General features: G+C 71.7%; 389 protein-coding genes, 3 tRNA genes, 11 pseudogenes and 2 riboswitches (2 of these 405 only partly in view). Of the genes and pseudogenes, 153 read left to right on the top strand and 250 right to left on the bottom strand.

Annotated features, from left to right (window positions below):
* Positions 1 to 321 carry the 5' portion of a phosphatase PAP2 family protein gene (locus OG242_RS29620; protein WP_405901068.1) on the bottom strand. 495 nt of this gene lie to the left of the window's left edge, so only the first 321 of its 816 coding nucleotides appear in the window; it begins with the start codon at positions 319 to 321; its stop codon lies beyond the left edge, outside the window.
* Between the two features lie 148 nt (positions 322 to 469).
* Here OG242_RS29620 and OG242_RS29615 point away from each other — a divergent pair, with 148 nt between their 5' ends.
* The 5 genes from OG242_RS29615 (at position 470) to OG242_RS29595 (ending at position 4331) form a co-directional block, all read left to right on the top strand.
* Positions 470 to 1099: a TetR/AcrR family transcriptional regulator gene (locus OG242_RS29615; protein WP_405901067.1), complete on the top strand. Its 630-nt coding sequence runs from the start codon at positions 470 to 472 to the stop codon at positions 1097 to 1099.
* A gap of 206 nt (positions 1100 to 1305) precedes the next feature.
* Positions 1306 to 2313 carry an SPFH domain-containing protein gene (locus OG242_RS29610; protein ID WP_405901066.1) on the top strand — a complete coding sequence of 336 codons (1008 nt, stop codon included), beginning with the start codon at positions 1306 to 1308 and terminating at the stop codon, positions 2311 to 2313.
* Positions 2310 to 3209 carry a hypothetical protein gene (locus tag OG242_RS29605; protein WP_405901065.1) on the top strand — a complete coding sequence of 300 codons (900 nt, stop codon included), beginning with the start codon at positions 2310 to 2312 and terminating at the stop codon, positions 3207 to 3209. The genes OG242_RS29610 and OG242_RS29605 overlap by 4 nt, the downstream gene beginning before the upstream one ends.
* Before the next feature lie 70 nt (positions 3210 to 3279).
* Positions 3280 to 3786, top strand: coding sequence for an NUDIX hydrolase (locus OG242_RS29600; RefSeq protein WP_405901064.1), 507 nt, complete (start codon positions 3280 to 3282; stop codon positions 3784 to 3786).
* Positions 3787 to 3836: 50 nt separating this feature from the next.
* A complete protein-coding gene (locus OG242_RS29595) occupies positions 3837 to 4331 on the top strand; it encodes an FBP domain-containing protein (RefSeq protein WP_405901063.1) in 495 nt (164 codons plus the stop codon).
* Between the two features lie 55 nt (positions 4332 to 4386).
* Here OG242_RS29595 and OG242_RS29590 read toward each other — a convergent pair whose 3' ends face one another.
* From OG242_RS29590 to OG242_RS29565, 6 genes are all read right to left on the bottom strand, one after another.
* The gene (locus OG242_RS29590) at positions 4387 to 7437 is read right to left on the bottom strand and encodes a beta-galactosidase (RefSeq protein ID WP_405901062.1); all 3051 of its coding nucleotides are present in this window, start codon (positions 7435 to 7437) and stop codon (positions 4387 to 4389) included.
* Between the two features lie 86 nt (positions 7438 to 7523).
* Positions 7524 to 9779, bottom strand: a complete 2256-nt coding sequence (locus tag OG242_RS29585) for a DUF4838 domain-containing protein (protein WP_405901061.1) — start codon at positions 9777 to 9779, stop codon at positions 7524 to 7526.
* A complete protein-coding gene (locus OG242_RS29580) occupies positions 9776 to 10804 on the bottom strand; it encodes an aliphatic sulfonate ABC transporter substrate-binding protein (RefSeq protein ID WP_405901060.1) in 1029 nt (342 codons plus the stop codon). The genes OG242_RS29585 and OG242_RS29580 overlap by 4 nt, the downstream gene beginning before the upstream one ends.
* Positions 10801 to 11583, bottom strand: a complete 783-nt coding sequence (locus OG242_RS29575; RefSeq protein ID WP_405901059.1) for an ABC transporter ATP-binding protein — start codon at positions 11581 to 11583, stop codon at positions 10801 to 10803. The genes OG242_RS29580 and OG242_RS29575 overlap by 4 nt, the downstream gene beginning before the upstream one ends.
* 3 nt (positions 11584 to 11586) lie before the next feature.
* A complete protein-coding gene (locus OG242_RS29570) occupies positions 11587 to 12438 on the bottom strand; it encodes an ABC transporter permease (protein WP_405901058.1) in 852 nt (283 codons plus the stop codon).
* Positions 12435 to 13922 carry a sulfatase-like hydrolase/transferase gene (locus OG242_RS29565; RefSeq protein WP_405901762.1) on the bottom strand — a complete coding sequence of 496 codons (1488 nt, stop codon included), beginning with the start codon at positions 13920 to 13922 and terminating at the stop codon, positions 12435 to 12437. The genes OG242_RS29570 and OG242_RS29565 overlap by 4 nt, the downstream gene beginning before the upstream one ends.
* A gap of 203 nt (positions 13923 to 14125) precedes the next feature.
* Here OG242_RS29565 and OG242_RS29560 point away from each other — a divergent pair, with 203 nt between their 5' ends.
* The 3 genes from OG242_RS29560 (at position 14126) to OG242_RS29550 (ending at position 17863) form a co-directional block, all read left to right on the top strand.
* Entirely contained in the window at positions 14126 to 15361 is a 1236-nt protein-coding gene (locus tag OG242_RS29560) for an ROK family transcriptional regulator (RefSeq protein WP_405901057.1), read from the top strand.
* Positions 15358 to 16338 carry a formylglycine-generating enzyme family protein gene (locus OG242_RS29555; protein WP_405901056.1) on the top strand — a complete coding sequence of 327 codons (981 nt, stop codon included), beginning with the start codon at positions 15358 to 15360 and terminating at the stop codon, positions 16336 to 16338. Before OG242_RS29560 ends, OG242_RS29555 begins: the two co-directional genes overlap by 4 nt.
* A gap of 57 nt (positions 16339 to 16395) precedes the next feature.
* A riboswitch (TPP riboswitch) is annotated at positions 16396 to 16490 on the top strand.
* Positions 16481 to 17863 (top strand): purine-cytosine permease family protein, encoded by a 1383-nt coding sequence (locus OG242_RS29550; protein WP_405901055.1) that lies wholly within the window; start codon positions 16481 to 16483, stop codon positions 17861 to 17863. Its footprint overlaps the riboswitch before it by 10 nt.
* Positions 17864 to 17869: 6 nt before the next feature.
* Here the strand turns inward: OG242_RS29550 and OG242_RS29545 are convergent, their stop codons facing one another.
* Positions 17870 to 19462 (bottom strand): TROVE domain-containing protein, encoded by a 1593-nt coding sequence (locus OG242_RS29545; protein WP_405901054.1) that lies wholly within the window; start codon positions 19460 to 19462, stop codon positions 17870 to 17872.
* Positions 19463 to 19584: 122 nt separating this feature from the next.
* Between OG242_RS29545 and OG242_RS29540 the strand changes: the two are divergent.
* From OG242_RS29540 to OG242_RS29520, 5 genes and pseudogenes are all read left to right on the top strand, one after another.
* Positions 19585 to 20489 (top strand): annotated as a pseudogene (locus OG242_RS29540) (aldehyde dehydrogenase family protein).
* 361 nt (positions 20490 to 20850) lie between these two features.
* Positions 20851 to 21834: an ABC transporter permease gene (locus tag OG242_RS29535; protein WP_405901053.1), complete on the top strand. Its 984-nt coding sequence runs from the start codon at positions 20851 to 20853 to the stop codon at positions 21832 to 21834.
* Between the two features lies 1 nt (position 21835).
* A complete protein-coding gene (locus tag OG242_RS29530; RefSeq protein ID WP_405901052.1) occupies positions 21836 to 22783 on the top strand; it encodes an ABC transporter permease in 948 nt (315 codons plus the stop codon).
* A complete protein-coding gene (locus tag OG242_RS29525) occupies positions 22780 to 24906 on the top strand; it encodes a dipeptide ABC transporter ATP-binding protein (protein ID WP_405901051.1) in 2127 nt (708 codons plus the stop codon). Before OG242_RS29530 ends, OG242_RS29525 begins: the two co-directional genes overlap by 4 nt.
* A gap of 25 nt (positions 24907 to 24931) precedes the next feature.
* A complete protein-coding gene (locus tag OG242_RS29520; RefSeq protein WP_405901050.1) occupies positions 24932 to 26629 on the top strand; it encodes an ABC transporter family substrate-binding protein in 1698 nt (565 codons plus the stop codon).
* 126 nt (positions 26630 to 26755) lie between these two features.
* On the opposite strand, the gene OG242_RS29515 is transcribed toward OG242_RS29520, so the two are convergent.
* The 3 genes from OG242_RS29515 to OG242_RS29505 form a co-directional block, all read right to left on the bottom strand.
* Complete coding sequence (locus OG242_RS29515) at positions 26756 to 27610, bottom strand: alpha/beta fold hydrolase (protein ID WP_405901049.1); 855 nt, start codon at positions 27608 to 27610, stop codon at positions 26756 to 26758.
* Positions 27611 to 27688: 78 nt separating this feature from the next.
* Positions 27689 to 27762, bottom strand: a tRNA-Pro gene (locus OG242_RS29510).
* A 50-nt stretch (positions 27763 to 27812) separates the two neighbouring features.
* Positions 27813 to 30446, bottom strand: a complete 2634-nt coding sequence (locus tag OG242_RS29505; RefSeq protein WP_405901048.1) for an ATP-binding protein — start codon at positions 30444 to 30446, stop codon at positions 27813 to 27815.
* Between the two features lie 110 nt (positions 30447 to 30556).
* On the opposite strand from OG242_RS29505, the gene OG242_RS29500 reads away from it, so the two are divergent.
* Both OG242_RS29500 and OG242_RS29495 read left to right on the top strand, forming a co-directional pair.
* Positions 30557 to 31045: a DUF309 domain-containing protein gene (locus OG242_RS29500; RefSeq protein ID WP_405901047.1), complete on the top strand. Its 489-nt coding sequence runs from the start codon at positions 30557 to 30559 to the stop codon at positions 31043 to 31045.
* Between the two features lie 87 nt (positions 31046 to 31132).
* On the top strand, positions 31133 to 31528 hold the full coding sequence (locus OG242_RS29495) for a hypothetical protein (protein WP_405901046.1): 396 nt from the start codon (positions 31133 to 31135) through the stop codon (positions 31526 to 31528).
* Between the two features lie 12 nt (positions 31529 to 31540).
* Here the strand turns inward: OG242_RS29495 and OG242_RS29490 are convergent, their stop codons facing one another.
* Genes OG242_RS29490 through OG242_RS29480 form a run of 3 tightly spaced genes read right to left on the bottom strand, consistent with a single transcriptional unit; the run spans position 31541 to position 35614 of the window.
* On the bottom strand, positions 31541 to 32752 hold the full coding sequence (locus tag OG242_RS29490) for an NAD(P)/FAD-dependent oxidoreductase (RefSeq protein ID WP_405901045.1): 1212 nt from the start codon (positions 32750 to 32752) through the stop codon (positions 31541 to 31543).
* The gene (locus OG242_RS29485) at positions 32749 to 34173 is read right to left on the bottom strand and encodes an NAD(P)/FAD-dependent oxidoreductase (RefSeq protein WP_405901044.1); all 1425 of its coding nucleotides are present in this window, start codon (positions 34171 to 34173) and stop codon (positions 32749 to 32751) included. The genes OG242_RS29490 and OG242_RS29485 overlap by 4 nt, the downstream gene beginning before the upstream one ends.
* A 7-nt stretch (positions 34174 to 34180) precedes the next feature.
* The gene (locus OG242_RS29480) at positions 34181 to 35614 is read right to left on the bottom strand and encodes an FGGY family carbohydrate kinase (protein ID WP_405901043.1); all 1434 of its coding nucleotides are present in this window, start codon (positions 35612 to 35614) and stop codon (positions 34181 to 34183) included.
* Positions 35615 to 35944: 330 nt separating this feature from the next.
* Between OG242_RS29480 and OG242_RS29475 the strand changes: the two genes are divergently transcribed.
* Together OG242_RS29475 and OG242_RS29470 are read left to right on the top strand one after the other, a co-directional pair.
* Positions 35945 to 36931 carry a hypothetical protein gene (locus OG242_RS29475; protein ID WP_405901042.1) on the top strand — a complete coding sequence of 329 codons (987 nt, stop codon included), beginning with the start codon at positions 35945 to 35947 and terminating at the stop codon, positions 36929 to 36931.
* 54 nt (positions 36932 to 36985) lie between these two features.
* Positions 36986 to 38515, top strand: a complete 1530-nt coding sequence (locus OG242_RS29470; protein WP_405901041.1) for an amino acid permease — start codon at positions 36986 to 36988, stop codon at positions 38513 to 38515.
* A gap of 57 nt (positions 38516 to 38572) precedes the next feature.
* On the opposite strand, the gene OG242_RS29465 is transcribed toward OG242_RS29470, so the two are convergent.
* The 10 genes from OG242_RS29465 to OG242_RS29420 form a co-directional block, all read right to left on the bottom strand.
* Positions 38573 to 39205, bottom strand: a complete 633-nt coding sequence (locus OG242_RS29465) for a lactate utilization protein C (protein WP_405901040.1) — start codon at positions 39203 to 39205, stop codon at positions 38573 to 38575.
* Positions 39202 to 40740, bottom strand: a complete 1539-nt coding sequence (locus tag OG242_RS29460; RefSeq protein ID WP_405901039.1) for a LutB/LldF family L-lactate oxidation iron-sulfur protein — start codon at positions 40738 to 40740, stop codon at positions 39202 to 39204. Before OG242_RS29460 ends, OG242_RS29465 begins: the two co-directional genes overlap by 4 nt.
* Positions 40737 to 41504: a (Fe-S)-binding protein gene (locus OG242_RS29455; RefSeq protein ID WP_405901038.1), complete on the bottom strand. Its 768-nt coding sequence runs from the start codon at positions 41502 to 41504 to the stop codon at positions 40737 to 40739. The genes OG242_RS29460 and OG242_RS29455 overlap by 4 nt, the downstream gene beginning before the upstream one ends.
* A 204-nt stretch (positions 41505 to 41708) precedes the next feature.
* The gene (locus tag OG242_RS29450; RefSeq protein WP_405901037.1) at positions 41709 to 42455 is read right to left on the bottom strand and encodes a FadR/GntR family transcriptional regulator; all 747 of its coding nucleotides are present in this window, start codon (positions 42453 to 42455) and stop codon (positions 41709 to 41711) included.
* A gap of 90 nt (positions 42456 to 42545) precedes the next feature.
* The gene (locus tag OG242_RS29445) at positions 42546 to 43589 is read right to left on the bottom strand and encodes a S66 peptidase family protein (protein ID WP_405901036.1); all 1044 of its coding nucleotides are present in this window, start codon (positions 43587 to 43589) and stop codon (positions 42546 to 42548) included.
* A gap of 9 nt (positions 43590 to 43598) precedes the next feature.
* Complete coding sequence (locus OG242_RS29440) at positions 43599 to 44018, bottom strand: DUF4440 domain-containing protein (protein ID WP_405901035.1); 420 nt, start codon at positions 44016 to 44018, stop codon at positions 43599 to 43601.
* Positions 44019 to 44050: 32 nt separating this feature from the next.
* Positions 44051 to 44791 (bottom strand): class I SAM-dependent methyltransferase, encoded by a 741-nt coding sequence (locus tag OG242_RS29435; protein WP_405901034.1) that lies wholly within the window; start codon positions 44789 to 44791, stop codon positions 44051 to 44053.
* 163 nt (positions 44792 to 44954) lie between these two features.
* Positions 44955 to 45932 (bottom strand): recombinase family protein, encoded by a 978-nt coding sequence (locus OG242_RS29430; RefSeq protein WP_405901033.1) that lies wholly within the window; start codon positions 45930 to 45932, stop codon positions 44955 to 44957.
* Between the two features lie 224 nt (positions 45933 to 46156).
* Complete coding sequence (locus tag OG242_RS29425; protein WP_405901032.1) at positions 46157 to 47011, bottom strand: ABC transporter permease; 855 nt, start codon at positions 47009 to 47011, stop codon at positions 46157 to 46159.
* Positions 47008 to 47928 (bottom strand): ATP-binding cassette domain-containing protein, encoded by a 921-nt coding sequence (locus OG242_RS29420; RefSeq protein WP_405901031.1) that lies wholly within the window; start codon positions 47926 to 47928, stop codon positions 47008 to 47010. The genes OG242_RS29425 and OG242_RS29420 overlap by 4 nt, the downstream gene beginning before the upstream one ends.
* Before the next feature lie 208 nt (positions 47929 to 48136).
* Between OG242_RS29420 and OG242_RS29415 the strand changes: the two genes are divergently transcribed.
* Both OG242_RS29415 and OG242_RS29410 read left to right on the top strand, forming a co-directional pair.
* Positions 48137 to 49315 (top strand): sensor histidine kinase, encoded by a 1179-nt coding sequence (locus OG242_RS29415; protein ID WP_405901030.1) that lies wholly within the window; start codon positions 48137 to 48139, stop codon positions 49313 to 49315.
* Positions 49312 to 49974, top strand: coding sequence for a response regulator (locus tag OG242_RS29410; RefSeq protein WP_405901029.1), 663 nt, complete (start codon positions 49312 to 49314; stop codon positions 49972 to 49974). Before OG242_RS29415 ends, OG242_RS29410 begins: the two co-directional genes overlap by 4 nt.
* Before the next feature lie 33 nt (positions 49975 to 50007).
* Here OG242_RS29410 and OG242_RS29405 read toward each other — a convergent pair whose 3' ends face one another.
* Positions 50008 to 53049 carry a Tn3 family transposase gene (locus OG242_RS29405; protein ID WP_405901028.1) on the bottom strand — a complete coding sequence of 1014 codons (3042 nt, stop codon included), beginning with the start codon at positions 53047 to 53049 and terminating at the stop codon, positions 50008 to 50010.
* A gap of 185 nt (positions 53050 to 53234) precedes the next feature.
* Here OG242_RS29405 and OG242_RS29400 point away from each other — a divergent pair, with 185 nt between their 5' ends.
* The 3 genes from OG242_RS29400 to fusA all read left to right on the top strand — a co-directional run bounded on the left by OG242_RS29400 (position 53235) and on the right by fusA (position 56997).
* Complete coding sequence (locus OG242_RS29400) at positions 53235 to 54146, top strand: DUF2510 domain-containing protein (RefSeq protein ID WP_405901027.1); 912 nt, start codon at positions 53235 to 53237, stop codon at positions 54144 to 54146.
* A 164-nt stretch (positions 54147 to 54310) separates the two neighbouring features.
* Positions 54311 to 54592, top strand: a complete 282-nt coding sequence (locus OG242_RS29395; RefSeq protein ID WP_405901026.1) for a hypothetical protein — start codon at positions 54311 to 54313, stop codon at positions 54590 to 54592.
* A 320-nt stretch (positions 54593 to 54912) separates the two neighbouring features.
* Entirely contained in the window at positions 54913 to 56997 is a 2085-nt protein-coding gene (fusA, locus tag OG242_RS29390; protein WP_405901025.1) for an elongation factor G, read from the top strand.
* 72 nt (positions 56998 to 57069) lie between these two features.
* Here the strand turns inward: fusA and OG242_RS29385 are convergent, their stop codons facing one another.
* Together OG242_RS29385 and OG242_RS29380 are read right to left on the bottom strand one after the other, a co-directional pair.
* Positions 57070 to 58515, bottom strand: a complete 1446-nt coding sequence (locus OG242_RS29385; protein ID WP_405901024.1) for a glyceraldehyde-3-phosphate dehydrogenase — start codon at positions 58513 to 58515, stop codon at positions 57070 to 57072.
* A gap of 82 nt (positions 58516 to 58597) precedes the next feature.
* Positions 58598 to 59587, bottom strand: a complete 990-nt coding sequence (locus OG242_RS29380; protein ID WP_405901023.1) for a Gfo/Idh/MocA family oxidoreductase — start codon at positions 59585 to 59587, stop codon at positions 58598 to 58600.
* Between the two features lie 281 nt (positions 59588 to 59868).
* On the opposite strand from OG242_RS29380, the gene OG242_RS29375 reads away from it, so the two are divergent.
* Positions 59869 to 61287 (top strand): RICIN domain-containing protein, encoded by a 1419-nt coding sequence (locus tag OG242_RS29375; RefSeq protein WP_405901022.1) that lies wholly within the window; start codon positions 59869 to 59871, stop codon positions 61285 to 61287.
* Positions 61288 to 61335: 48 nt separating this feature from the next.
* Here OG242_RS29375 and OG242_RS29370 read toward each other — a convergent pair whose 3' ends face one another.
* The 4 genes from OG242_RS29370 to OG242_RS29355 form a co-directional block, all read right to left on the bottom strand.
* Positions 61336 to 63159 (bottom strand): glycoside hydrolase family 2 protein, encoded by a 1824-nt coding sequence (locus OG242_RS29370; protein ID WP_405901021.1) that lies wholly within the window; start codon positions 63157 to 63159, stop codon positions 61336 to 61338.
* Positions 63160 to 63224: 65 nt separating this feature from the next.
* A complete protein-coding gene (locus OG242_RS29365; protein WP_405901020.1) occupies positions 63225 to 64124 on the bottom strand; it encodes a carbohydrate ABC transporter permease in 900 nt (299 codons plus the stop codon).
* Positions 64125 to 64126: 2 nt separating this feature from the next.
* The gene (locus tag OG242_RS29360) at positions 64127 to 65062 is read right to left on the bottom strand and encodes a carbohydrate ABC transporter permease (RefSeq protein WP_405901019.1); all 936 of its coding nucleotides are present in this window, start codon (positions 65060 to 65062) and stop codon (positions 64127 to 64129) included.
* Between the two features lie 22 nt (positions 65063 to 65084).
* Positions 65085 to 66458, bottom strand: coding sequence for an extracellular solute-binding protein (locus OG242_RS29355; protein WP_405901018.1), 1374 nt, complete (start codon positions 66456 to 66458; stop codon positions 65085 to 65087).
* 249 nt (positions 66459 to 66707) lie between these two features.
* On the opposite strand from OG242_RS29355, the gene OG242_RS29350 reads away from it, so the two are divergent.
* Positions 66708 to 67766 (top strand): LacI family DNA-binding transcriptional regulator, encoded by a 1059-nt coding sequence (locus OG242_RS29350; protein WP_405901017.1) that lies wholly within the window; start codon positions 66708 to 66710, stop codon positions 67764 to 67766.
* Positions 67767 to 67857: 91 nt separating this feature from the next.
* Here the strand turns inward: OG242_RS29350 and OG242_RS29345 are convergent, their stop codons facing one another.
* The 14 genes and pseudogenes from OG242_RS29345 to OG242_RS29280 all read right to left on the bottom strand — a co-directional run bounded on the left by OG242_RS29345 (position 67858) and on the right by OG242_RS29280 (position 79148).
* Positions 67858 to 68460: an HAD family hydrolase gene (locus OG242_RS29345; RefSeq protein ID WP_405901016.1), complete on the bottom strand. Its 603-nt coding sequence runs from the start codon at positions 68458 to 68460 to the stop codon at positions 67858 to 67860.
* A gap of 110 nt (positions 68461 to 68570) precedes the next feature.
* The gene (locus tag OG242_RS29340; RefSeq protein ID WP_405901015.1) at positions 68571 to 70052 is read right to left on the bottom strand and encodes a DHA2 family efflux MFS transporter permease subunit; all 1482 of its coding nucleotides are present in this window, start codon (positions 70050 to 70052) and stop codon (positions 68571 to 68573) included.
* 357 nt (positions 70053 to 70409) lie between these two features.
* Positions 70410 to 70483: transfer RNA gene (locus OG242_RS29335), tRNA-Pro, on the bottom strand.
* Between the two features lie 119 nt (positions 70484 to 70602).
* A complete protein-coding gene (locus OG242_RS29330; RefSeq protein WP_405901761.1) occupies positions 70603 to 70884 on the bottom strand; it encodes a hypothetical protein in 282 nt (93 codons plus the stop codon).
* A 208-nt stretch (positions 70885 to 71092) separates the two neighbouring features.
* Positions 71093 to 71872: a M1 family aminopeptidase gene (locus tag OG242_RS29325; RefSeq protein WP_405901014.1), complete on the bottom strand. Its 780-nt coding sequence runs from the start codon at positions 71870 to 71872 to the stop codon at positions 71093 to 71095.
* A 51-nt stretch (positions 71873 to 71923) separates the two neighbouring features.
* Positions 71924 to 72166: pseudogene (locus tag OG242_RS29320) on the bottom strand (M1 family peptidase); the annotation flags it as partial.
* Positions 72167 to 72213: 47 nt separating this feature from the next.
* Positions 72214 to 72558 carry a hypothetical protein gene (locus tag OG242_RS29315; RefSeq protein ID WP_405901013.1) on the bottom strand — a complete coding sequence of 115 codons (345 nt, stop codon included), beginning with the start codon at positions 72556 to 72558 and terminating at the stop codon, positions 72214 to 72216.
* Positions 72559 to 72720: 162 nt separating this feature from the next.
* Positions 72721 to 73308, bottom strand: a complete 588-nt coding sequence (locus OG242_RS29310) for a GAF domain-containing protein (RefSeq protein ID WP_405901012.1) — start codon at positions 73306 to 73308, stop codon at positions 72721 to 72723.
* Complete coding sequence (locus OG242_RS29305; protein WP_405901011.1) at positions 73305 to 74030, bottom strand: GTP-binding protein; 726 nt, start codon at positions 74028 to 74030, stop codon at positions 73305 to 73307. The genes OG242_RS29310 and OG242_RS29305 overlap by 4 nt, the downstream gene beginning before the upstream one ends.
* A complete protein-coding gene (locus tag OG242_RS29300) occupies positions 74008 to 74379 on the bottom strand; it encodes a DUF742 domain-containing protein (RefSeq protein WP_361021156.1) in 372 nt (123 codons plus the stop codon). Before OG242_RS29300 ends, OG242_RS29305 begins: the two co-directional genes overlap by 23 nt.
* A 2-nt stretch (positions 74380 to 74381) precedes the next feature.
* Positions 74382 to 74816: a roadblock/LC7 domain-containing protein gene (locus OG242_RS29295; protein WP_405901010.1), complete on the bottom strand. Its 435-nt coding sequence runs from the start codon at positions 74814 to 74816 to the stop codon at positions 74382 to 74384.
* A gap of 7 nt (positions 74817 to 74823) precedes the next feature.
* On the bottom strand, positions 74824 to 76716 hold the full coding sequence (locus OG242_RS29290) for an ATP-binding protein (protein WP_405901009.1): 1893 nt from the start codon (positions 76714 to 76716) through the stop codon (positions 74824 to 74826).
* Positions 76717 to 77339: 623 nt separating this feature from the next.
* On the bottom strand, positions 77340 to 78608 hold the full coding sequence (locus tag OG242_RS29285; RefSeq protein WP_405901008.1) for an MBL fold metallo-hydrolase: 1269 nt from the start codon (positions 78606 to 78608) through the stop codon (positions 77340 to 77342).
* 99 nt (positions 78609 to 78707) lie between these two features.
* The gene (locus OG242_RS29280) at positions 78708 to 79148 is read right to left on the bottom strand and encodes a PPOX class F420-dependent oxidoreductase (RefSeq protein WP_405901007.1); all 441 of its coding nucleotides are present in this window, start codon (positions 79146 to 79148) and stop codon (positions 78708 to 78710) included.
* Positions 79149 to 79395: 247 nt separating this feature from the next.
* On the opposite strand from OG242_RS29280, the gene OG242_RS29275 reads away from it, so the two are divergent.
* Together OG242_RS29275 and OG242_RS29270 are read left to right on the top strand one after the other, a co-directional pair.
* A complete protein-coding gene (locus OG242_RS29275; RefSeq protein WP_405901006.1) occupies positions 79396 to 80604 on the top strand; it encodes a Glu/Leu/Phe/Val dehydrogenase dimerization domain-containing protein in 1209 nt (402 codons plus the stop codon).
* An 88-nt stretch (positions 80605 to 80692) separates the two neighbouring features.
* On the top strand, positions 80693 to 81283 hold the full coding sequence (locus OG242_RS29270; RefSeq protein ID WP_405901760.1) for a TetR/AcrR family transcriptional regulator: 591 nt from the start codon (positions 80693 to 80695) through the stop codon (positions 81281 to 81283).
* Positions 81284 to 81314: 31 nt separating this feature from the next.
* Here OG242_RS29270 and OG242_RS29265 read toward each other — a convergent pair whose 3' ends face one another.
* Together OG242_RS29265 and OG242_RS29260 are read right to left on the bottom strand one after the other, a co-directional pair.
* Positions 81315 to 82319 (bottom strand): DUF6745 domain-containing protein, encoded by a 1005-nt coding sequence (locus OG242_RS29265; protein WP_405901005.1) that lies wholly within the window; start codon positions 82317 to 82319, stop codon positions 81315 to 81317.
* Positions 82320 to 82417: 98 nt separating this feature from the next.
* A complete protein-coding gene (locus OG242_RS29260) occupies positions 82418 to 82744 on the bottom strand; it encodes a hypothetical protein (protein ID WP_405901004.1) in 327 nt (108 codons plus the stop codon).
* Positions 82745 to 82920: 176 nt separating this feature from the next.
* Between OG242_RS29260 and OG242_RS29255 the strand changes: the two genes are divergently transcribed.
* The 6 genes from OG242_RS29255 to OG242_RS29230 are packed head-to-tail and all read left to right on the top strand — an operon-like array spanning position 82921 to position 89074.
* Positions 82921 to 83868 (top strand): STM4015 family protein, encoded by a 948-nt coding sequence (locus OG242_RS29255; protein WP_405901003.1) that lies wholly within the window; start codon positions 82921 to 82923, stop codon positions 83866 to 83868.
* Positions 83865 to 84851: an STM4015 family protein gene (locus OG242_RS29250; RefSeq protein ID WP_405901002.1), complete on the top strand. Its 987-nt coding sequence runs from the start codon at positions 83865 to 83867 to the stop codon at positions 84849 to 84851. Before OG242_RS29255 ends, OG242_RS29250 begins: the two co-directional genes overlap by 4 nt.
* Positions 84832 to 85977: an STM4014 family protein gene (locus OG242_RS29245; RefSeq protein WP_405901001.1), complete on the top strand. Its 1146-nt coding sequence runs from the start codon at positions 84832 to 84834 to the stop codon at positions 85975 to 85977. The genes OG242_RS29250 and OG242_RS29245 overlap by 20 nt, the downstream gene beginning before the upstream one ends.
* 31 nt (positions 85978 to 86008) lie before the next feature.
* Complete coding sequence (locus OG242_RS29240; protein ID WP_405901759.1) at positions 86009 to 86821, top strand: STM4013/SEN3800 family hydrolase; 813 nt, start codon at positions 86009 to 86011, stop codon at positions 86819 to 86821.
* A complete protein-coding gene (locus OG242_RS29235; RefSeq protein ID WP_405901000.1) occupies positions 86818 to 88173 on the top strand; it encodes an STM4012 family radical SAM protein in 1356 nt (451 codons plus the stop codon). Before OG242_RS29240 ends, OG242_RS29235 begins: the two co-directional genes overlap by 4 nt.
* A 7-nt stretch (positions 88174 to 88180) precedes the next feature.
* The gene (locus OG242_RS29230; protein WP_405900999.1) at positions 88181 to 89074 is read left to right on the top strand and encodes an STM4011 family radical SAM protein; all 894 of its coding nucleotides are present in this window, start codon (positions 88181 to 88183) and stop codon (positions 89072 to 89074) included.
* A gap of 14 nt (positions 89075 to 89088) precedes the next feature.
* Here the strand turns inward: OG242_RS29230 and OG242_RS29225 are convergent, their stop codons facing one another.
* The 3 genes from OG242_RS29225 to OG242_RS29215 all read right to left on the bottom strand — a co-directional run bounded on the left by OG242_RS29225 (position 89089) and on the right by OG242_RS29215 (position 93598).
* Entirely contained in the window at positions 89089 to 89943 is an 855-nt protein-coding gene (locus tag OG242_RS29225; protein WP_405900998.1) for an SGNH/GDSL hydrolase family protein, read from the bottom strand.
* Between the two features lie 181 nt (positions 89944 to 90124).
* Entirely contained in the window at positions 90125 to 91054 is a 930-nt protein-coding gene (locus OG242_RS29220; protein WP_405900997.1) for a peptidoglycan DD-metalloendopeptidase family protein, read from the bottom strand.
* 3 nt (positions 91055 to 91057) lie between these two features.
* Positions 91058 to 91213: riboswitch (cyclic di-AMP (ydaO/yuaA leader) on the bottom strand.
* Positions 91214 to 91504: 291 nt separating this feature from the next.
* Positions 91505 to 93598, bottom strand: coding sequence for an alpha-galactosidase (locus OG242_RS29215; protein WP_405900996.1), 2094 nt, complete (start codon positions 93596 to 93598; stop codon positions 91505 to 91507).
* Positions 93599 to 93793: 195 nt separating this feature from the next.
* Between OG242_RS29215 and OG242_RS29210 the strand changes: the two genes are divergently transcribed.
* Positions 93794 to 94606 carry a tyrosine-protein phosphatase gene (locus OG242_RS29210; RefSeq protein WP_405900995.1) on the top strand — a complete coding sequence of 271 codons (813 nt, stop codon included), beginning with the start codon at positions 93794 to 93796 and terminating at the stop codon, positions 94604 to 94606.
* Positions 94607 to 94617: 11 nt separating this feature from the next.
* Here OG242_RS29210 and OG242_RS29205 read toward each other — a convergent pair whose 3' ends face one another.
* The 18 genes from OG242_RS29205 to OG242_RS29120 all read right to left on the bottom strand — a co-directional run bounded on the left by OG242_RS29205 (position 94618) and on the right by OG242_RS29120 (position 114471).
* Complete coding sequence (locus tag OG242_RS29205) at positions 94618 to 94794, bottom strand: DUF6126 family protein (RefSeq protein ID WP_018520240.1); 177 nt, start codon at positions 94792 to 94794, stop codon at positions 94618 to 94620.
* A gap of 46 nt (positions 94795 to 94840) precedes the next feature.
* Complete coding sequence (locus tag OG242_RS29200) at positions 94841 to 95449, bottom strand: helix-turn-helix domain-containing protein (protein WP_405900994.1); 609 nt, start codon at positions 95447 to 95449, stop codon at positions 94841 to 94843.
* Positions 95450 to 95511: 62 nt separating this feature from the next.
* On the bottom strand, positions 95512 to 96909 hold the full coding sequence (locus OG242_RS29195; protein ID WP_405900993.1) for an aspartate aminotransferase family protein: 1398 nt from the start codon (positions 96907 to 96909) through the stop codon (positions 95512 to 95514).
* Positions 96906 to 98834: a 1-deoxy-D-xylulose-5-phosphate synthase gene (gene dxs / locus OG242_RS29190; protein WP_405900992.1), complete on the bottom strand. Its 1929-nt coding sequence runs from the start codon at positions 98832 to 98834 to the stop codon at positions 96906 to 96908. Before dxs ends, OG242_RS29195 begins: the two co-directional genes overlap by 4 nt.
* A 101-nt stretch (positions 98835 to 98935) precedes the next feature.
* The gene (gene hpnH, locus OG242_RS29185; protein WP_405900991.1) at positions 98936 to 99955 is read right to left on the bottom strand and encodes an adenosyl-hopene transferase HpnH; all 1020 of its coding nucleotides are present in this window, start codon (positions 99953 to 99955) and stop codon (positions 98936 to 98938) included.
* A 5-nt stretch (positions 99956 to 99960) separates the two neighbouring features.
* Positions 99961 to 100608 carry a 1-hydroxy-2-methyl-2-butenyl 4-diphosphate reductase gene (locus OG242_RS29180; protein WP_405900990.1) on the bottom strand — a complete coding sequence of 216 codons (648 nt, stop codon included), beginning with the start codon at positions 100606 to 100608 and terminating at the stop codon, positions 99961 to 99963.
* Complete coding sequence (gene shc, locus OG242_RS29175) at positions 100608 to 102611, bottom strand: squalene--hopene cyclase (protein ID WP_405900989.1); 2004 nt, start codon at positions 102609 to 102611, stop codon at positions 100608 to 100610. The genes OG242_RS29180 and shc overlap by 1 nt, the downstream gene beginning before the upstream one ends.
* A gap of 106 nt (positions 102612 to 102717) precedes the next feature.
* Entirely contained in the window at positions 102718 to 103821 is a 1104-nt protein-coding gene (locus OG242_RS29170; RefSeq protein ID WP_405900988.1) for a polyprenyl synthetase family protein, read from the bottom strand.
* A complete protein-coding gene (hpnE, locus tag OG242_RS29165; RefSeq protein ID WP_405900987.1) occupies positions 103818 to 105206 on the bottom strand; it encodes a hydroxysqualene dehydroxylase HpnE in 1389 nt (462 codons plus the stop codon). Before hpnE ends, OG242_RS29170 begins: the two co-directional genes overlap by 4 nt.
* A 133-nt stretch (positions 105207 to 105339) precedes the next feature.
* Complete coding sequence (gene hpnD, locus OG242_RS29160; RefSeq protein ID WP_405900986.1) at positions 105340 to 106260, bottom strand: presqualene diphosphate synthase HpnD; 921 nt, start codon at positions 106258 to 106260, stop codon at positions 105340 to 105342.
* Between the two features lie 29 nt (positions 106261 to 106289).
* Positions 106290 to 107210, bottom strand: coding sequence for a squalene synthase HpnC (gene hpnC, locus OG242_RS29155; protein ID WP_405900985.1), 921 nt, complete (start codon positions 107208 to 107210; stop codon positions 106290 to 106292).
* A 428-nt stretch (positions 107211 to 107638) separates the two neighbouring features.
* Positions 107639 to 108424, bottom strand: coding sequence for an ABC transporter ATP-binding protein (locus OG242_RS29150; protein ID WP_405900984.1), 786 nt, complete (start codon positions 108422 to 108424; stop codon positions 107639 to 107641).
* Positions 108417 to 109346, bottom strand: a complete 930-nt coding sequence (locus tag OG242_RS29145; RefSeq protein ID WP_405900983.1) for an ABC transporter permease — start codon at positions 109344 to 109346, stop codon at positions 108417 to 108419. Before OG242_RS29145 ends, OG242_RS29150 begins: the two co-directional genes overlap by 8 nt.
* Positions 109347 to 109451: 105 nt before the next feature.
* Positions 109452 to 110324, bottom strand: coding sequence for a glycosyltransferase family 2 protein (locus OG242_RS29140; RefSeq protein WP_405901758.1), 873 nt, complete (start codon positions 110322 to 110324; stop codon positions 109452 to 109454).
* A gap of 8 nt (positions 110325 to 110332) precedes the next feature.
* Positions 110333 to 111112, bottom strand: a complete 780-nt coding sequence (locus OG242_RS29135) for a CDP-alcohol phosphatidyltransferase family protein (protein ID WP_405900982.1) — start codon at positions 111110 to 111112, stop codon at positions 110333 to 110335.
* The gene (locus OG242_RS29130) at positions 111090 to 112151 is read right to left on the bottom strand and encodes an iron-containing alcohol dehydrogenase family protein (RefSeq protein ID WP_405900981.1); all 1062 of its coding nucleotides are present in this window, start codon (positions 112149 to 112151) and stop codon (positions 111090 to 111092) included. The genes OG242_RS29135 and OG242_RS29130 overlap by 23 nt, the downstream gene beginning before the upstream one ends.
* Positions 112139 to 112876: a sugar phosphate nucleotidyltransferase gene (locus tag OG242_RS29125; RefSeq protein WP_405900980.1), complete on the bottom strand. Its 738-nt coding sequence runs from the start codon at positions 112874 to 112876 to the stop codon at positions 112139 to 112141. Before OG242_RS29125 ends, OG242_RS29130 begins: the two co-directional genes overlap by 13 nt.
* The gene (locus OG242_RS29120; RefSeq protein ID WP_405900979.1) at positions 112873 to 114471 is read right to left on the bottom strand and encodes a DUF5941 domain-containing protein; all 1599 of its coding nucleotides are present in this window, start codon (positions 114469 to 114471) and stop codon (positions 112873 to 112875) included. The genes OG242_RS29125 and OG242_RS29120 overlap by 4 nt, the downstream gene beginning before the upstream one ends.
* Before the next feature lie 51 nt (positions 114472 to 114522).
* Here OG242_RS29120 and OG242_RS29115 point away from each other — a divergent pair, with 51 nt between their 5' ends.
* The 3 genes from OG242_RS29115 (at position 114523) to idi (ending at position 116774) form a co-directional block, all read left to right on the top strand.
* Complete coding sequence (locus OG242_RS29115) at positions 114523 to 114657, top strand: hypothetical protein (protein WP_405900978.1); 135 nt, start codon at positions 114523 to 114525, stop codon at positions 114655 to 114657.
* A 433-nt stretch (positions 114658 to 115090) separates the two neighbouring features.
* Positions 115091 to 116026, top strand: a complete 936-nt coding sequence (locus OG242_RS29110; RefSeq protein ID WP_405900977.1) for a cation diffusion facilitator family transporter — start codon at positions 115091 to 115093, stop codon at positions 116024 to 116026.
* Positions 116027 to 116180: 154 nt separating this feature from the next.
* Positions 116181 to 116774, top strand: a complete 594-nt coding sequence (gene idi / locus OG242_RS29105; protein ID WP_405900976.1) for an isopentenyl-diphosphate Delta-isomerase — start codon at positions 116181 to 116183, stop codon at positions 116772 to 116774.
* A gap of 23 nt (positions 116775 to 116797) precedes the next feature.
* Here idi and OG242_RS29100 read toward each other — a convergent pair whose 3' ends face one another.
* A complete protein-coding gene (locus OG242_RS29100) occupies positions 116798 to 117253 on the bottom strand; it encodes an ATP-binding protein (RefSeq protein WP_405900975.1) in 456 nt (151 codons plus the stop codon).
* A gap of 225 nt (positions 117254 to 117478) precedes the next feature.
* Here OG242_RS29100 and OG242_RS29095 point away from each other — a divergent pair, with 225 nt between their 5' ends.
* Positions 117479 to 118240 (top strand): enoyl-CoA hydratase/isomerase family protein, encoded by a 762-nt coding sequence (locus OG242_RS29095; RefSeq protein WP_405900974.1) that lies wholly within the window; start codon positions 117479 to 117481, stop codon positions 118238 to 118240.
* On the opposite strand, the gene OG242_RS29090 is transcribed toward OG242_RS29095, so the two are convergent.
* Together OG242_RS29090 and OG242_RS29085 are read right to left on the bottom strand one after the other, a co-directional pair.
* Positions 118227 to 118862: a DJ-1/PfpI family protein gene (locus OG242_RS29090; protein ID WP_405900973.1), complete on the bottom strand. Its 636-nt coding sequence runs from the start codon at positions 118860 to 118862 to the stop codon at positions 118227 to 118229. The two genes, OG242_RS29095 and OG242_RS29090, sit on opposite strands and share 14 nt — an antisense overlap.
* A gap of 23 nt (positions 118863 to 118885) precedes the next feature.
* Positions 118886 to 119851: a GlxA family transcriptional regulator gene (locus tag OG242_RS29085; RefSeq protein ID WP_405900972.1), complete on the bottom strand. Its 966-nt coding sequence runs from the start codon at positions 119849 to 119851 to the stop codon at positions 118886 to 118888.
* A 136-nt stretch (positions 119852 to 119987) separates the two neighbouring features.
* Here OG242_RS29085 and OG242_RS29080 point away from each other — a divergent pair, with 136 nt between their 5' ends.
* Together OG242_RS29080 and OG242_RS29075 are read left to right on the top strand one after the other, a co-directional pair.
* Positions 119988 to 120845: an SCO6745 family protein gene (locus OG242_RS29080; RefSeq protein ID WP_405900971.1), complete on the top strand. Its 858-nt coding sequence runs from the start codon at positions 119988 to 119990 to the stop codon at positions 120843 to 120845.
* 154 nt (positions 120846 to 120999) lie between these two features.
* Positions 121000 to 123366, top strand: coding sequence for a Tex family protein (locus OG242_RS29075; RefSeq protein ID WP_405900970.1), 2367 nt, complete (start codon positions 121000 to 121002; stop codon positions 123364 to 123366).
* 257 nt (positions 123367 to 123623) lie between these two features.
* Here OG242_RS29075 and OG242_RS29070 read toward each other — a convergent pair whose 3' ends face one another.
* Complete coding sequence (locus OG242_RS29070) at positions 123624 to 125261, bottom strand: ABC-F family ATP-binding cassette domain-containing protein (RefSeq protein WP_405900969.1); 1638 nt, start codon at positions 125259 to 125261, stop codon at positions 123624 to 123626.
* Between the two features lie 163 nt (positions 125262 to 125424).
* Here OG242_RS29070 and OG242_RS29065 point away from each other — a divergent pair, with 163 nt between their 5' ends.
* On the top strand, positions 125425 to 126360 hold the full coding sequence (locus OG242_RS29065; RefSeq protein WP_405900968.1) for an FAD-dependent oxidoreductase: 936 nt from the start codon (positions 125425 to 125427) through the stop codon (positions 126358 to 126360).
* Positions 126361 to 126403: 43 nt separating this feature from the next.
* On the opposite strand, the gene OG242_RS29060 is transcribed toward OG242_RS29065, so the two are convergent.
* A complete protein-coding gene (locus OG242_RS29060) occupies positions 126404 to 128149 on the bottom strand; it encodes a BCCT family transporter (RefSeq protein WP_405900967.1) in 1746 nt (581 codons plus the stop codon).
* Positions 128150 to 128224: 75 nt separating this feature from the next.
* Positions 128225 to 129550, bottom strand: a complete 1326-nt coding sequence (locus OG242_RS29055; protein ID WP_405900966.1) for a M14 family metallocarboxypeptidase — start codon at positions 129548 to 129550, stop codon at positions 128225 to 128227.
* Positions 129551 to 129759: 209 nt separating this feature from the next.
* Here OG242_RS29055 and OG242_RS29050 point away from each other — a divergent pair, with 209 nt between their 5' ends.
* Positions 129760 to 130800, top strand: a complete 1041-nt coding sequence (locus OG242_RS29050; RefSeq protein WP_405900965.1) for a LacI family DNA-binding transcriptional regulator — start codon at positions 129760 to 129762, stop codon at positions 130798 to 130800.
* On the opposite strand, the gene OG242_RS29045 is transcribed toward OG242_RS29050, so the two are convergent.
* On the bottom strand, positions 130763 to 131674 hold the full coding sequence (locus tag OG242_RS29045) for an oxygenase MpaB family protein (protein WP_405901757.1): 912 nt from the start codon (positions 131672 to 131674) through the stop codon (positions 130763 to 130765). The genes OG242_RS29050 and OG242_RS29045 overlap by 38 nt on opposite strands.
* Before the next feature lie 233 nt (positions 131675 to 131907).
* On the opposite strand from OG242_RS29045, the gene OG242_RS29040 reads away from it, so the two are divergent.
* The gene (locus OG242_RS29040) at positions 131908 to 132810 is read left to right on the top strand and encodes an oxygenase MpaB family protein (RefSeq protein WP_405900964.1); all 903 of its coding nucleotides are present in this window, start codon (positions 131908 to 131910) and stop codon (positions 132808 to 132810) included.
* A 9-nt stretch (positions 132811 to 132819) separates the two neighbouring features.
* Here the strand turns inward: OG242_RS29040 and OG242_RS29035 are convergent, their stop codons facing one another.
* From OG242_RS29035 to OG242_RS29010, 6 genes and pseudogenes are all read right to left on the bottom strand, one after another.
* Positions 132820 to 133443 (bottom strand): TetR/AcrR family transcriptional regulator, encoded by a 624-nt coding sequence (locus OG242_RS29035; protein ID WP_405900963.1) that lies wholly within the window; start codon positions 133441 to 133443, stop codon positions 132820 to 132822.
* A 112-nt stretch (positions 133444 to 133555) separates the two neighbouring features.
* A pseudogene (locus OG242_RS29030) lies at positions 133556 to 133899 on the bottom strand (Appr-1-p processing protein); the annotation flags it as partial.
* A gap of 119 nt (positions 133900 to 134018) precedes the next feature.
* Positions 134019 to 135929, bottom strand: a complete 1911-nt coding sequence (locus OG242_RS29025; RefSeq protein WP_405901756.1) for a TniQ family protein — start codon at positions 135927 to 135929, stop codon at positions 134019 to 134021.
* A 23-nt stretch (positions 135930 to 135952) separates the two neighbouring features.
* Positions 135953 to 137038: an ATP-binding protein gene (locus tag OG242_RS29020; RefSeq protein ID WP_405900962.1), complete on the bottom strand. Its 1086-nt coding sequence runs from the start codon at positions 137036 to 137038 to the stop codon at positions 135953 to 135955.
* 69 nt (positions 137039 to 137107) lie between these two features.
* On the bottom strand, positions 137108 to 138316 hold the full coding sequence (locus OG242_RS29015) for a hypothetical protein (protein WP_405900961.1): 1209 nt from the start codon (positions 138314 to 138316) through the stop codon (positions 137108 to 137110).
* Positions 138317 to 138534: 218 nt separating this feature from the next.
* The gene (locus OG242_RS29010) at positions 138535 to 138744 is read right to left on the bottom strand and encodes a hypothetical protein (protein WP_405900960.1); all 210 of its coding nucleotides are present in this window, start codon (positions 138742 to 138744) and stop codon (positions 138535 to 138537) included.
* Between the two features lie 632 nt (positions 138745 to 139376).
* Here OG242_RS29010 and OG242_RS29005 point away from each other — a divergent pair.
* On the top strand, positions 139377 to 140054 hold the full coding sequence (locus OG242_RS29005; protein WP_405900959.1) for a hypothetical protein: 678 nt from the start codon (positions 139377 to 139379) through the stop codon (positions 140052 to 140054).
* 53 nt (positions 140055 to 140107) lie between these two features.
* Here the strand turns inward: OG242_RS29005 and OG242_RS29000 are convergent, their stop codons facing one another.
* From OG242_RS29000 to OG242_RS28975, 6 genes are all read right to left on the bottom strand, one after another.
* Positions 140108 to 140524 (bottom strand): hypothetical protein, encoded by a 417-nt coding sequence (locus OG242_RS29000; RefSeq protein ID WP_405900958.1) that lies wholly within the window; start codon positions 140522 to 140524, stop codon positions 140108 to 140110.
* On the bottom strand, positions 140521 to 142608 hold the full coding sequence (locus OG242_RS28995; RefSeq protein WP_405900957.1) for a hypothetical protein: 2088 nt from the start codon (positions 142606 to 142608) through the stop codon (positions 140521 to 140523). The genes OG242_RS29000 and OG242_RS28995 overlap by 4 nt, the downstream gene beginning before the upstream one ends.
* Positions 142605 to 143738, bottom strand: a complete 1134-nt coding sequence (locus OG242_RS28990; RefSeq protein WP_405900956.1) for a hypothetical protein — start codon at positions 143736 to 143738, stop codon at positions 142605 to 142607. The genes OG242_RS28995 and OG242_RS28990 overlap by 4 nt, the downstream gene beginning before the upstream one ends.
* Positions 143739 to 144013: 275 nt before the next feature.
* A complete protein-coding gene (locus OG242_RS28985; RefSeq protein WP_405900955.1) occupies positions 144014 to 144739 on the bottom strand; it encodes a hypothetical protein in 726 nt (241 codons plus the stop codon).
* Positions 144657 to 145706, bottom strand: coding sequence for a hypothetical protein (locus tag OG242_RS28980; protein ID WP_405900954.1), 1050 nt, complete (start codon positions 145704 to 145706; stop codon positions 144657 to 144659). The genes OG242_RS28985 and OG242_RS28980 overlap by 83 nt, the downstream gene beginning before the upstream one ends.
* Positions 145706 to 146383 (bottom strand): TnsA-like heteromeric transposase endonuclease subunit, encoded by a 678-nt coding sequence (locus OG242_RS28975; RefSeq protein WP_405900953.1) that lies wholly within the window; start codon positions 146381 to 146383, stop codon positions 145706 to 145708. Before OG242_RS28975 ends, OG242_RS28980 begins: the two co-directional genes overlap by 1 nt.
* A 343-nt stretch (positions 146384 to 146726) precedes the next feature.
* Here OG242_RS28975 and OG242_RS28970 point away from each other — a divergent pair, with 343 nt between their 5' ends.
* Positions 146727 to 147356 carry a class I SAM-dependent methyltransferase gene (locus tag OG242_RS28970; RefSeq protein WP_030587128.1) on the top strand — a complete coding sequence of 210 codons (630 nt, stop codon included), beginning with the start codon at positions 146727 to 146729 and terminating at the stop codon, positions 147354 to 147356.
* A gap of 80 nt (positions 147357 to 147436) precedes the next feature.
* Here OG242_RS28970 and OG242_RS28965 read toward each other — a convergent pair whose 3' ends face one another.
* Positions 147437 to 148345 (bottom strand): aminoglycoside phosphotransferase family protein, encoded by a 909-nt coding sequence (locus OG242_RS28965; RefSeq protein WP_405900952.1) that lies wholly within the window; start codon positions 148343 to 148345, stop codon positions 147437 to 147439.
* Between the two features lie 335 nt (positions 148346 to 148680).
* Here OG242_RS28965 and OG242_RS28960 point away from each other — a divergent pair, with 335 nt between their 5' ends.
* Positions 148681 to 149412 carry a MerR family transcriptional regulator gene (locus tag OG242_RS28960; RefSeq protein ID WP_374783041.1) on the top strand — a complete coding sequence of 244 codons (732 nt, stop codon included), beginning with the start codon at positions 148681 to 148683 and terminating at the stop codon, positions 149410 to 149412.
* 52 nt (positions 149413 to 149464) lie between these two features.
* Here OG242_RS28960 and OG242_RS28955 read toward each other — a convergent pair whose 3' ends face one another.
* Genes OG242_RS28955 through OG242_RS28940 form a run of 4 tightly spaced genes read right to left on the bottom strand, consistent with a single transcriptional unit; the run spans position 149465 to position 155225 of the window.
* Entirely contained in the window at positions 149465 to 151636 is a 2172-nt protein-coding gene (locus tag OG242_RS28955; RefSeq protein ID WP_405900951.1) for a 3-hydroxyacyl-CoA dehydrogenase NAD-binding domain-containing protein, read from the bottom strand.
* A gap of 31 nt (positions 151637 to 151667) precedes the next feature.
* Positions 151668 to 152882 carry an acetyl-CoA C-acetyltransferase gene (locus OG242_RS28950; protein WP_405900950.1) on the bottom strand — a complete coding sequence of 405 codons (1215 nt, stop codon included), beginning with the start codon at positions 152880 to 152882 and terminating at the stop codon, positions 151668 to 151670.
* Positions 152883 to 152931: 49 nt separating this feature from the next.
* Positions 152932 to 154074 (bottom strand): acyl-CoA dehydrogenase family protein, encoded by a 1143-nt coding sequence (locus OG242_RS28945; RefSeq protein ID WP_405900949.1) that lies wholly within the window; start codon positions 154072 to 154074, stop codon positions 152932 to 152934.
* Positions 154074 to 155225 carry a CaiB/BaiF CoA transferase family protein gene (locus OG242_RS28940; protein ID WP_405900948.1) on the bottom strand — a complete coding sequence of 384 codons (1152 nt, stop codon included), beginning with the start codon at positions 155223 to 155225 and terminating at the stop codon, positions 154074 to 154076. Before OG242_RS28940 ends, OG242_RS28945 begins: the two co-directional genes overlap by 1 nt.
* Before the next feature lie 213 nt (positions 155226 to 155438).
* On the opposite strand from OG242_RS28940, the gene OG242_RS28935 reads away from it, so the two are divergent.
* Complete coding sequence (locus OG242_RS28935; protein ID WP_405900947.1) at positions 155439 to 156629, top strand: saccharopine dehydrogenase family protein; 1191 nt, start codon at positions 155439 to 155441, stop codon at positions 156627 to 156629.
* 18 nt (positions 156630 to 156647) lie between these two features.
* On the opposite strand, the gene OG242_RS28930 is transcribed toward OG242_RS28935, so the two are convergent.
* Positions 156648 to 157310, bottom strand: coding sequence for an endonuclease V (locus tag OG242_RS28930; RefSeq protein WP_405901755.1), 663 nt, complete (start codon positions 157308 to 157310; stop codon positions 156648 to 156650).
* Between the two features lie 68 nt (positions 157311 to 157378).
* Between OG242_RS28930 and OG242_RS28925 the strand changes: the two genes are divergently transcribed.
* The 4 genes from OG242_RS28925 (at position 157379) to OG242_RS28910 (ending at position 161345) form a co-directional block, all read left to right on the top strand.
* Positions 157379 to 157672, top strand: coding sequence for a YciI family protein (locus OG242_RS28925; RefSeq protein WP_405900946.1), 294 nt, complete (start codon positions 157379 to 157381; stop codon positions 157670 to 157672).
* A gap of 177 nt (positions 157673 to 157849) precedes the next feature.
* Positions 157850 to 158263, top strand: a complete 414-nt coding sequence (locus OG242_RS28920; protein ID WP_405900945.1) for an SsgA family sporulation/cell division regulator — start codon at positions 157850 to 157852, stop codon at positions 158261 to 158263.
* A 305-nt stretch (positions 158264 to 158568) separates the two neighbouring features.
* Complete coding sequence (locus OG242_RS28915) at positions 158569 to 160200, top strand: ABC-F family ATP-binding cassette domain-containing protein (RefSeq protein ID WP_405900944.1); 1632 nt, start codon at positions 158569 to 158571, stop codon at positions 160198 to 160200.
* Between the two features lie 170 nt (positions 160201 to 160370).
* Positions 160371 to 161345 carry an acyl-ACP desaturase gene (locus OG242_RS28910; protein WP_405900943.1) on the top strand — a complete coding sequence of 325 codons (975 nt, stop codon included), beginning with the start codon at positions 160371 to 160373 and terminating at the stop codon, positions 161343 to 161345.
* A gap of 64 nt (positions 161346 to 161409) precedes the next feature.
* On the opposite strand, the gene OG242_RS28905 is transcribed toward OG242_RS28910, so the two are convergent.
* Positions 161410 to 162120 carry a hypothetical protein gene (locus tag OG242_RS28905; RefSeq protein ID WP_405900942.1) on the bottom strand — a complete coding sequence of 237 codons (711 nt, stop codon included), beginning with the start codon at positions 162118 to 162120 and terminating at the stop codon, positions 161410 to 161412.
* Between the two features lie 72 nt (positions 162121 to 162192).
* Between OG242_RS28905 and OG242_RS28900 the strand changes: the two genes are divergently transcribed.
* Complete coding sequence (locus OG242_RS28900) at positions 162193 to 163107, top strand: chitosanase (RefSeq protein ID WP_405901754.1); 915 nt, start codon at positions 162193 to 162195, stop codon at positions 163105 to 163107.
* Positions 163108 to 163135: 28 nt separating this feature from the next.
* Here the strand turns inward: OG242_RS28900 and OG242_RS28895 are convergent, their stop codons facing one another.
* Together OG242_RS28895 and OG242_RS28890 are read right to left on the bottom strand one after the other, a co-directional pair.
* Positions 163136 to 164719 (bottom strand): GMC family oxidoreductase, encoded by a 1584-nt coding sequence (locus OG242_RS28895; RefSeq protein WP_405900941.1) that lies wholly within the window; start codon positions 164717 to 164719, stop codon positions 163136 to 163138.
* A 97-nt stretch (positions 164720 to 164816) separates the two neighbouring features.
* Positions 164817 to 165071, bottom strand: a complete 255-nt coding sequence (locus OG242_RS28890; RefSeq protein ID WP_405900940.1) for a WhiB family transcriptional regulator — start codon at positions 165069 to 165071, stop codon at positions 164817 to 164819.
* Positions 165072 to 165229: 158 nt separating this feature from the next.
* Here OG242_RS28890 and OG242_RS28885 point away from each other — a divergent pair, with 158 nt between their 5' ends.
* Complete coding sequence (locus OG242_RS28885) at positions 165230 to 167428, top strand: DEAD/DEAH box helicase (RefSeq protein ID WP_405900939.1); 2199 nt, start codon at positions 165230 to 165232, stop codon at positions 167426 to 167428.
* Here OG242_RS28885 and OG242_RS28880 read toward each other — a convergent pair.
* The 3 genes from OG242_RS28880 to ligD all read right to left on the bottom strand — a co-directional run bounded on the left by OG242_RS28880 (position 167425) and on the right by ligD (position 170594).
* Positions 167425 to 168375 carry a multicopper oxidase domain-containing protein gene (locus OG242_RS28880; RefSeq protein ID WP_405900938.1) on the bottom strand — a complete coding sequence of 317 codons (951 nt, stop codon included), beginning with the start codon at positions 168373 to 168375 and terminating at the stop codon, positions 167425 to 167427. The two genes, OG242_RS28885 and OG242_RS28880, sit on opposite strands and share 4 nt — an antisense overlap.
* Positions 168376 to 168519: 144 nt before the next feature.
* Positions 168520 to 169590, bottom strand: a complete 1071-nt coding sequence (locus OG242_RS28875) for an ABC transporter permease (protein ID WP_405900937.1) — start codon at positions 169588 to 169590, stop codon at positions 168520 to 168522.
* The gene (ligD, locus tag OG242_RS28870; protein WP_405901753.1) at positions 169587 to 170594 is read right to left on the bottom strand and encodes a non-homologous end-joining DNA ligase; all 1008 of its coding nucleotides are present in this window, start codon (positions 170592 to 170594) and stop codon (positions 169587 to 169589) included. The genes OG242_RS28875 and ligD overlap by 4 nt, the downstream gene beginning before the upstream one ends.
* Before the next feature lie 97 nt (positions 170595 to 170691).
* Here ligD and OG242_RS28865 point away from each other — a divergent pair, with 97 nt between their 5' ends.
* Positions 170692 to 171756, top strand: coding sequence for an ATP-dependent DNA ligase (locus tag OG242_RS28865; protein ID WP_405900936.1), 1065 nt, complete (start codon positions 170692 to 170694; stop codon positions 171754 to 171756).
* 85 nt (positions 171757 to 171841) lie between these two features.
* On the opposite strand, the gene OG242_RS28860 is transcribed toward OG242_RS28865, so the two are convergent.
* From OG242_RS28860 to OG242_RS28795, 14 genes are all read right to left on the bottom strand, one after another.
* Positions 171842 to 173050, bottom strand: a complete 1209-nt coding sequence (locus tag OG242_RS28860) for a lytic murein transglycosylase (RefSeq protein WP_405900935.1) — start codon at positions 173048 to 173050, stop codon at positions 171842 to 171844.
* A 36-nt stretch (positions 173051 to 173086) separates the two neighbouring features.
* The gene (locus OG242_RS28855) at positions 173087 to 173815 is read right to left on the bottom strand and encodes a hypothetical protein (RefSeq protein WP_405900934.1); all 729 of its coding nucleotides are present in this window, start codon (positions 173813 to 173815) and stop codon (positions 173087 to 173089) included.
* Between the two features lie 32 nt (positions 173816 to 173847).
* Positions 173848 to 174378, bottom strand: coding sequence for a nuclear transport factor 2 family protein (locus OG242_RS28850; protein ID WP_405900933.1), 531 nt, complete (start codon positions 174376 to 174378; stop codon positions 173848 to 173850).
* A gap of 87 nt (positions 174379 to 174465) precedes the next feature.
* A complete protein-coding gene (locus OG242_RS28845; RefSeq protein WP_405900932.1) occupies positions 174466 to 175080 on the bottom strand; it encodes a hypothetical protein in 615 nt (204 codons plus the stop codon).
* Positions 175077 to 175598: a hypothetical protein gene (locus OG242_RS28840; protein ID WP_405900931.1), complete on the bottom strand. Its 522-nt coding sequence runs from the start codon at positions 175596 to 175598 to the stop codon at positions 175077 to 175079. The genes OG242_RS28845 and OG242_RS28840 overlap by 4 nt, the downstream gene beginning before the upstream one ends.
* Positions 175595 to 176854 (bottom strand): MCE family protein, encoded by a 1260-nt coding sequence (locus tag OG242_RS28835; RefSeq protein ID WP_405900930.1) that lies wholly within the window; start codon positions 176852 to 176854, stop codon positions 175595 to 175597. Before OG242_RS28835 ends, OG242_RS28840 begins: the two co-directional genes overlap by 4 nt.
* A complete protein-coding gene (locus OG242_RS28830) occupies positions 176854 to 178032 on the bottom strand; it encodes an MCE family protein (RefSeq protein ID WP_405900929.1) in 1179 nt (392 codons plus the stop codon). The genes OG242_RS28835 and OG242_RS28830 overlap by 1 nt, the downstream gene beginning before the upstream one ends.
* Positions 178029 to 179138: an MCE family protein gene (locus OG242_RS28825; RefSeq protein ID WP_405900928.1), complete on the bottom strand. Its 1110-nt coding sequence runs from the start codon at positions 179136 to 179138 to the stop codon at positions 178029 to 178031. The genes OG242_RS28830 and OG242_RS28825 overlap by 4 nt, the downstream gene beginning before the upstream one ends.
* A 1-nt stretch (position 179139) precedes the next feature.
* Complete coding sequence (locus tag OG242_RS28820; protein WP_405900927.1) at positions 179140 to 180156, bottom strand: MCE family protein; 1017 nt, start codon at positions 180154 to 180156, stop codon at positions 179140 to 179142.
* On the bottom strand, positions 180153 to 181184 hold the full coding sequence (locus OG242_RS28815; RefSeq protein ID WP_405900926.1) for an MCE family protein: 1032 nt from the start codon (positions 181182 to 181184) through the stop codon (positions 180153 to 180155). The genes OG242_RS28820 and OG242_RS28815 overlap by 4 nt, the downstream gene beginning before the upstream one ends.
* Positions 181181 to 182491, bottom strand: coding sequence for an MCE family protein (locus tag OG242_RS28810; protein WP_405900925.1), 1311 nt, complete (start codon positions 182489 to 182491; stop codon positions 181181 to 181183). The genes OG242_RS28815 and OG242_RS28810 overlap by 4 nt, the downstream gene beginning before the upstream one ends.
* Positions 182491 to 183294 carry an ABC transporter permease gene (locus tag OG242_RS28805; protein WP_026171148.1) on the bottom strand — a complete coding sequence of 268 codons (804 nt, stop codon included), beginning with the start codon at positions 183292 to 183294 and terminating at the stop codon, positions 182491 to 182493. Before OG242_RS28805 ends, OG242_RS28810 begins: the two co-directional genes overlap by 1 nt.
* 3 nt (positions 183295 to 183297) lie before the next feature.
* Entirely contained in the window at positions 183298 to 184158 is an 861-nt protein-coding gene (locus OG242_RS28800; protein ID WP_018100211.1) for an ABC transporter permease, read from the bottom strand.
* Positions 184155 to 185150: an ABC transporter ATP-binding protein gene (locus OG242_RS28795; protein ID WP_026243063.1), complete on the bottom strand. Its 996-nt coding sequence runs from the start codon at positions 185148 to 185150 to the stop codon at positions 184155 to 184157. The genes OG242_RS28800 and OG242_RS28795 overlap by 4 nt, the downstream gene beginning before the upstream one ends.
* Before the next feature lie 902 nt (positions 185151 to 186052).
* Here OG242_RS28795 and OG242_RS28790 point away from each other — a divergent pair.
* On the top strand, positions 186053 to 186988 hold the full coding sequence (locus OG242_RS28790) for a hypothetical protein (RefSeq protein ID WP_405900924.1): 936 nt from the start codon (positions 186053 to 186055) through the stop codon (positions 186986 to 186988).
* Positions 186989 to 187058: 70 nt separating this feature from the next.
* Here OG242_RS28790 and OG242_RS28785 read toward each other — a convergent pair whose 3' ends face one another.
* The 3 genes from OG242_RS28785 to OG242_RS28775 form a co-directional block, all read right to left on the bottom strand.
* Positions 187059 to 188399, bottom strand: coding sequence for a DUF6801 domain-containing protein (locus OG242_RS28785; RefSeq protein ID WP_405900923.1), 1341 nt, complete (start codon positions 188397 to 188399; stop codon positions 187059 to 187061).
* A gap of 226 nt (positions 188400 to 188625) precedes the next feature.
* Positions 188626 to 189180: a hypothetical protein gene (locus OG242_RS28780; protein WP_405900922.1), complete on the bottom strand. Its 555-nt coding sequence runs from the start codon at positions 189178 to 189180 to the stop codon at positions 188626 to 188628.
* 112 nt (positions 189181 to 189292) lie between these two features.
* Complete coding sequence (locus OG242_RS28775) at positions 189293 to 189910, bottom strand: hypothetical protein (RefSeq protein ID WP_405900921.1); 618 nt, start codon at positions 189908 to 189910, stop codon at positions 189293 to 189295.
* 766 nt (positions 189911 to 190676) lie between these two features.
* Here OG242_RS28775 and OG242_RS28770 point away from each other — a divergent pair.
* The 6 genes from OG242_RS28770 (at position 190677) to OG242_RS28745 (ending at position 197188) form a co-directional block, all read left to right on the top strand.
* Positions 190677 to 191891 carry a helix-turn-helix domain-containing protein gene (locus OG242_RS28770; RefSeq protein ID WP_405900920.1) on the top strand — a complete coding sequence of 405 codons (1215 nt, stop codon included), beginning with the start codon at positions 190677 to 190679 and terminating at the stop codon, positions 191889 to 191891.
* A gap of 215 nt (positions 191892 to 192106) precedes the next feature.
* Entirely contained in the window at positions 192107 to 192370 is a 264-nt protein-coding gene (locus OG242_RS28765; RefSeq protein WP_405900919.1) for a hypothetical protein, read from the top strand.
* 93 nt (positions 192371 to 192463) lie between these two features.
* Positions 192464 to 192937, top strand: a complete 474-nt coding sequence (locus OG242_RS28760; RefSeq protein ID WP_405900918.1) for an SCP2 sterol-binding domain-containing protein — start codon at positions 192464 to 192466, stop codon at positions 192935 to 192937.
* 4 nt (positions 192938 to 192941) lie between these two features.
* A complete protein-coding gene (locus OG242_RS28755; RefSeq protein WP_405900917.1) occupies positions 192942 to 194156 on the top strand; it encodes an acyl-CoA dehydrogenase family protein in 1215 nt (404 codons plus the stop codon).
* A gap of 82 nt (positions 194157 to 194238) precedes the next feature.
* On the top strand, positions 194239 to 195060 hold the full coding sequence (locus tag OG242_RS28750) for a hypothetical protein (RefSeq protein ID WP_405900916.1): 822 nt from the start codon (positions 194239 to 194241) through the stop codon (positions 195058 to 195060).
* Between the two features lie 55 nt (positions 195061 to 195115).
* Positions 195116 to 197188: an MDR family MFS transporter gene (locus OG242_RS28745; protein WP_405900915.1), complete on the top strand. Its 2073-nt coding sequence runs from the start codon at positions 195116 to 195118 to the stop codon at positions 197186 to 197188.
* Positions 197189 to 197208: 20 nt separating this feature from the next.
* Here the strand turns inward: OG242_RS28745 and OG242_RS28740 are convergent, their stop codons facing one another.
* Genes OG242_RS28740 through OG242_RS28730 form a run of 3 tightly spaced genes read right to left on the bottom strand, consistent with a single transcriptional unit; the run spans position 197209 to position 198817 of the window.
* Entirely contained in the window at positions 197209 to 197664 is a 456-nt protein-coding gene (locus OG242_RS28740) for a YchJ family protein (protein WP_405900914.1), read from the bottom strand.
* A 56-nt stretch (positions 197665 to 197720) separates the two neighbouring features.
* The gene (locus OG242_RS28735; RefSeq protein ID WP_405900913.1) at positions 197721 to 197957 is read right to left on the bottom strand and encodes a DUF397 domain-containing protein; all 237 of its coding nucleotides are present in this window, start codon (positions 197955 to 197957) and stop codon (positions 197721 to 197723) included.
* Complete coding sequence (locus tag OG242_RS28730; protein WP_405900912.1) at positions 197957 to 198817, bottom strand: helix-turn-helix domain-containing protein; 861 nt, start codon at positions 198815 to 198817, stop codon at positions 197957 to 197959. Before OG242_RS28730 ends, OG242_RS28735 begins: the two co-directional genes overlap by 1 nt.
* 205 nt (positions 198818 to 199022) lie before the next feature.
* Between OG242_RS28730 and OG242_RS28725 the strand changes: the two genes are divergently transcribed.
* The 7 genes from OG242_RS28725 to OG242_RS28695 all read left to right on the top strand — a co-directional run bounded on the left by OG242_RS28725 (position 199023) and on the right by OG242_RS28695 (position 210264).
* Positions 199023 to 199481, top strand: a complete 459-nt coding sequence (locus OG242_RS28725; protein ID WP_405900911.1) for an ATP-binding protein — start codon at positions 199023 to 199025, stop codon at positions 199479 to 199481.
* Positions 199475 to 199915 carry a hypothetical protein gene (locus OG242_RS28720; RefSeq protein WP_405900910.1) on the top strand — a complete coding sequence of 147 codons (441 nt, stop codon included), beginning with the start codon at positions 199475 to 199477 and terminating at the stop codon, positions 199913 to 199915. The genes OG242_RS28725 and OG242_RS28720 overlap by 7 nt, the downstream gene beginning before the upstream one ends.
* Positions 199916 to 200053: 138 nt before the next feature.
* Complete coding sequence (locus tag OG242_RS28715; protein ID WP_405900909.1) at positions 200054 to 203428, top strand: DUF4132 domain-containing protein; 3375 nt, start codon at positions 200054 to 200056, stop codon at positions 203426 to 203428.
* Entirely contained in the window at positions 203425 to 204564 is a 1140-nt protein-coding gene (locus OG242_RS28710; RefSeq protein WP_405900908.1) for an AAA family ATPase, read from the top strand. The genes OG242_RS28715 and OG242_RS28710 overlap by 4 nt, the downstream gene beginning before the upstream one ends.
* Positions 204564 to 207050, top strand: a complete 2487-nt coding sequence (locus OG242_RS28705) for a DUF5682 family protein (protein WP_405900907.1) — start codon at positions 204564 to 204566, stop codon at positions 207048 to 207050. The genes OG242_RS28710 and OG242_RS28705 overlap by 1 nt, the downstream gene beginning before the upstream one ends.
* Entirely contained in the window at positions 207047 to 208225 is a 1179-nt protein-coding gene (locus tag OG242_RS28700; protein WP_405900906.1) for a VWA domain-containing protein, read from the top strand. The genes OG242_RS28705 and OG242_RS28700 overlap by 4 nt, the downstream gene beginning before the upstream one ends.
* The gene (locus tag OG242_RS28695; RefSeq protein ID WP_405900905.1) at positions 208222 to 210264 is read left to right on the top strand and encodes a hypothetical protein; all 2043 of its coding nucleotides are present in this window, start codon (positions 208222 to 208224) and stop codon (positions 210262 to 210264) included. The genes OG242_RS28700 and OG242_RS28695 overlap by 4 nt, the downstream gene beginning before the upstream one ends.
* Here the strand turns inward: OG242_RS28695 and OG242_RS28690 are convergent.
* The 9 genes from OG242_RS28690 to OG242_RS28650 form a co-directional block, all read right to left on the bottom strand.
* Positions 210261 to 211601, bottom strand: a complete 1341-nt coding sequence (locus OG242_RS28690) for a 6-phospho-beta-glucosidase (RefSeq protein ID WP_405900904.1) — start codon at positions 211599 to 211601, stop codon at positions 210261 to 210263. The genes OG242_RS28695 and OG242_RS28690 overlap by 4 nt on opposite strands.
* Before the next feature lie 136 nt (positions 211602 to 211737).
* Positions 211738 to 213312 (bottom strand): cytochrome P450, encoded by a 1575-nt coding sequence (locus tag OG242_RS28685; RefSeq protein WP_405900903.1) that lies wholly within the window; start codon positions 213310 to 213312, stop codon positions 211738 to 211740.
* Between the two features lie 91 nt (positions 213313 to 213403).
* Positions 213404 to 214018 (bottom strand): GTP-binding protein, encoded by a 615-nt coding sequence (locus tag OG242_RS28680; protein WP_405900902.1) that lies wholly within the window; start codon positions 214016 to 214018, stop codon positions 213404 to 213406.
* Positions 213999 to 214370, bottom strand: coding sequence for a DUF742 domain-containing protein (locus OG242_RS28675; RefSeq protein WP_405900901.1), 372 nt, complete (start codon positions 214368 to 214370; stop codon positions 213999 to 214001). The genes OG242_RS28680 and OG242_RS28675 overlap by 20 nt, the downstream gene beginning before the upstream one ends.
* Entirely contained in the window at positions 214367 to 214774 is a 408-nt protein-coding gene (locus OG242_RS28670; RefSeq protein ID WP_360850503.1) for a roadblock/LC7 domain-containing protein, read from the bottom strand. Before OG242_RS28670 ends, OG242_RS28675 begins: the two co-directional genes overlap by 4 nt.
* Entirely contained in the window at positions 214771 to 216384 is a 1614-nt protein-coding gene (locus OG242_RS28665) for a sensor histidine kinase (protein ID WP_405900900.1), read from the bottom strand. Before OG242_RS28665 ends, OG242_RS28670 begins: the two co-directional genes overlap by 4 nt.
* Positions 216385 to 216707: 323 nt before the next feature.
* Entirely contained in the window at positions 216708 to 217214 is a 507-nt protein-coding gene (locus OG242_RS28660) for a MarR family winged helix-turn-helix transcriptional regulator (RefSeq protein ID WP_405900899.1), read from the bottom strand.
* Positions 217211 to 218887 carry an FUSC family protein gene (locus OG242_RS28655; RefSeq protein WP_405900898.1) on the bottom strand — a complete coding sequence of 559 codons (1677 nt, stop codon included), beginning with the start codon at positions 218885 to 218887 and terminating at the stop codon, positions 217211 to 217213. Before OG242_RS28655 ends, OG242_RS28660 begins: the two co-directional genes overlap by 4 nt.
* Positions 218888 to 219006: 119 nt before the next feature.
* Entirely contained in the window at positions 219007 to 219867 is an 861-nt protein-coding gene (locus OG242_RS28650) for a phospholipid scramblase-related protein (protein WP_405900897.1), read from the bottom strand.
* Positions 219868 to 219983: 116 nt separating this feature from the next.
* On the opposite strand from OG242_RS28650, the gene OG242_RS28645 reads away from it, so the two are divergent.
* From OG242_RS28645 to OG242_RS28630, 4 genes are all read left to right on the top strand, one after another.
* Complete coding sequence (locus tag OG242_RS28645) at positions 219984 to 220403, top strand: hypothetical protein (RefSeq protein WP_405900896.1); 420 nt, start codon at positions 219984 to 219986, stop codon at positions 220401 to 220403.
* A gap of 268 nt (positions 220404 to 220671) precedes the next feature.
* Positions 220672 to 221322 (top strand): DUF3105 domain-containing protein, encoded by a 651-nt coding sequence (locus tag OG242_RS28640; RefSeq protein WP_405900895.1) that lies wholly within the window; start codon positions 220672 to 220674, stop codon positions 221320 to 221322.
* Positions 221319 to 221969: a DUF305 domain-containing protein gene (locus OG242_RS28635; protein WP_405900894.1), complete on the top strand. Its 651-nt coding sequence runs from the start codon at positions 221319 to 221321 to the stop codon at positions 221967 to 221969. The genes OG242_RS28640 and OG242_RS28635 overlap by 4 nt, the downstream gene beginning before the upstream one ends.
* Positions 221970 to 222050: 81 nt before the next feature.
* Positions 222051 to 223295 (top strand): ROK family protein, encoded by a 1245-nt coding sequence (locus OG242_RS28630; protein WP_405900893.1) that lies wholly within the window; start codon positions 222051 to 222053, stop codon positions 223293 to 223295.
* Positions 223296 to 223365: 70 nt separating this feature from the next.
* Here the strand turns inward: OG242_RS28630 and xylA are convergent, their stop codons facing one another.
* Positions 223366 to 224535 carry a xylose isomerase gene (gene xylA / locus OG242_RS28625; RefSeq protein ID WP_405900892.1) on the bottom strand — a complete coding sequence of 390 codons (1170 nt, stop codon included), beginning with the start codon at positions 224533 to 224535 and terminating at the stop codon, positions 223366 to 223368.
* Positions 224536 to 224764: 229 nt separating this feature from the next.
* On the opposite strand from xylA, the gene xylB reads away from it, so the two are divergent.
* The 3 genes from xylB to OG242_RS28610 all read left to right on the top strand — a co-directional run bounded on the left by xylB (position 224765) and on the right by OG242_RS28610 (position 228455).
* On the top strand, positions 224765 to 226255 hold the full coding sequence (gene xylB, locus OG242_RS28620; RefSeq protein ID WP_405900891.1) for a xylulokinase: 1491 nt from the start codon (positions 224765 to 224767) through the stop codon (positions 226253 to 226255).
* 95 nt (positions 226256 to 226350) lie between these two features.
* A complete protein-coding gene (locus tag OG242_RS28615; RefSeq protein ID WP_405900890.1) occupies positions 226351 to 227622 on the top strand; it encodes a VWA domain-containing protein in 1272 nt (423 codons plus the stop codon).
* Entirely contained in the window at positions 227622 to 228455 is an 834-nt protein-coding gene (locus tag OG242_RS28610) for a hypothetical protein (protein WP_405900889.1), read from the top strand. Before OG242_RS28615 ends, OG242_RS28610 begins: the two co-directional genes overlap by 1 nt.
* Before the next feature lie 62 nt (positions 228456 to 228517).
* Here the strand turns inward: OG242_RS28610 and OG242_RS28605 are convergent, their stop codons facing one another.
* From OG242_RS28605 to OG242_RS28585, 5 genes are all read right to left on the bottom strand, one after another.
* On the bottom strand, positions 228518 to 229249 hold the full coding sequence (locus OG242_RS28605; protein WP_405900888.1) for a GNAT family N-acetyltransferase: 732 nt from the start codon (positions 229247 to 229249) through the stop codon (positions 228518 to 228520).
* Between the two features lie 43 nt (positions 229250 to 229292).
* Positions 229293 to 230480: a GDSL-type esterase/lipase family protein gene (locus OG242_RS28600; RefSeq protein WP_405900887.1), complete on the bottom strand. Its 1188-nt coding sequence runs from the start codon at positions 230478 to 230480 to the stop codon at positions 229293 to 229295.
* Between the two features lie 62 nt (positions 230481 to 230542).
* Positions 230543 to 231130, bottom strand: a complete 588-nt coding sequence (locus OG242_RS28595) for a TetR/AcrR family transcriptional regulator (protein WP_405900886.1) — start codon at positions 231128 to 231130, stop codon at positions 230543 to 230545.
* Between the two features lie 159 nt (positions 231131 to 231289).
* A complete protein-coding gene (gene yicI / locus OG242_RS28590; protein ID WP_405900885.1) occupies positions 231290 to 233584 on the bottom strand; it encodes an alpha-xylosidase in 2295 nt (764 codons plus the stop codon).
* A gap of 58 nt (positions 233585 to 233642) precedes the next feature.
* A complete protein-coding gene (locus OG242_RS28585; protein WP_405900884.1) occupies positions 233643 to 236507 on the bottom strand; it encodes a glycoside hydrolase family 3 C-terminal domain-containing protein in 2865 nt (954 codons plus the stop codon).
* A gap of 522 nt (positions 236508 to 237029) precedes the next feature.
* On the opposite strand from OG242_RS28585, the gene OG242_RS28580 reads away from it, so the two are divergent.
* The 5 genes from OG242_RS28580 (at position 237030) to OG242_RS28560 (ending at position 245048) form a co-directional block, all read left to right on the top strand.
* On the top strand, positions 237030 to 238637 hold the full coding sequence (locus OG242_RS28580; RefSeq protein WP_405901752.1) for an extracellular solute-binding protein: 1608 nt from the start codon (positions 237030 to 237032) through the stop codon (positions 238635 to 238637).
* Between the two features lie 100 nt (positions 238638 to 238737).
* Positions 238738 to 239820, top strand: a complete 1083-nt coding sequence (locus tag OG242_RS28575) for an ABC transporter permease (protein ID WP_405900883.1) — start codon at positions 238738 to 238740, stop codon at positions 239818 to 239820.
* Complete coding sequence (locus tag OG242_RS28570) at positions 239817 to 240788, top strand: carbohydrate ABC transporter permease (protein WP_405900882.1); 972 nt, start codon at positions 239817 to 239819, stop codon at positions 240786 to 240788. The genes OG242_RS28575 and OG242_RS28570 overlap by 4 nt, the downstream gene beginning before the upstream one ends.
* Positions 240789 to 240831: 43 nt before the next feature.
* Positions 240832 to 242808, top strand: coding sequence for a beta-galactosidase (locus tag OG242_RS28565; RefSeq protein ID WP_405900881.1), 1977 nt, complete (start codon positions 240832 to 240834; stop codon positions 242806 to 242808).
* Positions 242805 to 245048: a glycosyl hydrolase family 95 catalytic domain-containing protein gene (locus OG242_RS28560; RefSeq protein WP_405900880.1), complete on the top strand. Its 2244-nt coding sequence runs from the start codon at positions 242805 to 242807 to the stop codon at positions 245046 to 245048. The genes OG242_RS28565 and OG242_RS28560 overlap by 4 nt, the downstream gene beginning before the upstream one ends.
* Positions 245049 to 245120: 72 nt before the next feature.
* On the opposite strand, the gene OG242_RS28555 is transcribed toward OG242_RS28560, so the two are convergent.
* The 4 genes from OG242_RS28555 to OG242_RS28540 form a co-directional block, all read right to left on the bottom strand.
* Positions 245121 to 246128 carry a LacI family DNA-binding transcriptional regulator gene (locus OG242_RS28555; protein WP_405900879.1) on the bottom strand — a complete coding sequence of 336 codons (1008 nt, stop codon included), beginning with the start codon at positions 246126 to 246128 and terminating at the stop codon, positions 245121 to 245123.
* 242 nt (positions 246129 to 246370) lie between these two features.
* Entirely contained in the window at positions 246371 to 247624 is a 1254-nt protein-coding gene (locus OG242_RS28550) for a cytochrome P450 (protein ID WP_405900878.1), read from the bottom strand.
* Complete coding sequence (locus tag OG242_RS28545) at positions 247621 to 248913, bottom strand: cytochrome P450 (protein WP_405900877.1); 1293 nt, start codon at positions 248911 to 248913, stop codon at positions 247621 to 247623. Before OG242_RS28545 ends, OG242_RS28550 begins: the two co-directional genes overlap by 4 nt.
* Positions 248914 to 249049: 136 nt before the next feature.
* Positions 249050 to 251116: a phosphocholine-specific phospholipase C gene (locus OG242_RS28540; RefSeq protein WP_405900876.1), complete on the bottom strand. Its 2067-nt coding sequence runs from the start codon at positions 251114 to 251116 to the stop codon at positions 249050 to 249052.
* Positions 251117 to 251408: 292 nt separating this feature from the next.
* On the opposite strand from OG242_RS28540, the gene OG242_RS28535 reads away from it, so the two are divergent.
* Positions 251409 to 252629: a helix-hairpin-helix domain-containing protein gene (locus tag OG242_RS28535; RefSeq protein ID WP_405900875.1), complete on the top strand. Its 1221-nt coding sequence runs from the start codon at positions 251409 to 251411 to the stop codon at positions 252627 to 252629.
* A 12-nt stretch (positions 252630 to 252641) separates the two neighbouring features.
* On the opposite strand, the gene OG242_RS28530 is transcribed toward OG242_RS28535, so the two are convergent.
* A complete protein-coding gene (locus OG242_RS28530) occupies positions 252642 to 253664 on the bottom strand; it encodes an alpha/beta fold hydrolase (protein ID WP_405901751.1) in 1023 nt (340 codons plus the stop codon).
* 121 nt (positions 253665 to 253785) lie between these two features.
* Positions 253786 to 256923 carry an Eco57I restriction-modification methylase domain-containing protein gene (locus OG242_RS28525; protein ID WP_405900874.1) on the bottom strand — a complete coding sequence of 1046 codons (3138 nt, stop codon included), beginning with the start codon at positions 256921 to 256923 and terminating at the stop codon, positions 253786 to 253788.
* A gap of 238 nt (positions 256924 to 257161) precedes the next feature.
* Here OG242_RS28525 and OG242_RS28520 point away from each other — a divergent pair, with 238 nt between their 5' ends.
* The 4 genes from OG242_RS28520 (at position 257162) to OG242_RS28505 (ending at position 261135) form a co-directional block, all read left to right on the top strand.
* Entirely contained in the window at positions 257162 to 257878 is a 717-nt protein-coding gene (locus OG242_RS28520) for a response regulator transcription factor (RefSeq protein ID WP_405900873.1), read from the top strand.
* A 28-nt stretch (positions 257879 to 257906) separates the two neighbouring features.
* On the top strand, positions 257907 to 259967 hold the full coding sequence (locus tag OG242_RS28515; protein WP_405900872.1) for a sensor histidine kinase: 2061 nt from the start codon (positions 257907 to 257909) through the stop codon (positions 259965 to 259967).
* 103 nt (positions 259968 to 260070) lie between these two features.
* A complete protein-coding gene (locus tag OG242_RS28510) occupies positions 260071 to 260451 on the top strand; it encodes a sortase-dependent protein (RefSeq protein WP_405901750.1) in 381 nt (126 codons plus the stop codon).
* A gap of 90 nt (positions 260452 to 260541) precedes the next feature.
* The gene (locus OG242_RS28505) at positions 260542 to 261135 is read left to right on the top strand and encodes a class F sortase (protein WP_405901749.1); all 594 of its coding nucleotides are present in this window, start codon (positions 260542 to 260544) and stop codon (positions 261133 to 261135) included.
* A gap of 40 nt (positions 261136 to 261175) precedes the next feature.
* Here the strand turns inward: OG242_RS28505 and OG242_RS28500 are convergent, their stop codons facing one another.
* The 4 genes from OG242_RS28500 to OG242_RS28485 form a co-directional block, all read right to left on the bottom strand.
* Positions 261176 to 261535, bottom strand: coding sequence for an STAS domain-containing protein (locus OG242_RS28500; RefSeq protein ID WP_329029935.1), 360 nt, complete (start codon positions 261533 to 261535; stop codon positions 261176 to 261178).
* A complete protein-coding gene (locus OG242_RS28495; protein WP_329029934.1) occupies positions 261532 to 262803 on the bottom strand; it encodes a SpoIIE family protein phosphatase in 1272 nt (423 codons plus the stop codon). The genes OG242_RS28500 and OG242_RS28495 overlap by 4 nt, the downstream gene beginning before the upstream one ends.
* Positions 262803 to 263612 (bottom strand): alpha/beta fold hydrolase, encoded by an 810-nt coding sequence (locus tag OG242_RS28490; RefSeq protein ID WP_405900871.1) that lies wholly within the window; start codon positions 263610 to 263612, stop codon positions 262803 to 262805. Before OG242_RS28490 ends, OG242_RS28495 begins: the two co-directional genes overlap by 1 nt.
* A 231-nt stretch (positions 263613 to 263843) precedes the next feature.
* Complete coding sequence (locus OG242_RS28485) at positions 263844 to 264284, bottom strand: hypothetical protein (RefSeq protein WP_330454708.1); 441 nt, start codon at positions 264282 to 264284, stop codon at positions 263844 to 263846.
* 113 nt (positions 264285 to 264397) lie between these two features.
* On the opposite strand from OG242_RS28485, the pseudogene OG242_RS28480 reads away from it, so the two are divergent.
* Positions 264398 to 264577: pseudogene (locus OG242_RS28480) on the top strand (hypothetical protein); the annotation flags it as partial.
* 78 nt (positions 264578 to 264655) lie between these two features.
* On the opposite strand, the gene OG242_RS28475 reads toward OG242_RS28480, so the two are convergent.
* Together OG242_RS28475 and OG242_RS28470 are read right to left on the bottom strand one after the other, a co-directional pair.
* Positions 264656 to 264856 carry a DUF397 domain-containing protein gene (locus OG242_RS28475; RefSeq protein WP_330454707.1) on the bottom strand — a complete coding sequence of 67 codons (201 nt, stop codon included), beginning with the start codon at positions 264854 to 264856 and terminating at the stop codon, positions 264656 to 264658.
* Positions 264853 to 265710, bottom strand: coding sequence for a helix-turn-helix transcriptional regulator (locus OG242_RS28470; RefSeq protein ID WP_330455266.1), 858 nt, complete (start codon positions 265708 to 265710; stop codon positions 264853 to 264855). Before OG242_RS28470 ends, OG242_RS28475 begins: the two co-directional genes overlap by 4 nt.
* Before the next feature lie 235 nt (positions 265711 to 265945).
* Here OG242_RS28470 and OG242_RS28465 point away from each other — a divergent pair.
* The 5 genes and pseudogenes from OG242_RS28465 to OG242_RS28445 form a co-directional block, all read left to right on the top strand.
* Positions 265946 to 266341: pseudogene (locus tag OG242_RS28465) on the top strand (hypothetical protein); the annotation flags it as partial.
* A 146-nt stretch (positions 266342 to 266487) separates the two neighbouring features.
* A complete protein-coding gene (locus OG242_RS28460; protein ID WP_405900870.1) occupies positions 266488 to 266985 on the top strand; it encodes an ATP-binding protein in 498 nt (165 codons plus the stop codon).
* Between the two features lie 174 nt (positions 266986 to 267159).
* On the top strand, positions 267160 to 268758 hold the full coding sequence (locus OG242_RS28455) for a protein kinase domain-containing protein (RefSeq protein ID WP_405900869.1): 1599 nt from the start codon (positions 267160 to 267162) through the stop codon (positions 268756 to 268758).
* Between the two features lie 61 nt (positions 268759 to 268819).
* The gene (locus OG242_RS28450; protein ID WP_405900868.1) at positions 268820 to 270964 is read left to right on the top strand and encodes a UvrD-helicase domain-containing protein; all 2145 of its coding nucleotides are present in this window, start codon (positions 268820 to 268822) and stop codon (positions 270962 to 270964) included.
* 251 nt (positions 270965 to 271215) lie between these two features.
* Complete coding sequence (locus tag OG242_RS28445) at positions 271216 to 271833, top strand: hypothetical protein (RefSeq protein ID WP_329029917.1); 618 nt, start codon at positions 271216 to 271218, stop codon at positions 271831 to 271833.
* A 13-nt stretch (positions 271834 to 271846) separates the two neighbouring features.
* On the opposite strand, the gene OG242_RS28440 is transcribed toward OG242_RS28445, so the two are convergent.
* Entirely contained in the window at positions 271847 to 272473 is a 627-nt protein-coding gene (locus tag OG242_RS28440; RefSeq protein WP_330454702.1) for a class I SAM-dependent methyltransferase, read from the bottom strand.
* A 210-nt stretch (positions 272474 to 272683) separates the two neighbouring features.
* Between OG242_RS28440 and OG242_RS28435 the strand changes: the two genes are divergently transcribed.
* Positions 272684 to 274294 carry an FAD-dependent monooxygenase gene (locus OG242_RS28435; protein WP_405900867.1) on the top strand — a complete coding sequence of 537 codons (1611 nt, stop codon included), beginning with the start codon at positions 272684 to 272686 and terminating at the stop codon, positions 274292 to 274294.
* On the opposite strand, the gene OG242_RS28430 is transcribed toward OG242_RS28435, so the two are convergent.
* Together OG242_RS28430 and OG242_RS28425 are read right to left on the bottom strand one after the other, a co-directional pair.
* Positions 274291 to 275112: an RNA methyltransferase gene (locus tag OG242_RS28430; protein ID WP_405901748.1), complete on the bottom strand. Its 822-nt coding sequence runs from the start codon at positions 275110 to 275112 to the stop codon at positions 274291 to 274293. The genes OG242_RS28435 and OG242_RS28430 overlap by 4 nt on opposite strands.
* A gap of 110 nt (positions 275113 to 275222) precedes the next feature.
* A tRNA-Leu gene (locus OG242_RS28425) sits at positions 275223 to 275307 on the bottom strand.
* A 257-nt stretch (positions 275308 to 275564) separates the two neighbouring features.
* Between OG242_RS28425 and OG242_RS28420 the strand changes: the two genes are divergently transcribed.
* Complete coding sequence (locus OG242_RS28420; RefSeq protein ID WP_405900866.1) at positions 275565 to 276869, top strand: DUF2254 domain-containing protein; 1305 nt, start codon at positions 275565 to 275567, stop codon at positions 276867 to 276869.
* Positions 276870 to 276877: 8 nt separating this feature from the next.
* Here the strand turns inward: OG242_RS28420 and OG242_RS28415 are convergent, their stop codons facing one another.
* From OG242_RS28415 to OG242_RS28385, 7 genes are all read right to left on the bottom strand, one after another.
* Entirely contained in the window at positions 276878 to 277882 is a 1005-nt protein-coding gene (locus OG242_RS28415) for a sugar phosphate isomerase/epimerase family protein (protein WP_405900865.1), read from the bottom strand.
* A 12-nt stretch (positions 277883 to 277894) separates the two neighbouring features.
* Positions 277895 to 279106, bottom strand: coding sequence for a Gfo/Idh/MocA family protein (locus OG242_RS28410; protein ID WP_405900864.1), 1212 nt, complete (start codon positions 279104 to 279106; stop codon positions 277895 to 277897).
* A 50-nt stretch (positions 279107 to 279156) separates the two neighbouring features.
* A complete protein-coding gene (locus OG242_RS28405; RefSeq protein WP_405900863.1) occupies positions 279157 to 280197 on the bottom strand; it encodes a substrate-binding domain-containing protein in 1041 nt (346 codons plus the stop codon).
* A gap of 59 nt (positions 280198 to 280256) precedes the next feature.
* A complete protein-coding gene (locus OG242_RS28400; RefSeq protein WP_405900862.1) occupies positions 280257 to 281288 on the bottom strand; it encodes an ABC transporter permease in 1032 nt (343 codons plus the stop codon).
* Entirely contained in the window at positions 281285 to 282811 is a 1527-nt protein-coding gene (locus OG242_RS28395) for a sugar ABC transporter ATP-binding protein (RefSeq protein WP_405900861.1), read from the bottom strand. Before OG242_RS28395 ends, OG242_RS28400 begins: the two co-directional genes overlap by 4 nt.
* A gap of 67 nt (positions 282812 to 282878) precedes the next feature.
* Positions 282879 to 284060 carry an ROK family protein gene (locus tag OG242_RS28390; RefSeq protein ID WP_405900860.1) on the bottom strand — a complete coding sequence of 394 codons (1182 nt, stop codon included), beginning with the start codon at positions 284058 to 284060 and terminating at the stop codon, positions 282879 to 282881.
* Positions 284061 to 284196: 136 nt separating this feature from the next.
* On the bottom strand, positions 284197 to 285147 hold the full coding sequence (locus OG242_RS28385) for a beta-ketoacyl-ACP synthase III (protein ID WP_405900859.1): 951 nt from the start codon (positions 285145 to 285147) through the stop codon (positions 284197 to 284199).
* 247 nt (positions 285148 to 285394) lie between these two features.
* Here OG242_RS28385 and fdhD point away from each other — a divergent pair, with 247 nt between their 5' ends.
* Positions 285395 to 286267, top strand: a complete 873-nt coding sequence (gene fdhD / locus OG242_RS28380) for a formate dehydrogenase accessory sulfurtransferase FdhD (protein ID WP_405900858.1) — start codon at positions 285395 to 285397, stop codon at positions 286265 to 286267.
* Here fdhD and OG242_RS28375 read toward each other — a convergent pair.
* Positions 286228 to 287238 carry a bile acid:sodium symporter family protein gene (locus OG242_RS28375; protein ID WP_405901747.1) on the bottom strand — a complete coding sequence of 337 codons (1011 nt, stop codon included), beginning with the start codon at positions 287236 to 287238 and terminating at the stop codon, positions 286228 to 286230. The two genes, fdhD and OG242_RS28375, sit on opposite strands and share 40 nt — an antisense overlap.
* A gap of 456 nt (positions 287239 to 287694) precedes the next feature.
* On the opposite strand from OG242_RS28375, the gene OG242_RS28370 reads away from it, so the two are divergent.
* A complete protein-coding gene (locus OG242_RS28370; RefSeq protein ID WP_405900857.1) occupies positions 287695 to 289494 on the top strand; it encodes an AMP-dependent synthetase/ligase in 1800 nt (599 codons plus the stop codon).
* A gap of 92 nt (positions 289495 to 289586) precedes the next feature.
* Positions 289587 to 290423, top strand: coding sequence for an aldo/keto reductase (locus tag OG242_RS28365; RefSeq protein WP_405900856.1), 837 nt, complete (start codon positions 289587 to 289589; stop codon positions 290421 to 290423).
* A gap of 80 nt (positions 290424 to 290503) precedes the next feature.
* Here OG242_RS28365 and OG242_RS28360 read toward each other — a convergent pair whose 3' ends face one another.
* Both OG242_RS28360 and OG242_RS28355 read right to left on the bottom strand, forming a co-directional pair.
* Positions 290504 to 291433, bottom strand: coding sequence for a class I SAM-dependent methyltransferase (locus OG242_RS28360; protein WP_405900855.1), 930 nt, complete (start codon positions 291431 to 291433; stop codon positions 290504 to 290506).
* Complete coding sequence (locus OG242_RS28355; RefSeq protein WP_405900854.1) at positions 291430 to 292425, bottom strand: AraC family transcriptional regulator; 996 nt, start codon at positions 292423 to 292425, stop codon at positions 291430 to 291432. Before OG242_RS28355 ends, OG242_RS28360 begins: the two co-directional genes overlap by 4 nt.
* 81 nt (positions 292426 to 292506) lie before the next feature.
* Between OG242_RS28355 and OG242_RS28350 the strand changes: the two genes are divergently transcribed.
* On the top strand, positions 292507 to 293379 hold the full coding sequence (locus tag OG242_RS28350; RefSeq protein WP_405900853.1) for an NmrA family transcriptional regulator: 873 nt from the start codon (positions 292507 to 292509) through the stop codon (positions 293377 to 293379).
* Between the two features lie 44 nt (positions 293380 to 293423).
* Here OG242_RS28350 and OG242_RS28345 read toward each other — a convergent pair whose 3' ends face one another.
* A complete protein-coding gene (locus OG242_RS28345; protein ID WP_405901746.1) occupies positions 293424 to 294173 on the bottom strand; it encodes a class I SAM-dependent methyltransferase in 750 nt (249 codons plus the stop codon).
* Between the two features lie 105 nt (positions 294174 to 294278).
* Here OG242_RS28345 and OG242_RS28340 point away from each other — a divergent pair, with 105 nt between their 5' ends.
* Positions 294279 to 295241 (top strand): LysR substrate-binding domain-containing protein, encoded by a 963-nt coding sequence (locus OG242_RS28340; protein ID WP_405900852.1) that lies wholly within the window; start codon positions 294279 to 294281, stop codon positions 295239 to 295241.
* A 4-nt stretch (positions 295242 to 295245) separates the two neighbouring features.
* Here OG242_RS28340 and OG242_RS28335 read toward each other — a convergent pair whose 3' ends face one another.
* Positions 295246 to 295551 (bottom strand): 4a-hydroxytetrahydrobiopterin dehydratase, encoded by a 306-nt coding sequence (locus tag OG242_RS28335; RefSeq protein WP_405900851.1) that lies wholly within the window; start codon positions 295549 to 295551, stop codon positions 295246 to 295248.
* A 63-nt stretch (positions 295552 to 295614) separates the two neighbouring features.
* Between OG242_RS28335 and OG242_RS28330 the strand changes: the two genes are divergently transcribed.
* Entirely contained in the window at positions 295615 to 296424 is an 810-nt protein-coding gene (locus tag OG242_RS28330; protein WP_405900850.1) for a helix-turn-helix domain-containing protein, read from the top strand.
* Positions 296425 to 296475: 51 nt separating this feature from the next.
* On the opposite strand, the gene secD is transcribed toward OG242_RS28330, so the two are convergent.
* The 4 genes from secD to ligA form a co-directional block, all read right to left on the bottom strand.
* Positions 296476 to 298770, bottom strand: coding sequence for a protein translocase subunit SecD (gene secD / locus OG242_RS28325; protein ID WP_405900849.1), 2295 nt, complete (start codon positions 298768 to 298770; stop codon positions 296476 to 296478).
* A gap of 78 nt (positions 298771 to 298848) precedes the next feature.
* Positions 298849 to 299331, bottom strand: coding sequence for a hypothetical protein (locus OG242_RS28320; protein ID WP_405900848.1), 483 nt, complete (start codon positions 299329 to 299331; stop codon positions 298849 to 298851).
* 215 nt (positions 299332 to 299546) lie between these two features.
* On the bottom strand, positions 299547 to 300362 hold the full coding sequence (locus tag OG242_RS28315) for a rod shape-determining protein (protein WP_405900847.1): 816 nt from the start codon (positions 300360 to 300362) through the stop codon (positions 299547 to 299549).
* Positions 300363 to 300514: 152 nt separating this feature from the next.
* Positions 300515 to 302614, bottom strand: a complete 2100-nt coding sequence (ligA, locus tag OG242_RS28310; RefSeq protein WP_405900846.1) for an NAD-dependent DNA ligase LigA — start codon at positions 302612 to 302614, stop codon at positions 300515 to 300517.
* Here ligA and OG242_RS28305 point away from each other — a divergent pair.
* Together OG242_RS28305 and OG242_RS28300 are read left to right on the top strand one after the other, a co-directional pair.
* Entirely contained in the window at positions 302604 to 302792 is a 189-nt protein-coding gene (locus OG242_RS28305) for a hypothetical protein (RefSeq protein WP_405900845.1), read from the top strand. The two genes, ligA and OG242_RS28305, sit on opposite strands and share 11 nt — an antisense overlap.
* Positions 302729 to 302926: pseudogene (locus tag OG242_RS28300) on the top strand (substrate-binding domain-containing protein); the annotation flags it as partial. The gene OG242_RS28305 and the pseudogene OG242_RS28300, both read left to right, overlap by 64 nt.
* Here OG242_RS28300 and OG242_RS28295 read toward each other — a convergent pair.
* Complete coding sequence (locus OG242_RS28295; protein WP_405900844.1) at positions 302927 to 305020, bottom strand: alkaline phosphatase family protein; 2094 nt, start codon at positions 305018 to 305020, stop codon at positions 302927 to 302929.
* Between the two features lie 83 nt (positions 305021 to 305103).
* Positions 305104 to 305508 carry a hypothetical protein gene (locus tag OG242_RS28290; protein WP_405900843.1) on the bottom strand — a complete coding sequence of 135 codons (405 nt, stop codon included), beginning with the start codon at positions 305506 to 305508 and terminating at the stop codon, positions 305104 to 305106.
* A gap of 228 nt (positions 305509 to 305736) precedes the next feature.
* On the opposite strand from OG242_RS28290, the gene OG242_RS28285 reads away from it, so the two are divergent.
* A complete protein-coding gene (locus tag OG242_RS28285) occupies positions 305737 to 306519 on the top strand; it encodes an MBL fold metallo-hydrolase (protein WP_405900842.1) in 783 nt (260 codons plus the stop codon).
* Entirely contained in the window at positions 306516 to 307142 is a 627-nt protein-coding gene (locus OG242_RS28280; RefSeq protein ID WP_405900841.1) for a DedA family protein, read from the top strand. The genes OG242_RS28285 and OG242_RS28280 overlap by 4 nt, the downstream gene beginning before the upstream one ends.
* Positions 307143 to 307144: 2 nt before the next feature.
* Here OG242_RS28280 and OG242_RS28275 read toward each other — a convergent pair whose 3' ends face one another.
* From OG242_RS28275 to OG242_RS28260, 4 genes are read right to left on the bottom strand one after another with little or no spacing between them, the layout of a single operon-like run.
* Positions 307145 to 308191 carry an MBL fold metallo-hydrolase gene (locus OG242_RS28275; RefSeq protein WP_405900840.1) on the bottom strand — a complete coding sequence of 349 codons (1047 nt, stop codon included), beginning with the start codon at positions 308189 to 308191 and terminating at the stop codon, positions 307145 to 307147.
* A 36-nt stretch (positions 308192 to 308227) separates the two neighbouring features.
* Entirely contained in the window at positions 308228 to 309478 is a 1251-nt protein-coding gene (locus OG242_RS28270; RefSeq protein ID WP_405900839.1) for an aminotransferase class I/II-fold pyridoxal phosphate-dependent enzyme, read from the bottom strand.
* A 39-nt stretch (positions 309479 to 309517) separates the two neighbouring features.
* On the bottom strand, positions 309518 to 309667 hold the full coding sequence (locus OG242_RS28265; RefSeq protein ID WP_405900838.1) for a hypothetical protein: 150 nt from the start codon (positions 309665 to 309667) through the stop codon (positions 309518 to 309520).
* The gene (locus OG242_RS28260) at positions 309664 to 310437 is read right to left on the bottom strand and encodes an IclR family transcriptional regulator (protein WP_405900837.1); all 774 of its coding nucleotides are present in this window, start codon (positions 310435 to 310437) and stop codon (positions 309664 to 309666) included. The genes OG242_RS28265 and OG242_RS28260 overlap by 4 nt, the downstream gene beginning before the upstream one ends.
* Before the next feature lie 114 nt (positions 310438 to 310551).
* Here OG242_RS28260 and OG242_RS28255 point away from each other — a divergent pair, with 114 nt between their 5' ends.
* The 3 genes from OG242_RS28255 (at position 310552) to OG242_RS28245 (ending at position 313448) form a co-directional block, all read left to right on the top strand.
* On the top strand, positions 310552 to 312048 hold the full coding sequence (locus tag OG242_RS28255; protein ID WP_405900836.1) for a bifunctional phosphatase PAP2/diacylglycerol kinase family protein: 1497 nt from the start codon (positions 310552 to 310554) through the stop codon (positions 312046 to 312048).
* A 177-nt stretch (positions 312049 to 312225) separates the two neighbouring features.
* Positions 312226 to 313035 carry a class I SAM-dependent methyltransferase gene (locus tag OG242_RS28250; RefSeq protein WP_405900835.1) on the top strand — a complete coding sequence of 270 codons (810 nt, stop codon included), beginning with the start codon at positions 312226 to 312228 and terminating at the stop codon, positions 313033 to 313035.
* A gap of 59 nt (positions 313036 to 313094) precedes the next feature.
* The gene (locus OG242_RS28245) at positions 313095 to 313448 is read left to right on the top strand and encodes a VOC family protein (RefSeq protein WP_405900834.1); all 354 of its coding nucleotides are present in this window, start codon (positions 313095 to 313097) and stop codon (positions 313446 to 313448) included.
* A gap of 197 nt (positions 313449 to 313645) precedes the next feature.
* On the opposite strand, the gene OG242_RS28240 is transcribed toward OG242_RS28245, so the two are convergent.
* Both OG242_RS28240 and OG242_RS28235 read right to left on the bottom strand, forming a co-directional pair.
* Complete coding sequence (locus OG242_RS28240; RefSeq protein WP_405900833.1) at positions 313646 to 314182, bottom strand: AAA family ATPase; 537 nt, start codon at positions 314180 to 314182, stop codon at positions 313646 to 313648.
* A gap of 35 nt (positions 314183 to 314217) precedes the next feature.
* Positions 314218 to 316185: a DUF5107 domain-containing protein gene (locus OG242_RS28235; RefSeq protein WP_405900832.1), complete on the bottom strand. Its 1968-nt coding sequence runs from the start codon at positions 316183 to 316185 to the stop codon at positions 314218 to 314220.
* 205 nt (positions 316186 to 316390) lie between these two features.
* Between OG242_RS28235 and OG242_RS28230 the strand changes: the two genes are divergently transcribed.
* Positions 316391 to 316726, top strand: a complete 336-nt coding sequence (locus tag OG242_RS28230; protein WP_405900831.1) for a DUF6204 family protein — start codon at positions 316391 to 316393, stop codon at positions 316724 to 316726.
* 43 nt (positions 316727 to 316769) lie between these two features.
* On the opposite strand, the gene OG242_RS28225 is transcribed toward OG242_RS28230, so the two are convergent.
* Together OG242_RS28225 and OG242_RS28220 are read right to left on the bottom strand one after the other, a co-directional pair.
* On the bottom strand, positions 316770 to 317795 hold the full coding sequence (locus OG242_RS28225; RefSeq protein ID WP_405900830.1) for a LacI family DNA-binding transcriptional regulator: 1026 nt from the start codon (positions 317793 to 317795) through the stop codon (positions 316770 to 316772).
* A complete protein-coding gene (locus tag OG242_RS28220; protein WP_405900829.1) occupies positions 317792 to 320200 on the bottom strand; it encodes a glycoside hydrolase family 2 protein in 2409 nt (802 codons plus the stop codon). The genes OG242_RS28225 and OG242_RS28220 overlap by 4 nt, the downstream gene beginning before the upstream one ends.
* 268 nt (positions 320201 to 320468) lie before the next feature.
* Between OG242_RS28220 and OG242_RS28215 the strand changes: the two genes are divergently transcribed.
* From OG242_RS28215 to OG242_RS28200, 4 genes are all read left to right on the top strand, one after another.
* Entirely contained in the window at positions 320469 to 321788 is a 1320-nt protein-coding gene (locus OG242_RS28215) for an ABC transporter substrate-binding protein (protein ID WP_405900828.1), read from the top strand.
* Positions 321789 to 321881: 93 nt separating this feature from the next.
* Entirely contained in the window at positions 321882 to 322853 is a 972-nt protein-coding gene (locus OG242_RS28210) for a carbohydrate ABC transporter permease (protein ID WP_405900827.1), read from the top strand.
* A 38-nt stretch (positions 322854 to 322891) separates the two neighbouring features.
* On the top strand, positions 322892 to 323767 hold the full coding sequence (locus OG242_RS28205; protein WP_405901745.1) for a carbohydrate ABC transporter permease: 876 nt from the start codon (positions 322892 to 322894) through the stop codon (positions 323765 to 323767).
* Between the two features lie 873 nt (positions 323768 to 324640).
* The gene (locus tag OG242_RS28200) at positions 324641 to 325474 is read left to right on the top strand and encodes a cellulose binding domain-containing protein (protein WP_405900826.1); all 834 of its coding nucleotides are present in this window, start codon (positions 324641 to 324643) and stop codon (positions 325472 to 325474) included.
* Positions 325475 to 325655: 181 nt separating this feature from the next.
* On the opposite strand, the gene manA is transcribed toward OG242_RS28200, so the two are convergent.
* Together manA and OG242_RS28190 are read right to left on the bottom strand one after the other, a co-directional pair.
* Positions 325656 to 326897 carry a mannose-6-phosphate isomerase, class I gene (gene manA / locus OG242_RS28195; protein WP_405900825.1) on the bottom strand — a complete coding sequence of 414 codons (1242 nt, stop codon included), beginning with the start codon at positions 326895 to 326897 and terminating at the stop codon, positions 325656 to 325658.
* A gap of 53 nt (positions 326898 to 326950) precedes the next feature.
* Positions 326951 to 327910, bottom strand: coding sequence for an ROK family protein (locus OG242_RS28190; protein ID WP_405900824.1), 960 nt, complete (start codon positions 327908 to 327910; stop codon positions 326951 to 326953).
* Positions 327911 to 328387: 477 nt separating this feature from the next.
* Here OG242_RS28190 and OG242_RS28185 point away from each other — a divergent pair, with 477 nt between their 5' ends.
* Complete coding sequence (locus OG242_RS28185) at positions 328388 to 329545, top strand: cellulase family glycosylhydrolase (RefSeq protein WP_405900823.1); 1158 nt, start codon at positions 328388 to 328390, stop codon at positions 329543 to 329545.
* A gap of 225 nt (positions 329546 to 329770) precedes the next feature.
* The gene (locus OG242_RS28180; RefSeq protein ID WP_405900822.1) at positions 329771 to 331639 is read left to right on the top strand and encodes a transketolase; all 1869 of its coding nucleotides are present in this window, start codon (positions 329771 to 329773) and stop codon (positions 331637 to 331639) included.
* Here the strand turns inward: OG242_RS28180 and OG242_RS28175 are convergent.
* The 7 genes from OG242_RS28175 to OG242_RS28145 all read right to left on the bottom strand — a co-directional run bounded on the left by OG242_RS28175 (position 331632) and on the right by OG242_RS28145 (position 338866).
* Positions 331632 to 332195, bottom strand: coding sequence for a GNAT family N-acetyltransferase (locus OG242_RS28175; protein ID WP_405900821.1), 564 nt, complete (start codon positions 332193 to 332195; stop codon positions 331632 to 331634). The genes OG242_RS28180 and OG242_RS28175 overlap by 8 nt on opposite strands.
* Positions 332196 to 332265: 70 nt before the next feature.
* Positions 332266 to 332505 carry a DUF1049 domain-containing protein gene (locus OG242_RS28170; protein ID WP_164640768.1) on the bottom strand — a complete coding sequence of 80 codons (240 nt, stop codon included), beginning with the start codon at positions 332503 to 332505 and terminating at the stop codon, positions 332266 to 332268.
* A gap of 121 nt (positions 332506 to 332626) precedes the next feature.
* On the bottom strand, positions 332627 to 333571 hold the full coding sequence (locus OG242_RS28165; RefSeq protein WP_405900820.1) for an LD-carboxypeptidase: 945 nt from the start codon (positions 333569 to 333571) through the stop codon (positions 332627 to 332629).
* Entirely contained in the window at positions 333568 to 335556 is a 1989-nt protein-coding gene (locus tag OG242_RS28160) for a prolyl oligopeptidase family serine peptidase (protein WP_405900819.1), read from the bottom strand. Before OG242_RS28160 ends, OG242_RS28165 begins: the two co-directional genes overlap by 4 nt.
* 24 nt (positions 335557 to 335580) lie before the next feature.
* Positions 335581 to 336924 (bottom strand): M20/M25/M40 family metallo-hydrolase, encoded by a 1344-nt coding sequence (locus OG242_RS28155; protein WP_405900818.1) that lies wholly within the window; start codon positions 336922 to 336924, stop codon positions 335581 to 335583.
* Positions 336917 to 337750, bottom strand: coding sequence for a M55 family metallopeptidase (locus OG242_RS28150; RefSeq protein ID WP_405900817.1), 834 nt, complete (start codon positions 337748 to 337750; stop codon positions 336917 to 336919). The genes OG242_RS28155 and OG242_RS28150 overlap by 8 nt, the downstream gene beginning before the upstream one ends.
* A 114-nt stretch (positions 337751 to 337864) precedes the next feature.
* The gene (locus OG242_RS28145; protein WP_405900816.1) at positions 337865 to 338866 is read right to left on the bottom strand and encodes an aldo/keto reductase; all 1002 of its coding nucleotides are present in this window, start codon (positions 338864 to 338866) and stop codon (positions 337865 to 337867) included.
* Between the two features lie 121 nt (positions 338867 to 338987).
* Between OG242_RS28145 and OG242_RS28140 the strand changes: the two genes are divergently transcribed.
* Positions 338988 to 339878 carry a LysR family transcriptional regulator gene (locus OG242_RS28140; RefSeq protein WP_405900815.1) on the top strand — a complete coding sequence of 297 codons (891 nt, stop codon included), beginning with the start codon at positions 338988 to 338990 and terminating at the stop codon, positions 339876 to 339878.
* Positions 339879 to 339915: 37 nt separating this feature from the next.
* On the opposite strand, the gene OG242_RS28135 is transcribed toward OG242_RS28140, so the two are convergent.
* The 4 genes from OG242_RS28135 to OG242_RS28120 form a co-directional block, all read right to left on the bottom strand.
* Positions 339916 to 340635 (bottom strand): class I SAM-dependent methyltransferase, encoded by a 720-nt coding sequence (locus OG242_RS28135; RefSeq protein WP_405900814.1) that lies wholly within the window; start codon positions 340633 to 340635, stop codon positions 339916 to 339918.
* 97 nt (positions 340636 to 340732) lie between these two features.
* Positions 340733 to 343171 carry a SpoIIE family protein phosphatase gene (locus OG242_RS28130; RefSeq protein ID WP_405900813.1) on the bottom strand — a complete coding sequence of 813 codons (2439 nt, stop codon included), beginning with the start codon at positions 343169 to 343171 and terminating at the stop codon, positions 340733 to 340735.
* 157 nt (positions 343172 to 343328) lie between these two features.
* Positions 343329 to 345797: an MFS transporter gene (locus OG242_RS28125; protein ID WP_405900812.1), complete on the bottom strand. Its 2469-nt coding sequence runs from the start codon at positions 345795 to 345797 to the stop codon at positions 343329 to 343331.
* Between the two features lie 185 nt (positions 345798 to 345982).
* Positions 345983 to 346456, bottom strand: coding sequence for an SRPBCC family protein (locus OG242_RS28120; protein ID WP_405900811.1), 474 nt, complete (start codon positions 346454 to 346456; stop codon positions 345983 to 345985).
* 148 nt (positions 346457 to 346604) lie between these two features.
* On the opposite strand from OG242_RS28120, the gene OG242_RS28115 reads away from it, so the two are divergent.
* The 5 genes from OG242_RS28115 (at position 346605) to OG242_RS28095 (ending at position 353446) form a co-directional block, all read left to right on the top strand.
* Positions 346605 to 347651 carry an Rv2578c family radical SAM protein gene (locus OG242_RS28115; protein ID WP_405900810.1) on the top strand — a complete coding sequence of 349 codons (1047 nt, stop codon included), beginning with the start codon at positions 346605 to 346607 and terminating at the stop codon, positions 347649 to 347651.
* Between the two features lie 132 nt (positions 347652 to 347783).
* Positions 347784 to 349367 (top strand): alpha/beta hydrolase, encoded by a 1584-nt coding sequence (locus tag OG242_RS28110; RefSeq protein WP_405900809.1) that lies wholly within the window; start codon positions 347784 to 347786, stop codon positions 349365 to 349367.
* A gap of 95 nt (positions 349368 to 349462) precedes the next feature.
* Complete coding sequence (locus OG242_RS28105) at positions 349463 to 349984, top strand: GNAT family N-acetyltransferase (protein WP_405900808.1); 522 nt, start codon at positions 349463 to 349465, stop codon at positions 349982 to 349984.
* A 108-nt stretch (positions 349985 to 350092) separates the two neighbouring features.
* Complete coding sequence (locus OG242_RS28100) at positions 350093 to 351907, top strand: N-6 DNA methylase (RefSeq protein WP_405900807.1); 1815 nt, start codon at positions 350093 to 350095, stop codon at positions 351905 to 351907.
* Positions 351908 to 352048: 141 nt separating this feature from the next.
* Entirely contained in the window at positions 352049 to 353446 is a 1398-nt protein-coding gene (locus tag OG242_RS28095; protein ID WP_405900806.1) for a type ISP restriction/modification enzyme, read from the top strand.
* 10 nt (positions 353447 to 353456) lie between these two features.
* Here OG242_RS28095 and OG242_RS28090 read toward each other — a convergent pair whose 3' ends face one another.
* The 4 genes from OG242_RS28090 to OG242_RS28075 form a co-directional block, all read right to left on the bottom strand.
* Positions 353457 to 353867, bottom strand: a complete 411-nt coding sequence (locus tag OG242_RS28090) for a hypothetical protein (protein WP_405900805.1) — start codon at positions 353865 to 353867, stop codon at positions 353457 to 353459.
* A 32-nt stretch (positions 353868 to 353899) separates the two neighbouring features.
* Positions 353900 to 354949: a ParA family protein gene (locus tag OG242_RS28085; RefSeq protein ID WP_405900804.1), complete on the bottom strand. Its 1050-nt coding sequence runs from the start codon at positions 354947 to 354949 to the stop codon at positions 353900 to 353902.
* Positions 354946 to 355809, bottom strand: coding sequence for an ATP-binding protein (locus OG242_RS28080; RefSeq protein WP_405900803.1), 864 nt, complete (start codon positions 355807 to 355809; stop codon positions 354946 to 354948). Before OG242_RS28080 ends, OG242_RS28085 begins: the two co-directional genes overlap by 4 nt.
* Before the next feature lie 246 nt (positions 355810 to 356055).
* Entirely contained in the window at positions 356056 to 356451 is a 396-nt protein-coding gene (locus OG242_RS28075; protein WP_405900802.1) for an ATP-binding protein, read from the bottom strand.
* A 58-nt stretch (positions 356452 to 356509) separates the two neighbouring features.
* Between OG242_RS28075 and OG242_RS28070 the strand changes: the two genes are divergently transcribed.
* Positions 356510 to 357388 carry a helix-turn-helix domain-containing protein gene (locus OG242_RS28070; protein WP_405900801.1) on the top strand — a complete coding sequence of 293 codons (879 nt, stop codon included), beginning with the start codon at positions 356510 to 356512 and terminating at the stop codon, positions 357386 to 357388.
* Positions 357381 to 357587 (top strand): DUF397 domain-containing protein, encoded by a 207-nt coding sequence (locus OG242_RS28065; RefSeq protein ID WP_405900800.1) that lies wholly within the window; start codon positions 357381 to 357383, stop codon positions 357585 to 357587. Before OG242_RS28070 ends, OG242_RS28065 begins: the two co-directional genes overlap by 8 nt.
* 15 nt (positions 357588 to 357602) lie before the next feature.
* Here the strand turns inward: OG242_RS28065 and OG242_RS28060 are convergent, their stop codons facing one another.
* Positions 357603 to 357899 (bottom strand): hypothetical protein, encoded by a 297-nt coding sequence (locus OG242_RS28060; RefSeq protein ID WP_405900799.1) that lies wholly within the window; start codon positions 357897 to 357899, stop codon positions 357603 to 357605.
* 323 nt (positions 357900 to 358222) lie between these two features.
* Complete coding sequence (locus OG242_RS28055; RefSeq protein WP_405900798.1) at positions 358223 to 358798, bottom strand: adenylosuccinate lyase; 576 nt, start codon at positions 358796 to 358798, stop codon at positions 358223 to 358225.
* Positions 358799 to 359141: 343 nt separating this feature from the next.
* Between OG242_RS28055 and OG242_RS28050 the strand changes: the two genes are divergently transcribed.
* From OG242_RS28050 to pssA, 10 genes are all read left to right on the top strand, one after another.
* Entirely contained in the window at positions 359142 to 360923 is a 1782-nt protein-coding gene (locus tag OG242_RS28050; protein WP_405900797.1) for a 3-hydroxyacyl-CoA dehydrogenase family protein, read from the top strand.
* A 91-nt stretch (positions 360924 to 361014) separates the two neighbouring features.
* Positions 361015 to 361830 (top strand): TetR family transcriptional regulator, encoded by an 816-nt coding sequence (locus OG242_RS28045; protein ID WP_026243049.1) that lies wholly within the window; start codon positions 361015 to 361017, stop codon positions 361828 to 361830.
* A 54-nt stretch (positions 361831 to 361884) separates the two neighbouring features.
* On the top strand, positions 361885 to 362697 hold the full coding sequence (locus OG242_RS28040) for a GNAT family N-acetyltransferase (protein WP_405900796.1): 813 nt from the start codon (positions 361885 to 361887) through the stop codon (positions 362695 to 362697).
* Between the two features lie 350 nt (positions 362698 to 363047).
* Positions 363048 to 364409 carry a crotonyl-CoA carboxylase/reductase gene (ccrA, locus tag OG242_RS28035; RefSeq protein ID WP_405900795.1) on the top strand — a complete coding sequence of 454 codons (1362 nt, stop codon included), beginning with the start codon at positions 363048 to 363050 and terminating at the stop codon, positions 364407 to 364409.
* Positions 364410 to 364418: 9 nt separating this feature from the next.
* Positions 364419 to 366431, top strand: coding sequence for a protein meaA (locus tag OG242_RS28030; RefSeq protein ID WP_405900794.1), 2013 nt, complete (start codon positions 364419 to 364421; stop codon positions 366429 to 366431).
* Positions 366428 to 367390 carry an HpcH/HpaI aldolase/citrate lyase family protein gene (locus OG242_RS28025; RefSeq protein WP_405900793.1) on the top strand — a complete coding sequence of 321 codons (963 nt, stop codon included), beginning with the start codon at positions 366428 to 366430 and terminating at the stop codon, positions 367388 to 367390. Before OG242_RS28030 ends, OG242_RS28025 begins: the two co-directional genes overlap by 4 nt.
* A 1-nt stretch (position 367391) precedes the next feature.
* On the top strand, positions 367392 to 367919 hold the full coding sequence (locus tag OG242_RS28020; protein WP_402328173.1) for a MaoC family dehydratase: 528 nt from the start codon (positions 367392 to 367394) through the stop codon (positions 367917 to 367919).
* Between the two features lie 2 nt (positions 367920 to 367921).
* Positions 367922 to 369127, top strand: a complete 1206-nt coding sequence (locus OG242_RS28015; protein WP_405900792.1) for an acyl-CoA dehydrogenase family protein — start codon at positions 367922 to 367924, stop codon at positions 369125 to 369127.
* A 181-nt stretch (positions 369128 to 369308) separates the two neighbouring features.
* The gene (locus OG242_RS28010; protein ID WP_018519860.1) at positions 369309 to 369956 is read left to right on the top strand and encodes a phosphatidylserine decarboxylase; all 648 of its coding nucleotides are present in this window, start codon (positions 369309 to 369311) and stop codon (positions 369954 to 369956) included.
* Positions 369943 to 370794 (top strand): CDP-diacylglycerol--serine O-phosphatidyltransferase, encoded by an 852-nt coding sequence (pssA, locus tag OG242_RS28005; RefSeq protein ID WP_405900791.1) that lies wholly within the window; start codon positions 369943 to 369945, stop codon positions 370792 to 370794. Before OG242_RS28010 ends, pssA begins: the two co-directional genes overlap by 14 nt.
* Before the next feature lie 124 nt (positions 370795 to 370918).
* Here the strand turns inward: pssA and OG242_RS28000 are convergent, their stop codons facing one another.
* Positions 370919 to 371488, bottom strand: coding sequence for a TetR/AcrR family transcriptional regulator (locus OG242_RS28000; RefSeq protein ID WP_405900790.1), 570 nt, complete (start codon positions 371486 to 371488; stop codon positions 370919 to 370921).
* Between the two features lie 103 nt (positions 371489 to 371591).
* Here OG242_RS28000 and OG242_RS27995 point away from each other — a divergent pair, with 103 nt between their 5' ends.
* Together OG242_RS27995 and OG242_RS27990 are read left to right on the top strand one after the other, a co-directional pair.
* Entirely contained in the window at positions 371592 to 372500 is a 909-nt protein-coding gene (locus OG242_RS27995) for an alpha/beta hydrolase family protein (protein ID WP_405900789.1), read from the top strand.
* 241 nt (positions 372501 to 372741) lie between these two features.
* Positions 372742 to 375120 (top strand): discoidin domain-containing protein, encoded by a 2379-nt coding sequence (locus OG242_RS27990; RefSeq protein ID WP_405900788.1) that lies wholly within the window; start codon positions 372742 to 372744, stop codon positions 375118 to 375120.
* A gap of 75 nt (positions 375121 to 375195) precedes the next feature.
* On the opposite strand, the gene OG242_RS27985 is transcribed toward OG242_RS27990, so the two are convergent.
* From OG242_RS27985 to OG242_RS27960, 6 genes are all read right to left on the bottom strand, one after another.
* A complete protein-coding gene (locus OG242_RS27985; RefSeq protein ID WP_405900787.1) occupies positions 375196 to 376446 on the bottom strand; it encodes an ABC transporter substrate-binding protein in 1251 nt (416 codons plus the stop codon).
* A complete protein-coding gene (locus OG242_RS27980) occupies positions 376443 to 377534 on the bottom strand; it encodes a branched-chain amino acid ABC transporter permease (RefSeq protein ID WP_405900786.1) in 1092 nt (363 codons plus the stop codon). The genes OG242_RS27985 and OG242_RS27980 overlap by 4 nt, the downstream gene beginning before the upstream one ends.
* The gene (locus OG242_RS27975) at positions 377527 to 378417 is read right to left on the bottom strand and encodes a branched-chain amino acid ABC transporter permease (protein ID WP_405900785.1); all 891 of its coding nucleotides are present in this window, start codon (positions 378415 to 378417) and stop codon (positions 377527 to 377529) included. Before OG242_RS27975 ends, OG242_RS27980 begins: the two co-directional genes overlap by 8 nt.
* Positions 378414 to 379196 (bottom strand): ABC transporter ATP-binding protein, encoded by a 783-nt coding sequence (locus OG242_RS27970; protein WP_405900784.1) that lies wholly within the window; start codon positions 379194 to 379196, stop codon positions 378414 to 378416. The genes OG242_RS27975 and OG242_RS27970 overlap by 4 nt, the downstream gene beginning before the upstream one ends.
* Positions 379184 to 379981 carry an ABC transporter ATP-binding protein gene (locus OG242_RS27965; RefSeq protein WP_405900783.1) on the bottom strand — a complete coding sequence of 266 codons (798 nt, stop codon included), beginning with the start codon at positions 379979 to 379981 and terminating at the stop codon, positions 379184 to 379186. Before OG242_RS27965 ends, OG242_RS27970 begins: the two co-directional genes overlap by 13 nt.
* Positions 379982 to 380256: 275 nt before the next feature.
* The gene (locus OG242_RS27960) at positions 380257 to 381372 is read right to left on the bottom strand and encodes a glycerate kinase (RefSeq protein ID WP_405900782.1); all 1116 of its coding nucleotides are present in this window, start codon (positions 381370 to 381372) and stop codon (positions 380257 to 380259) included.
* Positions 381373 to 381498: 126 nt separating this feature from the next.
* Between OG242_RS27960 and OG242_RS27955 the strand changes: the two genes are divergently transcribed.
* The 3 genes from OG242_RS27955 (at position 381499) to OG242_RS27945 (ending at position 383492) form a co-directional block, all read left to right on the top strand.
* Positions 381499 to 381990, top strand: a complete 492-nt coding sequence (locus tag OG242_RS27955) for an NUDIX domain-containing protein (protein WP_405900781.1) — start codon at positions 381499 to 381501, stop codon at positions 381988 to 381990.
* Between the two features lie 33 nt (positions 381991 to 382023).
* A complete protein-coding gene (locus OG242_RS27950) occupies positions 382024 to 382698 on the top strand; it encodes a class I SAM-dependent DNA methyltransferase (RefSeq protein WP_405900780.1) in 675 nt (224 codons plus the stop codon).
* Positions 382699 to 382907: 209 nt separating this feature from the next.
* Entirely contained in the window at positions 382908 to 383492 is a 585-nt protein-coding gene (locus tag OG242_RS27945) for a TMEM165/GDT1 family protein (RefSeq protein WP_405900779.1), read from the top strand.
* 67 nt (positions 383493 to 383559) lie between these two features.
* On the opposite strand, the gene OG242_RS27940 is transcribed toward OG242_RS27945, so the two are convergent.
* The 3 genes and pseudogenes from OG242_RS27940 to OG242_RS27930 form a co-directional block, all read right to left on the bottom strand.
* A complete protein-coding gene (locus tag OG242_RS27940; protein WP_405900778.1) occupies positions 383560 to 384060 on the bottom strand; it encodes a methylated-DNA--[protein]-cysteine S-methyltransferase in 501 nt (166 codons plus the stop codon).
* The gene (locus OG242_RS27935; protein WP_405900777.1) at positions 384057 to 385547 is read right to left on the bottom strand and encodes an AlkA N-terminal domain-containing protein; all 1491 of its coding nucleotides are present in this window, start codon (positions 385545 to 385547) and stop codon (positions 384057 to 384059) included. The genes OG242_RS27940 and OG242_RS27935 overlap by 4 nt, the downstream gene beginning before the upstream one ends.
* 49 nt (positions 385548 to 385596) lie before the next feature.
* Positions 385597 to 385824: pseudogene (locus OG242_RS27930) on the bottom strand (AMP-binding protein); the annotation flags it as partial.
* Positions 385825 to 385897: 73 nt separating this feature from the next.
* On the opposite strand from OG242_RS27930, the gene OG242_RS27925 reads away from it, so the two are divergent.
* Positions 385898 to 386515, top strand: coding sequence for a TetR/AcrR family transcriptional regulator (locus tag OG242_RS27925; protein ID WP_405900776.1), 618 nt, complete (start codon positions 385898 to 385900; stop codon positions 386513 to 386515).
* A 24-nt stretch (positions 386516 to 386539) separates the two neighbouring features.
* Complete coding sequence (locus OG242_RS27920) at positions 386540 to 388198, top strand: acyl-CoA dehydrogenase family protein (protein ID WP_405900775.1); 1659 nt, start codon at positions 386540 to 386542, stop codon at positions 388196 to 388198.
* A gap of 30 nt (positions 388199 to 388228) precedes the next feature.
* Here the strand turns inward: OG242_RS27920 and OG242_RS27915 are convergent, their stop codons facing one another.
* From OG242_RS27915 to OG242_RS27900, 4 genes are all read right to left on the bottom strand, one after another.
* On the bottom strand, positions 388229 to 391498 hold the full coding sequence (locus tag OG242_RS27915) for an ATP-binding protein (RefSeq protein ID WP_405900774.1): 3270 nt from the start codon (positions 391496 to 391498) through the stop codon (positions 388229 to 388231).
* 161 nt (positions 391499 to 391659) lie between these two features.
* Positions 391660 to 394557, bottom strand: a complete 2898-nt coding sequence (locus OG242_RS27910; protein ID WP_405900773.1) for a VCBS repeat-containing protein — start codon at positions 394555 to 394557, stop codon at positions 391660 to 391662.
* Entirely contained in the window at positions 394557 to 397121 is a 2565-nt protein-coding gene (locus OG242_RS27905) for a S8 family serine peptidase (protein WP_405900772.1), read from the bottom strand. The genes OG242_RS27910 and OG242_RS27905 overlap by 1 nt, the downstream gene beginning before the upstream one ends.
* 262 nt (positions 397122 to 397383) lie before the next feature.
* Complete coding sequence (locus OG242_RS27900) at positions 397384 to 398820, bottom strand: phytoene desaturase family protein (protein WP_405900771.1); 1437 nt, start codon at positions 398818 to 398820, stop codon at positions 397384 to 397386.
* A gap of 87 nt (positions 398821 to 398907) precedes the next feature.
* Between OG242_RS27900 and OG242_RS27895 the strand changes: the two genes are divergently transcribed.
* Together OG242_RS27895 and OG242_RS27890 are read left to right on the top strand one after the other, a co-directional pair.
* Positions 398908 to 399762, top strand: coding sequence for a nucleotidyltransferase domain-containing protein (locus OG242_RS27895; protein WP_405900770.1), 855 nt, complete (start codon positions 398908 to 398910; stop codon positions 399760 to 399762).
* A 9-nt stretch (positions 399763 to 399771) separates the two neighbouring features.
* Positions 399772 to 400182 (top strand): VOC family protein, encoded by a 411-nt coding sequence (locus OG242_RS27890; RefSeq protein WP_405900769.1) that lies wholly within the window; start codon positions 399772 to 399774, stop codon positions 400180 to 400182.
* Between the two features lie 6 nt (positions 400183 to 400188).
* Here OG242_RS27890 and OG242_RS27885 read toward each other — a convergent pair whose 3' ends face one another.
* The 3 genes from OG242_RS27885 to OG242_RS27875 form a co-directional block, all read right to left on the bottom strand.
* Complete coding sequence (locus tag OG242_RS27885; protein ID WP_405900768.1) at positions 400189 to 400353, bottom strand: hypothetical protein; 165 nt, start codon at positions 400351 to 400353, stop codon at positions 400189 to 400191.
* 130 nt (positions 400354 to 400483) lie between these two features.
* Positions 400484 to 401323, bottom strand: a complete 840-nt coding sequence (locus OG242_RS27880; protein WP_405900767.1) for an inositol monophosphatase family protein — start codon at positions 401321 to 401323, stop codon at positions 400484 to 400486.
* Between the two features lie 81 nt (positions 401324 to 401404).
* Complete coding sequence (locus OG242_RS27875; protein ID WP_405900766.1) at positions 401405 to 402682, bottom strand: lectin; 1278 nt, start codon at positions 402680 to 402682, stop codon at positions 401405 to 401407.
* Positions 402683 to 402980: 298 nt separating this feature from the next.
* Here OG242_RS27875 and OG242_RS27870 point away from each other — a divergent pair, with 298 nt between their 5' ends.
* A complete protein-coding gene (locus OG242_RS27870; protein ID WP_405900765.1) occupies positions 402981 to 404045 on the top strand; it encodes a biotin/lipoate A/B protein ligase family protein in 1065 nt (354 codons plus the stop codon).
* 9 nt (positions 404046 to 404054) lie between these two features.
* Here OG242_RS27870 and OG242_RS27865 read toward each other — a convergent pair.
* The 3 genes and pseudogenes from OG242_RS27865 to OG242_RS27855 form a co-directional block, all read right to left on the bottom strand.
* Positions 404055 to 405427, bottom strand: a pseudogene (locus OG242_RS27865) (amidase).
* A gap of 13 nt (positions 405428 to 405440) precedes the next feature.
* Positions 405441 to 405686 (bottom strand): annotated as a pseudogene (locus tag OG242_RS27860) (amidase); the annotation flags it as partial.
* 314 nt (positions 405687 to 406000) lie between these two features.
* Positions 406001 to 406354 (bottom strand): hypothetical protein, encoded by a 354-nt coding sequence (locus OG242_RS27855; RefSeq protein WP_405900764.1) that lies wholly within the window; start codon positions 406352 to 406354, stop codon positions 406001 to 406003.
* A 262-nt stretch (positions 406355 to 406616) separates the two neighbouring features.
* Here OG242_RS27855 and OG242_RS27850 point away from each other — a divergent pair, with 262 nt between their 5' ends.
* Positions 406617 to 407390: a hypothetical protein gene (locus OG242_RS27850; RefSeq protein ID WP_405900763.1), complete on the top strand. Its 774-nt coding sequence runs from the start codon at positions 406617 to 406619 to the stop codon at positions 407388 to 407390.
* Here the strand turns inward: OG242_RS27850 and OG242_RS27845 are convergent.
* The 7 genes from OG242_RS27845 to OG242_RS27815 all read right to left on the bottom strand — a co-directional run bounded on the left by OG242_RS27845 (position 407353) and on the right by OG242_RS27815 (position 414735).
* Complete coding sequence (locus OG242_RS27845) at positions 407353 to 408903, bottom strand: NCS1 family nucleobase:cation symporter-1 (protein ID WP_405900762.1); 1551 nt, start codon at positions 408901 to 408903, stop codon at positions 407353 to 407355. The genes OG242_RS27850 and OG242_RS27845 overlap by 38 nt on opposite strands.
* Before the next feature lie 82 nt (positions 408904 to 408985).
* The gene (locus OG242_RS27840; protein WP_405900761.1) at positions 408986 to 410002 is read right to left on the bottom strand and encodes a TIGR03842 family LLM class F420-dependent oxidoreductase; all 1017 of its coding nucleotides are present in this window, start codon (positions 410000 to 410002) and stop codon (positions 408986 to 408988) included.
* 215 nt (positions 410003 to 410217) lie between these two features.
* A complete protein-coding gene (hydA, locus tag OG242_RS27835) occupies positions 410218 to 411618 on the bottom strand; it encodes a dihydropyrimidinase (RefSeq protein ID WP_405900760.1) in 1401 nt (466 codons plus the stop codon).
* Between the two features lie 80 nt (positions 411619 to 411698).
* Positions 411699 to 412982 (bottom strand): aspartate aminotransferase family protein, encoded by a 1284-nt coding sequence (locus OG242_RS27830; RefSeq protein WP_405900759.1) that lies wholly within the window; start codon positions 412980 to 412982, stop codon positions 411699 to 411701.
* Positions 412979 to 413821, bottom strand: a complete 843-nt coding sequence (locus OG242_RS27825) for a nitrilase-related carbon-nitrogen hydrolase (protein WP_405900758.1) — start codon at positions 413819 to 413821, stop codon at positions 412979 to 412981. Before OG242_RS27825 ends, OG242_RS27830 begins: the two co-directional genes overlap by 4 nt.
* A 236-nt stretch (positions 413822 to 414057) precedes the next feature.
* Positions 414058 to 414438, bottom strand: a complete 381-nt coding sequence (locus OG242_RS27820) for a PPOX class F420-dependent oxidoreductase (RefSeq protein WP_405900757.1) — start codon at positions 414436 to 414438, stop codon at positions 414058 to 414060.
* 27 nt (positions 414439 to 414465) lie between these two features.
* Positions 414466 to 414735, bottom strand: coding sequence for a helix-turn-helix domain-containing protein (locus tag OG242_RS27815; protein WP_405900756.1), 270 nt, complete (start codon positions 414733 to 414735; stop codon positions 414466 to 414468).
* A gap of 55 nt (positions 414736 to 414790) precedes the next feature.
* Between OG242_RS27815 and map the strand changes: the two genes are divergently transcribed.
* Positions 414791 to 415558 carry a type I methionyl aminopeptidase gene (gene map, locus OG242_RS27810; protein ID WP_405900755.1) on the top strand — a complete coding sequence of 256 codons (768 nt, stop codon included), beginning with the start codon at positions 414791 to 414793 and terminating at the stop codon, positions 415556 to 415558.
* 37 nt (positions 415559 to 415595) lie between these two features.
* On the opposite strand, the gene OG242_RS27805 is transcribed toward map, so the two are convergent.
* From OG242_RS27805 to OG242_RS27795, 3 genes are read right to left on the bottom strand one after another with little or no spacing between them, the layout of a single operon-like run.
* Positions 415596 to 416858, bottom strand: a complete 1263-nt coding sequence (locus tag OG242_RS27805; protein WP_405900754.1) for an acyltransferase — start codon at positions 416856 to 416858, stop codon at positions 415596 to 415598.
* Positions 416855 to 419029, bottom strand: coding sequence for a bifunctional polysaccharide deacetylase/glycosyltransferase family 2 protein (locus OG242_RS27800; RefSeq protein WP_405900753.1), 2175 nt, complete (start codon positions 419027 to 419029; stop codon positions 416855 to 416857). Before OG242_RS27800 ends, OG242_RS27805 begins: the two co-directional genes overlap by 4 nt.
* 25 nt (positions 419030 to 419054) lie before the next feature.
* The gene (locus tag OG242_RS27795) at positions 419055 to 419360 is read right to left on the bottom strand and encodes a hypothetical protein (RefSeq protein ID WP_405900752.1); all 306 of its coding nucleotides are present in this window, start codon (positions 419358 to 419360) and stop codon (positions 419055 to 419057) included.
* A gap of 219 nt (positions 419361 to 419579) precedes the next feature.
* Here OG242_RS27795 and OG242_RS27790 point away from each other — a divergent pair, with 219 nt between their 5' ends.
* Together OG242_RS27790 and OG242_RS27785 are read left to right on the top strand one after the other, a co-directional pair.
* The gene (locus OG242_RS27790) at positions 419580 to 420608 is read left to right on the top strand and encodes a glycoside hydrolase family 26 protein (protein WP_405900751.1); all 1029 of its coding nucleotides are present in this window, start codon (positions 419580 to 419582) and stop codon (positions 420606 to 420608) included.
* A 112-nt stretch (positions 420609 to 420720) separates the two neighbouring features.
* On the top strand, positions 420721 to 422304 hold the full coding sequence (locus tag OG242_RS27785; RefSeq protein ID WP_405900750.1) for a PQQ-binding-like beta-propeller repeat protein: 1584 nt from the start codon (positions 420721 to 420723) through the stop codon (positions 422302 to 422304).
* A gap of 66 nt (positions 422305 to 422370) precedes the next feature.
* Here OG242_RS27785 and OG242_RS27780 read toward each other — a convergent pair whose 3' ends face one another.
* Entirely contained in the window at positions 422371 to 423180 is an 810-nt protein-coding gene (locus tag OG242_RS27780) for a glycoside hydrolase family 75 protein (RefSeq protein ID WP_405900749.1), read from the bottom strand.
* 65 nt (positions 423181 to 423245) lie between these two features.
* Positions 423246 to 425063, bottom strand: a complete 1818-nt coding sequence (ggt, locus tag OG242_RS27775; RefSeq protein ID WP_405900748.1) for a gamma-glutamyltransferase — start codon at positions 425061 to 425063, stop codon at positions 423246 to 423248.
* 105 nt (positions 425064 to 425168) lie between these two features.
* On the opposite strand from ggt, the gene OG242_RS27770 reads away from it, so the two are divergent.
* Entirely contained in the window at positions 425169 to 425912 is a 744-nt protein-coding gene (locus OG242_RS27770) for a hypothetical protein (RefSeq protein ID WP_405900747.1), read from the top strand.
* Positions 425913 to 425937: 25 nt separating this feature from the next.
* On the opposite strand, the gene OG242_RS27765 is transcribed toward OG242_RS27770, so the two are convergent.
* Both OG242_RS27765 and OG242_RS27760 read right to left on the bottom strand, forming a co-directional pair.
* The gene (locus OG242_RS27765; RefSeq protein WP_405900746.1) at positions 425938 to 426669 is read right to left on the bottom strand and encodes a hypothetical protein; all 732 of its coding nucleotides are present in this window, start codon (positions 426667 to 426669) and stop codon (positions 425938 to 425940) included.
* A 38-nt stretch (positions 426670 to 426707) separates the two neighbouring features.
* Complete coding sequence (locus tag OG242_RS27760; protein ID WP_405900745.1) at positions 426708 to 427172, bottom strand: hypothetical protein; 465 nt, start codon at positions 427170 to 427172, stop codon at positions 426708 to 426710.
* A 233-nt stretch (positions 427173 to 427405) separates the two neighbouring features.
* Between OG242_RS27760 and OG242_RS27755 the strand changes: the two genes are divergently transcribed.
* On the top strand, positions 427406 to 428203 hold the full coding sequence (locus tag OG242_RS27755) for an SAM-dependent methyltransferase (RefSeq protein WP_405900744.1): 798 nt from the start codon (positions 427406 to 427408) through the stop codon (positions 428201 to 428203).
* A gap of 35 nt (positions 428204 to 428238) precedes the next feature.
* On the opposite strand, the gene OG242_RS27750 is transcribed toward OG242_RS27755, so the two are convergent.
* The 5 genes from OG242_RS27750 to OG242_RS27730 are packed head-to-tail and all read right to left on the bottom strand — an operon-like array spanning position 428239 to position 433761.
* Entirely contained in the window at positions 428239 to 428751 is a 513-nt protein-coding gene (locus tag OG242_RS27750; protein ID WP_405900743.1) for a hypothetical protein, read from the bottom strand.
* Complete coding sequence (locus tag OG242_RS27745; RefSeq protein WP_405900742.1) at positions 428748 to 430169, bottom strand: ATP-binding protein; 1422 nt, start codon at positions 430167 to 430169, stop codon at positions 428748 to 428750. The genes OG242_RS27750 and OG242_RS27745 overlap by 4 nt, the downstream gene beginning before the upstream one ends.
* Positions 430166 to 430849 (bottom strand): response regulator, encoded by a 684-nt coding sequence (locus OG242_RS27740; RefSeq protein WP_405900741.1) that lies wholly within the window; start codon positions 430847 to 430849, stop codon positions 430166 to 430168. Before OG242_RS27740 ends, OG242_RS27745 begins: the two co-directional genes overlap by 4 nt.
* A 60-nt stretch (positions 430850 to 430909) precedes the next feature.
* Positions 430910 to 432601 (bottom strand): murein biosynthesis integral membrane protein MurJ, encoded by a 1692-nt coding sequence (gene murJ, locus OG242_RS27735; RefSeq protein ID WP_405900740.1) that lies wholly within the window; start codon positions 432599 to 432601, stop codon positions 430910 to 430912.
* Positions 432598 to 433761 (bottom strand): lipid II:glycine glycyltransferase FemX, encoded by a 1164-nt coding sequence (locus tag OG242_RS27730; protein WP_405900739.1) that lies wholly within the window; start codon positions 433759 to 433761, stop codon positions 432598 to 432600. Before OG242_RS27730 ends, murJ begins: the two co-directional genes overlap by 4 nt.
* Before the next feature lie 223 nt (positions 433762 to 433984).
* On the opposite strand from OG242_RS27730, the gene OG242_RS27725 reads away from it, so the two are divergent.
* The gene (locus OG242_RS27725; RefSeq protein WP_405900738.1) at positions 433985 to 435202 is read left to right on the top strand and encodes an Ig-like domain-containing protein; all 1218 of its coding nucleotides are present in this window, start codon (positions 433985 to 433987) and stop codon (positions 435200 to 435202) included.
* Between the two features lie 87 nt (positions 435203 to 435289).
* Here the strand turns inward: OG242_RS27725 and OG242_RS27720 are convergent, their stop codons facing one another.
* The 8 genes from OG242_RS27720 to OG242_RS27685 form a co-directional block, all read right to left on the bottom strand.
* Positions 435290 to 436162, bottom strand: a complete 873-nt coding sequence (locus OG242_RS27720) for an amino acid ABC transporter permease (RefSeq protein WP_405900737.1) — start codon at positions 436160 to 436162, stop codon at positions 435290 to 435292.
* The gene (locus OG242_RS27715; protein ID WP_405900736.1) at positions 436159 to 436803 is read right to left on the bottom strand and encodes an amino acid ABC transporter permease; all 645 of its coding nucleotides are present in this window, start codon (positions 436801 to 436803) and stop codon (positions 436159 to 436161) included. Before OG242_RS27715 ends, OG242_RS27720 begins: the two co-directional genes overlap by 4 nt.
* 17 nt (positions 436804 to 436820) lie before the next feature.
* Positions 436821 to 437732, bottom strand: a complete 912-nt coding sequence (locus OG242_RS27710; RefSeq protein WP_405900735.1) for a glutamate ABC transporter substrate-binding protein — start codon at positions 437730 to 437732, stop codon at positions 436821 to 436823.
* A gap of 14 nt (positions 437733 to 437746) precedes the next feature.
* Complete coding sequence (locus tag OG242_RS27705; protein ID WP_405900734.1) at positions 437747 to 438490, bottom strand: amino acid ABC transporter ATP-binding protein; 744 nt, start codon at positions 438488 to 438490, stop codon at positions 437747 to 437749.
* A 133-nt stretch (positions 438491 to 438623) separates the two neighbouring features.
* The gene (locus tag OG242_RS27700) at positions 438624 to 439064 is read right to left on the bottom strand and encodes a DUF6278 family protein (protein WP_405900733.1); all 441 of its coding nucleotides are present in this window, start codon (positions 439062 to 439064) and stop codon (positions 438624 to 438626) included.
* A gap of 129 nt (positions 439065 to 439193) precedes the next feature.
* Positions 439194 to 439973: an exodeoxyribonuclease III gene (locus OG242_RS27695; RefSeq protein ID WP_405900732.1), complete on the bottom strand. Its 780-nt coding sequence runs from the start codon at positions 439971 to 439973 to the stop codon at positions 439194 to 439196.
* 48 nt (positions 439974 to 440021) lie between these two features.
* On the bottom strand, positions 440022 to 440699 hold the full coding sequence (locus tag OG242_RS27690; RefSeq protein ID WP_405900731.1) for an MBL fold metallo-hydrolase: 678 nt from the start codon (positions 440697 to 440699) through the stop codon (positions 440022 to 440024).
* Between the two features lie 12 nt (positions 440700 to 440711).
* A complete protein-coding gene (locus OG242_RS27685; RefSeq protein WP_405900730.1) occupies positions 440712 to 442007 on the bottom strand; it encodes an alpha/beta fold hydrolase in 1296 nt (431 codons plus the stop codon).
* Between the two features lie 358 nt (positions 442008 to 442365).
* Here OG242_RS27685 and OG242_RS27680 point away from each other — a divergent pair.
* A pseudogene (locus OG242_RS27680) lies at positions 442366 to 443113 on the top strand (transposase family protein).
* Between the two features lie 80 nt (positions 443114 to 443193).
* Positions 443194 to 443565, top strand: coding sequence for a DUF6193 family natural product biosynthesis protein (locus OG242_RS27675; RefSeq protein WP_405900729.1), 372 nt, complete (start codon positions 443194 to 443196; stop codon positions 443563 to 443565).
* 432 nt (positions 443566 to 443997) lie between these two features.
* Here OG242_RS27675 and OG242_RS27670 read toward each other — a convergent pair.
* From OG242_RS27670 to OG242_RS27640, 7 genes and pseudogenes are all read right to left on the bottom strand, one after another.
* Positions 443998 to 444102, bottom strand: a pseudogene (locus OG242_RS27670) (3-oxoadipate enol-lactone hydrolase); the annotation flags it as partial.
* A 100-nt stretch (positions 444103 to 444202) separates the two neighbouring features.
* On the bottom strand, positions 444203 to 445711 hold the full coding sequence (locus tag OG242_RS27665; RefSeq protein ID WP_405900728.1) for an ATP-binding protein: 1509 nt from the start codon (positions 445709 to 445711) through the stop codon (positions 444203 to 444205).
* Complete coding sequence (locus OG242_RS27660; protein WP_405900727.1) at positions 445708 to 446412, bottom strand: response regulator transcription factor; 705 nt, start codon at positions 446410 to 446412, stop codon at positions 445708 to 445710. The genes OG242_RS27665 and OG242_RS27660 overlap by 4 nt, the downstream gene beginning before the upstream one ends.
* A 48-nt stretch (positions 446413 to 446460) precedes the next feature.
* Positions 446461 to 447345: an ABC transporter permease gene (locus OG242_RS27655; protein ID WP_405900726.1), complete on the bottom strand. Its 885-nt coding sequence runs from the start codon at positions 447343 to 447345 to the stop codon at positions 446461 to 446463.
* Entirely contained in the window at positions 447342 to 448256 is a 915-nt protein-coding gene (locus OG242_RS27650; protein ID WP_405900725.1) for an ABC transporter ATP-binding protein, read from the bottom strand. Before OG242_RS27650 ends, OG242_RS27655 begins: the two co-directional genes overlap by 4 nt.
* Before the next feature lie 424 nt (positions 448257 to 448680).
* A complete protein-coding gene (locus OG242_RS27645; protein ID WP_405900724.1) occupies positions 448681 to 448854 on the bottom strand; it encodes a hypothetical protein in 174 nt (57 codons plus the stop codon).
* Positions 448851 to 449201: a hypothetical protein gene (locus OG242_RS27640; protein ID WP_405900723.1), complete on the bottom strand. Its 351-nt coding sequence runs from the start codon at positions 449199 to 449201 to the stop codon at positions 448851 to 448853. The genes OG242_RS27645 and OG242_RS27640 overlap by 4 nt, the downstream gene beginning before the upstream one ends.
* A gap of 348 nt (positions 449202 to 449549) precedes the next feature.
* On the opposite strand from OG242_RS27640, the gene OG242_RS27635 reads away from it, so the two are divergent.
* The gene (locus OG242_RS27635; RefSeq protein WP_405900722.1) at positions 449550 to 450779 is read left to right on the top strand and encodes a metallophosphoesterase; all 1230 of its coding nucleotides are present in this window, start codon (positions 449550 to 449552) and stop codon (positions 450777 to 450779) included.
* 13 nt (positions 450780 to 450792) lie between these two features.
* On the opposite strand, the gene OG242_RS27630 is transcribed toward OG242_RS27635, so the two are convergent.
* Positions 450793 to 451191, bottom strand: coding sequence for a nuclear transport factor 2 family protein (locus OG242_RS27630; protein ID WP_405900721.1), 399 nt, complete (start codon positions 451189 to 451191; stop codon positions 450793 to 450795).
* Positions 451192 to 451433: 242 nt separating this feature from the next.
* Between OG242_RS27630 and OG242_RS27625 the strand changes: the two genes are divergently transcribed.
* Complete coding sequence (locus OG242_RS27625) at positions 451434 to 454526, top strand: AfsR/SARP family transcriptional regulator (RefSeq protein WP_405901744.1); 3093 nt, start codon at positions 451434 to 451436, stop codon at positions 454524 to 454526.
* Positions 454527 to 454600: 74 nt separating this feature from the next.
* Here OG242_RS27625 and OG242_RS27620 read toward each other — a convergent pair whose 3' ends face one another.
* Complete coding sequence (locus OG242_RS27620; RefSeq protein ID WP_405900720.1) at positions 454601 to 454795, bottom strand: hypothetical protein; 195 nt, start codon at positions 454793 to 454795, stop codon at positions 454601 to 454603.
* A 275-nt stretch (positions 454796 to 455070) separates the two neighbouring features.
* On the opposite strand from OG242_RS27620, the gene OG242_RS27615 reads away from it, so the two are divergent.
* Together OG242_RS27615 and OG242_RS27610 are read left to right on the top strand one after the other, a co-directional pair.
* Positions 455071 to 456420 (top strand): helix-turn-helix domain-containing protein, encoded by a 1350-nt coding sequence (locus OG242_RS27615; RefSeq protein WP_405900719.1) that lies wholly within the window; start codon positions 455071 to 455073, stop codon positions 456418 to 456420.
* A 238-nt stretch (positions 456421 to 456658) separates the two neighbouring features.
* On the top strand, positions 456659 to 461373 hold the beginning of the coding sequence (locus tag OG242_RS27610) for an amino acid adenylation domain-containing protein (protein ID WP_405900718.1). It continues 7945 nt past the right edge of the window; 4715 of the gene's 12660 nt are visible here — the first part of the coding sequence; the start codon lies at positions 456659 to 456661; its stop codon lies off the right edge, out of view.

Raw genomic sequence — 461373 nt, 5'->3', positions numbered from 1 at the left:
GCGCCAGTACAGCCAGGCGAGGAAGAGCAGCGTGGCCGGAAAGTGCACGGCCGCGTAGTAGGTGTTCGCCAGGTGGATCAGCGTCTCGTCGTGCAGCAGCAGCCGCTGGACGACACCTTCGCCGGGCAGGTGCACGGCGCGTTCGAGGTCCCAGACGCGGTCGCCGTTGCGGAACGCCTCGTCCACATGGCCGTTCGCGGCCTGGCGGCCGAGCTTGTAGATCAGGAACAGCCCGACGACGAGAAGAAGCTCGCGGACCAGGGGTGGACGGGCGACGGTGTCCGGCTTCCGATCTGCGGGCGTGTTGCCGGCGTACCTCACCCGGTGCCCCTTTGCTGATGCTCCTCGGCGGCCCTCCGCCCTTATCGATACGCCAGTGTACCGATACGGAGGCGTATCGGTACACGTGCGTATCGGTACACTGGCGTATCGATGGACCTCGTCGCAGAGTCGCAGAGAGGGAAGGCACATGTCGCCGCAGCAGACCGAGCAGGAGCAGCCCCCCACGCAGCGCCGCTCGAAGATCACGCCGGAGCGGGCGCAGGAGCTCTACACCGCCGTGCTCGACACGCTGAGGGAGAGCGGCTACGAGTCGCTGACCATGGAGGGGGTCGCCGCCCGGTCCCGCTGCGGAAAGTCCACCCTGTACCGCCAGTGGGGGTCGAAACCCGAGCTGGTGGTGGCCGCCCTGAACGGCACCCGGCGCGGCGCCCTGCGGAAGATCGACACCGGATCGCTGGCGGGTGACCTGCTGGAGGCGGCGCGGGCCATCAGCGAGGGCTCGGGACGCGACACCTCCCTGATGCTGGCACTGAGCCATGCCGCGCTGCAGAGCCCGGAGCTGCTGTGCGCCCTGCGCGAGTCGCTGATCCTGCCGGAACTGGCCGCGGTCGACACGCTCGTACGACGCGGGGTGGAGCGGGGTGAGGTGGCGGCCGACAACCCGGCGGCGGAGTTCGTCTCCGCGCAGCTGCTCGGCGTGATGCGCGCCCGCCCGATGCTCGCCGGGGCCTACGCGGACGAGAGCTACCTCGTCCGTTTCGTGGAGGGTGCCGTCCTTCCCGCACTCGGCCTGGACGCTCCGGCGCCCGGGTCCTGACAGACGTGGGCCGTCGTTCCAGCGGATGACGGCGGCCCGCCCGCGCCGCACCGTGGGGACGGGGGCGGCGCACAACCCGGCCGGCCGGTGACTTCTGAGAAGTCACCGGCCGTTCGCGTGCCCGGACCCTCTTTTCTCGTCCCCTTGACGAGAATCGGCCGACCCCCTTATCGTCGCTATGACGAGAAAGATTCGAGGGGGTCCTCATGGCCGACATCACCCGCCGCTTCGGCTGGCGCCATCTCCGCTCCGCGCCCACCGCGCACATCCGCCACCACAAGCGCGGCGAGCTCGCCCACGACGGGACCGGACTGAGCTTCTGGTACCGGTCGCTGAGCGCCGCGCTCTCCGAGGTGCCGGTCAACGACCGCGAGCTGGCCATGGCGTTCCACGCGCGCACCTCCGACTTCCAGGACGTCACGGTGCAGGCCACCGTGACCTACCGGATCAGCGATCCGGCCGAGGCCGCCGCCCGCCTCGACTTCTCCGTCGACCCGGACACCGGCGCCTGGCGCGGCGCACCCCTGGAACAGATCGCCACACTCCTCACCGAGACCGCCCAGCAGCACACCCTGGACGTGCTGGCCCGGACCCCGCTGGCCGGCGCCCTGGTCGACGGGGTCGCCGCCGTCCGCGACCGGGTGGCGGCCGGTCTCGCCGCCGAGCCCAGGCTCCCCGCCACCGGCATCGACGTGGTGGCCGTCCGCGTCGTCGCCATCCGCCCCGAGGCCGAGGTGGAGCGCGCCCTGCGCACCCCCGCCCGCGAGCAGATCCAGCAGGAGGCCGACCGGGCCACCTACGAACGGCGCGCCGTGGCCGTCGAGCGCGAGCGGACCATCGCCGAGAACGAGCTCGCCAGCCAGATCGAGCTGGCCCGGCGCGAGGAGCAGCTCGTCGAGCAGCGCGGCACCAACGCCCGCCGCGAGGCCGAGGAGAACGCCGCGGCCGACGGGGTGCGCGCCGAGGCGGAGGCCGCCCGCACGGTGCGGCTCGCGGGGGCCGAGGCGGAGGCGGCCCGGCAGGTGGGCGCGGCGCGCGCCGAGGCCCAGGCGGCCTGGCTGCGGGCGCACGGCGAGGTGGAGGCCGCGACCCTGCACGCGCTGGCGGCCACCCGACTCGCCGAGAACCTGCCGCACATCGACAGCCTCACCCTGTCGCCGGACGTCCTCACCGGCCTGCTCAGCAAGCTCGGCCGGCCGGAGGCCGGGGCGTGAGCCTGGCCCCGCGGGCGGTGCTGGTCCACCGCACCACCGAGTACGAGGAGCTGCTCGCCCGGCACGGCACGCACGGCCAGGCCGCGTTCGTCCTCGCCGCGCGCGGCCGGTCCATCGACGAGGTGGCCCGCAGGCACGAGCGGACCCGGCAGGCGCTGGCCGACGTGGCGGCGGCCGTCCCGCTCCAGTGGCGCCACTGCCGGGTGGAGCGGGCGGACCTGGACCGGTTCCTGTTCGCACCCGAGGACGTGGTGGTGGTCGTCGGGCAGGACGGCCTGGTCGCCAACGCCGCGAAGTACCTCTCCGGCCAGCCGGTCATCGGCATCGACACCGACCCGGGCCGCAACCCCGGCGTCCTGGTGCGCCACCGGCCGGCCGACGCGGCGGCGCTCATGCGGGCGGCCGTGGCGCCCGGCGGGCGGGCCGACGCGCTGACCATGGTGGAGGCGGTGGCCGACGACACGCAGCGGCTGCTCGCCCTCAACGAGATCTACCTCGGCCCGCCCGGCCACCAGACGGCCCGCTACCGGCTGGGCCCCGACGCCGCGGACTCCCCCGCCGAGCCGCAGGCCTCCTCCGGCGTCCTGGTCGGCACCGGCACCGGGGCCACCGGCTGGCTGCGCTCGCTGTGGCAGGAGCGGCACAGCGCCCTTCCGCTGCCCGGGCCCGCCGATCCCCGGCTGCTCTGGTTCGTCCGGGAGGCGTGGCCCTCGCCGTCGACCGGCACCTCATTCGTTTCGGGCGAGCTGGGGTCCGGGCAGGGGCTGCGGCTGACCGTGGAGTCGGACCGGGTGGTGGTGTTCGGCGACGGCATGGAGGCGGACGCGCTGGAGCTGACGTGGGGGCAGAGCGTCCGGCTCGGCGTCTCGGAGACCTCGCTGCGACTGACGGTGTGAACGCGGGGGCGGGTACGGCGTCCCCGTAGGCTCGGCGCCCGGACCCGACCGCCGACTCCCGAGGAGCACCATGGCCACCGAGAACACCGCCGCCCCCTCCCGCAACGCCCGCCCGCCCAAGGCGCAGGCGGCGCTGGGGGTCGGGGTGATCGTGCAGGACGCGCGGGGCCGGGTCCTGCTCGGCCGGCACCACAGCGGCACCTGGGAGCTGCCCGGCGGCAAGGTCGACCCGCTGCCCGAGTCCGTCGCGGCGGCGGCCGTGCGCGAGCTGCGCGAGGAGACCGGGCTGACGGTGCCCGAGGACGAGGTCACCGTCTTCGCGATGCTGCACGACGTCGTCGGCGGGATCAACCGCGTGACGATGGCCGCCCTGGTGCGGGTGGACTCCGGCACCGCGCGGGTGACCGAGCCGCACCTGATCAGCACCTGGCGGTGGACCCCGCTCGACGCGCTCCCCTCGCCGCTCTTCGATCCCTCGGCGCAGATCCTTTCGACCTGGCGCCCGGACCTCGGCATCCCCCACCCGCCCGTGCACCGGCTCTCCCTCGCAGCCGATGATCTCCAGGTGAAGCCCTAAGGTAATTAATCGTTTGCCTAGGGGCCATAGGCAGAGTTAGCTTCGTGGGTATGAAGGCCGTGACCGAGCAGGACATCCGCTCATCGTTCGTGAATTGCTCCAAGGGGGAAGCCAAGCGTCTGCCGCTGCCCAGGGACCTCGAGGAGTTGCCCTGGGACGATCTCGACTTCCTGGGCTGGCGCGACCTGTCCGCGCCGGGGCGCAGTTACATCGTCACCGAGCACGGCGGTGAGCTGGCCGGGATCTCGCTGCGTTTCCCGTCCCAGCAGCGCGGCTTCCTGCACCGGAGCATGTGTTCGCTCTGTCTGACCACGCACCCGGGCAGCGGGGTCTCGCTGATGACCGCCCGCAAGACCGGCCCCGCCGGGCGCGACGGCAATTCGGTCGGCCTGTACATGTGCACCGACCTGGCCTGCTCGCTGTACGTGCGCGGGAAGAAGGCCGTGGCCTCCGGGGCCCGGTTCAAGGAGAGCCTGACCACGGAGGAGCAGATCGCCCGCACGCTCGACAACCTCCACGCGTTCGTGACGAAGCTCTTCAGCTGAGCCCGGCAGCGCGGGACGCGCGCCCCGGCAGACCTCCGGGGCGCGCGTCCGTCCCTCACCTCGTGAACAGGTCCGCGTAGTCCGGGGCCGCGTTCTGCCCGCCGCCGACGCCCCCGAGCACGGTGCCCTGGCTCACCAGCCGCACCGCGTCCGGGCCGACGCCGCTCTGCTCGGCGGTGACGGCGAGCGCGACGGTGTTCTCCCCGTGCTGCATGAGGAAGCCGGACGGGATGACGAACTCCTGCTGCGGGCCCACGTTGTTGACGTACTGCCCGGTGTTCCAGCCGTTGACGAAGATCTGGACGCGGTACTTGTCCGTCCGTCCTCCGGCGTCCTCGATGCGCAGTCCGAGCGCGGTGTCGGCGCCCTTCGGCAGGTCGAGCCGGGCCGTGGTGCGGTACCAGCGCACGCCCGGCCGGTCGCTCTTCAGCGAGCCGGTGCGCGCCCACGAGGCGTCCGGCGCGCCCGGCAGGTGCCAGCCGAGGCGTTCCCCGTACAGGCCTCCGTTGTTGTAGAGGCCGCGCGCGGTGTCGGCGGGTTCGTCGCCGCCCTCGGCGCCCTGGATGCGCCACTCGGTCTTCCCGGCGCCGGCGATGTCCACGTCGGCCAGACCGCGTCCGCCCTTGGACCGGCCGTTGGAGCTCCAGTCCTCGTACTGGCCCATGTTCCGTACCAGGATCGCCAGGACGGCGGGTTCGCCCGGCTCGGTCAGGCCCTCGGGGACGGTGTACGTGGCGCTGCCGTCGCCCTGTGCGCCCAGGTAGTGGCCGTCGAGCCAGACCAGGGCGTGCCCGGCGGTCCCCGTCTTCACCGTCACCTTGACCGTGCTGCCCGCCTCGGTGGGCGTGTAGTGGCCCCGGTACCAGGTGTCGCCCTCGTGGAAGCCGTACTCGTCGGTGTCCAGGACGACCCCGGAGGCCGCGCCGGGCCCGTGCCGGGTGTTGGCGGCGGTGGTGCGGTCCGCCTCGACCCACGCCGAGTCGTCGAAGTCCGCCGTGTGTTCGGGGTCGGAGGCGGAGGTGCGCCAGGTGTTCAGCGCGGGCACCGTGACCTCCCCCGGGCCGGGCAGCCGGCCGACGAGCGCCCCGGCGGCGTCGCGCCGCACCCGTACGGTCCGGCCGTTCCAGGTCAGGGTCTTCACCCCGGCGGGCGCGAACACCCTCAGCGGGCCGGCCTCACGGGTGTCGCCGGTGAGGGCGAGGCGGGTGCCCGTCACGCGGGCGGTGCGGGCGAGTTCCGGGCCGGTGACCAGGACCTGGCCGGGGCCCGCGTCGAGCTGCCAGGTGGTCGCGACGCCTTCCCGGTCGCCGATCAGGACGGTGAGGTCCCGGCCGCCGCCGCCCGTGACGCGTACGGTCCGTGCGGCGCCGTGCCGGTAGTTCAGCCGCAGCTCCTTGCGTACGGGGTCCCAGGTGGCCTCCACGGGGTCCCCGTCCACGGTGGTGACCCGGGGCCGTTTCGCGTACCGCAGGACGGTTTCGCCGTCCCTGCCCTGCGCGCCGTCGAGGACGAGCAGATCGCGTCCGGCGGTCAGCCGGGTGAGCAGCTGCGAGGTGGAGTAGACGAGCCGGTGGGTGCCGAACGCGTAGTCCGCCACGAGGGTGGTGGCGTCGCGGCCGTCCACCGTGATCGCGGTGTCCGGCTTCTGCGGCACCCGTGTGTACGCGGCGCCGTCGCCCAGCTCAAGGGGGAAGGTGACACGGCTGGTGGTGGTGTCGTTGGAGTCGGGGTGGCGCAGGGTGATGAGCCGCATGCCGTTGCCGGAGACGGAGGTCTCGTCCGCCTGCTCGGTGGAGCGGCGCTGCTGGGCCTTCACGGGGCCGCCGCCGGTGACGGTGACCTCGGGGGCGGTGTCGGGCTCGGCGGAGGCGATCGGCCGTACGGCGCTCTGGAGGTAGCCGAACTCCTTCTGGACGGCGAGCTTCGGGGTGATCGCGCGGTTCTCGGCGATCGCCGCCCCGTAGTCGTAGGAGGTGAAGCCGGAGCCCGGGTCGCCGGTCCAGCCCCAGTTGGTGCCGCCGTACTCCATGTAGGTGTTGGAGAGGGTGGCCCCGTTGGCGAGGTTGTTCACGGCGAACTGCCGGGTGAACGCCTCGTCGGCGAATTTCGCGCACTCGCTCGTCTGGAAGTCCCGGCCCCACGAGGTGAACGCGCCGCCCTGACCCTCCGCGATGAAGACCGGGGTGCCGGGCGAGTAGCCGCGCACCCGGGACTCGTAGTCGCTCAGCTTCTTCCGGGCCCCGGCGCAGTCGAAGCCCAGCGGGTACGTGTCGAAGGCGTAGAGGCCGAGCTTTGAACCGCCGGGGCCGCCGGGGACGTTCCAGCCGTGTCCGTTGCCGTAGTCGTTGTGGAACAGCGGCACGGTGATGCCCTGGTCGACGACGGCGCTCTGCAGCTTCTCGATGTAGTCGACGTGCTTGGCGGAGTCGTCGATCTGTTCGTTCTCCACCTGGTAGGCGATGACGCTGCCCCGGCCGTCGGTGATCTGGTGCCGTCCGATGATGCCGTTGACGGCCTTCAGCCACTCCAGGTCGGCCGCGAGGTTCTGCGGATCGGCGGTGCGCTGCTCGCCGCCGTACGTGGTCATGTACGGCGGGAGCCCGCCCATGCTCACTTCGGCGTTGATGTACGGACCCGGCCTGGCGATGACGTACAGGCCCTCCTGCTCGGCCATGGTCAGCAGCCGGTCGATGTCGCGGACACCGCTGAAGTCGTAGGAGCCGGGCTTCGAGGAGTGGTAGCCCCAGAAGAAGTAGAGCGAGACCGCGTTGAAGCCCGACGCCTTGAGCTTCTGCAGGACGTCGCGCCACTGGTCGGGGCTCGGCAGCCGCCAGTAGTGGAACTCGCCGGACCAGACGACCAGCCGCTCACCGTCGATCCTGAGGGACTTGTCGTCCCAGGTGACGGTGTGCGGGCGGTGGTCGTTGCCCGGGAAGCGGTGCGTGGTGGTCTCGGCCGGTGCCTGCCGGGCCTGCCGTGCGGGGTGCGCGGCGACCGGGGACGGGGAGAACAGGGACAGCGCGAGTCCGGTGGCCAGACCGGCGACGACCGCGCGCCGCCGTAAGAGGCGCGACCGCGTGCGCGGCCGGTGGGGGTGGTGGGTCATGGACGCCCTTTCGCTGGTGTGCTCATGGTGCGTTTCCGTGGTCCGTGGAGCCGGTCGTGCTGGGCCGTGCGGGTCAGTGCCGTCGGTCAGCGGATGTCGGCCACCACCTGCGAGGCGACCAGCCGGGTGCCGTCGGCGAGGCTGAAGTGCAGGGTGATCGGGCCGGTGCCGGCCGCCGCGTTCGCCGTCGCGCTGACGGCGACCCGCTGGGCGTCGCCCCGCGTCCCGCGCACCCTGAGCGTGCCGTGGGACGGCTCGACGCGGACGTCGTCCGGCGCGGTGGCCGTCCAGAGCACCGTGTGGCCGGTGAAGTCGACGTCCTGGGCCTCCACGTCGAGCCGCACGGCGTCCCCGCCGCGTTCCAGCACGACGGTCCCCGGGTCACCGAACCCGGCGGCGGGACTCGCGTAGGTGTCGACCACGGCCTGCCGGATCGTCGCGTCGTTGTACGGGGCCTGGCCCTGCGGGCCGTTCCACCGCCACCAGGCCTGCATGTTGGGCAGGCAGATACCGGTGAACCGGTTGCGGTGCACCAGTGCGCGGTACTCCCGGCGGGCGGCTTCGAGTTCGGCGCTGCCCGCCGGAGCCAGGCCGATGCGCATATCGGCGAGCGCGAGGTCGGCGTTGCGGGTCAGCCGGTCCAGGACCGTGCGGGACGCCGCCTCCGTCACCTGCCCCGCGGCCTCCCCCAGCGCCGCGCGGGCCTGGCCGTACGCGGTGGTGAGCGCGGCCGCGGTGTGCGTGTCCGGGTCCGGGCGGGTCAGGTCGTAGTAGCGCCGCATCGCGGGCACCGCGCGCTCCCCGAAGCGGGCGTGCAGATAGCCGTCGAGGAACGACTCGCCGTCCAGGGAGGCGTCCCAGGCCAGCGCGGCGACCATGTTCTGCACGTGTTCGTACGTGATCCAGTCGCCGGGTTCGCTGTACATGCCGATACCGTCGAGACCGAGCCCCGCCTCGAACGCGAGGTCGCCCGCGATGGTGGTCAGCGGGTGCACGGGCAGGCTGCGCCAGCGGTAGCGCCGGTAGTACTCGTACATGGCGAGCGGCCCGGTGTGCGTAACCCGCCAGGCGCGCAGCGCGTCCGCGAAGGGCACGTTGGCCTTGACGGCCGGGTCGCCCAGGTGGCCGTCGTAGGTGCGGGAGTAGGCCGCGAAGTCCACGATGACCTCGGGGTCGCTCGCGTGATCGGCGTCGGGAGGACGGACCGTGGACGCGTACGCGATGCGCTCGACCCGGACGCCGGGCAGCTCCTGACGGAGCACCCGGGCCAGCTCGTTGACGACCACGGACTCGGCGTTGGACGCGGTGCCGTACCGGTCGAGCACCGGCTTCTGGAAGGCGCCGACGTCCGGGGGCCAGCAGTCGAAGAGGGCGATCTCCGGGCGCTCCCGGAGGAAGGCGACGACCTTGCCCACATAGGCGTTCAGGGCCTCGGGGTTGTAGATGTCGAAGACCGGCCCGCCGGACTCGTAGTACTGCGGGTAGTCGGCCTTGGGCAGGAAGCTGTCGTAGCCGTGGCCGCCCGTCTCGATCCGCAGGCCGCGTTTGCCGGCCTCGCGGGCCAGGACGTCGCGCACCTTGTCGTACGCGGTGACGCCGAGGCCCAGGTAGTCGGTCGGGTAGACGAAGGTGTTGAGCCGGTTCTTGGCCATCCAGTCGAGCAGCGACGGCAGGTTGGCCGCGGTGTGGCTGAACCCCTCCTCGGCGTACTGCCGCCGCAGCCCGGTGGCGGGCCGGTCGGTGTGGCGTACGGGCGGCAGGGCGAGGTCGCGGGTGTGCGGTACGTGTTCGTGGTGGCCCTCGTACGCGGGGAAGGCGGGGGCGAAGAAGCGGACGCCGGCCCGTTCCAGGAGGGCGTAGACCGCGTACAGCGGGGCCCGGTCGCCGTGCCCGGTCAGCAGGATGCAGGTGTGGTCGCCGAGCAGGGTGAAGGAGTCCTCGGGGGCGCCGGCGAGTTCCCGTCCGGCGTCGGCGAGGCGGGTCGCGGGGATGCGGCCGCCGCCGGTGCCGGTGTGCAGGGCCACCAGGCCGGCGACGCCCTCGGGCGGGCCGGCCGGGGCGGGAACGGCGCGCAGCGGGAGGCGGACGCCGGTGATCCTGCGGAGGTAGTCGCGCAGTTCGGCGGCGGCGAACTCGGTGCTGCCGCCGCCCCACCACAGGATGGAGGCGCGGGCCCGGCCGCCGGAGGCGACCCGGAGCGGGCCGCCGGCCGCGGCGGCCCCGGTCGTCGTGGTCCCGGCCAGGAGCGCGGCCCCGGCGAGGCCTGCGGCGCCGACGAGGAAGCCTCGTCGTCCCGCCCCGTCCGGGGCGAGGGTGGTGTCCTGGTGCGGCGAGTCGTTCATGAGCGGTCCGCCTTTCCGGCTGTGGCGTAGAGGTCGCCGAGGTAGTAGTCCTCGGCCTTGCCCGGGTCGGGCAGCTTGCCCATCCGGTGGAAGTTGGCGGCCAGTTCGTCGAACCAGCCGTCGACCGTGCCGTCCCGGGTGAGCTTCGTCAGCTCGTCGGAGGGCAGGATCCTGACGTACTTCGTGGAGCCCTTGAGCTGCCCGGCCGGGAGTTTCAGGAAGTCGGCGGTGACGGTCTCCGATTCTTCGGGGTGGGCCGCGATCCAGTCACCGGCGGCCTTGAGGACGCCGGTCACCTTCTTGACGAGCTCGGGGTCGGAGGAGGCCAGCTTCGGCTGGGTGACGAAGACATTCGGAAAGGTGAGCTTCGGGTAGTAGTCCTCGGTGCGGCTGATCTCCTTGAGGCCCGGGACCTTCTTCTTCATGGTGTCGATCAGCGGGTACCAGGTGGCGGCCGCGTCGACCTGGCCGGAGGAGAACGCCGTGACGACGGTTGAGGCGTCCATGGCGACCTTGGTGATGTCGTCGGGCTCCAGTCCGGCCTTGCTGAGGGCGAGGTTGAGGATCATGTCGCCGGAGGTGCCCTCGGCGACGGCCACCTTCTTGCCCTTGAGGTCGGCGGGCTCGTCGATGCCGGAGCCGGGGCGGGCGATGACCCGGTCGGCGAGGCCCAGCATGTTCACGGAGACGATGGAGGCGCGGCCGGAGGCGGGCAGCCAGAGTGCGCCGGGGCCGAGGTAGCCGAAGTCCAGGTTGTTGGTGCCGAGGGCCTGCACCTGGAGGGGCCCGTTGGTGAAGACCTTGAGGTCGGGGGTGACCCCGGCCTTCTTCCACAGGCCCTGCTTCTGGGCGACCGCGAGGGCGACGGCGCCGCTGTAGTCGGCGATGTACCCGAACTTCACCGTCTTCTGCCCGTCGGCGGAGTCGGACGAGGAGCCGTCCCCGCAGCCGGCGGCGGTGGAGACGAGTGCCAGGGCGAGGAACAGGCCCGCCGTGCGGCGGCGGACGACACGGATCGGCTTCATGACGCGATTCCTTCGAGCGGGGCGGGCTGGTGGTGCACGGCGTGCCACACCTGGGCGCGCAGTGCGGCGAACTCGGGCGACAGGCGGTGTTCCTCGGTCCGCGGGTAGGGCAGCGTGACCGGGATGACGGTGTGGACGCGGCCGGGGCGGGCCGCCATGACGACGACGCGGTTGGCGAGGAAGACCGCCTCGTCGACGTCGTGGGTGATGAACATGACGGTGCGCCGATCGCGGCCCCAGGTGTCCAGGAGCGATTCCTGCATACGGACCCGGGTGAGGGAGTCGAGGGCGCCGAAGGGCTCGTCCATCAGCAGCACCTTGGGGTTGACGGCGTAGGCGCGGGCGATGGCGCAGCGCTGTTTCATGCCGCCGGAGAGCGTCTTGGGCAGCGCGTCGGCGAAGTCGGTGAGGCCGACGAGTTCGATGACCTCGCGGGCCCGGCGCCGGCGTTCCGCCTTCCGGACCCCGGCGACCTTCAGCCCGTACTCGACGTTGGCGGCGACGGTCATCCAGGGGAAGAGGGCGTACTGCTGGAAGATGACGCCGCGTTCGGGAGCGGGGCCGCTGACGGTGGTGCCGTCGACGAGGACCTGGCCGCCGGTGGCGTCGAGGAGTCCGGCGGCGATGTTCATCAGGGTGCTCTTGCCGCAGCCGGAGGGGCCGACCACGGTGACGAACTCGCCGTCCTCGATGTCCAGGCTCACATGGTCCAGGGCGAGGAATCCGCCGTCCTTGACCGCGAAGTCCTTCGTCACGTCGTGGAAGTTGATGCTGGGCATGGGTTACCGCCGTTCCTGCCAGTGGGTGAGCCGGCGCTCGGCGAGGAGCAGCAGCCGGTCCATGGCGAGTCCGATCGCGCCGATCGCGATGAGCTGGACGAAGATGGTCGGCAGGTCGTAGTAGACCTGCGCCTGCTGCATGCGGTAGCCGAGTCCGCCCTGGGCGGCGATGAGTTCGGCGGCGACGACGGTCGCCCAGGAGGCGCCGAGCCCGATCCGCATGCCGACCAGGATGAACGGGGTGGACGCGGGCACGACGACGCCGAGGAAGACCTGGGGGTCGCGGGCGCCGAGGACGCGGGCCGCGTTGACGAGGGTGACGTCGACGGCGACGACGCCCTGGAAGGTGGAGACGACGCAGGACAGGAACGAGGCGAGGAAGATCACGAAGATCTTCGGGGTCTCGTCGATGCCCATGAGCACGATGGCGAGCGGGATGATCGCGAGTGGCGGCACCATGCGGAAGAACTGCAGCCACGGCTCGATCAGCCGGCGGACGACCGGGTACCAGCCCATGACGAACCCGACGGGGATCGCGAGGGCGACGCCGAGCACATAACCGATGAGGACGCGCTTCAGGCTGGCGCCCGCGTCCTCGAACAGCGTGCCGTCCGCGATCAGTTCGCCCGCGCGCCGGGCCACGACGACGGGTCCGGGGAAGCCGTTGATCCCGCTGCCGGCGAGAGCGGCCCAGGCGAGCAGCCCGAGCGCGGCGGAGGCGAGGCCGAGGAGTACGGAGGTGAGCCGGCCCGTGCCGCGCTTCTTCTTCGCCGTTCCGGCGGCGCGCTCCGGGGCGGCGGGTGGTCCGGGGGGTTTCGTGCGGTGCGGTGCGCGGGGCTTGTCCTGCACGTTCATGCCACTTCCTCCGCGACCCCGTCGACGTCGGCCGCCCGGCCGCCGCCGATGTCGGCCATGTAGCTCATCCAGGTGTAGGCGGGGTCGCCGCGGCGCAGCAGTTCGCTGTAGAGCCGGACGGTGAGGTAGCGGCGGATCTCCGCGTAGGCGGGCGCCTCGTACACGTTGTGCAGTTCGTGCGGGTCGGTCTCCAGGTCGTACAGCTCGTGCACGCTCTCCGGGTTGTGGACCAGCTTGTGGCGCCGGTCGCGGATCATGCGCTGGGAGTACGGGAAGTGGTGGCCGTGGAATTCGGTGACGACCTGGTCGCGGGTGCCGTCGGCGCTCCCGCCGTGCAGCAGGGGCAGCAGGCTGGTGCCGTCGCAGGGTTCGGGCACGGGGGCTCCGGCGAGTTCCAGGATGGTGGGGTTGAGGTCGATGAGGGTGGCGAAGTCGTCGTTGACCTGGGCGGGGGCGCCGGGGACGCGGGCGATGCCGGGGATGTTGTAGATGTCCTCGTACATCGCCGGGCCCTTGTCGTTGAGCCGGTGGGCGCCGGTGAACTCGCCGTGGTCGGCGGTGAAGAAGACCGCGGTGTCGTCCCACAGTCCGTGGCCCTTGAGCGCTTCGACGATGCGTCCGACCTGGTGGTCGATCATCGTGACGTAGCCCCAGTAGACGGCGATGAGCTTGCGCCAGGCGGCGGCGTCGAAGTCGTCGGAGGACCAGTACGCGCTGTACTGGCGCTGTACCTCGGGCTTCCCGGCGAAGGTCTCCGCCATGGAGGCGGGCAGCGGCACGTCGTCGGGGTCGTACAGGTCGTAGTACGCGTCGGGTATCAGGTACGGCAGGTGCGGGCCGTACCAGTGGCAGGACAGCATGAACGGCTTGCCGGTCGCCTTCCAGCCGGCGGCGTAGCGGTCCAGCAGGGCGAGGGTGCGGTCGGTGAGGTACGCCTCGACGGTGGCCTCGGCGGGCTGCTGGAGGCGGCCGGCGATGAGGTGGCCGCGCCCGGTGCCGTTGGCGGCGGTCCCGAAGACGGCCTCGCGCACCGCGAACGGCGGGAAGCCGTTCTCGTCGAGCCACTTCTCGTAGGAGGGGTGGTGTACGGGGTTGAGCGCGCCGGGCAGGTGCTCGCCGTCCAGTCCGTAGAACTCGGGGCCGCGCTCGCGGCCGATGTGCCATTTGCCGACGTGCCCGACGGCGTATCCCCGGTCCGCCAACTGGTTCCAGAGCATGGGGGTTTCGTCGGACAGCTCGTCCTTGCTGCCGCCGTTGCGCTCGGGGTTGTTGAGCATGCCGTGGCGGAACGGGTGGAGGCCGGTGGCGAGGGAGGCGCGGGCGGGGGTGCAGATCGCGGTGGGGGTGTAGAAGCGGTCGAAGCGGGTGCCCTCGGCCGCGAGGGCGTCCAGGGCGGGGGTCTCGACGAGCGGGTTGCCGTAACAGCCCAGGGTGTCGGTCCGGTGCTGGTCGGTCATCAGGAACAGGACGTTGCGCGGAGCCACTCGGGCCGCCCTTTCGGTGGTCGTGCTCACAGTGGTGACGGGAGCCGGCCGGGCAGGTTGCGGGGTGCTCGAGCGGGCCGGCTCCGGCGATTGACGGGAACTGTAGGGAGGTCCACTTTTTTACGTCAACCCTCGGGAATAAACATTGTGTGAATTCGTCCGGCGCGTTGACAGAAAGCACTTGACCGATCGACCATGCGTCCATGACCGAACGCACCGATGCCCTCCAGCGCCTGCGCAGAGCCAATGAAGCCGCCGTACTGGGCGAGCTGCGCAGGTCGGGGGCGCTCAGCCGGGGCGAGCTCAAGGACCGGGTCGGTCTCTCCCGTACGACCCTGTTCGCGATCGTGTCCGACCTGCTGGAACGCAACGCGGTCGTCGAGCAGCCCGCCCCCGATCCGGGGCAGCCGAGGGGGCGCGGCCGGCCGGCCCTGGAGATCTCGCTCAACTCGCACGGCGCGGAACTGATCGGCATCGACCTCCAGCGCCACCACATCCACGTGGTCGTCGCCAACTGCGCCCATGAGATCGTCGGCCGGAACAGCGCCCCGGTCCCGGCGGACAGCCAGGCAGCCGAACGGGCCGCGCAGGCGATCCGGGCGGTCGAGGAACTGGTGCGGCGCGAGAACATCAGCCTCGCCCCGGTCCAGGGCATCGGCCTCGGCCTGCCCGGCTTCGTGCAGAATCCGGCGTCCGCCGACCGGCACGCGATGACCCCGTTCGCCGGGCACGTCGCCGCCGAACTCGGCCGGCACTTCGGCGCCCCGGTGCTCACCGACAACAACTCCCGGCTGGCCGCGCTCGCCGAGGTCACCTGGGGTGCGGCACGGGGCTTCGACAACGCCGTCTACCTGCGCTGGTCCCAGGGCGTCGGCGGCGGGCTCGTCGTCAACGGCTCACTGGTGCACGGCGCCCACGGCGCGGCCGGCGAGATCGGGCACACCAGCTGCGACCCCGAGGGCAAGCCCTGCCACTGCGGCGGCCGGGGCTGCCTGGAGGGGCTGATCTCCGTCCCGGCCCTGCTCGCCGCCTGCGCCGAGCGCGGAGTGGACGCCGGGGACGCGGACGAGCTGATCGCGCTCGCCGCCGAGGGCCGGCCGGAGGTGGCCGATGTGCTCCGGGGAGCGGCCGTCACCGCGGGCCGGGTGCTCGCCGCGCTCGCCGCCCAGGTCGATCCGGAGTGCGTCGTCGTGTACGGGGAGCCGGCCGCGCTCGACGACCTGGTCCTCGCTCCGATCAGGGAACAGATCGCTACGCTCTCTCTGCCGTCCGCCCCCCGCTCCATCGAGGTGCGCGGTTCCGCCCTCGGCGGCGAGGCGGCGGCGCTGGGCGGTGTGGCCCTGCTGCTGCGCACCACGGGCCAGGACCTGGCGGAACTGCTGGACCGCCCGGCGCCGGTCCCGGCGGGCTCCGCCCACGACGAACGGACTTCCCCATGAGCGCCTGCTGCGGGCCGGGCCGTGAGAGCGCGACCACGGCCGCCCCCGTCACCACGGCCACCACTCCCCCGGCCGGCTTCGCCGTGCCCGAGTGGAGCACCGCCGACCTGCTGCGCGGCACCGTCGCCGTGCCCGGCGGGCCGTTCCTGATGGGCGGCGCCGACGAGGACGCGTTCCCCGCCGACGGGGAGGGGCCTGTCCGGGAGGTCGTGCTCGCCCCGTTCCGCATCGACGTGGCCTGTGTGACCAATGCCGGGTTCGCGCGCTTCGTCAAGGCCACCGGCTACCGCACCGAGGCCGAACTCATCGGCTGGTCCTACGTCTTCGGCGCCTTCGTCCCCCGCGAGGCACGCCATGCGGTGCTGCCCGGGACGGTGCCCGGCGCGCCCTGGTGGAGCGCTGTAACCGGGGCCTGCTGGCGGGCGCCCGAGGGGCCCGGCACCTCGATCGGCGACCGTCGGGACCACCCGGTGGTCCATGTGTCGTGGAACGACGCCACCGCCTACGCCCGCTGGGCCGGGAAGCGGCTGCCCACCGAGGCCGAGTGGGAGAAGGCGGCCCGGGGCGGACTGGTCCGGGCCCGCTTCCCCTGGGGCGACGCGCTGACCCCCAAGGGCCGGCACCGCTGCAACATCTGGCAGGGGGACTTCCCGGTCCGCAACACCCGCGAGGACGGCTACGCGGGCACCGCGCCCGTGAAGGCGTACGCCCCCAACGGCTACGGGCTGTACAACGTCTCGGGCAACGTGTGGGAGTGGTGCGCCGACCGGTTCAGCGCCGACTGGCACGTACCGGACCGCCCGGAGACGCGGATCGACCCGGCCGGGCCGCCCGAGGGCGGCAACCGGGTGCTGCGCGGCGGCTCGCACCTGTGCCACCGCTCGTACTGCAACCGCTACCGGGTCGCCGCCCGTACGTCCAACACACCCGACAGCACCACAGGTCACGGCGGGTTCCGCTGCGCGATGTCCCTCTGAGCGCCGGCGGCCGGCCCCCGCTCGGACCCGCACATCCCTCCGGCTATCCTGGCCGCCACACCGGACACGGGGTGCCCTGCGACAGGGCTGAGATCACACCCGTCGAACCTGAACCAGTTAGCACTGGCGGAGGGATGTCTTCATGTCGTTGTCGCATGCCCGGGACGAGCGCGCCGCTTTCGGCGGGCGCATGCCCACCGCGCCCGGCGATCTGCGCGTCGAGGCGCACGGGATAGCCCCGGTCCCCGAGGACCGGCGCTACGGCGGCCCCGGGCGGCTGTTCACCGTCTGGTTCGCGCCCAACCTGACCATGACCGGCGTCTTCACCGGCACCGTCGGCATCGCGCTGGGCCTGGACTTCGGCACCGCCCTCGCCGCCGTCGTGCTCGGCACCCTCGTCGGCGCCGCGCCCACCGCGTATCTCGGCACCTGGGGCAGCCGGACCGGGGCCGGGCAACTGCCGCTCGCACGGCTGGCGTTCGGGCCTGGTGTGGTGCTGCCGGGCGCGCTCCAGTGGCTGTCCTCGATCGCGTGGGACGCGCTGATCGGTCTGTTCGGCGGGGACGCGCTGGCGCAGTTGTGCGGCTGGCCGTTCTGGCTGGGCGTCCTGGTCATGATGGCCGCGCAGGGTGCGCTGGGCGTGCTGGGCTACGAGGTGATCCACCGGCTCCAGACCGTCATGACCTTCGCGCTCGCCGCCGCCTTCGCGGTCCTCGCGACCAAGCTCCTGAACGGTGTCGACCCGGTGACCAGCGGGTCCGTGCACGGCGCGGACCGGGCCGGCGCCTTCGTCCTGACCTGCACCATCGCCCTGAGTCTGGCGCTGTCCTGGGCCCCCTACGCCAGTGACTTCAGCCGCTATCTGCCGCGCGAGACGTCCCGGCCGCGGATGTTCTGGTGCACGCTGGGCGGGATCAGCGCCTCCTTCGTGGCGGTCCAGACGATCGGGCTGTGGGGCGCCTCGGTCTTCACGGACCAGACCGCGCGCGGCGTCGACACGCTGCTGGGCGGCGGCGCGCTCGGGGCGTTCGGGCTGCTCGCGGTCGCGCTGGCCGCGCTGTGCAGCAACGCGATGAACGACTACAGCGGTTCGCTGGCGTTGCAGACGATGGGTGTACGTGTGCCGCGCCCGGTCGCCGCGGCGCTCGCCGCCGCCCTCGGCTTCCCGCTGGTGCTGTGGATGCACGCGGCGGACACCACGGCCCGCTTCCAGAACGTGCTGCTCCTCGTCGGCTACTGGATCCCCGGCTTCGTGGCGATCGTGTCCGTGGACTGGCTGGTGCGGGCGAGGGACCGGCGCGGCGCCCCCGTCGACCTCGCCGCCGAGCACGCCCGGCCGCGCCCGTGGTGGCCGGCGCTCGCCGCGTTCGCCGCGGCCTTCGCGGCGGCGGTGCCGTTCATGAGCACCGGCCTGTACGTGGGCCCGGTGGCCGAGGCGCTGCACGGCGCGGACCTGGCGTACGGAGTGGCGTTCCTCGTGGCCCTCGTGGTGTACGCCCCGCTGCGGATGCGCCGGCGCCCCTGACCGGGCTCACTCCTCGACGGTCCACGGCCAGACCGCCCGGCGGCCGTTCTCGATGAGGCCGGCCATCCGGAACGCCGCGTCGGTGAGCCCGCCGAAGGTGTGCCGGTTCGGGCCCGTGGGACCGTTGGCCGGCCGGTACCCGGCGAGGTTCCAGGTGTGGACCGGGACCTTGCGCGGCACCGGGTCGGACCCCCGGGGGCCGTAGGGCAGGGCCTGTTCGTCGGTGACGAGCAGCACCCGGTCGTGGTCCAGGTAGTGGGTGCGCAGCGCCTTCGTGGTGTCGGTGCCGCCGAGCCGGTGGAACCGTTCCAGCACGTCCAGGACCGGTTCGCCGGGTGCGTACGGGACCGGTGCGCTGCGCCAGCCGAACTCCACCAGGTCCGCCTGCTCGGCACGCAGGGCGAGCGCGGTGCCGAACACGGCGGCCGCGTCGGCCCGGCTGAGCGTGGACCGTTCGGAGACGGTGTCGAAGAACATCGAGTCGGACCGGTCGACCAGGACCAGCGTCCGGCCGGGCAGGGCGGGCACGTTGGCCAGGCAGTGGCCGAGTGCCGCTTCCAGCGCGGCGGCCCAGCGCGGTGCGGCGTGCCGGTGGGCGGCGAGGTAGCGGAACGGGAACTGCCGGGAGCGGGCCACCTCTTCGGGGTCCGCGATGCGTGCGGCGACCCGGTCCGCGACCGCGTCCGTGATGCGGGCCTCGTCGAAGTTGCGCAGGTTCCGCAGGAGCGCCATGGGCCCCATGACGGGGATCAGCGCCTCCCAGACGGCAGCGTCCATCGGCCCGTGCAGCCAGCCCGCCACGGACTCCCAGGTCATGCCGGCCTCGGCGAGCCGGTCCGCGCCGCCGGGCCCCGTGATCAGGGCCCGCCGCTCGCCCGCCGGGGTGTCCAGGAGCGCCCGGTGGGCGGTGAGCAGCCGCTCGCCGGCCGGGGCCTCGGCCCGCTCCGGGTGGTGGCGGCGGTCGAGGGCGTACCGGAAGAGCTCGCCCTGCCAGGGCTTGGCCGGGTCGGGCGACGCGTGCACCAGGTTGAGCACGTCACCGAAGCGGAAGTCCCTGGACGCGGTGTCGTACTTCAGCAGGGACCGGGACGTGTAGAGCCTGCGTACGGCGTCGGCGACGCCCCGCTTCACGGGCTGCGGGACCTTGCGCCCGTACGTCGCGATCCAGTGCGCGAGCAGTTCGCCGGCCTCGTCGGCGCGTTGGAGCACCGAGTCGACGACGGACCGGTTGGAGGGCCCGTCGCAGGTCCCGGCCGCGAGCCGTGCGCGTACGTACGCGGCGGCGCCGACCAGGGACGCGGTGCGCATGTTGCCCTCGCCGCGCAGCCAGCGCAGCAACCCGGCCGTCCACGCGGGGTGCTCGACGGCGAGGCGGGCGACGAGGGCGGTGTACCGGTCGTCGCGGAACGCGCCGCTCTCGTAGAAGGTCTCCTGGGAGACGAAGTTGCCGACGGCAAGGAGGAAGAGTTCCTCGCGGGGCTCCCGCACGTGGGCCGGGCCGCCCTCGTAGGTATGGAGGTTGCGCGCGGTCGAGCCGGGCACGGGCCGGGTGGCGGCGAGGTGGCGGGCGGCGGCCGAGACATGCGGGGCCACCAGCATCTCGGACCAGACCTTGGAGACGCGTCGGGAGTGACGAGGCAGGGAATCCCCCCGGATTCAAAGAGTTCTGGACGCGCCCGCGCCCGGCGAGATCAAGGGAAAGGGCGGCGGCATCACTTGGAGTGTCAGAAGGAAGTAGCCGCAGCCGGGCGCATCGCCGGGCGCGGGCGCGACGACAACGTACAAGAGCCTCCGCCGGGTGCGCCACCGAATTACGGCGCACCCCGACTGCCGTCTCTTTTGGCACTATTGACCCAGATGAAACCGGCGAGCGCATCGCCGAGCACCCGGTGGACGGGCCGGAACAGATCTCCCGGGCCGTCGCCCGCGCACGGGAGGCTCAGAAGGGATGGGCCGCGCTGCCCGCCTCCCGGCGCCCCGACCATCTGCTGCGCTGGAAGAAGGCCACCGCGACCGAGTTGGACGCGGGGCCCGGACCATCTCGGAGGAGACCGGGAAACCGGCCGGCGGCGCAGCGTCGCACATGGTGCTCACGCTGGAGCACCTGGCCTGGGCCGCCCGCAACGCGGAACGCGTGCTGCGCCGCCGGAAGGCGGGCACCGGTCCTCTTCACCGTCCACCAGCGGGCGTCACTGGTGCACCGGCCGCTCGGCGTGATCGGGGTCGTCGGCCCCTGCAACTACCCTCCCTCGGCTACGCCCTGGCGGCCGAGAACGCGGTGGTCTTCAAGCCCTCCGGACCGACCCCGGGCACCGGACTCCTGCCGGCCCGGCTGTTCGACGCGGCCGTGCCCGCCCGCGCCAGGCTGCTCACCGTCGTCACCGGGCCGGGCTCCACCGGGGACGCCCTCGCCAGGGCCGGGGAGGCGGCAGAGGCGATGCGACGGCACATCACGAGCGCGGCACGCCCGGCAGGCGGGCGGCTCCGCAGGAGCACCGAAGACCCGGGCAGGAAGCCCGAAAGGGGAGCATGTACAAGGAAGGCGACTTATGCGCCTTATGGCGGCTTGATGCGTCGCCGTTCTTCGCGCGTTCACCACGGCGTTGAGAATTTACGTACCGAATGACCGATATGCGGCTTCGGCTTAACCGTATCGCGACCTGACCAGCCTTGACGTGATCACGGGCAGTTGGAATCGTCAGCACAGGCGCTGTCGAATCGGGCAGCCGCCACGAATCGGCTCATTCCGACGCAAGGTTGTCGCTTCATGCCCGGCGCACTGCTCACTCCCGCCCCACGTACCCGTGCAGCACCGTCAGCACACAGCAGACTCCCTCATCGGAACGTCTTCGCGCCAATCATTTTTTGACCTCGAGAGTCCGCACGTCCTGTCCGAGCGCTCGTAACCCGGTGCCCGGTCAACGCGGCCAAGCGTCCAGTCACTCACCGGATCTGCGGGCCCAATTTTCAAGAAAGGCCGGCTCACAGTGCTGCGTTATATCGCCCGCAAAGCAGTCGGCTGGTTTTTGATGATCGCAGTCGCAACCAACCTGACGTACTTCCTCGCTAATGCATTCCTTAAGCCTGCGTCGAACTACACCGCGTTGCGACCGCCTCGAACTCCAGCCCAGATCAACCGATCACTGGCGCAATTCAATCTCAATCCAGACAAACCGATCCTGGATCGGTGGTGGGACTGGATTTCCGGGATCGTGACCCATTTCGACTGGGGTCAGTCGCCGACCGGGGGCAGTGTCAACGAACAGGTCGCCTACCGGATCTTCGTCAGCGGTCAGCTGGTCATCGCATCGACGATCCTGTCCATCATCATCGGCGTCGGGCTGGGTGTGTACACCGCCTCGCGCCAGTACAAGGCCGGCGACCGGGTGTGGCAGGGAATCTCCGTGATCTCCTTCAACACGCCCTCCGCCGTGGCCTCGCTCGGCGTGGTCCTCGCGGCCATCTGGCTCAACCAGTCCCTCGGCGACACGCTGCTGCCCGTCGCCGGAGCGCAGAGCCCCGAAGTCGCCGGTTTCTGGCCGGTCCTGGGGTCGAGAGTGATGCACGCGATCCTGCCCACGATTTCGCTGACGTTCATTTCCTACGCCGGGTACCACCTGTTGCAGCGTTCACTCCTGCTGGACAACATCAACTCCGATTACGTGCGCACCGCACGGTCCAAGGGGCTGACCCGGCAACAGGCCATCTACCGGCACGGACTGCGGACTTCGATCATTCCCGTCGCCACCCAGGTCGCCTTCGCGATGCCCGCCCTCTTCACCGGCGCGGTCATCACGGAAACGGTCTTCGCGTGGCACGGCATGGGTGAGTACTTCACCAAGACCATCAGCACGAACGATGTGCACGGTGCCGTCGCCGTCGCGGCCTTCGGCGCCCTCATGACGGCCATCGGCGCGATCCTGGCCGACCTCGTCGTCGTGGCCCTCGACCCCAGGATCAGGGTGAGCTGACGTGGCCCTCAACATGCCCGGCGCCGGAACCGCCTCCGAGGAGGCCCCGGAGACCGCCGAAGTCCTGGAGCCCGGCGCGTCCGGCGGCAAGCGCCTGTCCCCGACGAAGCTCTACGTGCGCCGCTTCGCGCGCAACAGGCCCGCGCTCGGCGGGATGATCCTGTTCGTCCTGCTGGTGCTCTTCTCCGTGTTCGGCCGGTACCTGACCCACTGGAACTACGAGGAGGCGGACTTCGCCGCTCTTTCCGTGGCCCCCGGGGTCGGCGGCCACCTCCTGGGCACCAACAGCGCGGGCAACGACGTCTACGCCCAGCTCGTGCACGGCCTCGGCAGGTCGCTGATCATCGCCGTGACGGTGTCGCTCATGACGACCGCCATCGCCGGCCTGTTCGGCACCACCGCCGCCTACTTCGGCGGCAAGATCGAGCGGGCGATGCTCGGTTTCGTCCACTTCCTGCTCATCCTGCCCTCGTTCCTCATCATCGCGCTGGTCGGTACGCACTACCGCGGTGAGTGGCAGGTCCTGGTCGTGGTGCTCACGCTGTTCGGCTGGATGCTGACCGCCCGGGTGATCTGGTCCCTGGCCACGTCCCTGCGGGAGCGCGAGTACGTGATGGCGGCCCGTTTCATGGGCGTCAGCGCGTTCCGGACCATCGTCCGCCACCTGGTGCCCAACATCGGCTCCCTGCTGATCGTGACGTTCACCCTCGGTGTCGCCTCGACCGTGCAGTCCGAGACGGCACTCTCCTTCATCGGGTTCGGCGTCAAGCAGCCCGACGTGTCCCTCGGTTCCATGCTGGCCGACGGGCAGAACACCCTGTCCACCGCTCCGTGGCTGTTCTACATGCCGGCGGCCCTGGTGGTCCTGCTCACCGTGGCCATGGCCCTCGTCGGTGACGGTCTGCGCGACGCCCTGGACCCCACATCGCAGTCTGGAGGCCGCGCATGATCGAGCAGCGCGCAGTCACTACCGAGCCCGGCACGCAGCGGGCCCTGCTGTCCGTGCGTGACCTGAAGGTCGCCTTCCCCTCGGAGGCCGGCCGGGTGGACGCCGTACGCGGTGTCTCCTTCGACCTGCACCGCGGCAAGACCCTCGGCATCGTGGGCGAGTCGGGTTCCGGCAAGTCCGTCACGTCGATGGCCGTCATGGGGCTGCTTCCCGAGTACGCGTCGGTCACCGGCGAGATCCTGCTCGACGGGAAGAACCTCCTCGACCTGGACGACCGCCGGATGTCCAAGGTCCGCGGACAGCAGATCGGCATGATCTTCCAGGACCCGCTCTCGTCGCTCACCCCGATCTTCAGCATCGGTGCCCAGATCGTCGAGTCCCTCCAGATCCACCAGGACATCTCGTCCGCGGTCGCTTGGAAGCGGGCCGTCGAGCTCCTGGACCTGGTCGGCATCCCCAACCCGGACCGCCGGGCCAAGGGCTTCCCGCACGAGTTCTCGGGCGGTATGCGGCAGCGGGCCGTGATCGCCATGGCCATCGCGAACGACCCCGACCTGATCATCGCCGACGAGCCGACGACCGCCCTGGACGTCACCGTGCAGGCGCAGATCCTGGACGTCCTCAAGACGGCCCAGCGGGAGACCGGCGCCGCGGTCATCATGATCACCCACGACCTCGGGGTGGTGGCCGGCTCCGCCGACGACGTCATGGTGATGTACGCCGGACGCCCGGTCGAGCACGCCGGGGTGGACGAGCTGTTCGCGCAGCCCCGGATGCCGTACACCATCGGTCTGATGGGCGCGATCCCCCGCCTGGACGACCGCGACCGGGAGGCCCTGACCCCGGTCCCGGGGACCCCGCCGCTGCTGGTGAACCTGCCCGACGCCTGTCCCTTCGCGGCGCGCTGCCCCGCGGTCGAGGACGCCTGCCGGGAGGCCGAGCCGCCACTGCTGACCATCGGCGGGGCCGGCACCAGTGCCGCGCACTCCGCCGCCTGCCGGCGGGCCGAGGAGATCGAGGACGGCGCCATCGGCGGCGAGCCGATCTTCCCCGTCCCGGCCGCGCGCGAGGACCGCGCCGCGGAGGTCCCCCGTGAGGACCGGCCGAAGGTCCTGGAGCTCTCCGGGGTCACCAAGACCTTCCCGCTGACCAAGGGCGGCCTGCTCAAGCGCAAGGTGGGCACGGTCTTCGCCGTCAACGGCATCGACCTGGACATCCGTGAGGGCGAGACGCTCGGCCTGGTCGGCGAGTCGGGGTGCGGGAAGACCACCACCCTGCTGGAGATCATGGGGCTGAAGCCGCCGGAGCAGGGCAGCATCTCGGTCTGCGGCCAGGACACGGCCGGCCTGAAGCGGAAGCAGGACATCAACGCCGTCCGCCGCGACATGCAGATGGTGTTCCAGGACCCCATGGGCGCGCTGGACCCCCGCATGACGATCTTCGACATTCTGGCGGAGCCGCTGCGCGCGGCGGGCGAGCGCGACAAGAAGGTGCTCAGTACCAAGGTCGCCGAGCTCATGGAGCTGGTGGGGCTCGACCCCGAGCACCGTGACCGCTTCCCCTCGGCCTTCTCCGGCGGGCAGCGGCAGCGCATCGGCATCGCGCGGGCGCTCTCCACCAAGCCCCAGCTGCTGGTGCTCGACGAGCCGGTCTCGGCGCTCGACGTGTCGGTGCAGGCGGGTGTCATCAACCTGCTCAACGACCTCAAGTCCGAGCTGGGTCTGTCCTACCTCTTCGTCGCCCACGACCTGTCGGTGGTGTGCCACATCTCCGACAGGGTGGCGGTGATGTACCTGGGCCGGATCGTCGAGATCGGCGACACCGACGCCGTCTTCGACAACCCCAGGCACCCGTACACCAAGGCACTCCTCTCCGCGATCCCGCTGCCCGATCCGGTGGCGGAGCGCACCCGGGAGCGCGTCCTCCTGGAGGGCGACCTTCCCAGCCCCACCGACGAGACGCCGGGCTGCCGGTTCGTCTCCAGGTGCCCACTCCACACCACGCTGTCGGAGCCCCAGAAGGAACGGTGTCGCGGGGTCACCCCCCTGCTCACCGACAGGGGCGACCCGGACCACCGCGACGCATGCCATTTCGCGGGCACGACCACGTCTGTCGACAACTAACCCAGTCAGAAAGGCCAAGGCCGTCATGAGAAAGATCTCTCTGAGCCTGGTGGCGCTCGCCGCCGCCTCGTCTCTCGTCCTCACCGGGTGCAGCAGCGACTCCAACGACTCCAAGGAGCCGAAGTCGAAGGGCGCCACCTCGGAGAAGGACGTCCTGACCTCGTACAACCCCCAGCCTGCGAGCAACCTGAAGCAGGGCGGCAAGCTGACGCTCCCCATCGTGGAAATCCCCGACCAGCTCAACGCGCTGAACGGTGACGGGTCGCTCTACACGTCGAAGATCGCCTGGTTCTACATGCCGCAGCTGTCCTTCAACGACCCGAAGGGCAACATCACCTTCAACAAGGACTACCTGACCGACGTCAAGCAGGAGACGGTGGGTGGCAACACCCAGGTCACGTACACCATCAACCCGAAGGCCAAGTGGAACGACGGCAAGGACATCGACTGGACGTCCTTCCGTGACACCTGGACCGCGCAGAACGGGAAGAACAAGGAGTACAACGTCGGCTCGACCGACGGGTACTCCAGCATCACCTCGGTGAAGCAGGGCAAGGACGCCAGGCAGGCGATCGTCACCTACAAGGGCACGTTCGTCTACTGGAAGTCCCTCTTCTACGCGCTCGTCAACCCGCACATCGCCAAGCCCGCGGACTTCAACAAGGCGTACGTGAGCAAGCCGCACCCGGAGTGGGGCGCCGGCCCGTACACCATCGCCAAGTTCGACGCCAAGGGTGGCACCGTCACCTACAAGCCCAACCCCAAGTGGTGGGGCGAGAAGGCGCACCTGGACGAGCTCACCTTCGTCCAGATGGAGTCGAGCGCCAGCATCAACGCGTTCAAGAACGGTCAGATCGACGGCGTCTCGGCGGCCAACGCCGAGGAGCTCAACCAGGTGAAGGGCGTGAAGGGCACCGAGCTGCGCCGCGGCACGACCACCTCGAACAACCTCCTGGTCTTCAACAGCACCTCGCCGCAGTTCAAGGACGTGGCGGTGCGCAAGGCCGTCATGGAGGGCATCGACCGCTCCCAGCTCGCTAAGATCACCTTCCAGGGGATGGGCTACACCGAGCCCCTGCCCGGCTCCTTCACCCTCTTCCCGTTCCAGAAGGGTTACCAGGACACCTTCGGTGACCTGGTGAAGTTCAACGCCGAGAACGCGAAGAAGGAACTGGACGCCGCCGGCTGGAAGGCCGGCTCGGACGGTATCCGCGCCAAGGACGGCAAGAAGCTGGAGCTGAGCTTCCCGACCATCGGTGACAGCTCCACCGTCAAGGCCCGTGCCACCGCCATCGCCCAGATGATGAAGAACATCGGCGTCAAGGTGAACATCGAGGCGCACCCGTCCGCCGACTTCAACAAGGTGTTCACCAAGCGCGCCTTCGACATCTTCGGCATGGGCTTCATCTCCAGCGACCCGAACGGCATGCTCTACATCTGCCAGATGTACTGCTCCGACTCGACGCTGAACGTCTCGCGCTCGGTCCCGAAGAGCATGGACGAGGAGACCAAGGCCGTCACCAACCTGCCGACCCTGGACGAGCAGATCAAGGCCGGCAACATCGTCGAGAAGAAGGCCATGGAGACCTACGGCATCATGCCGCTCCACAACGGCCCCACCATCTGGGCCGTCAAGAAGGGCCTCGCCAACTTCGGCGCCGCCCAGTTCTACGGCAACTACGGCAACATGGGCGCCCCCGAGCTCATCGGCTGGCAGAAGTAATCCCTTCCGGGGTTCCGCGGCACTGACGCGGAACCCCGGGGGCCCGGTCCCACCAGCCGTACACACGAAGCCGCCCGGCAAGCCGCACCCGGCCTGCCGGGCGGCTTCGTGTCCGTGCGGGGCGCTCTACACGGCATCCGGCGACGGCCCGCCGCCGCCGATGAATTCGACGAGCCGCTCGGTGAGCCAGTCCGGCTCGTCGAGCGAGACGAAGGCACGCGATTTCTCGGCGATGGCGACCGTGCTACGGGAAAAGCAGCCGGCCAGCTTCTCCGCGTGCCCGAACGGGAAAAGGGGGTCCTTCCGCGACCAGACGATAAGGACGGGCCCTTCGAACCGGTGCAGTTCCTCCGCCACCGCCGAGGTGACCGCCGGCCGCAATCCGTCCAGCAGCTTGACGAAATCCCGCTGCACACCGCGGTTGCCCGGCAGTTCACCCAGCATCTCGTCGATCCGGTCCGTCGGGACCTTGCTGCGTGCCACCAGTGCCATCAGCGCCCGCTTGGCGAGGCCCAGCCTCAGCATCCGCCCCACCACGCCGACGGCGCCCGGGATCCCGAGCAGCGCGCGCATGGGGACGAGGAGTTTCGGGGGGCAGTTGTCGAAGGCGTCCGAGGGCAGGAGCACCAGGCGCTCGAAGAGTTCCGGTTCCCGCGCCACGGCGATCTGGGCGATCGCCCCACCTGTGTCGTTCCCCACCAGCACGATGGGCCCGGGGAGCTGCCGCGCGATGTCCAGAACACGCGCCGCGTGCGCCTCCAGGGAGCAGTCGGCGTTCGGGGCCAGGGGGATACGGTGCCCGCCCAAGGGCAGGTCGGGGAGCACCATGTGGCACCGGTCGCGCAGTCCCGCGATCAGCGGGTCCCACACGTGTCCGTTGACCATCAGGCCGTGTACGAACAGGACCGTTCTGCCCTGTCCGACGCGTCGTACGTCGATCCGGCCGCCGGCCGTCTCCACCGTGATCGTCCCGCCGGTCATTTCGGATACCTCCCGAGAATGATCAAGGGCCGGTTTCGGATGATTCCGAAACCGGCCCTGAATCGCGACTTCACAAAGTCGGGACGACAGGATTTGAACCTGCGACCCCTTGACCCCCAGTCAAGTGCGCTACCAAGCTGCGCCACGTCCCGCTGCCACTTCCCCGGTCGGGCCGGGTGGCGGCTGCAGGGCAAACATTACCTCACTCGGTGGACCGGATCGACGCGCGTGCCTGCTGGGCGCGGGCGGCCAGTCCTTCGGCGCCGCAGGCCGTGGCCAGTTTGTGGGCGCGGGCCAGTTCGCGGGGCGAGCGGGTGGCGATGCCGTGGTCGACGAGCGCCTGGGCGAACTCGTATCCGGAGGGCGACGCCTCCAGGTGGCGGACCGCCTCGCCCAGGAGGTGCACGGCCTCCTCCGGGCGGGCGAAGAGGGCCACGCAGCGCAGGGCCTCGCCGATGGCGGTCTCCGTGCCGAACCGCTCCGCGTGGACCCGGGCGGTGTTGGCGAGCTGGGCGGCGCGGCCCGGGTCCTCGTCGGCCAGGGCGCGTGCCAGGTCGCCGGCCCAGGGGCCCCAGATGCCGTTGAACCGGCCGCGCGGTTCCAGGGACCGCCCGGCGGCCTCCAGCTCGGTCACCGCTTCCTTCGTACGGCCTTCGGCCAGGAGCAGGCGGCCACGGACGCACGGCGCGTCCGGCAGCACCATGGCGCTCGGGTACGGCAGACCGAAGTCGTACTGGTCGGCGACCTTGCGGGCCTCGGGGACCCGGCCCCGGGCCAGCAGGGTGTCGATGAGCAGGCAGGCCGCGTCCCAGTGGACGGGGAGTCCGCTGCCGACGCGGTCCGCGAGGCGCAGTCCCTCGCGCAGGAAGCCCTCCGCCTCGGCGAGCCGGCCGCGGCGGCGGTGGACCAGGCCGAGCAGGGTGTGCGCGAAGGCCAGGTGGGCGCCGCTCCAGCCGGAGATCTCGAAGGCCCGGACCGCCTCGCCGAAGAGCTCCTCGGCGCGGTCGAGCCGGTCCGTGAAGGCGTAGGTGATCCCGACCATGGCGGGGAGCTCGAAGCCCCACTCGGAATCGGTCCAGCCGAGTCCGCGTGCGGGGTGGCCGTCGGCGAGGGCCCGCTCGCAGAAGTCGACGACGATTTCGGCGTTCTCGCCGCGCAGCATGGCGTCGAAGGCGCGCAGGGTGAGGAGGGCGCGTTCGGCGTTGTCCCGGCCGGTGAGGTGGTCGGCGTTGGCGGCGAGCCGGCGCGAGCGGCCCGGTCCGTCCTCCTCGGTGGCCTGCATGCCCTCCCAGAGGAAGTGGGCGGCCTGCAGGCGCATCAGGCCGGGTCCGGGCGCCGTGCGCTCGGCCTCGGCCGCGAGGGCCAGGGCCGCTTCCTTGAGCTGGTTGTTGTGGGACAGCGCGGCGGCGAGCCGGAACGTGGCGTCGACCCGCAGGTCGTCGGCGAGGCCGGGCATGTCCAGGGCGGCCCGCAGGTGCTGCACGGTGGTGGCCGGGGAGCTCAGGAGCGTCGCGCAGCCCAGCTCGTACAGCAGGGTGGCGCGCACGTCGTGGCGCGGCGGCTCGTCGAGCGCGCGCTCCAGGCAGCGCCGGGCGGCCTCGGGGGCGCCGACGGCGAGGTGCTGATTTGCGGCGGCCCGCAGCTGCGTGACGAGTTCCTGGTCGTCGTCCGGGTGGACTTCGAGCAGGTGGCGGGAGGCCGCGGCGGGGCCGAGACCGGCCTCGGTGATCGCCCAGGCGGCCCGCCCGTGCATGGCGGTGCGGGTGGCCGGCGGGATCGAGCGGTAGATGGCGGAGGCGATCAGCGGGTGCACGAACTCCAGCGGGTCGAAGCCGCTGACGATACGGGCCTCGCGCAGCCGGGCGGTGCAGTCCGCCGCCTCGGCGGAGCTCATCCCGGCGAGCCTCGCGGCGAGGTCCTGGGAGATGTCGGTGCCGAGGACGGCGGCCGCCCAGGCGAACCGGTTGGCGTTGGTGCCGAGCCGTTCGAGGCGGGCGACGAGACCGCTGCCCCGGGCCGAGGCGCCGAGTTCGCGCAGGAGCCCGGCGGACTCCTCCAGCGGGACCAGTTCCTTGTCCTGGACCTTGGCGACGAGCTCGACCGCCTCGTACGGGTTGCCGCCGGTGACCGCCCAGACCTCGCGGCAGAACGGGTCGTCGGCGTGCTCCCCGAGGGTGGCGCGGACCAGCTCGGCGGTGGCGTCCGGGGTGAGGGCGCGCAGGGCGACGCGGATCTGCGCGGGGTGGCCGCCCGCCGCGTTGCGCGCGGCCTCCCGGGCGGCGAGTTCCTCGGGGCGGTGCGCCTGGACGACGAGGACGCGCAGGTCGCCGAGGCGGGCGGTGAACGAGGAGAGCCAGGCCAGGGATTCGCCGTCCGCCCAGTGGGCGTCGTCGATGACGAGGAGCAGCGGGCGGTGGCTCAGCCGGGAGGCCAGCCGTTTCACGACGTAGTCGAGGCCGTCGCGCACACCCTGCGGATCGGGCTGCGGGCCGGACGGCTCGGCGAGGCCGAGGGCCGGGGCGGCGATGTCGAACCAGGGGCCGAACAGGGCCCGTACGTCGTCCGGCGGGAACTGGTTCAGTGCGGGCTGCAGCAGCTGCCGTACGACGTGGAACGGCACCGAGGTGACCGTCTCACCGCCGCGTGCCGACCAGATCGTGCACCGGTCCGCCGCCATGGCCTGGATCTCCTCCAGGAGCGCGGTCTTGCCGATGCCTGCCTCGCCGCTGTAGATCAGCAGCCCGCCGGTGGCCTGCGCCCCGCAGAGCGCGTCGATGGCGTGTGCGGCAGTGGCGAGTTCCGGTTCGCGCTCATAAAGCGGCCGGGACGGCTTCATGCCTACCCTCCCCCAAAGTGGTGACCATGGTGGCTGAGCCTAGTCGCGCGCGGGGTCGCACCGACAGGGGTTCGGACAGTTCGCCGCAGGTGCGGGGCACAATCGGTGGTGTGAACGAGACACGCAGGGACCGGGATACCGAGGGACGGGCGCACAACGCGCGCCCCCGCGACGGGCTGGGACGCCCGTTGCCGTACGGGACCCCGGGGGTGGAGCGGCAGCCGGAGGGTGTCGAGCGCACCGCCGGTGAGACCGTCCGGGAGGCGCAGCGGCTGCTGGACGCGGGAATGCCGTTCCACGCGCACGAGGTCTTCGAGGACGCCTGGAAGTCGGGCCCGGACGGGGAGCGGGAGTTGTGGCGCGGGCTCGCCCAGCTGGCCGTGGGCCTGACCCATGCCGCCCGGGGCAACGCGACGGGCGGGGCACGGCTGCTGCGGCGGGGTGCGGCGGCGCTGGAGGCGTACGGGCCGGGTGAGGCGCACGGTATGGGGCTCGGGGAGCTGACCGGCTGGGCGCGCGAGCTGGCGGCGCGGGTGGAGGGCACGGGCGCGGGGCCGGTCGACGCGGCGACGGAGGCGCCGAGGCTCCGAGCGGGCTGATTCCGGGGCGGCGAACTCGGCCTGGTTTCGACGGTGTTGGTTGACAACGGCGAACAGGCCCGGGTGGAACCATTACGATCCGGCGTCATGAGCACTTCTGACCAGGACCGGGCCGTGGACGCGCCGATAGCCGAGGAGACCGCCGACGACACGGCGGAGGCGAAGGCCGAGGACGTGACGGACGACCTCGCCGACGGCCTCGCGGCGGGTGAGGACACCGGCGAGCGCCGGCTGACCCCGCGCCAGGCCAGACGGTTGCGCGTCGTGCTCTCCTCGGTGGGAATGGCGGCGATGGCGGTGGTGCTCGGGCTGCGGCTGGCGAGCCGCGCCTCGGTCCTGGTGGTCGGGGTGTACGGGCTGGCACTGATCCTCTGCGGGATCGTGATCGAGCTGAGCCGGAACGGACGTACCCGGCTGGGGAGTTGGCTGCTGGCCGTCGGGCTGGTCGCGGCGATCGGATCGGACTGGCTGCTGATTCCCTGAGCGGTACGGGGGTCAGGCGACCCGGATGCGCACCGCGCCGCCCTCCGGGTCGACGCGATCCAGCCAGTGGGCGGTGAGGGCGAAGGAGCTTCCGGGCGGGACCGACCGTGCCAGGCGCCGGCGGTGCAGCGGAGCCCCGTCCTGGCTGACGACGAGCAGCGGTGCGGTCAGCCGTCGGCCGGTCCGCAGCAGGAATCGGCGTCCGTCGGGCCCCGTGAGGTTGGGGGCGATCCATTCCAGCGGCGCCGCGACCGCGAGCGGTGGTCCGCCCTCCGGCCAGGTGCCGGTGGCGAGGTGGCGCAGCACGGGCCGGGTGACGGCCCGGCCCTCGCGCGCGGCGGTCGCCGCGCTCTCCCCGCCGTGCAGGAGGTTCCCGACGGCGAAGACCCCGGGCTCCCGGGTGCGGTACGCGGGGTCGTGGGCGGGCCCCTTGGTGCCCGGGTCCAGCGGCAGGCCGCCGCGCCGGGCGAGCTCGTGGTCCGGGATCCAGTCGGCGGTGAACACCACGGTGTCGCAGGCCAGTGTGGTGGTGCGGCCGTCCTCGTGGCGCACGCCGACGCCCGTGAGGCGGGGGCGGCCGGTGAGCGCGGTGACGGTGGTACGGGTGAGCAGAGGTGCGCCGCCGGCCGGCCGTACGGCGGAGAAGGGGCGGGGCGGGTGCTCCGTGAGGCGGGCGACGAGGTGGACTCCGGCGGTGCGCAGGGTGTCGGCCGCGGCGAGGGCGACCGGCTCGTCGCCGACGACCACCGCGCGGGTGCCGACGTGCTGGTGGTGGAGGTGGACCGCCTGCTGGAGTTCGCCGGTGGTGTAGACGCCGGTGGGCCGGGTGCCGGGGACGAGCCGGGCGGCGCGGGGGCGTTCGCGGGCGCCGGTGGCGAGGACGACGGCCCGGGCGGTGATGCGTTCCAGGCCGCCCGGGCCGGTGGCGTCGAGGGTGCGCGGTCCCGCCCAGCCGGTGACGGTGATGCCGGTACGGAGGGTGGCGCCGGCCTCCGCGGCTTCCGCCGCGCAGTGCAGCGCGTATGCGGGCCCGCTGAGGTCGCCGGTCCGGCGCGTACCGAATCCGCCGTGGGCGCAGTGCCGTGGGATTCCGCCCGCCTCCTGGTCGCGCTCCAGGACCTCCACCTCTCGCACTCCTGCGGCGGCGAGGCCGGCGGCCGCGGCGAGGCCGGCCGGTCCGGCCCCGACGACCAGGACGTCGACACGGCGTTCGCGGCGGGTCACGCGCGGGCCTCCTCGATGCGGGCGCGGAGCGCGGCCCCGCAGTGGAAGCCCTGACAGCGTCCGTTGCCGGCCCGGGTCCTGCGGGCGAGGCCTTCGGCCGAACGGGGCGGGAGCGTCGAGGTGAAGGCGTCGCGGATCTCGCCCTCCGTGACGCGTTCGCAGTGGCAGATCACGGTGCCGTACGCGGGGTCGCGGGCGATCCGTTCGGCGTCGAGGTACGGCCGGCCGTCCGTTTCGCCGAGGTTCGGCATGGTGAGAGGGACCAGGTCACCGGGTACGCCCGGGTCGAGTCCGGCGTCGGGGAGGAGGGAGACGACGTATGCGGCGATGGCCATGGAGGCGGTGAGCCCGGTGGAGCGGATGCCGCCGACGGTGATGAGGCCCCGGTCGGGATGGGCCGTGATCCGGTAGTCCTCCTGCCCGGTGGCCGCCCGCAGGCCGGCGTAGACGGCGGTGACCTCCTCGTCGAGCAGCCGGGGCAGGACGCGGCGTCCCTTCTCCCGGAGCAGGGCAAGGCCTTCCGCGGTGGACTCGGTGGCCGCCTTGTCGTCGATGTCCTCTGCGGTGGGGCCGAGCAGGACGTTGCCGAAGACGGTCGGCGCCACCAGGACGCCCTTGCCGGCGGCGGTGGGCACGGGCAGCAGGATGTGGTGGACCAGGTCGCGGGCGAGCTTGTCGAAGACGATGAGCTGGCCCCGGCGCGGGCGCACGGTGAAGGTGTCGGGGCCGAGCAGGCGGTCGACGGCGTCGGCGTGCAGCCCGGCGGCGTTGATCAGCAGGCGGGTGCGCAGGGTGCCCCGGCCGGTGGTGAGGGTGTGCAGGCCGTCGGCGTACGCGAGGTCCTGGACGGGGCAGTCCAGGTGGAGGTGGACCCCGGCCAGGACCGCCTGGGTGGCGTAGGCGAGCGGGGTGGTCCAGGGGCAGATGACGGCTTCGTCGGGGATCTCCAGCGCGCCGAGCGCGCCCGGCCCGAGGTGGGGTTCGCGCGCGGCGGTCTCGTCGGCGTCCAGCAGCCGGGCCGCGTGGTAGCCGTTGCGTTCGGCTTTGGCCAACAGGGCCGGCAGGGCGTCGAGTTGTTCCCGGTCCCAGGCGACGAGGAGGGCGCCGACGCGTTCGACGGGGATGCCCGTGCGGTCGGCGTACCCGGCGAGCAGCCGCTGCCCCTCGCGGACGAGACGGGCCTCCAGGGTGCCGGGGACGGCGTCGAAGCCGGTGTGCAGGATCGCGGTGTTGGCCTTGGATGTGCCGTTGGCGATGTCGTCGGTGGCCTCGACGAGGGCGGTGCGCAGCGGGTGGCGGGCCAGTTCGCGGGCGATGGCGGTGCCGACGACTCCCGCGCCGATGACCGTGACGTCGTACGGCGGGCCGTCGGGCAGCGGGTGTCCGGCGCGGGTGACGGTGGGCGTCGTCGCGGTCGTCACGTAGCGCTCACGACCGCTCCAGCAGCGCGCGCACGTCCGCGCGGAAGGCGCCGAGGCGTGCGGCCGCCTGGTCGGAGCCGATGCGGGGTTCGTAGACGGCGGCCGGCTTCCAGTCGGGGACGGCCCGGTCGAGCGGGAGGGCGGGGTCGGCGCCCATGCGGGCGACGGCGCCGACGCCGAGCGCGGTGACGTCGGGCAGCGCGGACACCTCGACGGGGCGTTGCAGGAGGTCGGCCTGGGTCTGCATGAGGAGGGTGGAGCGGGTGAGACCGCCGTCGACGCGCAGGACGGACAGTGGCGTGCCGCGGTCGGTGGCGACCGCGTCGGCGAGCTCGGCCACCTGGGCGGCGATCCCCTCGCACAGGGCGCGCACCAGGTGCCCGGCCGAGGTGTCCAGGCCGAGCCCGGTGACCGAGCCGCGCAGGTCGCCGCGCCACCAGGGGGCGGCGAGGCCCGCGAGCGCGGGGACGAAGGTGACGCCGCCGGAGTCGGGGACGGTGGCGCCGACGGGGTCGAGGTCGGCGGCCCCGGAGATCACCCCGAGGTCGGTGAGCCAGCGCACCGCGGAGGCCGCCGTGTAGACCTGGCCGTCCAGGCAGTAGCTGGTGTGCCCGCCGAACCGCCAGGCCACGCAGCTGACGAGTCCGCCGGCGCCCCGGCACGGCGTCGCTCCGGTCCCGGCGAGGAGGAACGCGCCCGTCCCGTAGGTGCACTTGGCGACGGACGGGTCCAGGGCGCTCTGGGCGAGCAGGGCGGCCTGCTGGTCGACGAGGAGGCCGGTGAGCGGAAGGTCGCCGCCGAACGCGCGCGTCGTGCCGAAGTGGCCGGCCGCGTCGACCACGGCCGGCAGCCGTTCGTCGCCGAGGCCGTAGACGTCCAGCGCGGCCGGTGACCAGGCGACGCCGTCCAGGTCGAGCAGCTGGGTGCGTCCGGCGGTGGCGGCGTCCGTGACGAAGGCGCCGGTGAGTTGGCGGACGAGCCAGGCGTCGCTGGTGGTGACGACGCCTTCCCGGGTCCGTTCGCGGCGGATCCAGGCCATCTTCGGAGCGGCGAAGTAGGGGTCGAGCGGAAGGCCGGTGATCCGCTTCAGCTCATCCCCGTGGTCGGCGAGTTCCGCGCAGATGCCCGCGGAGCGGCGGTCCTGCCAGACGATCGCCCCGGTGAGCGGGCGCCCGGTGTCCGGGTCCCAGGCGAGGACGGTCTCGCCCTGGTTGGCGAGCCCCACGGCGTCGACGGTACCGCCCGATTCGGCCAGGGCCCGCTGCCCGGATTCGACGACCGATGCGAGTAATTCGGCCGGGTCCGTCTCGACGGCTCCGCCGGGGCCGTACCGGAGCCGCACGGGGGCGGAACCGGAGCCGATCACGCCTCGTTCGGGGCAGATCACGAGCGCCTTCGTTGCCGATGTGCCCTGGTCGATTGCCAGCACCGGGCCTGTCATCGGTTCTCCAGCGGTACGCAAGCCGGGGGCTTGAACGGAATCGTGATCTTCGGTCGCGGCCACCCAGAGTGGTGCAGACCAGCGGCTACGTCAAGCGTTCACCGGCCGTATGTCCGGAACCGTTCGTAGGCGGGGAGATGGCACCAACACGAGTCAACGGCAACCGACTTGAGAAGAATCAATGATTCGTTCGAGAGTTCCGCACAAAGGGCTCTACACTCACCGCCGAGCAACAACCGGACACCCAAAAGCGGTTCGCGCTTCAACTGTTTCTACGCCGCAATAATTCCTGAGGATCGATGAATTCAGCACCCAGTACCGAGCGCGTCCATGGCCAACGGTGAATTCCGGCCGGTTTATCATCCGGCCGGCCACGACAACGAACTCCGCGCGGCGTTACAGGAGTTACGCACCGGCCGCTGGCTCGCCATGCGCGACCTGCTGGCCCGCACCCCGGACTGGGCCCGGTGGACCCAGCGCACCCAGGTGCTCGGCGCGGTCGCCGCGGGATCGGACGCGGTCCGGGCCTGGCTGACCGAGGAGCCCGGCAGCGCCGCCGCCGTCGTGATGCGCGCCCGGGTCGCCGTGGAGCGGGCCGTCCGGGCCAACCGCGCGGGGCACCCCGGCGGCCGGGAGCTCTGGCAGGAGGCGTGGGAGGCGTGCCGGTCGGCGGCCCACGCCGCACCGGCCGACCCGGTGCCCTGGGTGTGCCTGCTGGCCCTGTCCCAGCTCGACGACGACCAGCGCCTCGCCGAGCACCGGATGCCGCCGCCCGGGCCCATGCTGTTCCCCGGTCCGTGGGGGCTGCTGGCCGAGGCCGACCGGCGCGACCCGCACAACCGCGAGGCCTACCACCGGATGCTGCAGTTCGTGTACGCCCGCAGGGCCGGCAGCGTGCTCTCCGGGGCGGTCAACTTCGTCCAGTGGGCGTCGTCCACGGCCCCCGAGGGCTCATCCCTCCACGTGCTCCCGCTGTACGTACGCGTCGAGCGCTACCGCCGGGAGCACGACCACGACAAGGCCCTCGACCTGCACTGGGTCACCGAGGACGCCGAGCGCGAGGCCCTGCGCGCACTGGAGATCTGGTACCACCGCTCCCCCGCCGCCACCCGCACCCTGCCCGACCTCAACCACCTGGCGCACGCCCTGTGGGGGGCGCTCCGGTTCGCGGAGGCCGCCGTGGTGTTCAGGGAGCTGGGCCCGTACTTCACCTCGTTGCCCTGGGCCTGCCGCTCGCGTAGGCCCGAGGACCCCGGCGGCGCCGAGGAAGTGTTCGTGCGCGCCCGCGCCCGCGCGCTGGCGGCGAAGCCCGGCTGAACAGGCCCCGCCGCCCTCTCTTTCAGTTGCCCGTCCACCCCCAGGAGGTCTCCCATGTCCGTGTCCACCTCGCCCCGGAAGGGTGCCGAGAACCCCGCGCCGAAGGACGAGGAACAACGGCTCCGCGAGCTCGGCTACCAACCGGTCCTGGCCCGCCGCATGGGCGGGTTCGGCAACTTCGCCATCAGCTTCTCCGTCATCTCGATCCTGTCCGGGTGCATGACCCTGTACGGGTTCGGCATGTCGACGGGCGGGCCGGCCGTGATGCTGTGGGGCTGGGCCGGGGTCGGCCTGTTCGTGCTGTGCGTCGGCATGGCGCTCGCCGAGGTGACGAGCGCGTATCCGACGTCCGGGGCGCTGTACTACATGGCGGACCGGCTGGGCGGCCGGAAGTGGGGCTGGTACACCGGCTGGCTGAATCTGCTCGGGCTGCTCGGCGCCATCGCGGGCATCGACTACGGCGCCGCGCTGTTCACCGGTGCGCTGATGAACCTCCAGTGGGGCTTCACGCCCACCGCGGGCAAGACGATGATCATCTTCGTCTGCATCCTGCTGCTGCACGCGGTGCTCAACCTGTTCGGCGTGCGGCTGGTCAGCGTCCTCAACTCCATCAGCGTGTGGTGGCACCTGGCCGGGGTCGCGGTGATCGTCTCCGTACTGGCGATCGTGCCCTCGCACCACCAGTCGCCCTCGTTCGTCTTCACCGAGTTCGTCAACGACACCGGCTGGCACAACCCGTTGTACGTGGCGGCGATCGGGCTGCTGCTCGCCCAGTACACGTTCTGCGGTTACGACGCCTCCGCCCACCTGTCGGAGGAGACCTCGAACGCCTCGGTCTCGGCGGCGCGCGGCATCGTCCGGGCGATCTGGGTGTCGTGGGTGGCCGGATTCGTACTGCTGGCGGGACTCACCTTCGCCATCCAGGACTACGCGGGTACGCAGAAGAGTGCCACCGGTGTGCCGCCCGCCCAGATCCTGATCGACGCGCTGGGCACCTCGGGCGCCACGGCGATGCTGCTGATCGTGATCGCGGCGCAGCTGTTCTGCGGCAACGCCGAGGTCGCCGCCGCCAGCCGGATGGTGTTCGCCTTCAGCCGGGACAACGCGCTGCCCGGCTCCTCGCTCTGGCGGAAGGTGAGCGCGCGCACGCAGACGCCGGTGCCGGCGGTGTGGCTGTCGGTGATCGTCGCCGGGGTGCTCGCCCTGCCGTCGCTGTACTCGGCGACCGCGTACGGCGCGGTGACCGCGATCAACGTCATCGGCATCACGCCCGCGTACGCGATCCCGATCTTCCTGAAGCTGCGCGCCGGGGGCCGGTTCCAGCGCGGGCCGTGGCACCTGGGCCGCTGGTCGAAGCCGGTCGGCTGGATCGCCGTGGTGTGGGTGGCGATCGTGACCGTGCTGTTCCTGCTGCCGCAGTCGTCCCCGGTGACCATCGACTCGATGAACTACGCGTCGATCGCCCTGGTCGCCGTGCTGGTCCTGGCCACCGTCTGGTGGTTCGTCGCGCGAGGCTCGTACGGCACGCCGTCGGCGTACGGGAACGCGCGCGAGCAGGCGGGGATCGAGGAGGACATCGTCTGACTCCTTCACCGGCCCGCGGCCCCTCCGGACAGTCGTCCGGAGGGGCCGCGGGCGCTCCTACACGTCCGTGCGGATGACGACCGCGAGGGTGCGCGGGCCGTGGACTCCCTCGACCCGTTCGAGTTCGATGTCGGAGGTCGCCGAGGGACCGCTGATCAGGGTGGTGGGCCTCTCGGGCACCAGCCGGGCCACCGCCTCCGGTACGCCCGCCTCCACGGTCGACAGGTCGACGACGCACACATGGAGGTCGGGCACCAGGGAGAGCGCCCGTCGCCCCTGGTCGGGCGAGCCGTCCAGGAAGATGGTGCCGGTCTCCGCGCAGCTGACGGCGGAGGCGGTGACGACGCCGTCGAGGACGTCCAGGCGCGGCGCCGGGATGTCCGCGGAGTCCTGCCGCACCTCGCCGTCGTACCCGGTCAGCCATGTGGGGTCGAGCCCCTGCGGCACGCCGATCCGCGCGGCGCCCCGCTCCCGCAGTACCCCGGCGACGACCTCGGCGGTCCGGTCGGCGGTGCAGGGGTGGACCTGCGCCTTGTAGTCGACGAGGCGGTCGGTGAACAGCGCGAGGCGTTCCTCGTCGGGGAGGGTGCGCCCGGTGCGGTAGGCGCGCGGCACGGAGGTGTCGCCGACGGGTGCGAGGGCGAGCGCGTCCCGGACGCGGCCGAGCACGGTCTCACGAGCGGTCGTCACTTGCCGTCCTCCTGCTGCTGGTCGCGGGTGTGCTCGGCGGACGCCTCGCGCATGGCCGCCGCGCCCTCGGACGAGGCGAGCCAGGCGCGGAAGGTCTGCTTCGGCGGGGCGGGCGTGTCGCGGCTGTCGCTCCAGCCGTCCAGTGGGGGCGGCAGCGGCGGGAGCTTCCCGTCCCGGGCCAGGACGCGGCCGAGCCGTGACGCCTTCTGCGCGGCCGTGTACACCTTGGGCCGGCTCATCACCGCGCCGGCCGCCTTCATGGCCAGCTTCTCGGCCGTGGTGCCGGACTGCTCGGTGTACTGGTGGCGCAGTTCGACCAGCAGCGACGGGATGTCGATCTTGACGGGGCAGGCGTCGAAGCAGGCCCCGCAGAGGCTGGAGGCGTACGGCAGCGAGCTGTTGGGGTCGTCCTTGGCGGCGTGCATACCGGCGAGCTGCGGGGTGAGCACGGCCCCGATCGGACCGGGGTACGTCGATCCGTAGGCGTGGCCGCCGGCCCGCTCGTACACCGGGCAGACGTTGAGGCAGGCCGAGCAGCGGATGCAGTTGAGCGCCTCGCGGCCGATGCGGTCGGCGAGTGCCGCCGTCCGGCCGTTGTCGAGGAGCACCAGGTGGAAGGTCTGCGGTCCGTCCCCGGGGGTGACGCCGGTCCACATCGAGGTGTACGGGTTCATGCGCTCGCCCGTGGAGGAGCGCGGCAGCAGCTGGAGGAAGACCTCCAGGTCCTGGTAGCGCGGGAGGACCTTCTCGATGCCCATGACGGTGATCAGCGTGTCGGGGAGGGTCAGGCACATGCGGCCGTTGCCCTCGGACTCGACGACGGAGAGGGTGCCGGTCTCCGCGATGCCGAAGTTCGCCCCGGAGACGGCCACCTTGGTGGTCATGAACTTCTCGCGCAGGTAGGCGCGGGCGGCGGCGGCCAGGTGCGCGGGGACGTTGTCCAGGGACGGGTCGACGCCGGGGATCTCCTTGAGGAAGATCTCCCGGATCTCGTCGCGGTTGCGGTGGATCGCGGGGACCAGGATGTGCGAGGGCTTGTCGTGGGCGAGCTGCACGATGAGCTCGGCGAGGTCGGTCTCGTGCGCGGTGATGCCGAGGGATTCGAGGTGTTCGTTGAGCCCGGTCTCCTGGGTGGCCATCGACTTGACCTTGATGACCTCGTCGCTGCCCGTCTCCTGGACCAGCCGGGCGACGATCTCATTGGCCTCGACGCCGTCACGCGCCCAGTGGACGGTGCCGCCGCGCGCGGTGACGTTGCGCTCCAGCTCCTCCAGGAGTTCGGGGAGCCGGTTCATGGTGTCGGTCTTGATGGCCGATCCGGCGTCGCGCAGCTCCTCCCAGTCGGGCAGTTCGCCGGTGACGTGCAGGCGCTTGGCGCGGATGGTGTGCGTGGCGCGGCCGAGGTTGCGGCGCAGCTGCTCGTTGCGCAGCTCGTCGTGGGCGGCGGCGGGGAACTTGCGGTCGCCGCGCAGGTTTCCCGTGCCGTACGGGGAGCGGGGCGGGGTCGCGGGCATGCCGAGAAACGTCGCGCTCATCGGGCGGCCTCCGTCAGGACGTGCGGCGAGGTGCGGGTGGAGGAGAGGACCTGCGCCAGGTGCAGGGTGCGGGTACCGGCCTTGATGCGGGAGAGCCCGCCGCCGATGTGCATCAGGCAGGACGAGTCGCCGGCGGTGCACACGGCGGCGCCGGTGGCGGTCACGTTGCGCATCTTGTCCTGGAGCATCGCCGTCGAGGTCTCGGCGTTCTTCACGGCGAAGGTGCCGCCGAAGCCGCAGCAGGAGTCCGCCTCGGGCAGCTCGACGAGGTCGATCGAGTCGACGGCCCGCAGCAGCCGCAGCGGCTTGTCGCCGACCCGGAGCATGCGCAGCGAGTGGCAGGTGGGGTGGTAGGTGACCCGGTGCGGGAAGTAGGCGCCGACATCGGTCACGTCGAGCACGTCGACCAGCAGCTCGGAGAGCTCGTACGTCTTGGCCTTGACGGTGGCGACTCCGGCGCGCAGGGCCGCGTCCCCGTACCGCTCGGCGACGATCTCGTGCTGGTGGCGGACCGAGCCGGCGCAGGAGCCCGACGGCATGACGACGGCGCCGATGGAGGCGTCGCCGAACTGCTCGGCGAAGTTGCGCACCAGCGGGACCGGCTCGCGCTGGTATCCGGTGTTGACGTGCATCTGGCCGCAGCAGGTCTGACCCGGCGGGAACACCACGTCGTGGCCCAGGCGGGCCAGCAGCACCGCGGTGGATTTCACCGCCTCGGGGAAGAGCGTGTCTCCCAGACAGGTGGCGAAGAGTCCGATACGCATGGAGCCTCCCCGATTCGTAAGTTATGGTCTGACCATACTATCCTCCGGCCGAACGAGCCGGAGGACACGCCACTCATCACGGTCGCCAGTGAGCGGCCCGACCATCGAATGGTCGGACCTTGATGGCATACGACGCCTCCGGTGTCCTCAGAAGCCAATGGCCGGGCCTCTACGGCGAGCTGATGGCCCCCGCCGACGGGGGTGCTACTCGGCGCCCTCGCCGCCGGTCCGGTCCTCGTCGACCAGCGTGCCGTGGAAGCCGCGGATGTGGAGCTCGGCGAGGTCGGCCGCCTCCTCGCCGCGGCCGGTGCGCACCAGCCGCAGCATCTCGGCGTGCTGGGCGTTGAGCCGGACCCGGGTGGCGGGCCAGTCGTCCACCTCTTCGAGGGCCCGCAGGATGAGGGGCCGTACGGACTCCCGCACCGCGGCCGTCAGCGTGGAGGTGAGCGCGTTGCCCGAGCTGCTCGCCACCTCGACGTGGAACCGCGTGTCGAGCTCGTTGAACTCCTGCGGCCCGATGCCCTCCCGCGACATCCGGTGGACCACGTCGGCCGCCGTGTCCAGGTCCTGCTCGGACGCGTGCTCCGCGGCGGCGGCGAAGCTGGAGCGCTCCAGGGCGACCCGGGCCTCCATCACATCGTGGAGGCTGTAGCTGCCGAGGGCGAAGTGCAGGCGCAGCAGCCGTCCGAGCGCGTCGTCCGGGTTGCGCACGATCCGGGCCCCGGAGTCGTGCCCCCGGCCGGGCTGGGCGACCAGCACACCGATGGTCTCCAGCACCCGGAGCGCCTCCCGGAGCGCGGACCGGCTCACCCCGAAGACGGGGGCGAGCTCGCGCTCGGGCGGCAGCCGGTCCCCGGCCCTCAGCTTCCCGGCGAAGACCTGCTCCTCGATGCTCTGGAGCACGAGTTCATGGGTCCGGGCCTGCCGCACGGGCTGCCACTCGACAGGCATCCGCTTCTCCACTCCCCGTTCGGGCGTATGCGTACATCCCGACTATGTCACACACGCCATGTGGTCGGACCGCAAACGGGAGCCCGGTGATCAGTAGGTGACGGTGATACGGCGGGCCGTACCGTCCACCCGGATCCGGCCGCCGAACGGGATGACGACCTGCGGGTCCGTGTGGCCGCAGTCGACGTCGAAGACGGCCATGGTGTCGGGGGCGTACTCCGCGAGGGCCCGCAGCACCGCCTCCCGCTGCCGCCGGCCGTACAGCGCGCCGGCGTCGGCGTCGAGCGGCTGCTCGAAGGACCAGTTCTTGGCGCGCGCCATCAGCAGGGCGGGGAAGCGCCGCAGCAGTCCCCGCTCCCCCATGTTGCGCAGGATGCGGTACACCTCTTCGGCGCCGGGCAACTCCTCGGAGGTTTCGAGGAACAGCACCCGGCCCTCGTACGCCTCCGGGGGCAGGATCTCCCGGTCGGCCATCAGCAGCCAGGCCAGGAGCTCCAGGTTGCCGCCCCAGCTCGCCCCCTCGACCACCCGGCCCGCGTTGTGCCAGATCCAGCCGTCGGCGGGAAGCATGCCGGGCTCGTGGTCGAAGGTGCGCGGGTCCTTCCAGTCCCGGTTGGTGCTGCCGCTCTCCTTCGCCGGCGTCAGCTCGTACTCGCCGTGGGTGAAGAGCGCGGCCCGCAGGGACTCGGCCGTCTGCGGGTGCAGCGCGCCGGGCCGGCCGAACTCGACCATGAGCGAGCCGCCGTGGTAGCCGACGATGCCGAGGTTGTCGAGGAAGACCAGCAGATTGGTGTTGTCGCTGTAGCCGAAGAACGGCTTGGGGTTGGCCCGCAGCAGGTCGCGGTCCAGGTGGGGCAGCAGGGTGATCTGGTCGTCGCCGCCGATGCTGGCTATGACCGCCTTGATCTCCGGATCGGCGAACGCCGCGTGGACGTCGGCGGCGCGCTCCTGCGGGGTGGAGCCCATCTTCCGGGTACAGGGGTACTCCACCGGCTCCAGACCGAAGTCCTCGCGGAGCCTGCGCAGTCCCAGCTCGTACGGCAGCGGGAGGATGCCGGGCAGTCCGGAGGAGGGCGAGAGCACGGCGACGCGGTCGCCGGGCCGGGGCTTGGAGGGATAGCGCGCAGGTGTCATCCGGTGAGCTTAGGCAGCGTCACCGGGAACGTCCTCCGGATTCGCTCCACCGGGACGCGCCGGGCCGGCCGGGGTGCCCTGGTGGAAGTACATCCGCCAGTCGCCGCCGCTGCGGCGCCACAGCGAACTGCGCCTGAAGAGGCGGCCGTCGCGCTCGGTGGCGTACGTCAGGTGGACCAGGTCCCGGCCCAGCAGCCGGCCGGACAGACCGGTGACCTCCGGGCCGGGGCCGTACTCCTCCACGGCGGAAGTGACGGCGAGGATGGAGGCGCGGTCGTAGCGGCGTCCGGACGCGCCGAATTCGGTGAACTCCGGGTCGAGCAGCTCGCTCACCGCCTCGGGCGAGGCCCGCACCTCGGGGTCGAGCAGCCGCAGTTCGCCCGCCATGGCGGCCCGTACGGCCCGCCCCTCCTCGTCGCTGAGCTTCATGCGGCCCGACTCTACGTCGGCGGCGCGCGCCGTCAGGCCAGGACCAGCAGGTCCATCCAGCTGACGGCGGGCAGGTCCGGCTCCTGTGCCGCCGCCGTCCGCAGCCGGCGCATCCCGCGCTCGAACTCCTCGTCGTCCAGGCCCCGCAGCTTGGCGTCGGTGTCCCGCCTGATCCGTTCGGCGAAGTCGGCGAGGCTCGGCGCGCTCTCCTGCGGTACGGCGTGCAGGGCGACGCGGGTGAAACCGGCCCCGGCGAACGCGGCGCACGTCTGCTCCACCGTGGGGTAGCCGTCCACGATGCGTTCGGCACCGGGGAAGAACCGCACCCGCAGGTCGCGCGCACAGCGGCCCGGGAACGAGTTGCGGATGAGCACCGGGGCGCCGGGCTTCAGTGCCCTGCGCAACTCCCTTGCGGCGGCGGGCAGGTCGTCGATGTGGTGGACGACCGAGCCGAGCCAGGCCGCGTCCGCGCAGCCGTCCGGCACGGGCAGCGCCTCGGCCCGCCCGCCCAGTACCTCGGTCATTCCGTTGCGGGGAATCAACTCCCGCATGGCGGGGGCCGGTTCCACGGCCAGCACCCGGACACCGAACCAGTCGGTGAACGCCGAGGCGAAGGAGCCGGTGCCCGCGCCCACGTCCAGGACGGTGGCACCGGGTGCGAGCTCCACCTCCGCGGCGACGGCGGCGCGCCAGGCGGTCAGCCCGTCGCGCGGTATCTCACGGGCGAGGCGGTATTCCTCGGCGAAACGACGGTCGGGAGCGGTCGCTTCCATGGGCCCTCACTTCCGGGCGCGATCAGGCCGGTCCGCCGCGCCTCGTGGGCGCATGCTAGCGATCACCCCTTCAGATGTCTAGACCAAGGACGGTGGAGGTTGACCGCCCCTGTCGGCCCTGTTCTCGTATAGCTACGGCCAGGTGGCGTGTAGCGGTGAGTGACTACACGGGGCTGCGGTCGCACTGCTGAAGGGCGGCGAAGTTGGCGTGTGCTGTCTCAACGGCCTCCGGGTACGCCTGGGTCTTCTCGTGCCGGGCGAGAGCCCGGTAGATGCTGGCGACGGATGGGTTCTGTCCCTTGCGCTTGCCGGTGGGGATGATCAGGGCGGGCTGGATCTGCTCGACGGATTCGCCGAGCGCCTTGCGCCGCAGCACGGTGTGCAGCATGTCGTCGGTGATGACCGGGGGCCGGCCGCCGTACTTGCCCTTGCGGGCCGCGGTCTCCAGACCCTCCAGCGTCGACTCCCGGATGTTCTCCCGCTCCGTCTCCGCCATCGCGGCGAAGAAGCCGAACAGGAGCTTGCCGGGGCCGGTGGGGTCGTAGATGCCGGGCAGCGGCCCGGCGAGCATCTCCAGCACCAGGCCGTGCTCGGTCAGATGGTCCGCGAGGGCGGTGAGCTCTGCCGCGTCACGCCCCAGCCTTTTCATCTCGAACACGGTGAAGATGACCCGGCAGTGCGGGGCGTGCGCCTTGATCTCCCGGGCGGTCTTCAGTGCCTCCTCGAACTGCGGGCGGACCTTGATCCGGGTGCTGATCTTCTCGCTGAAGATCTCGTCTCTGCCGATGCCGTGCTTAGCGAGCGCGTCCAGCTGCGAGTCGAGCTCCTGGCTGAGGTGCGAGCAACGGGCATAGCCGATGCGGATGTCCGCGCTCGGCAGACTTGGGTCGATGGCCGCGGGCACCGACTTGCCGGGCCGCCAGGGCTGCCCCGGCCCTCGGTTGGCCGGGGTCGGCACCCGCAGCTCCTTCGCCAGCTTCGGCACCTTGGTGAAGCGGCCGGTGTGGTACGCGCTCGTGACCGCCCCGCTGCGCGAGCGGCACGGCGAGCCGGGGGCGGCCTTGCACTTCGGGCACGGATGGCGCTCGACGAGATCGGCTTCGGGCTCAGGTCCGGCGGAAGGTTTTTGAGGGGCCGTCATGGATCCGAATTTTCGCACAACGCAAGTCGCAGAACCCCACTCCTGTCACTTTGAATGCGAACGGGTTCTGAGAGTCAATCTGCTTCTTGACGGTCTTCGCCCGACTCTGTTTGATCTTGCTCGGGCAAAGGGTCGTTTGTGAGAGACGGTCATTGAGGCTGCGAAAGCTTCGAGCGCCTTGCCCTGTGCCTCCGGAGCGTGATCCACGCGTCTCGGAGGCACGTTCACACGTCGCGGTGCCGCACGACGAGCACCGCGAGGACGACCGCGATCAGCGGCCAGAGCGCGTACACGGCCCACGAGCCGGGGACGGTGGCGCTGTAGGCGAGCGAGTGAGGGTCCGGCGCCCAGTTCTGGACCAGGCGCTTCCATGCCGTGACCGGCATCGCGTGGCTCACCGCGGCGGACCAGCGTGCGCTCTGCGAGAAGATCGGCGGCAGCATCACCAGGGTGAAGGCGCTGGTGACCATGGTGGTGGCGCTGTGCCTGATCAGAGCGCCGAAGCCGAGGCCGATCAGTGCGCAGACTGGGGCCAGCAGGGAGGATGCCACCAACGCCCGGAGCACACCTGGATGGGTGAGCGGAACCCCGGCCTGTTGTCCGTTCAGGATGGCTTGGGAGACCAGGAAGCAACCGGTGGAGGTGACCGTACCGACCGCGGTCCAGAGCGCGGCGGTGACGACCGCCTTGGCCAGCACCACTGCACCACGCGCGGGGACGGCCACGGTGGTGGTGCGTATCAGGCCGCTGCTGTACTCGCTCACGACGGTGAGGGCGCCGACGCTGCCGGCGACGAGCATCAGCGTCATGTAGCCGGCCGCGGGGAACGCGTCGAACACGAGGAATCCCTGATCGGCCCTTGCTGCCGGGCTCATCGTCCGGAGTCTGTTGATCTCCGTCAGTGCCGCTACAGCGGCGGACCCGATGACAAAAAGGGTGGTGAGTGCGAGGGTCCACGGGGTGGAGCGCAGGGACCTTATCTTGATCCATTCGGAGACGAGCAGGTTGCGGAATCGGACGGCCGGCTCGGCGACAGTCACGGCCGAGATGGTCGGGGCGGCCGAGGAGAGTGTGGTCATCGGGGTTGTCCTGCCTGGTATTCGACGCTGCCGGCGGTGAGTTCCATGAAGGCCTCCTCCAGTGAGGCGGTTCGGGTGGTCAGCTCGTTCAGCAGGATCCGGTTCTCGAAGGCGAGCGCTGCGATCCGGTCCGCCGGCAGCCCGGTCACGGCAAGCTTCTCGGCGTCCGCCGACCCCTCCGGCTCGATCGACGCCCCCGCGGCGGTCAGCACCGCCGTCAGCTCGGCGGTCTGCCGCGTGCCCACCACGACGCCGAGGCGGGTGCTGCGTGCAGCGAAGTCCCGTACCGACTCGGCGGCGATGAGCCGGCCCCGGCCGATGACGACGAGCTGGTCGGCGGTGTTCTCCATCTCCGACATCAGGTGGCTGGAGAGGAAGACCGTACGGCCCTCGGCCGCCAGGCGCCGGAAGAGGCGGCGCATCCAGAGCACGCCTTCCGGGTCCATGCCGTTGACCGGCTCGTCGAACATCAGCACCGGCGGGTCGCCGAGCAGCGCGGTGGCGATCCCGAGCCGCTGCTTCATGCCGAGTGAGAAGCCGCCGATGCGGCGGGGCGCGGCCTCGGCCAAGCCCACCTCGTGCAGCACCTCTTCCACCCGGCGTGGGGAGATCCCGTTGCTGTGGGCCAAGGCGGACAGGTGGGCCGCGGCGGTGCGTCCGCCGTGGACCTGGCCTGCGTCGAGGAGGGAGCCGACGTGCCGCAGCCCGCGCGGGTGGCTGCGGAAGGGGACGCCGCTGACTGTGGCGCCGCCGCCGGTGGGCGCGTCCAGGCCGAGGATCATCCGCAGGGTAGTGGTCTTGCCGGCCCCGTTGGGGCCGAGGAATCCGGTGACCTGGCCCGGTCGCACCGTGAAGGACAGCTGGTCGACGGCGGTCTTGTCGCCGTAGCGCTTGGTGAGTTCGTTGACTTCGATCACAGGGACAACCCTGCCGGGAGGGCCCCGTCCGGTCATGGGGCCGTGGGCGGCAATCGCGCGGCCGGGTTCGCCCGTGGGCGTACGTCCGCGGGCCAATCCCCCCGGGAGCGGCAGCTGGATACTCTCGCGGGATGGACGCCATACCGACCACCCCGTTGCCCTCGCGCGTCGCACAGCGCGGTCTCCCTCTTGAGAGGCCACACCAGCGATGACGAGAACGAAGACCATGGCCTGGGTGGGAGGCGCCCTATATCTCCTCGCGGTGGGTCTGCTCATCGGAGGTGCGCCGCGGGCTTCGGACACCGTCCACGGTATCGGGGCACTGCTTGCCGCGAGTCTGCTCGTCGGCGTGCTGCGACGCATGCCGCTCCTGGCGCTATCCATTGCGCTCTTCGGATCCACCGCCGTGGTGGTGGGCGCCCCGAGCTCCGCCCGTGCGAGCCTGTCAGCTTCGCACCAGGGCCAGTTCCTGTCGTATCTGGCGGTGGACCTCCTCCTGGGCCTCATCGTCGCCACCTGCGCGCGGCGAGCCTCGATCGTCGCCGTGGCCGGATCCCTCATCGTCCAGCTCCTAATCATCGGCGGCTTCGCGCACGGGGACAATCTGATCGTCAACGTCGTGATCGCCCTCCTGGCGATGGCCGCGGCCTGCACGGTCGGACTGCTGAGCCGTGAGCGCCGCGAGCACGCGGTGGCACTGCGTTCACAGGAGGTGGTCGAGGCCGTGATCGCCGAACGGCTGCGGATCGCCCGGGAGTTGCACGACATGGTCGCGCACAGCATCGGCATCATCGCCATCCAGGCCGGGGCGGCGAGCCAAGTCATCCGGACCCGGCCCACGGAGGCCGGTGAGGCACTACGGGCCATCGAGGCCACCAGCAGGGAGACCCTGTCGGGCCTTCGGCGCACCTTGGTGGCACTCCGTCAGGCAGACCCGGGTGCGGCGGCCTCGGGAGGGCAGGCAGCCCTCGCACCCTCGCCGGGTCTGGCGGACATCGACCGGCTGGTGGCGGCCACGGCCGACACGGGTGTCCATGTGGATGTGCGCCGCAGCGGGGAAGAGCGCCCCCTGCCGACCGACATCGACCTGTCCGCCTTCCGTATCGTTCAGGAGGCGCTGACCAACGTGGTCCGCCACGCGGGCACCGGACGCTGCCGGGTGCTCATCGACTACGGGGACGAGGAGCTGACCGTGGAGGTCGTCGACGACGGGCGCGGTGCCACCGAGAACGGCTCGGCCCACGGCTTCGGCCTCGTGGGCATGCAGGAGCGGGTCGCCCTGCTGTGCGGCGACCTCAGCGCCGGGCCGCGCCCCGAGGGCGGGTTCCGGGTGACGGCCCGGCTGCCGCTGCCCGACCCCGTCAAAGTCCCGGTGGAGGCCCGATGACCACCGGTCCCGTACGCGTCGTACTCGCCGACGACCAGCCACTGGTGCGGTCCGGCCTGCGCCTGGTCATGGCCGATCACCCCGACCTGGAGGTTGTCGGCGAAGCCGCCACCGGCGCCGAGGCGGTCCAACTGGTCAGGGACATCAGCCCCGACGTCGTGGTGATGGACATCCGGATGCCCGGCATGGATGGGATCGAGGCCACCCGCCAGATCACCGCCGGCCCGACCGCGACGCGCGTCCTCGTCCTGACCACGTTCGACGAGGACGACCACGTCTACGGCGCGCTGCGGGCCGGAGCGAGCGGCTTCGCGGTCAAGGACATGGCACTGAACGACATCCTCGCGGCCATCCGCGTGGTCGCCGTCGGCGATGCACTGATCGCGCCGGGGGTCACGCGCCGACTGATCGCCGACTTCGTCGGGCACACCCCGCGGCGCTCCCCACGACCGGTCGAGGGCATCACCGAGCGGGAACAGGAAGTCCTGACCCTCATCGGGCGCGGCCGGACGAACACCGAGATCGCGGAGGACCTCTTCATCACGGTGGCCACCGCCAAGTCGCACGTGTCACGCCTCCTCACCAAACTGGGCGCCCGGGACCGGGTCCAGCTCGTGATCACCGCCTACGAGATGAGGCTCGTCACCCTGCCCGGCTGAGCAAGCACCACTGCTCCGGCCAGGCCCGGAGCGTCACGCCGAGGTGCTTGCTGTCTCACCCTGCGGCATGCGCGGGCCGGGCACCGTCGCCCGGATGGACAGGTCCAGATCGAGGCGGCTGTTCATGTCCAGCTCGAACCGGCCGTACGGATTGACGTGCGTCCAGAACAGTGGCGACAGCGCCCGGCGGTCCGCGGCGGTGAGCTTGTCCGCCCACTTCGGATCGGCCAGGACCTCCTGCATCAGCAGCGTGTTGACGTGCACCAGCGCGGACTGGAGCAGGTGCAGCGCGAGCATGCTGACCTCCTGGGACTCCTTGTCCGCGCCGGCCAGGTCGCCGTCCTTGCCGTAGAAGAGGTCCTTGTTCGCGGAGTTCCAGTTCTCCACCACCTGCAACCCCTCGTGGATCTCCTGGCGCATCTCGACGTCGGCCAGGTAGTCGCAGATGAACGAGGTCCGCACCGCCCGGCCCAGCTCCTCGATCGCCCGGTACGTCGGGTGCTTGGGGCCGCCGCGGGTGAACCGGCGCAGGACCTGCTCGGCCTCGGCGGTGCCCAGCCGCAGGGCTGTGGTGTACTTCACGATCTGGTCGTACTGCTGGGCGATCAGCTCCCAGTCGATCGTCTTGGTGGAGAGCACCGGGCCCAGGTTCGGCCAGTTGTCGTCCTCCCCAGCCGCCGGCCGGTACAGCTTTGCGGAGCCGATGTTCTTCAGCCTCGGCATCAGCTTGAAGTCGAGCATGTGCGCGAAGGCGAACCCGACGATGGAGGCTCCGTGCGTATCGGTGTACTGCCGGTCCACCTCCATGTCGGTGCAGTGCCGCAGCACGCCCTCGATCATCGAGGCGACCTCGGAGGCCGAACAGGACTTGAGCTGGGAGTAGATACAGACCGACTTCCGCTCAACGTGCCAGTAGATCATCACGCCGGGCCCGCGGTAGCGCTGGTGCCACTCGGTCATCAGGTTGCTGGACCAGGCGCCGAACTTGCGGCTGTCGGAGGCGCACGCGGTGCCGGTGCCCCACCACATCTCATCCCGGACGGCGAAGGTGGCATTCACCAGCTTCCGCAGGGCCGCGCGCATGTTGGCGCGGTTGACGAACAGGTGCCGCACCCGCCGCAGCGTCGCCTCTGACTCGCCGTGCTTGCCGGTCACCGCGACCCGCTTGATCCCCATGTTCGTGCCCAGCCCGAACAGCACCAGCAGCAGGCGGCGCCGCAGCACATCCTTCGACAGCATCTCTCGGGTGGCGACCGAGGTGAACTCGGCGATGAAGTCCGTGTCGAATTCGGCGTACTTCAGGATGTCCAGCAGATCGATGGTGCCCCAGCGTCGCTCGATCTCGCCCTTGATGGCCACCAGGCTCTCGGGCTCCTCCTGCTTGCCGCGCGGGGAGACCCTGATCCACGGCTCGCCGTGCTTCTTGACGATCGTCACCCCGCCCGTCGTGCCCTCCGCAAGGGCCTGCTCGAAGCGGTCCAGCGAGGTCCGGAGCTTGCCTTGCAGGGTGGCGATGAACTCCCCGGCGTCCTGCGGCTGGCCAAGCGCGGCGTAGTGCACGTCCCGGTTGTCCTCGAAGTCCGCAGGCAGGTCGTCCTCCGGATTACGCCACCGGTTCGCCCCCACCACCCAGATCTCCCGGCGCCGCACCGCGTCCCGAAGCGCCACCAGCACGCACAGCTCGTACGGGACGCGCTCGATGCGGCCACGCTCGTCCACCACCGCCGCCCGCCAGTGCTCGGGCACCACCCCCGCGAGCGGCACGCTCTCCGCCAGGTCGAAGAACGCGCCCTCCTTCAGCGGCTGGTCCAGGTAGCGCTGGAGCAGGTCGATCGCGTCCATCACCGGCCGGTAGGCGGTGTTGTTGCACTTCAGCTCCAGCGCGCCCAGCAGCGGCGAGAGCATCCGGCGCCAGTGCGCCGAATACGACGACCGCAGCACCGTGCGGACCCGGGCCTTGTAGCGGGCCTCGTTGGCGGCGGCCTCCGCCGCCAGCGCCTTGAGCGTCTTCTCCCCGCCGACCACCGGGTAGATCACCCGCCGCACCGTGCCGGACGGCTCGGACAAAGCGGCCTCCGCGACCCGCAGCAGCATGCCCTCCTTGCCCCGGACCTTCTTGAGCTCGGCGTTGAGCTCCTTGTCGACCTTCCGCTCCGCCCGGGTGTTGATCTTGAGCACGAGCTGGATGAACAGGTCCACCAGCGAGTCGGTGATCTCCGTCTGCCGCACATGGCACAGCGCGGCCAGCAGAGTCAGCCGCCGCGGCGGCTTCATCCGCTCCAAGTTCGCCGGGTACTCCTTCGACGCCCTCGCCCGCCACGCGTCCACCAGTTTCTCCGACACGTCCGCGAATAGGTCCGCGGGCAGTTCCAGCCGCCGAACCCGCTGGAGCTTGTTCACCTCCGCCAGCAGGCTCTCCAGCCCCGGCGCCCCCGGGTCGGCCTTCAGCTCGGCGAAGTGCGACCGCCCGCCGCCCGACACCGCACCCTCACCGTCCGTTCCCTCGTCCGTCCCGTCCTCACTGCCGGCAACCAGGTCCTCCAGGCGCGAGCGCGTCGCGTGCGAGATCCGCTCCACCCTGCTGCGGCAGAACTGGGCCTCGAAGTCCTTGACCGCCTTGCCCACCAGCCGCCCGACCTGCCCCGGGGCCGGCGGCTCGATGCGGTCGTTACGGCACCGGGCCACCACCGCCGCCGCCAGCCGATCCCGCGACAGCTCCACCGGGCACAATTCGGCGGCCAGCCACTCGGCCAGCCGCTCCTGGTCCTGCTCGGTGTTCGCCCGGAACCCGTACGCCTCCCGGATCTCCTTGCGGTGCCGTTTGATCCGGTCGCCCTGCCAGTCGTAGTCCGCCCACGCCCCGGCGGGAACCTTCACCTGCTGGGCCACGTACTCCACCGCCGCCGTGGGCATTTCCCTGGCGGACTCCGGGAACCGGGCCTCTACCTCGAAGAACTTGAGCAACAACGCGAAGCCCAACCGGGTCGCCCCGGACTTGTTCCGCACCTTCTTCATGTCGTTTTCGAGCAGCGTCCAGACCTCGATCAGGTCTTCCGGCTCCCAGTCCTGCCGCATTCGCCCCACCCCTCGCTGTCACTCATTCAGCCCAACGAGACAGTCGAAGCAGGGAAACGAGGGCTACGGCAGTTACTCAGCGCTACACGCCACCTGGCCGTAGCTATACGAGAACAGGGCCCTGTCGCGGAGAATCCGTCCACCCAGTTCATAGGATTCTCAGGCAACCCGGATACGGTGTCGGCGTGACCCAGACGAGCCCGCCCGGCTGGCATCCAGACCCCGGGTATACAGGATTTGGCCCCCGCCAGGAGCGCTGGTGGGACGGCACCCAGTGGACCGACCACCTGCGCGTACCGCCGACGGCCGTCCGCAGCCGACGCATACGCATAGGGGCCGGCATCACCGCGGCCGTGGTGGTGCTCGCCGCGGTCGGGGGTGGTGTCTATCTGCTGACGGACGACTCGGGCGGCAAGAGCGACTCCGTCGCCTCCTCCCCTTCGACGTCCCCCTCCCCCGACCGGCAGCACGGCGGCTCCGGCGGCAGCGGCGGAAACGGTGACGACCGCGGCGACGGCGGAAGCGGCGGCGGCGGCGAGTCACCGGAGCAGGACCAGCCGGAGATCGAGAAGGGTTACGCGACGGACCTGGCCAGCGGCATCAGCATTCCGGTGCCCGACGGCTGGAAGGGCCAGTCGGGCATGGGCGCCGGGGTGACCACCGGTTCGTACGCCTGCCCGGGCGACACCGCCGAGAAGTGCGTGCGCGGCGGGGTGTTCTCCGCCCCCGCCGAGGCACTGAAGCTGACGGCCAAGACCGCGAAGGCCGCCGCCGAGAAGGACATCGAGACCAACGCCAACGCGTCCTACGGCGAGAAGATCTACGGCGGCATCACCTCGCACGAGGAGCTGAAGTCCGAGGCGGTCGAGGTGGCCGGGGAGCAGGGCTACCGGGTGCGCTGGAAGGTGGTGACGAAGAACGGCGACGACGGCTACGTCGAGTCGCTGGTCTTCCCGTCCCCGCTGGCCAAGGACATGCTCGTGGTGGTCCGCTCGGGCTTCGACATCAACGCCAAGGCGCCCTCGCTGTCCGTACTGAACGACATCACCAAGGGCATCAAGGCGGCCTCCGGCGGGGGCTCCGGCACCGACGCCTGACCTTCCGCGGGGCCGGGTCGCCGGAGGAGCCGACCGGTGAGAGACCGGACGCGTGCGGCCGGGGCACACGCCCCGGCCGCACGTGTCCGGCTGAGTACGCGGGCCCCACGGTTCTGAGTACGTGACCCGATCCCCGCCCCGGCCGGCCCCGCTGGAATGGGACCATGGCTCCAGAAGCACCACGCATCCGGCACGTCACGAACGCCGGCACGACCCTGGCCCTTTCGCTCGCCCCGCTCGTGATCGGTGTCCTGTTCGCGCGCACGATGGCCCTGGACCCGCACACGCCGGTGAACGCCCTGATCACACGGGGCGGCCGGGGCGCGGGCCCGTCCCCCGCGGAGTGGCGCGGCTGCGGGCGGACCGCGCTGCGCCGGTGCCGGAGCGCCTGCCGGCCGCTCGCCCGGCCGAAAAACCGGTTCCCCCGCGTGCGCCGCCTTCCCTAGACTCGCCCCACACCGCGCGCCGGCCGTCCGCCGACGCGTCCGCCGTGACCGTTGAGGGGAGACCGCCGTGCGCCACCGCACCGCCGCCGTCGTCCCCCCGTCGCGGTTCGAGGTGATCCTGGTGTCTCGCGCCGCCGGCGCCGGCTGCGCGGCCGGCCCCGGACCCCGTGACGAACCCCCGGGTCCCATACGTCTCCTGACTGGCTGTCACCACTCCCCCTCCGCGCGGAGATGGTGACGGGCTCCTCAGGGCCCCTCCGGGCCGGTTCGTCCGGGCATCGCGCCGTCTTCTTCCGGATCATCCCGAAAGGCCACCGGCCGTGCGTACCCACCAGCACCGTTCTCTCGTCGCCGCACTCGACACCGTCCGCAACCTGGGCATCCTCGCCCACGTCGACGCCGGCAAGACCACCGTCACCGAGCGCATCCTCTACACCACCGGCACCACCCACAAGCGCGGTGAGGTGCACGACGGGACGACCATCACGGACTTCGACTCCCAGGAACGCGACCGGGGCATCACCATCTTCGCCGCTGCCGTCAGCTGCACCTGGGCCGGTCACCGCATCAACCTCATCGACACCCCGGGGCACGTCGACTTCGCCGACGAGGTCGAGCGTTCGCTGCGGGTGCTCGACGGCGCGATCGCGGTGTTCGACGCGGTGGCCGGGGTGGAGCCGCAGAGCGAGTCGGTGTGGCACCAGGCGGACCGCCACTCCGTCCCGCGCATCGCCTTCGTCAACAAGCTCGACCGGACGGGCGCCGACCTGGACACCGCGGTCGCCTCCATCCGGGAGCGGCTGCACACGGTCCCGCTCGTCGTCCAGCTGCCCATCGGGCGGGAGGACGCCTTCCGCGGGGTCGTCGACCTGCTGCGCATGCGCGCCCTGATGTGGGCGGACGGCGCCGGCACGTACGAGGAGGGCGAGGTGCCCGTCGAACTGCGCGAGGAAGCGGCCCGGCGCCGCCGGCTCCTGGAGGAGGCGGTGGCGGAGCTGCACCCGGCGGCGCTGGAGGAGTTCTGCGTACGCTCCGAGCTCACGGAGGAGACGCTGGCCGGGGCGCTGCGCGATCTGACGCGGACCGGTGAGGGGGTCGTGGTGCTGTGCGGTTCTGCGTACCGCAACCGCGGCGTCGAGCCGTTGCTGGAAGCGGTCGTCGCATATCTGCCCTCCCCCGCCGATGTGCCGCCGGTACGGGGCGTGCTCGACGGGGCGGAGCAGGAGCGGGCCGCCGATCCGGCGGGGCCGTTCGCCGCGCTGGCGTTCAAGGTGAACGCGACCGCGACCGGCCGGCTGACGTATCTGCGCGTGTATTCGGGGACGATCGGGAAGGGGGAGACGGTGCTGGACGCGAGCACCCGGCGCAGCGAACGCGTCGGGCGCATCCTGCGGGTCCAGGCGGACCGGCATGTGGATGTGGACGCGGCTGTGGCGGGCGACATCGTCGCGGTCATCGGTCCGAAGACCGTCCGTCCGGGCGCCACCCTGTGCGCGCCCGACGCCCCGCTGGTCCTCGAACCGCCCTCGGTGGCCGAACCGGTCGTCTCCGTGGCGGTGGAGGCGCGGCGGAGCACGGACACGGAACGGCTGATGGCCGCGCTGGTCCGGCTGGCCGAGGAGGACCCGTCGCTCGTGGTGCGTACGGACTCCGAGACCGGCCAGACCGTTCTCTCGGGCATGGGCGAACTCCATCTGGAGGTGGCCGCGGAGAAGGTCCGCCGTGACCACGGTCTGGACGTACGGGTCGGCCGGCCGCAGGTCGCGCACCGGGAGACGCTGGTGCGCGGGGTGTCGGGTCTGGTCTACCGGCACGTCAAACAGGACGGCGGGGCCGGGCAGTTCGCGCACGTCGTCATCGACGTCGAACCGCTGGAAGCCGCCGGTGGCGAGGCGGCCGCGGAGTTCGCGTTCCGGTCGGCGGTCGTCGGCGGCCGGGTTCCGCAGGAGTACGTGCGGGCGGTCGAGGCGGGCTGCCGGGAAGCGCTGGCGGAGGGTCCGCTCGGCGGGCATCCGGTGACCGGGGTGCGGGTGACGCTGACCGATGGCGCCACCCATCCCAAGGACTCCTCGGAGATGGCGTTCCGCACGGCCGGCCGGTTCGCGCTCCGGGAGGCGCTGCGGGCCAGTGCGATGGTGCTCCTGGAGCCGGTCGTCGAGGTCACGGTCACCGTGCCCGGTGACGCGGTCGGCGGGGTGCTCGGCGACCTGGCCGCCCGGCGCGGCCGGGTCTCCGGGTCCACCACGCGGGGCGGCGCGGCGGTGGTGACGGCGACCGTGCCGCTGGCCGAGCTGTTCGGTTACGCGACGCGGCTCCGGAGCCGTACGCAGGGCCGGGGCACGTTCACCACCCGGGCCACGGGGTACGCTCCGGCGCCGGCCGTCACATCCTCCGGGACCGGCTGACGGAAAGAGGTCCCGCTCGCCATCACGGCGGGCGGGACCTGTCGTCGGGCCGGGGTCAGGCGACGGGCACGGTCAGGCGACGGGTACGGGATACGTCGGGTACTCGACGCCGGAGACGTGCTGCACGACCCGGATGACCTGGCACGAGTAGCCGAACTCGTTGTCGTACCAGAGGTAGAGGATCGCGTTGTCGCCGTCGACCTGGGTCGGGCCGGCGTCGACGATGGAGGCATGGCGCGAGCCGATGAAGTCGCTCGACACCGCGTCCGGGGCGGTCGTGAAGTCGATCTGGCGCTTCAGCGGAGAGGTGAGCGACACCTCGCGGAGGTAGTCGAGGACCTCTTCGCGGGTGGTCTCGCGTCCCAGCTTCAGGCTGAGGATCGCGATCGAGACGTCCGGCACCGGGACGCGGATCGAGCTGCCGGTGATCGTCGCCTCCAGGTCGGGCAGTGCCTTCGCGACGGCGGAGGCGGCACCCGTCTCGGTGATGACCATGTTGAGCGGCGCGGAGCGGCCACGGCGGTCGGAGCCGTGGTAATTGTCCAGCAGGTTCTGGTCGTTGGTGAACGAGTGGATGGTCTCCACGTGTCCGCGCAGCACCCCGTACTCGTCGGCCATCGCCTTCAGCGGCGGCACGATCGCGTTGGTGGTGCAGGACGCGCAGGAGATGATCTGCTCGTCCGGCTTGATCACGTCGTGGTTGACGCCGTGCACGACGTTGAGGACGTCGCCCTTGCCGGGCGCGGTCAGGACGACCTTGGCGATGCCGGGCCGCAGGTGCTTCGAAAGACCCTCGCGGTCGCGCCACTTGCCGGTGTTGTCGATGAGGATCGCGTCGTCGATGCCGTACGCGGTGTAGTCGACCGAGGTCGGGTCGTCCGAGTAGATGACCTGGATCTCGTTGCCGTTGGCGACGATCCGGTCGTTGGCCTCGTCCACGGTGATCGTGCCCTGGAACTGGCCGTGGATGGAGTCTCGGCGCAGCAGCGAGGCGCGCTTGACGATGTCCTGGCCCGCACCCTTGCGGACCACGATGGCGCGCAGCCGCAGGCCGTTGCCGGAGCCCGCCTTCTCGATGAGCAGCCGGGCCAGGAGGCGGCCGATGCGGCCGAATCCGTAGAGGACGACGTCGCGCGCCTCGCGGCGCTCGATCTTGTTGTCCCCCGTGGCGCCGGCGACGGCCTCCGCGGTGAAGTCGGCCGCGGTGAGCCCGCGGTCGTCGGCCTTGTGCAGGGCGGCGAGCATGCCGATGTCGATCTGGGAGGGGCCCAGGTCCAGCGTGGTGAGGGCCTGCAGGAAGGGCAGGGTCTCGGTGACCGAGAGCTCCGCGCCGTCGATCTGCCGGGCGAATCGGTGGGTCTTGAGGATGCTCACCACCGATTTGTTCACCAGCGAGCGGCTGTGCAGGAGGACGGTGACGTCCCGCTCGCGGTGCAGCTTCCCGATGATCGGAATCATCGACTCCGCGATTTCCTCGCGGTTCTTCCAGTTGGTGAACGCGTCGTCATTGACAGTCACAGGTTTATCTTTCGAGCTAGGAGGCGCTCATATGGTAACCAGACCTTCATTCGAGCCCTCACCCCGGTCCGGCCGGCCGCCCTCACCCCTCGACGCGCACCGGCCGCCCGGTACGCAGTGAGCGGTCGGCGGCCTCCGCGACCAGCAGCGCGGCCAGGGCGTCGTCCCCGGTGCAGGGGCTGGGCCGCGACCCTGCGGCGACCTCGGCGAACGCGGCCATCTCGGCGACGTACGCGTCGTGGAATCGGCTGAGGAACCCGTCGTACGGTGCGGCGGACGACGGTTCCCGGCCGGCGGTGGTCCGCAGCGGGGCGCGGTCGTCGTACCCGGTGGCCAGGGTGGAGCGCGAGCCGGCGACCTCCATGCGTACGTCGTAACCGGCGCCGTTGTAGCGGGTGGCCGTACAGCTGACGAGGGTGCCGTCGTCGAGCGTGAGGACGGTGACGGCGGTGTCGACGTCACCGGCTGCGGCGAACGCCGGATCGCCCCGGTCGGCACCGGTGGCGCTGACCTCGACGACCTCGCGCCCGGTGACCCAGCGCACGCTGTCGAAGTCGTGCACGGCGCAGTCGCGGAAGATGCCGCCGGACAGCGCCAGGTACCCGGCCGGCGGCGGCGCGGGGTCGGCGGTGCACGCCCGTACGGTGTGCAGCCGGCCCAGGTCCCCGGCGGCGACCGCGTCGCGCAGGGCGGTGTACCCGGCGTCGAAGCGGCGCTGGAAGCCGACCTGCAACGGCACCCCGGAGCCGGCCAGCTCGGTGAGCAGCGCGCGGGTCGCTCCGAGGCCGGTGGCGATCGGCTTCTCGCAGAAGACGGGCACCCCGGCGGCGGCGGCCGCGCGGACGAGCGTGTCGTGGACGGCGGTGGGGGCGGCGATCACCACACCGTCCAGGCCGGAGCCGAGCATCGCGTCCAGGTCCCCCGTCCAGTCGGCGCCGAGCTTCCCTGCGAGCTCGCGGGCCTGCTGCTCGACGGCATCGTGCAGAACCAGGCGGTCGACCGCGGGCAGGGCGGCGAGGGTGCCGGCGTGGAACGCGCCGATGCGGCCGGTTCCGATGAGTCCGATGCGCATGCGCGGTGCCTCCGGGTCGGGAACGGGACGGATGGACGACGCCCCTGATCTTCGCCTTTGTATCCTCGCCGATCACACAGGCTCAAGCATTTGTACGGACATGGGCCCGTACTGAGCTGCACGCGGGCATGCGGCGGGGCGCGCCGGACGAGGGCGTTGAAGCGGAAGCGTGCACGCCTGTTTACATCGATGTACATGCGGTTCTACTGTTTCGCCGTCAGCAGCCCCACTCGGCCACCCCCCACGCCTCCGTGCCCCGAGGAAGGAAGCCCGTGCTCTCCTTGCGCCGACCCCCCAGACCCGCATCCCACCGCTCCCCCGCGCCAGCCCGCCGCCTCGCCCGCCGGGCGGCGCGCGCCGCCGCGCCGGTCCTGGCCGCGGCCATCGGCCTGTCCTTCGCCCCGGCTTCGGCCGCGCCTGCCGCCTCCCCCTCCGCACCCGCCGTCGCCACGGCCAACGGCACGCCCCTCGGCAGCGGGACCGGCCTCTATCCCAGGGCCATCCGGCTGGAGCACAACGGCGCCGCCAACGGCCGGGTGCTCGCGAGCGTCGTGACCTTCAACGGCAACAACGGCATCGGTGCCATCCACGAGAGCACCGACGGCGGAGCCACCTTCCGGCAGGTGGGCGGCGTCGCCGACCCGGAGTCGGCGGGCGGACAGGGCCTGTGCTGTTCCACCCTGTTTGAAATGCCCCGACAGGTGGGCGCGTTGGCGCCCGGGACCCTTCTGTGGGCCGCCTCCTCGGGCCAGGACGAGCAGAACCGCCGCATGGCCCTGCGCGTCTGGCGGAGCAACGACGTGGGCCGGACCTGGTCCTACCTCTCCACCTGCGCCACCGCGAACGGCACGGGCGGGCTGTGGGAGCCGGAGTTCTCCGTCGCCGCCGACGGGGCGCTCGTCTGCCACTACGCCGACGAGACGGACCCCGCGCACAGCCAGAAGCTCGCCGCCGCCCGCAGTTACGACGGGGTCAGCTGGCAGGACCGCCGCAACACGGTCGCCAGTTCCTGGGAGCCGGACCGGCCGGGCATGCCCATGGTGCGCCGGCTGCCGAACGGCACGTACTTCATGAGCTACGAGATCTGCAATCCGGGCGGCCAGTACCAGTGCGTGGTGCACTACCGGACCTCCCCGGACGGCTGGAACTGGGGCGACCCCGCCTCGCTCGGCTACCGCCCGGAGACCGTGGACGGCAAGTACTTCCGCGCCGCGCCCACCATCGCCTGGGCCCCCGCGCCGGGCGGCGGCGCGAACGGCCGGCTCCTCCTGATCGGCCAGCAGCTCCTGAACCGCGACGGCACCCCCGCCGCCGACAGCGGGCGCACGATCCTCGCCAACACGGAGAACGGCACCGGCCCGTGGTACGAGATCGAGGCCCCCGTACGGGTCGCGGCGCCGACCGCCACCTACTGCCCGAACTACAGCTCACCGCTGCTGCCTTCGGCCGACGGCCGCACCGTGCTGGAGATCGCGACGGACTGGGACGGCGGCGTCTGCCGCCCGTACGTGGCCACCGGCCCGGTCACCGGCAGCGGTGACGCGGCGGGTGTGGTGGACGGGGCGCGGTACCGGCTGGTGAACGCCAACAGCGGCCACTGCCTGGACGTGGCCGCCGACTCACGGAACGCCGGCGGCAACGTACAGCAGTGGACCTGCAACGGCCAGCAGCCGCAGCTCTGGCGGCTCGAACGGGTCTGACGCCCACGGATGCCCGCCCCGGCGAGGGCGGGCATCCGTCCTCACCCGTCAGCCGGCGTCCGGCTCCTCGATCGCGGCGGGCCGCAGCTGGGCCTCCCGTATGCGGGCGATGTCCAGCTTGGTGCCCCGGTCGAAGCGGTAGACGCCGTTCTGCTCCTGGAAGACGTCGGTCAGCTGGGTGTAGCAGTAACCGAACATGTCCGGGTCCTCCAACAGCGCACCGGTCAGACCCGCGAACCTCTCGTGGAACTCGTCCTCGGTGCGCACCCGGTCGCCGTACCCCCAGGAGACCGTACGGTCGCTGCCGGACTGCTCCGCGGCGGCCGCCGGGTCCCACCAGATCCCGCCGAACTCGCTGACGAAGTACGGCTGCCCCCGGTACGGCTGGGAGTACGCGGCGCCGTTCTCGTAGGCGTTGACGAACGGCTCCCCCTTGGCGAGCCCGGAGACCAGCCGCCGGAAGGCGGCCGGGTCCTGCTCGTAGCTGTGCGAGTCGTAGATGTCGGTCTCCAGCACCCGGTGGGAGTACCCGGAGGCGTCGATCACGGGGCGCGAGGTGTCCAGGGCCTTGGTGGCGAGGAACATCGCGCGGGTCACGTCGTCGAGCTGCGTGATCCGGTCGTGGAGCTTCTGGTACGTCTCGTTGAGCGGGCACCAGCCGACGATCGAGGGGTGGGAGTAGTCGCGTTCCACGGCTTCGAGCCACTGGGCGACGAAGGACGCGTCGGGCCGCTGGTTGTCGCCGGAGGAACCGCCGGTCTCGCAGCCCCAGTCGCCGAACTCGCCCCAGACCAGGTAGCCGAGCCGGTCCGCGTGATAGAGGAAGCGCTCCTCGAACACCTTCTGGTGCAGCCGGGCCCCGTTGAAGCCGGCCTCCATGGCCAGCTCGACGTCCCGGACCAGGGCCTCGTCGGTGGGGGCGGTCATCAGCCCGTCCGGGTACCAGCCCTGGTCGAGGACGAGGCGCTGGAAGCGGGGCCGGCCGTTGAGGAGGACAGCCTTGCCCCGGATGGAGACGGCGCGCAGACCCGCGTAGCTCTCGACGGTGTCGATGGTTTCGCCGTCGGGGCCGAGGAGCTCGAGGCGCAGCCCGTACAGGTGGGGGTCCTCGGGGCTCCACTCGCGGCGCCGGTCCTGCGGGACGGCCAGGTGCAGGCGGGGCGCGAGGTCGAGGTCGGCGCGGGCCTCGGCGCGGCAGACCTCGCCGGTGCCGTCGCTGAGGACGGCGCGCACGCGGTGGCCGGGGCGGTTGGCGGACAGGGGCAGTTCCAGGTGGAAGGCGCCGGCGGCCAGGTCGGGGGTGATGCGGGGGCGGCGCAGGTGGGCGTCGGGGACCGGCTCGGCCCAGACGGTCTGCCAGATGCCGGTCGTGCGCGTGTAGTTGCAGTCGTGGTTGGCGTACTGGATCGCCTGCTTGCCGCGGGCCTGCGGGCCGGACTTCGGGTCGCGGGCCCGGACGGTGATCTCCACCTCGCGGCCGGCCGGAACGAGTTCGCCGAGGTCGGCGGTGAACGGGGTGAACCCGCCCCGGTGGCGTACGGCTTCGGTGCCGTCCACCCAGACGGTGGTGTCGTGGTCGACGGCGCCGAAGTGCAGCAGCACCCGCCGGCCCGCCCACCCGGCGGGCGGGGTGAACCGGCGCCGGTACCAGACGGCCTCCAGGAAGTCGGTGTCGCCGACACCGGAGAGCTCGGACTCGGGGGCGAAGGGCACGAGGATCTCGCCGGTCAGTTCGCGGTCGAGGAGGCCCCGTTCGAGACCGCTGTCCCCCTGGTCGGTCTCGAACTGCCAGGTCCCGTTGAGGTTGAGCCAGTCGCGCCGTACGAACTGCGGGCGCGGGTACTCCGGACGGGGGACGGAGGGGGTGTGCACAGGTACTCCAGGTGGATCGTGGTGGCGGTCGGCCGGGAAGCCGGGGCAGGAACAGTCGGGCGGGGTCAGCCGCCGCCGAGGCCGGTGGTGGCGACGGAGCTGACGATGCGCCGCTGGAAGAGCAGGAACATCACGATCAGCGGCAGCGCGGCCAGCAGGGCCGACGCCATGGACTGGGCGTACTGGATGCCGTACGCGTCCTTGACGGTGGCGAGGCCGACCGGGAGCGTCATGAGGTCCGGGTCGTTGGTGACGATGAAGGGCCACATGAAGTTGTTCCACGCACCGATGAACACGAAGATCGCGACGGCGACGACGATCGGCCGGGACAGCGGGAGCACGATGGACGTGAAGACCCGCAGCTCGGAGGCACCGTCGATGCGGGCGGCGTCCTCGAGTTCGCGGGGTATCGCGTCGAAGAAGCGCTTCAGGATGAACACCATCATGGGCGCCACCACCTGCGGCAGGATGACCGCCGCGTAGGTGTCGACCAGGTGGAACATCGTCATCTGCTCGAAGAGCGGGACGATCAGCAGCTGGGGCGGGACCATGATCGCGGCGACGGTGATCGCGAGCAGGGTCCGGCGACCGCGGAAGGTACCGCGGGAGAATCCGTACGCGGCGAGCGTGGAGACGGCCGTGGTGAGCAGGGTGACCAGGACGGAGATGAGCAGGCTGTTGAACGCCCAGGTCGGTACGTTGCCGCGCTCCAGGATCTGCCGGTACGCGGAGAGCGTGAAGGCTCCCTTGAACGGCGAGAGGCCCGACTTCATCACGTCCTGCTCGCTCTGCAGCGAGGTGGCGACCGCCCACGCGAAGGGCAGCAGCCAGGCGATGGCGAGCACGGTCAGCGCGGTCCCGGCGAGCGCCCGGGGCAGCCGTCCGTGGCCGAGCAGCAGGGGCGAGCCGGACTCCTCGCGGCGTGGCCGGCGCGGCCGGCGCACGGGGGTGGAGATGGCGGACACGGTCAGCCCTCCTGACGGAAGAAGCGGAGTTGCAGGACGGAGACGACGATGACGATGGCGAAGAAGATGTAGCTGACCGCGGAGGCGTAGCCGAGCCGGTATCCGGTGAACCCGACGTCGTAGACGTACTCCAGGATCGGGCGGGTCGAGCCGTTGGGGCCGCCCTTGGTGAGGATGTAGATCTGGTCGAACACCTTGAGGGACGCGAGGACCTGGAGCATCGCGACCAGCACGGTGGTGTGGCGCAGCTGCGGCAGGGTGACGGACCACAGCCGCCGCCAGGCGCCCGCGCCGTCGAGCGCGGCGGCCTCGTCGTAGGTGACGGGCAGGGACTGCAGGGCGGCCAGGTAGAGCAGGAAGTTGAAGCCGACGGTCCACCAGACGGTGAGGGCGGCGACCGACCACATCGCCACCGACTCGTCGGAGAGCCAGCCGACGGGCTCCATGCCGAGCGAGGTCAGCAGCTGGTTGCCGAGGCCGATGTCGGGCTGGTAGAGCCACGTCCAGATGAGCGTGACCACCGTGACCGGCAGCAGGTACGGGGCGAAGTAGGCCAGCCGCCACACCCACTGGCCGGCCAGTCCGCTGTGTACGAGCAGCGCCATGCCGAGGGCGACCAGGACGAGCGGTACGCAGGAGATGACGGTGAAGAAGACGGTGTTGCCGAGGCTGCTCCAGACGTCCGGGTCCCCGAACGCCTCGGTGTAGTTGGCGAATCCGACGAACTCGGTGCCGCGCAGGCTGAGCGAGGCGTCGGTGAGGCTCATCCAGAGGCCCTGGACGACGGGCCAGACCAGGAAGAGCGCGAACACGACCAGGAACGGCAGGACGAACAGCCCGCCGCCCCGGGTCAGCGAGCGGCGGCGCCCGGGGGCGGCCGGTGTCGCGGAGGGGGGCTGCGGGGGCGCCGCGGCTCCGGCGGGCGCGGTGGTGGTCACGATGCGGCTCCTTCGGCTGTCGTCAGGCGACCGGGTTGGGCCGGCGCAGCAGCGTGTCCGCCTCGCGGACCATCTGCCGTACCGCCTTCTCGGCGGAGGTGTTGCCCAGCAGCGCCGACTGGAGCGGCTGGCACATGCGGTTCTGGAAGTTGCCGCCGGCTCCGGCGAACCAGTTCGGCGGGTCGAGCACGGCGATCTCGCCGGCGGCCGCGTAGGACGACTGGGGGTCGAGCTTCGCGTACTCGGGGCGGGCCTGCACCGGCAGATAGGCGGGGATGTGGCCGGCGCTCGCCCAGGTCAGGCTCTGTTTGACGATCTCGGCGATGTACCGGTGGGCCTCGCGGCGCCGGGCGGGGTCGGGGTCGTCCTGGTGCGGCAGGACGAAGCTGTGCGAGTCGGCGTAGACGGCCGGGCGGGCGAAGACCTGTGGGAAGGGGGCCGCGCCCAGGTGCTTGATGCCGGACTTCCGGAACGTGGGCAGCTCCCACTCCCCCGCCATGATCATGCCGCCGCGGCCGTCCATGAAGGCGGCCATCGCGCCGTTGTAGTCGAGGTTGTCGGGGTTGGTGCGGCCGTCGAAGAGCTGCTTCATGAAGGTGACGACCTTCACCGCGGCGTCGATGTCGATCTTCGGCGGCCCGCCGTCGGGCAGCGTGAAGGAGGCCCCGGTCTGGGCGTACAGCGCGGCGAACTGGCGCCAGCTCTGGGCGGTGTCGGTGACGTGTCCGAAGAGCACGCCGGACTTGCCGGTGATCTCGGCGAGCTTCTTGCCGGCGTCCAGGAACGCGTCGGGCGAGCCCATCGGCGCCAGGTGGCCGGAGGAGTCGAGCAGTCCGGCCTTGCCGGCCACGTCCTTGTCGTAGAAGACGATGAAGGGGTGGACGTCCAGGGGGACCGCGTAGACCGTGCCCTGGTGCTGGGCCCGTTTCCACACGGCGGGCGCGAAGTCCTTCTCGCCGACGCCGAACTCGGCGAGGACGTCCAGGTCGAGCGGGTCGAGCAGTCCGCCGGGGGCGTATCCGGGCAGCCGTGACAGGTGCATCACCGCGACGTCGGAGGCCCGGCCGCCGGCGGCGGACATGGCCAGTTTTGTGTAGTACGACGGGCCCCAGTCAAGGATCGTGCGGTCCACGTCGAAGCCGTCGGCGCCCTTCGAGACCGCGACGATCATCTCGTCCATGAGCATGCCGTCGCCGCCCTGGAACAGGTCCCAGACCTTCAGCGCGGACGCCTCACCGGCGCGGGCCGGCGAGGCACAGCCGGTGAGCGGGCCCGCCGCCAGCAGCGCCGCCGTCCCTGCGGTGCCGTACCGCAGCAGCTCACGGCGGCCGATGCCGGGCGACCGGTCCGGATACCGGGCTCCGGGCAGCCCTCGTGCGGGAGGTACAGAGTTCATCACTGACCTTTCGACGCCGGACGACGTGCCCGGCCGACGGCAGGCGCCATCGGCACGGCAGCCGTCGGCCGCCCGTGCACATCGGGGTGGTCCGCGTCGGTCTCCCGATGCGGTGACCTGTTTTTACATCGATGTACATTGGCTGTAAAGAGCTGGGTCATCACCTGTGCCGGATGCACCGCCCATCCGTCCCGGGCAGCCGGAGTCCACGGCATAGACTCGGCGCGGACCGAGGGTGGGGAGTCACGGGTGGCACGACCGAGGATCAAGGACGTCGCACGGCACGCGGGGGTGTCGGAGAAAACGGTCTCCAACGTGCTCAACGACTATGTGCACGTGTCCGACCGGACGCGACGCGTGGTGCAGGAGGCCATCGACCACCTCGGCTACCGCATCAACCTCGCCGGCCGCCATCTGCGCAGCGGACGCACCGGCATCATCGCCCTGGTGGTGCCCGAACTCGACGTCCCGTACTTCGCCGAGCTCGCCCGGCACATCGTCCGGGAGGCCGAAAAGCGCTCCCTGACCGTGCTGATCCACCAGTCCGGCGCCGACCGGGAACGCGAGAAGGCCGCCCTGGCCGGATTCGGCTCGGACTTCGTGGACGGTGTCATCCTCAGCCCGCTCGCCCTCGCGCCGGACGACCTGCGCGCCCACACCGGGCCGCCGCCGACCGTCCTGCTCGGCGAGCTGCTCAACGAGGGCGCGGACCATGTGGCGATCGACAACGAACGCGCGGCCCACGAGGCCACCGCGCACCTGCTCGCCCTGGGCCGCCGGCGCATCCTCACCGTCGGCGGCCGGGACGACGGCTGCGTCGGCACCGCCCAGGCGCGCACCCGGGGCTTCCGCCGCGCACTGGCCGCGGCGGGCGTGCCGTACGACCCGGCGTCGCTGCTCCCGGTGGAGGCGTTCCACATGGCCGACGGCGCCGACGCGGTGCACCGGGTGCTGGCCCAGGGCGTCCGGCCGGACGCCCTGCTGTGCCTCAACGACCAGCTGGCGCTGGGTGCGCTGCGCGCGCTGCACGGGTACGGGGCACGGATCCCCGAGGACGTGGCGGTGATCGGCTTCGACGACGTGGAGGGCGGCCGGTTCAGCGTGCCGTCCCTGAGCACGGTCGCCCCGGACAAGGAGGCGGTGGCCCGGGTCGCGGTGGACCTGCTCCTGCGCCGCATCGACGAGGCCACACGCCCCGAGGGAGCGGACGCCCCGTCCGCGGTGTCTCCGCAGGACCGCGTCGTGGCGCACCGGCTCGTCCTGCGCGAGTCCACGGAGGGGGCGGGCGGGCGCGACGGGGTGTGGTGAGCGGCGGGGGCGCCCCTCCTCCGGTGCTGGTCCTCGGCGACCGGCTCCGTGCGGGTTCGGTGAGCGGCGGAGGCGTCCCGCCCCGGGCGGCTCAGCCGGCGAGCAGCTGGTCCAGCGTGCGCCGGAGCGCGGCCCCGCCCTCGAAGAGCACCGCGGTCAGCCCCAGCTCGCGGGCCGCCCGGACGTTGGCCTCGCGGTCGTCCACGAAGAACGCCTCGCCCGCGGTGGCGCCGAGCAGGCCGAGCGCGCCCGCGAAGGCCTCCCCGGCCGGCTTGGTCGCACCGAGCGCGCACGAGAAGGCGAGTACGTCGAAGCGGTCGTTCACCTCGGGCAGCCGGTCGGGCAGGGCGGCGCGCAGCAACGCGTCGTTGTCCGTGAACAGCGCCGTCGGATGCGCCCGGACGAGGTCGACCGCGGCAAGGACGTCAGGATCGGGCTCGAACGCCCCGCACCAGACGCGGCGCAGCTCGTCGGACGTACCGGCGAAGCCGAGGCGCCGCCGGATCTCCCCCTCCACGTCGTCGGCGCTCCCCTCGCCGCGGTCCCAGGCGGAGATCAGCCCCGCGGCGTAGAGCTCCTCCTCGACGCGCCGCGCGGGCACGCCGCAGGCCTCGCCGAGGTGTTCCAGTCGGCGTTCGCGGTGGAAGCGGCACACGACACCGCCGAGATCGAAGAGGAACACCCGTGGCTTCACGCATGGCAACCTAGCCCATCGCGCCGGGCCGGGCCCTCCCCCGAAAACGACCGAGGCCCGGTCCCGGATCTCTCCGGGGCCGGGCCTCGATCAGGTCACCTGCTTCGAGATCAGTGGCCCATCATGGCGCTGGGGTCCGCGGCCTTGATCTTCTTGCGGGGCAGCAGGAAGGCGGGGACGAGGCACAGGGCGACCAGGATGGCCGCCACCAGGAACACCGAGGCGAACGCGTCGCCCATCTGGTCCTTGATGCCGGTGGGGGTGGTCGCGGTGATGTCCTTGATGCCGTTGGTGAGGAGCACCGAGAACAGGGCGGTACCGATCGAGGCGGCCACCTGCTGGACGATGTTCATCAGGGTCGAACCCCGGGCCACCGTGTGCTCCCGCAGGGTGGCCAGCGCCGACGCCATGATCGGCATCATGGAGGCACCCATGCCGAGGCCCATGATGGCGAGCGCGGTGATGATGTAGGCGTACGAGGTGTCAGCGGTGAGCTGGGTGAACATGCCCATGCCGACGGTGATGACCGCGATGCCGGTGATGACGATCTTGCCGGGGCCGATGCGGTCGGCGAGCATCCCCGCGATCGGCATGGTGATCATCGCGCCGATGCCCTGCGGAGCGAGGAGCAGCCCGGCGTCGAACGCCGACTCCCCGCGCACCTGCTGGAAGTAGAGCGGGAACAGCAGGCTGGCGCCGAAGAAGGCCATGGCGAACAGCGACATGGCGATCACGGCGACGCTCAGGCCGCGGTTCTGGAAGAGCCGCAGATCGATCAGCGGGTGGATGTTGCTGGGCCGCAGCGCCCAGGGAACGAACGCGGCGAGGAGCACCAGGCCGATGATCGCGGGCACCAGCACCTTGGCGGCCCAGACCGTGCCGGTCTCCGGGATGGACGAGACGCCGTACAGGAAGGTCGCCAGGCCGGGCGAGAGCAGCAGCACGCCCACCCAGTCGAAGGTCTCGGACGGCTCCACGTTGTCCTTGGGCAGCACGAGCGCCGCGTACACCAGGGCTATCGCGCCGATCGGCAGGTTGATCAGAAAGATCCAGTGCCAGGATGCGTGGTCGATCAGCCAACCACCCAGAATGGGACCGAAGATCGGACCGAGCAGCATGGGGATACCGAGAACGGCCATCACACGGCCGACCCTCTCGGGGCCGGCGGCGCGCGTCAGAATCGTCATGCCGAGCGGCATCAGCATGCCGCCGCCCAGCCCTTGAACGACCCGGAACGCGACCAGCATCTCAAGGGAAGTGGCAGCCGCGCACAGCGCCGACCCAGCCGCGAACAGCGCGACCGCGAGCAGATAGAGACGTTTTGTCCCGAACCTGTCGGCGGCCCAGCCGGTCAGCGGGATGACGCTCGCCAATGCCAGCGTGTAGCCGGTCATCGTCCAGGCCACCTGGGCCGAGGTCGCCTGGAACTCCTTCTGGAACGTCTGGAGTCCGACCGAGACCACGGTGATGTCCAGAATGGACATGATCCCGCCGAGCACGACTACGCCGGCGACGAGGAGGACCTTGCTGTCGAGCTTGTCGCTGGAGGAGCCCCCTGGAGGGCTCGACTCAATCCGTTGCGACGTGGTCATGACTCAACCTTTCGGAGAAGAGACGGAACTGCCCCATGTCGCTTGACCGGTCGACGCATACAACCCCCCGGCCGGCGGCGAAGCGCTCCGGCGAATGTGAGAAGAATTCTGCGCCCATGGCACGGCCCGAACTCGACCGGGGTGCGGTCCACAACGGGCGGATCGCCGGCGCGGGGTTCCTCTGACCCGTTATGGGCCTGAATGTACCAGCGGCGGATGACGGCGGGCCGTCCCGGTCGACCCCACGACCCTACGGCCCGGACGCGGCGAATTCCTCTCCTTTTCGGCGCCGACGCAGAACAGAGGGCCGGTCTCGGATTTCTCCGAGACCGGCCCTCGATCTACGACTGTCACCAGTCGGGACGACAGGATTTGAACCTGCGACCCCTTGACCCCCAGTCAAGTGCGCTACCAAGCTGCGCCACGTCCCGATGCCCGCCTGACCTGGGGTTTCCCCCTGGCCGAACGCGCATGAGAACAATACCGCACTTCATCGGGTGGTCACGAACGCCTTTCCCTGCCGACGCCCTGCGTGTCCGCACGGACACCCTCAGTGGATCAGTACCTGGGAGAGGGCGACCCGGCCCGGGCCGGTCTTCACGATCCGTACCGTGCGGGTCCGGCCGTCCAGGTTCACGACGGTGGGGCGCAGGGCCTTGCCGCTGACGTGGACCGTGCCGTCGTCGGTGACGATGTCGAAGTCGGCCGTGGCGGCGGAGGCGTCGTTCCAGACCTCTGCCTGGCGGATGTGCCGGGTGGCCCCGAGGTCCACCTGCCACCAGGCGCCGTCCTCGGCGAGTGCGCGGGTGTCGGTGCTGGTGTCCGCGTCCAGGGCCAGGGCGGCGTCGGCCGTGCCGTCGGTGGACGACTGGGTGGCCGTGCCGGTGCGGGCCAGGTCGGTGCGCAGCTGCTCGACCGGGCCGCCGTGGGCGCCGCGCGGGCGGCGACGCCGAGGGCGCCGGCCGGGGCCGCGAGCAGGGCGGTCAGGAGGGCCGCGGTGGCGGACGCGGCGGTGGCTCGTACGACGTTCAGGGTGCGGTTCACGCGGTGGCCTTCCAGTCGGGGTGGCCGGGCATGGGCGGGTTGACGGCTCCGAAGAGCCAGTCGCGCAGGAACGGGTCGAGGGAGCGGTCGCGTGTGACGTCGACGGTGTGCCGGATGAACTGCTCGGAGGTGTACGTGGAGTCCTTGAAGCGCTTCACCCACTCGCGCATGACCGTGTCGAAGGACCGCCGGCCGATGCGCTGGTTCAGGGCGTAGAGGACGAGGGCGCCGCCGTCGTAGATGTTGGTGCCGCCGAGCGCCTCAGGGAGTCCGGGCGGGCCGTCGGCGGCACGGACGGCGTCGAGCTTCTCGTAGGTGGCCTTCATCTTGTCCGCGAGGACGGACCAGCCGCGCTCCTCGCCGTACAGGCCGGCGTAGTAGACGGCGGGGCCCTCGTTGAGCCAGGCCTGCTGCCAGTCGTGCGGGGTGACGGAGTCGCCGAACCACTGGTGGACGAGCTCGTGGACCATGGTGGTCTCGTAGCCGGGCTGCCCCTGGGCGTTGAGCTTGAACCAGTTGGTGCCGAAGAGCGAGAGGGTCTGGTTCTCCAGCGCGTCGGTGTAGCCGTCGTAGATGTGCACCCCGTAGACGGAGAACGGGTAGCGGCCGAACTTCGCCTCCAGCCAGGCGAGATGGTCGGCGGTGCGGGCGACGACCGGGGCGTACGTGTCCTCCTTGCCCTGCGGGACGATGTGGCGCAGGGGCAGGCCGCGGTGGCTGTTGCCGTAGAGGTAGGTGCCCTTGACCACGGCGATGCCGATGAGTTCGGTGGCCATGCGCTCGCGGAGGGCGAAGTGCCAGACCGTGGAGCCGTCGGCGCGCTCGGTGCGGTGGGTCGGCTCGCCGTTGGCGGTGGCGACGAAGCCTTCGGGGGCGCTGATGTGGAACGTCCACGTCGCCTTGTCGGAGGGGGTGTCGTTGCAGGGCAGGAAGGTGTCGGCGCGGGAGGACTGGGCGGCCGAGGCGAAGCCGCCGTCGCTGCCGAACCGCCAGCCGGTGAGGCCCAGCCGGGGTGCCTTGCCGTTGCCGCGGTAGCGGATCTCCGCGGTGAACGCCTGGTGGTCGCGGATCGGGCGGGCCGGGGTGACGGTCAGTTCCTGGCCGCTCCGGCCGGCGCTCAGCTGCCAGGTGGCGGGGGGCCGGCGACGGTGACGGCGTCGATGGTGTGGCCGTCGGTGTCGAGGTTGAAGGCGGACAGGTCCTGGGTGGCCCGGGCGCTGATCTTCACCGTGGCGGTGAAGTCGTACGTCACCGGGGTGAAGTCGAAGGTGAGGTCGTAGTGGGTGACCTGGTAGCCGCCGTTGCCGAGGGTGGGAAACAGCGGGTCGCCGACGCCGTCGGAGCCGGGCTCCGGGTGGAAGCCGTGCGGCCGGGCGACGGCGGGCGTACCGAGGGCGGGGACGGTGACGGCTGCCGCCGCGGCGGCGGTGCCGAGTGCGAGGACCGAGCGCCGGGTGGTCACTTCTTCCCCTTCTGGAAGGCTTCCTCGAACTCGCCGCGGGCCTTCTCGCCGCCCTTGGCCAGGTAGTCCTTGACCACCCTCGACGCCGTAGTTGATGAGCGTGTACTCCAGGCGGACGCGGTGACGCTGGGTTTCCTGGACGGCCGCACGGTCGAGGTCTGATCAGAAGCCGAAGGTGTGGTCCTCCCTGCGGTGGAGGTGCCCGACGAGCTCCTGCGCCAGCGACTTGATGGTGTCGAGCCCCGCCCTCCCCCAGGGGCGGGGCACGGTGTCCACGGCGCAGACGGCGCCCAGCGCGATCCCGGTACGGTCGATGAGCGGCGCCCCCAGATAGGAGCGGATGCCTATGTCGTCGACGACCGGGTTGCCCGCGAACCGGGGGTAGTCGCAGACGTCCTCGAGCACCAGGGCCTTGCGGCGGACGACCACATGCGGGCAGTAGCCGTGGTCGAGGGCCACGTACCGGCCACTGCTGCCGCTGCCCGCCGCGGTAGCGCCCAGGTCCGAGCCCCGGCGGGTGCCCGCGGGGGTGTGCAGTCCCGCGTAGAACTGCCGGTTCCCGTCGATGAAGTTGACCATCGAGAACGGCACGTCCGTCACTTCGGCCACCCGGTCGGCGAAGGCGTCGAAGTTGTCGAACGAGGCGTCGTCCCGCTCACCCAGGCCGAGGCTGCGCAGCCGCCGCGTACGGGCGGGCGCGTCGCTGTCGACGGGCGTCAGCAGCAGCCGCCCGGCGGCGTGCGGGATCACCGCCGGGCCCCGAATCCGGCGGGCCCGGGCAGCGGCACGGCGGCGTCGGTGGCGTTGATCAGGTGCTGGACCAACGTCACCAGGGTGCCGGTGCCGGAGCTGGCCATGCGGGCGTCGCACAGCACGACCGGCACCTCGGGGGACAGGTCGAGCGCGGCCCGTACCTCCTCGGGGCCGTAGCGGTAGGCGCCGTCGAACTCGTTGACGGCCACGACGAACCCGATGCCGCGCCGTTCGAAGAAGTCGACGGCGGCGAAGCACTCCTCCAGCCTGCGGGTGTCGGCGATCACCACCGCTCCCAGCGCGCCCTGCGAGAGCTCGTCCCACATGAACCAGAAGCGTTCCTGGCCCGGTGTGCCGAACAGGTAGAGCACGTGCTGTTCGTCGAGCGTGATGCGGCCGAAGTCCATCGCCACGGTGGTGGAGGTCTTCGACTCGACGCCCTCCAGGCTGTCGGTCGCGGCGCTCGCCTGGGTCAGCAGCTCTTCCGTGCTCAGCGGTGCGATCTCGCTGACCGCGCCGACGAACGTCGTCTTGCCGACGCCGAAGCCGCCCGCCACCAGCACCTTGAGCGCGACGGGGAAGCCTTCGGGCGCGGCCATGTACTCGGCAGTGGCGGTCTCCTGCGCGTACCCGCCTCCTGAGCCGTCGTCCGCGTAACCGTAGCCATAGCCGGAGCCGTCCGGGTAGCCGTAGCCGTCAGAGCTGTCGTCGTAAGCCATCGAGCACTGCCTCCAGCAGATGTCGGTCGGTGGGCGTGTCATGGAAGGCGGGTGCGTGCGCGGTGACGGCGCCGCAGTCGACCAGGTCGGAGAGGAGGACCTTGGTCACGACGGCGGGCAGCCTCAGGTGTGCGGCGATCTCGGCCACCGACGTGGGTCCCTCGCACAGTCCCAGGGCCACCGAGTGCTCGGGGCCGAGGTGGGTCTGCGGGACGGACCCGGTGGCCATCACCAGGGAGAGCAGGTCGAGGACGGCCGTGGGACGGGTACGGCCGTTGCTCACCGTGTAGGGGCGGATGAGGCGGCCCGCCGCGTCGTCGAGCAGCGGCCCGTCCTGGGTGACCGCCATGCTCACAGTGCCGAGCCGCCCGGAGTCGCGGCCGCCTGTCTCACCGGGGTCATGAGGTAGGGCCGCACGCTCTTGACCAGCATGGCCATCTCGTAACCGAGCACGGCGGCGTCGGCGTTGCGGCCGGCCAGCACGGCGAGACAGGTGCCGGAGCCCGCGGTGGCGACGAAGAGCAGCGTCGAGTCGAGCTCCACGACCACCTGGCGGACCTCTCCGTTGTCCCCGAACCTCGCTCCGGCGCTGCGGCCCAGCGAGTAGAGGCCGGCCGCGAGCGCCGCCATGTGGTCGGCGCTGTCGGCGTCCATCCCGTGCAGGGACTTCACCAGCCCGTCGGCGGAGAGCAGGACGGCACTGCGGGTGTACGGCACGCGCTGGACCAGGCCGCTCAGCAGCCAGTCGAGGTCCGAGACCTGACCGGACGGCATTTCGGTCGCCATGGTGCATCTACTCCTTGGTGGGGTTCGCTTCGAGCGGGTCGTGGGCGCCGGGGTACGCCCCGGCTCCGTGCAGTTGCGCGGGTGCGGCCGCGCCCCGGACGGGGAGCGGCCGGGACGGTGCTCCCAGCTGCGCGGCCGTCGTCGTGCGCGTGGTACCGGCCGGGGCCTCCGGCGCGGGCTCCTGCTCGGACTCGGCGCGCGCGTCGGCGAGGTCGATGCCGCGCCGGAAGGCGGCGACGAGCCCGGGATCGTGGAGGACGGGCTCGTCCTCGGACCTCGGGGCCGGGGCCTCCCTGAGCTGCGGGACCAGGTGTTCCTGGTTGGCGCGCTTGGGGAGCGACGGCCGGTTCGCGGTGGCTGCCGGCGCGGCCCCCTCGTCGGACCGGGGGGCGGGCGGCGCATCGTCGGCCGGCCGGTCCACGCGCTCGGCGCGCAGGGGAAGGGGCGGGGCCTCGTCCTGGCGGCCCGGCTGCGGCGCGGTGCGCTGCGGGCGGGGCTGCTGCTGGGTGGGGACGTAGGGCCGGCGCTCCGGCTCGGGGGCGGGCGCCGGGCCGCTCGGTGCCGGGCCGCTGCGTGCCGGGCCGTCCTCCAGGGGCGGCGGGCGGTGTACGGGCCCGGCGGGCGGGACCGGGGTCTCGCCGGTGCGTCCGGAGGCGCCGTCGTCTGCGCCGAGCAGGGTCTGCGGGAGGACCAGGACGGCCTGGGTGCCTCCGTAGATGTTGCTCTGCAGCCGTACGGCGATGCCGTGCCGCCGGGCCAGCGAGGCGACCACGAACAGACCGATCCTGCCGTCCTGGAGGAGGCGGGCGACATTGACCTGGTCGGGGTCGGCGAGCAGGGCGTTCATCCGCTTCTGCTCGTCGCCCGGCATGCCGAGTCCGCGGTCCTCGACCTCCAGGGCGAGTCCGGCGGTGACGTGCTGGGCGCGCAGGAGCACCTGGGTGTGCGGCGCGGAGAACACCGTGGCGTTCTCGACGAGTTCGGCGAGGAGGTGGATGACGTCGGCGACGGCGTGCCCGCGCAGGGTGCCGTCGATCGGGGGGACGAGCTTGACCCGGGGGTACTGCTCGACCTCGGCGATCGCGGAGCGCAGCACCTCGGTCATGGTGACGGGGTTGCTCCACTGGCGGCGTGAGACGGCGCCGCCGAGGACGGCGAGGTTCTCGGCGTGGCGGCGGATACGGGTGGCCAGGTGGTCGACGTGGAAGAGGCCCTTGAGCAGGTCCGGGTCCTCGACCTCGTGCTCCAGCTCGTCGAGCAGCTGGATCTCGCGGTGCACGAGCGACTGGAGGCGCCGGGCGAGATTGACGAAGACCTCGACCTTCTGGTCGTCGCCGCCGCCGCTGGGCTCGGAGAGCCGGGAGGCGTCCACGACGGCGGCCACGGCCGCCTCCTGCTGGCGGGCCATCTCCTGGGCCAGCAGCTCGAAGGGGTCGCCACCGGGCAGCGGGTTCTGCGGGGCGCGCCGGGCGGGCACGGGCTCGCCGTTGCGCAGCTGCTCGACGACGCGTACCAGTTCGGCCTGGCCCTGGACGCTGGTCCGGCGCAGCGCGAGGCAGCGGCCGAGGACCGTGGTGGCGGCCCGGTTGGCGGCCAGGAAGGCGGCACCGATCGCGCCGGACGTCAGTGCGCCGGCGGCGCCCAGGGCGATCCAGAGCTCGGTGGACGGCCGGGCATGGCCCGCGCGGGCGGTGAAGATGACGGCCGCGGCGCCGGCGAGGGCGACCGCGAGGGCCGGCAGCACGGCCGTGCGCAGGAGTTGAGGGCGTATGCGCGCCTCGGGGGCCGGGCGTGCGGCGCGCGGTCGGGCCGCGGCCGAGTGGGAACGGGCACCCGGTCGGCCGTGCCGCCCGCCCTCTCGTCGTTCCGGTCGCGCGTCGGGTGCGCGAAGTTGAGACATCAGCGTCCTCGGTACGTGGGGCCCCAGACATCTGCGTTCATGTGGTGGCACCTACGGTGGTCGGGCATTCTCGGGTCATCGGCCGGGCAGGCCCGGAGAATATGAGCCCACCGTTGATCACCGGGCACACACGGTAGTCGCGAGAAGTGCGGCCGCGATGGGCAGTTGTGGAACTTGCCCGCCATCCGTCCCGCTCTGGTATGAGCGCTCGTACGGGCGACCGATTCCCGCGGGCCGGATTCCGGGGCGGTCGCGGTTCCCGCACGCGAGAGAGCCCCCTCGACGTCAGTCGAAGGGGCGTGCACCCGGCGCCAGTGCGGTGCGAGTGCCTCCCGCTGGCACGTACGCGGGGCTCCGCCCGGCTCGCGCGGGGCGTCCGCGTCGCCAGGCGCCGAACTCGCGTCGGCCGTCACGCCGCTGGAGCGTCTGCACGCTGATGCCGATCTCCCGGAGGAAGCCGGGGCCGGGCGCCACCCGGACCCGTGCGAGATCGTCGGAGGTGAAGTGCACCCGCAGTATCGCCGCGCCCTGAGGACGTGACCGTCTCATCGGCGGAAGCCGTGATCGCCCCGCCGCCCGGCGTACGTCCCGCCCGCCCCGTCCGGGACGTACGCCTCGGGGTCTCAGGGCTGGGGTGCCGGGTCGCGGTCCCGGTCGGCTCCGGGGGTGGCGCCGGCAGCCGGTTGGTGGAGCTGTACGTGGACCGGGGGCCAGTTGCCCCAGCCGGGGGCGGGCTCGGCGGCGACGGCGCGCCACCACGGGTCGACGGGCGGCGGATCGGCGGGCTCGAAGGGCCGGCCCGGGATCGGGGAGACCATCGTCACGCCCACGGACTCGGTGGCGCGCATGGACCACTCGGCGGGCTCGGCCCACGGGTGCAGGGCCAGGTTGAACGTGCCCCAGTGGATCGGAAGCATGACGCCCGCCGCGGGGTCGTCGCCCTGGAGGTCGAGGTGGGCGCGGACGCCCTCGTCGGGGCTCATGTGGATGTCCGGCCAGGCGCCCGGCTCCGGCACGGTGTCGGTGCGGTCCTTGGGCCAGAACTGGCTGTACGCGCCGATCTGGATCATGGTGGCGTCGAACGGCCCGTGCTCGGCGCCGATGGTGCGGAATCCGGAGAAGTATCCGGTGTCGCCGCTGTGGTAGATCCGGTGCTCGGGTCCGGCGACCGCCCAGGACGCCCAGAGGGTGTGCTGCTGGTTGCGCAGGCCGCGTCCGCAGAAGTGGCGGGCGGGGGTGGCGGTGAGGCTGATCCCGGCGACCGTCGCGGTCTCGTTCCAGTCGAGCTCACGGAGCCGGCCGGGCGCGACGCCCCAGCTCTCCAGGTGCGCGCCGACGCCGAGCGGGACCGCGAAGACGGTGTCCGTACGGGCCAGGGCGCGGATCGTCGGGAGGTCGAGGTGGTCGTAGTGGTCGTGCGAGATCACCACGACGTCGACCGGGCCGAGGGCGGCGAGCGGCACGGGGGCGGGGTGCAGCCGCCGGGGTCCGGCGAAGGCGAAGGGGGAACAGCGCTCGCCCCAGACCGGGTCGAACAGCACGCGCCGCCCGTCGATCTCGGCGAGGACGCTGGAGTGCCCCATCCAGGTGATGCGGAGCCCGGAGGCGGGCGGCCGGGCGAGGTCGGCCACGGTCGTGGCATGCACGGGCAGGGGGGCGGCGGGCGCCCTGAGCACCCGCTCCTCCTTGCGGAAGTAGACCCGCGCGAACTCCAGGGCGGAGCCGGAGGGCCTGATCCGGGCGCCCGCAGGGTTCTGGAAGACACCGTCGGCGAAGTTGGGGGAACGGCGGATGCGCTCCATGCGGGCGCCGTCGGGGTCGGCCCCGAAGGCGGCTGGGCGCAGCGCACGCAGCCGGGTGCGCAGCGGGAGCGTGTGGTCGGCGCCGGTCACGGGAGTCTCCTGAGGAATCGATGTCGTCTCATTATGAACAAGGGGCACGACAGTGCGAGAGCGGAACAGCCGGGGGAACGGCGTTCCGCCCCGGTTGCCTCACCCCCGTCGCTGTCCGTACACGTGCTCGACATGGAGGCGCAGGACGACGCGGCGGTCCCGGACCATGGCGGCGCGGTAGTCGTCCCAGTCGGGGTGCTCGCCCTGCACGTCGCGGTAGAGCCGGATCAGCTCCTCCACGGTGGCGTCGCCGGGCTCGGCGGCGGTCGCGGACAGCTCGGCGGTGCCCTCCGCGACCGTCCAGGCCCAGCGGTCCTCGCTGGTCACGTGGTAGCTCGCGCGCGGATCGCGGCGGAGGTTGCGCGTCTTGGCGCGGTCCTCGGTCACCGAGACCCGGACGATGTGCTCGTCCGGGTAGTAGAAGTGGCTGACGTTGGACAGCTGGGGCCTGCCGTCCTTCTTGAGGGTGACCAGGACGCCGCCGTTGCTCTCACCGAGGAGCCGGAGCAGTGCTTCCTGCCGTGGGTCGAATGCAGTCATGCCGCTCCAACGAATGGCCGGTGCGCAGGATTCCGTGTTACGGGCATGATCCGGACCGCTCCCCCGGCCGGCCGCCGGGCACCGGCGCGTTCCGGCCACCGGGCCGCGCGGCGGCGGACGCCGCGTTGACAGGGACGCCCCGCCTCCCGATACTGACCGACGGTTCAGTACCGGGTCCGGTGGCGTCTGCCCCGCCGGACCCGCTCACCCAGGACCGCCCGCCGACAGTGACCGAGGAGCACTCCCGATGACGACGCCTCCGGTGTCCCCGCCCGCCCCGCTCATCTCGCTGACCTGGACCGACCACGACACCGGCCATCGGGGGCACCTGGTCGTGGACCGGCTGGTGCGCGGGGTGTCCAGCGGCGGGCTGCGGATGCGCCCGGGCTGCACGCTGGAGGAGGTGACCGGTCTGGCGCGGGGCATGACCATGAAGGAGGCCCTGCACTTCGACGCGGATGGGCCGGGGGCGCGCTACATACCGCTCGGCGGGGCCAAGGGCGGCATCGACTGCGACCCCCGCGACCCGGCGGCGTACGGCGTCCTGGTGCGCTATCTGCGGGCGATGCGCCCGTACATCGAGAACGTCTGGACGACCGGCGAGGACCTGGGCCTCTCCCAGGACCTGGTGGACCGCGCGGCGGCGGAGGCGGGGCTCGTCTCGACCGTGCAGGCCGTCTACCCGCTGCTGGAGGACGAGGCCGCGGCCCGTAGCCGGCTGGCCGACGCCTTCGCCCTGGAGGTGGACGGCATCGGCCTGGACGAGCTGGTCGGCGGCTGCGGGGTCGCCGAGGCGGCGCTCGCGGCGCTGGACCGGGACGGGGTCGCGTACGAGGACGCACGGGTGGCGCTCCAGGGCCTCGGGACCATGGGCGGGGCGACCGCCCGCTTCCTGTCCCGGGCCGGGCTCCGGGTGGTCGCCGTCGCCGACATCAAGGGCACAATCGCGAATCCGGCCGGGCTGGACGTCGAGGCGCTGCTCGCCGCGCGGGACGCGCACGGCACCGTGGACCGGGGCGCGCTGCGCGCCGGCGACCTGGAACTGCCGGCCGACGCCTGGCTCGTCCAGGACGCGGAGGTGCTCGTCCCGGCCGCCGTCTCCTACGCGGTGGACGCCGTGAACCAGGAGCGGATCAGGGCGCGCTGGGTCGTCGAGGCGGCCAACATGCCGGTGCTGCCGGAGGCGGAGGCCCTGCTCGCGGCGCGCGGGATCACCGTGCTGCCCGATGTGGTGGCCAACTCCGGGACCAACGCCTGGTGGTGGTGGACCCTCTTCGGCGACATCGGCGCCGACGCGGACGAGGCGTTCGCGCACACCCGGCGCGCGATGCGCCAACTGGTCGGACTGGTGCTGGCCCGTGCGGCGGCGGACGGCTGCACACCGCGTGCGGCGGCGCACGCCGTGGCCGCCGACCGGCTGCCGGTGATGGCCGAACGCTTCGGCTGGTACCGCTGACCGGTACCGCCTGTCCGCGGCTGATCCGCCGGACCGCCCCCGGGCGGGCATTGGTTAGGGTGACGCCGTGGCAAGAGTGCGGTTGGGAGTGGCGGAGCGGCGCGAGGAGTTGCTGCGTGCCGCCGTCGAGCAGATCGAGGTACGAGGTGTCGCGGCCGTCCGGATCGCCGATGTGGCGTCCGTGCTCGGCGTGAGCAACGCGCTCGTGCTCTATCACTTCTCCACCAAGGAGAAGCTGGTCGCGGCCGCCTTCGCGCACGCCGCCGAAATCGACCTCGCCCATCTGCGCAAGCTGTTGAGCCGCCGCACGACCGCCGTACGGAGACTGCGTGCGGCCGTCCGCTGGTACGCGCCGACGGGTCAGGCCAAAGGCTGGCGGCTGTGGATCGAGGGCTGGACGGCCTCCCTCCGCGATCCGGCGCTGCGCAATGTGGCCGGCGATCTCGACCAGCAGTGGAAGGCGGAGCTGGCCGAGGTCATCGAGGAGGGCGCGGCGGCGGGCGAGTTCCACTGCGACGACCCGATGTCCGTGGCCTGGCGGCTGACCGCCCTGCTGGACGGGCTGGCCGTGCAGATGACCTCCTACAACGGCCCGCTGTCCCGGGCGACCATGCTGGAGTGGACCGAGCAGGCGCTCGCCCGTGAACTGGGCATCAACCACGAGACCCTGACGGCCTGACAGCTCCTCCCGTCTCTTCCCCTCGTCCCGGTCAGGTCTGCTGGAGCGGCTCGTAGACGTCGCTGTGGAGCCCGAACGTCCAGGCGACGCCCTCCCTGGCGGTCCTGGTCGTGGGCGGTACCCGCAGCCAGTACGTGCGGTGGGCGCCGTCCGGCTCCGGCGTCGAGTTGACCACCTCGACCATGACGACGTCCTCGTCACCGGCGAGCGCGATCCGCCAGAGGATGCCCGTCTCGTCGCGGTGGACCGGTTCGGCGCCCGACTCGGTGAGGTAGCGGTCGTAGCCGTAGTGCTCCAGCATCACGCGGCGCAGCTCCGCGTTCTCCTCGGAGCGGATGCGCTTCGGGGTCAGCGCGGCCAGCTCGTCCAGGAACCCGGCGGGCACGGGCATACCGCGCCAGGCATACAGGGCGAAGCCGTCCGGGTACGACAGCGCGGGTCCCTCGCCCCGGTCGAGCCGCCCCGCCTCGTCCCGGTGCAGGGCGTCCGGGCGCTCGCAGAGCACCACGACCCGCTCGTAGGGCCACCACCAGCCGGCGTTGCGCGCCACCGCGGCCAGCCCGTCGAGCCGGTCGCCCCGGCCGTCGAACGCTGCGAGCCACGCCGCGTCGTGCTGCCCGAGGACCGCGTCGAGCAGGACGAGGCGCACCTTCGACTCCGCGTCGGTGTCCTCCCCGGCGAGGCCGGCCACCACCCCGGCCCGTATCCGGTCGGCGAGGCCAGCCGTGGTCTCCCAGAGCTGGGCGCCGGTGGCCGACCAGAGGGCGGACCAGCCGGCCGGGCCCAACGCGTCGTACACCCGGCGCCGTTCCTCCGCCCAGGGGCGGGTGCGCACCTCGTCGCGGACGGAGCGCCCGGCGTCGGTCAGCTTTCCGACGGCCTCCACGGCCGCCCTGGGCGAGCCGGCCCAGACGAACTCCTCCGGCTCGGCGAGCCCCGCGCTGCGGTAGGCGAGCCGCACCCCGTCCTCGGCCGCCGCCCGGTCCGCCGCACCGGTCGCCGCCGCCACGGCCCGCCAAGAGTCCACGTACTGCATCAGTTCCCGTCCCCTGTTCCGCTGTTCCGCATCGTTCCCGGCCCGGTCCTCCCGGTGCCGGCCTTCAGGTCCTGCCGCCGTGCCCGCCGTGCCGTCGCTCAGTCCGCGACGATGCGGACCGCCCCCGGCGCGTACTCCCGCTGGCGCACCACGCGGAACCAGCCCTGGGGCAGCGGGATCGCCGCGTGCTCCTCGTGCACGACGCGTCCGCCCTCGGGGAGGTGGAGCAGCATCGGGCCGAACACCCCGCTCTCCCGGATCAGCCGGCCGGGTCCCGGCACGGCGTGCGCGTGTCCGGTGACCTCGCCGAGCGCGAGGACCAGCCGGCCCCGCGCGTCGCGCAGTTCGCCCGGCGCCTCCAGGAGATTCGCGGGCACCGCCGACTCCTCCAGTGGCACGATCAGTACATCGCCCTGCCGGTACACAGACCTCTCCCCTCCGTGGCGGCACCCGCTGTGCCGGCCACATCGAAAACGCTACGGCGGGGGTCTGACAATCGGCCGTCGGACCGTCCCCGGCAGGGGCCGGTCACGGCGTTGTCAGTGGGCCTTGATAGACCTTGCGGACATCAATCCGTAGCCGTCACCAGGAGCTCAGGGCCATGTCCGTGGATCACGTGCACGAGTTGCTCGGCCTTCCGGCCGTCGATTTCCAGTCCGGGCCGGACGGTGGCCCCCGGCCCGCCGCCGACGCCGCCGCCTGGCGGGTCTCGATCGACGCGTACGAGGACGAGGGCACCTGGGAGGAGGAGTTCGACGCCTTCCTGGACGAGGTCGATCCGGCCGGTGTCCGTGCCCTGATCATCGGGCAGTGGGGCGAGTCGTACGAGGAGACGTCCTCGTACCCGATCGGTCTCGTCATCGCGGCGGCAGACCGGCTGACGTCGCTGGAAGCGGTGTTCGTCGGGGATCTGACGATGGAGGAGGCGGAGATCTCCTGGATCGAGCAGAGCGATGTCACGGCGTTGCTCGGCGCCTTCCCCGCGCTGGTGGAGCTGGGTGTGCGGGGCGGCTCCGAGCTGGTCTTCCCGGCCACGAAGCACGAGCGGCTGCGGGCGCTCACCATCGAGACGGGCGGGCTGCCGCGCGAGGTGGTGCGCGGCGTCCTGGACAGCGAACTGCCCGCGCTGGAGCGGCTGGACCTGTGGCTCGGCGTATCGGCCTACGGCGGCGACGCCGACGTGTCGGATCTGGCGCCGCTGCTCACCGGCACGCGTTTCCCCGCGCTGCACCATCTCGGCCTGCGCAACAGCGAGATCCAGAACGAGATCGCGGCGGCCGTCGCATCGGCCCCGCTGGTGGCCCGGCTGCGCACCCTGGACCTGTCCTGCGGCACGCTCGGCGACGAGGGCGCGGCCTCACTCCTGGAGGGGCAGCCGCTGACCCATCTCGACGTGCTCGACCTGCACCACCACTTCCTCACCGAGCCGATGGAGCTCCGTGTCACCGGGGCGCTGGAGCCGCACGGGGTGCGGGTGGACCTCTCGGAGCGGTGCGAGCCGTGGGACAACCGGGGCCCGGCCGGCCGGTACGTGACGGTGTCGGAATGACGACGCCCATCACCGACATCGAGCATCCCTGCTCCTTCCACGACCTGCCCGTCTTCACCCTGCCGGAGCCGGGCGACGACCGCCCGTGGCCCGCGACGCTGCCCTCGGTGGACGGCATAGCCTGGCGGCTCGACTGCGGCTGGGACGGGCACGGGTTCGCAGCCACCTGGCAGCACTTCCTGAAGACGGTCGACCCCGCACAGGTCCGTGCCCTCGTGATCGGCCCCTGGTGGGACGGCGAGTACAGCTCCCTGGCTCCCGTGGTGGAGCTGATCGCTTCGGACGCGGCCCGTTTCCCGGCGCTGCGCGCCCTGTTCCTCGCCGATGTCGTGGGCGAGGAGTGCGAGGTGTCGTGGCTGCGGATGTGCGACATCACGCCGGTGCTCCGGGCGTTCCCGCTCCTGGAGGAGCTGGTGGTACGGGGCGGTGGCAGCGGGCTGGACGAGGACTCGCTGGAACTGCACCCCGTGCGGCACGAGGCGCTTGAGTCCCTGCGCTTCGAGTCCGGCGGGCTGCCCGGGCATGTCGTGCGCGCGGTCGGCGCCTGCGAACTGCCCGCGCTGGAGCGGCTGGAGCTGTGGTTCGGCTCCCAGTGGTACTCGGGGGACGCGACGGTGGCGGACATGGCCCCGCTGCTGTCGGGGGGCACCTTTCCCCGGCTGCGTCATCTCGGGCTGCAGAACAGCGAGATCCAGGACGAGATCGCCGTGGCGGTCGCCTCGGCCCCGGTCGTCGCGCAGCTGGAGTCCCTGGCGCTGTCGATGGGCACCCTCAGCGACACGGGGGGCCTGGCCCTGCTCGAAGGTCAGCCGCTCACCCATCTCGGCCACCTGGACCTGCAACACCACTACCTCGGCGACGAGGTGATGGAGCGCTTCAAGGAGCTGGGCGAGCGTGACGACGTCCACGTCTACCTCGACGGGGCGGACGACTGGGACCCGGACGACGAGGACGATGCCCGCTATGTCGCGGTCAGTGAGTAGTGGCCCGCCGCGTCTCGCGGTCGTCGGCAACCCGGGCAGCCGCCGCGTCGCCCTGTTCCAGGACGCGGTGGCCGCCGCCGGCCTGCCCGAGGCGCGTACGGTCCCCTGGCTCGGCGTGCTGCGGGGCGGGGCGCGCTTCCTGCCCGGGGAGACCGTGCGCATCGAGTCGCCGGGCGAGGACGCGGCGGTCGACCGGCTGCTGCGCGGGGCCGACGACCCGACCCGGGTGGAGGGTTCCGCCCTCTGGTACGCGCGGTTCACCGCCGCCGTGCGCGAGGTGGCGCGGGCCGCTGCGGATGCGGGCGCCCTGCTGCTGGACGGCCCGGCCGACATCGCGGTGCTGTTCGACAAGCGGCTGTGCCACGGGGTGCTGGATGCCGCCGGGGTGCCCGTCCCCGCCTCCCCGACCTCCGGCCCGGCCGGGGCGCCGGTGCGGGGCTGGGACGACGTGCGGGACCTGATGGCCGCCCACCGCATGCCCCGGGTCTTCGTGAAGCCCGCGCACGGCTCGTCGGCCTCCGGTGTGATGGCCGTGGAGACGGCCGGCGGGGGCCGGGTCCGGGCGGCCACCTCCGTCGAGCGGGACCCGGCCGGCCGGCTCTACAACTCGCTGCGGGTGCGCCGCTGCACCACGGAGCACGAGGTCGCGGCGGTCGTCGACGCGCTGGCGCCCGACGGGCTGCACATCGAGCGCTGGCTGCCCAAGGCGACCCAGGGCGGCCGGGCCGCCGACCTGCGGGTGGTCGTGGTCGACGGCCGGGCCACCCACGCCGTGGTGCGCACCAGCAGCTCACCCATGACCAATCTCCATCTGGGCGGGGCGCGCGGCGACCTCGCCGGGGTGCGGGCGGCGATCGAGGCGGCGGGGGGCAGCTGGGCCGAGGCCCTGGCCGTCTGCGAGCGGGCCGCGGCCGCCTTCCCGGACACCCTGTGCGTCGGGGTCGACCTGCTGCCCCTGACCGGCTGGCGGCGCTTCGCCGTCGGCGAGGTCAACGCCTTCGGAGACCTGCTGCCCCGCCTCACCGGCCTGCCCGGCAGCGGGGCCGAGGGCCTGGACACCTACGCGGCGCAGGTCGCCGCCGTACTGGACCGGACAAGGAACGACCGTGTCAGCACCACCTCCTGAGCACAGCTCCGCGCACCGCACCGACCCCGACATGAGCGAGGTCGTGGGCAGCCACGACCTGCTGCTCGTCACCCTGGACACCCTGCGGTACGACGTCGCGGCCGAGCTGGCCGCCGCCGGGCGCATTCCGAATCTGGCCCGCCATCTGCCGGGCGGTGTCTGGGAGGAGCGGCACGCCCCGGGCAGCTTCACCTACGCCTCCCACCAGGCGATCTTCGCGGGGTTCCTGCCCACCCCGGCCGCGCCGGGACCGCATCCGCGGCTGTTCGCCGCCCGCTTCGCCGGCAGCGAGACGACCGCGGCGCGCACCTTCGTGTTCGACACCCCGGACCTCGTCTCGGGGCTGGCGAAGGAGGGGTACCGCACGGTGTGCGTCGGCGGTGTCGGCTTCTTCAACCTTCAGGGGCCGCTCGGCTCGGTGCTCCCGGGGATGTTCCAGGAGGCGCACTGGGAGCCCGGGTTCGGGGTGGCCTCGCCCACCTCGTTCGAGGCGCAGGTGGCCCGCGCCGAGGAGGTGGTAGCAGCCCTCCCGCCGGAGCAGCGCCTGTTCCTGTTCGTCAACGTCTCCGCGCTCCACCAGCCGAACTGGTTCCACCGGGCCGGGGCGACCCTCGACGCCGGTGACAGCCGCGAGACGCACGCCGCCGCCCTGGAGTACGTGGACGCCCACATCGGCCGGCTCTTCGCCGCCGCGAGCAGCCGCCGCCGTGCCTTCGCCATCGTCTGCTCCGACCACGGCACGGCGTACGGCGACGACGGCTACACCGGTCACCGGCTCGGCCACGAGTCCGTCTGGACCGTTCCGTACGCCCACTTCTTCCTGGAACCGGGGGCCGTCCGATGACCGAGACGCAGACCGTCCGCCCGTACGAGAGCTATGTGTACGCCTATCCGCACAAGACGACGTACCGCCCGCTCGCCGAGCAGCCCGGCGGACGACCGGCGCTGAGTGAGCTCTGGGCGGGGGAACGCAAGGACGCGCTCTCCCTCTATATGCACATCCCGTTCTGCGAGGTCCGCTGCGGCTTCTGCAACCTCTTCACCCGGATCGGCGCGCCCGACGAGCTGACCTCGCGGTATCTCGACGCGCTGGACCGGCAGGCGAGCGCCGTACGGGAGGCGCTGGGCGAAGGCGAACCGGTCCGGTTCGCCGCGGCGGCGTTCGGCGGGGGCACGCCCACGTTCCTGACGGCGGGCGAGCTGGAGCGGCTGTGCGACATCGCGGAGAAGCGGATGGGCGCCGGTCTGCGGTCCGTGCCGCTGTCCGTGGAGACCTCCCCGTCCACCGCGACCGCCGACCGGCTGGCCGTGCTCGCCGAGCGGGGCACCACCAGGATCAGCATCGGGGTGCAGAGCTTCGTGGCGGCCGAGGCCCGCGCGGCGGTCCGCCCGCAGCACGCCGCCGACGTCGACCGGGCTCTCGGCCTGATACGGGACACCGCCATACCCGTGCTCAACATCGACCTGATCTACGGCATAGCCGGCCAGACCGAGCGGACCTGGCGCACCTCCCTGGACGCGGCCCTGCGCTGGCGGCCGGAGGAGCTGTATCTGTACCCGCTGTACGTGCGCCCGCTGACCGCGCTCGGCAGGCTCTCCGCCCGCGAGGCCGACGCGGCGTGGGACGAGCAGCGCCTGCGCCTGTACCGGGCCGGTCGCGACCATCTCCTGGCGCACGGCTACGAGCAGGTGTCGATGCGGATGTTCCGGCGCGCCGGCGCCCCGCGCGCTGAGGGGCCCGACGACTACGCCTGTCAGACGGACGGCATGATCGGCCTGGGCTGCGGCGCCCGTTCCTACACCTCGCGGCTGCACTACTCGTTCGACTACGCGGTGCGGATGAGCGAGGTGCGGGGCATCATCGACGCCTACACGGCCACCGAGGACTTCTCCCGCGCCGTGGTCGGGCGGTACACCGACGGGGACGAGGCGCGCCGCCGCCATCTCCTCCAGTCGGTGCTCCAGGCCGAGGGCATGGCCCTGGACGGGTACCGCGAGCGGTTCGGGACCTCGCCGTACGAGGACTTCCCGGAGGAGCTGGCCCGGTTCGAGGCCCGGGGGTGGCTCGACGGCGGGGCCCCGGCCGAGGAGCTGCTGCGGCTGTCGCCGGAGGGGCTGGCGTACTCCGACGCGCTGGGCCCGGAGCTCTTCTCCCCCGCCGTACGGGCCGCGATGGCCGCGTACGAGCTGAAGTGAGTCACCCGTGGACCTGACCATTCTCTACCGGGGACCGCTCGCCTCCTGCGACTACGACTGCCCGTACTGCCCGTTCGCCAAGCGGCGCGACACCCCGGAACAATTGCGGGCGGACCGGGCGGCGCTCGAACGGTTCACCGCGTGGGCGGCGGCGCAGACCGGTGACCGGATCTCGGTGCTGTTCACGCCGTGGGGCGAGGGCCTGGTGCGCTCCTGGTACCGCCGGGCGATCGTGGAGCTGGCGGGCCTCCCGCACGTACGCCGGGTCGCGATCCAGACGAATCTGAGCGGCCGTACGCGGTGGCTGGCCGAGGCCCCGGAGGCGGCCCGCGAGCGGATCGCGCTGTGGTGCACGTACCACCCGGGGCAGACGCCGTACGAGCGTTTCGTCGGCAGGTGCGCGGAGCTGAAGGGCCTCGGGGTCCGGCACAGCGTGGGTGTCGTGGGCCTCGACGCCCATCTCGACGAGGCGCGGCGGCTGCGCGCGGCGCTCGCGGACGAGGTCTACCTCTGGGTCAACGCGGCCGAGGGGCACACCTATACGGACGAGGAGGCGGAGCGGTGGACGGCGATCGACCCGCTGTTCCCGTACAGCCGTCATCCGCACCGCTCGGCGGGGCTGCCCTGCCGGACCGGTGAGTCGGTGATCTCGGTGGACGGGGAGGGCACGGTGCGCCGCTGCCACTTCGTCCGGGCGGAGCTCGGCAATCTGTACGACGGGAGCTACCGCCGGGCGCTGGTGCCGCGGGCGTGTCCGCTCGCCGTGTGCGACTGCCACATCGGCTATGTGCACCTGGAGACGCTGCCGCTGTACGACGTGTTCGCGGGCGGGGTGCTGGAGCGCATTCCGGCGGCGCTGCCGCTGTCCCCGGTCGCCGCGACGCGGTCGCGGGGCGACTGAGGACAGCGGGTCCGTCAGAGCGGCAGCAGGTCGGGCCGCTTGGGCTCGACGTGGTCCCCGGAGGATTCGCCGCGCAGCCGCCGTCCGATCCATGGCACCAGGTATTCGCGCGCCCAGTGGATGTCGTCGCGGCGGATCTCCAGCGCGCCGCGCGGGGGCTGCGGCGGCCACGGCTGGTCCGGGTCGGCCGGCACGTCGAGGCCGAGGACCTGGGCGGCGCGCAGCGCGACCCGGGTGTGTCCCTCGGGCGACAGGTGCAGCCGGTCGCCGTCCCAGGCGCGCCGGTCCTGCACGGAGCGCAGCGACCACAGGTCGAGGACCGGGCAGTCGTAGCGGTCGGCGATGGCCCGGACGTGGGCGGTGTAGGTGGCGATCTTGCCGCGCAGATGGCGCAGCACGGGGACGCCACGGGTGTCGAAGCCGGTGGTGACCATGACGGTGCCGACCGACCGCGTGAGGTCGGCGACCGCCCGCTCGAAGCGTTCGGCCACGTCGTCGGGGTCGGTGCCCGGCCGGATGATGTCGTTGCCGCCGGCGCAGAAGCTCACCAGACCGGGGGCGAGTTCCTTGGCGCGGGGCACCTGCTCCTCGACTATCTGGTCGAGGAGGCGTCCTCGTACGGCGAGATTGGCGTACCGGAAGTTTCCGTGCGCGGAAACGGGTGAGCCCTCGGCGTCCGCCGGAATGCCGGGCTCCGGGAGCCGGTCCGCGAGGAGTACCGCGAGCCGGTCGGCCCAGCCGACGAATGTTCCGTCCGGGCCGGGGTCGCCGACTCCCTCGGTGAAGCTGTCGCCAATCGCCGCGTACGACCCGATGGCGCCCTGTCGGTCGATGACGCCCTGTTGGATGTTGTTCGAATCGTCTGCCACAAGCGCTTATCCTGCACCCCGGAATGTGACCTACGCGACCGTAATAAGGGGTTGACGGGTGGTGAGATAAAGCACCCGGTCAGTTTTCGGTAAAGGGGGAATAAGCAGAGGGACGGCGCACCGCGGTGCGCCGTCCCTCTTGCCGTTCAGTGACCCGGATCACGGGTCGGTACCGCCTGGATCAGACGTTGATCCCGTGCGACGCCAGGTAGGCGATCGGGTCGATGTCCGAGCCGTACTCCGGGCCGGTGCGGACCTCGAAGTGGAGGTGCGGGCCGGTGGCGTTGCCGGTGGCGCCGGAGAGGCCGACCTGCTGGCCCGCGGTCACGGTCTGGCCCGCCGAGACGGAGAGCGAGGACATGTGGCCGTACTGGGAGTAGTGGCCGTCGGCGTGCTGGATGACGACCTGGTTGCCGTAGGCGCCGCCCCAGCCGGCGGTGACGACGGTGCCGGAGGTGATGGCCTTCACGCTGGTGCCGGTGGCGACGGGGAAGTCGATGCCGGTGTGGCTGCCGCTGGACCAGTTGGCACCGGAGGCGCGGTAGGCGGTGGTGTGGTTGCCCGGGACCGGGTGGACGTAACCGGAGGCGTTGTCCTGGGTGGCCGGGGCCTCGGTCTCGGTCTTGGCCTCGGTCTTCGTCTCGACCTTGGTCTCGGTCCTGGTCTCGGCCTTGGGCGCGGCCTTCGTCTCGGTCTTCTCCGCCGTCTCGGCCGGTGCCTTGGACGGGGTGGCGGCGGCGGGGGCCGCCTTGGCGCCGAGGGTCAGCTTCATGCCCGGGAAGATCAGGCTCGGGTTCTCGCCGACGACCTCGCGGTTGTCCTGGTACAGCTTGTGCCAGCCGCCCTTGAGGTGGTGCTGGGCCGCGATCTTCGACAGGTAGTCGCCGGAGACCACGGAGTAGGTGGTGGTGCCGGTGCTCTTCGCGGGCTTGGCCGGGGTGGTGTGCGCGGCGACCGACTTCGAGGCGGCCGGGGCGGACTGCTCCGCGGCGTGGGCACCGGTGGCGCCGAGCAGCGGAAGCGCGATGACGGCTCCGCCGGCGCTCGCGGCGACGACGCCGCGGGCGATGGTGCTGGACTTGGGACGGCGGTGCTTACCCGAATTGGGCATGAAGAATTTCCTCTCCGGCGCCTGCGAGGTGAGCTGTCGGGTTCGGGCTGGAGATGCCCGGCCGCGCCTGGCGCGGCTTCACCCCTAGCCGTCCGGTCGTCCCGGTCGGCGGCTTACCTGGTTCCCCCGCTCCTGCCACACGGTGAGTGGATGCGAATTCCGGACGGCGGCAGGATTGGGCGTTCCATCCGGATGGCATGGAACGTAAGCGAGCCGGGACGGCGGAAACAAGCCATGCGTTCCGCATCGGATTCCGCACCTGAATTGCGGCGCGGAATTCCGGTCACACTCCGTGGATTACGGATCTTGGCTTTCCGCGCGGCGCACGGCCTACCCCGCCGGGGCGTCACCACACACCGTCACGGATATGATCCCGCTCACGAGCGGGTGATCATCTCCCTTACAACCGGGGCGAGTTCGACATAACGCCGCAATACGGACATGTCATGGTCATCGTCCGCGGCGCAGCCGCACCACTCGTGCGTCCAGGTCGCCGCGCAGCCCGCTGGGCAGCCCGTGGTGCAGCAGCACCGAACCGTGGTGCACCGCCCCCGTGTCCAGGCAGGTGTACGTCGCCTCCGGGTCGAGTCCGCGCAGCCGAAGGGCCGGCGGCTGCTCCCCGTACCGCTGGGCGTGGAGCCACATCAGGACGACGGTGTCCGCGCCCCGCACGTACTGCACGGCGCTCAGGCCGGACCCCGGTGCGCGCAGCCGGTACAGCTCGCCCAGCTGCACGACGGGGCGGATCTCCTTGTACAGCTCCACCCACCCGCGCGCCTCGTCCAGCTCGGCCGCGCTCCACTCGGTGAGGTCCCCGCCGATCCCGAGCACCCCGGCCATGGCGCTGACGAACCGGAAGCGCAGGGAGGAGCGGCGGCCGTTGAGCTGGACGTTCGGGCTGTCGGTGACCCAGGCCGCCATGACGCGCGCCGGGTGGAGCTGCCCGAAGCCGTGCTGGATGGCGAGGCGGTCCAGCGGGTCGGTGTTGTCGGACGTCCAGACCTGGTCCGTACGGGAGAGGATGCCGAGGTCGATGCGCCCGCCGCCGCCCGAGCAGGACTCGAAGGCGACGCCGGGGTGGGCGGCGCGCAGCCGGTCGATCAGCGCGTAGAGGCCGTCCACGTGCTCGGTCCACAGTCGCTGCGGGTAGTCGGCGCCGGGCCAGCCGGCGTCCGAGAAGCAGCGGTTGAAGTCCCATTTCACATAGTCGACCGGCGTCCCGGACAGCAGCGCGTCCAGGCTCTCCCACAGATGGGCCCGCACATCGGGGCGGGCCAGGTTGAGGACCAGCTGATTGCGGAATTCCGTGCGTTCCCGGCCGGGGAAGTGCTGCACCCAGTCGGGGTGGGCGCGGTAGAGATCGCTGTCGGGGTTGACCATCTCGGGTTCGACCCAGATCCCGAACCGCATGCCGAGCCCGTGCACATGGCGCGCGAGCGGGCCGAGCCCGTCGGGGAAGCGCTGCGGGTTCGGCGTCCAGTCGCCGAGCCCGGCCCGGTCGCTCACCCGCTGCCCGAACCAGGCGTCGTCCACGACGAACAGCTCGACGCCCATCGCGGCGGCGCGTTCGGCCAGCGCCCGCTGCTGGTCCTCCGCGATGTCGAAGCCGGTGGCCTCCCAGGAGTTGTAGAGCACCGGGCGCGGCTCGGAGGCGTCCGGGATCACATGGGCGAGCTGCCAGGCGTGCCAGGCGCGGCTCGCCCCGCCGAAACCGCCCGCGCTCCACAGCCCGGCGAAGACGGGGCCGGTGTACGACTCCCCCGGCGCCAGCCGCAGCAGCCCGGACTCGTCGTGGCCGGCGCCGCCGGTGATCTGTACGAGCCCGTCGGGCAGCCGCTGTACGGCGATGCGCCAGGAGCCGGACCAGCCGAGCGCGCAGCCGTAGACCTCGCCGCTCTCCTCGGTCGCGGCGCCGTCCGCGTCGAGGGCGACCCAGGGCAGGCCCTGGTGGCCGGTGTGGCCGCGCCGGCTGGAGAGCAGGTGTTCCCCGTACGCGAGCTCCGTGCGCTCCAGCTGGGTCTCCGCCGCCCAGCGGCCGTGCAGCCGGCTGAGCCGCCAGCGGTCGCGGGCGGGCAGCGTCCAGGCCGCGGCATCGGCGCGGAGCACCTCGACGGGCGGGCCGTCGGGCCCGGCGTGGGTGAGGGTGGTCCAGCGCTCGATCACGTCGGAGTCGTCCCGCATCCGGTAGTGCAGGATGATCACGAGCCGGTGGACCGGGTCGTCGAAGGAGAGCCGCAGCTCGTCGCCGTCCACCGCGTGGCCCGCGAACACCCACGCGGTCCCGCGCACCTCGTCGGTGCGCACCGACAGGGCGGGGCGGACGAACCGGGGGCCGCCCTCGACGGGGTACTCCTCGCGGCCGTCGAGCGGGGACTCGAAGCCCCGGTCGGGCGGCGCGGGCGCCTCGGCCAGGGCCTGGGCGGCGGCCAGGGAGATACGCGGGCCCCAGTGGAGATGCAGCAACTCGTGCCGGTCGGTGAGACGCAGGGCGTAGCTCCCGTTCGCCCCCGTCAGCAGCCAGATCCGGTCGCCGGCCTCGATCATCGCGCGCCCCCGTCCGCGTACTCACAGATTCACACCGGTCCGCACATCATCGACCGTCCACGCACCGGGGGCAACGGCGCGTGCGCGGAAAACGGCCCCGGCGACCGAGATGCCTGGCCTACGAACCGATGTCGTATCGTCGCGGGCGTGGGCCCGACGGCGACACGCGCCGGGGCAGAGCCTCCAGGAGTGACCGTGACGCAGCAGCTGCCGCAGACCCCGCCGACGGAGCCCGTACTCACCGGCGTCCGCAACTTCCGGGACGTGGGCGGTCTGCCCACCACCGACGGCCGCCGGGTCCGGCACGGCAGGCTCTACCGCAGCGGCCACCTGGCGCACGCCACGGCCGAGGACGCGGCGTTCCTCGGCGGGCTCGGTCTGCACACCGTCTTCGACTTCCGCAACGCTGCGGACCACAAGCTGGACGGCCTGGATGTGGAGCTGCCCGGCGTCCGGAACGTGAGCATCCCGCTCAGCGACCCGGCGGACGGGGCGGAGTTCTGGCGGATGGTGCGCGACGGCAACATGGCGGAGCTGCGCTCGATCCTGGCCGGCGGCAAGGGCACCGGCCGCATGGTCGCCTCGTACCGCGCGATCATCCTGGAGCGCACCGCCGAGCACAGCCGGGTGCTGCACGCCCTGGCCGAGGACAGCGTGCCGGCGCTGATGCACTGCGCGGCGGGCAAGGACCGGGCGGGGCTCTCCATCGCGGTGACGCTGCTGGCGGTCGGCGTCGGGCGGGAGACCATCGAGGCCGACTACCTGAAGTCGAACGACGCGCACCGCCGCTACCGCATCCGGCGCAGCGACACCTCGCCGGCCGGGATGTCCCCGGAGGTGCTGGAGCTGCTGAACCCGCTCTTCGGCGCCCAGCCCGACTACCTCGCCGCGGCCTTCGCCGCCATCGACGAGACCTGGGGCGACACCGACCGCTACCTCGCCGACGGGCTGAAGCTGGCGCCCGCCACCCGGGAGCGGCTGCGCGAACGGCTCCTCGACGAGAGCTGAGCCGGCGCCGCCTACTGGTTGTGCATGCCGACCGCGAAGAGCAGGTAGAGGAACGCGGCGATGACGTGCCCGGCCACGAGGTAGGCGAAGAGCCGGATGACGAGTCCGCGCGGCATCTTCTTCTCGTGGGTGTCGGCGCCGGGGCGCGGGGCCGGGGTGAGCGGGTCGTAGTTCTCGGAATCGGACATGACTGGCCTCTCTGGCTGCCGGGAGGGCCCCGGCGGCGGAATCGTCTCAGCGACGGTGGACCGGGCCGCCGAGGCACAGCTCGGCGGCGGGGCTCTGCAGCAGGGTGTGGACGAAGAGCAGCTCGGAGCCCTCGGGTTCGGGGGCCGCGATCCGGTGCGGGGTGAGCGAGTCGAAGTGCGCGCTGTCGCCCGGGGCGAGGTCGTGGACCGTCTCGCCGAGTGTCACCCGCAGGCGGCCCGCAAGGACGTACAGCCACTCCTCGCCGGGGTGGACGCGGACCAGGTCGCCCTGGGCGCCGTACGGGACCCGGACGCGCAGCGCCTGCATGGCCCGGCCGGAGCCGCCGGCCTGCTGGTACAGCCAGCCGTCGGCCGCCGCGCCCTCGAACGGGCGGCCGCGGACGATCGCGTCACGTTCCGGGGGCATCTCGCCCAGCAGCTCGGAGACCGTCGTACCGTAGATCCTGGCCAGCTGGAGCAGCATGGGCAGCGAGGGCTGGCGCCGGCCCGTTTCGAGCCGGGAGAGGTGGGCGGGCGAGAGCCCGGCCCGCTGGGCCGCGGTCTCGAGGGTGAGACCACGGCCTCGGCGCAGATCGCGCAGGCGGGGCGCGACACCGGGCAGCTCGCCGGCCGCCCGGTCGTCCGGAGGATTCATACTTCCATTGGGCCAAATTCTTTCCCCTGAGGCAAATACCTTGCCTCAGGGGCAAAAACTTCTCAGCGGTTGGCGACGGCCTGCTTCACCAGGGTCCGTCCGAAGTCCCACATCAGTCCCCCGCCGCTGTGCGCGTCGTCCATGACGGCGGTGAACGCCTCGACGAAGCGGTCCACGTCCGCGTCGTCGATGACGAGCGGCGGGATCAGCTTGATCACTTCGAGGTGGTCGCCGGAGACCTGCGTGAGGATGCGGTGCTTCTGGAGCAGCGGCACGACCACCATCTGCGCGAAGAGGCCCTTGCGGGCCGCCTGGAGCATGGTCCAGCGACTGCGCAGCTTCAGCGAGGCGGGGCGGCCGAACTCGATGCCGATCATCAGCCCGCGCCCCCGCACCTCGTGCAGCAGCTCGTAGCGCCCGACGAGCGCGGCCAGCCGCTCGCGCAGCAGGTCGCCGGTGCGGCGCGCGTGCGCCACGGTCTCCTCGTCCTCCATCACCGACAGCACCGCTAGCCCGGCCGCCATCGCCTGGGCGTTGGAGCCGAAGCTCGCGGAGTGGACGAGGACCCGGTCCATCGAGGAGTAGACGCGCTTGAAGATCCAGTCCTTCCCGAGCGTCGCCCCGACCGGCACATATCCGCCGGACAGCGCCTTGGCCACGCAGACGAGGTCCGGTTCGACGCCTTCCTCGTGCTGGTACGCGTAGAAGTCGCCGGTCCTGCCGAGCCCCGTCTGCACCTCGTCGGCGATGAGGAGGGCCTTGTGCCTGTGCAGCAGCTCCTGGGCCTCGCGCAGGTAGCCGGGCGGCGCGGCGAGCACCCCCTTGCCCTGGATCGGCTCGACGACCAGCGCGGCCACATCGCCCCGCTTCAGCTCCCTGCGCAGTGCGTCGAGGTCGCCGAGCGGGATCGCGGTGTCGGGCAGCAGCGGGGCGAAGCCGTCGCGGAACCCGCCCTCGCCGTTGACCGAGAGGGCGCCGGTGGTCAGCCCGTGGAATGCGTGGTCGCAGTACAGGACCCGCGGCCTGCCGGTGGCGTACCGGGCGAACTTGAGCGCCGTCTCGACGGCCTCGGTGCCGCTGTTGCCGAAGAACACCCGGTCCAGGTGCGGGCTGTGGCTCAGCAGCTTCTCCGCGAGCAGCCCGGGCAGCGGCTGGCAGTCGAAGCGGGTCAGGTCGGCGAGCGAGGCGTCGAGGACGTCGTGCAGCGCCTTGCGTACGACGGGGTGGTGGCGGCCGAGCCCCATCACGCCGAAGCCGGCGAGCATGTCCAGGTAGTCGTTGCCGTCCGCGTCCCAGAAGTGGGCGCCCTCGGCCCGTTCGTAGACCTTGTCGAAGCCGATGGTGTGCAGCATGCGCGGGAGCTGGTGGTTGAGGTGCTTGCTGTGCAGCTCGTAGCGTTCGGCGCCGCGCTCGGCGAGAAGCCGCGCGAGATCGAAGCCCTTGGGCTCGTCGTCCTTCATGCCCCGCTCTCCTTGTGCCCGTTGCCCGGGGTGTCGTGCCCCGTGCCGCCGGCCGCCTTCCGGGCGGTTGTGACGGCGCTGATCCGGCCGGCGATCTCGACCGGTGTGAGTCCGATGTCGGCCAGCACCTCGGACCGCTTGCCGTGTGCGAGGAACTGCTCGGGGATGCCGAAGGTGCGCAGCGGTACGTCGACGCCGGCGTCGCGCAGCGCCTGGCCGACCGCCGAACCGACGCCTCCCGCGCGGCTGTTGTCCTCGACGACGGCGACGAGCCGGTGCTCCGCCGCGAGGGGTGCCAGCTCCGCGTCGACCGGTTTGACCCAGCGCGGGTCCACCACGGCGCAGCGGATGCCGGCGCCCGAGAGCAGTTCGGCGGTCCGCAGGCAGACCGGGGCCATCACGCCGACGGCGACGAGCAGCACCTCGGCGTCCTCGTCGCGCCGCAGCACGTCCATCCCGCCGATCCGGCCGACCGCCTCGATCGACTCCCCCACCGACTCCTTCGGGAACCGCACCAAGGTCGGCGCGTCGTCCACGGCGACGGCCTCGCGCAGCTCCTCCCGCAGCCGGTCCGCGTCGCGCGGCGCGGCGATCCGCAGGCCGGGCACGACCTGGAGCACGGACATGTCCCACATGCCGTTGTGCGAGGCGCCGTCGGGCCCGGTGACGCCGGCCCGGTCCAGGACGAAGGTGACCCCGCACCGGTGCAGGGCGACGTCCATCAGGAGCTGGTCGAAGGCCCGGTTGAGGAAGGTGGCGTAGACGGCGACGACCGGGTGGAGGCCGCCCGTGGCGAGCCCGGCGGCGCTGACCGCGGCGTGCTGCTCGGCGATGCCGACGTCCCAGACGCGGTCGGGGAACGCCTCGGCGAACTCCGTCAGCCCGACGGGGTCGAGCATCGCCGCGGTGAGCGCGACGACGTCCGGCCGCTCCGCCCCGATGGCCGCGATCTCGTCCGCGAACACGGAGGTCCAGGACGGGCCGGCGGCGGGGACGAGCGGGACGCAGGTCAGCGGGTCCATCGCGCCGACGGTGTGGAAGCGGTCGGCCTCGTCGCGCAGGGCGGGGGCGTAACCCCGGCCCTTCTCCGTGATGCAGTGCACGAGGACCGGGCCGCGGAACTGCTTGGCACGGTGCAGCGCGGCCTCGACGGCGGCGGTGTCGTGCCCGTCGACCGGGCCGATGTACTTCAGCCCGAGGTCCTCGAACATGCCCTGCGGGGCGACGAAGTCCTTGAACCCCTTCTTCGCGCCGTGCAGCGCCCCGTGCAGCGGCTGCCCGATGACGGGGGTGCGTTCCAGGAGGCTCTTGCCCCAGGCCAGGAACCGCTCGTAGCCGTCGGTGGTGCGCAGCGTGGCGAGGTGGCGGGCGAGGCCGCCGATCGTCGGCGCGTAGGAGCGCTCGTTGTCGTTGACGACGACGATCAGCGGGCGGTCCTTGGCGGCGGCGATGTTGTTGAGCGCCTCCCAGGCCATGCCGCCGGTCAGCGCGCCGTCCCCGATGACCGCGACGACATGGTCGCCCCTGCCCCGTACCTCGTTGGCCTTGGCGAGGCCGTCGGCCCAGCCGAGGACGGTGGAGGCGTGCGAGTTCTCGATGACGTCGTGCTCGGACTCCTCGCGGGACGGGTAGCCGGAGAGCCCGCCCTTGCCGCGCAGCTTGGAGAAGTCCTGGCGCCCGGTGAGGAGTTTGTGGACGTAGCTCTGGTGTCCGGTGTCCCACAGGATGCGGTCCACGGGCGAGTCGAAGACCCGGTGCAGGGCGATGGTCAGCTCCACCACCCCGAGGTTGGGGCCGAGGTGGCCCCCGGTCCTGGCCACGGCCTGCACCAGGAACGTGCGGATGTCGTCGGCGAGTTCGCCGAGTTGTGACGCGTTCAGTGCCTTCAGATCGTGCGGCCCCCGGATGCTCTGCAGCAGCGTCATGCCCGGGCCCCCTCTCTGGTCCTGTTCCAGCTCGGGTGACAGCTGGGCCGGCGGGGCGGGACAGCAGCCCCGCCCCGCCGGCCCCGCGACCGGCTATCGGCTCACCGGTTTCCGCCGACGGTCTCGCGTGCGGCGCGCAGGGACTCCTTCAGCGACCCCATGGTGGCGAGGACTGCGGTGGGTTCGTAGCCGCAGTGCGCCATGCAGTTGGCGCAGCGCGGGTCCTTGCCCCGGCCGTACTTGTCCCAGTCGGTCTCCTCGATGAGCTGCCGGTACGTCGGCACGTAGCCGTCGCTCATCAGGTAGCAGGGCCGCTGCCAGCCGAACAGCGAGTAGTTGGGGATGGCCCACGCCGTGCACGGGAAGTCGGCCTTGCCCTCCAGGAAGTCCAGGAAGAGCGGCGAGTGGTTCAGCCGCCACCGGTTGCGGTTGCCGCCGGCGAAGGTCTTCTTGAACAGCTCGCGGGTCTGCTCCACGCCCAGGAAGTGCTCCTGGTCGGGTGCCTTCTCGTACGCGTAGGCGGGCGAGATCATCATCTCGTCGACCTTGAGGTCGTCGTTGAGGAAGTTGAGGACCTCGATGATGGTCTGCGGGGTGTCGGTGTTGAAGAAGGTGGAGTTGGTGGTGACCCGGAAGCCGCGCCGCTTGGCCTCCTTGATCGCCGCCACCGCCTCGTCGAACACCCCTTCCTTGGCGACCGATTCGTCGTGCCGCTCGCGCAGCCCGTCGATGTGCACGGCGAACGCGAAGTAGGGCGACGGCGTGAACTTCTCGATCTTCTTGCGCAGCAGCATGGCGTTGGTGCAGAGGAAGACGTACTTCCTCTTCGCCACGAGCTGCCGCACGATCTCGTCGATCTGAGGGTGCATCAGCGGTTCGCCGCCGGCGATGGAGACCATCGGGGCACCCGATTCGAGCACGGCGCCGACGGCCTGGGCCACGGGCATGCGCTGCTTGAGGACGCCGGCCGGGTGCTGGATCTTCCCGCAGCCCTCGCAGGCGAGATTGCACGCGTACAACGGCTCCAGCTCGACGATCAGCGGGAATTTGTCCCGCTTGCGGAGCTTCTGTTCAATGAGGTACGTCGCAACCTTGATGGACTGACGAAGCGGCATGGCCATCTAGCTCACCTCCTGGGGAGCAGCAAAGATCGGTGCCATTCATAGAAAGCCGGTAGGACGGCACGAAGGACGCGGAAAGCCGATATTCCACCGCGGAACGTGCCGATGCGGACGAGCTCATGCTCCGGAGCGTCCACGACCACCCGTACGGCGGCAACCGGGCGTGGCCCGGACCGCAGGGCGGTGCGCAGGGTCGCGGCGGACTCCATGTCCACCGCGATCGCCCCGGTCGCCCGCAGTTCGCCCCGCTCATGTCCCCGGACGACATGGTCGGAACCGGTCAGCGGACCGGTGTGTACGGTGCGCCCCGGTACGGCCCTGGCCAGCGCCTCGGCCAGCAGCTCCGCACCGGTGCACGGGACGGAGTCCCCGGCGCCCCGGGTCTCCTCCGCCACCACCAGGTCGCCCGGGTGCATCCCGGGCGCGAGGCCGGCGCAGAACCCCGAGGCGATGACAGCGGTGCCCGCCGCCCCGTCCTGCCCGAGCGCGCGCGCCACGGCGGACTCGGCCGCCCTGGGGCCCATGCCGGTACGGAGCACGGTCACCCGCTCCGGGGCGTCCACCGCCCTACCCCTGCCGGTGCGCAGGGCGAACTGTTCGATGCCGAGCGCGCAGGCGATCAGCAGCGGGGCGGCGGGGCCGGCCTCTCCCATCAGGCCCCCTCGCGCATCGGTGTGCGGCCCGCGAACGGGTCGCCGTGCACGTACCGCCCGAGTGCGGTGAGCGGGAAGACCTGCCGGTAGAGGTGGTAGTTGATGGAGAAGTCCCAGGGGAACCCGGTGCCGGTGAAGTAGGGCTCGTCCCAGGAGCCGTCGGCCTGCTGGGTCTCGGTCAGCCAGGCGATGCCGCGGGTCACGGCGACGGTGTCCCTGCGCCCCGCGGCCAGCAGCGCGAGGAGTGCCCAGGCGGTCTGGGACGCGGTGGACGCCCCCTGGCCGATCCACTTCTCCTCGGTGTACGAGCGCAGGTCCTCGCCCCAGCCGCCGTCGTCGTTCTGGACGGACTCCAGCCACTCGACCGCCCGCCGGATCGACGGGTGCGCCGGGGGCAGACCCGCGGCGACGAGCGCGGGGACCACCGATCCCGTTCCGTAGACGTAGTTGACGCCCCAGCGCCCGAACCAGCCGCCGCCCGCGTCCTGTTCGTCCAGCAGCCACTCGATACCGCGCCGGGTGACGGGGTGCGCGGCGTGCCCCTCGATGGCGAGCATCTCCACCACGTGCCCCGTGACGTCGGCGGACGGCGGGTCGATGACCTCACCGAAGTCGCAGAACGGCAGCCGGTTGGGGAAGGGGCTCGTGTTGTCCGCGTCGAACGCGCCCCAGGCCCCGTTGCGGGACCGCATGCCGACGTTCCAGCGCACACCGCGTTCGATGGCGGCGTCCACCCGGGCCTGGTCGGGGTGGCGGACCCGGCGCAGGGCGAGGACCACCTCCGCGGTGTCGTCGATGTCGGGGTAGTTGTCGTTGTGGAACTCGAACGCCCAGCCGCCGGGCTCCAGTCGGGGCCGGCGCACCGCCCAGTCGCCGGGGCGGACGATCTCCTCGGCGAGCATCCAGTCCGCCGCCTTCACGAGCGCCGGGTGGTCGGGGGCGACCCCGGCGTCGGCGAGGGCGATGGTGGCCAGGCAGGTGTCCCAGACCGGGGACTGGCAGGCCTCGATCATGCGGGTGCCGTCCTCGCGCCACACGGCGAAGCGGTCGAGCGATTCGATACCCGCCCGCATCACCGGGTGTTCGAGGTCGTAGCCGAGCAGGTGCAGGGCGATGACCGAGTAGACGGCGGGCGGCTGGATACCGCCCCAACAGCCGTCGTTCTCCTGGCGTTCGATGATCCAGCGGGCGGCGGCGTTCATCGCGACCCGGCGCAGTCCGCGCGGCGCGAACCGGTGGTAGACGTGCAGCGCCTTGTCGAGTCGCTGGAAGAGGCCGTCCCAACTGGCCGCCGGTGCGGGGCGCTTGGGCGGGTTCGGCCGGTCCGGGTCGGTGTGCAGCTCGTCCAGGGCGAAGGGGGCGGGCCGCACGGGCCGCTTCGCCGAGACGATGGTGAGCGGGACGATGGTCTGGCGGGCCCAGCAGCCGAAGTCGTAGATGTTGAGCGGGACCCACTTGGGGAAGAACATCAGCTCGGGCGGCAGCTCCGGCAGGTCGTCCCATTTCCACCAGCCGAAGAGGGCCAGCCAGATCCGGGTGAAGACCCGGCTCGCGGCGATCCCGCCCTGTTCCCGGACCCAGCCCGCGGCGCGGGCCATGTGCGGGTCCTCCGGCCGGTCGCCCGCCAGCCGCAGCGCCACGTACGCCTCGATGGTGGTGGAGAGGTCCGCGGGGCCGCCGTGGAAGGTCGCCCAGGTCCCGTCGCCGAGCTGCTCACCGCGGATGAATCCGGCGGCCGCCCGGACCGTGGCAGGGTCCTGGATGCCCAGGAACTGGCGGAGCAGCAGGTCCTCGGCGTCCATGGTGACGTTGGTGGCGAGATCGCCCTTCCACCAGCCCTGCTCGTCCTGCCTGCCGAGGAGGTGCTCCACCGAGCGTTCAGCGGCCCGCCGCGCGGCGGCCAGTACACCGTCCGCGGCGGTGGTTGATTCGATAGTCGGTCTGCTGGCCGAGGCTGCGCGGGGATCAACGGCCCCGGTGCTTCCGTCGGTCGTCGCTGTCATGGCTTCCCCTTCGTGCAGGTGGTCCTCTGCTGTGCTGGGGTCTCCGTCGGCCGGTGCCCGTAAGGACACCGGCCGGCGACTGCGAGTCATATGGACCAGATGGTGATCATCTCTTTCGTACGACGACGAAGTCCGCGAGCGCCGTGAGCTGCGCCCGCACGGTTTCCGGCATGTCGACACCGTGCAGCACCTCTATGGCGACCGCATGCTGGCGACGGGCCTCCTGGGCGGTCCACTCGCGGCCGCCCGCCTCCTCGATGAGCGCCGCACGGGCGGCGAACTCCTCCTCGGAGAAGCTGTCGAAGTCGCTGCTCTTGGCGTCGGCGGCGAGCAGTTCGCCGAGGCGCTCGGAGGCCGGTCCTCCCGCGGCGAGCGCGGCGACGACCGGCAGGGACTTCTTGCGCTGGCGCAGATCGCTCCACGTCTGCTTACCGGTGGACTCGGGGTCGCCCCAGATGCCGAGGAGGTCGTCGACCGCCTGGAAGGCGAGCCCGAGGTGGTGGCCGTACGCCTCCAGGACGTCGGCGGTGCGGTCGTCGGCGCCGCCGAGCACCGCGCCGATGGAGCAGGCGCAGGCGAGAAGGGCGCCGGTCTTGTTGCCCTCCATCTCCAGGCACTCCTCGACGGTGACGCGCTCGCGGTGCTCGAAGGAGATGTCCTGGGCCTGGCCGTCGATGAGCTTGCGGGTCGCCGACGTCAGCCGCCGGGCCGCACGGCCCGCCTCGACCGTGCCGGGCTCCAGCAGCACCTCGTAGGCGAGGGCGAACAGGGCGTCGCCGACGAGGATGGCCTGGGCGGGGCCGTGTACCTTCCACACGGTGTCGCGGTGGCGCCGTTGCTCGTCGCCGTCCATCAGGTCGTCGTGCAGCAGCGAGAAGTTGTGCACGAGTTCGACGGCGACGGCGCCGGGGACGCCTGCTTCGGCGGCGGCGCCCGCCGCCTCGGCGGACAGCAGGGCCAGCGCCGGGCGGACGGCCTTGCCGCCGTCACCGTCTGCGGGCCTGCCCTGGGCATCGATCCAGCCGAAGTGGTAGGCGGCCACGGTGTCCATGGGCGGTGCGAGCCGGTCGACGGCGGCCCGGAGCACCGGCGCGGAAAGGGCCCGTCCGCGCTCCAGAAGCGCGGTGACGTCCGTGGTGTCCGCCACGGTGTCGGAAGCCGGATTCGCCGGGGTCACTGACTCTCCTCTTGTTCCGGTGGTACTGCTCATGCCGCCTCCTGCAGCGGATGTTCATGGGGGCGGCCGAGCGCCAGGAGCGCGGCGTCCGCGGCGCCCGCACCGCTGCGGACCGCACCCTCCATCGTGGCGGGCCAGCCGGTGGCGGTCCAGGCACCTGCCAGGAAGAGTCCGGGTGCGCGGGTGAGCGTCCCGGGGCGCAGCCGGCCGACGCCGGGCGCGGGCGCGAAGGTCGCGGTGCGCTCGCGGGTGACGAAGAAGTCCCGGATGCCCACGCCGCGGGCGGCCGGCAGCAGCCGTTCCAGCTCGGGCAGGTAGCGGGCGCGCAGTTCGGCGACGGGCAGTTCGATCTCGTCGCCTGCCGCGGACTGGGAGACCGCGAGGTACTGTCCGGGTCCGGTGAGGCCGGACGCCTCGGTGCGGTCGAAGACCCACTGGACCGGCGAGCCGAGCGCGGCGAAGAACGGCCGCTTGAGGACCTTGCGGTCGTAGACGACGTGGACGTTGAGGATCGGCGAGGTGCCGATCTCCAGGAGCCGGTCCGGTTCGTCGAGAGCGCCCTCGGGCAGCAGGGCGTGGGTCTCGCGCTGCGGCACGGCCAGGACGACGGTGTCCGCCTCGATCTTTTCGGCGCCGGTGTCGACCAGCCAGCGGCCCTCGTCGGTGCGGGTGAGCGCGTGGGCCTTGGTGCGCAGTTCGGTGCGGACGCCGGCGGAGTCGAGCGCCTTGCGGCTCATGGTGTCGTGGATGTCTCCGAGCGGTACGGAGGCCCAGCCGATGTCGGCGGCGCCCGGTTCGGAGAGCAGTCCGGTCTTGAAGACCTTCGCGGCGAGCGCGAGGGAGGAGTTCGGCGCGGTGGCGTTGAGGGTGGCGACGCCGACCAGGTCCCAGAGCGCCTCGATGGTGCGGGGCGACTGGCCGTGCCGGGCGAGCCAGCTGCCGAAGTCCTCGGAGTCGAGCGCGGGGTCGTCCGGGTCGAGGCGGCCGAGGGCGAGCGCGGCCCGTGCGACGCCGGCGCGTTCGGCGAGCGACAGGTGCGGGTATCCGGCGAGGCCGGCGGCGAGGTGCAGCGGGACCGGGAGCGCGTTGCGGCGCAGCCGTCCCAGCCGGGGTCCCGAGGGCCGGCCGACGTCGAGAACGGGCACGTCCAAACGGTTTTGCAGGGGTGCCAGGCGGGCGCTGTCGACCCGGTCGAGGAACCAGCGGTACGCGGTGCAGCAGCGCAGGTAGACGTGCTGGCCGTTGTCGACCGACAGCCCGCCCCGGCGGAAGGAGAAGACGAGCCCGCCGAGCCGGGGGCGGCCTTCGAGCAGGGTCACGTCAAGCCCGGCGTCGGCCAGGCGCAGTGCCGCCGTGACACCGGCGAGCCCGCCGCCGATCACGACCGCGCGGGACGAGCGCTGGGCGTCGTCACTCATACGTCCCCCTCTCACCGGCTGTTTCCCGTCGGGCCTGCTCAATCAGGGACGCGGTCGCCGGGCCGGGGGTTGCCCGCGGTCGGTACCGTTCATCCTTGATGCACATGGTGCGCGAGATGTTGCTGAGGTGCATTCAGACACGCCCTCGGGCCATGCGCCGCGAGATGTGCCGGGCGTCAAGACCGGACAGACCGCGCACCGCGACGTACGCCTTCTCGTGGCCCGGCAGCGAGACCCGGCCCCGCAGCACCGCCTCGGGGTCGCGCTCGATGCGGTCGAGGAGCCTGCGGTAGATGCCGGCCATCGCCGCGACGCAGGCGCCGCTGCGGCGGTCGAGCATCGGGAGGAGGCGGTAGCCCTCGGCGAACAGGGCGCGGGCGCGCCGGACCTCGAAGTGGACGAGGCCGGCGAAGTCGGAGCCGGGCGGCGGGGTGGCCCGGTGGAAGCCCTCGGAGCAGCCGAACTTGGCGAGGTCGTCGGAGGGGAGGTAGGTGCGGCCGTTGCCCGCGTCCTCGCGGACGTCGCGCAGGATGTTCGTCAGCTGGAGGGCGAGGCCGAGGGTGTCGGCGTACTCCGGGGCGCGCTCGGCGCCGGGTGCGCCCGGTTCCGTACCGAAGACGCCGAGGCTCAGGCGGCCGATGGCGCCCGCGACGCACCGGCAGTAGACCTTGAGGTCGTCCCAGGTCTCGTAGGTCGCGCCGCGCACGTCCATGAGGACGCCGTCGATCAGCTCGTCGAGTCCTTCGAGCGGCAGCGGGAACCGGCGTGCGGCGTCGGCGAGCGCGACGGCCACCGGGTCGGTGTCGTCCTCGTCGACCGCGCCGGCCCGGACGCGGTCGAGCAGGGTGCGGGTGCTCTCCAGGCGGACGCGCTTGGTCTCCGGTTCCAGCTCGCCGTCGCCGATGTCGTCGACGCGACGGGAGAAGGCGTACAGGGCCGACATGGCCTGTCGCTTCTCGGCCGGCAGCAGCCTGATGCCGTACGCGAAGTTACGCGCCTGCTGTCCGGTGACGGCCTCGCAGTAACTGTATGCGGCCTGTACCGGTGCCGACATGTGCGTCGTCTGTCCCTCCACGGTCCGGCTCACCCCTCTCTACGCGCTTCTCGCAAGACAACTCCCACTTCGCGCAGCAGGCTGGGCTTGGTGGGTCCGGGTGGTCCGGGCAGTACGTCGAATCCGGCGGCCGCGATCGCGGTGAGGGCGGCGCGTCCTCCTCCCACGAACCCGGCGAGAAGCAGCCTGAGCCTGCCGTGGACGCTACCCACCAGGGGGGTGCCTTCATTCAGCAGATCCCGGGCACGTTCCGCTTCGTACGCGATCAGGGAGCGGACCGAGGCGTTCGCGGTGGGTGCCGCGAGGCCGGCCTCGGTGACGTGGAACCGGGCCATGTCGTCGGCCGGCAGGTAGACGCGGTCGCGGGCGAGGTCCTCGGCGACGTCCTGGAGGTGCTCGACGATCTGCAGTGCGGTGCACACGGCGTCGGAGCGGCGCAGCCGTTCGGGGCTCGCGGTGCCGGTGAGCTGGAGGACCAGGCGGCCGACGGGGTTGGCGGAGAGCTCGCAGTAGGCGAGGAGTTCCTCGTACGTGCCGTAGCGGCGGACCTTCTGGTCCTGCCGGTTGGCCTCGATGAGGCCGAGGAAGGGTTCGGGGGTGAGCGCGCGACGGCGGGCGGTGGGGCGCAGCGCCCTCAGCAGCGGGTGGTGCGGGGTCTCGCCGGTGGTGGCGAAGACGCGGCGCAGGTCGCTCTCCAGGGCGTCGAGCATCGCGAGCCGGTCGTCCGCCTGCGCCGCGTCGAGGCCGAGGTGCACGGCGTCGGCGCCGCCGGGGGCCAGGTCGCCGTCGCCGATGTCGTCGACGAGGCGGGCGAAGCCGTAGACGGCCATGAGGTCGTCGCGCCAGGCGCGCGGGAGGAAGAAGGGGGCGACCGGAAAGTTCTCGTGCGCCGCCTTGTCGAGGGTTCCGGATGCGGCGGTATCGAGCCGCGCCTGCCGGGTACGGGTCACTGCGGACCGCCCTGCGCGGGGACGGCGTGAGCACCTCGGAGCTGGAGATCTTCCGTCATAGCCGTCACATCTCCCGTTCTACACTGCTGACCCAAAACATCCCATTCCGGACACGCCGCCCACCCTCCCGAGTGCCGAGGACGGCTCCGGGCCGTCCACCCAGGCGGTATCGCCCCACTTGCGGCGAATCAGCACCGGTACAGCTTACGTTGTACAACGCTCATCCAAACGCGGGGGTACGGGCGGTACGCCACCGGTCCCATGGCCCGCGTCAACTTTCCACCCGGCGGGCGGCGTTCACGTCATCCGGCGGTAGGAGATCGCGACGGACGCCGTACGACGAGGCGTGGACGCCCGGACTCCGGACATGACGCGGCCCCCGCCGGAAGGGGTCCGGCGGAGGCCACCCGGTGCGGGACGGGGGCGTCCTACTTGCCGGTCTCGCGCTCGTAGGCCCGCAGGACCTCTTCGGTCGGGCCGTCCATCAGGAGCTCGCCCTTCTCCAGCCACAGCACCCGGTCGCAGGTGTCCCTGATCGACTTGTTGCTGTGGCTCACCAGGAAGACCGTGCCGGCCTCCTTGCGCAGTTCCCGGATCCGCGCCTCGGACCGGATCTGGAACTTGCGGTCACCGGTCGCCAGCGCCTCGTCGATCATGAGGACGTCGTGGTTCTTGGCGGCGGCGATGGAGAAGCGGAGGCGGGCGGCCATGCCGGAGGAGTACGTGCGCATGGGCAGGGTGATGAAGTCGCCCTTCTCGTTGATGCCGGAGAAGTCGACGATCTCGTCGTAGCGTTCGCGGATCTCCTCGCGGCTCATGCCCATCGCGAGGCCGCCGAGCACGACGTTGCGCTCGCCGGTCAGGTCGCTCATCAGCGCGGCGTTGACGCCGAGCAGCGAGGGCTGGCCGTCCGTGTAGACGCTGCCGCTCTCGGTCGGCAGGAGGCCGGCGATGGCGCGGAGCAGCGTGGACTTGCCGGAGCCGTTCGTGCCGATGAGTCCGATCGCCTCGCCCCGGTAGGCGGTGAAGGTGACCCCGCGCACGGCGTGCACCTTGCGGACCCCACGCTCCTCGCCCTTGCCGCGGCGCAGTATCCGGCTCAGTGCCGCGGTGGCGCTGCCCTTGCCACCGCCACTGCCGTTGACCCGGTACACGATGTGCACGTCGTCGGCGATCACGGTGGGGACGCGCCCCGCGGTGTTGTCGTCAGCCACGGCCGTACCGTTCCTCTGCCTTCCAGAAGTACACGAAGCCCACGACGCCCACCACGACCGCCCAGAGGAGGGCGACCAGCCAGACGTGCTGGGGCAGGTTCTCGGAGCCGTATCCGTCGATCAGGGCGAACCTGACCAGGTCCATGTAGATGGCCGCCGGGTTGTACTGGAGCACATCCGTGATCCAGGCCGGCTTGTCCTCGAGCATCACCGGGATGGAGAACATCACCCCGGACGCGTACATCCAGGTACGCATGACGAACGGCATCAGCTGCGCCAGGTCGGGGGTCTTCGCCCCCATCCTCGCCATCACGAGCGCCAGTCCGGTGTTGAAGAAGAACTGCATCGCCAGCGCGGGGATCACCAGCAGCCACGAGAGCCGCGGGTAGCTGCCCCACCCGACCGTGACCACGATCAGCACGATCAGCGAGTACAGCAGCTGCTGGAGCTGCTGGAGCGAGAAGGAGATGGGCAGCGAGGCGCGCGGGAAGTGCAGCGCCCTGACCAGTCCGAGATTTCCGGAGATGGCCCGTACGCCGGCCATCACGGAGCTCTGGGTGAAGGTGAAGACGAACACCCCGGTCACCAGGAACGGGATGAAGACCTCCTGCGGAATGCCCTTCTTCGTGCCGAGGATCAGTCCGAAGATGATGAAGTAGACCGCGGCGTTCAGGAGCGGGGTCGCCACCTGCCACAGCTGGCCCAGCTTCGCCTGGCTGTACTGGGCGGTCAGCTTGGCCCGGGAGAACGCCAGGATGAAATGGCGTCGTCCGCGGAGCTGGCTCACGTACTCGCGGAGTCCGGGCCGGGCACCGCTGACCGCGAGCCCGTACTTCGCGGCCAGCTCGGCCGCGCTCAGGCCGTCGTCGGCAGATGGCGGGCTGCTCACGGCAACCGCGCCACCATGGGTTGTGTCACTCACCAGAAGAAACTCTCGTATTCAAAATGCGCAGCCAGTCGCGGGCGCGGCTCAGGGCGGACAGGTCCCGACAAAAAAATACGCCTCATGTTCCCAGAGGCGAACCCCTCAGATCACCGGGGGGCGGCCCAGCCTGGTCAGGCGCCACACCGTACGCCACTTCATCGGGCGGCGCGGTCCGCACGGAGTCCGCCAGCCTTCCCGGAAGCCGCCGAACCAGGCCTTCAGCGCCTCGCCGGACGGCCTGCGCAGCAGGGTCAGCAGCATCCACACCCCGAGGTACACCGGGACGAGGAGCGCGGGAAGGTTCCGCCGGGCCAGCCAGACCCGGTTGCGGGCCACCATGCGGTGGTAGACGGCATGGCGGGACGGGGCCGTGGTGGGGTGGTGCAGCACCATGTCGGCGCGGTAGTCGATCAGCCAGCCGGCGTCCAGCGCCCGCCAGGCCAGGTCCGTCTCCTCGTGCGCGTAGAAGAAGTCGCCCGGCAGCGGGCCGACCTCCGCCAGCACCCGGGTGCGCACCGCGTTGGCGCCGCCCAGGAACGTCGTCACCCGCGAGGAACGCATCGGGTCGGCGGCCCGCAGCCGCGGCACGTGCCGGCGCTGGGTGACCCCGGTCTCGGGGTCCGCGATGCGGAAGCTGATGATGCCGAGCCGGGGGTCCTCGGCGAACGCCTTCCGGCACAGCTCCGCGGTGTCGGTGAGGGGCAGCAGCCCGTCGTCGTCGAGGAAGAGCAGGGCGTCCACGTCGGCGCCGGAGGGCCCGAAGGCCTCGATGCCGACGTTCCGGCCGCCGGGGATGCCGAGGTTCTCGGGCAGCTCGACGGTCCGCACGCCCGGGGGGACGTCGGGGACGGGTGAGCCGTTGCCGACGACGACCACCTCGATCCGGTCGCCCTCCTGGGCGGCGACCGAGTCGAGCAGGGCGCGCAGCTCGGCCGGGCGGTTGCCCATGGTGATGATGACCGCGCCGAGTTTCATGGGTGTGCTCACTTCAGCCTGCTCGATGCCAGGACCGACACGAGGTGCAGCAGGGTCTGCAGCAGGGCGATGCCCGCCAGGACCGCGACAGCGAGCCTGCTGAAGAAGAAGTCGTCCCGCACCTCGTCGAGGACGGCCGCGACCAGGATGACCAGCGACGCCTCGACGCACAGGATGAGCCGGTGGAACTTGAGCGCGCCCGCGGCCCGGCGGGCGAACGCCATGCCGGAGGAGCGCGGCTCGGAGGCGGACTCCTTGACCGGCGGCAGCCCGCCCTGGTGGCGGGCGACGCCGACCAGGTCCGTCTCGGCCTTGATCAGGATTGCGCCGAGCGCGGCGAGCGTACCGAGGAAGGCCCACAGCCAGTCGATGCGGCCGGTACCCCACAGGTCGGCGGCGCGCAGGCCGAAGCCGACGAGGACGGCGGCGTCGCACAGGTAGGCGCCGACCCGGTCCAGATAGACGCCGCCGAGCGAGAACTGCTTCTTCCAGCGCGCGACCTCGCCGTCGACGCAGTCGAGCAACAGGTACAGCTGCACCATGACGACGCCGAGGACCGCGCCCCAGATGCCGGGAACGAGCAGCGCCGGGGCGGCGAGCACACCGGCGATCGTCATCAGATAGGTCAGCTGGTTGGGCGTGACCCTGGTGTTGACCAGGTACCGGTCGATGCGCAGCGAGATCTCGCGCATGTATATCCGGCCCGCCCAGTGCTCACCGCTGCGCCGGTCCTTGACGCCCGGCGGGTGAACGACCGGGCGGAGTTCAGCTACTGATGGTCTTGGCATAGTCGGCGTACGCGTCCCTGATCTGGTCGGTGGACAGGCTGAGGTGTTCCAGGACCGTGAAGCGTCCCGGGCGGGTCTGGGGGGCGTATTCGACGGCCTGGACGAACTCCTCGGCGGTGAAGCCGATCTCCTCGGGCGTGACCGGCAGGCCGTGCCGGCGCAGGACCTCGGCGAAGAGGCCGGACTCGTCCACGGCCCCGCGCAGGTGCATGGCGAAGGCGGCGCCGAGGCCGACCTGCTCGCCGTGGCTCGCGGCCCGCTTCGGGAAGAGCAGGTCGAAGGCGTGGCTGATCTCGTGGCAGGCGCCGGACGAGGGCCGGGTGTCGCCGCTGATCGAGATGGCGATGCCGGAGAGCACCAGGGACTCGGCGAGGACGGTGAGGAACTCGTCGTCGGCGACGGTGCCGGGGTGGCGCAGTACGGCTTCGCCCGCGGTACGGGCCATGGCGGCGGCGAGTCCGTCGATCTGCTCGCCGTTGACCTGGTGCGAGAGCTCCCAGTCGGCGATGGCGGAGATGTTGGAGATCGCGTCACCGATGCCGGACCGTACGAAGCGGTCGGGGGCGGCGCGGATCACCGACAGGTCGATCACCATGGCGATGGGCATGGGGACGCCGTAGGAGCCCCGGCCGTTGTCGTTGTCCAGGGTGGCGACGGGCGAGCAGAGGCCGTCGTGGGCGAGGTTCGTGGCGACCGAGACCAGCGGCAGGCCGACCCGGGCCGCGGCGTACTTCGCCACGTCGATGATCTTGCCGCCTCCGAGGCCGACCACGGCGTCGTAGCGCTTGCCCTTGATGTCGTCGGCGAGCTGCACCGCGGCGTCGATGTTGCCGCCCGCGACGCGGTACCAGTCGGCGCCGGGCAGGGCGGGTGCCAGCTTCTCGCGCAGGGCCTGGCCCGAGCCGCCGCTGATCGCGATGGCGAGCTTGCCGGAGGCGGAGATCCGCTGGTCGGCGAGGAGGCCGGCCAGGTCGTGCATGGCGCCCCGGCTGATGTCGACGAAGACCGGGGACGGGATGAGTCGGGTCAGTACCGGCACGCGATCTCCCGGCCCTTCTCGAGGTCGTCGTGGTTGTCGATCTCGACCCAGCTCACGTCACCGATGGGGGCGACGTCCACGGTGAAGCCGCGGTTGACGAGCTCCTGGTAGCCGTCCTCGTAGTACAGGTCCGGGTCGCGCTCGAAGGTGGCCTTCAGCGCGTCGGCCAGCTCCTCGGCCGCCTCGCCCTCGATGAGGGTGACGCCGATGTACTCGCCGGTCGCCTCGGACGGGTCCATGAGCTTGGTGATCCGCCGGACGCCCTTGCCGTCCTCGGCGACGACCTTCATCTCCTCGTCGGCGAGGGTCTTCACCGTGTCGAGGGCGAGGATGATCTTCTTGCCGTCACCGCGCGCGGCCAGCAGCGTCTTCTCGACGGAGACCGGGTGCACGGTGTCTCCGTTGGCGAGGATCACGCCGCGCTTCAGCACCTCGCGGGCGCACCACAGGGAGTAGGCGTTGTTCCACTCCTCGGCCTTGTCGTTGTCCACGAGGGTGAGCTTCAGGCCGTACGTGGCCTCCAGCTCCTCCTTGCGGTCGTAGACGGCCTCCTTGCGGTAGCCGACGACGATCGCGACCTCGGTGAGCCCGATCTCGGCGAAGTTGGCCAGCGTGAGGTCGAGGACCGTCTTGTCGCCGTCCACCGGCACGAGCGCCTTGGGCAGCGTGTCGGTGTAGGGGCGCAGGCGCCGCCCTGCGCCGGCTGCCAGTACGAGGCCGATCATGCGGGTTCTCCTTCGTCGTGAACGGCGGGGGCCCCGGAGGACGCCCAGAAGCGGATGGACTCCGCCAGCACGATCAGCGCGGCGGCCACCGCGAGCACGGTGAGCGCGGTGGTGAAGCCGGAGGATCCGGTGAGAGCGGCGGCGAGCACGGCCACGGCCAGGATCCGGCCCTCGTGTCCGCCGATCGTGCGCACCAGCCACTGGGGCGGGGCGCCGGTGCCGCCTCGGATGCGGTACACCGTGTCGTAGTGATGGTAGGCGACGGCCGAGACCAGCCCGAAGGCCGCGGGAAGCGCCCCGTCGATGTCGCTGCGGGCGGCCAGGATGAGGATCGTGCAGTACTCCGCCGCCCGGAAGACGGGGGGGACGAGCCAGTCGAGGGCGCCCTTGAGGGGGCGGGCCACGGCGATGCCGGAGCAGACCGCGTAGAAGACGGCGGCGATGACCGTCTGCCGGCTGCCGAAGGGCTGCTGGAGCGCGGCGGCGATCAGCGCGGCGGTGCCGACGAGGGCGATCACCGGGGCGCTCCAGGCGCCGGGGATCTTCGGGCCACGGGCGGCGATCAGCTCGGCGACCGGGCCGGAGGCGGCGAGGTCGGCGAGGGCCTGGGCGGCACGGTCGGTGCGCCGGGCCTCGCGGGTCAGGGAGCGCAGGAGGCGGCCGGCGGTGGTGTAGCAGGCGGCGAAGGCGCAGCCGATCAGCAGGGCGTAGAAGACGATGCGCGGGGTGGTGAACGCGGTGAGTACGGCGATCATCGCCCAGCGCTCACCGATCGGGAGCACGATCATCCGCCGCAGCCAGACCGTCCAGCCGACGCTGTCGAGCTTGTCGGAGAGGGCGGCCGTGGGGCTGGAGTTCGCCGCCGCGTCGTGGTTGGCCTCGTTGAACGAGAAGTCGACGACATGGCGGCAGGACTGGAGGACCATCGCGCCGAGGGCCAGCGCCCAGACGTCGTCGCCGCCGCGCGCCGCACCGAGGGCGAGGCCCGCGTAGTAGGCGTACTCCTTGGCGCGGTCGAAGGTGGCGTCCAGCCAGGCGCCCATCGTGGAGTACTGCAGGGAGTAGCGGGCGAGCTGTCCGTCGGTGCAGTCCAGGACGAAGGAGAACATGAGCAGGATGCCGGCCGCGACGTACCCGCCCCGGGTACCGGTGGCCGCGCAGCCGGCCGCCAACAGCGCGGTGAGCAGGGACGCGGTGGTGACCTGGTTCGGCGTGAGGCCGCGGCGGGCGCACCAGCGGGCGATGTAGCGCGAGTACGGGCTGATGAAGTGGGTGGTGAAGAAGCCGTCGCGGGCCTTGACCGCGCTGCGCAGCCGGACCGCCTCGTCGTCCACCGCCTCGACGCCGGCGCGCGCGGCGGCGCGGGCGGCCTCGTCCGTGGGCACGGTGGCGACGAGCCGGCCCAGCTCGGGGCGCTGCACCTCGACGCCCTCGGCCTCCATGACCGCAGCGAGCCTGCCGGGCACCGTGCGGTCGGCGACCGTGGCGGTGGTGCCCACGGCGGGCACTCCGGCGCCGACCGCGTCGGTGGCGGCGCGCAGGGCGCTCACCAGGGCGGGGCGCGTCTCGGCCTGTGCGGTGAGGGCGCCGGGCACGGTCGCCGCGGGGAAGCGGGGGTCGGTCAGGGCGAGCCGGAGGGCGTGGCGGTGACCGACGAAGCGGGGGTCGACGAGGGCGACCCGCTGGTCCGCCGGGACGGCGGCCAGCAGCCCGGCCGCTTCGGTGACGTCGGCGGTTGCGTGGACGTCGAATCCCAGCGACCGGAGATCGTCCTCGAGTGAGGATCCGGGCAGCGGAGCACCCGTGAGAATGGCGGTCGACAGACGAACTCACTCCTTGGGTGCTGACACGGACCGGCACGCGACAGTGCGGCCTGAAGCGGCCGGCGGCATGTCGGCAGAGGCTATCGGATGAACGGAAGCGCGAGTTCACTGCCCGTTTGTGCTCCGTTCCGGGCGGCGCCGGAACATGCGCGCCGTCCGCGATCATCATCGTCGATGGCCGCCTCGCCTGACAAAAAACGGGGTGCCGCCGCCCCCGCCCCCGGACGGCCCCGGAGTTACGACAGGGCTCTGACCTGCACTCGTTTTCGCAGGTCAGAGCTTATGACAACGGTGTTCAGTGCCGTGTTGCCCGATACCCCCCACCCGTAGTTGACTGGCAGGGCCCGGGCGGGAGAAGCCCGGGTCCGCGAGACGACCGGGAGGCGTCCCCATGGGGGCAGGGCACGATCACGGACATGCACACGGCGTACCGGCCGGCACGGCGGCCGCCGCGCACAGGGGGCGGCTGCGCATAGCGCTGTGCATCACGCTGACCGTGACCGTCATGGAGATCGTCGGGGGTGTGCTGTCCGGCTCCCTCGCGCTGATCGCCGACGCGGCCCACATGGCCACCGACGCCCTGGGGCTCGGGCTCGCCCTCCTGGCGATCCACTTCGCCAACCGGCCGGCCGGGCCGAACCGCACCTTCGGCTTCGCCCGGGCGGAGATCCTGGCGGCCCTCGCCAACTGCTGTCTGCTCCTCGGGGTGGGCGGCTATCTCCTCTTCGAGGCGGTCCAGCGCTTCATCGACCCGGCCGAGACCCGGGGCGGGGTCACGATCGCCTTCGCTCTGGTGGGTCTGGTCGCGAACGCGGTGTCGCTGACGTTGCTGACAAAGGGGCAGCAGGAGAGCCTCAACGTGCGCGGTGCCTATCTGGAGGTGCTGGCGGACACGCTCGGCTCGGTGACGGTGCTGATCTCGGCGGGCATCGTGATGGCGACCGGCTGGCAGGCGGCGGACCCGATCGCCTCGCTGGTCATCGGCCTCATGATCGTGCCGCGTACGGTGCGGCTGCTGCGCGAGACGCTGAACGTGCTCCTGGAGGCGGCGCCGCCCGGCGTCGACATGGGCGAGGTACGCGACCACATCACGGCGCTGCCCGGCGTGCTGGATGTCCACGACCTGCACGCGTGGACGATCACCTCGGGCATGCCGGTGCTCTCCGCGCACGTGGTGGTGCAGCAGGACCTGCTGGACTCGATCGGCCACGAGAAGCTGCTGCACGAGCTCCAGGGCTGCCTCGGCGACCACTTCGACGTCGAGCACTGCACCTTCCAGCTGGAGCCGAGCGGCCACGCCGAGCACGAGGCGAGGCTCTGCCGCTGAGCCTGGTACCCGGAGCCCGAGGTGTAGGGTTTTGCGGACGTGTGCGGGCGGACATGCCAGGATCCGAAGTGCGGACAAGCCGCTTTTGTACGGCAGACTTGAGCGGACTCGACGGGACCGGCGCACGGGGCCGGGACCACAGCGAAGGATGGGTATGCCGAGCACACCAGTCACCGCGGCGAACACCTCGTCGAACGGCACAGCGGAAGCGATCATGCTCGAACTGGTCGACGAGAACGGCACCACCATCGGCACGGCGGAGAAGCTCGCCGCCCATCAGGCGCCCGGACAGCTGCACCGCGCGTTCTCCGTGTTCCTCTTCGACGAGCAGGGCCGGCTGCTGCTCCAGCAGCGCGCCCTGGGCAAGTACCACTCCCCCGGTGTCTGGTCCAACACGTGCTGCGGCCACCCCTACCCGGGCGAGGCGCCCTTCGCCGCCGCCGCCCGGCGTACGTACGAGGAGCTGGGCGTCTCGCCCTCGCTGCTGGCCGAGGCGGGCACCGTCCGCTACAACCACCCGGACCCGGCGTCGGGCCTGGTGGAGCAGGAGTTCAACCACCTCTTCGTGGGCCTGGCGCAGGAGCGGCTGCGGCCCGATCCGGAGGAGGTCGGCGGGACGGCCTTCGTGACGGCGGCGGAGCTGGCCGAGCGCCATGCCCGGGAGCCGTTCTCGGCGTGGTTCATGACCGTGCTGGACGCCGCCCGGCCCGCGATCCGCGAGCTGACCGGGGATGCCGCCGGCTGGTAGGTCCGGTGGGGCTGCGGAGGGGGTCAGAGGGCGGTGCTCAGCGGCAGGGCCGCCCAGATGACCTTGCCGCCGCCCGCGGTGTGCTCGACGTCGCATGTGCCGCCCGCTTCCCGGGTGATCTCCCGGACCAGCAGCAGGCCACGTCCGCCGGTCTGCGCGTAGTCGGTCTCCAGCGCGGTGGGGCGGTAGGGGTGGTTGTCCTCGACGGACACCCTGACCCATTCCTCGCCCACGGCCACCTCGACGGCGAGCTCGGGCGAGAGCAGCGCCGCGTGCTTCACGGCGTTGGTGACCAGCTCGGAGACGATGAGCAGCAGGCCCTGGGTGATGTCGTCGTCGATCGGCACGTTCTGGCGCTTCAGCAGGTCGCGCACGGCGTGCCTCGCCCGGGGCACGGAGGCATCCGTGGCCGGGGCGGTGAACCGCCAGACCCCTTCGTACGACACGGGCCGGGCGGGGACACTCCCGCGGCTCTCCATAGTCCGGTACCCGCTCTCCACTCGAAGTGACTTCACGTCGAGTACAGAGTGGCGGGCGAGGTTGCTCCGGTCCGCACTACTGAACAGAAGTCGATTTCTATTGACCGAACTCGACTTCATTCGCACGAGAGTGTCAGTTTTCGGACCGCTTCCGACTGTTCTGGGTGAGCGGGTCGGTTCCTTCTCCCTGATCGCAGATTCGAACACCACGGATAGCATCCGGCCATGGACCGTACGGAACCCCGGCTGGAGCACACCGTCGCGGACGGCGTCGCCACCGTCGTCATCAGCAACCCCGCCAAGCGCAACGCGATGACGGCCGCCATGTGGCAGGCGCTGCCGGTACTGCTGGAGAAGCTGGCCGCCGACCCCGCGGTGGGCGCCCTGGTCCTGACGGGCGCGGGCGACACCTTCTGCGCGGGCGCGGACATCTCCTCGCTGCGGGACCCCGGGAGCGCTCCGCAGAGCCTGGCCGTGGCGGCCGAGGAGGCGCTGGCCGCGTTCCCGCTGCCGACGCTCGCGGCGGTGCGCGGCTACTGCGTGGGCGGCGGCAGCCAGCTCGCCGCCGCCTGCGATCTGCGCTTCGCGGCGGAGGGGGCCCTGTTCGGGGTCACCCCGGCCAAGCTGGGGATCGTCTACCCCGCGTCGTCCACCCGACGGCTGGTCGCCCTCGCGGGCCCCGCGACGGCCAAGCACCTGCTGTTCTCCGGCGAGCTGATCGACACGGAGCGGGCGCTGCGGACCGGTCTGGTGGACGAGGTGCTGCCGGCCGGTGGGCTGGACGAACGGGTCGGGGCGTACGTACGGACGCTGCTGTCGCGGTCCCGGCTGACCCAGGCCGCGGCCAAGGAGTTCGCGGCCGGGCGCGAGGACCGGGACGAGTACTGGGCCGGGCAGGCGCGGAGCGGCGGCGACACCGCGGAGGGGGTCGCCGCCTTCCTGGAACGCCGCGCGCCCCGCTTCACCTGGGTGCCTACTGGAGGATGAAGCGGCTCCGGCCCCGCCACTCCTCGACGAGCTCGGCCGGCGCCTTGTCCGGCGATCCGGCGTCGTAGGGCGGCTGGGGGTCGTACTCCGTCAGGAGCTGTACGGCCTGGGCGGTCCGGTCGCCGGCGATGCGGCCGAGCAGGGCGAGGCCCATGTCGATGCCGGACGAGACCCCGGCGGCGGTGACGTACTTGCCGTCGAAGACCACGCGCTCGCCGGTGGGCTCGGCGCCGTGGTCCCTGAGCTGGTCGAGCGCCAGCCAGTGCGAGGTGGCGCGCCGCCCCTTGAGCAGCCCGGCGGCCGCCAGCAGCAGGGATCCGCTGCACACGGAGGTCGTCCAGGTGGTGGTTTCGTCCACGCGGCGCAGCCAGCCGAGCAGGTTCTCGTTCTCCATCTGGTGGTGCTGTCCGGGGCCGCCGGGAACGATCACCAGGTCGGGGGCGGGGACGTCGTCGAACGTACGGTGCGCGACCAGTTCGAGGCTGCGGTTGTCGTTGCGCACCGCGCCCGCGTGCTCGGCGACGAAGACGGTCTCGGCGCCGGGGGTGCGGGAGAGGATCTCGTAGGTGCCAACGGCGTCCAGTGCGGTGAAGCGGTCGAAGAGGGCGATGGCGATCTGCATGAGCGTTTCCTGTCTTCCGATGGTCAGACGTGGTGGGCGGAGCCGGAGCCGAAGCGGCGGCGGTATTCGGCGGGGGCCGCGCCGAGTGCCTTGACGAAGGCCCGGCGCATCGCCTCCGATGTGCCGTAGCCGCTGCTGCGGGCGATCCCGGCGACCCCGTCGGTGGTGTCCTCCAGGAGCCGGCGGGCGTGTTCGAGGCGGACCCGGTCGACGTACCGGCCGGGCGTGGTCCCCGTCTCCGCCTGGAAGGCGCGGGCGAAGTGGCGGGGCGAGAGGCGGGCGCGGGCGGCGAGCGCCTCGACGGAGAGGTCCGCGCCGGGGTGTTCGGTGATCCAGTGCTGGACCTCGCGGAGCGGTTCGCGGCGTGCCGTCTGGGCGCTGAGCTGGGCGCTGAACTGGGACTGGCTGCCGGGCCTGCGCAGGAACACGACCAGGTGCCGGGCGACCGTCAGGGCGACGTCCCGTCCGTGGTCCTCCTCGACCAGGGCCAGCGCGAGGTCGATGCCCGCGGTGACTCCGGCGGAGGTGGCGATCCTGCCGTCGCGTACGAAGATCGGCTCGGGGTCGACGTCGACGGCCGGGTGGTCGCGGGCGAGGCGGTCGCACACGTTCCAGTGCGTCGTCACCCGGTGCCCGTCCAGCTGGCCGGCCGCGGCGAGGAGCAGCGCCCCGCTGCACACGGAGACCAGCCGCTCCGGCAGCGGGCCGTGCCCGCGCAGCCAGCCGACGAGCGCGGGGTCGGGGGCACGGGTGCCCGCCCCGCCGGGGACCAGCAGGGTGTGGGGCACCGGGGCGTCGGCGAGGCTGCCGTCGGGGACCAGGGTGAGGCCGCAGGAGGAGCGGACCGGGGCGCCGTCCAGCGAGGCGGTGCGCAGCTCGTACCCGGCGTCCGGGAACCGGGAGGCACCGGCGAAGACCTCCATGGGGCCGGTGACGTCGAGGCTCTGGATGCCGTCGAAGAGGACGACGAGCACGGTGCGCTGCTTCATGTACGCCATCCTGGGCGGCCCGCGCGCATGGCCGCAATGACGGGTTCCCCACCTTTCCTGCCATCATCGGCTGCGGCGAAGCTCACGTGCGCCAGGGGGTTCCTGCCCGTACCGACCAGTCGGTAACGTGCCGGGTATGAGTACTCTCCCGCCCCGCGCCGGGCGGCGTTGTCACAACGCCCTGAACCCGCTGCACTCCTCGCTCTACTTCTCCCCCAACCTCGGCGAGGAGCTCGGCGGGATAGGTATCGACGACTCCTCCGCCGTCTACTTCGCCACCCGCGCCGCCGCGATGGGCGCGGTCGGCGCCGACACGGTGACCGCGGCCTTCTACAACTTCAGCCACGCGCTGGTCTCCCGGCACGTGCCCGCGATCTGGGACGTCGCCTCGCCCGCGAAGGTCCTGGACGCCCGGCTGCGCGCCGCCGACGCGACGCTGCGCCGGCTGCTCGGCGAGGAGATCATCGCCTCGCCCGAGATGGCCGAGGCCGCGCGGCTCGCCCTGCGCGCCACGGAGGGCTGCACCCGGCACGCCCGGCCGCTGTACGCCGCGCACGCCGGCCTGCCGGTCCCCGACGAACCGCACCTGGCGTACTGGCACGCGGCGACGCTGCTGCGCGAGCACCGGGGCGACGCCCACCTCGCCGCGCTCCTCACCGCGGAGCTCGACCCGGTCGAGGCGCTGGTCAGCCACACCGCCACGGGCAAGGGCATGGCGATCCGCTGGCTGCTGGCGAGCCGGGGGTGGCGGCGCACCGACTGGGAGGACGCGTCGGAGCGGCTGCGCGGGCGCGGACTCCTCACGGCGGATGGCGAGCTGACCGAGGAGGGCGCCGGGCTGCGCAAGGAGCTGGAGGAGGCCACGGACCGGATGGACCTGGGCCCGTACGAGCACCTGGGCGGACCCGGGGTGGCCCGGCTGACGGAGCTGGGGCGCGGCTTCCTCGCGACGGCCGCGGCGGCGGGCGCCTTCCCGGCGAGCGCGACGGGCTGAACCGCGAGAACCGAAAGCCCGCTCCCTGGGGTGGCCGGGCGACACGGCACCCGGCCACCCGGCACAATGCAGGGCGTGTGGCTCCGGGCCCGTCCCAGCGGCGGCCCGGGGCCCGACCAGCACAGCCAGCAGGAGAAGGCGAGTCGGTAGAACCGTGACGACGTCCATCGAAGGCAGGATCGCCGAGGAGCTCGGCGTACGCGAGCGGCAGGTGAAGGCGGCCGTCGAGCTGCTCGACGGCGGGTCGACCGTGCCGTTCATCGCCCGCTACCGCAAGGAAGCGACCGAGATGCTCGACGACGCGCAGCTGCGCACGCTCGAGGAACGGCTGCGGTATCTGCGGGAGCTGGAGGAGCGCCGGACGGCGGTCCTCGAATCCGTACGGGAGCAGGGCAAGCTCGACGAGGCGCTGGAGGCGCGGATCCGGGCGGCGGACACGAAGGCGCGCCTGGAGGACATCTACCTCCCGTTCAAGCCGAAGCGGCGGACGAAGGCGCAGATCGCCCGGGAGGCCGGTCTCGAACCGCTCGCCTCCGGCCTGCTCGACGACCCCTCGGCGGACCCGCTCGCCGCGGCGGCGGCCTTCGTCGACGCGGACAAGGGCGTCGCGGACCCTGCGGCGGCCCTGGAGGGCGCCCGCGCCATCCTCACCGAGCGCTTCTCGGAGGACGCGGACCTGACCGGTGAGCTGCGCGAGCGCATGTGGACGCGCGGGCGGCTGGTGGCCCGGGTGCGGGACGGCAAGGAGGAGGCGGGCGCCAAGTTCGCGGACTACTTCGACTTCGCCGAGCCGTTCACCGCACTGCCCTCGCACCGGGTGCTGGCGATGCTCCGCGGCGAGAAGGAGGACGTGCTCGACCTGGTCCTGGAGCCGGAGGAGCCGTCCCAGGAGCCCGGCCCGTCCTCGTACGAGAACATGGTCGCCCGGCGCTTCGGCGTGGGCGACCGGGGGCGTGCGGGCGACAAGTGGCTGGCCGACACCGTGCGGTGGGCCTGGCGGACCCGGATCCTGGTACACCTCGGCATCGACCTGCGGCTGCGGCTGCGTACGGCCGCCGAGGACGAGGCGGTACGCGTCTTCGCGTCGAACCTGCGCGACCTGCTGCTCGCCGCGCCGGCCGGGACGCGGGCCACGCTGGGGCTGGACCCCGGTTTCCGTACGGGTGTGAAGGTCGCCGTCGTGGACGCGACCGGCAAGGTCGTCGCCACCGACGTCATCCACCCGCACGTCCCGGCCAACAAGTGGGACCAGTCGCTGGCCACTTTGGAGCGGCTGGCCCGGGAGCACCACGTCGACCTCATCGCCATCGGCAACGGCACGGCGTCCCGCGAGACGGACAAGCTCGCCGGTGAGCTGTGCGCGAAGCACCCGGAGCTGAAGCTCACCAAGGTGATGGTCTCGGAGGCGGGCGCCTCCGTGTACTCCGCCTCGGCGTTCGCCTCGCAGGAACTCCCCGACATGGACGTGTCGTTGCGCGGTGCCGTCTCGATCGCGCGCCGGCTCCAGGACCCGCTGGCCGAGCTGGTGAAGATCGACCCGAAGTCCATCGGCGTCGGGCAGTACCAGCACGACCTGTCCGAGGTGAAGCTCTCGCGGTCGCTGGACGCGGTCGTCGAGGACTGTGTGAACGGCGTCGGCGTCGACGTCAACACCGCGTCGGCGCCGCTGCTCTCCCGGGTCTCCGGCATCGGCACGGGGCTCGCCGAGAACATCGTGGCGCACCGGGACACGAACGGGCCGTTCCGGTCCCGCAAGAACCTGAAGGACGTGGCCCGGCTGGGTCCGAAGGCGTACGAGCAGTGCGCGGGCTTCCTCCGCATCCGGGGCGACGACCCGCTCGACGCGTCCAGTGTCCACCCGGAGGCGTACCCGGTGGTGCGGGCCATGGTGAAGAGGACCGGCGGGGACGTCGCCGCGCTGGTCGGCAACACGGACGTGCTGCGGTCGTTGCGGGCGGACGACTTCGTGTCCGAGAAGTTCGGGCTGCCGACGGTGACCGACATCCTGAAGGAGCTGGAGAAGCCGGGGCGCGACCCGCGGCCCGCCTTCAAGACGGCCACCTTCAAGGAGGGCGTCGAGAAGATCGGCGACCTGGAGTCCGGGATGGTGCTGGAGGGCGTCGTGACGAACGTCGCCGCGTTCGGGGCGTTCGTGGACGTCGGGGTGCATCAGGACGGGCTCGTCCATGTGTCGGCGATGTCGCGGACGTTCGTGAAGGACCCCCGGGACGTCGTGAAGCCCGGGGATGTCGTCCGGGTGAAGGTGATGGAGGTCGACATCCCGCGTAAGCGGATTTCGTTGTCGTTGCGGCTGGACGACGAGCAGGCGGCGAGCGGCCGCGGGGCGGGTGCTGCGCGGGCGGCTCGTGGGGGCGGTGGTGCTGAGCGGGGTGGGCGGCCGCCTCGGCCTCGGCAGGGGGGTGGCGGTGGTCGTCCTTCGCCGGCTGCGACGCCGGCCAACGGGGCGATGGCTGATGCGTTGCGGCGGGCGGGGTTGTTGAAGGGGGACGGGGGGCGTTAGCCCTCGGGGCGGCGGTGGGGTGGCGGGGCGCCTGCGGCGGGCCTTGCCCCTCCCCGCCCCTTCCCGTAACCGGGGCTCCGCCCCGGACCCCGCGCCTCAAGCGCCGGCGGGGCTGAAAGTGACCGGCCGGCGTGTCGGCCCCGGGCCCCGAGCTCCGACGACGCTGGAAGTGACCGGCCGGCGCGTCGGCCCCGGCCCCGGGCCCCAAGCTCCGGCGGCGCTGGAAGTGACCGGCCGTCGCGTCGGCCTGGGGTTGGTCAGGCTTCCGTGACCCTGCCCTCCGCCACCTGGATGCGGCGCGTCGTGCGGACCGCCTCCAGCATCCGGCGGTCGTGCGTCACCAGGAGCAGGGTTCCGGTGTACGAGTCGAGCGCGGACTCCAGCTGCTCGATCGCCGGCAGGTCCAGGTGGTTCGTGGGCTCGTCCAGCACCAGGAGGTTGACGCCCCGGCCCTGGAGCAGGGCGAGCGCCGCCCGGGTGCGCTCCCCCGGCGAGAGGGTGGTCGCCGGGCGCATCACGTGGTCGGCGCGCAGGCCGAACTTGGCGAGGAGGGTGCGCACGTCGGCGGGTTCCGTCTCGGGCACCGCCGCGCAGAACGCCTCCAGCAGCGTCTCCGAGCCGTGGAAGAGCTTGCGCGCCTGGTCCACCTCGCCGACGACCACGCCGGACCCCAGGCTCGCGTGCCCCGAGTCCAGCGGGAGGCGGCCGAGCAGCGCGGCCAGCAGGGTCGACTTTCCGGAACCGTTGGCGCCCGTGATGGCGACCCGGTCCGCCCAGTCGATCTGGAGCGAGGCAGGGCCGAACACGAAGTCGCCGCGTACGGCGCGGGCCTCGCGGAGAGTGGCGACGACCGAGCCGGAGCGGGGCGCGGAGGCGATCTCCATGCGCAGCTCCCACTCCTTGCGCGGCTCGTCCACCGCGTCGAGGCGCTCGATCATGCGCTGCGTCTGCCGGGCCTTCGCGGCCTGCTTCTCGCTGGACTCGCTGCGGAACTTGCGGCCGATCTTGTCGGAGTCGGTGGCCTTGCGGCGGGCGTTCTTGACGCCCTTGTCCATCCAGGAGCGCTGCATCAGGGCGCGCCCCTCCAGCGCCGAGCGCTTGTCGGCGTACTCCTCGTACTCCTCGCGGGCATGCCGCCGGGCGCGCTCGCGCTCCTCCAGGTACGCCGCGTAGCCACCGCCGTACAGGTTGATCTGCTGCTGGGCCAGGTCGAGTTCGAGGACCTTGGTGACCGTGCGCATGAGGAATTCGCGGTCGTGGCTGATGACGACGGTGCCGGAGCGCAGTCCGGAGACGTACTTCTCCAGGCGTTCCAGGCCGTCCAGGTCCAGGTCGTTGGTGGGCTCGTCGAGCAGGAAGACGTCGTAGCGCGACAGCAGGAGCGAGGCGAGTCCGGCGCGGGCCGCCTGGCCGCCGGAGAGGGCGGTCATCGGCAGGTCGAGGCCGACGGTCAGGCCGAGTTCGGCGGCGGTCTCCTCGGCACGTTCGTCCAGGTCGGCGCCGCCGAGCGCGAGCCAGCGCTCCAGGGACTCGGAGTACGCGTCGTCCGCGCCGGGAGCCCCCTCGACCAGGGCTTCCGTGGCGGCGTCCATGGCGGTCTGGGCCTCGGCGACCCCTGTCCGGCGGGCCAGGAACTCCCGTATGGTCTCGCCGGGGCGCCGCTCGGGCTCCTGGGGCAGGTGGCCGACGGTGGCGGTGGGCGGGGAGAGCCTCAGCTCACCTTCCTCCGGCCGGTCGAGCCCGGCGAGCAGCCGCAGCAGCGACGATTTTCCGGCGCCGTTGACTCCGACGAGACCGATCACGTCCCCGGGGGCGACCACGAGGTCGAGCCCGGCGAAGAGCGTGCGGTCGCCGTGTCCGGCGGCGAGTTCCTTGGCGACGAGGGTGGCAGTCATCAGGGTGCCGATCCTAATCGGCGCGGCGGGGGCCCGGAGGACGGGCCGGGGCAGCCTGTGGGATCACGCGTCAAGGCCCCGGGGGGCGGCCTGCGGCGGAGTGCGGGAGGCCCCTTAGGGTCCGGGTCAGGTACGCGTATCGGGCGGCGGAAGGCGGGCAGCGGTGTCGGACGTGATCGTTGTGGGCGGCGGGGTCAGCGGGCTGACCACGGCGGTGGTGCTGGCCGAGCGTGGCCACCGGGTGCGGGTGTGGTCCCGGGAGCCGGCCGGCGACACCACGTCGGCGGTGGCCGGGGCGCTGTGGTGGCCGTACCGGATCGAGCCGCTGGACCGCGTCGGCGACTGGTCGCTGACCACCCTGCGCCGGTACGAGGAGCTGGCCGCGCGCCCGGAGGAGACCGGCGTACGGCTGGTCGACGGCCTCCACGGCGGTGAGCGCCTCTCCGGTCTGGGGCCGTGGGCCGGGGAGCTGAAGGACGCCGTGGAGACCGCCGAAGGTCTGCGGTGCCGGCTGCCGCTGATCGACATGCCGGTGCACCTGAAGTGGCTGGAGGGGCGGGTGCGGGCGGCCGGGGGCGCGGTCGAGCGGCGCACGGTCAGCTCATTCGCCGAGGCGGCGGCGGAGGCGGCGGCGGAGGCGGGGACGGTGGTCAACTGCGCCGGGCTCGGCGCCCGCGAGCTGGTCCCCGACCCCGGGATGCGGCCGGTGCGCGGGCAGTTGGTGCTGGTGGAGAACCCGGGGATACGGGAGTGGTTCACCGAGGCCGATCCGGCGTCGAGCGAGACCACGTACTTCTTCCCGCAGCCCGGCCGGCTGGTGCTCGGCGGCACGGCGGCGGCCGACGACTGGAGCACGGTGCCCGATCCCCGTACCGCCGAGGAGATAGTGGCCCGGTGCGCGCGGGTGCGGCCGGAGATCGCCGGGGCCCGGGTCATCGGCCACCGGGTGGGCCTGCGGCCGGCCAGGGACGCGGGGGTCCGGATCGAGGCCGGGCCCCTGCCCGGGGGCGGACGGCTGGTGCACAACTACGGGCACGGCGGCGCGGGGGTGACGGTGGCGCTGGGCTGCGCGCTGGAGGCGGCGCGGCTGGTGGGGTGAGCCCCGGTACGGCCCGGCGGCGTACTCCGCCGGGCCGTACGGTTCACGCCGGGGTGGAGCCGCCGGGCCGGTCGTGGTCGTGGCGTTCCGTGGTGATCTGGCTGCCGCCCGGGCCGATGCGGATCTCGAAGTCGCCGTCGTACTTGGCGTGGCCCTCGATGACCGCCGACTCCACGGCCTCCACGCCGAACTCCCGGCGCACGATCAGCGGGTCCTGGCGCAGGTCCCGCATCAGAGCCACGCACATGCCGATCATGACGATGGTGAAGGGCGCCGCGACGAGGATGGTCAGGTTCTGGAGCCCCGCCAGGGCGTCGCCCTTGCCGTTGCCGATGAGCAGCATGATGGCCGCGACGGCGCCGGTGACGACGCCCCAGAAGATGACGACCCACTTGGCGGGTTCGAGGATGCCCTTCTGCGACAGCGTGCCCATCACGATGGACGCGGCGTCGGCGCCGGAGACGAAGAAGATGCCGACGAGCACCATCACCAGGATGCTCATCAGCGTGGCGACGGGGAACTGCTGGAGTACACCGAAGAGCTGCGCTTCCTGGGTGTCGGCGCCGCCGAGCTTCCCGCCCTCCTGGAGCTTGATGGCGGTGCCGCCGAAGACGGCGAACCAGATCAGGCTGACCGTGCTGGGCACCAGGATGACGCCGCCGATGAACTGGCGGATGGTGCGGCCCCTGCTGATCCGTGCGATGAACATGCCGACGAAGGGCGTCCAGGAGATCCACCAGGCCCAGTAGAAGACGGTCCAGCTGCCGAGCCACTCCGCGACCTCGCCCTCACCCGTGGCCTCGGTGCGGCCGGCCAGCTGCGGCAGGTCGCCGAAGTAGGAGGCGATCGAGGTGGGCACCAGGTCCAGCACGATGATCGTGGGGCCCGCGACGAACACGAAGACGGCCAGGATCAGGGCGAGCACCATGTTGATGTTCGACAGCCACTGGATGCCCTTCTCCACGCCGGAGACCGCCGAGGCGATGAACGCGACGGTCAGCACGGCGATGATCAGGACGAGCAGTCCGGTGCCGGTCTTCTCCTTCCAGTTCAGCTCGTGGAAGCCGCTGCCGATCTGGAGCGCACCGAGGCCCAGCGAGGCGGCCGAGCCGAAGAGGGTCGCGAAGATGGCCAGGATGTCGATGAACCGGCCGAGTCCGCCGTGGGCGTGGCGGGGGCCGATCAGCGGCTCGAAGACGGCACTGATGGTCTGCCGCCTGCGGCGCCGGAAGGTGCTGTACGCGATGCCCAGGCCGACCACCGCGTAGATCGCCCACGGGTGCAGCGTCCAGTGGAACAGGGTGGTGGCCATCGCGGTCTGCATCGCCTCGGCCGGGTCGGCGGGGTGGGTTCCGGGCGGCGGGTCGGTGAAGTGGGCCAGCGGCTCGCTGACGCCGTAGAACATCAGACCGATGCCCATGCCGGCGCTGAACATCATCGCGACCCAGGACACGGTACGGAACTCCGGCTCCTCGTCCTCCTGGCCGAGGGTGATGTTCCCGTACCGGCTGATGGCGAGCCACAGGGCGAAGAGCACGAACCCGGAGGCGGCCAGCATGAAGGCCCAACCGCCGTTGTGGATGAGCCAGTCGAGGGCACTTCCGGAGACGTTCTCCAGCGAGTCGGTGGCGGTGGCCCCCCAGATGACGAAGGCGAGGGTGAGGCCGGCCGTGACACCGAACACCACCCGGTCGGTGACGGGGCGCCGGTTGTGGGCCGAATGGCCGGGGAGGTCCGCCGTCACCGGCACGTCCCCCCTGCCGCCCGCTCTCTGATCGTCCTGCGACACGAATGGCACCTTTCACGGAAACAGAAGGAATCGCTCTCCGTAGGCAGTACCACACCGAACGTGCTTCTGTCGGTATCAACAAGCGGTATCGGGTTGACCCTTTATGAGGTGATATGTTCCCCGTCCGTCCAGAAGGAGGGGAATCAGCTTCCTGGCCGGCTGCCGCAGGGGCACGTACACCCCGTCGCCGTCGGGGTGGGAGGTGACGGCGTGCAGCGCGAGTTCGTCGCGGACGCGGGCGAACTGCTCCTTCGTGAGGCGGTAGCCGCAGGGCGGGTCGGTGAGGGTCCGGTCCGGCGCCGGGGCCTCGTCGTCGGCGCCGCCGAGGAGGACGGGCCCCAGGTCGTCCGAGCCGGCCGCGCGGGAGTGCGCGGTGGCGGCGGCGATGCCCGCGCGCCGCTTGTCCGCATACCGGAAGAGCGCCTTGAGGGCGACGAGTTGGGAGGCCACCCGGCGGCGGCCGGCGAGGGCGGGGTCGGCGCGCTCCTCGGTGGAGAGCGCGTCCGTACGGGATTCGACCAGCAGCGCGACCGCGTGTTTGAGGCCGGCGATGTTGCGAAGGATGCGCTCCTGGCCGTCGCCCGCGGTCCGCTCGACCGGGCGGCCGGTGTCCGGGTCGGTCCACACGCCGTAGACGCCGGTGCTGAATCCGGCGTCCAGGGCGGCCGGCCGCACCCGGTCCACCGCGAGGTCGTGCGCCTCGTCGTGCAGCCGTTCGTCGGTGTTGGGGTTGCGGGGCCACAGGACGAGCAGGTCCTTGTCGTAGTACGGGGCGGTGGCGCCGTACTCGTGCAAGTCCTCGATCACGTCGGGCTCGTAATCGCGCAGTACGGCGGCCAGGGCCCGGGCCTCGGCGCTGCGCAGGGCGAGGTGGTCCCGGTTGACGTCCACGCCGTCCCCGTTGCCACGGGTCCCCGCGGCCAGCCCGTCCGGGTTGGCGGTGGGCACGGCGAGGACCTCGGTCCGGGCGAGGAAGGCGCGGGTACGGGCGTCGGTGGCGTAGGCGAGGTCGCGGACCGTGCTCAGGCAGGCTTCGCGCGCGGCGGGCTCGTCGCCGTGCTGGCCGCAGACCAGGAGCACGGTGAGTGCGTCCGGCTCGGTGCTGCCGACGCGGACGAGGCGCAGCGGGCGCCCCTGGGCGGTCGTGCCGATCCGCCGTACGGAGACCCGGTCGCCTCCCCGGGCCAGGGCCGCGAGCAGCGACGCCTCCTCGGACTGCCGGGTCCAGCGCGTCCCGCCGGAGATCTCGAAGCCGGTGCGGGGTGCGGTGGTGCGGGCCGCGTCTGAGGGGACGGTGAGCAGGGGGACGGTCAGGGCGGCGGAGGCGGCCGCCAGAGCGAGATTGCGGACACGGCCGCGCCGGGGCGGCCGCCGTCCGCCGCCTGTCGGCGCGATCGGCATGGGCGGAAGATACTTCGGCGCCGGTACGGGCAACAGACCTGTGCACGCCCGGTTTCCGGAAGCGGGCACGCGGACCCGGCCCGTTGGGGCCCGTATTGAGTTGTGGCGCGGCGTCGCAACTCAATACAGGCCCTAGGCTGGCGGCGTTGTTCGCGCCGATCGGCCGGCCCCGGCCGTTTCCGGCCCCGCCGCGTCCCGAGGAGCGTCCCTTGCCCGGTCCGTCCCCCGATGCCCCGCTTCACGCGCGCCCCACGCTGGAAGCGGTGGCGGCCCGTGCCGGAGTCTCCCGGGCGACGGCCTCCCGGGTGGTGAACGGCGGCGCGGGCGTCCGGCAGCCGCTCGTCGACCAGGTGCGCAAGGCGGTCGACGAACTGGGCTACGTCCCGAACCACGCCGCCCGGACCCTGGTGACCCGGCGCAACGGGGCGGTGGCCGTGATCATCGACGAGCCCGAGGCGCGGATCTTCTCCGACCCCTTCTTCTCGCAGCACATCCGGGGCATCAGCCGGGAACTGGGCTTGCACGACGCGCAGTTGGTGCTGCTGCTGGTGGAGGGACGCGGGGACTTCGAGCGGGTCAGCCGCTATCTGGCCGGGGGCCATGTGGACGGGGTGCTGGCCTTCTCGCTGCACACGGACGACGAACTCCCGTCCGCCATCCGGCGTTTCCGCGTCCCGGTCGTCTACGGCGGCAGGCCCGGGCGGCCGGGCGCGCCGACCGACGCGGCGCCCTTCGTGGACTGCGACAACCGGGGCGGTGCCCGGGAGGCCGTCCGCCATCTGGCCGGGCTGGGCCGCCGGCACATCGCGCACATCGCGGGCCCGCGCGACCAGACCTCGGCGCTCGACCGGATCGACGGCTACACCGACGTCCTGCCCTGCGCGGAGCCCGCGCTGCTGGCGGACGGCGACTTCACGGTGGAGGGCGGTGCCCGGGCGATGGCGGACCTGCTGGAGCGGCGGCCGGACGTGGACGCGGTGTTCGCGGCCAACGACCTGATGGCGTCGGGCGCGCTGCGGGTGCTGCGTGAGCGGGGGCGGCGGGTGCCGCAGGACGTGGCGCTGGTCGGGTTCGACGACATGGAGTCGGTCGCCGAGGCGACGGACCCGCCGCTGACGACGATACGTCAGGACGTGGTAGGCATGGGCCGGTTGATGGTCAGGCTGCTGATGGAGCGGCTGGAGGACGGGGGCGCGGGGCCGGAGTCGGTGATCACGCCGACGCAGTTGGTCCGCCGCGCCTCGGCCTGAGCCCGCCGCTGCGGGCCGCCCGGTGCGCCGCCCGGGCCCGGCGCGCCCGGGGCAGGTAGCGCAGGCGTTCCGGCAGCGCCGGGACCACCACCCGCACCACCGCACAGAACCGCCGCAGCGCGCGTTCCCGCGCGTCCGTCCACTCCAGGCCGATGGCCTCGCGGGCGTCGGGCGGCATCAGCCCGACGGTCAGGAACGCGCGGAACCGGGCGAGCGGCGGGAGCAGCACCGGCCACAGCGCCCTGAGCAGCAGCCGCAGCGGCCACGGCCCCCGGTCCGGCGGCGGGACGGCGGTGTCGGTGGCGACGAGTTCCGCGACGACGGGCGTCTTCTCGATCTCGTCGGCCAGCACGGCCCGGCAGTAGGGCCAGAACTCCTCGATGGTCTGCGGCATGTCCCGGTCGTGGATCCCGAGCACCCGGCCCACCTGGAGCCATTCCGCGTACAGCGCGCGTTCCTGCTCGCGGCTGAGCGGGCGCAGCAGATAGCGGGCGCCGTGCTGGTAGACGGGGAACCCGGTGGCGTGCACCCAGGCGTAGTTGGCCGGTGACAGGGCGTGGTAGGGGCGGCCCCGGGTGTCGGTGCCCTGAATGGCGCGGTGCAGCCGGCGGAGCCTGCGCCCCTCCTCGGCCGCCTGCTCTCCCCCGTACACCCACAGCTGGAGCGAGCTGAGGGAGCGCTCGCCGCGTCCCCACGGGTCTGTACGGAACACCGAGTGCTCGTCGACGCCGGCGCCGACGGCCGGGTGGGCGACCTGGAGGGTGAGGGCGGCGGGCAGCATCAGCAGGGCCCGGATGTCCCCGGACAGGCTCCACAGCACGCCGCCGGGCGGGGGTGGGGCGGGGTCGTTCCTGCTGGCTGCTGCGCTGCTCATGCGGTGCTCCCGGCGGTTCGGCGGGAGCCGGACCGAAGCGCCCGGCCCCGCGTGGTCCAGTATGCGGGCCGCTTGCGGGGCGTGCGCGGCGGGCTCCCGCCCGCGGTGTTGACGGGGGCGATGAAACAAGTCGATAGTATTTGTAACTTTGACTCCCCGGACCAGACGCCTCGTCATATCGCTTGCTGTGCACGGCGGTTGAGGGGAGCCGGACACGGACAGGAGGGCGCACCATGGGCCGGTACAGCCGCCTGCGTGAGATCCGCCGGATGGATCCGGCGCGGGACTACGCCGAGATCCTCCGGCTGATCTCGCAGTACGAGTTCCCGTGGGACTACCGGCAGGGCGTGAGCGTGGCGTTCCTGCGCGATTACGGTGTCCCCAGGATCTCCGTACTCCTCGACCGCACCCAGGAGTTCGAGCGCAACGGGCAGAAGCGGTACGACGACACGGTGCTGATCGGGTACGAGATGGCCGTCGACGGCTTCGACTCGGAGCGGGGCCGGGCGGCGGCGCGGCACCTGAACCGCATCCACGGCAGGTACCGCATCCCCAACGACGACTTCCGCTACGTGCTCGCGACCACGGTCGTGGGGCCGAAGCGCTGGATCGACCGGTACGGCTGGCGCCCGCTGTGCGCGCAGGAGGTGCAGGCACTGGCGGAGGCGGGGCGCAGGACCGGGGCGATGATGGGCATCGAGGACGTCCCCGGCACGTACGAGGGGTTCGAGCGGCTGCTCGACGCCTACGAGGAGCGCATGTTCGCGTACGACCCGGCGAACCGGCGGGTGGCGAGCGCCACGTTCCGGGTGATGGCGAGCTGGTATCCGCGCCCACTGCGGCCGTTCGTCGCGCGGTTCTCGCTGGCGCTGCTGGACGAGCCGCTGCTGAGGGCGCTGGGGTTCCGGCCGCAGCCCCGGTGGATGCGGACCTCGGCGTCGGCGGCGCTGCGGCTGCGGGCGCGGTGCGTACGGGGAATGCCGGCCCGGCCGCGTCGTTTCCCGTCCCGGCCGCAGCCGCGCTCGTACCCCTTCGGCTGGCGGCTGGACGATCTCGGCCCGCACTGGGCGCGCAGCCGTCCGCTGGAGCCGCTGCCCGACGAGGTCGCCGCCCGGCCGGGGCCGGAGTGCGGCTGAGGTGCCCGGTCAGGCGGCGAGCAGCGGCACCAGGCAGCGGCGGGCGAAGTCGCGGACCTGGGCGTCGTCGTCGAGTTCGAAGCAGCTGACCGGGTTGAGGAGGAAGGAGACGGTGATCCGGACCACGAGCTCGGCGACGGGTGTCGGGTCGGTCTCCGGCCCGCCCTCCAGGCGCCGCACCTCGCGCAGCCGCCCGGCCAGGTAGCCGCGGATCGCGAGGAAGGCGGGGCCGCTCTCCACGGTGAGAAAGGGCAGCATGGTCTCGGGCTCCAGGCGCAGCAGCCCGCCGATGAGCGGGTGTTCGCGGATGTGCCGCAGCACGGCCGCGAAGCCCTCGACGAGCCGGTCCTCGGGGGTGGGCAGCGCGGCCACGGCCTCGTCGACCTCCACGACGAACCGGCGGTACTCGCGCAGCAGGCACGCAGAGACGAGGCTGTCCTTGTTGCCGATCCGCCGGTACACCGTCACCCGGGAGACCCCGGCGCGCTTGGCGACGTCGTCGACGGTCGAGCGGCGCAGCCCGAAGGTCATGAACTGCTCGCGCGCGGCATCGAGGATCTGCTCGCCCAGCGCGTCGGTGGGCCCGCCGGTCTCCTGGGAGGGGGGCGCCCCGCCGGTACCGCGTGCCGTCATGGGCCCTCCCCCGTTCCTCCGGATCGCCCCACGATAGGAGCCGGAACAGAGTGACACGCGGCGTACTCCCGTACCAGGCCGGGGCGGGGCGGCTCCCGAGACGGGTGGCCGGCTCAAGGGCCCGGTCGGCCACGGCGGCGAGGCCCGTGTCGATGGCCTCGTAACGCACGGGGACGCCCTTGCTCCCCCGGCGCATCCCGCGCTGGCCCACCAGGTTCGCCACCCGCCGGTACGGGGAGACCTGCACGAACTGCACCGCGCCGAGGCCGAAGTCGTTGTGCGCGCGGTCGCGGTGCCAACTGCGGTACGCGGCCTCAGGTCGGGCCGGCGGCGGGAGAGGGCCAGGACGAAGCCCTTGCCCCAGCCGCCGAGGTCGTTGCGGACGTGCACGATCACCTTGACGCCCTTGCCCTGGGGAGCGGTCGCGTCCCCCCGCACGTACGTGATCTCGGACATGCGTTCAGGTGTGACCGTTCGCGATAGTTGGCGGATGCGTGGAGGCATTGGCGCTGGTCGCTCGCCAGCTGTTCAACGTAGTTGGCGGAGCCCGTTCCCGATAGTTGGCGATCCGGGGCTTAGCTGCTCACGGAGCGTCGCTGCTGGTGCCGTCTCTCCCACGAGGCGAGGTTTCTGTGGGCTGCCTGCCGTAGAAGGTCAGCCACCGCCTTCCAGGTGCGATCGGGTGGGCAGGAGATGCGTTGGATGATCTTGGAGTCCTGTTGCGTGAACGTCCGACCCTCGGGCGAGTGAGGCGGCAGGAAGCATGGGGCGAGTTTCCATTCACTGCCCGTGAGGTGTGACCAGACGAACGCGGAGGAGCACTCGCGGAACTGGTCGTCTGACCGAACGATCCTCGTGGTGGGGACGGTGCGGCAGATCTTGTTCCAGGTAGCGGTGGAGAGGTTCCAGGGCTGGAAGGACTCGCGGCGCTGCCTGTAGTCGACCTGCTGAGGCAGAGCGGCGATGTGTTCGGCGAGCTGTTCAAGGGCGCCGGCCAGGTCGTAGGGCTTCTTCTGGAAGATCAAACGGAGGGGATGTAGCGGGGCGGGGAACGGGCCGAGCCAGTTGGTGGGGATGCCGAGGAACCGGGCGGCTTCGTCCATGCGCATGCCGGTGACAGCTTGGACGAGTTGAACCGCGACTGCTCTTCGCAGCCCATTGGTCTGCGGTGATCGTGGCAGGAACTTCGGACGGGAGGCCTGGCTGAGGAGGGTGAACCACTCGTCAGGGAGGTGCTGAGGGATGTTCTCGGCCTGGTAGCCACGTGCGCGGACGGGGATGACGCAAGCGGTCCGATCGGCTTGATCGGACGAGCCGGGAGGATGTTGCGCGGGGAAGCGCCGTCTGAAGGCGTTGTCGATCTCGTGCCGGATCAAAGGGGAAGCGTCGCGTTGCAGAGTGACCCATGTTGCGCCCCAGCGGCGATCGGGGGTCTCCGGTGCGTGCTCAAGCAGGGAGGTCAGGGTCTCTCGCAGTTGGTGGACGGGTTGCCGGAGGTGGGTGTGAGCGATGGTGAGCAACGCGGCCGTTGCCGCTGAGGATCTCGGTTCGGTGCTCCAGAGGCTGGGGTGGCGGCTCCCTCGGTGGGGTGGTTTGCCGTCAACGGATTCGGCTGCCTGCTGCTGGGCGGCGTGGTGCTCGTCAAGGGCTGCCGTCAGCACGTGGGGAAGGTGGGTCGCGTCTGCAGTGTGTGGCCAGGTCGCGTTGACGATCGAGGCCGTGACCTGCAGGTCCGCGAACCTATGGAAGGCAGTCTGGGGAGTCGCGGACGGGCTGAGCCAGTCGAGGATCGTGCGCTGCAAGCCGTCCAGTTCAGGGCTGAGGCGGATCTGGTTGAGGCCGCTGCCGTCGTCGAGCCGGTGACCACAGAATGCTCTCCCGGCGCTTGTGCTGATGCTGCTGTTGCGGCATTGAAGTGGGTGGAGGCCTGCTGTCGATGGAGACGGAACGAGTTTGAGACGGCCCTCGGGGTGCCGACTCTGGGCAGCATGCTGGCAGGCAGGGCATGTGTCTTGGAGCAGGACCTGGTGTTCCAGGCATGCGAAGACGACGGGCAAGTGCCAGAGCAATCGCCAGGCACCTCCGTGTCGTTCCTGGATCACTGATCCGTCGCCCTTGAGGCAGGCCGGGCAGTAGCGAGTGGAACCGACGAGGAGCCAGGAAGGGAAGACGTTCCGGGCGCGGGGCGGGTCGTTCGGTTGTCGTGTGAGGGCTTCGGCGACGGGGGGATAGCGGCCGAGATAGGGCAGGAGTGTGAGCCGTTCGACGGTCGCGGTAGGCATGCGGGTCGCGTGCGCGAACGCGGACGCCTCAGGGGGCTCCATCATGAGCAGGTGGCGGACGGGCGACATTCCGCCTGTGACGCGGTAGGGGGTCAGGCCCGTGCGCCACGTGACGTTGCTGGGCGCGACGTGCAGTCGATGGGACAGCCGCAGGATGAACCCGGCCATGCTCTCTCCCGGCAGCGGGATCAGGCTGCGGGGCATGGGTTCGGCGGGCGGTCGCTGCATCAACTCGCTGCTTCGGCAGGAGCTTCGGGGTCGACTCGTGGCCCGCGGTCGTCGAAGACGGTATTGCGTGCCCTGCGTGTCTTCCTGGTGACCTTCTTGCCGTCGTCCGGCTCGGCAGGGACATCTGTTGGTGCCGGCCCGGCCTCCTCAGCGGGGATATCCCGGCCGATGATGATCTCGTCGAGCAGGTTCTCGGTGATGATCTCTTTGCCGGTGGCCATGGCTTCCTGAGCGCCCTCCTCAAGAAGCCGGCCGAGTAGACCGATGACCCCTCCGGTGCGGTTCATCAGGTATTCGGGCATCGAGCCGTTTGTGAGCATGCCCTTCTTCGCCTTCAAGAGCCGCAGGTGGGCCTCGGCTCCTCGCAGGTGCTTCACGAACGCCTGGATCTGGGAGGGCGTCGAGTAGGAGAAGTGGTCGAGTTCCACGAGTTCGAAGCGCCGCTCGATCTGGGTGACTTCGAGGCCGTGGACGCGTGTGGTCTCCAGCGGTGGCAGCACCCATTGGCGGTCGCGGCGGCTGAAGTGGGCTTCCCGCAGCAGGCCGGTGCCAGGGATGTTGACTCCGGTGAGGATGAGCGTGACGTTGAAGCTCATCAGGGCCCGGATGAGGTCGAGAACGTCCTGATCGTCGGCGCGGTGCATCCGCAGTCGGTTGATGTCGTCGATGATCAGAACCTTGACCCCGTGGTCTCGCAGGCAGTCGGCGACCAGTTGGATCAGTTGAGGGAGCGTGAATTTCCAGCGTTCGGGCCCGAAGAAGTTCAGGATCGACTCGCAGAGACTCTTCGGGGTGGCGGTGACAGGCGTTTGGACATAAACGACCGGTGCGTGCAAGTCCGACGTGCCCGGGACGGATTCCGGGTTGAGGTGGTGGTGGAAATCCAGCCACTGATCCTCGAATGCCGCGGCAACCGAGCAGACCGTGGCGGTCTTGCCGTCGGTAGATGTCGTAGTCCGAGCGTCTGTCGGTCGGCAGCATCTGGTACTGCCTGATGGTGAGCCGAGGCGGCGGGATGAACTGGTCGCGGGTGGTGCGGTAATGCTGCCAGCCGGTGAAGGAGTGCCGGTGCGACTCGGGGCCAAGGATCATGGCGGCGATCTGGCGGCGGGAGGGCAGGCCGTCCAGCTGTCCTGCCGAGAGGTCGTCGAGCCTCACACATTCTCCTCGGTGTCGGCCGTGTCCTCATCCACGTCTTCGTCGCCCGCCAGAACGGACGGCATCAGGAACAGATGGCGGCTTTTGAGAGATTCGTTCAGGAGCCGGGGCACGGACGTGTCGGCGGCAACGGCAGCCTCCCGGCGGCGGCGCCGGTCGGCGGTCACGGCCTGGCCGACCGTGCGGGCCTGTTCCTGCCAGTCCTCCGGCTCGGCAGGCCGGCCCGCGATCCGGTCGGCGGCGGCCGTCTCGGCGCGGGAGATCTCGCGCGAGCGGGCGATTCGGGCGCGCTTCTGCGATTTCTTTCTCGCCGTTTTCCCCTTCTCCTGTTTTTCGTCTCGCTGGGTCGGCCACTGATCGACGGGTGCCGCCTCGCCGAGGATCTCCAGCAGCAGTGACAGAAGGTCGGCGTCCGAGCGAGGAGCGAGTCGGCGCTGGCGTGCGGTGGCCAGCACTTCGGCCGCGGTCTTGTCGGAGAAGGCCGGGACTTCGCCTTCCGGGGGAAGCCCGGTCCATCGCAGCACATGCCAGGATTCGTGATCGTCCGGGTCCTGGAGGAAGACCCGGCGCCGGTCCCGGCGGTCACTGCTGACGACCCACTTGTCAGCGTGTCTGCCGCCCCGGCCCGAGGGCCGCAGGAATCGGGACTCCTGCAGAAGATCTGCGTAATACCAGAGCCCGAGGATCTTCACACCGCGGCGGGGGTGAACTTGGACGTGGTGCTTGGGCAGGACCTTGTAGTAGAGCTCAGGGCCGGGAATCTGCATCGACCAGCCGCCCTGGTGCATGGCCGCGGCGAACAGTGAGTTGGGGCTGTGGTCCTCTTCCGGCCCCCAGGACGGCGCGTATTCACCGAGCCGGTGGTTCTGCCAGACCTTCACGATCCAGGTCGCGATGAGGTGTTCCATCTGCGAGCGGGTCATCACCGCGTCGGCCTCCGGGTCGGCGCCGCGGTCAGCGCCGTCCGTGCCGGTGAAGCCCAGCAGATGCTCGAACAGCATAGTCTTGAACGCGGAGAAGGCCCGCTCGACGGCGAACTTGTCGCTGGCCCGGAAGGCTCGGGCCGGAAGGATGTTGCAGCCCAGGCTCCGTTCCGCCTCCACCAGGTCGTGGTTCTTGTAGACGCTTCCGTGGTCGGTGGTCACCATCTCGGGTGCGAAGAAGGGAGGGGCGGCGACGTCGTGTCCGGCGAACTCCGTGATCACTCGGACGGCACCCCTGGATAGGGCCATTCCATGTCCTGGCCCCAGCCCTCGCGCATCGGCAGGGGCAGCATCACGTCTCTGAGCAGCATCGCGACATCGACCGACGTATCGGACTCCAACGTCAGTCTGAAAGCCGGGGCAGAGTGTGTGTAGAGATCGAGCCCCAGCTTGTGGAGGTAGTTGAGAGCTGACCGTTGACCGCCGGTGGCGGGTCCTGGTCAGTCTCCGTTGAACACCAGGTAGCGATGGGAGAGCCGTTCGACGGTCCGGGCCAGGGCGAGCACTTCTTCGGCTGCCTCCGCGACGGCGGCCGGTGCGCTCGTGCCCAGCTGGGTGAGTTCGGGGATCACCAGCCGCATCTGGGAGCGGTTGAAGACGGTGTCGTCGTACTTGTCGACGTAGCCGATCCCGGGCAAGCCGTCATTCACCGCGTGCTGGCAAAGTGCGTCGAGTGCCGGGTGACAGCAGGTTGCCTCGATGGTCCCGGTGTAGCTTCGAATGATCACGCTCATCCCCATCAGGTCAACCTATCGGGGACTATGAGGGCAAACCCTGATGTTTTCTGCTGGCCCACCCGCTGACGATGTCCCTGGGACCTGACATGATGTGCACCATGACGCAGACCCGAAAGGCCAATGGCGCGTAGGCCGCCCGGTGCCATCCGCTCTCAGCGGTGGCCAGCCCGCAGCGATGCTCTTCCCATCCGCCAGATTCCCGACATTTCCCGCCGAACCCGGTCAGCCATCCACCGGATCGAAGCCCAGCATCTCGGGCGCGGTGCCGTCGCCGAGGCCCTGCACCGATACGAGCGCTTTCTCCACCAACCCGGCCGATACCTCTATCTGCCTTGGGACGACTGCCCCTGCTGCGACCCGACGGACGCTCGGGACATCCTCGAAGACGCGCTTCGCCGACTGCCGCCTGCAGCCCGGGCGGGGCTCCGCAGGATCGTCGCCCGGCTGGACGAGGAGTTCCTCCGTCGAACCCTGCCCGATCCTCGGGCCACGTCTGTCAGTTCATGGCATGCGGCAGCGTGGTGGCGACAGAGAATCCGGGAGATATGACCGCTGACCTACTGCCGGGCGGCGTTCTTCTCAACCACGATGAGACGGACATCATCGAGCGGGCGCTCTTCATCGCCATCCATCACCGACGCCCACCTGCGGACGCTGATCCTTCGGTGGACACGTGCCGAGATCTCTTCCATGAGCTTCGTCGCGTCAGGGCGACGGAACAGCTTCCGGCCTCCGACGATTCTCACGGGCCCACCGCTGACGGAGTCCGACTGCGGCGCGGGCTGGTGAACCGCGTCCTGATCTCGGGGACTGGCTGGTCCACCGCCCGGTCGGTCCTCCTCTTGGCCTGCTTCGACGACACCTTGTGCGAGCACGACTTCCAGACCATCGTGGGTTGGTCGCGGAGCGACTTCCACGCCCTTGCCGCGGAGTGCGAGGTCACCGACGCCGAGAGTTTGAGGGCCGAGCTGTTCCGGGCCCGCGCGCTGGAGGACGGTGTCCGACACCGCAAGCTTCTGACTTTCGCACTCGACCACATGGGCATGGAGCCGACCTGCAGGGACGTGGAAGCGGTGGAGCGAAGCCTTTCCGCTCTGGCCAGCACTTGCGATGCGGAGGTCCTGACCGCTCTGCTCGCCAGAACTCGGGCCAGTGCCGTGGGAGTCGGACGACGATCCAGGAACGCGGAGTCTGGTCGCCGCGGCCGACGGGCCGGCTGGTGAAAGCCGTTCGTCGTGCTCCGTGCCACCGCCGACCAGCTGAGACCGGCCGGTCGTCATCGGTGTCCAAGAGGGCCGACACGGTCAATACGGATGATGTTGCCGCTTGCTTCCAGGGATTCGCGCAGGCGGGCGTTGTCGACGGCGAGGCGCTGGATCTGGGCGGCTGCGAACTGGAGGTTCTCGGTCAACGACCGGTTGGCGCGACGGAGTTTGGCGTTCCGGGCGGCGAGGACCTCGTAGGGGCTGGGCCCCATCTCCGCCGTGGGGCGGGGGGACGGCCTGGAACGGGCGGCGGAGACTTCCTTTGCCAGGTCGGGGAAGTGACGGCGGAAGGTGGTGTTGCTCAGGTCGAACTTCGCGGCCAGGGCCAGGACGCTGGGGCGGGTGCCGTTGTCGTGGCACTCGTTGACGTACTGATCCAGGACGCGCCGGACGTGGGCCTCGGAGGGGATGTCGGCGGGGCGGCTCACGCGGACTCCCGGGTGGCGGTGTTCTCCAGCAGGAACGTGGTGATCTCGGTGCGGCGGTCTTCCAGCCGGTGCCGCAGGAGTGGCGGCAGGGTCGGGCGGGTGGCCAGGCGGCGGGTGATGCGGTCGATCTCGCGTTGCCAGGCGGCCGTGTTCTCGGGGGTCAGGGCGACGTTGCGGCAGGCCAGGGGCTTGCAGCCGCCGTGGTCGGGTAGTCCTTCGCTGCGGCTGTGGCGGGCGCGTTCACACAGGGCCTTGGCGTGGTCGTGGACGCAGGTGATGTACTGCCCGGGATAGACGGCCGGGTCGTGCTTGGCCATGAGCCGTCGTAGCCGGTTATCGTCCAGCACGACGGCGCCCTGGAAACGGGCGCGTTCGCCGAAGCTCTCCAGGCGGCGGGCGGCCTCCTCGGCTGCGGGGCCGGTGAGGTGGGTGTGCTCGTGGGCGTCGATCGCGGCCATGAGATGCTCGCCGCGAGCCAGGGCCTGCTCGCTCTCCACCTCGGCCCGGAAGCCCGACTCGCTGGTGCCCGCGTAGCCTTCGAAAACCTGGATGCAGTGGTGCCGATAGGCCAGGGCACCGGCGATGACGCCGCCGGGACGGCGTGCGATGAACCAGGCCAATGTGCGCCTGAACTGGCTGTTTTTCAAATGGAAGGGCTGCTGGTTGACCGTCGGGATGCCGTCGGTGCGGCTGTGGCGCCGGCAGTACTCGTTGATCCAGGCTGCGAAGGTGTTGAGGCGGGCGTTGGTGGCACCGCTGGTCAGCACCTGGCTGACCGCGTTGCGCTTGACCCCGGGGCTGTGTTCCAGGCGGGCGAAGAGGTAGTCGGTGCCGGGCGGCTGCAACCGCTCCAGGACGGCGATCGCCCGGGCTGCGGGTTCGCCGATGCTCCAGGTGGCCGGGACGCCGGCGGGGTCGTCCTCGGCCTTGAAAGCCAGGCTGTCTATCTTCCAGCGGTAGGGCGTCCCGTCCGCGTCGCACTCGGTCCTCAGCCCGCCGCGTCTCAGATGCTTGAGCTCGCTGTCGCGGGCGCCGGAGAGGAAGGACAGGACGAGGTAGCAGGAGTCCTGGAGTATGCGGGCGAGCGCGGCGAGGCTGTCGGCTTCGGTGTGGTCGGCCAGGATCGCTGCGATCCACGGCTCGTCGTCGAGCCGGCCGAGGATCGGTAGGTCGCTGACGATCTGGGGTGTGAGGCCCACGATGGCGGCGGCCTCGTCGATCAGGTGCCGGTAGCGGCCGAGAGAGATCGGGCTGCGGCCCAGCGCCTGCGCGACCCCGGTCGTGCTGGGCTCGCCGCGCCAGCCGGGCAGCGGCTTGCCCCCCGCGATGTGTTCGGCCAGCCAGGCCCGCAGCCGGATCGGCAGGTCGCCGTAGACGTGCGGCTCGGCCGGTGCCGGCGGCGGGGTCCGCCAGTGGCGGTCCGCGGCCAGGATGTCGGTGGAGAACTCGTCGATGAAGCGCGTCGCCCAGACGAACAGCCGCCCCAGCACTTCTTCTGGGATCCGTGCGGTGGCGTTCTCGCCGCTGTGGGCCTTGGGTTCGCTCCAGCCGTCGATGTGGCGCGGGTCGAAGCGCAGGACGTCCGAGGAAAGGACGCTCCGCCAGAGCCAGAACTTGCGCGCGGCCGAGCGGGCTCTTTGCCGGGCGTCGGCGGCGGGCAGGGACTGGATCAGGAACCGCTGGAAGTCCTCCAGGTCCCGGCCGGTCATGGCATCCAGGCGTCGGGGGCGGGCCGCTGCCCAGCGCAGGAACCGAAGGTACTCGGTGAAGGCAGTGCGGATGGTGGCGACATCGGGCCGGTCCTCGCCCGCCGGGACGGTTCCCGAGAGCATCTCGTAGCAGAGTTCCTTGGCGACCTGCCGGTGCGTGGTGGGGATCAGGGTGAAGTCGAGGATGAACCGGCGCTCGTGCTTCTTGAGCATCGCCGGGCCCAGGACCCAGACGTCGTCGCTGAAGCGCGAGGTGTCCTCCAGCACCGTGCCTGCTCGCAGTCGGCGGGCGTGGAAGACGAAGGGGTCGGTGCCGTCCGCACGGACCTGCGGGGGCGAGGGGAGGTGCGGCAGGGCCCGCAGAGCGGTGGTCACGGCAGTTCCCATGGGTTCTCGATCAGGTCCAGGAGGGCGTCGTGCGGCTTGTCGGCTTGGGCATGGTGGAGTTCGGCGGGGGTGAACTTGGCGAGGATGTCCTGGCGGATGGCGACCCAGGCCGGCCCGTAGCGCGGCCGCCAGAGCTCTTCGGCCAGTTCACGGCGGCGCTGGGCCAGGGCGTCGAGCAGAGCCAGCAGCCGCGGCAGGTGGTCGCGGGTGACCAGGCAGTTCCCGCAGTGGAAGCAGTCGAGGAAGGTGACCTGGCACGCTTCCCCGGTGAGGGGGTGCTGGTCGTGGTCGACGCAGGCCGTCCAGCCGGTGTCCAGCTCGCCGTCGGCGGCCTGGCGGGCCTTGTCCGGTCCGATTCCGCTCTCCTGCATGGCCGCGGTGTCGACAGGTCCCGGCAGGACCCGGGGCCCTCCGCCGGCGGCTTTCGCCGCCCGCTCGTGGGCCTGGCGTGCGGTCTGCTCGGCGTCGACCAGGGCCTCGCCGAGGACTTCCTCGGCCCAGGCCGTGATGACGGGGTCGCCGCTGAGGTAGTTCCGGAACAGGACCGGCATGCTGTTGGACTTGGCGGCCGAGGGCAGGTGGCCGCCCATCCGCTTCGTGCGCCGCACCTCCATGCTGGTCTTGATCCGGTTGAAGCTCACCTGCAGAGGCAGTCCCTGGACCGGCAGCGTCGGTGAGGTGTCGTCAGGCCCGGCGGTGGCGGGCTGGGGGTCGGCCAGCAGTGGCCGGGGGCGGTTCGCCGCCCAGGCGGTCGGCAGGATCGCGGTGGAGCTCAACGAATCCTGGAACGGGGCGAAGTGGTTGTCGGGGACGCCGAGCCCGGCCGCGTATCCGTTGCGCCAGACCGACCACAGCAGCGGCGAACCGCACCGCTGACGGCTGCGGGCCGTCAGTTCCAGCATGAGCAGGTAGAAGCCGCCCGGGTTGTGCAGTTCACGGCCCGGGGCCCCGATCTCCCAGGTCACGGTCTCGAACCAGCGCCGTGTGCCCCGGCGGCGCTTGACGATGACCAACTCGACCGCCCGATCCTCCAACACACGGTGCCGGAGCGGGAGTTCCTTCATCGTCTCGCCGTTGCGCTCCGACAGAGCCGCGGTGAGCATCATCAACGGCGGCACGTCCCGCAGGGTCAAGAACAGGCGCCCAGCGAGTTCCCGGCGCTCGGGGCAGAAGGGACTGGGCCGGACCGCGGGCGGTGTGGGGACCTGCCCGGTGGCAGCCATCCGCTCCAGCACCCGGCCCAGGTTCCGATCGTTGTCGTCCAGGGCCAGCGGGTTGGTCTGGTAGCGGCGAAGCAGGTCCTCCCCGGCCCGGATGCGGTCGCGGATCCTGGCGGCGTCCGCCCGCAGTGCGGCCAGGAGCCGGGCCAGTTCCCCGTCGGAGTATCCGGTGGTCAGCCGCTTGGCCCCGTTCCCGGGCGGCGACGGTTCGGCGTCCGCGCGTTGCGGGCTGACCAGCGGCCCTTGAACCGGCCGGAGGGCAAGCCGTCGGGACCGTAGCCGCGCAGGCCCACGTCCCGCCAGAGCCGGTAGGACGCAGGTGGGAGCCACTCGATGCGCTCGCCGCCCTCGTCGTGCGCGTAGGTCGCCGGGACCGTGCCCTCGGCGCGGACGGCCTGCAGTGTGCCCAGCGGCGCCGGCCTGCGGGAGCGGTGCGGGATCGGGACCGCTCCGATCTGGTTCTGCCGTACGGCCCACTCGAAGAACTGGTTGACGTGCGAGACCTCCTGGCTCCAAGTCCCGCCCGCCACCCTGGGCCCGGCCGGATCCCGGCGGCGCCACTGATGGAACGCCAGATGGTCGCCCTCGGCGGCCTGTCGCCACGACTTTCCGCCCCGCGCGCCGTGCAGGAAGTTCAAGAACCCCGCCAGTGCCCGGGCCCGGTTGGCGTTGCTGTTCCACGGCGCGCCGATCAGGTTCACCCGATGGAAGTACGAGTTGAGCACCACGTCGTACTCGTACCGAGGCGACAGCAGGAACGGCAGCCCATCGGGCAGCCCGACCTCGTCGAGCCATGGCGTCAGGTCTTCGGGCAGGTCAGCCAGCCAGGGCCGCACCGCTGCGGGCCGGGCGACGTCGCGGCTGGTGTAGTGCACCGTCCACGCGGATCTCTGCTTCACCGGCGCAACATGCGCGGTCAGTAACCAACCGTGCACAAGCGTGGGTCAGGGTCGCCGACACCGCCTCGCCGAACACGCTCTCCCGCAACTTGACCGGCAGCGGCGTGGAGTCCAGAGCGATCACCTGCCCCGGGCGGTGGACGATCAGTCGCCGTCCGACGTCCGCGTCCTCGGCGTCCTCAGCCGAACGGGCGTAACGGGCTCGAGCCCCGCCGCTTCCGAACCATTCCCGCCAGACGCGCATCAAGGTGATCCGCGACGGGATGTCCTTGACGGGGAAGGACGGGAAGGTTTCCCGGATGTACTGGTGCATAAGGCGATGCCGGGCGGCCATGGTGATCGAGGACCGGTTTCTGCATTCCCTCTTCACCGCGAAGATCGCTTTGCGGACTTCCTCAGTGACACTGGGATGGCCCCCGCTGCGGCGGGTCCAGCGGCCGTCTGCGCAGGCCAGCAGCAGACTGTCCCCGGATCTCGCGGACAGACGCTCGAGCGTTCGCTCGCTCATGAACCGGAGCCCCAGCATCTCGGCCTCCTGGCGCGGGAGGGCCTTCAGCTCGGCCGCCTTCGCTCGCCGGCGCTCGCTCAGCGACGTCCGCTCGGGATCGTAGGCAGGCCGTGGTTCACCGGGCCGGGCCCGGTCGGCCCGGCCGTCCCGGAAGCCGGTCTCCGCCTCCAGCACGTGCTCGGCCCTGATCTGGGCCCGTTTGAGCTGGTCTTCGGTCAGGTCGGCCAGCGACCTGGCCTGCCGACCGACGGGGACGAACGTCGTCGGCCGGTTCGCCGCGACCCTCGCATCCGGGTGGTGGATCAGCCAGCGGATCGACCTCGTCTCCTCCCGGCCCTCGCCGTCCGTCAGGACGAACCGGCTGAACTGAGGCTCCGCTGCTGCCACCGTCCACTCGACGCCGTTCAACTGCAGCACGCTGCCGATCTCCATGTCCAGCAGGCCGTGTCCCGCAGCCATCACGACCCTCCGGCCGACGCGCGGCCCCGCCAGATCAACGAGCCATCCCCCAGCGGACTGCCCAGATCAACACCGAGCCTCCGCCACCACAGCAGGTGAGTAGCGTGAGCACGGGCGACGGCCGGAAGGCGTGTCCCCTCCACCAGGTCGCCGAACGTGTCCACCCCGCGTGCAACAGCGTCCTCAAGCTCTCGCTGGAGGCCCAGCTGATCGACCAACGGCCGACGCTGCGACGACAGGTGGTCGAGCACGCTGTGGACGTGCGGCCGCCAGCCAGCCACGACCGAGTATCGCCAGCCGCAGGCAGACGCTGACTGTGCCGTTGCCGCGAACTTCATCGCGTCGCCGTCCTCGATCAGGCCCTTGGGGCGGACATCGAACAGCCACAGCCCTCCGTCGGGCATCACCGCAAGAAAGTCCGGGACGTGCCACCTCTTGCCTTCGCTGCTGTCAAAGTCGAGGCGAAACGGCTGCGGCAGGACTTCAGCGACCCCGAAGTAGTCCAGCGCCAGCAGAAGCTGTTGCTCTTCCAGCGACTCGAACCCGTGAAGCCGACCCGTCGACACCATGAACTGCAGACCTGGCCGGTGCCCCTGGTCAGCTCGCCACGTGAACCCCCGGATCATCTTGGACGACAGCACCGGCACCGAGGCCATGTCACGAACAGGCCAGGTCACCTTGCCCTCCCCGACCCGCCACGTCACTGTCCACCGACGCGGCCACCCGTCGTCAGTAACCAGCCTCGTCTCGAACTCGGCAAGGCCGACGTACGGAGTGAGCAGATCACTGAGTACGCATGAATCGGAACGGATCAAGACAGACGTCGTACGGAACACCCATCCAGGGCAGCACGACCTTCCCTGCAGCCGGCACCGATCACCGCAGTTGTTCGTAACTGTCCCTTCTCCGAACTACTGAGGTCGCCCCTTGATCAGGTGACGGAACGATCAGTCCCGAGGGGAAGGGTAGGTATGGGGCCGAGCAACGGCTGCGAACGGCACGGGTGTTAGTTTCCTTCCCGTGTTGGAACACCAGGGCGAGACCAGGACGGCCTACGACGGGGTTGTCGAGCTGTATGCGTCGATGTTCGCTAATCGGTTGGAGACACAGCCGTTCGCGCGAAACATGATCGGCACCTTCGCCGAGCTCGTGCGTGGGACGGGGAACCTGCGGACAGCCGACGTCGGGTGCGGGCCCGGACATCTGACGGCCATGCTGCACGACTTGGGGCTGGACGCCTTCGGGCTCGACCTCTCCCCGGCCATGGTCGACCACGCCCGGCGGGCCCATCCGGCGCTGCGGTTCGACGAAGCGCGAATGGAGGCCCTGCCGGTCGAGGACGGCGCGCTCGGCGGAGTGCTGGCCCACTACTCGATGATCCATACCCCGCCTGGGGAACTGCCCGCACTGCTCGCCGAGCAGGTGCGTGTCCTGGCACCAGGGGGCCTGCTCCTGGTGTCGTTCTTCGGGACCGAAGGACCGGAGCCGGTCCGCTTCGATCACAAAGTGACGCCCGCCTATAGCTGGCCGGCCGAGCGGTTTGCCGAGTTGCTGGCCGGGGCCGGGCTCGTCACGGTTGCTCGGTTGCTCCACGACCCGGCCTCCGAGCGGGGCTTCCTCGACGCTCATTTGTTGGCCCGCCGCCCCTAGAGCGTGCCCCGTGGCCTGGGACGGAGTGGTGTAGATCCGCGTGGATGAAGTTCGTCTGAAGCGCCACGTGCGGGACTGGTTCACTGCTCGCCGATAGCCTCCAGGATCGCGCGGAGACGCGACAAGCATTCGCTGACGAAAAGGGGATAGGTGCCCCAGTAGTACGACACCCCGCTGACTCCGACAGCGATGGCCCACGCCCGGGCACGCAGCCATGTCACGTCGTCGAGGCTTGTGGCGTCCCAGTACGCCTGTCGAGCCCCAGGTGGAAAATCCCACAGAGGCGAGTGTTCGGCGTCGGGAAAGCCGACTGAGAGGCCTCCGAAGTCGATGACGGCGTGCAGCTTCCCCTGCTGGACCAGAAGGTTGGTGGGTTTGAGGTCTCCGTGGAGCCACACATGGCGGGCAGAAGGCTCGGGCAGGGTGAGCGCGCTCTGCCACAGGTGTTGCAGATGCGCGATGTCGAGGTCGAGGCCCTGGATCGTTCGACAGTTGTCGAAGCACCCGCTGATCCACCGGTCACAAGCGTGCAGGCCACCTCCGCGGTACCAGCTGAGCCCGCCCTGGCGAGTGGCTCCCATGAGGGGGATGGCATGCAGGCTCTGCACGATCGTTGCCAGGTCACCTCCGAAGGCGGCCCAGTCTCTGACCGATCCCGGACCGGCTTCCTCGCCATCGATCCAGCGGTACACCGACCAGGCGAGCGGGAATGCGGAACTCGGCGTGCCGTTGTGCACCGGCTCCGGGATGCGACAGGGAAGATCTGGCGCCAGCCGTGGCAGCCAGGTCTGCTCTTTCCGTACGGCCTTCGCGTTGTCCGGGGTGCGCGGTAGCCGAAGGAGCAGTTGGTCGCCGAGCCGGTACATCGTGTTGTCCGTGCCCGCACCGGCCGGCGAGATGGGGAGGTCGGCCCACTCCGGTCGCTGTTCCCGCAGCAGTGACCGGACGACCGTCTCATTCACACGGATCTCGTTCTCATGAAGTGTCACGGTGAGAGCCTTCTGCCCAGGCTTCGCCGCCGCCAGTCATTTTCCCGAGGCGGCCGCTGTACGTACCTCGATCCCTTGAGGATCTGCCAGGCCAGGTGAGACCGAGTGAGACTCTGCCAGCTTCAGCGCGACCGGACAGTAACTCTGCGTAGGTTGATCACTCTCTGACGTCGGCTCGCCAACTATCGCGAACATCCGCCAACTATCGCGAACAGTCACATCAGGCTAGGGGGGCGGCGCTGACAGTGACCCGTTGCCACTTTCACATCGATGGTGAGACAGCAATACTGTTGCACCGAGCGGGGCGCTCGCAGCACCGGACACGAGGAGCGGACATGGCGACCGAGGCCGAGGAGCCGAAGCTCACCGTCGACGAACTGGCGGCTCGCGCCGGGGTGACCGTGCGCACGGTCAGGTTCTACAGCACCCGGGGGCTGCTGCCGCCGCCGGTGATCGGGCCGCGCCGGGTCGGGCACTACGGGCACGACCACCTCTCGCGGCTGGCGCTGATCGAGGAGCTCCAGCACCAGGGCATGACTCTCGCCGCGATCGAACGGTACCTGGAGCAGCTGCCGCCCGACCTCAGCGCCCACGACCTGGCCATCCACCGGGCCCTGGTCGCCTCCTGGGCGCCGGACTCGGCGGAGGACGCCTCGCGGGCGGAGCTGGAGCGGCGGGCCGGACGGCCGCTGAGCGAGCAGGACCTCGACCGGCTGGCCGCGATGGGCGTTCTGGAGCGGTCCGCGCCCGACGACGGTGTCTTCCGGCTGGATCCGGGGCTGCTGCGGCTCGGCGTGGAGCTGCTCGACGTGCCGATCGCGCACGAGACGATCCTCGCCGCCCGTACGGTCCTGCTGGAGCACACCCGCTCGGCCGCGCAGGAGCTGACCCGGCTCTTCCGGGACGAGGTGTGGAATCCGTACCGGGAGCGGGAATCGGACCCCGAGCACGTCAAGGCGATGAAGTCGCTGTCGGCGCACATGCAGCCGATGGTGCTCCAGGCCCTGGTGACCGCCTTCCAGCGGTCGCTGAAGGAGGAGTTGCGGGCCGCGTTCACGGCCGAATGAGCGCGGCCGTACCGCCCCGGGGAGGGACGGTACGGCATGCGGGCGTCCCGGGTCAGTCGTGGAAGGTCTCGCCCTTCTCCGCCTTCTCGACCAGCAGCGCGGGCGGCAGGAAGCGGTCGCCGTAGCGCTCGGCGAGCTCCCGGGCGCGGGCCACGAAGCCGGGCAGGCCGCCCTCGTAGCCGTTGATGTACTGGAGCACGCCGCCGGTCCACGGCGGGAAGCCGATGCCCATGATCGAGCCGATGTTGGCGTCGGCGACGGTGATCAGGACGTTCTCCTCCAGGCAGCGGACGCTGTCCAGCGCCTCGGAGAAGAGCATGCGCTCCTGCATGTCGGTGAAGGAGATGTCCGTCCCGGCCTTGGCGAAGTGCTCACGCAGGCCCGGCCACAGGCGCGTGCGCCTGCCCGCCTCGTCGTACTCGTAGAAACCCGCGCCGCCGCTGCGGCCGGGGCGGCCGAACTCGTCGACCATCCGGTCGATCACCTCGTCCGCCGGGTGGCCGGGCCAGGTGCCGCCCGCCTCCTCGACGGCCTTGCGGGTCTCGTTGCGGATCTTGCGCGGCAGGGTGAGGGTCAGCTCGTCCATCAGGGAGAGCACCTTGGCCGGGTAGCCGGCCTGCGCGGCGGCCTGCTCGACGGAGGCGGGCTCGACGCCCTCGCCGACCATGGCGACGCCCTCGTTGATGAACTGGCCGATGACGCGCGAGGTGAAGAAGCCGCGCGAGTCGTTGACGACGATCGGGGTCTTCTTGATCCGGCGGACCAGGTCGAACGCGCGGGCCAGCGCCGCGTCCCCGGTCTTCTCGCCCTTGATGATCTCGACCAGCGGCATCTTGTCGACCGGCGAGAAGAAGTGCAGCCCGATGAAGTCGACGGGGCGCGAGACGCCTTCGGCGAGCACGGTGATCGGGAGGGTGGAGGTGTTGGAGCAGAGGAGCGCGTCGGGCTCGATGACGTCCTGGATCTCCTGGAACACCTTGTGCTTGAGGGCGGTGTCCTCGAAGACGGCCTCGATCACCGCGTCGCAGCCCGCGAGGTCGGCGGCCTCGGCGGTCGGGGTGATGCGGGCCAGCAGCTCGTCGCGCTTCGCCTCGGTCGTCCGGCCCCGGGAGAGCGCCTTGTCGAGCAGCTTCTCACTGTACGCCTTGCCCTTGGCGGCGGCCTCGGCGGAGACGTCCTTGAGGACGACGTCGATCCCGGCCTTGGCGCAGGAGTACGCGATGCCCGCGCCCATCATGCCGGCGCCGAGGACGGCGACCTTGCGGACCTGGCGCTCCTCGATGCCCTTGGGGCGGCTGGCGCCGGAGTTGACGGCCTGGAGGTCGAAGAAGAACGCCTGGATCATGTTCTTGGATACCTGGCCGGTGACCAGCTCGGTGAAGTACCGGGCCTCGATGGTCAGGGCGGTCTCGAAGTCGACCTGCGAGCCCTCGACCGCTGCGGCGAGGATGTTGCGCGGCGCGGGCATGGGCGCGCCCGCGATCTGTTTCTTCAGGTTCGACGGGAATGCCGGCAGGTTCGCGGCGAACTTCGGGTTCGACGGGGTGCCGCCGGGGATCCTGTAGCCCTTGACGTCCCAGGGCTGCTGGGACTCGGGGTGGGCGTCGATGAAGGCGCGGGCCTTGTCCAGCATCTCCTCGGGCGTGGCGGCGACCTCGTGGACGAGCCCGTTCTCCAGCGCGCGCCGCGGGGTGTACTGGGTGCCCTGGAGGAGGACCTTGAGCAGCGCGTCGGCGATGCCCATGAGGCGTACGGTGCGGGTGACGCCGCCGCCCGCGGGGAGCAGGCCGAGGGTGACCTCGGGGAGGCCGATGCGGGAGCCGGGCGCGTCGAGGGCGATGCGGTGGTGGGCGGCGAGCGCGATCTCGTAACCGCCGCCGAGCGCGGCGCCGTTGATGGCGGCGACGACGGGCTTGCCGAGGGTCTCGATGCGGCGCAGCGAGTTCTTGATGGCGGTGCCGGTGTCGAACGCGAGCTGCGCGCTCGAAGGACCGATCCTGATCATTTCCTTGAGGTCGCCGCCGGCGAAGAAGGTCTTCTTGGCGGAGGTGTAGATGATGCCCCGGATGGAGTCCTTCTCGGCCTCGGCGCGGTCGGCGACGGCCGCGACGGAGTCCTTGAACGCCTGGTTCATCGTGTTGGCGGACTGGTTGGGATCGTCCAGTACGAGGGTGACGACGCCGGTCTCGTCCTGTTCCCAGCGGATGGTCGTGCTCTCGGTCATGGGTTTGTCTTCTCCGTAGGAAGGGGAACGGTCAGAGACGCTCGACGACGGTGGCGACGCCCATGCCGCCGCCCACGCACAGGGTGGCGAGGCCGTAGCGCTGGTCGCGGCGCTCCAGTTCGTCGATGAGGGTGCCGAGGATCATCGCGCCGGTGGCGCCCAGCGGGTGGCCGAGCGCGATGGCGCCGCCGTTGACGTTGACCTTGTCGAGGGAGACGCCCATGTCCCGGACGAACCGCAGGACGACCCCGGCGAAGGCTTCGTTGATCTCGATGAGGTCGATGTCGTCGATGGTCAGCCCGGCCTTGGCGAGGGCCTTGCGGGTGGCGGGGGCGGGGCCGGTGAGCATGATGGTCGGCTCGGAGCCGGAGACGGCGGCGGAGACGATACGGGCGCGCGGGGTGAGGCCGTAGCGCTCGCCGGTCTCCTTGTTGCCGATGGCGACGAGGGCGGCGCCGTCCACGATGCCGGAGGAGTTGCCCGCGTGGTGGACGTGGTCGATCTTCTCGACCCAGTGGTACTTCTGCAGCGCCACCGCGTCGAAGCCGCCCATCTCGCCGATCGTCGCGAAGGACGGCTTGAGCGCGGCGAGGGAGTCGGCGGTGGTGCCGGGGCGCATGTGCTCGTCGTGGTCGAGGACGACGAGGCCGTTGCGGTCCTTGACGGGGACGACGGACCGCGCGAAGCGGTTGTCCTTCCACGCCTCGGCGGCCCGCTCCTGGGAGAGCGCGGCGAACTCGTCGACGTCGCGCCGCGAGAAGCCCTCGATGGTGGCGATGAGGTCGGCGCCGACGCCCTGCGGGGCGAAGCCGGTCTCGTAGTTGGTCATCGGGTCCATGGCCCAGGCGCCGCCGTCGGAGCCCATCGGCACGCGGGACATCGACTCGACGCCGCCCGCCAGGATCAGGTCCTCCCAGCCCGAACGCACCTTGGCGGCGGCCAGGTTGACGGCCTCCAGGCCCGAGGCACAGAAGCGGTTCTCCTGGACGCCGGCGACGGTGTCGGGCAGACCGGCCGCGATGGCGGCGATCCGGGCGATGTCGGAGCCCTGGTCGCCGAGCGGGCTGACCACGCCGAGGACGATGTCGTCGATCGCCGCGGGGTCGAGGCCGGGGAAGCGGGCACGGATCTCGTGGATCAGGCCGACGACGAGGTCGATGGGCTTGGTGCCGTGCAGGGCGCCGTTGGCCTTGCCGCGGCCGCGCGGGGTGCGGATCGCGTCGTAGACGAATGCTTCGGTACTCAAGACAGCTGCCTTTCGGGGGTGGTGGCGCGAGCGTGGTGCGGCTGACGGGTCAGGCGAGCAGCGAGCGGCCGATGATCTCCTTCATGATCTCGGTCGTGCCGCCGTAGATGGTCTGGATGCGGCCGTCGGTGAACGCGCGGGCCACCGGGTACTCCGCCATGTAGCCGTAGCCGCCGTGGAGCTGGAGGCAGCGGTCGGCGACGCGCTTCTGCAGTTCGGTCGCCCACCACTTCGCCATGGAGGCGTGCACGGCGTCGAGGGTGCCGTCGGAGTGGTCGACGACGCAGCGGTCGAGGAAGGCCCTGGTGACGGCGCACTCGGTGGCCATCTCGGCGATCTCGAAGCGGATGTGCTGGAGCTTGGCGAGCGGCCGGCCGAACGCCTCGCGCTCCTTGACGTACGCGGTGGTGATCTCCAGGAGGTGTTCTGCGGCGGCGATCCCGGCGACGGCTATGCCCATGCGCTCCTGGGCGAGGTTGGTCATCAGGTGGATGAAGGCGCCGTCGAGCTCGCCGAGCAGGTTCTCCTTGGGTACGCGCACGTCGTTGAAGAACAGCTCTGCGGTGTCCTGGGACTTCTGGCCGATCTTGTCGAGGTTGCGGCCCCGCTCGAAGCCCTCCGCGCCGCGCTCGACGACGATCAGCGAGAGGCCCTTGGCGCCGCCCTCCGGGGTGGTCTTCGCGACGACGACCACCAGGTCGGCGAGGATGCCGTTGGAGATGAACGTCTTGGAGCCGTTGATCAGCCAGTGGTCGCCCTTGTCCTCGGCGGTGGTGCGGATGCCCTGGAGGTCGGAGCCCGCGCCGGGTTCGGTCATGGCGATGGCGGTGATGATCTCGCCGCTGCAGAAGCCGGGCAGCCAGCGCCGCTTCTGCTCGTCGGTGGCGAGGCCGGTGAGGTAGGGGCCGATGATGTCGTTGTGCAGTCCGAGCGCGAGGCCGGGGGTGCCGGCCCGGGTGAACTCCTCGGCCAGGACGGCGCTGTAGCGGAAGTCGGTGTTGCCGCCGCCCCCGTACTCCTCGGGCACGGCGAGGCCGAGGAGGCCCTGCCGGCCGGCGGCGCGCCAGGCCTCGCGGGAGACGATGCCGTCCTTCTCCCACTGCTCGTAGTGCGGAAGGACCTCCTTGGCGAGGAAGGTGCGCACGGTCTCGCGGAACGCGTCGTGCTCTTCGGTGAAGATCTGCCGCTGCATCAGTCGGTGGTGTCCTTCCGGGTGGTCCGCAGACCGGGCACGCCCCAGTCGGCGGCGACGGCTTCGGTGTCCGCGCCCGGCAGCGCCGGACCGGTGCGCACCGACGCGGGGGTGGCGGAGAAGCGGGGCGCGGGCGCGGGCTGGGTGAGTCCGCCGTGCTCGACGAAGGTGGCGCGGGCGGCGAGGTGCGGGTGGTGGGGCGCCTCGCGGAGCGAGAGGACGGGCGCCACACAGGCGTCCGACCCGTCGAAGACCTCGGCCCACTCGGCGCGGGTCCGGGTGCGGAAGCGGTCGGCCACGGCGGTGCGCAGTTCGTCCCAGCGGGCGAGGTCGTTGCGGTCCGGGGCGGTGTCCGCGATGCCGAGGAGCCGGACGAACTCGTCGTAGAACCGCTGCTCCAGCGGGCCGACCGCCATGTACTCGCCGTCGGCGGTCTCGTACGAGCCGTAGAACGGGCAGCCGCCGTCGAGGAGGTTGGAGCCGCGCCGGTCCTGCCAGCCGCCCGCCGCGAGCATGCCGTGGATCATCGTGGCGAGGTGGGCGGCACCGTCGACGATGGCCGCGTCCACGACCTGTCCGGTGCCGCCGGGCGTACGGGCGTGCTGGAGGGCGGCGAGGATGCCGACGACGAGGTAGAGCGAGCCGCCCGCGTAGTCGCCGACCAGGTTGGCGGGGACGGTGGGTGGCTCTCCGGTCCTGCCGATCACGGAGAGGGTGCCGGTGAGCGCGATGTACGAGATGTCGTGGCCGGCGCGCTCGGCCAGCGGCCCGTCCTGGCCCCAGCCGGTCATCCGCCCGTAGACGAGTCCCGGGTTGCGGGCCAGGCAGGCGTCGGGTCCCACACCCAGGCGTTCGGCGACGCCGGGGCGGTAGCCCTCGATGAGGACATCGGCGCGTTCGACGAGGTCCAGGACGGTGGCCGGGCCGTCGGGGGCCTTGAGGTCGACGAGCACGGACCGCTTGTTGCGGTTGGTGAGGTCGCGGGCCGGGTCGATGCCGAGGCCGGCGCCGCCGGGGCGGTCGACCCGCACCACGTCGGCGCCCAGGTCGGCCAGGAGCATCGCGGCGAACGGGCCGGGGCCGATGCCGGCGAGCTCCACCACCCGAGTCCCGTCGAGGGGACCGCGCGGGCCGTTCCCTGTCGTCGCCATCGAGCCCCCAGCGGTGTGACACAACTGATGTAACATCGATGATGCTAAGAACGCACCGCGCTCCGCACAACCCCCTGGGAAGAGCAAGCGCTTAGTTCTTTTCACGGATACTCATGGATACTCCCCCATGGCCCCCTCCCGCCCGCACACCGCCACGGGGACCGCGCTAACCTCTGCTCGCTCCATCCGGTGCCGTCCTCCGCGGAGGCTTTCGTGAACAGGCAGAACGGGGCCGCGCGCCCCTATGACGTAGTCCTTTTCGGCGCCACCGGGTTCGTGGGTGTGCTCACCGCCGAGTATCTGGCCCGGCACGCCCCGGACGACTGCCGCTGGGCCGTCGCCGGGCGCGACCGCGCCAAGCTGGAGAAGCTGCGCACCCGGCTGACCGCCCTGGACCCGCGCTGCGCGGACCTCCCGCTGATCGAGGCGGACGCGTCCGACGAGGGTTCGCTGCGCGCACTGGCCGAGTCCGCCCGGGTGGTGGCCACGACCGTGGGCCCCTATGTCTGGTACGGCGAGAAGCTGGTCGCCGCCTGCGCCGAGGCGGGGACGGACTACGCGGACCTCACGGGCGAGCCGGAGTTCGTGGACCGGATGTACGTGGAGCACGACGCCCGCGCCCGTGAGACCGGCGCCCGGCTCGTGCACGCCTGCGGCTTCGACTCCGTGCCGCACGACCTCGGCGCCTACTTCACGGTGCGGCAGCTCCCGCAGGACGTGCCGCTGCGCATCGACGGCTTCGTCCGCAGCAACGCCGTCTTCTCCGGCGGTACGTTCGCCTCGGCGCTCACCGCGATGGGCCGGGGCCCGCAGACCGCGCGTGCCGCGCGGGAACGCCGGCTGCACGAGCCCCGGCTCACCGGCCGCCGCGTCCACGCCCCGCTCGGCCGCCCCCGCTTCAGCCCGGAGACCGGCACCTGGGCGCTCCCGCTGCCGACGCTCGACGCGGGAATCATCGCCCGCTCGGCGCGGGCACTGCCCCGGTACGGCCCCGACTTCCGCTACCGCCACTACGCCTCGGTCAAGCACCTGCCCGTGGCACTCGGGGGCACGGCGGCGCTCGGGGCGCTGCTCGGCGCCGCGCAGGTGCCGGCCGCGCGGGACTGGCTGATGGGGCGTTACGAGCCCGGCGCGGGCCCGGACGCGGAGCGCAGGCGGCGCAGCTGGTTCACTGTGCGGTTCGTCGGCGAGGGCGGCGGGCGGCGGGTGTTCACGGAGGTGTCGGGCGGCGACCCGGGCTACGACGAGACGGCGAAGATGCTCGCGGAGTCTGCGCTGTGCCTGGCACTGGACGAGCTTCCGGCCACCTCGGGACAGGTCACGACGGCCGCCGCGATGGGCGACGCGCTGCTGGAACGGCTGATCGCGGCCGGGCTGCGCTTCCGGGTGGCGGCGGCGCGCTGAGGAGTCACGGCCGCTCCCTCAGCCGGTCGCCTCGCGCAGGGCGCTGCGGCACAGGGCATCGGCCCTGCGCGTCGTCTCCGGCTGCCGGAAGCCCCGGGTGAGCGCCAGGGTGTGCGCGACGGCGTTGTCGAGGCCGGTGCGGTGCCCGACGGAGACGTACACCGGCTTGACGCCGTCCCGGGTGCGCAGCGCGCGTCCGACCTCGTCCTCGCCGTCCAGCAGCGGTGACTGGTCGCCGCGCCGGGGGCCGGGCGGCTCGAAGGTGAAGGTGAACGGGCTCTTGGCGACGCCGATGACCGGGAGCCCGGTGAGGACGCCGAGGTGGCTGGCGAGGCCGAAGCGGCGGGGGTGGGCCCTGCCGTACCCGTCGCAGACGACGAGACCGGGGCCGGCCGTCAGGTTCTCCAGGGCGGCCAGCACGGTCGGGATCTCGCGGAAGGCCAGCAGCCCCGGGACGTACGGGAAGCTGACCCGGCCGACGGCGGTCGCCTCCTCCACCACCACCAGCGTCGCGGCGTCGAGGACGACGGCCGCCGCCACCACGATGTCGCGTTCGTCGTCGTAGGCGACGTCGACCCCGGTCACCCGGCCGGTCCCCGGCGGCGGGCCCGGCTCGTCGAGGACCACCCGGGCCCGAAGGGCGTCCTGGACCGCACGGGCCCCGGCGGCGTCGGAGGGCATCTGAAGCGCTGTCATGGTGCGCCCACCCTAGGGCCTGTATCGAGTTCCCCGGCCGGTAGCCTGAACCCATGTTCGTACTTGAGCTGTCCTACACCGCCCCGCTGGACCGCGTCGACGCGGTGCTGAAGGAACACGTCGCCTGGCTCGACGAGCAGTACGCGGCGGGGGTGTTCATCGCTTCGGGGCGCAAGAACCCCCGGGACGGCGGGGTGATCCTCGCGGTCGGGGACGAGCGGGCGGCGATCGAGCGGCTCACGGCGACCGATCCCTTCGTCGTCGAGGGTGTCTGCGCGTACCGGATCACGGAGTTCATCGCCACCAAGACGTCGGACGCGCTCGCCCCCTACCGCCAGACGCTCTGAAATCTCCTCGCGGCAGAACGCTCCCGGCCGGGGTGCACCGGCCGGAACGGGGCACGTGAACAGGCAGCGGTGTGCGGTGATGCAGCTCACGCCGTCTCCCGGTGCACGGATCGGCGGCTTTCGTCGTCTCTACAAGTGCCGGGAACCGTTCGTCCGGTCGCGAGAGGGAGCAGGTTCGTGTCCACGGTCATCGAACAGTCCGTACAGGCCCGCATGGTTGCGTCCGCGCCGCAGATGGAGACACTGCCGGCTGTCCTGAGCTACGACCGGGCGGACCCCTTCGCCGTGCGCATGGCGTTCCCCGCGCCGGCGACGCTGGAGGGGACGGACGTGTCCTGGCAGTTCTCCCGGGACCTGCTCGCCGCCGGGATGGAGGTCGCGTCAGGACTCGGGGACGTACGGGTCAGGCCGTTCGGCTACGACCGCACGGTGCTGGAGTTCCACGCCGCCGAGGGGATCGCCATGGTGCACGTCCGCACGGCGGATCTGCGCCGGTTCCTGCGGCGGGCGGAGGACCTGGTGCCCTGCGGCCAGGAGCGCCGTCACCTGGATCTGGACCGGAATCTGACCGAGCTGTTCGGGTCCCGCTGACCCTGCGGCCGTTGTCCGCGCGGGCCCGTCAATTCGATTGCTCCCTCCCTCGGCCCCGCGTAACGTCTCCGGTGTCCTTGTTGTCGCCGAACGGAGCAGGACGTTGCAGATCTGAGGTCTTGAGACACCGTGTCGCGTGCCGTGCCGGCCCTTTGCCGTGCCCGCGCGCCCGAGTGTGACCTCAGCTCATCGAGCCGTCCTCCGTGACCAGGGCCTTCCTTCCGTCATCCCGGAATTCTCGTGGAACGCCAGTGGCCGGTGTCTCGCCCGTTGCCCTGTCATTCCTCGCAACCGGGAGATTTCTCATGTCTGCCCCCGCAGCCCACCTCACCTGTTCCTCCCTCTCCTTCGCCTGGCCCGACGGCAGCCCGGCGCTGGAAGCACTCGATCTCACCGTGGGCCCCGGCCGCACGGGGCTCATCGGCCTCAACGGGGCCGGAAAGTCCACCCTGCTCCGGCTGCTCGCCGGGGAACTCCAGCCCACCGAGGGCCGGGTCAGTGTGTCCGGCGAGGTGGGCCACCTGCCGCAGAACCTGGTCCTGGACACGGAGTTGCGCGTCGACGCGGCGCTCGGCATCGACGCGGTCCGCGAGGCACTGCACGCCATCGAGGCCGGTGACGTCGGCGAGGAGCGGTTCGCCGCCGTCGGTGACGACTGGGACGTCGAGGAGCGGGCCCGCGCCACGCTCGACGGACTCGGCCTCGACCACATCGGGCTCGACCGCACGATCGGCGAGATGTCGGGCGGTGAGTGCGTGATGCTGCGGCTGGCCGCGCTGCTGCTGGCCCGGCCCGATGTGCTGCTGCTCGACGAGCCGACCAACAACCTGGACCTGTACGCCAGGAGGCGGCTGTACGCGGCGATCGACGCCTGGCACGGCGTGCTCGTGGTCGTCAGCCACGACCGCGAACTCCTGGAGCTCGTCGACCAGATCGCCGACCTGCGCGACTCCACCGTCACCTGGTACGGCGGCAACCTCTCGGCGTACGAGGCGGCGCTCGCCGTCGAGCAGGAGGCGGCCGAGCGCATGGTGCGGGTCGCGGAGGCCGACGTACAGCGGCAGAAGCGCGAACTGGCCGAATCCCAGGTGAAATCGGCCCGGCGCAGACGGTACGGCCAGAAGCTGTTCGAGCAGGGCAGCGTGCCGAAGATCGTCGCGAGCGCCCGCAAACGCTCCGCCCAGGAGTCGGCGGGCAAGCAGCGCCTGATGCACGCGAGCCGGCTGGCCGACGCGAAGGAGCGCCTGGACGACGCCGTCGACGCGGTGCGTGACGACGACGAGATCCGGGTCGAACTGCCGCGCACCAAGGTCCACCCGGGCCGGGGCGTGCTGGTGCTACGCGATCTGGAGCTCGCGCACGGGGCACGGGTGCGGGGACAGTACGAGGTGCGCGGCCCGGAGCGCATCGCGCTGGTGGGGCGCAACGGAGCGGGCAAGACCACGCTGCTGCGTACGCTCGCCGGTGAGCTGGCCCCCGTGTCCGGCGAGGCGGTGACCGAGGTCCCGCTGCGCTTCCTGCCGCAGCGGCTCGATGTGCTCGACGACGGGCTGAGCGTGGTGGAGAACGTGGCGCGGTTCGCGCCGGACGCCACGAACAACCACATCAGGGCGAAGCTGGCGCACTTCCTGTTCAGGGGGGCGCGGGCGGACCGGGCGGCGGGCACCCTGTCGGGCGGGGAGCGGTTCCGGGCGGCGCTGGCCGCGCTGCTGCTGGCCGAGCCGGCGCCGCAGTTGCTGCTGCTGGACGAGCCGACGAACAACCTGGACATGGCCAGTGTGCGTCGGCTGACCGCGGCGCTCGACGCGTACGAGGGCGCGCTCGTCGTGGCCGGCCACGACGTGCCCTTCCTGGAATCGCTGGGGATCACGCGCTGGCTGCTGCTCGACGGCGAACTGCGCGCCACGACGGCCGAGGAGGTGCGTGCCGGGCTCTGACACGGTGACGGGGTGCGCGGCGGGCCGGCCACGCACCCCCGACCGGCGATGGTGACGCAGAGTGAGCGACTTTCGCCCGTTCGGGCTTGGCTAAGGCCTTACCGCCGCTTTAACCTACGGTCTCGTAACCTACGAGTCCGTAGGTAATTCTCCCGTCCCCAGGAGCCTCCATGACGATCACTTCTCCCCATCTCGGCAGTTCACAGGAGTGGACCGACGCCCACCTCCTGTTCGCGCTGGAAGAGGTGGTCGAGAAGGAGCTCAACCGGCATCTCAAGGTCGCCAAGGACTGGATGCCGCACGAGTACGTGCCGTTCTCCGACGGGCGCAACTTCCCCGGCGTCTTCGAGGACGGCGAGGCCTGGCAGGCGGACGAGTCCAAGGTCACCGATATCGGCAGGATCGCCCTCGTGGTCAACCTCCTCACCGAGGACAACCTCCCCAGCTACCACCACGAGATCGCCTCGCTCTTCGGCCGCGACGGCGCCTGGGGCACCTGGGTGCACCGCTGGACGGCCGAGGAGGGCCGGCACGGCATCGTGATGCGCGACTACCTGCTCACCTCGCGCGCGGTCGACCCGGACAAGCTGGAGCAGTTCCGGATGGCGCACATGGCCGAGGGCTTCGAGTCGGACAACCGGCACTCGATGCTGCACTCCGTGGCCTATGTGGCCTTCCAGGAGCTGGCGACCCGCGTCTCGCACCGCAACACCGGGCACCAGTCTGGCGACCCGGTCTGCGACCGCATGCTGGCGCGCATCGCGACCGACGAGAACCTGCACATGGTCTTCTACCGCAACCTCCTGGGCGCGGCCTTCCAGCTGGCCCCGGACCTGACGATGCAGGCCGTGCGCGACGTCGTCGTCAACTTCCGGATGCCCGGCCACGGCATGCCCGGCTTCGAGCGGGCCGCCGCGCAGATGGCGATCGGCGAGATCTACAACATGCGCATCCACCACGACGACGTCATCCAGCCTGTGCTGCGCTACCTGAAGGTGCTCGACATCGACGGCCTCGGCCCGGAGGGCCTGAAGGCGCAGGAGGAGCTCGGCCTGTACATGCACGGCCTGGACTCCGAGGCCTCGAAGTTCGACGAGAAGCTGGCCGCGCGCAAGGCCCGGATGGCGGCCCGCGCCCAGGGCTGACCGCACGAAGGACCGTCGCCCCCGGGCCCCCGGGAGCGGCGGCCGGACGGCTCCGGGAGGCCGCTCACTCCCGGACCGTCACCTCCGCGTACGCCGCGTCCCGCACCTCCGCCTCCGGGTGCCGCCGCAGCAGCCGCAGCTGGGTCCGCCACGGCCCGCTCCAGCCCGTGTGCCGCCCGCCCACCGCGACCAGCTGGAAGGCCAGCAGGCCGTGCGCGAGGCCGCCGTCCTCGGCGAGGCGTCCCGCCACCGCGAGCATCGTCGCCTCCTCGTCCTCGCCCTGCGGGACCCCGCGGTTCCTGCTGTACGCGAGGGCGGTGCGGGCGGCGAGCACGGGCCGGCCCCTGTGCAGCAGCGCGAGCCGGTCGAGAGCGGCATGGAGGGCGTCGGGCCCGCTGTCCGGGTCCACCGCCCTGACCAGCAGCTCGGCGGCCTGCGGTACGTGGTCGCGGTGGCGGGCGAGGAATTCACCGGCTGCGGTGAGGACCGAGCGCACGGTGGCGTCGGGGAACGCCCCGGCCGCCATCGCGAGCTCATTCACCAGGTGGACGGCCCGCCGGCGCGCCGGCCGGTCGCGGTCGCTGCCCGCGTCGTCGCCGCCGACGGCCGCGGCGACGACGGCCGTTCCGCGCTCGTGGGGCCCGCCGGCGTCCAGCTCGTCCAGCACGGCGCGCAAATCCCCCGAAGCGGACAGCGCGCGTGCACGGGCGGCGAGTTCACGCATGCGCCGCGGGTACGGAAGCGGATCGAGGGCCTTCAGCAGGGCGTCGGTCATGGGCCGATTCTGCCGTGCCGGGGTATGCCATCCCCGGGCGGGCGGGGACCGTACTCTGTGCCGGTGAAACCTGTGACCCGCTTCGCTCTCGTCGCCGCGCCGCTCCTGATAGCCGTCTCCCTCCTCGTCAACACCGGCGACGACGACTCCGGGCTGCCCACGGACTCCCCCAAGGCCGCCGACGCGTCGGCCGGCGGGCCGGTGAACACGGACCCGTTCGCCGCGGCGGACGACGAGGAGCGCGCGGAGATGAACAAGCGGGTCGACCGGGCGCCGGCCGGGCTCGCCGCTCCGAGGATGCGCGAGGTCGCCTGGCAGCTGCTGGCGAGCGCGGAGGGTTCCACCCTGGACTGGCGCACCCAGTACGGGACGATCGAGGACAGCGGCGACGGCACCGGCTACGCGGCGGGCCTCGTCGGCTTCTGCTCGGGTACGCACGACATGCTCGTGTTCGTCGAGGCGTTCACGAAGGACCACCCGGGCAACCCGCTCGCCCCGTACCTCCCGGCCCTGCGCGAGGTCGACGGGACCGGCTCGCACGAGGGCCTGGACCCGGGGTTCACGGCCGCGTGGAAGAAGGCGGCCGGGGACCCGGCGTTCCGCGAGGCGCAGGAGGAGGTCCGGGACAAGCAGTTCTTCGAGCCGGCGGTGCGGCTGGCGAAGCTCGACGGGCTCGGCGCGCTGGGCCAGTACATCTACTTCGACACCATGGTGCTCCAGGGTCCCGGGCACGAGGCGGACTCGTTCTACGGCATTCGCCAGGCGGCGCTTGCCGAGGCGGACACGGTCGCGGAGGGCGGTGACGAGTCGGCGTACCTGGACATCTTCCTGGACACCGCGCGGGCCGTGATGAAGTCGAAGAAGGACCAGCACGACACCTCGCGCATCGACACCGCGCAGCGCGTGTTCCTGGAGGACGGCGAGCTGGACCTGGAGCCGCCGCTGACCTGGAAGATGTACGGCGAGACGTTCCGTATCCCGTCGTGATCCCCGTCCGGCGGCGGCCCGTCAGGGGCTACCGCCGGGCGTCCTGCCTGATCAGTTCGGCGGCCTTCTCGGCGATGGCGACCGTGGGCGCGTGGGTGTGGCCCCGGGTGATGCGCGGCATGACCGAGGCGTCGACGACGCGCAGGCCCCGGACTCCGCGCACCCGGAGCCGGGGGTCGGTGACCGAGCCGGGGTCCTCGCCCATCCGGCAGGTGCCGACGGGGTGGTAGAGGGTCTCCGCCCCGGTGCGGATCGCCTCGGCCAGCCGGTCGTCGTCGACCTGCCCCGGGTAGTGGCCCATGGGCGTCGAGGTGTGCGCGGCGAGGGCCGGGTGGGCGAAGAGCCGTTCCGCGTGGCGGACGCCGTCGATCATGCACCGCAGATCGGCCTCGGCGGCGAGGTAGCCCGGGTCGATCCGGAGGGCCGAGCCGGGCTCCGGGTGGTCCGGGTCCAGCGTGATGCGCCCGGTGCTCTCCGGCTGGAGCAGGACGATGCCGATGGTGACGCCGTGCTCGGTGGGCGGGGTGAGCCCGTGGTCGATGAAAGGCGCCGGGGCGAAGACGAGTTCGAGGTCGGGGGCGGCCGGTTCCGATGTGCTGCGGACGAAGGCGACGGCCTCGGCCAGGTTGGAGCTGAGCGGTCCACGCCCGGCCAGCAGGTAGCGGGCGATGTTCGCCGGGGTGTCGGCGCCGGTCATGGTCACCGGGCGCGGGCAGTGCAGGGTGACGGCGAAGGACAGGTGGTCCTGGAGGTTGCGGCCGACGTCCGGGGAGGCGGCCCGCACCTCGATGCCCGCGTCGCGCAGTTCGCCGGGGTCGCCGATGCCCGAGCGCAGCAGCAGGTGCGGGGAGCCGATGGCGCCGGCGCTGAGGATCACCTCGCGGCGGGCGGTGAGCGTGCCCGGGCCCTCGGTCAGCACCCCGGTGGCCCGGTCGCCGTCGAAGGCGAGGGCGCGGACGCGGGTGTGCGGGAGGACGTCCAGACTGGCGCGCCGGGCGGCCGGTCGGAGGTAGCCGTCGGCCGCGCTCCAGCGCCGCCCGCGCCGCTGGTTGACGGGTGTCATGGCGACCCCGCTGTGGTCGGGGGCGTTCAGCTCGTCGAGGAACGGCAGCCCGTCCTCGCGGCAGGCGGTGACGAAGTCGGCGGTGAGCGGGGACGGACTGCGGGGCGGCGCGATGTGCAGCGGGCCCTCGGTGCCGTACACCGTGCCGGGCGCGGTGGGGCCGGCCCACCGTTCGGCGCGCCGGAAGTAGGGCACGATCGCGTCGTGGCCCCACTCCGGCCCGGCGGCGCCGGCCCACGCGTCGTAGTCGTCGCGGTGGCCGCGCACCCACATCATCGCGTTGATCGAGGAGGAGCCGCCGAGGGTGTGGCCGCGCGGCCAGAAGAGTTCACGGCCGCCGAGCGCCGGCTGCTTCACCGTGCTGAAGTCCCAGTCGAGCGGGGTCTTGAACAGCTTCGGGAAGGCGGCCGGGACGCGGATCTCCTGCTTGCGGTCGGGCCCGCCCGACTCGACGAGGGCGACCCGGACGGTGGGATCCTCGGACAGCCGCGCGGCCAGCGCGCAGCCGGCCGAACCCGCCCCGACGACGATGTAGTCGTACTCGCTCAACTCGGCTTCTCCTCCTGGTCGACGCGGGTTCCGCAACGGTCACGGAGTCCGCGTGCCGGACAGCGGAAGGCCGAAGTCTCGCACGGGCGGGGCGGTTTCAGGCGTGCTCGCGTCCGACTCTGCGCAGCCGCTCGCGTTCCTTCTCGGACAGGCCGCCCCACACGCCGAAGCGCTCGTCGTTGTCGAGGGCGTACTCCAGGCACGCCTGCCGCCCCTCGCAGGCGTTGCAGAGCTGCTTGGCCTCACGGGTGGAACTGCCCGGGGCCGGGAAGAAGAACTCGGGGCCCGCCTGCGCGCACAGTGCTGTCTCCTGCCAGGAGAAGGCGGGGTCGGTCGCGGTGTTGATCAGCATGGTTGCCACAGTGCCCTGCATCGATAAACGACTGATCAACGCGGCGTCAATGGGGCGTCATCCCGCCCCGTGTCCGGTCCGGCTGCCGGTGGTGCGTGGGACGATGTGCGGTGCCGGGGACGGAGACCGGTGGGGCTCGCGGGGACAGAGGGACGCACATGACTGAGGGCGGGACCGCGGAGGGCGCGGCACCGGCCGGGCGGGCCGCCCGGGAGCTGCTCGTACGCGCCGAAGGTCTGCTGGACGCGGCGCGCGGCGTTCTCGCGGACCACACCCGGGCCGTCACCGCCGTGCGGACGTGCCTCGACCCCCTGCTCGACGACCTCGTACGCGCCGGTCTCGCCGCCATCCCGGTCGCCCGGCTGAAGGACGTCACCGAGGGCCGGCTGCGCCTCGGCGCGATCGAGCGGGCAGGCTTCACGACGGTCGGCCAGGTGTACGGGGCCGGCCGCTACGAGCTCCGCCAGATCCCCGGCGTCGGCGCGCAGACCGCCGACCAGGCCCTGGCCGCGGCGGGGCAGATCGCGCACGCGGTCCGGGACACGGTCGCGCTGCGGATCGACGTGGACGCCCAGGACGAGGCGGTGACCGCGCTCCTCGGTGCCCTGTACCGGCTGGTCGAGGCGGGTCCGGACGTGCGGCGGGCGGTGGAGGGGGCCCGCGCGCTGGCCGAGCGCCTGGAGCCGCTGCTGACTGCGGCCGGACCGGCGCGGGGCCGGCTGCGGATGGTCTTCGCGGGGCGGCGGGCGCGCGCCGGGGTGCGGCAGGCCGTGACCGGTGTCCGGGCGGCCGTCGCCGACGCGGGGGAACGCGGGCTGCCGCCGCTGTTCGCCCAGGTGTCGGCCGATCTGCTGCGGGAGGCGGAGTCCCCGGTGGCCGCCTGGGTCGACTTCGAGCTGCGGTCCGCCGAGTACTACAGCCTGCTGGCGGAGCTGTCCGGTTCGGGGCCCGACCGGGACGCGGCGGAGGGGTTCCTGCCGTCCGGCATGGCGGACCGGGTGCGCGGGCTGCGGCTGGACGACGCGCGGCTGCGGGTCTCGCTGCGCGGGTACCAGTCGTTCGGCGCGCGCTTCGCGCTGGTCCAGAAGCGGGTGATCCTCGGCGACGAGATGGGGCTCGGCAAGACCGTCCAGGCCATCGCGGCCCTGGCCCATCTCGCGGCGCGCGGGGAGACGCACTTCCTGGTGGTGTGCCCGGCGAGCGTCCTGATCAACTGGTCGCGGGAGGTCCGGGCCAGGTCCACGCTGCGCCCCCTGCCGGTCCACGGTCCTGAGCGGCGGGAGGCCTTCGCGGAGTGGCGCGAGGCCGGCGGGGTCGCCCTGACCACCTTCGACGCGCTGCACACGCTGCCGGACGCGAAGGACGCCGGCGTCCGCCCCGGGATGCTCGTGGTCGACGAGGCCCATTACGTGAAGAACCCGGCGACCCGCCGTTCGCGCGCGGTCTCCGGCTGGTCGGCGCGGACGGACCGGGTGCTGTTCCTGACCGGGACGCCGATGGAGAACCGGGTGGAGGAGTTCCGCAGCCTCGTCCGTCAGCTCCGGCCCGAGCTGGCCCCCGCGGTCAGCGCCGGCCAGGGTGCCGCGGGCTCGGAGGCGTTCCGCCGCGCCGTGGCCCCGGCCTATCTGCGGCGCAATCAGCGGGACGTCCTCACGGAACTGCCCGCCGTGGTCCAGGTGGACGAGTGGGAGGAGTTCAGCGAGGGCGATCTGCTGGCGTACCGGGAAGCGGTGGCCGCCGGGCACTTCATGCGGATGCGGCGGGCGGCGTACGCCCGTCCGGAGACCTCCGCCAAGCTGGACCGGCTGCGCGAACTGGTCGCGGAGGCGGCGGGAAACGGCCTGAAGGTGGTCGTGTTCTCCTACTTCCGCGAGGTCCTGGACACGGTGCGCGAGGCTCTGGGCGACGGGGTGTTCGGGCCACTGTCGGGCAGCGTGGCGGCGGCCCGGCGCCAGGAGCTGGTCGACGGTTTCGCCGCGGCGGACGGGCACGCGGTGCTGCTGTGCCAGATCCAGGCCGGCGGGGTCGGGCTGAATCTGCAAGCCGCGTCCGTCGTCATCCTGTGCGAACCGCAGATCAAGCCGACGACGGAGCACCAGGCCGTGGCCCGCGCGCACCGGATGGGCCAGATACGGACGGTCCAGGTGCACCGGCTGCTCGCCGCGGACAGCGTCGACCAGCGGATGCTGGACATCGTGGCCGGCAAGGAGCGCCTGTTCGACGCGTACGCGCGGCGCAGCGATGTCGCGGAGACGACGCCGGACGCGGTCGACGTGTCGGAGGGCGGCCTGGCCCGCCGCATCGTCGAGGAGGAGCAGCGGCGCCTCCAGGCTATGGCACGTCCGTTGGGAACCTAGCCGTCGTGGCCGGGCACGTGGCCGTCCCGGTCGGCGACGAGCAGCATCCCGCCCATGCCCCGGTCGGCGTGGCTCTGGACGTGGCAGTGGTACATCCAGGCGCCGGCGCCGACGTGTTCACCGGCGATCACCTGGAAGCCGAAGGAGTCCGCCGGGCCGACGATCTTCGTGTCGACGATCCGGCTCGGGTCCTCGGGGCCGGTGAGCATGCCCGTACGGTTGTCCGCCCAGCGATGACCGTGCATGTGGAACGTGTGGTAGAAGTCGCCGTGCGTGATCATGACGACTTCGAGCCGTTCGCCGAGCGTGGCCGTGAAGTCGGGGGTCTTGCCGGCCGGTGTGTTGTTGATCGACATGCCGTTGAACACGATCGTGATCGTCTTGTCCGGCAGGATGTCGCCCCGGCGCCGGACGATGAGCGGTCCGTAGAGCCCTTCGCGGATGCCTTCGGTCCCGTGGTCGGAGCCGACGGCGTGGTCGTGGTAGTGCCAGTAGCCCGCGCTGCCGGGCTGCCAGGTGCCGTCGCGGCGCAGGCCGGGCCGGTGGGTGCGCCAGGTGTACGTGCGGGTGGAGCCGGGCTCGACGGTACTGGCGTTCATGCGGGTGCCGTCGCTGGCGATGTCGTAGTCGACGCCGTGCGCGTGCAGGCCGGCCGGCACGTCCAGCAGGTTGACGAACTCGATGTTCAGGGTGTCGCCCTCGTTGAGCTCGATCAGCGGGCCCGGCACGGTCGCCCTGCCCCTCTCGAGGCCGTAGCCCATCCGGCCGTCCGCCAGCTGCTCCACGTACATGCGGATGTGCCGGACCACTCCCCCGACGGTCGCCGTCCGCAGGGTGTTCGGGGCGGCGGCGGCCTGGGCCACGGGCAGGGACAACGATGTCACCCCAGCCGCCGCGGCGACCCCGCCGCCCATCAGCATCCGCCGGCTGAAGGTTCTGCGGTCCATGTCGAACTCCCCACTGCTGACGGGTGCTGCCGAGGATGCGACGGGTCGTGACAGACCCGGGAAAATCGCTTACCCACAGTAAGGACAAACTCCGCCCGGGGGCCGCCAAGGCCGTGGGCGAGTCGCGAAATGCCGTGCGGCGGATCAGGTGAGCGTGGCCGCGTGCTGCGGCATGTGCTCGCGGCCGCCGGGGTGCCGGTGGCGCCACACCCAGAAGACGGTGCCCGAGACCAGCGCCCAGACCGCCAGCACCAGATACGGGAAGACGCGCTGGTGGCCCTGGTAGTAGACGGCGGTGTGCTGGGCGTTGACGGAGGCGCCCGGGGGCAGCCAGCGTCCGATGTGGCCCAGGAGCGAGGGCAGCAGCGGCCAGGAGACGGCCCCGCCGGAGGACGGGTTGCCGAGGAGCACCATCACGCCCCAGGTCGGCAGCATCGCCCAGCGCCCGATCAGGGTGTTGAACATCGTGAAGACCATGCCCGAGGTGAACATCGTGAACGCGAGGATCAGCCAGGACTCGACGAAGGGCAGGTCGACCGCCCCCAGCAGCCAGTCGACGACGGCGGCGATGGCGAAGGCGCCGAGCAGCGAGTACGCGACGGTGAAGCCGATCCGCTCCAGCGGGATCAGTGCCCGGGCGTGCACGCTCAGCTGGATGGAGCCCACGAAGCCGACGATGACGGCGGCGAGCGAGATGTAGAACAGCGCCAGCCCGCGCGGGTCGCCCTTCTGGAGGGGTTTGACGTCCTGCACGGCGACCGGGATGCCGAGGGTGTCCCCCACCTTCACGGCGGACTCGGCGAGCAGCTGGGCGACGGCCGCCCCGGAGGCAGCGGCCACGTCCAGGGACACGCCCCGGTCGTCGGAGCGCACGATGGCGAAGACCTCCTGCTCCTCCAGCGCCTCGCGCGCGGCGGCGGCCGTCGGGAAGACGTGGATGACCAGGGAGGCGTCCAGGGCCTTGTCCATCCCGGCGACGAACTCCCGGCCGCGCGCGGTGTCCGGCTCGCTGACCACGGCGGTGGGGATGCGGTGCGGGGTCGGGTTGGCCATCGCGTACGTGTAGGAACCGGCGAAGAGCCCGGCGGCTGCCGCGAGGATGAACAGCAGGACGATCGCGGGGAAGTACGGGGACTCCTTGAAGCCCTCCCACTTCTGGCTCCGGGTCAGCGGCCGGCCGTGCGCCCCGTGCTCCGGACCGGGCCCGTCGCTCATCCCCGGGACCCTTCGCGGCGGGCGCGGCTCGGCTGCACGCGCTTGGGCTCGCCGGGCATCTTCGGGTACTCGGGAGGGTAGGGCAGGTCGCCGGGGCCGCCGTCGCTCGCGTGGCGGTCGGCGAGTTCGAGCAGCGAGTCGAGGCGGAACGCCTCCTGGTCCATGTCGGCGTGCACGTCGCCGTGTTCCGCGTACCGCACGCGCATGGTGCGGAGGTCGAAGTCGCGGGGTTCGGCGTCGTCCAGCTCCTCCCAGCGCAGCGGGGCGGAGACCGGGGCGTGCGGGAAGGGCCGTACGGAGTAGGCGGAGGCGATGGTGCGGTCGCGGGCGGTCTGGTTGTAGTCGACGAAGATCCGCTCGCCGCGCTCCTCCTTCCACCAGGCGGTGGTGACCCGGTCCGGCATACGGCTCTCCAGCTCGCGCCCGACCGCGATGGCGGCACGGCGTACCTCGGTGAACGTCCAGCGTGGCTCGATGGGGACGAAGACGTGGATGCCGCGCCCCCCGGAGGTCTTGGGCCAGCCGCGCAGCCCGTGCTCGTCGAGGACGCCGCGCAGCTCGTGGGCGGCGCGGACCGCGTCGGCGTAGCCGGTGCCGGGCTGCGGGTCCAGGTCGATGCGCAGTTCGTCGGGGTGGTCGGTGTCCCCGCCCCGGACGGGCCACGGGTGGAAGGTGAGGGTGCCGAGGTTGGCGGCCCAGAGGACGGCGGCGACCTCGCTGGGGCACATCTCCCGGGCGGACCGGCCGCTCGGGAAGGCGATCTCGGTGGTCGGGATCCAGTCGGGGAGGTTCTTGGGGGCGCGCTTCTGGTAGAAGAACTCGCCCTCGACGCCGTCCACGAACCGCTGGAGGGTGGTGGGCCGGTTGCGCAGGGCGCGCAGGATGCCGGGTCCGACGGCGAGGAAGTACTCGGCGACGTCCCTCTTCGTGTAGCCCTTCTTCGGGAAGTAGACCTTGTCCGGGTTGGACAGCCGGACCGCCCGCCCGGCCGCGTCCAGCTCCACCGCTGTGCCCGCTGCTGCCATGTCGGCCACGGTAGGCCGGGTACACATATGCCGCATATCGGGAGACTCCGGTCGCCGTACGGTCCACAATCTGTCCATGGACCTGCCGGTGATGCCGCCCGTGAAGCCGATGCTCGCCAAGTCCGTGAAGCGGATTCCGCCGGGCATGCAGTACGAGGGCAAGTGGGACGGCTTCCGGGCGATCGTGCACCGGGACGGCGACGAGGTGGTGATCGGCAGCCGGACCGGCAAGCCGCTCACCCGGTACTTCCCCGAGCTGGTCACCGCCGTCCGGGACAATCTGCCGGAGCGCTGTGTGGTGGACGGCGAGATCGTGGTCGCGCACGACGGGCGGCTGGACTTCGACCGGCTCAGCGAGCGCATCCACCCCGCCGACTCCCGGGTGCGGCTGCTCGCCGAGCAGACCCCGGCCGCGCTGGTCGCCTTCGATCTCCTGGCGCTGGGCGACGACACGCTTCTGGACACCCCGCAGGCGGACCGGCGCACGGTCCTTGAGGCGGCGCTCGCCGGGGCGTCGGCACCGGTCCACCTGGCCCCGTCGACGACCGATCCCGCCCGCGCCCAGGAGTGGTTCGAGCAGTACGAGGGGGCGGGCCTGGACGGGGTCGTGGCGAAGCCGCTCGACGCTCCGTACCGGCCGGACGTCCGGTCCATGTACAAGATCAAGCACGAGCGGACCTCCGACTGCGTGGTGGCCGGCTACCGCTTGCACAAGAGCGGCCCGGTCGTCGGCTCGCTGCTGCTGGGCCTGTACGACGACAGCGGCGCGCTCCAGCACGTCGGGGTCTGCGCGGCCTTCCCGATGAAGCGGCGCGCCGAACTCGTCACCGAGCTGGAGCCCCTGCTGACCGACGCCGGGGACCACCCGTGGCGCGCCTGGGCCGAGGCGGAGGCGCACGCGGGCGCCCGGCTGCCGGGTGCCCCGAGCCGCTGGTCCGGCAAGAAGGACATGTCCTGGGTGCCGCTGCGGCCGGAGCGGGTCTGCGAGGTGGCGTACGACCACATGGAGGGCGACCGGTTCCGGCACACGGCCCAGTGGCGCCGCTGGCGGCCGGACCGTACACCGGACAGCTGTACGTACGCACAGCTGGAGGAGGTCGTGCGCTACGACCTCGCCCAGGTGCTGGCGGGCGACGGCTGAGCCCTTCGGAACGCGCAGCCGCCGCCCGGGTGGGGCCGTGCCGTTGGATCAGGCCGCGAGCCCGGCCTGATCCAAAGGCACGGCCCTAGTCCGCCGTGGGCGGCAGGGTGGGGGTGGTGCAGGGCTCGTCGGTCTGTGTGGGTTCGGGCGAGGGCGAGCCGCTGGCGTCGGTGGTCTCCGTCGGGCCGGGCGACGGGGCGGCCGTCGTGCAGCCCGGGTCCGGCTTCGTCGTGGTCGGGTCCGGCTTCGTCGTGGTCGGGTCCGGCGAGGTGCTCGGGTCGGGGGAGCCGGGGTCCGACGGGTCGGGCGAGGGGCCGGTGGTGTCCGTCGGGTCCGGGGCGGGGGTGGTGCTCGGGTCCGGCTCGTGGGTGCCGGGTGCGGTCGGGCCGGTGCTGGGCTGCGGGCCGACCTCGATGCCGCCGTCGTCCTCGGTGCCGGACCCGCCCACGGGGTGCTTGGGCTTCTTCGGGCTGCCGGCGCCGGGGCTCTTCGGGATCGGGCCCGTGCCGTCGTCCACCGGGTGGATGCCCTTGCGGTAGAACTCCAGCCAGGACAGCACCGTACGCAGATACGCTTCGGAGTGGTTGTAGCTGAGGATCGCCCGGTTCATGTCGGAGGGGATCGACAGATCGCGCGTCCCGGCGCACAGGTAGGCGCCCGCGGCCAGCGCCGCGTCGTACACGTTGTTCGGGTCGCGGCGTCCGTCGCCGTTGCCGTCCCGGCCCCAGTGCGCCCAGGTCGACGGGATGAACTGCATCGGGCCCACCGCCCGGTCGTACGTCGCGTCCCCGTCGAACGCGCCGCCGTCGGTGTCCGCGATGTTGGCGAACCCGGCACCGTTGAGGACCGGGCCGAGGATCGGCGAGACCGTCGTGCCCTGCTTGTCGACCCGCCCGCCGGCCGCGTGCCCGGACTCGACCTTGCCGATCGCCGCCAGTAACTGCCAGGGCAGCCGGCAGCCGGGATCACTTCGCCCCATCGTGGCCTCGGCCTTGCGGTAGGCGGCGAGCACCGTGGCGGGGACGCCCGCCTCGCTCCACGACTGCTTGGCCGCGGGGCTCTGCTTCTCACCCTTCTTGGGGGGCTCCGGGCTTTTCAGCGGGGGGAGTTCGGTGTGGTACGAGTCGTCGTTGGGCACATCGGACCAGACGACGTCGTCCGTCTCCTGGCGGTGCTTCGGGGTCTCCGTGTGAGCGGCGAGCTGGGGTGCCTGGGACGCCGTGAGCGCGGCCATCGCGGCGACGGCCGCCGCCGTGCCGCCCAGTCCGCGGCGCATGGTGCCGTTGAACCTCATGCGTGCCCTCCTGTGTGTGGGGTCGCCTCCGGCGGGTCACCGGGTGAACGTGTCGATGGAGGAGATCCGCCAGGTGCCGCCCTTGCGGACGGCGTCCACGCTGAACATGGCGGCCGCGTAGGTGGTCTCCTCGGACTTGCCGGTGCGGGTGTTGCGCTGGTCGGCGTAGATCAGCAGCCGGGCCCGGTCGCCGTCGAGCATCTCCACGCCGCTGTCGGTGACGGTCGTGGTGAGCACGAGCTTCTGCTTCGGTGCCTGCGCCCGGACCTCGGCGAGCATGTCGGCGTGCTGCTGGACCGCCTTGCCGGTCAGGTACTTCGTCACCGCCGTCTCCGCCTTGGTCGGTGCGGCGTAGTCGTACGAGAAGACCGCGCCGACGGCCTCGGTGATCTGGCCCTTCACCTCGCTGGTGCGGCTGATGTCGGTGAGCGCGGTGTTCTGCCGGCTCGGGTCGTCGCGCAGGCTCGCCGCCGAGGTGAACGCCCAGGCGGCGAAGGCGCCGAGGAGCACGGTGAGGACGCACAGGACGACGGGCAGGCTCGGGCGCCGCAGGCGCCGGGCGGCGGCCTTCCCGCCGTCCGGCTCACCCTCCTCGTCGTCCGCGGAGTCCTCGGTGGCTTCCTCCACCTCCTTGGCGGGCTTCTCCGGGTCGGGGCCACGACCGGTGTGGGGGCGGGCCGGGGCGGTGGGGGCCGCGCCGCGCTCCGCGGCGGCGACGGTGGCCAGGCGGCGCTGACGGTTGACCAGGTGACGGGTCGTCGACATGTCGGGTTCCTCTCGGTGCGGGGGCGGGGGTGTCAGCCGGCGGTGTTGCCGACGGGCGCCTGGCCGAGGGCACTGAGCTTCCACCCGTCGGGGGTGCGGGTGAGCTGGCCGAGCATCCGGCTCTCCTTCACCGCGGGCTTGCCCTTCGGCGCGGTCACGGTCACCCGCAGCGCCACCATGACCCCGGCCTTCCCGGCCCGGTCGTCGAGCTCGGTGACCGCGCCGGCCAGCACCTTGGCGGTGCTGACGGTCTTCGCCTCCTGGATCTGCTTCACGAACCCGCTCCGGCCTTCGACGAGTTGCTGGTGCAGATCCCCGGTGGTGGAGTCCTCCCAGCTGTCGAGCCCCTTGTCGAGCTGTGCGTGGTCGAGCGTGTTCATGTTCTGCACGGCCTGTTCGCCCGCGGCCAGCACGTCGTCGCGGGTCTGGGCGTACGCGGCCGAGCCGTCGTGCCCCGCCTGGTACCGGGACACCCCGCCCCAGCCCGCGGCGCCGGCCGCCGCGACCGTCAGCACGATCGCCGCCGCCACCAGCGGATTCCTCGTCATCGCTACCCGTGCCATCGCTGCCTCTCCCTGCCGGCGGTCCCGCCGTGCTGTGCTGTCCGTGCTCGGTGGTGCGGTGGTGGTGCGGTGGTGCCCGTCGGAGCGCTACCGGGAGGTGATCTCCACGATCGTCCAGTGCCCTTCGCGCAGTTGGGCCGTGACGGAGAGCTGCGCCGCCGCCTTGCTCGCGGCTCTGCCCTTGCGCTCGTAGACCTGGTCGAGGAAGACGAGCAGGTGGGCGCTGTCGGGCGTCAGCCGGGTGACCCCGGCGCGCACGACATGGGTGGTGAGGGTGAGCTTCTGGTCGGCCGACTGCTTCTCGACCTGGCCGAACAGTGCCGCGTACTGCTGGAGCGCCTTGCCCGCGAGGAGCTTCTGCGCGGACGCCTTGGTGGCGGCGGTGCCGTCGGGGCTGTACGAGAAGACCTTGCCGAGGGCGTTGGTGACCTCGCCGGCCACCTGGGCGGTCGCCGCGCTGTCGGTGAGCGCCCGGTTGGAGGTGGCGGGGGTGTCCCGCAGCTGCCGGCCGGCCGCGTACATCACGGCCCCTGCGGCGAGCAGCGCGACGACGAGGACCCCGGCGAGGACGCGCGGCCAACGGCGGGCGGGGCGCGTGTCGTTGTCGTTGCCGTCTGTCTCCTCGAGGGCCTCCGGTGCGGCCTCCGGCTTCTCGTCGGCCGTCGTCGCGGTGTCCTCGTTGTCCTCGACGTCCGTGTTCATGCGCCGCTCCCTATGCCGAGCGCCGTGAGCGCCTTGACCTTCCAGCCGTCCCCGGTCCGGGCGAGCGTGGCCTCGAAGCGTTTGCGCTCGGTTCCGGCCTTGCCGGTGCGCGGGGTGATCTCGACGTCGACGGTCGCGATCATCAGCGCGGTGCCGGTGCGGTCGTCCAGTTCGGTGAGCGCGGCGTCGGTGACCTTCCCGCGCGCGGTGGCGCCGGACTTCCGCAGGTCGGCGGCGTCCTTCTTGCGCGTCCGCTTCAGCTGGTCGTGCAACGGACCCGTGGCGGACTCGAGCCAGCCGGCGAGGCCGGCGTCCACGCTCGTCGCGTCCTTGCCGTCCAGCGTGTTGAGCCGGGCCAGGGCCTGCCTACCGTCCGCGAGGGCGGTGTCCCGGCTCTTGGCGTAGGACAGGTCGTCGTCGCCGCGCGCCTGGGCGTACGACCAGCCGCCCAGGGCGCAGACGAGCGCCGCGATCAGCAGGACGGCCCAGCCGCCGAGCGTGCGGGTACGGGGATTCACTCGCCGTCCTCCTGTCCCAGGCCGAGCAGCCCGGCCATGCTGCGGACCGGTGCCTCGTCGGACCTGGCGCCGAGCGCTCCGGGCAGCCGGTCGTCCTTGGTGTCCCCGAGGTGCAGCGCGCCGGCCTTCGCCGGCTCGGGGAGCGGGCCGCCCTTGGGGGCGTTGGCGCTGCCCCGGACGTCGATGCCGGTGCCGGGCGAGGCGGCGCAGCGGGCCTTGGTGTTGAGCTCGGGGGCGGGTGAGAGGTCGAGGCCGTTGCGGTAGGTCGTGCCCTCGTAGCCGGCGGTGCAGGGCAGCGGCTCGAAGAAGGTGATCGACATGCCGAACCGGGCACCGTCCTCGTCGACCGCGCTGGAGCCGGCCGCCGCGACTGCGGGGAGCTTCACGAGCAGTTCCTCCAGGCCGCGCTGGCGGGTGACGGCGACGTCGGAGGTGGTGAGGAGGTTGGCGACGACGACGCCGAAGCTGGGTTCGACGTCCCGGAGGAGCCCGCTGATCTGGTTCGTCGCGTCGGGGGCGGCGGCGATCAGCTTGCGCAGGTCCGTGTCGGAGCCCTTGAGCTGGGCGGCCAGCTCCTTGGCTCCGGAGGCGAACCCCTTGAGGGCTTCGCCCTGTTCGACCTGGGTGCGCAGGACGGTCTTGCCGTCCTCCATCAGCCTGGTGTTGACGGGCAGGGCATCGTCGGCGGCGTCGACGAACTCGCTGCCGGTGTCCAGGAGGACCTGGAGGTCGTCGCCGCGCCCGCTGAAGGCGGTGCCGAACTCGTCGACGACGGTGCGCAGGGACTCCAGGTCGACCGAGGAGGTGAGGTCGTTGACGCTGGTGAGCACGTTGGTCACGGGCGCCGGGACGGTGGTCTCGGCCTCGTCGATGACCGAACCGTTCGCGAGGTAGGGGCCCTCGGTGCGGGTCGGCCGCAGGTCGACGTACTGCTCGCCGACGGCGGAGAGGCTGGCCACGACCGCCTTGAGGTCGTCGGGGATGCGGGGTGCGGACTTGTCGATCCGCAGCTCGGCCTCGACGCCGTCGTCGGTGAGTTCGATGGGCCCGACCCGGCCCACCGAGACGCCCCGGTAGGTGATGTTGGAGTGGGTGAAGAGGCCGCCGGTGCGAGGGAGTTGCATCTTGACGGTGTAGTAGTCGCGCATGCCGATGTAGTGGCCGAGGTCGGCGTAGCGGACGCCGAGGAAGCCGAGGACCAGCACGGCGATGATCAGGAAGGCGATGTTCTTGAGCCGGATGGCGAGGGTGATCATCAGTTGCTCCCCTTCGAGTCCGTGGGCCGGCTCGTCGTGGGCGCCGAGGTCGCGGGAAGGGGCAGCGGCAGTCCGGCACCGGCGACCGTCTTCGCCTGCGCGGGCGTGCCGGGCTCGGGGTCGGAGTCGGGGTCGTAGGCGGGAATGATCTGGGTTCCGGGTTCGGCCGTCAGGTCGAGGTACACGTTGAGGTAGTCGCCCTTCACGCCGCGCAGCACCTCGTCCGTGAACGGGTAGGTGAGGAGCACCTGGAGGGAGTCGGGCAGGTCGTTGCCGGAGTCGGCCAGGGCCCGCAGGGTGGGGGCGATGGCCTTGAGGTCGGCGATGGTGTCCGCCTTGCCCCTGTTGATGGTGTCGACGGCGACGTCCGAGAGGGTGTCCAGGGAGCGCAGCATCGTCATGAGCGAGCCGCGCTGCTTCTCGAGGACCTTCATGCCGGGGCTGAGCTTGGTGAGGACCGTGCCGACCTGCTGCTTGCGCCCGGCGAGGGTGCTGGAGAGCCGGTTGACGCCGTCGAGCGCGGCGGTGATGTCGCCCCGGTGGTCGTCGAGGTTGGTGACGAGCTTGTCGACCCGGTGCAGCATGGACTTGACCTGGGGTTCCTGTCCGGTCAGTGCCTTGTTGAGCTCGGTGGTGATGGTCTTGAGCTGCTGGACGCCGCCGCCGTTGAGGAGCATGGACAGGGCGCCGAAGACCTCTTCGACCTCGGGGTTGCGGTTGGTACGGGTGAGCGGGATGCGGTCGCCGTCGGCGAGGGTGCCCCGCTCCTTGCCCTTGGCGGGCGGCGAGAGCTGGATGTACTTCTCGCCGAGCAGGCTGGACTGCTCCAGGTGGGCGTACGCGTTGGCCGGGAGGCCGATCCTCCCGTTGACCTTCATGGTGACCCGGGCCCGCCAGCCGTCCGGGGCCAGCGAGATCTTGGTGACGCGGCCGACGGCGACGTCGTTGACCTTGACCGAGGACTGCGGGGCGAGGCTGAGCACGTCCCCGAAGTCCGCGGTGATCTGGTACGGGTGGTCGCCGAGGTCGGCGCCGCCGGGCAGCGGCACGTCCTCGATGCCGGAGAAGTGCGGGACTCCGCATCCGGTGACGAAGAGGGTGCAGCACAGGCCGAACGCGACGAGCGCCGGTGCGCCCGCGGTCCCGAGGGCCGCGGGTCTGCGCGGTCTCCGGTTCATCGGTCCGCCCCCTTCGTGTCCTTGTCCTTCGGGGTGCCGTAGACCGTGCCCACGGCCGGCAGCGGCAGCGCGGGAAGGGCCTGTTGCCGCTCGGCGTCCACGGGCGAGAGCCCTTGGAGGTCGAGGCTGGATTCGAGCAGCGGGCCGCCCATGCTGAGCTCGTTGAGGTTGGTCCGGCCGTTGAGCGTGCGGTGCTCGGGGTCGTACGCGTTGAGGACGTTGCCCGCCGAGAGCGGCAGGACGTCCATCGACTCGGCCAGCGAGGCGCGCTGGTCGACGAGGGTCTGGGTGATCGGCACGAGGGCGTCCACGTTCTTCTTGAGCTCGCCCCGGTTGTCCTTGATGAACGCCTTCACCTGGCCGAGGGCGGTGCCGAGTTCCTTGAGGGCGGCGCCGAGGTTCTTCTTGTCGTCGGCGAGGAAGCCGGTGACGGAGTTGAGCTGGTCCTCGGCGGCGCGGACGTTGCCGTCGTTGTCCTTCAGCATGGTGGTGAAGGTCTGGAGGTAGGACAGCGTGTCGAAGAGGTTGCCGCTGGACTTGTCCAGGGTCTTCGTCGCCTTGCCGAACTGCTCGATGGAGTCGCCGATGTCCTTGCCGTTGCCCTTGAGGTTCTTGGCCCCGGTGTCCAGGAGCCCGGCGAAGGCCCCTTCGGCGTTCGCCCCGTCCGGGCCGAGCGCGGTGGACAGTTCGGTGATCGACGCGTAGAGCTGGTCGACCTCCACCGGGGTCGCGTTGTTCGCGGCGGGCAGCCGGGCGCCTTCCTTCATGACCGCTCCCCCGGTGTAGGCGGGGGCGAGCTGGACGTACCGGTCGGCGACCAGGCTGGGTGCGACGACGACGGCGTGCGCGCCCTTGGGGACCTGGACGCCCTTGTCGATGCGCAGGACGACCTCGACGTCCTTGCCGCGCGGTTCCACGGATTCGACGCGGCCCACGCGTACGCCGAGTATGCGCAGGTCGGACCCGGCGTAGACGCCGGTGGCCTGGTCGAAGTAGGCCGTGACTGTGGTGCCTTCCTCCTCCTCCAGGGCCATCACGCCGGAGGTGGCGGCGACGGCCACGACGACGAGGCCGGCGCCGATGCCGATGACGCGGGTGAGTCTCATGTCAGTGCCCGCCTTCCTGCTTCGGAGGCATGCAGCCGGTCGCCGGGGGTGTGTTCGCGGGGAGGTAGTTCTTCGGGACGACACCGCACACGTAGTTGTCGAACCAGCGGCCGCTGCCGAGGGTGTTGCCGACGAGCCGGTTGTAGGACCCGGCGAGCGCGAGGACCTGGTCGAGGCTCTTGCGGTTCTTCTTCAGGACCGCGGTGACCCGGCCGAGCGCCTTGAGGGTCGGCTTCAGCTGCTTGTTGTTGTCGGAGACGAGACCGGTGAGCTGGGTGCCCAGGTCGCGGGTGCCGGTGAGCAGCAGGTGGATGGAGTCGCGGCGGGCCTGGATCTCGCCGAGGAGCAGGTTGCCGTCGTCCAGGAGGGTTTCGAAGCCGCTCTTCTTGTTGGCGAGGGTCTTGGTGAGCTTCTTGCTGCCCTTGAGCAGGGTCGCCAGCTGCGCGTCGCGTTCGGAGACGGTCTTCGACAGCGCGGAGAGCCCCTTGGCGGCGCTCTTCACGTCGGGCGGGGAGTCCTTGAAAGTGGCGGAGATCGTCTCGAAGCTCTTGGCGAGCTGCTCGGTGTCGATCTCCCCGATGGTCTCGCCCAGTCCGTTGAACGCCTGGGTGACGTCGTACGGGGAGGTGGTGCGGGAGGCGGTGATGCGCTCGTCCGGGTCCTGCGGGGAGTCGCCCAGCGGGTCGACGGCGAGGTACTTCTCGCCGAGGAGCGTCTTGATGGCGATGCCGACGGTGCTGGCGTTGCCGATCCAGGCGTCCTTGACCTTGAAGGTGACCTTCACCTTGGCACCGTCCAGGGAGACGCCGGTGACCTTGCCGACCTTGACGCCGGCGATGCGGACCTCGTCGCCCTCGCCGAGTCCGGCGGACTCGGTGAAGTCGGCGCTGTAGGTGGTGCCGCCCCCGATGAAGGGGAGCGAGTCGGCCCGGTAGGCGCCGAAGCCGATGAGGGCCAGCAGGAGCAGTCCCACGATGCCGACGGCGACGGGGTTGCGGTGACGTATCGGCTTGATCATGACAGGCACCTCGGCTGGGTGATCTCGATGCCGGTCGGCGGGGTGCTGCCGTCGCTGGTCGTCACGCCGCTGACCTTGGCCTCGCAGAGGTAGAGGTTGAGCCAGGAGCCGTACGAGGTGAGACGGCTGATGGCCTCCATCTTGGCCGGGGTCTTCTGCAGGAAGTTCTCGATCTTCGGGGTGTTGTCGGCCAGGTTTCCGGAGAGCCGGCCGAGCTGTTTGATGTCGTCCTTGAGGGGCCCCCGGCCGTCCTCGAAGAGGTCCGCGGTGACCGTGGTGAGCGCGCCCATCGCGGTGACGGCCTCACCGAGGGGCTTGCGGTCGCCCGCGAAGCCGGTGACGAGGGCCTGGAGGGTGTCGACGAGGTCGTTGAAGCCGGCTTCCCGGTCGTTGACGGTCTTCAGGACCGTGTTGAGGTTCTTGATCACCTCGCCGATCACCTTGTCCTTGGCGGCGACCGTGCCGGTCAGCGAGCCGACGTGCTGGAGGATGGAGTCGATGGTGCCGCCCTCGCCCTGGAGCACCTGGACGATGGAGCCGGCCAGCTCGTTGACGTCGGGCGGTGAGAGCCCTTCGAAGAGGGGCTGGAAGCCGTTGAAGAGCTGGGTGAGGTCGAGCGCCGGGGTGGTGCGCGACAGCGGGATGGTGGAGCCCGGGGCGAAGCTCTCGCCGACGGGTCCGGCGCCCTGGCCCAGGTCGATGTAGCGCTGGCCGACCATGTTGAGGTACTTGATCGACGCGGTGACCGAGGCCGGCAGCTTCTTGCTCCTGCGGACGCTGAAGCGGACCTCGGCGACCCGGCGGTCCGCGACCTCGATGGACTCGACCTGGCCGACCTTGACGCCGGCGACGCGGACGCTGTCGCCGGCGATGAGGCCGGTCGCGTCCGTGAACCGGGCCTTGTACGAACGGGTGTCGCCCACACCGGTGTTGGCGATGGACAGGGCCAGGACCGTGGTGGCCAGGCTCGTCACCACGATGAAGACGATCGATTTCGCGAGCGGTCCCGCGATGGAACGGCGCTTCACTTGAGCTTCACCTCCACACCGCGGAAGGCCGGGCCGATGAGCACGCTGCTCCACTCGGGCAGGGCCTGCGGCCGGACTTTCAGTGAGGGAGCGACCAGTTCGTTGACGAGCCGGCTCTCCTGCGGGGAGTTGGGCATGCCGAGCGACGGGTTCGCGGCCGGGACCTCCACCGGGGTGTCGGTGTCCGGGCCGGGGCCCGTCGGGGCGTTTTCGGCGGCGGGCCTGGCGTCCGCGGTCGGTACGGTCGCGCCGACGTACGGGACGGAGTAGCAGTGCGGTCCGCCGGTGGAGTCGTAGACCGGGGTGTCCTTGCCGGCGACGTACTTGCCCTTGGACGGCACGGTCTTGAGCGTGACGTGCAGTCCGGGCTGGTCGGTGCCCTTGCCGAGCGCCTTGTCCATCGCCGGCACGAAGTTGGCGACGGTGCGCAGGGTGCAGGGGAATTCCGAGGAGTACTTCGCCAGGGTCTCCAGGGTGGGCCTGCCGCTCGCGGCGAGCCGGATGAGGTTGTCCTTGTTCCGCTGGAGGAAGGCGGTGACATCGCGGGCGGAGGCGGTGGTGGAGCCGTACACGTTCGCGAGGTTCGCCTGCTGTTCGGCGAGGGTGCCGCTCGTGGTGGTGAAGTCGGTGAGGGCGTCCAGGACGTCGGGGGCGGAGTCCGCGTATAGCCGGCTGACCTTGACGAGTTCCTTGATGTCCTCGTTGAGCGTGGGGAGTTGCGGGTTGAACCTCTGGAGGTGGGCGTCGAGCTTCACGAGGGTGTCGCCGAGCTTCTCGCCGCGCCCCTCGAGTGCGGTGGAGACCGCGTTGAGGGTTGCGGACAGCTTCTCCGGCTTCACGGCGGTGAGCAGCGGCAGGACGTTGTCGAGGACCTCTTCCAGCTCGATGGCGTTGCTGGACCGGTCCTGCGGGATGACGTCGCCGGCGCCGAGGGTCTTCGTCGAGGGCACGGCCGGCGGTACGAGGGCGACGAACCGTTCCCCGAAGAGGGTGGTGGGCAGCATCTGGGCGGAGACGTCGGCCGGAATGCGGTCCAGCTTGTCCGGCTTGATCGCGAGGGTGAGCCGGGCCCCGTCGCCGTCGGCGGCGATGTCGCGGACCTGGCCGACGACGACGCCGCGCAGCTTCACGTCGGCGTTCTCGTGCATCTCGTTGCCGACGCTGGATGTGCGTACGGTGACCGTCGCGTCGTGCGTGAAGTCCTTCTCGTACACCGAGACCGAGACCCAGATGAGGACAGCGGGCACGAGGAAGAGGGCGACTCCGGCGGTTCTGCGGGTGGTGGTGCGGATGGCGCGGGATGTCATCAGCCGGCCACCTTCACCGTCGTCGTGGCGCCCCAGATGGCGAGCGAGAGGAAGAAGTCGGTGACGCTGATCAGCACGATCGCGTTCCGCACGGACCGGCCGACGGCCACACCGACCCCGGCGGGGCCGCCGGTGGCGTGGAAGCCGTAGTAGCAGTGGGCGAGGATCACCATCACGCTGAAGATCAGCACCTTGAGCACCGACAGGAGCACGTCCGCCGGGGACAGGAAGAGATTGAAGTAGTGGTCGTACGTGCCCGCCGACTGTCCGTTGAACAGGACGGTGACGTAGCGGGACGCGACGTACGAGGAGAGCAGTCCGATCGCGTACAGCGGGATGATGGCGACGACGCCGGCGATGATGCGCGTGGTGACGAGGTAGGGCATGGAGCGCACGCCCATCGATTCGAGGCCGTCGACCTCCTCGTTGATGCGCATCGCGCCGAGCTGCGCGGTGAAGCCGGCGCCGACGGTCGCGGAGAGCGCGAGTCCGGCGACGAGCGGGGCGATCTCGCGGGTGTTGAAGTACGCGGAGATGAAGCCGGTGAACGCGGCGGTGCCGATCTGGTTGAGGGCCGCGTAGCCCTGGAGGCCGACGACCGTGCCGGTGGCCAGGGTCATCGCGATCATGACGCCGATGGTGCCGCCGACGACCCCGAGGCCGCCGCTGCCGAAGGCGACTTCGGCGAGGAGGCGCTGGACCTCCTTGAGGTAGCGGCGCAGGGTGCGCGGAATCCAGATCAGTGCCCGTACGTAGAAGGTGAGTTGGTCGCCTGATCTGTCGAGCCAGCCGAGCATTGACATGGGTCAGCTCCCCTTCGCGGGGACGATCTGCAGGTAGATCGCCGTGAGGACCATGTTCACGAAGAACAGCAGCATGAAGGTGATGACGACGGACTGGTTGACCGCGTCGCCCACCCCCTTCGGGCCGCCGCGCGGGTTGAGGCCGCGGTAGGCGGCGACGATGCCGGCGATGAAGCCGAAGATCAGGGCCTTGACCTCGCTGACGTAGAGGTCGGGCAGCTGGGCGAGGGCGGAGAAGCTGGAGAGGTACGCGCCCGGGGTGCCGTGCTGCAGGATCACGTTGAAGAAGTAGCCGCCCAGGGTGCCGACGACCGAGACGAGGCCGTTGAGCAGGACGGCGACGAGCATGGTGGCGAGCACACGCGGGACGACCAGGCGCTGCACGGGCGAGACGCCCATGACCTCCATGGCGTCCAGCTCCTCGCGGATCTTGCGGGAGCCGAGGTCGGCGCAGATCGCGGACCCGGCGGCCCCGGAGACCAGCAGGGCCACGATGATCGGGCTGGCCTGCTGGATGACGGCGAGGACGCTGGCGCCGCCGGTGAAGGACTGGGCGCCGAGCTGCTGGGTGAGCGAGCCGACCTGGAGGGCGATGACCGCGCCGAACGGGATGGACACGAGGGCGGCGGGCAGGATGGTCACGCTGGCGACGAACCAGAACTGCTCGATGAACTCCCGCACCTGGAACGGCCGGCGGAAGGTCTCGCGGGTCACCGTTCCGGCCAGCGCGAACAGCCGCCCGGTCTCGCGCAGGGGCGCGGCGAGTTTGCTGGGGCGCGGGGCCTCGGGCGCCTTCGCGGGCTCCGGGGCCCGGTCCACCGGCTCGGGTTCCCCGGGGGGCCGTACGGGCATGGGGGCGGTCACCGGCGTCCACCGCCCACGGCCGGGCTGTAGCTGTTGAGGATGGCGGTACGGGCCGCCTCCGGCAGCTCGCCGAGCATCGACATCACCCGCTCCCGGCGGCGCAGGGCGCCCTGGCGCACCGGCAGGCCCGGTGAGGGCTCCAGCTGGGGGACGACGGTGCGCGGTGCGTTGGCCGAGCTGATGCCCTGGCCGTAGCCGTTGAGCTCCTCGGCGGCGAGGGTCGCGGCGTCCTTCTCCTCGGACATGCCGATGGGCCCCTCGCAGCGGCCGGCGAGGAACTGGTTGACGACGGGCAGGTCGCTGGTGAGCAGCACCTCGCGGGGCCCGAAGGTGACGAGGTTGCGGCAGAACAGCATTCCCATGTTGTCGGGCACGGTGGAGGCGATGTCGAGGTTGTGGGTGACGATGAGCATCGTCGCGTCGATCTGCGCGTTGAGGTCGACGAGGAGCTGGGAGATGTACGCGGTGCGGACCGGGTCGAGGCCGGAGTCCGGCTCGTCGCAGAGGATGATCTGGGGGTCCAGGACGAGGGCGCGGGCGAGGCCGGCGCGCTTGCGCATACCGCCGGATATCTCGCCGGGCAGCTTGTTCTCGGCGCCGAGGAGACCCACGACGTCGATCCGCTCCATGACGATGCGGCGGATCTCGGATTCCTTCTTACGGGTGTGCTCCCGGAGCGGGAACGCGATGTTGTCGAAAAGCGACATCGACCCGAAAAGGGCACCGTCCTGGAACATGAGGCCGAAGAGCTTGCGCGCCTCCATGATGTCCCGCTCTGCACCGTTCACCATGTCGACGCCATTGACGAGAACGCGACCGCGTTCGGGTTTGAGCAGACCGATGATGGATTTGAGGAACACCGTCTTTCCCGTCCCGGACGGGCCGAGCATGACACTGACCTCGCCTGCGGGAAGCGTGAGCGACACATCCTGCCAGATGTTCTGCTTGCCGAAAGACTTGGTGAGGCCTTCGACCACTACTTCGATTCCCATCCCACCTCCTGCATGCGCTCACGAAGTGACAGAAATGCGCCGAGGGGCGCACGTTAAGTTCACCGGCACCGCCAGGACAAGCCCTTGAACAGCCCATTCGCAAAGATCCGGCCCGCTTGTCATCCGATGACAAATTCCGGTTCCGATCTTGTGAACTACTGCGCACTGCCGTCCGTCGGTGCAGGCCGGAACCCCGCGACCCAGGGAGTCTGCGCCGTGGGGTTCCGGAGGAAGAGCTCCGCCGGTGTGAAGATTCCGAGGGCGACGCCCTCCTGGAACGGGGTCCCGGACACTGGGGATGCGCCCGGTCTCCCTACCCGCGGGTGAGCAATCTCCGGACGCGCCGGAGGAGTTGCTGACGGAGGCGACGCTACGGGTGAGTAACCTGCCCCGCAATACCAGGTCATCAAGTTTTCACGCGAGGGCGCAAAGGGGTTGGTTCTTTCGCATCGATTGAGCAGAGCGGCCGGAAAAATTGTCTCCGGGTGACAAGTTCCGGGGCCGGCCGACGGGGCCTCACACAGTCCAGCGGGCACCGGAACCCGCTCGGGACCGGCTCGAATACACAAGCGGCAGGCGGGATTCCGCATATCTGGGCGACCGGCGCCGGCGCCGTGCCCGCGAGGATCTGCGCACCATGTGACAAGAAGGCCGGATCTCGTACTCACCCCTGACGGAGATGCACGTTGCGTCCATAGATTCTCATACGGCGGGATTGTGTACCGGTGTTTCCCGCCAGTAACCTCACGGCTCGGTGAATGGGATTTCGTACTGGCTCCGTCCGACGTGTCCCGGCACCCGCATTCCGCATTCCGTGCTCAATTCGCTGCGCACCGAGTATTTCCGGGCTCACCCGGCCTGCCTCGACGGCGGCCGCCTCCCATCGGAAACAAGGGGAAGACATGAGAACCTCGAACCGGGTACGTGTGGGGCTGCTGGCCTCCTTCACCGCTCTCGCCGCCGTCGCGTCGACGGGCTCGGCCACGGCCGCCACGACGACGCTGAACGGAAGCTGGGCGCCCTTCAGCCGCTGCCCGGTCGACGACCCGGCCATGCTGGCGGCCGACGGAGCGACGGACACCGCGATCTGTGTGTCCTCCCACTCGACGAGCGGCTCCATCAAGCTGGGCAACACCGAGGTGCCGGTCGGCGCCAGCGACCTCCAGGTCGGCGTGGTCAACCACCCGGGCGGCACGTCCACCGTGATCTCCCCGGGCGACGGCGCGCTCATCGCCGACTCCGCGAAGGTGCCGGGCGGTCTGCTCGGCCTGATGTGCCCGAACGACATACCCGTCGTCACCGGCATCTGCAAGACGCTCACCGACGTCAACCTGAACCGGGTGACGGCGACCATCGAGTCGGTCAACGCCCCGACCGGCTTCCAGCTCGTGGCCGGGACGACGACCGGCAAGCCGATCCTCACCCTCCCGGTCCGCATCCACCTGGAGAACCCGCTCCTCGGCGACAAGTGCTACATCGGCTCCTCCTCCAACCCGATCCTGCTCAAGCCGCAGAACCTGACGCAGCCGGCCATCTCCAGCGAGAAGTTCGCCGGCGACGGAACCCCGGACACGGCCGGCCAGATGAACCGGCTCAACCTCCTGGGCGCCACCCAGACCGACACGACGTACGCGGTGCCCGGCACCAGCGGCTGCGGTCTCCTCGGCTCGCTGAACTGGGCGGTCAACCTGAAGACGGGCCTGCCGTCGGCCGCCGGCAACAACAACGTCACGCTGAACGAGGCGCAGACGTACGTGGCGACGATGAACAAGCCGCGTGACCAGGCGCCCAACGCGGGCAAGCTGCTGGCGCAGTACTGGCACTCGGCGGTGCGGTAGCCACTCCCGCACGTGAAGGCTGAAGGGGCCGCCTCCTCACGGAGGCGGCCCCTTCGGTGTGCCGGACGGACTATGTGGCGGGCTTCGTTCCGGGAAGGACCGCCGGCGGGGGCGGGCAGTACGAGCGGGTGGGGTTGCTCGGAACGCAGGTGGAAGCCTGATTCATGAAGATCCGGTTCCCGGGCCCCGAGAGGGAGGCGGTGAAGAGCGGATTCAGGTCCTCACCGCCCGTGCCGCAGCCAGTGAAGGGCGGGATGTCGACCTCACCCTCCAAGAGTCCGCCCACGCCGACGTTCTTGTACGCGTCGCCACCATTCAGCACCACCTTGAACGGTTTCGCCGTCCGGCAGTTGCCACCTACGTCGAGTGGCGTGCCGTTGACCTTGACGTCGTGGAGGCGCAAGGACTGCTGAAAGTAAGCCGTGGAGAACACGATCTTGTCCGGGCCGGATCCGGATGTGCCCGTCGAGATGGTCATGGGACCGTTCTCGAACGAGACCTTCGCTGTCACCGGCTGGAAGCCGAAGGTGAGAAAGGTGGAATCGGCGTCCGGAAGCTTCAGGTTCGCGAGCGAATCGATCCGGAAATAGTATCCGCCCGGCGCCTGGGTCGGTCGGATGACCGTTCTTTTCGCTGTGATCACACTGATCAGCGCCGGATCAGCCGGATCGTTGATGATCATGGCCCCGTTCAGCTTCCACACGTTGGCCAGGCCTGCCGCGTTGGCGCAACTGGGTGGCGCCTTGGGGTTCTCCAGGACTCTCGCGGGGTCGCCCGGTGGTAGTTGCGGTGCCTCACTCGCGTCCATTTCCCCCACCGGCGGGTCGACGGGACAGTAGTCGGGGTCCTCGTCCTCGGCAGCCAGCGGTTCCACCGTGATGTCCTCGTCCTCCGCTCTGGCTGTACCGCCCGCCGGGGTGGCGGGGGTCACGGGGCTCCCGGACGGCTCGTCCTCGTTGACGTCGGTCACGTGCGTGGTCGCGAGATGTCCGCTCTCACCCTCCTCGAACCGGCATGTCACCGTGGCCAAAGCGGGTGCGCTCGCCTCGGGCGCCGCCGTGGCGGACCGCAGTTCGACCGTGAACTCACCCACCGAGAAGTCGACATCACCCGCGGACCCGAACGTCACGTAGGGGACCTCGCCGGTGTGGACGAGCGCCACGTCGCCGTCGACGGGAAGGGGCGTACTCGGCGCGTTGAGCTGCCACGGAACCTCGGCCGACTCGCCGTTCTGGGCGACCTTCACCCTCAGCGCGGCCCGGCTCACGACGGCCTCGGCACCCTCCGGCAGCAGCGCGGCGAGATCAGCGCGCGAGAGCGTGAGGGCGAACGACACGGGTCCCGGCTGCACCGGACGATGCACCTCACCGGTCTCCGGGACGTCCACCGACAGGGCCACGGTGGCGGCCACGGCCGCCTCGGCCCGGTCCTCGGTCCCGCAGGCAGCGGCGAGGCCGGCAGGCCCGGCGTTCTCGTCGGCGGCCGAGCCTCCGCCGGACAGCAGCCCGGCGAGCAGGGCCAGCCCGGCGACGGAGGCGACCTTCACGGAACGCCCCGCACGGGTCGCAGGTATCTGGGTGTGCATATCTGGCCTGTCCTCCACGGGGTGCGAGCGGTGTTTCCTACCGGGGTTGTGCCTAGCCGTTGACGTGGTACGTGGCGTTGTAGTGGACCAGGTCGTCGTCATTGACGAGGCCGAGGCAGGCGGCGTCAACCGCGATCAGGTCGTCGTCGATGACGAGGTCGTCAGTGGTGGTGTCGAAGTGCCCGTGAAGGGAGCCTGCGAGGTCGACGGAACAGCCCAAGCCCACGACGTGGATCGCGACGCCCTGGACGAGGACCTCGTAGACATTCGGGTTCGAGGTGCTGGGCCCGATACCCGTGACCTGCCAGGGGGCCGCCGTGACCGTCAGATCGAGGCTCATGCCGATGAGTGCGCAGTTGGTGAACGAGGCGAGGGTGACGTCGGCGACGACGGCACCGGTGTAGAGCGACCCGCTCACGCTGGAGGAGTCGCATGTCAGCGGGCCCATCATCTGCAGGGTCGGATCGATGGCATGGGCCGTGTAGGGCCCCGGCGGCGTCAGCGTCTCCACGGAGGCGGTCCCGGCCGAGGCCGGGGAGACCGCGGAACCGAGAGCCGCGGCGATGGCGACCGCGACGACGGCGGATCTTCGCGTACGACGTTTCACGAACACACATCCTTACGGGTCGGGGCGCCTCGCGCGGCGCCCATAACGAGAAGGCCGGGCCGGCCGCGAAGAGGCTCCGCGGCCGACCCGTACCCGTGTTGCTCCAGCGGCCTTACGGCGTGCTGATCACCGGCGACGTGCCGGTCGAGGTGACGTTGACGTGGTACGAGGCGTTGAAGGACGCCACGTCGTCGTCGTTGACCAGGCCGAGGCAGTCCGCGTTGGACGCGACCAGCTCGGTGCCCGACCCGTCGATGACCAGGTTGCCGGCGCTGTTGTCGTAGTAGCCGTACACCTTTCCGGTGAAGTCGGCGGTGCAGGCGAAGCCCTCGATGTGGGCGGAGATGTTGGTGACGTTGCCCTTGACCCGGTTGGAGTGCGAGGGGTCCACGCCGGTGACGTTGATCTTCCACGGCGTCGCGGTCATCGTGACGTCGAAGTCGAGGCCGCCGACGGAGCAGTTGGTGAAGGTGATGTTGGCGATGGTGGCCATGTTGGCACCCGTGGAGCTGCTCGCGGCGACGTTGCCCGACGTCACGTCGGAGGAGTCACAGACGAGGTTCGCGAACGGGACGTCCAGCGTGGGGCCATCCGCGTGGGCGGTGTACGCCCCGGACGGGGTCGCCGACCACGTGGACGTGGTGCCGGCGGAAGCTGTGGTGACCGCCATGCCGAGGGCGGCGCCGGCGGCGGTGACGATGATGGCGGCTCTACGTGCAAGGGTGTTCACGGAATCCGGTTCCCTTCGAGGGTGTGTGACCTACACCGGGGGGCCACTTCCGGCCGGGTAAGCGGCGCTCCCGGAGTGGGGGGTCACGAGACAGGAATGTGGCAGTCCGACCTGACCGACTGCTCGACCTCTTGCGTTCGACGATGACGCTACGGGCGAGTAATGTCGCTCCGCAACACGCTGGAACAAAGAATCTCCACAATCATCGCCCTCTCTCAGAAATTGCTTACGGGGCGAGTACGGCCCGCAGATTTTTTATCGATAAGTGAGCAGTTCCCCCGGAGCCGACGCACCAGCTCGTGCTCACCCGATGACGGAACCGCCCCCAGCTCGAACCAACGCCCCACGTCACAGCCCTGCCGTGCGACCTCCCCCGCCACGCCGCCCCGCTCACCCGGCACCAACGCCACCCCCTTGACCTCCCTCCGCCGGCCCAGTGAAATTAACCGCGAATAGCGAGAGTGACATTGTTCAGAAGGCCGGGAGCACGCGCCGGAGCCACCGTCGCATTACCGGAATCCGGACCCCGGTATCAACACCGCACGAGTGATCCGCAAGCCGGCCCCGAGTGCGGAGGTCCATCGGACAGGTGGCCGAAACCAGCCGATACGTGTCCCGTACATTTCGTCTTGTCCTGCCTGTGTTCAGGGCCACATACGTGGACTATCTTCGGCAGCCGATGTCGGTACGCACCTGAGGACGGGTGGGAGCGCTCTCCCGTCCGTCACCCCCCATCGGGCGCCGAAGAGCAAGAAGGGGTCAAGGTATGCCGGGAGTTGCGCAACCCTCGGAGCTGGGAGAGCCGCTGGGACCGCTGCCTCAGGAGTTCGCCACGATCGTGCGGCCCGAACTGCCCAGCCTCATCAAGGAGATCGGCCTTGAGGTGACCCGCGCCTACCCCGAGTACGCGCGACTCCTCGACGGCCCGTACGGCCAGGGCATCCGGGTCGGCGTCGAGCAGAGCATCTCCGTGTTCGTGGACCAGGTGGCCGAGCCGGCCGCGCCCTCCGCGCTGCGCGACGAGATGTGCCGCAGGTTCGGCCGGTTCGAGGCGTACGAGGGGCGCGGCCTGGACCAGTTGCAGGGGGCGTACCGGCTGGGCGCCCGCGTCGCACTGCGCCGGGCGAAGAAGATCGGCAGGCGCTACAACCTCTCCCCCACCATGATGCTGACGTTCGCGGACGCGCTGTTCTCATACGTGGACGAGCTGGAAGCCCTGTCGCGCGAGGGCTACTTGGAGGTGAGGTCCGCCTCCGACGACCACACGGACACCTTGCGGCGCAGGCTGCTGCACCTGATCCTGGCGGGACGGCCGGTGCCGCGCGTGGCCATCGCCGAGCTGTGCGAGCAGACAGGCTGGACACTGCCGGACGAGGTGACGCTCGTAGCCGTGCGCCCGTCCCCCGATCTGGACCGGCTGGCGATCGACCGTGACGTACTCGTCGACTTCACCGATCCTCAGCCGCACTTACTGATCCCGGGCCCCTTCGACGACATGCGAAGACGCATGCTGGAGCACGCGCTCCCGGGGGTCCGCGCCGCCATCGGCCTCACCGTGCCCGCGTCCCTGGCGTCGGACTCCTTCCGCTGGGCCCGGCGGGTGCTGGAACTCGTGGACGCCGGCGTCATCGACGACGCGCCGGCCATTCTCTGCGAGGACCACCTCATCACCCTGTGGCTGCTCTCCGATCCGGTCCTCCTCGACCAGCTCGCGCGCCGCGAACTCGCGCCGATGGCCAACATCAGCGCCAACCGGCGCGAACGGCTCGTCGAAACACTGCGGATCTGGCTCGACACCCGTGGCACGGCGGCCCAGATGGGCGAGCTGCTCGACGTACACCCCCAGACCGTCCGCTACCGGATGCGCAATCTGGAATCGATCTTCGGCGATCAACTGGTCGATCCGGAGGCGCGGTTCTCGACGGAGACCGTGCTCCGCGCCATGCAGCTGCGCGCCCGCAGCAACGACACACCCATCTGAACAGCGCGACGCGTCCTCAGCCCGACGAGCACTTCACGCGAAGTCAACCTACTTGCTGGTAAGGGGAAATAGCCGGTCATTCCCAAACGGTTGCCACACGGAGACGTACTCAACGAGAAACCAGGAACTGCGTCTCGTTATATGGAGTGGAGTCGGTCCGCCCACCCGGCGGTCCGACGCCCGACCTCCTGGCCACCATCGAGAGGGAACCCCTCATGACCGCCTCACACCTGCTCGTCCCCGTCCCCATCCCGGACCGCATCGCCGCGCTCATCGGCGCCTGCACCCCCGCGCACATCCTCCGGGCCGAGTTCGACGCCGACTGCGCCGCGCGCGAGGTCCGCAGGTTCCGCGGGCCCCGGCTGGGCATCGAGGACCAGGCCGACCGCGAGCAGGCCCTGTCGGAGCTGGCCCGTGCCAACAAGGTGCTCGCCGCCCACCACCCCCGCCTTGTGGTGCGCGCCGGTTCCGCCTGGTGACCCCGCGGAACGGCCCACTCGCGCACCTTGCGAAGAGACCGCCGCCCCCTTACCTTACTCAAAAGTAAGTTTACTTCAGAGTAAGGAACTGGCGTGGCCGACAACAGCAGCGGCAATGTCACCGACGAACTGGCCGCCCTCGACTTCGCGGCCGTCTCCCCCGAGGAGTTCGCGCGGATCGTGAAGGGCCTGTCCGCCAAGCAGCTCGGCGAGGTCATGCACGGCGAGCTGCGCGCCCGGGTGCTCGGCGAGGTCTTCGGCCGGATGAAGCAGCAGTTCCGCCCGGAGGCGGCGGGGGCGCTCACCGCGCTGATCCGCTGGAAGATCACCGGTGACACGGAGGTGGTCTACGAGACCTCGATCGCGGACGGCACCTGCACCGTCAGCGAGGGCCGCTCGGACGCCGAGCCGCGTACGACGCTGATCATGGCGGACGCGGAGTTCCTGAAGCTGGTCTCCGGCAACAGCAACCCGATCACGATGTTCATGATGCGCAAGCTGAAGGTGGCCGGTGACGTCGGCCTGGCCTCGGGCCTCACGCGCTACTTCGACATCCCGAAGGCGTGAGCCGGTGAGCTACTTCTCCCTCGCACTCACCGAGGAGCAGCAGGACCTGCGCAACTGGGTGCACGGCTTCGCCGCCCAGGTGGTGCGCCCGGCGGCGGCCGAGTGGGACGCCCGCGAGGAGACGCCCTGGCCGGTCATCCAGGAGGCCGCCCGGATCGGCCTCTACGGGTTCGAGTCACTGGCCGACATGTACGGCGACCCGTCGGGGCTCTCCCTCCAGATAGCCAACGAGGAGCTGTTCTGGGGCGACGCCGGCATCGGCATGGCCCTGTTCGGCACCTCGCTCGCCGTCGCCGGGATCTTCGCCTCCGGCACCCCGGACCAGCTCGCCGAGTGGGTGCCCCAGTGCTACGGCGACGAGGACGACCCGAAGGTCGCGGCGTTCTGCGTGTCCGAACCGCAGGCCGGCTCCGACGTCTCCGCGATGACCACGAAGGCCCGCTACGACGAGGCGAAGGACGAGTGGGTGATCTCGGGCCAGAAGGCGTGGATCACCAACGGCGGGATCGCCGAGGTCCATGTCGTCGTCGCCTCGGTCGACCCCGCGCTCGGGGCGCGCGGACAGGCCGCGTTCATCGTGCCGCCCGGCACCAAGGGCCTGGCGGCGAGCCGCACCATCAAGAAGCTCGGCCTGCGCGCCTCCCACACGGCGGACGTCTTCCTCGACGACGTACGGGTGCCGGGGCACTGCCTGCTCGGCGGCAAGGAGAAGCTGGACGCCCGCCTCGCCCGCGCCCGCGAGGGCGGCACCGCCAAGGGGCAGGCCGCGATGGCCACCTTCGAGGTCAGCCGCCCCACGGTCGGCGCCCAGGCGCTGGGCATCGCGCGGGCGGCGTACGAGTACGCGCTGGAGTACGCCGGGGAGCGCGAGGCGTTCGGGCGGCCGATCATCGAGAACCAGTCGATCGCGTTCGCCCTGGCCGACATCCGTACCGAGATCGAGGCCGTACGGCTGCTGATCTGGCAGGCCGCGTGGATGGCCCGCAACGACCGCACCTTCGACGCCGGACAGGGCTCCATGTCCAAGCTCCGCGCGGGCGAACTCGCGGTGGCGGCGACGGAGAAGGCCGTCCAGATCCTGGGCGGCGCCGGATACAGCCGGGAGCACCCGGTGGAGCGGATGTACCGGGACGCGAAGATCTACACGATCTTCGAGGGGACCAGCGAGATCCAGCGCCTGGTCATCGCGCGGGCGATCTCGGGGCGGCACATCCGCTGAGGACAGGGGCGGCGGGCGGGTGCGGGACCGAACGAGCGAGGATGAGCGGGTCCGTACCACCGCCGCACCCGGGGGAAACGCCATGCCCGCGCGCCCGTCCGTCCTCTTCGTCACCGACCTCGCGTACGAGGCTCGCGGCCGGCGCTACTGCGACGAGGACATCCACCTGACGGCACGGCTGCGCGAGGACTTCGACCTCGCGCTCTGCCACCCGCGCGACGCCGCCGCCCTGCTCGACGGCTTCGACGCCGTCGTCGTACGCAACAGCGGTCCGGTCCTGCACTACCAGGAGGCGTACGACGCGTTCCGCGCCCGGGCCCTGGAGCAGGGCACCCGGGTGTACAACCCGCTGACCGGCCGCGGGGACATGGCGGGCAAGCAGTACCTGGTGGACCTGAGCCGGGCCGGACACCCGGTCATACCCACCGTGGACCGGGCAGCGGACCTCGGGCTGCTGCCGCACGCCGGGGGCTACGTCGTCAAGCCGAAGCTGGGCGCGGACTCGGTGGGCCTGCGCTTCGTGACGACGCCGGAGCTCGATCCCGGGACGGACGGCACCCTGCTCGTCCAGCCCCGGATCGACTTCCGCTACGAGGTGTCCTTCTATTACGTCGACCACGACTTCCAGTACGCGCTGCACGCCCCGGATCCGGAGCGGCGGTGGGTGCTGGAGCCGTACGAGGCGAGCGCGGCGGACCTGGCGTTCGCCCGGTCGTTCGTGGAGTGGAACACGCTGGACCACGGCATCCAGCGGGTGGACGCCTGCCGGACGGCGGACGGTGAGCTGCTCCTCGTAGAACTGGAGGATCTGAACCCGTATCTCTCGCTGGACCGGGTAGCCGCCCCCGTACGAGAGGCTTTCGCCACCCGCATGACGGCGTCGCTTCGGGACCTGCTGGGCTGACACGTCCGGGCGTTCCCCGCATGCGGGTGACACGACGCGATGTGAGGGTGCAAAGGTGACCACTGCCAGCGAGACCGCCCCCGCCGCGCAGAGTGCCGCAGCGCCGCCCGTGCTCGATCCCCGCCGCCGCAACATCGTCTTCGCCACGATCGTGCTGGGCATCCTGCTGGCCGCCCTGGACCAGACGATCGTCGGCACCGCGCTGCCGACGATCGTCTCGGACCTCGGGGGCGCCGCCCATATGTCGTGGGTGGTCACCGCCTATCTCCTCGCGGAGACCGTGGCGACGGTCCTGGTCGGCAAGTTCGGCGACCTGTTCGGGCGGAAGATCGTCTTCCAGCTGTCCGCGGTCATCTTCATCACCGGTTCGTTCCTCTGCGGGCTCGCGACGAACATGACGCTGCTGATCGTGTGGCGCGGCCTCCAGGGCATCGGCGCCGGTGGTCTGATGGTCACCTCGATGGCGCTGATCGCCGATGTCATCCCGCTGCGCGACCGGGGCAAGTACCAGGGCGCGATCGGTGCCGTCTTCGGCGTGTCGACGGTGATCGGTCCGCTGCTCGGCGGGCTGTTCACCGACCATCTGACGTGGCGCTGGGCGTTCTACGTCAATGTGCCGATCGCGATCGTGGTGGTCATCGCGGCGGCCCGTACGATCCCGTCCGTCAAGGCGGCCGGGCGGCCGGTCATCGACTACCTGGGCATCGCGATGGTCACCGTCGGGGCCAGCTCCCTGATCCTGGCCACCAGCTGGGGCGGCAACGAGTACGCCTGGGGCTCCGGCGTCATCATCGGCCTTTTCGTCCTCGGGCTCGCGGCGCTCGCGCTGTTCTGCCTGGTCGAGTACCGGGCGAAGGAACCGATGCTGCCGATGCGGCTCTTCGGCAACCCGGTCTTCACGGTCTGCTCGATCCTCAGCTTCATCGTCGGGTTCGCGATGCTCGGCGCGATGATCTTCCTGCCGACGTACCTCCAGTACGTGGACGGCGACTCGGCGACCCAGTCGGGTGTACGGACGCTGCCGATGGTCGTCGGTCTGCTCGCCGCGTCCATCTTCAGCGGCAACGTGGTCAGCAAGACCGGCCGCTACCGGATCTTCCCGATCATCGGCTCGCTGGTCATGGCGGCCGGTCTGTTCCTGCTCTCCCGGATGGGCCCGGACAGCGGGGTCTGGCTGGAGTCGCTGTACATGCTGGTACTCGGCATCGGCATCGGGCTCTCCATGCAGGTCCTGACGATCGCCGTGCAGAACACCGTCGACTACGCGGACCTGGGCACGGCGACCTCGGGCGTCACCTTCTTCCGTACGCTCGGCAGCTCCTTCGGCACCGCCGTGTTCGGCACGATCTACGCGAACGCGCTCGGGCCACACCTCAAGGACGGGATCACCGAGGCCGCGCGGGCGGGCGGCGACCCCGCCGTGCTGGCGAAGGCGTCCCAGAGCCCGGAGGGACTGCACGCCCTGCCCGCCGCCCAGTCGGAGCCGCTGGCCCAGGCCTACGCCGACACCCTGCACACGGTGTTCCTGTGGACGGTGCCCGTGGCGCTGCTCGGGTTCGTCGTCGCGCTGTTCCTCAAGCAGGTGAAGCTGCGGGACACCGTACGGGCGGGCTCGACGGACATGGGTGAGGGCTTCGCCTCGCCGAACACGCAGGACTCGGCGCGGCTGCTGGAGTTCTCGGTGGCCAAGGTGCTGCGTCGGGTGGAGCCGGAGACGGCACGGCGCATCGTCGCCGAGTCGGACACCAGGCTGGACATGGCGGGCGCCTGGGCGGTGATGCAGGTCGAGCTGTTCACGCGGATGGTCGGCCACGCCGGGCTCCGGCTGATCGCGGCCCGGCACCGGATCCCGCCGGAGGTCCTGGTCCCGGTCTTCGACCGCATGATCGAGGAGGGCTTCCTCACCGGCGACGGCCACCTCTTCGCGCACACCGCCGCCGGCAGCCGCGAGGCCCGGACCATCAACGACGCCTGGGCGCGCTGGCTCAACGAACAGCTGGGTGAGGACGGCGAGCGCCCGGACGACGCCCGGCTGCGCGCGGCGGTCGACGTGATCGCGAAGCGGCTGCTGGCGGAGGACCTGACGCAGGAGCTGGCTCCGGTGGCCCCGGCGGGCGCGCCGGTCTGAGGCCGTACGCGATCAGGCTGTCAGTCGGTGAAGACCGCGGTCTCGTAGACCCAGGCGCCCTCGTACCGGACGAAGCGGCTCTTCTCGTGCAGGGAACCGGCGCGCCCGCCCGCCGTGCAGTGGGCGCGGAAGGTGACCGTGCCGGTGGTGTGGAAGGCGCTGCCCTCCGTGGTCTCCAGGACCTCCAGGCCCTGCCAGCGCTGCCCGGGGTCGAGGTCGAGCACGTCGGGGCGGTGGTCCGGGTGCCAGGTGCGCAGCAGATACCCGGCGTCCCGGACGACGAAGGCGGCGTACCGCGACCGCATCAGCGCCTCGCACGTCGGCGCCGGAGCCCCCGCGTGCAGCCGGCCGCAGCACTCGGCGTAGGCGGCGGGCAGCCCGCAGGGGCACGGCGAAACCGCGCTGATCTCGGGGGCTGGGGTGGTGCGAGAGCTCGCGGCGGACGGGCGCCGGGAGCGGGAGGTGCGTCGGGACATGCGTCCATTGTGGCCTGCGGGGACGCCCTCGCCCGACGGAGGGCCTTTTGTCCGGGTCAGGTCAGCAGGAAGTCTGCCTGGCCGGCCTTGGCGCCCTGGATGAAGGCGGCGATCTCGTGGTGGGTGTAGATGAGGGCGGGGCCGTCGGGGTCCGCGGACTGGCGCATGGCGATTCTCCCGTCGGCCAGTTTCATGGCCTCGACGCAGTTGCCGCCGTTGCCACCGCTCCAGGGCTTGTACCAGCCCTCGGAGCCGAGGTCAGTGGCCGGCATGCCGTTGTATATGGGTGTCATCACAGCTCCTTGCGGAAGTCCCGGAGGAGTTCCTTCGTGCGTTGTGCAGTCGCGGCCTGGGCCGCCATGCGGTCCATGACCTCGAGGTAGGAGGCCACCTCCGGTCGAGCGTCGAAGTAGACGGCCCCGGTCAGGTACTCGCTGTAGACCATGTCGGGCAGTTCGGGGACGGCGAACCGGAAGAGCACGAACGGCCCGTACGTCCCCGGGTGGTGGCCGGTGGAGAACTCCGCGATCTGCAGAGTCACGTTGGGCATCGTGGTCGCTTCCAGGAGCTTGTCCACCTGGGCGCGCATGATCTCGTCACTGCCCACCGGACGGCGCAGAACGGTTTCGTCCATCACCACCCACAGGCGTGGGGCGTCCGGCCTGGTCAGCAGGGACTGCCGTTCCATCCGCAGCGCCACATGGCGCTCGATGTCCTCCGGCCGGGTCTGGCCGATGGCTCCGGTGCGCATCACGGTCCGCGCGTAGTCCTCGGTCTGGAGCAGTCCGGGGACGAAGTGCGGCTCGTACATGCGCAGGAGGCTCGCGGCCCCCTCCAGGCTGACGTACATGCTGAACCAGTCCGGCAGCACGTCGTGGAACCGCTGCCACCAGCCCGGCCTGTTGGCCTCCTCCGCGAGCTCGACGAACGCGTCGTTCTCCTCGTCGGAGATCCCGTAGGCCTTCAGCAGCGCCTGGACATAGGGGATCTTGAGAGCGACCTCGGCCGTCTCCATCCTGCGGACCGTCGCCGCGGTCACGCGCAGCACCTTGGCGGCCTGGTCCCGGCTCAGGTCGGCACGCTCCCGCAGGTCCTGCAGGCGCTTGCCGAGAACAACCTGGCCCACGGTCGGGGCGGACCGCGGTTCGCTCACTTCAGACCTCCCCATGCGCTGTATTGGGTGCAGTGTGCCATGTGCCTGCCGCCAAAGACACAGCCACTCTGGAATTTTCAGAGTGCCTCTTGCCAAGTGTGCGCGACAGGGGGAGAGTTGGTATCCGAATCAGTTGACCTGTCGTGCCCGTGGTCTTTTCGAAGATCGCGAAGCGTGACGCAGCCCCCACTGTGAGGATTCGGTCGTGGCACCTGGCAGTGCGCTCATCCCCCGGCTCATGGCTCTCAGCCCGGGGGCCGAAGCGCTCCGGTACTGCTTCGCGCTGCCCGCGCACCCCGAATCGGTCGCCGCCGCCCGGCGCCTGACGAAGGCCCGGCTCGGCGAGTGGCGCACGAGCGGCGACGAGCGCGACGCGGCGGTCCTGATCGTGTCCGAGCTGGTGACCAACGCGGTTGTGCACACGGCGAGCTCACGGGTGCTCTGCGAACTGCGGCGCCTGGACGGCCGGCTGCGCATATCCGTGCAGGACCAGGGGCGCCGGCCCGGAGGGCCGCAGTTGGGCAGAGGCTCCGACGACGAGCACGGACGCGGCCTGCTGCTCGTCGACTCACTGGCCGGCGCCTGGGGATCGCACGACGCCGGGGACCGCTCGGGCCGCATCGTCTGGGCAGAACTGCCGCACGGCTCGGAGCACTCATGCTGAAGAACGCCATGAACCACTTCCTGGGACACCGCCGCTCCCGCGAGCCGGTCGGCTCCCCCGGTTCCGGCCGGGTCCAGCTGCCGCTGCCCACGACGCTCTCGGCGAGCCTGGGCTGCGACGCGGTCGGGGTGCCCGCACGCCACGGCTTCCGCCTGATGTCCCATCTGCCGCGCACCGGCTGCGTCTTCGCGGACGCCGAGCGCTGGTGGTGGATCGTCCCGGCCGGCTCCGACCTCGATCTGGACTGGCCCGAGCAGGTCGCGTACGCGCGCGGAACGTGCGTACCCGCGGTGCGGCCCCGGCTGATCCACCAGCCCGACAGCCGTACGCCGTACACTCCGCCGATCCCGCTGTTCCTGATGGTCTGCCAGGTGACCGGCGTGACGCCGTCGTGGACCCAGGCGTACGGACCCCGAGCCGTCTCCGCGCCCTGACCGGGCCGCCGGTCCCGCCCTCCCCCACCCCGGTCACCCTGCGTTGTCAGTGGTCGGTTCTACTGTGGAACCACTGATCGAGAAGCCCGTGACATACGGGTTCAAGGGGTAGGAATGGGGGCGGTCCCTGTGGGTGCCGTGGAGTCTGCCGAGGACGCTGCGTCCCGGTTCGGGGAGACCGGGATCGACGAGGACACCTTCGTCCTGCCGGACAAGTGGCGGCGCCTGGTCCATCCCCGGCGCGGGGGCATCGCGCGGACGCCCGCCCGGGCGGACGAGAAGCTGCTGGACGCGGTCGCGCAGCGGACCGCCGAGGAGCAGGCGTGGATAAAGGAGTTCCTGGACGCGCCGCGCAGCGACGTCGCCCTCGTCGCCGAGGTACGGCGGCATCTGGACGGGGATCCCTCACCGGCCGGTGTGGCGGCCGTGGCGCAGATGACGGGAATGCACGCGCCGCCCGGGAACGCCTGGGCGGACAGCTGGGTGCGGCTGCACGGGCTGCCCTTCGCGGCCCTGGCCACGGTGGAGCTGTTCATGACCCGGCCGCACTACAAGCAGAGCGGTTCCCAGCGTTACGACGCGTGGCTGGAGGCATGGCCCCCGGACGGGGAGACGCAACCGTACTCCTCCTACGGCAGGGTCGCCGCCGACCGGGTGCGGGCCCTGCTCGCCGCCGCGGACGAGGAGACGTACCGGGCCACGGTCGAGGCGCTTTCCGCCTGCCGCACCGACACCCATCGGAAGGTCGTCGCGGCCTATCTGGCACCGAGCGAGACCGACTGGGTCGCGGAGCTGTGCACCGACCCGCGGACGACGGGTTCGGCCGACTCCGGCCTCCTCTCCCTGGTCTTCTGCTCGCTCGGTTCGCCCGAGCAGGCCGCCCTGTTCACGAAGGCCGCCGGTTTTGACCGGACCATGAGCGCGATCGCCACGGCCGCCGAGGGCATCGGGACAGCCGTCGTCCCGATGCTCGCCAAGGAGCTGGAGAAGGGGTACTTCTACGCGGAGACGAGGCGGCAGCTCGCCGATGTGTTCGTCGAGTTCCCCACGGACGCGGCGTTCCGCGCGCTGCTGGCCCAGGCGGACGACAAGCAGATCCGCCCGCCCCTCCTGGAGGCGATGCGCCGCTACCCGGCCCGGGCGCTGCGGCTGCTCGCCGCGGACGCCCGCGACCGGGCTGGGCTCCCGGCGACCTCTGCATCCGGACTGCTCCACGCGCACGTCGCCGGGCACCGCGCTCTCGCGGAGGCAGTGCTGCCGACGCTGGACGCCGACCTGGCGGAGATCGTCGAAGCCCTGCTGACGCCGGCGGACCGTGTCGCGGACGCTCCGGCCGACGCCCTTCCGGCCGTGCTGACGGCCCCGCCGTGGACCAGGGAGCGGACCAGGACCCGGCCCGTCGTCGTCGCCGGCCTCACGGCGGAGAGCGAGCAGGCCGTGGAGTGGCAGGACGGGGAGCGCGAGCAGTGGGCGGCCCGCAGCAGCTGGTACACCCGGCGGGAGCCGGTGGAGGACTGGGAGCAGACGCTCGCGTCGCTCCGCTACGGCCTCGACGCGTCGGACCTGCGGCCGGCCTGGATCTACGTCCACGGGCCCGAGGAGCGGGTAGCGCCCCTGCTCGACATCTGGGACCCCACCGATCTGTGGGACGGCGCGGACACGCTGAAGCCGGTGGCCGCCCGCTTCGGTCTCGCCGCCCTGCCCCTGCTGCTGCGCGCCGTACCGCGCCAGCCCAGCGCGCTCGCCCCGCTGCTGCTCCCCTTCGTCGACGCCCGGATCGCCGTACACATGGCCGACTGGGCGGTGCGGCTCAAGTCCACTGCCTCGGTGACCCGTTCCTGGTTCGAGCGGCACGGGGTACGGGCCGCGCCGCTGCTGGTGCCCGGCGCCGTCGGCAAGGCCGGTAACGCGCGGCGGGCCGCCGAACAGGCGCTGCTCCTGATCGCCACGCTGCACGGCGACGCGGTGGTGCGCGAGGCCGCCGAGGGGTACGGCGAGAAGGCTGCGGAGGCGGTGGCCGGGCTGCTGGCCGCCGACCCGCTGGAGCGGGCGCTGCCCGCCACCATGCCGGAGCTGCCGGGCTGGGCGAACCCCGCGCTGCTGCCGCAGGTCGCGGTCGCCTCGGGCGGGGCGCTGCCCGAGGAGTCGGTCCGCCACCTCATGACCATGCTGGCCCTGTCCAAGCCGGGCGAGCCGTATCCGGGCCTCGCCGACGTGGTAGGGACGGTGGACCCGGCCTCGGCCGCCGAGTTCGCCTGGGCGCTCTTCGAGCAGTGGCGCCAGGCACTCATGCCCGCCAAGGAGGCGTGGGCGCTGCACGCGCTGGGGGTGCTGGGCGACGACGGGACGGTGCGCCGGCTGACGCCGGTGATCCGGGCCTGGCCCGGCGAGAGCGCCCATCACCGGGCCGTGGAGGGCCTGGAGGTGCTCGCGGTGATCGGCACCGACTCGGCGCTGCTCCATCTGCACGGGATCTCCCAGCGGGTGAAGTTCAAGGCCCTGAAGGTGCGGGCCACCGAGAAGATCGCCGAGGTGGCGGCGGGTCTCGGGCTGACGGGCGACCAGCTCTCGGACCGGCTGGTGCCGGACCTCGGCCTGGACGCGGACGGCTCCACGGTCGTCGACTACGGCGGCCGGACGTTCACGGTGGGCTTCGACGAGCAGCTGCGGCCCTACGTCCGGGACAGCGACGGCAAGCAGCGCAAGGACCTGCCGAAGCCCGGGGCGAAGGACGACCCGGAGCTGGCACCGGCCGAACGCAAGCGCTTCATGGCCCTGAAGAAGGAGGTCCGGACGCTCGCCTCCGACCAGGTCCGCCGGCTGGAGGCCGCCATGGTGGCGGGCCGTTCCTGGACGGCCCGGGAGTTCACCGAGCTGTTCGTGGGCCACCCGCTGATGTGGCACCTGGTGCGCCGGCTGGTGTGGCTGAGCGACGCCGACGGGGTGACCACGGCATTCCGGGTGGCGGAGGACCGGACGTTCGCCGACAGGGAGGACGACGCCTTCGACCTGCCCGCCGGGGCGGCGGTGCGGCTGGCGCACCCGTTGCATCTGGGCGAGGCGGTGACCGCCTGGTCGGAGGTGTTCGCGGACTACGAGATCCTTCAGCCGTTCCCGCAGCTCGGGCGCCCGGTGTTCGCGCTGACCGACGAGGAGGCCGCCGGCCACCGCCTGGGGCGCTTCGAGGGGTTCGAGGTGCCCACGGGCAAGGTCCTCGGCCTGGAGCGGTTCGGCTGGCAGCGCGGGAACCCGGAGGACAACGGCGTGGAACGCTGGATCTCCAAGCCGCTGGGCGACGACCTCCACCTGGTGATCGCCCTCGGCGGGGGCATCGCGGTCGGCATGGTCGACGTGTACCCCGAACAGGTGCTGGAGACCGTCTGGCTCGACAGCCGGCCCTCCGACTACTGGGGCAGCCGCACCTACGACCTGCGGTTCGGCGAGCTGGACGCGGTGACGGCCTCCGAGCTGCTCGCCGACCTCGCCGCGCTCACCGAGGGCGCCGCGTCATGACCGTACGGGACGAGGCCCCCGCCGGACCGGGCGCGGCCGGTGCGGGGGCGCCGGTGCAGCGGCCGCCCGCCGAGGTGCGGTACGCGGGCGAGCTGGCCGCGCTCCGGGCCGGGGACCGCGATCCCCGGCCGCCGGGGTGGGAGCTGAGCCTGCGCGCGGCGCGGCGCTTCGTCGTCGGCGACCCGGAGGCGGGGATCAGCCGGAAGTTCGTCGGCAATCCGTCGCTCGTGGACCGGGCGCTGGTGACGCTGGCGACCAGCCGGGGTCTGATGCTCGTCGGGGAGCCGGGCACGGCCAAGTCCCTGCTGTCCGAGCTGATCGCGGCCGCGGTCAGCGGCGACTCGACGCTCACCGTGCAGGGCGGGGCCGCCACCACCGAGGACCAGATCAAGTACGGGTGGAACTACGCGCTGCTGGTCGCCGAAGGTCCCTCAACGCGTTCGCTCGTGCCCGCGCCGATGCTGCGCGGCATGGCGGAGGGGCGGCTCGTCCGCTTCGAGGAGATCACCCGCTGCCCGCTGGAGGTCCAGGACTCGCTGCTGTCCCTGCTCTCGGAACGGGTCGTGGCGATCCCCGAGCTGCCCGGCGCCGACGGCATGGTCTTCGCCCGCCAGGGTTTCAACGTCATCGCGACCGCCAACACCCGGGACCGGGGCGTCAACGAGATGAGTGCAGCGCTCAAACGCCGGTTCAACTTCGAGACCGTCTTCCCGATCCCCGACCTCGACACCGAACTGGACCTGGTGGAGGCCGAGGTGGCCAGGCTGCTGACCGGCTCGGGCGTGCAGCCGCCGCCCGACCGGGACGTGCTGGAGGTCCTGGTCGGCACCTTCCGTGAACTGCGCGCCGGGGCCGGGGCCAAGGACGGCCACGGTGGGGGCGGCGACCGGTCCACGGCGGTCATGAGTACGGCGGAGGCGGTTTCGGTCGCCCATGCGGTCGGGGTGCGCGGCTGGTACCTGCGCGGCGAGCCGGGCAACGCGGCCGATGTCGTCGCCTGCCTCGCGGGCACGGCGGCCAAGGACAGCCCCGAGGACCTGGCCCGGCTCCGCCGCTACCTCGAACAGCAGGCCGGACGCCGCCGCACCCCGCAGTGGCAGGCCCTGTACGACGCGCGCCATCTGCTGGACGACTGATGACCGCCGTCTTCCTGGGCGTCCGCCACCACTCCCCCGCCTGTGCCCGGCTCGTCGAGCGCACCATCGAGGAACTCCGGCCGGCACACGTCCTGGTCGAGGGACCGGCCGAGATGAACCCCCGTCTGGACGAGCTCCTCCTCGGCCACGAGCTGCCCGTCGCGGTGTTCAGCCACTACCGCGACGGGCGGCGCGCCGCGACGTCCTGGGCCCCACTGTGCGACTACTCCCCCGAGTGGGTGGCGCTGCGTGCGGGCCGGGCGGCGGGAGCGGAGGTCCGCTTCATCGACCTGCCCGCCTGGCACCCGGCGTTCGCCGAGCGCACCAACCGGTACGCCGACGCGGAGGTCCGGTACGCGCGGGCGACCGAGCGGCTCTGCGAGCAGTTCTCGGTGGACTCCCCGGACGCGCTGTGGGACCGCCTCTTCGAGGTCGAGCCGGACGAGGGCGTCGCGGAACGGCTCGACGCCTACTTCGCGCTGGTCCGCGGGGACGCGGAGGCGGACGCCGGGGACCGGGCGCGCGAGGCGTACATGGCGTCGTGGGTGCGAGCGGCGGTGGCCGCGGCGGACGGTGGCCCCGTCCTGGTGGTGACCGGCGGCTTCCATCAACCGGCCCTCCGCAGGCTCGTCTCGACGGGCGGCCCGGAGGCGGTGCGCGAGGCGGCGCCGGGCGTGGAGCTCGGCGCGGTACGGGACGTGGAGCACGACGCAGTGCCGGACGTGGAGCACGGCGCGGTACCGGGCTTCGAACTCGGCGCGGACGGCTGGCCGCTGGTGCCGGAGCCTCCGGCGGGCGCGGACGCGGGGAGCTTCCTCGTGCCGTACTCGTTCCGCCGGCTGGACGCCTTCGCGGGGTACGAGTCGGGGATGCCGTCCCCCGGCTTCTACCAGGAGGTCTGGGAGCGGGGCCCGCAGGAGGCGGCGGACCGGCTGCTGCGGACCGTCGTCGAGCGGTTGCGGGCGCGGAAGGTCCCGGTGTCGACGGCGGACCTCGTCGCCGCCCGCAGCCTGACCGAGGGGCTCACCGCCCTGCGCGGCCACCCCCGGACCGCCCGGATCGACGTGCTGGACGGCCTCGCGGGCGCCCTGATCACCGACGACCTGGACGGCCCGCTGCCGTGGACGGTCCGGGGCGCGCTCCGCGCGGGCACCCACCCCGTGGTCGTCGAGATCCTCGCGGCCTGCGGTGGCGCGCGCACCGGACGGCTGCACCCCGGCACACCGGCCCCGCCGCTCGTCCACGACGTGGCGGCCCAGCTGGACCGGCTCGGCCTGTCCGGCGACCCGGCCCGCGCCCCGAGCCTCGACCTCGCGGACCCGGGTGACCTGGAGCGCAGCCGGGCGCTCCACGGCCTGCGGGTGCTGGGCGTGCCCGGGTACGAACGGACGGCCGGGCCCGCCCACGGCGTCGACCCGGTGTTCACGGAGCGTTGGGAGCCCCGCCCGGCGGACGGCCGCGACGCGGCCCTGGTCGAGGCGGGTGCGTACGGGGCGACCCTGGCGGAGGCGGCGGCCGCGGTGCTCGCGGAGCGGGCCAGTGAGGAGACGGACGCCGGTGCGCTGGCCGCCGCCCTCTTCGACACCGTGCTCTGCGGGGTGAGCGGCCTCTCCGCGCACCTCCTGTCCGAACTGGGCGCCCGGGTCGGCGTGCTGGCCCAGCCGGGACCGCTCGGCGAGGTGCTGTCGACCGCGCTGGGCCTCTGGCGCCACGACCGGGTGTACGGGGTGGCCCGTGACCCTCTGCTCGCCGCCGTGATCGGCGGGGCGACGGACCGGCTGCTGTGGCTCCTGGAGGGCGCGCGGGGCCCCGGCGGGGTGGACCTGCCCCGCCTGCGCGCGGTCGTCGCGGTCCGGGACGCGCTGCGGCACGCTCCGGGCGTGTCGGGGCTGGACCGGAGTGCGGCGGCCGCGGTCGCCCGCCGCGTCGGCCGGGACGCCGGGGCGCCGTTCGACGTGCGGGGCGCCGCGTTCGGGCTGCACCACGTCCTGGCGGATCCTGCCGGGGCCTCGGACGGCACGGCGGACGCGGTGCGGGGGGTGGCCCTGTCGGGGGTGGAAGCCCTGGGCGACTGGCTGGCCGGTCTCTTCGCCGTGGCGCGGGACGAGGTGACGGCCGGGGTGCGCACGGACGCGGGCGGTGCGTCGGAGGGCGGAACCGGTGACGGGGCGCACCCCGTACCGGAGGGGGCGGGTTCGTTGGTCGGGGTGCTGGACGACGTGCTGTGCGGACTGCCCGAGTCGGCGTTCCTTGCCGGGCTGCCCGCCCTGCGTCAGGCCTTCGCGTTCTTCCCGCCGCGTGAACGGGAGCGGATCGCCGCGCAGTTGCTGGCGCGGCGCGGCCTGCGGGGCTCGGCGCGCGCCCTGTTGCGGACGACCGCAGACCCCTTGCTCATCGCCCGCGCCGGAGCCCTGGAGGACCGCGTGACCGGCCTGCTCGCCCGCTACGGACTCGACCGCCACGGAATCGGAGGAACCCCGTCGTGACCGGGCCCCTCACCCCCGCACCCGGCGCTGACGGCGCGCCCGGACCCGACCCCGGTCTGGAACGGTGGCGTCTCGTGCTCGGCTCACCCGCCGAGCGGCACACGGGTCCGCTCGGCCCCGGACGGGCCGGCCAGGACTCCGCGCTCAACTGGCTCTACGGACGTGACCCGGACCTGGCCCGGCGGGGCGTGCGGCGCGCGGGGGCGGCCCCGCGCACGGGCGGCACCGGCCCTTCCCCGGTGACCGCCGTGGACTGGCTCGACGACATCCACCGGCTCTTCCCCAAGGAGACCGTCGAGCGGCTGGAGCGGGATGCCGTCGAGCGGTACGGCATCCAGGAGATCGTCACCGATCCGGAGGTGCTGGAGCGGGTCGAACCGAGTGCCACGCTGCTGCGGGCCGTGCTGCGGACGAAGCACCTGATGAACCCGCAGGTGCTGCGCGCGGCCCGGCGGATCGTCGAATCGGTCGTCGCGCAACTGCTGGCCCGGTTGCGCCCCGAGGTCCGGCGGGCCTTCCACGGCACCCGTTCCCGCCGCCCCAGCCGTACCCCGCTCGCCCGGAACTTCGACTTCGACCGGACCGTACGGGCCAACCTGGCGCACTACCGGCCCGACGAGCGGCGCCTGCTCATCGAGCGGCCCCACTTCCACTCCCGTACGCGGCCGCAGGTGACGCGGTGGCAGTTGATCCTCCTCGTCGACCAGTCGGGCTCGATGGCCGGTTCGGTGATCCACTCCGCCGTGACGGCCGCCTGCCTGTGGGGGCTGCCCGGCCTCAAGACGCACCTCGTCGCGTTCGACAGCAACGTGGTCGATCTGACGGCCGATGTGACGGACCCGGTGGAGCTGCTGATGCGGGTGCAGCTCGGCGGCGGTACGGACATCGCGCGGGCCGTGGCCTACGCGGCGGACCTCGTGGAGAACCCGCGCCGCACGATCGTCGCGCTGATCACCGACTTCTATGAGGGCGGCGACGCCCACCGGCTGCACCGCACCGTGCGCGCGCTCGTGGAACAGGGCACCACCGTGCTCGGGCTGGCGGCCCTCGACGAGGACGCGAACCCGGACTACGACCGGGAGCTGGCCGGGCGGCTCGCCGAGGCGGGCGCGCACATCGGGGCGATGACGCCGGGCCGGCTGGCGGAGTTCGTGGCGGAGAGGCTGGGACGGTGACGGCGGGAACCGCGCCCTCGGCCGCGCACTCCACCGGCAGGCCCGATCTGCTGGCCCTCACCCCGGAGGCGCTGGCCGCGCTCACCAACCGGGGCCTCGTCAAACGCGCCGCGAAGGACCTGGACGCGGGCCTCGCGCCGGAGTTGACGACCGACACCGACGCGACGGTGCGCGCGGTCTTCCCCGACGGCACGGCCACCGTGCTGCCCGCCGGCGCCGGACTGGACGACGGGACCTGCGGGTGCGCCGCGACGGGCGTGTGCCGCCACCTCGTCGCGCTCGTCCTCGCGTACCGGCGCGGCGCGGCCGAAGCCCCTGCCGGGACGGCGCCCGCGGACTGGTCCCCGGGCGCCCTCGACGACGACACACTGGCGAATGCGCTGGGCGCGCGCCCGGTCGCGGCCGCGCGCCGCGTCCTGGGGCAGGGGTACTCCGCAGTGGTGCACCGGCCGACCCCGGAACGCCCCGAGCCGTGGGTGGAACTGCCGTCCTGCACGGTCCGTTTCCCGGTCCCGGACGAGATCGGTTACGCCACCACGGACGCCTCCGCCGCGCTGCGCGCCGAGGTCGTCGCGCTCGCCGTCTGGGCCTTCCGCGCCGCCGACGCGGCGGGGGCGGCGGAGCCCTCCGTCATCGTACGGGTGGGCGGCGGCGGTTCCGCGGGTGCGGCGGCGGAGGACGACGGTCCGCCACCCGAGGCCGGCGCGTCCCCCGCCGCGCTCACCGGCCTGGACGCCGCCGCCGCCCTGGTCGACGAACTGCTCCTGGAGGGCGCCGCCCAGGCCGGCCCCGTCCTGACCGGGGCACTGGCGCGAGCCCGTGACGTGCTCGCCGCCGACGCGCTGCACTGGCCCGCCGCCGCGCTGGCCGAACTCGTCGATCAGCTCACCGCGTACGCCGAGCGGGGCGCCGCCCACCGGCCGGAGCTGGTCGCCGCGCTGCTCACCGAGGTCCACGCCCGGCGGCTGGCCTCGGGCGTGCCCGGGGCGCTGGGCACGGGCGAGGCCGCGGACACTCCCCTGCGCCGGGTCCGGCTGACCGCGCTCGGCTGCCGGGTCCGGGGCACCGCCGAGTCCCTCGTCGCCGAGGTCCATCTCGCCCACCCGGACGCCGGGACGGTCCTGGTCCTCCGCAAACGGTGGGACGACGCGGCCACCGGCCACGCCCTCGTGGGACGGCGGCTGTTGTCCACCACTCTCGGGGCGCTCGCGACCGGCAGCCTCGTCAGCGAGAGCGTCCGGCGCACCGCGGCCCGCACGCTGACGATCTCCAGGGGCCGGCTGGGCGCCACCGCCGTCACACCGGTCGGCCGCTCTTGGACCCGGTTGCCCGCCCCGCTGCTCGTCGAGGACCTCGCCGCGCTCGCCGCCTCGTGGGAGGGCAGGCCGCCCCGGCTGATCCGCCCCCGGGTGGCGGCCGAGGGGGTCCGGGTGGTCGCCCTGTCCGAGGTCGAGGACATCGGCTACGACCCGGGCGAACAGCGCCTGGAGGCGGTGGTGCGCGACGCGGCGGGGAACCGCGCCGTGCTGTCCTCCGAGTACCGGCCGCAGTGCCCGGGGGCGCTGGACGCGCTGGCCGACGCCCTGCGGAGCGGGCCCACGCATGTCAGCGGCGAGGTCGTCCGGGAGGGCGGCGGCCTGCGGATCGACCCCATAGCGGTGCTCACACCGACCGGGGTGACCGTGCCCGACCTGGCACCGGGCGACGGAGCCGACGGCCTGGGCCTCATGGCGGAGCGGGCCCCGGGCCCGCTGACGGCCGCGCTGGACGAGGCGGTGGCGGCCCTCGCCGCGCTGGCCCACGGCGGGCTGCGCCGGCCGTCCGTCGCGGCCCTGCACCGGATCGGCGAAGCGGCCACCGCCCTGCACCGGACAGGGCTCGGGCGTGCTGCGGCCCTGCTGCGTGCCGTGCTGTCGGCGGCACGGGACGCGCCGGCGGCGGACGCGACAGCCGCGCCCGCCGCCTGGCTGGAGGCCCAGCTCCACATCCTGGCCGGCCGCGAACTCCTCGCGGCGGAGGGCGCCGTACCGCCGGGCTAGCCCAGGTACGCCAGCCCCGGGTGCGCCTTCGTGTAGCCGTCCAGCAGCCGGTGGGCGACGGAGACCGAGTCGACCAGGGGATGCAGGGCGAAGGCCCGGACGGCGTCCGCGCGTGATCCGCTCGCCGCCGCGTCGAGCACCGCGCGCTCGACGGCCTTCACCGAGGTGACGAGGCCGACCGCGTGATACGGCAGCGGGTCGACGGCGACCGGACGGGCGCCGTTGGCGTCGACCAGGCACGGCACCTCGATCACGGCGTCCGCGTCGAACACCGAGAGGGCGGACCGGTTGCGGACGTTGAGGATCAGGGTGGTCCGCTCGTCGCGGGCGATCGCCCGCATGAGGGCGAGGGCGACCTGCTCGTAGCCGCCGGAGTCCAGGTCGCTCGCCTCGCGCTCCCCCGCCCCGGCGACGTCCCGGTTCTCCGACATGTAGGTCGCCTCCCGCTCGGCGCGGGTGCGGTCCCAGGTGGCCAGGGCGGGGGTCGCCGGGTCCTTCATCCGGCCGTAGAAGCCCTCCTGCTGCTCGCGGAGGAAGGCGCCCCGGGTCTGCACGGCGTCCTGGTAGGCGCGGACGGCCTCGCGGTTGAAGTAGTAGTAGTGCAGGTACTCGTTGGGGATCGCGCCCAGCGAGCGCAGCCAGTCGGCACCGAACAGCCGGCCCTCCTCGAAGGAGTCGAGCAGGCCGGGGTCGGCGAGCAGGCGCGGGAGTTCGTCACGGCCCGCCACGTACAGCCCGCGCACCCAGCCGAGGTGGTTCAGGCCGACGTAGTCGACGCGGGCCAGGTCCGGGTCGGCGCCGAGGACGCGGGCGATGCGGCGGCCGAGGCCGACCGGTGAGTCGCAGATGCCGATGACGCGGTCCCCGAGATGCCGGGCCATCGCCTCGGTGACCAGGCCTGCCGGGTTGGTGAAGTTGATGACCCAGGCGTCCGGGGCGAGCCGGGCGACGCGCCGGGCCAGGTCGACGGCGACGGGAACGGTGCGCAGCCCGTACGCGATGCCGCCGGCGCCGACCGTCTCCTGGCCGAGGACGCCCTCGTCGAGCGCGACGCGTTCGTCGGCCGCCCGGCCCGCGAGGCCGCCGACGCGGATCGCGGAGAAGACGAAGTCGGCGCCGCGCAGGGCCTCGTCCAGGTCGGTCGTGGCGCGGACGGCGGGCGCGTCCGGGATGGACTCGGCCTGTTCGGCGAGGACCCGGGCGACGGCGGTGAGCCGGTCGGTGTCCGTGTCGTACAGGGTGACGGCCGTGACCCGGCCCTCGGCGTGGTCGGCGAGCAGCGCCCCGTACACCAGTGGAACCCGGAATCCGCCGCCGCCCAGAATTGTCAGCTTCACGCTTCCGCATGGTACGTGGAGCCCGGGGGCCGCCCGCTGGATCTTCGTCGGTCCGCGGGGCCCCGGCGCGGAGCGGCCCGGTGGCGGGGCGTCGTTTCCGCCCCGACCAACGGGCCGCCCCGCCATCGCGGGGGCCTCAGTCCCCGGTCCACCAGCGGCTCACGACGTGCCAGAGCCGGGCGGGTACGCCGGGCCTGCGCTGGCGGGGCACCCGGCCGGCGGCCGGCCCCTCGCCCGCGGCGCCGGTCAGCGCGTCCGCCGAGCCGTCGACGGTGGCGGTCGCCCCGGCCGGGCCGGCCGCCGCCGAGGTGTGGGCCGGGCCCCCGGCGACGGGCGCGCGGACCGGGGTGGGGGCGGTGTGCCGCACGGCGGACTGGATCTCCCAGTCCTGGCGGGCCGTGTTGGGCCTGCCCATGGCCGGTGGCTCGCGGTCGTCCTGCGGGGAGCGGGGGGCGAATTCCGCGGGGAGTTCGACGAGGTGTCGGCTCATGAAGTTGCCGACCCAGCGCAGCTCGCTCTCCTCCACCGCGAGTTCGAGGTCGGGCAGCCGCATCAGCAGGGCGTCCACGCCGACATCCGCGATGGCGCGGCCGATGTCCTGTCCGGGGCACTCGTGGGGGCCGCCGCTGAACGCGAGGTGCGAGCGGTTGCCCTCCATGTTGGCGGTCAGGTCGGGGCGTACCACGGGGTCGGTGTTGGCCGGTGCGATGCCGACGATCAGGGCGTCGCCGGCCTTGATGTGCTTCCCGCCCAGTTCGGTGTCGCCGACGGCCCAGCGGCCGAAGACGGCGGTGAACGGGGGCTCGTCCCACAGGGTCTGCTCGACCGCCTCGGGGACGGTCATGTGGCCGCCGCTGAGCCGGGCCCGGAAGCGCGGGTCGGTGAGGACCATGCGCAGGACGTTGGCGATCAGGTTGGCGGTGGCCTCGTAGGAGGCGATCAGGGTGAGCCGCAGGTGCTCGGCGACCTCCTGGTCGTTCATGTTCGCGGGGTGCTCGACGAGCCAGGTGGCGAAGTCGTCGGCGGGTTCGCGGCGGCGGCGCTCGACGAGGCGGGTGAGCGCTCCGACCACGTAGGCGTTGCTCTGGACGGCGGTGGCGGTGCCCTTGATCATGTCGCGGGCCGCCTCCACCATCCGGTCGTTGTACTCCTCCGGCATGCCGAGGATGGCGCACATGACCATCATGGGCAGCCGTTCGGCGAACTCGGCGACGAGGTCGGTGCGGCCCTCGCGGCAGAAGCTGTTGACGAGCCGGTTGCTGTAGCGGTTGACGTGGCGCCGCACCCCACGGGTGTCGATGCGGGCCATGGAGTCGGTGACGGCACCGCGCTGGCGCTCGTGGGTGGCGCCGTCGGCGAAGACGCAGATCGGCTGCCAGGTGAAGATCGGGGCCAGCGGGTGGTCCGGCGCGACGCTGCCGTCCTGCAGGGCCCGCCAGCGTCGCGAGTCGCGGGAGAACTGCGACGGCGTACGGGTCATGTGCAGGTTCTCGCTGTGGCCGAGTACCAGCCAGGCGGGCACGTCGCCGTGCAGCAGGACGGGGGCCACCGTGCCGTGTTCGGCGCGCAGCTTCTCGTGCAGGCCGCGCGGGTCCTGCTCGGCCTCGGGGCCGTAGAGCCGGCGCAGACCGCCGGGGCCGACGCCCAGGCCGTGGGCCGGGCACTCGGGGGGCGGGACCGGGCCGTGCTCGTAGGGGAAGGGGCTTGTCACGATCGCTCCAGGGGTCGGGCCGCGGGGGGCCGGACGGACGGGGGCGCGGTGGGGACGCGCGGAACGGGTTCGGGAAGGGGGCGCGGGCGGGTCAGCCGAGCGGGAGGGCCAGGCTGTGCAGGTAGCGCATCAGGGTCATCAGCACATCGCGGCTGGAGACGCGCAGCCGGGCGTCGCAGTCGATTATCGGAACCTCTTCGGGGAGGTCCAGGGCTGCCCGCAGCGCCTCGACGGGGTACTTCGGAGCCTCGGGGAACGTGTTGATGGCGACGACGAACGGCACCCCCCGCTCCTCCAGGCGCCCGATGACGTCGAAGCTGGTTTCGAGCCTGCGGGTGTCGACGAGGACGACGGCGCCGAGCGCGCCCTCGAACAGGCCGTTCCACAGGAACCAGAAGCGTTCCTGGCCCGGGGTGCCGAAGAGGTAGAGGATCAGCTCCTCACTGATGCTGATGCGGCCGAAGTCCATGGCGACGGTGGTGGCGGTCTTGCTCTCCACCCCGGAGTTGTCGTCCACGCCGACGCCGGCCTGGGTCATCGTCTCTTCGGTGGTCAGCGGCCGGATCTCGCTGACCGAGCCGACCATGGTCGTCTTGCCGACCCCGAACCCTCCGACGATCACGACCTTCACCGCGGCGGTGGCCGTGGTGGGCAGGACGTCCTCGCTGCGGGGGCCCGTGATCGTGTCAGAGTTTCTGAAGTCCATGCATCACCGCTTCGAGGAGGGACCGGTCCGGGAGGGTCGCGCGGACGATCGGCGCGCGCGATTCGATCAGTCCGGTGGCGAGGAGTTCGGTGAGGAGCGAGGTCACCACGCTGAACGGCAGGCTGAGGTAGGCGGAGAGTTCCGCGACGGATAACGGTGCCTGGCAGAGCCGGAGGATCACGGCCTGCTCGGGCTGGACCGTGGGTGACGGCTCCGACTTCGAGACGATCATCGTGACCAGGTCGAGCGCTGCCCGCTCGCTGCCGTCGGGATCGCCGGTGATGACGTAGAGCCGCTCCGGGTCACTCAGTGCCGGGTCGGCCCTGCGGCGTTCTCGTCGGGGAGAGCTCATCCGGCCTGCCCGTCGTGTCGGGGCGGGCTCGTGAGGTGGCCGCCGATCCGTACGACCATGTCGCGCATCCGCGACCCGACGAGTCCGGCGTCGACCGTCTCGCCGGCGAGTACGGCGAGATAGGCGCCCGCCCCGGCGGCCATCAGGTAGAAGAAGCCGCCGGTGACCTCGATGACGACGAGCCTCATCCGGCCGTCGCTGTACGGGATCTCGGAGGCGACGGCCGCCGCCAGGCTCTGCAGGCCGGCGCAGGCCGCCGCGAGCCGGTCGGCGACATCGGGGTCGCCGCCGTGCCGGGCGATGCGCAGACCGTCCGCGGAGAGGACGACGATCTGGTGGATGTCCGGGACGTCGTCGGCGAGCTCCTTGAGCATCCAGTCCATGTTTCCCCGCTGCTGGATCACTGCAGATCTCCCTTGTCCCACGCGTCGTCAGAGTCTTCGTCCGCCCTGGGCTCCTGGGGCACTCCGTTGGCGGCCTTGGTGAACGCCTCCAGCCAGATACCGGGGGGCGGTTCCTTGCTGTTGTCCTGGCCGGGCCCGTAGCCGTGGCCGTTGGTGCGGCCGGCGGTGGGGTCGGCGGCCTGTGCGGGGAGGTTGTGCGAGCCGAGCGGTGCGCGGCCCCGGCTGCGGCGCTGCGGGAGTCCGCCGGCGGTCCACTCGGTCACGACGGGCAGGTCGTCCTCCATGGCGACGGCCGGGATGACCGGACGGGGCTGCTCGGAGACCACCGGGCCGGTCGCCGGGCGGGCGGCGACGGGGCTGGGCTTGCGGCGCTTGCCCCGGGGCGGCACGACGTGCTGCATGTCTGCGAGGTCGATGTCACTGGTGGGCCGCGAGGTGGCGCCGATGCCGTGGGCGATGCCGGGCGCCGGGCCGGTGGTGATCATGGCGCCGGGCACGATGAGCACGGCGCGCACACCGCCGTACGCGGACTGCCGCAGCGAGACCTGGAGGTCGTACATCCGCGCCAGGCGGCCGACGACGGCCATCCCGAGGCGGGGGGACTCGCCGAGGTCGTTCATGCTGGAGCCGGCCTGGGCCCTGGCGAGCATGTTCTCGGCGCGGGCGCGGGCCTCCTCGCTGAGGCTGACGCCGCCGTCCTCGATCTCGATGGCGATGCCGGTCTGCACCTCGACCGCGGTGACGTGCACGCGGGTCTGCGGCGGCGAGTAGCGGGTGGCGTTGTCGAGCAGTTCGGCGCAGGCGTGGATGAGCGGTTCGACCGCGGTGCCGATGATGGCGACCTTGGCGATCGAGTGCAGATCGACGCGCGGGTACTCCAGGATGCGCGACATGGCACCGCGCAGCACGCTGAACAGCGGTACGGGCTTGGGCCACTGGCGGCTGGGCCGTGCGCCGCCGAGGACGGCGATGGAGTCGGCGAGCCGGCCGATCAGCGCGGTGCCGTGGTCGATGCGGAGCAGGTCGTCGAAGACGTCGGGGTTGCGCCCGTGGTGCTCCTCCATCTCCCGCAGCTCACTGGCCTGCCGGTGGACGATCGCCTGGACGCGGCGGGCGACGTTGACGAAGGCGCGCTGCGCGGAGTCGCGGGTCGCCTCCTCGTTGTCGATGATGTCGAGGACGGTGTAGACGAGGGAGCGCTGGGCGTCGGGCAGGTGGCGGTAGACCGGGTCGGAGTCCACCACGTCGCGCAGCACCTCGTCGGGCGAATTGCCCACGCGCAGACGGTGGATGGCGGACGGCAGCAGCTCCTTGCTGATGCGGACGGTCTCTTCGTCGTGCTCGGCGATGCGCCGTTCCAGGGCGGAGACGCGCTGTTGGTACTCGGTGTTCCGGCGGCGGATCGTCCGGCCTCGGCGGGCGATCTCCACGGCGAGTGCGGCGACCACGACGGTGGCGAACGCTCCACACCAGACGACTGCTATCCGCGCGGGCTCGGCGACCAGCGCCGCCGCGGCGGCGGTTGCGCCCGCCATCACGACGACGGGCAGCAACAGGGCGCGGGCGACGGGGGCTTCCCGGCCGGCCTGCGGTGATTCAACACGGGCCATCTGAACCTCTGGCGGTTGATTCGGGCTGTATTCCGGAGATTCGGCGCTTGTATGAACGAAGGGAACAAGCGCGCGAATTCATCTCAACTCGGCTTCACTGCGCGTGAGCTTAGTCAGATCGAATCAGCGCTTTCACACATTCCTCCAACCCCCTGCGCGAGCGCTTCCGCGGTAGTACGCTCACGAGTTTTTGCACGCACCGCCTCCGCGCGTGTGCGGGGAGTGACGGGGCGGAGAAATGGGAAGAATCGCCCCGCGAGGCCATGCATGGGCACATACGAGCGAAGGGGCTCGTACGAGTGATGCCGGTACCGCGGGCCGGGTCAGCGGCGGGCGCCGCCGATGCGCCCCTCCAGCTGCACGAGCAGTTCGCTGAGCTGTGCGCTCAGCCGGTCGCGGGACTCGGCGTCGAGACCGGAGAGCACCGCGCGTTCGTACGCCAGCTGCCGGGGCAGCAGCCCGTCGACCAGGTCGCGACCCTCGTCGGTGAGGCGTACGTAGGCGACCCTGCGGTCCCGCTCGTCGCCGCGCCGGGAGATCAGGCCGCGCTCCTGGAGGACCCGCAGCCGCTTGGTGACGGCGGCCCCGGAGGAGAAGGTCTCCCGGGCCAGTTCACCGGGGGTCAGTTCACGGTCGGTACGGCGTACGGCTCCGAGCAGGTCGAACTCGGCGCGGGTCAGGCCGGCCGCCCGCAGCGGAGCGTCCTCGGCCTGCTGGAGCAGCGCGGAGCAGCGGTTGATCCGGCCGATGAGCTCCATGGGCCCGGTGTCGAGGTCCGGGTTCACGGCCTGCCACTGCCGGACCACCGAGGCGACGATGTCGTCGGTCACACCGCTCCGTTCTCCTGGGCGGGGACGGTCGGCCCTCGCCGTTTCGCTGTCGCCGCGAGCGTACGGTGTCCGGCCTGCTCGGCCGCGAGCACCGCCTCCTGGGACAGGGCGGGCTGCCACCACTCGCCGGCCGCGGTGTCGTCCGCCTCGCGCAGCTCGACCAGCGACCCGGTGAGCCGGCGGCGGGCGGCGTCCAGGGCGGCCGGGGTGGGCTCGGGCGCGGCGAGGGTCCGCACGGCGTGGGTGCGGGCCAGTTCGGCGGCGGCCAGCGCGCGCTCGACGCGGCCGGTGGCGCGGCGGTTGGTGACGAGCACGGCGGCGAGGAAGCCGACGGCCGCGCCGATGACGGTGTCCAGGACCCGGTCGCCGATCAGCTCACCGGCCGGGTGGCTGCCCGCGTACTCCAGGACGAGCAGTGCCATCGGGGTCACCGCGACGGAGCCGAGCCAGTAGTTGCGGGTGATCAGCGCCTCGGCCGCGAAGCCGAAGAGGAGGCAGAAGCCGATGAGGGCGAGCGGGGTGGTCCGGGCGGCCGGGAGAACGGCGGCGAAGACGAGGACGCCGATGAGGTTGCCCAGGGTGCGCTGGAGCGTCCGGTTCCAGGAGAGCGTGACGTTGGCCTGGTAGAGCGAGGCGGCGGTGACGATCGCCCAGTAGGGGCGGCCGACGCCCACGGCGGAGCAGACGTAGCCGGCCAGGGCGCAGCCGACGAGCGTGCGGGCGGCGACCGGGAGCAGCGGGGAGCCGGGGGCGAGGCCGCGCAGCAGCGTACGGAACGAGCCGCGGCGGGCGGCGCGTTCGGCGTCGACGCCGAAGAGTTCTTCGCCGGTGCCGGGGGCGGGCGGCGGGGTGGGGACGGGACCGCGGGCTCGGGTGAGCCGGGCCCACTCGCGCAGCCGGGCGGCATCGGCGGGGTCGGGCGCGCTCGCGAGGACCGAGGTCTCGGCGTGGACGACCAGGCGTTCCAGGGCCCGGCGCACCTCGGTGGGGCGGCCGGCGGCGAGAAGGGTCTGCCAGGCGGCGTGCACGGCGGTGACGGCGGAGCGCCGGGTGGTGTGGCCGGGGTCGGCGGCGTGCGCGGCGGCGGCGTTCAGGGCGCGGGCGGTCGCGCGGCGTTCGGGTCCGTCGCGGCGGACGAGCGCGGGGGCGACGACGGCGACGAGCCAGGCGACGGCGCCCGCGCCGAGGGTGAGGGCGAGGTGGCCGGGGATCTGGCCGGGCGTCTGGGGGACGAAGAGGGCGGCGGAGCTGACAAAGGTGAAGATCACCGGTCCGGGCGGCCCGATCCGGGTCGCGTCGCACAGCAGCTTCTGCCCGGCGGCCAGGAGCGCGCCGACGGCGATCAGGACGGCGGCGGAGCCGGTGAGCGAGGCGACGACGAGGGCGGTGCCGAGGCCGAGGGTCATGCCGAGGACCACCCCGGCGACGGTGCCGGCTCGGCGGGCGTACGGGAGGTTGTGGCCGTACAGCGCGCAGAGCGAGCCCGCCATCGTGTACATCACCAGGTCGAGCCGGCCGAGGGCGAAGAGCACCAGGTTGGGTATGGCGGTGGCCACGACCACGCTGGTGGCGGGCTTGAACCACATGTCGGAGGGCCGGTTCAGGCGCAGCGGGCCGGTCAGTGGGAGCCGGCGGACGGCGGGCCGGGAAGGCCTGATGGTTGTATCGCTCACCCATATACGTTAACAGGTATTACACAAGTAAAACACCTGGAGCGGGACCTACCCCTTGACACGGAGCCGCCCGCGCTCCTCGGGCGAGGGGCGCGGGCGGTCGGGCGTACGGAAGGGGATCAGCCCAGGCCGCGGGCGTCCTGCTTCAGGGCGGTGTCCACGGTGAGGGCCGTCGCCACCACGAGGCTCAGCAGCGGCTCGGGCAGCTGGTAGTGGATCTGGAGGACGTAGTTGTCCGCCGTCGTGAACAGCGTCTTCGCGAGTCCTTCCCAGGTCTTGGTGATCCGGGCGACCTCGGCGTCGTTGTGGTCGACGATCGCGAAGTTCCAGGCGCGCCAGTTCTCCGCCTTGATGGCGCCGATCTGCTGCCCGCCGGCCATGATGGCGAAGTTGATCTTGCCGATGGCGTTCTGCTGGACGATCTCGCCGACCGGCTGCCCGTCCGGGCGCTGCACGATGACCTTGGACTTGATGAACTTCGCCGGTCGGGTCAGCAGCAGCTGCGGCTGGCCGTAGGCGTCGCGGATCTCCAGCCGGTGGGTCAGGTACTGGTCGATGCTGGTCAGGAAGCGCAGCACCTTGCGCATGGCGCCCTGGCCGACCTGGACGACCGACCCGATGGTGTTGCCGTTCTGGTCGAAGACGCTGTACTCGTTCGTCACCTCGATCAGCTTGGCCTTCTGGTTCACGACCAGGACCTGCTGGGTGAAGAGCGAGCCGACGGGCCCGCCGCCCTGCGGCACCTGCACGCCCCGCTGGGGCACCGGCGCCGGCTGCTGGGGCGCCGTCTGCTGGGGCGCCGTCTGCTGCGGCACCGGGGCCTGCGCGGGAGCCTGCGGCTGCGCGGGGGCCTGGGCCGGGGCGCCGCCGACGGGACTGGTGTGCTCGGTCCACTGGGAGCCGTCCCAGTAGCGCAGCAGCTGGGAGTCGCCGTGCGGATCCGGATACCAGCCCGCAGATACGTTCGAGTGCGTTGTCACCGGGGCACACTATCTCGCCATGACCGGAACGGAACCGCTCGTCCATGAATCCACAGGTTCACCGGTTCTCCTCCCGCACTGCTTGAATCTTCAACGCGCCACGTACGATGTGCGGAATGAACAGGCAGAGCGAGGGCGCCGAACGGCTGCGCGGCACCGGTGCGGCGGCCGTGCTCGCCTGGGTGTTCGTCCTGGTCTCCCTCGTCGCGTGCTGTTCGCCGCACTCCGTGCGGCCCCACACCTCGCCCGAGTTCGCCCCCGCCTCGGCCCTCGCGACGCTGACCGACCTCACGGTGGTCCGGGTCGTGGTGGCCGACTCCCCCGGCGACCGGGGCGTGGGCGACTCCTGCCACGACACGTCGGAACGCTCCGCGTCCGCCGTGCTGCCCGGCCAGCCGGGACCGGCCTCCGTCCCCTCGGCCGCCGTGGCACTCCTCCCGGCCCGGCCCCTCACCGGTGGCGCCTCGGTCCGGGGCCCCTCCAACGACGCGGTCGACGACGTCGATCCCGTACGCCTTCAGGTTCAGCGGACCTAGGGCCTGTATCGAGTTCCCCGTCTGCGCCCCGACGCCCGGCACGCACGCTCGCCGCACGGCGCTCCAGGACAGGTGGCTCCGCCACATGACCTGGACCGCCGCACACCGATCGCACGCACCGACCGCCGCTGCGCCCGCCCTCCGGGCGGACGACGGGGAACTCAATACAGGCCCTAGGCCCGGGAAGCCCCGTGCCCGTCACCGGGACGGCGGCTCCCCCTGCCGTACGCACTCCGTCCTGCCGATCCGATGAACCGAAGGACCCCTCATGGCCACCGCCGACAAGCAGAACAACGCCTCCGCCGCCCGCCGCGCCAAGCTGGAGGAGGCCCGCCGCCAGGAGCGGGCCCGCGAGCGCCGCTCCCGCGTCATCACGCTCGCCCTCGGCGTCCTGGTGGTCGCCGGCCTCGTCGCCGGTGGCGGCTACCTGATGAACGCCGCCGACGAGCAGGACAAGGCCGAGGCCAAGGGCAAGACCTCGCCCGTCACCGGCGAGAAGAGCTGGGACAAGCTCACGCAGAACCATGTGGACAAGACCGTCGACTACCCGATGAACCCGCCGGTCGGCGGCGACCACAACCCGGTGTGGATGAACTGCGACGGTGACGTCTACACCCAGGCCCTGCCGAAGGAGAACGCCGTCCACTCGCTGGAGCACGGCGCGGTGTGGGTCACGTACACCAGCAAGGCGAAGCCCGCCGACATAAAGAAGCTGGACGAGCGGGTGTCGTCCACGCCGTACTCGCTGATGAGCCCGGTCGAGGATCAGGCGGCGCCGCTGATGCTCAGCGCCTGGGGGAAGCAGCTCACTGTGAAGAGCGCCACCGACGCCCGCGTCGCCCAGTTCTTCACCAAGTACGTGCAGGGCCCGCAGACCCCGGAGCCGGGCGCCGCCTGCACCGGCGGGATCGCCAAGTGACGACCGCCCCGCGCACGTCGCGGCCCCTGGTGCTGGCCGGCGGTGCGGTGCTGCTGCTGGCACTCGCGCTGATCGCGCTGACGTTCGCACGGCCTTCGACGTCGGCGCCCGCCGCGTCGGCGTCCGCGTCCGCGCCGGCCGAGTCGTCGGCCGATGTGGGGTTCGCGCGTGACATGGCGGTCCACCACCAGCAGGCGGTCGAGATGTCCTTCATCGTCCGGGACCGCACCTCGGACGAGGCGGTGCGCCGGCTGGCGTTCGACATCATCAACACCCAGGCCAACCAGCGCGGCATGCTGCTGGGATGGCTGGAGATGTGGGGCCGGGCGAAGAGCTCTCCCGGGCCGCCCATGGCGTGGATGGGGCACGCCTTCACCCCGCGCGGTGACGGGGCGCTGATGCCCGGCATGGCGACCGACGCCGAACTGGACGCCCTGCGGGCGGCCAAGGGCAAGGCGGCCGAGGTGCTCTTCCTGAAGCTGATGACCGCGCACCACAAGGCCGGCGCCGAGATGGCCCAGGCGGCGGCGTCGGCGGCGGGCACCGACGAGGTGAAGAACCTGGCCGCGGGCATGGTCCTGGGCCAGAAGTCGGAGATCGCGCTCATGGCGGACATGCTGAAGGAGCGCGGGGCGTCCGTGTCCTGAGACGGTCCGGGGCCACCCGCCGGTGGCCCCGGACCGACACGACCGTACTGGCGTACGGAATCGCATAGGCTCAGGACCGATATGAAGAGCAACCTCACACCGCTGGGGCCCAAGGCCGACAAGGACACCGTCCGGCGCAGCAATCTGAGCCTCGTGCTGCGGGCCGTCCGCGACGAGGGCGAGGGGGAGGCGACCCGGGCCGGCGTCGCGGCGCGCGTGGGGCTGACCCGGGCCGCCGTGTCCTCGCTGGTCGAACAGTTGCTGGAGAGCGGCTTCCTCACCGAGTCCGGCAAGACGTTCAGCGGGCAGGCCGGCCGCCCCGGGACCGCGCTGAAGACGGCCCGCACCGGACCGGCCGGGCTCGGGGTCGAGGTCAACATCGACTACGTCTCGGTGTGCGTCGTCGACCTGGCGGGTACCGGCCGGGTCCGTCTCACCGAGCACCTGGACAACCGGGGCACCCCGCCCCACGAGGTGCTCGCACGCGCCGCCCGGATCGCCGCGCGCACCCTGGACTCGGCGCGGGAGCAGGAGCTGTACCCGGTCGGCGTGGCCCTGGCGCTGCCGGGCCTGGTCTCGGGCGGCGCGGTGCGCCAGGCGCCGAACCTGGGCTGGAACCAGGTCCCGGCCGAGGAGCTGTTCGCCGCCGCGCTCGCCGTCGAGCACCCCGGGCACCCGGTGCTGCCCGTCCGCTCGGAGAACGAGGCGAATCTGGCGGCCCTGGCCGAGCTGTGGTTCGGCGGCCTGGAGCGCATCCGCAGCTTCCTCTATCTGACCGGCGAGATCGGCGTGGGCGGTGCGGTGGTCATCGACGGCGAGCTGCTGCGCGGGGCGCACGGCTTCGCCGGGGAGATCGGGCACGTGGTGGTGGACGCGCAGGGGCCGCAGTGCCGGTGCGGTTCGCGGGGGTGCCTGGAGCAGTACGCCGGACAGGCGGCGCTGCTGCGGGCGGCGGGGATCGACGGGGGCGCCGGCGGGCTCGGGGTCGCGGAGCTGGAGAAGCGGGTGCGGGCGGGCGACGAGCGGGCGGTCGGCGCGGTCGCGGAGGCCGGGCGGATGCTGGGGCGGGTGCTGTCGGGCGCGGTCAATCTGCTGGACCCGGACGCGGTGGTGCTCGGCGGGATCTACCGGAACCTGATGCCGTGGCTGTCGTCGCCGGCCGACGAGGAGCTGACGGGCCGGGTGGTGTCGGGGCTCTGGTCGCCCCGAGGCGGCCGGCTGCGCGCGTCGTCGGTCGCGGGTGACGCGGCGCGGGGCGCGGCGGCGCTGGTGATGACGGACGTGCTGGCCGACCCGGTGGCGTACGCGCGCCCGGCGATGGCCTGAGGCTGAGGCGTACGGAGGGGGGCGGACGCATCACGCGTCCGCCCCCCTTGTGCTCACTGACCGCCCAGGGTCAGCGGACGCCGAGCAGGTGGTCCATCGCCAGCTGGTCCAGGACCTCGAACGCCATGCCGCGTGCGGCGGCCGCGTCCACGTCGAACTCCTCGAAGGCGGAGCGGTCGGCGCGGAGCCCGGCCACGCCGTCCTCGGCGGTGGGCTGCGCCAGCTCGTCCAGGCGGGAGGCGCGCAGGGCCTCCTGGACGGCCGGGTCGGCGCGGAAGGCTGCGGCGCGCTCCTTGAGGATCAGGTAGTTGCGCATGCAGCCGGCGGCGGAGGCCCAGACGCCGTCGTAGTCCTCGGTGCGCGGCGGCTTGAAGTCGAAGTGGCGGGGGCCGGCGTAGTCGGAGTTCTCCAGGAGGTCGACGAGCCAGAAGGCCTGGCGCAGGTCGCCGGCGCCGAAGCGGAGGTCCTGGTCGTACTTGATGCCGGACTGGCCGTTGAGGTCGATGTGGAAGAGCTTGCCCGCCCACAGGGCCTGGGCGATGCCGTGCGGGAAGTTCAGCCCGGCCATCTGCTCGTGGCCGACCTCCGGGTTGACGCCCACCATCTCGGGGCGCTCCAGGCGCTCGATGAAGGCGAGGGCGTGGCCGATGGTGGGGAGGAGGATGTCGCCGCGCGGCTCGTTCGGCTTGGGCTCGATGGCGAACTTCAGGTCGTAGCCCTGCTCGGTGACGTAGTCGCCCAGCAGGTCGAACGCCTCCTTCATGCGGTCGAGCGCGGCGCGGATGTCCTTGGCCGCGCCGGACTCGGAGCCCTCACGGCCGCCCCAGGCGACGTAGGTGGTGGCGCCCAGCTCGACGGCCAGGTCGATGTTGCGCATGGTCTTGCGCAGGGCGTAGCGGCGGACGTCCCGGTCGTTGGCGGTGAAGGCGCCGTCCTTGAAGACGGGGTGCGTGAAGAGGTTCGTCGTGGCCATGGGGACGACGAGTCCGGCCGTGTCGAGCGCCTGGCGGAAGCGCTTGACGATGCCCTCGCGCTCGGTGTCCGAGGAGCCGAACGGGATCAGGTCGTCGTCGTGGAAGGTCACGCCGTACGCGCCCAGCTCGGCGAGGCGCTGGACGGAGTCGACCGGGTCGATCGCGTCGCGCGTCGCGTCGCCGAAGGGGTCGCGGCCCTGCCAGCCCACGGTCCACAGACCGAAGGTGAACTTGTCCTCGGGGGTCGGAGCGAAGCGTTCCGTCATGGTGGTGCCGCCTTAGGGGCCGTGGTTCCGCAGCCGGTCGGGCGGCCGAACCTCTATTTGTTCACTGTCATGACTAATGATGCACGGACAGCCCGTGCGGCGTAAAGCCCCGGGAGGCGTGGCGTCCGCCTCCCGCCGCCGGGCGCCCGGAACAGGCCCTGTTCCGGGCGGGCCCGATCGCGTAATTTGTTTTGCGCACGATCAAATACACGAGCGAATGAGGTCAGCCATGCCGCCGCATACCGTCGTCATCGGTGTGGACAGCTCCACCCAGTCCACCAAGGCGGCGTTCACCGACACCGCCACCGGCCGCCTGCTGGCAGTCGGCCGCGCCCCGCACGTCGTCACCGGCGAGGGCGGCGCACGCGAGAGCGACCCCGAGGTCTGGTGGCAGGCCCTGCGCGACGCCGTCGCCGCCGGGCTGAAGGAGTCCGGGGTCGCGGCGGCGGACGTGGTGGGGATCGCGGTCGCCGGCCAGCAGCACGGCCTGGTCGTCCTGGACACCGAGGGCCGCCCGCTGCGGCCGGCCCTGCTGTGGAACGACACCCGCTCCGCCCCGCAGGCCGCGGCCCTGACCGCCGCGCTCGGCGGCCCCGACGCCTGGACCGCGCGCACCGGTTCGGTCCCGGTGGCCGCGATGACCGCGTCCAAGTGGCAGTGGCTGAGGGAGAACGAGCCGGAGACCGCCGAGGCGGCGGCCGCGGTGCGCCTCCCGCACGACTTCCTGACCGAGCGGCTGTCCGGCCGGGCCGTCACCGACCCGGGAGACGCCTCGGGCACCTGTTGGTACTCCACCGCGACCGGCGCCTACGACCCCGAACTGCTCGCGCTCATCGGTCTCGACCGGGCGCTGCTGCCCGAGGTGGCTGCGAGCGGCGCGGCCCGGGTCGGTTCGCTGACGGAGGCGGCCGCCGAGGCGCTGGGCCTGCCCGCCGGGATCGCCGTCGCGGCGGGCACCGGGGACAACATGAGCGCCGCCGTCGGGCTGGGCCTCGGCGGCGCCGGGCTGCTCGACCACCCGGTGCTGAGCCTGGGCACCTCGGGTACGGTCTTCGCCGCGTCCGGGACCCGGCCGGCCTCCGCCGCGCTCTCGGGCTTCGCGGCGGCGGACGGTACGTATCTGCCGCTGGCCTGCACCCTCAACTGCACGCTCGCCGTGGACAAGGTCGCCGCCCTGCTGGGCCTGGACCGCAACGACGCGGTGCCCGGCGGCGAGGCGGTCCTGCTGCCCTACCTGGACGGCGAGCGCACCCCGGACCTGCCCACGTCGGCCGGTCTCCTCACCGGACTGCGGCACGACACGGCCCCGCAGCAGCTGCTCGGCGCCGCCTACGAGGGCGCGGTGTTCACCGTGCTGCGGGCACTCGACGAGCTGTTGCGGGCCTGCGGGCTCGACCCGGCCGACCCCGAGGTGGCGGGCCGGCCGCTGCGGCTGATCGGCGGCGGGGCCCAGGGCCGCGTCTGGGTGGAGACCGTGCGGCGGCTCTCGGGACGGCCGGTGATCGTGCCGGGGGCCGGGGAGCTGGTCGCCCTCGGCGCGGCCGCGCTCGCCGCCGCGGCGGCCACGGGGGCGGACCCGGTGGCCGTCGCCGCCGGCTGGGACACCGGTGAGGACCTGCTTCTGGAGGCCGTGGAGCGGGACCTGACGGCGTGGGACCGGATCGGTTCCGTACTGGAGCGGGCGTCGGGTCCGCTGCTCGGCGGGGACCGTAACGCCTGATCCGCCATCAAGGGGCCGCTGCGCGCGCGGCGTGCGCGCGTGCAGCGGCAACCCGCCGTTTTGGATAGCGAACTGATGTTCACTACTATCCGGCGATGATCATAAGAAGAAGGCTGACGGTCGGGGTGGGCATCCTGCTCGCCACCCTGACCGCCGGGTTCGGCTCGGTGCTCCCCGCGTCGGCCGATGAAACCCCCACGAAAGCCTCCCCCAAGGTCGAGCTGGTCCTCGACGTCAGCGGTTCCATGCGGACCCGTGACATCGACGGCCAGTCCCGGATGAGTGCGGCGAAGCAGGCGTTCAACGAGGTCCTGGACGCGGTGCCGGAGCAGGTGCAGCTCGGCATCCGCACCCTCGGCGCCGACTACCCGGGCGACGACCGCAAGGTGGGCTGCAAGGACACCAAGCAGCTGTACCCGGTCGGCCCGCTGGACCGCACCGAGGCGAAGACCGCCGTCGCCACGCTCGCCCCCACCGGCTGGACCCCGATCGGCCCCGCGCTGCTCGGCGCCGCCGACGACCTGGAGGGCGGCGACTCCACCCGCCGGATCGTGCTCATCAGCGACGGCGAGGACACCTGCGGCCCGCTCGACCCGTGCGAGGTCGCCCGCGACATCGCGGCGCGCGGCATCCACCTGGTCATCGACACGCTCGGCCTGGTGCCGAACGCCAAGATCCGCCAGCAGCTGACCTGCATCGCCGAGGCCACCGGCGGCACCTACACCGCCGTCCAGCACACCGACGAACTCTCGGGCCGTGTGAAGCAGTTGGTGGACCGGGCGGCCGAGCCCGTCGTCACTCCGGTCGCCACGAAGGGCGCCGACAGCTGCACGGACGCGCCCGAGCTGAAGCCCGGTCTCTACACGGACCGCGAGAAGTTCGGCGAGCACCGCTGGTACAAGGTCGACGTGCTGCCGGGCCAGGAACTGCGCGCGTCCGTCAGCGTGTTCGCCGACCGCGCCGTCAACAACGACTACGGGATGCTGCTGCGCGCGGTGACCACGCACGGCCGCGAGATCGTCCGGGGCTCCGAGTCCGGCACCGGGCGCACCGACGCCATCTCGTCCGGGCTGCGGTACCCGAAGCCCGAGCTGGACGACAACGACAGCAAGCCCGCCGCGGAGACCGTCTGCCTCCAGGTCAGCAACGCGTTCTCGGCCCCGGCCTCGGTGAAGACCGCCCCCGGCATGCCGCTGGAACTGACCGTCGACGTGGTGGACGCCCCCGACGAGGCGGCGGACGTCGCCGCGTTCGGCCTCGGTCACGGCTGGTGGCTGCTGGGCCTGCTCACCCTGACCGGTCTGATCGTGGGTCTGCTCTTCGGCTGGATCTCGCGCTGGCGCGTCGCTGTCTGGAGGACCAACTGATGTCCCGTACGAGACGCGTGCTCGCGGGCGCGCTGCTGACCGGCCTGGCCCTGCTGACCGGAGCGTCGGCCGCCGCGGCCGACGACGCCTCGCCGAGCCCGAGCGCCTCCGGTGACGCCTCGGGCCCCACGGAGGCGGGCACCACCTTCCGTACCGCCACGGCGATCCAGCAGGGCGAGACCGCCACCGCAGGGGCCTCCACCGGCGACTACCTGTACTGGGTCTTCCCGGCCGACGCCGGGCAGCGCGCCACGGTGACGGCGAAGGTCACCCTGCCCGAGAGCGCCGCCCGGCACGGGGCGCAGACCTGGCAGGTCGACGTGTACGACGGGCTGCGCCGCCGCCAGGCCTGCATGTACGGCAAGCAGACCGGCACGGCCGCGACCGACGCCGCGACGGTCGAGCTGACCTGCGTGCTGCGCACCGTACGGGCCAACGCCGAGCCGTGGGCCAACGACCCCCTGCCGGGCAGCTACTACGTCCGCCTCACGGTCGTCGGCCTGGCCCAGGCCGACCTCGGTCTGCCGGTGCACACCGAGGTCGAGGTCAACTCCAAGGACCAGGGCGGGTCCGCCGACGTGGACGGCACCCTGTCGAAGCCCCTGGTCCCGGGCGTCTCCTCGGCCGAGCAGGCCTCGGACGACGGCACGGACGCCTCCGCCGAGCCGGTGGCGCTCGCCGGTGAGCCGGACGACGGCTGGTCCTCGGGCTGGTGGACCAGCCGCTGGCTGTGGACGGCCGGCGGCGGCGTGCTCGCCGCGCTGGCGGGCGTCTTCGGCTACTCCGCGACCAGAGGCCGGGGCCGCCCGCACCACGTGCCGCCGGGCGCCTGACGCAAGGCCCACCGCCGGACCGGCCCGTGCTTCGGGGGCCGGTCCGGCGGCGTTACGGGGGCTCAGTGCGGACCCGAACGCAACCTGAAGCTCAACTGGCGTCCCAGCTCCCGGTATCCGAGCGCCCTCGCCACGCGCCGTGAGGCCTCCGGCCGTGCCCGCCACTGGGGCAGGCGGTCCGCCGCGAGGGCGTGGTCCGTCGCGGCGGACGCCACCGCGCGGGCCAGGCCCCGGCCCCGGGCCTGCGGTGCGGTCAGCACACAGAGGTGCGCGGTCTCCCCGGGCCAGTCCCGGTACCCGGCCGCCGCGACCAGCCCTGTGGCCTCCCGTACGACGAAGGCCGGCGAGGTGATCTCGTCGAGCCCGCACTCCCCCGCGTCCTCCTCACTCACCGACGCGAGCAGCTTCAGCAGCTCCGGGTCACCGGCGGGGAGGGTGGCGACGGTGACGTCCGGGGGCTCGTACGGCCGGAAGCCGTCGGGCGACAGACAGGCGAGCGTCGCCGGGCCCAGCACGTCGGCGACCGGCAACGCCCGCGCGATCGCGCCCGGCTCGACGAGCATCCCCGGTTCGTCCTTCAGCGCCCGGCGCACCGCGTCCGCCACCTCGTCGGTGGGCGCCGTGACGAGCGCCGCGTCACCGAGGAGCACCGAGCCCACCCAGCCGGGCGGGCACAGCGCGGACGCCGGGGCCGTGACGACGACCGGGCCGCCGTCCGGGGCGAAGGGGACGGGGCCACCGGACAGCGTCTCCCACAAGCGGCGGGCCCTGGCCATCAGCGGATCGTCGATCATCACCGGATTCTCCCCCGGCCGGGCCGCCGGGCCGTACCCCTTTTCACGGCCCGGCGAACGCGCCGTCCTCCCCGAAGGCCAGCACCGCGAAGCGGTCGCCCATGCGGAGGTGGGTGGCGGCGTCCGGGTGGAGGGCGTCGGGGAGCGGGAGTTCGGAGGCGTCGGCCTCGCCGTACAGTTCGCGGCCGTCCAGGTACCGCAGGTGCGGGTCGTCCGCGGAACGCTCCGCCACCAGGCGGGCCAGTTCGTCGCGGATGACGCGGAGCGTCAGCTTGCCGGCGGCTCGCTCGTCGGGGTCGCCCACCGCCGCGAAGCGCACCTTGCCCTCACCGAGGCGGCTGAAGTCGGGGATGCTGGGTCCGGGAGTGTCCTCGTGGATGGGGCACAGGACGGGCGAGATCACCAGGAGCGGCGCCTCCGGGTGGCCTTCGCGGAGGGTGTCGAGGAAGCCGTGCACCGCCGGGGCGAAGGCGCGCAGCCGCATCACGTCGGCGTTGACGAGGTTGATGCCGATCTTGACGCTGATCAGGTCCGCGGGCGTGTCCCGCATCGCGCGGGCCATGAAGGGGTCGAGCAGGGCGCTGCCGCCCAGCCCGAGGTTGACCAGTTCGACACCGCCGAGCAGGGCTGCACGCGCGGGCCAGGTGGCCGTGGGGCTCGCGGCGTCGGAGCCGTGGCTGATCGAACTGCCGTGGTGCAGCCACACCTTGCGGCCCGTGTCCGGGGCGGGTGCGACGGGTGCGTCGGCGCGCAGGGCGACGAGTTCGGTGCGCTCGTTGTACGGCAGCCAGATCTCCACGTCCTTCTCGCGGTCCGGGAGGCCGTCGAACCGCACGGTCCCGACCGGCCCGGAGCGGAACTCCGTCGAGCCGGTGGACATGTCGACATCGAGGACGTTGCCCCCGCTCGCCGAGCCCTGGCCGGCGAGGACCCCGTCCACCAGCAGGTCGTACAGACCGTCGGGCCTCGGCGGGACGCCCTCGTAGGCGGTGCGGGTGCGCCGCGCCTCCAGTTCGACGACCGTGGCCCGGGTCCGGAAGACCAGGCGCACACCGGAGGGCTGGGCCTCGGCGAGGGCGATCTGCCCGTCCGGGGCCTGGGCGCGGGCCGCGGCGGGCAGGCGGTGCGGGAGCAGCCCGACGTCGGTGCGCTCCACGTCGAGCGCGCCGCGCAGCAGGTCGGTGGTGACGGGCGTGGTGTACGGGAGGGGTGCGGGCGTGTCGGTGCTCATGGCTCCACCTGGGGTCGTGGGGTTACTGGGGCCTGTGTTGAGTTGTGGCGCCGCGCCACAACTCAACACAGGCCCTGGGACCGGGGCGCCGGCCAGTTGCGGAGGAGGGCGTCCAGGGCGTCCAGGGACCGGTTCCAGGACTCCTGCGAGTCGGGGGCGCTGTGGCTGAACCCGCCCTGGGCCTCCAGGCTGACGAACCCGTGGAAGACGCTGCCGAGCAGCCGCACCGCGTGGGTCTGGTCCGGCTCGGTCAGGTCGTAGCCGCGCAGGATGGCCCGGGTCATCCGCGCGTGCCGGCCGCCCGCACTGGCGGCGGCCGCCTCGGGGTCCAGCCTCGTCTGGGCCGCGGCGTAACGGCCGGGGTGCTCGCGGGCGTAGTCCCGGTACACGTCGGCGAAGGCGCTCAGCGCGTCCCGGCCGGCCCGGCCCGCGAGCGCGGCGGCCCCCCGGTCGGCCATCTCCTCCAGGGCGAGCAGGGCGATCCGGGTCTTCAGGTCCTGGGAGTTCTTCAGGTGCGAGTAGAGGCTCGCGACCTTGACGTCGAACCGCCGGGCGAGCGCCGAGACGGTCACCCGGTCGAAGCCGACCTCGTCCGCCAGCTCGGCGCCCGCCCTGGTCAGGCGTTCCGCGGTCAGGCCCGCACGCACCATGGTCGCCTCCTCGTCCGGTGAAGGCCATCATGCGCCTGCCTAAGACCTTTAGGCAACTTCGGAATGCCTCAAGGAAGCTGGCGACCCGGCGTCGGCGGGGGCACGCGCGGAGGCGGGCCGGCACGGACCCCTCGTGCCGCCCCGCCTCGGCTCAACCGGTCACGCGCCCCGTACCGTCACCGTCCCCGTTCCCTCCCCCGTGGCCCCCGTCGCCTCGTCGACCACGCGGTACGGGCGGTCGATGCGCTCGGAGGTGACGGTCAGGGTGTCGCCGTCGCGCGCCACCCGGAAGGCGGCGGCCGTGGCACCCGCGTGGTCCGGCACGGTGACGGTCGTACCGCCCCCCTCGGGGCCGTCCCCCTCGGGACCCCCGCCGAACACCCGCAGCGTGAGGCCGTCGAGCCAGTCGCCGTCCGGGCGCTGGTCGTCGGCGCCCCAGGGCAGGACCGCGCCGGGGCGGACGAGGACCGGCAGGCTGTCGAAGCCGTGGGTCTCGTGGCGCCAGACGGGTCCGGTGACCGTCTCGCCGGTGAGGAGGTGGGTCCAGGTGCCCTCGGGGACGTAGTACTCGACCTGCCCGTCCTCCGTGAAGACCGGGGCGACCAGCAGGTCGGGGCCGAGCATGTACTGCCGGTCCAGCATGCGAGTGGTCGGGTCACCGGGGAATTCGAGGAGCATGGGCCGCATCATGGGGATGCCCGTGCGGTGGGCGGTGGCGGCGGCACCGTACAGGTACGGCATCAGCCGGTGCTTGAGCAGGGTGAACTTCCGGGCGACGTCCACCGCCTCCTCGCCGAACTCCCACGGCACCCGGTAGGACACGTTGCCGTGCAGCCGGCTGTGCGAGGAGAGCAGGCCGAAGGCCAGCCACCTCTTGAAAACGGCGGGGTCCGGGGTGCCCTCGAAGCCGCCGATGTCGTGGCTCCAGAAGCCGAACCCGGAGAGCGAGAGGGACAGGCCGCCGCGCAGGGACTCGGCCATCGCCGTGAACGAGGCGAAGCAGTCGCCGCCCCAGTGCACCGGGAACTGCTGGCCGCCGGCCGTGGCCGAGCGGGCGAAGAGAATCGCCTCGCCGTGGCCGCGTTCCTTCTCCAGGAGCTCGAAGACCGTCTTGTTGTAGATCTGCGCGTAGTAGTTGTGCATCCGCTCGGGGTCCGAGCCGTCGTGCCAGACGACATCGGTCGGGACGCGCTCGCCGAAGTCCGTCTTGAAGCAGTCGACGCCCTGGTCGAGCAGCAGCCGCAGCTTACCGGTGTACCACTCGCGGGCGGCGGGGCTGGTGAAGTCGACCAGCGCCATGCCGGGCTGCCACAGGTCCCACTGCCACACATCGCCGTTGGGGCGGCGGACCAGGTGGCCGAGTTCGGCACCCTCCGCGAACAGAGCGGACTTCTGGGCGATGTACGGATTGATCCACATGCTGATCCGCAGCCCGCGTTCCTTGAGCCGGGCGAGCATGCCCTCCGGGTCGGGGAAGACGTCCGGGTCCCACAGGAAGTCCGACCACTGGTACTCGCGCATCCAGAAGCAGTCGAAGTGGAAGACGGAGAGCGGGATCTCGCGTTCCGCCATGCCGTCCACGAACGAGGTGACGGTCGCCTCGTCGTACGAGGTGCAGAAGGACGTCGTCAGCCACAGGCCGAACGACCAGGCCGGCGGGAGCGCGGGACGGCCGGTGAGCGCGGTGTAGCGGGCCAGCACCTCCTTGGGCGTGGGGCCGGCGACGATGTAGAACTCCAGCGACTGGTCCTCGACGCTGAACTGCACCTGCCCGACCGACTCCGAGCCGACCTCGAAGGAGACCTTGCCCGGGTGGTTGACGAAGACGCCGTAGCCGCGCGAGGAGAGGTAGAACGGGATGTTCTTGTAGGCGAGTTCGCTGCTGGTGCCGCCGTCGGCCTGCCAGATGTCCACGCTCTGGCCGTTCTTGACGTACGGCGTGAAGCGCTCGCCGAGCCCGTAGACGTTCTCACCCACTTCCAGGGCGAGTTGGGTGACCATGTGGTGGGCGCCGTCGGGTGTGGTGGCGAAGGCGGTGCCCTTGGTGTCGACGCCGGTGAGGCGGCGCCCGTCGGCGTCGAGGAAGGTGATGCCCCAGGGGCCGTCGGCGTCCATGCGCAACGTCAGCGGTCCGCTGGTGAGTTCGGTGACCCCGCCGTCCTGCCGGGTGCGGGCCCCGGAGGCCGCCGGGTCGAGCCCGGGAAGGGTGAAGTCCGGTCCCCGGTGGGCCTTTCCGGCGTGGTGCGTGGTGCGGACGCCGATGATCCCCTCGGCCGGGGAGAAGCAGTCCACCGTGATGAGCGGGGTGTTGAGGGTGTCGCCGCGTGCGGCCACCCGTTTGACCGCGGCGTACGCGGTGAACTGGTCGGCGCTGACGCGCAGATCGCGGATCTCGGTCGCGTAGGAGGCGCGTACGCCCTCACGCATGAGCCAGAAGCCGTCGGTGAACTTCATGCGGACTCCTTGCCTGGGGCAGCTGGAGGGGGGACGGGGGGACGCGCGGCGCTGCGGTTCACTCGCCGGCCCCGGTGAAGCCGAGCCGGGCCAGCCGGACCGTGCCGCGCAGGGTGATCCGCAGGTCGCCCACGCCGGAGGCCGTCAGCCCGGCCGGCAGGGTGCGGTAGTCGTACGGTCCGTCGGTGGCGGGCACCGGGACGGTGACGGTGGTGCCGTCGACGGTGACCAGGACGGCCCCCTCACCCGAGGCGCAGACCTCGACGCCGCTCGTACGGGCGCCGAAGTCGCAGTGCCGGTAGAGGAGTTCGTTGGCCTCGGCGGTGGCGGTGACCGAGTCGCCGTCCGTCTTCGCCCGGTCGACGATCTCGGTGCCCAGCTGCTCGTCGTAGTCGGCGGCCTCCAGACCCCGGGTGAGGAGCGGGCGCGGCCCGGCCGGTTCGCCGTCGACGGTGACGACTGTGACGGTCCGGATGTCCGTGCTGGAGGCGCCCGCCTGGATCTCGTACGCGCCGGGCTCGACGGTCCAGCGGCCGTGCGCCACGTCCCAGTGGCCGAGCTCCTCGACCGGCACGGTGAACGCGAGGCGCTCGGCGGCCGCGGGTGCCAGGTGCAGCCTGCGGTGGCCGGCCAGTTGGCGCAGCGGCCGGGTGACGGACGGGGCCACGGCCCGTACGTACAGCTGGGCGACCTCGTCGGAGGCGACGGTGCCGGTGTTGGTGACGGTCAGCGAGACGTGCAGCAGGTCGCCCTCGCGTACGGCGGTCAGGTCGCTGTACGTGAAGTCGCTGTAGGTGAGCCCGTGGCCGAACGAATAGAGCGGGGCGCCGTCGTAGTAGAGGTAGGTCTGCCGGGAGCCGATGATGTCGTAGTCGAGCAGGCCGGGCAGTTCCGCGTCGGAGGCGTACCAGGTCTGTGGCAGCCGGCCGGCCGGGGAGACGTCGCCGGCGAGGACGCGGGCGAGCGCGGTGCCCGCGGCCTGGCCGCCGTGCGCGGTCCACAGCAGCGCGGGCAGCGTGGCGGCGGCGTCGGCCAGGGCGTACGGGTAGGCGGAGGTGACCGCCAGGACCGTGCGCGGGTTGGCGGCGTGGGCGGCGCGCCAGAGGCGTTCCTGCTGGGCGGGCAGGTCCAGGGTGGCGCGATCCTCGGTCTCGCGGCCGTTGATGTGCGGGTCGTTGCCGACGACCACGATCACGGTGTCGGCGGCAGCGGCGGCGCGGGCGACGGCGTCCTCGCCGCGCTCGGTCACCTCGGTCTCGAAGACGGTGCCGGTGGCCGCCGAATGTTTCTCGCCCGGGGCGGCAACCTTCAGGCCGTCGGCGGCGACTGAGACATACCCACCCGTTCCGATGTGCAGAAGGCGGTGACCGCCGGCATGACCTTCCACCGCCTCCCACCGGAAGGTCTCCTGGACGATCCAGCCGCCCGGCTCGTCCGCGGAGGCGCGTACATAGCCGTCCTCGGCGACGGAGAGGTAGCGGCCTTCCGGTTCCCGCAGGGTGATCACACCGCCGCCCCAGTCCACGACCGCCAGCTCGGACGGGGTGCCGGAGCAGGTCAGCGGGGGCAGGTCGGTGCGGCCCGCGAGGAGCGCCGGGTCGAGGGCGCCCTCCGCGCCGCGCGCCGCGTCCCCGGCCGGGTCCGCGGCGGGGATGTGCAGCCAGCCGTCCGCGCACTTGACGCGGACCAGGTCGGCGCCCTCGGCGTGGATCACCCGGTCGGCGCCGAAGCGCTCGCGCAGTCCGTCGAGCGGGGTGGAGCGGTGGATCAGGGTGCCGCTGTACCAGTCGAGTTTGCAGGCGTCCGCGAGGAGTCCGACGACGGCGACGGTCCGGCCGGTGTCCGGGTCGAGCGGGAGCAGCCCGTCGTTCCTGAGGAGCACGACCGCCTGCTCGGCGGCCTCCAGGGCGAGCGCCCGGTGCTCCTCGGTGTCGAGGGCGGTGGTGTCCGCGTACGGGTCGAGGCCGGGGTCGAACTCGCCGAGGGCGAAGCGCATGTGGAGCAGGCGGCGGACGGCGGTGTCGATGTCGTGCTCGTCGAGCAGGCCGCGCTTGAGGGCGCCCTGGATGCGGCCGGTCATGACGGAGGGGTCCTGGCCGTGGTCGGTGAAGCTGTCGACGCCGGCGCGCAGGGCGGCGGCGGTCGCCTCCTCGTGGGTGTCGAAGTAGTGCTCGGAATCCACCAGGTTGGTCGGCGCACCCGCGTCGGAGCAGACGGCCAGGGGCTGTTCGGTCCAGGTGCGCAGGTGCCGGGAGAGCAGTGGCGACACGTGGTTGGGGCGGCCGTTGACCAGGTTGTACGCGGGCATCACCCCGGCGACCGCGCCCGCGCGGACGGCGTCGCGGAAGGCCTTGAGGTCGTATTCGTGCAGCACCCTCGGGCGGACCGAGGAGGACGAGGTGTCGCGGTCGGTCTCGTTGTTGTGGGCGAGCCAGTGCTTGAGGACCGGGGCGGTGCGCCAGTAGTGCGGGTGGTCGCCGCGCAGGCCGCGGGTGTAGGCGACCGCGATGGCGGAGGTGAGCCCGGCGTCCTCGGAGTACCCCTCCTCGCCGCGCCCCCACAGCGGGTGGCGCAGCAGGTTGACGGTGGGGGCCCAGACGTTGAGCCCGACCCGGTCGTCCTGGGCGCGCTTGGCGCGGACCTCGTCGCCGACGGCCTTGCCGATCCGGCGCACCAGGTGGTCGTTCCAGGTGGCGCCGAGCCCGACGGCCTGCGGGAAGACAGTGGCCTGTCCCATCCAGGCGACGCCGTGCAGGGCCTCCTGGCCGGTGCGGAAGGCGGCGAGCCCGAGCCGGTCGACCGCCGGTGCGAACTGGTGCAGCATCGCGACGCGCTCGTCCGGCGTGAGCCGCTGGAGCAGATCGTCGACGCGCTTGGCGAAGGGCAGCCGCGGGTCGCGGAAGGGCTGCGGTTGTTCCGTCACGTGCGGGTCCTTCTTCAAAGGTGGGAGGTCTGGCGGTGCCGGCGCATCGTGCGGGCCCCTAGGAGCCGCGGACGATCTTTCGAAGCGCTTCGATGCTCAACGGCCAACCCGGCGCCTGTCAAGGGGCGGTGGCCGACCCGTACGCGCACCACGCCCCGGCCGTCCCAGGAAACGGTTCGGAAACGCCTCGGAGGAATCCGGCAACGAACTCTTGTGCCACACAGACCCTTCACTTAACCTCGCTGCAACATCGAAGCGCTTCGACGGAGCTTCGATGGGGCGCCCGGCGCCCAGCATTTCCCGGGACGGCGACACGTTCTGCCGCCTCCCAGTTGAACCGCTTCACCTGGGGCCGGTGACACCGGCTCAGCCAGCAACGCTCCACCTCAGACACAGGAACCGAACGGCGGTCGCCCCGCCGCGTGTCGTCCTGGTGCGCCTCGAAGGGTTGACGCAATGACGCCGAATTCCTCCCCCTCCTCCACGGCCCCGAGCCGGAGAAGCTTCCTCGCCACGGGCGCGGTGGCGGCCGTCGCCGTGGCCGGTGGGGTGCCGCTGCTCGCCGCGTGCGGCGGTTCCGGCTCCGGGTCAGGGAGCAAGGAGGGCACGACCACGGGCAAGGCCCTCAAGAAGGTCGTGCCGAGCTATGTGCCGCTGGACCTGGTCCAGCCCGATGTCCCCGGCGTCAACGGTTCGAGCCCCGGCTTCACCAAGCTGCCGGACCCGCTGGTGGTCTCGGTCAAGTCGGTGCCGGGCAAGGGCTCGGAGTTCCGGGTGATGACCCCGCTGTGGGGCACGGTCCCGAAGAAGAACAACCCGTACTACACGGCCGTGAACAAGGCGGTCGGCGCGACGCTGAACTTCGACCCGCAGGACGGCAACACCTACCAGGACAAGATCGGCGCGGTCCTCGCCGGCTCGGACATCCCGGACGTCATGACGATCCCCGGCTGGAACATGCAGGGGCAGATCCGCAACGCCATCACCGCCAAGTTCGCCGACCTCTCCCCGTATCTGGCGGGCGACGCCGTCAAGAAGTACCCGAACCTGGCCAACATCCCGACCGGTGCCTGGCAGTACTCGGTCTTCGGCGGCAAGCTGCGCGGCCTGCCGATGCCGACGCCGATCATCGGCAACGCGATCTTCTACCGCAAGGACCTGATCGGCTCCGGCGCCGTCCCGGCGAGCGCGGACGACCTGCTGGCCTTCGGCAAGGAGTACACGGCCCCCAGGAAGAAGGTGTGGGCCTTCGACGACCTGTGGGTCTGCATACAGATGATCTTCGGCGTGCTCCCCGACGCGCCGCACTACTGGCAGCTGGAGAACGGCAAGCTGGTCCACAAGATCGAGACGCAGGCGTACCGCGAGGCGCTGGCCTTCGCCCGCAAGCTCCACGACGGCGGGTACGTCCACCCGGACGCCGAAGCCAACAAGGACGCCGACGCCAAGATCCGCTTCACCAGCGGTCACACCGTGATGTACAACGACGGCACCGGTGGCTGGAAGGGCATGGTCACCGAGCAGGCGGCCGCGAACCCCGGGTTCGACATGCAGGCGCTCGACTTCTTCAGCGCCGACGGCGGCAAGCCGACCCTGTGGCAGTCCGACCCGGCCAGCATCTTCACCTTCCTCAGCAAGAAGCTCCCCAAGGCGAAGATCGAGGAGTTCCTCGCGATCGCCGACTACGCGGCGGCGCCGTTCGGCACCGAGGAGTTCATGCTCACCAACTACGGCGTCAAGGGCACCCACTACACCATCAAGGACGGGGCCCCGACGTACACCACTCAGGGCATCGAGGAAGCCCAGCCCTCCACGTTCCTGTTCCTGGCCTCACCGCCCACCTCCATCGCCTACCCGGACCAGCCGCAGCTGGCCAAGGACTACGCCGGCTGGATGGCGCGCCAGGCGCCGAACATCAAGAAGCCCCTCTTCTTCGGCATGCAGGTGGTCGAACCGCAGCGTTACGCCTCCCTGTACACCCCCTTCGACGACCTCCAGAAGGACATCCGCCGCGGGCGCAAGAAGGTCGGCGACATCGAGGACGCGGTGAACACCTGGAAGAAGAGCGGCGGCGACAAGCTGCGCGACTGGTACCAGGACATTCTCGACAAGAGCGGCTCCGGCAGCTGACGCGTACGCGGCACGCCACACGTACGTACGAGAAGGAAAGGGCCGCCGGGTACACACAGCCCGGCGGCCGGGGCCAGGAGCACGACATGGGGAGCACACGGTGAAGGCACGGGCCACGGTCGCGGCCGACCCGGACCGCACCGCCGACGGGGCGAGCGCCCCGGCCGGCGGGAGCGGCGCCGGGGACGGCGACGGCGGGGAGACGAGGAGCGCCCGGACGGGCAGGCCGCGGGCCGGGGGCGTTCCCGGGCCACGGAGGGAACAGGACGGGATCACCTGGCGTCAGAGGCTGCGGCGCGACCGCACCCTGATCCTGATGACGCTGCCGGCCATCGCGCTGCTGCTGGTCTTCAACTACATCCCGCTGCTCGGGAACATCGTGGCCTTCCAGGACTACGACGTCTACGACCTGGGCATCACGGGCAGCCCGTTCGTCGGGTTCGACAACTTCACCCGGATCTTCGACGACTACCGGTTCTGGGAAGTCCTCGTGAACACGCTGGTCATCTTCGTGACCCAGCTGGTCCTGTTCTTCCCGATCCCGATCGCCATCGCGCTCCTGCTCAACACGATCATGAGCGCGCGGGTCAGGGCCTGGGTGCAGGCGATCGTCTACCTGCCGCACTTCTTCTCCTGGGTGCTCGTCGTCACCGTCTTCCAGCAGATGTTCGGCGGCGCCGGACTCGTCGCCCAGTGGCTGCGCGAGCACGGCCACGAGGGCTTCGACCTGATGACGGACCCGGGCTTCTTCAAGTTCCTGGTCAGTGCGCAGGCCGTGTGGAAGGACGCCGGCTGGGGCGTCATCGTCTTCCTGGCCGCGCTCGCCGCCGTCAACACCGACCTGTACGAGGCCGCCGCCGTCGACGGGGCCGGACGCTGGCGCCGCATGTGGCACGTCACGCTGCCCGCGCTGCGCCCGGTCATCGCCCTGCTGCTCGTCCTGCGGGTGGGCAGCGCGCTCAACCTCGACTTCGAGCAGATCCTGCTCCAGCGCGACCAGGTGGGCGCCGGGGCCTCGGAAATCCTGGACACCTACATCTGGTGGACGGGCATCAAGACCGGCGACTTCGGCTACGCGGCCGCCGCCGGCATCTTCAAGGGGCTGTTCAGCGTCGCCATGGTGCTGGGTGCCAACAAGGTCGCCCACATGCTGGGCGAGCAGGGGGTGTACTCCAAGAAATGACAACTCTCCTGGACGAGAAGAGGAACCCCGCGGCCCCGGCCGCCCGCGCCGAATCGCCCCTCCAGCGCGCCCTGCGGATCGAGCCGCGCCCGGTGTGGGAGGAGGAGCCGACCAAGGCCGGCCTCGCCTTCAAGGGCTTCGGGCTCGTCGCGATCTGCGCGGTCATCATCATCCCGATCTGGGTGGTGCTGGTGACCAGCCTCTCCGACACCAAGACCATCAACGACGCGGGCGGCCTGGTCGTCTGGCCCAAGAACATCACGTTCGTCGCGTACAAGGAGCTGCTGAGCGGGGGCGCGGTGACCCGCGCGGCCGCCGTCAGCGTCGGCCTCACCGTCGTCGGTACGACCGTCAGCATGGTCGTCTCGATCCTCTGCGCGTACGGGCTCAGCCGCCGCGACTCCTACGCGCACCGCCCGCTGCTCATGACGCTGATGGCGACCATGTTCTTCGGCGCCGGTCTCATCCCGACCTATCTGCTGGTGACCGGCATCGGGCTCAGCGACAGCTACTGGTCGATGATCCTGCCGAGCGCGATCAGCGTCTTCAACGTGCTGGTGCTGCGCGGCTTCTTCATGGACACCGCGCCCGAACTCATCGACGCGGCCCGTATCGACGGGGCCGGCGAGTGGCGCATCCTGCTCCAGATCATCATGCCGCTGTCCCGTGCGGTGATCGCCGTGATCTCGCTGTTCTACGCGGTCGGCTACTGGAGTCAGTGGTTCAACGCGATGCTCTACATCCAGGACAGCGACAAGTACCCGCTCCAGATGATCCTGCGTCAGCTGGTCCTCCAGCACCAGGTGCCGCCGGGCGCGATGGGCGCGGCCGTCAGCAACGGGCAGATCAACAGCCTCTCCGTGCAGATGGCCGTCATGATCCTCGCGCTGATCCCGGTCGCGGTGCTGTCGCCGTTCGTCCAGAAGCACTTCCAGAAGGGCATGCTCACCGGCGCCGTGAAGGGCTGAACCGCACTTGTACGCAGATCACCGGTAAGGAACGGGAGACGCCATGCCGTCCCTGCGCGACGCAGCACGTGGCCGCATCCTCTTCGGAGGCGACTACAACCCCGAACAGTGGCCCGAGGAGGTGTGGGAGGACGACGTCCGGCTGATGAAGGAGGCCGGCGTCAACTCCGTCACCCTCGGCGTCTTCTCCTGGGCTCGCATCGAACCCCGCCCCGGGGCCCGTGAGTTCGACTGGCTGGACCGGCTGATGGACCTGATGCACGCGCACGGGATCGGCGTCGTCCTCGCCACCCCGACCGCGTCCCCGCCGCCCTGGATGGGGGCGCGGCACCCGGAGACCCTGCCGCGCGCGGAGGACGGGTCGATCGTCTGGTACGGCTCGCGGCAGCAGTTCTGCGCCAGCTCCCCGGTCTACCGGCGGTACGCCGCCGCGCTCACCGACGACCTCGCCGCACGGTACGCGGAGCACCCCGCGCTCACCGTGTGGCACATCAACAACGAGTACTGCACGCACTGCTGGTGCGACGAGACCGCCGGGCACTTCCGCCGCTGGCTGCAGAGCCGGTACGGGACGCTCGACGCCCTCAACGAGGCGTGGGGAACGGCCTTCTGGAGCCAGCGCTACGACGCGTGGACGGAGATCCTGCCGCCCCGCAGGGCCCAGTACATGAGGAACCCCGCCCAGGTGCTGGACTTCAAGCGCTTCACGTCCGACGCGCTGCTGGAGTGCTTCACCGCCGAGCGGGACATCGTCGCCCGGCACACCCCGCACGTCCCGGTGACGACGAACTTCATGCCGCTGTGGTCGGGGCAGGACGCCTGGGCGTGGTCGGCCGAGGAGGACATCGTCTCGGTCGACGTCTACCCGGACCCGCGCGACCCGCAGGGCGGGCAGTACAACGCGATGCTCGCCGACATGACCCGCTCGCAGGCCGGCGGCCCGTGGATGCTGATGGAGCAGGCGGCCGGCGCGGTGAACTGGCGGCCCGTCAACCAGCCCAAGCCGGAGGGGCTGAACCGCCTCTGGTCGCTCCAGTCCGTGGCGCGCGGCGCCGACGCGGTCTGCTACTTCCAGTGGCGGCAGTCCCGGCAGGGCGCGGAGAAGTTCCACTCGGCGATGCTCGGCCACGCCGGTGAGCAGGGCCGCGCCTTCCGCGAGACCCGGCAGCTGGGCACCGAACTCGCCGCTGTCGGCCCGGCCGTGTCCGGTACGGGTGTGGCCGCCGAGGTGGCGGTGCTGCACGACTGGGACGCGTGGTGGGCGGGCACGCAGGAGGGCCGTCCGTCCGCGCTCCTCGACTACACCGAGGTGGTGCGGCGCTGGCACCGGGCCCTCTGGGAGAACGGCACACCCACGGACTTCGCCCGCCCCGACGCCGACCTGAGCCGGTTCAAGGCGGTCGTCGTCCCGCACCTCTACCTGCTCGACGACGCGGCGGTCGACAACCTCGTGGCGTACGTGCGCGGTGGCGGGCGGCTGGTGTGCGGCTTCTTCAGCGGCATCGCGGACGCGGACGACCGGATCAGGCCGGGCGGGATGGACGCACGGCTGCGCGAGCTGTTCGGGATCGCCACCCTGCACGAGTGGTGGCCGCTGGACGCGGACGCCGCCGTGGAGTGCGACGGCTTCCGGGGCACCCTCTGGTCGGAGGAGCTGGAGGCGGCCGAGGACGCCGAGGTCCTGGCGGCCTACCGCGAGGGCGAGCTCACCGGGCTGCCGGCCGTGCTGCGCCGGGGCCGCGCGGTGTACGTGTCGACGCTTCCGGAGCCGCCGGCGCTGCGGGCGCTCCTGGCCGACGTGGTCCGGGAGGCCGGTGTGGAGCCGGTCCTGGCCGGGCTGCCCGAAGGGGTGGAGGCGGTGCGCCGGGGCGATCTGCTGTTCCTGCTGCACCACCGGCGCGAGATGGTCACCGTGGCCGTACCGGGCTCGTACGAGGACCTGCTGACGGGGCGGTTCGTGACGGACCGGATCGCGCTCGGCCGGTACGGCGTCGCCGTACTGCGGAGATCCACGCCATGACCGGACGCACCGACATCGACTCCACCTGGGAGCCGCGCCCCGCCGCCCGCTGGGAGGACGCCTTCCTCGGCGGCAACGGGCGGCACGGGGCCATGGTGTACGGTGACCCGGCCGACGACCGGGTCGTCGTCAACCACCACAGCCTGGTGCGGCCCAACGGCAGCGAACACCTCGGCCCGCCCGAGCTCGCGGACCGGCTCGACCGGCTGCAGAGCGCCCTGCTCTCCGGGGACACCCGGGCGGCGGAGGGCTTCGGGGCGGGCCGGCCCCTGGTGTGGGTACAGCCCTTCCACCCGGCGTTCCAGACCCGCGTCCGGCCGGTCCCCGGCAGCGCCCCGGTGGCGGACCCGGCCTCCGGCTACCGCCGGTCGGTCGACTTCGCCACCGGGGAGATCACGGCCGCCTGCGAGACGTGGCGCAGCCGGGTCCACGTATCGCGCGCGGACGACGTGATCGTCCAGTACGTCACGGGGCCGGGGCTCGCCGCCGATGTGACCCTGGACCACGCCCTGCCCGGCGCCCCGCCACGTCTCGCCGTCGGGCGGAGCACCGTGCTGACCCCGGAGGGCGCCCGGCTGACGCTGCGCGCGGGCTACCCGGACAGCGACCTGGCGTACACGGGTGTGACGGTGCTCCGCACGGAGGGCGGGCGGGTGTCGGTGGCGGGCGAGGGCGTCCGCGTCGAGGGCGCCAGGAGCCTGCTGCTGCTCACGCGGGTGCGCCGGCACGCGGGCCACCTCGACCTGGCGGCGGAGTGCGCCGCGCTCCCGGGCGAGGACTACGCCACGCTGCTCGCCCGCCATGTCGCCCTGCACCGCCCGGCGTTCGAGCGGGCCGCGCTCACCCTGGACGCGGACCCGGCCGAACGATCGCTGCCCGGATCCGAGTTGGCTCGTCGGCCGGACAGCCCGGCCCTCCTGGAGCGGCTGTGCGCGGCGGGGCGCTACCACCTGCTGTCCGCGTCCGGGGACCTGCCGCCCCGGCTGACCGGGCTGTGGACGGGCGACTGGGACACCGCGTGGTCGGGGGCGTTCACCACCAACGCCAACCTCAACCTCCAGATCTCCTCGGCCGCCGCTGCGGCGCTGCCGGAGGTGTCCGAGGCCCACGCCGCCCTGGTGTACGGGCAGCTCGCGGACTGGCGGGACAACGCGCGGGCGGTGTTCGGCGCGCGCGGCATCGTGGCCCCGTCGCACACGGACGGCGAGTCCGGGCACACCCGCCACTACCAGCGCGCCTACCCGCTGCACCTGTGGACGGCGGGCGCGGACTGGCTCCTGGAGCCGCTGGTCGAGCACGCGGAGACGACGGGGGCGGAGGACCCCCGGCTGACCGCCGCCCTGCACGAAACGGCTCTGTTCTACGAGGACTTCCTCACCAGGACCGGCCCCGACGGGCGGGTGGCCGTGGTGCCCTCCTACTCGCCGGAGAACCGTCCGGCCAACGCGAGCTGGGGCACGGTCGACGCGACGATGGACCTCGCGGCGGCCCGCCACGCGCTCACCGCGTCGGCGGACCGCTGCCCCGGTGACCCGGCCGCCACGCGCCGCCTGGCCCTGGCGGACCGGCTCGCGGACTACCGGGTCAACGAGGACGGCGCGCTCGCCGAGTGGGCGTGGCCGGGGCTGGCGGAGACGTACGACCACCGCCACCTCAGCCACCTGTACCCGGTGTGGCCGCTGGACGCGATCAACCCGTACGACACGCCCGGGCTCGCCGCCGCCGCGCACCGGGCGCTCGAACTGCGGGGCGCGGAGAACGACTCGGCCCACGGCCATCTGCACCACGCGCTGATCGCGGCGCGGCTGCGGGACGGGGCACGGGCCTCGGCGGCGGTCCGGTCGGTCCTGGCGGGCGACTTCTTCCACGACTCGCTGATGAGCGCCCACTACCCGTCCCGCAACGTGTACAACGCGGACGCGGCGCACGCCCTGCCCGCCGCCGTGATCGAGTCACTCGTGCAGTCGGCCCCGCACCGGCTGATCCTGCTGCCCGCACCGCTCACGGGCTGCCCGGGCGGTGAACTGCGCGGTGTGCGTACGCGGTTCGGTGCCTCCCTCGACCTGCGCTGGTCGGCCGACGGCACCGCGACGGCCGTCCTGCGTCCGACGCGTGACGCCCGGGTCGATGTCCGTACGGGCGACGGCAGCGCCCTCGCCGAAGCCTCCGCCGGGTCCCCCTCGGCGTACCTGGAGCTGACGGCCGGTGTGGACCGCGTCCTGGAACTGCGGCCGCGGTAGCACTCCCCACGCCTGGGAGGACGGCCATGGCGCGGGGGCCGGCCCGCGCGCCCGACGGGCCGGCCCCCGCGGTCACGCAGGGGCGGGCCCGGTGCTCTCCCGTACCGTCAGCTCTGGCGCCAGCAGCTCGACTTCGTCCGTGCCCCGGCCGGAGAGCTTGGCGACGACCTGCTCGACGGAGCGGCGCCCCATCTCCTGGGCCGGTATGGCGACGGAGGTGAGCCGCACGGACGCCTGGACGGCCACCTGCTCGGGGCAGATCGCGACCACCGAGACGTCCTCGGGCACGGCCCGGCCCTGCTGCCGCAACAGGTTGAGCAGCGGCTCGACCGCCGCCTCGTTCTGCACGATGAAGCCCGTGGTGCCGGGGCGCTCGTCGAATATCCGCGACAGGGTCTGGGCCATCGCCGCGTACCCGCCCTCGCACGGCCGGTGCAGGACGCGCACACCGGTCTCCTGCGCCTTGGCGCGTACGCCGTCGACCGTCCGCTCGGCGAACCCGGTGTGCCGCTCGTACACCGCCGCGGCCTCGCCGATGACGGCGACCTCGCGGTGTCCGAGGCCGGCCAGGTGTTCCACGCAGAGTGCCCCGGTCGCCTCGAAGTCGAGGTCCACGCAGGTCAGCCCGGTGGTGTCGGCGGGCAGGCCGATCAGCACGGCGGCCCTGTCGGTCTCGCGCAGCAACGGCAGGCGCTCGTCGTGCAGTTCGACGTCCATGAGGATCATCGCGTCGGCCAGCGAGCTGCCGGCGATCCGCCGCACCGCGGCGGGCCCCTCCTCGCCGGTGAGGAGGAGGACGTCGTAGCCGTGGGTGCGGGCGGTGGTGGCGACCGCGATGGCGATCTCCATCATCACGGGCACGTACATGTCGGTGCGCAGCGGCACCATGAGCGCGATGATGTTCGACCGGCTGCTGGCGAGTGCCCGGGCGCCGGCGTTGGGGTGGTAGCCGAGCTGCTGGATGCTCTGCTCGACGCGCGCGCGGGTGGCGACGGAGATGGAGCGCTTCCCGCTGAGGACGTAGCTCACCGTGCTCGCCGAGACTCCGGCGTGCTGCGCGACCTCGGCCAGGGTGACCATTCAGCTCTCCCTCACGGGACGTCGTCGGACCCGGCAGGCGAAACCGGTCTGCTCCGGCGCTTCCGGTCAGATGTGGCGAAGCGCTTCGACTCCGCTCCCTCCACCTGGGACATGGAGAGACAGCGCGAGCCTAGCTCTGCCACGACAGCATGTCCAGACCACTGTCGAAGCGCTTCGACACACAAAGGCGCTCCCGGCTACCGCAACGATATGCCCGTCATCCTCCTCCCGGCCGCACCGGCTCAGTTGCCGAGCAGGACCGGGAAGGACTCCATGTCGTTCTGCGTCATCACCGGGAGGTTGCGCAGCTCCGCGTCGGGCACGGCGAGCCGCAGCTCCGGGAAGCGGGCGAAGAGCGCCGGCAGGGCGATGCCCGCCTCGACCCGGGAGAGGGCCGCGCCGGGACAGATGTGCGGGCCGTGCCCGAAGGTCATGTGCCGGATCGGGGTGGAACGGGTGATGTCGAAGGCTTCGGCGTCGGGGCCGTGCTGCTCGGGGTCGCGGCCGATCACCCGGTACGAGATCACCACGCCCTCGCCCTTGGCGATGACGGCGTCGCCCACCTGGATGTCCTCGGTGGCGAACCGCATGAGCAGATGGGTGGTCGGGGTGTCCCAGCGCAGGGTCTCCTCGATCACGGTGTCCCAGGAGACCTCGCCGTCGAGGACCATGCGCAGCTGGTCCGGGTGGGCCAGCAGGGCGCGTACGGCGTTGAGGATGAGCCCGATCGTGGTCTCGTGCCCGGCGGCGACCATCGCCTTGAGGTTGCCGATCACCTCCTCCTCGGTCAGCGGCTCACCGCCCTCCTCGGCGAGGATCAGCGCGGAGGTCAGGTCGTCGGTGGGGCGCGCGGTCTTCTCCCGTACGAGTCCGGCGTAGAAGACGTCCAGCTCGGCGAGGAGCGCGAGGCGCTCGTCCTGCGGGGTGAGCATGGAGAAGAACGCCTTGTACTGACGGGTCAGCATCGCGTTCTCCGCCGGGTCGACGCCCATCAGCATGCCGACGACCCGCATGGGCAGCGGCTGGGCGAACACCGACTTGAGGTCGACGACGGCCCCGTCCCGGCCGCCCTCCTCCAGCGCGTCCAGCAGCTCCGCGGTGAACTTCTCGATGTCGGGGCGTATCGCTTCGAGCCGGCGGGGCGTGAGCGCCTGCGAGGTCTTGGTCCGCAGCCGGCGGTGCTCGGCGCCGTCCACGGTGAACATCGACCGCCCGGCGTCGATCATGCCGATGAGCGGCCAGGCGTGCGTCACCTCACCGCTCTGCCACAGCCCCCAGGCGTTGATGTCCTTCACCAGCCGCGGGTCCACCAGGAGCCGCCGGGCGTCCGCGTGCCGGGTGAGGGTCCACGCCGGCACGCCGAGGAGCTCGATGCGGGCCAGCGGCCCGGCCTCGCGCAGCCGGACCGTCTCGCCGTCCAGGTCCTGGACCATGGGGTCGATGACGACGGTCGCGCCGCTCTGGGCCGCCGCCTGTGCGGCGTGGGGGCAGTTCACGAGAGATCTCCTGTCGTGCGTACGGGGGTGAACCGGACGGGGAGCGCGGTGGTGCCGCGGAGGAAGGCGGAGGGCCGCCGGACGAGGTTCTCGACCGGGACGTCGAGCCGGAGGTCCGGCAGCCGGTCGAGCAGCACCTCGATGCCGGTCCTGGCGATGATCTCGGCGATCTCCTGGGCGGGGAACGGGCACCGGTACTCGCCGTGACTGAAGGCCAGATGCGCGCCGTTGCCGCCCTGGGCGGGGCCCGGGCCGGACAGGCCCTGGCGGATCAGCGGGTCGGTGTTGGCCGCGCCGAGACCGAGCAGCAGCATGTCCCCGGCCCGGATGCGCTGCCCGCCCAGCTGGGTGTCGCGGGCCGCCCAGCGGCCGGCCAGGATCTGGGTGGGGGTGTCCTCCCACAGCACCTCGTTCATGGCCTCGCCGATGCTTCGCCGGCCGCCGGCCATCGAGTGCGCGAACTCGTCCTCGGTGAGCATGAGCCGTACGGAGTTGCTGATCCAGTCGGCGGTGGGCAGGTGCCCGGCGGCCGTGACGGCCATCAGGTCGAGCGTGTACTCCTCGTCGGTGAACTCCTCGGGGAAGTCGAGCATCCGGGAGGTCACGTCGTCCCCCGGCTCGGCCCGCTTCGCGGCCAGCAGCCGCGCCATGTGCTCACCGAAGCGCAGATGGGCGCTCTGCGCCTCGGGACCGCCGTCGGCCAGGTCCTTCAGCACCCGGGCGATGGCGGCGCCCTCCTCGTCGGGGAAGCCGATCAGGCGGGCGAGGACGAGCACGGGGAGCGGTTCGCAGAATTCGGCGACGAGATCGGCGGTGCCCCGGGCGCACACGTCGTCGATCAGCCGGTCGGCCAGTTGCTCGCAGTGGCCGCGGATGCGGAACGGGTCGGCCCCTTCGAGCGCGGGCGCGACCATCCGGACGTGCCGCCGGTGCTCCTCCCCCGCGCTGAAGTAGATGGACGGCATGGGGCGCCCCACCATCGGCAGCAGCGGCCAGTCGTCGGGGACGTTCGGCCACTGGTTCCAGAGGCCGACGTCGCGCGGGAACAACTCCCCGTCGCTGGTGACCCGGTGGAGCTCCCGGTACCCGATGACCAGCCAGGCCGGGAAGCCGCCCGGCAGCTCGACGGGCACGACAGGCCCGTGGTCGCGCCGCATGCCGCGGTAGACGGTCTGGGGCTCGGCCTGGAAGCCGGGCCCCCAGAGCGGCACGGCGCCGGCGTGTGCCGGGCAGCCGGCGGGGGCGGCCGGAGAGGCCGGCGCGGACTCTGCCGGGGAAGGGCGCGTCATGAATCCTGACTCCTGTGGCGACGACTGCACGCGTCAAGATCACGCGATCAACACTCGTTCACTATAAGGAGTTTGTGTGACGTAAGCCGGTCGATCGCGATCAATTCCGAACCGTGGACGGTCGCGTCGGCCGGCCTCACCCCGTCCGCAGTCCGGGGTCGCTCACTCCGGGCTCGCCCGTCTCGACGTGCCCGGCGAAGCGCCGCAGGAAGGTGTCGTCCGCGTCGCTCGTGACGGTGACGTCGTACCAGCGCCTGCTGCGCCGCAGGTCCAGCGTGTGCTTGACGGTCGCGCCCGCGCGCACGGTGACCGTCCGGACCTCGCCCCCGTAGGCGCCTGCGCTGCGCAGGGTGAGCCGGGCGGTTCCGGTGCCGGCGTGCGTGAGGGTCAGTTCGAGGCCTCCCACAGCGGCAACATGACGAGCCGTCACCTGTGGCCCCGCTGTCTTGCCTGGACTGCGGAAGGAGCGCAGGAACCCGTTCGGGCCGTGGACGGTGAGGTCGGTGACGCCCTGGGAGTACGCGGTGTTCCAGGTGTCGGTGACCGACGCGCCCGCGTGGGCGGTGTAGGTCCAGGGCCCGTCCGTGCGGTTGCCGGACGTCACGAGGAACTGGGCCCCGGCCTCCGGGCCCCCGCCGAACGTGAGCCGGAAGGTCCCGGCGCCCGCGTCGGCGGCACCGTCGACGAAAGGCGCGTACGGCAGCGGGCGGGTGGGCCGCGAGCCCGGCTCCTGGACCGGCACCGCCCCGGTGGTGGGCGGAACCGGCACGTAGTCGGGGTGCCGGTCGCCGTCCGGGGGTTCGTACGCGGCCGTGGACGGCAGCTCGGGCTCCGAGGCGTCCCTGCGCCGGAAGTCGAAGGCGGAGGTGAGGTCGCCGCACACGGCCCGCCGCCAGGGCGAGATGTGCGGCTCGTGCACACCGAAGCGCCGCTCCATGAACCGGATGACCGAGGTGTGGTCGAAGACCTCGGAGCAGGCGTAACCCCCGGTGCTCCACGGCGACACGACGGTCATGGGCACGCGCTGGCCCAGCCCGTACGGCCCCGCCGCGTACCGCAGGTCGCCGGGGAAGTAGTCGGCGGCGGTGTCCACGGTGGACAGCCCCTGCGCGGGCCCGGACGGGACGAACGGCGGCACGACGTGGTCGAAGAAGCCGTCGTTCTCGTCGTACGTGATGAACAGGGCGGTGCGGCCCCAGACCTCCGGGTCGGAGGTGAGCGCGTCGAGGACCTGCGCGATGTACCAGGCCCCGTAGTTCGCGGGCCAGTTGGGGTGCTCGCTGTATGCCTCGGGCGCGACGATCCAGGACACCGAGGGCAGCGTCCCGGCCCGGATGTCGGCCTTCAGGTCGTCCAGCAGCCCGCCCCCGTTCTTCAGATCGCTCCCGGTGCGCGCCTTGTCGTACAGGGCGTCGCCCGGCCCGGCGTCGCGGTAACTGTTGAAGTACAGCAACGAGTTGTCCCCGTACGTGCCCCGGTACGCATCACCGATCCAGCCCCAGGAGCCGGCGGCGTCCAGCCCGTCGCCGATGTCCTGGTACACCTTCCAGGAGACCCCGGCCTGCTCCAGCCGCTCCGGGTAGGTCGTCCAGCCGTACCCCACCTCGTCGTTGCCCAGCTCGGGCCCGCCGCCGGCGCCGTCGTTGCCGGTGTAACCGCTCCACAGGTAGTACCGGTTGGGGTCGGTCGACCCGATGAACGAGCAGTGGTACGCGTCGCACACGGTGAACGCGTCGGCGAGCGCGTAGTGGAACGGGATGTCGTCCCGGGTGAGGTGGGCCATCGTGGTCGCCGTCTTGGCGGGCACCCACCGGTCGTAGGCCCCCTTGTTGAACGCCCGGTGGCCGCCCGCCCAGTCGTGGTTGAGGTCCTGGAGGAACTGCATGCCCAGCGCGTCGGCCGGCGGCCGGAAGGGCAGCACCTCCTTGCCTGCCGCGTCCGCCTGGTGCCACACCGGCTTCCCGCTGGGCAGCGTGACGGGGCGCGGGTCGCCGTAGCCGCGTACGCCCTTCATCGTCCCGAAGTAGTGGTCGAAGGAACGGTTCTCCTGCATCAGGACGACGATGTGCTCGACGTCCTCGATGGTGCCCTTGCCGCCCCGCGCCGGAAGGGACGCGGCGCGGGCGATGCTGCCCGACAGGGCGGTGAGGGCGACGGAGCCCCCGGCGAGCTTCAGAAGCCGGCGGCGGTCGATTTCTGCCATGGGTGGGGGCCTTCGCGGGTGGGGGGATGTGGGGTGGGAAGCGACTGGAGTGTTCCAGACCCGGCGGGCTCCGGGTAAGACCCTTGCCATGTGCACGGAGTGACGCCGGGCGGAACAGTCGGCGAACCTACCCACCGGGGCGGGGTCCATTCCCCGGGCGCCCCGCAAACTGCCCGGATCGGGCAGGAACCCGCCCGTCGGACTTGCCGACTCCCCGCCTGACGGCATCGGCCCGCCCAGCGCGAGGATATGGACGCAGCACACACCGCCGACAGGACACGAGGGACGCCAGGTGGGACACAGACCCTTCTTCCGCTGGATCCTGGCGCTCGGACTCCTGCTCATCACGGGCTCCGCGATCGTCTACGCGGCCGCGCCGGAGATGCCGGAGCTCCGCCAGGTCGAACTGACCGTGCTGACCGAGAAGCGCGACGGGACGTGCACCGTACAGTGGAGGGACCCCTTCGGACACCGCTCGCGTGAGGATGCGTACCAGTGCGACGCCGACCGCGATCCGATGCTGAAGGCACCCGACTGGGACCCCGGTACCGGTCACGGCTACGACTCCGGCTGGGTCGTCGCGGAGGGTTCCGACAAGGGGCAGCTGTACGTCCTGGGCCAGGACGACGAGGTCTTCGACGAACGGATCGCACTCTCCGACAAGCTGATCCTGTTCGGCCTTCCGCTGGTCACCGTCGCCCTCGTCGGCGGGAACATCCGTGCGGCGGCCCGGCTGGGCGGCGTCCGCCCGGGCGTCGTAGACCGGGCCCGGCGGCTGGCCGCATCGGCCGCCAGGGTCGAGGAGGACCGCGCGCGGGCCGTCGAAGCGGTACGCGAGGCATGGGCGCCGTTGCAGCGGAAGCGGGTGCACGAGGAGCTGGGCCGCATCCCCGTGACCCGGCTGCGCGACGACGACAAACACCGGTTCCGGACGAGGGAATGGGAGAAGGCCGGCGTACGCACCGTGCGCGACGTGCTCGACGCGGGCGTGTGGAGGCTCGGCGAACTGCCCGGCGTCGGACGGCGTACGGCCGAGCAGGCGGTCGCCACCGCCCGGCGCACCGCCGACGCGCTGAGCGCCGACGTGCTGGTACGCCTCTCCGACGGCCGGTCCGATCCCCGGACGGACCCGCTGATCACCGCCCTGCACGTACTGGTGGAGGCCGGTCCCGAAGGACGGGCGGCGGCGGCAGCGGCCGAGGCGATCGGCACCCGGCTGGCACCCCTCCTGGAGGGTGCCTCCCCCGCCTCCGGCTACGCCGCCATGCTCCGCACGGACCGGGAAGGGCGCCGCCGCGCCCGGTCCGCCGTGGCCGGGCTCCGCCACCTGCTGGACGAGGCGGACCGCGACGGCCTCGCACCTCGCTTCGGGCAGACCTCGGTCGACCTGCTGCGGACACCGGCCGGCGAGTTGGACGCGCTGTCGACCCGCGCGGACTTCGAGCGGCGCCCTCGGGACTACTACGCGGTGCTCGCGGAGGTCACGAGGGACGCGCACACCACCGTTGTGTGAGGGGGCGCCCCCTCACGTGGCGCTGCGCTCGCTGACCAGCCGCAGGTCGCGGACCACCGCGCGCTGGTGCGCGGCGCCGACCAGGCCCAGGGTGGGACCGGGGCGGCCCTCGCGCAGGAGCACGCGCCAGCGCTCCGCGCTCCAGCCGGCCGGGGTGGTCGTGTTGATGAAGTCGTCGACGAGGGCGCAGAAGCGGTCCGGGTCGGCGTGGAAGGGGAAGTGGCCTGCGCCCTCGAAGATCTCCAGGCGGCTGCCCGGCATCGCGGCGTGGGCTCGGTGGGCGTGGCGGACGGGGACGACGCTGTCGCGGGAGCCCCAGACGAGCTGGGTGGGCATGCCGGCGGTGAGGTAGCACCGGTCGAGCATGGTGATCATCTGGCCCTTCCAGTCGACCACCGAGCGCAGCGTGGCGATGAACGCGGCGCGGGAGGTGGCGTCGGGAAGGGCGTCCACGACGTTCAGCATCTCCTTGGCGTCCTGGCCGATGTCGGTGTCCATGAGCTTCATCAGGCCGGTGATCAGGCCCATGTGGCCGCGCATGCCGGGCAGCCGGAGCAGCGACAGCAGGAGGTCCGCGCCGGGCAGCGACACCGCGCGCAGGACCTTGGTGACCTCGCGGCCGACGCCGCCGGCGCTGACCAGGATGAGGCGCTCGGTGTGTTCGGGGAACTGGTAGGCGAACTGCATGGCCACGCCGCCGCCCAGGGAGTGGCCGATCAGGGTGGCGTGGTCGATCCCCAGGACGCCCAGGAGGTCGCGTATCCCGTTGGCGTACGCGGCGACCGAGTAGTCGGCGCGCGGCTTGTCGGAGGCGCCGTGGCCGAGGAGGTCGGGGGCGATGACCGTGTGGGTGCGGGCCAGTACGGGGATCAGGTGCTCCCAGGTCGCCGAGGAGCCGCCGATGCCGTGGATGAGGAGGATCGCCGGGCCGTGTCCGGCGATCCGGTAGGCGCGGCGGTATCCGTGGACGGTGTGGAACCTGAGGCGCACGTCCACGTCGTCCGGCTGCTGCGGCGGGCTGGTCCGCGTGGGCAGGTGCTGCGCGGGTGCTGCGGAGCTGAGCACGAGATCGCCTCCCGTTTTTACCGGCTCATGTGGCTCATGCGGTGAGGGTTCCGAAGCTCCTCCCCCTCAGCGTATTTCCAGCGCATTTCCACTAGGTTCCGGGCGGAGCGGGGCACCGGTGGCGCGCCCCCTGCCCCGGCGGCGGGCCGAGCGGGGAGGTGTAGGGGCCGCCCTTCGCGAGGCCGGCGGCGGCCATGTCGTCGTACGCGGTCAGGATCAGGTCCTTCGTGCGGTAACCGCCGTACCGGGCCTCGTCCTTGCGCCGGACGATGGGGAAGGTGTCCAGAATGTGTCCGGTGTCGGCCCGGCCGATTCCGTAGAGGTGGAAGAAGAACGCGTCGAGTTCGGCGCGGATGTGGCGGCGGCGCTCCTCGTCCCAGCGGAACGGGGCCCCGGTGTCTCCCAGGTCGGCGGCGAAGGGGCGCATGTCGTGGGCCGTATAGGTGAGTTCGAGGACGCGCGGGGTGAAAAAGTCCTCATGGCGGCGGGCGGTCTCGGGCGGCAGTACGGGGAGTTGGCGGATGTAGAAGAAGTTGAGGTTGAGCCCGGCGGCCTTCTGGCGGGTGACGTAGTCGTAGACGAAGGAGTTGAAGTGGGCGACCAGGGCGGCGCTGTCCCGTGAGTTCCTGGTGCGCAGCAGGAAGACGGAGTCGCCGATCGCGGCCCGGGGCAGTATCGCCGAGATCATGGTGCGCTGGTTGGTGGGGCTGCTGATACGGAGGAAGGCGAGCCAGCCGGGCGGGGCGTCGGGCGGTGTGGCGGCCCGGTCCACCCAGGTGCCGGGCACGGCGAGGCGCGTGGCCGAGGCCCGGGCGCCGTCCGTCAGGTAGGAGGGCTGGTTCTGGCGTTTCACCGCGGTTGCGCTCTTGACCACGTCGGCCGCGCGGTGGTTGTAGGCGTCGACCATCTTCGCCTCGTACAGCGGCAGCATGGTCCGGTCCCCGTGGACGAAGGCGTTTCCGGCCGGCTGCCAGCCGGTGGCCGTCAGCTCGTCGTGGGTGCGGAAGCGGTGCGAGTCGTTGGCCATGTGGAACATCGTTTTGAAGGTGACACCCCACGGGTTGCCGTCCGGGTCGCCCTCCTTGATCAGGACGGGGACCCGCTCGTAGATGCCGAGGGTGATCTCGGCGTCGCGGCGGGAGCGGAAGACGGGGCAGGTGCCCGTGTTGGGGTTGAGGAGCGTGATCTCCTCGGGCGTGAGCGTGAACGCCCTTCCCTCGTCGCCGAGTTCGCCCGGGTCGCGGAGGAAGAACGCGAAGCGCGCGGCGGGTTCGCGCCGGGCGCGCCCGGTCAGGGACAGGATGCTGAACTTGAACGAGCGGTGGACGTCCGGGAAGGCGGGCGCCGCGTTCTCGAAGTCGTACAGGGCGGCCAGCGCGCCCGTGAGCACCAGGTCCTTGAAGAAGAACCGGGTCGTCGCGTCGGTGGCGATGCCCGTCGGCACGATCATGCCCATCCGGCCGCGCGGGCCGGTCAGCGCGCGGCCCGCCTCGGCGAAGACGGCGTACGTGTTGATGTCGCCGCGCCCGGTGAGCGGGAACCGCCCGCTGTCGCGCAGGAAGTGGCTCGTCCCCTCCGCCCGGCGCTTGGCCGCCTCGAACCCGGTGTGCAGGGCGGCCCGCTCCGGGTCGTCCTTCAGCGCGGCGATCAGGCGTTTGCGGGCGGCGGCGGTCTTGGCGGCGGCGATCTCCGGGTCGTGCTGGGCGAAGAACTCCTGCTCCTGGAGCTTGATGCGCTCCCACGGCGGGTTGCCCAGCACGCAGTCGAAGCCGCCGGCGCCGAAGACCTCGGGGAACTCCAGGTGCCAGTGGAAGAACCGGTATCGGTCGCGGAGCCGGGCGATCTCCTCGTGGGTGGCGCGGGGGGCGCCCCGCAGGCCGCGGAGGACCGCCTCGGTCACCGGCGGCGGGGCGTCCGCCGTCCTGCACCACAGGAACGCGGCGCACCAGGCGTCGGCGGTCTGCCGTGCGCTCACCTGGCCCGCCTCGTCGCGCGGGGCGGCCCGCTCGGCCCTGTTCCGCTTCTTCAGCGCCCTGGCGCACCCCTTGTCGTCGCCCGCCACGGGGGTGAACGCCTCGTCGGGGACGCCGTGCCGCAGCAGGCCCGGTGTGGCACCGATCAGGGCGTTGCCGTGCTTGACGCGGGCGTCCAGGAAGCCCAGCGGCCGGCCCGGCTCCAGGGCCTCGAGCCACAGCGACACCTTGGCGAGCTCGACCGCCATCGGGTTGAGGTCGACGCCGTGGACGCAGCGGGCGACGACCTCGTGGAGGGCCCGGCGGACCGCCTCCGGGGCCGGTTCCGCGGTGTGTTCGCGCACGGCGGCGACCCGGGCGGCGATGCGGCGGGCCGCCGCCACCAGGAAGTGGCCGGAGCCGCAGGCGGGGTCGCAGACCGTGAGCGAGAGTAGTTCCCGGGCGACGGCCTCGGACGGGGCGGCGTCCGTCCCGGCGGCCGCCTTCTCGCCGCGTGCGACGGCGGCGTCCAGCACGGGGTCGAGCGTGGCGTCGAGCAGGCACTCGACGAGCGCGGACGGGGTGTAGTAGGAGCCGGTCGTCTTACGGGTGTTGCCGGGCAGCCCGACCAGTGCGAAGGTCCGGTCCGCCGCGTCGATCCGGGGGACGAGCTGGAGGAGCGACTCGTAGGCGGAGCCGAGTTCCTCGGCTTCCAGGCCGCGGTGGTCGACCGTACGCGAGCGGCGCGTGCCCGGGCCCGGGACCTGGGAGAGGTGGCGCACGGCGGCCAGCAGGTGCTCGTCGGCCAGGGCCAGGCCGTCCAGCGGGGCATCGGCCTCCGTGGCGCCGAAGAGCCCGCCGAGGCCGGGCAGGCCCAGTTCGGGGCGGCCGTCGGCGTCACCGAGGGCGTCCAGGACGGTCCGCAGGCCCGCGTACAGCTCGGCGTCCTCCGTACAGCGCCGCTCGCGGGCGAGAGCGCGCAGGCGGGCCGACGAGAAGTGGCCCGCGTACCGGTCCCTGGCGTGGCCGCTGGCGTCCGGGAGCAGCAGGGCGTCGCGGTCCTCGGCGACGAAGACGATCAGGAGGCGGAAGACCAGGCGCAGCAGCGCGTCGTACAGCGCGTGGGCGTCGGCGGTCCCGCGCAGGGGCGTGTTGGCGGGGTGCCGCAGGAAGCCGGTGCCCAGGGCGGTGAGGGCGGTCCGCACGCCCTTGCGCAGCCGGTCGCCCGTGCGGAGCCGGTCCGGTGGCCGGGTCCGGCGGCTGGCGGTGGCGGACATCAGGCGGACTTCCCGGCGGAGTCGGTGGGGAGGCGGGCGGGTGCGCGCGGAGGCCGGTCGCACCCATGACGGCCCGCGCCGGGCCCGGAAAGCGTATACGAGGAGGAAGGGGCGCCGAGAGACCACTTGCCAGGCCGCCTTCGGCGTCGGCCGTCCCGACCAGCGCCCCGGGGCGGGCGGTGGAGGGCCCTGCGGTACGGAAGCCGGCCCCTCTACGATCGATCAGGTGTGCGCAAACGTGATCGTCGCCGAAGACGACGAGAATCAGGCCGAACTCCTCCGCCGCTACCTCGAACGGGAGGGCCACCGGGTGACCGTCGCCCCCGACGGCCTCGCGGCGCTCGACGCGGTCCGGCACCAGGAGCCGGACCTGCTGGTCCTCGACGTGATGATGCCCCGGGCCGACGGCCTCGACGTCGTACGCGTGCTGCGCGCGGAGCACCGCGAGCTGCCGGTGCTGATGCTGACGGCCCGCACCACGGAGGACGACCTCCTGCTCGGCCTCGATCTCGGCGCCGACGACTACGTGACCAAGCCGTACAGCCCGCGTGAGCTGATGGCCCGGGTGCGTACGCTACTGCGCCGCAACCGGCGCGCCGCGGCTGGCGATCCGGACGATGCGGGGGTGCTGCGGGTGGGGGCGCTGGTCGTCGATCCGGTCCGGCACGTGGTGTCGGTGGAGGGGCGGGCCGTGGAGTGCACGCCGGGCGAGTTCCGGATCCTGTCCGCGCTCGCCGCCGAGCCCGACCGGGTGTTCTCGCGGCAGCAGCTCCTCGCCGAACTGCACGGCTTCGACCGGTACATCAGCGACCGGACGGTCGACGTGCACGTGATGAACCTGCGCAAGAAGATCGAACCGGCCCCGCGCCGGCCGGCCCGGCTGCTCACCGTCTTCGGTGTCGGCTACAAGCTGACGGACCCGGCGAAGGCGGCGGCCCGTGCGGCGACTTCGTAGCGCTCCCGGTACCGGTGCGCGGCGGCCCGTGCGGCGACTTCGTGACGCGCGGCGTTCTCCCGGTACGGGTGCGCGGCGGCCCGTACCCCTGCGGAAGAGCCTGTTCGCCCGGCTGCTGGCCGTCTCGGCCCTGGTCGCGGCGTGCTCGGTGGCGGCGACCGCCTGGCTCGCCGTGCAGACGACGTCCGGCGCGATCCGCCAGGAGCAGGGACAGAATCTGGCCGCCGACGCCCGGATCTACCACCGGCTGCTCGGATACGCGGCGGCTCATCCCACCTGGGACGGCGTCGAGAAGACGGTGCGTGAGCTGGCCGAGCAGTCCGGGCGGCGGATCGCCCTGACGACCCAGGGGCGCGCCCCGCTCGCCGACTCGGCGGCCCCGGACGCGGCGGCCCTCCCTGCCCAGGCGTCGGCCGTGGTCGACCCGTTGTCCGTGGACACCGCGCTGGCCTCCGAGGGCGCCGGGGTGACGGGCACGACCACGGACCGGGTCGATCCGCGTGCGGTGGGCCCGTTCCGGCTGCCGGCGTCGGAGCGGGCCCGGCTGCGGAAGATCGCGGACCGGGGTGTGGCCTGCCTCGGCGACTTCGGGATCGCCGCGGACGTGGTGGCGGGCGCGAGCGGCCGGCCCCTGATCCAGGTGGTGGGCGGCAACGACCCCGAGCGGATCCAGGGCACCCGGTGCGCCGTCGACGCGCTGGACACCCCGACGGCCACCGAGCGGAAGGCCCTGAAGGCGCTCAACCAGCTGGCCGACGCGTGCCTGGAGCGCCAGGGCCGCGACGGTGTCCACCTCAAGCTGGGCCTGTCGTGGGGCCAGGCGTCCGAGCCCGTACCGGCGGAGGCGGTGCCGGTGCCCGCGGCGGCGGTGCCCACTTTGCCGCCGTCCGCCGAGCCCAGCGTCCGGGCGACCGAAGCGCCCCGCGAGGAGTCGAGCCCCGTACCCACGACCGTGCCGGGCCCCGGCGACCAGCAGGCGGCGGCCACCAGTGCGGATGACCGGGCCGTCGCCTCCTGCGTGGGCACGGCCCGCCGGGAGCAGCTCGGTTCGTACGTCGCCTCCCCCGCGCTGCTGTTCATCGGCGACCCGGGCGGCGCCACCGTGCCCGGCTTCGACCTCTCACCGGCGAACACGGCGCGGATCGCGGGCGCGGCGGCCCTGGTGCTCGCCCTGACCGTCGGTGCGTCGGTGCTCGTCGGCGCCCGTCTCGTACGCCCGTTGCGGGACCTGACGGGAGCAGCCCAGCGGATGCGGGACGGGGAGGACACCGCGCCCGTGTTGGTCGCCGCGGACAACGAGATCGGGCGGCTCGCCGCCGCGTTCAACGACATGTCCGCCCACCGCGCCCGTCTGGAGGCCCAGCGCAAGGCCATGGTCAGCGACGTCGCCCACGAACTGCGCACCCCGCTCAGCAACATCCGGGGCTGGCTGGAGGCGGCGCAGGACGGGGTGGCCGATCCGGACCCGGCGTTCATCGAGTTCCTGCACACCGAGGCGGTCCAGCTCCAGCACATCATCGACGACCTCCAGGACCTGGCCCAGGCCGACGCCGACGCGCTGCGGCTGCATCCGGAACCGGTACGGGTGGCGGAGCTGCTCGGCCAGGTCGCCGCCGCGCACCAGGCCCGGGCGGACGCGGCGGGCGTCGCGCTACGCGTCCAGCCACCGGACTTCCCCCTGCCGCCGCTGACGGCCGACCCGGTCCGGCTGCGGCAGGCCGTGGGCAACCTGGTGTCCAACGCGGTGCGTCACACCCCGGCGGGCGGGGAGGTCACGCTGGGGGCGTACGGCTCCGAGGACGGGGACGCGGTGCTGGTGGACGTCGCGGACACGGGGAGCGGCATCCCGGCCGACGACCTGGTCCATGTCTTCGACCGGTTCTGGCGGGGCGAGAAGTCCCGGAGCCGTCGCACGGGCGGCAGCGGGCTGGGTCTGGCGATCGTGCGCAAGCTCGTGGAGGCGCACGGCGGTTCGGCCACGGCGGTGAGCACGCCGGGTGAGGGCTCGGTGTTCACGCTCCGCCTCCCGGCCGACGCCAAGACCCCTGGTACTCCGGACGACCCTGATGCGATGAACACAACGGTCTGACAGCTTCCTCACAACTTGGCGCGAGCCTGTCCGCATGCCTCGCACCGCGGTGCGCACCCGCACCGCGGCCGCCCCCGAGGCCCATCCGGAACGGAGCCTGCCCATGCCCCTGCGCACAACCCTGCGCACCGCCCTCCTCGCCGCCGTCGCGGCCGGCGCGGTGTGCGTACCGGCCACCGCGGCCTTCGCCGACTCCTCGGCCAAGCCGTCGGCCGAGCCGACCCGTCCCCCGGCGGAGCAGTCCGCCGAGCCGACCGTCGTACCGTCGGCCGAGCCGTCCCGCGCGAGTTCGGCCGAGCCGACCGAGGCGCCCTCGGCGGTGCCCTCCGAAGCACCGCGCGGCGGTGTCGCGGCCGGTGAGCACCCGGCCGGCACCTCCGGCGACAACACCACCGCCATCGCGGGCTCCGCGGCCGCCGCGCTGGTGCTGGGCGGCGCCGGGACGATCGTCCTCCGCCGCCGTACCGCCCGCCGCGACGGCTGACCCGTCCCGCAGCCGATGACCAGCAGTGGCGCCACCCTTCGACCGGGCGGCGCCACTGCCGTCGTACAAGCCCTGGAGCCCCTTCCCATGCTGCCCCGCACCCCTGTCGCCGCCGCCCTGACCCTCACCGCGCTCGCCGCGCTGACCGCCTGCTCGGGCGTGGACCCGGCCCCTTCGGCCTCCGCGTCCAACCCCCCGCCCTCCTCGACGGCCGCCGCCGACCCGGCCCCCACCGCCACCGCCGAGCCCCCCGCCCACGTCTCCATCCCGTCCCTCGGCGTGAGCTCCGACGTCATGCGCCTCGGCCTCAACCCGGACCGCACGGTCGAGGTCCCCCCGGCCGACAAGGGCATGACCACCGGCTGGTACACGGGCAGCGCCGTCCCCGGCGAACCCGGCGCCGCGGTCCTGATCGGCCACAACGACACCCGCTACGGCCGCGCGGTCTTCCACGACCTCCGCAAGATCACCAAGGGCGCGGACATAGCGATCCGGGACGCCGCCGGCAGCACAACCCACTTCGAGGTCACCGCCCGTGAAACGGTGAGCAAGAACGCCTTCCCCACGGCCCGCGTCTACGGCCGCACCACGGACCGCGCCCTGCGCCTGATCACCTGCGACGGCGCCTTCGACGCGAACGGCCACCCGGTGGACAACCTGATCGTCTACGCGAAGCGGAAGTGAGGGGCGGGGTTCGACGTCTGCCGGGCTGCGCGACGGCGAGTCAGCCGGCCGGGGGCCGCCAGGCGGCTTCGGCGTCCTGGGCGGTCGGGCAGGTGGAGAAGACCTGGTCCAGGCCGACGATGTGGAAGATCCGGCTGACGCGGTCGGGGACCGCGACGAAGACGATGCTCGCCTTCGCGGCCAGGGCGTGGTTGCGGGCGGCGATGAGCACGGTGATGCCGGTCGAGTCACAGAAGGTGAGGGCACCGAGGTCGCACACGAGCTGCTGCCCGGCTTGCAGGCGGAGAGCCGGCAACGCGGCGCGGACCTCGGGTGCGGTGTGGTGGTCGAGCTCTCCGGAGAGTTCGACCACCGGCCCGGCCGGGGTGGTGCGGGTGTTCAGGGTCAGTTGCTTGGTCACTGCTGCTCTTCACTGGAGGGCCGGGGCACGTGGATGGCCAGGACGGCCGTGTCGTCGTCGACGCCTGTGCCGAAGGTGTCGAGCAGTGCGCGGACCGCACTGATGGTGTCCGACGCGGTGGTGGGGGCCAGTGCACGGCCGAAGTCGAGGAAGGCGTCGTCGCCGTAGCGTTCTCCACCCCCTGCGGCGGCGTTGGTGTGGGCTTCGGTGAGGCCGTCGGTGTGCAGGAGCAGAGTGTCGCCCGGGGCGAGGTGCACCGTGGTGGTGGCGATGTGGGCGTCGGGCAGGACTCCGATGAGCTGTCCGCCGGGGGTGGGCAGGAAGTCGGCTGTGCCGTCGGCGCGCATGAGCAGCGCCGGGGGGTGGCCGCCGCTGGCCAGGGTGATGTGGAAGCCGCCGCGGAGGCGGTCGGGGGTGAGCAGCCCGAAGACGACGGTACAGAACCGGGGGTCGGTGCCCTGGTACTCGTGGTTGAGGACCGTGTTGAGGTTGCCGAGGACGGCTACCGGGTCGGGGTCGTAGACGGCTGTGGCGCGCAGCGTGTAGCGGGCCAGGGAGGTGACGGCCGCGGCGGCGGCGCCCTTGCCGCACACGTCACCCAGGAACACGCCCCAGGTACCGTCGGTGAGGGGGAAGAGGTCGTAGAAGTCGCCGCCGACCTCGTCGGCGGATGCGAGATGGTAATACGCGGAGACGTCGAGGCCGGGGACGTCCACGAGGGCCGGCGGCAGAAGGGTCTGCTGCAGGGTGGTGGCCAGCGCCTGGAGGCGGTCGCGTTCCCGGTCGGCTTCCTGGCGGGCCCGCAGCAGCTCGGATTCGTAGGCGCGGCGGTCCCGGGCATCGAAGATCGTGGTGCGGATCAGCAGCGGCTGCCCGTCGCTGCCCTTCTTGACCGTGGAGGTGACCAGAACCGGCAGACGCGTACCGTCGGCGGCCTTCAGCTCCAGGGCGATACCGCTGATCTCCCCCTGCATCCGCAACAGCGGAGCGAAGTGCGTCTCGTGGTAGAGCCGGCCGCCGACCGTGAGCAGCTCGGAGAAGTGCTTGTGGCCCACCAGGTCCTCGCGCCGGTAGCCGAGCCAGTCGAGCAGGGTGGCGTTGACCTTCGCGATCCGGCCGTCCAACTGGGTGGACAGGTAGCCGCAGGGAGCGTGCTCGTACAGGTCCTCGACGCTGTCCTCCAGCAATGCGGAGAACTGTGCCCGGTCGTCCACGGGCTCCTCGTCCTCTCTCTCACCGCCGTGTTCCTCGTCGTCGGTCTTGCTCATCACCGGGTGGCTCCCGCGAAGGCGACGATCGCCGCGGCGGTCTCCTCGGGAGCGGCGAGCTGGGGGCAGTGTCCGGTGGCGTGCAGCGTGACCAGCCGGCTGCCCGGGATCTGGGTGTGGATGAAGACTCCGACCTCGCGCGGGGCGATCGCATCGCTGGAGCACTGGGCGACCAGGGTGGGCACGGCGACCTTGGCGAGGTCGGCGCGGTTGTCGGACAGGAACGTCACCCGGGCGAAGACCCTGGCGATCTCCGGATCGGTCCGGCAGAAGCTGCTCGTCAGTTCGTCGCCCAGCTCCGGTCGGTCCGGGTTGCCCATGATCACCGGAGCCATGGCCCCCGACCAGCCCAGATAGTTCGCGTCGAGGGACTCCAGCAGCTCGTCGATTTCCTCGGCGCTGAACCCGCCCCGGTACCCGGCGTCAGGGTCGTCGACGAAGCAGGGCGAAGGAGCCAGCAGGACGAGTCCGGCGAACGCCTCCGGCTCCCTCGCTGCAGCCAGAACGCCCATCATGGCGCTCACGGAGTGCCCGACGAACACCACCGGGCCCAGTGCCAGCTCCCGGCACAGCTCCAGCAGGTCGTCGACGTACCCGTCCAGATGCGAGTACCGCTCCCGGCTCCACGCCGACAGATCGGAATTCCCCGCGCCGACGTGGTCGAAGAGGACCACGGTGAAGTGGCGCTCCAGCTCCGGCACCACCAGCCGCCACATGTTCTGGTCGCACCCGAACCCGTGCGCCAGCATCACCACCGGCCCGCCGGCCCTGCCGCTCACCTTCACGTGGTTCCTGCTCCGCACGTCCATACTCGCCATCCTCGCAGACTGCCGACCACCAGGACCGCTGTGCCCCGCCCCGCCTGCCCGTCGGCGACGACCGGTATCCGCCGGGGGCCGGAGGCCAGGACATCCGCGGCGGGGCACCCTCCCTGCCACGTCCGCGCGACACAGCCGCTGACCGCCGGAAGCCGGCCTTCGTCACGGCGATCGAGGCACCCGGCCGCCGGCCGCGGGCTCCCTCGCTCGGGTCGGGTCCCCTCAGCCGGTCCGCTTCCACTCCGCGCACCGGTTCGTCTTGAAGTACTCGCCCTTGTTGAGCGTCACCCGCCCCGGTCCGTCGAGGTTGTTGTTGGCGATGATGGACCCGAACTCCCCGCTCGCGTCCTTGGCCCGCTCCCAGTAGCAGCCGAACGAACCCTCCGCCCCGGACGTCTTGTACGTCCCCGCCGCGATGTCCTCGCCGACCAGGTACTCTCCGTCGCCGCTGAAGCTCGTGGCCGGGCCGGGGGCCGCGGTCTTCTTCGGAGGTTTGGGCTTCGCCGTCACCGTCTTGGTGACGGTCGGCGCGGGACGGGCCTTGGCCGCTCCGGTCACCGTCACGGTCGGGCCGGGCTTCGCCGGCCCGCTCGCCTTCGCGTCGTCCGCCTCCGTGTCCGAGCCACCGCTCGCGCCCATGCCCACCCCGATGAACAGCGCCACGAGGGCGGCCGCCCCGTGGGTCAGCCACGCCTTGGCCCGCGACGGCTTGCGGGGCGGAAGGGCCGGCGGGACGGCGGCGGTGAAGTAGGGGCCTTGGTGGGGGCCGGGCGGCGAACTTCGGCAAGGTCTTCGACCGCGCCTTCGCCGACAACATGGCCGACCACATCGAGACGACCGCCGGGATAGGGCGCCAGTACTTCGGTCCCGACAAGAACTTCCGCTCCAGCCTGGACCGCAGTGCACGCCGGGCGGCGTGGCGGATGATCCGCCGGGACGAGGGCGTGGACGAGTAGCCCCGCCTGCACGCGTAGAAGGGTCCCGCCGCGATGCCGATCCGGCACGGCGACGGGACCCTCCTGTACGAGCGTGGCTCAGCCCGTGACGAGCCCGACAAACCCGGTCCACGCGCTGGTGCCGACGGTCAGCACGGGACCGCTGGCCTGCTTCGAGTCGCGGATGTAGACGCGGACGGGCGCCGCAGCGAACTCCAAGCACTGGCCGCCCTCAGCACCGCTGTAGCTGCTCTTGAACCAAGTCAGCTCCGGTGCGGCAGGAGCATCGGTGGTGTTCATAGCTCTCCCAGCAACTTCTCGATGAATTCCAGCGTCTCTCGCGGAGTGAGAGCCTGACTCCGGATGATCCCATAGCGCGCAGCGGCCAGTCGTGTCTCGCCCCGATCGGTCAGCAGGTTGCTGCGGCCTTGGACTTCCATGTAGACGAACTGCTCTCCGCCTTGCTTGGTGATCACGGTGTACGGTCCGTCCACCCCGGCGTTGTCTTCGCGATCGAGTGGCATCACCTGCAGCTCCACGTTGCGCATCGCGCCGAAGAGAAGCAGTTGCTCAAGCTGCCCGCGCATCACAGCCTTGCCGCCGAGGTGCTTGCGCAGTGCGCCTTCCTCCATCACAAAGCTCAGCAGAGGGGCCGGCCAGCGGTTGAAGATGTCCTGCCTCGCAAGGCGTGCACTCACGCGCAGTTCGATCGTCTCCTCATCGAGGAGCGGCCGGCGCATCTCAAGCACAGCACGCATGTACTCCTCGGTTTGCAGCAAGCCATTGACGATGTGGGTGTCATACGCGCACAGCTCAACGGCCTCCGCCTCCAACCGCGCCATATCCCGGAAGAACGCCGGATACTGCGCCCGCGCCAGCTCATCCTTCAACGCCAACAACAGCCCCCCGGCGTCCAGCACGGGATCCGCCTTGTCGACGAACTCCGGCTGCGGAATCCGTCGCCCCTGCTCGAACGAGGCGATCGACTGCGCCGCGTACCCCACCCGCTTCCCGAACTCCGGCCGGTCCAGGCCCGCCCGAATCCGCAGCAGCTTCAGCTGCCGTCCGAAGGCGACCGCCACCCCGTTCTCCTGCTTGCCCTCCGGCCGCTTCCCGGTCGCGGGCTCACCACCCACCTCAGCCCCCGGCTCCATCCCTGTCCCGTCCAGCGCCATCACCACCACCGCCTGTCCCACGTACGCGTACGTCTATGTCCCAACTCAGCACCACAGCACTCGTGATGGGGGGAACTCCGAACCGCAGCGCCCGTCTCGGCTCGTCCCACTCGGGCACCGTAATCACCCGCCGATCCGCCTGCACGGGCTTCTCAGGTGGTTCCCCCCAATGGGTGTTTCCGAAGTGCAGGCCGTCACCCCGAGCAACGGCCGTAGGCTGTCGCTCGAACTCGCGGCCCTGGCCATCGCGCTGAAACGGCGCGTCGTCGTTCTGCAGGCCGTCGAGCACACCCTGAGCGACCCCGACAACCTCTTCGAGAACTTCGCGCGTGTCCTCAAGGCCGACCAACAGCGCCTCGATGAGCTGGAGTCGGGAATCGCCGGTGTCCTCGTAGGGCTTTCGGTACTGGAGCTGGCACGCCCCAGCGGCCTGCGCCCCGTCTTCACGACCGGTGAGGTCGACCGCCTGATGCGCGCGGCGCACCACATCCGCAGGCTGGGAGACGGTGCCGCGGTCGGCGGCCGGGCGACGGACGTGGCCATTGAAATCGCGCGCGGTCGGGACGGATCGGTGGTCGTGTTCCCCGCACTGGCCGCCCAGGCGGGCTGACCGCGGGCGCTGCGGCCTCCCGCGGTCACCCCTCGCGCCACAGCCTGCCCCGACCGCGTACAGGTCCGACGCCCACCGCGTACAAGCCGGTCGTGACCGCGAGTCACCCGTGGTCACACCCGGCGACGGGGCGAGAGCGTGGGGACATGACCAGTAACCCGGCGCCCCTCCCCGTACGTACCGCCCAGCCCCCACACCCCGCCCCGTCCCGCTTCCCCTGGCACCACTTCGAGATGCGGTTCAGCTCCACGCCCCGCGGCGCCCGGCTCGCCCGCCGCCTGGCCGGGGAACGGCTCGACGCCTGGGGTATTCCGTACGGCAGTGACACGCACGACGCGGTGACGCTGGTCGTCGCCGAGCTGAGCGCGAACGCCGTGCGCCACGGGCACGTGCCCGGGCGGGACTTCCGGCTGCGGCTGTCTGCCGAAGGCGGCGCCCTGCGCGTCGAGGTCACCGACACGCGCGGCGAGCGACTCCCCGTGCAGCCACCCGCCGCGGCGCCGGGTGCCGGGCCCGACGTGGACGAAGAGGGAGGCAGGGGACTCCTCCTGGTGTCTGCAATGACGGACCGCTGGGGCTGGTTCCCCTGCGCGGACGGGCCCGGGAAGACGGTGTGGGCCGTGGTGGAGGTGCCGTCCGCGTAAGGCCCCGTGACCGGAAAGCAACCCTCCGCGACGGCTTGCCGCGCACCGGGTGGACCGGAGATCACTCTTCCGGAGAGACTTGCTTCCGACGACGCCGGAGCCCGGCCCGTCCGCACGCGCTGTTCGTGCGCGTGCCCGGGTCCGCACCCGCACGTACGCACACACGGGGGCCCTGTGCCGCAGCAGCAGCCGATCGCCGGTCGGTACGAGCTCCTCGAACCGCTCGCCAACGGCGGCATGGGGGACGTGTGGCGGGGGTACGACAAGGTGCTGGACCGGCCGATCGCGGTGAAGCGGATCAGGCCACAGGTCGTGGCCGACTCCCCGGAGCTGGCCGAGGAGTTCGCCAAGAGGTTCCGCCGCGAGGCGCGGATCACCGCGCGTATCCAGCACCCCGGCGTGCCGCAGGTGTACGACGCGGTGCTCGACGACAGCTACGACCGGCTGTTCCTGGTGATGGAGCTGGTGGACGGGATGCCGCTCTCCGCCTGCATCCACCCGGAGCGCCCGCTTCCGGTCAGCTGGGCGGCGGCTGTGGCGGCCCAGGTCACCACCGTGTTGTCGCACGCCCACGAGGTTCCGGTCATTCACCGCGACCTGAAGCCGGGCAACATCCTGGTCGCACGCGACGGGACGGTGAAGGTCCTCGACTTCGGGATCGCCGCCATACTACGGACCGACGTCACCAAGCTGACCGCGACCGGGAGTCCCGTCGGCACCTACCAGTACATGGCGCCGGAGCAGGTGCGCGGAGGACGGATCTCTCCCCAGACCGATCTGTACGCGCTGGGTTGCGTGCTGCACGAACTTCTGGCCGGACGTGCCCTGTTCAGCGCGGACAGCGAGTACCTGGTGATGTACCAGCACGTGAACGCCGCTCCCACCCCGCTGCGCCTGCTGCGCCCCGAGGTGCCGAAGGACCTGGAGGAGCTCGTTCTCCAGATGCTGCTGAAGTCGCCGGAGGCACGACCCGCCGATGTGCAGGAGGTGTACGAGCGGCTGCGGCCGTTCCTGCCGCCGCCCGGTGCGAGTCACGCACCCGGCGACGCCGGCCCGACGGGTGTGCCCGATCCGACGGGGATCTTCCGCGAACCGTACGCACCGCGGCCACGGGCCGGCACCGCCGGTCCCCTTCCCACCACGACCGGCTCGCAGTCCGGCCCGCCGGCACCCGTCGCCGTCCCCGTTCCCGCCCGGCTGCGCGAGGAGATCGATGAGGCGTACGCCCACTCCGACGCCCTCCTGGAGGAGGAGCGGTTCGCTCAGGCCGCGGAGGTGCTCGGCGAGATCATCGAGCCCGCCGCACGGGTCCTGGGCACGGAGAGCAAGCGGGTGCTGGCCCTGCGGAGGAACCGGGCGGCGATCCAGTTGCTCGGAGGGGACTACCGGGCGGCGCTGCCCGAGTTCGATGCCCTGGCCGACGCGTTCGCGCGTACCGACGGGCCGACCGGAGCGTCGGCGCGTGCTTGTCGCGCCCAGGCCGCCCGCTGCCGTGCGGAACTCGGCCGGGCCACCGACGCACTCGCCGAACTGCGCACCCTGCTGGCCGTGGTGCGGTCCGTCGACAGCGACCTGAGCGAGGAGGCGGTCGAGCTGCGCCGTGACATCGGGATGCTGCTGCTCGCCCAGGGGGAGGCCGCCGAGGCGGACCGGATCCTGCGGCCGCTCCACGACGACCTGTGCGTGGTCTTCGGCCCCGATGACGAGATGAGCGCGGAGGTCGCCGAGGCGCTGGCTCTGATCAGCCTGGGGCTCGACGGCCCGGCCGCCTGACCTGCCGCCCTTCCCCCCGGGCCCGACCGACCCACCCGCTCCTCACCCGGAAAGTACGCACATGCCACATCTCGCGTTCGACATCGGTTTCTGCGCCCAGCTCGGCAAGCTGCAAGGCAGTGTGAAGCAGGGGGTGTTCGACGCGTGGGAGAAGTTCGAGCGGCTCACCCTGGACCAGTTGTTCAAGGACCCCGGGCTGAAGCTGGAGACGCTGAAGCGGGCGCGCGACCCCCACATCCGGACCATCAGGATCGATCAGGCGACGCGGGGCGTCGTACTCGCCCCCGACAGCGGGGACACGTACGTGCTGCTGCGCGTCATGCCGCACGACAAGGCCATCGACTGGGCCATCAAGCAGCGGGCGAGCATCAACACGGTCACCCGAGCCGTCGAGGTGCGGGACATCGCGATGCTCGACGAACTCACGCCCGCGTACGAGCGCATTGCCGCCGCCCCCGAGCGCCGGCTCTTCTCGAAGGTGTCCGACGGGGATCTGGCCGCACTCGGGATCGACGAGACGACGCTTCGCCAGGCGCGCGCGCTGACCGACACCGAGCAGCTGGAGGTCTTCGCACCGTACTTCCCCCAGGACCAGCGCGAGGTACTCGAATACCTCGCCGCCGGGTTCACCGTGGAAGAGGTGTGGCGGGATGTCGTCTCCGTCGCTCTCGCCTCCTCGCCCGGTGACGACGCGCCGGTGGACACCGAGGACTTCGCGACCGCCATCCGCCGTACCCGTACGCGTATCGCGCACGTCACCGGGTCCGAGGAGCTGCGGGACATTCTCGACAAGCCGTTCTCGGCCTGGCGGGTCTTCCTGCACCCGTCGCAGCACAAGGTCGCCTACCGTGCCTCGTACTCCGGCCCCGCCCAGGTCACCGGAGGCCCCGGCACCGGCAAGACCGTCGTCGCACTGCACCGCGTGCGCCACCTGCTGCGGTACCTGAGGGACGGGGAGCGCATCCTCCTCACCACGTACACCAACGCACTGGTGGGTGCCCTGAGGACGGGGCTGGCCTCCCTCGTCGAGGACGAGGCGCTGCGGGACCGGGTCGACATCATGACCGTCGACGCCTTCTCCGGACGGGTCCTGTCCACCTCACGGCGGCCGCTGCGCGGTGGCGAGGAGGAGACCCGGTGGGCCCTGGCGGCGCACGCGACCGGATTCCCCGGCAGCGCGCAGTTCCTGAGCCAGGAGTACCGGCATGTGATCCTCGCGCAGAATCTGCGGACCGAGCGGGAGTACGTGGGCTGCGACCGCTGGGGCCGCGGGAGCAAGTTTCCCCAGTCGGGCCGTCCGCTCGTTTGGCGCACGGTGGAGGAGTTCACCGGGCGGCTCGCCGCCGACGGGTTGCGCACCTACCTCGGAACATGTGCGGAGGCCGCCGACCTGCTGGCGGCCGAGGGTCCCCGGTACCGGCACGTGGTGATCGACGAGGCGCAGGACCTGCACCCCGCCCAGTGGCGGCTGCTGCGGGCGGCGGTCCCGCAGCGCCCGGACGACCTCTTCATCGCCGGGGACCCTCATCAACGGATCTACGACTCGAAAGTGTCACTGAAGGCGGTCGGAATCAAGGTCGCGGGCCGGTCGGCGAAGATGCGCAAGAACTACCGCTCCACGCACGAGATCCTGAGCTGGTCCACCGCCCTCCTTGTCGGACGTCCCTTCGAGCAACTGGCGGACGACGCCGACAACGAGACATTGCTCGGCTACCGCTCGGCGCTGCACGGTAAGGGCCCCGAGGTGTACGCCGCTGACTCGGAGGGGGCGGAGCTCGACGCACTTCTGTCACGGGTCCGTGGCTGGATCGACAGCGGGATCGCGCCGGGGGACATCGGCGTGACCGCCCGGTTCAACAAGAACTGCGACAAGGCAGTGGAGCGCCTCCGGGCAGCGGGCATCCTCGCGGTGAGGCTGCGGGGCGACGTCGCTTCCGCGCCGGACGCCGTGCAGGTGGGCACGATGCACGCGTTCAAGGGGCTGGAGTTCCGCTGCGTCGCGGTCATCGGGGTGAGCGAGGGCGCGCTGCCGTATCCCCGCGCGGTGACACCGGTCGAGGCAGACCGGGTACAGCACGCCTCGGACCTGATGGCGGAGCGCTGTCTGCTGTTCGTCGCCTGCACGCGGGCGCGTGACGGGCTCTACGTCTCGTGGTCGGGTGCGCCAAGTGCATTCCTGGTGGAGGCGGGGCTGGGGCGGAGTTAGCCCCGATACGTAATCCCTGACCGCGGGCATTGCGAGTCGAGGCGCTGCATGCACCACGACCTCAACCCGGACCCCACACACGAACGGCCCTCGGTGGACAACCTGATCGTGTACGCGAAGCGCAAGTAGAACCGGCGCCGACCTGCGCCCCGCACTCCCGGGGCGCAAGCTGAGGCGAGGAACTACTCCGGAGGAAGTGGGTCGCCATGAACCGACAGGCGTACGGCCCACCTGGTCGAAGGCTCCTCGCAGTGCTCGGCGCCGCAACCGCCGTGGGCCTGCTCGCTGGCTGCGGCTCGGCGGAGGACGCGGCCCACATGCGAAGCGGCAGGACACCGGTGCACGCCGCAACCGCCACCCGCGCCACCGTGACCCCACCCCCGCCCAGTGACCAGGTACGGGTCCTCAAGGAGGGCAGGAAGCTCCCCGTGGCGATATCGCCCGACAGTACGCTCGATATCCCCGCGAGCTCGGCCGTAGTGACCCTGACCGAGCTGAAGCAGGCCGACAGCCTGCCGAACGACGCCGGGCTCGACCCGGAGGTCGCGGACCCGGGGACGACCTTCGTCTGCCTTGAAATGAAGGTGAAGAACACGGGCAGTGAGAAGTTCGACACCTACCCGTTGACGCACGCACGGTGGACCGGCAAGGACGGCGAGACGAAGGCCGTCGACGAGGTCATCAGCGGAAACTGCGCGGGACTCGGTATGGCCGAGGAGAGCTTCCTGAACGAACCGGACCCGCGACCGGGCGAGTTCGTGCGGGCGACCACGGTCCTCATGGTCCCGGACGGACAACCCGGGTACCTGGAGTTCGACGACCGTCAGAACTTCGGCATGTTCAAGGTCGAGACCCACGCGTCCAACTGACCGCCGACGGCCGTCAGGCCCTGTCGCGGAAGACAAGCAGGTAGCGCCAGAAGAGGAGTCTGCGGATGCTGCACCCCGGCAACAGCGCCGCCGCTTCCCGGCGGATCTCGGCCAGGGGCATGGCCGGCTGCCGCACCGGCGCACTCACCTCCTCCCGGTGAGTCGCGGCGGGGCGAAGCCGGTCCCTCGCACCGGTCGCCAGTCTGGCGGCGGCGTTGGCCGGCACGGCTGCCAGGCTCCAGGCCCAGTCGAGCCGGGTCCGTTCCGGGTAGCACCCAAGGATCACCAGGACGCCGCCGGGCGCGAGCGCGTCACGCAATGCGGCGACGGTTGCGAACGGCATGTGGTGGATGCTCGCGAGGCACGAGATGAAGCCGTAGTGCCCCTGGGGCAGAGCAAGTTCGGTCACATCCGCGTGCCGGAAACGCGGACTCCGGTCGTCGGCCGCCCCGTCGGAGAGGGCGTGGGCCTCCGCGATGGCCTCCTCCGACGGGTCGACCGCGTCGACCGCCATGCCCAGGCGGGCGAGCCGCCGCGCGAACCGCCCGGTCCCGCACCCCACATCCAGTGCCGCCCCGCAGTCGCGTGGTACTTGGCGCAGCAGCAGACGGTGGTAGTGGTCGTTGTGATCGAAGGGCATGGCCCCGACCCTGCCACAGCGCCCCCAGGCACGGGACCGCGCTCGCGCGTTCCGTCAGAGGCGCTGCGCGAAGCGCCGGTCCACGTGAACACGTGCCCCGGGCCCCGGTCGCCCGGTCCGCCCCGGCCCGTTCCGCCCACTCGCCGCCCACCCCACCCCGCGCGACCATGAGTACGGGGAACCCGCGGGGCAACGCACCGGGAGGCATCCGTGACGCACACGCGCAGCAGTGAGCAGTCCACCGATGTGCTGATCGTCGGCGCCGGGCCCGTCGGGCTGAGTGTCGCGGCGGAGCTGTCGCGGCGCGGGGTGGCGTGTCGGATCGTCGACCGGCTGGCGGGGCGGCTGCCGTACGCCAAGGCGGTGGGTGTCCAGCCGCGCACGCTGGAGCTCTGGGACCGGATGGGGCTGGCCGGGGCCGTACTGGAGGCGGCGGCGCCGATGTACGGGCAGCTCATCCACGTCAACGGGGCCGAGGTGGCGCGGATCGAGCTCGCGCTGCCGCCCGAGGTGCCCTACGGGTTCGCCTCGCTTCCGCAGTACGAGACCGAGCGCATCCTGGAGGAGTACGTCGCCGGTCTCGGCACGTTCATCGAGCGCGGGGCCGAGCTGGTGGGCTTCGACCAGGACGCGGACGGGGTGACGGCGAGGCTGCGTACGGCCGCCGGCGGGACCGAGGAGGTGCGGGCCGGGTATCTGGTCGGCTGCGACGGTGCGCACAGCACCGTGCGCAAGGGGCTCGGGCTGTCCTTCGAGGGCGGGGCGTTCGGCGAGGAGTACATGCTGGCCGATGTCGAGGCCGACTGGGACCTGCCGTACGGGTACGGGGTACGCGCCAGTCACACCGCGGGCGACGGGTCCACGGACGATCTGCTGGTCTGCATTCCGCTGCCGGGCACGGGCCGCTACCGGATGTCCATGCTGGTGCCGCCCGCGCTCTCCACCGGCCCGGCGGACGGCGGCGAGGTGGCGCACGGTCTTGAGGGCGGGCGCACACCGGCGCTCTCGGACATCCAGGCCGTGGTCGACCGCCTGGCGCCGAGGCCCGCCGTCCTGTCGCGGATGCGCTGGTCGTCCGTCTTCCGGATCAGCCACCGGATCGTGGACCGGTACGGCGAAGGGCGGGTCTTCGTCGCGGGCGACGCCGCGCACATCCATCCGCCGACCGGTGCGCAGGGCATGAACACGGGCATCCAGGACGCCTGCAACCTGGCCTGGAAGCTCGCCCTCGTGGTGCGCGGCGAGGCCGGGCCCGCGCTGCTGACCAGCTACGACGCCGAGCGGCGCCCGGTGGGCGAGGAGGTCGTCGGGCGGACCGTCCGGCACGCCACCCGGGGTGTCGAGAACGACGCCGACGACCTGCGGACCGTGCTGCTCCGCGAGGCCCAGCTGCTCGTCGACTACCGGGACGGGCCGCTGGCCGGTGCCCCGTACGGGCCGGCGGACGCCCCGCAGCCCGGCGACCGCGCCCCGGACTGCACGGGGCTGACCCACCCGGTGGCGGCCTGTCCGCTGCGGCTGCTCGACGTACTGCGCGGCCGGACCGGCCATGTGCTGCTGCGGTACGCGCCGCAAGGTGCCGACGCGGCGGAGGTGGGCGGCATGGACACCGTCACCGTCGTGGCGGGCGACGCGCCGGCGGACGCGTCCGGCTACCGCGACACGGGCGGCGAGTTCGCCCGGCTCTACCGGCCGGACGGGCCGACCGGCTTCGTCGTACGCCCGGACGGTCAGCTCGGCGCCCGCTTTCCGTTGTCCCTCGCGTCCAACGCGCTGCCGCGCTATCTGGCCGCCCTGTCCGCCCGGGGCGCGGACGCTTAGCCCCGCCCCTTCGCCACCCGCTGCCGCCGCGCCTCGTACAGGACGATCGACGCCGCGTTCGACGCGTTGAGGGAGCTCGCCGAGCCCGTCATCGGGATGCTGATGACGTGGTCGCAGCGGTCGCGCCAGGCGTTGCTCAGGCCCGCCGTCTCGTTGCCGATGAGGAGCAGGACGGGCTGGGTGAGGTCGAACTCGGAGGCGTCGCACTCGCCGTCCTCGTCGGTGCCGACGACGAGGACCGGGCGGCCCTGCGCGCGCTCCGCATCGAGCCACTGGGCGACCTCGTGGTGGGAGGGGGTGCGGACCACGGGGAGGGCGAAGAAGGAGCCCGTCGTCGCGCGGACCGCCTTCGGGTCGTACGGGTCCGCCGCGTGGCCCGTGACGATCAGGCCGTGCGCGCCGAGGGCGTCGGCGGAGCGGATGATGCTGCCGATGTTGCCGGGTTGCGTCGGGCGGTCGAAGGCCAGGCCGAGGAAGTCGTCGCGGACCGGGATGCGGGTGAGGTCGTCGGGGGCCATCCCGACCACGGCCAGGACCTCCGGCGCGCCCTCCGCACGCTCGCTGAGTTCCGCGAGCAGGTCGGGGGCCATCGCGATGCGCTCGGTGGTGATGCCGCGCATCAGCTCCTCGGCCCAGCGGGACAGGGGGCGGCTCGCGTCGTACAGGAGGGAGCGGATCGTCCAGCCGTGTTCGACGGCCATGGTGATCGGCCGGACGCCCTGGACGATGAACTCGCGGGCGCGCCCGCGCTTGGTCCGGTTGGTGAGCAGCGTCTGGAACTGCTGAAAGCGGGCGTTGCGGGTCGAGATCCGCTGCACAGCCACCGGTGGGTCCTCCCAGGGTTGATCGCTCGTCCGGCGGCGGCTTCGGCCGCCCCCGGAAACCAGAAATTCCCACGGTTCGCGATGAACCGTGGGAACTGGATGAGTGTCCGAGGGGGGACTTGAACCCCCACGCCCGATAAAGGGCACTAGCACCTCAAGCTAGCGCGTCTGCCATTCCGCCACCCGGACCAGGTGATCCGCCCCGGTCTCCCGCGGCGACAAGGAAAACAATACCAGGGGTTCGGGGTGCCTCTCACCTGCATATCGGGTGGCCTGCCGGTGGACATTGCGCTGGTCAGTGCGGTGCGGGGGTCTCCGGGACGCGTTTCGGCCCGCGTCCGCGCCCTGCCCGTACGGACCGTCGCCGCGTACGTACGCACCGTGGAGCCGGAGGGTCGGCGGCGGGGTCCACCGGCGGGTGGGCGGGGCGGGATACTTTCGCTCGCATGAGTGATCGCGGCTCCCGTCCTCCCCGCGCCCTGTCCCCTCTGCGCGAGCATCTGCGCGAGACCTTCTGGTTCGCCCCGGCCCTGACGCTCGTCGTCGCCTGTGTGCTGTGGTTCGCCGCCTCGGCGGTGGACGAGCAGATCGTCTCGTACCTGCGTGAGGAACAGGCGTACGACGATATCCAGGACCTGGTGAAGGTCGCCGAGGACACCAAGCAGATCGTCGTCACGGTCAGCTCCGCGATGATGACCTTCATCGGTGTGGTCTTCAGCATCTCGCTGGTCGCGGTGCAGATGGCGAGCGGGCAGCTCACGCCCCGGGTGGTGCGGATCTTCGTACGCAGCCGGATCAGCAAGCTGACCCTGTCGGTGTTCCTGGCGACGTTCGTCTTCTCGCTGCTGGTCCTCAGCTCGTACGAGAGCGAGACCGACCCGCGCCGGGTCACCTCGCTGCCGTTCGTGCAGAGCGTGCTGACCGCCCTGCTCGTCGGGCTCAGCCTGCTGCTGTTCATCGCGTACGTGAGTTCCACGCTGCGCCTGATGCAGATCGGGCCCGTCCTCGACCACATCACCCGGGACACGTTCAAGGTGCTGGGCCGGATGCCGTCCGGACGGCCCGGCGAGGGGCCGCTGCCCGAAGAGACCGGGCAGATCCTGTACGAGGGACGGGCCGGCGTGCTCCGGGACGTCAACGTCGCCCGGCTCGTCCGGGCCGCCCGGCGGCAGGGCGTCGTGCTCCGGCTGGTCCCCCGGCTCGGGGACTTCGTGGTGCCGGGGACGCCGGTGCTCGCCGTGCACGGCGGGGCGGCGCCGGGGCGGCACGCGCTGCGGTACACGGTCTCCGTGGGCGTCGAGCGCACCCTGCACCAGGACCTGGCGTTCGGGCTGCGCCAGTTGTCGGACATCGCGCTGCGGGCGCTGTCCGCCGCGACGAACGACCCGACGACCGCCGTGCAGTGCCTGGACCGGATCGTGCAGTTCCTGGCGGCGGCCGTGCGGCTGCCGCTGGGCACCGTGCACCACCGCGACCGTACGGGGGCGGTGCGGCTGGTGCAGGACGTGCCGTCGTGGGAGGACCTGGTGGACCTCGGCTTCGAGGAGGTACGCCGGTGCGCGGTGACCGTCCCGCAGGTGTCGCGGCGGCTGCTCGCGGGGATCGACGACCTGTCGCGGCTGGCCGGGCCGGACCGGCGGGGGCCGCTGGTCCGGCACCGCGCGCTGCTCGTGCAGGCGGTGGAGCATGCGGTGCCGGAGACCGCCGAGCGGGAGTTCTCGCTGCTGCCGGACCGGCAGGGGATCGGCTGAGGGCTTCCTCAGTCCTTGCCCCCGAACGCCGCGTCGAACGACGCGCTCGGCGGGTCGAAGTCGTACCGCTTCAGCGACGCCAGCGCCTCCGGGGCGCCCGCCAGGCGGTCCATGCCGGCGTCCTCCCACTCCACCGAGACCGGGCCCTCGTAGCCGATGGACCGCAGCATGCGGAAGACGTCCTCCCAGGGGACGTCCCCGTGGCCGGCCGAGACGAAGTCCCAGCCGCGGCGCGGGTCGCCCCAGGGCAGGTGGGAGCCGAGGCGGCCGTTGCGGCCGTCCAGGCGCTTGCGGGCCTCCTTGCAGTCCACGTGGTAGATACGGTCCCGGAAGTCGTACAGGAAGCCGACCGGGTCCAGGTCCTGCCAGACGAAGTGACTCGGGTCGAAGTTGAGGCCGAATGCGGGGCGGTGGTCCACGGCCTCCAATGCGCGGTGCGTGGTCCAGTAGTCGTACGCGATCTCGCTGGGGTGCACCTCGTGGGCGAAGCGCACGCCCTCCGCGTCGAAGACGTCCAGGACCGGGTTCCAGCGCTCGGCGAAGTCCTCGTAACCGCGCTCGATCATGTGCGGCGGGACCGGCGGGAACATCGCGACCAGGTGCCAGATCGAGGAGCCGGTGAAGCCGATGACGGTGTCCACGCCGAACGCTGCGGCGGCCCGCGCGGTGTCGGCGATCTCGGCGGCGGCCCGGCGGCGTACGCCTTCCGGTTCGCCGTCGCCCCAGATGCGGGCGGGCAGGATGGACTGGTGGCGTTCGTCGATGGGGTGGTCGCAGACGGCCTGGCCGACCAGGTGGTTGGAGATCGCCCAGCACTTCAGGCCGTACTTGTCGAGCAGTTGGCGTCGGCCGTCCAGGTACGCGGGGTCCGCGAGGGCCTTGTCGACCTCGAAGTGGTCGCCCCAGCAGGCGAGTTCGAGGCCGTCGTAGCCGAAGTCGCGGGCGTACCGGCAGACCTCCTCCAGGGGAAGGTCGGCCCACTGGCCGGTGAAGAGGGTGAAGGGGCGTGGCATGCGCGGGACCTCCTAGAGGGGTACGGGGGTGAGGACGGAGTTCTTGGCGGCGCTCTCCTCCACCGCCGCCAGCACCCGCTGCACCTGGAGGCCGTCCGCGAACGACGGGACGGGCGGGGTGCCCTCGGCGATGGCGCACACCACGTCGCGGGCCTGGTGGACGAAGGTGTGCTCGTAGCCGAGTGTGTGGCCCGGCGGCCACCACGCCTCCAGGTAGGGGTGTTCGGGCTCGGTGACGAGGACGCGCCGGAAGCCGGCCGTTGCGGCGGGTTCGGTGTGGTCGTGGAAGGACAGTTCGTTGAGGCGCTCCAGGTCGAAGGCGAGCGAGCCGCGCTCTCCGTTGATCTCCAGGCGCAGGGCGTTCTTGCGGCCGGCCGCCATCCGGGTCACCTCGAAGGACGCCAGGGCGCCGGAGGCGAGCCGCCCGCTGAACACGGCCGCGTCGTCCACCGTGACCGGGCCCGTTCCCCCGGCCGCCGCCCCGCCGCCGAGGCCCCCGGCCGGTCCGGCGGGCAGGGGGCGTTCGCGTACGAAGGTCTCGGTCAGCGCGGACACCGCGACGAGCGGCTCCCCCGCCAGGTACTGCGCGAGGTCCACGACGTGCGCGCCGAGGTCGCCGAGCGCGCCGGAGCCCGCGCGCTCCTTGTCGAGGCGCCAGGTCAGCGGGGCGGCGGGGTCGGTGAGCCAGTCCTGGAGGTAGACGGCGCGTACGTGGCGCAGGGCGCCCAGCCGGCCGTCGGCGATGAGCCGGCGGGCGTGGGCCAGGGCGGGCACCCGGCGGTAGTTGAAGCCGACGAAGGCCGACCGGCCCCGGGCGGCGGCGCGCTCGGCCGCCGCCGACATGGCCTCCGCCTCGGCCACGGTGTTGGCGAGCGGCTTCTCGCAGAGGACGTGCTTCCCGGCCTCCAGGGCGGCGACGGCGATCTCCGCGTGGCTGTCGCCGGGGGTGCAGATGTCGACCAGTTGCACGTCGTCGCGGGCGATCAGGGCGCGCCAGTCGGTCTCGGCGGCGGCCCACCCGTGCCGGCCGGCCGCGGCCTCGACGGCCGTGCGGTCGCGTCCGCAGATCGCGGCGAGTACCGGCCGGACCGGCAGGTCGAAGACGTGTCCGGCGGTGCGCCACCCCTGTGAGTGGGCAGCGCCCATGAACGCGTATCCGACCATGCCGATCCCGAGCGTCGGCGGCTCGGCCGTCTGCTGCTGCGTCTGATCCCTCTGGGCCATCCGGGGCTTCCTCCTCGTCGCTGGTTCGGCACGTGCGGTGTCCCCGACGGTCAGTTGAAGCCCGTCGGCAGGTACTGGTCGACGTTGTCCTTGGTGACGACGGCGGAGTAGAGGGTGAGGCTGGTGGGGATCTCCAGTTCGGCGAGTCCGGAGACGCCCTTGGACTGGCCGAGTGCGCGGGCCAGGTCGATGGCGGAGGCCGCCATGGTGGGCGGGTAGAGGACGGTGGCCTTCAGGACGCTGTTGTCGGCCTTGATGGCGTCCATCGCGGACTTGGCGCCGGCGCCGCCGACCATCAGGAACTCGTCGCGGCCGGCCTGCTGGATGGCGCGGAGCGCTCCCACTCCCTGGTCGTCGTCGTGGTTCCACAGGGCGTCGAACTTCTTCTGCGCCTGGAGGAGCTGCGCCATCTTCGCCTGGCCCGACTCCACGGTGAAATCGGCCGCCTGACGGGCCACCAGCTCGATGTTGGAGTAGTTCTTCAGCGCGTCGGCGAAGCCCTGGCTGCGCTGCTTGGTGAGCTCCAGGTTGTCGATGCCCGCGAGCTCCACGACCTTGGCGTTCTTCTTGTCCTTGAGCTGTTCGCCGATGTACGTGCCGGCGTTGAGGCCCATGCCGTAGTTGTCGCCGCCGACCCAGCAGCGGTAGGCCTGCGGGGACGCGAAGATCCGGTCGAGGTTGATGACGGGGATGCCCGCGCGCATGGCTTCCAGGCCGACCTGGGTGAGGGCCTTGCCGTCGGCCGGCAGGACGACCAGGACGTCGACCTTCTTGTTGATGAGGGTCTTGACCTGGCCGATCTGGGCGGCGGTGTCGTTGGAGCCCTCGGTGGTCTCCAGGGTGACCTCGGAGTACTTCTTCGCCCGGGACCTGGCGTTCTCGTTGATGGCGTTGAGCCAGCCGTGGTCGGCCTGTGGTCCGGCGAAGCCGATGGTGACGGGTGTGCCCGGCTTGTCGTCGGCGGCGGGCGCCCCGCTCTGCGCGGGGGCGTCCTTCTCCTTGGGGTCGTTGCTGGTGCAGGCGGTGAGGAAGGCGCCGGCGGAGACGGCGGCGGTGCCGAACAGGAGCCCTCTGCGACTGGTTTGCGGCATGGCTGTGGAACCCTTCGTCCGTTGGGTGGGTGCGGGGAGCGGTGCGGTGGATCGGTGGGTCAGGTCTCCGTACGGGAGGTGCGGCTCTGGACGAGGACGGCGGCGACGATGATCGCGCCCTTGGCGATCTGCTGGACATCGCTCTGCAGGTTGTTGAGGGCGAAGATGTTGGTGATCGTGGTGAAGATCAGGACGCCGAGGACGGAGCCGGTGATGGTGCCGCGTCCGCCGCTGAGGAGGGTGCCGCCGATGATCGCGGCGGCGATGGCGTCGAGTTCGTAGAGGTTGCCCGCGGTGTTCTGGCCGGAGCCGGACAGGATGATCAGCATGAAGGCCGCGATGCCGCAGCACAGCCCGGACAGCAGGTAGAGGTAGAGCCGTTGGCGGCGGACGTCGATGCCCGCGAGCCGGGCCGCTTCGGCGTTGCCGCCGATGGCGACGGTGCGGCGGCCGAAGGTCGTACGGTTCAGCAGCAGCCAGCCAGCGGCGGTGACCGCGGCGAAGATCAGGACGAGCGGCGGGATGCCGAGCACGTAGGAGTCCGGGAGCCCCAGGTCCAGCACCGACGTGACGGTCACGATCTGGGTCCTGCCGTCGGTGATCATGAGGGCCAGGCCGCGCGCGGAGGCGAGCATCGCCAGGGTCGCGATGAACGGCACCACCCTCCCGTACGCGATGAGCACCCCGTTGACCAGACCGGCGACGAGGCCGACGAGCACGGCGGTGAACAGGATGCCCGCGAAGCCGTACTCCTGTGTGGCCAGGGTGCTCGCCCAGACGGAGGCGAGGGCGACCATCGCGCCGACCGAGAGGTCGATGCCCCCGGAGGTGATGACGAGGGTGACGCCGACGGTGACGACGCCGATCACCGACGCCTGGGTCAGCACGAGTTGGAGGTTCCCGCTGTCCAGGAAGGCGTCCGGTTCGGTGATTCCGCCGACGGCCACCAGTACGGCGAGGATGCCGAGCAGGGTCAGGGTGTGGAGGTCCATGCGCGGTCCGGGGGCGCGCCGGGGTCCGGTCTTCTTCAGGACCACGGGTGCGGGGCCCTGGTCCGGCCCGCTCTGCGCGGTGGGAACGGGGTGGGTCATGGCGTCGGGCTCCCTTCCATCACGAGGTCGAGTACGCGGTGTTCGTCGAGGTCCGTGGCGTCGGCGGTGTGCACGACACGCCCCTCGCGCAGGACGAGCACCCGGTCGGCGAGGCCCAGCACTTCGGGCACTTCGCTGGAGACGAGCAGTACGGCGAGCCCTTCGTCGGCCAGCCTTCGGATCACGGCGTAGAGCTCGGCGCGGGCGCCGACGTCCACCCCGCGGGTCGGTTCGTCCAGCAGCAGGACCCGGCAGCCGCGCAGCAGCCAGCGGGCCAGGACCGCCTTCTGCTGGTTGCCGCCGGAGAGGGTGCGGACGGGGGTGTCCGGGTTGTCGGGGTGCAGCGAGAGGGTGCGGGTTGCGTCCCGGGCCGCGTTCCGCTCCGCCGCGCGGTCGAGCCAGCCGGCCCTGGAGTAGCGGGACAGGGTGGAGACCGAGACGTTACGGGTGACGGATTCGAGCATCAGCAGGGCCTGGGCCTTGCGTTCCTCGGGGGCGAGGCCGATGCCGGCGGCGACGGCGGCGCGCACGCTCCCGGGCCGCAGCGCCTTCCCCGCGACGGCGACCCGGCCGGCGGTGGCGCGGCGGGCGCCGTAGACGGTCTCCAGGATCTCCGAGCGCCCGGAGCCGACGAGTCCGGCGAGCCCGACGATCTCCCCCGGCCGCACCTCCAGGTCGACCGGGTCGAACTCCCCCTTCCTGGCGAGCCCTTCGACGGTGAGTACGGGGGCCGCGTCGGCGCGCCCGGTGGGCGGCGGGGTCCGGGGCGGGAACACGTACTCCACCTTGCGGCCGGTCATCAGCGCGACGATGTCGTGGGTCGGGGTGGTCCCGGCGGGCAGGCCGGCCGCGACGGCCCGGCCGTCCTTGAGGACGGTCACCCGGTCGCCGATGCGGCGGATCTCGTCGAGGCGGTGCGAGATGTAGACGACGGCGACGTCCTGGGCGGTCAGTGAGGCGATGATCCGGAAGAGGTTGTCGACCTCGTCGGGGTCGAGCGCGGCGGACGGCTCGTCCATCACGATGAGGCGCACGTCGTGGGAGAGCGCCCGGGCCATGGACACGATCTGCTGCTGGGCGGCGGAGAGTTCGCCGACGGGGCGGGCGGGGTCGATCTCCGGGTGGCCGAGCCGGGCCAGCAGGGCGGCGGCCCCGGTACGGGCCCGGCGGGCGCGGACGACGAAGCCGGCGCTGACGGGCTCGTGGCCGAGGAAGACGTTCTCCGCGACGGACAGGCCCCGGACCAGGTCGAGTTCCTGGTAGATGGTGGCGATCCCGAGGCGCATCGCGGCGAGCGGGGACTTGAGCACGGCCGGTGCGCCGGACCAGGTGATCTCGCCGTCGTCGGGCTGGTGGGCTCCGGCGAGGACCTTGATGAGGGTGGACTTGCCGGCCCCGTTCTGGCCGAGGAGGCAGTGCACCTCACCGGCGCGGACCTCCAGGTCCACGCCGTCGAGGGCGCGGACACCGGGGAAGGACTTGGTGATGCCGGACATGGTGAGCAGCGGTGGTCGCGGAGCCATGACGAAATCCCCTCGGCGGGCGGGGTGTGGGTGTGTGGGGCCGGCCGCTCGGGCGGGCCGCGCGGGTTCAGGCGGGTGAGAAGAGGTGGTCGCTGATGAGCCTGGCGCCGCCGGTGACTCCGGCGGCGGGTCCCAGCTCGCCCAGGACGATCGGAAGGTTGCCGGTGGCCAGCGGCAGGGAGCGCCGGTAGACCTGGGCCCGTACGGCGGCCAGCAGCGTGTGGCCGAGGCCGGTCACCCCGCCGCCGATCACCACCAGGGCGGGGTTGAAGAAGCTGACGAGGCCCGCGATGACCTGGCCGACGCGGTTGCCGCCCTCGCGGATCAGGAGGAGTGAGGTGGCGTCGCCGGCGGCCGCGGCGGCGGCCACGTCCGCGGCGGTGAGCCGGCCGGACGCCTCCAGCCGGGCCGCGAGCTCCTCGGACCGTCCGGCGCGGGCCGCGTCCTCGGCGTCCCGGGCCAGTGCGGCGCCGCTGAAGTGGGCTTCCAGGCAGCCCTTGTTGCCGCAGGCGCAGAGCCGGCCCCCGGGTTCGACCTGGATGTGGCCGATGTCGCCGGCGCTGCCAGTCGCGCCCCGGTGGACGGTGCCGCCGACGACGATGCCGCAGCCGATGCCCGTACCGATCTTGACGCAGAGGAAGTCGCCGACGGAACGGGCGACGCCCGCGTGCTGCTCCCCCAGGGCCATCAGGTTCACGTCGTTGTCGACCATGACCGGGCAGCCCAGTTCCTGGCTGAGTGCCTCGCGGACCGGGAAGCCGTCCCAGCCGGGCATGATCGGGGGTGCGACGGGGACGCCCTCGGGGAAGCGGACCGGTCCGGGGACGCCGATCCCGGCGCCGTCGAAGCTGTCGGCGAGCCCGGAGTCCCGGAGCTTCGCCGCCATGGACAGCACCTGCTCGAAGACCGCGACGGGCCCCTCGCGTACGTCCATGGGGTGGTTGAGGTGGCCCAGGACCTCCAGTTCCGCGTTGGTGACCGCCACGTCGACGGAGGTGGCGCCGATGTCGACGCCGAGGAAGCGCAGGTGCGGGGCGAGGCGGATGTTGTGCGAGCGGCGGCCGCCGCGTGAGGCGGCGAGTCCGTCGGCGACCACGAGGCCGGTCTCCAGCAGCCGGTCCACCTCGACGGCGAGCTTGGAGCGGGAGAGCTCGACCTGATCGCCCAGCTTCGCCCGGGAGTTGGGCCCACCGTCGCGCAACAGCTTGAGCAGTCGCGCCTGGTGGGCGTTCGCGGGTCGTGCCGTCATACGTCTCACGCGCCCCTCCCGCCTCGCCGGCCTGTCCGTCGGGCTTGGGAGGGGAACGTAGCAGCGGTTGCCGGGGCGGGGAAGAAGTCGCGCAGGAATCCGGCGAACTTTCTCCACTCCGAGGACAAAGGCTGCGCTACGGGCAGCTGATCACCTGTCCCGCGTAGCTGAGGTTGCCGCCGAAGCCGAAGAGGAGCACCGGCGCACCGCTGGGGATCTCGCCCCGCTCGACCAGCTTGGACAGGGCCATGGGGATGGAGGCGGCGGAGGTGTTGCCGGAGTCCACCACGTCGCGTGCGACGACGGCGTTGACCGCGCCGATCTTCCGGGCGACGGGCTCGATGATCCGCAGGTTGGCCTGGTGCAGGACGACGGCGGCCAGGTCCTCCGGAGTGAGCCCCGCCTTCTCGCACACCTTGCGGGCGATGGGGGGCAGCTGGGTGGTGGCCCAGCGGTAGACGGACTGGCCCTCCTGCGCGAAGCGCGGCGGGGTGCCCTCGATGCGGACGGCGTCCCCCATGCCGGGGACCGAACCCCACAGCACCGGTCCGACCCCGGGCCGCTCGGCGTCCTCCCGGTCGGCGACGACGACCGCGGCGCCGGCCCCGTCGCCCATGAGGACGCAGCTGGAGCGGTCGGTCCAGTCGACGATGTCGCCCATCTTGTCGGCACCGATGACCAGGGCGCGGGTGGCGGCGCCGGCGCGCAGGGCGTGGTCGGCGGTGGCGAGGGCGTGGGTGAAGCCGGAGCACACCACGTTGATGTCCATGACCGCGGGCGCCTCCATGCCGAGGCGGGCGGCGACCCGGGCCGACATGCTCGGCGAGCGGTCGATGGCGGTGGAGGTGGCGACCAGCACCAGGTCGATGTCGGCCGGCTGGAGACCCGCCGCGGCGAGGGCCTTGGCCGCCGCGTGCGCGGCCAGCTCGTCCACCGTCTCGTCGGGGCCGCCGATGTGGCGGGTCCGGATGCCGACGCGGCTGGTGATCCACTCGTCACTGGTGTCGACCATGGCCGCCAGGTCATGGTTGGTGAGCACCTTGGCGGGCTGGTAGTGGCCGAGCGCCACGACACGTGAGCCGGTCATAAACAAAGGTCCCCTCGCTCCATCTGTCAGGAACCAACCAGTCTTGGTCGCTACCGCCCGGTACGGGGGCAGGTGATCCCACAGGAATACCGGCTCCGGCTTGGAGGGCTCGACATCACCCGCCGGTGGTCCGGGACCTTTCCCTCCGGTTGCGGCGCCGCCCCGGGGCTGCGGGACAATGGCGGCGTCGGGGCGCACCGCCGGTACGTCCCAAGCTCCCACGCACAGAAAATCGGGTCCAACGGTCATGGGACGGGTCACCGAGCGCCGCCGCACCATCCGCATCCGGGACGGGGCCGTCTCCACCCGCCCCGACACCCTCGTCGCCGAGGAGCCCCTGGAGATCCGGCTGAACGGGAAGCCGCTCGCCATCACCATGCGCACACCGGGCGACGACTTCGCGCTGGCCGCGGGGTTCCTGGTCAGCGAGGGTGTGATCGGTGACCGGGCCGATGTGCGGTCGATCGTGTACTGCGCGGGCGCGACCGCCGACGGGGTCAACACGTACAACGTGGTGGACGTGGGGCTCGCGCCGGGCGTCGAGGTCCCCGACATCACGCTGGAGCGCAACGTCTACACGACGTCGTCCTGCGGGCTGTGCGGCAAGGCGAGCCTGGACGCCGTCCGCACCACGACCCGGCACCCCGTCGCCGACACTCCCCCGCTGCGGATCGAGCCCGCGCTGCTGTCGGCGCTCCCCGACCGGCTGCGGGCCTCCCAGCGGGTCTTCGACCGGACCGGGGGGCTGCACGCGGCGGCGCTGTTCTCGGAGACCGGCGAGCTGATGGACGTACGGGAGGACGTCGGCCGGCACAACGCGGTCGACAAGCTGGTGGGGCGGGCGCTGACCGACGGGCGGCTGCCGCTGTCCCGGTCGATCCTGCTGGTGTCCGGGCGGGCCTCGTTCGAGCTGGCGCAGAAGGCGGTGATGGCCGGCATACCCGTACTGGCGGCCGTCTCGGCGCCCTCGTCCCTCGCCGTGGACCTGGCCGCCGAGACGGGTCTGACGCTGGTCGGCTTCCTGCGGGGGCCGTCGATGAACGTGTACGCGGGTGAGCACCGCATCGCGCTGGACGCGGGTCAGACCACCGGCACGGTCTCCGGCGACACCGCCTCCTGACCGTCGCGGGCGCGCCGCCTGGCGATCACCGCGCAGACCATGAGCTGCATCTGGTGGAAGAGCATCAGCGGCAGCACGGCGAGGCTCGCCTGCGGGCCGAACAGCACGCTGGCCATGGGCAGCCCGGAGGCGAGGCTCTTCTTGGAGCCGGCGAACTGGATGGCGATGCGGTCCGCGCGCCCGAAGCCGAGCCGCTTCGCCCCGTGCCAGGTCAGCGTGAGCATCAGCGCGAGCAGGACCGCCTCGGCGGCGAGCAGGGCGCCGAGCCTGGCCGGGGTCACCTGGTGCCAGATGCCGGCGGCCATGCCCTCGCTGAAGGCCGTGTAGACGACGAGCAGGATCGAGCCCCGGTCGACCAGGCCGAGGATCCTGCGGTGCCGGGCGAGGAAGCCACCGATGCGGCGGCGCAGCAGCCGGCCCGCGACGAACGGCAGCAGCAGCTGGACCCCGATCTTCAGCAGGGCGTCGCCGGAGAACCCGCCGCCGCTGTCGCCGAGCAGCGCGGCGGCGAGCAGCGGGGTGAGGAAGATACCGGCGATCGACGAGAAGGAGCCGGCGCAGATCGCGGCGGGCACGTTGCCCCGGGCGATCGAGGTGAAGGCGATCGACGACTGGATGGTCGAGGGGACGAGGCACAGGAAGAGGAAGCCGCTCTGCAGCTGCGGCGACAGGACGTACGGCACCAGCCCCCTGCTCGCCAGCCCCAGCAGCGGGAAGACGGCGAAGGTGCAGGCCAGGACCGTGAGGTGGAGCCGCCAGTGCCGCAGGCCCTCCAGGGCCTCGGCGGTGGACAGGCGCGCCCCGTAGAGGAAGAAGAGGAGGGAGACCGCGCCGGTGGAGGCGCCGCCGGCCACATCGGCGGCCGCGCCCGAGGCCGGCAGCAGCGCGGCGAGGACGATGGTGCCTATCAGCGCCGCTATGTACGGGTCGGCCGGCAGCCAGGACGGCGGCTTCGGTATGCGGCGGCTCAGGTGCTTCACGCGTTCTTCCGTTCGGGTCGTGTCGTGCCCGGACCCATCCTGCGCGGGCGGGGCCCCGATCGGGAAATACGCCGGGTTGTCACCACCGTCACGGTCGGTGTGAGCGGGCATGGTGGGGTGCCGGGCGGGGGAGAATGCACGGGACGCCGCGGCCGGTGCCGGGCGGACCGAACCCACCGGACCGGCCACACCGGGACATAGCAGCCCACACCGGCAGTGCTCGCGGCGTACAGATTCGGTGGAGATTCCCGCGCGAGCCGCTTACTCCGCGGTCCCAAGCGCGCCCGAGCCTTGCCCATCTGGCCGGATTTCGGCCCCTGACCAGTGCAGATACCACGTGGTACGGACCGCTCCGGACCCTCCCGCGCAGACGCCCGGTGGGGTAGCGTCGCGGCGCTGTGCAGCACCCCTAGGAGCAGGTCATTGCGCGAGTTCACTGTCCCACCCATGGCGGCCGCGCCCCTCGTGGGCGGCCTCGCCGACGTGGTGTTCGACCATGCCGAAGAGGAGCCGAACCGGGTCGCGCTCGGCCGAAAAGATGCGGACGGGCGCTGGCAGGACGTCACGTCCGCCGCGTTCCGCGACGAGGTGCTGGCGCTGGCCAGGGGGCTGATCGCGCACGGGGTGCGGTTCGGCGACCGGGTCGCCCTGATGTCGCGTACGCGCTACGAGTGGACCCTGTTCGACTTCGCGCTGTGGGCGGTCGGCGCGCAGTCCGTGCCGGTCTACCCGACGTCCTCGGCCGAGCAGGTGCTCTGGATGCTGCACGACGCCGAGGTGTCGGCGGTCATGGTGGAGCACGAGGACCACGCGATGACGGTGGCCTCGGTCATCGACCGGCTGCCGCAGCTGAAGCGGCTGTGGCAGCTGGACGCGGGCGCGGTCGCGGAGCTGGTGGAGGCGGGCGCGCACGTCGAGGACGAGGTGGTGCACCGGCACCGGCGGGCGGTGACCCCGGAGTCGGTGGCGACCGTCATCTACACCTCGGGCACCACGGGCCGCCCCAAGGGCTGTGTCCTCACGCACGCCAATTTCATGTTCGAGACGGACACCATGGCCTCGCGCTGGGAGGCGGTCTTCCACTCCAGACCGGGTGACGAAGCGGCGACGCTGCTCTTCCTGCCGCTGGCGCACGTCTTCGGGCGGATGGTGGAGGTCACCGCGATCCGGGGCCGGGTCAAGCTCGGGCACCAGCCGGAGCTGTCGGCGAAGGCCCTGATGCCGGACCTGGTCTCGTTCCGTCCCACCTTCATCCTGGCGGTCCCGTACATCTTCGAGAAGGTCTTCAACGCGGCCCGGCGCAAGGCCGAGGCGGAGGGCCGGGCGGGGCCGTTCGACAAGGCCGTCGACATCGCGGTGAAGTACGCGGAGGCGATGGAGGCGCGGGCGTTCGGCACCGGTCCCGGGCCGTCGGCCGGGCTGCGGATGCAGCACCAGTTCTTCGACAAGGTCGTCTACAAGAAGGTCCGCGACGCGATGGGGGGCCGCATCCGGCACGCCATGTCGGGCGGCTCGGGCATGGAGCGCAGCCTCGGGCTGTTCTTCGCGGGCGCCGGGGTGACGGTGTACGAGGGCTACGGGCTGACCGAGACGACGGCGGCGGCCACCGCGAACCCCCCGGAGCGCACCCGGTACGGCACGGTCGGGCAGCCGATCCCCGGCACGACGGTGCACATCGCGGAGGACGGCGAGGTGTGGGTGTACGGAAGCCATGTGTTCGGCGGGTATCTCGGCGACCCGAAGGCCACCGACGCGGTGCTCAACGACGGCTGGCTGGCGACCGGGGACCTGGGCGCGCTGGACGAGGACGGATACCTGACGATCACCGGGCGGAAGAAGGAGATCCTGGTGACGTCCGGCGGCAAGAGCGTGTCGCCGGCCGCCCTGGAGGAACGGGTGCGGGCGCATCCGCTGGTGGCGCAGTGCATCGTCGTCGGCAACGACCGGCCCTATGTCGCGGCGCTGGTCACCGTCGACCAGGAGGCGGTGGAGCACTGGCTCACGATGCAGGGGCGGCAGACGCTGTCGCCGGGCGAGCTGGTGCGCGACCCGGACCTGGAGATGGAGGTGCGCCGGGCGGTGGTGGCGGCGAACACCGCGGTCTCGCAGGCGGAGTCCATCCGCACGTTCCGCATCCTGGCGCACCAGTTCAGCGAGCAGCACGGGCTGCTCACGCCCTCGCTGAAGCTGAAGCGCAAGGCGATCGAGACGGCGTACGAGGCCGAGGTGGACGCACTGTACCGCTGACCGGACGATTGGGCGGGGTCGCCGGGAATGTGTGGGCGCGCTTGATCGTTGACGTGGGGAGTCCCACCCCTCAACGTTAGGATGCTCTGCTCGTGAGCCAGGTCCCCTCCCTCACCCTCAACAACGGCGTCGAGATGCCCCAGCTCGGGTTCGGAGTCTGGCAGGTGCCGGACGACGAGGCGGCGAAGGCGGTCGCCACCGCCATCGAGTCCGGGTACCGCAGCATCGACACCGCCGCGATCTACAGGAACGAGACGGGTACGGGCAAGGCCATCGCCGCCTCCGGCGTCGCCCGCGACGAGCTGTTCGTGACCACCAAGCTCTGGAACAGCGAGCAGGGTTACGACTCGACGCTGCGCGCCTTCGACACCTCGCTGGACAAGCTGGGCCTCGACTACGTCGATCTGTACCTGATCCACTGGCCGGTGCCGGCCAAGGACGCGTACGTCGACACCTACCGGGCGTTCGAGAAGATCCACGCCGACGGCCGCGCGAAGGCCATCGGTGTGTCGAACTTCCTCCCGGAGCACCTGGAGCGCCTCCTCGGTGAGACCTCCGTGGTGCCGGTGCTCAACCAGATCGAGCTGCACCCGCAGCTCCAGCAGGCCGAGTCCCGCGCCCTGCACGCCAAGCACGGCATCCTCACCGAGGCCTGGTCGCCGCTGGGCTCCGGCAAGGGCCTGCTGGAGGTCCCCACGGTCCTCGCGGTCGCGCGCAAGCACGGCCGTACGCCGGCGCAGGCGGTGCTCCGCTGGCACCTGCAGACGGGCAACGTGGTGATCCCGAAGTCCGTGACGCCGTCGCGGATCGCGGAGAACATCGACGTGTTCGACTTCGAGCTGGACGCCGACGACCTGGCCGCGTTCACCGCGCTGGACGAGGGCAAGCGGCTCGGCCCTAACCCGGGCGAGTTCAACGCCGGCGCCTGACCGCCCGCCCCGACCGTACGGAACCGCCGCCCTGCTCGTTCGCGAGCCGGGGCGGCGGTTTCGTCGTGCACGGGGACGGCTCAGGCGCGCCGGCCCAGGTGGAGGGTGCGGGCGAGGAGCAGGAAGACGTCGGGGCGCCGGTGCAGTCCGGCCGGGTCCTCGGGGTCCAGGAGCCGGTCGAGCACGGCGATGTCCTCGGCGCCGAGGTGGTCGCGCAGCCCGTCGCGGCGGCGGGTGAAGTCCGCGATCACCTGTTCGCGCGCCGCGTCGCCGAGGGGTGCCGGCAGGTCGAGCAGGAAGCTGCGGGTGCCCTGCGGGGTGAGGCCCGCGGCACCGAACAGGGCGGCCCAGTCCTCCACCTCGCGCCGACCGTCGGGCAGTTCGGCGCGCATCCGCTGGAAGAGTTCCGCCTCGGCGGCCTCCATCCGGGCTTCGAGTCCGGGGTTGCCGAAGCCGAGGTCCCGCGGGAGCTGCCGGGCCTGGAGCCCGCCCTCGACGAGGGCGACGGTGCCGCCGGGGCGCAGCAGCTCGCCGAGTCCGGCCAGGGCGGCGCGCTGGTCGCCCAGGTGGTGCAGGGTGTTGCCGGCCCAGATCAGGTCGGCCTCGCCCAGCCCGGGAAGCCCTTCGGGAAGGGTGGCGTGCAGGGTGGTGACGCGGTCGTCGAGCCCGAGCCGCCGCGCGCGTTCCCGGGTGCGCTCCAGGAGGGCGGGGGTGCCGTCGACGGCGACGACCTCCGCGTCCGGGAAGACCTCGGCGAGCAGGCACGCGACGACGCCGGGTCCGGCGCCGATGTCCAGCACGCGGCGGACGTTCGGCGCGGTGGGGAGGGCGGCGATCCAGCGGGCGGCCTCGGTGTACTGCGCGCTGCTGAGTTCGGCGTTCCGCTCCAGGAGCGGGGCCATGACGTCCCAGTCGGGTTCGGCCCCGCCGTGGTGGTTGCCGTGCGCGGGGCGCTCGTGGTGCAGGCCCTGGTGGCCGTGCTGGTGTCCGTGGCCGGAGTGGTTGCTCATGACTCCAGCGTCACCACATCCGGCTCACCGCGCAAAGTTCCTTGCTGTTCCGGCAAGCCGCTGCCCTTGCGGTACTCCTGCGGGCTGACGCCACGCACGCGCTTGAAGGCGGTGCTGAACGCGAACGCCTGGCTGTAGCCCACCTTGCGGGCCACGGCCTCGACCGTCGCGTCGGTCTCCCGCAGCAGGTCGGCCGCGACCGCGAGGCGGCGGCCGGTGAGGTAGGCCATCGGGGGCTCCCCCACCAACTCGGTGAACCGCCGGGCGAGCGCGGCCCGCGAGACGCCCGCCTTCGCGGCCAGCCCGGCGACCGTCCAGGGGTGTGCGGGCTCGTCGCGCAGCAGGCGGAGCGCCTGGCCGACGACCGGGTCGCCCATGGCCGTGTACCAGGCCGGGGGCTCGGCGCCGGGGCGGGAGAACCAGGTGCGCAGTGCGTCGACGAGGAGGAGGTCCAGGAGCCGGTCAAGCATCAGGCTCTGGCCCGGCTCGTCGCGCGCGATCTCGTCGCCGAGCAGCGCGAGGATCGGTCCGGTGCGGCCGCCCGCCGGGAGGACGAGCAGCGGGGGCAGGGCGTCGAGCAGCCGGCCGCTGATCTCGCCGTCGAGGAGGTAGGTGCCGACGAGCACGGCCGCCGAGCCGTCGAGGGCGTTGCCCCAGGTCCGGACGCCGAGCTCCATGGACTGGGAGAGGGGTTCCCCGCGCAGGGTGGCGCAGCTGCCGCCGGGGCCGATGCGGGCGCGTGGTTCGGTGTCGGGGCGGTCGGCGACGGTGTACGGCTGCGGGCCGCGGGCCACGGCGAGGTCGCCGGGGCGCAGCAGGACGGGCTCGGTGTCCCCGTCGGGCACGATCCACGCCTCGCCGGCGGTCACCGCCATCAGGCAGAGCGGGGCGCGGTCCTCGATCCGGACGGACCAGGGCGGCTCCATCACCATCCGCAGGAGTAACGCCCCGCGGGCCCGGGGCCCGTCCAACAGTTCGGCCAGTGCGTCCATGGCAGCAGCGTAGACGCAGGCGTAGGGAGCCGAGAGCCTCGGGGATGGAGGCGGCGGGAGGGTCCGGGAGAACCTGGGGTCATGACGGAAGAGACGCGCAACACGACACAGGAATCCACCGGCACGGGCCTGGTGCTGGTGACGAGCGGGACGGGCAAGACGGGGCGCCGGGTGGTGGAACGGCTGACCGCGCGGGGTGTGCCGGTGCGGGTGGGTTCGCGCCGGAGCGAGATCCCCTTCGACTGGTCGGACGAGTCGGGATGGGAGGCGGCGCTGAGCGGTGCGGAGGCGGCTTACGTCGCGTACGTCCCCGACCTGGGAGCTCCCGGGGCGCCCGCGGCCATGACCGCGTTCGGGCAGGTGGCACGGCGGTGCGGGGTGCGCCGGCTGGTGCTGCTCTCGGGGCGGGGCGAGCCGGACGCGGCGGCCGCGGAGGAGGCGCTGCGCGCGGCTGCCGGTGACGCCGGACTGACGGTGCTGCGCTCGGCGTTCTTCACCCAGAACTTCAGCGAGGGCGCCATGCTGGACGGGGTGCTCGGCGGGGAACTGGTGTTCCCGGCGGGCGACACCGCCGAGCCGTTCGTCGACGCGGACGACCTGGCCGATGTGGCGGCGGCCGCGCTGTGCGGGGAGGGCGTCGGGGGCCCGGTCGTGGAGCTGACCGGCCCGCGGGCGCTGACCTTCACGGAGGTGGCCGCGGAGATCGCCGCGGCGACGGGCCGCGAGGTCCGCTATGTGGCGCTGACGGGCGCCGAGTACGAGGAGATGCTCGTCGGGTTCGGCGCGCCGAGGGAGGAAGCGGCCTTCCTGGCGGGGCTGTTCACCTTCCTGCTCGACGGGCACAACGCGGCGGTCACGGACGGCGTGAAGCGTGTGCTGGGCCGCGACCCGAAGTCGTTCACCGAGTACGCGGAGGAGGCGGCCCGGGAGGGCTTCTGGACCGTACGGCCGTGACGCGGCGGGGCGGCGGCCGGATCGCCCGGTCGTCGCCCCCCGGCTCAGCCGTCCGCCCGACGGCGGAAGGCCAGCAGCCGGTACTCCGGGTCGGCGCGCCGCCGCTCCTGGTCCGGGAGGGTTTCCAGGGTCCGGGCGAGGTCTTCGGCGGCCTCGCCCGGCAGGGCCAGACGCGAGGCGTAGTAGCCGCGGCGCACGGCGCGGGCCGCGCTCTGCGGGGTGCGGCCCTGTCCGTGGCCGGGGAAGAACGCGTCCCCGGCCACGTCCAGGCCGGCTTCGGCCGCGTACGCGACGACCAGGTCCGTACCGTCGGACGGGGTCGGCACCAGGTACGGGGTGAACGCCTCGTCGATGTCGCTGCCCACGTCGTGGGAGGCGTCCTTGTCCACGGTGGTGACGAACACCCCGCCCGGCCGCAGCACCCGCGCGGCCTCGGCCACCACCGCCCGGACCGCGCCCTCCTCGCGCAGCAGGTGCAGCAGCCAGACCGCGGTGACCGCGTCCACCGCCGCGTCGGGCAGGGGCAGTCGGCGGGCGTCGGCGAGCACGACGGCGCGGACGCGGTCCCGGGCGACGCGGGCCATGCCGTGCGAGGCGTCGGACCCGGTCACCCGCAGTCCGGGGCGGCCGGCGGCGATCCGGCCGGTGACCAGGCCCGTGCCGCAGCCGATGTCCAGCAGCGAGCGGGCGGTGTCCGGCACCAGGGTGAGCACGGCGGCGGCCGCCGCCTCGGCGCGGGGAAGCCCGCCGCGCGTGGCGTCGTAGACGGCGGCTTCTCTGTCGTAGTCCAGGATCATCGGGGGCGACTCCAGGCCATGTGCCGGCATTCCGGTGTGCGAACTACAGGTCTACACCAACGACGTATTGCCGTGCGGCCACAGGGGCCATAACGTGCGCTGATGGAGCTGGAGTTGCGGCATCTGCGAACCGTACGTGCCATCGCCGACACCGGCAGCCTGACCAAGGCCGCCACCGCGCTGGGCCTCGCGCAGCCCGCGCTCAGCGCGCAGCTGCGGCGGATCGAGAAGGCGCTCGGCGGCCCGCTGTTCGACCGGGACCACACGGGCGCGCGGGCGACCCCGCTGGGCGAACTGGTGCTGGAGCGGGCCCGGGTGGTGCTGCCCGCCGTCAGCGAGCTCCAGGAGGAGGCGGTGCGGTTCGCCAACGCGATGGGGACCGTGGAGCGGTTCCGGCTGGGCGGCACGCACGGGCCGCTGCTCGGTGGGCTCGTCGACCGGCTGGCCACCGCGTACCCTGCCGCGCCGGTGTCCACGTACACCTCCTGGTCGGTGGACGAGATCGCCTCGCAACTGGTGGACGGGCGGCTGGACTTCGCGCTCATCGGGACCTGTGGCGAGAGCGCGCCGCCGGACGCGGACCGGCTGGAGTGGCAGGTCGTCGGGATCGACCCGGTCTTCGTGATGCTGCCCGAGTCCCATCCGCTGGCCGGCCGGGCCGAGTTGGAGCTGTCCGAACTGGCCGACGAGTGCTGGGCGGACGTGCCGGGCGACGGCTGCTTCGCGGACTGTTTCGTCGCGGCGTGCGCCCGGGCCGGCTTCAGCCCGGCGTCGGTCTACGAGACGGACACGACGTCCGTCGTCCATCTCGTCCAGGTGGGGCGGGCGGTCGGGCTGTGCCGGGCGACGTTCCCGCCGACCCCGGGGGTGGTGACGCGTCCGATCGGCGGGGCGCCGCTCAGCTGGCGCCATCTGCTGGGCCGGCACCCGCGCTCGGCCGCCGCGTCGGCGGCGGCCGGGGCGGTGAGCGGGCACACCCGGGCGGCGTACGCCCAGGCGGTGGAGCGCAGCGAGAGCTACACGCGGTGGCTCGCCACGCACCCCGGCTTCGGCGCCGCCTCCTGAGCGACTACTTCGCGCCGTGCCCCGGCGCCACCGCCGCGACCCGGGCGGCCAGGCCGAGGTCCTTCTCGGTGACCTTGCCGCCCGCGTCGTGGGAGTTCACGGCCAGAGCGACCGTGTTGTACCCGAGCGTCAGGTCGCTGTGGTGGTTCAGCTCGTCCTGGATCGCGGCGACGTGCACCGCGAGCGCGGCGGCGGCGAAGTGCGAGGGCAGCCGGTAGGTGCAGCCGATCCGGTCGCCCTCCAGCGACCATCCCGGCAGTTCGCGCAGCCGGTCCTCGATCTCTTTCTGCGGCAGCGGTGCGGCGGGCATGGGGCGGCTCCCTCACTGGTGGTCGATGCCGGTCGGCGGTGCCGGTGACGTTACGGTCTCCGTATGACAACTGTCGCGCCCGACACGGGGGTAGGGCCGCTGCTGCGCAGCTGGCGGGAGCGGCGCCGGATCAGTCAGCTGGAGCTCGCGCTGCGGGCCGGCTCGTCGGCGCGGCACATCTCGTTCATCGAGACGGGCCGTTCCCGTCCCAGCGAGGAGATGGTGCTGCGGCTGGCCGAGCATCTGGAGGTGCCGGTCCGGGAGCGCAACGCCCTGCTGGTGATGGCGGGTTACGCCCCGCACTACGCGGAGACCGCGCTCGACGACCCGGCGATGGGGGCACTACGGGACGGCCTCGACCGGCTGCTGCGGGGCTACGACCCGTATCCCGCGTTCGTCGTGGACGGGACGTACACGGTGGTGGCGGCCAATCAGGGGATGACCCGGCTGCTGGAGGGCGTGCCGGACCATCTCCTCGCCCCGCCGCTGAACGCGATGCGCCTCACGCTGCACCCGGCGGGCCTGGCCCCGCGCATCCTGAACCTGCGCGCGTGGCGGGCGGACCTCCTCGCGCAGATGGAGCGCCAGATCGCACTGGTCCGTTCGGCGGAGCTGCGCGAGCTGTACGAGGAGGTCGCGGGCTATCCCGTACCGGCGGGCCCGGACGGGGAGCGGGACTGGCAGCCGCCCTCGGCGTCCGTGCCGTTCGCCCTGCCGTTGGTGATCGAGCACGACGGGCGGGTGCTGTCGTTCGTCGCCTCCATCGCGACGTTCAACACGCCGATGGACGTCACGGTGGCGGAACTGGCCATCGAGACGCTGCTGCCGGCCGACCCGGGCACCGCCGCGTATCTGCGCTCACTCCTGCCCTGAGGACGGGCCGGGCCCGTGTCCGCCGGTACGGGAGACACGGGCCCGTACACGTCACACCCGTGCGCCGTTGTCGTGCGGATCGCGGCGTCCGGCGCCCTGCCCGGCGCGCGGGGCCCGGGTGCGGGCGGGCGGCGGGGCCTTGCTGGTGCGTTCCAGCAGCAGCGCGGCCGGTACGGCGGTCATCACCGAGGAGTATGTCCCCACGACGATGCCGATCAGCAGGGCCAGCGCGAAGTCCGCCAGCGAGTCGCCGCCGAGCACGGCGAGGGCGGTGAGGATGAACAGGGCGCCCATCCCGGTGTTCACCGTCCGGGGCACGGTCTGCAGGACCGCCCGGTTCGCCACCTCCGCGAGGGGTTTCCTGCGGGCCTTCGCCCACAGCTCCCGCACCCGGTCGAAGACGACGACGGAGTCGTTGACGGAGTACCCGATAACGGTGAGGAGGGCCGCCAGGAAAATGCCGTCGACGGTGCGTCCCAGCCAGGCGAACGTCCCGATCAGGATGATCACGTCGTGCGCCAGCGCCCCGACCGAGGCGACGGCGAACGTCCAGCGGAACCGGATCGCCAGATAGGCCAGTTGTACGAGTACGGCGATGGCCAGGGCGATCAGCGCGTTGCGCCGCAGTTCGTCGCCGAGACTGGGGCCGATCAGCTCGTCGCGGACCTTGGTGGTCTCGCCGCCCTCGGCGGCCAGCGCGGCCCGCAGCGCGTGTTCGTCGTCGTTGTCGAGGTCCCCGGTGCGCACGGAGATGTCGCCCGCGCCCGCCGTGGTCACCTCCGCGTCGCCGAACCCGGCCCCCGCGAGGGCGGAGCGCGCGGTCTCGACGTCCACGGGGCGGCTGGTGGAGTACTCGACGAGGCGCCCGCCGGTGAACTCGACGCCGAAGTTCACCCCGCGCACCACGATGCCCGCGACGGCCACCGCGATCAGGACGGCGGAGAGCGTCAGCCAGCGGCGCGGGTAGCGCATCGGCTGCGGTTCGCGCCGGGTGAGCCAGGTCCGCACCCGGCCCGGGATCGCGATGCCGTTGAGGCCCCGGAAGTCGGCGACGAACCGGGAGCGGGCCGCGATCTCGGTGAGGGCGCGGGCGATGACGAGCGCGGAGAACATCGAGGCCAGGACACCGATGGCGAGTGTGACGCCGAAGCCCTTGACCGGTCCGGAGCCGAGGAAGAACAGCAGCCCGGCCGCGATGAGCGTCGTCACGTTGGAGTCGGCGACGGCGCTCCAGGCCCCCTTGAACCCGGCGGTGAGGGAGGACCGCAGGCTCTTGCCGGGGCGTCCCGCGTACTCCTCCCTGGCCCGTTCGAAGACCAGCACGTTCGCGTCGACGGCCATGCCGATGGCCAGTACGAATCCGGCGAGCCCCGGCAGGGTGAGTGTGACACCGAGTGCGACGAGGGCCGCGTACGAGATCACGCCGTAGGCGCCGAGCGCGACGGCTGCGAGCGCGCCGAACAGGCGGTAGACGAGGGTGATGAAGAGGGCGGTGGCCGCCGCGCCGATCAGGGCGGCCCGCGCGCTGGCGTCGATCGCGGCGGCGCCGAGCGTCGGGCCGACCGTCCGCTGCTCGACGATCTCGACGGGCACGGGCAGGGCGCCGCCCTCGATCAGAAGGGCGAGTTCGCGGGCCTCGTCCGCGCTGAAGGAGCCGGTGATCTGCGTGGAGCCGGAGGGCAGGCCCGTATCGCAGGAGACGGTCGGCGAGACCTGTGGCGAGGAGATCACCTGCTTGTCGAGGACGATGGCGACCCGGCGCCGCTCGTCCTGGACCGGGTGGCAGGCCGCCTCCCCGGTCAGCCGGGTCCAGTCGCGGCCGGCGTCCTTGTGGAAGTCGAGCGAGACGGTCCAGCCGGCGCCCTGCTGGGCGTCGAACGAGGCGGACGCCTCCTTGACCCCGGCGCCGGAGAGCGCGGCGGGGCCGAGGGCCAGTTCGCGGCCCTGTTCGTCGGGGAGGGTCAGCCCCTTGGTGTCATCGGCCGCCGGCCCGCCCGGGCCCTGGACGGCGTGGAAGGTCAGCTGGGCTGTCTTGCCGATGACCTCGGCGGCCTTGCGGGGGTCCTGGACGTCCGGGAGCTCGACGATGATCCGGTCCTCGCCGGACCGGGTCAGGGTCGGTTCCGTCACCCCGAGCGAGTCGATGCGCCGGCGCAGCACCTCCAGGGTGCGGTCGGTGCTCTCGCGGTCGGCCTTCGCGGTGTCGGAGTCCTCGGCCTGGAGCACCATGCGGGTGCCGCCCTGGAGATCGAGGCCGAGTCTGGGTGACATGGTCAGCGTGATGAGCACGGAGACGAGCAGCACGGCCGCAGCCAGAACCGCCCGCACCGTGGTGGCGCGCGTCATTGCGGGTTTCCTCCGAGGGGCGCCGGGCACCCCCGCCACGGCTGGTGCCGCGACCGGCAAAGCTTGCCGGGAGGGGCACTAGGACGGCGAGAACGGCACGGCGTCGATGGTGTGCGGGACCGGGAAGCGGTCCCTGGGCCGGTGGACACCGCCACTCGGAGGCCCGCGCACGCCGGGGAGCGCCACGCGCAGGCGCTGCGCGGCGGAGACGGATGCGGTGCGGCCGGACCAGGGGACGGGAAGCGGCGGGGGTACGGCTGCCGGGCACGGGACGAACCCGCCGGGGCCCGGCGGGGGCAGCTGATGTGCGGTACGGAGGTGCTCGGCGGCGGCCCATGGGGTGTTGTGCGGCCCGCGGTCGGCGGTGGCGGGGGGTTCGACGGCGGGCCGGGGCGCGGCGGGTGCGTCGGCCGCGGCGGGTGCGGCCGGCCGTGCGGCGGTCGCGGTGCGTACGGGGAGGGCGGGGACCGTCGTCGCGAGCGTCGCGGGGAGCGTTGCCGTGGCGCGTACGGGGAGCCCCGCACCCGCCGCCGCGGGTGCGCCGCCGGCCAGGGTGAGCACGGCGAGGAGCAGCGCGACGAGATACCGCCGCGCGGCGGGTCCGCGTCGGCGGCGTGACCGGGCACGTGCTGCGGTGAGCGACGCCCGCGAAGCGGGAACGCGCTCGGGGGGCGACCCGGCACGCGCCCCCGCAGGCGACGCCCACGCGCCGCGTACCCGTTCGTCCGGCCGGCTTCCGGGGGCCGCGTTCCCCGGGGGCGGCCCCGGGAGGGGGGTCACCCGGATCGACCGGGGAGTGCGGGCGCCCCGGTGTGGCGGAGCACGGAGCTGAGGATCAGCCCCGCACCGCGCACCACCGTGGTCGCGGGGTCGTCCGTGAGCCGGACCGGGACGCCGAGGCGGACCGCTATCCGATTGGTGACGTCCGGGCGCAGCGCACCGCCTCCGGCGAGCAACGGACCCCTGCGCAGGGCGCCGAGCAGCGCGCCGTGCCGGTCCTGCCGCCACATGGCCATGACCATGTCCAGGACGGCGCGGACGACGGCGGTGGGCCGCTCGCCCGGTTCCAGGTCGCTGAGCCCGGTCTCGGCGAGACGCGCGTCGCGCACCATGCCGTCGACGAGCAGGGTCGCCTCGGTCAGCTCGGCGCCGACGTCGACGACGAGGAGTGGGCCGCCGTCTCCCGGTCCGGCGCAGGCCGCGGCGGCCCTGGCGCTGTCCAGGACGATGACGTCCGACGGGCCGAGCGTGCGGAGCACGTCCCGGGCGGCGTCGCGGTGTCCGGGACCGGCGAGGACGGGGTGGCTGAGGACGATGACCGCGTCCTCGCGGCGGTCGCCCAGGGCCCGGTCGGCGATGCGGGCCAGCATGCGGCCGCAGGAGTCCGGGTCGACGATCCGGCCGCGCCGGACGGGCCGGCCGTGGCCGTACTCACCGCTCTCCTCGCCGCCGGTGTCCGCGACGACGCCCAGTCCGGGCACCCAGGCGCGGGTCCGTGAGCTGCCGAGGTCGAGGGCCAGGCCGCGGGTGGCGCCCCCGAAGTGCCGGTGGACGGGGCGGTCGTGCCGCCGTCCGTCGCGCAAAGAACGCATCGCCCCTCACCCCCGGCACGCAGCCGCGGCCGTACACACCCAGTGACCCGCTGATCGCGAGGCATGGCCGAGCCCTCACTATGCAATAGGTAGGCAAAGAAAGCCACTCCCAAGCAAAATCGAAGGGCTCCGCCGGCCACCCCGCACACGCGCTACGCGTCGACCGGCAGGAACTCCCCCACCATCTCCGAGAACTCCTCCGGTGTCGCGATCCGTACCCCCAGGTCCTCCGCCTTCGTGCGCTTCGAGCCCGCCTTCTCACCGGCCACCAGCAGCGCGGTGCGCTTGGAGACGCTGGAGGAGGACTTGCCGCCGGCCCGCTCGATCAGCTCGTTCATCTGGTTGCGCGAGAGCTTCTCCAGCGCGCCCGTCATGGCCCCGGTGACCACCACGGTCATCCCGGCCAGCGGCGCGCCTTCGGTGCTCCCGGCCGCCTCCTCGTCGACCTCCTCGCCCGGGGGCGGCGGCGGGGTCGCGCCCGGCTCGGTCATGGTGAGCCCGGCGGCGATCAGCTTCTCGATGAGCGGGGCGAGCTCGGCCAGTTCGGCGACGACGGCCGCCGCCTTCTCCTTGCCTATGCCGTCGACCCGCTGGAGCTCCTCGGCGTCAGCGGCTCTGATGCGGTCCATCTCCGCGAAGTAGCGGGCGATCCGGCGGGACATGGAGCGCCCGGTGCCGCGCACGCCGAGGGCGCAGAAGACCCGGGAGAGCGGCTGGGTGCGGGCGGCGTCGATCGCGGCCAGCAGGTTGTCGGTGCTCGTCTCCCCCATCCGGTCGAGCGGGAGGAGCTGTTCGCGCTCCAGGGTGAACAGGTCGGCGAAGTCCGCGATCAGACCGGCGTCGACGAGCTGGACGACCCGGGTCGTACCGAGCCCTTCGATGTCGAGCTGGTCGCGCCCGGCGGCGTACGAGACGGAAGCGACGACGCGGCAGTCGCGGCCCTGCACGCAGCGCCAGCGCTGTTCACTGGTGTCGATCTCCGAGCCGCACTGCGGGCAGACCTCGGGGAAGACGACGGGCTGCTCGTCACCGGTGCGCAGATGGGCGACGGGGGCCTCGATGCGGGGGATGATGTCGCCCGCCTTGTAGACCATCACGTGGTCCCCGACGCGCAGGTCCCGACGGGTGATGTCGGCGGGGTTGTGCAGGGTGGCGTATCCGACGGTCGAGCCGTCGATCTCGACGGGCTCCAGCACCGCGCGCGGCGCGATGATGCCGGTACGGCCCACGTTCCACTCGACGCCGATGAGGCGGGTGACCTTCTCGACGGCCGGCAGCTTGTAGGCGATGGCCCAGCGCGGGGCCCGGCTGCCGACACCGGCGTCTCGCTGGTCGGCCGCCAGGTCCGCCTTGATGACGATGCCGTCGATCCCGAACGGCAACGAGGCCCGCAGCGCGGCGACTTCCTCGATCCTCGCCTGGACCTCCTCGACGGTCGCGACGGTACGCGGCGCGACCTCGGTGTCCCCTGCCGTGTGCACGCCGAGGTCCGCGGCGCGCCCGAGGACCTGGCTGTGCGGCAGCTCGGCAAGCTCGGCGGCCAGTTCACCGGAATCAGGAAGCGGCAGGGCTCCGTATGCAAAGAACGTCATCTCCACCGTGTACGCACGGTCCTTGGCGCGCAGGGTGCCCGCGGCGCCGTTGCGCGCGTTGGCGAAGGGGGCGCCGCCGTGCTCGGTGCGGACGGTGTTGGCCTGCTCGAACTGCTCGGTGGTCATCAGGATCTCGCCGCGTATCTCGATCGTGACCGGCTCCGCGAGCTGCGCGGGGAGGCCGACGACGGTCCCGATGGCGTGGGACACGTCCTCGCCGGCGGTCCCGTCGCCCCGGGTGATCAGCCGTTCCAGACGGCCCTCGCGATACCGGGCGGCGACCGCGAGTCCGTCGAGCTTCGGCTCGACGCTCCAGGCGGTGACGGGCCGTCCGATCCGCCGCTCCAGCGAGGCGGTCCAGGTGGCGAACTGCTCGGCCGAGAAGACGTTGTCGAGGGAGAGCATCGGCACCGTGTGCGGCACGTCCCCGACGGCCGCACCGCCGGCCACCTTGCCGGTCGGCGAGGCGGGCAGCACCTGCTGCGGGTGCTCCTGCTCGTACGCGGCGATGCCGCGCGCCAGCCGGTCGTAGGCGTCGTCGTCGAGCGCGCTCTCGCCCGTGGCGTAGTACGCGGCGGCGGCCTGCGCGGCCTCCTCGACGGCGGCGGCGTAGGAGGCATGGTCGGCGAGCACGACTGCTGAGTTCGTCATGCCCTCCATCCTGCCGTCCACCACTGACAACGCCGGCGTGGTGCTGATCTCGTCGCACGCGGACGATCCGCTGCCCGGGCTGCTGCACGGCACCCGGCTGCCCGCCGTCCTCGCCGGGCAGCCCCGCACGTCGCGCTCGTCGGGTTCGACGACAGCAGTGCGGCGCTGGCCTGTGATCCGCCGCTGACGACGGTCCGGCAGCCGGTGGAGGAGATGTCGGCGGAGATGGCCCGGCTGCTGCTCGGGCAGATCGGCAAGCCGGTGGATCCGCCGCCGTCGGTGATCTTCCACCTGCCCCTCGTACGGCTGCAGTCGGCCTGATCACGCGCCGCCGGGCAGGCCCTGGTCCGACGGCACCGGCACCTGGGGCCCGGACGCCTCCTGGAGCCAGCGTCCGAGGACCCGGTGCACCGCCTCGGCGCCGACGAGCTCGTCCGGGCGTTTCCCGTCCTCGTCGGTGACGGCGTCCAGCGGGTCCGTCAGCCCTCGCGGCCAGAGCAGGAACGGCCGGGACTGGTCGCCGCCCAGGCCGCCGTGCGAGCCGATCTGCTCCTCGAAGGCGTGCACGGTGCCTGTGGCCGGGTCGTACATGGAGTTGACCATCACGTCCGCGACGTGCGGGAAGGTGTCCGTCCGCCGGATCGCGTCCGCCGCGCCCGGACCGTACACGGCCAGCGGCCCCTCCCCGTCCGTCAGGTCCGCCACCGGCACCCGCACCCCGTCGCGGGCCAGCACCACCGACCCGTGGCGCTCGCCGCGGACGAGCAGGAAGCCGATGCCCGGGTGGTTGGCCAGGGTGGAGAGCAGCGCGGGGTGGCGGCGCTCCAGCTGCTCCAGGGACGCGCGGCCCTCGATGTCGGGGAACGAGATCAGGCCGAGGTTGCCGGAGGCGAGGACTATCGGGTCGGAGGGGACCGCGACCTGTTCCTCCTGGCCTTCCGCGACCGGCCGGTGCAGGGCGATCCGGACCGCGTCGCGCGCCTCGGAGGCGCTGCGGGTGCGCTGCGCGCGCCGGGGCACGGGCAGTCCGCTGCCGGCCCGCACGAGGTTCTTGAGGGTCAGCCCGTACACGCCGGCGAAGGTGTCCCCCGGGCTCTGGCCGTGGTCGGACAGGAGCACGATCCGGTAGGTGCGGGGGGCCTGTTCGGCGACCTTGGCGATCAGGGCGAGCGCCCGGTCGAGGCGGGCGAGCACCTTCTCCGCGTCCCTGCTGCGCGGTCCCGAGTGGTGCGCGACCTCGTCGTACGCGACGAGGTCGGCGTAGACCGCGGTCCGTCCGGCGAACATGTCACCGATCACGGCGGCGACCACGACATCGCGTTCGACGACGGTCGCGAAGGCGCGGATGAAGGGGTACAGGCCGCCGCGCTTGATGCGGGGCGTCTCCTTGCGGAGGCGGGAGCGGGTGGACTGGGCGATCTCCCGGCAGACCTCCGCGGCGAAGGAGCCGGCGGTGCGGACGGCGTTGGCCGGGTCGGAGAAGTAGGCGAAGTACCCGGCGCGCGACCGGCGGCCCTTGCCGAGCCTGGCGGCCATGGACAGGACGAGCGCGAGCTGGCCCGCGCCGCCGCTGAAGAGGTTGCCGCGGCTGGCGCCGTCGAGGGTGAGGAGTCCGCCGTCCCTTGTGCGGGCGATGGCCCGGCGCTGGAGCTCCAGGGCGCTCGCGGGCTTGCTGGAGACCATGACCACGCCGGTCTCCTTCTCGTACCAGCGGAACGCGGGCACGTCGTGGTTGCTGCCGTGCAGGATGCCGAGCTGGCTGGCGCCGGTCTGGCTGGACCAGTCGGTGCGCCACGGCATGAGCCGGTGTGCGTCGGGCCCGGTCAGCCAGTGGGCGACGGTCGGCATCACGCCCCCGGCCGCGGCTGCCACGAGGGCGTCGTGGCCGACCCCGTCCAGCTGGATGAAGACGGTGCCCGGCGGCCCGCCGCGCGCGTCGCCCGTGCCGGTGCGGCGGCGCCGCCGGTCGGCCAGGCGGGAGAGGCGGCGGCGGTAGGCGTTGTCGTCGCGCACGGCGAGGGCGGTGGACGTGGCGGAGGCGACGGCGGACATCACGGCCGCGACGGCGACGGCGGTCTCCGGGGCTGCTGCGCCCCGGCCGTCCGGGATGAGCCGGAGCGCGATCAGCAGCAGCGAGCCGTTGAGGAAGAAGACGAGCGCGCCCAGGACGAGGGCCGGCACGATGAGCAGCGCCCGGACGAGCACGGGCCAGACCAGTGCGGAGAGCAGCCCGAAGGCGCCCGCGCCCCAGGCCGCGGTGAAGGCGGTCTTGGTGATGCTGTCGCCGTCGGGCGCCTGGAGCCGGAAGTCGGGGAGGATGCCCGCGAGCGCCAGCATGGTGAGCGTCGAGACGGCCCAGACCGCGATCACTCGCATCAGGGCGCTGCCGGCTCGCCGCCATCGCCTGTCGCCCACGCCGTCGTCACCTCATGTCCGGGCCCTGCCGTTCCGGGCCCCGCTCCAGCCTTTCACAGCGGGCCGGGCGGTCCCCCGGCCGGTCAGCAGCCGTCGTACCCGGCGGTCGGCATGGAGAGCCTGCGGTGCACTCCGGCCTTGCCGTCGGCGGTGTAGGACGGCTCGTCGAGCCCGGCGAACTCCAGGCGTACGCCGCGTCGCTCGCACTCCGCGGTGAACCGCGGCACCGAGGCCAGGGCGCGGGCGAGGACCCGGTCGCTGGGGGTGACGAACAGCTCGACCTCGCCGCTGTCGATGTCGGCCCAGAGCGCGGGGTGGTCGGGGCGCAGCCCGTACAGGCGCAGCTGCCGGGTGACGACGTAGCCCTGGTCGGCGGCCCAGCGGGCACACATGGCGTGCTGGCTGCGGGTGTCCACGAGGAACGGATCGCTGTCCAGTTCCTCCAGCGGCGTCAGGCTGGCGATGGCCGCCACGCGTACGTCCCCCATGGCCCTTCTCCCCGTGCTCGTGCTCGTCGTTCCCCGACCCTATGCGGCCGCGCACGGGGGCCGAGGGCGCGTTCCGGGGCGGTGAGGGGGCGCACGGGGGCACGGCCCCGGAACCGTGGTCCAGGGGTGCGCCGGGGTACGCGGGCCGCCCGGACGGGAGTGCCCGTAGGCTCGTCGGGGCAGGTGTGGAGGGGTCCGACGGGCCCGGTGAGCGGAGGAGGCGGTGACGTGCCGGTGGAGATCACCTGGTGGGGTCATGCCACGTGCACGATCGAGGACTCCGGGGTCCGCTTCCTGACCGATCCGCTCTTCGTACGGCGCTTCGCGCATCTGCGCCGCCGCCGGGGCGCGCTGCCCGGTCCGGACGCGGCCGTGGCCGACGTGGTCCTCATCTCCCATCTGCACTCCGACCATCTGCATCTGCCGTCGCTGGCGCGCGTCGCCCCGGGGGCCCGGGTGCTCGTGCCGCGTGGTTCGGTGCGGTCGGTTCCCGGGCTGCGGCTGCTGCGCCGGGTGCGCGGGCTGCGGATCACCGAGGTGGTCGTGGGCGACGAGGTGCGCGTGGGCGGGGTCCGGGTCCGGGTGGTACCGGCTCTGCACGACGGCCGGCGGCTGCCGCTGGGCCCGCAGCGCTCCCCCGCGCTCGGTTACGTGGTGGAGGGCGCGGCGCGTACGTACTTCGCCGGGGACACCGGGCTCTTCGACGACATGGCGCGGGCGGTCGGCCCGGTGGACGTGGCGCTGCTGCCGGTCGGCGGCTGGGGGCCCTATCTGGGCCACGGGCACCTGGACGCGGGGCGCGCGGCCCAGGCGCTGACCCGGCTGCGGCCGCGCGCGGCGGTGCCGGTGCACTACGGCACGTACTGGCCGATCGGGATGGACGGGGTCCGGCCGCACGAGTTCCACGCGCCGGGCGAGGAGTTCGTGCGGAAGGCGGCGATGGCGGCGCCGGAGGTCGTGGTGCACCGGCTGGCGCACGGCGAGCGGGTGCGGCCGGGGTGCTCCGGGTGATCGAATTCCTGCGGCAGACGGCTCAGCTGCCCGCGGAGTCGACGCAGCAGGCCGTCGGCTATCCGTCGCTGTTCCTGCTGGTGGCGCTGGGCGCCCTGGTGCCGGTGGTGCCGACGGGCGCGCTGGTGAGTTCGGCGGCCGTGGTGGCGTTCCACCAGTCGTCGCCGTTCTCCCTGCTCGTGGTGTTCGCGGTGGCGTCGTCGGCGGCGTTCCTCGGGGACATATCCCTGTACTGGCTGGGGCAGCGTGGGGTGCGGTCGAAGAACGGCTCTCGGTGGCTGCGGACGATCCGGGACCGGGCGGCGCCGGAGCGGCTTGAGCAGGCCCAGCACAAGCTGGACGAGCACGGGGCGATGGTGCTGGTGCTGTCGCGGCTGGTGCCGGCCGGGCGGATACCGGTGATGCTGGCGTGTCTGCTGGGCCGGATGGAGCTGCGGCGGTTCGCCCGGGGCGACGTACCGGCGTGTCTGGCGTGGGCTGCGACGTACCAGCTGATCGGCATCCTGGGCGGTTCGCTGTTCCCGGAGCCGTGGCAGGGAGTGGTGGCGGCGGTGGGCCTGACGCTGCTGATCAGCGGGGCGCCCGCGGTCTGGCGCCGGACGCGGGCGCGGTGGGCGCGGTGAGCTCAGCCTGCCGGGTCCGTCAGCAGGCGTGAGCCGCCGATGGGCAGGTCCCAGAGCCGGTCGCGGGGGTGTCCGGCGCGCTGCCAGGCGGTGCGCAGCCGGGTGAGCGGTTCGAGGACCGGCTCGGCGGAGAGCAGAAAGGTCGCCCAGTGCATCGGGGCCATGGCGTGGGCGCCGAGGTCCTCGTACGCCTGCACCGCCTCCTCCGGGTCGGTGTGGACGTCGCCGAGCCACCAGCGGGGCTCGTACGCGCCGATCGGCAGCATGGCGAGGTCGATGCCGGGGTGGCGGCGGCCGATCTCGGCGAACCAGTGGCCGTATCCGGAGTCGCCGGCGAAGTAGATCCGTCCGCCGTGCCCCGCGCCGCCGGTGTCCTGGATGACCCAGCCGCCCCACAGCGAGCGGCAGGTGTCGGTGAGGGTGCGCTTGGACCAGTGGTGGGACGGCACGAAGTCGAAGCGGACGCCGTCCAGCTGCGCCGACTCCCACCAGTCGAGTTCGGTGACGTTGCCGAAGCCGCGGCGGCGGCACCACTGGCCGAGGCCCGCCGGGACGAACAGCGGGGTGTGCCGGGGCAGTCTGCGCAGGGTGGGGGCGTCGAGGTGGTCGTAGTGGTTGTGGCTGATGACGACGGCGTCGACGGGCGGCAGGTCCTCCCAGCGGACGCCGACGGGCGTGATCCGGGCCGGGGTGCCGAGGATGCGGCGGGACCAGACGGGGTCGGCGAGGACGGTGAGGCCGCCGGTGCGGATGATCCAGCTGGCGTGCCCGGCCCAGGTGACGCAACTGGTGCCTGCGGGGACGGGCGGCAGGGGCTCGGGGGCGTACGGCAGACGGTGGATGTGGCGCAGGCCCTCCGCGTTGGGCCGGATGGAGTGCTCGCGGGCCAGGCGGGACATGCCCCTGACGCCGGGGAGCGGGGCGGTGAGCCGGTCCGCGAAGCTCCGGGGCCAGGTGCGCACCTCGCCGAGCGGGCGCGGTGCGACGATCTCGCCGCAGGACACGGGGGGTGTGTGCAGGGTGAGAGGGCGCTCGGTCTGGTCCGTCATCGGGGCTCCCGTCCAGGAGTGTGCCGGCGCGGTGGGTCAGCGCGGTTCGTCGAGGGCTGTTCGGAAAATGCTCAGCGCTGCCGCGATGTGCGGCAATTCGAGGGGGTCCGCGGCGGTGAGGGCCTCGGTCTGCTGCTCGGGGGTCGCGCCGAGGAGGGCCCCGGTGCCCAGCCGCACCCGGAGCGCGCCGAGCTCGTCGCCGAAGCGGTGTCCGCCCGGGGCGGGGGCGCCGAGCCGCGCGGAGAGGTGTTCCTCCAGCTCCAGTGAGTCGGTGACGCCCCGGGCGGCGAGCCGGGTGCGCAGCGGCCCGAGGTCCGCGTAGAGGTGGCGGCCCGCCTGCGGGGGCCGGGCGACGGCCCCCCAGCCGAGGACGGCGCGGTGGGCCTCGGTGGCGAGGCGGGCGTGCAGGGCGGCGGCGCGCCGGGCGCGTTCGGTGACGGCGGGCGGTTCGCGCAGCGCGTGGGCCGCCGCGGCGGCGACCGGGCCGGCGATCGAGGCGCCGAGCGCGGTGAGGACGTCCAGGGTGCGGGCGTGGCGTACGGCGGAGCGCGCGGTGTCCGGGAACCGGGCGACGGCGACCGGCCAGGCGGCCGGGGTCAGTGCCCCGTACAGGCCGGAGACCACCGTGACGTCGTCCGGGCACATCTCGGCGGGGCTGACCAGGACCGTGTCGTCGGGCCGGTGCAGGGTGTCGCGCCAGGTCTCGTCGCTGACGATGTGCAGCCCCTCGTCTACGGCGGCCTCGCACGCCTCGCGCAGGAGTTCCGGCGGGGCGACGGTGGCGGTGGGGTCGTCGGCCACCGAGAGCAGCAGGAGCCGCGGCCGGCCACCCTCGGCACGCACTCTGCGTACGGTTTCGAGGAGGGCGTACGGGTCCGGCACGCCGCCGCACTCGGCGGGGGTCGGCACCTGGTAGGCGGGCCGGCCGAGGAGCCGGGCCTGTGGGATCCAGGAGGCGGGGCAGGGGCGCGGCAGCAGGACATCGCCGCCGTGCGCGGCGATCAGCGCGAGCAGCAGCGGTGCGGTGCCGGGGGCGGCGGCGACACGCCCGGGGCCGCCGTGAAGCCCGCGCCGCTCCCAATAGGCGCAGGCGGCCTCGCGCAGGGCGGCCGATCCGCCGGCGGGTTCGGGGGCGGCGCGTCCGGCGGCGGAGGCCAGCACCTCGGCCAGCTCCGGCAGGACGGGCAGTCCCGGCCAGGGGGCCGGCGGGCCGTACCGTACGGGTCCCCGGTCCTCCCGGACCGTTTCCGTGCCGCGCTCGTGACGCCCGGTCCGCTCCCGGCCCATCGGGCCTCCTTCGCCACCGCTCGCCGATCCGATCCGCCGTCAGCCCTCCGGACCTTTATACGAGGGAACGGGGCGGGGCGCCTGCCCCGGAGCGGCGCGGACGGTCCGGCCGGTGGCCGTGTCCCGGGCCGGGCCCTCGCCGGGCACGGCCTGTTCCCGTACGGCGGTCTCGACGGGTACGCGGTTCACGCTCTGCTCCGGTCGTGTCCGAGGCGGCCCGACAGCTCGTCGGCGCCTTCGGCGGCGAGGGCGGCGAGTTCCCGCTCGCGCTCCTCGTTCCAGCGGATCATCGGGACCGAGACGGAGAGCGCGGCGACGACCCGTCCGGACCGGTCGTGCACGGGTGCGGCCACACAGCTGACGCCGGGGTCGGACTCCTGGTGCTCCGCGGCGATACCCCGTTGCCGTACGGCGTCGAGCGCGGTCCGCAGTTCCCGTTCGCCGGTGAGGGTGTGCGGGGTGAGGGCGGTCAGCTCCAGGCCGTCGAGCCGGGCGTCGAGTTCCGGGGCGGGCAGTGAGGCGAGCAGCATCTTGCCGGCGGACGTGCAGTGGGCGGGCAGCCGGTGCCCGGCCGACGACACCGTGCGGACGGCGTGGGTGGAGTCGGCCTGGGCGACGCAGACGGCGTCGGTGCCGTCCAGGATGGCCACGTGCACGCTCTCGCCGCAGTCCGCGGCGACGCGCCGGGCCACCTGCCGGCCCTCGGCGGCGAGGTCGAGCTGTTCCGCGTACCGGCTGCCGAGCTGGTAGGTGCGCACGCCCAGCCGGTAGCGTCCGGGCCGGTCGGGGTCCGTGACCAGGTACGACCGTGCGGCGAGCGTGGTGAGCAGCTCGTGGACGGTGGTACGGGGCAGCTGGAGCTTGCGCGTCACCTCGGGCGCGGAGAGCGTGCCGTCGCCCTGGAGGAAGAGTTCGAGGACGTCGAACGCCCTGGTCACCGCCGGCACGAGTCGCCCCATGGCCCCGCATTCCCCCTTGTTCGGTGTCCCGGCCGGCGACCGGTGTGACGAACCTCAGGCTACCTTCGGCGTGGCTGCTGGTTCGGAGCGGTGATGCGGGGTATCCGCTGTCGCATGTCGCCAGCGAGCAATGCTTCCGTCCCGTCCCGGTTCGCGGGACTGCGTGACCGGTTCCACCGGCGCGATGCCGCCGTCTTCCAGGACCTGGCCCAGCGGCACTGGCCGGCCGCCGGTCCGGTGCTGCCCCGGCTGAGCCGCAGCGCCAACCACGGGCTGCTGTGGTTCGGGGCCGCGGCCGGTATGGCCGCCTTCGGGGGCAGTGCGCGGGCCCGGCGGGCCGCGCTGCGGGGCATCGCCTCGCTGGCGGTGGCGTCGGCCGCGATCAACACGGTGGGCAAGGGGGCGGTCCGCAGGCAGCGGCCGATCCTGGACGCCGTGCCGGTGATACGGCAGCTGAAGCGGCAGCCGGTGACCACGTCGTTCCCTTCGGGGCACGCCGCGTCGGCCGCCGCGTTCGCCACCGGGGTGGCGCTGGAGTCGAAGGGCTGGGGGGCGGTCGTCGCACCCGTCGCGCTGTCCGTGGCGGCGTCCCGCGTCTACACCGGGGTGCACTACCCGAGCGATGTGCTGGCCGGTGCGGCCCTGGGCGTGGGCGCGGCGTTCGCCCTGCGGGGGGTGATACCGACGAGGAACCAGCTGCCCGCACCGGGCAGACCGCCGGCCGACGCGCCCGCCCTGCCCGAGGGCCGGGGCCTGGTGGTGGTCGCCAACCAGGAGTCGGGGACGGCCACCGCGACGGCCTCGCTGATCAGGAACGCGCTGCCGGAGGCGGAGATCGTGGAGTGCGCTCCCGGTCGGCTCGCCTCGGAGCTGGCGCAGGCGGCGGACCGGTGCACGGCGCTGGGGGTGTGCGGCGGGGACGGCACGGTCAACCTGGCGGCGTCCGTGGCGGTGGAGCACGAGGTGCCGCTCGCGGTCTTCCCCGGCGGTACCCTCAACCACTTCGCGTACGACCTGGGCATCGAGACCGTGGCCGACGCGTGCTCCGCGCTCGCCGCCGGCAGCGCGGTGCGGGCGGACCTGGGCCGGTTCCGGCCGGGGCCGGACGGCGCGCACGGCTACTTCCTCAACGCCTTCAGCCTGGGCGTGTACCCGGAGCTCGTGCGGATGCGGGAGCGCTGGTCGCCCCGGATCGGCGGCTGGCCCGCCGGGGTCCTGGCGGCCCTGCACGTGCTGCGTGGCGAGCGCCCGCTGGAGGCCGAACTCCAGGGCAGGTGCCGCCCGTTGTGGCTGCTGTTCGTCGGCAACGGCCTGTTCCAGCGGATGGGCCCTGCGCCGGGCCGGCGGCACAACCTCGCGGACGGGCTGCTGGACGTCCGGGTCGTGCACGGTGGCCGGACGCCCGGTCTGCGGCTGCTGGCGGCGGCGGTCGCGGGTCCGCTGACCCGCTCCCCCACGCACGCGGCGGTACGCCGGCAGCGGGTGCGCGTCTCCGGCCTGAAGCCCGGTACGCCGTACGCGTATGACGGTGAAGTGGCGCACACCGGAAGCGAGTTGCTGATCGACAAGCTGCCGGAGGCGCTGACGGTGTACTGCCCGAGGCCGGTGTAGGGAGAAGGGGCCGGAAGGCCTGCGAGGGGCGGCCGCCGCACACTCGGCCGCCCCTTTCGCATATCCGAGGGCTGTCCACATCGCAAGATACCCATCTCATCATTCGGCGGCAGGCCTTACGGTGGCCCTACCGATCAGCGCTTTCGCGGTTCGCGTTTCGAGAGAGGATGCACGGCCATGTCGAAGGAGACCGCCGTCTACACCCACGGCCACCACGAATCGGTGCTGCGCTCGCACAAGTGGCGCACCGCCGCCAACTCCGCCGCCTACCTCGTCGGCGAACTGCGCCCGGGTCTGGACGTGCTGGACGTCGGCTGCGGCCCCGGCACCATCACCGCCGACCTGGCCGCCCTGGTCGCCCCGGGCCGGGTGACCGGCCTCGACACCACCGACGAGATCCTGGCCCAGGCGGCCGAGGTCGCCGCCGAACGCGGCCTGGGCAACGTGGAGTTCGCGGTGGCGGACGTCCATGCCCTGGACTACCCCGACGACTCGTTCGACGTGGTCCACGCCCATCAGGTCCTCCAGCACGTGGGCGACCCGGTGCAGGCACTGCGCGAGATGCGCCGGGTGTGCCGCCCCGGGGGCGTGGTCGCGGCGCGCGACAGCGACTACGCGGCGATGACCTGGTTCCCCGAGCCGCCGGCCATGGACCGCTGGCAGGAGCTGTACGGCAGGGTGGCCCGCGCCAACGGCGGCGAGCCGGACGCCGGACGCCGGCTGCTGTCCTGGGCGCGGCAGGCGGGGTTCAGCGACATCACACCCACGGCGGGCTCGTGGTGTTACGCCACGCCGGAGAGCCGGGCGTGGTGGAGCGGCCTGTGGGCCGACCGCACCGTCGGCTCGGTGTACGCGAAGCTCGCGGTGGACGGCGGGCATGCCACGGCTGAGCAGCTGACGGAGATCGCCGAGGCGTGGCGCGAGTGGGGCACGCAGGACGACGGCTGGTTCATGGTCCCGCACGGCGAGGTGCTCTGCCGCGTCTGACCGCACGGCGGGGTCCGAATGGATCACATGGCGCCGGGCGGCCAACTAACCTGGCCGCCATGGAGATCCTGGGAACCACGCTGCGTATCTGCGTCGACGACCTGGAGGCCGCGGTGGCCTTCTACGAGGAGCTCACGGGCACCGCCGCCCTCCGCTTCGAGCGCGGCGGGGTGTCCGTCGCGGCGATCAGCTGCTTCCTGCTGATGAGCGGCCCCGCATCGGAGCTGGAGATCCTCCGCAAGGTCACCGCGACCATCGCCGTGAAGAACGTCGACGAGGCCAACGAGACCCTGGCCCGGGTCGGCGCCCGCGTCATCGCGGGCCCCGTCCCGACCCCGGTGGGCCGCAACCTGATCGCCGTGCACCCGGACGGCTCGGTCTTCGAGTACGTCGACCGCAACCTGCCGGCTTAGGGCCTTTCGTTTGGATCAGGCCGGATCAGGGAGCGGGCTCCGGTGCCGTGCATCGCAAGGCGGAGGATTGAGGCAGATGGGGTCTCCCCTGTTCGAGCGGAGCCGAGATCCTGGGGAAGGAGCGTTGGCGATTGACGACAACGCGGCGAGGTGCGGTGCCGGAGCCCGCGAGCCCGGCATGATCCAAACGAAAGGCCCTAGTCCAGGCCGGTCCGATCCAGCACCAGGTCGGCGAGTTCGGCGGTGGGCAGTTCGCCGTCCAGCACCACGGTGTCGTCCCGCAGGCTGCCCACCGCCGCCACGCACTCGGCGATCCGCGCCTTGCCCCAGCGCCGTACCGCCTCGTCGCGCTCCGGGTCACCGGGCACCACCACCCGGCCGTGCAGCCGCTGTTCGAGGACCGCGGCCGGCACGTCCAGGAAGAAGTGGTGCACGGGTACGCCCGCCTTCTCCAGGGCCCCGAAGATCTCGTCGGCGTACGGCCGGCGGACCACGGTCATCGGCGCCAGGACCGGACGGCCGTACTCCTCGACCAGCCCCTGGGCCAGCGACGCCACCTGCTTGCGCCACAACGGGATGTTCTGGAAGTCTCCGTCCGGCACCTCGACGATCTCGCGCAGCAGGAAGCCGACGTACTCCGGGTCGAAGACCAGGGCATCCGGCAGTCTGCGGTGCAGTTCGGTGACCAGAGTGGTCTTGCCGCTGCCGAAGGCCCCGTTGATCCAGATGATCATGTAGCGCTGCTCCCGTTCGCCGTACCGTCGCCCCGTCAGACGCGCGGCCGCATCCGGTAGTTGTACGAGTCCGGCAGCGGTTCGTCCGTGAGCCGGTTCCACACCTCCTCCAGGATCTCCGCGCCCTCGCGCAGGTCGGCGACCTCGAAGCCCGCGTCGAACACGGCCTTCGCGGCGTCGTTCCGGCCTTCGGCAATCAGCAGTTGGGCCTCCAGCAGGCGGAACCGGCCCCGGGCCCGGACCTCCGGCGGCAGCCCCGTCCACACCGTGCGGGCGGCCTCGGTGCGCCCGGCCGTGAGCAGCGCGTCGATCGCCTCCCGGCCCAGCGCGGCGGTGGCGGCGGTCCATGCCCGGTCGCCGTCGGTCCGATCGGCGCACAGCCCGTCGAACGCCTCCGCGTAGTATTCGGCGGCCAGTTCGCGCTGGCCGCTCACCCGGGCGGCGACGGCCAGACAGCGCAGCAGCGGCCAGCGGGAGGCGGCCGTGGCCAGACCGCGTTCCCAGCTGCGGACCGCCTGGGCGCGGTCGGCGGCGTGCCACTGCGCGATGCCGAGGTGGTATTCGGTGTGCGGTTCGGCGGCGGCCGTCTCCAGCATGTCCCGCCAGTGCCAGGAGACCAGGGTGGGCCCGGGGACCGTCCCGGCGGGGCCGGGGAACGTGCCCTGGTCCAGCAGCTCCAGCCAGGGGGCCTGCTCCTCGCCCAGCGTGTCGTCGGCGAACGGTGTCCCGGGCAGCTCGTACCGGCCGCGCCGCACCTCCAGGGCGCCCCATCCGGACCCGGTGGCGAGGCGTTCGCCCGGTTCGGTGTCGGCGTGGGCGCGCCAGGCGGCGTACGCGGTGTCCACATCGGCGCGCGGCAGGGCGTCCGCGAGGCGCTGCTCGGTCTCGGTGCGGGCGGCCGCCCAGTCGTCGCCGTGGACGGTGGCGGGGTCGGCCGCGAGCGGCCCGTAGGACTCGAGCCAGCTGAACTCGCCGCCCGGCTCCAGGGGTATGTGCTCCAGCTGGGTGCGGGCCAGTCCTGCCTGGATCTCCGCGTAGCCGCCGGTGCCTGGTTCGGTGAGCCATTCCTGCCAGCGCCGCCCGCCGGACCCGCTGCCCCAGAGGAAGAGCTTGCGGCCGCGCAGCAGGTCGGTGGAGGTCTGGACGAGTCCGTGGCCGTGCTCGTCCAGGGAGGCGATCCAGCGGCGGGCGCCGTCGGGCACCTCGTAGAAGTAGTCGGCGGGGTATTCGCTGCGCAGCGGGTAGGTGCGGTCGGTGCCGCCGCTCTCGGGGACGGGGACGCGGGTCAGCGCGCGCTCGTACCCGAAGTGCCAGGCCTCGTCGGCGGGTGCGATCACCCGGGTGCGCGCGTCCTCGGGGACGGCGGTGTTGGACCACCAGTAGACGGGTGCGGGCTGCTCGTGCGGGTTGCGTATCCGTACGCCTACGTGCAGGAACTCGGAGTCGGCGGGGAGCCACAGGTCGACCTGGAACGGCAGGTCGCGCAGCCGTTCCCACTCCCAGAGCCGGACCATCTCGCCGCCGTCGGGCGCCGGGACGAGGGCCGCGTGCACCGGGGCGCAGGAGAGGGTGGTGTGGCCGGTCGCGCCGATGTTCCACTCGATGCCGCCGGAGAACCAGGCGCCGTTGAGCGCGAAGTCGGCTGGCTGGACGACCGGGTTGACGTAGACGAGGTCGCGGCCGGACGGCTTGTGGACGAGGGAGTGGACGCGGCCGCCGAGCCCGGGGAGCACGGTGACGCGCAGGTGGTCGTTCTCGATGACGATCGCGTCGAGGTCCGTGGGGACGCGCTCGCGCCCGTATCCGTCGAGGAGGCGGACGGGCAGGACGCCGGTCAGCGGCGCGTGGCCGAGCTGCCGGGCCATGTCGCGTGGGAGTCCCGACCGGTCCCGGTCGTCGATGACGTGCGGCTCGTCCAGCGGCCGCAGCGCGGGCAGCGGGTTCTCCGGCCCCGTCGCCGCGGCGGGCAGGGTCAGTACGGCACGTCGTACGGTGGTGGCCAAGGCAACCTCGCTTCTCGCGCGGGCCGCCACAGGTCCGGGCGCCCCCCGATGACCATGGAACACGCCGGTCGCCGCCCGGACAAGGGGCGTCTTACCGGCCGCGGCCGGCCCCATGGGCGTCCGGAATTCCGTTTCCGTCCTGCTCCCGGCCCCCGTACGCTCCCTTCGGACGCGTACGCAGCAGGCGAGAGGAACAGCGGAACAGATGAGCACCCAGCACACGTACCGGGTGATCGTGCGCGGCACGTTCCAGGACCTGACGGAGGCGGCGCGCGAGCGGCTGCTGGCCGAGGTGGAGGAGCACGGGCTCGCCGCGATGCAGTTCACCGAGGAGGGCTCGCTCACCTACGACCGGATCCTCAAGCACTTCAGCTTCCGGTACGTGGTCGTCTCGGACGCCGGGGACGGCGAGGAGATGGCCTCCGCGATCGCCGAGGACCGGGCGCAGACGACGCTGCGCGAGGCGGGTTACGGCCACGGCGAGCTGCGGTCCACGGCTACGGACATGGACACGATGAAGATCAACTACAAGCGCCGGTGAAGCCCGCCGCGCGACCGGGCGCTCCGGTCGCGCGGCGCCGCTTCTACTGGGGCGCCGGTGCCGTGGAGCCCCTGGGCGTCAGGGACGGAGTCGGCACCTGAAGGGCGCCGCTGTGGTTCCCTTCCGTCAGGGCGAACAGGGTGCGGGCCACCTCGGCGCCGAAGTGATGGACGTCGTGGCTCATCGCCGACAGGGTGGGATGGGTGATCCGGCACAGCTGGGAGTCGTCCCACGCGAGCAGCGAGACGTCGTCCGGGACCACGAAACCCATCTCGGCGGCGACTCCGGCGCCGGCCACCGCCATGATGTCGTTGTCGTAGACGATCGCGGTCGGCCGGTCCTTCGCCAGGAGCAGCGAGCGCGTCGCGCGTGCGCCTTCCCGTTCGTCGAAGCCGGTCGCGATCTGGGCCCCCTGTTCCAGGCCGAGTTCACGCACCGTGGCGTCGAACGCCCGGGTCCTGATCGCGCTGTGTCCGAAACCGGCCGGGCCGCCGACCCGGGCGAGGCGCCGGTGGCCGAGGGCGGCCAGATAGCGGACGGCCTCCGCCGTCGCCGTGGCGTCGTCGGTCCACACCGCTGGGAAGGAGCCGGTCAGCGACGGATGGCCTACGGCGACCGCGGGCAGCCCGATGGATTCCAGCGCCGGCACCCGCGGGTCGTCCACCCGGAAGTCGACGAGTACCGCGCCCGCGATGGTCTGGCTGCGCCACCACGTCCGGTAGAGCTCGATCTCCTCGTCCACGTCGTGGACCAGCCGCAGAAGCAGCGAGCAGGACCGCTCGGCCAGGACGCTCTCGATGCCCGAGATGAAGTCCATGTAGAAGGGCTCCAGCCCCAGGAGCCGCGCCGGACGGCACAGGACGAGACCGATGATGTCGGCCCGTCGGCCGGAGAGGCTGCGCGCCGTCTGGTTCGGCGCCCAGCCCAGCTCCTGGGCGGCAGCGAAGATACGCTTCCGGGTCGCGTCCGAGACGCCGGGCTTCTGGTTGAAGGCCAGGGAGACCGCACCCTTGGAGACCCCCGCCCGGGCGGCGACGTCCTTGATGGTGACGCGCACCGGGCTGGTCACCGCGCGCCCACACAGAACAAGGCGGCCCTTGCGTCGTCCGTGGAGACGTCACCGCATCCGTCGACCCCGATGCGGACCTGCTCGCCGGCCAGCAGTGTGGTGAGACCGCGCTCGGCGGTGGCGCCGGGGCCGAGCCGGTCCGCCTGAAGGAGAAGGTCCCTGATGAGTGTGTGTGCTGTGACCACCACGTGGACGTTACCACTGCCGTCCGGGCCGGACTCCACAGCGACGTCGAAGGCCGGCCGCTCATAGGCGAACTCCTTGTCGGTGACCGGGAAGTAGGTGGCGCGCAGGCCGTCCGCGTCGGCGACGAGGAACTCCTTGGTGCTGTGTTCGGCCGGGACCAGCGCGGCGGGAACCGGGATCCGTACGACGGAACGCGCGGCGACCGTCACCTCCTGCGCGCCGTGGCCGGTGGTCGTGCCGTCGGCCTGAATACGGCGCAGGGTCACCTCGGTGCGCCAGGGCGTCGCGGACTGGTTGATCACAGCGAGCACGGGCCCTTCGTCGCCCTCACCGGCGGGCTGCAGGGTCAGCAACCGGTCCGCGTAGACCCGGCGCAGTTCGTGGTGGAGCGGCTTGAGGCGGCCGTCCCCGTCGACGGCGGCCCAGGAGCTCACCGGCCAGCAGTCGTTGAGCTGCCAGACGACGGCGCCGGCGCAGTCCGGCCAGTGGGAGCGCCAGTGCTCGATGCCGGCGGCCACCGCACGGGCCTGAACGACCTGGGTGAGGTAGTGCCACTGGTCGAAGTCCCCGTCGGGCAGGGCGAAGTGGCGGGCGACTCCGCGGTTCAGCTTGCCGTTTCCGTCCTCGGCCTTCTGGTGGTGGAGCATGCCGGGCGAATCGGGGGCCAGTTCCTCACCGGGCAGGGCGCGCCGGAGCGTGGCCATGGCGGGCGGGGCCTGCCAGCCGAACTCGGAGACGAAGCGGGGGACGTTCGCGCGGTATTCGGCGTAGTCCTGGCGGTTCCACACCTCCCAGGAGTGATAGGTGCCGTGGCCGGGGTCGTTGGGGTGGTGGTCCCACGATCCGGACCAGGGGCTGCCCGCGCTGTAGGCACGGGTGGGGTCGAGTTCGGCGACGATACGGGGCAGCATGCCGAGGTAGTAGCCCTCGCCCCAGGAGTCGCCGGCCAGTCCGGGCTCCCAGTCCCAGTCGCGGAAGCCCCAGAGGTTCTCGTTGTTGCCGTTCCACATGACCAGGGCGGCGTGCGGCATGAGACGGACAACGTTGTCGCGCGCCTCGGCCTCGACCTCCCCGCGCAGGGGCTGCTCCTCGGGGTACGCGGCACAGGCGAAGAGGAAGTCCTGCCAGACCATGAGTCCAAGCTCGTCGCAGGCGTCGTAGAACGCCTCGTCCTCGTAGATGCCGCCGCCCCAGACGCGCACCAGGTCGACGTTGGCGTCGGCCGCCTGGCGCAGGCGGGTGCGGTAGCGCTCGGGGGTGATGCGTGAGGGGAAGACGTCGTCGGGGATCCAGTTGACGCCCCGGGCGAAGATGCGCTCGCCGTTGACGACGAGAGTGAAACCCGTGCCGCGCTCGTCGGAAGCGCGGTCCAGTTCCACGGTGCGGAAGCCGATGCGCCGGCTCCAGGTGTCGAGCGCACCCCGCTCGTCGTACAGGGTGACTGCCAGGTCGTAGAGGGGCTGGTCTCCGTATCCCCGAGGCCACCAGAGCCGGGGGCGGTCGACCGTCAGCCGCACCACGGCCTCGTCGCCCTCGAAGCGGACCTCCGCCTCCTCACCGGCCACCGTGGCGCGCGCCCGCAGACCCGCGGCGGTCCCGGACTCCGTGCGCTCCACCTGAAGCCTCACCTCCACGGCCCCCCGGCCCCCGTCGACGGTGACGAGGGGGCGAACCGTCGCGAGGCGGGCGGTCGACCAGTGCTCCAGGCGTACGGGCCGCCAGATGCCGGCGGTGACGAGCGTCGGCCCCCAGTCCCAGCCGAAGCTGCACGCCATCTTGCGGATGTACTGGAACGGCTCGGGATACACGTTGGGCCGGTCGCCGGTGACCGCGCGAACCGCCTCGGCCTCCTCGTACGCGGAGGTGAGGCACACCTCCAGACGACCGGTCAGCCCGGTGGCGTCGAACCGGTGGGTGCGGTGCATGTTGCGGGTGGTCCCCAGTTCCCGTCCGGCGAACGTGATCCGCGCGGCGGTGTCCAGGCCCTCGAAGACGAGGTCGGTGCGCTCGTGTGCGCTGTCGTGGGACACGTCGGTGAGATACGTCCAGGCGCGCCGGCCGATCCAGGCGACCTCGGTCTCGTTGCGGTCGAGGAAGGGGTCCGGGATGACGTCCGCGGCAAGCAGGTCGGTGTGGACACAGCCGGGGACCTGGGCGGGCAGCAGCGCTTGGTCGTAGCGCAGATTCCAGCCCTCGGTGAGTGGGGTGATGTCCTTCATGGTGCGGCTCCAATCGGCCCAGTGCGCACGCTGACAGATGTACGACGCGGCACAACCTATCTCGCCGATCGATCACTGTCCATAAACCGGTCTAGTCACAGAATGGCAACGCGCCCGACAAGGCTCAGGCCATCCACCTGCGAAAACGTGGAGCTCGGTAACGATTCTGCATCGCAGGGGAAACAAGTGCTTTACCGGTTCACTTCCGCCCTGCCATAGTGCCGACATCCGGCGCAGACCCGAGCCGCCGTCCAAGGGAGCAGGGCACATGGGGAAGACCAGGACACTCGCAGGTACGTTTTTGGCCATTGCGACAATGACGGTCACCGGCTGCAGCGGCAGCGGTTCACCGTCCACGGAGACGGCCTCCGCCCCCGCCGACGCAAGCAAGGCGAGCGGTACCATCACGGTCCTCACTCAGCGGACGGACCTGATCAAGAGCGGGGCCATGAAGGCCTACGCAGCGGAGTTCAACAAGGTCTACCCCAAGGTCACGGTGAAGTTCGAGGGCCTCACCGACTACGAGGGTGAAGTCAAGATCCGGATGAACACGGACAAGTACGGCGATGTCCTGATGATCCCGGCGGCCGTCGCCAAGAACGACTACCCAAAGTTCTTCGCGCCGCTCGGCTCGTCCATCTCGATGTCCGACAAGTACCGCTTCAGCGACAAGGCCGAGGTCAACGGCAAGACCTACGGCATCGCCCAGTTCGGCACCGCCAACGGCTTCGTCTACAACAAGGCCCTATGGAAGAAGGCCGGCATCACCGCCTGGCCCAACACCCCGGAGGAGTTCATCTCCGACCTCAAGACGATTAAGTCGAAGACCGGGTCGACCCCCTATTACACCAACTTCAAGGACGGCTGGCCGCTGGTTCAGTGGTCCGCCAACATCGGCTCCGTCACCTGCGACAAGGAAGCGAACAACAAGCTGGCCGGTCCGGTGTCGCCATGGAAGTCCGGCAGCGAACTCGGAGTGATCGACAACCTCCTCTTCGACATCGTCAAGGACGGGCTCTCGGAGAAGGACCCCAGCACCACCAACTGGGAGGCGTCCAAGAGCAAGCTCGCCAAGGGTGAGATCGGCTCCATGATGGTCGGCTCCTGGGCGATCAGCCAGATGCGGGACGCCGCCGAGAAGGCCGGGAAGAACCCGGACGACATCGGCTACATGCCGGTCCCCGTCCAACGCGAGAACGGCCAGTGCGCCACGCTCGTCTCGGACTACCAGCAGGCCGTCAACATCCACTCGGACCACAAGGAAGCCGCCCGGGCCTGGATCGACTGGTTCACGGAGAAGTCCGGCTACTCCGCCAAGGAGGGGGCCGTCCCCACCCTGAAGTCGGCACCCATGCCCGACACCCTCAAGGAATTCGTTGACAACGATGTCACCTTTGTCGAGCGTTCAGAGAGCAAGACCGGGACGGTCAATGACATCGACAACGCCGCCGAGATCGGTCTCAACAAGCCCGACTACCGCCAGAAGCTGATCGACATCGCCCGCGGTGCACAGAAGGGCAGCGCCAAGAGCTACTTCGACGAGCTCAACAAGAAGTGGGACGACGCCGCGAAGACCATCGGCTCCTGAACCGGCGCGGGGGCCCTGGCCGCACGACACCGGCCGGGGCCCCCGCCCTCAGGCACACACCGCATGACCGACGCGGATGACGAAAGGCCCGACATGACCGAGACGACCGAGGCGGTGAGCGTGAAAACGCACCGTGCGACGCCCTGCCGGCGCCGCCCCTCCCCCACCGGCGCCGGCCCACGAACACACGGCGCCCGGGGCTGGTCGCTCCGCCGCGCCACGCCCTGGCTGTTCCTGGTGGCGCCGCTGGCTCTCCTGATCACGTTCACCTACGTGCCCGTGGGAAACATGATCTATTACAGCTTCACGGACTGGGACGGGGTCAGCCCCGACCGGAACTTCACCGGAGCGGACAACTACGTCCAGATCTTCACCCGGCCGGAGATCTTCCGGGTGTTCTTCGTGAGCTTCTACTACCTGGCGGCATCCGCGGTCCAGATCGTGATCGCGTTGTACTTCGCGACGGTACTCAGCTTCGACCTGCGGTTCCGCAACCTGTTCAAGGGGCTGCTCTTCTTTCCCTACCTCATCAACGGCGTGGCCATCGGATTCGTCTTCCTGTACTTCTTCCAGGACGGCGGCACCCTGGACACGGTGCTGTCCTGGTTCGGCCAGAACCCCGATCACGCGTGGCTGGGCGACCCCACCTCCGCCAACACCTCACTCGCCGGCGTATCGGTGTGGCGCTACACGGGCCTCAACTTCGTGCTGTTCCTCGGCGCGATCCAGTCCATTCCGGGCGAGCTTTACGAAGCCGCCCAGCTGGACGGCGCGACCAAGTGGGAGCAGTTCCGCCACATCATCGCCCCGAGCATCAGGCCGGTACTGAGTCTGAGCGTCATCCTGGCGATCTCCGGATCGCTCGCGGTGTTCGAGATCCCCTGGATCATGACCGGTGGTGCTACCGGCACCTCGACGTTCGTCATCCAGACCGTGAAACTCGCGTTCCAGTTCAACAAGACCGGGCTGGCATCGGCGGCCGCCGTGGTGCTGCTGCTGATCATTCTGCTGATCACCTGGATCCAGCGCCGGCTCGTGCCCGACGAAAAGGTGGACCTCGTATGACCACGGCCCCGCAGACCTCGGCCCCGCAGACCTCGGCCATGAAGACAGCGGGCCGTTCCCGCACCGTGCCGGGCCCGCACCGGGTCCGCCTGCGTGGCCGGATCGGGCAGACACTCGTCTACGTGTCGCTGGTCGTGGCCTCGCTGGTGGTGATCCTCCCGCTCGCCGTCGTGTTCCTCACCTCGCTGAAGACCTCGTCGGAAGCCACCGACGGCGGGACCCTTTCGCTCCCGGGCAACTGGCTGAACTTCGACAACTACGTGACCGCGTTCTCCGATGGTCACATGCTGACGGCCTTCGGCAACACCGCGTTCATCCTGCTGTTCTCCATCACCGGCACCGTGATCATCGGATCGATGACGGCCTACGCCATCGACCGCTTCGACTTCCGGGCCAAGAAGCTCGTGATGGCCCTGTTCCTGATCGCCACCCTGGTTCCCGGGGTCACCACACAGGTCGCCACCTTCCAGGTCGTCAACAGCTTCGACCTGTTCGATACCCGGTGGGCCCCGATCCTGCTCTACATGGGCACGGACATCGTCTCGATCTACATCTTCCTGCAGTTCATCCGGGGCATCCCCGTCTCCCTGGACGAGGCCGCGCGGCTGGACGGGGCCAACTCGTTCACGATCTACCGCAAGATCATCTTCCCGCTGCTCAAGCCGGCGATCGCGACCGTAGTGATCATCAAGGGGATCACCGTCTACAACGACTTCTACATCCCCTTCCTCTACATGCCCTCCCAGGAACTCGGTACGGTCTCCACCGCCCTCTTCCGCTTCAAGGGACCGTTCGGAGCCCACTGGGAGAACATCTCGGCCGGCGCCGTCCTCGTCATCGTCCCCACGCTGGTGATCTTCCTGTTCCTCCAGCGCTACATCTACAACGGCTTCGCCCAGGGCGCGACGAAGTAGGCGTCCAGACCAGCACCGCCCGGCAGCCACCGGCCTCCGACGGAGGGCCGGTGCACCGCCGTGTCCATCCACGGGCGTGGTGCCCGCCCCGTCGCCGACGGCGGGCGCCACGCGGTCGTCGTGTGCGACGCAGCTACCGCCTTTACTAAACCACTAAACTCACTGAACAGAATCGAAGCCCAGGAACACGAAGCTCTCACCTGCGTAAATACCTTCGCGGCGGCTGGCCGTTCCCTTCGGACGAAACAGACGCCATGCGCAGCCATCCCCACAGCCGGACCAGGCGCCACTGGCCCCTGATCCTCCTTCTGCTCAGCGCTCTGACGGGCGCTTCCCTGTCCCTCGCACGCCCCGCCCCGGCATCGGCCGCCACCGAGTCCTTCGCGACGCGTTGCGGCATCCACTTCTGTCTGGACGGCAAGGAGTACTACGTCGCCGAGGCCAACGCGTACGACCTGTTCGCCTTCGGTTCGGGCTCCGGCGACTCCGAGAAGGGGTACGTGGACAAGGCCCTCATCGACGCCCACTTCGCCCGCATGCGCGACGACGGGGTCGATGTCGTCCGGCTCTGGATGTTCAGCCACGAGGACTGGCACGGCTTCGAGAAGACCGAAGGCGTCTACAACGAGCAGCAGTTCGCCCAGTTCGACCACATCATCGAGTCGGCCCGGACCCACGGCATGCGTCTCATGCCGGTGTTCGAGAACTACTGGGAGGCATACGGCGGGATCGACACGCGCCTGCGCTGGCAGGGGCTGTCCGGCGGACAGCCGGCCCGTGCCGCCTTCTTCGACAAGAAGCGCTGCCCCGGGTGCTTCACCTCATACAAGAACTACGTGAGCTATGCGCTGAACCGGACGAACCACTACTCCGGTGTCAAGTACAAGGACGACCCCGATCGAGGGGCACGGCACGCAGTACGGGTTCGGCGGCGACGAGGGCAACCCATTCGTCCACGTGCAGGAGTCGCCCTACCTGGACTTCACCTCGGCCCACTCCTACCCGACCGAGTCCTGGGCCGACCTGTCGCTGGACGAGACGAAGAAGCTGATCCGGGCCTGGATCGACGACTCGCACGAGAAGGTCGGCAAGGCCTTCTTCATGGGCGAGTTCAACGTCCACAACGTGGATCGCGCCGCCTGGTGGAGCGAGATCTACGCCGACTTCGAGGCGGCCGGCGATGATGGCAGCGCCTTCTGGTGGTACCAGGACCGGGACATCGACGGAAAATTCGGTGTCTCCGAGGGCGCACCCGAACTCACCGTCTTCCGCGACCACTCCGCCGCCATGGCCACCAAGAGCGGCCGCACGCCGACCACCACTCCCTCACCAACGGCGGAACCCGCCGACGAGCCGACGCCCACCCCCACACCCCCCGCCGAAGCTCCCTGCCAGGTCATCTACCGACTGTCCGACTGGGGCTCCACGTTCAACGCGGACGTCACCATCCACAACACCGGCACTACCGCGGCCGACGACTGGCAACTGTCCTTCGACTTCCCCGGTGACCAGACCATCACGCAGATCTGGAACGCCACCCCGGTCCAGGACGGCCGGCACGTGACCGTGACCCACCCCTCCGGATACAACACGTCCATCGCGCCCGGATCCACCATGAACTTCGGGTTCAGCGGCGCCTCACAGACAGCGACGAACGGCCCGCCCACGGCCGTCGCCCTGAACGGCAGGGCGTGCATGGCGGACTGATCCGATTCCAGTGCTTCGCCGGCTCAGCAATGGAAAGCGGCTGAGCCGGCGGCGCTTCGTTCAACGGCCTCAGCGGTCACCGTCCCGCTGACGCGCCTGCGTTCAGCCGGACGGACTCGCTCCCCGTCTTCTATACAGTGACGAGGCAAAGCGAAAAGAGAGCCGACTGGAGAAAAACCGGTTAAGCGATCGAGCTTTCCGCGGCGCGCGAACCGGTGAGGGGTCGCTGGCCCCACGGTGCGCCGGTGTCGACGGTCGCCCGGTAGAGTTCGCCGTCCCCCTCCACCGTCACCCGCTCTCCGGCGGGCGCGTACGCCGAGCCGCCCGGCCGAAGCTGCACGACGCCCTGCGGGCCGACCAGGCGCACCTGCCCGCTCGTACAGACGAGAATCTGCGGCGCCCCCGCCTCCAGGACGACGGCTGGGTCTCCTTCCGCCGCCCGGACGCGCGAGAGCCGGAAGTCGTCCACAGGCGCCGGATACACCTCCTCCGCTCCGTACGCGGTCGGCGTCAGCACACGTACGGGTGGGGCGGCGAATCGCACCACGCGCAGGAGTTCCGCGGTGTCCATGTGCTTGGACGTCAGGCCGCAGCGCAGCACGTTGTCCGAAGCGGCCATGATCTCGACGGCCAGCCCCCGCACGTAGGCGTGGGGCACGCCCGCCCCCAGGAAGAGCGCCTCCCCCGGGGCCAGCCGGACGGTCCGCAGCATCAGCGCCGCGAGCAGCCCGGCGTCCCCGGGGTACGCCCGCGCCACCGAGTCGTAGATGGTGAAGTCCTTCCGGTACGGCCCGTCCCTCCACGCCACGCGCGCGACCGCTGCGGAAACCGCCGCCACAAGGCCCGGCGGGGGCGCGAGAAAGGCGGAGAACACGGCCCGCAGGGCCTCCTCCTCCGGCCGCGTGCGCAAGGCCTGGCAGTACGGGGCGAGTTCACCGAGTCCGAGGGCGGCGAGCAGTCCGGCACACTCCGACGGTGTCCGGAAGCCGCAGAGTCCCTCGAACTCCCCGAGGGCGACGACCATCTCCGGCTTGTGGTTGTCGTCACGGTAGCTGCGGTGCGGGGCGTCGAGCGCGACCCCGGCGGCGTTCTCGATGCGGAAGCCGACGGCGGCCTGGGCCAGGTCGGGGTGTACCTGGAGCGAGAGGGGCGCGTCCGCCGCGAGCAGCTTGAGAAGAAACGGCAGCCGGGGCCCGAAGCGCCGGAGCACCTGCTCACCCAGCTCGGCGGCCGGCGCGGCCTCGATCACGGCGTCGAGCGGCAGGTCACCGTCCGGACGGCGCACCAGCGAGGGCGCACCGGGGTGGGCCCCCGTCCAGAGTTCCGCCTGCGGTCGCCCGTCCGGTGCCGTGCCGAGCAGACCGGGCAGCGCGGTGGTGGAGCCCCAGGCGTAGGAGCGGACGGTGCTGACGAGTGGTTCCACGCGTACTTCCTTACGGTTCCGGCAGGCGTAGGCCGTGCCCGGATTGGCGGTGATCAGGGGCGCATGGCCGGCACGGGCCCGGCGTCCAGGGCCGGTGCGGCGGCGGCCGCCGCGCCGACGAGCCCGGCATCCAGGGCCAGTCCGGCGGGCACCACGGGGATGTCCCGTACGAAGTCGAGTACGGCGTAGTCCGCCATGCGGCACCTCAGCGGAGCGAACAGGACCTCGCCCGCCTGGGCGACACCGCCTCCGATGACCACGCGCTCCAACTCGACGAGAGCCGCCGTCGCTGCGATCGCGGCGGCCAGGGCCTGCGCCGCGCGCTCGTAGGCCGTCCGCGCCCGGTCGTCGCCCTCCCGGGCTGCGTCGGCCACGGCCGCCGCGGTCGGTGCCACGCCGTCCGGCGCGGTCCATCCGAGTGCGCGGGCATGGGCCGCGATGGCCGTCCCGCTGGCGTAGGTCTCCACGCACCCGGGCGCCCCGCAGGGACAGCGCGGGCCGTTCAGGTCGACCGTGATATGGCCGATGTGACCGGCATTGCCCGTACGTCCGCCGTGGACCCGCCCGTCCAGGACCAGTCCGCCTCCGACACCCGTGGAGACCACCATGCACAGCGCGTTGGCGACGCCGCGCGCCGCACCGAGCCAGTGTTCCGCGGCGGTCATGGCCACCGCGTCCCCGACGAGCACGGGCCGGATGCCCGCCGGCGTCGCCGGATGCGTACGGACCAGCTCGACCAGCGGGAAGTCGCGCCAGCCCGGGATGTTCACCGGGCTCACCGTACCTCCGGCCGCATCGACCGGTCCGGCGCTGGCGATCCCCAGGGCGGTGACATCGGCCCATGCCGGATGGGACGACAGCTCGTCCTGCACGGCTGTGACGGCGGCGGCCAGTTCCTCGGCCGGACGCCGTGCCGGAGTGGCCCGCTGGGCACGCGCGACCAGGCGGCCCCTCTCGTCGACGAGCGCACCGGCGATCTTGGTCCCGCCTATGTCAAGTGCTCCGTACACCACTGTTCCGCCCTTCCGCGCCGGGAGCGCGCGTCGCCCCCACGCGTACTCTGCCGGGCGCTGACAACGTTGTCTAGTGTCCGAGTTTAGTTCAGCAATGGTTTAGCAAAATAGCGTTCTCGACACTCCGCCCCTAAGTCGGTCGAAACACGGGTTCAGCAGCCGCACATTCCGTCGCCCGGCAAATCGCGAACGAAATACGGGCGACACATCTATTGACATGAATGGAACACCCGGTGCCTCATATGAGGGCAACGACGGGCCTCCGCCGAACACCGCACGGCGGGCCCGATCTCATTTACCCCCGGGCAGGTTGACGACCCGTCAGCCGCATGCCCGGACGCATCGCCGGCCATTGCCCGACACCCCCACCCCACTTCGTCACCGGGTCCCCACCCCGCTGACAACGTTGTCCCGAGTGCGGAGGGCGATCGAGCGGCCGTCATGCCCCCATCCACCTCTGCCCCCTGAGGAGAGCCAGTGAAGAAACCACCGGGAAGCACCCTGCTCGCAATCGTCACGGCACTGGCCACCGGCGTAGCCGGCGCCGTGCTGTCCGTCCTCGGTCCCGTCGGCGTCGCCCAGGCCGCCGACACCGGCCTCCACGTCAGCGACGGCCGACTGTACGAGGCCAACGGCAACGAGTTCGTGATGCGCGGCGTCAACCACGCACACGCCTGGTACCCGGAGCAGACCAGCGCCATCTCCGACATCGCCGACAAGGGCGCCAACACCGTACGGGTCGTCCTGGGCAGCGGCGACCGCTGGACGAGGACCACCACATCGGAGGTGTCCTCGATCATCGCGCAGTGCAAGGCCGCCAAGGTCATCTGCGTGCTGGAGGTGCACGACACCACCGGCTACGGAGAGGACTCCGCCGCCACCTCCCTGGACAAGGCCGCCGACTACTGGATCGGCGTCAAGAGCGCACTGGAGGGCCAGGAGGACTACGTCGTCGTCAACATCGGCAACGAACCGTTCGGCAACACCGGCTACGAGAGCTGGACTTCGGCGACCAAGAACGCCATCACCAAGCTCCGCGGCGCCGGTCTGCGGCACGCCCTGATGGTGGACGCCCCGAACTGGGGTCAGGACTGGTCCGGCACGATGCGGGACAACGCCGCGTCGGTGTTCTCCGCCGACCCCGACCGGAACACCGTCTTCTCCATCCACATGTACGGGGTCTACGACACCGCCACCGAGGTGCATGACTACCTGAACCACTTCGTGAGCAACAAACTGCCCGTCGTCGTGGGTGAGTTCGGGAACCAGCACAGCGACGGGAACCCCGACGAGGACGCGATCATGGCAACGGCCCAGTCCCTGCGGGTCGGCTACATCGGCTGGTCCTGGAGCGGCAACGGCAGCGGCGTCGAATACCTCGACCTGGTCAACGACTTCGACCCGAACTCGCTGACCAGCTGGGGCGACCGCCTCTTCAACGGCAGCAACGGCATCGTCGCCACCTCCGTGCGCGCCACGGTCTACGGCGGCGGTCCGAGCGGCGGCGGCGACACCGGCACCGCCCCTAATGGCTACCCGTACTGCGCGAGCGCCTCGTCCGACCCCGACGGCGACGGCTGGGGCTGGGAGAACAGCCGCTCCTGCGTCGTACGGGGGAGCTCGGCCGACCGCTGACCCCGTACAGGAGCCCTTCCGCCCGGCAGGAACAACGTGCTGGGCGGAAGGGCTCCGGCCGGCACCCGTCAGCTCGTCACACACCGTGACGTTCGTGCGGGAAATCGGGCCCTCGTGAACCGCCTCCCCGGGGCAAAGGGGGCAACCTGCCCCCGGAAGGTGATGGACCGGACGGATTCGGGAACCCGTTCCGTCGTCCGACTCCCTACGAAAGGCCCCGGCCCCATGACCACCGAACAGACCACCACGCTCGGCCCCGACAGCGACCTCGCCGAGGTCTTCGAGCTCGCCCAGCAGCTGCGGGTGGACTCGGTGCGCGCCAGCACCTCGGCCGGCTCCGGGCACCCCACGTCCAGCCTGTCGGCCGCCGATCTGATGGCCGTCCTCATGACCCGCCGGCTGCGCTACGACTGGGACGCCCCCGACAATCCGGCCGGTGACCACCTCGTCTTCTCCAAGGGCCACGCCTCACCGCTCCTGTACGCCATGTTCAAGGCGGCCGGCGCCATCAGTGACGAGGAGCTGATGACGACGTACCGCCGCTTCGGTCACCGGCTGCAGGGCCACCCCACGCCCGAGCTGCCCTGGGTGGACGTGGCCACCGGCTCGCTGGGACAGGGCATCGCCTACGGGGTCGGCATCGCGCTCGCCGGGCGGGACCTGGAGAAGCAGCCGTACCGGGTGTGGGTGCTGTGCGGTGACAGCGAGATGGCCGAGGGGTCCGTGTGGGAGGCCCTGGACAAGGCCGGCCAGCACAAGCTGGGCAACTTCACCGCGATCATCGACGTCAACCGCCTCGGTCAGTCCGGCCCCACCGAGCTGCAGTGGGACACCGACACCTACGCGCGCCGCGTCGAGGCGTTCGGCTGCCGCGCCCTCGTCGTCGACGGCCATGACCTGACCGCGGTCGACCGGGCGCTGAAGACCGCGTCGGACGGCAGTGCCCCCACCGTGATCGTCGCGAAGACCGTCAAGGGGCGCGGGGTGAGCGAGGTCGCCGACAAGGAGGGCTGGCACGGAAAGCCGCTGCCCGAGGACCTGGCCGAGCGGGCGATCGAGGAGCTGGGCGGCGTCCGGGACCTGCGGGTGGAGGGCCCGCGGCCACCGAAGGCCGCGCCCGCCCCCGCGCACACCGGCGCCGCCGTGGAGGTGCCGCGCTTCGAGAAGGGCGACGAGGTCGCCACCCGGGTCGCCTTCGGCAAGGCGCTGGTCGCGCTGGGCGTGCGGCCCGACGTCGTCGCCCTGGACGCGGAGGTCGGGAACTCCACCCACTCCGAGGACTTCAAGAAGGCGTACCCGGACCGCTTCTTCCAGACGTACATCGCGGAGCAGCAGATGGTCGCCGAGGCCGTCGGCATGGCCGTGCGCGGCTTCCGTCCGTACGCCACCACCTTCGCGGCGTTCCTCACCCGCGCGCACGACTTCATCCGCATGGCTGCCGTCTCGGACATCACGATGGCGCTGTGCGGGACCCACAGCGGGGTGGAGATCGGCGCGGACGGTCCCTCCCAGATGGGTGTCGAGGATCTGGCGATGATGCGCGCGGTGCGCGGCTCGACGGTCCTCTACCCGAGCGACGCCACCTCGGCGGCGGCCCTGACCGTGGCGATGGCCGACATCGACGGCATCTCGTACCTGCGCACCACGCGCGGCGCCTACCCGGTGCTGTACGGAAGCGGGGAGACGTTCCCCGTGGGCGGCTCCAAGACCCTGCGCCACGGCGACGACGACCAGGTCACCCTGGTCAGCGCCGGTGTGACGCTGCACGAGTGCCTGGCCGCCGCCGACCTGCTGGCCGAGCAGGGCGTGCGGACCCGGGTCATCGACCTCTACTCGATCAAGCCGCTCGACACCGACGCGCTGGCTCTCGCGGCCCGGGAGACCGGGGCCCTGGTCGTCGTCGAGGACCACCACCCCGAGGGCGGCATCGGCGAGGCGGTGCTGTCCTCGCTCGCGGAGTCCGGCAGCCACCCGGGCTTCGTGCACCTGGCCGGGAGCAACCTTCCCGGGTCCGGCACGACGAGCGAGCTGCTCGACGCTGCGGGGATCTCGCGCACGCACATCGCGGACGCGGCGCGGAGCCTGGTCAAGTAGGGCGGCGCATCTCGGCGGTGACCGCCCAGCGTTCGTGGTCCCGCCAGGCGCCGTCGATGTGGAGGAAGTCCGGCGAGAAGCCTTCGAGGCGGAAGCCCGCCCGGCGCACCAGGGCGAGCGAACCCGCGTTGGCCGGCTGGATGTTGGCCTCCAGCCGGTGCAGTCCGAGCGGGCCGAAGGCGTGGTCCAGGACGAGGCCGAGGCCCTCGCTCATGAGGCCGCGCCCGACCGCGTGGGCGAAGACGCCGTAGCCGAGCGCGCCGCAGCGGAAGGCACCGGCGACGACGTTGTTGATGTTGATGAACCCGGCGATCGCGCCGTCGCCGGGTCCGCCCTCCGGGTCCCGCTCGCACACGAGGAAGCCCGCCCGCGCCGGATCGTCGGTGAGCGCGCCCGCGTAGGCGGCGTACGTCTCGGGAGTGGTGGGCGGGAACAGCCAGGGCCGGTGCAGGGCGGTGCTCTCCCGGGCCCGGGCGGTGAACTCGTCGGCGTCGCCGGGCGTGAAGGGGCGGATCGCGGTGCGTGGTCCCTCGGACAGGTAGCGGGTGTCGGACATCGCTCCAGCCTAGAACGGCCGTGCGGCCGGGGCTTGTCGGCCCCGGCCGCACGGCCGTCGCGTGCTGTTCCTACTTGGGCCGGCGGCGGAAGACGTACGCGCCGCAGGCCATGCCCGCCACGAACATCACGACCAGCCACACGTAGAGCGGCGCCGTCACCAGCGGGACGATGAGGCGGACCTCGACGTCCTTGGTGTTCTCGGCGATGAACACGACCGAGAGCACCGCGATGACGAGGACCAGGATGCGGCCCGGGGTGAAGGCCCCGCTGCCGCTCTTCCCGCTGCTCGACACGTCCTTCGGGCTCATGAGCAGCCCCTTTCCCGGCCCTGTACGGCCGTCGCCCCAGGGCTCCAGAATGGCGCCGCCCCCGTCCCCGGCCGCACAGATGTACGGCCATTCGGGTGACGGGGGCGACGGCGGCGGCAGGTCAGAGCAGTGCGGGCACCTCGACGGTGAGGGTGGCCGGGCCGCCGTCCGCCGGGGCGTCGAGCACCGCCGGCACACCGAGCGGGATGGTGAGCCCGGTGGGCCCGTGCCCGAAGCCCAGCTCCTCGACGACCGGGACGCCCAGCGCACCGAGCCGGTCCGCGAGCACCGCCCGCACCTTCTCGTACGGCCCGCACCCCGCCCAGGACCCGCAGGCCACTCCGGCGACGCCGTCCAGCGCCCCGGCCCGCAGCAGCTGGGTGAGGATGCGGTCGAGGCTGTACGGGTCCTCGGTGGTGTCCTCGATGACGAGCAGCCCGCCCCGGGCCGAGGCGCGGCCGTGCGGGGTGCCCAGGTCGGCGGCGAGCAGGCTCACACAGCCGCCGTACGTGATGCCGCGCGCCCGGCCCGGCACCAGCGTCCGCGCCTCCTCCAGGCCCAGGGTCAGCCGGGTCTCCGGCTCGAACAGCGTGGCACGCAGGGACTCCTGGGTGCGCGGGTCCTTGAGGAAGGCCTCGGTCCCCACCATGGGCCCGTGCAGGGTGGCGAACCCGGTCCGCAGCGCGAACGCCTCGTGGAGCACGGTGATGTCGCTGTAGCCGACGAACGCCTTGGGCCCGGCGGCCCGTACCGCCGCCCAGTCCACCAGGTCGACCATGCGGTGCGCCCCGTACCCGCCGCGCGCGCAGATCACCGCGTCCACGGACGGGTCGCACCAGGCGTCCTGAAGGTCCCGGGCGCGCCCCTCGTCCGTACCGGCGAGGTAGTCCAACTCCCGGTGGACGTCCAGCACATGGGGCATCGTCAGGGGGTCGAGCCCCCAGCCGCGCAGGATGTCCAGGCCGGGTTCCAGCCGGTCGACGGGCACGGGTCCGCTCGGGGACACGACGGCGACCCTGGCCCCCGGGCGCAGCCGGGCGGGCCGGGTCAGCGGGGCGAGGGTCACTTCTTCAGCTCCAGAGCCGGGACGTCCGGCCGGTCGAAGCCGAACACTTGGGCGTAGAGGGAGAGTTCGGACTCCAGCGCGTCGGTCATCGTGTCGGCGCGGCGGAAGCCGTGGCCCTCGCCCGGGTAGGTGCGGTACGCGTGCGGGATGCCGCGTCCCTCGACGGCGGCGAGGAAACGCTCGCACTGCACGGGCGGGCAGATGGGGTCGTCCTCGCCCTGGAGCAGCAGGAACGGCGTGGTGAGCCGGTCGGTGCGGGTGACCGGGGAGCGTTCGCGGTAGCGCTCGGGGACCTCGGCGAGGGGGCCGACCAGGGATTCCAGGTAGCGGGACTCGAAGTCGTGGGTCTCGTCGGTGCCCCAGCCGGCGAGGTCGAGGATGGGGTAGATGATGGTGCCGCAGGCGTAGACGTCGGTGCCGGTCAGGGACGCCGCGCTGGTCCAGCCGCCGGCGCTGCCGCCCCGGATGGCGAGCCGGTCCGGGTCGGCGGTGCCCTCGGCGGCGAGCGCCCCGGCGACGGCCGCGCAGTCCTCCACGTCGACGATGCCCCACTGCTCGCGCAGCCGGTTGCGGTACTCGCGGCCGTATCCGGCGGAGCCGCCGTAGTTGACCTCGGCGACGCCGATGCCGCGTGAGGTGAAGTAGGAGATCTCCAGGTCCAGGACGAGCGCGGCGTGGCCGGTGGGCCCGCCGTGCGCCCACACCACGTAGGGCGGCAGCTCGCCCTCCGGGCCGGTGTGTCCGGGGTTGCGCGGCGGGTAGATCTGGGCGTGGATCTCGCGTCCGCCGGGCCCGCTGAAGGTACGCAGGACGGGTTGCGGGTAGTACGCGGGGTCGACTGCGTCCTCGTGCGGGGTGCCGATGATCCGGGTGTGCCCGGTGGCGGTGTCCAGCTCCACGATCTCGTAGCCGCTGTGCGGGCTCGCGGCGACGCCGGTGACGCGGCTGCCCCGGACGGCGAGCGTGGGCGCCCACTCGGTCCAGGGGCCCGCGATGTCGACGAGTTCGCAGGTCTCCGGGTCGAGGATGCCGAGCGTGGTGGTGCCGGTGCCGTGGAGGGTGGCGATCAGCCCGTTCTCCAGGGGGCGGAACCAGGCGAGCCCGATCTTCCACAGCGGCCCGGCGAACTCCTCCTCGCGCGGGCAGAGTTTCTCGGTCCCGCCGCTGTCCGGGTCGAGCCGGCACAGGTTCCACCAGCCGCTGCGGTCGCTCGCCAGGAGCAGCCGCCCGTCGGCGGTCCACTGGATCTGCGGCACGGACTCGTCCGGGCCGCCGGCGAGGACGCGCGGGTCGCGGAAGGTGCCGTCGTCCGCGAGGGAGGCGACCAGCACCTCGGTGCCGTCCCAGGGCATGCGCGGGTGGTCCCAGCCGATCCAGGCGGCGCGGCGCCCATCGGGCGAGACCTCGGGGGCGGTGACGAACCGGTGCCGCTCGTCGGCGAGTTCGCGTACGGCGGAGCGGTCGTCGGCCGCCGAGCCGTCCAGCGGTACGGCGGCCAGGACGCGGCGCAGGTCGCAGGGTCCGTCGCCGGTGAACTCCTCCAGGACGCACCAGACCTCGCCCGCCGGGCCCCGGCCGGGGTGCAGGCGCGGGTCGGCCCAGCGCAGTCCGCCGCCGAGGGAGGAGACGGGGGTGAGCGGCCACGGTTCGCGGGGGCCGTCGGGCTCGTACGCGTACAGCCGCTGGTCGTCGAAGTGGACGAAGACGATCAGCGGACCGCCCTCCGCCCGCTCGGTGCCGGCCCAGGGCTGTCCGCCGTACTCGATGACGCGGCTGCGGACGTTCCAGGGGGCGGGCAGCTCGGTGGTGGTGCCGTCGGCGGTGTGGCGGACGAGGGCGCGCCGGCCGGCCTCGGCCGGGCGCGGCGCGGTCCACCACAGCTCGTCGCCGACCGCGCCCACGTATTCGGGCCGGCCGTCGTGGGAGGCGGCCAGCGCGGCGTCGATCGGCGAGGGCCAGCTGCCGTGGGGCTGTGTGGTGGGCATGGGTGTCGGTCTCCCCCGAGTGGTTCAGGCGGTGCGCAGGTAGTGGTCCAGGACCCGGACGCCGAAGTGCAGCGCGTCGACGGGGACGCGCTCGTCCACGCCGTGGAAGAGGGCCTGGTAGTCGAAGCCGACGGGCAGCTTCAGCGGCGAGAAGCCGTAGCCGGTGATGCCGAGCCGGGAGAACTGCTTGGCGTCGGTACCGCCGGACATGCAGTACGGGACGACGTGCCCGTCCGGGTCGAACCGCTCGATGGCGGCGCGGAGTCTGCCGTACGTGGGTGAGTCGACGGGGGCCTGGAGGGCGACCTCGCGGTGGGCGAACTCCCAGTCGACCGAGGGGCCGGTGAGCCGGTCCAGGGTGGCGTGGAACTCCTCGTCGCCGCCGGGGACGGTCCGGCCGTCGATGTGGGCGGTGGCGTGGCCCGGGATGACGTTGACCTTGTAACCGGCCTCCAGCATCGTCGGGTTGGAGCTGTTGCGGACGGTCGGGGCGACGAGTGCGGCGGCCGGCCCCATCTTGCCGAGCAGTTCGTCGACGTCGAAGCCGGGTGCGTCGAGGTCGGGGTGGATGCCGTGCAGCGCGGCGATCTCGGTGAGCGCGGCGCGGACCGTGGGGGTGAGCCGGACGGGCCACTCGTACTCGCCGATGCGGGCGACGGCCGCGGCGAGCGCGCTGACGGCGTTGGCGCGGTTGACCTTGGAGCCGTGGCCGGCCTTGCCGTGGGCGGTGAGCTTCAGCCAATTGGTGCCGCGTTCGCCGGCGCCGATGGGGTACAGCGGCATGTTCGGCCCGGCGTGGAAGGTGAAGGCGCCGGACTCGCTGATGCCCTCCGTGCAGCCGTCGAAGAGGGCGGCATGCTGATCGGCGAGGAAGCCGGCCCCGTCGGCGGCGCTGGCCTCCTCGTCGGCGGTGTACGCGATGACGATGTCGCGGCGCGGGCGAATGCCGGCCCGGGCCCAGAACCGGACGACGGCCAGGACCATCGCGTCCATGTTCTTCATGTCGATCGCGCCGCGCCCCCACACGTTGCCGTCGCGGACCTCACCGGAGAAGGGGTGCACGGTCCAGTCGGCGGCCTCGGCGGGCACCACGTCGAGATGACCGTGGACCAGCAGCGCGGGGGCAGCCGGGTCGGTGCCGGGGATGCGGGCGACGACGTTGGTGCGGCCCGGGGTGCGTTCCAGGAGCGCGGGTTCCAGTCCGGTGTCCGCCAGGCGCTCGGCGACGTACTCGGCGGCGGGGCGTTCGCGGCAGTCGCCGCCGCCCCGGTTGGTGGTGTCGATGCGGATCAGTTCGGAGGTGAACGTCACCGATTCGTCGAGCGCGAGGGTGTCGACGGAGTCCTGGGGGGCGGTCGCCTCAGCCATACTGCTCCTCAACGGCGGACGAGACGATCGTCGTCACCGCCTTGAACGTGCGGATACCTTCGTACATCGTCGCGCTGGTGTAGGAAACCCGCCTCTCGCCGCTCGGCGCGACCCCGGGTACGACGGTGGCCGCCGCGGCCAGGTGTTCGGCGTCGAACTCCAGCTCCACGGTGAACGGACCGCCGTCCACCGGCGTGTACCGGCCAGCCAGGGTGACGGCCCCGGCGGCGGCCGCCCGGATGTCGGCGGCGGTACGGGCGGGGGTGCGGCAGACGGCGGCGTAGCGCGACACGTAGTCCTTCACGGCGACCTTCCGCGCGTCGGGGGCGTACCCCTCGGCGTCCACGCAGGTCAGGTCGTCGCCGGTGACGAGGACGACGGGGACGCCGTACTCGGCGGCCACATGGGCGTTGAGCAGGCCCTCGCTGGCCCGTACGCCGTTCAGCCAGACGCCGGTGACGGAGTTGGCGAGGTAGGTGTGGGCGAGGACGCCCTGCGTGCCGGCGCCGGTGTGGTAGCCGACGAACGCGACCGCGTCGACGTCGCCGTGCTGGATGCCCTCGACCATGCTCAGCGACTTGTGCTTGCCGGTGAGCATCTGGACGCGCTCGTCCATGTTCTCAAGCAGCAGGTTGCGCATCGTCCAGTGGGCCTCGTTGATCAGCACCTCGTCCGCTCCCCCGTCGAAGAAGCCGAGGGCGGCGGCGTTGACGTCGGAGGTGAACAGGGAGCGGCACCGCTCCCACTGCGGCGTGCCGGGCAGCACGTCGGCCGGCCAGGTCACGCCGGTGGCGCCTTCCATGTCGGCGCTGACGAGGATCTTCATGCGGCCACACGGTACGCGTCGATGAACGCGCAGGCCAGGGGTGCCGAGCACGCCACAGGTCCATTCCAATGACGCTCCCGGCGGCCGGTGCGGGCCGCCGGGAGCGCGAGGGCGTCAGCCGCGCTTGGCGCCCTTCAGCAGCTTCTCCATGCGGGCGAGTTCCTTGTCGGTGAAGTCCAGGTTCCGGACCGTCTCGACGTTGTTCTCCAGCTGCGCGACGCTGCTCGCGCCGACCACGGCGGAGGTGACGCGCCCGCCGCGCAGCACCCAGGCCAGGGCCAGCTGGGCGAGCGACTGGCCGCGTGCGGCGGCGAGTTCGTTCAGTTCGCGCAGCCGGGCGACGAGGTTCGGGGTGACCGCATCGGCCGACAGGAAGGGGCTGCTGCCCGCGGCGCGGGAGCCCTCCGGAATGCCGTCGAGGTAGCGGTCGGAGAGGATGCCCTGCTCCAGCGGGGAGTAGGCGATGGAGCCGACGCCCAGCTCGTCCAGGGTGGTGAGCAGCCCGTCCTCGGGCCGGCGGTCGAGCATCGAGTAGCGCGGCTGGTGGATGAGGAGGGGGGTGCCGAGGTCCTTCAGGATGCGGGCGGCCTCGCGGGTCTGCTCGGGTGAGTAGTTGGAGACGCCCGCGTAGAGCGCCTTGCCCTGCCGTACGGCCGCGTCGAGGGCGCTCATGGTCTCTTCGAGCGGGGTCTCGGGGTCGGGCCGGTGGGAGTAGAAGATGTCGACGTAGTCCAGTCCGAGCCGGGTGAGGCTCTGGTCCAGCGAGGACAGCAGGTTCTTGCGCGAACCCCACTCGCCGTACGGGCCGTCCCACATCAGGTAGCCGGCCTTGGTGGAGACGATGATCTCGTCCCGGTGGGCGGCGAAGTCCGTAGCGAGCGCGCGGCCCATCGCGGTCTCGGCGGAGCCGGGCGGCGGGCCGTAGTTGTTGGCAAGGTCGAAGTGGGTGATGCCGAGGTCGAAGGCGCGACGCAGGATCTCGCCCTGGGTCTGCGGTGTCCGGTCCCCGCCGAAGTTGTGCCACAGGCCGAGCGAGAGGGCGGGCAGCTTCAGGCCGCTGCGTCCGGTGCGCCGGTAGGGCATGTTCTCGTAACGGTCGGCGGACGGGATGTACATGCGGGGCTCCACGGGAGAGGTGTTCCGGCCATGACCGGCCGGACACCCCAAGGCTCGCTCACTTCGATCCAGCAGTCCAACAGGAGATTCCGCTTGGATTCAGGGCCTAGGGTTCTCAATCATGGAGTTGCGCCAGCTGGAACATTTCGTGGCCGTCGCCGAGGAACGGCATTTCACCCGGGCGGCCGAGCGGGTCGCCGTGTCGCAGTCCGGCCTGTCCGCCTCCGTGCGGGCGCTGGAGCAGGAGCTGCGGACGCCGCTGTTCAGCCGGACCACCCGCAGCGTACGGCTGACCGAGGCGGGGCGCGCCCTGCTGGTCGAGGCGGAGCGCACCCTGGCCGGGGTGCGGGCCGCGAAGGAGGCCGTCGACGCGGTACGGGGGCTGCTGCGCGGGACCCTGTCGGTGGGCGTGGAGCAGTGCGTGGCCGGGCTGCGGCTGCCCCGGCTGCTCGCCGCCTTCCACCACGCCCACCCGCACATGGACATCCGGCTGCGCCAGGAGGGCACGGCGAAGCTGGTGGACGGGGTGGCGGGCGGCCGGCTCGACATCGCGTTCGCCGCGACGGTGGACCCGGCCGGGTGGCGGGGGGAGCTGGTCCCGCTGGCCCGGGAGCCCATGGTGCTGCTGTGCGCGCCGGGCCACCGGCTGGCGGCGGCGGACCGGGCGGGCTGGGCGGAGCTGGCCGGTGAGCCGTTCATCGACTTCCACCCGGACTTCGGGCCGCGCCGCGCGGCCGACGCGGCGTTCACGGCGGCCGGGGTGCGGCGCACGGTGGCCCTGGAGGTGACCGACGTCCACAGCCTGCTGGAGCTGGTGCACGAGCAGCTGGGCATCGCGCTCGTCCCTCACCACTTCTCCCGCAAGCCCGAGGCGCGCGGCCTCGTCGCGGTGCGGCCCGAGGGTGCCGGCGAGGCGTATTACGAGAGTGCCGTGGTGCTCCCCGATGCGCGGGCGCTGAGCCCCGGGGCGCGGGCGCTGATGGCGCTGCTGCGCGACGAGACGGGGAGCTGAGGCCGGGGGCCGTACGGGCCCCCGGCCGCTGCCCGGGTCAGCCCGCGGCCAGCACGAACCACCTCGCCGGGAGGTCGATCCGCGTGCCGTCGGCCAGGTTCTCGGTCTGCGGCAGGACCGTGTCACCGCTGTCCCGGACGGTCAGCCCGGCCGCTTCCAGCAGCTGCGGGACCTCCTCGTCGGTGGCGCTCGCCGGTTTGAGCCCGTGCTCGAAGACCCGGCGCAGTTTCGGCCCGGGCCCGCCGGGGCCCTGCGCGGCCCGCTGCAGGACATCCTTGGAGGCGGGGGTCAGTTCGGCGACGAAGGCCCGGCCGCGTTCGCCCAGGAGTGTGGCAACGGCGGCGGCGACGGCCGGCCGGGCCCCGGGGTCGCTCTGGTGGATCACCGCGCGCATGTAGACGTTCGTGTCCCCGATGCGTGCGTGCAGGGCGCGCACCGCGTCGGTGTCGGTGAGGTCGACCCGTTCGAACTCGGCGACCCGTCCGGTGTCCGCCTTCCGGGCGTGCTCGATCGCCGCGTACGAGAGGTCCACCCCGATCGCGCGGGGGAAGAGGGTCGCGAGGTGCCGGGTCTGCGTGCCGTTGCCGCAGCCGAGGTCGACGACGGGCAGTGTGGCGTCGGCGTGCGGCAGGAGCAGCCGGCTGTGCGGCACGGCGCTCAGCCCCGGCTCCGCGTCCCAGATGGCCTCGCCGGGTTCGTCCGACGTGGCCGCCCAGTACCCTTCCCACGCCTCGCGGTATTGCTGTGAAACACCCATGCGTACTCCCAAGTCCCGTCGTGCAGGCTTAACTTGCTCAGCCAGGGACTACTGCCCCGCGGGGGCCGGGGGCAAGGGTGCGGACGCAACCTCCTTGTCAGTGACGGCGGTTCGACCGGGGTCTCGGGATGCGGGAGAGGGGCAGCTCGAACCAGACGGTCTTGCCGCGCGCCGTGCCGCTGGTGCCCCACTCCTTGGCGAGGCTGCTCACCACCATGAGCCCCCGGCCGAACTCGTCGCTCTCGGTGACCGCGAGGAGCGCGGCGGGCGCGGGCTCGTCGTCGCTGACCTCGCAGAGCAGCGCGTCCGTGCGGACCAGCCGGAGCCCCATGTGGTGGGTCCGGCCGTGCTTGAAGGCGTTGGTCACCAGCTCGCTGACCATCAGCTCGGCCGCCTCCACGGCGTCGGGCAGCTCCCAGTCGAGCAGCTTGCCGCGCACCAGGCGGCGGGCCCTGGAGACCTCGCGGGGGTCTAGGGCGAGCTGCCACTCGGCGACGTCCTCGTCCCCGATCCCGTTGAGCCGGGCCATCAGCAGGGCGACGTCGTCCTTGCGGCCGCCACCGGTGTTGAGGGCGCGGATGATGGTGTCGCAGGCGTCGTCCATCGACGCGGCGGGATGGGCGGCGGAGGCGCAGAGCGCGGCGAGCCCGGCCCCGATGTCCTGCCCGCGCACCTCCACCAGGCCGTCCGTGCACAGGACCAGCCGGTCGCCGGGGCGCACCCGCACGGTGGCGGTCTCGAAGGCGACGCCGCCGACGCCGATGGGCGCCCCGGTCGGCAGGTCGAGCAGTTCGGCCCGGCCGTCCTCGGCGCGGACCAGCACGGGCGGGATGTGTCCGGCGTTGGCGATCTGGAGTTCGCCCGCGATGGGGTCGTACACCGCGTACAGGCAGGTCGCGAGGTACTGCTCGCCGAGCCGCTGGGCCAGGTCGTCCAGGTTGCGCAGGAGCTGGGCCGGTGGCATCTCCATGGTGGCCATGGTCAGTACGGCGGTACGCAACTGGCCCATCATGGCCGCCGAGTTGAGCCCGTGGCCCATCACGTCACCGACGACCAGCGCGGTGCGCGAGCCGGGGAGCTTCACCGAGTCGAACCAGTCGCCGCCGATCCGGCCGAGCCGGGTGCCGGGCAGATAGCGGGTGGCGATGTCGCAACCGGCCATGCGGGGCTCGACGTTGGGCAGCATGCTGTCCTGGAGCGTCTCGGCGACGTTCTCCTGGTACGTGTACATGCGGGCGTTGTCCAGGACGAGCCCGGCTCTCGCGGCGAGTTCGGCGCCGGTGGTGCGGTCCATGTCGTCGAACGGCTCGCGGCCGGGGCGGCGCATCAGGACCATGAAGCCCAGGACCACGTCACGGGCCTTGAGCGGCACGATGAGCAGCGAGCGGTCGGTGATCAGGGGGCGCAGGTCGCGCTTCTCGAACTCGCCCGAGATCCGGTTGCTCAGCTCCGCGGTCACATGGGGGACGACGACGGGCTCGCCGGTGACCATGCACTGGAAGAACGGGGTGTGTTCGGGGAAGGCGATGGCCTCGCCGACGGGCACGGTGTCGTCCCAGCGGCCCGGTTCGTCGTTGTGCTCGACCCAGACGCGGTGCCAGACGGTGGTGACGTCGGGCGGCCCGTCGGGAAAACCCTCACCGGCGAGGACGGCGGCGCGCAGGTGCGTACCGGCGAAGTCGGCGAAGCGGGGCACGGCGGCGCTGGTGACCTCGCGGATGGTGCGTTCGAGGTCGAGGGAGGTGCCGATGCGGCCGCTCACCTCGTTGAGGAACTCCAGCCGCTCGCGGACCGCCGCGTATTCGAGGTCCAGCTCGGGGCGGGGTACGACGCGCTGCGGGACCACCGTCACTTCCTCGCCGTACCGCTCCTCGCTCACCGGAGGCCCGCCGGCGCGCTTCGGCACGCCCCAGTCCGGGGTGACGGGGATGCGGTCGTGGTGGCTGAACTCCAGGACCGGGTAGCCCAGTTCGAGAACCTGGGCGACGATCCTGGTGGCCTCCTGGACGCTCATGTTCGGCAGGATCTCCGGCAGCCGCGCGGACAGCTCCACGTGGCCGGGGAAGTCGGTGTGCCGGGCGAAGCCGGGGGCGACCGTACGGGCCGTGCCGTCCTCGCCGTCCGCCGCGTCGCGCAGGTGCGCCCGGTCTGCGGCGAGCACCAGCAGCCGCTCGGGTCCGGGGCCGACGAGCGGGTAGGCCCACCACAGCACGTCGACCCGGCCGCGCCCCGGTTCGTCGACCCGGGCCCGGCCCGCCGCCGGGTAGTCGAAGTCCCCGCTGAGCGAGTTGTCCAGCGTGGGGCCCTGCTCGGCGTACGCCCCGCCGTTCGCGGCCGGCACGCCGGAAACCGGAAGGAGTTCACCGGCGGGGCAGCCCACCGCGTCCTCCCGGGCGACACCGAAGAGTCTTCTCGCACCGGACGACCAGTGCGAGACGCGTCCCTCCGTGTCGACGACGGCCACGGCGAGCGGCACGCGGCCCGCCGCGGCGTCACGCTGCTGTGGTGTCCTCTGCGGCGGCACACCGAGGTCCATGAGGGGGAGGCTCCTTCCTCACCGCGACGTTCCGCGGCGCGTGACTCCACGGTACGGGGCCGCGACCGGCGTCCGCGGGTCATCGGCGGAATCGCCCCCCCGGGGTGGTGCGCCCCCGCGCAGCCGGGGGCGCAACGCCGCCTCACGGCCCGGGTGTTCAGTCCTCGTGCCCGAGCTGGAGGTCCCGTTCGGTGCGTCCGCCGCCCGCGACCTGGAGGACGGTGGCGACGGGCGGGTAGCCGGCCGCGATCACGGTGTACTCGCCGGTGGACAGGTCCACGAAGCGGAACGCGCCGTCCGGTCCGGTGGTCACGGTGTCGACGACGTTGCCCGCCGCGTCCAGGAGCGTGACCCGGGCATCCTCGACGAGCCGCCCGGCACTGGCCCGTACGACACCGCGCAGCACGGCGCCGCCGGCCAGCTCGATGTCCTGCCGGGTCTCCCTGGCCGCCTGCACGCTGACCGGGAGCGCGGCGGGCCGGAAGGCCGGGGCGGAGGCGGCGAGGGTGTACTCGCCGGCGACCAGCTCGCCGATCACGTAGGCGCCCTCGCGGCCGCTGCGCGTGGAGGCGACCACCTCGCCGCGCACGTCGGTGAGGGTGACGGCCGCGTCCCTTACGGGCGTCCCGTCCGCCGTCACGACGGTCCCGGCGAGCCGGCCGGCACCGCCGAGCACCACGTCCAGCTCGACCGGGCGTTCGCCGACGGTGACGCTGACGGCCTGCGGCTGGTGGCCCCCGGCGGCGGCGATGAGGACGTACGAACCGGCGCCCGGCACGCTGAGCGCGTACCGCCCCTCCTCGCCGCTGGCGCCCCGGCCGACCTGCCGGCCCTGGACGTCGATGAGGGTGAGGGCGGCGCGCGGCACCTTCGTACCGTCGGGGTGCTGGACGCTGCCGGAGACGGGGACGCCGGAGAGGTAGCCGGCGGACGGGACGCCCGCGTCGGTGCGGGCGGAGGGGATCGGGGCGGTTTCGGCGGCGGTCTCGCGGCCTGCGGTGGTTTCGGGGCTGTGGGACACCAGCGGTTTCTCCTTGAGGAAGAAGGCGAAGAACAGGCCGAGCACGAGGACCGGCACGAGGTAGAGGAAGATCCGGGGCATCGCGTCGGCGTACGCCTGGATGTAGGCGTCCCGCAGCGCGGGCTCCATCGCGTGCACCAGCTGCGGGCTGATCGACTCCGGGTCGGGGAGGTCCGCCCCGGCGGGCAGCCGGACGGCGAGCGCGTCGGCCAGCCGCCCGGCGAACAGGGTGCCGAAGACGGCGGCGCCGACGCTGCCGCCGATCTGCCGGAAGTAGTTGTTGGCGCTGGTGGCGGTGCCCAGGTCGGCGGGGCGGACGGAGTTCTGCACGGCGAGGACCAGCACCGGCATGATCAGCCCGATGCCGAGCCCGAGGACCGCCTGCGCGATGCTGTATTCGACGCGCGGGGTGTCCGTCCCCAGCCGGGACAGCAGCCACATGCCCACCGCCGAGATCGCACTGCCCGCGATCGGGTAGACCCGGTAGCGCCCGGTGCGGGAGATGAGCTGGCCCGAGACGACGGAGGCCCCGACGATGCCGCCCATCATGGGGAGCATCAGCAGCCCGGACTCGGTGGCGCTGGCGCCGTCGACCATCTGCAGGAAGGTCGGCAGATAGCTGGCCGCGCCGAACAGCGCCACGCCGACGACCGCGCCGACCAGGGCGGTCACGTTGAAGATCGAGTCGCGGAACAGCCGCAGCGGGATGATCGGCTCGGGGGCGCGGCGCTCGACGAGGACGAAGAGCAGAGTCGTTCCGGCAGCGCCCGCGCCCAGCCCCAGGATGGTTCCCGAGCCCCAGGCGTACTCCGTGCCGCCCCAGCTGGTCAGCAGCACCAGGCAGGTGGAGGCGGCGGCGAGGAGGGCGGCGCCGAGGATGTCGAGCCGGGGGCGGACGGTGGGCCGGGGCAGCTTGAGGACGACGGTGATCACGGCGAGGGTGACCAGGCCGAACGGCACGTTGATGTAGAAGCACCAGCGCCAGGAGGCGTGGTCGGTGAAGAAGCCGCCGAGCAGCGGCCCGGCCACCGAGGCGAGGCCGAAGGCGGCGCCGATGAGTCCCATGAACCGGCCGCGCTCGCGGGGCGGGACCACGTCCGCGATGATCGCCTGCACGCCGATCATGAGCCCGCCGCCGCCGACGCCCTGGAGGGCCCGGAAGGCGATCAGCTGGTCCATCGTGCGCGACCAGCCGGCCAGCGCCGAGCCGACGACGAAGACGACGATCGCGAACTGGAAGACGCCCTTGCGCCCGAAGAGGTCGCCGAGCTTCCCGTAGACCGGCAGGCCGATCGTGGAGGCGAGCAGATAGGCGGTGACCGCCCAGGACATCTTCTCCAGGCCGTGCAGCTCGCCGACGATCTTCGGGAGCGCGGTGGCCACGATCATCTGGTCGAGCGCCGCGAGCAGGAGCGTGAGCATCAGCCCGACGAAGACCAGCCGGATGCGACGGGGGTCCGTCTCCATCCCGCCGTCCGGTTCGCCGGCGGCGGCCTCCTTCGCGGCGGGCGGCGGCGGGGGTGGGACGGTCGCGGGCGCGGGCGCCTCCTCGGCGTCCCCCGGGCCGCCCGGCTCGTCCTCCAACAGTGTGATGCCACCCACCACGTGCCGCTCCCCTCGTTGCGCTGCCGCACATTTCTCGCACCGCACGACAAGCGAGGGCAAACGCGACGGGGAGCGCCGACGGCGCACTCAGGGGGCGTATCCCCCGGTGGGAGGCACTACGGCGCACAACCGCCCGGCCGCAAAGACCACCCGAAACGGTGAGGCCGGACAGTGGTGACGGCGGGTCAGTTCTCGACCTCGGCGGCGAGGTTGGCCAGCAGCTCGTCGTAGATGCGGCCGAGGCCCTTGGGCGCGAAGGTCCGCTCGAAGAAGCCGCCGATACCTCCGGCGCCGTCCCAGACGGTCGTGACGACGGCCTTGGACCGGCCCTCGCCGGCGGGGGTGACGGTCCAGGTCGTGACCATCGAGGAGTTGCGGTCCTTCTCGACGAGCTGGCCTCCCCCATAGCCTGCGGCATGGGAGGTGCCCCCTGTCGGCTCGGTGACGTCGAGGAGGCAGTCGCGCACCCGCTTGCTGGTGGCCTGGAGCTTCCAGTGGACGAGGGTGCCCTCGCCGTCGCCGCCCTCGCGCACCTCGTACTCGCTGAAGTGGGCGGGCAGCACCTTGCCACGGACGTCCTTGTAGTCGGCCAGCGCGTCGAACACCGCCTCCGCGTCCGCCGCGATGATCCGCTCCGTCGTGGCTTCGACCTGCGCCATGGCTGTTCCTCCAGCACTCGGTTGTTCGGGGTGTGCTGAGCCAATCACCTCGCGTGTCCCGCTCAAAATCCGGTCCGGGACGAAGGGTAAAAAACGATCAAGGGAACAAGTGTTCTATTCTCGGTCGGGAACTACCGAGGAGGCGTCCATGCGCTGGGACAATCTGGCCGAGAACAACGCCAACACCCCCACAAGCGGTGCTGGTGCGCTCTTCGCCGCGGACGCGGTGACGACCAGGACCTTCGACACCCCTGAATTCCGGGGCATCACCTTCCACGAGGTCCGGGCCCGTTCGATCGTGAACCGGGTACCCGGGGCCTCCCGGATGCCGTTCGAATGGACGGTGAACCCGTACCGGGGCTGCTCGCACGCCTGCGTCTACTGCTTCGCCCGCAAGACCCACAGCTATCTCGACCTCGACACCGGGCTCGGCTTCGACTCGCAGATCGTCGTCAAGGTCAACGCCCCCGAGCTGGTCCGCCGCGAGATCGCCTCGCCGCGCTGGCACGGCGCGCACATCGCGATGGGCACCAACGTCGACTGCTACCAGCGGGCGGAGGGCCGCTACCGGCTGATGCCCGGCATCCTGACCGTCCTGCGCGACCACGCGAACCCCTTCTCGATCCTGACGAAGGGCACGCTGATCCTGCGCGACCTGGAGCTGCTGCGGCAGGCCGCCGAGGTCACCGAGGTCGGCGTCTCGGTCTCGGTGGGCTTCGTCGACGCCGAGCTGTGGCGGACCGTGGAGCCGGGCACGCCCGCGCCGGAGCGCCGGCTCGACGTCGTACGGAGGCTGAGCGAGGCCGGCATCGGCTGCGGGGTGCTGATGGCGCCCGTGATCCCGCACCTCGGGGACAGCCCCGAACAGCTGCGGGCCACCGTGCGCGCGATCGCCGCCGCCGGCGCGACCTCGGTGACCCCGCTCGTCCTGCATCTGCGCCCCGGCGCCCGCGAGTGGTTCATGGAGTGGCTGGGCCACCACCACCCGCATCTCGTACGGCGTTACGAGCGGCTGTACGCGGACGGCGCCTACGCACCGACCTGGTACCAGCGGCGTATCACCCGGTACGTGCACGAACTGGCGGCCGAGTACGGCATCGGGCCCTCGCACCGCGGGACCGCCCGCAAGCTCCCCCGGCGCGAGCCGCGTCCGCCGCTCGACGGCTCCGAACCCACCCAGCTGAGCCTGCTCTGAACGGGCGCGTCCCGGGCGGACGCGCAAACGGGTCATCTCTCCCCACAACGGGTCCTCCCGGCCGCGAATGCGGGGAACATCCGGCGGGGGCTGCGTCCCGCGCAGCCGTTTTCCCCCATCACGGGAGGCCATATGACGAACCGTTCAGTCATGCTGCTCGCCGCCGGTGCGACGGTCGCCGGTCTGGTGACCGCCGCACCGGCCGCGGCGGACACCGCGGCGCCGCGCGCCACCTCGCTCGCCTGGAAGGACTGCGGGACGAAGTCGTCCCCGGCCCTCCAGTGCGCGACGGTGCGCTCCCCGCTCGACCACGACGACCCGGCGGGCCGCAAGGTCACCCTGGCCCTGACGCGGGTACCGCACACCTCGAAGACCTTCCAGGGCCCGCTGCTGGTGAACCCGGGCGGCCCGGGCGGCAGCGGCTTGTCGATGGCCGCCTTCGTAGCCGCCTCACTGCCGAAGGCGGTCGCCTCGCAGTACGACGTGATCGGGTTCGACCCGCGCGGCGTCGGAAAAAGCCGGCCCGCACTGGACTGCCTGCCGGGGTACTTCGACCCGGTCCGGCCCGACCCGGTGCCGCAGTCCCTCGGGGGCGAGCGGGTCAACCGCGACCGGGCCCGTGACTTCGCGGCCGCCTGCGGCGAGAAGTACCCGGACCTGCTCCCGTACATGGACACCGTGAGCGCGGCCAAGGACCTGGACGTGATCCGGCGGGCGACCGGTGCCCGGCAGCTCAACTACCTCGGCTACTCCTACGGCACCTACCTCGGCGCGGTGTACGCGAAGCTGTTCCCGGACCGCGTCCGGCGTCTGGTGCTCGACTCGAACGTGGACCCCGAGGGCGTCTGGTACGAGGACAACATCACCCAGGACTACGCGTTCGACACCCGGCACAAGGCGTTCGCCGCCTGGGTCGCCAAGTACGACGCCACCTACCGCCTGGGCGGCGACCCGGCGAAGGTCGAGGCCGCCTGGTACCGGATGCGGGACGCGGTGAAGAAGCGTCCGGCGGGCAAGAAGGTCGGCGCGGGCGAGCTGGACGACACGTTCCTGCCGGGCGGCTACTACAACGGCTACTGGCCGGTGCTGGCCGAGGCGTTCGCCGCCTACGTCAACGACAAGGACGAGAAGCCGCTCGTCGCGGCGTTCGAACGGTTCGGCGCGGTGGACGCGGACGGCGACAACGGCTACTCGGTCTACACGGCCGTCCAGTGCCGGGACGCCGACTGGCCGCGCGACTGGAACACCTGGCGCAACGACACCTGGCGGGTGCACGCGAAGGCGCCGTTCATGGCCTGGGGCAACACCTGGTACAACGCCCCGTGCGCCGACTGGCCGGTGGAGCCGCTGAACCCGGTCCGGGTCTCCAACCACGCCCTGCCCCCGGCGCTCCTGTTCCAGGCGACGGACGACGCGGCCACCCCGTACGAGGGCGGCGTCACCCTGCACCGCAAGCTGCGCGGCTCCCGCCTGGTCGTCGAGCAGGGCGGCGGCAACCACGGCGTCACCCTGAGCGGCAACGCCTGCCTGGACCGCTACCTGACGGACTACCTCGCCGATGGCACCCTCCCCCGCGCCGGCCGCGGCGAGGCGGACGCGGTCTGCGCGAAGACCCCCGACCCGAAGCCGGAGACCGCCAAGTCGGCCCGCCCGGCGGCGCGTCCGGACAGCGACCGGGGCAGCGTGCTGCACGGACTGCTGGGGTTCCGGGGCTGAAAAAAGACAGTGCCTCTCCTGGGGGCGTGCGCGAGGATGGCCGGGTGATGAATCGGCCGGCTCCCGCGCACGCCCCCGCCCCATGGATCCGCGACATGACGCTCGCCGACTGCGAAGCCGTCGCGACGGTCCGGGTACGCGGCTGGCAGAGCGCCTATGCGGGGCTGATGCCGCAGACCCACCTGGACGCGATGGACATCGCCGAGAACGCGCAGCTCCAACGCCGGTACCTGGCCTCGCCGAGCGGTGTCGTCAACGTGGTCGCCGAGCGACCGGACCTCGGCGTCATCGGCTGGGCCGCCCTCGGCCCGTACCGCGAGGAGGGACGCCGCCTCGAACGCGGCGAGCTGTACGCGATCTACGTCCTCCCGGAACAGACCGGGACCGGCGTGGGCCGCGCCCTGATGGCCGAGGTACTCACACGCGCCACCGCGGCCGGGCACCCGGACCTCGCCCTGTGGGTGCTGAGGGACAACGCCCCGGCCCGCCGCTTCTACGAGCGCGCGGGCTTCCACGCGGACGGGGCCGAGGAGCCCTTCGACGTGGACGGCGTCGCGGTGCCGGAGGTGCGGTACGTACGCGCGCTCCACGCGAGCCGGGCGAGCGTCTTGGTATAGGCGGTGAGCAGCGCTCTGGCGGCGTGTGCACAGAACAGCAGGTGTTTGCCCCGTGGAGTTCGGCGAAGGTAAACCGCCCCGTTGACAGCCTGTCGCCTGTACCTGACCATGCGTTACGGGATCACGTCGTCTGGCTCGACCCGTGGGGGGCATATGTCAGAGGGTCTGTACGGCTGGCTTGTTTCTGCCGTTGCAGAGTTCGGTCGGGCGGCCAAGATCAAGCTTTCCGGCGGCGGCAGTGCCGAAGCCTCGATACGAGGTCCACTCGAAGCCCTGCTCAAGGTAGTCGGTGAGCGGCATCACCAGCACGAGGTGAGCTGGCACGACGAATACTCGCTCCCGGACCTGGGCGTCCGGCCGGACTACGCGGTGCGGGCCGGGGGTGAGCTGACGGGCTATATCGAGCTCAAGCGGCCCGGCCTTTCCGTAGACCCCAGCACCTTCGGCAAAGCCAACACGGAGCAGTGGGAGAAGCTCCGGAATCTCCCCAACGTCCTCTACTCCAACGGAACCGAGTGGCGGCTGTTCCGCGATGGACAGCAGGTCGGAGAGACGGTCTGGTTCAGTGGTTTCCTGAAGAGTGCGGGATCGGCGTTGGCCCCGGCCGATCCGGCGGCCTTCGATGCTCTGCTCAGGGTGTTTCTGAACTGGAAACCTCCCGCGATCTCCAATGTCTCCCGGCTGGTTCAGCACGTCGCTCCTCTGTGCAGGCTCCTGCGGTCCACCGTGGTGGAACAACTGGCCGCCGAAGGGAAGTCGTCCGCCGCGGACGACGACCCGCGAGCGAGGCCCTTCACCGGCCTCAAGAACGAGTGGCGCAGACTACTGTTCCCCACCGCCGACGACGCCACGTTCGCGGACGGTTACGCCCAGGCCGTGACCTTCGCGCTCCTCCTCGCCCGCTCCGAAGACGTCCTCGTGCCGGACGTCGGCCTCCATGACATCGGCCGCCGCCTGGACGCCGACCACGCCCTCATGGGCAGGGCCTTGCAGCTGCTCACGGACAACGTCAACGACCGCTTCCGGGTGACACTCGAACTGCTGCAACGCACGATTACCGGTGTGGACTGGCCCGCCATCCGGGCCGGCAACCGGGACGCGTACCTCCACCTGTACGAAAACTTCCTGACTGTGTACGACCAGGCGCTGCGCCAGAAGAGCGGCTCCTACTACACCCCGCACGAGATCGTGGAGGAGATGGTCCGCCTCACCGACGACGTGCTGCGCACCCGCCTCGGACAGCAGACCGGCTTCGGTGAGGACGACGTACGCATCGTGGACCCGGCCATGGGCACGGGCACCTACTTGCACACAGTCATCGAGCGGGTGGCGGAGCAGGCGGCCGACCGCTTCGGCCCCGCGATGGCCCCCGACGCCATCGCCCGGCTCGCTGCACGCCTCTACGGTTTCGAGCTGCAGATGGGCCCCTTCGCCGTGGCCGAGCTCCGGACTTCGGACTTGCTGAAGCGTCACAGGACGCCGGTGCCCGAGGGCGGGCTCAACCTCTTCGTCACCGACACCCTCGACAATCCCTTCGTCGAGGACGAGCAACTGCACGTGTACGACGCGCTGTCCGCATCCCGTCGGCGGGCCAATCATGTCAAGGCGAACATCCCGGTGAACGTCGTGATCGGAAACCCGCCGTACGACGACAAGGCGGAGAGCCGCGGCGGCTGGGTCGAGAAACGAAACGGCAGCCGCGCATCACCCCTGCTCGACGACTTCAGGCTCGCCGGCAACGGCCGTTATGAGCACGTCCTCAAAAACATGTACATCTACTTCTGGCGCTGGGCCACCTGGAAGGTATTCGACGCGCACGACGACGAACGGCACGGCGTCGTCTGCTTCATCACCCCATCCGGCTGGGTGACGGGTCCCGGCGGGCGGGGCATGCGGCAGTACCTGCGGAGCACGTGCGACTAGGGATGGATCATCAACCTCTCCCCGGAGGGCCAGCGGGCCGAGGTATCCACTCGTCCCTTCCCCGGTGTCGCCCAGCCCCTGGCCATCTGCGTCTTCGTCCGCAAAGCCCAAGGGGAACGCCGCGCAGATCACGCGGCCCGCGTGCACTACCGCTCCGTATCAGGCAGTCGTGACGAGAAGTTCCGCCGGCTGCGCGACATCCGTCTGGACGACGACGGCTGGAAGGACACCCATCTGGCGGGGCACCGCCCCTTTACACCGGTTACGCAATCGGGCTGGGGGGAGTTCCCCGCTCTGGACGACCTCTTCCCGTGGGGCAGCCCCGCTGTCAAGGCGAACCGGTCCTGGGTCAGCAGCCCGTCGAAGGAGACCTTGCGCCGCCGGTGGGTGACGCTGGTCCGTGAACCCGACCCGGAGATAAAGTCCGAGCTGTTCAAAGAGACGCCGGACCGCAAGCTCGGCGAGAGGAGGGAGCCGCTCCCCGGTCGCACCGCGCACCCCGGCCCGATCGGCGAGGAGACACGCAGCCGTCCCGAGACGGTGCGCATCGCGCTGCGCAGTTTCGACAGGCAGTGGCTGATCGCGGACAACCGCGTCCTCGATCGGCCTCGCCCCGATCTGTGGGCTGCGACCCACAACGGCCAGATCTTTCTGAACCACCAGTCCTCGCACGCGATCGACTCCGGCCCGGCCGTCGTGGCCACGCACCTCTTACCCGATACGCACCACTTCAACGGCCGTGGCGGCCGTGTCATGCCGATCCTGCACCCCGATGGATCGCCCAATACCCCGGCAGGGCTTCTGCCTTACCTCACACGGGCCCTTGGCGGCGAGCCGGTGACCGTGTCGGACCTCGCCGCCTACACCGCCGCCGTCACCGGCCACAGCGCCTTCACCGAACGCTTCGCGGAGGACCTGCTCACACCCGGCGTACGCCTGCCACTGACCCGTGACGCGGAACTGTGGAACAGGGCTACGGCTCTGGGCGCCGAAATCCTCTGGGCGTCGACGTACAGCGAACGCTTCGCCGACACCCGGGCCGGCCGCCCCGTCGGCGACGTCGGGTTCCCGTCCGGCGACGAGCGGCAGGTCCGCTACCTGACCCACATCGGCGGCACCGTCCCGAACGCGATGTCCTACGACCCCGAGACCGAGACCCTGCACGTGGGTGAAGGCACCTTCGCACCGGTGCCGGAGGCCGTCTGGGCCTATCACGTGGGCGGAATGCGGATCCTGAACAAATGGTTCGGCTACCGCAAGGCAAAGCCGACGAGCAAGAAGACGAGCCCTCTGGACGACATCCACGTCGAGAGCTGGCCCCCGGAGTGGACGACGGAACTGATCGAGCTGCTCTGTGTCCTGCGCCGTCTCACGGATCTGGCCCACGCGCAGAGCGCCCTGCTCACAGAGATCCTCGCGGGCGAGGTCATCACGGGCGCCGAGCTTGCAGCGGAAGGGGTGACGCTCGCATCGGTCTCCGCCCGCAAGCCCCGGCACCGGCCTGTGGGAGGGCTCTTCACAGAGGGGAACGTCGTCTGACGTCAAGGGCTCACGCCGGGCGCGACGCTCGCCCAAGTGCCTCGGCAAGCGAGATGGACCCCTGGGCGAGTCTACGAACGGTCCGGGCGAAGTGCGGTGCCGCCGCTTCGCCGGACTCGGTGAAGCGGGCTACGTCACTCAACCTCGACTCGGACGCCTCGGCCGTACGGCGGTAGTGAACCGCTGCTCCGAGATCCGTGACCAGCAGCCAGTCGTCCCGTTGCTCCAGCAGCCGCAACCATGCCAGGACCGGCACATCGACGCGCACCTGATCCGGATCGAGACCGCGTGCCACCGCGGCCCCTGCGTGCTGCCGGCCGCCACTGCCGGGGTCGGGCAGCGCGGCGGCAGCCAACTGGGCAAGAAGTCGCCACTGCGCGTCGGTGAGGTCCATGTCGGGCACGGGGGCCGGGGCATGCATGGCGTCATGCCTAGCACATGGGCGCGTCCCGCTCAGGACGCCGCCTCGTCGGAGCGGATATCGATGCGTGTGAGCACGGCCTCCGCGAGCGCGCGGAACTCCTTGTAGCAGGTCTTCACATACTGCTGTGTGCTCCCCAGGGCGCCGTCGGCCGGCCTGAGGTCGAACATGGGCTTGCGCGCATCGTGGGCCAGTGGCATAAGACTGCGATAGTTCCTCAGCGTGGCAATGCGATGCTGATCGTCGATCGCCGAAGGCGTGGCTTCGTCCAGGACCTTGGAGGTGTAGACCCAGGGGATCCGTTCGAGCCATCGGCCGTACGCCTTGACAGGCCGGTCTAGGCGCATTTCCGGCTGCATAATGACGTAGCCGAGTGGGCGCATGGCGGCTTTCGGCGCCGAGATGCCGGACGGAACCCTCGGCAGTACCAAGCTCTGCCAGTCCCGGCGCCATTCGCGCAGGGTGGGGCCGAGGTTACTGAGGCCCTTGAGTGAGAAGAGGTCTGCGGCGAGGGGCATCAACACGGTGTCGGCGGAGATCAGTGCGGCCCGGTTGATCGCTCCGAGGTTGGGTCCGACGTCGATGAGAACCACATCCGCCTCCACCGCCCGGGCCGCCTGCTCGATGATGCGGTGGAAGGCGGTGGACGTACGGATGGCCGCGACGTCTCCGGCGTAGGCCCGAGACCACTCGTTGGACAACTTGTCCTCGAACCGGCTGAGGTCCAGGCTTCCCGGCAGGAGCCACAGACCGGGCTGCAACTGGGCGGGCTCGATCTCTGCAATATCGCCGGTGCCCTCGAGAATGGGCCGCACCGCGTCGGCGATTGTCTGTCCACTGCGAACTCGTCCTGTCCCCGGCAGGCCCTGCGCCGCGGCACCCTGATCGATGAGCTCGGAAGGGTTCTCCCACAGCTCCTCGATCTCTGTCTCCTCCAGACACATCGAGGTGAGGTTGGCCTGCGGATCGAGGTCCACGGCCAGCACGCTCAGGCCGAGCCGCCTGATCATGTGGGCCAGGTGGTAGGCGAGGGTGGTCTTGCCCACCCCGCCCTTGTTGTTGAACAGAGCAATGGACGTCATGCGGCGGCCCTTCGGATGATAACGGCCCAGGAGACATCGTCGATCTGGAATTCGGCAGGCGGGTTCCCGTTGCTCTCCAGGGACCGGTGCACCCGACCGATCCCCCGGCCGAATCGGTTCACATAACCGAGCCCCTTGAGGGCGGCGGCCAGCGACGGATTGCGGTAGTCGGTCACCCGGTCGAAGTTGTCCTCCCGAACCTGCCCGAAGGGGCCGCCGGGGTTGGTGACCTCGATGCGGTCGTCGAACCACACGATGCGCGTGGGCGCGTAGGACGTCTCGTAGTTGCGGTGCATCAACGCGTTCATGCAGATCTCGCGCAGAGCCTCCAGCGGGTAGTCCGGCTGCCGGGATTCCCGGAAGCCGTCTTCCACCAGCCGCGTCCGCAGATTGCTGCGGAGGAGCGGTTCGAGCCGCTCGGAGACATCGACGAGGTTCTGTCGTAGTTCTTGGTCATCCGCGATCGGCGCGTCGAGGTCCACGCCCTCGAACCGCACGGGCGTGGTGTCGGACGCATTGACGTGAATGCGAACGATTGGCTTGCCCTGGTAGACGGCCGGATGCACGACGAAGGAGGGGCGGTCGAGGATGCGCCCGTCGTCGCGGAGATCGGTGAGCGCCAGCAGCGCTGTGTCACTGACGTCGACGCCGTCAAGCGCTCTGCCCTCGTCGTCCACTCCGACCAGGATGTCCCCGCCACCGGCACCGCAGAGGTCATTGGCCATCGCGCAGACGGCGTTGCCGATGGCGTCCCCGCGCTTGCCCTGCCGCTTGGCAGTGCTCTTGAACTCCAGGGAAGGCGTCTCCCGAGTGCCGAGGACTTCGGCCAGATCCACGTCGTTTGCGTTCACGGCAGCCATTCTGCCGCTTCTGCCTTCGCATCGTCGGGACGGGCGGAGCGGCGGGCCGCGGCCTGGGGCGAACGTGAGGAGGAAGGTCGGCTCCGGCTCTGGGCCGGCGCCGGCTCGTACTGTTCCCCCGCCGGCGCAAGAGGTGTCAGCCGGACTGCAACCCCCAGGGTGTGCGGTCCCGCCTCCGCCTTCCGGAACCGCCGGCGCTCCTGGCGTGGCTACCTGGGTGTGGCTGTGCGGTCCGGACCGGGCGCGTCACGCGTCCGGGCAGGAGATCTCCGCCCAGACGGTCTTGGTGCAGACGTCCCGGCTCTCGCAGCCCCAGGCCTCGGCGTACGCCGCGACGAGGAGGAGCCCTCTGCCGGAATCCGCCGTGAGCGGGGCGGGACCCTCCGGCAGAACCGTCGGCGGCCCGCATTCGGGGCGCGCGTCGGTGACCTCGACGCGGATGCGGTCCCGGTGGCGTTGCAGGGTGAGGCGGAAGTCCCTCCCGGCGACCCGTCCGTGGGTGATGGCGTTGGCCGCCAGTCGGTGGTTGCGTGTGATGGCTGCATCTCGCCACCGTCTCGCCCCGAGTACGGCACGGCCCAGGCTGTCGGGTGGTACCCGGTCTCCGGTACGGCAGTTGTACGGGTCCCACCCGCGTTCCACACCCCCTATGGCTCGTTGGCAGGCAGTAGGAGAATGACTGCTGCGGGCAGGAGACGTGATGAGCAGAGCGAACGAAACCGCATGCGCGCCGCCCGGCCGGCGTGAGCGCGCCGGCAACGGTGCCGACGGGAAGGAGCGCCCCGCCGCGTGGAGCGCGTACGGCAAGCTGCTCCGCCTCTTCCGCGAACGGTCGGGACTCACCCAGCAGGCGCTCGCCGACGCGATCGGCTACTCCCTGGAGCAGGTCGCTTCCGTGGAACAGGGCCGCCGACCAGCCAAGGCAGCTTTCACCGAGGCCGCGGAACGGGTGCTGGACGCGTGCGGGGCGCTGCGGGTGTTGCAGGAGGACGTGGACCGGGCGAAGTTGCCGGAGTTCTTCCGCGACTTCGCCCTGTTGGAGGCCGAAGCGGTGAGCCGCTTCTCGTACGACCCGATGCTGGTGCCCGGGTTGTTGCAGACGGAGGCATACGCACGCGCTCTGCTCGAAGCGCACTTCCCTCCCCTCGAAGAGGACGCCATTGAACAGCACGTCACCGCACGGCTTGCTCGGCAATCACTCCTGACCCGCAAAAACCCCTGCGTCGTCTTCTCGTTCATCCTCGAAGAGGGAGCGCTGCATCGCATGGTGGGCGGTGGTGCCGTCATGGCCGAACAGCTGGCGCGACTCCGGGACTGCACGCGCATGCGAAACGTGGATATCCAGGTGATGCCGACCATGCGAGCGGCACACAGCGGGGTAAACGGCCAAATGGTGCTGCTGGAGACCGTTGAACGCCGCCAGTTCGTTTCCATCGAAGCTCAGGGCATCGTCAACATCCGCTCCGACCGCAACGAGGTCAGCGAGTTCTGGCTGCAGTATGGAATGCTGCGGTCGCAGGCTTCCAACACGGAGGAGTCTGCCCGCCTCATCGAGCAACTGGCAGGAAGAGATGCGTAAGCAACTACGCGGCAGTACCCCCCGCGAACTGACGTGGTTCAAGAGCAGCCACAGTGGGACCAACGGGGGCGACTGCGTGGAGGTCGCGGCTTCGGTCACCACTGTCCACGTACGGGACTCCAAGAACGCCGCGCAGTCGCCCTTCACCGTGCAGGTCGGCAGCTGGTCCCGCTTCGTGGGGTTCGTGGCTCAGGGGTGAACCCCACCCAGCCCGTCACCTGCATGGCGTCTGGCTGAGGGTCGTCCTCCGGGCGGTCGCCCGTGCGACCGGCAGCGGCAGCCCGTACTTCTCGCACAGGAACCGGGTCTGGCCGTACCGCTGCGCCTCGGGGGCCACCCCACCCAGGACCGCGGAGTTCATCCCGGCACCGACGAGGACACCCACGAACGGCACGACCTTGGCGACGTTCGTGACTGGCACCCGCGCGCCGGCGGGACCCATCTGCTGCAGCAACTTCTCCAGCGCGGCCACGAGTCGGTGGTCCTGGCGGAGCTTGCTCGACCAGTCCACCCGGCCCTTGAGCGCCTCCGCCGCCCGCGCGGTGTTACGCAGCGGCCCTGCCTTGCCGCCTGAGCCATGAAGGACCGCTGTACCAGGCGCTGGATGAAGTCCTGCTCCTCGGGGTCCTTGGCTCGTAGCCGTACGAGTACGCGATGCGCGCTGCGATCGACGTGCTCATGACTTGGATGACGGGGATGTCCGCCGTCATCGCGACGGGGATACCGGCGACGGGCGCCATGGCCGGCGCGCCCATGGCGCCGCCCTCGCCCACCGGCTGGCGCACAGCGCGGACCACCGGGCCGGGTTCGGACGTGAACAGCCGCTCCGCCCGCTCACCCCTCCCCCAGCCGGCTGAGCGCCTCCCGTGCCGCGTCCGCCAGCCGGGGCCGGGGCAGCGCGGCCTGCAGGACCGGGCGGGCGGCGGCGTCCCCCAGGGACCCCAGGCCCTCCACGCAGGCCAGGGCGACCCGCCAGTGCGGTTCGTCCGGGCCGAGGAGCCGGGACAGGGTGGTGACCAGCGCGGGTACGGTCTCCGGGGCGCGCAGGGTGGTGAGCAGACGGACCGGGTGGAGGGCGTAGGCCGTGCGCAGGGGGTTGGTGGCGAGGGCGGCGGCGGCCCGGGGGGTGCGGGGGTCGGCGAGGCGGGTCAGGGCGTGGGCGGCGCTGACGCAGCGTTCGGGGTCGCGGTGGTTGAGGAGGAGCACCAGGGGTTCGAAGGCGCGGCGGTCCCCGGCGCAGCCCAGGCGGAACGCGGCGATCTCGCGGGCCCAGAGCGGGCGTTCGTGCTCGACCAGGACCCGGGCCAGTTCCTCGTCGTCCTCGGTGGCGAGCAGGGCGCGATAGGCCGCGGACTCCCCCGCCTCGTCGGCCAGTCGGTGCGTCAGCGAGCGCAACTCCTCGTCGTCCATGACTGTCAGCGTACCGGCGGACACGGTGCGTATCCACGGGGCCAGGAAATGTGGCCCGTGCCACAACTGGGCAGGGCTGGCGCGCTCGTTACCCGCCGGTTAAGCTCAGGTGAGCGGGACATTCTCCCGTCGGCTCCGGTGGCCTGGTGACGCAGCCACCCGGAGTGTTGTCGGTTCGGCAGCTGTACGAGACGTGGCTCCGGGACAGAGTCCGTCGCTCCCTTTCCCTCCCGTGCGTGGATCACGCCCGGTGGTCGAGCACCACGACAGGCAACTCCCGCACGCCGTGCGCCTCGCGCGCCCCGTGCGTCCCTCAGTCGTCACTCATCCCTGGAGTCCCGTGATGGACATCCCTCTCTCCACCATTGCCGTCGTCGGCCTCGGCACGATGGGCACCGGTATCGCCGAGGTCCTGACCCGGTCCGGCCGCGAGGTCATCGGCATCGACGTCGACGAAGCCGCCGCCCGCCAGGCCGTCGCCTCCCTGGAGGCGTCCACCGCCCGCGCCGTGGAGCGCGGGCGGATCACCGAGGAGGAGCGGCGTGACGCCCTCGCCCGGTTCCGCACCTTCTCCGACCTCCAGGCGGCCGCCGACGCGGAGCTGGTCATCGAGGTGGTGCCGGAGTCCTACGAGATCAAGCAGCAGGTATTCCGGGAGCTCGACGCGATCGTCTCCCCCACCACCATCCTCGCGACCGGCACCAACGCCCTGTCGGTGACCCGGCTGGCCGCCGAGTCGCAGCACCCGGAGCGGGTGCTCGGCCTGCACTTCTTCAACCCGGCGCCGGCGATGAAGCTCGTCGAGGTGGTCTCCTCGGTGCTGACGGCCCCGCCCGCCGTCGAGGCGGTCACCGAGCTGGCCCGCCTGCTGGGCAAGGAGCCGGTGGCCATCGGCGACCGGCCCGGGTTCGTCGCCGACGGCCTGCTGTTCGGCTACCTCAACCAGGCCGCCGCGATGTACGAGGCGAACTACGCCACCCGCGAGGACATCGACGCGGCGATGAAGCTGGGCTGCGGGCTCCCGATGGGGCCGCTGGCCCTGCTGGACCTGATCGGCATCGACACGGCCCGTACCGTCCTGGAGGCGATGTACTCCTCCTCGCACGACCGTCTGCACGCCCCCGCCCCCGTCCTCGGCCAGCTCGCCGCCGCCGGACTGACCGGCCGCAAGGCGGGCCGCGGCTTCTACACGTACGCCGGTCCGGGCAGCCAGACCGTGGTGCCGGACGCGCTGACGCCGGCCCCGCGCGGCGAGGAGGCCGCCGGGCGCACCGTGCGGTCGGTGGGCGTCGCGGGCTCCGGGACGATGGCCTCGGGCATCGCGGAGGTCTTCGCCAAGGCGGGTTACGACGTGGTGCTCGCCGCGCGCGGCCAGGAGAAGGCGGACCTCGCCAAGGCCAGGATCGCCAAGTCGCTGGACCGGTCGGTCACCAAGGGGCGGCTGACCGAGCAGGCCCGGGACGAGACGCTGGCCCGGATCACCGCCGCGGCCTCACTGGACGCGTTCGCCGAGGTGGACCTGGCCGTGGAGGCGGTCGCCGAGGACCTGGCGGTCAAGCAGCAGCTGTTCGCCTCGCTCGACAAGGTGTGCCGGCCGGGCGCGGTGCTGGCCACGACCACCTCCTCGCTGCCCGTCGTGGCGATCGCCCGCGCCACCGGGCGGCCCGAGGACGTCATCGGGATGCACTTCTTCAACCCGGCGCCCGCGATGAAGCTCGTCGAGGTCGTCCGTACCGTCCTCACCGCGGACGACGTGCACGCCACGGTCCACGAGGTGTGCCTCAAGGTGCGCAAGCACCCGGTGGACTGCGGGGACCGGGCCGGGTTCATCGTGAACGCGCTGCTGTTCCCGTACCTCAACAACGCGATCAAGATGGTCGAGGAGCACTACGCGTCGCTCGACGACATCGACGCCGCGATGAAGCTGGGCGGCGGCTACCCGATGGGCCCGTTCGAGCTGCTGGACGTCGTCGGCCTCGATGTCTCGCTGGCCATCGAGAAGGTGCTGCACAGCGAGTTCCGCGACCCGGGCCTGGCGCCCGCCCCGCTCCTGGAGCACCTGGTGGCCGCGGGCTGCCTCGGCCGCAAGACGGGGCGCGGCTTCCGCGAATATGCCCGGCGCTGACGCCGGGGCCGGCTGGGGCGGGCTGCTCGGTCCGCCGGGCGGTCCGCCCCCGCAGGCGCGCGCTCCCGCACGGATGCAGTACGTTCACACCATGTCCCAGCCCGCCAGGTCCTCCCGTGTGTCCGCCGCGCCCGACGTTCCGGAAAGTGCCGCAGGCACCCGAGCCGCGGCCCAGCGGCTCAAAATGCGCCGCGAGCTGGCCGCCGCGGCGATGGAGCTCTTCGCGACGAAGGGGTACGAGGCCACCACGGTCGACGAGATCGCCGGTGCCGCGGGCGTGGCCCGGCGGACGTTCTTCCGGCACTTCCGCTCCAAGGAAGAGGCGATCTTCCCGGACCACGACGACACCCTCGTACGGGCCGAGGCGGTCCTCAACGCGGCTCCCGCGCACGAGCACCCGCTCGACACGGTGTGCAGGGGCATCAAGGAAGTCATGCGGATGTACGCGGCCAAGCCCGCGGTCTCCGTGGCCCGTTACAAGCTGACCCGCGAGGTGCCCACCCTGCGGCAGGCGGAGATCGCGTCGGTAGCCCGTTACGAGCGGCTGTTCACACGTTACCTGCTGGGCCACTTCGACGAGCGCGACCACCACCCCGGCAACGACGACCCGCTGCTGGCCGAGGTCGCCGCGTCCGCCGTCGTCACCGCGCACAACCATGTGCTGCGCCGCTGGCTGCGGGCGGACGGGCAGGGTGATGTGGAGGCGCAGCTCGACCAGGCCTTCGCCATCGTGCGCGACACGTTCGGCACCGGGATCGGCGCGGGCCGCACGGCCGGGGCGGAGCCGGCGAAGCCGCCGGCCGCCTCGGTGGAGACCCAGGGCGAGGTGCTGGTCGCGGTGGCGCGCACGGACGCCCCGCTGGACGAAGTGATGCGGACGATCCAGCAGGCCCTCAAGGAGCGCTGAGCGTCCCAGGGAAACCCTGTTGCCGAGGTGGGCCCCCGGTGCTGGGGTGTGCGCATGAACGATCATGTGACATCCGAGCGCGCCCGCCTCCTCGCCGTCTTCGACCGGGTGATGCGCGAAAAGGCCCGCCCCGACGGCCCGGGCGGCCGCGCCGAGCGCGTGGGTGACGTCGTACGGCAGGTGGGCGCCGCGCACGACTGGAACGGGGTGGTGTGGTCCTCGCCGGACCTGGACGCCGCCCGCGCCGACGCGGCGATCGCCGCCCAGGTGACCCACAGCGAGCTGCTGGGCTGCGACGAGTTCGAGTGGAAGCTGTACGGGCACGACCGGCCCGCCGACCTGGGCGCGCGGCTGCTGGCGGCCGGCTTCGAGGCCGAGGTGCCGGAGACGCTGCTCGTGGCGCGGGTGGCGGAGCTGGCGACGGAGGTACGGCTGCCGGAGGGCGTCCGGCTGGAGGAAGTGCGGGACGAGGCGGGCGCGGAGCTGATGGCGCGCGCTCATGAGCGGGCGTTCGGCACGGACGGGTCACGGCTGCGGCGACAGGTTCTGGCCCGGTTGCGGGAGGACCCGGAGCACTTCGTGGCGCTGATGGCCATGGCGGGCGACGAGCCGGTCAGCTCGGCCCGGATGGAGCTGTACCCGGGCACGGGCTTCGCGGGGCTGTGGGGCGGCGGCACGGACCCCGCGTGGCGCGGGCGGGGCGTCTACCGGGCGCTGGTGGCGTTCCGGGCGGGCGTGGCGGCGGAGCGGGGTTACTCGTACCTCCAGGTCGACGCCACCGAGGACAGCCGCCCGATCCTGGAGCGCCTCGGCTTCACGGCCCTGACCACCACGACCCCGTACCTCTACCGCCCCACCCCCTCCTGAGCGGGCATCCGCGGGCAATTCGGCCCATACCGCTGCCCGTGTTGCTCATGCGTAGCAGTCGACTGACAATTGAGGGAAATTACTGGCACCGAGTGCCTTGTCAGCTGTCACGCAGTGCCATACGTTGAAGGCGTCCGGGCGGCCGGCGTGCTGGGATCTCACGTACGCCGGCTGTCCCCGCAAGCCACGTGCCTGCGCGCCCGGACGCCTGCGTCACCAGGCAACCCTTCTGCTCCACCGAGCAAGCAGCCGAGCATCACCCGCCGAACCGACGGCACACCTCCAGACCCGTCCCCCCTGCCCGCAGGGACCCCTCAGCGTTCCCTCAACGCAGCACCCCGGAGGCACCCGTGAAGGAAATCCTGGACGCGATCCAGTCGCAGACCGAAGCGAAGGGCGGCTCCGCCGCGCCCACCGCCGCCGACTTCGCGGCGCTGTCGATCCCCGAGTCGTACCGCGCGGTCACCGTGCACAAGGACGAGGCGGAGATGTTCGCCGGGGTGGACAGCCGCGACAAGGACCCGCGCAAGTCCCTCCACGTGGAGGACGTGCCGGTGCCGGAGCTCGGTCCGGGCGAGGCCCTGGTCGCGGTCATGGCCAGCTCGGTGAACTACAACTCCGTCTGGACCTCCATCTTCGAGCCGGTCTCCACCTTCGGCTTCCTGGAGCGCTACGGCCGGGTCAGCGAGCTCACCAAGCGCCACGACCTGCCGTACCACGTCATCGGCTCCGACCTGGCGGGCGTCGTCCTGCGCACCGGCCCGGGCGTCAACGCGTGGAAGCCCGGTGACGAGGTCGTCGCGCACTGCCTCTCGGTCGAACTGGAGTCCTCGGACGGCCACAACGACACGATGCTCGACCCGGAGCAGCGCATCTGGGGCTTCGAGACCAACTTCGGCGGCCTGGCGGAGGTCGCGCTCGTCAAGTCGAACCAGCTGATGCCGAAGCCCGGCCACCTCAGCTGGGAGGAGGCCGCGGCTCCCGGGCTCGTCAACTCCACCGCGTACCGCCAGCTCGTCTCGCGCAACGGCGCCGGCATGAAGCAGGGCGACAACGTGCTGATCTGGGGCGCCAGCGGCGGCCTCGGCTCGTACGCCACGCAGTTCGCGCTGGCCGGTGGCGCCAACCCGATCTGTGTCGTCTCCAGCGAGCAGAAGGCGGAGATCTGCCGGAGGATGGGCGCCGAGGCGATCATCGACCGCAACGCCGAGGGCTACAGGTTCTGGAAGGACGAGCAGAACCAGGACCCGCGCGAGTGGAAGCGGTTCGGCAAGCGCATCCGTGAGCTGACCGGTGGCGAGGACGTGGACATCGTCTTCGAGCACCCGGGCCGCGAGACGTTCGGCGCGAGTGTCTACGTGACCCGCAAGGGCGGCACGATCGTCACCTGCGCCTCGACCTCGGGCTACAACCACGAGTACGACAACCGCTACCTGTGGATGTCGCTCAAGCGCATCATCGGCTCCCACTTCGCCAACTACCGCGAGGCGTGGGAGGCCAACCGCCTGATCGCCAAGGGCAAGATCCACCCGACGCTCTCCAAGGTCTACTCGCTGGAGGAGACCGGCCAGGCCGCCCACGACGTGCACCGCAACGCCCACCAGGGCAAGGTCGGCGTCCTGGCACTGGCCCCGCGCGAGGGCATGGGCGTGCGCGACGAGGAGATGCGCGCCACGCACCTGGACGCCATCAACCGCTTCAGGAACGTCTGAGGTCCGGCCATGACCGAACGTCAGAAGGACCGCCCCTGGCTCATGCGGACGTACGCGGGCCACTCCACGGCCGAGGCGTCCAACGAGCTGTACCGGCGCAACCTCGCCAAGGGCCAGACGGGTCTGTCGGTCGCCTTCGACCTGCCGACCCAGACGGGGTACGACCCCGACCACATCCTGGCCCGCGGCGAGGTCGGCCGTGTCGGTGTGCCCGTGTCGCACCTCGGTGACATGCGCCGGCTGTTCCAGGACATCCCCCTGGAGCAGATGAACACCTCGATGACGATCAACGCCACCGCCATGTGGCTGCTGGCGCTCTACCAGGTCGTCGCAGAGGAGCAGGGCGCCGATCCGGGCAAGCTGCAGGGCACCACGCAGAACGACATCGTCAAGGAGTACCTGTCGCGGGGGACCCACGTCTTCCCGCCCGGGCCCTCGCTGCGGCTGACCACCGACATGATCACGTACACGGTCAACCGCATCCCCAAGTGGAACCCGATCAACATCTGCAGCTACCACCTCCAGGAGGCGGGGGCCACCCCCGTCCAGGAGATCGCGTACGCGATGTCGACGGCCGTCGCGGTCCTCGACGCGGTGCGCGCCTCCGGGCAGGTGCCCGAGGAGAAGTTCGGGGCCGTCGTCGCACGGATCTCGTTCTTCGTGAACGCGGGCGTCCGCTTCATCGAGGAGATGTGCAAGATGCGCGCCTTCGGCCGCATCTGGGACCGGGTCACCCGGGAGCGCTACGGCATCACCGACGCCAAGCAGCGCCGGTTCCGATACGGCGTCCAGGTCAACTCGCTGGGCCTGACCGAGGCGCAGCCGGAGAACAACGTCCAGCGCATCGTGCTCGAAATGCTGGCCGTGACCCTCTCCAAGGACGCCCGCGCCCGCGCGGTCCAGCTGCCCGCCTGGAACGAGGCGCTGGGGCTCCCCCGGCCCTGGGACCAGCAGTGGTCGCTGCGCATCCAGCAGGTCCTGGCGCACGAGAGCGATCTGCTGGAGTACGAGGACATCTTCGCCGGTTCGCACGTCATCGAGGCCAAGGTCGACGAGCTGGTCGCCGACTCGCTGGCCGAGATGGACCGGATCGAGCAGATGGGCGGCGCCATGGCGGCCGTCGAGTCCGGCTACCTCAAGTCCGAGCTGGTCTCCTCGCACGCCGAGCGGCGGGCCCGGATCGAGGCCGGCGACGAGAAGATCATCGGCGTCAACGTCTACGAGACGACCGAGCCCAACCCGCTCACCGCCGACCTCGACGGGGCGATCATGACGGTCGACCCGGCGAACGAGGCCAGGGTCGTCGCCGCGCTCCACGAGTGGCGCGACAACCGCGACGAGCTCCGCGCCACCGAGGCGCTGGCCGCGCTGAAGAAGGCCGCCGCCGGCACCGGGAACCTGATGGAGGCGACCGTCGAGTGCGCCCGCGCCGGGGTCACCACGGGTGAGTGGTCCTGGGCGCTGCGGGACGTCTTCGGCGAGTTCCGGGCGCCGACCGGGGTGTCGTCCGCCCCGGTCGCGGTGACCGCCGAGGAGGGCTCGCCGCTCGCCCTCGTACGGGAGAAGGCCGCGCGGACCGCCGAGGACCTGGGTGTCGGGCGGCTGCGGCTGCTGGTCGGCAAGCCGGGCCTGGACGGGCACTCCAACGGCGCCGAGCAGATCGCGGTGCGGGCCAGGGACGCCGGCTTCGAGGTCGTCTACCAGGGCATCCGCCTGACGCCCGAACAGATCGTGTCTGCCGCCGTCGCCGAGGACGTGCACTGCGTCGGCCTGTCCATCCTGTCCGGCTCGCACGCCGAGCTGGTGCCGGACGTGCTGACCCGGCTGCGCCGCACCGGGGCCGGCGACATCCCGGTCATCGCCGGCGGCATCATTCCCCCGGCCGACGCCGAGGCCCTGATCGGGGCAGGTGTCGCCGCCGTGTTCACCCCGAAGGACTTCGGAATCACGGAGATCATCGGCCGTATCGTCGACGAGATCCGGAAAGCGAACAAGCTCGACCCTCTGGAGGTCCCCGCATGACTGCCGTCAACCGACTGCGCCCGCGCCGTTCCTGTCTCGCGGTACCGGGAAGCAACCCCCGGTTCCTGGAGAAGGCCCAGGGCCTCCCGGCCGACCAGGTGTTCCTGGACCTGGAGGACGCCTGCGCGCCGCTCGCCAAGGAGGGCGCCCGCCACCACATCGTCGACGCGCTGAACAACGGCGACTGGACGGGCAAGACCCGGGTCGTCCGCGTCAACGACTGGACGACGCACTGGACGTACCGCGACGTCATCACGGTCGTCGAGGGCGCCGGACCGAACCTCGACTGCATCATGCTGCCGAAGGTCCAGGACGCCCAGCAGGTCGTCGCGCTGGACCTGCTGCTGACCCAGATCGAGAAGACCATGGGCTTCGAGGTCGGGCGGATCGGCATCGAGGCGCAGATCGAGAACGCCAAGGGCCTCGTCAACATCGACGAGATCGGCGCAGCCTCGCCGCGTCTGGAAACGCTGATCTTCGGCCCGGCCGACTTCATGGCGTCGATCAACATGAAGACCCTGGTCGTGGGCCAGCAGCCGCCCGGCTACCCGGCGGACGCGTACCACTACATCCTGATGCGCATCCTGATGGCGGCCCGTACGCACGACCTCCAGGCGATCGACGGCCCCTTCCTGCAGATCCGCGACGTGGACGCCTACCGCGAGGTGGCCGGCCGCGCGGCGGCGCTCGGCTTCGACGGCAAGTGGGTGCTGCACCCCGGCCAGGTCGACGCGGCGAACGAGGTGTTCTCGCCCTCGCAGGAGGACTACGACCACGCCGAGCTGATCCTGGACGCCTACGACTGGTGCACCTCCGAGGAGGGCGGCAAGAAGGGGTCGGCGATGCTCGGCGACGAGATGATCGACGAGGCCAGCCGCAAGATGGCCCTGGTCATCGCCGGCAAGGGCAGGGCGGCCGGCATGCGGCGCACCTCCAAGTTCGAAGCCCCGGAGGCCTGATATGCAGTTCGGACGCACTTACGAGGAATTCGAGGTCGGTGCGGTCTACAAGCACTGGCCCGGAAAGACCGTCACCGAATACGACGACCACCTCTTCTGCCTGCTGACCATGAATCATCACCCGCTGCACATGGACAGCAACTATGCGGAGAGCACGACCGATTTCGGCAAGAACGTCGTCGTGGGCAACTACATCTACTCACTGCTGCTCGGCATGTCGGTGCCGGACGTCTCCGGAAAGGCCATCGCCAACCTGGAGATCGAGTCGCTGAAGCACGTGGCGCCGACCTTCCACGGCGACACCCTCTATGGCGAGACGACGGTTCTGGACAAGACGCCGTCGCGGTCCAAGAACGACCGCGGAATCGTCTACGTGGAGACCAAGGGCTACAAGCAGGATGGCACGCTGGTCTGCGTGTTCCGCCGCAAGGTCATGGTCCCCACGGAGACGTACATCAAGGAGCGGGGCGGGGAACAGCCCGGCCGCCCGGAGCTCAGCCAGCCTTCGCAGAAGAACGTGGAGAAGTAGCCATGACGCGACTCGCCCAGACGGCCGGGCTCACCGAGATCCAGCAGGAGATCCTCTCGACGGTCAGGGACTTCGTCGACAAGGAGATCATTCCGGTCGCGACCCAGCTGGAGCACCGCGACGAGTACCCCGCCGAGATCGTCGAGGGACTGAAGGAACTCGGCGTGTTCGGCCTGATGATCCCCGAGGAGTACGGCGGTCTGGGCGAGTCGCTGCTCACGTACGCGCTGTGCGTGGAGGAGATCGCCCGCGGCTGGATGAGCGTGTCGGGCATCATCAACACGCACTTCATCGTGGCGTACATGCTCAAGCAGCACGGCACCCAGGAGCAGAAGGACACATTCCTGCCCCGGATGGCGCTGGGCGAGGTACGGGGCGCGTTCTCGATGTCCGAGCCGGCGCTCGGCTCCGACGTCTCGGCGATCAGCTCCAAGGGCGTCCGGGACGGCGAGGAGTACGTCCTCAACGGCCAGAAGATGTGGCTGACGAACGGCGGTACGTCCTCACTCGTCGCCGTCCTGTGCCGGAGTGACGAAGGACACCCCGAGGGCACCGCCCCGCACAAGTCGATGACGACGTTCCTGGTCGAGAAGGAACCTGGCTTCGGCGAGGTCCGCCCGGGGCTCACGATTCCCGGCAAGATCGACAAGATGGGCTACAAGGGGGTCGATACCACCGAGCTCATCATGGACGGACTGCGAATTCCGGCCAATCGTGTCCTGGGCGGGGTCACCGGCCGCGGGTTTTACCAAATGATGGACGGGGTCGAGGTCGGGCGGGTGAATGTCGCGGCCCGTGGCTGCGGCGTCGCACAGCGTGCCTTCGAACTGGGCGTTTCCTACGCACAGCAGCGCCAGACCTTCGGAAAGCCCATCGCGCAGCACCAGGCGATCCAGTTCAAGCTGGCCGAAATGGCCACCAAGGTCGAGGCCGCTCATGCGATGATGGTAAACGCAGCTCGCAAAAAGGACTCCGGGGAGCGAAACGACCTGGAGGCAGGGATGGCGAAGTACCTCGCCTCCGAGTACTGCAAGGAAGTCGTCGAGGACGCCTTCCGCATCCACGGCGGTTACGGCTTCTCCAAGGAGTACGAGATCGAGCGCCTCTACCGCGAGGCCCCGATGCTGCTGATCGGTGAAGGTACCGCCGAGATCCAGAAAATGATCATCGGGCGCCGACTCCTTGAGGAGTACCGTTTCCAGGGTTGATTGTCCCTTTCGCGGCGATTTAACCGCGAAGAAGATCACACCTTGTCATCCTCAACCGGTGCCTTCCAGACGTCCGACTCGGCTGCTGGCTTGCCCAGTTGCGGCCAGCAACCGATAACATCGCCGGAAAAGCCGCCGTCCCCCGTTGCCAGCGCGGCTCAATCCGCTACGAAGGTCATCCATGCCCGACAGCCATACCTCTGCCTCACGCGGCCGGGTCCGCATCGCACGCGGAGCTTCGCCGTGGCTCCTGCCGACCGTCGCCACCGCCGCCCTCAGCCTGACCCGCGCCCGCCGGTCCGGGCGCTGGGCGGCCGTGGCCGTGCCCACCACCGCGCTCGCGGCGGGCATGCTCTGGTTCTTCCGTGACCCGGAGCGCGAGATCACCGGGGGGCGCGTCATCTCACCGGCCGACGGCGTGGTGCAGAGCATCATGCCGTGGAAGGACGGGCGCACCCGCGTCGCGATCTTCATGAGCCCGCTGAACGTGCACGTGAACCGCGCGCCGCTCGCCGGCACGGTGACGTCGGTGGAGCACGTGCCGGGTGGCTTCGTCCCCGCGTTCAACAAGGAGAGCGAGAACAACGAGCGCGTTGTCTGGCACTTCGACACCGAACTGGGTGACATCGAGATGGTGCAGATCGCGGGTGCTGTCGCGCGGCGCATCGTCCCCTACATCCCGCAGGGCACGAAGGTCGAGCAGGGTGAGCGCATCGGGCTGATCCGCTTCGGCTCCCGCGTCGACATCTACCTCCCGGAAGGTGTGGACGTCGCGGTCGAGGTCGGCCAGGCCACTACCGCGGGGGTGACTCGCATTGACCGTGATTGATCCCGACACACAGGCCGGCTGGGTCCCGGAGGCCGAGGAGGACGACGCCGACGACATGCCGCTCTCGATGCGGCTGTCGATAGCGGACACCCTCACCCTCGGTAACGCCACGTGCGGGTTCATGGCGGTGTACTTCACCACCACGGGCATTCTCATCCCGCACCTCACCGGCAGCGACGAGAGCGGCATGGCGCGGCACTCCGCGGCCACCGCCGTGATCCTCATGCTCATGGCAGCGATCTTCGACCTGTTCGACGGGCTCGTGGCCCGCAAGCTGCGTTCCTCGCCGATGGGCGCCGAGCTGGACAACCTCTCGGACCTCATCAGCTTCGGGCTCGCCCCGGCGTACTTCGTCCTCGTGTACGGCATGGTCGCGGACGACGCACACCAGCGGGTTTCGGCGCTGGCGGCGATCGTGGTGCTGCTGGCGGTGGTGCTCAGACTCGCGCGGTTCTCCTGCGTGACCTTGAAGGACGGCATGTTCCAGGGCATGCCGAGCCCCTTCGGAGCGCTCACGGTCATCTCGATCGTGCTCCTGGAGCTGCCGTTCGTGCCGACGCTGCTCGCGATCATCGGAGTGGCGTGGCTGATGGTCAGCCGGGTCGAGTACCCGAAGCCGCGGGGCGTCCTCGCGGTGGCGATGCTCGGCTGGATCGTGGCCGCGATGGGGCTGCTGGCGGCGTGGGCGCTGGACGCCCCCGGCGGTCAGCTGCTCCTGCAGACCGGCTGCGCGCTCCAGGTGGTCCTGGGTGCGGTCATCCCGCTCTTCGCGACCGCCCGCCGGGTGAACACCTTCCGTGACAACCGGCGCGAGGCGCGTGCGGCGCAGCTGCCGTAGCGGACTGTACGAACGACACGAGGGCCCGGATGCCGCAAGGCATCCGGGCCCTCGTGCGTGGCTTCGCGCAGTGGACGGAGAACGGCGTGGCGGGTGCGGGTGGCAGGGGCGCCCCGGGCAGTTGTCATGCCGTATCGCGACATCCCATGAGGAGTAGGGCGACCATGCGCTCGGCGTCGGCCTGATCGTAGTCGGGGCCGGTGATGCAGAGGTTCCCGATGCCGCGCATGAGCCTGTAGGCCGTGACACCGGGGCGGATCACGCCGGCGGCGGCGCAGGCGTCCAGCAGCGTCGCGCAGGCCGGGACCAGGGTGTCGAGCATGAGGGTGTGGAGGTTCTCCAGTCCCGGATCTCCGGACCCCAGCGCCGCCCCGAGGCCGTGCTTGGTCACCAGAAAGTCCACGAACGCGTCCGCCCACAGGGTCAGCGCGGTGAACGGCGACGCGGACTCCTCGAGGAGTCGGGGCGCGAGAGCCGCGCAGGCGTCGATCTGGTGCCGGTAGACGGCGGTGACGAGGTCCGCGCGGGTCGGGAAGTGCCGGTAGACCGTGCCGACACCGACGCCGGCGCGTTCGGCGATGTCACGGACGGGCGCCTGGACGCCCTGCTCGACGAAGACCGTCGCAGCGGCCTCCAGTACGCCACTGCGGGTGCGCTGCGCCTGCGCTTGGCGTACCCCGACCGACTCCGGCACGGATGACTCCCTTTGCTCGCGGAACAATGTTCCGCTAAGTTGGCGGAACGCTGCTCCGCCAAAGTATGGCAGAGCCGCTCCGCAGAGAAAGCACAGGTCCCCCATGTCCTTCCGCCCCCTTGGCCACCAGATCGTCTCGGTCAAGCCCATCCCCGTTCCCGCACCTGGCCGCGGCATCGACCTGCAGGTGAAGGTCACCGCGCCCCAGGCGGGCCAGAAGCTGCCCGTGATCGTCTTCTCCCACGGCAACGCGTGGTCCATGGACGGGTACGGCTCCCTCGTCGACCGGTGGGCCGCCGCCGGATTCATCGTGGTGCAGCCCACCCACCTGGACTCCCACCGCAACGCCATCGGCTGGGACGACCCGCGCTTCCCCACTATCTGGCGCGTTCGGATAGCCGATCTCCACGCGGTCCTCGACAACCTCGGCGACATCCTGGCCCAGGCCCACCTGGAGACCCGCGCCGACCGTGAGAGCATCGCCGTGGTCGGTCACTCCTGGGGCGCCCAGACCGCGGGCGCCGTCCTCGGCGCCCGCGTACTCGACGCCGACGGCGTTCCCGGCGAGGACTTCTCCCACTCCGCGGTCTCGGCCGGCGCCCTGATCGCCGCGACCGGAAGCGGCGACGCCCTCACCCCGTTCGCCGCCGAGAACCTCGCGTTCATGCGGCCGGACTTCTCCTCCATGAGCACCCCCGCCCTGGTCGTCGCGGGCGGTAGGGACCAGTCGCAGCTCTCCACCCGGGGGCCGGAATGGTTCACCGACGCCTACCACCTCAGCCCGGCGCCCAAGAGCCTGCTCACCCTCACCGAGGCCGAGCACACCATGGGCGGCATCGCCGGCGACCGGGTCGCCGAGACCACCGACGAGGATCCCGCCCGCGTAGCCCTCGTCGCCGACGCTATCTCCGCCTACCTCCGCGCAGCCCTCGGCCTCGACGACGCCGAGTGGACCGCCCTCGGCGCCGGCACCGAGGACGGCGACGGCACGTGGAGCATCGCCGGCAAGTAGGCCCGGCCCGACAGTCGCCCCTGTCCGACCGGCGAGGGGGCGGGAGTGCTCGGAACGCCCCCGCCTCCTTTCCCACCTCGTCCGGTCCGGGTCGCACAGCGGCCGCATCCTCATCGCGTTACGTCAGGAATTTTAGCCGTGTCATTGAAATTTTGCACGCACTCATAGACTTCCTTGCGGCGGTGCTCCTAGCCTGTGGGACGTCCGAAGAGCCCCCACGAGCCGCAAGGACGACTTCGACGTGACTTCCCCACCCCGACGCCCCCTGCTCAGGCGGTCCATATCCGCCTCGCTCTCGCTGGCACTCGCCGCGTTCGGCACCGCCGCCGCCGTGGTCCTGTCCAGCGCGCCGGCCGCCCAGGCGGCCGGTGTCCCCGCCCCCTCGCCGCTCGCGGTCCCCGGCCGCGGCGCGACCGTCCCGTTCAAGGAACAGGAGGCCGAGTACGCGGCCACCAACGGCACCCTGATCGGCCCGAACCGCCTCTACGGCACGCTGCCCTCCGAGGCCTCGGGCCGGCAGGCGGTGACGCTGGACGCGGTCGGTGAGTACGTGGAGTTCACGCTCACCGCACCCGCCAACGCGATGTCCTTCCGGTACTCGCTGCCGGACAACGCCGCCGGAACGGGCCGGGACGCCTCGATCGACGTACGCGTGAACGGGGCCTCGCCCAAGGCGGTGCCGGTGACCTCCAAGTACGGCTGGTACTACGGCGGTTACCCGTTCAACAACAACCCGGGCGACACCAACCCGCACCACTTCTACGACGAGGCCCGGACCATGTTCGGGTCGACCCTGCCCATCGGTACGAAGGTCCGCCTCCAGGTCACCTCCACCGCTGCCTCACCGTCGTTCACCATCGACCTGGCGGACTTCGAGCAGGTGGGCGCGCCCATCGCCAAGCCGTCCGGCGCGCTCGACGTGGTCGGCGACTTCGGGGCCGACCCGACCGGCGCCGCGGACTCGACCGCCAAGATCCAGGCGGCCGTGGACGCGGGCAGGGCGCAGGGCAAGGAGGTGTACATCCCGCAGGGCACGTTCCAGGTCCGCGACCACATCATCGTGGACAAGGTGACCCTGCGCGGCGCCGGGCCCTGGTACTCCGTGCTGACCGGGCGCGACCCGTCCAACCGGAGCAAGGCCGTCGGCGTCTACGGCAAGTACGCCGGGGACGGCGGCAGCAGCAACGTGACGCTCAAGGACTTCGCCATCATCGGTGACATCCGGGAGCGCGTGGACAACGATCAGGTCAACGCCATCGGCGGGGCCCTGTCCGACTCGACCGTCGACAACGTCTGGATGCAGCACACCAAGTGCGGCGCCTGGATGGACGGCCCGATGGACAACTTCACCATCAAGAACAGCCGCATCCTGGACCAGACCGCCGACGGCGTGAACTTCCACTACGGCGTCACCAACTCGACGGTCACCAACACCTTCGTCCGCAACACCGGTGACGACGGCCTGGCGATGTGGGCGGAGAACGTCCCGAACGTGAAGAACAAGTTCACGTTCAACACGGTGATCCTGCCGATCCTCGCCAACAACATCGTCACCTACGGCGGCAAGGACATCACCCTGTCCGACAACGTCATGGCGGACACCATCACCAACGGCGGCGGCCTGCACATCGCCAATCGCTACCCCGGCGTCAACTCCGGTCAGGGGACGGCTGTCTCCGGCACCACCACGGCCGCCCGCAACACCCTGATCCGGACCGGGAACAGCGACTACAACTGGAACTTCGGGGTCGGCGCGATCTGGTTCAGCGGGCTCAACGAACCGATCAACGGCAACATCAACATCACCGACAGCGAGGTCCTGGACAGCTCCTACGCCGCGATCCACCTCATCGAGGGGGCGTCCAACGGGCTGCACTTCAAGAACATCAAGATCGACGGCGCCGGCACCTACGCGCTCCAGATCCAGGCGCCCGGCACGGCCACCTTCGACAACGTCACGGCCACGCACATCGCGCAGTCCAACCCGATCCACAACTGCGTCGGCAGCGGCTTCCAGATCACCCGGGGTTCCGGCAACTCGGGCTGGTACGCCGATCCGCCGGCCTGCACCGGTGTCTGGCCGGACCCGGTGTGGACCAACGGCGGCGTGCCGGGCGGCGGCAGCGGCCCGACCGACCCCACGGACCCGCCGACCGACCCGACCGACCCGCCCACCGACCCGACGGACCCGCCCGAGGAGACGGGCAACCTCGCCCAGGGCCGTCACGTCACCGAGTCCGGTCACGCCGACGTGTACGGCGCGTCCAACGCGGTCGACGGCAACGCGAACACCTACTGGGAGAGCACCAACCACGCCTTCCCGCAGACCATCACCGTGGACCTCGGCGCCGCGAAGTCCGTCAAGCGGCTGGTCCTGAAGCTGCCCCCGTCGTCCGCCTGGGCGACGCGCACCCAGACCCTGAGCGTGTCGGGCAGCACCGACAACAGCACGTACAACTCCCTCAAGGGATCGGCGGGATACACCTTCAACCCGTCGAACGGCAACCAGGCGACGGTCACCCTGCCCGGCACATCGACCCGCTATCTGCGGCTGACGTTCACCGCCAACACCGGCTGGCCGGCCGCGCAGCTCTCGGAACTGGAGGCCTACACCAGCTGACCCGGCACCCACAGCACCGACGGGCGGCACGCGCGATGCGTGCCGCCCGTCGGCCATTCCCCCGGGCAGGCTGGGCTACTTGACGGCGTAGGACTTGGCCGCCGCCGCTGCCTCGGCCGGGCGGACCACCTTCAGGCCGCCCGGGATCTTGTCGTCCGGCTTCATGATCACGCTCTCCCGGGTGGAGGGCGCCGCCGGGTCGGAGAAGTCGTGCGACATCCCGAAGTCGCTGCCGAAGTCGGTGATGGTCAGCAGCGCCTTGTCGACGCCCTCACGGGTGAGGTCCTTCGCCGCGCACGCCTTCTTCAGCGCCTCCCCGTACAGGTCGGCGGCCGTGTATCCGGCGATGACGCCGTTGTCGAGGCCGGCCTTCGGGTAGGCGGCGGCGTACTCCTTCGCGAGCTTCGCCGGGCCGGCGCCCGGGTCGCCGATCGGCAGGGTGGACGCGGCGACGTAGTAGTCCTTCATCAGGGCCGGGCCCGCCTGTGTCTTCAACAGCTGCGGTGCGTACGCGGAGTTGTTGCCGATGACGGGGACATCGAAGCCGGTGGCGGCGGCGACCCCCACGAGGGAGGCGGCCTGACGGGGGCCGGCGCTGACGACGACGGCCTTCACACCCGCCTGCTTCAGCGCGGCCACCTGGGCGGTCATGTCGTTGTCGGTGGGCTTGATCTTCTGCTCGACGACGGTGAGACCCGCCTGCCCGGCCGCGTACTTGGAGCCCGCGAGCGCGTTCTCGCCGTAGTCGCCCTCGAAGTACACGTGGCCGATCTTGTCGCCCTTGGCGATGCGCTTCTCCGCGAGGAGATAGTCGATCGCGTTGATCGTCTCCACGTCGTACGTGGCGCCGATGACGCGGACGTACGGACTGCCGAGCAGGTTCGCCGACCAGGCCTGCGGCAGGACGAGCCCCTTGTCCTTGCCGTCGATGCGCTGCTCGACCGCCGCGACGAACGGGGAGCCGATGAACTGGACGAAGCCCAGCACCTTCGGTTCCAGCTCGGTGTACCCGGCGACGGCCTTCTGCGGGTCGTAGCCGTGGTCGCGTACGGTCAGCTCGATCTTGCGGTCGCAGATGCCGCCGGCGGCGTTCGTCTGCTTCGCCCAGAGCTGCTGCGCCTGGGTGACGCTCTTGCCGAGTGAGGCGTAGACACCGGTCATGTCGGTGAGCGCGCCGAGGGTGATCACCGAGTCGGTGACGCCCTGGCCGGTCTTCACGCCGCCCTTGCCCTCGTCTCCGGCGTCGGAGGACTTGGCCTTCTCGCTGCAGCCCACGAGGGTGAGGGCGAGGGCCGCACACACGGCCCCGAGTACACGCAGTTTCATTTCTTCTCCCCTGAGTTCTTCGTCGGGCGTGTCAGGCCGCCGGGCAGGAACAGGACCGCCGCGACCACCGCGGCGCCGTACAGGTAGCGCGACGCCTCGCCCGGTGCCAGGCCGCCGGTGCCGGGGGCCGCGACCAGGGGCAGGGAATCGCTGTAGTGGGTGAGGAGTTGCGGCAGCAGCGAGACGAAGGCGGCGCCGACGACCGCCCCCGCCACGGTGCCGAGTCCGCCGATCACGATCATGGCGAGGTATTCGAGGGACAGGACCATGCCGAAGTACTCGGGCACCGTCCGCTGGAAGACCAGGGCCAGCAGCACCCCGGCCAGTCCGGCGTACATCGAGGACAGGACGAAGACGCCGGCCCGGTAGCGCGCCACCGGGACGCCCATCACGCCGGCCGCGATGCGGTGGTCCCGGATGGCGTTCAGCGCCCGGCCCGGCCGCCCTCGCAGCACCCCCCGGGCGAACAGGCCGCTCAGGAGCAGGGCGAGCAGGGCCGCGTACCAGAGCTTCTCGGACGACTGGAACGGCACCGCGGCGACCACCACCTCGGTGTCGTCGAAGGTGAGGCCGAACAGCGAGAGCGGCGGCACGGCACGGCCGTTGTAACCACCGGTGAGCGAGGACGCGTTGAACAGCACGTGCTGGCCGATGAAGATCAGCGCCAGCGTGGCGATGCCGAGGTACGCGCCGCGCAGCCGGCCCGCGATGGGGCTGAACAGCCCGCCGGCGGCCCCGGCGAGGAGCACGGCGAGGACGGCGGCGAGCCCGCTGGGCAGGCCGAGCCCGGACAGGCTGTGCCCGTTCTCCGTACCGCTCTCCCCCGCCAGCACGCAGTAGCCGTACGCGCCCACGGCGAGGAAGAAGGCGTGGCCCATGGAGAGCTGGCCGGTGGCGCCGGTGAGCAGGTTGAGCCCGATGGCGCCGATCGCGGCAGCCATGGCGAACAGCCCGGCCTGGAGCCAGAAGCGGTCCAGGTAGAAGGGGAAGGCGAGCAGCAGCACCGATCCCGCCGCCCAGAGCCAGGTACGGGGGTGGCGCAGCCGGGCGGTGAGGCCGGGGGCGAACGCGGTGGTGGTGTCAGACACGGGCGGGCTCCTTCGTCCCGAGGAGTCCGGCGGGGCGGATGAGCAGCACGATCACCATCACCAGGTAGGGGGCCAGGTCGCCGATGCCGCGGCCGAGGAACGACAGGTCGCTCTGGTAGCCGGTGGCGAGCGATTCGGTGACCCCGACGATCAGTCCTCCGGCCAACGCCCCGGTCGTCGAGTCGAGTCCGCCGAGGATGGCGGCCGGGAACGCCTTGAGGGCGGCGAGCGATGTGGCCCGTTCCAGGCCCGGGGTGGGGAAGACCGTGAGGAACAGCGCGGCGACGGCGGCGAGCGCCCCGGCGACCGCCCAGGCGGCGAGCGAGACCCGGCCGAGCCTGATCCCCATCAGTGCCGCGGTCCGCGGGTTCTCGGCCGCGGCGCGCATCGAGACGCCCCAGGAGGTGAAACGGAAGGCGAGCAGGAACACGGTGATGAGGAGGGCGGCCGCGACGAACGCCGCGACACGGGTCTGGGCGAGTGTGACGCCGCCGACGGTGAGGACCCGATCGCCCCACGGGTCGCCGAGCGAGAGGACGTCCGTGCCCATGCGGCGGGTGAGTTCGGTGGTCAGCAGGATGTCGACGCCGATGGTGACGATGGCCAGGACGCTGTGGTCGCCGCCCCGGTAGCGGCGGATCACCAGGAACTCGACGGCCGCCCCGACCACCGCCGCGCCCGCGATGCCGGCGGCGAGCGCGGGCCAGAAGCCGATGTCGTCGTGGAGCACGGCGGTGACGTATCCGCCCGCCAACAGCAGCGACGCATGGGCGAAGTTGACGACCTCGGTGGCCTTGAAGATGACGACGAAGCCGAGCGCGATCAGTGCGTAGACCGCCCCGATCGACAGGCCGCCGAGGAGGAGTTCGATGAAGGTGGTCATTGCGGTGCCCCCAAATAGGCCTGGACGACGGCCGGGTCGTTCTGGACCTCGGCGGGGGTGCCGCCGGCGATCCTGCGGCCGAAGTCGAGTACGGTCACGGCGTCCGCGAGCCGCATCACCACTCCCATGTCGTGCTCGACGAGCACGATCGAGATCCCGAGGCCGTCGCGGACCCCGGCCACCACCGCCGCTGTGCGTTGCCGCTCGTCGGCGGTCATCCCGGCGACGGGTTCGTCCAGCAGGAGCACCTGCGGCTCCATGCACAGCGCCCGGCCCAGCTCGACGAGCTTCTGCTGCCCGTACGGGAGCGAGCTCGCCGGGCGCCCCAACTCCGCCTCCAGACCGATGAACTCTGCGATCTCACGCACCCGTTCGCGGTGGACGCGGGCCTCGCGGGCGGCGGACGGCAGCCGCAGCCCGCTCGCCAGGAACCCGGCCCGGGTGAGCCGGTGCCGCCCGAGCATGAGGGTGTCGGCGACGGTGGCGTACGGGGGCAGCGCGAGGTTCTGGAAGGTCCGGGCGACCCCGAGCGCGGCGATCTCGTGCGGGGCGCGCCCGGTCAGCTCGGCCGCCCCGAGCCGGACGCTGCCGGAGGCGGCCCGGTAGACCCCGGACAGCACGTTGAAGGTGGTGGACTTGCCGGCGCCGTTGGGGCCGATGACCGCGTGCACGCTGCCCGGCTCGACGGTGAACGAGACACCGTCGAGAGCGGTGAGGCCGGCGAAGCGGACGGTGAGGTCGTGGACGGTGAGGGGGGCGGGGGCGGTCACGCGGACCACCTGCCCAGGGTGCGTACGGCCGTCGCCGCCCGGTCCGCGTCGGCGGCGGCCGCCTCGTCGACGACGCCCAGGTAGCGGCGGCGCACCTCGTCGGACGCGGCCAGCTCGTCGGCCGGCCCGTGCAGGGTGACCTCGCCGACCTCCAGCACATACGCCGTGGCCGCGAGCCGCAGGGCGATCGCCGCGTTCTGCTCGACGAGCAGGACGGACGTGCCCGAGGCGTTGATCTCCCGCACGGTGTCGGCGATGCGCTGCGCCATCAGGGGCGCGAGACCGAGCGAGGGTTCGTCGAGCAGGAGCAGCCGGGGCCGGGCCATCAGTGCGCGCCCCATGGCCAGCATCTGCTGCTCGCCGCCGGAGAGCAGCCCGGCGCTCTGGTGCGCGCGGCGGGCGAGTACGGGGAACAGCTCGTGCACTCGGTCCAGCGCCTCGGCCGCCGCCCTGCGGCCTCCCGGGGCACCGAGGGCTCCCGCGCGCAGGTTGTCGGCCACCGTCATGCGGGCGAACACCTGTCGGCCCTCGGGCACGTGGACGATCCCGGCGGCGACGATCTGGTCGGGCCGCAGCCGCTCCAGGGGGCGCCCGTCGAGCCGGACCGTGCCGGTGGCGGTGCCGCCGTGGAAGCGCAGGGTCCGGGATATGGCGCGCAGCAGCGTCGTCTTGCCGGCGCCGTTGCCGCCGAGTACGGCGGTGATCGTGCCGGGCGGGACGTCGAGGTCGATGTCCCGTAGTGAACGGACCGGGCCGTAGGCGGCGGAGAGTGCGCGGATCTCCAGGGTGGGCATGGGGGTGTACTCCTCCTTCCGCGGTTCCTGTGTTGCCACAGGTCAGCAGGGGGAGGAGGGGGGCGTCCATGGGGGTGGGGGGATGTGGTGCGGGTGCCCCGGGTGGGCGGGGGCGGGGTTGTGCGGGCGCACAGCGCGGGGCGCCTGCGGCGGGCCTTGTCCCCTGCCCGCCCCAGGCCCCGCGCCTCAAACGCCGGCGAGGCTGGAAGTTGCCGCGCCAAAATCAAGCCCCTCCGGCGATTGAGGAGCGAGGGTCCGGGGGCGGAGCCCCCGGTTCAGACCAGAAAGTCGCGGGCGATCGACTCCGCCGCGCGCTCCAGCAACGGCCCCGCCTCCGCCATGCACACCGCAGGGTCCGGCTCCAGGTCCAGCAGCGCGTACGCCCGCCGAATCCCCGCCCCCTCCAGCGCCTCCGGCGACAGCGCCAGCCGGCCGCAGACCGCGACGACCTCCACCCCCGCCGCCCGCGCCGCAGCGGCGACGCCCGCCGGTGCCTTGCCGTGCAGGGTCTGCGCGTCGAGGGAGCCCTCGCCGGTGATGACGAACGTCGCCCGCTCCAGGGCGGGCGCGAAGCCGAGGACGTCGAGCATGACCTCGATGCCGGGGCGGAAGCGCGCGCCGAGGGCGACGAGTGCGCCGTAGCCGATGCCGCCGGCCGCCCCGGCGCCGGGGAGTTCCGCCTGCTCGGGGCCGAGGAGCGAGGCGTAGTGCGCGAGTGCCGCGTCGAGCACCGCGATGTCGGCCTCGGTGGCGCCCTTCTGGCGGCCGTAGACCTCGGGCGCGCCCTTCGGGCCGGTCAGCGGGTTGTCGACGTCGCTCGCGAGGATCAGGTCGATGCCGGCGAGCCGGGGGTCGAGGCCGGAGAGGTCCGCCTCGGCGAGGTCGGCGAGGCCGCCGCCGCCGGGGCCGACCGGCTTGCCGTCCGCGTCCAGGAAGCGTGCGCCGAGCGCGGCGAGCATGCCGGCCCCGCCGTCCGTGGTCGCGCTGCCGCCGACGCCGAACACGATGGTCCGGGCCCCCGCGTCGGCCGCGGCGAGGAGGAGCTCGCCCGAGCCGTACGTGGTGGCCGTGAGCGGGGCGAAGACCCCGTCGGGCAGGTGCTGGAGGCCGGACGCCTCGGCCATCTCGACCACCGCGGTGGCCCCGCGCACCGCGTACGCGGCGGTGACGGGGTCGCCCAGGGGCCCGGTCACCCGCGCCTCGCGGCGCTCGAAGCCGGCGGCCACCGCCGCCGCCACCGTGCCGTCGCCGCCGTCCGCGACCGGCAGGGTCTCCACCCGTACGCCGGGGACGACGCGCCGGAGCCCGGCCGTCACCCGCTCCGCGACCTGCACGGCCGTGAGCGAGCCCTTGAACTTGTCCGCCGCGACGAGCACGCGTGCGGTCTCCATCACTGCTCCGTCCGTCACCATGATTCCCTTTGCATTCGAACAGGCAGTCGCGCCGCCCCGACCCTATCCGCCGCACCCCCTCCGTGCCCATGGTCTGATCGATCAAAGTGCCCCTAGGCTGGCCGTGTGACCACTACTGACTACGCCACGTATATCGCCGGTCTTCCCAAGGTCCTCGTCGGCGCCGCCTGCGTCTTCCGCGACGCGGGCGGCCGGGTGCTGCTCGTGGAGCCGAACTACCGGGAGGGGTGGACGCTGCCCGGCGGGACGGTCGAGTCGGCCGACGGGGAGGGCCCCCGGCAGGGCGCGCGGCGCGAGTCGCTGGAGGAGATCGGGCTCGACATCGAGCCGGGCCGGCTCCTCGCCGTCGACTGGACACGTGGCAGCGACCGGCCGCCGATCGTGGCGTACGTGTACGACGGCGGGGTCCTGGACGAGGAGCAGCTGAGGGCGATCCGGCTCCAGGAGTCGGAACTGCTGTCGTGGAAGCTGGTCGAGCCGGCGGAGATCGACCAGTACCTGACCGGTGCGCGGGCCGGGCGAATGCACGCGGCGCTCAAGGCGCTGGAGTCCGGCACGGGCGCCGTGGAGCTGGAGGACGGCCGCCCCGTCGGCTGAGGAGTCGGGCCCCGGCCCGGTACGGTCCCGGGCATGACTTCAGCTTCCGCCCTCCGCGCCTCGTACGACACCGTCGCCGCCGACTACGCCACGCTGCTCGCGGACGAGCTGGCCGCGAAGCCCCTGGACCGGGCGATGCTCGGTGCCTTCGCGGCGTATGTGAAGGCCGGCGGGGGTGGCCCCGTGGTGGATCTCGGGTGCGGGCCGGGGCGGGTGACCGCGTATCTGCGGGATCTCGGGCTCGCCGCCTCCGGTCTTGACCTGTCGCCCGGCATGGTCGCGGAGGCTCGGCGGCGCCACCCGGAGCTGCGGTTCGAGGTGGGGACGATGAGCGCGCTGGATCTGGCGGACGGCTCGCTGGGCGGGGCCGTCGCCTGGTACTCGCTCGTGCACACCCCGCCGGAGGAGCTGGGGGCGTACGTGGCCGAGTTCCGCCGGGTCCTGGCCCCCGGCGGCCACCTGCTCATCGCCTTCAAGGCGGGCGACGGCGAAGGCGTGCGGCTGGAGCACGCGTACGGCCATCCCGTGGACCTCGATGTGTACCGATTCGACCCGGGCCGGGTGGCCGGGTTGTTGGAGGACGCCGGGTTCGAGGTGCTGGCCCGGCTGGTGCGGGCGGCGGATCCGGAGGAGCGCACCCCGCAGGCGTTCCTGCTCGCGCGGCGGCCGATCGGGTGGGGTAGTGTTGACGGCTGCGAAGGGGAGTAGCCCCGCAAACCGGTCGTCGACACACTGGAGCCTCGCGGTTCCCGGTGGCCGGGCTCGTGGAACACCACGGGTGGGCGAGACCTTCGGTCAGGTATGACACGCCCACGCCCTGTGGGCGGTGCCGTCATGCCGGGCCGAGTGGTCCTCCGAAACGCCGACCGGCACTTCGCGGAGATCCGGGGCCCGGCTCGTACAGAAAGCCACCTGGAATGCATCTCGACCCCCTGGCGATCCTCACCGCTTTCGGGCTGATCTTCCTCGCCGAACTCCCGGACAAGACGATGTTCGCGTCGCTCGCCATGGGCACGCGCATGCGTCCGCTCTACGTCTGGTTCGGCACCTCGTCCGCGTTCATCGTGCATGTCGCCATCGCGGTGGGTGCGGGCGGGCTGCTCGGCCTGCTGCCCGACTGGATCGTCAAACTGGTCTCGGCCTGCCTCTTCGCCTTCGGCGCGTTCATGCTGCTGCGCGGGGGCGGGGACGACGAGGACGACGAGTCGGGCCCGAAGACGGTGACCGGGTTCTGGCCGGTGTACTCGACGGCGTTCATGGCGGTGTTCATCAGCGAGTGGGGTGACCTCACACAGATCACGACGGCCAATCTGGCGGCGAGCAACGGTACTTGGTCGACCGCGATCGGTTCGGCCGCCGCCCTGATGTCCGTGTCGGCACTGGCGCTGCTCGCGGGCCGGTTCATCGCGAAGCGCGTACCGCTGAAGACCGTGCAGCGCATCGGCGGGCTGTGCATGCTGGGCCTGGCGATCTGGACGGTGACCGAGATCTTCACGGGCTGACCCGAAAGGACGTCGTACGGCGTAGGGCTCCGCACACACGCGTGCGGGGCCCTTCGCCGTACACGCTTCAGAACAGCGCCGGGATGCTCTCCTCCGTACCGTTCTCGAACGCCAGCAGCCGCTGCTTGCGGTCCAGGCCGCCGCCGTAGCCGGTGAGGCCGCCCGACGCCCCGATCACCCGGTGGCAGGGCACGATGATGCCGACCGGGTTCTTGCCGTTGGCAAGGCCCACCGCCCGGGAGGCGCCGGGCTTGCCGAGGTTCTCGGCGAGTTCCCCGTACGAGCGGGTCTCGCCGTACGGGATGAGACGCAGCTGCTCCCAGACGCTGCGCTGGAACGGGGTGCCGTCCAGGCGCAACGGCAGGTCGAACGCACGCAGTTCACCGGCGAAGTAGGCGTCGAGCTGGCGGATCGTCTCGGTGAAGGGGCGGGTGTCGGGTTCGCCGAAGGTCTCCTCCGGCGGCCGGTGGCGCTGGCCGGTCATGTAGAGGCCGGCGAGGGCGCCGTCGGTGGCGACGAGCGTCAGTGGCCCGTAGGGGCTGTCGACGACGGTGTGCTGCCGGGTCACGGGGCACTTCCTTGGGGTGACGGGAGGTGGTTGATGGGGTGGTCGTCGACCGTCCAGAGGTACTGGACGGCGTACGCGCGCCAGGGTCGCCAGCCGGCCGCGCGGGCGGTGAGGGCGGCCGGGGTGGAGGGCAGGCCGAGGTGCTGGGCGGCCCTGCGGATGCCGAGGTCGGTCGGGAGGAAGGCGTCCGGGTCGCCGAGCGCGCGCATAGCGATGACCTCGACGGTCCAGGGGCCGAACCCCGGTAGCGCGGCCAGTTCGGTGCGGGCCCGCTCCCAGTCGGAGTCGGGGCCCAGGCGCAGCGAGCCGTCCGCCAGGGCGTGGACGAGGGTGGTGAGCGTGCGGCGGCGGCTGCGCGGGAGGGCCAGCCGCTCGGGGTCCAGGCCGGCCAGCGCCTCCGGGTCCGGGAAGAGGTGGGTGAGTCCGCCCTCCGGGTCGTCGACCGGGGTGCCGTGGGTGCTGACCAGCCGGGCGGCGTGGGTACGCGCGGCGGCGGTGGACACCTGCTGGCCGAGGACGGCGCGGACGGCGAACTCGGCACCGTCGACGGTCCTCGGCACCCGGCGGCCCGGTGCCTTGTCGACCATCGGGGCGAACAGCGGGTCGGTGCGCAGTTGTTCGTCGACGGCGACCGGGTCGGCGTCGAGGTCGAGCAGCCAGCGGCAGCGGCTGATGGCGAGGGTCAGGTCGCGCGGGTCGGTGAGGGAGAGCCGGCAGGCGATGTGGTCGGGGCGCGGGGTGAGGGCGACGATGCCGTGGCCGTGCGGCAGGGCGAGGGTGCGCCGGTACGCGCCGTCGCGCCACTCCTCGACACCGGGGACGGCGGTCGCGGCGAGGTGGCCGAAGAGGTTGCCGGGGTTGAGCGGGGCGCGGTACGGGAGGCGCAGGGTGATGACGCCCGGGGTGGCGGGCGCCCGCACCGTGCGGGCGGCCCGGGTGCGCAGTTCACCGGGGGCCAGGGCGAAGACCTCGCGGACGGTGTCGTTGAAGGTGCGTACGGAGGAGAACCCGGCGGCGAAGGCCACCTCGGCCATGGGCAGGGCGGTGGTCTCGATGAGCAGCCGGGCGGTCTGGGCTCGCTGGGCCCGGGCCAGGGCGAGCGGTCCGGCACCCAGCTCGGCGAGCAGCTGGCGTTCGATCTGGCGGGGCGAGTAGCCGAGGCGGGCGGCTAGACCGGGGACGCCTTCGCGGTCGACGACCCCGTCCCGGATGAGCCGCATCGCGCGGGCCACGGAGTCGGCGCGGGCGTTCCACTCCGGTGAGCCGGGGCTGGTGTCGGGGCGGCAGCGTTTGCAGGCCCGGAACCCGGCCTGCTGGCAGGCGGCCGCGCTGGGGTAGAACGTCATGTTCTCGGTCTTGGGCGGCACGACGGGGCAGCTCGGGCGGCAGTAGATCCGGGTGGTCAGGACGGCCGTGAAGAACCAGCCGTCGAAGCGGGCGTCCTTGGACCGGACCGCCCTGACGCAGCGCTCGGTGTCGGTGTGCATGGTTCAAGGATGGGCCACCGATGGGGCCGGAAGCTGGCGGAAATCCGACATGGGCGTCGGGCTGTCTGGGGCTGCCCGACGCCCAGAAGGCCGGGGTGTTGTACGTCATCACGGCCAGCCGGTCGCCCGGCCGCAGCCCGGCCTCCCGCAGCACGGTCGCGGCACGGCGGGCCGCGTCGGCGAATTCCCGGTAGGACCACCGCTGCTCCCGGTGGACAACGGCTTCGTGGTCGCCGGCCGGGCGGACGGCGCTGTCCAGCAGGGTACTGAGGTGCATCACGTTCTCCTGACGAGCCGGACCGTGCGAACGGACCATGGCGGGAAGCTATGAATGATGGTTCACTTCTTTCATGGCCTACCGCAAGACCCCAGCCGAAATCAGTCGGCTCGAAGCAGCCAGGGAGCACCTGATCGCCGCCGCCACCTCGGTGGTCACGGAGGTCGGGTGGGCCCAGGCGTCGGTGACCGCCGTCGCCGACTCGGCCGGCATCGCGGCCGGCTCCGTCTACCAGCACTTCTCCTCGAAGGCGGCCCTGGCCGTCGAGGTGTTCCGGCGCGCCGCCGGGCGCGAGGTGGAGGTGCTGGGCGAGGTGCTGCACGAGCCGGGTACGCCGGTCGAGCGGCTCGCCCGCGGTGTCGAGGTCTTCGCCCGCCGGGCGCTGGAGAACCGCGGACTGGCCTACGCGCTGCTCGCCGCCCCCGCCGATCCGGCGGTCGGCGCCGAACGGCTGGAGTTCCGCCGCCGCTACCGGGCGCTGTTCGCGGAGGTCGTCCACGAAGGCATCGAGAACGGGCTGCTGCCCACCCAGAACGGCGAGATCACCGCCGCCGCGCTCACCGGCGCGGTCGGCGAGGTCCTGGTCGACCCGCTCGGCGCCCGGGACGAGGAGACCACCGAGGCGCTGCTGACCGAACTCGTCGCCATGGCCCTGCGCTGTGCGGGCGCCCCGCCCGCACAGCAGCCCTGACACCCCTTCCACCCGGAGGTTCCCGTGCCCGAAACCGTCGCCCCCCGCAGCAACCCCGGCGCCGCGACCCACGAAGTGACCAATCAGACCCCGCCGTTGACGGGGCACGACGTGGCCGACGACGCGGTGCTCCTGGAGGGCCTGCGCCGCGAGGGGGCCGAGTGGCACGCCGAGGAGCTGCACCGGCTCGGCCTCCTTGTCGGCAGCGCGCAGGCCCAGGAGTGGGCCGAGCAGGCCAACGTCAACGAGCCCGTGCTGCGCACCCACGACCGCTACGGCCACCGCGTCGACGAGGTCGACTTCCACCCCGCCTACCACCACCTGATGAACGCCTCGGTGAGCGCGGGCCTGGCCGGCGCCGCCTGGGCCGACGAGCGCCCCGGCGCCCATGTGGCGCGCGCGGCCGGCTTCATGGTGATGTCGACGCTGGAGGCGGGCCACCTGTGCCCCGTCTCCATGACGTACGCCGTGGTCCCGGCCCTGCGGCACGCCCCCGACCTGGCGAAGACGTACGAACCGCTGCTGACCAGCCGGGTGTACGAGGCCGGGCTGCGCACCCCCGCCGAGAAGCCGGGGCTGCTCGCCGGGATGGGGATGACGGAGAAGCAGGGCGGCACCGATGTGCGCGCCAACACCACCACGGCCACCGAGGCGGGTGACGGCACCTGGCGGCTGCGCGGGCACAAGTGGTTCACCAGCGCCCCGATGAACGACCTGTTCCTGGTACTCGCCCAGGCGCCGGGCGGCCTCTCCTGCTTCCTGGTGCCGCGCGTCCTGCCGGACGGCAGCCGCAACACCTTCCGCATCCAGCGGCTCAAGGACAAGCTCGGCAACCGGTCCAACGCCAGCAGCGAGCCGGAGTTCGACGACACGGTCGCCTGGCTCGTCGGCCCGGAGGGCAAGGGGGTACGCACCATCATCGACATGGTGACGATGACCCGCCTGGACTGCGTCATCGGCTCGGCCGCCGGCATCCGCGCCGCGCTCGCCCAGGCCGCCCACCACGTGCGCCACCGCTCGGTGTTCGGCGCCAAGCTCATCGACCAGCCGCTGATGCGCAACGTGATCGGCGACCTCGCGGTCGAGTCCGAGGCGGCGACCACGCTCGGGCTGCGGCTGGCCGGCGCCGCCGACCGGGCCCAGCGAGGCGACGCCGGTGAGCGGGCGTTCCTGCGGCTGGCCACGGCGGTGTCCAAGTACTGGGTGTGCAAGCGCCAGCCGGTCGCGGTCGCGGAGGCGCTGGAGTGCCTCGGCGGCAACGGCTACGTCGAGGACTCGGGCATGCCGCGCATGTACCGGGAGGCGCCGCTCAACGGCATCTGGGAGGGGTCGGGCAATGTGAACGCGCTGGACCTGCTGCGGGCGCTGGCCCGGGAGCCGGAGTCCCTGGACGCCTTCCGTGCCGAGATCGAGGCGGCCTCGGGGGCGGACCGCCGGCTCGACACGGCCTGGCGCGAGCTGCGCGGTGAACTGGTCCTGACCGAGGACGCCCCGCTACGGGCTCGACGGCTCATCGAGCGCGCGGCGCTGGTGCTCCAGGGCTCGCTGCTGGTGCGGCACGCGCCGACGGCGGTCGCGGACGCGTTCTGCGCCTCGCGGCTGGCCGGTGACCGGGGTCTGGCCTTCGGCACGCTGGCGGCGGGCACGGACTTCGCGGGGCTGCTGGAGCGGCTGCCGGCGTGAGCACACCCTGCCCACGGAGCCGGAGCGCCCTTACAGGGTGTCCGGCTCCGTTTCCATGAGCGCCCGCACCTCGGCCACGTGGGCCGCGCCCGCCGGGTAGGGCAGGGTCCGCACCAGGTCGTCGGCGCGTGTCAGCGCCTCGCGGGCGGCCGCTTCCTCCCTCAGCCGGAACAGCGCCAGGGCATGGACCGTACGCGCGTCCGCCTCGGCGATGCGCTCGCCCGTCCGGGCCGCCCGGTCCACCTCCGCACCGGCCAGCCGCCGGGCCGGCTCGGGGCGGCCGCTGTGCAGCTCCGTCCAGGCCGCCAGCACCGGCACGTCCCGTTCGTGGCCTTCCAGGGCGCGTCGCGCGTGACCGGGGAGTCCGTCGCGCAGGGCGAGTTCGGCGCGGGCGGACCGTACCTCGTGGCCCGCCTGCCGGTCCACGAGTCCCGGCGACGCCTGCGCCCGTTCCAGCAGCACGGCGGCGCCCCGGGCGTCGCCCGTGCGCATGCGGACGAGGGCGAGGGCGGCGAGGGCGTACGGCAGGCACCAGGCGTCCTCCTGCTCGGCGCCCGCCACCGCCGCCTCGGCGAGCGTGCGCGCGGTGTCGAACTCCCGGAGCAGTAGCCGGAGTTCGGCGAGGTTGGCCCGTTCGAAGGCGGCGCCTCCCGGATCGCCGGACTGTTCGGCCAGGTGCAGGGCGCGCTGTCCGGTGGCCACGGCCGCGTGCAGCCGGCCGCCCCGCCGTTCGTTCTCCCGCCGGGTCGACAGCACCGAGCCGAGCAGGGTCGGATCCCCGTACGCCTCGGCGGGAGCCAGCGCCAGGCCGGCCGCCTCGCGCGCCTCGTCGAGCCGACCGCTCAGGCCGAGGAGGCCGGCCCGCAGCGAGTGGGCGCGGGCGATGAGCCCCTCCCCCGGCCTTCCGGCGACCCGTCGTGCGACGGCCAGGGCCTGCTCGGCGGCCCGGTAGGCGTCCTCGTACCGGCCCTGGATGCGGCACAGCACGGCCAGGGCGAGGTAGTGGCCGGCGGCGGGTTCGGGCGCGGTGCCGGGGGTCACCGGGTGCGCGGCCAGGACCTGCCGGCCGGCGTCGGGCAGGCCGGTGCGCCCGAGGGTGTCGGCGAGCCAGGCCGCCGCGAGCACGATGTCCTCGTGGTCGCCGCGCCGGACGAACTCGTCGAGCGCGAGGCGCAGCACCTCGGCCGCCTGGACGAAGTTGCCCATCCGGCGCAGCACCTGGCTGTGGGCGAGGCGGGCGCGGGCGGCGTCCACGTCGAGCCGGGCGACCAGGTCGCGGTAGTAGCGGTCGGCGGTGTCGTTGGCGAAGAGGGCGGCGGCCCGTGCGGCGGCCCGGCGCAGGTACTCGGCGGCGCGCGGGTCGTCGGCGCGGGCGAAGTGCGAGGCCAGGGTGTCGACGGCGTCGGGGCGGCGGTGGAGCACGGCCTGCGCGAAGGCGCCGTGCAGCTGCCTGCGGCGGATGGCGGAGAGCTTCTCGTAGCAGGTGAGCCGCACCAGGGGGTGGCGGAAGGTCAGCCCGGTTTCGCGCTGGCCGCCCACCACGATGTCCCGTTCCTCGATCAGTGCGGCGGCCATGGCGCGTTCCAGCGCGTCGGTCGCGGCGCCGCCGGTGACGGCGGGATGGAGTCCGTGCGCGGCGACGTCGAGCAGTTCTGACAACGATGTCTCGGGTCCGGCCACGGACAGCGCCTCGACGATCCTCCGGGTGTCGTGGTCGAGCCGCACCAGCCGGTCCGCCACCAGTTGCCGCACCCCGTCCGGGGCCACGGCCCCGGAGCCCTCGGCCAGCCCGTGGGCCAGCTCGACGGCGAACAGCGGATTGCCGAGGGAGAGTTCCCATATCCGGTCCGGGGCGCCGGAGGCGGGTGCGGCCGTCAGCTCGACCGTGTCGCGTACGACGGCGAGGCACGCCTCCTGGTCCAGGCGCGGCACGGCCTCGCGGACGGCCAGGCCCTGGCGGACCAGGGAGGACAGGCCGGTGCGGCGCGGGTCGCCGTCGGGTATCTCCTCCTCGCGGTACGTCACGAGGAAGCGCGGGCCGTCCGACTGCGCCGCCCGCCGGGCCAGGTGGCTCAGCAGCTGGAAGGAGCCCAGGTCCGCCGCGTGCAGGTCGTCCAGGACGATGAGCACCGGCTGTAGGGAGGCGAGCTCGCCGAGCAGACCCGCCGTGGCGCGGAAGAGGCGGTCGCGCTCCTCCTCGGGGCTGCGCTCGGAGTCGGCGCGTACCCGGCCCAGGGCGGGCAGGAACGCGGCCAGTTCGGGGTACTCGCCGCCGACGCGGGCGCGTTCCGCCTCGTCGCGTTCGGCCAGCCAGCCGTCCAGCGCCTCGGCGAAGGCGCCGTACGGGGTGTGCCCTTCGGCGTCGTGCCCGCCGCCCCACAGCACGGCGGTGCCGGAGGCGGCGGCCTGCCGGGCCACCTCGGCGACCAGCCGGGTCTTGCCGACGCCGGCCTCTCCGGTGAGCACCCGGACGACCGGGGCGCCGTCCGCCGCGAGCAGCCGGTCCAGCACGGCGGCGCGCCCGCGCAGCGGGGTGGCGGCCGGGGTCCTGAGCGAGGCGGGCAGGGAGGGCGCGGTCGGCGGTCCGGCGGGCTCCGCCGCGAGCGCGGCGCGGTGCAGGCGCTCGGTCTCCGGCCCTGGCCGTACGCCCAGTTCGGCGTCCAGGGCCGCCCGGCAGACGTGGTACTGGCGCACCGCGCGGCGGCGCAGCCCCAGCCGGGTGTAGGCGTCGATGAGGAGGCGGTGGGCCAGCTCCTCGGCGGGGCTTGAGTCGAGGACCAGCTCCGCGACGGTGACGGCTTCCTGGGCCGCGCCCGCTTCGAGGTGCGCGCCGCCGAGGGCGAGGAGCAGCCGCTCCTTGAGTTCGGCCAGTTGGGAGCGGCGGCCGTCGGCCCAGTCCGCGTAACGGTCCTCGGGAAGGAGTTCGCCGGAGAAGCGGTCCAGGGCCTGCCGGAGTTCCGCGACGCCACCCGTGGCGAGGGCGGTGTGCGCCCGCTCCTGCGCGCGGTCCGCGTCGATCCGGACCCTCGCGGGGTCGAGGTAGAGCAGTCCGCCTTCCGAGACGAGGTACGAGGAGGTGGCGCGGGAGGCCAGCTCGGGTTCCAGGGCCCGGCGGGCGGCGTGCAGGGCGACGCGCAGGCTCCCCTGGGCGGCCTGCGGGTCCGCGTCGGGCCAGCAGACGTCGATGACCTGCTCGCGGTGGAGCCGGTGTCCGGGTACGACGGCAAGCAGCTTCACCAGGGACTGGGCGGTCTGCCTCGGCCAGCGCTCGGCCAGGGCCGGCCCGCCGTCCCGAGTCACCCGGAATCCACCGAAAAGGTGGATGTGCACCAGAGGTGGCGCCGGGCTTGTGCTGGATGCTGTGTGCCGCTCGTTCATGAGGGCGCCCACTTTAACCGGGCGCGCCGCGGCCCCCTCCGGCGAGTGCCGGAGGGGGCCGCGGACGGGGTGACCGCCCGGGCTCAGGAGAGCTTGAGGGTGATCGTGTACGGGGTGCTGTTGTTCGGCACCGAGTAGCCGCCGCCGATCAGCTCCGCCGCCTGGTACACACCGCGGTGGTCGAAGTTGAGCATGACGGCCTCGTCCTCGCCGTCACCGTCGAGGTCGCCCGCGACGTAGTTGCGGGCAGCTCCGGCAGCAGGGGCCTTGCCGAGGTAGTTCGGGTACTGCTGGTCGCCGGTCAACACGGCCGGGTCCCAGAGGTAGACCCCGCCCTCACCGCCGGTGATGATCACCCTTTCGCCGCTCGGAGCGGTGATCCAGGACGCGTACTGCGCCGGCGGGACGGTGAACACGCGGTTGTCCGCGTCACCGTCGGCGCTGAAGGAGTAGATCGCCGCGGTGCCCGAGGCGAGGAGTACGCCGTCCCCGTCGAGGTAGTTGCTGTGGGTCCACAGACCGCCGGTGATCGCGGTGTGCAGCACCTCGCCCGTGCGGCCGTCACGGATCTCCATGACGTTGTGCGGGCTGATGGCGTCGGCTCCGCTGAGGCCGGTGGGAGACCAGACGACCCAGGTGTAGACGACGGCGTGGCCGTCGGCGTACGGGATCGCGGGCGAGGCGTAGACCGCGTGGTCGAGAAGGCCGGCGCGGACCTTGCCGTCCTGGGCGCCGGCCGGCGCCTCCGGCTCCGCGGCCCAGCCGAGCGCACCGCTCTTCGCGTCCAGCTGAACGGCCCGCATGACGGGGGCGTCGAGGTCGAACGAACCCTTGCTGGTGTACTGCACGTACACCCTGCCGTCACCCGTCGACGGGTCGGAGAACTGGACGTCGCCCGAGCCCTCCGGCGCGGCGTACGTCCAGAGCGCCTTGCCATTGCCCTTGTACACGCGCAGCTTGTCGGTCGGGACGAGGATCTCGGCCTTCTTGTTGCCGGCGACGTCCGAGAGGGTCACGGACCGGACGAACTGGCCGCCGCCGTCGATGGTCGTGAGGACGGCACCCGTCCGCGAGTCGAGGACGACGACCGCGCTGTCCGCGGCCACGACGATCTCGGGCGTCTTGTCCCCGGTGACGTCGGCGGTCTCGATGCGGTGGACCGCGCCGGGCAGAGTCGCCCGCCACAGCATCTTCGGCTTGCCCGCGAGCAGCGAGGTGCCCGAGTAGGCCCAGACGCCGTTCGAGGTACCGCCCTCGACGAGGTCGTCCTTCTTGTCGCCGTCGACATCGACCGTCTTGCCGTACGCCATGACGCCCTGAAGCGGCGTCAGCCGCTCCTGGCCACCGTCCTTGAACGCGTAGGTCCGGACGTTCTGGTCGGTGTCGACGACCCGGATGTGCCGGCCGCTCTTGTCCCTGAACAGGTCCTGGAAGGTGGGCGAGGCGGTGGCGCCCTTCGTCTGCCAGCGGACCTTGCCCTTGCCGGAGAAGACCGTCAGGGAGGCGAAGCGGGTGCCGGGGTTGGCGGCGGTTCCGGTCTTCGCGTCGTCCGAGCCGGCCGCGATCAGCTTCTTCGCGACCACGTCGAGCTTCCAGGTGCTGGGGCCGTTCTGTGTGTTCGAGGGGTCGCGCTTGGTGGTGTGCTGCCACAGCGCGGTCTCCGGGTCGTCACCGTCGAGCACACGGATCGTGTTGGCGTTCACGAACAGCGAGTCCGTCAGCGACGACTCGGCGACCGCGTACTCGGCGTCCCCGTTACCCGTGAGGTTGCCGACCGTGAGGGCGGTGGGCAGCACGTTGACGCGGGAGTCGAGCGTGGTGCGGCGGCCGTCCGACAGGTCGTACGCGGCGATCTCGTAACGCACCCCGTCGGTGTGGTCGGACTGCTCCACGGCGACGATCCGGCCGCGGCCGTCGTCCACCCGCAGTTGCCGTACGTACAGAGGGCTGTCGGTCTGCCACTGGACCGCGCCGTCGTTCATGTCGAGGACGAGGGTGCGGCCGCTCGCGGCGGTGGTGGCGGTCTTGCGGATGTTCCACCCGACGGCCGCCTTGCCGCCGCCGAGGTCCTCAAGGGCGCCCCAGGTGGCCGGACCCGTCATCCCGGTGTCGTACGTCCAGGTGCTGGACTCGGCGAGCTTGCCGTCGGCGAAGTCGAACCGGGTGCTGGTCAGCTTCGCCGTGCTGCCCGCCGGGGCGGCACCGTTGTACGCGGGCGAGTCGGCGACGAGCAGCGCGCCTTCCACGATCTCGACCTGGCTCGCGTATGTGTAGAACTTCGACCAGACCGTGTTTCCGGTCTCGCCGTCGAGGATGGTCACGAAGGTGCCGGAGGTCAGATCGGTGCCCGGGATGCTCACAGCGACCGGCGGATTGACGCCCAGGTCGGCCGTGAAGACCACGTCCGGCACGCCGTCGCCGGTCAGGTCGCCGGAGTCGTAGCCCTGGTCGGAGTTGGGGGTGAACGGGCCGACGGCGTTGTAGCTCATCTGCACGTGCGGGGGGTAGAGCTCCTTCTCCCAGACCCGCAGGGGCTTGACACCCCAGTCCGCGTACAGCGAATCGACGGAGCGGGTCCACTGCTCGGTGCCGTCGGCGGTGGTGCGGGCGGCGTGACCGTTGCTGTGCAGCGTGATGTAGTCACCCTGCTTGTTGCCGACCGGCATCGTGGTCGCCAGGCCGGCGACGTTCTCGATCCTGGACGTTTCCTTGACCGTGATGTTGGCGGCCGCGTCGGTGGAGGCGTTCAGGCGCGCGCCTGAGTCGTCGCCCGCCTTGGCGGTCTCGGTCTTGGCGGCGTCGGCCTGCGGGTCCACGTCCATGCGCTCGGCCAGCTTCTCGGCCTGGGCGTTCGTCAGGCGCATGGCCGAGCCGGAACCGGAGTCGGCGGCCAGGGCGTGCGGGGCGGCGGTCAGGGCCAGGCCGGCAGCGACCAGTCCGGAGGCGAGCCGCAGGGCCCGGCGCGAGTTGTGGGCTCTCATCACTTGTCTTCCTGCGCGATGTGGACGGCCGAGCCGGCGGAGAGCACCGACTGGTCGAAGGAGTACTGGAGGGCGTCGTCACCGGTCTGGTTCTCGATACCGACCGTCGCGCCCGCGCCGCGGTCGGCGACGGACTTGTACTGGAGGGTGACCGAGCCGGTGGCCTCGTCGAAGACGGCCTCGAAGGTGGCGCGGCCGGCGGTGCCGTCGGCGTAGGCGGCGTTGTTCCAGACGATGGCGAAGGACCGGTTGCCCTTCGAGCCGGTGGTCGCCGTCTGCACGGTGGACTTCTTGTCCAGGAGCAGGTCGTCCCAGAGGGCGGCGACGGTGCCGTTCGGCCGGGCGGCCGACGGGAGCGCGGTGTTGGCGTAGTCGCCGATGCGCGGCTCCAGGAAGTTGATCAGGCCGTTCGTGGTGACGGAGGCGCTGGTGTACGAGACACCGTAGAGCTTGACCGGGAAGGGCAGCGAGAGCGTCTTGGCGTCCTCGTCACCGGTGAGCGCCACCTTGCTGGTGCCCTTGATCCAGGAGTACGTGGCCGGGGTGCAGGTGTTGCCGTGGGCGTCGGACAGCGCCGGGAGGTCGACCTTGGCCGTCTCGTCGCCGTCGACGGTGAGGGCGCCGTGGTAGGCGCCGTTGCAGAGGACCGGGGCGCTGGGCGTCACGCTCAGCGTGTAGGCGCCCTCGGCGACCTCCGGCAGGATGAAGGCGCCGTTGGTGTCGGTCTTCACGGCCGCGACCGGGGAGCCGTCCATGGCGACCGTGGCCTTGGAGAGCGGGCGGCCCTGGACGTCGTGGACGGTGCCGGAGACCTTGTGCGAGGCGACCGCGTCGAGCTGGAGGTCCTGGGTCAGGGCCTGGCCCTTGGTGACCTGGATGCCGGTGACGGTCTTCGGCGCGTAGCCGTAGCCGCTCAGCGTGAAGGAGTACGTGCCCTCGGCCAGCGTCAGCCGGTAGGCGCCGCCCGCGACGGTGTTCACGACGCGGGAGGTGCCGGCGGCGTCGGTGGCCTTGATGCTCAGGCCGGTCAGGGCCTTGCCGGTCGCCGCGTCGGTGACCTTGCCGGTGACGGTGGCCGCGGTGTGCGGGGCCTTGTCGACGGAGGCGAAGATGTCGAGCTTGCCCTCGCCCCAGACGTTGTTGGCGTCGGCGGTGCCGCCGCAGTGCGTGTCGTCCACGTCGATCGCGCCGTCGTTGAGCAGCGCGCGCGTGGCGTCGATGTCACCGATCAGCGAGGGGGCGGCGGACCACAGCAGGGCCACGGCGCCGGCCACGTGCGGGGTCGCCATCGACGTACCGGAGATGGTGTTGTACGAGTCGCCCGGCCAGGTGGAGCGGACGTCGACGCCGGGCGCCGAGATGTTCGGCTTCATCGAGCCGTCGACCAGCGAAGGGCCGAAGCCGGAGAAGTTGGCGATCTTGCCCGTGGAGTCGTAGGCCCCGACGCCGTAGGACGTGACCTGCGAGCCCGGCGGGTGGGTCGTGGAGCAGGTGGAGCCGTCACCGTCGTTACCGGCGGCGAACGCCTCGAAGATGCCGGCGGAGTTCCACGCCTCGACGATTTCCTTGTAGAACGTCGACGTCGTGTCGTCGGCGCCCCACGAGTTGTTGACGATGTTCGGCGCGAGGTCAGGGCGCGGGTTCTGCCCGTTGTGGTCGGTCGGCGCGAGGATCCACTGGCCGGCCAGGAGCAGTGTGGAGTCGTTGCACAGTTCCGACTCGCAGCCCTTGGCGGCGATCCAGGTCGCGTTCGGGGCGACACCTACGCCGCCCTTGCCGACCATGGTGCCCATGGTGTGGGTGCCGTGGCCGTTGTTGTCGCAGGGGGCGCTGGTCGGGCACTCACCGCTGGCGTCGTACCAGTTGTAGTCGTGCGTGAAGGAGCCGTCCCCGTTGTTGCCCCGGTAGTTGTCGACCAGGTCGGGGTGGTCGTACTGGACGCCCGAGTCGACGTTGGCGATGACGATGCCCTCGCCGCGGTCCTCGTAGTCGTCCCAGACCCGGTCGGCCTTGATGTCCTTGACGCCCCACTCGGGGGTGGCGTCCTCGGCCGCCTCCTCCTGCGTGGCGGCCTTTACGGCTGCCTCGGTCTGCGCCCTGGTGGGCTTCGACTCGATGTCGTCGAGCTTGTAGTGCTGCTCCTTGATGATCCGGGCCACGTCCGAGCGCTTGGCGAGCTGCTCGACCAGGTCCTGGTCCCCCGTGACCTCGACCGCGTTGGCGATCCAGAAGTCCTGGTGGCCGACCTTCTTCTTGTCGAGGTAGGTGTTGAGGGACTGCTGGCTCTTGTGGGCCTTCGTCTTGAGCTCGTCGAACGCCGCCTTCGCCCGCGCGGCGTGGCCGTGCTTGCGCTTGGCGGTCGTGAGGTCGGCCTTGTCCTTGAGGACGACGAAGAACGAGCTCTCGCCGCCCTTGTCCACGGCCTTCATCAGGGCGGAGTCGACCTGGGCGGTCGGGCCGTCGGCGGCGGCCGCGGTCGGGGGGCCGATCAGCAGGCCCGTGACGGTGAGCGCTGCTGCCGCCCATGCGGCGGTTCTCCGCCGGGGCGATCGGGACAGGTGCATCGGGATGCTCCTCCAGGAACGGTACGGGGGAGACCGGACGCTAGGGGGGCGGCGTTACTCGGGCATTACAAGCCCGACCCTGCGGGTATTCACGCAGCTCACGCGTGTTCAGGGGGCGTTCTCCGCCGGCCGGATGAACGGGCCGCGTTACACGCCGGTGTGTCCGTTCGTCGGCGGGATCGCGCTGTGTCTGCTGTTCCTGCTGGCCGTGGTGGAGTTCCTGGTGGCCGCACCGCGCGACGCGGCCGCCTGACGCGGTCCCTCAGCGGCGGCGCCCCGGCTCCCCCGACTCCCGCAGCCGCCGCCAGACCGCCTTCGCCGCGTGGTGGCCGGACATGCCGTGCACCCCCGGTCCGGGCGGGGTCGCCGATGAGCAGAGGAAGACCGCGGGGTGCGCGGTGGCGTAGGGGATACGGGCGAGCTTGGGGCGGATCACGGTCTGCAGGCCCGCGAAGGCGCCGCAGGCGATGTCCCCGTCCACGTAGTTCGCGTTGCGCTTCGCGATGCCGGGCGGGCCCGCCACCGCGCGGGCGAGGACCAGGTCGCGGAAGCCGGGGGCGAACCGCTCCAGCTGACGTTCGATGACCTCCGTGGCGTCGCCCTGCCAGCCGGCCGGGACATGCCCGTACACCCAGAAGACGTGCTTGCCCTCGGGGGCGCGGGAGGGGTCGACGAGGCTGGACTGCGCGGTGATCAGGAACGGGACGCTCGGGTCGCGGCCCTCGACCGCCCGGTGCAGGGCGTCGTCGATCTCGCCGGCGGTGGGACCGATGTGTACGGTGCCGGCCCGGCGGGGCTCCTCGGCGGTCCACGGCACCGGGCCGGAGAGCGCGTAGTCGATCTTGAAGCAGGAGGCGCCGTACCGGTACCCCTGGTAGGCGCGGCCGAGGCCGGCGATCCGGGCGAGCGCAGTCGGCGAGGTGTCGAAGACGTAGGCGCGGGCGGGCGGCAGTTCGTCGAGGCGCCTGACCTCCGTACCGGTCGTGATGGTGCCGCCGAGCTCGCGCAGGTACGAGGCGAGGGCGTCGGAGATGGCCTGGGAGCCGCCGCGCGGCACGGGCCAGCCCCGCTCGTGTGCGGCGAGCGCGAAGAGCAGGGCGATGCCGCCGGTGGCGATGCCGTTCGTGGGCGCGATGGCGTGCGCGGCGAGGCCGGCGAGCAGGCCGCGCGCCTTCTCGCCCCGGAAGCGGCGGGAGAGCAGGGAGGCGGGCTGGATCGCGTCGAGCCCGAAGCGCGCCCAGCGGTACGGGTCCCGGGGCAGCCCGTCCCACGGGGTGCGCAGGAAGTCCTGGGCGAGGGTGTCCCAGTGGCCGAGGTAGGGGGCGAGGAGCCGGCGGTAGGCGCCCGCGTCCTCGGGGCCGAGCGACATCGCGGTCTCCCCCACCGAGCCGGCGAGCACGGCGGCCGTGCCGTCGGGGAAGGGGTGGGCGAGGGCCAGGTCGGGCTGGATCCATTCCAGGCCGTGCCGGTCGAGGGGCATCGCGTCGAAGGCCGGGGAGCCTATGGCCAGCGGGTGCACCGCCGAGCAGGGGTCGTGCCGGAAGCCGGGGAGCGTCAGCTCCTCCGTGCGCGCGCCGCCGCCGACAGCGGGTCCGGCCTCGAACACCTGGACGGCGAAGCCCCGGCGGGCCAGTTCGACTGCGGCGGTCAGTCCGTTGGGGCCCGCGCCCACCACGACCGCATCGAGCATGGACGGCACCTTCGGACTCCTTTGTCAGCCGGCGGTCGGAGCACCCAGGATATTCGCAGGCACCGACAGCCGGGCGGCGGGTAGTGTCCCCGCCCGATGACTGCAGACGACTTCGCCCGGTCCCAGGGCTCCGACCTGCCCGACCGTATCGTCGAGATGGCCGCACGGCTCACCGAAGTGCCCGGTGTCCGGGCCGTCCTGCTCGGCGGCAGCCGGGCCCGCGGCACGCACCGCCCCGACTCCGACTGGGACCTGGGCGTCTACTACCGGGGTACGCCCGACACAGCGGCCCTGTCCGCGCTGGCCGCCGCCTTCCAGGGCTCACCGGTCGAGGTGACCGCTCCCGGCGGATGGGGCCCCTGGGTCAACGCCGGGGGCTGGCTGCGGGTGGACGGCGTCCAGGTCGACTGGATCCTGCGCGACCTGGACCGGGTCGAGGACGTCTGGGCCGACTGCCGGGAGGGCCGCTACGAGGTGGGCGTCCAGCCGGGCCATCCGCTGGGCTTCTGGTCACCCGCGTACCCGGGTGAGGTCGCCCTCGGGCGCGTACTGACCGACCCGGGCGGCGAGTTGACGGCCCTTCGGGAAGAGACGTCCCGCTACCCGGAACCGCTGCGCGAGGCGCTGGCCGGCGCGGCCTGGGAGGCGGACTTCTCGGTGGTGGCGGCCCGCAAGTCCGCGCCGGCCGGTGACCGGCTGCACGTCTCCCTCTGCCTCTCCCGCGCCTTCGGCACCCTCGCCCAGTCGCTCCACGCCCACCACCGCACGTGGTGCCTCAACGAGAAGGGCGCGCTCGCGGCGGCCGCCGCCCTGCCCGATACGCCGGCGGACTTCGCGGCCCGGGTGGACGCGGCGCTGCGCGGGCTCGACGCGGCGGCGGTGGAGACGGCCGCGGAGCTGGTACGCGAGGTGCGTGAGGTGCTGGGGACGGCGTCGCGCGACGCCCCCTAGCTGCCGCGCATGATCGCCGAACTGCGGTGCGTGGTGCTCGACTCCCCCGACCCCCTGCTTCTCGCCGAGTTCTACCGCACGCTGCTCGGCGGGCGCGTGAACCAGGTGGACCGCCGCTGGGCGGTCGGCGAGGACTGGGCGACGCTGCACACGCCCTCCGGCACGGTACTGGCCTTCCAGCGGGTGGCGGACCACCGGCCGCCCAGGTGGCCCGATCCGGAGCACCCCCTCCAGTTCCACCCGGACTTCGGGGTGCCCGACCTGGACGAGGCCGGGGCCCGGGCGATGGCGGTGGGCGCGACGGTGCTGGACGACGCGGCCGGCACGGACCGGCCGTGGCGCATCTACGCCGATCCGGCGGGGCATCCGTTCTGCCTGGTCAAGCACAGTCCGCGTGCCTCCTCCGCCGCCGTCTCCTGAGCGGGCTCAGTCCGCGCGGATCGCGGTGACGCAGCGGGCCAGCAGGTCGCGCAGGGTGTCACGCTCATCGGGGGTGAGCGCGTCCGCGATACGGCGTTCGACGCGGACGGCCCGCTCGTCGGCCCGGCGCAGGGTCTCCGTGCCGGACTCGGTCAGCCGGGTCTCCAGCATCTTCTGGTGGTAGGGGTGCGCGGACCTGGCGATCAGGCCGCGCTACTTCGACCGGTTCACCGACGCGCGGGCGCACGACCAGGCGTACGACCCCGAGGCCCGCAAGCGCCTGGCCGCGCTGACCCGGGAGCTACTGGACCTCTGAGCGGCCCGTGCGCAGCGCTCCCAGCACGCGGTCGGCGGTCGCGCGGTCGCGGGCGGCGGTGAAGGGCAGGGCGTTGCCGCCGGCGATACGGAAGGGCTCGCCGGACAGCGTGGACTGCGTGCCGCCCGCCTCGGCGACGAGGAGGAGCCCCGCCGCGTGGTCCCACGCGTATTCCCAGTTGAAGGCCACGGCGTCGCTCTCGCCCCGGGCGACGGCGAGGTATTCGAGGCCCGCCGAGCCGCAGGGGCGGGCGGCGAAGCCCTCGGCGCGCAGGCCGAGCAGGGCCCGCTTCTGCGCGTCGGTGGTGTAGTCGGGGTGCGACATCGCGACGCGCAGCACCGCGTCGGCGGCGGGCGAGCCGGTGTGTATCGCGGTGCCGTCGACCTTCGCGCCCCTGCCGCGGACGGCAGTGGCCATCTCGTCGAGGGCGGGGGCGTACGTCCAGGAGGCCAGCACCTCGCCCCGGTGGGCCAGGGCGACCAGGGTGCAGAAGCCGGGCTCGCCGCGTACGAACTGGCGGGTGCCGTCGACCGGGTCGACGATCCACACGGGTGCGTCGCCGCCCAGCGCCTCGTACACCTTCGGGTCGGCGTGGACGGCCTCCTCGCCGACGACGACGGAGCCGGGCAGGAGGCGGCCGAGCGAGGCGGTGAGGTGTTCCTCGGCGCGCCGGTCCGCGACGGTCACGAGGTCGTGCGGGCCGTTCTTCTCGACGATCTCGTCGTCGGCGAGCTGCCGGTAGCGGGGCATGATCTCGGCAGCGGCCGCCGCGCGGACCGCCGCCTCGATCTCGGTCAGGTCACCGGCGAGGAAGTCATCGATCATGCCCCCAGCCAATCATGCGACCCGGGAGCACCGGCGACCCGGGCGGCCCCCCGGCGCGCGTGCGCCGGAAGGCCGCGGCGGTCAGCCGTTCACCGTCCACTTCTGGTTGGCCGTGCCGGCGCAGGTCCAGATCTGCAGCGGGGTGCCGTTGGCCGAGTTGTTGCCCGTGACGTCGAGGCACTTGTTGGCCTGTGGGTTGACGATGTCGCGGGCCCCGCTGACCGCCCACTTCTGCGCGGCCGAGCCGTTGCAGTCCCAGAGCTGGACCTTGGTGCCGTCCGCCGTGCCGCCGGAGGCCACGTCGAGGCACTTGCCGAGGGCCCGGATCGTGCCGTCCGCGCCCACGGCCCACTTCTGCGCGTTGGTGCCGTTGCAGTCGTAGAGCTGGACCGGGGTGCCGTTGGCGCTGTTGGCCGCGGCGACGTCGACGCACTTGCCGGCGAGACCGGTGATCCGGCCGCCCGTGCCCGTCTGGCTGTCACTGGTGGTGACGCGGACGTGGTCGACGACGAGCTGACTGGGGAAGGCGGTGTTGCCGTCGGGGTCGCCGGGCCAGTAGCCGCCGACCGCGAGGTTCAGGATGAGGAAGAAGGGCTTGTTGAAGGCCCAGGCGTTGCCGTTGGTGTCGGCGGGCGTGCGGTGCTGGTAGACGTTCCCGTCGACCGACCACGTGATGGAGTCCGGGGCCCAGTCGACGGCGAAGGTGTGGAAGGCGTCGGCGAACGCCTGACCGTTCGGCAGGGTGTAGCCGGCGCCGATGCCGCCGGAGCCGGAGTAGCCGGGCCCGTGCAGGGTGCCGTGGACGGTGGAGGGCTCGAAGCCGACGTTCTCCATGATGTCGATCTCACCCGAGTTGGGCCAGCCGACCTGTCCGATGTCGTTGCCCAGCATCCAGAACGCCGGCCACATGCCCTGCCCGCGCGGGATCTTCATCCGCGCCTCGACGTGCCCGTACGCCTGGGTGAACTTGCCCGAGGTGTTCAGCCGGGCCGAGGTGTACTGACAGCTGCCGTACCAGCACTGGTAGTTGGACGGATTCTCCTTGCGTGCGGTGATGACCAGATGGCCCTGGCCGTCCAGCGCGGCGTTCTTGTTGCCCGAGGTGTAGTACTGCCGCTCGTGGTTGTCGACGTTGTCGCCGGTCTCGATCTGCCACTTGCTGCCGTCCACGGCCGAACCGGCCGCGCCGTCGAACTCGTCGGAGAACGTTGTGGTGGCGGTCGCCGCGGCCTGCGACATCGGGGCGGCGCCCGCCGTGGCGGGGCCGCCGGCGCCGGCCAGTCCGGCGGTGGCCAGGGCGAGAGCGAGGGCCGGGAGTACGGAGCGCAGCAGGCGCCGCGAAAGGCGTGGGGAGTCCATGACTCTCCCTTCCGGTCGTGTATGGGGAGGGAAGGGGAACCCCGCCGTGCACATGTGAGTCATGCGCATGACAGGTCGAGCAGACACGGTGGAACGGACACGGGCACTTGGTTCGCTACGTGATTTAAGAAGTGAAGGAAGACTCTGTCAAGACTTTGGTACGGACCACAGGAGTCGAAGCGACAGCGAGCCGGCCGCGCGCACCCCGGTCCGCCGGACTATTCCGTGCAACCGTGGCGTTGTGACGGGCCGGAACCCGTACGAGACGGACGGGCCGGGTGGAAGTGGAGGCAGGGCTGTGCACGGTGAGTACAAGATCCCCGGCGGCAAGCTGGTCGTGGTGGACCTGGAGGTCGAGGGCGGCGCACTGCGCGACGTCCGGGTGGCCGGTGACTTCTTCCTGGAGCCGGACGAGGCGATCCTCGCGATCGACGCGGCGCTGGAGGGCGCCCCGGCGACCACCGACACGGTGGCCCTGGCCGCCAGGATCGACGGGGCGCTCCCGGAGTCGACGGTGATGCTCGGTCTCACCACGGAGGGCATCGCCGTCGCCGTACGCCGGGCGCTGGCGCACGCCACGGAGTGGAGCGACTACGACTGGCAGCTCGTCCACGACGTCCCGCAGTCCCCGGCGCTGCACATGGCGCTGGACGAGGTCATCACGGCGGAGGTCGCCGCGGGGAGGCGGCCGCCGACGCTACGGGTGTGGGAGTGGGACTCGCCCGCAGTGATCATCGGCAGCTTCCAGTCCCTGCGCAACGAGGTGGACGCCGAGGGCGTCGACCGCCACGGCGTCACGGTCGTGCGGCGGATCTCCGGCGGCGGCGCGATGTTCGCGGAGCCGAGCAGCACCATCACGTACTCGCTCGCGGTGCCCCAGTCCCTCGTCTCCGGGCTCTCCTTCGCGGACAGTTACGCGTATCTGGACGACTGGGTGCTCGAAGCGCTCGGCGACATGGGCATCAAGGCGTGGTACCAGCCGCTCAACGACATCGCGACGGAGGTCGGCAAGATCGCGGGCGCGGCGCAGAAGCGCGTGGTCGGCCCGGACGGGGGCCCCGGCGCGGTGCTGCACCACGTGACGATGTCGTACGACATCGACGCCGACAAGATGCTGGACGTGCTGCGCATCGGCAAGGAGAAGATGTCCGACAAGGGCACGAAGAGCGCCAAGAAGCGCGTCGACCCGCTGCGCCGGCAGACCGGCCTGCCGCGCCAGGCCGTCATCGAGCGCATGATCGAGTCCTTCCGCAACCGGCACGGGCTGACCCGGGGTGCGGTGACGCCGGAAGAGCTGGCCAGGGCAAAGGAGCTGGTCCGTACGAAGTTCTCGAACGACGAGTGGACCGCCCGGGTGCCTTGATTCCTTGTCCTAGAAGACCGGCCGGTGGTCCTGCCAGCGCAGCTCCGCCTCCAGCTGGGCCGCCAGCGAGACGAGCCGTTCCTCGCTGCGGGACGGGCCGAGGAGCTGGGCGCCGACCGGGAGGCCGCCGGGGGTGAAGCCCGCCGGGACGTTGACGCCCGGCCAGCCCAGCACGTTCCACGGCCAGGCGTACGGGCACGCCTCGGTGATCGCCACATCGGTGCGCCAGGCGCTCAGCCCGTCGAAGGTGCCTATACGGGGCGGGGGCAGCGCGGTCGTCGGCGTGAGCAGCACGTCGAACCCGGCGCCGCCGCGTCCCCGGTGGAACAGCGCCCCGATCCGCCGGTGCTGGTGCACCTCGCGCGCCCGGGCCGCCCGCACCACCCGGCCGCCGAGGCGGGTGCCGGTGCGCATGGCACTGCGGGTGCGCGCGTCCAGGAGCGCCGGCTCGGGGTGCAGGGCCGCGAGTTCGGCGATGCCCGCGGTGGCGCGGGGCACGAAGCCGAGGCCGATCAGCCCGTAGCGCGGCCGGGCCTCCTCGACGTGGTGGCCGAGCCGGGCCAGCGCCTCCGCGACCGCGGTGACCGCGCGGCGGACCTCCGGGTGGGGTGCCGTGCCGGTGAGGGTGAGCGGGGGCCGCCAGGCGAGGGCGATGCGCAGCGGGCCCGTCGCGGCGGGCCCGTCGCGGCGGGCGGCGGGCGGTGCGGGTCATCGGGGTGCGGTCCGGCGACGGCGTCGAGCAGCAGGGCGGCGTCCTCGACGGTCCTGGCGAGCGGGCCGTTGACGGTGAGGCCCTGGAACGCGTCGCTGTGCGGGTGCACGGAGATCCGGCCGCGCTGCGGTTTGATGCCGACGAGGTGGGTCCAGGCGGCGGGGATGCGGACGGAGCCGGCGCCGTCCGAGCCGAGGGCGGCGGGCACGAGTCCGGCGGCTACGGCGGCGGCCGAACCGCCGGACGAGCCGCCCGGGGTGTGGTCGGTGTGCCAGGGGTTGCGGGTCGCGCCGAACGCGGCGCCCTCGGTGAACGGCCACTGGCCGAGTTCGCAGGAGTTGGTCTTGCCGAGGATCACGGCCCCGGCCGCGCGCAGCCTGCGGACGGCCTCGCTGTCGGCGGTGGCGGCTACCCGGTCCCCGGCGCAGCCGAAGTGGGTGGGCATCCCGGCGACGTCGGTGTCGTCCTTGACCGCGACGGGTACCCCGAGCAGCGGCAGCCGCTCCCCCGCGGCCAGGGCCTGTATTGAGTTGTGGCGCGGGAGAAGGAGCGGCGTTCGGTGCGTGCGATCACGGTGCGGTCGGGATGTCCTCGTAGCGGAGCTACTTGGGCATTTCGGCCGTGCCGTGAGCGTGCGTGCCGGGCGTCGCGACGCCGCGCCACAACTCAATACAGGCCCTACGTCTGCGGTCGGCCTCGGCCGCCTCGGCGAGCGCGGCCTCGGTGCGCAGGTGGCGGAAGGCGTTGAGGGTGCCCTGGCTCGCCTCGATCCGGCCCAACGCGGCGGTGACGAGCGCGGTGGAGGTGCCCCGGCCGTCCGCGAGGGCCCGCGCACTGTCGGCGAGCCCTCGCGGGGGCGGCTCGTCCACGGCCCGGGCCGGGTCCGGCAGAGGTTCTTCGGCCGTTCGGGTGGTGTGGGCTGAGGACATGGGCGGCTCGCCTCCTCGTACGTCAGGTGCCTACGTACACCTGTCCGCGCGAACGGACTTACTGGAGGGTAACGAGTGGGCGCGCCGCCCTCAACCGTTCGGTACGAGGGTCGTCAGGGCCTTTCCTTCGGATCAGGCCGGATCAGGGAGCGGGCTCTGGTGCCGTGCATCGCAAGGCGGAGGATTGAGCCAGATGGGGTCTCCCCTGTTCGAGCGGAGCCGAGAACCTGGGGAAGGAGCGTTGGTGATTGACGACAACGCCGCGAGGTGCGGTGCCAGAGCCCGCGAGCCCGGCTTGATCCGAAGGAAAGGCCCTAAGGCCGCACGCTGATCTCGCCGATGCCGGTGCCGAGCCCGGCGCAGTGCGCGGTGGACTGGCCGGACTGGCCCGGGGCGAGGGTGACGTGCTCGCCGTCCACGTCCGGCGACCAGCCGCAGACCAGGTGCACCCAGAACGTCTGGTTGGTGGAGCCGTTGTTCCGGCACAGCGCGTAGCCGGTGTAGTCGTCCACGGCGTGCTTTCCGGTGTCGCAGGACAGGCCGGGCGGCGTGGCGGCGGCCGGGGCGGCGACGGCGAGGCCGCCGGCCAGGGTCAGGGCCGTGGCCAGGCCGGTGACGGCGGCCCGGCGCAGCGCGGTGCGGGACAGGTTCCCCAGGGTCTTCTTCATGGTGCCCTTCCGGTGGTGACCGCTCGTGTCCGCCGGGGCGGCACGCGCGCGGTCGCGTTCGACTCTGGCGCGGGCGGACGCCGGAGCTTGGCCGCCCGCGGTCTGCCTAACCCGGGAACCCCGCGAAACGTCACGCTGTGTAGAGGCCGCCGGCGGGCCTTGCGCCGAACGGGCGGCGTTCACTCCCCCGGCGTACGCTCGACTGGACCGGACCGCAGTCATCCGGAAGTCCCCCACGACCCCTTCACTCCGAGGAGGCGACGTGACCGGTTCACCTCTCGGCACCCGCCCGGCCGCCTGGGCCGCCGCGTTCCTGATCGGCGCCGGCGGCACCGGTGTGGTCGGCGGTGTGGCCCATGCGGAGGACATCGACCATCTCACGGCCCAGCAGATCGCCGACCGCTCCCGCGACGCGCTGCTCGGTGCGGACTCCCTGCACGTGTCCACGCGGGGCGACCTCGGCAAGGACAGCCCGTCCATGGCCCTGGACCTGACCGTGGACCGGTCCGGCAACTGCAGCGGCTCGGTGGACCTGGGCCGCAGTCAGGGCTCGGTGCTGATCGTGAAGCGCGGCGACGACGTGTGGCTGAAGCCGGACGCGGACTTCTGGAAGAACCAGGTGCCCAACGGCGGTCCGGCGTTCGCGGCGATCGTCGGCGACCGCTATCTGAAGGCGCCCGCCGACAGTCCGAGGCTGCGCGGCCTGACGAAGGCGTGCGACCTCAACACCTTCCAGAAGCTCGTCAGCGACAACGCGAACGACGACACCGGCACCCTCAACAAGGGCCCGAAGACCACCATCGGCGACAACTCCGTCGTGCCGCTGACCCGGATGCGCGGCGACATGACGCTCACCGTGGACGTGGCGGCGACCGGCAAGCCCTATCCGCTGCGGCTCTCGCTGCAGGGCGGGGACGGCACGGACGCGGTGGTGAACCTCTCGGACTTCGATGAACCGGTGCCGCGGAACACGCCGTCGCCCGCCGAGTCGTACGACGTCAGCGCACTGCTGGGCCGGACTTCCGCCCCGTCGTGACACCCGCCATCAGCACGACGTACACGAGGAACGAGGCCGCGAGGCCCACCGCCCAGCCGTAGTCCGCGAGCGGTTTCAGGAACGGGATGACGCCGTCCGAGGGGAACGGGCCCTCGCCGGGCTTCGAGTGGGAGCCTCCGATCGCCAGCACGCCACCGACCGCGAACGCGGCGACGGCCCGCCAGTTCCAGCCGCCGGTGTACCAGTAGCGCCCTCCGGGCCGGTAGAGGTCGGCGAGGTCCAGCACGGTGCGGCGGACGATCCAGTAGTCGGCGATCAGGATGCCCGCCACCGTACCGAGCAGCCCGCCGACCAGGCCGAGCCAGGTGAAGATGTACAGCTCGGGCGTCTCGGTGAGCTTCCACGGCATGATCACCACGCCGACGACGCCGGTGACCAGCGCCCCAGTACGGAAGCTGATGAACTTCGGTGCGAGGTTCGCCAGGTCGTACGCGGGCGAGACCACGTTCGCCGCGATGTTCACGGAGATCGTCGCGACCAGGACGGTCACCAGCGCGTAGAGGAGTCCGAAGACGTTGTCGGTGTGGGCGACGAGCTCGACCGGGTCCCAGACGGCCTTGCCGTAGACGGCCTGCGAGCCGGAGGTGACGAGGACCGAGAGCAGCGCGAACAGGGTCATCGTGGTCGGCAGGCCGAGCGACTGGCCCCGGATCTGGGCCCGTTGGCCGGCGCCGAAGCGGGTGAAGTCGGGGATGTTGAGGGAGAGCGTGGCCCAGAAGGCGATCATGCCCATCAGGGACGGGAAGAAGACGGGCCAGAAGTCCTTGCCCCAGCCCAGCTCCGACGGCTGGTCGAGCAGCGGCCCGAAGCCGCCGGCCTTGACCGCGATCCACACCAGCAGCACCAGCGCGCCGACGATGACGAACGGTGCCGCCCAGTTCTCGAACCTGCGCAGTGCGTCCATCCCCCGGTGGATGATGGCGAGTTCGAGGGCCCAGAAGAGCAGGAAGCACAGCCAGAGCGTCCACGGCTGCCCGCCGATCTCGGACGCCTCGGCCCAGCCGCCGAACACCTTGCCCAGCAGCGTGAAGATGCCGACGCCGCCGATCCAGGTCTGGATGCCGAACCAGGCGCAGGCGACCGCCGCCCGGATCAGGGCCGGCAGATTGGCGCCGCGCAGCCCGAACGACGCCCGCGCCAGCACCGGGAAGGGGATGCCGTACTTCGGCCCGGCGTGGCCGGTGAGCAGCATGGGCCCGAGCACGATCAGGTTGGCGAGCGCGATGGTGAAGACGGCCTGCTTCCAGTCCATGCCGAGCGCGACGAGTCCGGAGGCGAGCAGCCAGGACGGGATGTTGTGGGCCATGCCGACCCACAGGGCGGTGAAGTTGTACGTGGTCCAGACGCGCCGCGCCAGCGGGACGGGCAGCAGGTCCGCGTTGACGAAGCGGTTGTCGTCGGGGACGGCGCCGGGGGCGAGTTCGACTCGGTCGGAGGAGGCCGGTATGGGCTCCGGTGAGGAGGACGGGGACGGAGGTGCGGTCGATGTCATGGCGGCTGGACCCTTCGCTCGGGGCGGTGCCGTGCGGGGCGGGGCGCGGGGGGTTTCGCGTACGACCGTGGGTGCGGGCAGTTCAGTCGCTGAGGGCGGGGATGACGTCGGAGCCGTAGGCGTCGATGGTGGCTTCGCGGGCGTCGTGCATGTTGTACACCGCGAACTGGTCGACGCCCAGTCCCTTGAGGTGTCTCAGCTTCTCGACATGGGTGGCGGCCGGGCCGAGCAGGCAGAAGCGGTCCACGATGGCGTCGGGGACGAACGCGGTGTCCGGGTTCCCGGCGCGCCCGTGGTGGCTGTAGTCGTAGCCCTGCCGGCCCTTGATGTACGCGGTCAGCTCGTCCGGCACGAGGTCGGAGTGCTCGCCGTACTTGGCGACGAGGTCCGCGACGTGGTTGCCGACCATCCCGCCGAACCAGCGGCACTGGTCGCGGGCGTGGGCCAGGGCCTCGGGCGAGTCGTCGGCGGTGACGTAGGCGGGTGCCGCGACGCAGATGGTGACGGAGTCCGGGTCGCGCCCGGCGCCGGCCGCCGCCTCCCGCACCGCCTTGATCATCCACTCGGTGAGGTAGGGGTCCGCGAGCTGGAGGATGAAGCCGTCGGCCTTCTGCCCGGCGAGCGCGAGGGCCTTGGGGCCGTACGCGGCCATCCAGACGGGGAGCCGGCCGTCCTTGATCCAGGGGATCCGCACCGGCTGCCCGCCGATGTCCGCCTCGCGGCCCTCGGCGAGGTCCCGGATGACGTCGATGGCCTCGCCGAGCCGGGCCAGGGTGTTGGGGGCGCGCCCGGCGACGCGCATCGCGGAGTCGCCCCGGCCGATCCCGCACACGGTCCGGTTGCCGTACATGTCGTTGAGGGTGGCGAAGGTGGAGGCGGTGACCTCCCAGGTGCGGGTGCCGGGGTTGGTGACCATGGGGCCGACGGTGAGGCGGTCGGTGTGTTCGAGGATGCTGCTGTAGATGACGAACGGCTCCTGCCAGAGCACCGCGGAGTCGAAGGTCCAGCCGTAGCGGAACCCGTTGCGTTCGGCGCGGCGCATCAGGCTGATCACGGCCGATGCGGGCGGGTCCGTCTGGAGGACGAGTCCGAAGTCCATTCCCGTTGCTCCTAGGGGGTGTCTTGTCGATCAGGGTCGGATCAGTCCGCGGCGTCTGGTGCGGTGCATCGCAAGGCGCCGGAGCGTCTCGGCTGGGGTCTCCCCTGCTCGAACGGAGTTGAGAGCTCGGGGAAGGAGCTATTGGGGCGTTTCGGCAACGCCGCGAGGTGCCGTGCCAGGCGTCGTGGACCCGGCCATGATCGGCAAGACACCCCCTAGTTCAGGTACTGACAGGTGGCTCGTGGGGTGTAGATGCCGTGGCCGGCGCGGCCGGTGTACGTGCGGTGGTCGATGACGACCTCGCCGCGCGAGAGCACCGTCTGGACCTGGCCGGTGAGGCGTTTGCCCTCGTACGCCGAGTAGTCGACGTTCATGTGGTGGGTGGCGGCGGAGACGGTCTGTTCGGCCGCCGGGTCGTAGACGACGATGTCCGCGTCCGCGCCGGGGGCGATCGTGCCCTTCTTCGGGTAGAGGCCGAACATACGGGCCGGCGACGCACAGGCGATCTCGATCCAGCGGCGACGGGAGATGTGGCCGTCGACGACCGCCTGGTGCAGGAGGTCCATCCGGTTCTCGACGCCGGGCATGCCGTTGGGGATCTTCGAGAAGTCGCCCCGGCCCATCTCCTTCTGCCCGGAGAAACAGAAGGGGCAGTGGTCGGTGGAGACGACCTGGAGCTCGTTGTTGCGCAGCCCGCGCCACAGGACCTCCTGGTGCTCCCGGGGCCGCAGCGGGGTGGAGCAGACGTACTTGGCGCCCTCGAAGTCCGGTTCGGCGAGGTTGTCGGTGGAGAGGAAGAGGTACTGCGGGCAGGTCTCGCCGAAGACGGGCTGCCCCTTGTGGCGGGCGGCGGCGATCTCGGCGACGGCCTCGTCCGCGGAGACGTGCACGATGTACAGCGGCGAGCCGGCGACGCGGGCGAGCTGGATCGCCCGGTGCGTGGCCTCCGCCTCCAGCGCCACTTTGCGTACGTCGCCGTGGTAGCGGGGATCGGTGCGACCGGCGGCGAGCGCCTGCTCGACGAGGACGTCGATGGCGATGCCGTTCTCCGCGTGCATCATGATCAGGCCGCCGTTGGACTCGGCCCGCTGCATGGCGCGCAGGATCTGCCCGTCGTCGCTGTAGAAGACACCGGGGTAGGCCATGAACAGCTTGAAGGACGTGATGCCCTCCCCCACCAGGAGGTCCATCTCCTTGAGCGAGGACTCGTTCACGTCCGCGAGGATCATGTGGAAGGCGTAGTCGATGGCGCAGTTGCCGTCCGCCTTGGCGTACCAGGTGTCCAGGCCCTCGCGCAGGGAGCGGCCGACGGACTGGATGGCGAAGTCGACGATGGTGGTGGTGCCGCCCCAGGCCGCGGCGCGGGTGCCGGTCTCGAAGGTGTCGGCCGCGTAGGTGCCGCCGAACGGCATCTCCATGTGGGTGTGCGCGTCGACGCCGCCCGGGATGACGTACTTGCCGGTGGCGTCGATGGTCCGGTCGGCGGTCCAGCCGGCCGCCTCGTCGCTGTCGTGGGCGGCGAGCGCGGCGATGCGGCCGCCGTCGACGAGGACGTCCGCGTGCATCTCGTCCGACGCGGTGACGACCAGGCCGCCGCGGATGACGGTACGGGTCATGGGTACCCCTCCTCGTTGTCCTGCGGGTGGAGCGCGGGTGCGGGGCCCGGCAGGCCCCGCACCGGCGCCGTTGTCAGCGGTCAGCCCACCGCGCGCAGCGCGTCGGCGAGGATCTCCGCACCCTCCTCCGCCTCCGGGATCGCGAGGGAGAGGGGCGGGGCGATGCGCAGGACGCTGGTGTTGTGGCCGCCGCCCTTGCCGATGAGGAGGCCGCCCTCGCGGGCCGCCTCCAGGACGGCCGCGGCCGCTCCCGGGTCGGCTTCGTCGGTGCCGGGCTTGACCAGTTCGACGCCGATCATCAGGCCCCGGCCGCGCACCTCGCGTACGCGCTCCGACGCGGCGCCGATCGTCCGCAGCCGCTCGATGAGCAGGCCGCCGACGCGGCGGGCGTTGCCCTGGAGGTCGTGCTCCAGGAGGTACGAGAGGTTGGCGAGGCCGGCCGCCATGGTGACCGGGGAACCGCCGAACGTCGAGATGGAGTTGGCGTCCAGGCAGTTCATGACCTCGGCCCGGGCGACGACACCGCCGATGGACATGCCGTTGCCGATGCCCTTGGCGAAGGTGAGGATGTCCGGCGGCCCGTTCTGCGCGTGGGCCTGCCAGCCCCAGAAGTGCTCGCCGGAGCGCCCCCAGCCCGTCTGCACCTCGTCGGAGATCCACAGCACGCCGTGCCGGTCCAGGACCTCGCGGAACGCGCCGTACAGGCCGTCGGGCGGTGAGGTGAAGCCGCCGACGCCCTGGATGGGTTCGGCGATCAGCGCGGCGGGGGTCCTGGTGTGGCCGAGCAGGTCCTCCAGGTCCGCCACGCAGGCCGCGGTGAACTCCTCGTCGCTCAGGTGCGCGTAGGGGCCGCGGGTGCGGACGCCGCCGTGCACGTAGAGGGTCTGGAGCGGCGAGAGGCTGGTGGGCGACCAGGCGTTGTTGCCGGTGATGGAGACCGCGGAGAAGGACCGGCCGTGGTAGCTGTTGCGCATCGCGAGGATCTGGTTCGACCTGCGGTACGTGGTGGCCAGGAGCAGGGCCGTGTCGTTGGCCTCGGTGCCGGACGTGGTGAAGAAGACCCGGGCGTCGGGGATGCCGGAGAGCGAGGCGACGCGCTCGGCCAGCTCGATCATCGGGCGGTTCAGGTAGAGCGTGGAGGAGTGGATGATCCGGGCGGCCTGCTCGCTGACGGCCTTGGTGACCTCGGGCAGGGCGTGGGCGGTCATGGTGGTGAGGATGCCGCCGAAGAAGTCGAGGTAGCGCTTGCCGTCGGCGTCCCAGACGTGGCGGCCCTCGCCGTGCGTGATCTCCAGCGGGTGGCGGTAGTAGAGGGCCAGCCAGTCGGGGCTGACGGCGAGGTGGCGGTGGTGGAGGCTGCTCACGGCTCGACCAGCCCCTCGTACGCGTCGGGCCGGCGGTCCCGGTAGAACGCCCACTGCTGCCGCACCTCTTCGATGAGCCCGAAGTCCAGGTCGCGGACGAGGAGTTCCTCCTCCTTGTCGCCGGCGACGTCACCGACGAACTGTCCTCGCGGGTCCACGAAGTAGCTGGTGCCGTAGAAGTCGTTGTCGCCGTACTCCTCCTGGCCGACGCGGTTGATCGCGGCGATGAAGTACTCGTTGGCGACGGCGGACGCGGGCTGTTCCAGCTGCCACAGGTGGGCGGAGAGGCCGCGCGAGGTGGCCGACGGGTTGTACACCAACTGTGCGCCGCCCAGACCAAGTTGACGCCAGCCCTCGGGGAAGTGCCGGTCGTAGCAGATGTAGACGCCGACCTTGCCGACCGCGGTGTCGAAGACGGGCCAGCCCGCGTTTCCGGGTTTGAAGTAGTACTTCTCCCAGAAGCCCTTGACCTGCGGGATGTGGTGCTTGCGGTACTTGCCGAGGTAGGAGCCGTCCGCGTCGATCACGGCGGCGGTGTTGTAGTAGAAGCCGGACCGCTCCAGCTCGAAGACCGGGACGACGATCACCATGCCGGTCTCGCGGGCCAGGTCCTGCATGCGCCGTACCGTCGGGCCGTCCGGCACCGCCTCGGCCCAGCGGTAGTGCTCCGGCTCCTGCACCTGGCAGAAGTAGGGAGCGTTGAACACCTCCTGGAAGCCGATGATCTTCGCCCCCTGCCGGGCGGCCTCGCGGGCGTGCTCCTCATGCTTGGCGATCATGGATTCGGTGTCGCCGGTCCAGGTCGCCTGGACGAGTGCGGCGCGTACGACGTGGGACATGAGCTGCTCCTTCGACGCGGCGTCAGAGAGCCTCTTCGTGCTTCTTCTACGCCCGTAGACACGTGCGTACGGGAGAACGTAAGCCCCGTCACACCGCGGGGCAAGACCATCGCCGTGAACCAGCTGAGTCGATCATGTTTCACACCCGTGCGGGCCAGCGCGGGGCGCGCCGTGGCGCGCTTCGAAGGGAACGCGTTCCCGGCCGTCGGGCGTAAGCCCCCGGACGTGGCCGGGCGTCAGAAGGTGATGGCGATCCCGGTGTGCGGGCGCTTGCCGAGGCGGACGATCATCGCGGGGTAGTCGAGCAGCCAGTACTTCCAGGTGTACTTGCGGCCGATGGCGCGGCGTACGGCGGCGGTCTCCCGCCCGTCGAGCAGCCTGCCGGTCCCTTCGGCGCTCGCGGCGCCCTCCTCGGTCCGGCCGCGCACGTCACAGACGGTGACGCGGACCCGGCTGTCGTTGCGCAGCCGCTTGACCTTCCAGGAGTCGGTCTTGGTCCAGACGAGCAGTTCGTCGCCGTCGACCGCGGCCCACACCGGGGTGGCGACGGGCGTGCCGTCCTTGCGGTACGTGGTGAGGCTGACGTACTCGCTGCGCGCGAAGTCCTGGAGGCTCATGGGGCCCAGCCTAGGCGGGCCCACGCGTTATCCGGCCAGTGGTACGACCGCCGGTTCCGGGGCGCAGCGCAGCAGCAGCTCGTCCATGGAGAGGCCGAGCGCGCCGGCCAGGGCGGCGACCGTGAAGAAGGCGGGGGTGGGGGCGCGGCCGGTCTCGATCTTCCGCAGGGTCTCGGCGGAGATCCCGGCACGGGCGGCGATCCGGGTCATGCTGCGGGCGCCGCGCGCCTCGCGCAGCAGCAGGCCGAGCCGTTCGCCGCGCAGGCGCTCTTCGGGTGTCAGGGGGGTACGGACCATGCCGTCATTCTAATACCGGTCGGACCGGTATAGTAATTGCGGTATTGTAATTGGCATGGTGCAACTCAAGACGGACACATCCATCGAAGCCATGCGCGCGGCCGGCCGGGTCGTCGCGCAGATCCTGACGGCCGCCCGGGAGGCGGCCGCGGTCGGCGTCTCCCTGCGCGAACTCGACGAGGTCGCACGCGGCGTGCTGCGCGAGGCGGGCGCCGGCTCGCCGTTCCTGAACTACCGGCCGCACTTCGCCCCGGTCCCCTTCCCGGCGGTCATCTGCGCGTCGGTCAACGACGCGATCGTGCACGGCATCCCGACGGACTACCGGCTGCGCGACGGGGACCTGGTCAGCATCGACGCGGGCGCGAAGCTGGACGGCTGGGCCGGTGACTCGGCGGTCAGCTTCATCGTGGGCCGCGCCCGCCCCGCCGACACCCGGCTCGTCGACACCGCGTACAAGGCCCTGGAAGCGGGCATCGCGGCGGCCACCGTCGGCAACCGGATCGGTGACATCGCGCACGCCATCGGCACGGTCTGCCGCGCCGCCGGCTACGGCATCCCCGAGGGGTTCGGCGGGCACGGCGTGGGCCGCGAGATGCACGAGGACCCGGGCGTGCCCAACGAGGGGCGGCCGGGCCGCGGGATGCCGCTGCGGCACGGCATGGTGCTGGCCATCGAGCCGATGCTGATCGGCGGCGGGGTGGACACGTACCGCGCGGACCGCGACGGCTGGACCCTGCGTACGACGGACGGCAGCCGGGCCGCGCACGCCGAGCACACGGTCGCGATCACGGACGACGGGCCGCGCATCCTGACCGCGCTCTGAGCGTTCCGGTCGTACCGACCCGTGACGTTGCCCGGCCCTAGCGGACCCGGCGGCGGCCCTTGGAGCGGCGGGCGTAGGGGAAGAGCCGCGGGCTGCGCTTGGCGGCCATGTCCTCGATCCAGCCGAAGAGCAGGATCGCCAGGCAGATCAGCGGAACGGAAATCACCAGCGGGGTCCAGCGGCTTCCCAGCATCCACTGCGCGTGCTGGTACAGGAAGGTGTTGCTCCACAGCGGGTCGATCAGCGGCTCGGTCAGCACCAGCGCGGCGGAGTGCCACAGGTAGACGGTCACCGCGCGGGAGTTGAGCAGGCTGATCACGCCGTTGAACCGCTCCAGCGGCTTGGGCCACTGCTCCCAGGAGGGGCTCAGGTGGAGCAGCAGCAGCACCGCGCCGAACGACCAGATCGCCTGGGCGACCGGCACCGCTTCCAGGTCGTGCCCGAGCCGGGGGTTGTCCACCGGCGACCGCAGTAGCCACCAGTAGCCGAAGACGAGCACCAGCGGTGCGAGGGACGGCACGACGTACTGCGGGATCTTGCGGAGCAGCCCCTCCCCGTGGGCCATGCCGAGCAGCCAGCAGGAGCCGAAGGTGGTGAAGTCGGTGGCGGCTTCCATCAGCCGGCCGCCCTGGTCGACCAGGCCGGAGTTGAGGAAGAACGCGAGCGCCAGCGGCACCATCAGGGTGACCCAGGGCAGCTTCCGCAGCCCCTTGAGCATGAGCGGCGACAGCAGTACGTACCAGAGGTAGGCGCGCAGGTACCACAGCGGCACACAGATCTGTTCGGCCCAGGAGCTCGGCAGGTGCCCGCCGAAGGTGTGCAGCGAGGCCCCGAACGGCGGCTCGCTGAACGGCAGGACCCAGTAGGCCAGATCACCCCACCACCAGGTGGGGTGGCTGGGATCGGGCCGCCAGCCCTCCAGAAGCATCAGCGGCACCACGACCGCGCCGAACAGCCACATCGGCGGCAGCAGGCGGCGCAGCCGGCCCCGGATCACGCTCGGCGCGGGCCGCTTGAGGGACCGCACCATCAGCGACCCGGCCAGCGCGAACATGACACCCATGGAGGGGAAGACGACCGGCAGCCAGGTCCAGCCGAAGTTGTGGTAGATCACCACGCGCACCAGGGCGAGCGCCCGCAGCAGGTCGAGGTAGCGGTCGCGGACGGGCTTCCGCGCGGGCGCCGGGGCGGCCTCTTCGGGCTGCGGGGCACGTTGTACGGGGATCACGGCCGTCACGCGCAGGGCGACGGTGTCCGAGGAGTTCTGGATGCCGAAGGCACCCGGTTCCGCGATACTCATGAAGACGTCGCCCCTGTCGTGACATCGAGACCCACCTCGCCGGTGCGCCGCAGCTTCTGCCAGCGCAACCGGCCCCCGGTCATAGCGGTGATGGCGGACTGCAGCAGCACCATGTACATGAGCACCCGGTAGACCACCTGCTGGGCCGGCAGCGTGATCAGATGCCACGCCTTCTCCCTGTCCAGGCGGAAGGACCACCAGGCGCAGACGGCCTGCAGTGCCATCACCGCAAACCAGGCGGCCAGGGTCTTGTACGCGTCGACGAAGACCACGCCGTAGACCATGCCGATGTCGATGGCGGGCGCGAGCAGGGGGGTGACCACCATGAACAGGGCGACGAACGGCAGTCCCACCCGGCCGAAGTGGCCGGCCGCGCCGCGCTCCAGCACCGCGTGCCGGTGCTTCCACATCGCCTGCATGGTGCCGTAGCTCCAGCGGTACCGCTGCGACCACAGCTGCTTCATGCTGTCGGGCGCCTCCGTCCAGGCCCGCGCGTCCTCGGCGTAGACGACCTTCCAGCCGGCCCGGTGCAGGGCCATGGTCACGTCGGTGTCCTCGGCGAGCGTGTCGTCGCTCATCCCGCCCGCCTGTTCCAAGGCCGTACGCCGGAAGGCGCCCACGGCACCCGGGATGGTCGGCATGCAGTCGAGGACGTCGTACATCCGGCGGTCGAGGTTGAAGCCCATCACGTACTCGATGTGCTGCCAGGCGCCGATCAGCGTGTCGCGGTTGCCGACCTTGGCGTTGCCGGCCACCGCGCCGACGCGGGGGTTGCCGAAGGGCTGCACCAGCTCCCGGACGGTGGCGGGTTCGAAGACCGTGTCGCCGTCCATCATGACGATCAGGTCGTACGAGGCCGCGGCCACGCCGGTGTTGAGGGCGGCCGGCTTGCCGCTGTTCGGCTGCCGGATCAGCCGGACCATCGGCAGACCGAGCTCCTCGACGATGGCGGACGTGTCATCGGTGGACCCGTCATCGACCACGATCACTTCGATGGGATGTTCGCTTCTGGCCAGGGAGAGCAGGGTGTTGGTGATGCACTCCTGCTCGTTGTACGCGGGCACGACCACGGTGACCGGTTCGGTGACCGGGTCGCCCCAGGAGAAGCCCCGCCTGCGGACGCGCCGCACGTGGACGGCCGAGAGCACCAGCATCAGCGCGAACCGTGCCATGACCAGCACGCCGACGACCGCGAGCAGGCCGACCAGCCACGGCAGCAGCGCCACCGAGAAGGTGGTGCACCACAAGAACGCCTTGCCGACCCACAGGTTGTAGCTGGTGACCTTGGTGTTGGCGGAGCCGGTGCCGAGCGCCTCGCCGGTGGTCTTGAAGGTGTAGCCCTGGGCCTTGAGTTTCTCGATGATGACCGGCAGCGCGGCCAGCGTCTGCGCCCGGTCGCCGCCCGCGTCGTGCAGCAGGATCATCTGGCCCTGGCCGGGGAGGTCGGGCATGGCGGCCCTGACGATGGAGTCGACGCCGGGGCGCTTCCAGTCGTCGGTGTCCTTGTCGATGAAGACGGTCAGGTATCCCTCGGACCCGGCCTGCTTGGTCACCGGCCACGACCAGTCGTCGAGCGCGTCCACGGTGGAGGAGTAGGGCGGGCGGAAAAGGCTGGAGTGGATGCCCGCGACACCGGCCAGGGCGAGCTGGGTCTCGCCCAGTTCCCAGGTGAGCCGGGTGCCGGAGTGCAGCGCGAGGTCGGGGTGGGTGAAGGTGTGCAGACCGATCTCATGGCCGTCGGCCACGATCCGGCGGATCAGCGACGGGTTGCGCGTGACCATCGAGCCGGTGACGAAGAAGTCGGCGCGGACGTTCTCCTCCTTCAGCACCTTGAGGATCTTCGGCGTCCACTTCGCGGACGGCCCGTCGTCGAAGGAGAGGACGACGGTCTTGTCCGGGATCGTGTAGTTGACTGGTTTGTCGCTCTTGTCGCCGCGCGCGTCGACGACCGGTCCGCCCTCCAGCACTCCGGTCGGGACGGTGCCCTTGTCCACCGAGACGGCTATGTGGTCATCGTGGAAGGCCTCGTTGTTCGCCATCCCCCGGAGCACCATCAGCGCGAGCAGGGTCGCCAGTACGGTCACCGGCAGAAAGAAGCGCAGCGGAGGTGCGGCGAGCCGGCGCGGCCGTGCGATGGACTGCCGGGGGCGCTGATGGCGGGGGCGGGGCATGGACTTCCTGATCGGTTGCGTCTGGCTACTGCGCGGTGGCGTCGGATGTGGCCGCCGGGGCGGTGGTGTTCTTCCCGGGCCTGGTGGTGCCGGGAGCCGCGGGCAGCGGCGCGTTCAGGTACTGGTTGGGCGGTTTGGTGTCCGCGGTGCCGGGGACGGTGAGCGCGGGCGCCTGCGACTGCGTTCCGACCAGGCCGGAGACCATCGCCACCACGCACCCGGCGCAGAGGATGCCCACCAGCCAGCCGAAACCGCGCAGCCGACGGCCACGCTGACCGGTCTGGTCCACGAAGACGGGAGCCGGCTCGACCGCCGTGGAGGTTCTGGTCATCGACAGCCTCGAGCTTCCTTCATCGTGGTGCGCCTGCCGGCTCGGCGCCGCCGAAAGGGTCGAGTAGCGCAGAAAATGACCAATATGCGAGTAAGGGGAAATTATCCGACCCGTCCTCGATCACGCACGAACATTAGTATGGAGATTCGGTGAATGTCACGCGGGTCTCGTACAGTTCCGGCTACGTCACTTGCAGACCGCCCGAACGGACCCGGACATATGGCCACTTCCCGCAGCCGCAGCCGCAGCCGCAGCCGCAGCCGCAGCCGCCTGATGGTCGCGGCGATCCTCATGGTCGCCGTCTCGCTCCTGGTCGATGCCTGCGGCGGCTCAGGAAGCCGGAACGACGTCGAGGGGGGCACGGCCGGGGCCGCGCACTACCAGGTGTCGTCCCTGCTCAAGCCGTCCGGCCATGCGCTGGGCGTCGTCGATGCCAAGACGCCCTGGCAGTACGACATCGTGGAGACCTTCACCGAAGAGGCCGGGCGAGCCCCTGACATCCGCGAGTACTACAGCTCCTGGGGTGACGACTTCGACACGGAGGGCAACGCCTTCCTGTGGCAGCACGGCCAGCTGCCCATGATGGCGCTGGTGCCCGCCGACACCTCGCTCGCCGACACCGCCAAGGGCGAGGACGACGCCTACATCCGCAAGCTGGCGGACCAGATCGCCGCGTACGACGGCCCGTTGGCCCTCTCCTTCGCCGGCGAGATGAACGGCCCGTGGAACTCCTGGGGGCCCGAGCACACCAAGCCCGCCGACTTCGTCGCCGCCTGGAAGCACGTGCACGACGTCTTCTCCGCGCGAGGCGTCACCAACGTGATCTGGGTGTGGACCCCGCACGTGGTCGACTCGGGCACGCCCGCCGAGCTGCGCCCCTACTACCCGGGCGACGCCTACGTCGACTGGGTCGGCCTCATCGGCTACTACGGGCCGATCGACGGCGCCGCCTTCTCCAGCCTGTTCACCCCCACCCTGCACCGGATCGCGGAGTTCTCCAGCAAGCCGGTGCTGATCGCGGAGACCGGGGTGGCGGAGAGCGACCAGAAGGAGGCGCACATCCGTGACCTGTTCCAGGGCGCCGCGAAGGCCGGCGTCATCGGGCTCGTCTGGTACGACCAGCGCAAGGACTGGCCGGGCGGCAAGCAGCTGATGGACTGGCGGATCGGCACCTCGCAGGGCGCACTGGCCGCGTTCCAGGTGGAGTCGGCCCGGAACGGCTTCGGTCATTCGTTCAAGAAGGACTGACCCAGGACATACAGGGCAAGGGGCGCAACTCGGCCCGTACGTAACGATGCAGATCAGGGCGCATTCACTGCGGTTGGCGCACGCGGATGCCCAACCAGGGGAGATCACGGAGATGACGACGGAATCGTCGCCGGGCCAAGGGGCTCCGCAGGAGGAGGACGGCTGGGCCTTCCGGCCCCGCAGGTCTCCTGCCGCCCCGCACCCGTACGGGGACCAGGACCCGTACGGGCAGCAGCAGCCGTACGGGCAGCAGCAGCCGTACGAGCAGCGGCGGACGGGGCCGGCCGCGGCGTGGGAGAGCCGGTCGCCGGCCCAGTCGTCCGACCAGCAGCCGGACCAGTCGCACGCCGGCCTCTCCGGCATGCGGTGGGACACCACCGTCCCTCTGCGGTTCCCCAAGCCCCGCGCCGGCGCCCACGAGTCCATCGACGAGCCGGATCGCCGGACACCTGCGCGCGCGGGCGGCAAACGGGCCGGGAAGACCGGGCGGGTGGGAAGGGTGGTGCTCGCCCTCGCCGTTCTCGCCGCCGGAGGGACCGCCGCCGTCGTGCTCAAGCAGCAGGACGCCGAGGCCGTCGCCCCGACGAAGCTGACGCAGGCGTGGCAGATACCGGCGCCTGCCGCCGACGATGCGCTGATCGGCAGCTGGCTCACCGACAAGTTGCTCGTCCGGGCCAGTAGCCGAGGCGGCCTGCGGGCCTACGGCCTCACCGACGGAAAGCAGGTGTGGAGAGCCGCGGGCGCCGGCACCGGTGCCGAGCGCGACACCGTCCCCTGCGCGATGTCGCCGACGCTCAGCGCCGAGGGCATCGGCACCGTCGCCTTCGGCGAGGACGCCAGTACCTGCACCCGGTTGGCCGGTCTCGATGCGTCCACCGGCAAGATCCTCTGGTCCATGCCGCTGACCAGCGACAAACACCCCACGGCGGTGACCGCCTCGACGTACGTGCAGGGCGAGGTCGCCACCATCGTCAGCGAGAGCTTCCTCGGCGGTGTCGACGTCCGCACCGGAAGCCGCGTATGGGGCTACGAGGCTCGCGGACACTACTGCAACGCCTACGACTGGGGCGCCGACGGCGTCGTGCTGGTGGACGACTACTGCCTCGACCGGAAGACCCGGTTCACCCTCACCGCGTACGACGGCAGGACCGGCAAGGTGATCTGGCGGAAGTCCGAGAGCGCCCACTCCGACGTGACGCACATCCTGTCCGGCAAGCCGCTGGTCGCCGCCGTCCACACAGCGCGCCAGGACGCCGTGCGGGTTCTCGGCACCACCGGGACCGGCCGCAAACTGGCCGTCGGTGACGACGAGCTCATGCCCGGCAACAACACCGGCGCCGACCACTCCGCACGGCTCCACGGCAACGTCCTGGTCACCCCCGCCCTGGCCTCCGGCAGCCCGGTGATCGACGGCTACGACACCACCACCGGCGCCAAGCTCTGGACCCTCCGCTCCGCCGCGCTCGCCGTCACCGCCTCCGGCGCGGACGACGAGGTGCACGCCGTCACCACGTCGGGCTCCCCGCGGCTCATCACCATCGACCCCCGCACCGGTCGCACCACCCCGGTCGCGGAGCTGTCGGCGGGGACCGCCACATGGAACTTCACCTCCGGCACGGCGTACGTCACCCCGGACGGCGGCGTACTGGAACTCAACGCCCTCGGCTCGAACGGCGGCGTACGGCTCTACCGGTAGGGGGCGCCGATGCCCGCGCCTCCCACTCCTCGCGCAGCAACCGTGACAGCACGCTGTCGGACACCCCTAGTGGACGAACTCCTCCGCAAGGGCCCGCCCCGTCCTCACGGCGGCCTCGTGGTCCTCGATCGGTGACACCCGGGAGTCCCTGAACAGGATGTACGTGACCCCGGAGGGCGCCCCGCCGCTGCTCGGGTCGGGGTTGATGCCCAGCGACTTCGCCGTGGCGTACGACGCCTCACCGACGATGCGCTCCGGGCCGACGTCCCCGACGACCGCGTACTCCACCTTCTCGCCGTGCACGACGGCGACGACACCGCCGCCCTTGATGCCGGACTCGGTGTAGTCCCAGACGCCGCTGGGCGCGGGCACGACCACGTACGGCAGTCTCTCCGCGTTCAGCGGTCTGCCGTCCGAGGTGTGGAAGGCGGTGTCTCCGTGGAAGGCGGGATCGGTGGCCGGGTTACAGGCGGCGGTGACCTGTCCGTCGCAGTCGATGTCCAGGTCGGCCTTCCAGAAGACGGCCCCGTTCGCCCCGCAGACCGGAACGGTCGGCAAAGTCGCCTCGTCCGTCCGGTACTTGCCGTTCGACACCTGCTCGCAGGCCGACACCTTGGCCAGCAGGTCTGCCGCCCCGACCTCGCCTCCCCGGCCGCGGGCCGGGGAGGACGGGGGTCTGGAGCGGTGGGCCCGGGCGGGCGCCTGATGGACCTTCGCCACCAGCGTGAGCGGTACGGCCGACAGGACGGGCCGTGGCGCCGGAGCGGGTGCGGCGGCGGGGTCGAGGTCCGCCGGCACCACGAGGGTGGCGGGGGCCGGAGTGCCTGCGGTGAGCAGTGCGGCACCGGAGGCCGTGACGAGGGCAAACGTTCGCATACGCACTGGGGGGCGCCCTTCTGGCGAGGAGATGTCCTTGCGCCCCCCCTGTCGGTCAGCGGCGGTCAGGGCCGCCCGCTGGGCCTCACCACCATCGCGGAGCCGCCGCCGCGCCGCTCCTTCTCGGCCGCGGCGAGCCACCGCCCGTCGGGCAGCCGCTGCACCCCGGTCGCCGCGCCGATCTCCGGGTTGAGCTTGAAGACGTGGCCCAGGGCCTCCAGCCTCGCCCGCAGCGGGCTGTTCCAGAGCGCCGGTTCCAGTTCGGTGGCCGGTGCGTTGCGCTGGCTGGCGCGGGGGGCCGCGATGGCGTCGACCAGCGGGAGTCCCCGGTCGACCTTGCCGATCAGCGACTGGAGGACGGTGGTGATGATGGTGGCGCCGCCCGGTGAGCCCAGGGCCAGCACCGGCCGGTCGTGGCGCAGCACGATGGTCGGCGAGATGGACGAGCGCGGGCGCTTGCCGGGGCCGGGCAGGTTCGGGTCGTGGACGGCCGGGTCGGCGGGTGCGAAGGAGAAGTCGGTCAGCTCGTTGTTGAGCAGGAAGCCGCGCCCCGGCACGGTGATCCCGCTGCCGCCGGTCTGCTCGATGGTCAGGGTGTACGCGACGACGTTGCCCCACTTGTCGGCGGTCGTCAGGTGGGTGGTGTTCTCGCCCTCGTACGTGGTCGGCGCGGCCTTCCCCGTGGAGCGGCAGGCACCCGGGTGGCGCGGGTCGCCCGGCGCGAGCGGGCTGGTCAGCACCGCGTCGTCCTTGATCAGGCACTCCCGCGCGTCCGCGAACCGCTGGCTGAGCAGGCCCTTGGTCGGCACGTCCTCGTACGCCGGGTCGCCGACCCAGCGCCCCCGGTCCGCGAAGGCGATGCGGCTGGCCTCGATGAAGCGGTGCAGATACCGCTCCTCGCTGAGGCGCGAGAGGTCCGTGGACTCCAGGATGTTGAGCGCCTCGCCCACCGTCGTACCGCCCGACGAGGACGGCGCCATGCCGTACACGTCGAGCCCCCGGTAGTTCACCTTCGTCGGCTCCTGCCGCAGCGCGCGGTATGAGCGGAGGTCCTTGGCGGTCAGGTCGCCGGGCCGGACGATCCGGTCGGACGCCGGGTCGACGGGAGGCTTGCGCACGGTCCGTACGACGTCGTCGGCGAGGTCGCCCCGGTAGATCTCGTCGATGCCCTTGCGGCCGACCTCCTCGTAGGTGCGCGCGAGGTCCGGGTTGCGCAGGACCGAGCCGACCTCCGGCAGCTTCCCGCCGGGCAGGAAGAGCTTGCGGGTGGCCGGGAAGTCACGGAACCGCGCCTCGTTGCCCGCCGTCTGCGAGCGGAACGTTTCGTCTACGACGAAGCCGTCCCGGGCGATGCGCTCGGCGGGCTTCAGGACCTGCCGGAGCGACTTGCTGCCCCAGGCGTTCAGGGCCGTGTCCCAGGTGGCGGGCGTGCCGGGGGTGCCGACGCCGAGCCCGCTGGTCACGGCGTCGGCGAAGGCGAGCGGCTTGCCGTTCTCCAGGAAGAGGGAGGAGTCGGCGCTGCGCGGGGCGGTCTCGCGGCCGTCGATGGTGCGGACGGTGCGGGTGCGGGCGTCGTAGTAGACGAAGTAGCCACCGCCGCCGAGCCCCGCCGAATACGGCTCGGTCACCCCGAGCGCTGCGGCCGTCGCCACGGCGGCGTCGACCGCGTTGCCGCCCTTGCGCAGCACCTCGATGCCGGCGGCCGTGGCGTCCGCGTCGACGCTGGAGACGGCTCCCCCGTATCCGACCGCGACGGGTGACTTGGGCGGTGGCGCCGGGGAGTGAGCGGGGTGGGCCGACGAGGCCGGGGCGGCGGCCCCGACCGACACGACGGCGGCGACGACCGCCGCCAACGACACATTTCGCCTGATGGAACGTCGCATGCGCAACCTCCGGTGAAGGATCGTCCGCGCAGGGTAACGCCGTCCGGGCCGCCTCGTCAGGACCGCCTCGAACTTGAGGCCGAATGCCCGCTAACATGCCCGCCCATGACTGACGACGTACGCAACATCGTGCTGGGCGTGATAGCCGCCGGCATCAGCGCCGCTCTCGGCTGGCTCGCGCGCACCTATCTGTGGCGGCGCAAGCTCCGCCGCAAGCAGGCGTTCTTCGGACTGCCGGGGAACTCGGAGTGCCTGCTCGTCGTCAACCGCGACGCGGGCGGCGACGGCTCGGTCCACCGCCACGACGTCTTCGCGCTGCTCGAGCTGTCCGCGCTGATCAAGGACTGCGAGGCGCACGCCCAGATCCTGTCCCACGACATCGCGCAGCAGGGCATCGGCGAGCGCACCGAGTTCTGTGTGGGCGGTCCGGTGTCGAACCGCCGGATGGCCGCGCACCTGCACTCACTGCTGCCCGGTGTCCGGATCAACACGGACCCGGAGCCCGGGCCCGACCGGGGCGCCTTCCAGATCGGGTCGGAGCGCTACCGGGCGGAGAAGGGCGTCAGCGAGTACGTCCTGCTGGCCCGGCTGACCACCGGTCAGGAGGCCAGACCCGTCTTCCTCTTCTGCGGTCAGCAGGCCATCACCAACCAGGCCGCCTCCCGCTACCTGGCCCGCAACCACGAACGCCTCGCCCGCAAGCACGGCAACAGCACCTTCTGCCTGCTGCTGAAGGTGGTCAACTCCCAGGCATACGGCCCCGATGTGGTCGAACTGGTCGCGGACGTCACCCGCGCGGCCCAGGCCCCGGTGCCCGCACCGCGTGCCTCGCACCGCGCGGGAAGCTGAGCCGCGCAGCCGGGACCGGCGCCGGCTACCGACCGAGGCCCTGAACGGGCTGCTCGCGTCCGCGCAGCCGCTGGAGCAGTCCGCCGAGCATCGGCATGGTCAGACCGGCGAAGAGAAAGAGGACGGCCAGCCCGCTCAGTGCGGGGCTCAGGGCCTCCTCGACGTCGAGGGACCATGGGCGGTCGAGTGCGTAGAAGATGATGTACGACCCCTTGGACATCGTGTAGCCGACGCCCAGGACGGCCGCGAGAGCACACAGGGTGAAGCCGGCGCCGGTCCAGGGGCGGGCGGTCCGGCACCGGCGGGCGGTGCGGCCGCACATGAAGGCGAGTTCGCCGCAGGTGACCAGGACGTAGGAGAGGTAGACGAGCAGATAGGCGGCCACGGACGGGTGGTCGGCGTACGCCGTGGTGAACTCGACGTCCTGGCCGTTCGTGGCGAGGAACAGCGGGACCATGACGGCCAGTTCGACGACCGCCGCGAAGACGCGCTGGTACATGGCGGTCCGCAGGTACTCCGGGCGGTAGGCCAGGTCCACCATCGTCATCTGCAGTGCCGCGCACCAGAGGATGGCGCACACGTGCGCCACCAGCTTCCCGGCGTTGTCCAGGCCGGTGACGTCCTCGGCCGCCCCGGCGACCGCGGGTACCGCGAAGAGGACTCCCAGGGTGCACACGCCGAACGCCACGGCGATTAACCAGGTGAACACGCGCGGGTGGCGAATGGCTCTCCGGGCGCAGAGCACCGTGACAATCACCCCTGCGACGGTACAGGCGCCGAATATCATGCCGTCCATCAGAGACCTTCCAGTGCATCGGCCGCGTACTGGGCGGCTTCGGTTTCGGTCCGTCGTCGCCGGGACCTCTTCGGCTTCTCGGCGCTCGGTCCGTCGTCCGGAACGGAGGAGAGGCCGAGGGCCGCGCGCCGGTGTTCCAGATGTGCGACCACCTTGCGGACCTCGCTCTCCGGCAGGTCGCTCAGCAGGGCGAGCACGCGGCGGGCGAGAGGGTCCTCGAAGGCTTCGAGTGCCGCGAGGTCGTCGTAGCCGGCGTGCGGCAGCAGGTAGGCCGGCGGCACGTCGCCGAGGGCTTGGCACAGGGCGAGGACGGTCTTGATCGTCGGGTTGTCCTGCTGGCCGCCGGCGAGTTTCGCGATGAGCGCGAACGACGTCGTCGCGGGCGGGTCGGGCAGGTCGTCGACGGCCTGCGACAGGGTGCGGGAGACGTATGCCCTGCCCCGTGCGTCCTTCCGGTGGGCCATGAGCGACTTCAGCTTGGACGCGAGGGAGTGCGGTCGCGGGTGCGGCCCTTCAGCGGCAGCGCCCGTCCGGGGCTCTCCCTCGTCACAGCTCGCACTCACGGGGTGATCTCTCTCGCCATCATCGATCTTGCTCTTGTGTACTTTAGTTGACACGTCGTCGGGCGCAAGGGCAGGATCGCGACATTGGCAGACCCTGGTGTCAACCTGTACGCGGACGCCGAGAGGAGCGTCATTTGAGCGAGCGCGGCTTACCCGCCCCGGTGATCGACACCGGACGGCCTCACTCCGCAAGGATCTACGACTACCTGCTCGGCGGCAAGGACAACTACCGGGTGGATCAGCAGGCCGGTGACGAGCTCGTCGCCGCCGCGGCCCAGGAGCGAGCCGGTGCCCGGGCCAACCGCGCCTTCCTGGAGCGGGCCGTCCGCCACGTCGTCGGCGCGGGCCTGCGGCAGGTCCTCGACATCGGCACCGGGCTGCCCCATTCCCCCAACGTGCACGAGATCGCCCGCGAGGCGGCGTCCGGCGTGCGCGTCGCGTACGTCGACAACGACCCGATCGTCACCGCGCACGCGGACGCCCTGCTGCGCGGCTCCGGCATGGTCGGCGTCGCCCTCGCCGACCTCCGCGACCCGCAGGGCGTCGTGGAGCACCCCCACGTCCGCGACGTCATCGACTTCGACCGGCCCGTCGCCCTGCTCCTGATCTCCGTGCTTCATTTCCTCACCGACGCACACGGGCCGCAACAGGTCGTCGCCACTCTGCGCGACGCGCTCCCGGCCGGCAGCTACCTGGTGCTGTCGCACGCCACCGACGACTTCGCCGACTGCAGCGCGGCACGAGCCGTGTACGACACCGCCGCGACGCCCCTGACCCCGCGCTCCCACAGCGAGATCGAGAAGCTCTTCGACGGCTTCGACCTCCTGACGCCCGGCCTCGTTCCCGTCCCGTCCTGGCGGCCGGACGCACCGTCCGCAGCGTGGCCGGCCACGATCGGCATCTACGGAGCGGTCGCCCGCAAAACCAACTGACGGGGCCGCGCCGGATGTCGGGCGGCGGGGCAGGGTCAGACGACGCAGTGGTCCGGGCCGATGACACCGTCGGTTCCGCTCACCGTCACCGTCTCGGTCCGGTCGGCGGTACGGGCCCGGGCGGCGGTGCAGATGAGCTGCTGGCGGGCCGCGTGGGAGAGTCTGGTGACCGGGATGTCCAGGTTGACCTTCACTCCCTGCGGGCTCAGCTCGACGCTCGCCTTCGGGCGGCCGCTGGGCAGCTCGGAGCGCAGACCGGCGTCGCGTTCAGACCTGGTGGGGCCTGCGAAGAGCAGGGCGAGGGTGCCGGGCGCGGCCTTGAGCCTGTTGGCTTCCCGGGCGGTAGCGATGTCCTGCTCGGCGGGCCGGATGACCGGCAGCAGCCGGGAGGCCGTGGACGAGGAGACGAAGTACAGCAGGGTGCCGAGCTGCCCGGCCGGGGCCACCTCCACCGTCGCCGGCTCCCCGGCCTGGACGACGTCGGTCGGGCGGATGCCGCACCCGGTGGCCAGCAGGAGTACGGACAGCAGCGCGTACCGGCCCCTCATCGCTCCCCCATCGGCAGCTCCACGGTGAACACCGCACCGCCCCCGGGGCGGTTCGCCGCGCGCACCGTACCACCGTGCAGCCGGACGTTTTCCAGGGCGATGGCGAGGCCGAGCCCGCTGCCCGCCGACCTGGTGCGGGCCGCGTCGGCCTTGTAGAACCGGTCGAAGATGTGCGGGAGCGCCGCCTCGTCGATGCCGCCCCCGCTGTCCTCGACCTCGACGACGAGCCGGTCGCCTCCCGACACCCGTACGGTGACGGGCTCGGCGCCGTGCCGCAGGGCGTTGCCGACCAGGTTGGCGACGACCACGTCGAAGCGGCGGGGGTCGATCACCGCCCGTACGGCGTCGGGGAGTTCGGTGGTGACCCGGTCCTCCCAGCGGCGGCCCTGGAGGGTCTTGCGTACGGTCTCGGCGACGTCCACCTCGTCCAGGTGGAGGTCCGCGGCGCGGGCGTCGAAGCGGGAGATCTCCATCAGGTCCTCGACGAGGGTGGCGAGCTTGCCGGTCTCCGCGCTGATCAGGCGGACGGCGGCGGCGGTGTCGGGGCGCAGGTCACCGGCGTCCTCGTCGAGGACCTCGGTCACGGCGAGCATGCCGGCGAGCGGGGTGCGCAGTTCGTGGGAGACGTCGGACGCGAACCGTCTGGCCCGCTCCCCGGCGCGGCGCAGTTCGTCGACGGACTCCTGGAGCTTGGTCGAGGACTCGTTGAACGTCCACGCGAGGTCGGCGAGTTCGTCGTTGCCGCGCACCGCGATCCGGGTGTGGAGCTCGCCCCTGCCGATGCCGGCGGCGGCCCTGCGCAGGTCGCGGACCGGGCGCAGGACGCTGCGGGAGGCGAGCAGCGCGGGCACGAGGGCGACGAGCAGGGCGGGCAGTGCGCCGTCGCGGGCCGCGGTGACCATGGCCTCGACGTTGGCCTCCTCGGTGGACAGCGGCATCACGGCGTAGAGGACGAGGCCGGTGGGCTGGCTGCCGTCGCCCCGGTCGAAACGGACGGGCATGCCGACGGTGAGCCATGGCCGGCCGTCCTTGACGACCCGCTGGAACGAGCCGTGGGTGTTGCCGCGGGCGGCGGCGCGCAGCCCGGGAGTGATCACGGTGGAGGTCGGCCGGTCGGAGGAGGAGGCCCGAAGGCTCCCGTACTCGGCGAAGACGGTCCAGGCGTGCGACGTGCCCTGCCGGGCCAGCGTGAGGCATATGTCCCGCAGCCAGACCCGGTCGAGCGGGATGGTGATGCCCTGTGCCGCGACCCGGTCCCGGAACTGGGACACCGCGGTGTCCTGGGCCTGCTGGAGGATGGCCGAGCGGGCCTCGCGGCAGATGAGGGTGGCGGTGGTGGCGGCGCTGACGGCGGCGACGAAGAGGAAGGCGGCGATCAGCCGGGTGCGCAGGCCCAGCCGGGCGGACAGCAGTTTCACGTAAGCGGTCCGAAGCGGTAGCCGAAGCCTCGGACCGTTTGTATGTAGCGGGGGGTGCCGGGGACGTCCTCGATCTTCTGGCGGAGCCTGCGCACGCAGGCGTCGACCAGCCGGGCGTCCCCGTGGTAGCTGTGCTCCCACACGTACTCCAGGAGCTGCTGGCGGCTGAAGACCTGTTCGGGCGAGGCCGAGAGGTGGAGCAGGAGCTTCAGTTCGGAGGGGGCGAGGAGCAGCCGCTCGCCGGCCTTGGCGACGGCGAGGCCCGTGCGGTCGACGGTCAGTTCGCCGTGCGACTCGGTGCCGCCGCGCCCGGCGGGGACGGCGAGTCGGCGCAGCACGGCCCGGATGCGGGCCTCGATGACCTCGGTACGGGCGGGCTTGACGATGTAGTCGTCGGCGCCGGCCTCCAGGCCCACGACGACGTCGAAGTCGTCGCCGCGCGCGGTCAGCATGATCACGGGCAGCTGGCTGGTCTCCCGGATGAGGCGGCAGACCTGGACGCCGTTCATGCCGGGCAGCATCAGGTCCAGGAGGACCAGGTCGGGCCGGAACTCCCCCAGCGCGGCGAGCCCCGCCTCGCCCGTGCCGACGGCCCGCAGGTCGTGGCCGCGCCGGCGCAGGCCCAGCTCGACCCCTTCCCGTACGGAGGGGTCGTCTTCGATGAGCAGCACGCGAGGCATGGCGTCAGTATCCCAGCGATCAAGGAATGGATTCGAACGGGCGGGCGAGCGCGGGCGGGTTCAGCCGCGCCGCAGCCGTCCCCGTACTGCGTTCAGCGCGCCGGTCACCTCGGTGAGCCGCAGCGGGCGGGCCAGCACCGCCACGACCAGCGCCAGGACGGCCGTCCCGGTGGCCAGCGCGGCGAAGTCCCCGAGGCCCGAGCCCTCCGTGTCGACGGCGCGGGCCGCCCCGTACGCCAGCAGCCCGGCCGGTACGCACGCGACGACCAGTCGCACATGCGCCCACACCCCGGGCGAGCGGACGAGCGAGGGGCGCGCCGCACCGGGCGGGGAGACCCGGCGGTGCAGCACGTACGCGGTGACGGCGAAGCCCGTGAGCAGGGCCACGGAGTACGCGCCCGCCATGCCGGTCACCGCCCAGCGCGCGGGCAGCGTCAGATAGGCGGCGATGGAGAGTCCGGCGTTGAGGGCCGCGATGACCAGGTTCAGCAGGAACGGGGTGCGGGTGTCGCTCATCGCGTAGAAGCCCCGGGAGAGCACGTACTGCCCGGAGAAGGCGATGAGTCCGGGGGCGAAGGCGGCCATCATGCCCGCCATCACCGTGATGTCCGCCGGATCGGTGCGACCGTAGCCGAAGACCGAGCCCATCACCCAGGGCGCGAGCACGAGCAGGAGCGCGGCGGCCGGGACCACCACGGCGGCGGAGGTGCGCAGTGCGTACGAGAGGTCGCGCCGCACCCCGGCGAGGTCGCCGTCGGCCGCCGCCCGGCTCATGCGCGGCATCAGCGCGGTGACGAGGCTGACGGTCACGATGCCCTGCGGGACGACCCACAGCTGGTAGGCGTAGCTGTACGCGGTGTACCCGGCGCCGCCCGCGAGGTGCTGGTCCACGGCGTGCTGGCCGCTCGCGGTGGAGAGCCGGGTGATCACCCAGTACGCGGCCTGGTTGGTGAGGACGAGCATGACGAGCCAGCCGGCGGCGCGCAGCGGGCGGGTCAGTCCGCTGCCGCGCCAGTCGAAGCGGGGCCGCCAGCGGAACCTCGCGGCGCGCAGCGAGGGCACCAGTGCGAGGGACTGCACGGCGATGCCCGCCGTGGTGCCCCAGCCCAGCCACTGCGCCTGCGCGGCGGTGAGGGAGCCGTCGGAACTCGCCGCCGTCCACAGGTACAGCCCGAACACCGCGATGATCACGAGGTTGTTGAGGACCGGCGTCCACATCATCGCGCCGAACCGGTCGCGGGCGTTGAGCACTTGGCCCAGGAGCGTGAACAGGCCGTAGAAGAGGATCTGCGGCAGGCAGTACCGGGCCAGGGCGATGGTGAGTTCGGCCTGGTCGCCGTCGTAGGCGGGGGCGTACACATGGATGATCAGCGGTGCGCCGACGACGGCGAGCGCGGTGAGGGCGAGCAGCCCCCCGGTGCACAGGGTGAGCAGTCGGTCGGTGTAGGCGGCGCCGCCGTCGCTGTGTTCCTTGGCGGCGCGGACGAGTTCGGGGACGAAGACCGCGTTGAGGGCGCCGCCGATGAGCAGCATGTAGAGGATGTTGGGCACGGTGTTGGCGACCGAGTAGCCGTCGGCCCGCAGTCCGGTGCCGAGCGCGGCGACGACGACCGCCGAGCGTATGAACCCGGTCGCCCGCGACACGACGGACCCGGCGGCCATCACCGCGCCGCTGCGCAGCACCGACCCGGAGCCGCGTGCGCCGGGCTCCTCGGGCGCGACCGCCTCGGGGGCGGTCCCGGCGGCCGTCACCGGCGTGCCAGGTACGCCTGGAACGCCCGGTACAGCGTGTTGTTGGCGGCTCCGCCCACCGATGTCTCCCACTCTCCGAGGGTCTCCACGACCTGCCCGCCGGTGCCGAGCTTCCAGCGCAGCAGCCCGAAGGGGCGGTCGTCGGGATCGAGGGTGGAGGATACCCCGCGCATGTCGTAGACCTCGGCGCCCGCGTCCCGGGCGTCGCACATCATCTGCCACTGGAGGGCGTTGCTGGGGCGGACCTCGCGGCGGTGGTCGGCGGAGGCCCCCGTCTGGTACCAGACCCGCCGGCCGGTGCTGATCATGGTGTGAGCGGCCAGGATCTCGCCGTCGTGCACGGCGAGGCAGAGCTTCATCCTGCCGGGCGCCTCGGCGTTCAGGGCGGCGTACTGGCGCTGGTAGTAGGCCAGCGAGCGGCCGAGCCGGAAGCCGTCGCGCTCCTCGGTGATCCTCAGCAGCCGGTGGAACTCGGGCAGTTCGGCCGCGCTGCCGGTCACGATCCGCACCCCGGCCTTCCGCGCCCGGCGCACGTTGCGTCGCCACTCCTGGTTGAGCCCGGACCACAGGTCATCGGTGGTGCGTTCGGCGAGCGGCATCCGGAAGACGTACCGGGGCTGCGCGTCGGCGTCGCCGCCGTCCCCGCCGCAGCGCCGCCAGCCGCGTGCCCGCAGCCGGTCGGCCACGGCGGCGCCGAGCGGGTCGACCTCGGTCGCCAGGACGTCACCGACAGTGCGGCCGGGGCCGGTGGCGGCCTTGAGCCGGGCGTTGTCCCAACGGCGGTAGGCGGGGGAAGGGCCTATGCGTACGGCGAACGCCCCGGCGGCGCGCAGGTGCGCGAGCAGCGGGCGCAGCCAGCGGTCCATGCCGGGGTCGGCCCAGTCGGCGACCGGGCCCTCCGGAAGATAGGCGAAGTATTTCCGGGTGCCCGGGAATTGCCGGTAGAGGACGAGAGCGCAGCCGCTCAGTTCGCCGCTGTCGTCGTGCCAGCCGAGCCTTTCCGACGACCAGCCCTCCTTGACCGCCGCCCAGGACGGGTACTGCAGGAATCCGGCGTCCGCGCGGGTGGCGAGGTGCGCGCGGTGCTCGTCGGCTGTGAGGCCGTGGATCCGTAGATCCCGTTCACGGCTGCGGTCTCCGGTCGCGAGCAGCGCTGACATGTCGGTGGCCCTCCCTCGTGGGCCCCGCGGTCCGGTCTGCGGGGCTGCACAGGATGCTCACAGCGGTCCGTGACGGCTCCGCGCGCCGAATGTGACCGGACGATGACCGTTGCGCTGCGCTTCCCGTCACACAAGGAATTCCCGCATTTCCGCGGATTCACGGAACTTAGGCTCCGGTGCGTTCCTCTTCTTCGACGACCGGGCCAGCCCCTGGAGGTTTCCGTTGATTCCCGCATTCCTGATTCCGGCGCGCCCGCCGCGCCCCGCCCGCCTCGCGCTGATCGCCGGCACCACCGTGCTCGGCGTCACCCTGACGGCCTGTTCCGGCGGTGCGGCCGCTTCGGACCGGGACGCCGGCAGGGGCGGCGACGCCGGTCGCTCGAAGGCGGCGCGGGCGAGCATCTCGGTGAACCTGCGCGGCACCTCGGCGGCCGCGGGCGAGCCGGTGACGGTGACGCTGGCGGCCGGGAAGCTGCGTGAGGTCACCGTGTCGGCCGGCGAGGGCGAGGCGCTCAGCGGCCGGATATCCGCCGACGGCCGGACCTGGACGTCCGACCGGGTGGCGGCGCCCGGCACCGCGTACCGCGTGAAGGCGCGCGACGCCTCGGGCGGCAGCGACACGGCCTCGTTCACGACGAGGGCGGCGGACAAGGTCAACAAGCTGACGCTGGTGCCCGGCAAGAACACCACGGTCGGCGTCGCACAGCCGCTGTCCATCGTGTTCGACAACCCGGTCAAGGACAAGGCGGCCGTCGAGAAGGCGCTCAAGGTGTCCACATCGAACGACACCGAGGGCTCCTGGGGCTGGCTGCGCGACTACTCGGGCCGCGACCGCGTCGACTGGCGCCCCAAGGAGTACTGGAGGTCCGGTACGCGCATCACTCTCGACGCCGGACTGAACGGCGTCGACTCGGGGCCGGGGGGCGGCTTCTTCGTACGGGACTACGCGACGACGTTCACGGTGGGCGCGAGCCAGGTGGTGAAGGTGGACCTGGACCGGCACCGGCTGGCGCTCGAGCGGGACGGGCGCACGGTCATGGACGTGCCGGTGTCGGGCGGTACCCCGGGCGGCGACAAGCGGTCGTGGCGCGGGACGGCCGTGCTGATGGCGAAGGAGGGCACGATCAACATGCGCTCCGAGACGGTGGGCCTGGGCCACACGTACGACAAGATGGTCGACTACTCGATGCGGCTGACCTGGTCGGGCATGTACGCCCACGCCGCTCCGTGGAACGCGGCGTACTTCGGGCGGGCCAACCACAGTTCGGGGTGCGTCGGGATGAGCGACTCGAACGCGGCGGCCCTCTACCGGCAGGCCCGCGTCGGTGACCCGTTCGAGATCACCGGCGCGGAGACCAAGGGCACGGTCGCCGAGGGGAACGGCTACGGGGCGTGGAACGTCTCCTGGGCCGACTGGCAGAACAGGAGCGCGCTTCGCTGACGGTCCGCCGGCGCGCAGCTGACCTTCTTCCCGCCAGGGCGAGAAGTGATCACCGGCTGCTGCCGGTCGGACCCCGCTCCCGTCTTTCTACCGCCCTCCCCGCATCAGCGTGCTGGGCTGTGCTGGTCCGACGCCCACCGCCTCCGTCTTCGGATTGCGTCGTTGCCGCCTCGCCACCCAGGTGGCGAACCAGGAGAGCAGCATGCACATCCCGATGTAGATCGGTGAGATCACCATCACCACGGGGATGAAAGGCAGATCGTAGTCCAGGTTGGAGGCGATGAGCTTGCCCGCGTGCAGGAATTCCTCGTAGGTGATCAGGTAGCCCAGCGAGGTGTCCTTCAGCGCCACCACCAGCTGGCTGATGATGGTGGGCAGCATCGCGCGGACCGCCTGCGGTGCCAGGACGAAGGTGGTGACCTGCGTCTTGCGCATGCCCAGCGCGTACGCCGCCTCGCGCTGGCCACGCTCCACGGAGTTGATGCCGGTACGGAACACCTCGGCGAGCACCGAGCCGTTGTAGAGGGTGAGTCCGGCGACCAGTGCGGGCAGCGGCTGCACCTTCAGCGCCACGAAGACGAAGAAGATCATCACCAGGACGGGCATGGCGCGGAAGAACTCGACGAGGATCGTCGCCACCCAGCGCACCGGCCGGTGGTCGGAGAGCCGCCCCACCGCGAGGACGGCGCCGAGGGCCAGCGAGAGGACCGCGGCGTACGCGAACGCCTTGAGGGTGTTGCCGAGGCCGCGCAGCAGGAGTTCCTGGATGCCCTTGTACTCGAAGGGCGTCCACTTGGCGGCGGTGAACTGGTCGGTGTCGAACAGGAGATAGATGACCCAGCCGGCCAGGGCGAGGATGAGGAGGGTCGAGGCGATCCCGTAGAGACGGTGCCGTTTACGGGTGTGCGGCCCCGGGAGGTCGTAGAGGACGGTCGCGGTGGGTGCGGAGTGGGCGGTCATCGGGCGACTCCCCAGCGCTTTTCCATCACGTGGAAGAGCGCGCTGATGGCGAGGGTGATGATCAGGTACCCCACGGCGATCCAGACGAAGGTCCAGATGATGCTGTAGCCCAGCTCGTTCAGCGTCTTGTAGGTGCCGAGGAGTTCGGTGACGCTGAACGCCCCGGCGATCGCCGAGTTCTTGGCGAGCGCGATGAGCGTCGAGCCGACCGGCGGGATCACCGAGCGGAACGCCTGTGGCAGGACGATGCTGCCGAGGCTCTGCCCGAAGGTCATCCCGAGGCTGCGGGCCGCCTCGCCCTGCCCGGTGGGCACGGTGTTGATGCCGGAGCGCAGCACCTCGCAGATGAACGCGGAGGTGTAGCAGCCCAGCGCGATGACCGCGAAGACGTTGAACGGCAGCACCAGGCCGAAGCGTGGCAGACCGAGGAGCACGGCGAAGAAGAGCAGGGTGAGCGGGGTGTTGCGCAGGACCGTCACCCAGACGGTGCCGAGCACCCGGAGCGAGCCGACGGGCGCCACCCGGAAGGAGGCCATGACGAAACCGAGCACGAGCGCCAGGACCGAGGCGTAGACGGTGAGTTCGAGGGTGCCGAGGAAGCCCTTGCCGTAGAGCGAGAAGTTGTCGGTGAGTACGTCCATGGGGGTGGGCCGTCCTCTCAGTTCGCCGGGTAGCGGTCGATGGGCGGCGGCTCGGGCGCGGGGGTGCCGGACAGGCCGAGCGTCGCTTCGAACGCCTTCTTCCAGTTGCCGTTCTTCTCGTTGGCCTCCAGCGCGTCGTTCAGTGCGAAGCGCAGCGCGTTGTCGCTGCGCGGTACCCCGATGCCGTACGGCTCCTCGGAGAACGGCTTGCCGACGACCTTCATCTCGTCGGGCGCTTTGGCGGCGAAGCCCAGCAGGATCGCGTCGTCGGTGGTGACGACGTCGACCTGGAACGTCAGCAGGTTGTCGACGCAGATCGAGTACGTGTCGTAGGAGACCAGCTTCGCCTTCGGGTAGTCGGCGGCGATCCGCTGGTACGGGGTCGAGCCCGCGGCGGAGCAGACCGTCTTGCCGGCCAGGTCCTGGGGGCCCTGGATGTCGCTCTCGTCGGTGCGCACCAGGAGCCCCTGGCCGGCCATGTAGTACGGCCCGGCGAAGCCCACGAGCTTCTTGCGCATGTCGTTGATGGTGTAGGTGCCGACGTAGTAGTCGATCTGTCCGTTCTGCAGGGCGGTCTCGCGGTTGGCGGAGGCGATCGTCTTGAAGCGGACCGTCTTCGGGTCGAAGCCCAGCGAGGCCGACATCATCCGGGCGATCTCGATGTCGAACCCGGAGTAGACGCCGGTCGCCGGGTCCTTCTCGCCCAGGTAGGGCTGGTCCTCCTTGGCGCCGACCCGGAGGTAGCCGCGCTTCTTCGCGTTCCGCCAGGTCCGCGAGTCCGGCAGCCGGAAATCCTTGTCGACCTGGTAGACGGGAAGTTGGTCGGCCTTCGGGCCCTTGACCGGCGGGCTGCCGTCCTTGCCGCAGGCGGCGGCGAGTACGGCGAGCAGGAGGGCGGCGCAGGCGGTCAGTGTTTTCCTCGTACGCAACTCAGGGCCTCCCGTCAGTGCTTGAGGATCTTGGACAGGAAGTCCTTGGCCCGGTCGCTCTCCGGGGAGGTGAAGAAGTCCTCCGGGGTGCGGTCCTCGACGACACAGCCGTCGGCCATGAACACCACGCGGTTGGCGGCGGAGCGGGCGAAGCCCATCTCGTGGGTGACGACGACCATCGTCATGCCCTCGCGGGCGAGTTGCCGCATGACCTCCAGCACCTCGTTGATCATCTCCGGGTCGAGTGCCGAGGTCGGCTCGTCGAACAGGAGTGCCTTCGGGTCCATCGCCAGGGCGCGGGCGATCGCCACGCGCTGCTGCTGGCCGCCGGAGAGCTGGGCGGGGAACTTGTCGGCTTGCGCGCCGAGCCCGACCCGGTCCAGCAGTTCGCGGGAGCGCTTGTCCGCCTCGTCCTTCTTCCGCTTGCGGACCTTGATCTGGGCCAGGGACACGTTGGCGAGCACGCTCTTGTGCGCGAAGAGGTTGAACGACTGGAAGACCATGCCGACTTCGGCCCTCAGCTGGGCCAGGCCGCGGCCCTCCTCGGGCAGCGGTCTGCCGTCGATGGCGATGTGGCCCGACTCGATCGTCTCCAGCCGGTTGATCGTCCGGCAGAGCGTCGACTTCCCGGAGCCGGACGGGCCGATGACCACCACCACCTCCCCGCGGCCGACGGTGAGATTGATGTCCTGCAGTACGTGCAACTTCCCGTAGTACTTGTTGACGTCTCGCAGCTCGATCAACGGATCGACGGCCATACGCTGCCCTACCCACTTGTCGCTCGGTCGAGGTCAGCGCAAACTAACCAGCCAGGCAAGGGACTTCTCGACCGACACGCACCAATGGGGCATAAGGCGTTTTATCTCTTCGCGTGTTCACCGCTTGTACACCTCACCCCTCGGCGGACTCCGCGTACACCTGGGAGAGCTCGGGGCTGCCGGACATCGCCCAGTCGAGCCCGGCCCCGACCACGTCGATCTCGCGGCCCGAGGCGAGGCGGACGACCGGCTGGCCGCTCGGCCAGATGTGCCAGTGCGCCCCGGCGACGTTGCGTACCAGGACCGTGCCCAGGTAGAGCCCCGCGTCGTTGCCCAGCCAGGGCAGCTCCTCCGGGTCGTCCCGCCAACGCGGCGGGAGCTGGTCGAGGGCCGCCAACGAGGCGGGGCTGTCGTCCAGTTCGATCCCGCGCTCCCCCACCCGGACCCGGAGCAGGTCGCACTCGGCGAGCAGGGCCGCCATGCCCTCCGGATCGGCGTCGGCGACGCCCGCGAGGCCCGCCTCCCGCGCCCCGTCGTGACGTTTACGCCAGTTGTCCAAGAACGGGATCTTCATCCGCTCAGAATCGCATCCCGGCGCGCCCGCGCACCACAGGGCGCGCGGCCTGTCGTTCGAGCGCCGAACACCGCACGGTCACCGTGCGTTCACTCTCGGGGACGGCCGCGCCGGGACCCTGCGGCCCGCTCAGAGATCGAGGTCGACGACCACCGGCGCGTGGTCCGAGGCGCCCTTGCCCTTGCGCTCCTCGCGGTCCACGTAGCTGTCCTTCACCGCGGCGGTGAAGGGGGCGTTGCCGTAGACGAGGTCGATCCGCATGCCCTTGTTCTTCGGGAAGCGCAGCTCGCGGTAGTCCCAGAAGGTGTACGGGCGGTCGTACTTCAGAGGGCGGGGCATCACGTCGGACAGGCCCTCCGCGCGCAGGGCGGCCAGGGCCTCCCGCTCGGCGGGCGTGACATGCGTGGCCCCCTCGAACAGGGCCGGGTCCCAGACGTCCTCGTCGGTCGGGGCCACGTTGAAGTCGCCCAGCACGGCGAACGGGGCCGCGCCCGCGGCGTCGGCGGCCGCCGCCTTGCGCAGCGCCTCCAGCCAGCGCAGCTTGTACGCGTAGTGCTCGTGGGCGACCTCGCGGCCGTTGGGCACGTACACCGACCAGAGCCGCACCGGGCCGCAGGTCGCGCTGATCGCGCGGGGCTCCTGCGCGGTCTCGTAGACCGGACCGTCGGGCAGCCCCATCACGACGTCGGACAGGCCGGCGCGGGAGATCAGCGCGACCCCGTTCCACCGGCCGTTGGCGTTGACCGCGGACTCGTAACCGGCCTCGCGGAGCGCGTCGGCGGGGAACTGCTCGGCGGTGCACTTGGTCTCCTGGAGGCACAGCACGTCCGTGCCGCTGCTCTCCAGCCAGGCCAGCAGCCTCGGCAGGCGGGCGGTGATCGAGTTGACGTTCCAGGTGGCGATGCGCATGTACGTAAACCTAACGCCTGCCACTGACAGCCGCCGGGGCGGCGGCCGTCACAGGGCCGTCGAGTCGCCCGGCGCCATCCTGCCGTGGTCGGAACCGCCGAGCTCACCGATCTGCCGGTCGTAGATCGGCCGGGCCAGGTCGGTGAGCAGCGCGTCGTGGATGTCGATCGCTCGGCGCGGCTTCACCTCGCGGACGTAGTCGATGACCTCGGAGATCTTGTTCCACGGCGCCATCACGGGCAGCAGCAGCGTGTCGACCGCGCGGCCGGGCACGGTGAGGGCGTCACCGGGGTGGAAGACCTGGCCGTCGACGAGGAAGCCGATGTTGGTGACGCGCGGGATGTCCGGGTGGATCACCGCGTGCAGCTCGCCGTGCACCTCGACGTCGAACCCGGCGGCCGAGAAGGTGTCGCCGTTCCCGACGGTGTGCACGCGCCCCGGGAAGGCCGCGCTCAGCCGCTCCGCGACGCTGCGCAGGGTCCAGATCTCGGCGGCCGGGTCGGCCTCCAGACCGGCCCGCAGCCGCCCTTCGTCGAAGTGGTCGGGGTGCTCGTGCGTCACGAGGATCGCCTCGGCGCCGATCGCGGCGTCCCGCTCCGAGAACCCGCCCGGGTCGATGACGAGCGTGCGCCCGTCCTTCTCCAGGCGGATGCAGGAGTGCGACTGCTTGGTCAGGGTCGGCGCGACCGGCTCCGGGTTCGCGGCGTTCTCGGCGTGGCTGCTCATACGTCCATCCTGCTACGCGGGCGGCGTCGTTTCCGCCTGAATCACCGACTGCGCGATCGTGAAGGCGGCGCTCGCGGCCGGAATCCCGCAGTACACGGCCGTCTGCATCAGTACCTCCCTGATCTCGGCCGGGGTGAGGCCGTTGCGCAGGGCCGCCCTGGTGTGCGCGGCCAGGCTCTCCATGCGCCCGGAGGCGACCAGCGCGGTGAGCGTGACGGTGCTGCGGGTGCGCCGGTCCAGCCCCTCCCGCCCCCACACCTCGCCCCAGGCGTACCGGGTGACCAGCTCCTGGAAGTCCGCGGTGAAGTCGTCGCCGGCGGCCAGCACCCCGTCGACCTGGGCGTCGCCCAGCACCTCGCGCCGCAGCCGCATCCCCGGCCCGTACGGGTCGGCGCGCCCGCCTGCCACGGCCTCGGGAGGAGCCTCGGCGGCGCCGATCTCCGCTACGGGCTGTACGGGGGCGGTGAGCCGGGGCACGGACTCGGGCATCGGGATGGCCGCCTGGGTGTCCTGCCAGGCGGTGGAGAAGTGGGTGAGCAGGAGATCGGTGACCGCGCCGGGCTGCTCGACGGGCGCCAGGTGCGAGGCGCCGGGCACCAGCGCGAGCCGGGCGTCCGGTATCCCCGCGACCAGGGTGCGCGCGTCGCCGGGCCCGGTCACCCGGTCCTCGGCCCCGACCAGGACCAGCGTGGGGACCGGGATGCGGCCCAGCTCCGTACGGACGTCGAACGCGGCCAGGGCCTCGCAGGCGGCGATGTAGCACCCGGGGTCGGTGGTCCGCACCATCTGGACGGCCCACTCGACGATGGCGGGCTGCGCGGCGGCGAAGGCGGGCGTGAACCAGCGCTCGGGCGCGGTGCGCGCCATGGGTTCCAGGCCGTTGGTCCGGACGATGACCCCGCGCTGCCGGAACTCGTCCGCGCTGCCGAACCGGGACGAGGACGCCACCAGGGCGAGCGCGGCGACCCGGTGCGGGTGCCGCAGCGCGAGGTCCGCCCCGATCGCGCCGCCGATCGAGCACCCCGCGTACCCGAACCGCTGGACCCCGACCCCGTCGAGCGTCGCCAGCAGCCGGTCCCCCAGCTCCGCCACGGCGGTCGCGGGCCGGGCGGGAGCGCCGCCGTGGCCGGGGAGGTCGTAGCGGAAGACTCTCCAGTGTCGGGTGAGCTCGGGTATCTGCCGGTCCCACATGTGCCAGGTGGTACCCAGTGAGGGGCCGATGACCAGGACCGGGGCGTCTTCTGGCCCGTCAAAGCGGTATTGCAGGGGTTCAACGTTCTTTTCACTCACCCACTCACGCTCCCACATCTCACATTCACTCCGAGAGCGGGGGCGGGACACTCGCCAGCTCTCCCCACGTTGCCGCGGCCGGCCGTAGATCCTCCACATCCGGCTTCACATACCAGCGCTTGGTCGTCCGGACGTCGGCGGGCCCGGCCCACCGGGCAAGAAGATGATCCGGCACCCTTTGTTCGCCAGGTACGTGAAAAAACAGCTCGCACGGGCGTCGTACAAACGCACCCGGCGCAGCGAATTCTCGGCCGTGACCGTGAGCTGATTCCAACCTGTCGGTCGTGTCCGTCAGTTGGGCGGCTTTGCGACGCGATGAAGCTCCTGGTAGGAGGTGTCACGACCAAGATCCACCGTGCCCCACCAGGAGCTTCGCGTGCTTGTCTACCCGTCGTCGATTGATCTGTCCAGCCGCACCCTGCGCTATCTGACCGATCGTCTGCATGCCCGGCGGCGGGAGATCGGGACGCGCTGGCGGCGTCTGCCCGCCGGCCGACAGGCCCTGCTCGCCTTGGCCCACCTGCGGTGCGGCGACACCTATGCCCAGCTCGCCGCCGGGTTCCGCATCGGCATCGCAAGCGTCTACCGCTACATACGCGAGGTCATCGACGTCCTGGCCGCCCTCGCCCCCACCCTGACCGAGGCGATGAAGACCATCCGGACCAGGGCGTTCGTGATCCTGGACGGTACCCTCCTGCCGATCGACCGGATCGCCGCCGACACCCCGTACTACTCCGGGAAACACAAGCGCCACGGCATGAACGTCCAAGTCATCACCGATCCCTTCGGGCGACTGCTGTGGGCGTCACCCGCCCTGCCCGGGTCCGTCCACGACCTGACCGCCGCACGGAATCATCGACGCGCTCGCCGCGGCCGAGCTGAAGTGCTGGGCGGACAAGGCATACCAGGGAGCCGGCCACCCCGTCCGCGTCCCGTTCCGAGGCCGTCGGCTCAAGCGGTGAAAGCGCCGACACAACAGCACGCACGCCAAGATCCGCTGCCTCGGCGAGCAGGCCATGGCCACTCTGAAGGGATGGCGCCTTCTGCGGAAGCTCCGCTGCAGCACCAACCGCATCACCGCGGTCGTCCAGGCCGTTCTTGTCCTTCACCACGCGTCAGCGTGAGGTTGGAAACAGCTCAAGGTCCCGAAGCCTGACATTCCCGAAATGCAAACACCCAAGCCTGGAAAGAGATGAGGCACCGCATGACCGATGAAGAGGACCGTATGCGAGCCGCGGACATCGTCGCAGCGAAATGGAAGGCCATCCTCGAATCCGACCAAGATCTGATCGACCCGGCCATGCCCCGGGCCGCCCACGCCCATCCCCGCCTACGGGAACTGTCCCCGATGGTCAGCCACGGCGCCCTGTACCTCCACCGGTGCATTCGCTCCCCCTGGACCCGCGATGTGGGCGCCCTGTTCCGCCGTGCCGGTGGTGGATTCATGGTGATCCGCAATTCCGACCACACCGTGCTCGGCGAGCCCGAGACTCTGGAGGAGGCCATTGAGCTGATCGTCGCCAACCTCCCGGAGGGGACCGGCCCCGCCATCGACGGAACAGCCGACGACCTCTGAGCCCGGCGGCGTCGCGGAGAGCGAGGGGCCACGGCCCGGCCCTTCCGCCGGTGGGGCGTTCGCAGGTGCGTGCGAACATGGGGCCTCGTCTGTTGCGTTCCGGGGAGGCTCCGCCGTCGTGTGCGTGCGGCACTTCACACAATTTCCGTGCCGTGTGCTCCGCATCGTCGTAGCACACGGGTCGTCACCACGTCCTTGCTCACGGGTCCTCGAAAGCGGCGAGCCAGAGTACAGCAGTGCCCGCTCGTGACCCTGCGCGCCCTCACAACCCGCCACGCAGAACCCCCGCCGGAGCAGGCCGGCGGGGGTTCTGCGTGCCACGCCCAAATCACATCGGCGTCACAGACCAGGCGGACTCCGCTGACTGGAAGGCGTCTGACCTGGGCTTATAGGACTGTCCTGGACCAGCTGAACGCCCTAAGACGGTTTCGCCCACGTGTGCCAGGTGGTGCCGAGTGAGGGGCCGATGACCAGGACCGGGGCGTCTTCTGGCCCGTCAAAGCGGTATTGCAGGGTGTTCGACGGTGTATCACTCACGCCCCGCAGCCCCTCACGTCTCACAAAATGTCACGCAGCCGGGGGAAGGCGGCTGGCCCAGGCCAAGGACCTCCATAGCCACGGCCTTGAGCGGGGCTCGTCAGGAACTGGTGAGGGGGCTCTCGTCGGGCAGGGGCAACAGGATGCGGAAGGTCGTGCCCTGGCCGGGGGCGGTGTCGACCTCGACGTGTCCGTGGTGTGCGCCGACCAGGGAGTGGACGATGGACAGGCCCAGACCGGCGCCGCCCGTCGGGGTGCGGCCGCGGGCAGTGTCGGCGCGGTAGAAGCGGTCGAAGATGTGGGTGGCCTGCTCGGGTGTCATCCCGGGGCCCTGGTCGCTCAGTTCGAGGACGGCCTGGCCGTCCAGCGTGCCTACGCCGATGCGCACCGGGGTGCCGGGCGGGGTGTGGGCGATGGCGTTGCCGACGAGGTTGGAGGTCACCTGGCGCAGGCGCGCTTCGTCACCGAGTACGGGGGCGCGGCCGGGCGGACCGCCACCCGGGCCGGTCAGGGTGACGGGACGCTCGGGTGCCATGGCCCGCAGGTCGTGCAGGGCGTCGGCGGCCAGGGTGCGCAGGTCCATCGGGGTGAGCTGCAGGGGCAGGCGGGCCTCGGCCGTGGCCTCGTCGTCGAGCCGGGCCAGCAGCAGGAGGTCTTCGACGATACGGACGAGGCGGGCTGCCTCGCGTTCGATGCGGTTCATGGCGGAGTCGACGTCGGTGCGCTGGGGCATGCCACCCATCCGGTACAGCTCGGTAAAGCCCTTGATGCCGAACAGGGGGGTGCGCAGTTCGTGGCTGGCGTCGGCGATGAAGGTACGCATGCGCTCGTTGGTGGCGGAGCGGGCCGCATCGCCGGCTTCGATCCGGTCGAGCATGCCGTTGAGTGCAGCCGACAGACGTCCCAGTTCGGTGTTGGTGGTGGCCGGCTGCGGAATGCGGCTGGACAGTTCCCCGCCTGCGATGGCCGCGGCCGTTGTCTCGATGCGCCGAAGCGGTCGCAGTCCGGCCCGTACGGCGTACCAGGCGATGACGCCCAAGAGGGCGAGGACCAGGGAGTCGATCACCAGCATCCACACGCCCAGGTGCCGGATCGTCGCATGGACCGGTGCCAACGATCCGGCCGCCACCACGCTGCCGGGAGCGGCTTGTCCCGCGCCCTCCGCCGGTACGGCGATCACTCGCCAGTCATCTCCCCGGCCGCTGTCCGGTACCTGGAAGGGACGTTTGTCTCGGGCTTCGACCGACGCCCTGTCGAGAAGCGGAAGCCGTGGGACGCTGTCGGGGGCCGGAGGCAGGGTTTGCCGAATGCGGCCCTTGGCATCGAGGTAGGCGACATACGCGTCGCCCGTCAACTCGCCCTCTACCGTGCCGCGTAGCTGTGGTGGGTTGTCCGCCGGTGCCTGGGCCAGGTCCGGCAGCCGCGCGGCGGTCGTGGCAGCCGTGCGTAGCCGGTAGTCCAGCTGGTGCACCAGCTGCCGCTCCAGCAGTGTGACGAGCAAGGCGTTGCTGGCCAGCAGGGCGGTGACGACGAGCAGCAAGGTGATGGCCACGACCCGTCCGCGCAGCGACATGCGGCTGATCGGCCCGCCCGCGGGGGCGGCACTCATGTGCGGGTCCTGCGCAGGACGTAGCCGGTGCCGCGCACGGTGTGGATCAGCTTCGGCTCGCCTGTGTCGATCTTGCGGCGCAGGTAGCTGATGTAGGAGGCGACGATGGAGTCGTCCCCGTCGAAGTCGTAGTGCCAGACCTGGTCCAGGAGCTGGTCCCTGGACAGGACCTGCCCGGCGTTTTGCATCAGTACGCGCAGCAGGCTGAACTCGGTCGGCGACAGCTGTACTGGCTGACCTGCGCGGGTCACCTGGTGGCTGTCGGGGTCCAGTTCCAGGTCGTCCACGACCAGCAGCCCGTCGCTCTGGCGGCCGTTGGTGCGGCGCAGGACGGCCTGGATGCGCAAGATGAGCTCTTCCAGGTTGAAGGGCTTGGTGACGTAGTCGTCCCCGCCGGCCCGCAGTCCGCTGATCCGGTCCTCGGCTGCGTCCCGTGCGGTCAGGAACAGGATCGGCGGATGCCCGGTCCCCTGGCCGACGGGGTGCTCGCGCAGGCGGCGGGCGACCTCGAAGCCGTTGAAGTCGGGCAGCATGACGTCCAGGACGATCAGGTCGGGGCGCTGTTCGCGGACCGCTTCCAATGCCCGGGCGCCTGTCTCGGCCGTGATCACCTGGAAGCCGGTCAGCTGCAAGCTGGCGGACAGCAGCTCGCGCAGCGTGGGTTCGTCCTCCACCACCAGCAGTCGCTGTGTCGTCGTCACGGTGTCCATCCCCGGCCGGTGGTCTTCTGTCTTCACTGTGCTGCCCTGCTAGGCGTCGCGCTTGCGGAAGACGACGAAGGCCGCCGCCATCAAGGCCGCCACACTCCCGGCCATGACGCCCAGTCCTGCCCAGGGTCCCAGCAGCCCGGGATCCTGGATGCTGGTGATGATCTGCCCGCCGGCGATCGGCGGCCAGTACTTCGACACCCAGTCGCCGACTCCGCCGGGCAGGGCCGGAGCGAACGCCTGGACGATCAGCATGACACCGAACAGGGTGGTCACCGTCGCCGTGGTGGAGCGGATCACCGTGCCCAGAGCCAGTCCGAAGAGCCCGGCCAGTGCCAGATATAGGCCACCGCCAACGATGCCGCGCAGCGCCACGCCGTCGGTGACTGCCAGGTGCGGAACGCCCGCCCCGGACAGCGTCGCCTGCCCGACCAGAAAGCCGGCCAGCGACACCGCGATCCCGACCGGGAGCGTCACGCCCACCAGTACCACGGCCTTGGAGGCCAGCACCCGTGCTCGGTGCGGGACGGAGGTGAGCGTGGGGACGATGGTGCGCGCCCCGTACTCGGAGGTGATGACCAGGCCACCCAGCAGACCGAGCGCTATCTGCGCGAGCAGATAGCCGCGCATGCTGGTGGCCAGCGGGTCGAACGTGGCCTGGTCCGCAGGGCTCAAGGCCGCGAACTCGCTGCCGGCGGATGAGCCGTTCAGCGCGGCCAGTCCGACGGTGAACGCCATGGTGCCCAGGATCACGAACAGAGTCGACCGCATCGTACGGATCTTGATCCATTCGGCGTGGAGGCTGTGCCAGAAGGTCGCCTTTCCGCCCGGCATACGGTCCGAGCCTGGCGAAGGGCGGCGCCTCGTGAGGGCGCGCCGGCGGATCTTCGCCGGTTCGGCGGGGGATTGCGTGATGGCGTGACTCATCGGCTCGTCTCCTTTTCTGCCTGGTATTCCACTGCATCGCGGGTGAGAGCCATGAATGCCTGCTCCAGGGACGCCTGGCGTGGGGCCAGCTCGTGCAGTTCCACCCCACCGGCTGACGCCAGCGCTCCGATCTTGGGGGCTTCCAGACCGGTCACGACGAGGGTCTCGCTGTCCTCGCTACGAACCTGCGCGGCCGCGGCGAGCATGCCGCGCAGTTCGTCGGCCTGTGGGGTGCGGACCAGGACCTCGCGCTCGGAGTGCGTGTCGATGAAGTCCTTCATGGACGTGTCGGCGATCAGTTTTCCGCTACCGATGACGATGAGATGGTCGGCGGTCAGTTCCATCTCGCTCATCAGATGGCTGGACATCAACACCGTGCGTCCCTCGGAGGCCATCTTCCGCATCAGCGAGCGGATCCACACGATGCCCTCCGGGTCCAGCCCGTTGAGCGGTTCGTCGAAGACCAGCACCGGAGGATCGCCCAGCAGCGCCGCGGCGATACCCAGCCGCTGGCGCATTCCGAGGGAGAAGGCTCCTGCCCGGCGCCGCCTCACCTTTTCCAGGCCGACTTCCGCCAACGCCTTGTCCACCCGGCTGCGCGGGAGCCCGTTGCCGGCCGCGAGGGCCAACAGGTGGTGATAGGCAGTGCGGCTGGGCAGCACCGCCCCGGGATCCAACAGCGCCCCGACGGCTTTCAGCGGCGCGGGCTGCTCGGCATAGGGCCGCCCGTCCACGGTGGCCGTGCCGGAGCTGGGTGCATCCAGGCCCAGGACTATGCGCAGCGTGGTCGATTTGCCGGAACCGTTGGGCCCCAAGAACCCGGTCACCTCACCGGGACGCACAGCGAAGGTCAGATCGTCCACGGCAAGGACATCGCCGTAGCGTTTCGTCAGACCACGTACTTCGATCATCGAGACTCCAGGAACCGGTGGCAGAGGTGCACGCGATAGCCGCATGCGTGCTCCATCGTCGGTCTACGACGTGAGCCGGATCTGGACGAACATGTGCGCCTCATGACAGTGCTAAGCCCCTGACCTGGGAAGACCCCGCTGATAGCGCTCGGCAGGGCCGGGATTCACATGAAACTCACACGAAGCGCACCGCTGCAGCGGCGCACGCTGCCGCGATCACGCCATCGGATGCGCATCTCTCGAACCTCGGCCGCCCACTCATACGAGACGACGGGCGCGATGCGTGCCAAGGACGCACCCGCGCGACCCGCCGACCGGTCGGTCTGCCCAGGTGGTGGGTGCTGCAGGCACGCCTCGGCGACATGGCCTTGGGGACTCGTTGAGACAAGCCGAGACCCAGGCCGCTCCGAGGGACGCGGGATGCTCAGAGTCCCCGGGGGTGTCTGGGCAGCCAGTCGCTGTGGCGTTCGCGCATGGCGTCTCGGCCGGCGCGTTCAGCATGCTCCGCACCGAGTTCGTGCGCGCTCGCCGGGTCCGTCCGCCACTTCTGCTCCCACTGCGCCGGCAGGTCGCTGAACAACTCGCCGTCCTCGCTCATTCGTCGGTCTTCGCGTCGTTGGCTGTGCCAGGCATGCTCCTGCGCATGGGCGCTCGATCGAGTACTTCGATGAACATGATCCGGCCGTCCAGGACGTCGAGGTTCAGCATTCCTTCCGCAGACAGGAGCGGAACGCAGCGGTGTCCTCGGCCGTAGGGCTTTCCCTGCGGATGGTCTGCGGTTCGGATGCTCTGGCAGAAGCCGTCAGTACAGGCGCATGTGCCGACCAGGCGGACGTCCCACGCGCTGATGGCCAGCCAATGTTCGCCTTCTGCCTCAAGAAGAGCGGTCAGCTCGGCAACGAGGTCGGGATAGACATCGCGAACGAGGGGTTGGTCCTGCTCCATGGCGAGAGGCTGGCACGGCCTGACTCCGTCTGACAATCGATTTGGTCAGCCTTCGGATCCCGGAGTATAGAACGGAACCCTCTGACCTGCGGCTTCGTGTCTGCTCTGGACTGGCGAAGACGTCCCTGGACGGCTTCTGCAACTTGTGCCAGGTGGTGTCGAGAGAGGGCCCGGTCACCAGGACCGGCGCGTCCTCGGGGCCGTCGAAGCGGTATTGCAGGGTGTTCGGTGGTGTCCCGCTCACCCGCCTCACGCTCCCGTACCGCCGGTACGCCCCCCGACTCGGCCACGGGGTACAGTGCCCGGCGGCATTCCGGTCACCTTCCGGCCTGCCCGAGGAGGGGAAACGTGACCGACACCGGCGAAACCCGGTCAGCGGGCGGTGCGGCGCCCACACCGCCGCCGAACCTGCTGCGCCGTGTGATGCGTTACGTGCCTCTCGTCGCACCCGTTCTGCTGTGGGCCGTGCCGTGCTGGGTGCTGCTGTACACCGGCCAGCACTGGCCGCTGCCCGTGACGGTGGGCGCCACCTGTGTGTTCGTCCTCGGCCTGGTCACCATGCCGTTCGCGATGGTGCGCGGGCACGGCAAGCGGCAGCAGGACCGGGCGGCGATCCTCGGGGACACCCTGCTCGGGTCGGTCTGGGTGCTGTTCACCTGGTCCGTCCTGCTCGGCGTCCTGCTGCGGCTCGCCCTGACCGTCGCCGGGACCGGTGACGGCCAGGACCGGGCCCGGGCCGTCACCTGGTCGGTGCTCGCGGTCGCCGCCGGCCTGCTCGCCTGGGGGTACGCCGAGGCGCGCCGGGTGCCGCGGGTGCGCCGGCTCGATGTGGAACTGCCGCGCCTGGGAGCCGGGTTGGACGGCACCCGGGTCGCCCTGATCACGGACACCCACTACGGGCCGCTGGACCGCGTCCGCTGGTCGGAGCGGGTCTGCGCGGAGGTCGACGCCCTGGGGGCGGACCTGGTCTGCCACACCGGGGACATCGCGGACGGCACGGCCGACCGCCGCCGGGCCCAGGCCGCGCCGCTCGGCACGGTCCGCGCCGCCCACGCCCGCGTCTACGTGACCGGGAACCACGAGTACTACAGCGAGGCCCAGGGCTGGGTCGACCTGATGGACGAGCTCGGCTGGCAGCCGCTGCGCAACCGCCATGTGCTGCTCGAACGCGGCGGCGACAGCCTCGTGGTCGCCGGTGTGGACGACGTCACCGCCGAGTCGTCCGGCCTGGCCGGTCACCGCGCGCACCTCGCCGGCGCCCTGGACGGCGCCGACCCCGACCTGCCGGTGCTGCTCCTGGCCCACCAGCCCAAGTTCATCGACCGGGCCGTCGAGGGCGGCGTCGACCTCCAGCTCTCGGGTCACACCCACGGCGGGCAGATCTGGCCGTTCCACTACCTGGTCCGCCTCGACCAGCCTGCCGTCGCGGGGCTCAGCCGCCACGGCGACCGCACGCAGCTCTACACCAGCAGGGGCACCGGGTTCTGGGGCCCGCCCTTCCGCGTCTTCGCGGCCAGCGAGATCACGCTGCTGGTGCTGCGCTCGCCGCGGCGGCCGGACGCGCCCGCCGCTTCCTGAGGAAGGCCGGCCGTCACGGCTCCGCGTGGTAGTAGCGCGTACAGGACTTCACCATGCCGTCCTCGGCGATGCGGAAGAAGTCCACGAAGCGCACACAGCTGTCGTCGGCGCCCGTGCCGATGCGGCGGCCCGCGGCCACCACGTTGCGGGCGTGGGAGACGACGTGATCGATCTCGTGGCGGGCCGGTTGCCCGGGGTGGTCGCGGTGGGTGTGCACGAATGCGGTCCGGCCGCGGGCCGTCGGGGCACCGGGCAGGTCCAGTTCGACGTGTTCGTGCAGCAGGGAGGCGCACGCGTCGAGGTCGCCGGCGTCGAGGTAGTCGTAGACGAGCCGCACGTGGTCGGTGCCTGCGGCGGTGACCAGGTCGTCCACCGTGTGCGGGGCTGTGCTCGTCCAGGCGTCGGTGTGCATGGACGCCTCCTTTCTCCTTCGCCCGGCACTCTTCCGGGCCCCGCCAACCCCCGCCTATCGCGCCGCTATTCGCTGCCCGGTCACGCTCGGCATGCAGGATGGACAGATGCGTGAGGTTTGTGAAAACTTTGGGGCCGTTGATCCCGGAGTATCAACGCGCTTACGAGCTGGGGGTCTCGGTGGCCGAGGGTACGACGCACACGGTCCAGGACGCCCCCGGCGCGGCGAGACCGCCCTTCCAATTGCTGGGCCCGCTCCAGGTGCGGGGCAAGGACGGTCCGCTGCGGGTGCCGCCCGGACGGCAGGAGGTCATCCTCGCCGCGCTGCTGCTGGAAGCGAACCGGATCGTCGGCACGAACTACCTGGTGGACCTCATCTGGGAGGACAACCCTCCGGAGACCGCGCGCACCCAGGTGCAGATATGTGTGTCCCGGTTGCGGAAGCTGCTGGCCGGTGCGGACAGCACGGTCTCGATATCGACGCGGCCGCCCGGTTACGTCCTGCACATCGACACCGGGGACGTCGACTCGCTGCTCTTCACCGGCCTGGTCGCGATGGCCAGGCGGCAGCGCGACGAGGGCGAGGCGGAGAAGGCGGTGGCCCTGCTGAAGTCGGCGGTGGCGCTGTGGCAGGGGGACTCCCTGAGCGGGCTGGAGAGCGGCCCGCTCGCCAACAAGGCGCGCCAGCTCGACGAGGAGCGGCTGAGCGCCGTCGAGCTGCGGATGCAGTTGGAGCTGGAGTTCGGGCGACACGACCGGCTCATCGGTGAGCTCCAACTCCTCACCCATGAGAACCCGTTGCGGGAGCGGCTGCGCGGCCAGCTGATGTGCGCCCTGTACTGGTCGGGCCGGCAGGCGGAGGCGCTGGAGGCGTTCCGAGACGGGCGCAGAATCCTCGACCAGGAGCTGGGGCTGGAGCCGGGCAGGGAGCTGAGACGCCTGGAGTCGGCGATCCTCTCCGGTGAACTGCCGCCGCCCGTACGCGTGCAGCCGCCCCGGCCGCGCGAGGACAGGGCCGACGCCCCGGCTTCCCCGCCCAGGCAGCAGGCAGCGGCACCGGCCGACGGGGCCGGACACGCCGTGCACCGTACGGACACCGGCATACGCGCCGGGGAGGAGCCCGGCGGGCAGCCGCCGTCCGGCGCCGGACCGGCCCGTGACGACGTCCGCCCCGACTCCCCCGCCGGGCACGGCGAACCGCAGCCGCACGACGCCCGGCCGCGACAACTCCCGGCCTCCACCTCCGACTTCGTCGCGGACGACGCCCAGCTCGCCGCGCTGGAGAAGGCGCTCACCGGAGGCCGTGAGCGCAAGGCGGTCGGCGTCGCGGTGATCACCGGGAAGCCCGGCACCGGCAAGTCCACGCTCGCCGTGAACCTCGCGCACCGCCTCGCCGAGACGGGGTTCCCCGACGGGCAGCTCTACTGCGACCTGCGTGGCACCGGCACCCCGGCCACCACTCTGGAGGTGCTGGGCCGGTTCCTGCGGGCGCTCGGCATCCCGGGCCAGCTGATCCCGGAGTCGCTGGACGAGCGGGCCGAGATGTACCGCACCCGGCTCGCCTCCCGCCGTGTCCTGGTGGTCCTGGACGACGCCGCGACGGAGAGCCAGGTGCAGCCGCTGCTGCCGGGGAGCCGGGACTGCGCAGTCCTGGTCACCAGCCGGGCCCGGCTGACCGCGCTGCCGGGCGCCCACCGGGTGGAGCTGGACGTCCTCGACGAGGAGCGGGCGCTGAAGCTGCTGTCCCGGATCATCGGGGAGGAGCGGGTCGAGGGCGAGGCCGCTTCGGCGGAGGCGCTGGTGCGCACGGTCGGACGGCTGCCACTGGCGTTGCGGATCGTGGCCGCCCGGCTGGCCGCCCGCCCGCACTGGACGCTCGCGTCGATGGTGCACCGGCTCGCCAACGAACGGCACCGGCTGGACGAGCTGGCGCACGGCGAGATGACGATGCGCGCGAGTCTGTCGCTCACGTACAACGGTCTGGCCGCCGAGGACCGCGGGCTGCTGCGGCTGCTGAGCATGGCGCGGACTCCGACGCTGCCCGGCTGGCTGGCCGGGGCACTGCTCGACGACGACCGCCCCGTACCGTCGGACCTGCTGGAACCGCTCGTCGACATGCAGATGCTGGACGTCGTCGGCGTGGAGCGGGCCGGCGGTTACCGGTATCAGTTCCACGAGATCATCCGGGTGTACGCGCGCGAGCAGCTGGCCGCGCATGACGCCCCGGGGCTGCGGCGGGAGGCGCTCGTCCGGATGGCGGGCGGTTGGATGTACCTGGCGCAGGAGGCCCATCGCAAGGTGTACGGCGGCGACTTCACCGTGCTGCACGGCGACGCGCCGCGCTGGGCGCCGCCGCCGTCCTGCACCGAGGCGCTGCTCGCCGATCCGCTGGCCTGGTTCGACGCGGAGCAGGGCGCCCTGTGCGGGATGGTGGAGCATGCCGCCGACGAGGGTCTGCACGACGTCAGCTGGAACCTGGCGACGACGCTGGTCACACTGTTCGAGGTGCGGGGCCACTACGACTTGTGGGAGCAGACCCATGTGCGGGCGCTGGCCGCGGTGCGCAAGGCGGGCAACCTGCGGGGTACCGCCGCCGTACGGGCCTCGCTCGGCTCCCTCTACATGAGCCGCAACGAGTTCGACATGGCACGCCAGGCGCTGAGTTCGGCGCTCGATGTCTTCCAGGCGCTGGACGAGCCGCAGGGCGAGGCGCTGTGCCGCCGCGACATGGCGCTGATCGCCCGGACGAACGGTGAGGACGACACCGCCCTCGAACTGTACGAGCGGTCCCTGACCGACTTCGACCGGGCCGGTGACGTGGTGGGGCGGGCGATCGTGCTGACGCAGAGCGCCCACATCCGGATGCGCCGGGGTGAGCCGGACGCGGCACAGGCGCAGTTGGACGAGGCGCTGGAGATCTACGACGGGGTCGGCTACCTGGGGGGCAGGGCGCGCACCCTGCGCCGGGTGGGTCAACTCCTGCTCGAACGCGGTGAGCTGGACCTTGCGGTGCTGACGTTCACGGAGGTGCTGGAGCTGTGCCGGGACTCCGGCGACGTGATAGGTGAGGGCCATCTGCTGCGGGATCTGGGCCACGCCTTCGTGCTGATGGGCCGGCCCGACCGGGCCAGGTACTTCTTCGACCGGGCCGTCGCGGCCCGGGAGCAGATCATGGACTTCGGCGGCGGCGCTCTGGCCCGCCTGGATCTGGCGCGGCTGCTGGAGGACGAGCCGGGGCGTTCCCGTGAACTGCTGGCCCCCGCACTGGAGGTCTTCACGAGCCGGGGTATGAAGCGGGAACTGGCCGAGACCCGGCGGCTGCTCGGCGCGGGCTGAGTCCTGCGGGCGACTGATCGGCGCCGGCCTGGCCTCGCGGCCGGTGGCGGGGCGCGGGGTGCGCCCGGCGGGGGTCAGTCCCAGGGGTTGTTGTCCGTGGAGCCGGTGCTGCCCGGGGTGGGGGTGCTGCTGGTGGTGGCCGGCTGGGTGCCGGTGCCGGACGTGTCGTCGGCCCAGCCGGCCTGGACGCCGATGCCGGTGACGATCACGACCGCGACGGTGGCGAAAGCGGCGCGGAGGGCGTTGCGGGTGGTGGTGTTCTTCGTCATCGGACTGTCCTCTCGTCGGTGTTCCGTCTGCTTGTGGACACCACGTTAGGAACGGCCGGATTCACCGCACCGGTCCCGGCCCTATCCCCCCGCTATCACGGGACTGGAGGCCCTTTGCCGCGGTCACGGGCCGGCTGCGTTGGCGGCGCGATGCCCCCCGGATAGCCCGCGTGTGGAGGATTCCGGCAGCAGCAAGGCACGACAGCCGTCCCTCACGGCACCCCGGCCCGCAGCCGCTTCCGGGGCGCCATTCCCCGACGAGCAGGAGTCCTTCCATGACGCTCAGCCACCCCCCGCAGGACACCCCGGCCGCCACCGCCCCGCTCGGCGCCCTGATACGCGGCCACCGCCTCCGTATCGGCCTCACCCAGCGCGAGCTGGCCGATCTGTCCACCATCAGCGTCCGCGCCATCCGTGACCTGGAGAAGGGCAAGGCCCAGCGGCCCAGAACGGACACGGTGCGGCTCATCGCCGACGCGCTGAGACTCGGCCCCCGGGCCAGGACCGCGCTGGAGGCGGCGGCCCGGCGCGGGCCTCGTGCGGGCGGTGACGGGCGGCGCCTGTCCATGGAGCGGGCCGCGCCGCCGGTGCCGCTGTATCCGCTGGTCGGACGAGAGGCGGAGACCGGTGTCGTCGTGGAGGAGCTGGGGTCCGGTGCGGAACGGCTCGTCACCGTCGTCGGGCTGAGCGGTGTCGGCAAGACCCGGCTCGCCCTGGAGGCCGCCGCCCGGCTGTACGACGCCGGGCTGCCCGTCCTGTGGCACTACGGCGACGGCGCCACCGCCGACTGCCTCCGCGCCGACGACGACCCGCTGCCGCAGCTCGCCGACGGCTGCGCACGGTTCCTGCGGGGCGGCGGCGAGCACGAGGAACTGCTCACCGAACTCGGGGAGGCGCTGACCGCGCTCAACGGCGAAGGAGCGGCGGGCGGTTCCGCCGTGCTCGTCCTCGACGGTGTCGATGCCGCCGCCCTCGACTTCGGCCGTCTGAGCCGGCTCCTGCGTACGTTCCCGGGCCTGCGGCTGCTGATCACCGGGGAACGTCCGTGGAACGTGCCCGGTGAACGCCTCTTCCTGCTCTCCCCGTTGGAGGCCCCTGCCCCGGCCGCCGGGCACAGCGACGCGCCCGCCGTACGGTTCTTCCTCAACCAGCTCCGCCGGGTGCGCCCGGACATCGTGCCCGACGAGCAGGCACTCGCCGATGTCGCCTGGATCTGCCACCGCCTCGACGGGCACCCGGCGGCGCTGGGTGCCGCCGCTTCCTGGCTCACGGTCTGCGACCTGTCGACCCTGCGGGACATCGTCGACTCGGACCCGGCCCCGGTCCTCGACCACCTGGCCGGCGGCCCGGACGGCTCCCGCCTCCAGGTGCGCGTCGGCCGCACCCTCGCCGCCCTGCCCGCCCCGTACCGGACGCTCATCGGCGACCTGTGCCGCGCGGGGGACGGGGAGTTCCTGCTCCAGGACGTCGTCCGGGTCACCGGACGCCCGCTGTCGGAGTGCGGGCGGCTGATCCGCGAGTTGCTGGTCGGCGGCGTGATCCGGACCTGCGCGGACGGCGGCCGCTCGGCGTTCCGCGTGCTGGGCGTGGTGCGGGCCGCGGCCGGGGCGGCGGCGGCCGTCTGACGGCGGTCGCATCCCGGCACGGGTCCGGGCGGCAGCCCCCCGCCGACGCTGCCGTCCGACTGCCGCAGCCCTCGCGAACTGCTGGCCCTACCGCCGGAACAACTGCCGGTCCGGGCCCGGACCCGGCGGTTGTATGGCACTGCCCGCCAGGCCCACAGACTCCGGTCCGACGAGCCGGCCGAGCACCTCCCGCGCCCCCGGCCCCGCCCCTCCCGCCGCGACCCACACAGGAGACCTCATGCCGTCCGACGCGACCGTCGCACCCGCTCCGGCCGCCTTCCGGTTGCCGCTCTCGGAGGCCCAGCGCGACATCTGGACGGCCCACACCCTGGACCCCACCGGCCTGAAGTACAACGTCGCCGAGTGCCGGGACATCCTCGGCCCGGTCGACCCGGCGCTGATGGGGGCCGCCTGGCGCCGTCTCGTCGAGGAGGCGGACGTCATGCGCACCCGCCGCTTCGAGGACGACGGCGAGCAGGTGTGGCAGCTGATCGACGCGGAGGCGGGCGACCGCACCCTCCCGTACACCGACGTGAGCGGTGAGGCCGACCCGGAGGGCGCGGCCTGGGCCTCGGTGGACGCGGCGATCGGGGCACCCTTCGACCTGACGCGCGAGTCCCCGGTCCGCTGCGCGCTGATCAAGCTGGCCGATGACCGGTACTTCTACTTCTACGGCTTCCACCACCTGCTCGTGGACGGCGCGAGTGTGTCGATGCTGCTGCACCGGCTGGTCGAGCTGTACGAGCACGCGGTCGCCGGCGAGCCGTGGGGCGACTCCCCGTTCGGCCGGCTGGCCGACCTGCACGCCGAGGACGCCGCCTACCGGTGCTCGGAGGAAGCGAGCGCCGAACGGGCGGCATGGCGGGAGCACTTGAGCGGTGCTCCTGAGACGGCACAGGGTCTCGTCCGGGGCGCCGGGCGGGCGGCCCCGTCCCGGGGCGTGCTGCCCTTCGCACGGCGGACGGTCCTGATCCCGGCGGAGGACGCGGACCGGCTGCGTACCGTCGCACGGTCCGAGCGGGTGTCCTGGCCGGTGCTGACGGTCGCCCTGTTCACGGTGTACCTGCACCGGGTGACGGCCCAGGACGAGCTGGTGCTCGCACTGCCGGTGGCGGGCCGGACCACGAAGACCGCCCGCAGCACGCCCGGCATGGCGTCGAACGTCGTCCCGCTGCGGCTGCGCGTGGGCGCCGACGACACGCTGCGCACCCTGGTACGTGCGGTGTCCGCCGAGGTCAAACACGGACTGCGCCACCAGCTGACCCGCTACGAGACCCTGCGCCGGGACGCCGGCACGCTCACCGGCGGCCGGAGGCTGACGGGGCCGGTGCTCAACCTCATGGGCTTCAACGCGGACCTGACGGTCTGCGGCCACCCCACGGTCAACCACAACGTGAGCAACGGCCCGGTGGACGACCTCAGCGTCGCGGTGTACGACCTGGGCGCGGCGGACGGCCTCCGGATCGACTTCGACACGCCCGTGGACGGTGTAGACGCCGAGGCCACGGCCGCCCACCAAGACCGCTTCGCCGCCTTCCTCACCACCTCGCTGGATGCGGCGGAGCCGGGCGATCGGAGCGTCGCGGAGCTGGAGGTGTTGTCGCGGGGCGAGCGGGAGCTGCTGCTCGGGCCGTGGGCCGGGGCGGTGGCCGGCCGGGACGATGTGTCGCTGGTGGCCAGGTTCGAGGAGCAGGTGGCGCGGTTCCCGGACGCGGTCGCGCTGATCGAGGGGGAGCGCGGATTCACGTACGCGGAGCTGAACGCGACCGCCAACCGCTGGGCCCATCACCTCAGTTCGCAGGGTCTGGGTCGGGGTGACCTGGCCGGGATTCTCCTGGAGCGCGACGCCACCTTCGCCACCGCACTCATCGCCGTACTCAAGACCGGCGCCGGCCATGTGCTGCTCGACCCGGACTTCCCGGACGAGCGACTGCGGTCGGCGGCGACCGAGGCCGCCATCAGCCACCTGGTCACGCGTGCGGGGCTGGCCGACCGCCTCGCCGGGGCCTGGACCACGTGCACGGAGGGCCCCGGCGACGTGGCCGAGCACGACTCCGGCAACCTCGACGTGCCGATCCGGGGCGACGACCTCGCCTGCGTGATGTTCACCTCCGGGTCCACGGGACGCCCCAAGGGCATCCTCTCCTCGCACCGCAACCTCGTATCGACCCTGGTGGGGCAGACCTACCTGCCGACCGGTCCGGACGAGGTGTTCCTCCAGTCGTCACCGGTGTCCTGGGACGCGTTCAGCCTGGAGTTCTGGGGGCCGCTGCTGCACGGCGCGTGCGTGGTGCTCCAGCCGGGGCAGAAGCCGGAGCCGGCGCTCATCTCGGAGCTGGCCCCGAAGCATCGCGTAACGACCCTGCTGCTGTCGGCCAGCCTCTTCAACTACCTCGTCGACGAGCACCCCGAGACGTTCGACTCGGTCACCACGGCTTACACCGTCGGGGAAGCCGCCTCCCCCGCCCACGTGCACAAGCTCCAGACCGCACGGCCGGGGATCAAGGTGATCAACGGGTACGGGCCGGCGGAGGCGATGATCTACGCCACCACCCACACCATCGAGCCGAGCGACGCACCGCACACCGCCATCCCCATCGGAACACCGCTGGTCAACAAGCCGTTGTACGTGCTCGACGCGGCCCTGCGCCTGTGCCCGCCGGGTGCGACGGGTGAGTTGTACGTGTCCGGGGACGGTCTCGCCCACGGCTACCTCAACCGCTCCGACCTCACTGCCGCGAGCTTCGTCCCCCACCCCTACGGGCCCGCCGGCAGCCGCCTCTACCGCACCGGCGACCTCGCCCACTTCGACCACGACGGACGCCTCCACTACGAAGGCCGCGCAGACCACCAGATCAAGATCCGCGGCTTCCGCATCGAACCCGCCGAGGTCGAAACCGCGCTCCTCGGCCACCCGCAGGTCACCCAGGCCGTCGTCACCAAGCACCACGACCAGCTCTCCGCATACGTGGTCACGACCGGCGACGCGGTGAGCATGCCGGAGCTCCGGCGCCACCTGGTGGACCGCCTCCCCGAGCACCTCGTCCCCGCCCATCTCACCCCGCTCGACCGGCTACCCCTCACCGCGAACGGGAAAATCGACAAGCGCGCGCTGCCCGAGCCGGTCGCGGTCCCGTCGGGCGGCCGTGCCCCGCGCACCCTGCTGGAGGAGACCCTCACCGGCCTGTTCACCAGCACGCTCGACGCACCCGGCCCCCTGACGATCGACGACGACTTCTTCCACCACGGCGGGCACTCGATCCTCGCCGCCCGCCTCACCAACCGGATCGCGCCGGTGCTGGGCGTCCGGCTGACGATCCGGGACGTGTTCGAGAACCCGACCGTGGCGCGGCTCGCGGAGAAGGTGAGTACGGAGAAGGGCCTGCCCGCGCTGCCTCCGCTGTCCGCCGGTGAGGGGCCGGGCGAGGGCTCGGCGCCCATGTCCTTCGCCCAGCGGCGGTTGTGGCTGCTGGCGGATCTGGAGGGCGGCAGCACCGCGTACAACGTGCCGATGACCGTACGCCTTGAAGGCGCTTTGGACGCCGACGCCCTGGAGGCCGCGCTCAACGACGTCATCGAGCGCCACGCTCCCCTGCGGACCCTGTACGAGACGGTCGACGGCGAACCGCGACAGCGTGTCCTCCCGGCCGCCGAGGCGCGGGTGGTCGTGGACCGCCGCGAGGTGACCGCCGAGGAGCTGGACGGCGCGATGGCCGAGGCCGGCCGTCACACCTTCGACCTCCACAGTGAACTCCCCCTCACCGTCAGTCTGTTCCGGACCGACGCGACCGCGCACCACCTGGTGATCGTGCTGCACCACATCGCCACGGACGGCCAGTCGAGCGAGGTGTACGTGACGGACCTGGCCCGTGCGTACGAGGCGCGGCTCGCAGGTGCCGAACGCCCGGTGCTGGAGCCGCTGTCCGTGCAGTACGCGGACTACGCGGTCTGGCAGCAGCGGGTGCTGGGCTCGTCCGACGACGCGGAGAGCGTGCTCTCGCAGGAACTCGACTTCTGGCGCGGCGCCTTGGCTGAGTTGCCGGAGGAGCACGGGCTGAACCTGGACCGCCCGCGTCCCGCTCGGGCCTCGCACCGGGGCGGTCAGGTGGACGTCGAGCTGGGCGACGACTTGTTCGCCCGCATCGGGGAGCTGGCCCGTGCCGAAGGGTGCACCCCGTTCATGGTGGTCCACGCGGCCCTGGCTGCCGCGCTGACCCGGCTCGGCGCCGGCACCGATCTCGCCATCGGCTCCCCCGTCGCCGGCCGCACCGACGAAGCACTCCGCGACCTGGTCGGCTTCTTCGTCAACACCCTCGTCCTGCGCACCCACACCGACGGCAACCCCACCTTCCGCGAGTTGCTGGAACGCGTCCGCAGCGCGGACCTCGACGCCTTCGCCCACCAGGACGCACCGTTCGACCTCGTCCTCGACGCCCTCAACCCCACCCGTACCCTCTCCCGCCACCCGCTCTTCCAGATCTGCCTCACCCTGGAGACCAGCACCCCGGTGCTCGCGCTGTCCGGGGTGCGACCGGAGGCCGTGCGGACGTTCACCAACGGCTCGGCCAAGTTCGACCTGGAGTTCCTGCTGCGCACGGACGACGGCGAGGGGCTGCGGGGCCTGGTCGTCTTCGAGGAGGACCTGTTCGACCGGTCCACCGTCCAGCGCATGGTGACCGTGCTCGGCGAGGTGCTGCGCCAGGTGCTGACCGACCCGGGGGTGCGCCTCGGTGAGGTGGAGGTGCTGTCGGAGGCCGAGCGGGAGCTGCTGCTCGGGTCGTGGGCCGGGGCGGTGGCCGGCCGGGACGACGTGTCGCTGGTACAGCGCTTCGAGGAGCAGGTTGAGCGGTTCCCGGACGCGGTCGCGCTGGTCGACGGTGAGCGCAGGCTTACGTACGCGGAGCTGAACGCGACCGCCAACCGCTGGGCCAGAGGGCTGCGTTCACGCGGACT

Source organism: Streptomyces sp. NBC_00727 (assembly GCF_045161745.1).
GTDB lineage: Bacteria > Actinomycetota > Actinomycetes > Streptomycetales > Streptomycetaceae > Streptomyces.
This window is presented reverse-complemented; position numbering and strand designations above follow the sequence as displayed.

What these genes read in the sequence shown, in the direction of transcription:
- OG242_RS29615 (WP_405901067.1), top strand. Translation starts at nt 470, where the DNA reads ATGTCGCCGCAGCAGACCGAGCAGGAGCAGCCCCCCACGCAGCGCCGC.
- OG242_RS29610 (WP_405901066.1), top strand. Translation starts at nt 1,306, where the DNA reads ATGGCCGACATCACCCGCCGCTTCGGCTGGCGCCATCTCCGCTCCGCG.
- OG242_RS29600 (WP_405901064.1), top strand. Translation starts at nt 3,280, where the DNA reads ATGGCCACCGAGAACACCGCCGCCCCCTCCCGCAACGCCCGCCCGCCC.
- OG242_RS29595 (WP_405901063.1), top strand. Translation starts at nt 3,837, where the DNA reads ATGAAGGCCGTGACCGAGCAGGACATCCGCTCATCGTTCGTGAATTGC.
- OG242_RS29590 (WP_405901062.1), bottom strand. Translation starts at nt 7,437, where the DNA reads ATGACCCACCACCCCCACCGGCCGCGCACGCGGTCGCGCCTCTTACGG.
- OG242_RS29585 (WP_405901061.1), bottom strand. Translation starts at nt 9,779, where the DNA reads ATGAACGACTCGCCGCACCAGGACACCACCCTCGCCCCGGACGGGGCG.
- OG242_RS29580 (WP_405901060.1), bottom strand. Translation starts at nt 10,804, where the DNA reads ATGAAGCCGATCCGTGTCGTCCGCCGCCGCACGGCGGGCCTGTTCCTC.
- OG242_RS29575 (WP_405901059.1), bottom strand. Translation starts at nt 11,583, where the DNA reads ATGCCCAGCATCAACTTCCACGACGTGACGAAGGACTTCGCGGTCAAG.
- OG242_RS29570 (WP_405901058.1), bottom strand. Translation starts at nt 12,438, where the DNA reads ATGAACGTGCAGGACAAGCCCCGCGCACCGCACCGCACGAAACCCCCC.
- OG242_RS29560 (WP_405901057.1), top strand. Translation starts at nt 14,126, where the DNA reads ATGACCGAACGCACCGATGCCCTCCAGCGCCTGCGCAGAGCCAATGAA.
- OG242_RS29555 (WP_405901056.1), top strand. Translation starts at nt 15,358, where the DNA reads ATGAGCGCCTGCTGCGGGCCGGGCCGTGAGAGCGCGACCACGGCCGCC.
- OG242_RS29550 (WP_405901055.1), top strand. Translation starts at nt 16,481, where the DNA reads ATGTCGTTGTCGCATGCCCGGGACGAGCGCGCCGCTTTCGGCGGGCGC.
- OG242_RS29545 (WP_405901054.1), bottom strand. Translation starts at nt 19,462, where the DNA reads ATGCTGGTGGCCCCGCATGTCTCGGCCGCCGCCCGCCACCTCGCCGCC.
- OG242_RS29525 (WP_405901051.1), top strand. Translation starts at nt 22,780, where the DNA reads ATGATCGAGCAGCGCGCAGTCACTACCGAGCCCGGCACGCAGCGGGCC.
- OG242_RS29520 (WP_405901050.1), top strand. Translation starts at nt 24,932, where the DNA reads ATGAGAAAGATCTCTCTGAGCCTGGTGGCGCTCGCCGCCGCCTCGTCT.
- OG242_RS29515 (WP_405901049.1), bottom strand. Translation starts at nt 27,610, where the DNA reads ATGACCGGCGGGACGATCACGGTGGAGACGGCCGGCGGCCGGATCGAC.
- OG242_RS29505 (WP_405901048.1), bottom strand. Translation starts at nt 30,446, where the DNA reads ATGAAGCCGTCCCGGCCGCTTTATGAGCGCGAACCGGAACTCGCCACT.
- OG242_RS29495 (WP_405901046.1), top strand. Translation starts at nt 31,133, where the DNA reads ATGAGCACTTCTGACCAGGACCGGGCCGTGGACGCGCCGATAGCCGAG.
- OG242_RS29480 (WP_405901043.1), bottom strand. Translation starts at nt 35,614, where the DNA reads ATGACAGGCCCGGTGCTGGCAATCGACCAGGGCACATCGGCAACGAAG.
- OG242_RS29475 (WP_405901042.1), top strand. Translation starts at nt 35,945, where the DNA reads ATGGCCAACGGTGAATTCCGGCCGGTTTATCATCCGGCCGGCCACGAC.
- OG242_RS29470 (WP_405901041.1), top strand. Translation starts at nt 36,986, where the DNA reads ATGTCCGTGTCCACCTCGCCCCGGAAGGGTGCCGAGAACCCCGCGCCG.
- OG242_RS29460 (WP_405901039.1), bottom strand. Translation starts at nt 40,740, where the DNA reads ATGAGCGCGACGTTTCTCGGCATGCCCGCGACCCCGCCCCGCTCCCCG.
- OG242_RS29455 (WP_405901038.1), bottom strand. Translation starts at nt 41,504, where the DNA reads ATGCGTATCGGACTCTTCGCCACCTGTCTGGGAGACACGCTCTTCCCC.
- OG242_RS29450 (WP_405901037.1), bottom strand. Translation starts at nt 42,455, where the DNA reads ATGCCTGTCGAGTGGCAGCCCGTGCGGCAGGCCCGGACCCATGAACTC.
- OG242_RS29445 (WP_405901036.1), bottom strand. Translation starts at nt 43,589, where the DNA reads ATGACACCTGCGCGCTATCCCTCCAAGCCCCGGCCCGGCGACCGCGTC.
- OG242_RS29440 (WP_405901035.1), bottom strand. Translation starts at nt 44,018, where the DNA reads ATGAAGCTCAGCGACGAGGAGGGGCGGGCCGTACGGGCCGCCATGGCG.
- OG242_RS29435 (WP_405901034.1), bottom strand. Translation starts at nt 44,791, where the DNA reads ATGGAAGCGACCGCTCCCGACCGTCGTTTCGCCGAGGAATACCGCCTC.
- OG242_RS29430 (WP_405901033.1), bottom strand. Translation starts at nt 45,932, where the DNA reads ATGACGGCCCCTCAAAAACCTTCCGCCGGACCTGAGCCCGAAGCCGAT.
- OG242_RS29425 (WP_405901032.1), bottom strand. Translation starts at nt 47,011, where the DNA reads ATGACCACACTCTCCTCGGCCGCCCCGACCATCTCGGCCGTGACTGTC.
- OG242_RS29415 (WP_405901030.1), top strand. Translation starts at nt 48,137, where the DNA reads ATGACGAGAACGAAGACCATGGCCTGGGTGGGAGGCGCCCTATATCTC.
- OG242_RS29410 (WP_405901029.1), top strand. Translation starts at nt 49,312, where the DNA reads ATGACCACCGGTCCCGTACGCGTCGTACTCGCCGACGACCAGCCACTG.
- OG242_RS29405 (WP_405901028.1), bottom strand. Translation starts at nt 53,049, where the DNA reads ATGCGGCAGGACTGGGAGCCGGAAGACCTGATCGAGGTCTGGACGCTG.
- OG242_RS29395 (WP_405901026.1), top strand. Translation starts at nt 54,311, where the DNA reads ATGGCTCCAGAAGCACCACGCATCCGGCACGTCACGAACGCCGGCACG.
- OG242_RS29380 (WP_405901023.1), bottom strand. Translation starts at nt 59,587, where the DNA reads ATGCGCATCGGACTCATCGGAACCGGCCGCATCGGCGCGTTCCACGCC.
- OG242_RS29355 (WP_405901018.1), bottom strand. Translation starts at nt 66,458, where the DNA reads ATGAACTCTGTACCTCCCGCACGAGGGCTGCCCGGAGCCCGGTATCCG.
- OG242_RS29340 (WP_405901015.1), bottom strand. Translation starts at nt 70,052, where the DNA reads ATGACCACGTCGCAACGGATTGAGTCGAGCCCTCCAGGGGGCTCCTCC.
- OG242_RS29325 (WP_405901014.1), bottom strand. Translation starts at nt 71,872, where the DNA reads ATGGCCACCGAACTCATCGGCATCGCCGTGGTCAAGGGCACCTACCTC.
- OG242_RS29305 (WP_405901011.1), bottom strand. Translation starts at nt 74,030, where the DNA reads ATGGCTTACGACGACAGCTCTGACGGCTACGGCTACCCGGACGGCTCC.
- OG242_RS29300 (WP_361021156.1), bottom strand. Translation starts at nt 74,379, where the DNA reads ATGGCGGTCACCCAGGACGGGCCGCTGCTCGACGACGCGGCGGGCCGC.
- OG242_RS29295 (WP_405901010.1), bottom strand. Translation starts at nt 74,816, where the DNA reads ATGGCGACCGAAATGCCGTCCGGTCAGGTCTCGGACCTCGACTGGCTG.
- OG242_RS29290 (WP_405901009.1), bottom strand. Translation starts at nt 76,716, where the DNA reads ATGTCTCAACTTCGCGCACCCGACGCGCGACCGGAACGACGAGAGGGC.
- OG242_RS29280 (WP_405901007.1), bottom strand. Translation starts at nt 79,148, where the DNA reads ATGACTGCATTCGACCCACGGCAGGAAGCACTGCTCCGGCTCCTCGGT.
- OG242_RS29275 (WP_405901006.1), top strand. Translation starts at nt 79,396, where the DNA reads ATGACGACGCCTCCGGTGTCCCCGCCCGCCCCGCTCATCTCGCTGACC.
- OG242_RS29265 (WP_405901005.1), bottom strand. Translation starts at nt 82,319, where the DNA reads ATGCAGTACGTGGACTCTTGGCGGGCCGTGGCGGCGGCGACCGGTGCG.
- OG242_RS29255 (WP_405901003.1), top strand. Translation starts at nt 82,921, where the DNA reads ATGTCCGTGGATCACGTGCACGAGTTGCTCGGCCTTCCGGCCGTCGAT.
- OG242_RS29250 (WP_405901002.1), top strand. Translation starts at nt 83,865, where the DNA reads ATGACGACGCCCATCACCGACATCGAGCATCCCTGCTCCTTCCACGAC.
- OG242_RS29245 (WP_405901001.1), top strand. Translation starts at nt 84,832, where the DNA reads ATGTCGCGGTCAGTGAGTAGTGGCCCGCCGCGTCTCGCGGTCGTCGGC.
- OG242_RS29240 (WP_405901759.1), top strand. Translation starts at nt 86,009, where the DNA reads ATGAGCGAGGTCGTGGGCAGCCACGACCTGCTGCTCGTCACCCTGGAC.
- OG242_RS29235 (WP_405901000.1), top strand. Translation starts at nt 86,818, where the DNA reads ATGACCGAGACGCAGACCGTCCGCCCGTACGAGAGCTATGTGTACGCC.
- OG242_RS29220 (WP_405900997.1), bottom strand. Translation starts at nt 91,054, where the DNA reads ATGCCCAATTCGGGTAAGCACCGCCGTCCCAAGTCCAGCACCATCGCC.
- OG242_RS29215 (WP_405900996.1), bottom strand. Translation starts at nt 93,598, where the DNA reads ATGATCGAGGCCGGCGACCGGATCTGGCTGCTGACGGGGGCGAACGGG.
- OG242_RS29205 (WP_018520240.1), bottom strand. Translation starts at nt 94,794, where the DNA reads ATGTCCGATTCCGAGAACTACGACCCGCTCACCCCGGCCCCGCGCCCC.
- OG242_RS29200 (WP_405900994.1), bottom strand. Translation starts at nt 95,449, where the DNA reads ATGAATCCTCCGGACGACCGGGCGGCCGGCGAGCTGCCCGGTGTCGCG.
- OG242_RS29195 (WP_405900993.1), bottom strand. Translation starts at nt 96,909, where the DNA reads ATGAAGGACGACGAGCCCAAGGGCTTCGATCTCGCGCGGCTTCTCGCC.
- dxs (WP_405900992.1), bottom strand. Translation starts at nt 98,834, where the DNA reads ATGACGCTGCTGCAGAGCATCCGGGGGCCGCACGATCTGAAGGCACTG.
- hpnH (WP_405900991.1), bottom strand. Translation starts at nt 99,955, where the DNA reads ATGGCCATGCCGCTTCGTCAGTCCATCAAGGTTGCGACGTACCTCATT.
- OG242_RS29180 (WP_405900990.1), bottom strand. Translation starts at nt 100,608, where the DNA reads ATGGGAGAGGCCGGCCCCGCCGCCCCGCTGCTGATCGCCTGCGCGCTC.
- shc (WP_405900989.1), bottom strand. Translation starts at nt 102,611, where the DNA reads ATGACAGCGACGACCGACGGAAGCACCGGGGCCGTTGATCCCCGCGCA.
- OG242_RS29170 (WP_405900988.1), bottom strand. Translation starts at nt 103,821, where the DNA reads ATGAGCAGTACCACCGGAACAAGAGGAGAGTCAGTGACCCCGGCGAAT.
- hpnE (WP_405900987.1), bottom strand. Translation starts at nt 105,206, where the DNA reads ATGAGTGACGACGCCCAGCGCTCGTCCCGCGCGGTCGTGATCGGCGGC.
- hpnD (WP_405900986.1), bottom strand. Translation starts at nt 106,260, where the DNA reads ATGTCGGCACCGGTACAGGCCGCATACAGTTACTGCGAGGCCGTCACC.
- OG242_RS29140 (WP_405901758.1), bottom strand. Translation starts at nt 110,324, where the DNA reads ATGAAACTCGGCGCGGTCATCATCACCATGGGCAACCGCCCGGCCGAG.
- OG242_RS29135 (WP_405900982.1), bottom strand. Translation starts at nt 111,112, where the DNA reads ATGCCAAGACCATCAGTAGCTGAACTCCGCCCGGTCGTTCACCCGCCG.
- OG242_RS29125 (WP_405900980.1), bottom strand. Translation starts at nt 112,876, where the DNA reads ATGATCGGCCTCGTACTGGCAGCCGGCGCAGGGCGGCGCCTGCGCCCC.
- OG242_RS29110 (WP_405900977.1), top strand. Translation starts at nt 115,091, where the DNA reads ATGGGGGCAGGGCACGATCACGGACATGCACACGGCGTACCGGCCGGC.
- idi (WP_405900976.1), top strand. Translation starts at nt 116,181, where the DNA reads ATGCCGAGCACACCAGTCACCGCGGCGAACACCTCGTCGAACGGCACA.
- OG242_RS29100 (WP_405900975.1), bottom strand. Translation starts at nt 117,253, where the DNA reads ATGGAGAGCCGCGGGAGTGTCCCCGCCCGGCCCGTGTCGTACGAAGGG.
- OG242_RS29095 (WP_405900974.1), top strand. Translation starts at nt 117,479, where the DNA reads ATGGACCGTACGGAACCCCGGCTGGAGCACACCGTCGCGGACGGCGTC.
- OG242_RS29090 (WP_405900973.1), bottom strand. Translation starts at nt 118,862, where the DNA reads ATGCAGATCGCCATCGCCCTCTTCGACCGCTTCACCGCACTGGACGCC.
- OG242_RS29085 (WP_405900972.1), bottom strand. Translation starts at nt 119,851, where the DNA reads ATGAAGCAGCGCACCGTGCTCGTCGTCCTCTTCGACGGCATCCAGAGC.
- OG242_RS29080 (WP_405900971.1), top strand. Translation starts at nt 119,988, where the DNA reads ATGAGTACTCTCCCGCCCCGCGCCGGGCGGCGTTGTCACAACGCCCTG.
- OG242_RS29070 (WP_405900969.1), bottom strand. Translation starts at nt 125,261, where the DNA reads ATGACTGCCACCCTCGTCGCCAAGGAACTCGCCGCCGGACACGGCGAC.
- OG242_RS29055 (WP_405900966.1), bottom strand. Translation starts at nt 129,550, where the DNA reads ATGCCGATCGCGCCGACAGGCGGCGGACGGCGGCCGCCCCGGCGCGGC.
- OG242_RS29045 (WP_405901757.1), bottom strand. Translation starts at nt 131,674, where the DNA reads ATGAGCAGCGCAGCAGCCAGCAGGAACGACCCCGCCCCACCCCCGCCC.
- OG242_RS29040 (WP_405900964.1), top strand. Translation starts at nt 131,908, where the DNA reads ATGGGCCGGTACAGCCGCCTGCGTGAGATCCGCCGGATGGATCCGGCG.
- OG242_RS29035 (WP_405900963.1), bottom strand. Translation starts at nt 133,443, where the DNA reads ATGACGGCACGCGGTACCGGCGGGGCGCCCCCCTCCCAGGAGACCGGC.
- OG242_RS29025 (WP_405901756.1), bottom strand. Translation starts at nt 135,929, where the DNA reads ATGCCCCGCAGCCTGATCCCGCTGCCGGGAGAGAGCATGGCCGGGTTC.
- OG242_RS29005 (WP_405900959.1), top strand. Translation starts at nt 139,377, where the DNA reads ATGACCGCTGACCTACTGCCGGGCGGCGTTCTTCTCAACCACGATGAG.
- OG242_RS28980 (WP_405900954.1), bottom strand. Translation starts at nt 145,706, where the DNA reads ATGGCTGCGGGACACGGCCTGCTGGACATGGAGATCGGCAGCGTGCTG.
- OG242_RS28960 (WP_374783041.1), top strand. Translation starts at nt 148,681, where the DNA reads ATGGCGACCGAGGCCGAGGAGCCGAAGCTCACCGTCGACGAACTGGCG.
- OG242_RS28955 (WP_405900951.1), bottom strand. Translation starts at nt 151,636, where the DNA reads ATGACCGAGAGCACGACCATCCGCTGGGAACAGGACGAGACCGGCGTC.
- OG242_RS28945 (WP_405900949.1), bottom strand. Translation starts at nt 154,074, where the DNA reads ATGCAGCGGCAGATCTTCACCGAAGAGCACGACGCGTTCCGCGAGACC.
- OG242_RS28940 (WP_405900948.1), bottom strand. Translation starts at nt 155,225, where the DNA reads ATGGCGACGACAGGGAACGGCCCGCGCGGTCCCCTCGACGGGACTCGG.
- OG242_RS28930 (WP_405901755.1), bottom strand. Translation starts at nt 157,310, where the DNA reads ATGCCCTCCGACGCCGCCGGGGCCCGTGCGGTCCAGGACGCCCTTCGG.
- OG242_RS28925 (WP_405900946.1), top strand. Translation starts at nt 157,379, where the DNA reads ATGTTCGTACTTGAGCTGTCCTACACCGCCCCGCTGGACCGCGTCGAC.
- OG242_RS28915 (WP_405900944.1), top strand. Translation starts at nt 158,569, where the DNA reads ATGTCTGCCCCCGCAGCCCACCTCACCTGTTCCTCCCTCTCCTTCGCC.
- OG242_RS28910 (WP_405900943.1), top strand. Translation starts at nt 160,371, where the DNA reads ATGACGATCACTTCTCCCCATCTCGGCAGTTCACAGGAGTGGACCGAC.
- OG242_RS28905 (WP_405900942.1), bottom strand. Translation starts at nt 162,120, where the DNA reads ATGACCGACGCCCTGCTGAAGGCCCTCGATCCGCTTCCGTACCCGCGG.
- OG242_RS28890 (WP_405900940.1), bottom strand. Translation starts at nt 165,071, where the DNA reads ATGCTGATCAACACCGCGACCGACCCCGCCTTCTCCTGGCAGGAGACA.
- OG242_RS28885 (WP_405900939.1), top strand. Translation starts at nt 165,230, where the DNA reads ATGACTGAGGGCGGGACCGCGGAGGGCGCGGCACCGGCCGGGCGGGCC.
- OG242_RS28880 (WP_405900938.1), bottom strand. Translation starts at nt 168,375, where the DNA reads ATGGACCGCAGAACCTTCAGCCGGCGGATGCTGATGGGCGGCGGGGTC.
- OG242_RS28875 (WP_405900937.1), bottom strand. Translation starts at nt 169,590, where the DNA reads ATGAGCGACGGGCCCGGTCCGGAGCACGGGGCGCACGGCCGGCCGCTG.
- OG242_RS28865 (WP_405900936.1), top strand. Translation starts at nt 170,692, where the DNA reads ATGGACCTGCCGGTGATGCCGCCCGTGAAGCCGATGCTCGCCAAGTCC.
- OG242_RS28860 (WP_405900935.1), bottom strand. Translation starts at nt 173,050, where the DNA reads ATGAGGTTCAACGGCACCATGCGCCGCGGACTGGGCGGCACGGCGGCG.
- OG242_RS28855 (WP_405900934.1), bottom strand. Translation starts at nt 173,815, where the DNA reads ATGTCGACGACCCGTCACCTGGTCAACCGTCAGCGCCGCCTGGCCACC.
- OG242_RS28850 (WP_405900933.1), bottom strand. Translation starts at nt 174,378, where the DNA reads ATGGCACGGGTAGCGATGACGAGGAATCCGCTGGTGGCGGCGGCGATC.
- OG242_RS28845 (WP_405900932.1), bottom strand. Translation starts at nt 175,080, where the DNA reads ATGAACACGGACGTCGAGGACAACGAGGACACCGCGACGACGGCCGAC.
- OG242_RS28835 (WP_405900930.1), bottom strand. Translation starts at nt 176,854, where the DNA reads ATGATCACCCTCGCCATCCGGCTCAAGAACATCGCCTTCCTGATCATC.
- OG242_RS28830 (WP_405900929.1), bottom strand. Translation starts at nt 178,032, where the DNA reads ATGAACCGGAGACCGCGCAGACCCGCGGCCCTCGGGACCGCGGGCGCA.
- OG242_RS28825 (WP_405900928.1), bottom strand. Translation starts at nt 179,138, where the DNA reads ATGAGACTCACCCGCGTCATCGGCATCGGCGCCGGCCTCGTCGTCGTG.
- OG242_RS28820 (WP_405900927.1), bottom strand. Translation starts at nt 180,156, where the DNA reads ATGATCAAGCCGATACGTCACCGCAACCCCGTCGCCGTCGGCATCGTG.
- OG242_RS28810 (WP_405900925.1), bottom strand. Translation starts at nt 182,491, where the DNA reads ATGACATCCCGCGCCATCCGCACCACCACCCGCAGAACCGCCGGAGTC.
- OG242_RS28805 (WP_026171148.1), bottom strand. Translation starts at nt 183,294, where the DNA reads ATGTCAATGCTCGGCTGGCTCGACAGATCAGGCGACCAACTCACCTTC.
- OG242_RS28795 (WP_026243063.1), bottom strand. Translation starts at nt 185,150, where the DNA reads ATGGGAATCGAAGTAGTGGTCGAAGGCCTCACCAAGTCTTTCGGCAAG.
- OG242_RS28790 (WP_405900924.1), top strand. Translation starts at nt 186,053, where the DNA reads ATGAGAACCTCGAACCGGGTACGTGTGGGGCTGCTGGCCTCCTTCACC.
- OG242_RS28770 (WP_405900920.1), top strand. Translation starts at nt 190,677, where the DNA reads ATGCCGGGAGTTGCGCAACCCTCGGAGCTGGGAGAGCCGCTGGGACCG.
- OG242_RS28765 (WP_405900919.1), top strand. Translation starts at nt 192,107, where the DNA reads ATGACCGCCTCACACCTGCTCGTCCCCGTCCCCATCCCGGACCGCATC.
- OG242_RS28750 (WP_405900916.1), top strand. Translation starts at nt 194,239, where the DNA reads ATGCCCGCGCGCCCGTCCGTCCTCTTCGTCACCGACCTCGCGTACGAG.
- OG242_RS28740 (WP_405900914.1), bottom strand. Translation starts at nt 197,664, where the DNA reads ATGTCCCGACGCACCTCCCGCTCCCGGCGCCCGTCCGCCGCGAGCTCT.
- OG242_RS28735 (WP_405900913.1), bottom strand. Translation starts at nt 197,957, where the DNA reads ATGACACCCATATACAACGGCATGCCGGCCACTGACCTCGGCTCCGAG.
- OG242_RS28720 (WP_405900910.1), top strand. Translation starts at nt 199,475, where the DNA reads ATGCTGAAGAACGCCATGAACCACTTCCTGGGACACCGCCGCTCCCGC.
- OG242_RS28710 (WP_405900908.1), top strand. Translation starts at nt 203,425, where the DNA reads ATGACCGTACGGGACGAGGCCCCCGCCGGACCGGGCGCGGCCGGTGCG.
- OG242_RS28705 (WP_405900907.1), top strand. Translation starts at nt 204,564, where the DNA reads ATGACCGCCGTCTTCCTGGGCGTCCGCCACCACTCCCCCGCCTGTGCC.
- OG242_RS28680 (WP_405900902.1), bottom strand. Translation starts at nt 214,018, where the DNA reads ATGGACTTCAGAAACTCTGACACGATCACGGGCCCCCGCAGCGAGGAC.
- OG242_RS28675 (WP_405900901.1), bottom strand. Translation starts at nt 214,370, where the DNA reads ATGAGCTCTCCCCGACGAGAACGCCGCAGGGCCGACCCGGCACTGAGT.
- OG242_RS28665 (WP_405900900.1), bottom strand. Translation starts at nt 216,384, where the DNA reads ATGGCCCGTGTTGAATCACCGCAGGCCGGCCGGGAAGCCCCCGTCGCC.
- OG242_RS28645 (WP_405900896.1), top strand. Translation starts at nt 219,984, where the DNA reads ATGAACAGGCAGAGCGAGGGCGCCGAACGGCTGCGCGGCACCGGTGCG.
- OG242_RS28640 (WP_405900895.1), top strand. Translation starts at nt 220,672, where the DNA reads ATGGCCACCGCCGACAAGCAGAACAACGCCTCCGCCGCCCGCCGCGCC.
- OG242_RS28630 (WP_405900893.1), top strand. Translation starts at nt 222,051, where the DNA reads ATGAAGAGCAACCTCACACCGCTGGGGCCCAAGGCCGACAAGGACACC.
- xylA (WP_405900892.1), bottom strand. Translation starts at nt 224,535, where the DNA reads ATGACGGAACGCTTCGCTCCGACCCCCGAGGACAAGTTCACCTTCGGT.
- xylB (WP_405900891.1), top strand. Translation starts at nt 224,765, where the DNA reads ATGCCGCCGCATACCGTCGTCATCGGTGTGGACAGCTCCACCCAGTCC.
- OG242_RS28615 (WP_405900890.1), top strand. Translation starts at nt 226,351, where the DNA reads ATGATCATAAGAAGAAGGCTGACGGTCGGGGTGGGCATCCTGCTCGCC.
- OG242_RS28610 (WP_405900889.1), top strand. Translation starts at nt 227,622, where the DNA reads ATGTCCCGTACGAGACGCGTGCTCGCGGGCGCGCTGCTGACCGGCCTG.
- OG242_RS28605 (WP_405900888.1), bottom strand. Translation starts at nt 229,249, where the DNA reads ATGATCGACGATCCGCTGATGGCCAGGGCCCGCCGCTTGTGGGAGACG.
- OG242_RS28600 (WP_405900887.1), bottom strand. Translation starts at nt 230,480, where the DNA reads ATGAGCACCGACACGCCCGCACCCCTCCCGTACACCACGCCCGTCACC.
- OG242_RS28595 (WP_405900886.1), bottom strand. Translation starts at nt 231,130, where the DNA reads ATGGTGCGTGCGGGCCTGACCGCGGAACGCCTGACCAGGGCGGGCGCC.
- yicI (WP_405900885.1), bottom strand. Translation starts at nt 233,584, where the DNA reads ATGAAGTTCACCGACGGCTTCTGGCTCATGCGTGAGGGCGTACGCGCC.
- OG242_RS28570 (WP_405900882.1), top strand. Translation starts at nt 239,817, where the DNA reads ATGACAACTCTCCTGGACGAGAAGAGGAACCCCGCGGCCCCGGCCGCC.
- OG242_RS28565 (WP_405900881.1), top strand. Translation starts at nt 240,832, where the DNA reads ATGCCGTCCCTGCGCGACGCAGCACGTGGCCGCATCCTCTTCGGAGGC.
- OG242_RS28560 (WP_405900880.1), top strand. Translation starts at nt 242,805, where the DNA reads ATGACCGGACGCACCGACATCGACTCCACCTGGGAGCCGCGCCCCGCC.
- OG242_RS28555 (WP_405900879.1), bottom strand. Translation starts at nt 246,128, where the DNA reads ATGGTCACCCTGGCCGAGGTCGCGCAGCACGCCGGAGTCTCGGCGAGC.
- OG242_RS28545 (WP_405900877.1), bottom strand. Translation starts at nt 248,913, where the DNA reads ATGACGCGCCCTTCCCCGGCAGAGTCCGCGCCGGCCTCTCCGGCCGCC.
- OG242_RS28540 (WP_405900876.1), bottom strand. Translation starts at nt 251,116, where the DNA reads ATGGCAGAAATCGACCGCCGCCGGCTTCTGAAGCTCGCCGGGGGCTCC.
- OG242_RS28525 (WP_405900874.1), bottom strand. Translation starts at nt 256,923, where the DNA reads ATGTCCGCCACCGCCAGCCGCCGGACCCGGCCACCGGACCGGCTCCGC.
- OG242_RS28510 (WP_405901750.1), top strand. Translation starts at nt 260,071, where the DNA reads ATGCCCCTGCGCACAACCCTGCGCACCGCCCTCCTCGCCGCCGTCGCG.
- OG242_RS28495 (WP_329029934.1), bottom strand. Translation starts at nt 262,803, where the DNA reads ATGAGCAAGACCGACGACGAGGAACACGGCGGTGAGAGAGAGGACGAG.
- OG242_RS28490 (WP_405900871.1), bottom strand. Translation starts at nt 263,612, where the DNA reads ATGGACGTGCGGAGCAGGAACCACGTGAAGGTGAGCGGCAGGGCCGGC.
- OG242_RS28475 (WP_330454707.1), bottom strand. Translation starts at nt 264,856, where the DNA reads ATGAACACCACCGATGCTCCTGCCGCACCGGAGCTGACTTGGTTCAAG.
- OG242_RS28470 (WP_330455266.1), bottom strand. Translation starts at nt 265,710, where the DNA reads ATGGAGCCGGGGGCTGAGGTGGGTGGTGAGCCCGCGACCGGGAAGCGG.
- OG242_RS28460 (WP_405900870.1), top strand. Translation starts at nt 266,488, where the DNA reads ATGACCAGTAACCCGGCGCCCCTCCCCGTACGTACCGCCCAGCCCCCA.
- OG242_RS28450 (WP_405900868.1), top strand. Translation starts at nt 268,820, where the DNA reads ATGCCACATCTCGCGTTCGACATCGGTTTCTGCGCCCAGCTCGGCAAG.
- OG242_RS28440 (WP_330454702.1), bottom strand. Translation starts at nt 272,473, where the DNA reads ATGCCCTTCGATCACAACGACCACTACCACCGTCTGCTGCTGCGCCAA.
- OG242_RS28420 (WP_405900866.1), top strand. Translation starts at nt 275,565, where the DNA reads ATGAGTGATCGCGGCTCCCGTCCTCCCCGCGCCCTGTCCCCTCTGCGC.
- OG242_RS28415 (WP_405900865.1), bottom strand. Translation starts at nt 277,882, where the DNA reads ATGCCACGCCCCTTCACCCTCTTCACCGGCCAGTGGGCCGACCTTCCC.
- OG242_RS28410 (WP_405900864.1), bottom strand. Translation starts at nt 279,106, where the DNA reads ATGGCCCAGAGGGATCAGACGCAGCAGCAGACGGCCGAGCCGCCGACG.
- OG242_RS28405 (WP_405900863.1), bottom strand. Translation starts at nt 280,197, where the DNA reads ATGCCGCAAACCAGTCGCAGAGGGCTCCTGTTCGGCACCGCCGCCGTC.
- OG242_RS28400 (WP_405900862.1), bottom strand. Translation starts at nt 281,288, where the DNA reads ATGACCCACCCCGTTCCCACCGCGCAGAGCGGGCCGGACCAGGGCCCC.
- OG242_RS28395 (WP_405900861.1), bottom strand. Translation starts at nt 282,811, where the DNA reads ATGGCTCCGCGACCACCGCTGCTCACCATGTCCGGCATCACCAAGTCC.
- OG242_RS28390 (WP_405900860.1), bottom strand. Translation starts at nt 284,060, where the DNA reads ATGACGGCACGACCCGCGAACGCCCACCAGGCGCGACTGCTCAAGCTG.
- OG242_RS28385 (WP_405900859.1), bottom strand. Translation starts at nt 285,147, where the DNA reads ATGACCGGCTCACGTGTCGTGGCGCTCGGCCACTACCAGCCCGCCAAG.
- fdhD (WP_405900858.1), top strand. Translation starts at nt 285,395, where the DNA reads ATGGGACGGGTCACCGAGCGCCGCCGCACCATCCGCATCCGGGACGGG.
- OG242_RS28370 (WP_405900857.1), top strand. Translation starts at nt 287,695, where the DNA reads ATGGCGGCCGCGCCCCTCGTGGGCGGCCTCGCCGACGTGGTGTTCGAC.
- OG242_RS28360 (WP_405900855.1), bottom strand. Translation starts at nt 291,433, where the DNA reads ATGAGCAACCACTCCGGCCACGGACACCAGCACGGCCACCAGGGCCTG.
- OG242_RS28355 (WP_405900854.1), bottom strand. Translation starts at nt 292,425, where the DNA reads ATGGACGCACTGGCCGAACTGTTGGACGGGCCCCGGGCCCGCGGGGCG.
- OG242_RS28350 (WP_405900853.1), top strand. Translation starts at nt 292,507, where the DNA reads ATGACGGAAGAGACGCGCAACACGACACAGGAATCCACCGGCACGGGC.
- OG242_RS28340 (WP_405900852.1), top strand. Translation starts at nt 294,279, where the DNA reads ATGGAGCTGGAGTTGCGGCATCTGCGAACCGTACGTGCCATCGCCGAC.
- OG242_RS28335 (WP_405900851.1), bottom strand. Translation starts at nt 295,551, where the DNA reads ATGCCCGCCGCACCGCTGCCGCAGAAAGAGATCGAGGACCGGCTGCGC.
- OG242_RS28330 (WP_405900850.1), top strand. Translation starts at nt 295,615, where the DNA reads ATGACAACTGTCGCGCCCGACACGGGGGTAGGGCCGCTGCTGCGCAGC.
- secD (WP_405900849.1), bottom strand. Translation starts at nt 298,770, where the DNA reads ATGACGCGCGCCACCACGGTGCGGGCGGTTCTGGCTGCGGCCGTGCTG.
- OG242_RS28315 (WP_405900847.1), bottom strand. Translation starts at nt 300,362, where the DNA reads ATGCGTTCTTTGCGCGACGGACGGCGGCACGACCGCCCCGTCCACCGG.
- OG242_RS28305 (WP_405900845.1), top strand. Translation starts at nt 302,604, where the DNA reads ATGCCCTCCATCCTGCCGTCCACCACTGACAACGCCGGCGTGGTGCTG.
- ligA (WP_405900846.1), bottom strand. Translation starts at nt 302,614, where the DNA reads ATGGAGGGCATGACGAACTCAGCAGTCGTGCTCGCCGACCATGCCTCC.
- OG242_RS28290 (WP_405900843.1), bottom strand. Translation starts at nt 305,508, where the DNA reads ATGGGGGACGTACGCGTGGCGGCCATCGCCAGCCTGACGCCGCTGGAG.
- OG242_RS28275 (WP_405900840.1), bottom strand. Translation starts at nt 308,191, where the DNA reads ATGACGGACCAGACCGAGCGCCCTCTCACCCTGCACACACCCCCCGTG.
- OG242_RS28270 (WP_405900839.1), bottom strand. Translation starts at nt 309,478, where the DNA reads ATGGGCCGGGAGCGGACCGGGCGTCACGAGCGCGGCACGGAAACGGTC.
- OG242_RS28260 (WP_405900837.1), bottom strand. Translation starts at nt 310,437, where the DNA reads ATGGGGCGACTCGTGCCGGCGGTGACCAGGGCGTTCGACGTCCTCGAA.
- OG242_RS28255 (WP_405900836.1), top strand. Translation starts at nt 310,552, where the DNA reads ATGTCGCCAGCGAGCAATGCTTCCGTCCCGTCCCGGTTCGCGGGACTG.
- OG242_RS28250 (WP_405900835.1), top strand. Translation starts at nt 312,226, where the DNA reads ATGTCGAAGGAGACCGCCGTCTACACCCACGGCCACCACGAATCGGTG.
- OG242_RS28245 (WP_405900834.1), top strand. Translation starts at nt 313,095, where the DNA reads ATGGAGATCCTGGGAACCACGCTGCGTATCTGCGTCGACGACCTGGAG.
- OG242_RS28240 (WP_405900833.1), bottom strand. Translation starts at nt 314,182, where the DNA reads ATGATCATCTGGATCAACGGGGCCTTCGGCAGCGGCAAGACCACTCTG.
- OG242_RS28230 (WP_405900831.1), top strand. Translation starts at nt 316,391, where the DNA reads ATGAGCACCCAGCACACGTACCGGGTGATCGTGCGCGGCACGTTCCAG.
- OG242_RS28220 (WP_405900829.1), bottom strand. Translation starts at nt 320,200, where the DNA reads ATGAAGGACATCACCCCACTCACCGAGGGCTGGAATCTGCGCTACGAC.
- OG242_RS28215 (WP_405900828.1), top strand. Translation starts at nt 320,469, where the DNA reads ATGGGGAAGACCAGGACACTCGCAGGTACGTTTTTGGCCATTGCGACA.
- OG242_RS28210 (WP_405900827.1), top strand. Translation starts at nt 321,882, where the DNA reads ATGACCGAGACGACCGAGGCGGTGAGCGTGAAAACGCACCGTGCGACG.
- OG242_RS28205 (WP_405901745.1), top strand. Translation starts at nt 322,892, where the DNA reads ATGAAGACAGCGGGCCGTTCCCGCACCGTGCCGGGCCCGCACCGGGTC.
- OG242_RS28180 (WP_405900822.1), top strand. Translation starts at nt 329,771, where the DNA reads ATGACCACCGAACAGACCACCACGCTCGGCCCCGACAGCGACCTCGCC.
- OG242_RS28175 (WP_405900821.1), bottom strand. Translation starts at nt 332,195, where the DNA reads ATGTCCGACACCCGCTACCTGTCCGAGGGACCACGCACCGCGATCCGC.
- OG242_RS28170 (WP_164640768.1), bottom strand. Translation starts at nt 332,505, where the DNA reads ATGAGCCCGAAGGACGTGTCGAGCAGCGGGAAGAGCGGCAGCGGGGCC.
- OG242_RS28160 (WP_405900819.1), bottom strand. Translation starts at nt 335,556, where the DNA reads ATGCCCACCACACAGCCCCACGGCAGCTGGCCCTCGCCGATCGACGCC.
- OG242_RS28155 (WP_405900818.1), bottom strand. Translation starts at nt 336,924, where the DNA reads ATGGCTGAGGCGACCGCCCCCCAGGACTCCGTCGACACCCTCGCGCTC.
- OG242_RS28150 (WP_405900817.1), bottom strand. Translation starts at nt 337,750, where the DNA reads ATGAAGATCCTCGTCAGCGCCGACATGGAAGGCGCCACCGGCGTGACC.
- OG242_RS28145 (WP_405900816.1), bottom strand. Translation starts at nt 338,866, where the DNA reads ATGTACATCCCGTCCGCCGACCGTTACGAGAACATGCCCTACCGGCGC.
- OG242_RS28140 (WP_405900815.1), top strand. Translation starts at nt 338,988, where the DNA reads ATGGAGTTGCGCCAGCTGGAACATTTCGTGGCCGTCGCCGAGGAACGG.
- OG242_RS28135 (WP_405900814.1), bottom strand. Translation starts at nt 340,635, where the DNA reads ATGGGTGTTTCACAGCAATACCGCGAGGCGTGGGAAGGGTACTGGGCG.
- OG242_RS28130 (WP_405900813.1), bottom strand. Translation starts at nt 343,171, where the DNA reads ATGGACCTCGGTGTGCCGCCGCAGAGGACACCACAGCAGCGTGACGCC.
- OG242_RS28120 (WP_405900811.1), bottom strand. Translation starts at nt 346,456, where the DNA reads ATGGCGCAGGTCGAAGCCACGACGGAGCGGATCATCGCGGCGGACGCG.
- OG242_RS28115 (WP_405900810.1), top strand. Translation starts at nt 346,605, where the DNA reads ATGCGCTGGGACAATCTGGCCGAGAACAACGCCAACACCCCCACAAGC.
- OG242_RS28110 (WP_405900809.1), top strand. Translation starts at nt 347,784, where the DNA reads ATGACGAACCGTTCAGTCATGCTGCTCGCCGCCGGTGCGACGGTCGCC.
- OG242_RS28105 (WP_405900808.1), top strand. Translation starts at nt 349,463, where the DNA reads ATGACGCTCGCCGACTGCGAAGCCGTCGCGACGGTCCGGGTACGCGGC.
- OG242_RS28100 (WP_405900807.1), top strand. Translation starts at nt 350,093, where the DNA reads ATGCGTTACGGGATCACGTCGTCTGGCTCGACCCGTGGGGGGCATATG.
- OG242_RS28090 (WP_405900805.1), bottom strand. Translation starts at nt 353,867, where the DNA reads ATGCATGCCCCGGCCCCCGTGCCCGACATGGACCTCACCGACGCGCAG.
- OG242_RS28085 (WP_405900804.1), bottom strand. Translation starts at nt 354,949, where the DNA reads ATGACGTCCATTGCTCTGTTCAACAACAAGGGCGGGGTGGGCAAGACC.
- OG242_RS28080 (WP_405900803.1), bottom strand. Translation starts at nt 355,809, where the DNA reads ATGGCTGCCGTGAACGCAAACGACGTGGATCTGGCCGAAGTCCTCGGC.
- OG242_RS28070 (WP_405900801.1), top strand. Translation starts at nt 356,510, where the DNA reads ATGAGCAGAGCGAACGAAACCGCATGCGCGCCGCCCGGCCGGCGTGAG.
- OG242_RS28065 (WP_405900800.1), top strand. Translation starts at nt 357,381, where the DNA reads ATGCGTAAGCAACTACGCGGCAGTACCCCCCGCGAACTGACGTGGTTC.
- OG242_RS28055 (WP_405900798.1), bottom strand. Translation starts at nt 358,798, where the DNA reads ATGGACGACGAGGAGTTGCGCTCGCTGACGCACCGACTGGCCGACGAG.
- OG242_RS28050 (WP_405900797.1), top strand. Translation starts at nt 359,142, where the DNA reads ATGGACATCCCTCTCTCCACCATTGCCGTCGTCGGCCTCGGCACGATG.
- OG242_RS28045 (WP_026243049.1), top strand. Translation starts at nt 361,015, where the DNA reads ATGTCCCAGCCCGCCAGGTCCTCCCGTGTGTCCGCCGCGCCCGACGTT.
- OG242_RS28040 (WP_405900796.1), top strand. Translation starts at nt 361,885, where the DNA reads ATGAACGATCATGTGACATCCGAGCGCGCCCGCCTCCTCGCCGTCTTC.
- OG242_RS28030 (WP_405900794.1), top strand. Translation starts at nt 364,419, where the DNA reads ATGACCGAACGTCAGAAGGACCGCCCCTGGCTCATGCGGACGTACGCG.
- OG242_RS28025 (WP_405900793.1), top strand. Translation starts at nt 366,428, where the DNA reads ATGACTGCCGTCAACCGACTGCGCCCGCGCCGTTCCTGTCTCGCGGTA.
- OG242_RS28020 (WP_402328173.1), top strand. Translation starts at nt 367,392, where the DNA reads ATGCAGTTCGGACGCACTTACGAGGAATTCGAGGTCGGTGCGGTCTAC.
- OG242_RS28015 (WP_405900792.1), top strand. Translation starts at nt 367,922, where the DNA reads ATGACGCGACTCGCCCAGACGGCCGGGCTCACCGAGATCCAGCAGGAG.
- OG242_RS28010 (WP_018519860.1), top strand. Translation starts at nt 369,309, where the DNA reads ATGCCCGACAGCCATACCTCTGCCTCACGCGGCCGGGTCCGCATCGCA.
- OG242_RS27995 (WP_405900789.1), top strand. Translation starts at nt 371,592, where the DNA reads ATGTCCTTCCGCCCCCTTGGCCACCAGATCGTCTCGGTCAAGCCCATC.
- OG242_RS27985 (WP_405900787.1), bottom strand. Translation starts at nt 376,446, where the DNA reads ATGAAACTGCGTGTACTCGGGGCCGTGTGTGCGGCCCTCGCCCTCACC.
- OG242_RS27975 (WP_405900785.1), bottom strand. Translation starts at nt 378,417, where the DNA reads ATGACCACCTTCATCGAACTCCTCCTCGGCGGCCTGTCGATCGGGGCG.
- OG242_RS27965 (WP_405900783.1), bottom strand. Translation starts at nt 379,981, where the DNA reads ATGCCCACCCTGGAGATCCGCGCACTCTCCGCCGCCTACGGCCCGGTC.
- OG242_RS27960 (WP_405900782.1), bottom strand. Translation starts at nt 381,372, where the DNA reads ATGGAGACCGCACGCGTGCTCGTCGCGGCGGACAAGTTCAAGGGCTCG.
- OG242_RS27950 (WP_405900780.1), top strand. Translation starts at nt 382,024, where the DNA reads ATGACTTCAGCTTCCGCCCTCCGCGCCTCGTACGACACCGTCGCCGCC.
- OG242_RS27945 (WP_405900779.1), top strand. Translation starts at nt 382,908, where the DNA reads ATGCATCTCGACCCCCTGGCGATCCTCACCGCTTTCGGGCTGATCTTC.
- OG242_RS27935 (WP_405900777.1), bottom strand. Translation starts at nt 385,547, where the DNA reads ATGCACACCGACACCGAGCGCTGCGTCAGGGCGGTCCGGTCCAAGGAC.
- OG242_RS27925 (WP_405900776.1), top strand. Translation starts at nt 385,898, where the DNA reads ATGGCCTACCGCAAGACCCCAGCCGAAATCAGTCGGCTCGAAGCAGCC.
- OG242_RS27910 (WP_405900773.1), bottom strand. Translation starts at nt 394,557, where the DNA reads ATGAGAGCCCACAACTCGCGCCGGGCCCTGCGGCTCGCCTCCGGACTG.
- OG242_RS27905 (WP_405900772.1), bottom strand. Translation starts at nt 397,121, where the DNA reads ATGCACCTGTCCCGATCGCCCCGGCGGAGAACCGCCGCATGGGCGGCA.
- OG242_RS27895 (WP_405900770.1), top strand. Translation starts at nt 398,908, where the DNA reads ATGACTGCAGACGACTTCGCCCGGTCCCAGGGCTCCGACCTGCCCGAC.
- OG242_RS27890 (WP_405900769.1), top strand. Translation starts at nt 399,772, where the DNA reads ATGATCGCCGAACTGCGGTGCGTGGTGCTCGACTCCCCCGACCCCCTG.
- OG242_RS27885 (WP_405900768.1), bottom strand. Translation starts at nt 400,353, where the DNA reads ATGCTGGAGACCCGGCTGACCGAGTCCGGCACGGAGACCCTGCGCCGG.
- OG242_RS27880 (WP_405900767.1), bottom strand. Translation starts at nt 401,323, where the DNA reads ATGATCGATGACTTCCTCGCCGGTGACCTGACCGAGATCGAGGCGGCG.
- OG242_RS27875 (WP_405900766.1), bottom strand. Translation starts at nt 402,682, where the DNA reads ATGGACTCCCCACGCCTTTCGCGGCGCCTGCTGCGCTCCGTACTCCCG.
- OG242_RS27855 (WP_405900764.1), bottom strand. Translation starts at nt 406,354, where the DNA reads ATGAAGAAGACCCTGGGGAACCTGTCCCGCACCGCGCTGCGCCGGGCC.
- OG242_RS27845 (WP_405900762.1), bottom strand. Translation starts at nt 408,903, where the DNA reads ATGACATCGACCGCACCTCCGTCCCCGTCCTCCTCACCGGAGCCCATA.
- OG242_RS27840 (WP_405900761.1), bottom strand. Translation starts at nt 410,002, where the DNA reads ATGGACTTCGGACTCGTCCTCCAGACGGACCCGCCCGCATCGGCCGTG.
- hydA (WP_405900760.1), bottom strand. Translation starts at nt 411,618, where the DNA reads ATGACCCGTACCGTCATCCGCGGCGGCCTGGTCGTCACCGCGTCGGAC.
- OG242_RS27825 (WP_405900758.1), bottom strand. Translation starts at nt 413,821, where the DNA reads ATGTCCCACGTCGTACGCGCCGCACTCGTCCAGGCGACCTGGACCGGC.
- OG242_RS27820 (WP_405900757.1), bottom strand. Translation starts at nt 414,438, where the DNA reads ATGAGCCTCCAGGACTTCGCGCGCAGCGAGTACGTCAGCCTCACCACG.
- OG242_RS27815 (WP_405900756.1), bottom strand. Translation starts at nt 414,735, where the DNA reads ATGGTCCGTACCCCCCTGACACCCGAAGAGCGCCTGCGCGGCGAACGG.
- map (WP_405900755.1), top strand. Translation starts at nt 414,791, where the DNA reads ATGGTGCAACTCAAGACGGACACATCCATCGAAGCCATGCGCGCGGCC.
- OG242_RS27805 (WP_405900754.1), bottom strand. Translation starts at nt 416,858, where the DNA reads ATGAGTATCGCGGAACCGGGTGCCTTCGGCATCCAGAACTCCTCGGAC.
- OG242_RS27800 (WP_405900753.1), bottom strand. Translation starts at nt 419,029, where the DNA reads ATGCCCCGCCCCCGCCATCAGCGCCCCCGGCAGTCCATCGCACGGCCG.
- OG242_RS27795 (WP_405900752.1), bottom strand. Translation starts at nt 419,360, where the DNA reads ATGACCAGAACCTCCACGGCGGTCGAGCCGGCTCCCGTCTTCGTGGAC.
- OG242_RS27790 (WP_405900751.1), top strand. Translation starts at nt 419,580, where the DNA reads ATGGCCACTTCCCGCAGCCGCAGCCGCAGCCGCAGCCGCAGCCGCAGC.
- OG242_RS27785 (WP_405900750.1), top strand. Translation starts at nt 420,721, where the DNA reads ATGACGACGGAATCGTCGCCGGGCCAAGGGGCTCCGCAGGAGGAGGAC.
- OG242_RS27780 (WP_405900749.1), bottom strand. Translation starts at nt 423,180, where the DNA reads ATGCGAACGTTTGCCCTCGTCACGGCCTCCGGTGCCGCACTGCTCACC.
- ggt (WP_405900748.1), bottom strand. Translation starts at nt 425,063, where the DNA reads ATGCGACGTTCCATCAGGCGAAATGTGTCGTTGGCGGCGGTCGTCGCC.
- OG242_RS27770 (WP_405900747.1), top strand. Translation starts at nt 425,169, where the DNA reads ATGACTGACGACGTACGCAACATCGTGCTGGGCGTGATAGCCGCCGGC.
- OG242_RS27760 (WP_405900745.1), bottom strand. Translation starts at nt 427,172, where the DNA reads ATGGCCCACCGGAAGGACGCACGGGGCAGGGCATACGTCTCCCGCACC.
- OG242_RS27750 (WP_405900743.1), bottom strand. Translation starts at nt 428,751, where the DNA reads ATGAGGGGCCGGTACGCGCTGCTGTCCGTACTCCTGCTGGCCACCGGG.
- OG242_RS27740 (WP_405900741.1), bottom strand. Translation starts at nt 430,849, where the DNA reads ATGCCTCGCGTGCTGCTCATCGAAGACGACCCCTCCGTACGGGAAGGG.
- OG242_RS27730 (WP_405900739.1), bottom strand. Translation starts at nt 433,761, where the DNA reads ATGTCAGCGCTGCTCGCGACCGGAGACCGCAGCCGTGAACGGGATCTA.
- OG242_RS27720 (WP_405900737.1), bottom strand. Translation starts at nt 436,162, where the DNA reads ATGACCGCCCACTCCGCACCCACCGCGACCGTCCTCTACGACCTCCCG.
- OG242_RS27715 (WP_405900736.1), bottom strand. Translation starts at nt 436,803, where the DNA reads ATGGACGTACTCACCGACAACTTCTCGCTCTACGGCAAGGGCTTCCTC.
- OG242_RS27705 (WP_405900734.1), bottom strand. Translation starts at nt 438,490, where the DNA reads ATGGCCGTCGATCCGTTGATCGAGCTGCGAGACGTCAACAAGTACTAC.
- OG242_RS27700 (WP_405900733.1), bottom strand. Translation starts at nt 439,064, where the DNA reads ATGAAGATCCCGTTCTTGGACAACTGGCGTAAACGTCACGACGGGGCG.
- OG242_RS27695 (WP_405900732.1), bottom strand. Translation starts at nt 439,973, where the DNA reads ATGCGCATCGCCACCTGGAACGTCAACTCGATCACCGCCCGCCTGCCG.
- OG242_RS27690 (WP_405900731.1), bottom strand. Translation starts at nt 440,699, where the DNA reads ATGAGCAGCCACGCCGAGAACGCCGCGAACCCGGAGCCGGTCGCGCCG.
- OG242_RS27685 (WP_405900730.1), bottom strand. Translation starts at nt 442,007, where the DNA reads ATGTGGGAGCGTGAGTGGGTGAGTGAAAAGAACGTTGAACCCCTGCAA.
- OG242_RS27675 (WP_405900729.1), top strand. Translation starts at nt 443,194, where the DNA reads ATGACCGATGAAGAGGACCGTATGCGAGCCGCGGACATCGTCGCAGCG.
- OG242_RS27665 (WP_405900728.1), bottom strand. Translation starts at nt 445,711, where the DNA reads ATGAGTGCCGCCCCCGCGGGCGGGCCGATCAGCCGCATGTCGCTGCGC.
- OG242_RS27655 (WP_405900726.1), bottom strand. Translation starts at nt 447,345, where the DNA reads ATGAGTCACGCCATCACGCAATCCCCCGCCGAACCGGCGAAGATCCGC.
- OG242_RS27650 (WP_405900725.1), bottom strand. Translation starts at nt 448,256, where the DNA reads ATGATCGAAGTACGTGGTCTGACGAAACGCTACGGCGATGTCCTTGCC.
- OG242_RS27645 (WP_405900724.1), bottom strand. Translation starts at nt 448,854, where the DNA reads ATGAGCGAGGACGGCGAGTTGTTCAGCGACCTGCCGGCGCAGTGGGAG.
- OG242_RS27640 (WP_405900723.1), bottom strand. Translation starts at nt 449,201, where the DNA reads ATGGAGCAGGACCAACCCCTCGTTCGCGATGTCTATCCCGACCTCGTT.
- OG242_RS27630 (WP_405900721.1), bottom strand. Translation starts at nt 451,191, where the DNA reads ATGCACACCGACGCCTGGACGAGCACAGCCCCGCACACGGTGGACGAC.
- OG242_RS27620 (WP_405900720.1), bottom strand. Translation starts at nt 454,795, where the DNA reads ATGACGAAGAACACCACCACCCGCAACGCCCTCCGCGCCGCTTTCGCC.
- OG242_RS27615 (WP_405900719.1), top strand. Translation starts at nt 455,071, where the DNA reads ATGACGCTCAGCCACCCCCCGCAGGACACCCCGGCCGCCACCGCCCCG.